The organism is Enterobacter sp. ECC-175, from assembly GCF_043968675.1.
Taxonomy (GTDB): Bacteria; Pseudomonadota; Gammaproteobacteria; order Enterobacterales; family Enterobacteriaceae; genus Enterobacter.
On sequence record NZ_CP143776.1, the window covers coordinates 4242222 to 4603544 of the forward strand.

General features: G+C 55.9%; 316 protein-coding genes, 4 tRNA genes, 2 other RNA genes, 12 pseudogenes and 1 riboswitch (1 of these 335 cut by a window edge). Of the genes and pseudogenes, 162 read left to right on the forward strand and 172 right to left on the reverse strand.

Annotated elements, in window-relative coordinates:
- The 11 genes from recB to rppH all read right to left on the reverse strand — a co-directional run.
- Positions 1 to 2637, reverse strand: the 5' portion of a protein-coding gene (gene recB, locus V1599_RS20095; protein ID WP_395300727.1) for an exodeoxyribonuclease V subunit beta. Its footprint begins 906 nt before the window's first position; 2637 of the gene's 3543 nt are visible here — the first part of the coding sequence; its start codon is at positions 2635 to 2637; its stop codon lies beyond the left edge, outside the window.
- Positions 2634 to 5516, reverse strand: coding sequence for a pitrilysin (gene ptrA / locus V1599_RS20100; protein ID WP_395300728.1), 2883 nt, complete (start codon positions 5514 to 5516; stop codon positions 2634 to 2636). The genes recB and ptrA overlap by 4 nt, the downstream gene beginning before the upstream one ends.
- A 139-nt stretch (positions 5517 to 5655) precedes the next feature.
- Positions 5656 to 9030 carry an exodeoxyribonuclease V subunit gamma gene (recC, locus tag V1599_RS20105; protein ID WP_297115728.1) on the reverse strand — a complete coding sequence of 1125 codons (3375 nt, stop codon included), beginning with the start codon at positions 9028 to 9030 and terminating at the stop codon, positions 5656 to 5658.
- A gap of 12 nt (positions 9031 to 9042) precedes the next feature.
- Positions 9043 to 9366, reverse strand: a complete 324-nt coding sequence (locus V1599_RS20110) for a prepilin-type N-terminal cleavage/methylation domain-containing protein (RefSeq protein WP_112009750.1) — start codon at positions 9364 to 9366, stop codon at positions 9043 to 9045.
- On the reverse strand, positions 9351 to 9752 hold the full coding sequence (locus tag V1599_RS20115; protein ID WP_395300729.1) for a DUF2509 family protein: 402 nt from the start codon (positions 9750 to 9752) through the stop codon (positions 9351 to 9353). The genes V1599_RS20110 and V1599_RS20115 overlap by 16 nt, the downstream gene beginning before the upstream one ends.
- A complete protein-coding gene (locus V1599_RS20120; protein ID WP_112009752.1) occupies positions 9749 to 10309 on the reverse strand; it encodes a prepilin peptidase-dependent protein in 561 nt (186 codons plus the stop codon). Before V1599_RS20120 ends, V1599_RS20115 begins: the two co-directional genes overlap by 4 nt.
- On the reverse strand, positions 10300 to 10764 hold the full coding sequence (locus tag V1599_RS20125; RefSeq protein ID WP_297115735.1) for a prepilin peptidase-dependent protein: 465 nt from the start codon (positions 10762 to 10764) through the stop codon (positions 10300 to 10302). Before V1599_RS20125 ends, V1599_RS20120 begins: the two co-directional genes overlap by 10 nt.
- Positions 10765 to 10948: 184 nt before the next feature.
- Positions 10949 to 11743 carry a thymidylate synthase gene (gene thyA, locus V1599_RS20130; protein WP_112009754.1) on the reverse strand — a complete coding sequence of 265 codons (795 nt, stop codon included), beginning with the start codon at positions 11741 to 11743 and terminating at the stop codon, positions 10949 to 10951.
- A gap of 6 nt (positions 11744 to 11749) precedes the next feature.
- Entirely contained in the window at positions 11750 to 12625 is an 876-nt protein-coding gene (gene lgt / locus V1599_RS20135) for a prolipoprotein diacylglyceryl transferase (protein ID WP_297115740.1), read from the reverse strand.
- Between the two features lie 205 nt (positions 12626 to 12830).
- Positions 12831 to 15077, reverse strand: coding sequence for a phosphoenolpyruvate--protein phosphotransferase (ptsP, locus tag V1599_RS20140; RefSeq protein WP_297115741.1), 2247 nt, complete (start codon positions 15075 to 15077; stop codon positions 12831 to 12833).
- 12 nt (positions 15078 to 15089) lie between these two features.
- Positions 15090 to 15620, reverse strand: coding sequence for an RNA pyrophosphohydrolase (gene rppH / locus V1599_RS20145; protein WP_047650229.1), 531 nt, complete (start codon positions 15618 to 15620; stop codon positions 15090 to 15092).
- Positions 15621 to 16062: 442 nt separating this feature from the next.
- Between rppH and V1599_RS20150 the strand changes: the two are divergent.
- The 4 genes and pseudogenes from V1599_RS20150 to V1599_RS20165 form a co-directional block, all read left to right on the forward strand.
- A pseudogene (locus tag V1599_RS20150) lies at positions 16063 to 16149 on the forward strand (hypothetical protein); the annotation flags it as partial.
- A gap of 154 nt (positions 16150 to 16303) precedes the next feature.
- Positions 16304 to 16996 (forward strand): DNA mismatch repair endonuclease MutH, encoded by a 693-nt coding sequence (gene mutH, locus V1599_RS20155; protein WP_112009757.1) that lies wholly within the window; start codon positions 16304 to 16306, stop codon positions 16994 to 16996.
- A 129-nt stretch (positions 16997 to 17125) separates the two neighbouring features.
- A complete protein-coding gene (ygdR, locus tag V1599_RS20160) occupies positions 17126 to 17344 on the forward strand; it encodes a lipoprotein YgdR (protein ID WP_112009758.1) in 219 nt (72 codons plus the stop codon).
- A 132-nt stretch (positions 17345 to 17476) separates the two neighbouring features.
- Positions 17477 to 18517 carry an NADP(H)-dependent aldo-keto reductase gene (locus V1599_RS20165; protein WP_395300730.1) on the forward strand — a complete coding sequence of 347 codons (1041 nt, stop codon included), beginning with the start codon at positions 17477 to 17479 and terminating at the stop codon, positions 18515 to 18517.
- A gap of 89 nt (positions 18518 to 18606) precedes the next feature.
- Here the strand turns inward: V1599_RS20165 and lplT are convergent, their stop codons facing one another.
- Together lplT and aas are read right to left on the reverse strand one after the other, a co-directional pair.
- Positions 18607 to 19800, reverse strand: a complete 1194-nt coding sequence (gene lplT / locus V1599_RS20170) for a lysophospholipid transporter LplT (protein ID WP_395300731.1) — start codon at positions 19798 to 19800, stop codon at positions 18607 to 18609.
- Positions 19793 to 21952, reverse strand: a complete 2160-nt coding sequence (aas, locus tag V1599_RS20175; protein WP_297115752.1) for a bifunctional acyl-ACP--phospholipid O-acyltransferase/long-chain-fatty-acid--ACP ligase — start codon at positions 21950 to 21952, stop codon at positions 19793 to 19795. The genes lplT and aas overlap by 8 nt, the downstream gene beginning before the upstream one ends.
- 624 nt (positions 21953 to 22576) lie before the next feature.
- Between aas and galR the strand changes: the two genes are divergently transcribed.
- The gene (gene galR / locus V1599_RS20180; protein ID WP_395300732.1) at positions 22577 to 23593 is read left to right on the forward strand and encodes an HTH-type transcriptional regulator GalR; all 1017 of its coding nucleotides are present in this window, start codon (positions 22577 to 22579) and stop codon (positions 23591 to 23593) included.
- Here galR and V1599_RS20185 read toward each other — a convergent pair.
- A complete protein-coding gene (locus V1599_RS20185) occupies positions 23554 to 24030 on the reverse strand; it encodes a GNAT family N-acetyltransferase (RefSeq protein ID WP_297115755.1) in 477 nt (158 codons plus the stop codon). The genes galR and V1599_RS20185 overlap by 40 nt on opposite strands.
- Before the next feature lie 313 nt (positions 24031 to 24343).
- Here V1599_RS20185 and V1599_RS20190 point away from each other — a divergent pair, with 313 nt between their 5' ends.
- Positions 24344 to 25381 carry a LacI family DNA-binding transcriptional regulator gene (locus V1599_RS20190; RefSeq protein WP_297115758.1) on the forward strand — a complete coding sequence of 346 codons (1038 nt, stop codon included), beginning with the start codon at positions 24344 to 24346 and terminating at the stop codon, positions 25379 to 25381.
- Here V1599_RS20190 and lysA read toward each other — a convergent pair.
- Entirely contained in the window at positions 25351 to 26613 is a 1263-nt protein-coding gene (lysA, locus tag V1599_RS20195; protein WP_297115761.1) for a diaminopimelate decarboxylase, read from the reverse strand. The two genes, V1599_RS20190 and lysA, sit on opposite strands and share 31 nt — an antisense overlap.
- 121 nt (positions 26614 to 26734) lie before the next feature.
- Between lysA and V1599_RS20200 the strand changes: the two genes are divergently transcribed.
- Complete coding sequence (locus tag V1599_RS20200; RefSeq protein WP_395300733.1) at positions 26735 to 27661, forward strand: LysR family transcriptional regulator; 927 nt, start codon at positions 26735 to 26737, stop codon at positions 27659 to 27661.
- Here the strand turns inward: V1599_RS20200 and V1599_RS20205 are convergent.
- From V1599_RS20205 to V1599_RS20235, 7 genes are all read right to left on the reverse strand, one after another.
- On the reverse strand, positions 27656 to 28348 hold the full coding sequence (locus V1599_RS20205; RefSeq protein ID WP_395300734.1) for an aspartate/glutamate racemase: 693 nt from the start codon (positions 28346 to 28348) through the stop codon (positions 27656 to 27658). The two genes, V1599_RS20200 and V1599_RS20205, sit on opposite strands and share 6 nt — an antisense overlap.
- A gap of 116 nt (positions 28349 to 28464) precedes the next feature.
- Positions 28465 to 29589, reverse strand: a complete 1125-nt coding sequence (wzz(fepE), locus tag V1599_RS20210; RefSeq protein ID WP_297115769.1) for an LPS O-antigen length regulator Wzz(fepE) — start codon at positions 29587 to 29589, stop codon at positions 28465 to 28467.
- A gap of 290 nt (positions 29590 to 29879) precedes the next feature.
- The gene (locus tag V1599_RS20215) at positions 29880 to 31295 is read right to left on the reverse strand and encodes a sugar porter family MFS transporter (protein ID WP_395300735.1); all 1416 of its coding nucleotides are present in this window, start codon (positions 31293 to 31295) and stop codon (positions 29880 to 29882) included.
- A gap of 311 nt (positions 31296 to 31606) precedes the next feature.
- Positions 31607 to 32368 (reverse strand): 2-dehydro-3-deoxy-D-gluconate 5-dehydrogenase KduD, encoded by a 762-nt coding sequence (gene kduD / locus V1599_RS20220; RefSeq protein WP_395300736.1) that lies wholly within the window; start codon positions 32366 to 32368, stop codon positions 31607 to 31609.
- Between the two features lie 63 nt (positions 32369 to 32431).
- Entirely contained in the window at positions 32432 to 33268 is an 837-nt protein-coding gene (gene kduI, locus V1599_RS20225; protein ID WP_395300737.1) for a 5-dehydro-4-deoxy-D-glucuronate isomerase, read from the reverse strand.
- Positions 33269 to 33618: 350 nt separating this feature from the next.
- Positions 33619 to 34797: an acetyl-CoA C-acetyltransferase gene (locus V1599_RS20230; protein WP_395300738.1), complete on the reverse strand. Its 1179-nt coding sequence runs from the start codon at positions 34795 to 34797 to the stop codon at positions 33619 to 33621.
- Between the two features lie 94 nt (positions 34798 to 34891).
- Positions 34892 to 35758, reverse strand: coding sequence for a LysR family transcriptional regulator (locus tag V1599_RS20235; RefSeq protein ID WP_371187674.1), 867 nt, complete (start codon positions 35756 to 35758; stop codon positions 34892 to 34894).
- A 105-nt stretch (positions 35759 to 35863) separates the two neighbouring features.
- On the opposite strand from V1599_RS20235, the gene V1599_RS20240 reads away from it, so the two are divergent.
- Both V1599_RS20240 and V1599_RS20245 read left to right on the forward strand, forming a co-directional pair.
- A complete protein-coding gene (locus tag V1599_RS20240; RefSeq protein ID WP_112009775.1) occupies positions 35864 to 36325 on the forward strand; it encodes a multidrug/biocide efflux PACE transporter in 462 nt (153 codons plus the stop codon).
- A 120-nt stretch (positions 36326 to 36445) separates the two neighbouring features.
- Positions 36446 to 37675: an amino acid permease gene (locus tag V1599_RS20245; protein ID WP_395300739.1), complete on the forward strand. Its 1230-nt coding sequence runs from the start codon at positions 36446 to 36448 to the stop codon at positions 37673 to 37675.
- A 36-nt stretch (positions 37676 to 37711) separates the two neighbouring features.
- Here the strand turns inward: V1599_RS20245 and V1599_RS20250 are convergent, their stop codons facing one another.
- Positions 37712 to 38182, reverse strand: a complete 471-nt coding sequence (locus V1599_RS20250; protein WP_112009777.1) for an Lrp/AsnC family transcriptional regulator — start codon at positions 38180 to 38182, stop codon at positions 37712 to 37714.
- A 116-nt stretch (positions 38183 to 38298) separates the two neighbouring features.
- Between V1599_RS20250 and V1599_RS20255 the strand changes: the two genes are divergently transcribed.
- A complete protein-coding gene (locus tag V1599_RS20255) occupies positions 38299 to 38910 on the forward strand; it encodes a LysE family translocator (protein WP_112009778.1) in 612 nt (203 codons plus the stop codon).
- Between the two features lie 34 nt (positions 38911 to 38944).
- Here the strand turns inward: V1599_RS20255 and V1599_RS20260 are convergent, their stop codons facing one another.
- Together V1599_RS20260 and yjdI are read right to left on the reverse strand one after the other, a co-directional pair.
- Positions 38945 to 39217, reverse strand: coding sequence for a GNAT family N-acetyltransferase (locus tag V1599_RS20260; RefSeq protein WP_395300740.1), 273 nt, complete (start codon positions 39215 to 39217; stop codon positions 38945 to 38947).
- A gap of 10 nt (positions 39218 to 39227) precedes the next feature.
- Positions 39228 to 39458: a 4Fe-4S mono-cluster protein YjdI gene (yjdI, locus tag V1599_RS20265; protein ID WP_112009780.1), complete on the reverse strand. Its 231-nt coding sequence runs from the start codon at positions 39456 to 39458 to the stop codon at positions 39228 to 39230.
- A 130-nt stretch (positions 39459 to 39588) separates the two neighbouring features.
- Here yjdI and V1599_RS20270 point away from each other — a divergent pair, with 130 nt between their 5' ends.
- Complete coding sequence (locus V1599_RS20270) at positions 39589 to 40221, forward strand: DNA-binding protein (RefSeq protein ID WP_395300741.1); 633 nt, start codon at positions 39589 to 39591, stop codon at positions 40219 to 40221.
- A 94-nt stretch (positions 40222 to 40315) separates the two neighbouring features.
- On the opposite strand, the gene V1599_RS20275 is transcribed toward V1599_RS20270, so the two are convergent.
- A tRNA-Gly gene (locus tag V1599_RS20275) sits at positions 40316 to 40389 on the reverse strand.
- Positions 40390 to 40466: 77 nt separating this feature from the next.
- Positions 40467 to 41216: an amidase activator ActS gene (gene actS / locus V1599_RS20280; protein ID WP_112009782.1), complete on the reverse strand. Its 750-nt coding sequence runs from the start codon at positions 41214 to 41216 to the stop codon at positions 40467 to 40469.
- Positions 41217 to 41411: 195 nt separating this feature from the next.
- On the opposite strand from actS, the gene idi reads away from it, so the two are divergent.
- The gene (idi, locus tag V1599_RS20285; RefSeq protein ID WP_112009783.1) at positions 41412 to 41954 is read left to right on the forward strand and encodes an isopentenyl-diphosphate Delta-isomerase; all 543 of its coding nucleotides are present in this window, start codon (positions 41412 to 41414) and stop codon (positions 41952 to 41954) included.
- A gap of 48 nt (positions 41955 to 42002) precedes the next feature.
- Here the strand turns inward: idi and lysS are convergent, their stop codons facing one another.
- The 5 genes from lysS to xerD all read right to left on the reverse strand — a co-directional run bounded on the left by lysS (position 42003) and on the right by xerD (position 48096).
- The gene (gene lysS, locus V1599_RS20290) at positions 42003 to 43520 is read right to left on the reverse strand and encodes a lysine--tRNA ligase (RefSeq protein WP_112009784.1); all 1518 of its coding nucleotides are present in this window, start codon (positions 43518 to 43520) and stop codon (positions 42003 to 42005) included.
- A 9-nt stretch (positions 43521 to 43529) separates the two neighbouring features.
- Positions 43530 to 44628 (reverse strand): peptide chain release factor 2 gene (gene prfB, locus V1599_RS20295; RefSeq protein WP_112009785.1). Its coding sequence is split into 2 segments (ribosomal slippage): positions 43530 to 44552 and positions 44554 to 44628, totalling 1098 coding nucleotides; the frame shifts between segments, so codons are not numbered across the junction.
- Between the two features lie 90 nt (positions 44629 to 44718).
- The gene (recJ, locus tag V1599_RS20300) at positions 44719 to 46452 is read right to left on the reverse strand and encodes a single-stranded-DNA-specific exonuclease RecJ (RefSeq protein WP_395300742.1); all 1734 of its coding nucleotides are present in this window, start codon (positions 46450 to 46452) and stop codon (positions 44719 to 44721) included.
- Between the two features lie 5 nt (positions 46453 to 46457).
- Complete coding sequence (dsbC, locus tag V1599_RS20305; RefSeq protein WP_112009787.1) at positions 46458 to 47171, reverse strand: bifunctional protein-disulfide isomerase/oxidoreductase DsbC; 714 nt, start codon at positions 47169 to 47171, stop codon at positions 46458 to 46460.
- Between the two features lie 28 nt (positions 47172 to 47199).
- Positions 47200 to 48096, reverse strand: coding sequence for a site-specific tyrosine recombinase XerD (gene xerD, locus V1599_RS20310; RefSeq protein ID WP_112009788.1), 897 nt, complete (start codon positions 48094 to 48096; stop codon positions 47200 to 47202).
- A gap of 101 nt (positions 48097 to 48197) precedes the next feature.
- On the opposite strand from xerD, the gene fldB reads away from it, so the two are divergent.
- Positions 48198 to 48719: a flavodoxin FldB gene (gene fldB, locus V1599_RS20315; RefSeq protein WP_112009789.1), complete on the forward strand. Its 522-nt coding sequence runs from the start codon at positions 48198 to 48200 to the stop codon at positions 48717 to 48719.
- A 7-nt stretch (positions 48720 to 48726) separates the two neighbouring features.
- Here the strand turns inward: fldB and V1599_RS20320 are convergent, their stop codons facing one another.
- Complete coding sequence (locus V1599_RS20320; protein ID WP_112009790.1) at positions 48727 to 49137, reverse strand: protein YgfX; 411 nt, start codon at positions 49135 to 49137, stop codon at positions 48727 to 48729.
- Positions 49118 to 49384: an FAD assembly factor SdhE gene (gene sdhE / locus V1599_RS20325; protein WP_042716098.1), complete on the reverse strand. Its 267-nt coding sequence runs from the start codon at positions 49382 to 49384 to the stop codon at positions 49118 to 49120. Before sdhE ends, V1599_RS20320 begins: the two co-directional genes overlap by 20 nt.
- A gap of 294 nt (positions 49385 to 49678) precedes the next feature.
- Between sdhE and ygfZ the strand changes: the two genes are divergently transcribed.
- Complete coding sequence (gene ygfZ / locus V1599_RS20330; protein ID WP_297115831.1) at positions 49679 to 50659, forward strand: tRNA-modifying protein YgfZ; 981 nt, start codon at positions 49679 to 49681, stop codon at positions 50657 to 50659.
- A 123-nt stretch (positions 50660 to 50782) separates the two neighbouring features.
- Here the strand turns inward: ygfZ and V1599_RS20335 are convergent, their stop codons facing one another.
- Positions 50783 to 51442: a hemolysin III family protein gene (locus tag V1599_RS20335; protein WP_395300743.1), complete on the reverse strand. Its 660-nt coding sequence runs from the start codon at positions 51440 to 51442 to the stop codon at positions 50783 to 50785.
- A 163-nt stretch (positions 51443 to 51605) separates the two neighbouring features.
- Complete coding sequence (gene yqfB / locus V1599_RS20340) at positions 51606 to 51917, reverse strand: N(4)-acetylcytidine aminohydrolase (RefSeq protein ID WP_395300744.1); 312 nt, start codon at positions 51915 to 51917, stop codon at positions 51606 to 51608.
- Positions 51918 to 51967: 50 nt separating this feature from the next.
- On the opposite strand from yqfB, the gene V1599_RS20345 reads away from it, so the two are divergent.
- Entirely contained in the window at positions 51968 to 52699 is a 732-nt protein-coding gene (locus tag V1599_RS20345; protein WP_112009794.1) for a MurR/RpiR family transcriptional regulator, read from the forward strand.
- Positions 52700 to 52814: 115 nt separating this feature from the next.
- A complete protein-coding gene (locus V1599_RS20350) occupies positions 52815 to 54248 on the forward strand; it encodes a 6-phospho-beta-glucosidase (protein ID WP_395300745.1) in 1434 nt (477 codons plus the stop codon).
- Positions 54249 to 54284: 36 nt separating this feature from the next.
- On the opposite strand, the gene V1599_RS20355 is transcribed toward V1599_RS20350, so the two are convergent.
- From V1599_RS20355 to V1599_RS20390, 8 genes are all read right to left on the reverse strand, one after another.
- Complete coding sequence (locus V1599_RS20355) at positions 54285 to 55028, reverse strand: SDR family oxidoreductase (protein WP_395300746.1); 744 nt, start codon at positions 55026 to 55028, stop codon at positions 54285 to 54287.
- Between the two features lie 70 nt (positions 55029 to 55098).
- Positions 55099 to 57972, reverse strand: a complete 2874-nt coding sequence (gene gcvP, locus V1599_RS20360; RefSeq protein ID WP_395300747.1) for an aminomethyl-transferring glycine dehydrogenase — start codon at positions 57970 to 57972, stop codon at positions 55099 to 55101.
- 126 nt (positions 57973 to 58098) lie between these two features.
- Entirely contained in the window at positions 58099 to 58488 is a 390-nt protein-coding gene (gene gcvH / locus V1599_RS20365) for a glycine cleavage system protein GcvH (RefSeq protein WP_112009798.1), read from the reverse strand.
- A gap of 23 nt (positions 58489 to 58511) precedes the next feature.
- Complete coding sequence (gene gcvT, locus V1599_RS20370) at positions 58512 to 59606, reverse strand: glycine cleavage system aminomethyltransferase GcvT (protein WP_017382898.1); 1095 nt, start codon at positions 59604 to 59606, stop codon at positions 58512 to 58514.
- A 397-nt stretch (positions 59607 to 60003) separates the two neighbouring features.
- Positions 60004 to 61206 (reverse strand): FAD-dependent 2-octaprenylphenol hydroxylase, encoded by a 1203-nt coding sequence (ubiI, locus tag V1599_RS20375; protein WP_395300748.1) that lies wholly within the window; start codon positions 61204 to 61206, stop codon positions 60004 to 60006.
- 12 nt (positions 61207 to 61218) lie between these two features.
- Entirely contained in the window at positions 61219 to 62397 is a 1179-nt protein-coding gene (gene ubiH / locus V1599_RS20380) for a 2-octaprenyl-6-methoxyphenyl hydroxylase (protein WP_395300749.1), read from the reverse strand.
- The gene (pepP, locus tag V1599_RS20385) at positions 62394 to 63713 is read right to left on the reverse strand and encodes a Xaa-Pro aminopeptidase (protein WP_395300750.1); all 1320 of its coding nucleotides are present in this window, start codon (positions 63711 to 63713) and stop codon (positions 62394 to 62396) included. Before pepP ends, ubiH begins: the two co-directional genes overlap by 4 nt.
- A gap of 25 nt (positions 63714 to 63738) precedes the next feature.
- The gene (locus V1599_RS20390; RefSeq protein WP_395300751.1) at positions 63739 to 64317 is read right to left on the reverse strand and encodes a YecA family protein; all 579 of its coding nucleotides are present in this window, start codon (positions 64315 to 64317) and stop codon (positions 63739 to 63741) included.
- Between the two features lie 167 nt (positions 64318 to 64484).
- Here V1599_RS20390 and zapA point away from each other — a divergent pair, with 167 nt between their 5' ends.
- The 3 genes from zapA to V1599_RS20405 all read left to right on the forward strand — a co-directional run bounded on the left by zapA (position 64485) and on the right by V1599_RS20405 (position 65659).
- Positions 64485 to 64814: a cell division protein ZapA gene (gene zapA / locus V1599_RS20395; RefSeq protein WP_006178390.1), complete on the forward strand. Its 330-nt coding sequence runs from the start codon at positions 64485 to 64487 to the stop codon at positions 64812 to 64814.
- Positions 64815 to 64855: 41 nt separating this feature from the next.
- Positions 64856 to 65039, forward strand: a non-coding RNA gene (gene ssrS, locus V1599_RS20400) — 6S RNA.
- Between the two features lie 23 nt (positions 65040 to 65062).
- A complete protein-coding gene (locus tag V1599_RS20405; RefSeq protein WP_395300752.1) occupies positions 65063 to 65659 on the forward strand; it encodes a 5-formyltetrahydrofolate cyclo-ligase in 597 nt (198 codons plus the stop codon).
- 105 nt (positions 65660 to 65764) lie between these two features.
- Here V1599_RS20405 and serA read toward each other — a convergent pair whose 3' ends face one another.
- Positions 65765 to 66997 carry a phosphoglycerate dehydrogenase gene (gene serA, locus V1599_RS20410; RefSeq protein WP_297115866.1) on the reverse strand — a complete coding sequence of 411 codons (1233 nt, stop codon included), beginning with the start codon at positions 66995 to 66997 and terminating at the stop codon, positions 65765 to 65767.
- 268 nt (positions 66998 to 67265) lie between these two features.
- Positions 67266 to 67925: a ribose-5-phosphate isomerase RpiA gene (rpiA, locus tag V1599_RS20415; RefSeq protein WP_047355196.1), complete on the reverse strand. Its 660-nt coding sequence runs from the start codon at positions 67923 to 67925 to the stop codon at positions 67266 to 67268.
- A 127-nt stretch (positions 67926 to 68052) separates the two neighbouring features.
- Here rpiA and argP point away from each other — a divergent pair, with 127 nt between their 5' ends.
- On the forward strand, positions 68053 to 68946 hold the full coding sequence (gene argP, locus V1599_RS20420) for a DNA-binding transcriptional regulator ArgP (RefSeq protein ID WP_112009805.1): 894 nt from the start codon (positions 68053 to 68055) through the stop codon (positions 68944 to 68946).
- Between the two features lie 48 nt (positions 68947 to 68994).
- On the opposite strand, the gene V1599_RS20425 is transcribed toward argP, so the two are convergent.
- The 7 genes from V1599_RS20425 to tkt form a co-directional block, all read right to left on the reverse strand.
- Complete coding sequence (locus V1599_RS20425; protein WP_112009806.1) at positions 68995 to 69735, reverse strand: oxidative stress defense protein; 741 nt, start codon at positions 69733 to 69735, stop codon at positions 68995 to 68997.
- A 91-nt stretch (positions 69736 to 69826) separates the two neighbouring features.
- The gene (argO, locus tag V1599_RS20430) at positions 69827 to 70462 is read right to left on the reverse strand and encodes an arginine exporter ArgO (RefSeq protein WP_112009807.1); all 636 of its coding nucleotides are present in this window, start codon (positions 70460 to 70462) and stop codon (positions 69827 to 69829) included.
- Between the two features lie 148 nt (positions 70463 to 70610).
- A complete protein-coding gene (gene mscS / locus V1599_RS20435) occupies positions 70611 to 71465 on the reverse strand; it encodes a small-conductance mechanosensitive channel MscS (protein WP_297115872.1) in 855 nt (284 codons plus the stop codon).
- Positions 71466 to 71652: 187 nt separating this feature from the next.
- Positions 71653 to 72732 carry a class II fructose-bisphosphate aldolase gene (gene fbaA / locus V1599_RS20440; protein ID WP_112009809.1) on the reverse strand — a complete coding sequence of 360 codons (1080 nt, stop codon included), beginning with the start codon at positions 72730 to 72732 and terminating at the stop codon, positions 71653 to 71655.
- 92 nt (positions 72733 to 72824) lie between these two features.
- Positions 72825 to 73988 carry a phosphoglycerate kinase gene (gene pgk / locus V1599_RS20445; protein WP_368542977.1) on the reverse strand — a complete coding sequence of 388 codons (1164 nt, stop codon included), beginning with the start codon at positions 73986 to 73988 and terminating at the stop codon, positions 72825 to 72827.
- Between the two features lie 52 nt (positions 73989 to 74040).
- Complete coding sequence (gene epd / locus V1599_RS20450) at positions 74041 to 75060, reverse strand: erythrose-4-phosphate dehydrogenase (protein ID WP_395300753.1); 1020 nt, start codon at positions 75058 to 75060, stop codon at positions 74041 to 74043.
- A 358-nt stretch (positions 75061 to 75418) separates the two neighbouring features.
- Positions 75419 to 77410, reverse strand: coding sequence for a transketolase (gene tkt / locus V1599_RS20455; RefSeq protein ID WP_395300754.1), 1992 nt, complete (start codon positions 77408 to 77410; stop codon positions 75419 to 75421).
- A gap of 270 nt (positions 77411 to 77680) precedes the next feature.
- On the opposite strand from tkt, the gene V1599_RS20460 reads away from it, so the two are divergent.
- A complete protein-coding gene (locus tag V1599_RS20460; protein ID WP_112009813.1) occupies positions 77681 to 78439 on the forward strand; it encodes a M48 family metallopeptidase in 759 nt (252 codons plus the stop codon).
- Between the two features lie 231 nt (positions 78440 to 78670).
- Positions 78671 to 79939, forward strand: a complete 1269-nt coding sequence (locus V1599_RS20465; protein WP_112009814.1) for an OprD family outer membrane porin — start codon at positions 78671 to 78673, stop codon at positions 79937 to 79939.
- A 101-nt stretch (positions 79940 to 80040) separates the two neighbouring features.
- On the opposite strand, the gene V1599_RS20470 is transcribed toward V1599_RS20465, so the two are convergent.
- The 14 genes from V1599_RS20470 to V1599_RS20535 form a co-directional block, all read right to left on the reverse strand.
- Complete coding sequence (locus tag V1599_RS20470; protein ID WP_395300755.1) at positions 80041 to 81681, reverse strand: thiamine pyrophosphate-binding protein; 1641 nt, start codon at positions 81679 to 81681, stop codon at positions 80041 to 80043.
- A 13-nt stretch (positions 81682 to 81694) separates the two neighbouring features.
- Positions 81695 to 83164 (reverse strand): aldehyde dehydrogenase, encoded by a 1470-nt coding sequence (locus tag V1599_RS20475; protein WP_395300756.1) that lies wholly within the window; start codon positions 83162 to 83164, stop codon positions 81695 to 81697.
- 9 nt (positions 83165 to 83173) lie between these two features.
- A complete protein-coding gene (locus V1599_RS20480; protein ID WP_395300757.1) occupies positions 83174 to 83944 on the reverse strand; it encodes an aspartate dehydrogenase in 771 nt (256 codons plus the stop codon).
- A gap of 9 nt (positions 83945 to 83953) precedes the next feature.
- Positions 83954 to 84748, reverse strand: coding sequence for an SDR family oxidoreductase (locus tag V1599_RS20485; RefSeq protein WP_395300758.1), 795 nt, complete (start codon positions 84746 to 84748; stop codon positions 83954 to 83956).
- On the reverse strand, positions 84732 to 85502 hold the full coding sequence (locus V1599_RS20490) for an alpha/beta fold hydrolase (RefSeq protein WP_395300759.1): 771 nt from the start codon (positions 85500 to 85502) through the stop codon (positions 84732 to 84734). Before V1599_RS20490 ends, V1599_RS20485 begins: the two co-directional genes overlap by 17 nt.
- Positions 85502 to 86041 carry a cupin domain-containing protein gene (locus tag V1599_RS20495; protein ID WP_112009820.1) on the reverse strand — a complete coding sequence of 180 codons (540 nt, stop codon included), beginning with the start codon at positions 86039 to 86041 and terminating at the stop codon, positions 85502 to 85504. The genes V1599_RS20490 and V1599_RS20495 overlap by 1 nt, the downstream gene beginning before the upstream one ends.
- A 10-nt stretch (positions 86042 to 86051) precedes the next feature.
- Positions 86052 to 87308 (reverse strand): MFS transporter, encoded by a 1257-nt coding sequence (locus V1599_RS20500; protein ID WP_112009821.1) that lies wholly within the window; start codon positions 87306 to 87308, stop codon positions 86052 to 86054.
- 25 nt (positions 87309 to 87333) lie between these two features.
- Complete coding sequence (locus tag V1599_RS20505) at positions 87334 to 88521, reverse strand: NAD(P)/FAD-dependent oxidoreductase (RefSeq protein WP_395300760.1); 1188 nt, start codon at positions 88519 to 88521, stop codon at positions 87334 to 87336.
- Complete coding sequence (locus V1599_RS20510) at positions 88518 to 89444, reverse strand: VOC family protein (protein WP_112009823.1); 927 nt, start codon at positions 89442 to 89444, stop codon at positions 88518 to 88520. Before V1599_RS20510 ends, V1599_RS20505 begins: the two co-directional genes overlap by 4 nt.
- A 77-nt stretch (positions 89445 to 89521) precedes the next feature.
- Positions 89522 to 90310: an IclR family transcriptional regulator gene (locus tag V1599_RS20515; RefSeq protein WP_112009824.1), complete on the reverse strand. Its 789-nt coding sequence runs from the start codon at positions 90308 to 90310 to the stop codon at positions 89522 to 89524.
- A 12-nt stretch (positions 90311 to 90322) separates the two neighbouring features.
- Positions 90323 to 91072, reverse strand: coding sequence for an SDR family oxidoreductase (locus tag V1599_RS20520; RefSeq protein ID WP_112009825.1), 750 nt, complete (start codon positions 91070 to 91072; stop codon positions 90323 to 90325).
- Positions 91072 to 92094 carry a Rieske 2Fe-2S domain-containing protein gene (locus V1599_RS20525; RefSeq protein WP_395300761.1) on the reverse strand — a complete coding sequence of 341 codons (1023 nt, stop codon included), beginning with the start codon at positions 92092 to 92094 and terminating at the stop codon, positions 91072 to 91074. Before V1599_RS20525 ends, V1599_RS20520 begins: the two co-directional genes overlap by 1 nt.
- Positions 92095 to 92104: 10 nt before the next feature.
- Positions 92105 to 92413: a recombinase-like helix-turn-helix domain-containing protein gene (locus V1599_RS20530; protein ID WP_297115925.1), complete on the reverse strand. Its 309-nt coding sequence runs from the start codon at positions 92411 to 92413 to the stop codon at positions 92105 to 92107.
- Positions 92410 to 92733, reverse strand: a complete 324-nt coding sequence (locus V1599_RS20535; RefSeq protein ID WP_112009828.1) for a non-heme iron oxygenase ferredoxin subunit — start codon at positions 92731 to 92733, stop codon at positions 92410 to 92412. Before V1599_RS20535 ends, V1599_RS20530 begins: the two co-directional genes overlap by 4 nt.
- A 417-nt stretch (positions 92734 to 93150) precedes the next feature.
- Here V1599_RS20535 and V1599_RS20540 point away from each other — a divergent pair, with 417 nt between their 5' ends.
- On the forward strand, positions 93151 to 94362 hold the full coding sequence (locus V1599_RS20540; protein WP_395300762.1) for an MFS transporter: 1212 nt from the start codon (positions 93151 to 93153) through the stop codon (positions 94360 to 94362).
- 3 nt (positions 94363 to 94365) lie between these two features.
- On the opposite strand, the gene speB is transcribed toward V1599_RS20540, so the two are convergent.
- A complete protein-coding gene (speB, locus tag V1599_RS20545) occupies positions 94366 to 95286 on the reverse strand; it encodes an agmatinase (RefSeq protein WP_058608614.1) in 921 nt (306 codons plus the stop codon).
- 411 nt (positions 95287 to 95697) lie between these two features.
- Between speB and V1599_RS20550 the strand changes: the two genes are divergently transcribed.
- From V1599_RS20550 to V1599_RS20575, 6 genes are read left to right on the forward strand one after another with little or no spacing between them, the layout of a single operon-like run.
- Positions 95698 to 96264, forward strand: a complete 567-nt coding sequence (locus V1599_RS20550) for a fimbrial protein (RefSeq protein WP_395300763.1) — start codon at positions 95698 to 95700, stop codon at positions 96262 to 96264.
- A gap of 59 nt (positions 96265 to 96323) precedes the next feature.
- Complete coding sequence (locus tag V1599_RS20555; protein WP_395300764.1) at positions 96324 to 97115, forward strand: molecular chaperone; 792 nt, start codon at positions 96324 to 96326, stop codon at positions 97113 to 97115.
- A 32-nt stretch (positions 97116 to 97147) separates the two neighbouring features.
- The gene (locus V1599_RS20560; RefSeq protein WP_395300765.1) at positions 97148 to 99742 is read left to right on the forward strand and encodes a fimbria/pilus outer membrane usher protein; all 2595 of its coding nucleotides are present in this window, start codon (positions 97148 to 97150) and stop codon (positions 99740 to 99742) included.
- Positions 99739 to 100746: a fimbrial protein gene (locus V1599_RS20565; protein ID WP_395300766.1), complete on the forward strand. Its 1008-nt coding sequence runs from the start codon at positions 99739 to 99741 to the stop codon at positions 100744 to 100746. The genes V1599_RS20560 and V1599_RS20565 overlap by 4 nt, the downstream gene beginning before the upstream one ends.
- Before the next feature lie 16 nt (positions 100747 to 100762).
- The gene (locus tag V1599_RS20570; RefSeq protein ID WP_395300767.1) at positions 100763 to 102496 is read left to right on the forward strand and encodes a ShlB/FhaC/HecB family hemolysin secretion/activation protein; all 1734 of its coding nucleotides are present in this window, start codon (positions 100763 to 100765) and stop codon (positions 102494 to 102496) included.
- A gap of 13 nt (positions 102497 to 102509) precedes the next feature.
- The gene (locus V1599_RS20575; protein ID WP_395300768.1) at positions 102510 to 110897 is read left to right on the forward strand and encodes a hemagglutinin repeat-containing protein; all 8388 of its coding nucleotides are present in this window, start codon (positions 102510 to 102512) and stop codon (positions 110895 to 110897) included.
- 100 nt (positions 110898 to 110997) lie between these two features.
- On the opposite strand, the gene speA is transcribed toward V1599_RS20575, so the two are convergent.
- Both speA and yqgB read right to left on the reverse strand, forming a co-directional pair.
- A complete protein-coding gene (speA, locus tag V1599_RS20580) occupies positions 110998 to 112974 on the reverse strand; it encodes a biosynthetic arginine decarboxylase (protein ID WP_112009834.1) in 1977 nt (658 codons plus the stop codon).
- A gap of 8 nt (positions 112975 to 112982) precedes the next feature.
- Entirely contained in the window at positions 112983 to 113114 is a 132-nt protein-coding gene (gene yqgB, locus V1599_RS20585) for an acid stress response protein YqgB (protein ID WP_146745738.1), read from the reverse strand.
- Between the two features lie 662 nt (positions 113115 to 113776).
- Here yqgB and metK point away from each other — a divergent pair.
- From metK to ruvX, 8 genes are all read left to right on the forward strand, one after another.
- The gene (gene metK / locus V1599_RS20590; RefSeq protein WP_100683424.1) at positions 113777 to 114931 is read left to right on the forward strand and encodes a methionine adenosyltransferase; all 1155 of its coding nucleotides are present in this window, start codon (positions 113777 to 113779) and stop codon (positions 114929 to 114931) included.
- 355 nt (positions 114932 to 115286) lie between these two features.
- Positions 115287 to 116684 (forward strand): galactose/proton symporter, encoded by a 1398-nt coding sequence (gene galP / locus V1599_RS20595; RefSeq protein WP_395300769.1) that lies wholly within the window; start codon positions 115287 to 115289, stop codon positions 116682 to 116684.
- A 60-nt stretch (positions 116685 to 116744) separates the two neighbouring features.
- On the forward strand, positions 116745 to 117242 hold the full coding sequence (locus V1599_RS20600; RefSeq protein WP_112009837.1) for a SprT family zinc-dependent metalloprotease: 498 nt from the start codon (positions 116745 to 116747) through the stop codon (positions 117240 to 117242).
- Positions 117243 to 117336: 94 nt separating this feature from the next.
- Positions 117337 to 118044, forward strand: a complete 708-nt coding sequence (gene endA, locus V1599_RS20605) for a deoxyribonuclease I (RefSeq protein ID WP_395300770.1) — start codon at positions 117337 to 117339, stop codon at positions 118042 to 118044.
- A 52-nt stretch (positions 118045 to 118096) separates the two neighbouring features.
- Positions 118097 to 118828, forward strand: a complete 732-nt coding sequence (gene rsmE, locus V1599_RS20610) for a 16S rRNA (uracil(1498)-N(3))-methyltransferase (RefSeq protein ID WP_112009839.1) — start codon at positions 118097 to 118099, stop codon at positions 118826 to 118828.
- 19 nt (positions 118829 to 118847) lie between these two features.
- Positions 118848 to 119795: a glutathione synthase gene (gshB, locus tag V1599_RS20615; protein WP_112009840.1), complete on the forward strand. Its 948-nt coding sequence runs from the start codon at positions 118848 to 118850 to the stop codon at positions 119793 to 119795.
- 82 nt (positions 119796 to 119877) lie between these two features.
- On the forward strand, positions 119878 to 120438 hold the full coding sequence (locus tag V1599_RS20620; RefSeq protein ID WP_395300771.1) for a YqgE/AlgH family protein: 561 nt from the start codon (positions 119878 to 119880) through the stop codon (positions 120436 to 120438).
- A complete protein-coding gene (gene ruvX, locus V1599_RS20625; protein WP_112009842.1) occupies positions 120438 to 120854 on the forward strand; it encodes a Holliday junction resolvase RuvX in 417 nt (138 codons plus the stop codon). Before V1599_RS20620 ends, ruvX begins: the two co-directional genes overlap by 1 nt.
- Here ruvX and V1599_RS20630 read toward each other — a convergent pair.
- Entirely contained in the window at positions 120848 to 121840 is a 993-nt protein-coding gene (locus V1599_RS20630) for a type IV pilus twitching motility protein PilT (protein ID WP_112009884.1), read from the reverse strand. The genes ruvX and V1599_RS20630 overlap by 7 nt on opposite strands.
- Positions 121841 to 121856: 16 nt before the next feature.
- On the opposite strand from V1599_RS20630, the gene V1599_RS20635 reads away from it, so the two are divergent.
- Genes V1599_RS20635 through V1599_RS20660 form a run of 6 tightly spaced genes read left to right on the forward strand, consistent with a single transcriptional unit; the run spans position 121857 to position 125596 of the window.
- Positions 121857 to 122558, forward strand: coding sequence for a YggS family pyridoxal phosphate-dependent enzyme (locus V1599_RS20635; RefSeq protein ID WP_395300772.1), 702 nt, complete (start codon positions 121857 to 121859; stop codon positions 122556 to 122558).
- Between the two features lie 21 nt (positions 122559 to 122579).
- Positions 122580 to 123146, forward strand: a complete 567-nt coding sequence (locus V1599_RS20640; RefSeq protein WP_112009844.1) for a YggT family protein — start codon at positions 122580 to 122582, stop codon at positions 123144 to 123146.
- Entirely contained in the window at positions 123143 to 123439 is a 297-nt protein-coding gene (gene yggU / locus V1599_RS20645) for a DUF167 family protein YggU (RefSeq protein WP_112009845.1), read from the forward strand. The genes V1599_RS20640 and yggU overlap by 4 nt, the downstream gene beginning before the upstream one ends.
- A gap of 3 nt (positions 123440 to 123442) precedes the next feature.
- On the forward strand, positions 123443 to 124036 hold the full coding sequence (locus V1599_RS20650) for an XTP/dITP diphosphatase (RefSeq protein WP_112009846.1): 594 nt from the start codon (positions 123443 to 123445) through the stop codon (positions 124034 to 124036).
- Positions 124029 to 125177, forward strand: coding sequence for a radical SAM family heme chaperone HemW (hemW, locus tag V1599_RS20655; protein ID WP_112009847.1), 1149 nt, complete (start codon positions 124029 to 124031; stop codon positions 125175 to 125177). The genes V1599_RS20650 and hemW overlap by 8 nt, the downstream gene beginning before the upstream one ends.
- A gap of 56 nt (positions 125178 to 125233) precedes the next feature.
- Positions 125234 to 125596: an endonuclease domain-containing protein gene (locus V1599_RS20660; protein ID WP_112009848.1), complete on the forward strand. Its 363-nt coding sequence runs from the start codon at positions 125234 to 125236 to the stop codon at positions 125594 to 125596.
- Between the two features lie 98 nt (positions 125597 to 125694).
- On the opposite strand, the gene V1599_RS20665 is transcribed toward V1599_RS20660, so the two are convergent.
- The 3 genes from V1599_RS20665 to trmB are packed head-to-tail and all read right to left on the reverse strand — an operon-like array spanning position 125695 to position 127514.
- A complete protein-coding gene (locus tag V1599_RS20665; protein ID WP_112009849.1) occupies positions 125695 to 126411 on the reverse strand; it encodes a DUF2884 domain-containing protein in 717 nt (238 codons plus the stop codon).
- A gap of 57 nt (positions 126412 to 126468) precedes the next feature.
- A complete protein-coding gene (locus V1599_RS20670; RefSeq protein ID WP_112009850.1) occupies positions 126469 to 126795 on the reverse strand; it encodes a YggL family protein in 327 nt (108 codons plus the stop codon).
- On the reverse strand, positions 126795 to 127514 hold the full coding sequence (gene trmB / locus V1599_RS20675; protein ID WP_112009851.1) for a tRNA (guanosine(46)-N7)-methyltransferase TrmB: 720 nt from the start codon (positions 127512 to 127514) through the stop codon (positions 126795 to 126797). The genes V1599_RS20670 and trmB overlap by 1 nt, the downstream gene beginning before the upstream one ends.
- 144 nt (positions 127515 to 127658) lie before the next feature.
- On the opposite strand from trmB, the gene mutY reads away from it, so the two are divergent.
- The 4 genes from mutY to V1599_RS20695 all read left to right on the forward strand — a co-directional run bounded on the left by mutY (position 127659) and on the right by V1599_RS20695 (position 131683).
- Positions 127659 to 128711: an A/G-specific adenine glycosylase gene (gene mutY, locus V1599_RS20680; RefSeq protein WP_395300773.1), complete on the forward strand. Its 1053-nt coding sequence runs from the start codon at positions 127659 to 127661 to the stop codon at positions 128709 to 128711.
- A gap of 25 nt (positions 128712 to 128736) precedes the next feature.
- Positions 128737 to 129009, forward strand: a complete 273-nt coding sequence (locus V1599_RS20685; protein WP_042321942.1) for an oxidative damage protection protein — start codon at positions 128737 to 128739, stop codon at positions 129007 to 129009.
- A gap of 56 nt (positions 129010 to 129065) precedes the next feature.
- Positions 129066 to 130142, forward strand: coding sequence for a membrane-bound lytic murein transglycosylase MltC (gene mltC / locus V1599_RS20690; RefSeq protein WP_112009853.1), 1077 nt, complete (start codon positions 129066 to 129068; stop codon positions 130140 to 130142).
- A gap of 284 nt (positions 130143 to 130426) precedes the next feature.
- The gene (locus V1599_RS20695) at positions 130427 to 131683 is read left to right on the forward strand and encodes a nucleoside permease (protein ID WP_395300774.1); all 1257 of its coding nucleotides are present in this window, start codon (positions 130427 to 130429) and stop codon (positions 131681 to 131683) included.
- A gap of 79 nt (positions 131684 to 131762) precedes the next feature.
- On the opposite strand, the gene citG is transcribed toward V1599_RS20695, so the two are convergent.
- The 8 genes from citG to V1599_RS20735 are packed head-to-tail and all read right to left on the reverse strand — an operon-like array spanning position 131763 to position 139077.
- The gene (gene citG / locus V1599_RS20700) at positions 131763 to 132566 is read right to left on the reverse strand and encodes a triphosphoribosyl-dephospho-CoA synthase CitG (RefSeq protein ID WP_395300775.1); all 804 of its coding nucleotides are present in this window, start codon (positions 132564 to 132566) and stop codon (positions 131763 to 131765) included.
- Entirely contained in the window at positions 132544 to 133083 is a 540-nt protein-coding gene (gene citX / locus V1599_RS20705; RefSeq protein ID WP_395300776.1) for a citrate lyase holo-[acyl-carrier protein] synthase, read from the reverse strand. Before citX ends, citG begins: the two co-directional genes overlap by 23 nt.
- 2 nt (positions 133084 to 133085) lie before the next feature.
- The gene (gene citF / locus V1599_RS20710; protein WP_395300777.1) at positions 133086 to 134603 is read right to left on the reverse strand and encodes a citrate lyase subunit alpha; all 1518 of its coding nucleotides are present in this window, start codon (positions 134601 to 134603) and stop codon (positions 133086 to 133088) included.
- A 10-nt stretch (positions 134604 to 134613) separates the two neighbouring features.
- On the reverse strand, positions 134614 to 135489 hold the full coding sequence (gene citE, locus V1599_RS20715) for a citrate (pro-3S)-lyase subunit beta (RefSeq protein ID WP_112009858.1): 876 nt from the start codon (positions 135487 to 135489) through the stop codon (positions 134614 to 134616).
- A complete protein-coding gene (citD, locus tag V1599_RS20720; protein WP_297116029.1) occupies positions 135486 to 135779 on the reverse strand; it encodes a citrate lyase acyl carrier protein in 294 nt (97 codons plus the stop codon). Before citD ends, citE begins: the two co-directional genes overlap by 4 nt.
- A gap of 16 nt (positions 135780 to 135795) precedes the next feature.
- The gene (gene citC / locus V1599_RS20725; protein ID WP_297116032.1) at positions 135796 to 136821 is read right to left on the reverse strand and encodes a [citrate (pro-3S)-lyase] ligase; all 1026 of its coding nucleotides are present in this window, start codon (positions 136819 to 136821) and stop codon (positions 135796 to 135798) included.
- A 13-nt stretch (positions 136822 to 136834) separates the two neighbouring features.
- Positions 136835 to 137698: a fumarylacetoacetate hydrolase family protein gene (locus tag V1599_RS20730; protein ID WP_297116036.1), complete on the reverse strand. Its 864-nt coding sequence runs from the start codon at positions 137696 to 137698 to the stop codon at positions 136835 to 136837.
- Positions 137699 to 137715: 17 nt separating this feature from the next.
- The gene (locus V1599_RS20735) at positions 137716 to 139077 is read right to left on the reverse strand and encodes a 2-hydroxycarboxylate transporter family protein (protein ID WP_297116039.1); all 1362 of its coding nucleotides are present in this window, start codon (positions 139075 to 139077) and stop codon (positions 137716 to 137718) included.
- Between the two features lie 345 nt (positions 139078 to 139422).
- On the opposite strand from V1599_RS20735, the gene V1599_RS20740 reads away from it, so the two are divergent.
- Both V1599_RS20740 and V1599_RS20745 read left to right on the forward strand, forming a co-directional pair.
- Positions 139423 to 141060, forward strand: coding sequence for a sensor histidine kinase (locus V1599_RS20740; protein ID WP_112009885.1), 1638 nt, complete (start codon positions 139423 to 139425; stop codon positions 141058 to 141060).
- Positions 141050 to 141742: a response regulator gene (locus V1599_RS20745; RefSeq protein ID WP_395300778.1), complete on the forward strand. Its 693-nt coding sequence runs from the start codon at positions 141050 to 141052 to the stop codon at positions 141740 to 141742. Before V1599_RS20740 ends, V1599_RS20745 begins: the two co-directional genes overlap by 11 nt.
- A 195-nt stretch (positions 141743 to 141937) precedes the next feature.
- On the opposite strand, the gene V1599_RS20750 is transcribed toward V1599_RS20745, so the two are convergent.
- A complete protein-coding gene (locus V1599_RS20750) occupies positions 141938 to 144073 on the reverse strand; it encodes an ornithine decarboxylase (protein ID WP_297116046.1) in 2136 nt (711 codons plus the stop codon).
- Positions 144074 to 144266: 193 nt separating this feature from the next.
- Between V1599_RS20750 and V1599_RS20755 the strand changes: the two genes are divergently transcribed.
- From V1599_RS20755 to V1599_RS20765, 3 genes and pseudogenes are all read left to right on the forward strand, one after another.
- Complete coding sequence (locus V1599_RS20755) at positions 144267 to 144980, forward strand: DUF554 domain-containing protein (RefSeq protein WP_395300779.1); 714 nt, start codon at positions 144267 to 144269, stop codon at positions 144978 to 144980.
- A gap of 95 nt (positions 144981 to 145075) precedes the next feature.
- A tRNA-Phe gene (locus V1599_RS20760) sits at positions 145076 to 145151 on the forward strand.
- A 195-nt stretch (positions 145152 to 145346) separates the two neighbouring features.
- Positions 145347 to 146602: pseudogene (locus V1599_RS20765) on the forward strand (tyrosine-type recombinase/integrase).
- Positions 146603 to 146788: 186 nt separating this feature from the next.
- On the opposite strand, the gene V1599_RS20770 reads toward V1599_RS20765, so the two are convergent.
- Together V1599_RS20770 and V1599_RS20775 are read right to left on the reverse strand one after the other, a co-directional pair.
- Positions 146789 to 147484, reverse strand: a complete 696-nt coding sequence (locus tag V1599_RS20770) for an IS6 family transposase (protein WP_395300780.1) — start codon at positions 147482 to 147484, stop codon at positions 146789 to 146791.
- A gap of 187 nt (positions 147485 to 147671) precedes the next feature.
- Complete coding sequence (locus tag V1599_RS20775; RefSeq protein ID WP_146745739.1) at positions 147672 to 148373, reverse strand: hypothetical protein; 702 nt, start codon at positions 148371 to 148373, stop codon at positions 147672 to 147674.
- Positions 148374 to 149243: 870 nt separating this feature from the next.
- Here V1599_RS20775 and V1599_RS20780 point away from each other — a divergent pair.
- The 3 genes and pseudogenes from V1599_RS20780 to V1599_RS20790 form a co-directional block, all read left to right on the forward strand.
- Positions 149244 to 149465 (forward strand): annotated as a pseudogene (locus tag V1599_RS20780) (DUF987 family protein).
- Between the two features lie 20 nt (positions 149466 to 149485).
- Positions 149486 to 149809, forward strand: coding sequence for a type IV toxin-antitoxin system YeeU family antitoxin (locus V1599_RS20785; RefSeq protein ID WP_112009869.1), 324 nt, complete (start codon positions 149486 to 149488; stop codon positions 149807 to 149809).
- Between the two features lie 31 nt (positions 149810 to 149840).
- Positions 149841 to 150150, forward strand: a pseudogene (locus V1599_RS20790) (TA system toxin CbtA family protein); the annotation flags it as partial.
- Positions 150151 to 151056: 906 nt separating this feature from the next.
- Here the strand turns inward: V1599_RS20790 and V1599_RS20795 are convergent.
- The 26 genes from V1599_RS20795 to V1599_RS20920 form a co-directional block, all read right to left on the reverse strand.
- Positions 151057 to 156321: a hypothetical protein gene (locus tag V1599_RS20795; RefSeq protein ID WP_395300781.1), complete on the reverse strand. Its 5265-nt coding sequence runs from the start codon at positions 156319 to 156321 to the stop codon at positions 151057 to 151059.
- 1361 nt (positions 156322 to 157682) lie between these two features.
- Complete coding sequence (locus tag V1599_RS20800; RefSeq protein ID WP_395300782.1) at positions 157683 to 158591, reverse strand: hypothetical protein; 909 nt, start codon at positions 158589 to 158591, stop codon at positions 157683 to 157685.
- A gap of 186 nt (positions 158592 to 158777) precedes the next feature.
- Positions 158778 to 159506, reverse strand: coding sequence for a hypothetical protein (locus V1599_RS20805; protein ID WP_112009872.1), 729 nt, complete (start codon positions 159504 to 159506; stop codon positions 158778 to 158780).
- A gap of 650 nt (positions 159507 to 160156) precedes the next feature.
- On the reverse strand, positions 160157 to 160582 hold the full coding sequence (locus tag V1599_RS20810; protein ID WP_112013197.1) for a conjugation system SOS inhibitor PsiB family protein: 426 nt from the start codon (positions 160580 to 160582) through the stop codon (positions 160157 to 160159).
- A gap of 269 nt (positions 160583 to 160851) precedes the next feature.
- Positions 160852 to 162909 carry an ATP-binding protein gene (locus tag V1599_RS20815; RefSeq protein WP_181573269.1) on the reverse strand — a complete coding sequence of 686 codons (2058 nt, stop codon included), beginning with the start codon at positions 162907 to 162909 and terminating at the stop codon, positions 160852 to 160854.
- Between the two features lie 119 nt (positions 162910 to 163028).
- Complete coding sequence (locus tag V1599_RS20820; protein ID WP_395300783.1) at positions 163029 to 164492, reverse strand: hypothetical protein; 1464 nt, start codon at positions 164490 to 164492, stop codon at positions 163029 to 163031.
- Between the two features lie 141 nt (positions 164493 to 164633).
- A complete protein-coding gene (locus V1599_RS20825; protein WP_112013200.1) occupies positions 164634 to 165551 on the reverse strand; it encodes a hypothetical protein in 918 nt (305 codons plus the stop codon).
- A 72-nt stretch (positions 165552 to 165623) separates the two neighbouring features.
- Positions 165624 to 166520: a Pvc16 family protein gene (locus V1599_RS20830; protein WP_112013201.1), complete on the reverse strand. Its 897-nt coding sequence runs from the start codon at positions 166518 to 166520 to the stop codon at positions 165624 to 165626.
- A complete protein-coding gene (locus V1599_RS20835) occupies positions 166513 to 168531 on the reverse strand; it encodes a contractile injection system tape measure protein (RefSeq protein ID WP_112013202.1) in 2019 nt (672 codons plus the stop codon). Before V1599_RS20835 ends, V1599_RS20830 begins: the two co-directional genes overlap by 8 nt.
- 176 nt (positions 168532 to 168707) lie before the next feature.
- Positions 168708 to 170354, reverse strand: a complete 1647-nt coding sequence (locus V1599_RS20840; RefSeq protein WP_112013203.1) for a tail fiber protein — start codon at positions 170352 to 170354, stop codon at positions 168708 to 168710.
- 16 nt (positions 170355 to 170370) lie between these two features.
- Complete coding sequence (locus tag V1599_RS20845; protein WP_112013204.1) at positions 170371 to 170712, reverse strand: hypothetical protein; 342 nt, start codon at positions 170710 to 170712, stop codon at positions 170371 to 170373.
- A gap of 45 nt (positions 170713 to 170757) precedes the next feature.
- Positions 170758 to 173643 carry a hypothetical protein gene (locus tag V1599_RS20850; RefSeq protein ID WP_395300784.1) on the reverse strand — a complete coding sequence of 962 codons (2886 nt, stop codon included), beginning with the start codon at positions 173641 to 173643 and terminating at the stop codon, positions 170758 to 170760.
- Positions 173636 to 176470 carry a hypothetical protein gene (locus V1599_RS20855; protein ID WP_112013206.1) on the reverse strand — a complete coding sequence of 945 codons (2835 nt, stop codon included), beginning with the start codon at positions 176468 to 176470 and terminating at the stop codon, positions 173636 to 173638. The genes V1599_RS20850 and V1599_RS20855 overlap by 8 nt, the downstream gene beginning before the upstream one ends.
- Positions 176471 to 176517: 47 nt before the next feature.
- Positions 176518 to 176940, reverse strand: a complete 423-nt coding sequence (locus V1599_RS20860) for a hypothetical protein (protein ID WP_112013207.1) — start codon at positions 176938 to 176940, stop codon at positions 176518 to 176520.
- Complete coding sequence (locus tag V1599_RS20865; RefSeq protein WP_112013208.1) at positions 176937 to 177380, reverse strand: GPW/gp25 family protein; 444 nt, start codon at positions 177378 to 177380, stop codon at positions 176937 to 176939. The genes V1599_RS20860 and V1599_RS20865 overlap by 4 nt, the downstream gene beginning before the upstream one ends.
- 54 nt (positions 177381 to 177434) lie before the next feature.
- Positions 177435 to 178961, reverse strand: coding sequence for a phage baseplate assembly protein V (locus V1599_RS20870; protein WP_181573270.1), 1527 nt, complete (start codon positions 178959 to 178961; stop codon positions 177435 to 177437).
- 16 nt (positions 178962 to 178977) lie between these two features.
- Positions 178978 to 179688, reverse strand: coding sequence for a hypothetical protein (locus V1599_RS20875; protein ID WP_112013210.1), 711 nt, complete (start codon positions 179686 to 179688; stop codon positions 178978 to 178980).
- Positions 179685 to 179891 (reverse strand): DUF5908 family protein, encoded by a 207-nt coding sequence (locus V1599_RS20880; protein WP_395300785.1) that lies wholly within the window; start codon positions 179889 to 179891, stop codon positions 179685 to 179687. The genes V1599_RS20875 and V1599_RS20880 overlap by 4 nt, the downstream gene beginning before the upstream one ends.
- Positions 179870 to 180334 carry a phage tail protein gene (locus V1599_RS20885; protein WP_112013211.1) on the reverse strand — a complete coding sequence of 155 codons (465 nt, stop codon included), beginning with the start codon at positions 180332 to 180334 and terminating at the stop codon, positions 179870 to 179872. The genes V1599_RS20880 and V1599_RS20885 overlap by 22 nt, the downstream gene beginning before the upstream one ends.
- Positions 180318 to 181559 (reverse strand): phage tail sheath family protein, encoded by a 1242-nt coding sequence (locus V1599_RS20890; RefSeq protein ID WP_112013212.1) that lies wholly within the window; start codon positions 181557 to 181559, stop codon positions 180318 to 180320. The genes V1599_RS20885 and V1599_RS20890 overlap by 17 nt, the downstream gene beginning before the upstream one ends.
- A gap of 93 nt (positions 181560 to 181652) precedes the next feature.
- The gene (locus V1599_RS20895) at positions 181653 to 183095 is read right to left on the reverse strand and encodes a phage tail sheath C-terminal domain-containing protein (protein ID WP_395300786.1); all 1443 of its coding nucleotides are present in this window, start codon (positions 183093 to 183095) and stop codon (positions 181653 to 181655) included.
- A 30-nt stretch (positions 183096 to 183125) separates the two neighbouring features.
- A complete protein-coding gene (locus V1599_RS20900) occupies positions 183126 to 184391 on the reverse strand; it encodes a phage tail sheath family protein (RefSeq protein WP_181573271.1) in 1266 nt (421 codons plus the stop codon).
- Positions 184392 to 184440: 49 nt separating this feature from the next.
- Positions 184441 to 184893, reverse strand: coding sequence for a phage tail protein (locus tag V1599_RS20905; protein ID WP_112013215.1), 453 nt, complete (start codon positions 184891 to 184893; stop codon positions 184441 to 184443).
- Between the two features lie 474 nt (positions 184894 to 185367).
- Positions 185368 to 185994 (reverse strand): glycoside hydrolase family 19 protein, encoded by a 627-nt coding sequence (locus tag V1599_RS20910; protein ID WP_112013279.1) that lies wholly within the window; start codon positions 185992 to 185994, stop codon positions 185368 to 185370.
- A 98-nt stretch (positions 185995 to 186092) separates the two neighbouring features.
- Positions 186093 to 186410, reverse strand: a complete 318-nt coding sequence (locus V1599_RS20915) for a phage holin family protein (protein ID WP_112013280.1) — start codon at positions 186408 to 186410, stop codon at positions 186093 to 186095.
- A gap of 215 nt (positions 186411 to 186625) precedes the next feature.
- Complete coding sequence (locus V1599_RS20920) at positions 186626 to 187423, reverse strand: antitermination protein (protein WP_112010721.1); 798 nt, start codon at positions 187421 to 187423, stop codon at positions 186626 to 186628.
- Positions 187424 to 187750: 327 nt separating this feature from the next.
- Between V1599_RS20920 and V1599_RS20925 the strand changes: the two genes are divergently transcribed.
- The gene (locus V1599_RS20925) at positions 187751 to 188110 is read left to right on the forward strand and encodes a helix-turn-helix transcriptional regulator (RefSeq protein WP_112010722.1); all 360 of its coding nucleotides are present in this window, start codon (positions 187751 to 187753) and stop codon (positions 188108 to 188110) included.
- A gap of 185 nt (positions 188111 to 188295) precedes the next feature.
- On the opposite strand, the gene V1599_RS20930 is transcribed toward V1599_RS20925, so the two are convergent.
- Together V1599_RS20930 and V1599_RS20935 are read right to left on the reverse strand one after the other, a co-directional pair.
- Complete coding sequence (locus V1599_RS20930) at positions 188296 to 188760, reverse strand: lysis protein (protein ID WP_181573216.1); 465 nt, start codon at positions 188758 to 188760, stop codon at positions 188296 to 188298.
- 796 nt (positions 188761 to 189556) lie between these two features.
- Complete coding sequence (locus V1599_RS20935; protein ID WP_395300787.1) at positions 189557 to 190252, reverse strand: IS6 family transposase; 696 nt, start codon at positions 190250 to 190252, stop codon at positions 189557 to 189559.
- A 77-nt stretch (positions 190253 to 190329) separates the two neighbouring features.
- Between V1599_RS20935 and mgtU the strand changes: the two genes are divergently transcribed.
- Together mgtU and V1599_RS20945 are read left to right on the forward strand one after the other, a co-directional pair.
- On the forward strand, positions 190330 to 190416 hold the full coding sequence (gene mgtU / locus V1599_RS20940; RefSeq protein ID WP_258458424.1) for a magnesium transporter protection protein MgtU: 87 nt from the start codon (positions 190330 to 190332) through the stop codon (positions 190414 to 190416).
- 834 nt (positions 190417 to 191250) lie between these two features.
- Positions 191251 to 192849: a hypothetical protein gene (locus V1599_RS20945; protein WP_112010725.1), complete on the forward strand. Its 1599-nt coding sequence runs from the start codon at positions 191251 to 191253 to the stop codon at positions 192847 to 192849.
- A gap of 278 nt (positions 192850 to 193127) precedes the next feature.
- Here the strand turns inward: V1599_RS20945 and V1599_RS20950 are convergent.
- Positions 193128 to 193348, reverse strand: a pseudogene (locus V1599_RS20950) (helix-turn-helix transcriptional regulator).
- A 128-nt stretch (positions 193349 to 193476) separates the two neighbouring features.
- The gene (locus V1599_RS20955; RefSeq protein WP_395300788.1) at positions 193477 to 194199 is read right to left on the reverse strand and encodes an inovirus Gp2 family protein; all 723 of its coding nucleotides are present in this window, start codon (positions 194197 to 194199) and stop codon (positions 193477 to 193479) included.
- 682 nt (positions 194200 to 194881) lie between these two features.
- Between V1599_RS20955 and V1599_RS20960 the strand changes: the two genes are divergently transcribed.
- From V1599_RS20960 to V1599_RS21035, 16 genes and pseudogenes are all read left to right on the forward strand, one after another.
- Positions 194882 to 195856 (forward strand): hypothetical protein, encoded by a 975-nt coding sequence (locus tag V1599_RS20960; protein WP_146745755.1) that lies wholly within the window; start codon positions 194882 to 194884, stop codon positions 195854 to 195856.
- A 114-nt stretch (positions 195857 to 195970) separates the two neighbouring features.
- On the forward strand, positions 195971 to 196852 hold the full coding sequence (locus V1599_RS20965; RefSeq protein ID WP_258458414.1) for a GTPase family protein: 882 nt from the start codon (positions 195971 to 195973) through the stop codon (positions 196850 to 196852).
- Positions 196853 to 197153: 301 nt separating this feature from the next.
- Positions 197154 to 197318 (forward strand): hypothetical protein, encoded by a 165-nt coding sequence (locus tag V1599_RS20970; RefSeq protein WP_309300352.1) that lies wholly within the window; start codon positions 197154 to 197156, stop codon positions 197316 to 197318.
- Positions 197318 to 197479, forward strand: a complete 162-nt coding sequence (locus V1599_RS20975) for a hypothetical protein (protein ID WP_309300353.1) — start codon at positions 197318 to 197320, stop codon at positions 197477 to 197479. The genes V1599_RS20970 and V1599_RS20975 overlap by 1 nt, the downstream gene beginning before the upstream one ends.
- Before the next feature lie 39 nt (positions 197480 to 197518).
- Complete coding sequence (locus V1599_RS20980) at positions 197519 to 197701, forward strand: hypothetical protein (RefSeq protein ID WP_309300354.1); 183 nt, start codon at positions 197519 to 197521, stop codon at positions 197699 to 197701.
- Positions 197701 to 198336, forward strand: a complete 636-nt coding sequence (locus tag V1599_RS20985; protein ID WP_258458415.1) for a hypothetical protein — start codon at positions 197701 to 197703, stop codon at positions 198334 to 198336. The genes V1599_RS20980 and V1599_RS20985 overlap by 1 nt, the downstream gene beginning before the upstream one ends.
- Positions 198337 to 198546: 210 nt before the next feature.
- Positions 198547 to 199364: pseudogene (locus V1599_RS20990) on the forward strand (DUF932 domain-containing protein).
- Positions 199364 to 199618, forward strand: a complete 255-nt coding sequence (locus V1599_RS20995; protein WP_112010727.1) for a hypothetical protein — start codon at positions 199364 to 199366, stop codon at positions 199616 to 199618. Before V1599_RS20990 ends, V1599_RS20995 begins: the two are co-directional and overlap by 1 nt.
- 16 nt (positions 199619 to 199634) lie before the next feature.
- Positions 199635 to 200108 (forward strand): antirestriction protein, encoded by a 474-nt coding sequence (locus tag V1599_RS21000; protein WP_112010728.1) that lies wholly within the window; start codon positions 199635 to 199637, stop codon positions 200106 to 200108.
- Positions 200109 to 200119: 11 nt separating this feature from the next.
- Positions 200120 to 200599, forward strand: a complete 480-nt coding sequence (radC, locus tag V1599_RS21005; protein ID WP_112010729.1) for a DNA repair protein RadC — start codon at positions 200120 to 200122, stop codon at positions 200597 to 200599.
- 14 nt (positions 200600 to 200613) lie between these two features.
- Positions 200614 to 200835: a DUF987 domain-containing protein gene (locus tag V1599_RS21010; protein ID WP_112010730.1), complete on the forward strand. Its 222-nt coding sequence runs from the start codon at positions 200614 to 200616 to the stop codon at positions 200833 to 200835.
- 22 nt (positions 200836 to 200857) lie between these two features.
- Positions 200858 to 201229 (forward strand): annotated as a pseudogene (locus V1599_RS21015) (type IV toxin-antitoxin system YeeU family antitoxin).
- 2 nt (positions 201230 to 201231) lie between these two features.
- Positions 201232 to 201462 (forward strand): hypothetical protein, encoded by a 231-nt coding sequence (locus V1599_RS21020; protein ID WP_112010731.1) that lies wholly within the window; start codon positions 201232 to 201234, stop codon positions 201460 to 201462.
- Between the two features lie 92 nt (positions 201463 to 201554).
- On the forward strand, positions 201555 to 201932 hold the full coding sequence (locus V1599_RS21025) for a TA system toxin CbtA family protein (protein ID WP_112010732.1): 378 nt from the start codon (positions 201555 to 201557) through the stop codon (positions 201930 to 201932).
- Positions 201929 to 202420 (forward strand): annotated as a pseudogene (locus V1599_RS21030) (DUF5983 family protein). Before V1599_RS21025 ends, V1599_RS21030 begins: the two are co-directional and overlap by 4 nt.
- A 128-nt stretch (positions 202421 to 202548) precedes the next feature.
- Positions 202549 to 203390 (forward strand): annotated as a pseudogene (locus V1599_RS21035) (DUF4942 domain-containing protein).
- A 188-nt stretch (positions 203391 to 203578) separates the two neighbouring features.
- Here V1599_RS21035 and V1599_RS21040 read toward each other — a convergent pair.
- The gene (locus V1599_RS21040; RefSeq protein WP_112010733.1) at positions 203579 to 204157 is read right to left on the reverse strand and encodes a LuxR family transcriptional regulator; all 579 of its coding nucleotides are present in this window, start codon (positions 204155 to 204157) and stop codon (positions 203579 to 203581) included.
- A gap of 618 nt (positions 204158 to 204775) precedes the next feature.
- On the opposite strand from V1599_RS21040, the gene pgaA reads away from it, so the two are divergent.
- The 4 genes from pgaA to pgaD are packed head-to-tail and all read left to right on the forward strand — an operon-like array spanning position 204776 to position 210918.
- Positions 204776 to 207214: a poly-beta-1,6 N-acetyl-D-glucosamine export porin PgaA gene (gene pgaA / locus V1599_RS21045; protein ID WP_395300789.1), complete on the forward strand. Its 2439-nt coding sequence runs from the start codon at positions 204776 to 204778 to the stop codon at positions 207212 to 207214.
- An 8-nt stretch (positions 207215 to 207222) separates the two neighbouring features.
- Positions 207223 to 209160, forward strand: coding sequence for a poly-beta-1,6-N-acetyl-D-glucosamine N-deacetylase PgaB (pgaB, locus tag V1599_RS21050; RefSeq protein ID WP_395300790.1), 1938 nt, complete (start codon positions 207223 to 207225; stop codon positions 209158 to 209160).
- On the forward strand, positions 209153 to 210484 hold the full coding sequence (gene pgaC, locus V1599_RS21055; RefSeq protein WP_112010736.1) for a poly-beta-1,6-N-acetyl-D-glucosamine synthase: 1332 nt from the start codon (positions 209153 to 209155) through the stop codon (positions 210482 to 210484). Before pgaB ends, pgaC begins: the two co-directional genes overlap by 8 nt.
- The gene (gene pgaD, locus V1599_RS21060; RefSeq protein WP_395300791.1) at positions 210481 to 210918 is read left to right on the forward strand and encodes a poly-beta-1,6-N-acetyl-D-glucosamine biosynthesis protein PgaD; all 438 of its coding nucleotides are present in this window, start codon (positions 210481 to 210483) and stop codon (positions 210916 to 210918) included. Before pgaC ends, pgaD begins: the two co-directional genes overlap by 4 nt.
- Positions 210919 to 210966: 48 nt before the next feature.
- Here the strand turns inward: pgaD and gss are convergent, their stop codons facing one another.
- Positions 210967 to 212829: a bifunctional glutathionylspermidine amidase/synthase gene (gene gss, locus V1599_RS21065; RefSeq protein ID WP_395300792.1), complete on the reverse strand. Its 1863-nt coding sequence runs from the start codon at positions 212827 to 212829 to the stop codon at positions 210967 to 210969.
- Positions 212830 to 213032: 203 nt separating this feature from the next.
- Here gss and yghU point away from each other — a divergent pair, with 203 nt between their 5' ends.
- On the forward strand, positions 213033 to 213902 hold the full coding sequence (gene yghU, locus V1599_RS21070; RefSeq protein ID WP_395300793.1) for a glutathione-dependent disulfide-bond oxidoreductase: 870 nt from the start codon (positions 213033 to 213035) through the stop codon (positions 213900 to 213902).
- 104 nt (positions 213903 to 214006) lie between these two features.
- Positions 214007 to 214339: a glycine zipper family protein gene (locus tag V1599_RS21075; protein ID WP_395300794.1), complete on the forward strand. Its 333-nt coding sequence runs from the start codon at positions 214007 to 214009 to the stop codon at positions 214337 to 214339.
- An 85-nt stretch (positions 214340 to 214424) separates the two neighbouring features.
- Here V1599_RS21075 and V1599_RS21080 read toward each other — a convergent pair whose 3' ends face one another.
- Positions 214425 to 215969 carry a methyl-accepting chemotaxis protein gene (locus V1599_RS21080; RefSeq protein WP_112010741.1) on the reverse strand — a complete coding sequence of 515 codons (1545 nt, stop codon included), beginning with the start codon at positions 215967 to 215969 and terminating at the stop codon, positions 214425 to 214427.
- Between the two features lie 699 nt (positions 215970 to 216668).
- Here V1599_RS21080 and V1599_RS21085 point away from each other — a divergent pair.
- Positions 216669 to 219092 (forward strand): autotransporter domain-containing protein, encoded by a 2424-nt coding sequence (locus tag V1599_RS21085; RefSeq protein WP_395300795.1) that lies wholly within the window; start codon positions 216669 to 216671, stop codon positions 219090 to 219092.
- A 166-nt stretch (positions 219093 to 219258) separates the two neighbouring features.
- A complete protein-coding gene (locus V1599_RS21090) occupies positions 219259 to 220299 on the forward strand; it encodes an aldo/keto reductase (protein ID WP_395300796.1) in 1041 nt (346 codons plus the stop codon).
- A 123-nt stretch (positions 220300 to 220422) separates the two neighbouring features.
- On the opposite strand, the gene V1599_RS21095 is transcribed toward V1599_RS21090, so the two are convergent.
- Both V1599_RS21095 and V1599_RS21100 read right to left on the reverse strand, forming a co-directional pair.
- Entirely contained in the window at positions 220423 to 220911 is a 489-nt protein-coding gene (locus V1599_RS21095; protein WP_112010744.1) for a TIGR00645 family protein, read from the reverse strand.
- Positions 220912 to 220992: 81 nt separating this feature from the next.
- Positions 220993 to 221496 (reverse strand): ESA_00282 family adhesion-associated protein, encoded by a 504-nt coding sequence (locus tag V1599_RS21100; RefSeq protein ID WP_297116202.1) that lies wholly within the window; start codon positions 221494 to 221496, stop codon positions 220993 to 220995.
- Positions 221497 to 221599: 103 nt separating this feature from the next.
- Between V1599_RS21100 and V1599_RS21105 the strand changes: the two genes are divergently transcribed.
- Together V1599_RS21105 and V1599_RS21110 are read left to right on the forward strand one after the other, a co-directional pair.
- The gene (locus V1599_RS21105) at positions 221600 to 222004 is read left to right on the forward strand and encodes a hypothetical protein (protein WP_112010746.1); all 405 of its coding nucleotides are present in this window, start codon (positions 221600 to 221602) and stop codon (positions 222002 to 222004) included.
- Between the two features lies 1 nt (position 222005).
- Positions 222006 to 222446 carry a cytoplasmic protein gene (locus tag V1599_RS21110; RefSeq protein ID WP_297116538.1) on the forward strand — a complete coding sequence of 147 codons (441 nt, stop codon included), beginning with the start codon at positions 222006 to 222008 and terminating at the stop codon, positions 222444 to 222446.
- 37 nt (positions 222447 to 222483) lie between these two features.
- On the opposite strand, the gene exbD is transcribed toward V1599_RS21110, so the two are convergent.
- Complete coding sequence (exbD, locus tag V1599_RS21115) at positions 222484 to 222909, reverse strand: TonB system transport protein ExbD (protein ID WP_112010747.1); 426 nt, start codon at positions 222907 to 222909, stop codon at positions 222484 to 222486.
- A gap of 6 nt (positions 222910 to 222915) precedes the next feature.
- Positions 222916 to 223647, reverse strand: a complete 732-nt coding sequence (gene exbB / locus V1599_RS21120) for a tol-pal system-associated acyl-CoA thioesterase (protein WP_112010748.1) — start codon at positions 223645 to 223647, stop codon at positions 222916 to 222918.
- 249 nt (positions 223648 to 223896) lie between these two features.
- Between exbB and metC the strand changes: the two genes are divergently transcribed.
- Entirely contained in the window at positions 223897 to 225084 is a 1188-nt protein-coding gene (gene metC / locus V1599_RS21125; RefSeq protein WP_395300797.1) for a cystathionine beta-lyase, read from the forward strand.
- 142 nt (positions 225085 to 225226) lie between these two features.
- Positions 225227 to 225886 (forward strand): DedA family general envelope maintenance protein YghB, encoded by a 660-nt coding sequence (yghB, locus tag V1599_RS21130; protein WP_112010750.1) that lies wholly within the window; start codon positions 225227 to 225229, stop codon positions 225884 to 225886.
- A 45-nt stretch (positions 225887 to 225931) separates the two neighbouring features.
- On the opposite strand, the gene V1599_RS21135 is transcribed toward yghB, so the two are convergent.
- On the reverse strand, positions 225932 to 226831 hold the full coding sequence (locus tag V1599_RS21135) for an AraC family transcriptional regulator (protein ID WP_297116220.1): 900 nt from the start codon (positions 226829 to 226831) through the stop codon (positions 225932 to 225934).
- A 195-nt stretch (positions 226832 to 227026) separates the two neighbouring features.
- Between V1599_RS21135 and yqhD the strand changes: the two genes are divergently transcribed.
- Positions 227027 to 228190: an alcohol dehydrogenase gene (yqhD, locus tag V1599_RS21140; protein WP_112010752.1), complete on the forward strand. Its 1164-nt coding sequence runs from the start codon at positions 227027 to 227029 to the stop codon at positions 228188 to 228190.
- Between the two features lie 106 nt (positions 228191 to 228296).
- Positions 228297 to 229124, forward strand: coding sequence for a 2,5-didehydrogluconate reductase DkgA (dkgA, locus tag V1599_RS21145; RefSeq protein WP_112010753.1), 828 nt, complete (start codon positions 228297 to 228299; stop codon positions 229122 to 229124).
- A 71-nt stretch (positions 229125 to 229195) separates the two neighbouring features.
- Here the strand turns inward: dkgA and V1599_RS21150 are convergent, their stop codons facing one another.
- The 5 genes from V1599_RS21150 to V1599_RS21170 all read right to left on the reverse strand — a co-directional run bounded on the left by V1599_RS21150 (position 229196) and on the right by V1599_RS21170 (position 236713).
- A complete protein-coding gene (locus V1599_RS21150) occupies positions 229196 to 231373 on the reverse strand; it encodes a YgiQ family radical SAM protein (RefSeq protein ID WP_395300798.1) in 2178 nt (725 codons plus the stop codon).
- Positions 231374 to 231561: 188 nt separating this feature from the next.
- Complete coding sequence (ftsP, locus tag V1599_RS21155; RefSeq protein ID WP_297116227.1) at positions 231562 to 232974, reverse strand: cell division protein FtsP; 1413 nt, start codon at positions 232972 to 232974, stop codon at positions 231562 to 231564.
- Positions 232975 to 233035: 61 nt separating this feature from the next.
- Complete coding sequence (gene plsC, locus V1599_RS21160; RefSeq protein WP_112010756.1) at positions 233036 to 233773, reverse strand: 1-acylglycerol-3-phosphate O-acyltransferase; 738 nt, start codon at positions 233771 to 233773, stop codon at positions 233036 to 233038.
- Positions 233774 to 233934: 161 nt separating this feature from the next.
- Positions 233935 to 236193: a DNA topoisomerase IV subunit A gene (gene parC, locus V1599_RS21165; RefSeq protein WP_395300799.1), complete on the reverse strand. Its 2259-nt coding sequence runs from the start codon at positions 236191 to 236193 to the stop codon at positions 233935 to 233937.
- Between the two features lie 118 nt (positions 236194 to 236311).
- On the reverse strand, positions 236312 to 236713 hold the full coding sequence (locus tag V1599_RS21170) for a YgiW/YdeI family stress tolerance OB fold protein (protein ID WP_395300800.1): 402 nt from the start codon (positions 236711 to 236713) through the stop codon (positions 236312 to 236314).
- 138 nt (positions 236714 to 236851) lie between these two features.
- On the opposite strand from V1599_RS21170, the gene qseB reads away from it, so the two are divergent.
- The 5 genes from qseB (at position 236852) to lysM (ending at position 240433) form a co-directional block, all read left to right on the forward strand.
- A complete protein-coding gene (gene qseB, locus V1599_RS21175) occupies positions 236852 to 237511 on the forward strand; it encodes a quorum sensing response regulator transcription factor QseB (protein ID WP_395300801.1) in 660 nt (219 codons plus the stop codon).
- Entirely contained in the window at positions 237508 to 238845 is a 1338-nt protein-coding gene (gene qseC, locus V1599_RS21180) for a quorum sensing histidine kinase QseC (protein ID WP_395300802.1), read from the forward strand. Before qseB ends, qseC begins: the two co-directional genes overlap by 4 nt.
- Positions 238846 to 238949: 104 nt before the next feature.
- The gene (locus tag V1599_RS21185) at positions 238950 to 239531 is read left to right on the forward strand and encodes an NAD(P)H-dependent oxidoreductase (protein WP_297116246.1); all 582 of its coding nucleotides are present in this window, start codon (positions 238950 to 238952) and stop codon (positions 239529 to 239531) included.
- A gap of 30 nt (positions 239532 to 239561) precedes the next feature.
- A complete protein-coding gene (locus V1599_RS21190) occupies positions 239562 to 239876 on the forward strand; it encodes a putative quinol monooxygenase (RefSeq protein ID WP_297116249.1) in 315 nt (104 codons plus the stop codon).
- Between the two features lie 116 nt (positions 239877 to 239992).
- Positions 239993 to 240433: a peptidoglycan-binding protein LysM gene (lysM, locus tag V1599_RS21195; protein WP_112010763.1), complete on the forward strand. Its 441-nt coding sequence runs from the start codon at positions 239993 to 239995 to the stop codon at positions 240431 to 240433.
- Between the two features lie 27 nt (positions 240434 to 240460).
- On the opposite strand, the gene V1599_RS21200 is transcribed toward lysM, so the two are convergent.
- The 3 genes from V1599_RS21200 to V1599_RS21210 are packed head-to-tail and all read right to left on the reverse strand — an operon-like array spanning position 240461 to position 244790.
- The gene (locus V1599_RS21200) at positions 240461 to 241648 is read right to left on the reverse strand and encodes a glycoside hydrolase family 88 protein (protein ID WP_395300803.1); all 1188 of its coding nucleotides are present in this window, start codon (positions 241646 to 241648) and stop codon (positions 240461 to 240463) included.
- 28 nt (positions 241649 to 241676) lie between these two features.
- Positions 241677 to 242942 (reverse strand): oligosaccharide MFS transporter, encoded by a 1266-nt coding sequence (locus tag V1599_RS21205; RefSeq protein ID WP_395300804.1) that lies wholly within the window; start codon positions 242940 to 242942, stop codon positions 241677 to 241679.
- 33 nt (positions 242943 to 242975) lie between these two features.
- Positions 242976 to 244790, reverse strand: a complete 1815-nt coding sequence (locus V1599_RS21210) for a DUF2264 domain-containing protein (protein WP_395300805.1) — start codon at positions 244788 to 244790, stop codon at positions 242976 to 242978.
- Between the two features lie 166 nt (positions 244791 to 244956).
- Here V1599_RS21210 and V1599_RS21215 point away from each other — a divergent pair, with 166 nt between their 5' ends.
- The gene (locus V1599_RS21215; RefSeq protein ID WP_395300806.1) at positions 244957 to 245796 is read left to right on the forward strand and encodes a helix-turn-helix domain-containing protein; all 840 of its coding nucleotides are present in this window, start codon (positions 244957 to 244959) and stop codon (positions 245794 to 245796) included.
- Positions 245797 to 246139: 343 nt separating this feature from the next.
- Here V1599_RS21215 and V1599_RS21220 read toward each other — a convergent pair whose 3' ends face one another.
- Genes V1599_RS21220 through V1599_RS21240 form a run of 5 tightly spaced genes read right to left on the reverse strand, consistent with a single transcriptional unit; the run spans position 246140 to position 250813 of the window.
- Positions 246140 to 247027 carry a MurR/RpiR family transcriptional regulator gene (locus V1599_RS21220; RefSeq protein WP_395300807.1) on the reverse strand — a complete coding sequence of 296 codons (888 nt, stop codon included), beginning with the start codon at positions 247025 to 247027 and terminating at the stop codon, positions 246140 to 246142.
- Positions 247024 to 247974, reverse strand: a complete 951-nt coding sequence (locus V1599_RS21225) for an iron-siderophore ABC transporter substrate-binding protein (RefSeq protein WP_395300808.1) — start codon at positions 247972 to 247974, stop codon at positions 247024 to 247026. Before V1599_RS21225 ends, V1599_RS21220 begins: the two co-directional genes overlap by 4 nt.
- Positions 247975 to 247983: 9 nt before the next feature.
- The gene (locus V1599_RS21230) at positions 247984 to 249024 is read right to left on the reverse strand and encodes a FecCD family ABC transporter permease (RefSeq protein ID WP_395300809.1); all 1041 of its coding nucleotides are present in this window, start codon (positions 249022 to 249024) and stop codon (positions 247984 to 247986) included.
- Positions 249021 to 250004, reverse strand: coding sequence for a FecCD family ABC transporter permease (locus V1599_RS21235; protein ID WP_395300810.1), 984 nt, complete (start codon positions 250002 to 250004; stop codon positions 249021 to 249023). The genes V1599_RS21230 and V1599_RS21235 overlap by 4 nt, the downstream gene beginning before the upstream one ends.
- Positions 250001 to 250813, reverse strand: a complete 813-nt coding sequence (locus V1599_RS21240; RefSeq protein WP_395300811.1) for an ABC transporter ATP-binding protein — start codon at positions 250811 to 250813, stop codon at positions 250001 to 250003. Before V1599_RS21240 ends, V1599_RS21235 begins: the two co-directional genes overlap by 4 nt.
- Positions 250814 to 251195: 382 nt before the next feature.
- Between V1599_RS21240 and V1599_RS21245 the strand changes: the two genes are divergently transcribed.
- On the forward strand, positions 251196 to 253334 hold the full coding sequence (locus V1599_RS21245; protein ID WP_395300812.1) for a TonB-dependent siderophore receptor: 2139 nt from the start codon (positions 251196 to 251198) through the stop codon (positions 253332 to 253334).
- A 74-nt stretch (positions 253335 to 253408) separates the two neighbouring features.
- Here the strand turns inward: V1599_RS21245 and parE are convergent, their stop codons facing one another.
- The 5 genes from parE to nudF are packed head-to-tail and all read right to left on the reverse strand — an operon-like array spanning position 253409 to position 257816.
- A complete protein-coding gene (gene parE, locus V1599_RS21250; RefSeq protein WP_112010774.1) occupies positions 253409 to 255301 on the reverse strand; it encodes a DNA topoisomerase IV subunit B in 1893 nt (630 codons plus the stop codon).
- 27 nt (positions 255302 to 255328) lie between these two features.
- A complete protein-coding gene (yqiA, locus tag V1599_RS21255; RefSeq protein ID WP_112010775.1) occupies positions 255329 to 255910 on the reverse strand; it encodes an esterase YqiA in 582 nt (193 codons plus the stop codon).
- On the reverse strand, positions 255910 to 256737 hold the full coding sequence (gene cpdA, locus V1599_RS21260; protein ID WP_112010776.1) for a 3',5'-cyclic-AMP phosphodiesterase: 828 nt from the start codon (positions 256735 to 256737) through the stop codon (positions 255910 to 255912). The genes yqiA and cpdA overlap by 1 nt, the downstream gene beginning before the upstream one ends.
- Before the next feature lie 27 nt (positions 256738 to 256764).
- A complete protein-coding gene (locus V1599_RS21265) occupies positions 256765 to 257187 on the reverse strand; it encodes a DUF1249 family protein (RefSeq protein ID WP_003862516.1) in 423 nt (140 codons plus the stop codon).
- Positions 257184 to 257816, reverse strand: a complete 633-nt coding sequence (gene nudF / locus V1599_RS21270) for an ADP-ribose diphosphatase (protein WP_112010777.1) — start codon at positions 257814 to 257816, stop codon at positions 257184 to 257186. Before nudF ends, V1599_RS21265 begins: the two co-directional genes overlap by 4 nt.
- 203 nt (positions 257817 to 258019) lie before the next feature.
- Here nudF and tolC point away from each other — a divergent pair, with 203 nt between their 5' ends.
- From tolC to V1599_RS21285, 3 genes are all read left to right on the forward strand, one after another.
- Positions 258020 to 259498 carry an outer membrane channel protein TolC gene (gene tolC / locus V1599_RS21275; protein WP_112010778.1) on the forward strand — a complete coding sequence of 493 codons (1479 nt, stop codon included), beginning with the start codon at positions 258020 to 258022 and terminating at the stop codon, positions 259496 to 259498.
- Positions 259499 to 259684: 186 nt separating this feature from the next.
- Entirely contained in the window at positions 259685 to 260350 is a 666-nt protein-coding gene (locus V1599_RS21280; RefSeq protein WP_112010779.1) for a DUF1190 family protein, read from the forward strand.
- Between the two features lie 2 nt (positions 260351 to 260352).
- Positions 260353 to 261513 (forward strand): glutathionylspermidine synthase family protein, encoded by a 1161-nt coding sequence (locus tag V1599_RS21285; protein ID WP_112010780.1) that lies wholly within the window; start codon positions 260353 to 260355, stop codon positions 261511 to 261513.
- 89 nt (positions 261514 to 261602) lie between these two features.
- Here the strand turns inward: V1599_RS21285 and ygiD are convergent, their stop codons facing one another.
- Positions 261603 to 262391, reverse strand: coding sequence for a 4,5-DOPA dioxygenase extradiol (ygiD, locus tag V1599_RS21290; RefSeq protein WP_112010781.1), 789 nt, complete (start codon positions 262389 to 262391; stop codon positions 261603 to 261605).
- A 131-nt stretch (positions 262392 to 262522) separates the two neighbouring features.
- On the opposite strand from ygiD, the gene zupT reads away from it, so the two are divergent.
- The 5 genes from zupT to V1599_RS21315 all read left to right on the forward strand — a co-directional run bounded on the left by zupT (position 262523) and on the right by V1599_RS21315 (position 268523).
- Positions 262523 to 263296: a zinc transporter ZupT gene (gene zupT, locus V1599_RS21295; RefSeq protein ID WP_112010782.1), complete on the forward strand. Its 774-nt coding sequence runs from the start codon at positions 262523 to 262525 to the stop codon at positions 263294 to 263296.
- 346 nt (positions 263297 to 263642) lie between these two features.
- Complete coding sequence (locus V1599_RS21300) at positions 263643 to 264200, forward strand: fimbrial protein (RefSeq protein WP_112010783.1); 558 nt, start codon at positions 263643 to 263645, stop codon at positions 264198 to 264200.
- Positions 264201 to 264268: 68 nt separating this feature from the next.
- Positions 264269 to 266707: a fimbria/pilus outer membrane usher protein gene (locus V1599_RS21305; RefSeq protein WP_395300813.1), complete on the forward strand. Its 2439-nt coding sequence runs from the start codon at positions 264269 to 264271 to the stop codon at positions 266705 to 266707.
- Between the two features lie 9 nt (positions 266708 to 266716).
- Entirely contained in the window at positions 266717 to 267478 is a 762-nt protein-coding gene (locus tag V1599_RS21310; protein WP_112010785.1) for a molecular chaperone, read from the forward strand.
- Positions 267462 to 268523, forward strand: coding sequence for a type 1 fimbrial protein (locus V1599_RS21315; protein ID WP_112010786.1), 1062 nt, complete (start codon positions 267462 to 267464; stop codon positions 268521 to 268523). The genes V1599_RS21310 and V1599_RS21315 overlap by 17 nt, the downstream gene beginning before the upstream one ends.
- Before the next feature lie 44 nt (positions 268524 to 268567).
- Here the strand turns inward: V1599_RS21315 and ribB are convergent, their stop codons facing one another.
- Positions 268568 to 269221 (reverse strand): 3,4-dihydroxy-2-butanone-4-phosphate synthase, encoded by a 654-nt coding sequence (gene ribB / locus V1599_RS21320; protein ID WP_112010787.1) that lies wholly within the window; start codon positions 269219 to 269221, stop codon positions 268568 to 268570.
- Positions 269222 to 269328: 107 nt separating this feature from the next.
- A riboswitch (FMN riboswitch) is annotated at positions 269329 to 269479 on the reverse strand.
- A 120-nt stretch (positions 269480 to 269599) separates the two neighbouring features.
- On the opposite strand from ribB, the gene ubiK reads away from it, so the two are divergent.
- Positions 269600 to 269896 carry a ubiquinone biosynthesis accessory factor UbiK gene (gene ubiK, locus V1599_RS21325; RefSeq protein WP_112010788.1) on the forward strand — a complete coding sequence of 99 codons (297 nt, stop codon included), beginning with the start codon at positions 269600 to 269602 and terminating at the stop codon, positions 269894 to 269896.
- Positions 269897 to 269973: 77 nt separating this feature from the next.
- On the opposite strand, the gene hldE is transcribed toward ubiK, so the two are convergent.
- Genes hldE through V1599_RS21340 form a run of 3 tightly spaced genes read right to left on the reverse strand, consistent with a single transcriptional unit; the run spans position 269974 to position 275623 of the window.
- Complete coding sequence (hldE, locus tag V1599_RS21330) at positions 269974 to 271404, reverse strand: bifunctional D-glycero-beta-D-manno-heptose-7-phosphate kinase/D-glycero-beta-D-manno-heptose 1-phosphate adenylyltransferase HldE (RefSeq protein ID WP_112010789.1); 1431 nt, start codon at positions 271402 to 271404, stop codon at positions 269974 to 269976.
- Between the two features lie 40 nt (positions 271405 to 271444).
- Positions 271445 to 274300 (reverse strand): bifunctional [glutamate--ammonia ligase]-adenylyl-L-tyrosine phosphorylase/[glutamate--ammonia-ligase] adenylyltransferase, encoded by a 2856-nt coding sequence (glnE, locus tag V1599_RS21335; protein ID WP_395300814.1) that lies wholly within the window; start codon positions 274298 to 274300, stop codon positions 271445 to 271447.
- A gap of 21 nt (positions 274301 to 274321) precedes the next feature.
- Entirely contained in the window at positions 274322 to 275623 is a 1302-nt protein-coding gene (locus tag V1599_RS21340; RefSeq protein WP_395300815.1) for an inorganic triphosphatase, read from the reverse strand.
- Positions 275624 to 275860: 237 nt separating this feature from the next.
- On the opposite strand from V1599_RS21340, the gene V1599_RS21345 reads away from it, so the two are divergent.
- Positions 275861 to 276481, forward strand: coding sequence for a TIGR04211 family SH3 domain-containing protein (locus tag V1599_RS21345; RefSeq protein ID WP_112010792.1), 621 nt, complete (start codon positions 275861 to 275863; stop codon positions 276479 to 276481).
- 60 nt (positions 276482 to 276541) lie between these two features.
- Positions 276542 to 277783 carry a multifunctional CCA addition/repair protein gene (locus tag V1599_RS21350; protein WP_112010793.1) on the forward strand — a complete coding sequence of 414 codons (1242 nt, stop codon included), beginning with the start codon at positions 276542 to 276544 and terminating at the stop codon, positions 277781 to 277783.
- Positions 277784 to 277796: 13 nt separating this feature from the next.
- Here the strand turns inward: V1599_RS21350 and bacA are convergent, their stop codons facing one another.
- Positions 277797 to 278618: an undecaprenyl-diphosphate phosphatase gene (bacA, locus tag V1599_RS21355; protein WP_112010794.1), complete on the reverse strand. Its 822-nt coding sequence runs from the start codon at positions 278616 to 278618 to the stop codon at positions 277797 to 277799.
- A gap of 104 nt (positions 278619 to 278722) precedes the next feature.
- Positions 278723 to 279091 carry a bifunctional dihydroneopterin aldolase/7,8-dihydroneopterin epimerase gene (folB, locus tag V1599_RS21360; RefSeq protein WP_112010795.1) on the reverse strand — a complete coding sequence of 123 codons (369 nt, stop codon included), beginning with the start codon at positions 279089 to 279091 and terminating at the stop codon, positions 278723 to 278725.
- Between the two features lie 107 nt (positions 279092 to 279198).
- Between folB and plsY the strand changes: the two genes are divergently transcribed.
- Complete coding sequence (gene plsY / locus V1599_RS21365) at positions 279199 to 279825, forward strand: glycerol-3-phosphate 1-O-acyltransferase PlsY (RefSeq protein WP_006178600.1); 627 nt, start codon at positions 279199 to 279201, stop codon at positions 279823 to 279825.
- 1 nt (position 279826) lies between these two features.
- On the opposite strand, the gene tsaD is transcribed toward plsY, so the two are convergent.
- Positions 279827 to 280840: a tRNA (adenosine(37)-N6)-threonylcarbamoyltransferase complex transferase subunit TsaD gene (gene tsaD / locus V1599_RS21370; RefSeq protein ID WP_112010796.1), complete on the reverse strand. Its 1014-nt coding sequence runs from the start codon at positions 280838 to 280840 to the stop codon at positions 279827 to 279829.
- A 237-nt stretch (positions 280841 to 281077) separates the two neighbouring features.
- Between tsaD and rpsU the strand changes: the two genes are divergently transcribed.
- The 3 genes from rpsU (at position 281078) to rpoD (ending at position 285164) form a co-directional block, all read left to right on the forward strand.
- Entirely contained in the window at positions 281078 to 281293 is a 216-nt protein-coding gene (rpsU, locus tag V1599_RS21375) for a 30S ribosomal protein S21 (RefSeq protein WP_001144069.1), read from the forward strand.
- A 115-nt stretch (positions 281294 to 281408) separates the two neighbouring features.
- Positions 281409 to 283154 (forward strand): DNA primase, encoded by a 1746-nt coding sequence (gene dnaG / locus V1599_RS21380; protein WP_297116336.1) that lies wholly within the window; start codon positions 281409 to 281411, stop codon positions 283152 to 283154.
- Between the two features lie 165 nt (positions 283155 to 283319).
- Positions 283320 to 285164 (forward strand): RNA polymerase sigma factor RpoD, encoded by a 1845-nt coding sequence (rpoD, locus tag V1599_RS21385; protein WP_112010799.1) that lies wholly within the window; start codon positions 283320 to 283322, stop codon positions 285162 to 285164.
- 104 nt (positions 285165 to 285268) lie between these two features.
- Here the strand turns inward: rpoD and mug are convergent, their stop codons facing one another.
- On the reverse strand, positions 285269 to 285775 hold the full coding sequence (gene mug / locus V1599_RS21390) for a G/U mismatch-specific DNA glycosylase (protein WP_112010800.1): 507 nt from the start codon (positions 285773 to 285775) through the stop codon (positions 285269 to 285271).
- Positions 285776 to 285899: 124 nt separating this feature from the next.
- On the opposite strand from mug, the gene V1599_RS21395 reads away from it, so the two are divergent.
- The 6 genes and pseudogenes from V1599_RS21395 to V1599_RS21420 all read left to right on the forward strand — a co-directional run bounded on the left by V1599_RS21395 (position 285900) and on the right by V1599_RS21420 (position 289902).
- A tRNA-Ile gene (locus V1599_RS21395) sits at positions 285900 to 285975 on the forward strand.
- Positions 285976 to 286117: 142 nt separating this feature from the next.
- A pseudogene (locus V1599_RS21400) lies at positions 286118 to 286276 on the forward strand (Repressor protein CI); the annotation flags it as partial.
- A pseudogene (locus V1599_RS21405) lies at positions 286273 to 287294 on the forward strand (tyrosine-type recombinase/integrase). The pseudogenes V1599_RS21400 and V1599_RS21405, both read left to right, overlap by 4 nt.
- A complete protein-coding gene (locus tag V1599_RS21410) occupies positions 287288 to 288310 on the forward strand; it encodes a hypothetical protein (protein ID WP_395300816.1) in 1023 nt (340 codons plus the stop codon). The pseudogene V1599_RS21405 and the gene V1599_RS21410 overlap by 7 nt, the downstream one beginning before the upstream one ends.
- A gap of 60 nt (positions 288311 to 288370) precedes the next feature.
- A tRNA-OTHER gene (locus tag V1599_RS21415) sits at positions 288371 to 288518 on the forward strand.
- A 214-nt stretch (positions 288519 to 288732) separates the two neighbouring features.
- A complete protein-coding gene (locus V1599_RS21420; RefSeq protein WP_395300817.1) occupies positions 288733 to 289902 on the forward strand; it encodes a DNA repair protein in 1170 nt (389 codons plus the stop codon).
- Here the strand turns inward: V1599_RS21420 and V1599_RS21425 are convergent, their stop codons facing one another.
- On the reverse strand, positions 289903 to 290667 hold the full coding sequence (locus V1599_RS21425; RefSeq protein ID WP_395300818.1) for a siderophore-interacting protein: 765 nt from the start codon (positions 290665 to 290667) through the stop codon (positions 289903 to 289905). It abuts the gene before it with no gap.
- Positions 290668 to 290813: 146 nt separating this feature from the next.
- Here V1599_RS21425 and V1599_RS21430 point away from each other — a divergent pair, with 146 nt between their 5' ends.
- Positions 290814 to 291302 (forward strand): PadR family transcriptional regulator, encoded by a 489-nt coding sequence (locus V1599_RS21430; protein ID WP_297116353.1) that lies wholly within the window; start codon positions 290814 to 290816, stop codon positions 291300 to 291302.
- On the opposite strand, the gene V1599_RS21435 is transcribed toward V1599_RS21430, so the two are convergent.
- Together V1599_RS21435 and V1599_RS21440 are read right to left on the reverse strand one after the other, a co-directional pair.
- Positions 291299 to 292858, reverse strand: coding sequence for a methyl-accepting chemotaxis protein (locus V1599_RS21435; protein ID WP_395300819.1), 1560 nt, complete (start codon positions 292856 to 292858; stop codon positions 291299 to 291301). The two genes, V1599_RS21430 and V1599_RS21435, sit on opposite strands and share 4 nt — an antisense overlap.
- A 239-nt stretch (positions 292859 to 293097) precedes the next feature.
- Positions 293098 to 294618 (reverse strand): PAS domain-containing methyl-accepting chemotaxis protein, encoded by a 1521-nt coding sequence (locus V1599_RS21440; RefSeq protein ID WP_112010807.1) that lies wholly within the window; start codon positions 294616 to 294618, stop codon positions 293098 to 293100.
- Positions 294619 to 295052: 434 nt separating this feature from the next.
- Here V1599_RS21440 and ygjG point away from each other — a divergent pair, with 434 nt between their 5' ends.
- The 11 genes from ygjG (at position 295053) to V1599_RS21495 (ending at position 306917) form a co-directional block, all read left to right on the forward strand.
- Positions 295053 to 296432 carry a putrescine aminotransferase gene (ygjG, locus tag V1599_RS21445; RefSeq protein ID WP_395300820.1) on the forward strand — a complete coding sequence of 460 codons (1380 nt, stop codon included), beginning with the start codon at positions 295053 to 295055 and terminating at the stop codon, positions 296430 to 296432.
- 450 nt (positions 296433 to 296882) lie between these two features.
- The gene (locus V1599_RS21450; protein ID WP_395300821.1) at positions 296883 to 297572 is read left to right on the forward strand and encodes a helix-turn-helix domain-containing protein; all 690 of its coding nucleotides are present in this window, start codon (positions 296883 to 296885) and stop codon (positions 297570 to 297572) included.
- A gap of 284 nt (positions 297573 to 297856) precedes the next feature.
- Positions 297857 to 298420 (forward strand): fimbrial protein, encoded by a 564-nt coding sequence (locus V1599_RS21455; protein ID WP_112010810.1) that lies wholly within the window; start codon positions 297857 to 297859, stop codon positions 298418 to 298420.
- A gap of 59 nt (positions 298421 to 298479) precedes the next feature.
- Complete coding sequence (locus V1599_RS21460) at positions 298480 to 299022, forward strand: fimbrial protein (protein ID WP_297116369.1); 543 nt, start codon at positions 298480 to 298482, stop codon at positions 299020 to 299022.
- 39 nt (positions 299023 to 299061) lie between these two features.
- Positions 299062 to 299775 carry a fimbria/pilus periplasmic chaperone gene (locus V1599_RS21465; protein ID WP_112010812.1) on the forward strand — a complete coding sequence of 238 codons (714 nt, stop codon included), beginning with the start codon at positions 299062 to 299064 and terminating at the stop codon, positions 299773 to 299775.
- Positions 299776 to 299813: 38 nt separating this feature from the next.
- Positions 299814 to 302438 (forward strand): fimbrial biogenesis usher protein, encoded by a 2625-nt coding sequence (locus V1599_RS21470; protein ID WP_395300822.1) that lies wholly within the window; start codon positions 299814 to 299816, stop codon positions 302436 to 302438.
- The gene (locus V1599_RS21475; protein ID WP_395300823.1) at positions 302438 to 303445 is read left to right on the forward strand and encodes a fimbrial protein; all 1008 of its coding nucleotides are present in this window, start codon (positions 302438 to 302440) and stop codon (positions 303443 to 303445) included. Before V1599_RS21470 ends, V1599_RS21475 begins: the two co-directional genes overlap by 1 nt.
- 14 nt (positions 303446 to 303459) lie before the next feature.
- Complete coding sequence (locus V1599_RS21480) at positions 303460 to 303990, forward strand: fimbrial protein (protein WP_112010815.1); 531 nt, start codon at positions 303460 to 303462, stop codon at positions 303988 to 303990.
- Positions 303990 to 304499 carry a fimbrial protein gene (locus V1599_RS21485; protein WP_112010816.1) on the forward strand — a complete coding sequence of 170 codons (510 nt, stop codon included), beginning with the start codon at positions 303990 to 303992 and terminating at the stop codon, positions 304497 to 304499. Before V1599_RS21480 ends, V1599_RS21485 begins: the two co-directional genes overlap by 1 nt.
- A complete protein-coding gene (locus V1599_RS21490; protein WP_297116380.1) occupies positions 304492 to 305214 on the forward strand; it encodes a molecular chaperone in 723 nt (240 codons plus the stop codon). Before V1599_RS21485 ends, V1599_RS21490 begins: the two co-directional genes overlap by 8 nt.
- A complete protein-coding gene (locus tag V1599_RS21495) occupies positions 305211 to 306917 on the forward strand; it encodes a PglL family O-oligosaccharyltransferase (protein ID WP_297116382.1) in 1707 nt (568 codons plus the stop codon). Before V1599_RS21490 ends, V1599_RS21495 begins: the two co-directional genes overlap by 4 nt.
- A gap of 37 nt (positions 306918 to 306954) precedes the next feature.
- Here V1599_RS21495 and lsrG read toward each other — a convergent pair whose 3' ends face one another.
- Both lsrG and V1599_RS21505 read right to left on the reverse strand, forming a co-directional pair.
- The gene (gene lsrG / locus V1599_RS21500) at positions 306955 to 307248 is read right to left on the reverse strand and encodes a (4S)-4-hydroxy-5-phosphonooxypentane-2,3-dione isomerase (protein WP_297116384.1); all 294 of its coding nucleotides are present in this window, start codon (positions 307246 to 307248) and stop codon (positions 306955 to 306957) included.
- Positions 307245 to 307403, reverse strand: a pseudogene (locus tag V1599_RS21505) (3-hydroxy-5-phosphonooxypentane-2,4-dione thiolase LsrF); the annotation flags it as partial. The gene lsrG and the pseudogene V1599_RS21505, both read right to left, overlap by 4 nt.
- Positions 307404 to 307616: 213 nt before the next feature.
- On the opposite strand from V1599_RS21505, the gene V1599_RS21510 reads away from it, so the two are divergent.
- Entirely contained in the window at positions 307617 to 309638 is a 2022-nt protein-coding gene (locus tag V1599_RS21510; protein WP_395300824.1) for an FAD-dependent oxidoreductase, read from the forward strand.
- Positions 309639 to 309759: 121 nt separating this feature from the next.
- On the opposite strand, the gene rlmG is transcribed toward V1599_RS21510, so the two are convergent.
- Positions 309760 to 310896 (reverse strand): 23S rRNA (guanine(1835)-N(2))-methyltransferase RlmG, encoded by a 1137-nt coding sequence (gene rlmG / locus V1599_RS21515; protein ID WP_395300825.1) that lies wholly within the window; start codon positions 310894 to 310896, stop codon positions 309760 to 309762.
- 83 nt (positions 310897 to 310979) lie between these two features.
- On the opposite strand from rlmG, the gene V1599_RS21520 reads away from it, so the two are divergent.
- The 4 genes from V1599_RS21520 to sstT all read left to right on the forward strand — a co-directional run bounded on the left by V1599_RS21520 (position 310980) and on the right by sstT (position 315241).
- On the forward strand, positions 310980 to 311483 hold the full coding sequence (locus V1599_RS21520; RefSeq protein ID WP_112010829.1) for a M48 family metallopeptidase: 504 nt from the start codon (positions 310980 to 310982) through the stop codon (positions 311481 to 311483).
- 70 nt (positions 311484 to 311553) lie between these two features.
- On the forward strand, positions 311554 to 312552 hold the full coding sequence (locus V1599_RS21525; RefSeq protein ID WP_297116392.1) for a Gfo/Idh/MocA family protein: 999 nt from the start codon (positions 311554 to 311556) through the stop codon (positions 312550 to 312552).
- Between the two features lie 249 nt (positions 312553 to 312801).
- A complete protein-coding gene (locus tag V1599_RS21530; RefSeq protein WP_112010831.1) occupies positions 312802 to 313767 on the forward strand; it encodes a TerC family protein in 966 nt (321 codons plus the stop codon).
- Between the two features lie 232 nt (positions 313768 to 313999).
- On the forward strand, positions 314000 to 315241 hold the full coding sequence (gene sstT / locus V1599_RS21535; protein WP_395300826.1) for a serine/threonine transporter SstT: 1242 nt from the start codon (positions 314000 to 314002) through the stop codon (positions 315239 to 315241).
- Positions 315242 to 315333: 92 nt separating this feature from the next.
- On the opposite strand, the gene V1599_RS21540 is transcribed toward sstT, so the two are convergent.
- Both V1599_RS21540 and uxaC read right to left on the reverse strand, forming a co-directional pair.
- Complete coding sequence (locus V1599_RS21540; protein ID WP_395300827.1) at positions 315334 to 316821, reverse strand: UxaA family hydrolase; 1488 nt, start codon at positions 316819 to 316821, stop codon at positions 315334 to 315336.
- 17 nt (positions 316822 to 316838) lie between these two features.
- Positions 316839 to 318251, reverse strand: coding sequence for a glucuronate isomerase (uxaC, locus tag V1599_RS21545; RefSeq protein ID WP_395300828.1), 1413 nt, complete (start codon positions 318249 to 318251; stop codon positions 316839 to 316841).
- A gap of 475 nt (positions 318252 to 318726) precedes the next feature.
- On the opposite strand from uxaC, the gene V1599_RS21550 reads away from it, so the two are divergent.
- The 11 genes from V1599_RS21550 (at position 318727) to V1599_RS21600 (ending at position 326166) form a co-directional block, all read left to right on the forward strand.
- Positions 318727 to 320025: an MFS transporter gene (locus tag V1599_RS21550; protein ID WP_297116402.1), complete on the forward strand. Its 1299-nt coding sequence runs from the start codon at positions 318727 to 318729 to the stop codon at positions 320023 to 320025.
- Positions 320026 to 320148: 123 nt separating this feature from the next.
- The gene (gene exuR / locus V1599_RS21555) at positions 320149 to 320925 is read left to right on the forward strand and encodes a transcriptional regulator ExuR (RefSeq protein ID WP_112010836.1); all 777 of its coding nucleotides are present in this window, start codon (positions 320149 to 320151) and stop codon (positions 320923 to 320925) included.
- Between the two features lie 344 nt (positions 320926 to 321269).
- Positions 321270 to 321932 (forward strand): DedA family general envelope maintenance protein YqjA, encoded by a 663-nt coding sequence (gene yqjA / locus V1599_RS21560; protein ID WP_112010837.1) that lies wholly within the window; start codon positions 321270 to 321272, stop codon positions 321930 to 321932.
- 2 nt (positions 321933 to 321934) lie between these two features.
- Positions 321935 to 322318, forward strand: coding sequence for an EnvZ/OmpR regulon moderator MzrA (gene mzrA / locus V1599_RS21565; protein ID WP_112010838.1), 384 nt, complete (start codon positions 321935 to 321937; stop codon positions 322316 to 322318).
- A 154-nt stretch (positions 322319 to 322472) separates the two neighbouring features.
- Positions 322473 to 322841, forward strand: a complete 369-nt coding sequence (locus tag V1599_RS21570; protein ID WP_112010839.1) for a DUF1090 domain-containing protein — start codon at positions 322473 to 322475, stop codon at positions 322839 to 322841.
- Between the two features lie 29 nt (positions 322842 to 322870).
- Positions 322871 to 323176 (forward strand): YqjD family protein, encoded by a 306-nt coding sequence (locus tag V1599_RS21575; protein WP_112010840.1) that lies wholly within the window; start codon positions 322871 to 322873, stop codon positions 323174 to 323176.
- A 2-nt stretch (positions 323177 to 323178) separates the two neighbouring features.
- Positions 323179 to 323577 (forward strand): phage holin family protein, encoded by a 399-nt coding sequence (locus V1599_RS21580; RefSeq protein WP_112010841.1) that lies wholly within the window; start codon positions 323179 to 323181, stop codon positions 323575 to 323577.
- A complete protein-coding gene (locus tag V1599_RS21585; RefSeq protein WP_112010842.1) occupies positions 323574 to 323870 on the forward strand; it encodes a YqjK-like family protein in 297 nt (98 codons plus the stop codon). Before V1599_RS21580 ends, V1599_RS21585 begins: the two co-directional genes overlap by 4 nt.
- A 252-nt stretch (positions 323871 to 324122) precedes the next feature.
- Positions 324123 to 324515, forward strand: a complete 393-nt coding sequence (locus V1599_RS21590; protein ID WP_012135240.1) for a DoxX family protein — start codon at positions 324123 to 324125, stop codon at positions 324513 to 324515.
- A 72-nt stretch (positions 324516 to 324587) separates the two neighbouring features.
- Positions 324588 to 325574 (forward strand): glutathione S-transferase family protein, encoded by a 987-nt coding sequence (locus V1599_RS21595; RefSeq protein WP_112010844.1) that lies wholly within the window; start codon positions 324588 to 324590, stop codon positions 325572 to 325574.
- Between the two features lie 226 nt (positions 325575 to 325800).
- A complete protein-coding gene (locus V1599_RS21600; protein ID WP_112010845.1) occupies positions 325801 to 326166 on the forward strand; it encodes a DUF805 domain-containing protein in 366 nt (121 codons plus the stop codon).
- Positions 326167 to 326206: 40 nt separating this feature from the next.
- Here the strand turns inward: V1599_RS21600 and yhaJ are convergent, their stop codons facing one another.
- Positions 326207 to 327109: a DNA-binding transcriptional regulator YhaJ gene (gene yhaJ, locus V1599_RS21605; protein ID WP_112010846.1), complete on the reverse strand. Its 903-nt coding sequence runs from the start codon at positions 327107 to 327109 to the stop codon at positions 326207 to 326209.
- A 104-nt stretch (positions 327110 to 327213) separates the two neighbouring features.
- Here yhaJ and V1599_RS21610 point away from each other — a divergent pair, with 104 nt between their 5' ends.
- Entirely contained in the window at positions 327214 to 327915 is a 702-nt protein-coding gene (locus V1599_RS21610; protein WP_297116425.1) for a pirin family protein, read from the forward strand.
- Between the two features lie 100 nt (positions 327916 to 328015).
- Here V1599_RS21610 and V1599_RS21615 read toward each other — a convergent pair whose 3' ends face one another.
- Both V1599_RS21615 and V1599_RS21620 read right to left on the reverse strand, forming a co-directional pair.
- Positions 328016 to 329317 (reverse strand): serine dehydratase subunit alpha family protein, encoded by a 1302-nt coding sequence (locus V1599_RS21615; protein WP_395300829.1) that lies wholly within the window; start codon positions 329315 to 329317, stop codon positions 328016 to 328018.
- 21 nt (positions 329318 to 329338) lie between these two features.
- Positions 329339 to 330670 carry a hypothetical protein gene (locus V1599_RS21620; RefSeq protein ID WP_297116431.1) on the reverse strand — a complete coding sequence of 444 codons (1332 nt, stop codon included), beginning with the start codon at positions 330668 to 330670 and terminating at the stop codon, positions 329339 to 329341.
- A gap of 347 nt (positions 330671 to 331017) precedes the next feature.
- Here V1599_RS21620 and V1599_RS21625 point away from each other — a divergent pair, with 347 nt between their 5' ends.
- From V1599_RS21625 to V1599_RS21635, 3 genes are read left to right on the forward strand one after another with little or no spacing between them, the layout of a single operon-like run.
- Entirely contained in the window at positions 331018 to 331467 is a 450-nt protein-coding gene (locus tag V1599_RS21625) for an STM2901 family protein (RefSeq protein WP_395300830.1), read from the forward strand.
- 2 nt (positions 331468 to 331469) lie between these two features.
- The gene (locus V1599_RS21630; RefSeq protein ID WP_395300831.1) at positions 331470 to 331787 is read left to right on the forward strand and encodes a DUF1493 family protein; all 318 of its coding nucleotides are present in this window, start codon (positions 331470 to 331472) and stop codon (positions 331785 to 331787) included.
- A gap of 21 nt (positions 331788 to 331808) precedes the next feature.
- Entirely contained in the window at positions 331809 to 332297 is a 489-nt protein-coding gene (locus V1599_RS21635) for an Hcp family type VI secretion system effector (protein WP_395300832.1), read from the forward strand.
- 68 nt (positions 332298 to 332365) lie between these two features.
- On the opposite strand, the gene V1599_RS21640 is transcribed toward V1599_RS21635, so the two are convergent.
- The 9 genes from V1599_RS21640 to garL form a co-directional block, all read right to left on the reverse strand.
- Entirely contained in the window at positions 332366 to 332776 is a 411-nt protein-coding gene (locus V1599_RS21640) for a Spy/CpxP family protein refolding chaperone (RefSeq protein WP_112010849.1), read from the reverse strand.
- 152 nt (positions 332777 to 332928) lie between these two features.
- Complete coding sequence (gene pflB, locus V1599_RS21645; protein WP_395300833.1) at positions 332929 to 335223, reverse strand: formate C-acetyltransferase; 2295 nt, start codon at positions 335221 to 335223, stop codon at positions 332929 to 332931.
- A 15-nt stretch (positions 335224 to 335238) separates the two neighbouring features.
- A complete protein-coding gene (gene tdcD, locus V1599_RS21650) occupies positions 335239 to 336447 on the reverse strand; it encodes a propionate kinase (RefSeq protein WP_395300834.1) in 1209 nt (402 codons plus the stop codon).
- A 30-nt stretch (positions 336448 to 336477) separates the two neighbouring features.
- Positions 336478 to 337809, reverse strand: a complete 1332-nt coding sequence (tdcC, locus tag V1599_RS21655; RefSeq protein ID WP_112010852.1) for a threonine/serine transporter TdcC — start codon at positions 337807 to 337809, stop codon at positions 336478 to 336480.
- Between the two features lie 9 nt (positions 337810 to 337818).
- On the reverse strand, positions 337819 to 338808 hold the full coding sequence (tdcB, locus tag V1599_RS21660) for a bifunctional threonine ammonia-lyase/L-serine ammonia-lyase TdcB (protein WP_395300835.1): 990 nt from the start codon (positions 338806 to 338808) through the stop codon (positions 337819 to 337821).
- Between the two features lie 110 nt (positions 338809 to 338918).
- Positions 338919 to 339842: a transcriptional regulator TdcA gene (gene tdcA, locus V1599_RS21665; RefSeq protein WP_395300836.1), complete on the reverse strand. Its 924-nt coding sequence runs from the start codon at positions 339840 to 339842 to the stop codon at positions 338919 to 338921.
- A gap of 693 nt (positions 339843 to 340535) precedes the next feature.
- An RNA gene (gene rnpB / locus V1599_RS21670) (RNase P RNA component class A) lies at positions 340536 to 340912 on the reverse strand.
- Between the two features lie 52 nt (positions 340913 to 340964).
- Complete coding sequence (gene garR / locus V1599_RS21675; protein WP_395300837.1) at positions 340965 to 341858, reverse strand: 2-hydroxy-3-oxopropionate reductase; 894 nt, start codon at positions 341856 to 341858, stop codon at positions 340965 to 340967.
- Between the two features lie 22 nt (positions 341859 to 341880).
- Positions 341881 to 342651, reverse strand: coding sequence for a 2-dehydro-3-deoxyglucarate aldolase (garL, locus tag V1599_RS21680; RefSeq protein WP_395300838.1), 771 nt, complete (start codon positions 342649 to 342651; stop codon positions 341881 to 341883).
- 356 nt (positions 342652 to 343007) lie between these two features.
- On the opposite strand from garL, the gene garD reads away from it, so the two are divergent.
- Positions 343008 to 344579, forward strand: coding sequence for a galactarate dehydratase (gene garD, locus V1599_RS21685; protein WP_112010854.1), 1572 nt, complete (start codon positions 343008 to 343010; stop codon positions 344577 to 344579).
- A gap of 107 nt (positions 344580 to 344686) precedes the next feature.
- On the opposite strand, the gene V1599_RS21690 is transcribed toward garD, so the two are convergent.
- Positions 344687 to 345490 (reverse strand): DeoR family transcriptional regulator, encoded by an 804-nt coding sequence (locus V1599_RS21690; RefSeq protein ID WP_395300839.1) that lies wholly within the window; start codon positions 345488 to 345490, stop codon positions 344687 to 344689.
- Positions 345491 to 345729: 239 nt separating this feature from the next.
- Between V1599_RS21690 and kbaZ the strand changes: the two genes are divergently transcribed.
- From kbaZ to V1599_RS21745, 11 genes are all read left to right on the forward strand, one after another.
- Positions 345730 to 347037 carry a tagatose-bisphosphate aldolase subunit KbaZ gene (kbaZ, locus tag V1599_RS21695; RefSeq protein WP_297116929.1) on the forward strand — a complete coding sequence of 436 codons (1308 nt, stop codon included), beginning with the start codon at positions 345730 to 345732 and terminating at the stop codon, positions 347035 to 347037.
- A 20-nt stretch (positions 347038 to 347057) separates the two neighbouring features.
- Positions 347058 to 347531, forward strand: a complete 474-nt coding sequence (gene agaV / locus V1599_RS21700; RefSeq protein WP_112010857.1) for a PTS N-acetylgalactosamine transporter subunit IIB — start codon at positions 347058 to 347060, stop codon at positions 347529 to 347531.
- A gap of 10 nt (positions 347532 to 347541) precedes the next feature.
- Positions 347542 to 348321: a PTS N-acetylgalactosamine transporter subunit IIC gene (gene agaW / locus V1599_RS21705; RefSeq protein ID WP_112010858.1), complete on the forward strand. Its 780-nt coding sequence runs from the start codon at positions 347542 to 347544 to the stop codon at positions 348319 to 348321.
- On the forward strand, positions 348311 to 349189 hold the full coding sequence (gene agaE, locus V1599_RS21710) for a PTS N-acetylgalactosamine transporter subunit IID (RefSeq protein ID WP_112010859.1): 879 nt from the start codon (positions 348311 to 348313) through the stop codon (positions 349187 to 349189). The genes agaW and agaE overlap by 11 nt, the downstream gene beginning before the upstream one ends.
- Before the next feature lie 15 nt (positions 349190 to 349204).
- Entirely contained in the window at positions 349205 to 349639 is a 435-nt protein-coding gene (gene agaF, locus V1599_RS21715; RefSeq protein ID WP_112010860.1) for a PTS galactosamine/N-acetylgalactosamine transporter subunit IIA, read from the forward strand.
- Positions 349636 to 350769, forward strand: coding sequence for an N-acetylglucosamine-6-phosphate deacetylase (gene nagA, locus V1599_RS21720; protein ID WP_297116572.1), 1134 nt, complete (start codon positions 349636 to 349638; stop codon positions 350767 to 350769). The genes agaF and nagA overlap by 4 nt, the downstream gene beginning before the upstream one ends.
- 246 nt (positions 350770 to 351015) lie before the next feature.
- Positions 351016 to 352161 (forward strand): SIS domain-containing protein, encoded by a 1146-nt coding sequence (locus V1599_RS21725; protein ID WP_297116575.1) that lies wholly within the window; start codon positions 351016 to 351018, stop codon positions 352159 to 352161.
- Between the two features lie 12 nt (positions 352162 to 352173).
- Complete coding sequence (kbaY, locus tag V1599_RS21730) at positions 352174 to 353046, forward strand: tagatose-bisphosphate aldolase subunit KbaY (protein WP_112010863.1); 873 nt, start codon at positions 352174 to 352176, stop codon at positions 353044 to 353046.
- Between the two features lie 120 nt (positions 353047 to 353166).
- The gene (gene malX, locus V1599_RS21735) at positions 353167 to 354738 is read left to right on the forward strand and encodes a maltose/glucose-specific PTS transporter subunit IIBC (protein ID WP_395300840.1); all 1572 of its coding nucleotides are present in this window, start codon (positions 353167 to 353169) and stop codon (positions 354736 to 354738) included.
- A 12-nt stretch (positions 354739 to 354750) separates the two neighbouring features.
- Positions 354751 to 355923, forward strand: coding sequence for a MalY/PatB family protein (locus tag V1599_RS21740; protein ID WP_395300841.1), 1173 nt, complete (start codon positions 354751 to 354753; stop codon positions 355921 to 355923).
- A 17-nt stretch (positions 355924 to 355940) separates the two neighbouring features.
- Positions 355941 to 357830, forward strand: coding sequence for an enterotoxin (locus V1599_RS21745; protein ID WP_395300842.1), 1890 nt, complete (start codon positions 355941 to 355943; stop codon positions 357828 to 357830).
- Between the two features lie 54 nt (positions 357831 to 357884).
- Here the strand turns inward: V1599_RS21745 and rsmI are convergent, their stop codons facing one another.
- Positions 357885 to 358748, reverse strand: coding sequence for a 16S rRNA (cytidine(1402)-2'-O)-methyltransferase (rsmI, locus tag V1599_RS21750; RefSeq protein ID WP_395300843.1), 864 nt, complete (start codon positions 358746 to 358748; stop codon positions 357885 to 357887).
- A 62-nt stretch (positions 358749 to 358810) separates the two neighbouring features.
- Here rsmI and V1599_RS21755 point away from each other — a divergent pair, with 62 nt between their 5' ends.
- Entirely contained in the window at positions 358811 to 360949 is a 2139-nt protein-coding gene (locus V1599_RS21755) for a penicillin-binding protein activator (RefSeq protein ID WP_395300844.1), read from the forward strand.
- A complete protein-coding gene (locus V1599_RS21760) occupies positions 360907 to 361302 on the forward strand; it encodes a YraN family protein (protein ID WP_395300845.1) in 396 nt (131 codons plus the stop codon). The genes V1599_RS21755 and V1599_RS21760 overlap by 43 nt, the downstream gene beginning before the upstream one ends.
- Positions 361303 to 361323: the final 21 nt, after the last annotated feature.

The following is a 361323-nucleotide window of genomic DNA, read 5'->3' on the forward strand; positions in this document are numbered from 1 at the left end:
GTGCCAGCGGCTGCCGTCCGGCTCTGAAGGGGTATGCAGCGCAATAGCTTCACCGCAAAGCGATTCAATGCACTGGCGCAAACCGGCAGCATCCTTTGGCTCTCCGAGCTGAATGAGACGGCCCAGCGCGCTTAAATGAAAATCGGTCTCTCCCGTTTTTTCACCGCGGCGACGGAAAAGCGGCGCGACGCCCAGGCTACAGTGCCAGACGGAACGGGTCAGCGCCACGTACAGCAAGCGTAAATCCTCCGCCAGACGCTCGGCCTCTGCCAGCTCAACGCTGGACTCTGCCTTGCTGAGATCGAGCACCGCTTCAAACGATTCGCGGTCGTGGTAGAACGCCTGATCCTGCGCGCGATAGTTGGCGATAAACGGCAGCCAGACCAGCGGATACTCTAGCCCCTTCGACTTGTGGATAGTGACGATTTGCACCAGATGCTTATCGCTTTCAAGGCGCATCTGCTGGCTCGCCGAGTTGCTGTTGGGGTCCGCGATCTGCTGCGCAAGCCAGCGGACCAGCGCATGCTCGCTTTCAAGCTGCGTTCCCGCCTCCTGCAACAGCTCGCTGATGTGCAGGATGTCCGTGAGCCGCCTTTCGCCGCCGGTCGTCGCAAGCAGATTTTCTGCGATATGGCGCTGCTTCATAACGTCGCGCAGCATCGCCATGACGCCCCGCTTTTGCCAGCGCTCGCGATAGCGTACAAACTCGTCAACCACTGCATCCCAGGCGTGTTCATCATTGTTGAGCGCATCAATATCGCGCGCATTCAGCCCCAGCATGGCGCTGGCCAGCGCGCTGCGCAGCGTGCTTTCCCGCTCCGGAGCCAGCACGGCCTGCAGCAGCCAAAGCATCTCCTGCGCTTCCAGCGTATCGAATACGCTGTCGCGGTTAGAGAGGTAGACGGATGGAATATTCAGCAGCGTAAGGGCATCGCGGATCAGCGCGGCTTCCTGGCGGCTGCGGACCAGCACCGTAATGTCTGATGCCTTAACCGGTCGAGACGTTTCGCCTCTCCACAGCAGCGCTTCACCGCGCACGCCCGCGCTGAGCCAGTCCCGGATTTGAGCGGCACAGTGCTGCGCCATGGCGTTTTGATAATCCGCAACGCCGTAGCCCTCGCCGTCAAGCAGCCAGAAGCGCATCGCGGGCTGTGCCGCACCGTTATATTCAAAACGTAAAGCGGCATTTTTGGGCGCGGATTTTACGGGTAAAAAAGGGATTTCGCGGAACATGAACGCCGCATCCATCCGGCTAAACAGCGCGTTGACGCTCTCAACCATCGCGGGAGACGAGCGCCAGTTGGTGTCCAGCGTGTAGTGCGCCTCAACCTCGCTTCGGGCCTTCATGTAGGTAAAAATGTCTGCGCCACGAAAGGCGTAAATGGCCTGCTTAGGATCGCCGATCAGCAGCAGCGCGGTATCCGGCTGGCGCTGCCAGATGCGGCGAAAGATACGATACTGCTGCGGGTCCGTATCCTGAAACTCATCTATCATTGCCACCGGGAAGCGGGTGCGGATAGCCGCCGCAAGAGCGTCCCCATTTTCACTGCTCAGCGCGGCATCGAGACGGCTGAGCATATCGTCAAAGCCAAGCTCGCCGCGGCGGCGTTTTTCTCGCGCCACCGTTTCACGAATTTCCGCCATCGCACGGGTAATCATCAGATCGTTGAGGGTCAACGGCTCGGCCAGCAGCGCCTCAATGGCGACGAAAAGCGGATGCTCGGGAACAATGCCATCGGGTTTGGTACGCTCTACGAGAAAGCGCTGGGAGAACTTCTCCAGGGCATCGGGCAGCTGATATCCGCGTGTATCCTCCTGCGCCCAGGCGCTAATCTTCTCGATCCATTTCCCCTGGTTGCCACGGTTAAACTTGCGCCGGTCGATCCCGGAGCTTTCGAGAACGGCATCAATATCACTAACCGATTCATTCCACTGCTGCTTGAGGGCCGCAATTTTCGCCACGATCTTTTCATGGCGCATAGACAGCGTTTCGTCCGCAGGCGGCGGCGACTTGATCACCGGCGCTTCGCCCTGCAGGTAGCTGTTTATGGCGCGTAAAAGATCTTCCGGCCCCTTCCAAAGGGCGTGTACCGCTTCGGCGATATCGCGCGGCAGCGGGTAGCAGTGACGGCGCCAGAAATCCGCGCAGGCCTGATAGCGAAGTTCAGATTCATCTTCGATAAGCTGCTGCTCAAACAGCATGCCGGATTCAAACGCATTGAGGCTCAGCATGCGCTGGCAAAAGCCGTGGATGGTAAAAACGGAGGCTTCGTCCATCTGCCGTTCAGCTAACAGCAGCCACTGCGCGGCCTGCTGCCTGTCGCTGATTTCTTCCAGCAGGCTCGCATAGAGAGGATTGTCCGTGCCCTGGCGCAGGCAGGCGATGCGCAGCTCGTGAATATTGGCGCGAATACGGCCGCGCAGCTCGGCGGTGGCCGCTTCTGTAAAGGTCACAACAAGCAGTTCTTCCACGCTGAGGGGACGTGGAAAAGCCGCGCTGCCGCCCAGCCCTAACAGCAGGCGCAAATAGAGCGCGGCGATGGTGAAGGTTTTTCCCGTTCCCGCTGAGGCTTCAATCAACCGTTCGCCCTGTAGAGGTAAACGTAAGGGATTAAGCGGCTCAGCGGTATTGGTCATTCTTTCTTACTCCAGGGCATTGATTGCTGTAGCGCGCTGACGCTCTTCCAGACCTTCCAGCCTTTCGGGTTAACGTATTCTACCTTCCCGTTCTGGCTGCCGGAAACCTGCGACAGAATGGCCATTCCCTGCGGTTGAATCACCGCCTGATGGAAGAAGTCGGCAACCTTCTGCGGCGTCAGCTGTTTTATCTCGGCGACGATTTTATCACGCGAATCGAATTTCATATTGCCGCGATCGAAATCTTTGCTCAGCTGCGAGGCTTCTTCTCCAAGCGTTTGCGGCGGCTGCATTACCTGTGCAATGACCGCCTGTTGAATTTGCGCGAACTCCTCCGGCTTCATGGCACGCAGCTTTTCTTCCACCTGCGGGAAGAAGGCCTGATAGCGCTGCCAAAGATAGGCAGGCTGTTTATCGCTGCTTTGCAGCAGGAAGCCCAGCCCCCACTGACGGCCCACGTTCATTGAGAAGGCAAATACCGCGTAGCCCAGCTGCTCTTCGGTGCGCAGCTGATTGTAGAACCACGGCTGAATAATTTGCCCCAGCACCGCGCTTTGGGCGGAGCTGGCAAATTCGTCATAGCCCGTCGGCACAAAGACGGCCGCCAGCGCGGAATCGGTGCTGTTACCGGCTTTTTCGAAAATCACATTCTGCTTTTTCTCAACCAGCACATCCTGATTTCGACACCATTCGTCGCCTTTTGAACCCAGCTGGGCGCGCACGTTCTGCGCCAGCGTTTTTGCCTGGTCTTCACCCATATTCCCCACAATCAGGAATTCCGGACGGGTATTGGATTTCAGCGAATCGCGATACGCCATCACCTCTTTTAGCGTCAAGGAAGGCAGCAGCGCGCGGCGATCCTCACGCTGGAAGTAAGGGATCTGCGACAGCATCTGCGCGGGCATAATCGCCTGATCGTAGGCTTTACCTTTTTCGGCAGAATCCATCATCTGCGCGTACCACGACTTCGCCTGCTCGAACTGCTCTTCGGTAGGGGTGTAGTTGAAATACCCTTCCAGAAGCGCCTGGAACAGCTGCGGCAAACGCTGGGTGTAGCCGTTGGCATTCACCATCAGGCCGTTGTTAGCGTTGGTCGAGAAGCTAATCCCGCCCACCGCGGCCTGGTTGCTGAGCTGGTCCAGCGCGATACCGGCCAGATAGTCATTCAGCGCGAACATCACCTGATTTTTGGCGCTGTCCATCGCTTTTGGATTACGCAGCACCACGCTGACGTCGGCTTTCGGCTCGCTGGCAAAATAGCGGCTTGGGGAGTAAACCACGCGCAGCGTGGGCTCATCGATGATGAGTTCAGGATGCGGATACGCCTTCGGGGCCTTAATCAGCGAAAAATCATCAGGAATATAGGGATTCAGCTCAGGCAGCTGCAGCTCGATCTCTCCCGCCTTTTTCTGCCAGCCCGCGAAGGTTTTCTCGCTAATTTTGTCGACCTGATAAGGCGCATCAACGAAGTAGGCCGTTTTGTTGTGCGGCTCGTTCGGGCTGATATACCAGATGCGGGCATTCTGCGGCGTCATCATTGCCAAACGCGCTTTTATCGCCTCCGCATCGTACTTATCGGCGATATTCACAGCATCCAGGGTGTGCTCGATCGGCACGCGGATCATCGTGTCGGACAGCCACTCCACGTAGTCCATGTCCCGCGTGATCGACGGGTAGCGGAAATCAAGATCCAGCACGTGTGCCAGTTCATCGAAGTAGCGTTTATCGACCCCTTTTTCACGCAGTAAAGAGAGGTAGCTGAAGATGGCCGCCACCACTTCATCGCGGTGAGCCTGTCCTTTATCCGTCAGCGTTGCGGAAATCGCCAGCACGCCGCTGTTGCCGTTTACGACGGGATCGGAGTCAGCGCGAATGCCTTCCACCAGCCCCTGCTTTTGCAGCCAGTCAGAAAGCGTGCCCGGGCTTCGGTTACCAATAAGATAGGTCACCAGCTCATCCGTTTTGCTGCGAAACTGCGCCGTGTTGTTGTCGATACGGAACTCAACGCGTAATACTTTTCGCGGCAGCGCCGGAACGTAGTGAATGACGATCCCTTTTTGAGCGTCAGTAACCACCGGAACGTCAATGGTAGGCTGTTCGATGTTTTTATTCGGCACGCGGCCAAACGTCTGCGCGGCCATGCCGGCCAGTTCCGGCAGCGGTTTGTTGCTGTAGATAACCGCTTTCATGATGTTCGCAGAGTAGTATTTATCACGAAACGCATGCAGTGCATCCACCACCGGGCTGTTCGGTTTGTCGGCCAGCGTTTCCAGATTACCGCCGGAGAAACGTGAGCCAGGGTGCGCCGGGTTGATGGTTTCAGCGCTGACCTGGGCCATGCGCATACCGTCGCGGGTACGGGCCATCGTCAGTTCAGCATTCACCGCATTGCGTTCGCGATCGGCATATTTTTTATCCAGCAGCGGCGCGGCTATTGCATCCGCCAGACGATCGACCGCGCCGGCAAGGGCGTCGTTTTCGACTTCAAGATAAAATGCGGTGCGATAAGGCGCGGTGCTGGCGTTATGGCTTCCGCCATGCATTTTGAGAAATTCAGACAGGCTATCCGGCTGCGGGTATTTTTTTGAACCCATCAGCGTCATATGTTCCAGATAGTGCGCAAGTCCCTGATGTTCCTGCGGGTCCTGCAAAGAGCCGACAGGCACAACCAGCGCCGAGAGGGATTTTACCGCCTGAGGATCGGAAACGAGCAGGACGGTCATTCCGTTATCAAGACGAATAGCCTGATACTGGCGGGTGTCTTTCTCGCTCTTACGGATAGTTTCCTGAACGGGCTGCCAACCGGTATCTGCCTGAGTAACGGGTGCCCAAAGGGCGATAAATATCACTAACGCTTTAAACAAGGTGCTGCCTGGCATTACGACCTCTTTATCACGGCTACATCATTAACAAATTGCGTGCTGGACGCGCCAGCATCTCTTTCTTTGGGTACATCAGTCCGTGATAAGGAGTGCATCATAAATGAACACCCCGTACTGCGCAATTTTTATACAGCGCTCAGGACTGATTAAATTTGAACAGCGGTAACAGGTAGCGCTGCGCCTCTTCCGTGATTGCCTCGAAGTACTCGGGCTCAAGCGTCCGCCATAAGCGCTGGTACCAGACGTCTTCGCCCTCGCCACGCACCATCATGTTACCTTCATATGCCTGCACAAATTTACTTCGCGCTTTCTGCAGCGAAGCGTCATCCGTTAACATGGCATCATTCTGCCCGTCATAACAGGCTTTTATCCACGCCCCTCCACTTTCTGGCAGCAGAAGCAGCGGTTTGTTCATTCCCTGACGGTAGCCTTCGATATACAACGATAAATAGCGTAGCGCCTGCTCCGCCGCCATCGGCGGGAAACGCCACTCGCCGTCTTTGCGCACGAACAAACGGCTTTCGCCTGCGTAACCACAGGCACTGTAGACAAGATGTTCCAGCCAGAGTTGCAAACCTTGCGAAACGCTAAGCATGGATGGGCGCCAGCGCAGCAGCCCGTCCGGCTGTACCTGAGTCAGCCAGCCCGTGAGCTGAACGCCGTTACAGTCGAGGTCTATTTCAACGCTTTTTCCGGGCTGCCTGAGCTCAATCACCCGTTCAGCGAGCGCTTTCATCTCCTGGCACTGTGCGTCCCATACTATTTCTCCAAACGCGCCGTAGGGCAGCTGGCCCGCAGCGCGATATCGGCGGAACAATGCGTCGGCCTCTTCTTGCTCAACGAGCGCATTAAGAAGCTGAAGGTTAAGCCTGTAGCGCTCCAGCCCATCGAGGATAAACGGCTCGGCGTCAGGAATTTCGCTCTCTTCAGAGCGGAAGTTGACCTGTAATCTTTGCTGGAAGAATGCCCGAACCGGATGGGCCCAAAACCTCTGCAGCTGCTCAAAGGTCAGGGTTTTAATATCCTGCGGTTCAAGCTCCTGAATGAAATCGTCGTGCGCTGTACCCTCGAGCCGCGCAGCGGGAAGCCACTCCTGGGCATAGCTTTGGTGTTCGTTGGCAACGTAGTTAGCGGGATCGAAGGGCATGCGGCTGTGCAAGCAGGTGATATGCGCCTTCACCCGCTGCTCGCTTTCATCACAGTTGCGGTCCTCATCCCCCGGCAGATAGTGGCTTTGACCAATGTAGTCCACCAGCTCCTGCACCAGCACCGACGGGAAACGCTCGCTGTTATCCTGGATTGAACGGCCGATATAGCTGATATACAGCGTGCTCTGGGCGGAGATCAGCGCTTCCAGGAACAGGTAGCGGTCATCATCCCGACGGCTACGGTCCCCCCGCTTCGGCTGGGCGCTCATCAGGTCGAAGCCCAGCGGCGGTAATGCGCGAGGGTAGATGCCGTCATTCATGCCGAGAAGGCAAACGACCTTGAACGGAATCGAACGCATCGGCATCAGGGTGCAAATATTCACCGGCCCGGCAAGGAAACGCTGGCTTATGCGCTCCTGATCGAGCCGCTGCGTCAGTTCATCGCGCAGCAGCGACAGAGGAATGTCCTCGGCGTAATGTGAGTTAACGCCCTCTTCGATAATCGCCTGCCACTGCGTTTCGATAAGCGCCATCGCCGCTTCGGTTTCATCGTCCGGCAGGAAGAAGTCGTTGAGCATTTCACGGCACACCGGCAGCCAGGATTCCAGCGCCCGGGGCTGCATCAGCTCGCGCCGCCAGCGGTTAAGCTGCATCAGCAGTGAGGCCAAATGGCCGACCAGCTCAGCGATCAACCCGCTGGACTCATCATAAGGCAGCACGTCGTTCCACTCGCCCTGGCTGCTCTCCATCGCGTACCCCAGCAGCATACGCGTCAGGCCAAACTGCCAGGTGTGCTGACCGGTAGGCGGGAGTTCAAACTCCTGGACATTATCGTCGTCCATACCCCAGCGCACGCCCGATTCGTTGACCCACTGGCGAAGGTAGCGCAGGCCATCTTCATTGATATCAAACCGCGCGGCCAACACCGGAACATCCAGCAGCGCCAGCACGTCTTCAGAAATAAACCGGCTATCGGGAAGAGAGAGCAGGCTCAAAAACGCCTGCAGTGCAGGGTGAGACTGGCGGGCACGGCGATCCGATATTGCATAAGGCAGGTAGCGTTCGCCCGTTGCGCTGCCAAACACGGCCTGGATGAAGGGGCTGTAGCTGTCGATATCGGCCACCATGACCACAATATCGCGCGGCGTGAGCGTAGGGTCGTCCTGCAGCATCGCCAGCAGGCGGTCATGCAGGATCTCAACCTCGCGCTGGGGGCTGTGGCAGACGTGGATTGTAATGCTGCGATCGTCAGGCGCCAGCTCACGCTTGTTGTCGCTGTGCTCGAACTCTTCGGCAGTGATCCCCATAACGGCGCGATTTTCCAGATCCAGAATATCCCGCTGAACGTTATGCAGCAGGCTATCCGGCGTAACCTCCGCAAAGGCATCGACATCGCCTTCACCCGAGGAGGTGATGTCTGAAAGCATGTGGATGTAGTCGCGACCCAGCTTGCCCCAGGACGCAAGAAGCGGGTTCAGCAGATTTTGTATTCCCTCCTCATCGAAAAGCTGTGCGGCGGTTTCGCTGTCTTTAAACAGAGGGACCGAGCGTTCTTCAAAGAGGCGTTTTCTCTGGCGGGTGACCAGACGCGAGAGCCAGCGCGCATCCTGAATATCGCCCCAGTAGTGCCGACACGGGTTGGTAAAGAGGATATGGATATCAACATGCTTGCCCAGCGCTTCAAGCGCTTTCAGATAGACAGGCGGCAGCGCGGAAATACCGCAAATAAACACGCGAGACGGCAGCCGGGCAGGCCGCTCAGCCGCGTTTTCCAGTATTGAGATAAACCGATCGTATAAATTAGCACGGTGCCACTTAGGCTGACCGAGCTTCTCGGTATATTCAACCAGCGCTTTCCACAGCGGAGCCTGCCAGATCTGCGCCTCCGGCAATCCTTCTACTAATTCCCCGGCTTCCCAGCGAATAAGCCATTCCGCGCGGTACACCAGATACTGGTCATATAGGTCGGCAGTGCGCGACGCCAGCTGGAACAGCTTACGCTTGTCGGTATCGTCGTTAAGATAGTGTCGCAGCATGGCAAATTCGTCATGCGCCAGCATCTCCGGCAGCAGGGCCATCAGCTTCCAGCTCATGCTCTGCTTATTGAACGCGCTCTCCTCCGGGATATCCGGCAGCACGCGGACAAACATTTCCCAGATAAAGCTCGCTGGCAGTGGGAAGGCGATGTTGGCGGCAATGCCAAACTTTTGGGAAAGCGACATTTGCAGCCACTGCGCCATACCGGTACTTTGCACCAACACCATTTCGGGCTCAAAAGGATCGTCCAGGCGCTCGCGCTCGACGATAAATTCCATCAGCGCTTCCAGCACATCCAGACGATTTGAGTGGTAAACCCTTAACATAAACGCTCCCGACTACTGGCTAACCGGACAATGCAGGCGGGTCATCTCGCCGTGCCGTCCCTGAGGAGAAAAAATCGTAACCGTGATGCTGACACATCCGGACTGCATTGTCTGCCCCCGGCTGACCCGCCAGCCCGCAGGAAGTGCATCCGGTGAAAGCTGCGCCTGGCTCCAGGCATGGTGCCACAGCTGGCGATACTGGCTGAGCAACGCAAACCGCGACGCTAACGCTCGGTGGTAGCCCGCCAGCGCCGTCACGATAATCACCATCAGGATCATCGCCAACAGCACCTCGACCATGCTGAACCCCTGCTGTTTTTTCAGGGCAACTGACATTGAGAGCGCTCATTAAGCGGACAGAAGTCACTCCAGCCGTGGGGAGAGAAAAGGATCTGCCCTTCGGCTATCGTGCCCGTTCGCCACAGTAAAAGATCGTTGCTGCCAGCGATGAGCAGAACGCGCGACTCGTTCAGCCGTCGCAGGCAGACCCGCGAAGTATTAACCTGCCTGCACTGCGCGTCAGGCTGTATCAACCAGCGCTGTACGCGTCCCCACTCCAGCGCTGACTGCACGCTGGCCTGATGGCGAACAAAAAGGCTTTCACCGCTAACCTGTTTACCGTAGGTCGTTAGCTGCTGGTTCAGACCGGTGAGAAGCAGCGTGCCCAGTACCAGCACAAGGAGAACCATCGCCAGCGAAGACATTCCTTGCTGGCGGCTCACAGGTTGAACCCTGTTACCGCAAAATGGGCCGCCACGGTCGCACCTGGATGGCCTTTGCGCATGGCAACCAGCTCAATATTTAGCTCAGGGGCGAAGCCTGAATGCGTCGCCTTGCTCACGGTAAATGTCTTCACGATAAGCCTGTCCGGGTCCGTGAGTTTGTCCCACCCTTTTCCTTCACATGAGGTCGCGCCGCGCAAGGATTCCAGCGCTCCGGACTCAAGGCGAAAACCCGTGCTATCGCTTTCTGATGCGGAGATATCCCAGCTTCCGTTGCTGTTTGCATCCCACTTAACGATAGCGCAACTGCCGTGCCCGCCGATATGCAGCCCTTCCCCCACACAGTTTCCCGCACAGTACCCCGCTCGCTGTAGCTGCTTGCCAATCGCAAAGAGCCGCTGCCAGATTTCTTCCTCAAGCTCCCGGCGCACGGACTGCTGCAAAAGGGCGGCCTGCAGCCCGGGTAAAAAGCGCGATGTGCTTAGCAGCAGAGCGCTGCTGATGGCCATCGCAATAAGCACTTCGATAAGTGAAAAGCCTCGTCGTTTTAACGGCATGCGTCTTCCCCTGTTGGCTGGCACATTCTGATGCGTCCGCTGTTAGAGACGACAATCAGCCACTCTCCCGCCGCGCTATGAACCCGAATCCTTCCGGCCCACGCGGTATCCCTGAGGCCGTAAAAACCTAGCGAAGGGGTTATCTCACTCACCGTCACCTCGGGCCAGAGAGGCTTGAGCATGAATGGGCTGCCGTTCTCGCATTGTGAAACCGCCGTGCTTTTCAGACAGATATCTTGCCCCTCGCCCTCAGCCACTACGTGGTGATCGCGGTTATGCCGGTTAGCGTCGTTGCGCAGAAACACCAGGTAGTCGCGCACCTGTCCGGCGGTTTGCCATAGCCGCTGGCGCTGCTGCCAGCTGTTCCAGCCGTACAGCCCGGCAGCGCTGAGAATGACCACCAGCGATATAGCCACAAGCGTTTCGATAAGCGTAAAGCCGTTCTCTTTTTTCATGCCGCGAGTGTGGCGAAGAGGAAGCCAACAGGCGAGTGGGTTATGCGGACATTGCGAGACGTTTTCCGGGGAATTTTGTGAGTTGCAACGCGTTGCAACATCGCTGGAAAAGCGCTCGCAAAACAACGAACAGGCAAAAAAAAACCGGCGCTAATAAGCACCGGTTGTGGGAGTATTTATGTCATCAGATGGCAACGGGTGCCTTGATACCCGGGTGCGGGTCGTACCCTTCAATTTCAAAATCGTCGAAGCGGTAGTCAAAGATGGACGCCGGCTTGCGTTTGATCACCAGCTTCGGCAGCGCGCGCGGTTCGCGAGTGAGCTGAAGATGGGTCTGTTCCATGTGGTTGCTGTAGAGATGGGTATCTCCACCGGTCCAGACGAAGTCGCCCACGTCCAGATCGCACTGCTGCGCCATCATGTGAACCAGCAGCGCATAGCTGGCGATGTTAAACGGCAGGCCAAGGAACACGTCGCAGGAGCGCTGATAGAGCTGGCAGGAGAGCTTGCCGTCGGCCACATAGAACTGGAAGAACGCGTGGCACGGTGCCAGCGCCATTTTATCCAGCTCGCCGACGTTCCAGGCAGAAACGATGATGCGGCGCGAGTCCGGATCGTTTTTCAGCTGGTTCATCACGGTGGTGATCTGGTCAATGTGGCGGCCATCAGGCGTTGGCCACGCCCGCCATTGCTTACCATATACCGGCCCCAGGTTGCCGTTCTCATCTGCCCATTCGTCCCAGATCGAGACGTTATTTTCGTGCAGATACGCAACGTTGGTATCGCCTTGCAGGAACCAGAGCAGTTCATGAATGATCGAGCGCAGGTGGCAGCGCTTGGTAGTCACCAGAGGAAAGCCTTCCTGTAAGTTGAAGCGCATCTGGTGGCCAAAAATGGAGAGCGTACCGGTACCGGTGCGGTCGTTTTTCGGCGTGCCCTCATCAAGCACTTTTTTCATCAATTCAAGATACTGTTTCATGATTCCTCAGGAAAGTTGTTGCTGTGGACGACGACGATACGCCCAAATCATCATAATGGCACCCGCGACAATCATCGGAATGGAGAGGATTTGCCCCATGCTGATGTACTGTACCCACTCGCCGGTAAACTGCGCATCAGGCTGACGGAAGAACTCGACGATAATACGGAATGCACCGTAGCCGATCAGGAACAGGCCAGAGACGGCACCCATCGGGCGCGGCTTGCGGATGAACAGGTTCAGAATGATAAACAGCACCACACCTTCGAGGGCCAGTTCATAAAGCTGGGACATGTGGCGCGGCAGTACGCCGTAGGTATCGAAAACGGATTGCCATTCCGGATGCGACGGCAGAAGCGCGATATCCTCCGCGCGCGAGCCTGGGAACAGCATCGTGTACTTAAAGCTCGGATCGACGCGTCCCCACAGTTCGCCGTTGATAAAGTTGCCGAGACGACCGGCTCCCAGACCAAACGGGATGAGTGGCGCAATAAAATCGGATACCTGGAAGAAGTTACGCCTGGTGCGTTTTGCAAAGATAACCATCACAAGAATCACGCCGATCAGGCCGCCGTGGAACGACATCCCACCGTCCCAGACGCGGAACAGATACAGCGGATCGTTCAGGAATACCGGGAAGTTATAGAACAGCACGTACCCAATGCGGCCCCCCAGGAACACGCCGAGGAAGCCCGCGTACAGCAGGTTTTCCACTTCGTTTTTCGTCCAGCCGCTGCCGGGTTTGCCGGCACGACGGCCCGCAAGCCACATGGCGAAAACAAAGCCCACCAGATACATCAGACCGTACCAGTGAAGCGAAACGGGTCCTATTGAGAAAATGACCGGATCAAACTCCGGAAAATGCAGATAGCCACTGTTCATCTGTCACCACAAGATGTTGTTATTTCCGCTGAAAGTGGACAGCGGTCGAAATGCGCGTCTGCTGTGAGCAGAGGCTCCAAGGTTGCGAATCATAGCATAAGGCGAACGCAGAGGATGCGCCTGAGATGTAAAAGATATGTATAAGGTTTTATGCGCGCTGGTACCCTCACCGCTGCCCTCTCCCACAGGAAGAGGGAGAAAGGCTTTAGCGACCGCCGCGGATCAGGCCGCCCATGCCGCGTCGTTCCATAAAGGCGGCCACCTGATGACGAACCTCAGCGGCAAGCTGCGCCTCGAGGCTGCGTTCAGCCAGCTCGCGGGCGTCGTTGATGTCGATGTGGCGCAGCAGATACTTCACGCGGGCAACGGAGCGTCCGTTCATTGAAAGATGGCGGAAGCCCAGACCTATCAGGATCGCCACGCACATCGAATCACCGGCCATTTCTCCGCACAGGCGCAGGTCGATACCGTACTGCTCCGCCTCGCGGGCGATCATAGCCAGCGCCCGAAGTATGGCCGGGTGCAGGCTATCGTAGATGCTCGCCACGCGCGTATTGTTACGGTCCACCGCCAGAATGTACTGGGTCAGGTCGTTGGTGCCGACGGAGATAAAATCGACGCGGCTTGCCAGCTGGCGCAGCATGAAGACCATTGAGGGAACTTCAAGCATTACCCCGATGCGCGGCTTCGGGATCGCGTAACCGATCATCTCTTCGACTTCACGTCCCGCGCGCTCAATCAGCCGACGCGCTTCGTCAACCTCATCAATGCTGGTCACCATCGGCAACAGGATGCTCAGGTTGCCGGTCGCAGCATTCGCGCGCAGCATGGCGCGCACCTGGATCAGGAAGATCTCCGGCTGATCGAGCGTGATGCGGATGCCGCGCCAGCCCAGGCACGGGTTTTCCTCGCTGATGGGCATATAGGGCAACTGCTTATCGGCCCCAACGTCAAGCGTGCGTAGCGTCACCGGCTTGTCGTTGAACATTTGCAGCATGCCCTGATACTGCGCGACCTGTTCCTCTTCTGAGGGGAAGCCGCTTTGCAGCATAAAGGGAATTTCGGTGCGGTATAAGCCGATACCGTCAATGCGGCTGCCGAGCTTCTCTTCGTGCTCGGGGCTTAGGCCCGCGTTGAGCATGACCTTAACCCGCTCGCCGCTTTTCAGCTGCGCGGGCAGGTTAACGTCGTCCTCTGCCAGCTTGCTTAATTCATTCTCTTCGCTGATAAGCCGCTGGTACTCTTGCAGCAGAACCGGTTCCGGATCGACCAGCAGCTCACCGCGATAACCATCCACTACCAGCATACGACGATGCAGGACCGATGGCTGGATATCCGCGCCCATCACGGTCGGGATGCCCAGCGCGCGTACCATAATGGCCGCGTGGGAGTTGGCGGCGCCGTCACGCACGACGATGCCCGCCAGCCTGTTCTGCGGCAGTTCGGCCAGCGTCGTTGCGGAGAGCTCATCGGCCACCAGAACGAAACGTTCCGGCCAGGCATTCGCCCCCTGAATGGTATCATCAAGATGGAACAGCAGCCGTTGCCCAAGCGCGCGTAAATCCCCCGCGCGCTCTTTCAGATAGCCGTCGGTCAGCGCCGCAAATTGCTCGGCAAATTTCTCAATGACCTTTTTAACCGCCCATTCAGCCACCGAGCCTTTATCGACCTCAGCAAAGAGTTCACGACGCAGGCGAGCGTCAGACAGCAGGTGCGAATAAAGGTCAAAGATGGCCGCCGTCTCTTTTTGTGCCCCCGCGGCGAAGCGTTTGCTGTAGCGACGGAACTCGTTCGCCGCCTCTTCCAGCGCGGCGGTGAGGCGTTCGCGCTCGAGCGCTTCATCCAGGGTCGAGGCCTCGTAGACCTGCTCCATCAGCGGCAGCGTGGCGTCCATCCAGCCTTCGGCAATCGCCACGCCCGGCGAGGCGGGCAGCGCGCGAATGCGCGTGTGGCGGTACTGGCCGAACAGGGCGGCAAGCTGAGACTGGGAGAGAATAGCGGCCATCTGCGTGGCCAGCGTCACCAGGAAAGACTCTTCGCTTTCGTCATACTGGCGAAGCTCGCGCTGCTGGACCACCAGCACCCCGAGGAGCTGACGGCGCTGAATAATCGGTACGCCGAGAAACGCCCGGAAGCGCTCTTCTTTTACGGAAGGAATATATTTAAAGCTGGGGTGTTTTTGCGCGTCGGCAAGGTTAATGGGCTCGGCCAGTCGCCCGACCAGGCCCACAATCCCTTCATCAAACGCCAGAGTAACGGTGCGACCGCGAGGTTTTTTTAATCCGCGGGTTGCCATCAGGTAATAGCAACGCCGATCGTGGTCGGCCAAATAGACCGAACAGACTTCGGTCTCCATCGCAAGACAGATGTCGGTCACCAGAATGTTTAGCGCCTCGTTCAGACGAGGCGCACTGGCGACCTTCTCGACTATTTCGCGCAAGCGGGTGAGCATGATTTGCGTAACTTAACCTCTTTTACGTCGCCAGGCAGGTGCGTTTTGCGGCTTAGGCGGGATCTCCTGAAGCTGCATCACAACACTTGCGAACTCTTTCATCACCCTACGGTAGACGTCACGCTTAAACGACACGACCTGACGAACCGGATACCAGTAGCTCACCCAACGCCAGCCATCGAACTCCGGCGTGCTGCTGGTTTGCATGTTGATATCTGAATCGTTGCCCACCAATTGCAGTAGAAACCATTTTTGTTTCTGGCCGATACAAACCGGCTTTGTGTCCCAACGCACCAAACGTTTCGGTAACTTGTAACGCAACCAGTTGCGGGTCGATGCCAGGATGCGAACATCCTTACGGCTTAATCCAACCTCTTCAAAAAGCTCCCGGTACATCGCTTGTTCTGGGGACTCTCCTGGGTTTATCCCGCCCTGCGGGAATTGCCAGGAGTGCTGACCATACCGCCGGGCCCACATCACCTGGCCCTGACGATTACAAATTACAATTCCTACGTTCGGGCGGTAGCCATCGTCATCAATCACCGGACTACCCCAAACTAAACCTGATATATGAATGATTGTTTCACACTACAGGGAGGCGGTAAACCACTCTCTTACAGGCCCGCAGCCTAATAACATTTGAATAACTCACAATTATCAGCTGAGTTATAAACAGATAAGCGGCCATAAGGCCAATTTTATTCACCTTTTCTGTGGATAGAGTTGTGAAGAAGTACGGAATTACCGATGAACAACCTGGATACCGCCAACTTACCCGTTTTCAGCCAGTTAAATTTATTTCATATATTTCATAACATTAAGAGTGGGATCGCTATTTATAAACACCTTTACGTGACGATCGTCACACCCTGGATCGCGTCGTTGATGAAAGATCGAACAGCGTCGGTTTTATCCACAGAATGTGCCAATAAGTTAGTCACAATTTGTGTGAATATTCGATTTTCATCGCACGTCAAGGCTGTAAATGGAAACAGTAGTCGAGGTTATTCCCAGTTATCCCACTTTTCTGTGGATAACATGGTGTAAGATCCTGTTCATTGCCAGTGACCAGAATTGAACAACCGGAATTTACGCCGCGTAAAGAGGGAGAATAACAATTAAAAGAATCTATAAATCATACACATGGCGTATTTACCCAGAAAAAGTTAGACTCTATCCACAAGGTGCATTTTCTTAGTTCATTTTTTAATCAAAAGGTTAACATCATGCATTCGCTGGCCCCGCTGCTCTCTCCTCCTTCAAGTGAAGCGCAACTTCTCGCCCAGGCGCAGCGCCTGGCGGGCCTTTCGCTGGGAGAACTGGCAGCGATCGCGGGTTTACCTGTGCCAAAGGATCTCAAACGCGATAAGGGCTGGATCGGCATGCTGCTGGAACTGTGGCTTGGCGCCAGCGCGGGCAGCAAACCGGAACAGGATTTCGCCGCGCTGGGCGTTGAGCTAAAGACGATCCCTATAGACGGCCAGGGCAGACCGCTGGAAACCACCTTTGTTTGCGTGGCCCCGCTGACGGGCAATAGCGGCGTGACCTGGGAAACCAGCCACGTTCGGCATAAGCTCAAGCGCGTTCTGTGGGTGCCCGTAGAGGGCGAACGGCAGATCCCGCTTGCGGACAGGCGCATAGGCGCGCCCCTGCTCTGGAGCCCTGATGAAGAGGAAGAAAGGCAGCTATCCCAGGACTGGGAAGAGCTGATGGACATGATCGTCCTGGGCCAGGTGGAGCGCATTACCGCCCGACACGGCGAGGTGCTGCAGCTTCGCCCAAAGGCCGCCAACAGTAAGGCACTGACCGAAGCGGTCGGCGCCCGTGGCGAACCGATCCTGACGCTGCCGCGCGGCTTTTATCTCAAAAAGAATTTCACCGGCGCGCTGCTGGCACGTCATTTCTTACTGAATACCTAATGTTTTAACCAAAATTGCGCACTGGCTAACATAATGACCTGGTAATTAAGATTTTCCCGCTTTCCCCTGTCGAATTATCGGGTTATTACTACACTATGATGTGATACGAGCCAGGTGAGGACGATAACGATGAAAAAATGGGCAGTGATAATCTCGGCGGTCGGTTTAGCGTTTGCCGTTTCAGGCTGTAGCAGCGATTACGTGATGGCGACCAAAGACGGTCGTATGATTCTGACGGACGGCAAACCCGAAGTCGATGATGATACTGGTCTGGTAAGCTATCACGATCAGCAGGGCAATAAGATGCAAATTAATCGCGACGAAGTCTCACAGATTATTGAGCGATAACCGATAAAGGTCAGTATCTTACTGGCCTTTTTGATTTTTTTCCTTCCCCTTTCGCTTCCCCTCTGCCATGTTTATATTCCTTTGTCGGGAGGTTCCTGACGCGGTTTATAGGTCAATTGAAGGAAGCCGGCTATGCATTATCACCGTATCCCCCATAGCGCACTGGAAGTCAGCCAACTGGGGCTGGGCACGATGACGTTTGGTGAACAAAACAGCGAAGCCGATGCCCATGAGCAACTCGATTATGCCGTCAGTCAGGGCATTAACCTGATTGACGTGGCGGAAATGTACCCTGTACCTCCTCGCCCGGAGACGCAGGGCCTAACCGAAACCTACGTGGGTAACTGGCTGGCAAAACGCGGCAATCGCGAAAAGCTGGTTATCGCCTCGAAAGTCAGCGGCCCTTCGCGCAATAACGACGCGGGGATCCGCCCGAATCAGATCCTCGATCGCAAGAACATTCGCGCCGCGCTGGATGCCAGCCTGAAGCGTCTGCAAACCGATTATCTCGATCTTTACCAGGTTCACTGGCCGCAGCGCCCAACCAACTGCTTCGGTAAGCTCGGCTACAGCTGGAGCGATAGCGCTCCCGCCGTGAGCCTGCTTGAAACGCTGGAGGCGCTGACGGAGTGCCAGCGCGCGGGCAAGATCCGCTACATCGGCGTGTCGAACGAAACGGCGTTTGGCGTGATGCGCTATCTGCACCTCGCGGACAAGCACGATCTGCCGCGCATCGTCACCATTCAGAACCCCTACAGCCTGCTGAACCGCAGCTATGAAGTCGGCCTGGCGGAAGTGACGCAGTACGAAGAGGTGGAGCTGCTGGCATACTCCTGCCTGGGCTTTGGCACGCTAACCGGTAAGTACCTGAACGGCGCTAAGCCCGCCGGCGCGCGCAACACGCTTTTCAGCCGTTTTACCCGCTACAGCGGCGAGCAGACGCAGAAGGCCGTGGCGGCCTACGTGGATATCGCCAGGCGTCACGGCCTGGACCCAGCCCAGATGGCGCTGGCCTTCGTGCGTCGCCAGCCGTTCGTGGCCAGCACCCTGCTTGGCGCAACGACGATGGAACAGCTGAAAACGAACGTTGAGAGTTTCCATCTGAACCTGAGTGAAGAGGTGTTAGCGGAGATTGAGGCAGTGCATCAGGTGTACACCTACCCGGCACCGTAATAAAAGCAAAACGGCAACTGAGTTGCCGTTTTTAGTGTTTGCGCCCACTCCGGTTGAAGAGGGCTTCAGGCCGCCATCGGGCACTGATATCAGCGCCGACGCTGCCAGATCCACAGCCCGCTAATCGCCAGCGCAAACAGCGCACCAAAACCAATGCCGATCGCCACCACCGGCGCGCCCGCCTTCACCGCCAGCGAATAAAGCCCCAGCATCAGCAGCATGGCAACGTTTTCGCCCAGGTTTTGCACCGCTATCGCATTGCCTGCCCCCACGGTCTGCTTGCCGCGCTCCTGCAATAGCGCATTCAGCGGAACCACAAAGAAGCCGCCCAGTATGCCCATCAGGATCAGCAGGGCATACGCGGGCAACAGCGCGTGCTGGACCGAGAAGATCAGCACCACAACGCCGATGAGTATCCCCGCGGGCATACAGCGCGCGACCGTTTCCAGCGTCACCAGCTTAGCCGCCGCCCCCGCGCCGACGACAATGCCAATCGCCACCATTGCATTAAGGTAGGTCGGCGTGGCGTTGTCGACGATGCCGAGCGCCACGGGCACCCACAGCACCAGCAGAAAGCGCAGCGTGACGCCCGCGCCCCAGAACATGCTGGTGCCCATCAGCGAAAAACGGGTTTCGCCGTTGCGCCACAGCACGCGGCAGGCGTTGAAGAAGCTGCTCGTCATCGGTGCGAAGCGCCAGGATTGCCCCGGACGCGCCACCGGCAGCGTGGGGATAAACAGGTTAGCGATAACCGCGCCCCCGTAGACCACGGCGCACACGCCCAGCGCGGCCAGCACGTGCCAGTCGGCCAGCACGCCGCCCGCCACGGAGCCAACCAGGATCGCCGCAATGGTCGAGGACTCCATCAGGCCGTTGGCCTTGACCAGCTTATCGCCGGTCGTCAGTTCGCCGAGAATACCGTACTTCGCCGGAGAATAGGCCGCCGCGCCGATCCCCACCAGCGTGTAGCCGATAAACGGGTTGATGCCGAAGCAGATGCTGGCCGCGCCAAGCAGCTTCAGGCCGTTGGCGAACATCATCACCCGGCCTTTCGGAAAGCTATCCGCTACCTGCCCCACAAAAGGCGCAAAGATGATGTAAGCACCCACAAACACCATCTGCAGAACCGGCTGGCTCCAGTCGGGGTAAAACTCGGCCTTGAGCAGCGCCAGGGTCGCAAACAGCAGCGCGTTATCGCCGAAGGCGGAAAGAAACTGGGCGGCAATGACCGCCATCATGCTTTTCGACCAGATAGAGGTGTTAGTGTGTGCTGACTCACGCATTATGCTGTTCCGCCTCTTCAACCATGCCTTTAAGGGTCACGAAATCGGGCTTGCCGCTGCCCAGCACCGGAAGCTGCTTGAGGTAGCGAATATCGCGCGGTACCGCCAGCTCGGGAATGCCGTGCTCGCGCGCGTGCTTGAGCAGCCGATCGCGCCTGAGCTCGCTGTCGGTGGTAAAGAGCACCAGCGCTTCCCCTTTGCTGGCGTCGCTTTTCACTACGGTGGCGTGAAGCCTGTCGGCAGAGACCGCCATCGCCAGCTGTTCCACCGTCTCAAGCGAGACCATTTCACCCGCAATTTTGGCGAAGCGCTTTGCGCGTCCCTGGATCTGCACGTAGCCCTGCTCGTCGAAGCGGACAATATCGCCGGTATCGTACCAGCCGGTCTCGATGTCGCCGTTGACGTTTTCCGCCGTCGGCGCTTCCAGCACGCCCGGATTTTCGACCCGCAGATAGCCGTTCATCACGTTTGGCCCCTTCAGCTGCAGGCGACCACCGTCCTCAATGCCCGGCACCGCCAGCAGGCGCGCGTCCAGCCCCGGCAGCAGCCTTCCCACCGTGCCCGGCTTCGCGGCCATCGGCACGTTGATGGAGACCACGGGCGCACACTCCGTCACGCCGTAGCCTTCCAGAATGCGCAGGCCAAACTTGTCCTGCCATATTTGGCGCGTGCTCTCCTGGAGCTTCTCGGCCCCGGCAACCACATACCGCACGCGGAAGAAGTCGTACGGGTTGGCAAAGCGGGCATAGTTGCCGAGGAAGGTTGACGTGCCGAAGAGGACGGTACAGTTGCGGTCGTACACCAGCTCCGGCACGACGCGGTAGTGCAGCGGGCTCGGATACAGAAAGACCTCCGCACCGGTCAGCAGCGGCGTAAACAGGCCCACCGTGAGGCCAAACGAGTGGAACAGCGGCAGCGCCGACATAAAGCGGTCTTTTGCCGTAAAATCGGCGATAGTTTTGATCTGCTCTACGTTCGCCAGAATGCTTTTGTGGCTATGCACCACGCCCTTCGGATGGCCTTCGGAACCGGAGGTAAAGAGGATAATCGCGTCGTCTTCCGGCTTCTGCTTCACCTGCGCCAGATGCGGCATCAGCAGGTGGGCGAAGATCCACAGCTTATCGCCCGTCGTGACGTCCGCTTTTAAGTCTTCAAGGAATACCCAGCGAACCTGCGTAAGCTGTTCCGGCAGGTGCCACAGCTTGCCCTTGTCGAGAAACTGACGGGAGGTGAAGACGGTGTTGATTTGTGCCGCCGTGATGGCGCTGGTCAGCCCCTTGACGCCCGCCGTGTAGTTCATCATCGCCGGGATGCGCCCGCGCGCGACGGCACCGAAGATCACCGCCGCGCTGATCCCCGCGTTCGGCAGCATCAGGCCAATCTTTTCGCCGCGCTTGCTGTACTTCTCAAGAATACGCCCCACGAACAGGGTCTTGGTCAGCAGCTTGCGATAGGTGTCCGGGGTAAAATTAACGTCTTCAATACAGTTTTTCTTCGCGCCGTAGCGGTACTGCGCCGACAGCAGGGACTCGTACAGCGTTTCGCGCGGGCGAACCGCCATGCGCGCTTCCATCATGATCTGGTGGAGCATTTCACCGGCAATTTTACGGCGGTCGCGGGCGCGCGGCGCGTCCGGCATCGGCAGCGACGTCGGCGGCAGAATGTGGAGGGTAATTTTCGGGAACAGACGCTGCTTCACCAGCCCTTTCAGGCGGCTGAAGTGGGTTAGCTCCGCGCCTTCAATGCGCAGCGGCACAACGGTTGCCCTGGACTTCGCGGCCACAAACCCCGCGCCGTCATAAATTTTCATCAGCGAGCCGGTAACGGAGATCCGTCCCTCCGGAAATATGACCACCGGGCGGCCCTGCTCAATCAGGCGCACCAGATGCTTAATCATCATCGGCTTCGTCGGGTCGAGCGGTACAAAATCAATCAGCGGCGCCAGCCAGCGCATAAACCACTTTTGGCTGATGGAGGTGTAGACCGCAAATACCGGACGCCCGGGTAAAAACAGCGCCAGCAGGATGCCGTCGATAAAGGAAACGTGATTGGGCGTAATGAGCACGCGTTCGCCATTAAGCGCCTGGGTATCGCCTGTTACGCGGACGCGAAACAGAATGCGGAAGAGTGTACGGAAGAACCCAAATAGCATCTCAACTCCTTTTGCCAGCCAGTGTGAGGGGTTAGGTTAAAGAGTGGCAGATTACACGAGAAGTGATAGGGGAGCGACAGCAAAAATAGAGGCGAAAAAAAACCTGCGCATCCGCGCAGGCTGGTGCAAGAGATGAGTACGAAACCGTACTAAGAATTCTCACCAATCAATACCTCTGGGATCTTGATTGTGGTCGTTCGCTATCGGCTTCGCCAGTGGGAAAACGCAAGGGAATGAACCGAAATGCAACCAGGTGTGAATATTCGCTTTTGCTGTTACAGGTTGAAGTTTCAGGCAAAAAAAAACCTGCGTATCAACGCAGGCTGGTGTAAGTCGTGTTCATCAACCGGAGCTGATTCCACCTATCAATACCTCTGGGATCTCGACTCTAGCAACACGCTCTCGACGCTGGCTACCGGACAATCGCAACAGCCTGAGGCAAAGTGTAACTAAAGGTTCTAATTGACATTCTTTTGTCATGCTTAGCAGTGTAACGATTACACCAGCCCGGGGTGTTCTGCGTCACGTTTGTCGAGGTTCAAAACCCGTCCCCCTTGAATGCGCGCCGCTTTTCCGCAACACTAATTGGTGTGTAAACGCTTACCCCTAATAAGAAGGTATTAAATGGCGACAATTAAGGACGTGGCCCGGCTGGCGGGCGTTTCCGTCGCAACCGTCTCGCGCGTGATTAACGCGTCTCCTAAAGCCAGCGAGGCATCCCGCCTGGCCGTACAAACCGCCATGGACACCCTGAACTATCACCCCAACGCCAACGCGCGCGCGCTGGCCCAGCAGTCGACCGAGACGATTGGGCTGGTCGTAGGCGATGTCTCCGATCCCTTTTTCGGCGCGATGGTCAAAGCCGTGGAACAGGTGTCGTACCAGACGGGCAACTTTCTGCTGATCGGCAACGGCTACCATAACGAACTGAAAGAACGCCAGGCGATTGAACAGCTGATTCGCCACCGCTGCGCCGCGCTGGTGGTTCACGCCAAAATGATCCCCGACGCCGAGCTGATTCATTTGATGAAGCAGATCCCCGGCATGGTGATCATCAACCGCATCATTCCCGGCTTTGAACAGCGCTGCGTGGCGCTCGACGACCGCTACGGGGCCTGGCTTGCCACCCGTCATCTGATCCAGCAGGGCCACACCCGCATCGGCTATCTCTGCTCCAACCACCCTATTTCCGACGCCGAAGATCGCCTGCAGGGCTATTACGATGCGCTGCGGGAAAACGGCCTGCCGTGCAACGACAGGCTGGTGGCTTACGGCGAGCCGGACGAAAGCGGCGGCGAGCAGGCGATGACCGAGCTTCTGGGCCGCGGAAAGAACTTTACGTCCATCGCCTGCTACAACGACTCGATGGCCGCCGGAGCAATGGGCGTATTAAACGATAACGGAATCGACGTGCCGGCAGAGATTTCGCTGATTGGCTTTGATGACGTGCTGGTTTCTCGCTACGTGCGACCGCGCCTGACCACCGTGCGCTACCCGATTATCACCATGGCAACGCAGGCGGCAGAGCTGGCCCTCGCGCTTGCGGATAACCGCCCGCCGCCGGAGATTACGCATCTGTTTAGCCCGACGCTGGTCCGCCGTCACTCCGTGGCATCCCCCGTGGAAGAACAGAGCGAATAGCGATACAGATGAACCGTTTTATCCGGGTATTCCAGCCCGTCACCGATGTACTGCCAGCCGTAACGTTCGTAGAAGTCACGGCAGGCTGACCAGAGGTGAAGCTCGGCGTACCCTGCCTGCCTGGCATACGCCTGTACGTGCTGCTGTAAACGCCCCGCCAGCCCCTGCCCGCGCGCCGATTCGTCAACGTAAAGCGACGCCAGCCAGGGATAAAGATCCTGACGCGCGATCAGGTCGCAGCGCCACAGCCCCACGGTGCCCAGCAGTCGCTCCCCCTCCACGGCGATAAACGTGAGCGGCAGCGCGTCCGGCGTCAGGCTGTGTTCAACAATGCTCTGGAAAAAGGCGCGCGGAAGCCCGTCGCCGAAGGCTTTCCAGATCCAGTCAATGACCTGTTCGGTAAACCGCGGTGCGGCGTACAGCGGTTGAATGTTCATCTCGGCTTTTCCTTAACGAGCGGCACGGCTCAAGACGGCCAGTGCCGCCGTTCGATCGGACTTTTGTTGAGTGAGAGGCGGGTAGCATGCCAAAGATCGCCCGCCCGTTCAGCATGTTTTGTCTTAAAGCGCACAGCGCAGCGGGTGCTGTGCCAGAGGAGGATGCCCCCCTCGCCCTTCAACCCTTTATGCCGTTCGGGCGGATCGTCTCCAAAAGCGTGATCGCGATAGATTTTTTGCCCTTCCCGCGCCGCTTAAGGCCCGGATGGTCTGTGGTAAACTGCAGATCGTTACGTGGAATCAGGAATGTCTAATGGCAACAATGCTGGATGTCTCACTGCGCGCGGGCGTGTCGAAGGCCACCGTCTCGCGCGTGCTGAACGGCACGGGTCAGGTTAAAGAGAGTACGCGTCAGCAGGTTTTCAAGGCGATGGAAGAGCTGGGCTATCGGCCAAACTTCCTCGCGCGTTCGCTCGCCAACCAGACCAGCAACAGCATCGGTCTGGTGGTGTCGACCTTTGACGGTTTTTACTTTGGTCGCCTGCTGCAGCAAGCCTCCCGGCAGACCGAAACGCACGGCAAACAGCTGATCGTCACCGACGGCCACGATGCGCCCGAGCTTGAAGAGCAGGCCGTACAGATGCTGGCGGATCGCAAGTGCGACGCTATCGTGCTGTACACCCGCTACATGAGCGAAAAAGCGATCATGAAGCTGATCCACTCCGTGCAAACGCCGCTGGTGGTGATCAACCGCGAGGTCAGCCAGGCGGCAGATCGCTGCGTGTTCTTCGAGCAGCAGGACGCCGCGTTTAAGGCGGTGGATTATCTGATCGGCCAGGGACACCGGGAGATTGCCTGCATTACCGTTCCGATTCATACCCCGACCGGGAAGGCGCGCCTGATGGGCTACCGCAAGGCGCTGGAAAAGCACGGGATTTGCCTCGATGAACGACGCATAAAGTATGGCGATGCGGGCATGACGCGGGGATATGAACTGTGCAAGGAGCTGATTGGCGAAGGGGTGACGTTTAGCGCCCTGTTTGCCTGCAACGATGATATGGCGCTGGGTGCGTCCAAGGCGTTGCACCAGGCGGGGCTGCGCATTCCGCAGGACGTTTCTCTGTTTGGTTTTGACGACGCGCCGAGCGCGAAGTGGCTGGAGCCTGCGCTTTCGTCGGTCTATTTGCCGATCGATAATATGATCGTGACGGCTATCGATCAGGCGATTCGGCTGGCAAAGAACCAGCCGGTCGAAGCGATCCCGCCGTTTACCGGCACGCTGGTGCTGCGCGACTCGGTGACGACGGGGCCGTATTTTACTCAGAAGCACTCAAGCGCGATAAGCTCCTGAATCGTCTGGCGGCGGCGAATCAGCTTCGCAGCGCCGTTATCAAACAGCACTTCCGGCAGCAGCGGACGGCTGTTGTAGTTGGACGACATGGACGCACCGTACGCGCCCGTATCGTGCAGCACCAGGTAATCCCCCGGCTTGACGTCCGGCAGCGCGCGGGTTTCGACCTTACCGCCTTCCTGCTGGGTAAATACGTCGCCGGATTCACACAGCGGCCCCGCCACGACGGTCTCTCTATGCGGCGCGTCGGTTAGGTCGCGGCCATCGGCGGCCAGCGCGCTGATATGGTGGTAGCTGCCGTACATTGACGGGCGCATCAGATCGTTAAAGCCCGCGTCGATCAGCACGAAGTGGCGGCTTCCCATCTCCTTCACGCTGCGAACCTGCGCCACCAGCACCCCGGACTCCGCCACCAGGAAACGTCCCGGTTCGATCTCCAGCTTCACCGCATGGCCAAGGTGCGCGGCGATGTTGTCGCGCGCGGCGCTCCACAGGCCGTAGTAGTGAGCGGTATCGATCGCCTCTTCCCCCTCGCGGTAAGGAATGGACAGCCCGCCGCCTGCGGAGATCGCCTCCAGATCCTGATCAAAGTCGATCACCTGCTGCACCATTGCGCCGCAGACCTGCTCAAGGTGGCCGTAGTCCACGCCCGAGCCGATGTGCATGTGAATGCCCACCAGCTTCAGGCCGTAGCGCTGAAGCACCGCAAGCGCGGCCGGAAGGTCGGCATACCATATGCCGTGCTTGCTGTTTTCGCCGCCGGTATTGGTTTTTTGGCTATGGCCGTGGCCGAAGCCCGGGTTGATGCGCAGCCAGACGCGATGGCCCGGTGAAACCTGCCCGAGCTGTTCCAGCATATCCACCGACCCGGCGTTCACCGGGATCTGCAGTTCGTGCACGCGCGCAAGGGTCGCGTCGTCGATCAGATCGGCGGTAAAGACAATCGCGTCGCTATCGGCTTTCGGATCGAACCCTGCCGCCAGCGCGCGTTCAATTTCGCCTAAGGATACGGAGTCCACCTTCACGCCCTGCTCGCGCATCAGGCGCAAAATATGGATATTAGAGCAGGCCTTTTGCGCGAAACGCACTACGTCAAACTGATGCAGCGCGGCGATCTTCTCGCGAATAATCTGCGCGTCGTAGACCCACACCGGGCAGCCAAATTCGGCCGGCAGGCGCAGCAGGTTTTCAGCGTTCAGGTCAGTTTTCGTCTGGTTAAGCGGGCGTGGCATGGTGTACTCCGGGGATCGTCATTTTTTTCTATTACGCCACACTGAATAGGGAATAAAAAATATCGTTTTTTCGCGAGTCTATGCAAAAATGATATGGATAACTTCCTGCCACAGGTGCCCTATGTCCGTCATCAACTTACGCCACATTGAGATTTTCCACGCGGTGATGACTACCGGCAATCTCACCGAAGCCGCGCAGATGCTGCATACCTCACAGCCGACCGTCAGCCGCGAGCTGGCGCGCTTTGAAAAAGTGCTGGATCTGAAATTATTCGAACGCGCGCGCGGCAGGCTGCACCCCACGGTTCAGGGATTGCGCCTGTTTGAGGAGGTGCAGCGCTCCTGGTACGGGCTGGACAGAATCGTCAGCGCCGCGGAGAGCCTGCGGGAATTTCGCCAGGGCGAGCTGTCCATCGTCTGCCTGCCGGTGTTTTCGCAATCCTTTTTACCGTCGCTGCTTCAGCCCTTCCTGACCCGCTATCCTGACGTTAATTTCTCGATCGTTCCGCAGGAATCCCCGCTGCTGGAGGAGTGGCTTTCCGCGCAGCGCCACGATCTTGGCCTGACTGAAACGCTTGTCACTCCGGCGGGCACGTCGCGCACGGAGCTGCTCTCTTTAGACGAGGTTTGCGTCCTGCCTGCCGGACATGCGCTTGCGGATAAAAGCGAATTAACGCCCGCAGATTTTCACGGCGAGAACTACATCAGCCTGTCGCAAACCGACAGCTATCGCCAGCTGCTGGATTCGCTGTTTGCGGAGCATCAGGTGAAAAGAAGAATGGTGGTAGAAACGCACAGCGCCGCCTCAATTTGCGCCATGGTGCGCGCCGGCGTCGGGGTTTCCGTCGTTAACCCGCTTACGGCGCTGGACTACGCCGGAAGCGATATTGTGATTCGGCCGTTTAGCGTATCGGTTCCGTTTACCGTGAGCCTGATTCGTCCGCTGCACCGCCCGGCGTCCGCGCTGGTGGATGCCTTTACCGCACATCTCATTGAGCATGTTAGACAGGTAGCGCTTCGCTTACCTGGCCGACCAAACCCGTTATGACAGCATAAATTCCACGGCATCCGCGGCGTGAATAGCGGTGGTATCAAATACCGTAACAGGGCTTCGCTCGGCCGGGACCAGCAGGCCGATCTCCGTGCAGCCGAAGATAACGCCTTGCGCGCCCTGCTGCGCCAGCTTTTCAATCACGCTAACGTAGTACGCGCGGGACGTTTCGCTGAAGGTGCCGAGGCAAAGCTCCTCGAAGATAATCTGATTAATGCGCGCCCGGTCGGCTTCGTCCGGGATGATGCTTTCAATACCAAACTCGCTGCTTAAGCGCCCGCGGTAAAAATCCTGCTCCATGGTGTAACGCGTGCCCAGCAGCGCCACCCGCGATACGTTCGCGGCGCTAATCGCCCGGCCCGTTGCGTCGGCAATGTGCAGAAACGGCAATGAACAGGCCGTTTCGATATGGGACGCCACCTTATGCATAGTGTTGGTACAGAGCAAAATCCCTTCCGCGCCCGCGCGCTCCAGCCCGAGCGCCGCCTGCGCCAGGATCTCGCCCGCTTTATCCCATTCGCCGCTCGCCTGGCAGGCCTCGATGTCGTGAAAATCCACGCTGTGCAGCAGCAGGCTTGCCGAGTGCAGGCCGCCCAGCCGCTGTTTTATGCCCTCATTAATAAGGCGATAATAGGGAAGGGTTGATTCCCAGCTCATGCCACCCAATAACCCGATTGTTTTCATGGTTCCTCCCGTACGTTTACCCCAGTGAAGCAAACTTAGCGGCCCGTTACCAGCGAGAGCTATTTCTGACATAAAAAAAGGCGCTATGCATAGCGCCTTGTTTGTCACTTTACGGCTTATTCCGCCGCGCTTTGCACATGCGGGCGTCGGGAACGCATGGCCTCACGCAGTAGGACGCTGCCGCACGCCAGCAGGCCGCCAATGAATGCAGCCAGCACGATAATCAGCGCTTTGCCCGGGCCGTCTTTTTTGATCGGCATTGACGGTGAAAGCTGATATTTAAACGGCTCAATATCTACGTCGTCAAAAGACAGCTTTTGCAGCTGCGTCAGGTAATATTCGCGGTTCTGGAAATCAGCGTTCAGCTCGGCCACGTCTTTCAGGTTCTTTTCAATCTGCAGCTTCTGGGCAATGCCGTCCGCCCCCAGCGCAACCGAGTAGTCCGGATCGTCTTTTACCGCCTGGCCGTTGCTGTACACCGGCTTCTTAATGCCCGCCGCATTCGCCACTTTGAGGGAGTAGTTGAGGCGCTGCAAGTTGGTGTTGTGGGCATTGGTCAAACGCACGCGATCCAGCTCCAGCTGCTGTTCCACCATTTTGGTTTTCAGGGCAACCTGATTGCGGATATTTTGCATCGTCTCCTGCTCCACGAGGCTGGAGATGTACTTGATATACCCTTCCAGCACCGCCTGGGCATCTCCCGCGGTTGGGGCGGTGAAGCTTAGCGTCCACGAGGCATAGGGCGCTTTGTCCGCATCTTTCGCCAGGGTATTGTCGACGGCTTTCATCCTGTCGGAAATGTTGACCACCGCACGGTGCAGCTCCAGCGGATCGACGTCAGCCTCTGTGAGCTGAGCCATCACGTACGGCGATGATGTCATGTACTCTTCCAGCAGGGACTGAGACTGAAACTTTTTAATAAACAGGTTAAAAACGTCCCCGCGCGAAACCTTAGCGTCAATATCCAGCACCTGCAGGGAGACCAGCATCTGGCGCAGCGGGTTCCACTGCGTCTGTTCTGCCGGGGTGATAACCGATTTACTGGTCCACTTTTGCGGAAGCAGGAAGGCCACCACCAGGCCGGCCAGCGCAAAGGCAAACGTCATGGCGGCGATGCGTTTTTTGGCCGCAAGCAGAATGTCTAACAGGCCCAGGAGATCGATCTCTTTTTGATCGTTTGCCGCATAGGCGTGGTGAGGGAAATCCACATCCGTATTTTTTTTGAAGTCCATGACTGACATATCAATTCTTCTATTTGTTCGGTGGGGGAAGCGGTCTGTCTGAGTGCGCAGTTTCATTTATGATACAAGAAACTAAGAATCTTCTGATAGTACATATAAACCAAATTGATATGTCGCTATCATATTTAGTAGTTATTTCTGAATACCCCTATTTTTCATAAGCCGTACAAATATCGCTATTCGACTCCCAGAAAAAAGAACACTCAATAAGCACGAAAAAAAGCCGGGAAGCGTTTCGCCCTTCCCGGCTTTTTTTCGTTTACTCACCCGGCAGACACCGGGCAGCGGCCTCACAAACCGATATTCCTCAGCTTCTCACCGGCCATCAGCTTGCGTTCAATGTGCTCCAGCGTCACGCCTTTGGTTTCTGGGATCAGCCAGAACGTAATGCCAATAAACGCCACGTTCAGCGCGGTATAAAGCCAGAACGTCCCGGCGGCACCAATCGCGTCCAGCAGCGTCAGGAAGGTTGCGCCGATGATCATGTTCGACACCCAGTTGGTGGTGGTCGAACAGGTGATGCCAAAGTCACGGCATTTCAGCGGCTGGATTTCAGAGCAAAGGATCCACACGACCGGCGCGGCGCTCATCGCATAGCCGGCAATACACATCATGGTCATCCCCACCGACAGCCAGGAGAGCCCGCTCGACGCCGTACCGTTGTCAAACTGCATCAGGCAGTAGCCGAGGATCAGCGTGCCAATCGCCATGACGCTGAAGCCAATCTTCAGCGCCGGCTTACGTCCGGCCTTATCGACGGTGAATACCGCAATGAAGGTGGCGAACATAAAGGTCAGCCCGACGACCAGCGTGGCGATCATCTGCTGCTCGGTAGTGGTAAACCCGGCCATTTTGAAGATGCGCGGCGCGTAGTACATGATGATGTTCATGCCGGTAAACTGCTGCATTGCCTGCAGCAGCATGCCGAGAAACACCGCGCGGCGCACGTTGCGGTTCACCCTGAACAGCGCCCATCCGCCCTGCTTGAGCTTCAGGCTTTCGCGGATCTCGTTCAGCTCTTCGCGCGCTTTTTCGGAGGTGTCGCGCAGCATGCGCAGCACCTCTTCCGCCTCAACGTGACGCCCTTTTTGCGCCAGCCAGCGCGGGCTGTTCGGCAAAAAGATGACTAACACGATGAGCAGTACCGCAGGCAGCGCCAGCACGCCGAGCATCGCCCGCCAGTTGCCGCTGTAGCTGAAATACGTATCGGACAAAAACGCCAGCACAATGCCGAGCGTGACCATCAGCTGATACATGCTGATCATCTTGCCGCGCACGTTTTCGCTCGCCATTTCAGAGAGATACAGCGGCGCGGTATAGGAGGCGATCCCGACGGCAACGCCCAGCAGCACGCGGGAGAGCAGCAGCACCTCGACGTTCGCCGCAAAGGCAGAGCCAATGGAGCCCGCGACAAACAGGATCGCCCCGACCATCAGGCTGTATTTACGCCCAAGGCGGAACGAGAGCCAGCCGTTGAACAGCGCGCCGATGGCTGCGCCGAGCATCATGTTGCTCACCACCCACTCCTGCAGGCGGTTGCTCAGCGTAAAGTGATCGGTAATAAAGGGCAGCGCGCCGGCAATCACGCCGATATCCAGACCAAACAGCAGGCCGGCAACCGCGGCGGCAATGGAGACAAACTGGTTCATGCGGCGGGTATCGCGTAACACGCCCGACGCCAGGGTAGAGTCATTTATTGATGTCATAATTTCCTGCCTGAACAGCTAAAACATGCAATGAAATTACGAGAAAGCCAGAGAAAGTGTCAGGCGGGAATCCGCGAAGATATGGATGATTTCGCTGTGGCATAGCGATCTGTGATGGACATTACAATTTCAATGAACGGTGAAACACCTCCACTTTTTATTAATCCCCTAATTTATAAGCATTAAAACTGTGATATTCATCATTTATGCTTTTTTGATATGGATTTTTCGTCTTGAGCCATATGGATAATGACTATTTTTGCGAAAAAAAACCTCCGCTCAGGAGCAGAGGTTCATACCTGCATAAGCAGTTACCGCGCCAGCCAGCCGCCGTCCACCGCCACGGTATAGCCGTTGATGTAATCAGATGCAGAAGACGCGAGGAACACAATCGGTCCCTTGAGATCGTCCGGCAGCCCCCAGCGGCCCGCCGGAATGCGGTCCAGGATCTCGCTGCTGCGCTGTTCATCGGCGCGAAGCTGCTGGGTATTGTTGGTCGCCATATAGCCCGGCGCAATCGCATTCACGTTGATGTTGTGCTTCGCCCACTCGTTCGCCAGCAGGCGGGTGACGCCCATTACGGCGCTTTTCGACGCGGTGTAAGACGGCACGCGGATGCCGCCCTGGAAGGAGAGCATGGAGGCGATATTGATAATCTTGCCGCCGTTGCCCTGAGCAATAAAGTGCTTCGCCGCGGCCTGAGACATAAAGAACACGCTTTTGATGTTCAGGTTCATTACGTCGTCCCAGTCGCGCTCGCTGAAGCTGATCGCGTCTTCGCGGCGGATCAGGCCCGCGTTGTTGACCAGAATGTCGATATGGCCAAACTCCGCCACCGCGCGTTCCAGCAGCGCGGGGATAGCGTCGATTTTGCGCAGGTCGGCGGTCAGGCTCAGGAAGCGGCGGCCCAGCGCGGTCACGCGCTCAATGGTTTCCGTAGGCTCAACGATGTTAATACCCACAATATCGCAGCCCGCTTCCGCCAGGCCTAGCGCCATGCCCTGGCCCAGGCCGGTGTCACAGCCCGAAACCACGGCCACTTTACCCTGCAGAGAAAATGCATCCAGAATCATGTTTGTTCCTTACTCGTTCAGCGCCCGTCATCAACAGGCAGATTGATACAACACCGCCCGCGACTAGCGCAGATCCTTAACCGCAACGTGGTCCATGTCATCGAAGACCTGGTTCTCGCCGACCATGCCCCAGATAAAGGTGTAGGCTTTGGTCCCCACGCCGGAGTGAATCGACCAGCTCGGCGAAATGACCGCCTGCTCGTTGTGCATCACGATGTGGCGCGTCTCCCGCGGCTGCCCCATCATGTGGAACACGCAGGCATCGTCATCCATGTTGAAGTAGAAATAGACCTCCATGCGGCGCTCGTGCGTGTGGCACGGCATGGTGTTCCACAGGTTGCCCGGCGCCAGCTCGGTCAGCCCCATGCTGAGCTGGCAGGTTTCCAGCACGTCCGGCACAAAGTATTTATTGATGGTCCTGCGGTTACTGGTGAGGTCGTCGCCAAGCGTGACCGGCGCAACGTCGTCAGGCGTCACCTTTTTGGTGGGATACGCCGTGTGGGCCGGGGCGCAGTTGTAATAAAACTTCGCCGGTTTGCCGGCGTCGACGCTGGCAAAGACCACCTCTTTCGCGCCCTGACCAATATAGAGCGCATCGCGATGGCCAATCTCGTAGCATTGTCCATCGACCGTGACGGTGCCCGGGCCGCCGATATTGATCGTCCCCAGCTCGCGACGCTCCAGGAAGTAGCTCACGCCGAGCTGTTTACCCACCTCGCCGCCGACGGAGACGGTTTGCGCCACCGGCATGATGCCCCCCACAATGATGCGGTCGATATGGCTGTAGACCATGGTGTACCTGTCGGCTTCGAACACCTGCTCAACTAAAAATTCACCGCGCAGCCCCTGAGTATCCAGCGTTTTCGCATGCGCACTGTGGATGCTTTGTCTGACGTCCACGTTAACCTCCAGAATTGACCGTGCCCGCAGGCAGAAAAATTAACGAAACAACGTTCCGTTTTCATGATGGAGACATACTATCCGCTGAGAATGGGCTTTTCAATTACATTTAAAACATCGTTTCATTTTTTACACATCTTAATACCAGAAGTGTAGTGACGATCACGAATGAGGGATATCTAAGAGAAAGAAAAAACTGAGGTGAAATAATTTTATTATATAAAACAATATATTAATAAGACTTTGAATTTTGACATTCTTAAAAACAAACCGTGCAGAAATTTAAAGATGGTTCACGCGTAAAAAAAAACCTCCCAACGGGAGGCTTTCGTTAAGCTGAAGTATTTCGTCTAGCGCTCAATAGCCAGCGCGACGCCCTGGCCGCCGCCGATACAGAGCGTGGCAAGCCCTTTGCGGGCGTTACGCTTCATCATTTCATGGACGAGCGATACCAGTATCCGGCAGCCCGATGCGCCAATCGGATGGCCAAGCGCGATCGCCCCGCCGTTAACGTTAACCCGCAGCGGGTCCCATTCCAGCATTTTTCCGACCGAGATGGCCTGCGCCGCATAGGCTTCATTCACTTCGATCAGATCGACGTCGGCCAGCTCCCAGCCCGCGCGCTCGAGGCAGCGCCGGGTGGCATACACCGGTGCAATGCCCATGAGCGCCGGGTCCACGCCCACGCTGGCAAAGGCCTTGATGCGCGCCAGCACGGGAAGATCGAGCTCCTGCGCTTTGCTTTCGCTCATCATCATCACCGCGGCGGCGCCGTCGTTAATGGAGGACGCGTTGCCCGCCGTAACCGATCCCATCATTTCAAAAGCCGGATGGAGCTTTGCCAGCCCTTCCGCGCTGGCGTCGGTGCGCGGCTGTTCGTCGGTATCGACGCTCATGCTTTCACCGTTTTGGTGCCGGGTGCTGACGGGGACAATCTCATCGCGAAAGCGCCCGGAATCAATCGCGGCACGGGCCTTTTGCTGAGAGCTTAGCGCGTAGGCGTCCTGAAGCTCGCGGCTGATGCCGTACTCGCGCGCCAGGTTTTCCGCCGTCACGCCCATGTGATAATCGTTGAAGGCGTCCCACAGCCCGTCGTGAACGAGGCTGTCGAGCAGCTGGCTGTTCCCCAACTGCGCGCCGGTCCGGCTGTCGGTGAGCACGTGAGGCGCGCGGCTCATATTTTCCTGGCCGCCCGCAATCACCACTTCCGCCTCGCCGCACTGAATGGCCTGGGTGGCAAGGTGCAGCGCCTTCAGGCCCGAGCCGCAGACGTCGTTGATGGTGATGGCGGAAACGGTGTTCGGCAGGCCGCCCTTCAGCGCAGCCTGACGCGCAGGGTTTTGCCCGGCGCCGGCGGTCAGCACCTGACCGAGGATCACCTCATCGACTTCATGCGCGGCAACCCCGCAGCGTTCCACCAGCGCTTTGACCACCACGCTGCCTAAATCAACGGCGGAGTGGCGCGCCAGTGCGCCCTGAAAACAGCCAATGGCCGTACGCAACGCGCCCACGATAACGACATCTTTCATCACGACCTCTGGGTAAAATGACATGACGATAGTAGATGCATTGCTATCAACAATTAACGCAATTGTTTAAAATTAGTGAGTTTAATCACAAGGATTAGCGCGCGTCCTGCAAATACTGGCGCAGCCAGCTTCCCGCCACGCCCGGCGGCGATCGCTTATTCCACAGCAAATCGATGGCGATCGAACGCGGCCAGCCGGGCACGTTCAGCTGCACCAGCGATTTCGACGCCGCAAATTCTTCCACCAGCGCGCAGGGCAGCGCGCACCAGCCGAATCCCTGCACCGCCATGCTCAGGAGCAGCAGGTAGTTCGGCGCGGACCAAACCGGCCCCCGCGCCAGCGACGGTTCGCGCTCAAGATAAGTGTTCAGCCGCAGCTCTCGCCAGCCGTGCAGCTCGTCGGCCTGCGTTTCGTGCTGCCCGGCCAGCGGATGGGTGGTTGAGACATAAATCGCCATTCGGGTCTGAATGGGAAGCCGGGTCACGCCGATGCCAATCGGATAGCTGTCGCGCGCTTCCGTCAGGCCGACCTGCGCCCGCTCCTTCTGCAGCAGGTCGATAACGTCCTCTTCCTCACCGATCAGGCACTCAAATTCGGTATGCGGAAAGCGCTGGTCGAACTGGGTCATCAGCTCTTCCAGCACGGCCGGGTTTAGCGTGTCTGAGAGCACGAACGTCAGGCGAGCCTCGGTCTGCGCCGTGAGCGTTACCGCCAGCTCGTCCAGCCGCGCGCTGGCGGCGAGGATAGACTGCACGTACCCCAGCACCTGCTGCCCCTGCGCGGTAAGCACCGGCTGACGGGCCGAGCGGTCGAAGAGCTCAACGCCCAGGTCCGCCTCCAGGTTGGCGATAGAGGTGCTAATGGTGGATTGGCTTTTGCGCAGGCGACGCGCGGCGGCGGAGAAGGAACCTGCCGCGACGGTTTCAACAAACGCCGTCAGGGCTTCGGGGGAATAGCGCATAGAAGTATCTATTTTATCGATGGATACCATCTTTTATATATCATCTTTTGCGATAAAAATAGGCGCCCACACCGCCCATACCGGCGAATGAATGAGGTCAATGCTATGCAACAACAAGATGCACTCCAACGTAAGCTGCCGGAGCGGATCTTCCATGCCGTCTGCTTTGAAGGGATCGCGACGGCCATTCTCGCCCCCACGGCGGCGTGGCTCATGCAGCGCTCCGTGGTTGAAATGGGCGGGCTGACCATCATCCTGGCGACGACGGCGATGCTATGGAACATTATCTACAACTTCGGCTTTGACCGCTTCTGGCCGGTGCAGCGCGTAAAGCGCACGGCGAAAGTGCGCGCCCTGCACGCGCTGGGCTTTGAGTGCGGGTTTATCGTCATCGGCGTGTCTATCGTTGCCGCCGTGCTGGGCGTGACCCTGCTCCAGGCCTTTACGCTGGAGATTGGTTTCTTCCTGTTCTTCCTGCCGTACACCATGTTTTATAACTGGGCATACGACACGCTGCGCGAGAAAGTCATCAAGCGACGCCAGCAGCGACGCGCCCTGGCAAGCTAACGCTCCCCCTGGCCGGACGATCGATCCGGCCACACGCCTTCGAAGCAACTGCGCTCTCCCTTCAGAATTATGGTAAATTGCTCTTCTTTTTGTTCGTTTTATAGTTGATACGTTGCTCTAATGTCGAAAATTTGGTCAAAAGAAGAGACTCTCTGGAGTTTCGCTCTCTACGGCACGGCCGTGGGCGCAGGGACGCTTTTCCTGCCTATTCAGCTAGGCTCCGCAGGCGCGATTGTCCTGCTCATTACCGCCCTCGTGGCTTACCCGTTAACCTACTGGCCGCACAAGGCGCTGGCGCAATTCATCCTGTCGTCAAAGACCAAGGGGAATGAAGGGATCACCGGCGCGGTCAACCACTACTACGGCAAGAAAATCGGTAATCTGATTACCACGCTCTATTTTGTCGCCTTCTTTGTGGTGGTGCTGATTTATGCGGTGGCGATCACCAACTCGTTTACCGAACAGCTGGCAAAACGCATAACGGTTGATACGCCCGTGCGCATGCTGGTGAGCTTCGGCGTGGTGCTGGTGCTGAACCTGATATTCCTGATGGGCCGGCATATCACCCTAAAGGTGATGGGCTTTCTGGTTTTCCCGCTGATCGCCTATTTCCTGTTTGTCTCCCTCTACCTGACGGGAAGCTGGCAGCCGTCGCTGCTGACCGGTCAGGTCTCGTTCGATCGGCATACGCTGCATCAGGTGTGGATTTCGATCCCGGTGATGGTTTTCGCTTTTAGCCATACGCCGATTATCTCGACGTTCGCCGTTGACCGTCGCGAGAAATACGGCGACGCAGCCATGGGTAAATGCAAAAAAATCATGAAGGTGGCGTACCTGATCATCTGCCTGAGCGTGCTGTTCTTCGTGTTTAGCTGCCTGCTCTCTATCCCACCTTCGTACATCGTGGCGGCGAAGGAGGAAGGGGTGACCATTCTGTCGGCGCTGTCGATGATACCCTCTTCTCCGGCGTGGCTTGGCATTTCCGGCATTGTCGTGGCGATTATCGCGATGTCGAAATCGTTCCTCGGCACCTATTTTGGCGTGATTGAAGGGGCGACGGAGATCGTGAAATCGTCACTGAATCAGGCCGGCGTGAAGAAGAGCCGCGCGTTCAACCGCGCGATGTCGATTCTGATCGTGTCGCTGATTACCTTCGCGGTCTGCTGCATTAACCCGAACGCGATCTCGATGATTTACGCCATCAGCGGCCCGCTTATCGCCATGATTTTGTTCATCATGCCGACGCTGTCAACGTACCTGATTCCGTCGCTTAAGCAGTATCGTTCCCTCGGCAACCTGCTGACGCTGATCGTCGGCCTGCTGTGCGTATCGGTGATGTTTGTCGGCTAATCACCACCGCGCCCGACGCTCCGTCGGGCGCGCATTTTAGTCCCGCCCCAGCGTTTCCAGCGGAAACGGCCTGTCCTGCACCACCGTTTTCATCACCAGCGTAGAGCGCAGATGCTGCACGCCGGGCATCGCCGACAGCTTTTCGTCATACAGCTGCTGAAACGCCGACAGATCGCGGGTCACCACGTGCATCAGATAATCGGGATCGCCGAACAGGCGCTGCGCCAGCACGATCTGAGGGATCTCTTCCACCGCGTCTTCAAAAGCGCTAACCGCCTTCTTGTCCCCCTCTTTCAGCGTCGCAAAGACGATAGCCAGAAAGTTAAACCCCATTTTTGCCGGATCGAGATTGGCGCGATAGCCGGTAATAGCCCCGCTCTGCTCAAGCGCCCTCACGCGCCGGTGGCAGGGCGAGAGGCTCAGGTTCACGCGTTCAGCCAGGTCCGTGAGAGATAAACGCCCGTCAGACTGTAGCTCCGCAAGAATTTTTCGATCGATGCTGTCCATTTAGAAGATTTTCTCAATTTCACCGTATTACGAGCATAACATTGAAAGCTCATTTCGCGCGGATATCGTTATTCTTTCACTCACTGAATGAGAGGAGCACTGGAGTTTTACAGACGATGGAAATGAGCATCGTGGCCGGATTTTGGGTAGTGTCTTTTCTGCTCATCATGACGCCGGGAGCGGACTGGGCCTACACCATAAGTGCGGGTATCAACGGGCGGCGCGTCGTGCCTGCGGTCATCGGGCTGATATCGGGCCATCTGCTTGCCACGCTCATCGTGGTGGCAGGCGTTGGCGTGGTCATTGCCCGCCACCCGCTGGCGCTTACCGCGCTGACCCTCGCAGGCGCGCTCTATCTTCTGTGGCTGGGCGTCTCGCTTTTGCGTCATCCCGCCGCGCCGGAAAAAGCGCAGGGACTGGACGGCAGCTGGAACCAGTGGGCGGTAAAAGGCCTCTGCATTAGCGGCATGAATCCTAAAGTGTTTTTGTTGTTTTTGGCCCTGCTTCCGCAGTTTACGGACCCAAAAGGAAGCTGGTCGATAGCGATGCAGATGTCCGCACTCGGGTTTATGCACCTTTTTACCTGCACGCTGGTTTATCTGCTGGTGGGATATGGCGCAAAAGCGGTACTCACCACGCGCCCTCAGGCAGCGCGCGTGGTGGGTCGGGCATCAGGTGCGATTATGGTGGCGATCGCAGCAATTTTGCTGTTTGAACAACTGCGATAAAAAAACACCGGCTGTATCGCCGGTGTCGTTTTATCTACGCGCGAATGTCGTCATATTCCCGCGTATTATCAAACTCGTGTTTGGCAAACGGGCACAGCGGAATAATCTTGCGGTTCTCACCGCGCATTTTTTCCACCACTTTCGCCACCAGCTGCTTGCCCACGCCCTGCCCTTTCAGGCTCTCATCGACGTCGGTATGCTCGATAATGCTCAGATGCTCGCCGGTCGGCACGAAAACAATCTCGGCAACCTGATTGCCCTGTGCGTCATTCACGTAAAACGTGTTATGGCCTTCCAGAATTTCCATGGTTCCTCGCTTATTTATGGCGGTACTTCAGCGCACCGCTCGGGCAGGTATCGATCACGCGTACGACCGTGTTCACGTCAACTTCATCTGGAATGATCCACGGCTTGCGCTTGAGGTTGAACAGCGCCGCGCTCCCACGCACGCAGTTCCCCGAGTGCTTACAGATGCCGGTGTTAAAGTAGACGTCAATTTTTTCACCGGTATAGGCCCGGTAGCCCGCATCCAGTAGCTCTTTATCCATCACATTGCCTCTGTTGTTTTTATCTCAGGTAAGCATAGCGCGTAAGCGGAAGCATCAACAACGCACTTCCTGCCCGCAGGTGGTGCTGATAAAGTAACCCGCAATCGGCAAACACACCACACGTCACGCTATGATAAAACGGATTGATTATCAGATAGAAAAGTACCATTTTACCGAGCTAAACGAGACGCCCGAGCGCGCTCGCCAGTGGATGGAAGTGCTGGACGAATGCCGTCAGTCTCAGGCAGGCGCGGAGGAAAGATTGCGCATCGCGCTGCTGAACATGGAATATGTCACCAGCTTTGAGCTGCCTTTCCGGCTGCTGCTGATACGCACCCCGCAGCTGATTGCCGGGCTTAAGGATAAATTCCAAATCAATCGCAAAAGCGCCCTGTTCAACGGCAAGCGTTTTGGCTGTATCTGGAGCCTGAAGGCAAACATGAGCGATATGCCGGAAGAATTTCAGTATCGGCTGGTGACCCGCATCCGCCGCGTGGACTCCGCCGGGACGACCGCTGCGCCCTATCAGCAGATTGCCAAAGAGCTGAAAGCCCCGCGCGAGCGGTTGAAACGCGCCCTTGATGAAGGCCTGACGGTTTCAGCGCTGGACGGACTGTTCTGGTTTGGCCTGCAGCGTATCGCGGCGGATGTGCTGTACCTACGTAAAAAAGGCATGACGATTGAAACGCACGAAGCAGAGGTCTTTGATAGCCTGACGGGCACAACGAGACACGTTCCGGTTTATCGGCTGGGGAAGCGGTAGCATCCTGGTAATAAAGCGAAGAAGGGGCGTTAATTCTCGATGACGAGTAAGTTAAAGCTGCGGCAGGAGATTACGCAAGAATTGGGGAAGAATCTGGAGCGGGCGAAGGGAATCGAACCCTCGTATAGAGCTTGGGAAGCTCTCGTTCTACCATTGAACTACGCCCGCTTTGAGGTGCGTAAGGCATTATAGACCTTACGCATTTTCAGACAAGCCTTCATTGCTTCTAACCGGTGATTAAATAATCACTTAGCGCAGCGGTTGCTGCCCTGCGGCGGAAGATAACGCTGCGGATCGATGGCCGTCGCCTTATAGCGAATCTGGAAATGCAGCTTCACCGAATCCGTTCCCGTGCTGCCCATCGTGGCAATCTTCTGCCCCGCCTTCACGTTCTGACCGTTATTCACCAGCATTGTGTCGTTATGCGCATAGGCCGTGATGTAGTCTTCACCGTGCTTAAGCATGATCAGATTACCATACCCGCGCAGCTGGTTGCCGACGTAGACCACCTTCCCTGCCCCGGAGGCATAAACAGGCGTACCGCGCGCGGCAGCGATATCAATGCCCTTATTCCCACCCTCAGAGGTTGAATACGGCATAACCACTTTCCCGCTCGCGGGCCATAGCCAGCAGCGCTGCCCTACCGGCGGCCAGGAGGATTTCGGCACGGCGTAGGACGGAGTGACTTTTGCGGTTTTGCCTTTAGACGACGTCGATTTTTTTGCAGCGGATGATTTGCCGTTAACCTTCAGCTTCTGCCCAACCTCAATGGTGTAAGGCGCGGAGATATTGTTCATTTTCGCCAGGTCTTTTACGCTGGTGCCCGTCATCCGCGAAATGCGGTACAGCGTGTCACCGCGCTTAACGGTGTACACCGCGCCAGAGTAGCTGCCCATATCCGATGATTTGCTTCCCGAGCATCCCGCCAGAACCAGCGTCAGCAACAGGCAGAAAATAGCAGCAATGGGGTTTCTGGTCAGGCTTCCTGCAAACAAAACGGCTCCTCGCTCGGGGTGAATGGCGCACTATGATAGCAGCCCTCGCGGATACAGGTCATGCCCTTTTCCGCTCAGTGTGCCAACCCGTTTGCACGGGAATGCCGTATAATAAAGCAGCCTCTGACGCTGTGCGGGCCTGTTCCCGTGCGTAATAAGCGCAGCATCATTCGGCATTACGGCACTGGAGCAAGAATGAGCATTCAAGAACACGTCATTTTGATTGATGAGCAGGGAAAGGTAATCGGCACCCAGGAAAAATACGCCGCCCACACAGCAGACACCCCGCTGCACCTGGCTTTCTCTTCCTGGCTGTTTAACGAAAAGGGCGAATGCCTGGTCACACGACGCGCCATGGGCAAAAAAGCCTGGCCCGGCGTCTGGACAAACTCCGTCTGCGGCCATCCGCAGTCAGGTGAACAGATTGAGATGGCGATCGTTCGCCGCTGCCGCGACGAGATTGGCGCAGCGATCGTCGATATCACTCCCGTCGCGCCTGAGTTTCGCTACCGTAAAATTGATCCGTCCGGCATCGTCGAAAACGAAGTGTGCCCGGTATTTGCCGCCCGCATTACCAGCCCTCTAGCTATCAATCCCGACGAGGTAATGGAATATCAGTGGGTCGATCCGGAGGCGCTTTTTCAGGCGCTGGACGCCACGCCGTGGGCCTTTAGCCCGTGGATGGTGCTGGAAGCGAACGCTGCCCGCGACGCGCTCAGAGCCTTCGCAGCCAAATAAAAAAAGCCCCGGCGATAATCGCACGGGGCATTTTTATATCCTGAAAACTTATTTCACCGGACGCATCGCCGGGAACAGGATCACGTCGCGGATGGTGTGGCTATTGGTAAACAGCATCACCATGCGGTCGATACCAATGCCCAGGCCAGCCGTTGGCGGCAGGCCGTGCTCCAGCGCGGTCACGTAGTCTTCGTCGAAGAACATTGCTTCGTCGTCGCCTGCGGCCTTCGCGTTAACCTGATCCTGGAAGCGCTGCGCCTGATCTTCCGCATCGTTCAGCTCGCTAAAGCCGTTGCCGATTTCACGGCCGCCGATGAAGAACTCGAAGCGGTCGGTGATTTCCGGGTTCTCGTCATTACGACGCGCCAGCGGAGACACTTCAGCCGGGTATTCGGTGATGAAGGTCGGCTGAATCAGGTGCGCTTCGGCCACTTCTTCGAAGATCTCGGTCACGATACGGCCCAGACCCCAGCTCTTCTCAACCTTGATACCGATGCTTTCCGCAATGGCTTTCGCAGAGTCGAAGTTGTCCAGCTCGGCCATGTCGGTTTCCGGACGGTATTTCTTGATCGCTTCGCGCATGGTCAGTTTTTCAAACGGCTTGCCGAAGTCGAAGACCTCTTCACCGTAAGGTACTTCTGTGGTGCCCAGAATGTCCTGCGCCAGGGTGCGGAACAGGGATTCGGTCAGCTCGATCAGATCTTTGTAATCCGCGTAAGCCATATAGAGTTCCATCATGGTGAACTCTGGGTTGTGGCGAACGGAGATGCCTTCGTTACGGAAGTTACGGTTGATTTCAAACACGCGATCGAAACCACCGACCACCAGACGCTTCAGGTACAGTTCCGGCGCGATGCGCAGGTACATGTCGAGGTCCAGGGCGTTGTGATGGGTGATGAACGGACGCGCGGACGCGCCGCCAGGGATCACCTGCATCATTGGGGTTTCCACTTCCATAAAGTCGCGGTTCACCATGAACTGGCGGATACCGGCCATGATCTGGGAGCGAATTTTGAAGGTCTTGCGGGATTCATCGTTAGAGATGAGGTCCAGGTAACGCTGACGGTAGCGCGCTTCCTGATCCTGCAGGCCGTGGAATTTATCCGGCAGCGGGCGCAGGGCTTTGGTCAGCAGGCGCAGCTCGGTACAGTGGATAGACAGCTCGCCGGTTTTGGTTTTGAACAGCTTACCTTTCGCGCCGAGGATATCGCCCAGATCCCACTTCTTGAACTGCTCGTTATAGATGCCTTCCGGCAGGTCGTCACGGGAGACGTACAGCTGAATGCGGCCGCCAACGTCCTGCAGCGTCACGAAAGACGCTTTACCCATAATACGACGGGTCATCATGCGGCCCGCAACGGCCACTTCGACGTTCAGCGCTTCCAGCTCTTCGTTCTCTTTAGCGTCGAAGTCTGCGTGCAGTTGGTCTGAGGTGTGGTCACGACGAAAATCGTTCGGGAACGGCACGCCCTGCTCGCGCAGCGCGGCCAGCTTCTCGCGGCGGGTTTTCAGTTCGTTGTTAAGATCGACTACCGCGTCAGCGCCCTGTGCTTGTTGTTCAGACATGTTGGTTCCTCATAACCCTGCTTTCAAACTTGCTTCGATAAATTGGTCCAGGCTGCCGTCCAGCACCGCCTGCGTGTTACGGGTTTCTACACCGGTACGCAGGTCTTTAATGCGGGAGTCATCGAGGACGTAAGAACGGATCTGGCTGCCCCAGCCGATGTCTGACTTGTTGTCTTCCATCGCCTGCTTCTCAGCATTTTTCTTCTGCATCTCCAGCTCATAAAGCTTCGCTTTCATCTGCTTCATGGCCTGGTCTTTGTTCTTATGCTGTGAACGGTCGTTCTGGCACTGCGTCACCAGCCCGGTCGGAATGTGGGTGATACGCACCGCGGATTCCGTACGGTTAACGTGCTGACCGCCCGCGCCGGATGCGCGATAGACGTCGATACGCAGGTCCGCCGGGTTGATGTCGATGTCGATATCTTCGTCAACTTCCGGGTAAACGAACGCGGAGCTAAACGACGTATGGCGGCGGCCGCCGGAGTCGAACGGGCTCTTACGCACCAGGCGGTGAACGCCAGTTTCGGTACGCAGCCAGCCGTAGGCGTAGTCGCCAATAATTTTGATGGTCACGGATTTCAGGCCCGCGACTTCACCTTCAGACTCTTCGATAATCTCGGTTTTGAAACCGCGCGCTTCGGCCCAGCGCAGGTACATACGCGTCAGCATGCTGGCCCAGTCCTGCGCTTCGGTACCGCCAGAACCTGCCTGAATATCGAGATAGCAGTCAGCGCTATCGTATTCGCCGGAGAACATGCGACGAAACTCCAGCTGCGCCAGCTTCTCTTCCAGACCATCGAGTTCCGCTACGGCTTCGTTAAAGGTTTCTTCGTCGTCAGCTTCAACAGCCAGCTCCAGCAGGCCGGACACATCTTCCAGCCCCTGGGACATTTGGTCCAGCGTATCTACGATGGCTTCGAGAGAGGAACGCTCTTTACCCAGCGCCTGTGCGCGCTCGGGTTCATTCCAGACGTCCGGCTGTTCCAGCTCGGCGTTTACTTCTTCCAGACGCTCTTTCTTGGCATCGTAGTCAAAGATACCCCCTAAGAACGTCGGAGCGCTCCGTGAGGTCCTGAATGCGGTTTTTTACCGGATTAATTTCAAACATGGTCTGTTTTCTTTTATGAGCTTGTAAAAATGCGGTGATAAGAGCGGGATTGTACCGAATCCACGCTCTTTTTTATAGAGATTACTGACGCTAAATTGGCCAGATATTGTCGATGATGAGCTGAAGGGAGCGGTTACCGCGAAACTCATTAATATCGAGCTTATAGGCAAGCTCAACTTCACGCACGCCGTTGTCCGGCCAGATGGCGGTGTCGACGTTAAATGCAATGCCGTCCAAAAGCGGGCCGCCGCCAACCGGTTCAACCATCACCTTCAAATGGCGTTCGCCCACGATGCGCTGCTGCAGCAGACGGAAACGCCCGTCAAACAGCGGCTCGGGGAACATTTGCCCCCACGGGCCGGCATCGCGCAGCATCTGCGCCACCTCCATGGTCATTTCGGCCGCGGACAGCGGGCCGTCGGAGACCACTTCGCCCTGCAAAAGCGCCGGGTCAATCCAGTCGGTGACCAGCTCGCCGAAGAGGCGTTGAAACTCGTCAAACTTTGCCTCTTCCAGCGACAGCCCCGCCGCCATGGCGTGGCCGCCGAACTTGATCATCAGATCGGGATAAAGCGTATCCAGACGCTCCAGCGCGTCGCGCATGTGCAGCCCCTGAATGGAACGGCCAGAGCCTTTCAGCGTGCCGTCTCCCGCTGGCGCAAAGGCAATGACCGGACGGTGGAAACGCTCTTTGATGCGGGACGCCAGAATGCCCACGACGCCCTGATGCCATTCCGGGTGATACATCGCCAGACCGCCGGGCAGCGTATCCGCGCTGCGCTCCAGCTTTTCGCAGAGGGTCAGCGCTTCGGCCTGCATCCCCTGTTCAATCTCTTTACGCGTCTGGTTAAGCGCGTCCAGCTCGTTGGCCAGCACGCGCGCCTCGCCGATGTTATCGCACAGCAGCAGCGCGACGCCCACGGACATATCGTCCAGCCTTCCGGCCGCGTTCAGGCGTGGGCCAAGCGCAAAGCCGAGATCGCTTGCCGCCAGCTTCTGCGGGTCGCGATTGGAAATCTCCAGCAGCGCCTTAATGCCCGGCCGGCATTTGCCCGCGCGGATGCGGCTCAGGCCCTGCCAGGTCAAAATACGGTTGTTGGTATCCAGCGGCACGACGTCCGCTACGGTACCGAGCGCGACGAGATCCAGATACTCCGCGAGGTTGGGTACGGCGATGCCGCGAGACTCGAACCAGCCCTTATCGCGCAGCAGCGTGCGCAAGGCCAGCATCAGATAAAACGCCACGCCAACGCCCGCCAGCGATTTCGACGGGAAATCGCAGTCGCGCAGGTTGGGGTTAATGATGGCTTCAGCCTCCGGCAGCGTATCGCCGGGGAGGTGGTGATCGGTAACCAGCACCGGTATCCCCAGCTCATGCGCGCGCTGGACGCCCGCGTGAGAAGAGATCCCGTTATCCACGGTCATGATCATCTGCGCGCCGCGCGCGTGCGCCTGATCGACCACTTCCGGGCTAAGGCCATAGCCGTCTTCAAAGCGGTTTGGCACAAGGTAGGCGACGCTGTCGCAGCCCAGCGCGCGCAGGCTGAGCACGCTCAGCGCGGTGCTGGTGGCGCCGTCGGCATCAAAATCACCGACAACGACAATGCGCGTCCCGTCGAGAAACGCGTTGTAGAGCATCTCGGTGGCTTTTTCGATGCCGCTCAGCTGCTGCCAGGGCAGCATCCCCCTCACGCTTCGCTCAAGATCGTCAGCGGTTTTTACGCCGCGGCTGGCATAGAGCCGCTTGAGCAGCGGCGGGAGCTCCGCGGGTAAATCAGCATCATCCACCGCCTCGCGGCGGCGCAATTTTATCGGTGCTTTCACGCTGATTATTTACCACCAAGCTGTTTCTGGTGCGCGTCGAGGAACTCTTTCATCTCTTTCGGACCCTGATATCCCGGCACCACGGAGCCGTTGCTCAGCACGATTGCTGGCGTACCGTTCACGCCAAACTGCACGCCCAGCGCGTAGTGGTTGGCAATGTCGATATCACAGGAGGCTGGCTTCACGCCTTTGCCGTTCATGGCATCGTCGAACGCCTTGTTGCGATCTTTCGCACACCAGATTGCCTTCATGTCCTGCTCTGGCTGGCTGTTAACGCCCGCGCGCGGGAAGGCCAGGTAGCGCACGGTAATGCCCAGCGCGTTATAGTCTTTCATCTCTTCGTGCAGCTTGTGGCAGTAGCCGCAGGTGATGTCGGTGAACACGGTAATCACGTGTTTTTCCTGCGGCGCTTTATAAACAATCATCTCTTTTTCGAGCGCGTTCAGGTTTTTCATCAGCAGCTGGTTCGTGACGTTCACCGGCTGCGCACCGCTGACGTCATACATTGGGCCCTGAATAATATGCTTACCGTCTTCGGTCACGTACAGCACGCCGCTGTTGGTTAACACGGTTTTCATCCCGGCAACCGGCGCAGGCTGAATATCGCTGCTGGTGACGCCCAGTTTGGTCAGCGACTGTTTAATCGCGGCATCGTCAGCATGGGCAAAGCCGGTAAATGAAGCTGCCAGCAGGGTGAACAGCGCTAAAGACTTTTTCATAGTTAATCCTGTTACGATTCGTCGGCACTCACGCGCGCGGGTGGTGCTGTTGATGTAGCTGCCGCAGGCGTTCAGTCGCGACATGGGTGTAAATTTGCGTAGTTGAGAGATCGCTGTGGCCAAGCAGCATCTGCACGACGCGCAGGTCAGCGCCGTGGTTTAGCAGATGCGTCGCAAAAGCGTGACGCAAAACGTGCGGCGAAAGCTTCTCGCTGTCGATACCCGCCAGCGTGGCATAATGCTTGATGCGATGCCAGAACGTTTGCCGCGTCATCTGCTGCGCGCGCTGGCTCGGGAACAAGACGTCAATAGAAACCCCGTTCAGCAGCCAGGGGCGACCGTGCTCAAGGTACGTTTCGAGCCAGTACACCGCCTCTTCGCCCAGCGGCACCAGCCGCTCTTTATTGCCTTTGCCGATAACGCGAACCACGCCCTGACGCAGGCTAACGTCGCTCATCGTCAGCCCCACCAGCTCAGATACGCGTAAGCCGGTCGCATACAATACCTCAAGCATGGCTTTATCGCGTAACTCCAGCGGCAGGTCAACCGCCGGCGATTGTAATAATCTCTCAACTTGTGCTTCGCTCAGATCTTTCGGCAAACGCTGCGGGAGCTTTGGCGAGGCCAGCAGCGCGCTCGGATCGTCCGCGCGGATCTTCTCGCGATAGAGATGCTGGAACAGGCGACGCATTGCGCTCAAAAGCCGCGCGGAGCTGGTTGCTTTATAGCCCCCCTCCATGCGCTCGCCAAGCAGCGCCTGAAGATCCTCGCTTTGCGCGGTCTCAAGGCTAAGCCCTTTATGGGCCAGCCACTCTACCAGCATGGTGAGATCCCGTCGATAAGCGCTGAGCGTGTTCGCGGCCAGGTTCTTCTCCAGCCAGAGCGCGTCGAGAAACTGTTCGATGAGCGCGAGATCCTTTTCCACATCAGCCCCTTTGATTCTGCAATCCGCCCATTATGCCTGATTGCCATCGGTTTCTGGTACACTACGGGCATAGTCTACGCAAGAATTGAGATTGTTACGCGATGAATATTGGTCTGTTCTATGGCTCCAGCACCTGCTACACCGAAATGGCGGCGGAAAAAATTCGCGACATTATCGGCCCGGAACTGGTGACGCTGCATAACCTGAAAGATGACGCCCCCACGCTGATGGAGCAGTACGATGTGCTGATCCTTGGGATCCCGACGTGGGATTTCGGCGAAATACAGGAAGACTGGGAGGCTATCTGGGACCAGCTTGATGCGCTCAATCTTGAGGGCAAAATCATTGCGATGTACGGCATGGGTGACCAGCTAGGCTACGGCGAATGGTTCCTCGACGCGCTCGGCATGCTGCATGACAAGCTGGCACCGAAAGGCGCGTCATTTATCGGTTACTGGCCAACCGAAGGCTATGAGTTCACCAGCAAAAAACCTATCATCGCTGACGGCCAGCTGTTCGTGGGGCTCGCGCTGGACGAAACCAATCAGTACGACCTCAGTGACGAGCGCCTGCAAACCTGGTGCGAACAAATTTTGGGTGAAATGGCTGAAAAGTTCAGCTAACGCAAGCCTACTGCTGCGTCGGCTGCTGTAACATCATCCGGCGCAGATCGCGCCACTCTGCCGCATCCATACTGTCTGCCGCCAGCCAAAGGTGTTGCCGACGTCCCCCGTCTACCCTGCGCAGCCGCAGCATCATCCCGGCATTCAGCATCCAGGGCGTTCCGATGATGTCCCACTCCTGGCCCTGCCAGCGCAGGCGCGAATCGACCAGCAGCTTAATTTCGCCCTGACGCGCGTTAATCCGACGCTGGCTGCGCACGCTATCAAATACCACAAACGACAGCAGCAGCAGCCATAAAGGGGTGTAGCTAAGCGGCCACGGCATCAGTAAAACTAAGGCCGCGACCAGACCGTGGAGCAACAATGACATCCACTGCGAGCGCCACGAGACGCGAAGATCAGATTGCCACAGGACCACGTTCCCGATTCCGTGTTTGAATTAATTGCACCATCCGTTGCAACTCGGTGTCGGCGGGTTTGCCGTGATTCATCAGCCAGTTGAATAAATCAGGGTCATCTGACTCAAGCAGGCGCACAAACAGACGCTTATCGTCGTCGCTTAAGCTGTCGTACTCATGCTCAAAGAAAGGCATGATGGAAATATCAAGTTCGCGCATGCCGCGTCGACACGCCCAGTGAATACGGGCCTTGTTGTTAATATCCATGTTCAGTTTCCTGCTTTACGTTTGGTACAGTCGGATTCCCGTTCGCTATTCGTTATTTCTCTTCGGGAACAGTAGCTAGTGTAACGTGTTTTTGAACGTTTCTTTACTGGAATATTGCTAACCTCGAGCAGGCTTCCAGAATAATCCTCATAAAGACAGTGGATTACACTTTTTTGCGTCGCGCTACGCATAACCGGTTCATGGCACGAATGGCCTGCTGAAAGCGCTTGCAATGGCTACAGTCTCTTTTACCATTAGGCATTATCGAAGCGTTAAGCAATTCAGGACATCATTATGGCTTTTACTCCATTTTCTCCTCGCCAGCCCGCCGCCTCCGCGCGTCTGCCGCTGACGCTTATTACTCTTGAAGACTGGGCGCTGGCGACCGCAACCGGCGCCGATGCTGAAAAATACCTGCAGGGCCAGGTGACGGCCGACGTCAGCCAGATGACCGAGCACCAGCACCTGCTGGCTGCCCACTGCGATCCGAAGGGCAAAATGTGGAGCAACCTGCGCCTGTTCCGCGATCGGGACGGCTTTGCCTTTATTGAACGCCGCAGCCTGCGCGATGCCCAGCTCGTCGAGTTGAAAAAATACGCGGTTTTCTCCAAAGTCACTATCGCACCGAACGACGAACGGGTTCTTCTGGGCGTGGCGGGCTTCCAGGCGCGCGCAGCGCTGAAAAATCTCTTTGCCGAACTGCCGGATGCGGATAAACAGCTGGTCGGCGAAGGTGAAACATCCATTCTGTGGTTTGAACACCCGGCGGAACGTTTCCTGCTGGTAACGGACGAAGCCACCGCAGAGCGCGTTACCGACGCATTGCGCGGTGAAGCCCAGCTCAATAACAGCCAGCAGTGGCTGGCGCTGGACATCGAAGCGGGTCTGCCGGTGATTGACGCCGCAAACAGCCAGCAGTTTATTCCCCAGGCGACCAACCTCCAGGCGCTGGGAGGCATTAGCTTTAAGAAAGGCTGCTATACCGGTCAGGAAATGGTGGCTCGCGCGAAATTCCGTGGAGCGAACAAGCGCGCGCTGTGGACGCTGGCTGGCCACGCCAGCCGGGTACCGGAAGCGGGGGAAGATCTAGAGCTGAAGATGGGCGAAAACTGGCGCCGTACCGGCACCGTGCTGGCTGCCGTTCAGCTCGATGATGGCCGTCTGCTGGTGCAGGTCGTCATGAATAACGATATGGAACCGGACAGCGTGTTCCGCGTGCGCGATGATGCGAAAACGCTGGGCATTGAGCCGCTGCCGTATTCACTGGAAGAGTGATGCTGTATCGCCCGGTGGCGAGGTAAATGCAAAACGGTAACCGAAAGGTTACCGTTTTTTATGTTTGCTCTCTCTCCCTGTGGGAGAGGGCCGGGGTGAGGGCACCAGGCCGCAGCGGATAAACTACGCCTGCCCCACGTACAAATAGATTGCCAGGAAGTGGCACACGCTGCCGCCAAGCACGAAGCCGTGCCAGATAGCGTGGTTATAGGGAATGCGCTTGCAGACGTAAAAAATTACGCCCAGCGAATAGACCACGCCGCCCACCGCCAGCAGCGTCACGCCCCCGATCGCCAGCTTAACGGCCAGCTGGTACACCACAATCAGCGACAGCCATCCCATCGTCAGATAGGTCACCAGCGACAGAATTTTAAACCGGTGCGCGATGGTCAATTTGAATAAAATACCCAGCAGCGCCAGGCTCCAGATCACGATCATCAGGATGCGCGAGAGCGGCGAGTTTAATCCCACCAGCAGAAACGGCGTATAGGTACCCGCGATCAGCAGGTAGATAGCGCAGTGGTCAAATTTTTTCAGCCAGGTTTTGGCCCGCTGATGGGGAATGGCGTGATACAGCGTCGAGGCCAGAAACAGCAGGATCATACTCCCGCCGTACAGGCTGTAGCTGGCGATTGCCATCGCGCTGGCATTCGTGTCCACCGCCTGCACCAGCAGCAACACCAATCCGACAATACCAAAAACCAGCCCCACGCCGTGGCTAATACTGTTGGCTATTTCCTCAGCCAGCGAATATCCCTGTGCAATTAATGGCTTACTCACCATACGAAACTCCGGGAAAAAAGATGAATATTCATCGTCTGACTATGCTAACTGAGAATGATTCCAGTGAACACCTGTTAGCTAAAATAAAATTCAATGCGATACTTTCAATTTATAATCAATCAGTTACACATTCATTTCAGCTCACATCTGTTTCAGGTTACTGTTAAAGACATTTAAAATCAATCACATAAAACCGGTCCTGATTCGGATAGATTTCTCTGATTACGCTTTTCAGCGTCTCAAGCGTCATGTTCTCCTGCTCCGCGTGTTTTTCCGTCAGCGTTTCCAGAGTCACGGTCGATGTCGACAGGACTTCAATGGTGCAAAAGTATCCGTCATCCTCATAGCGCCCAACGCGCAGCACGTCACCCTGCCTGAAATGGGACTCGCTTTCATCGCGGATAGTAATGGTTTTACGCCCGGCCAGAATGTCGTCCTGAAAGCGCTGAAAAAAAGTGATGTCGTTTGGCTGCATGGTATTATTCCCTGAATGAAATCCGATGAGTGAGTTTAGCCATAGTGAGCATGTTCTCCCATTCCGCCGTTGCCAGCCTCAATAATCTGGAGATGATGGTCTACAACTTTGTCATCAAAAACCGCGACAAGGTGATGTATATGACCATCCGCGAACTGGCGGATGCGGCTGGCGTCTCAACAACCACTATCCTGCGCTTTTGCCGCAAGCTCAACTGTGAGGGCTATTCGGAATTCCGCGTGCGCTTTAAGCTCTTTCTGGAGCAGAATGAGCCTCAGCAGGCGAATTTTGGCGCCAGCGAAATTATCAGCTTCTTTAAAAGCGTCAACAATGAAGAGTTCGATAGTTTATTAGATCGCGCAGTTGATATTATTATGTCCTCCGAGCGTATTATATTTGTCGGTGCAGGCACGTCTGGCTCTCTGGCAAAATATGGCGCGCGCTTCTTCTCCAATATTGGCAAATTCAGCAACCATATCGACGATCCTTATTTTCCGGTCACCAACGACATGGCCAAAAACGCGCTGGCGATTGTGCTTTCCGTGTCCGGAGAAACCGAAGAGATCCTGCGCTTTGCCAGCCAGTTCAGCCTGCACAACTGCAAGGTACTGTCGATTACCAGCCACGAGCACTCGCGGCTGGCGAAGCTGGCGGACTTTAACCTCTCCTGGCATGTTCCCCAAACGCGTATCGGCGGCGTTTACGATATTACCACCCAAATTCCCGTGATCTATATTCTGGAATCTCTTGGCCGCAAGCTGGCGAAGAAATTAACGGAATAAAACACCCTGTTTTTTGGATGTAACAAATCACATTCTACGCAAATTGTTATATCGTGACATTTAATATCGCTTTGCTAGACTCGGCCATATTAGCCCTTTATTGAGAATAGCAAAGATGAAAAAACTGACCTTACCAAAAGACTTTTTATGGGGCGGCGCCGTTGCCGCACATCAGGTTGAAGGCGGCTGGAACAAAGGCGGCAAAGGCCCCAGCATTTGTGACGTGCTGACCGGCGGCGCGCACGGCGTACCGCGCGAAATCACGCAGGAAGTGATTGAGGGCAAATATTATCCGAACCACGAGGCCGTCGACTTCTACGGCCACTACAAAGAAGACATCAAGCTGTTCGCCGAGATGGGCTTTAAGTGTTTCCGCACCTCGATTGCCTGGACCCGCATCTTCCCAAAAGGCGACGAAACCCAGCCGAATGAAGAAGGCCTGAAGTTCTACGACGACATGTTCGATGAGCTGCTTAAGTACAACATCGAGCCGGTGATCACCCTCTCCCACTTCGAAATGCCGCTGCACCTCGTGCAGGAGTACGGCGGCTGGACCAACCGCAAAGTGGTCGATTTCTTCGTGCGCTTCTCGGAAGTGGTCTTCGAGCGTTACAAAAGCAAGGTCAAATACTGGATGACCTTTAACGAGATCAATAACCAGCGCAACTGGCGCGCGCCGCTGTTTGGCTACTGCTGCTCGGGCGTGGTATATACCGAGCATGAAAACCCGGAAGAGACGATGTACCAGGTGCTGCATCACCAGTTCGTGGCCAGCGCGCTGGCGGTAAAAGCCGCGCGCCGCATTAATCCGGAAACGAAGGTCGGCTGCATGCTGGCAATGGTTGCGCTCTACCCGTTCTCCTGCAAGCCGGAAGACGTGATGTTCGCGCAGGAATCCATGCGCGAGCGCTATGTGTTCACCGACGTGCAGCTGCGCGGCTACTACCCGTCCTACGTGCTGAACGAGTGGGAGCGCCGCGGCTTCTCCATCAACATGGAAGCGGGCGACGAGCAGATCCTGCGCGATGGCACCTGCGACTATCTGGGCTTCAGCTATTACATGACTAACGCGGTGAAGGCCGAAGGCGGGAGCGGCGATGCGATTTCTGGCTTCGAGGGCAGCGTTCCGAACCCGCACGTTAAGGCATCGGACTGGGGCTGGCAGATCGACCCGGTAGGCCTGCGCTACTCGCTTTGCGAACTTTACGAGCGTTATCAGAAGCCGCTGTTCATCGTCGAAAACGGGTTTGGCGCCTACGATAAAGTGGAAGAAGACGGCAGCATCAACGATGACTACCGCATCGACTACCTGCGCGCCCACGTGGAAGAGATGATGAAGGCGGTCACCTATGACGGCGTGGATCTGATGGGCTATACGCCGTGGGGCTGTATCGACTGCGTGTCGTTTACCACCGGCCAGTACAGCAAGCGCTACGGCTTTATCTACGTGAACAAGCACGACGACGGCACGGGCGACATGTCGCGTTCCCGCAAGAAAAGCTTCGAGTGGTATAAAGGCGTGATTGCCAGCAACGGCGAGGCATTGTAATACGATTTAACCCCTCTCCCCTTTGGGGAGAGGGGTTTACTTCCCGCCCGCCAGCTCAATAAAACTCCCCGTCACGTACGACGCCTTTTCGCTCAGCAGCCAGACAATCGCCTGCGCCACCTCTTCCGGCTGGCCGCCGCGCTGCATCGGCAGCATCGACTTAACCCTGTCCACACGCCCCGGTTCACCGCCCGAAGCATGGATATCGGTATAAATGAGTCCCGGACGCACGCAGTTTACGCGAATGCCCTGCGCCGCCACCTCGAGCGATAATCCCGTGGTCAGCGAATCCACAGCCCCTTTTGATGCCGCGTAATCCACATATTCACCCGGCGCGCCCAGGCGCGACGCAGCGGACGAGACGTTCACGATCGCCCCGCCCTTACCGCCGTGCTTGTGCGACATGCGCTTGACCGCTTCGCGGCAGCAGAGGAAATAGCCCGTTACGTTGGTGGCGAGCACGCGGTTGATACGCTCGGCCGACAGGTTCTCGATGGTGGATTGCTCAAACAAAATACCCGCATTATTGACCAGCGCGGCAAGCGGCTCGCCTTCGCGGTCGATGCTGTCGAACATCGCCAGCACCTGCGCTTCATCGCTGATGTCGGCGCGCACGGCAAAGGCTTTGCCGCCCGCCTCGACAATCTGATTGACCACTTCCGTCGCGGCCTTAATATTGTGGTGAAAGTTCACCGCCACGGTGTAGCCCTCGCATGCCAGCTGCAGCGCGGTGGCTTTACCAATTCCGCGGCTGGCGCCGGTAACCAGTGCAATTGCCATTGTCTTCTCCCAATAAAAAAGCCGGGTGGCGGCTTCGCCTTACCCGGCCTACGTTACTACAGCAAAAAAATTACTGGTATTCGCTCATCGGCACGCAGGAGCAGAACAGGTTGCGGTCGCCGTACACGTCGTCGAGACGCTTCACGGTCGGCCAGTATTTGTTTGCCACGCCCGCCGGGAAGACCGCCAGCTCGCGGGAATAGCCGTGATTCCACTCCGCCACCATCTCGTGCTGGGTGTGTGGCGCATTGACCAGCGGGTTGTCGTCGAGCGTCCACTCGCCGTCCTGCACGCGATCGATCTCCATGCGGATGGCAAGCATCGCGTCGATGAAGCGGTCCAGCTCGGCTTTGCTCTCAGACTCCGTTGGCTCCACCATCAGCGTACCCGCAACCGGGAACGACATGGTTGGCGCATGGAAGCCGTAGTCGATCAGACGCTTGGCGATATCCAGCTCGCTGATGCCCGTCGCGTCTTTCAGCGGACGAATATCAAGGATGCACTCGTGCGCTACGCGACCGTCGCGGCCGGTATAGAGCACCGGGAAGGCAGATTTCAGGCGCGTGGCAATGTAGTTGGCGTTGAGGATCGCCACCTGGCTGGCCTGCTTCAGCCCTTCCGCCCCCATCATGCGGATGTACATCCAGCTGATGGGCAGGATTGAAGCGCTGCCGAACGGTGCCGCGGAGACCGCTCCCTGGCGGGTCAGCATGCCTTCAATTTGCACCACGCTGTGGCCCGGCACGAACGGTGCCAGGTGCGCTTTCACGCCGATTGGGCCCATGCCCGGTCCGCCGCCGCCGTGCGGAATGCAGAAGGTTTTATGCAGGTTCAGGTGCGAGACGTCCGCGCCGATAAAGCCCGGCGAGGTGATGCCCACCTGAGCGTTCATGTTCGCGCCGTCGAGGTATACCTGACCGCCGAACTGATGAACCACTTCGCACACTTCACGGATGGTCTCTTCGTACACGCCGTGGGTGGACGGATAGGTCACCATGATGCAGGAGAGCTTGTCTCCCGCCTGCTCGGCTTTCGCACGCAGGTCGGCCAGGTCGATGTTGCCGTTCTTATCGCAGGCCACCACCACCACTTCCATTCCCGCCATCTGGGCAGACGCCGGGTTAGTGCCGTGCGCGGAGCTTGGGATCAGGCAGATATCGCGGTGGCCTTCATTGCGGCTTTCGTGATAGTGGCGGATTGCCAGCAGGCCCGCGTATTCACCCTGCGCGCCGGAGTTCGGCTGCATGCAAAGCGCGTCGTAGCCCGTCAGCTTCACCAGCCAGTCGGAGAGCTGGTTAATCATCAGGTGATAGCCTTCCGCCTGCTCCGGCGGGCAGAACGGGTGCAGCTCGGAAAATTCAGGCCAGGTGATTGGGATCATCTCCGCCGCGGCGTTCAGCTTCATGGTGCAGGAGCCCAGCGGGATCATCGCCTGGTTCAGCGCCAGATCCTTGCGCTCCAGAGAGTGCATGTAGCGCATCATCTCGGTTTCGCTATGGTAGCGGTTGAACACCGGATGGGTCAGGATCGCGTCGTTACGCAGCATGCTTTCCTGGATCGAGCGGCTGTCGTGGGCCACCTCTTTGTCCAGCGCGTCAACGTCGAGGCCGTGGGCATCGCCCAGCAGCACGCTGAACAGGTTCACCACGTCATCGCGCGTGGTGCTTTCATCCAGCGTAATGCCGACGGCGTTATGGATGTCGCTGCGCAGGTTGATTTCCGCCGCGTCGGCGCGTGCCAGCACGGTCGCCTTGTCCGCCACGTCCACGCACAGGGTGTCGAAGTAGTGGTTATGACGCAGCTTAAGCCCTTTCTGCTGCAGGCCGCAGGCCAGAATATCGGCCAGACGGTGGATGCGGCTGGCAATGCGCTTCAGGCCGGCCGGACCGTGGAAGACGGCGTACAGGCTGGCGATGTTCGCCAGCAGCACCTGTGAAGTACAGATGTTGGAGTTCGCTTTCTCGCGGCGGATGTGCTGCTCGCGGGTCTGCATCGCCATGCGCAGGGCGGTGTTACCGGCGGCATCTTTCGATACCCCGATAATGCGGCCCGGCATGGAGCGTTTGAATTCATCTTTCGCGCCGAAGAACGCCGCGTGCGGGCCGCCGTAGCCCATCGGCACGCCGAAGCGCTGGGCCGAACCGAAGACGATATCCGCGCCCTGTTTGCCCGGCGCGGTCAGCAGCACCAGCGCCATAAAATCGGCGGCAACGCTGACGATAACTTTGCGGTTTTTCAGCTCGGCGATCAGCGCGCTGTAATCATGTACTTCGCCCGTTGTGCCCACCTGCTGCAGCAGCACGCCGAAGACGTCCTGGTGATCCAGCACTTTGTCCGCGTCGTCGACAATCACGTCAAAACCGAAGGTTTCCGCGCGGGTGCGCACCACGTCCAGCGTTTGCGGATGCACGTCCGCCGCCACGAAGAAGCGGTTGGCGTTTTTCAACTTGCTGACGCGTTTTGCCATCGCCATCGCTTCGGCAGCGGCGGTCGCTTCGTCCAGCAGCGAGGCGGACGCGATATCCATGCCGGTCAGGTCCAGCGTCACCTGCTGGAAGTTCAGCAGCGCTTCCAGGCGGCCCTGGGATACTTCAGGCTGATAAGGGGTGTAAGCGGTGTACCAGCCCGGATTTTCCAGCATGTTACGCAGGATAACCGGCGGCAGCTGCACGTTGGTGTAGCCCATGCCAATGTAAGACTTATAGCGCTTGTTAAGGCCGGCAATGGCCTTCAGCTCCGCCAGCGCGGCGAACTCGGTGGTGGACTCCCCGATCTGAGGCGGCGTCGCAAGCTGGATGTCCTTCGGCACGATCTGGCCGATCAGTGCGCTTAATGAATCCGCGCCAACCGTTTTCAGCATCTCCTGCTGTTGCTGAGCGTCCGGCCCGATGTGACGTTCAATGAAGGCGCCACGGTTTTCAAGCTGGCTTAAAGTCTGTGTCATGAGCGATGGTTCCTGAAACGTGCAGTGAATGTGTTTTATCCCTCTCCCTTAGGGAGAGGGCTGGGGTGAGGGTGTCGTCAGTTCCCCTCACCCTACCCTCTCCCCACAGGGGAGAGGGATAATGGCTTACTCGTTTTCTAACAGTGCTTCGTACGCGGTCGCATCCAGCAGCGCGGCAACCTGCGCCTCGTCGCTGGCTTTGATCTTAAAGATCCAGCCGCCTTCATACGGCTCGCTGTTCACCAGCTCCGGGGAGTCGCTCAGCGCGTCGTTGACGGCCACAATTTCACCGCTGACCGGTGCGTAGATATCGGAAGCCGCTTTTACGGACTCCGCAACCGCGCAGTCGTCGCCCGCGCTCACGGTGGTGCCCACGTCAGGCAGGTCGACAAACACCATGTCGCCCAGCAGCTCCTGCGCGTGCTCGGTGATCCCTACGGTGTAAGTGCCGTCCGCCTCTTTGCGCAGCCACTCGTGTTCTTTGCTGTATTTCAGTTCTGCTGGCACATTGCTCATTGAAGTTCTCCTGATAAAAATGATTAGGCGACCGGCTTACCGGCGCGAACAAAAATCGGTTTGGTTACGTTGACCGGCATTTCACGGTTGCGGATCTGCACCACCGCCGTTTCGCCAATGCCCGCCGGGACGCGCGCCAGGGCGATACTGTAGCCGAGCGTCGGGGAGAAGGTGCCGCTGGTGATCACGCCTTCGCGGTGATTGCCATCGGCATCGGTGAAGCGCACCGGCAGCTCGCCGCGCAGGACGCCTTTTTCCTTCATCACCAGGCCAACCAGCTGTTCAGTGCCCTTTTCACGCTGCATTTCCAGCGCTTCGCGCCCGATGAAGTCACGGTCGGCCGGTTCCCAGGCAATGGTCCAGCCCATGTTGGCAGCCAGCGGAGAGACGCCTTCGTCCATCTCCTGGCCGTAGAGGTTCATTCCCGCTTCGAGGCGCAGCGTATCGCGCGCGCCCAGGCCCGCCGGCTTCACGCCCGCTTCGACCAGCGCGCGCCAGAAATCGGCGGCCTTCTCGTTCGGCATCGCAATTTCATAGCCCGCTTCGCCGGTGTAGCCGGTGGTCGCAATAAACAGGTCGCCCGCCTGCACCCCGAAGAACGGCTTCATGCCTTCGGTGGCTTTGCGCTGCTCGTCGCTGAACAGAGAGGCGGCCTTCGCCTGCGCGTTTGGCCCCTGCACGGCGATCAGCGACAGATCGTCACGGACGGTGATGTCGATGGCGTAAGGTTCGGCGTGTTGAGTGATCCAGGAGAGGTCTTTTTCGCGGGTGGCGGAGTTGACAACGAGGCGGAAGAAATCTTCAGTGAAGTAATAGACGATAAGGTCATCAATCACGCCGCCGGAGGCATTTAGCATACCGGTATAAAGCGCTTTGCCCGGCGTCTTTAGCTTCGCCACGTCGTTTGCCAGCAGATAACGCAGAAACTCCCGGGTGCGGCTACCGCGCAGATCGACAATCGTCATGTGGGATACGTCGAACATACCGGCATCGGTGCGCACCGCGTGGTGCTCATCAATCTGCGAGCCGTAGTGCAGCGGCATCATCCAGCCGTGGAAGTCCACCATGCGGGCGCCGCATAACACGTGCTGTTCGTACAAAGGAGTCTGTTGAGCCATCTTTTCCTCGTTGAAAAATTCCACCGTGAAACCCGGTATCGGCCCCGTATATGGCGCCGACGCAAACGTTCTCTTTTACCTGAACTTACCACCGAAGCCGGCGGTAAACCATAAGCTAAAGAAGGTCATCACATTAGCTTATGACTAAAAAACGCTAAAAAGCCTACAGAGTTATTCACTGGAAAAATGCGATTAAGCCCGCACAAAATTAACATTGATCTAACAGTATTCAGCACAGGGTGATATTTCGTGCGGAAAAATGGGCCAGATTTTCGTCATGAAAAAAAGGTGAGATTAGATTATCTAATGCGAAAAAACGCGTGAAATTAGATTATTTCAAATGAGGTTATTTCCCCGGCGCGGAGGCCGGGAAAAGAAAGTGTGACGGGGGTCAATACTATTGGAGCCAGTCGGGAAGATCGTTAAGGCCCATTGCCTGACGGAGAAGCTGCGGCTTAACGCCGGGAAGGGTGTCGGCAAGCTTAAGGCCGATATCGCGCAGCAGTTTTTTCGCCGGATTGGCCCCGGCAAACAGCTCGCGGAAGCCCTGCATGCCCGCCAGCATCATCGCCGCGCTGTGCTTGCGGCTGCGCTCGTAGCGCCGCAGGTATAAATGCTGGCCGATGTCTTTCCCTTCGCGGTGCAGGCGACGCAGCTCTTCCACCAGCTCGGCCGCATCCATAAAGCCGAGATTCACGCCCTGCCCGGCCAGCGGATGAATGGTATGCGCCGCATCGCCGACCAGCGCCAGGCGGTGCGCCGCAAACTGGCGCGCGTAGCGGCCGGTCAGCGGGAAGACCAGACGCTCGCTCTCAAGCGTGCACAGGCCAAGGCGGTTATCAAACGCCACGCACAGCGCCTGGTTAAAGGCTTCCGGCGTGGCGTCCTGCATCTGCTGCGCTTTTTCCGGCACCAGCGACCAGACGATCGAGCACAGGTGCGGATCGCTGAGCGGCAGGAAGGCCAGAATGCCGTCGTTGTGGAAAATCTGGCGCGCGACGCCGCCGTGCGGCTCTTCGGTGCGGATGGTCGCCACCATCGCGTGATGGCGGTAGTCCCAGAAGGTCAGCGGGATATCGGCCTTGTTACGCAGCCAGGAGTTGGCGCCGTCAGCGCCTACCACCAGACGCGCGGTGAGCATGTCGCCGCTTTGCAGGGTAATAAACGCCTCGTTTTCGCCCCAGGCCACCTGCTGGATCTGCGCGGGTGCCATCAGCGTCACGTCGCTACAGGCCTGCGCTTTTTGCCACAGCGCGTGGTGAATCACCGCGTTTTCGATGATGTGCCCCAGGTGGCTGTACCCCATGCTTTCGTCATCAAACGCGATGTGGCCGAAGCTGTCTTTATCCCACACTTCCATACCGTGATAGCAGCTGGCGCGCTGGGCCACGATATCTGACCAGACGCCAAGCCGCGTCAGCAGCTTTTCGCTGGCCGCGTTAATCGCCGATACGCGAAGCGCCGGCGGCGCATCCGGCGCGACGGGCTGAGGCAGCTTTTGCTCCAGCACGGCCACGCGCAGGCCGCTGCCCTGTAATCCGCAGGCCAGCGCCAGCCCGACCATTCCGCCGCCTACAATGGCGACATCAACATTTTGCACGGTGATAACTCCTTAACGCGCGACCCAACCAAGGGTCCGCTGCGCCAGCACGTCACGTGCCGGAATGAATAATTCCATCGCCACCAGCCCGAGGTTGCGGCCTGCCACCAGCGGCGCCCAGCGGTTGGCAAACAGATGGACTAAACCATCGGTCACGCCGATCGTCGCCTCTTTGTCGGCCTGACGGCGCTTCTGATAATGACTCAGCACCGCGTACTCACCGCAGTCTTTTTGCTCGCGCCACGCCTGCGCCAGCGTTTCCGCAAGGCTCATGACGTCGCGCAGGCCAAGGTTGAAGCCCTGCCCGGCAATCGGATGCAGGGTCTGCGCCGCATTGCCGACCAGCGCCACGCGATGGGAGATAGACTGCGATGCGGTAGTCAGCGACAGCGGATAGACCGCGCGCTTGCCCGCATGGGTGATACGTCCGAGCCGCCAGCCGAAGGCCCGCTGCAGCTCGGCACAAAAACGTTCGTCGGACCAGGACTGTACCTCGTCGGCCTTATCCAGCGGATGGCACCAGACCAGCGAGCAGCGCCCGTCCGACATCGGCAGCATCGCCAGCGGGCCGTGCTGCGTGAAGCGCTCGAAGGCCCTGCCGCTATGGGCCTGGGACGTCGAAACGTTGGCAATGACGGCAACCTGCCCGTACGGCTGCTGCTGCCACGCTATGCCGCACCGCGTGCCGATGGCAGAACGCGAACCGTCCGCGGCAACCAAAAGCTGGCCCTCAAGAACGGTGCCATTTTCCAGCGTCACGCTGACCGCGCCTTCGCTGCGGCTAAAGCTGGCAACGCGCGTCGGGCAGTGCAGCGTAACGCCCGGGGCATCCTGCAGCAGGCGGAACAGGCGCAGGCCGACGTCGTGCAGCTCAACAACCTGCCCCAATGCTTCAATGCGGTAGTCGTGGGCATTCAGCGTGACAAACCCCGCGTGCCCGCGGTCGCTAACGTGGACGGTATTGATCGCCGTTGCGCGGTCGGCTATTGCCTGCCAGATCCCAATGCGCGCGAGGTGTTGGCAGGTTCCCTGCGCCAGGGCAATGGCGCGGGCGTCAAAGCCTGGGTGATCGGCGGCCTGAGGCGCAACGGCCTCCACCAGATGCACCGGAAGCTGGCCGTTCGTCAGCTGCGAAATCGCCAGCGCCAGCGTGGCGCCGGTCATACCGCCGCCAACAATGATCACGCTCATACGCGCGCCGCCGCCATCAGCGCCTCGATATCGTCCGCTTTCTTGACGACGCTCGCGGTCAGGTTTTCGTTACCCGATTCGGTGATCACAATGTCGTCTTCAATGCGAATGCCAATGCCGCGGTACTCCGGCGGGACGTCTGCATCCGGCGCAATGTACAGCCCCGGCTCGACGGTCAACACCATGCCCGGCTCCAGCACGCGCGAACGTTCGGGGCCATAGGCGCCCACGTCGTGCACGTCCAGCCCAAGCCAGTGGCTCAGGCCGTGCATAAAGTACGGGCGGTGGGCATTCTCGGTAATCAGCGTATCCACGTCGCCCTTCAGGATGCCGAGCTTCACCAGGCCGGTAATCATGATGCGCACCACTTCACCGGTCACTTCCTGAATGGACGTACCCGGACGGTAAAGCGTCAGCGCCGTTTCCAGCGATTCGAGCACGATGTCATACACCGCGCGCTGTGCCGGGGTGAATTTGCCGTTCACCGGGAAGGTACGGGTAATGTCACCCGCGTAGCCCTGGAATTCGCAACCGGCGTCGATCAAGACCAGGTCGCCATCGCGCAGCGCGCTTTCGTTCTCGGTGTAATGCAGAATGCAGCCGTTTTCACCGCCGCCAACGATGGTGTTGTAGGAAGGGAAACGCGCGCCGTGGCGGTTAAACTCGTGCTGAATTTCGCCTTCGAGCTGATACTCGAACATGCCCGGGCGGCACTTTTCCATCGCGCGGGTATGTGCCAAAGCGCTGATTTCACCCGCCCGGCGCAGCACGTTGAGCTCTTCTTCGGATTTGAACAGGCGCATCTCATGCACCATCGGACGCCAGTCCGTCAGCGTGGCCGGGGCGGAAAGATTCTGCCGCGAGCCTTTACGCAGCTTGTCGAGGGCGTTGAAGACGATCTCATCGGCGTAGGCGTACTCGCCCTGAGCGTGGTAAAGCACGTCCAGACCGTTAAGCAGCTGATAGAGCTGCTGGTTGATTTCGCTAAACGCCAGCGCGCGGTCAACGCCAAGCTTCGCCGGGGCCGCCTCTTGCCCCAGACGGCGGCCAAACCAGATCTCAGCCGTCAGGTCGCGCACGCGGTTGAAGATAACGCTGTGGTTGTGGGTGTCGTTGCTCTTAATCAGGACCAGTACCGCTTCCGGCTCGTTGAAGCCGGTGAAATACCAGAAATCGCTGCTCTGGCGATAGGGGTATTCGCTGTCGGCGCTGCGCGTGACTTCCGGCGCGGCAAAAATCAGCGCGGCGCTGCCCGGCTGCATTTGCGCCAGCAGCGCCTGACGACGGCGCGAATACTCGTGATTTGAGATAACCATGACACCCTCCTGTGCGTTCTTGTTCTTAATGTAAGGTCGGCTTGCGAACTTCAGGCGCGGTTGGCTGCGCGCGCGTAAAGTTGTCGTGGCACAGCAGAGAGGCCACGCGAACGTACTCGATGATCTCTTCGAGCGACATCTCCAGCTCTTCCTGATCTTCGTCTTCGTCGTAGCCAAGCTGCGCGATGTTGCGCAGGTCGTCGATCGCCTCGCCCGCTTCGCCGGTTACCTTATCAAGCTTAGGCTGAGTAACGCCCAGGCCAAGCAGATAGTGGTTTACCCAGCCCGCGAGCGCATCGGCGCGATCGAAGACGCTCACGTCGTCTCCATCAGGCAGATAAAGCTGAAAAAGGAAGCCATCGTCTTCCAGTGAATCGCTGATTGCCGCGTGCATTTTTCTCAGCGCTTCCGCCAGCTCGTGACCAAACGTCAGCCCCTCGTTGGTGAGGTCGTGGATCAGCGGCTGCCAGGAGCTATCGCCGTTTCCACCGCACAGCATGCCACTGATCAGACCGTGCATTTCAGCGGGGGTTAAACCGACTCCCTGCTGGTTCAGTAACTGGTTTAAATCCTTGTAACCAGGCATTTCGTTCTGTATAGACATGAGCATTCGTCATCAAAGGGGGAAGATTCATGATATGCTACCACTTTGGACCCTGGTGATACCAGAAAAGGGCTTGTATCTTCACATCAGGGTAGCTATAGTGTCGCCCCTTCGCAGCCCCCGGGGCAGTAAGCGAAGGCCGCGCAGTCAATCAGCAGGAAGGTGGCATGTCTGCACAACCCGTCGATCTCCAGATTTTTGGCCGTTCACTGCGAGTGAATTGTCCGCCTGAACAAAGGGATGCCCTGAATCAGGCTGCGGACGATTTGAATCAGCGGTTGCAAGATCTAAAAGAACGCACTAGAGTCACAAATACTGAGCAGCTGGTTTTCATCGCCGCGTTGAACATCAGCTATGAACTGACTCAGGAAAAAACGAAGACCCGCGACTACGCGGCAAGCATGGAGCAGCGCATTAAAATGCTCCAGCAGACCATTGAACAGGCGTTGCTTGATCAAGGTCGCAATCCCGAAAGACCGGGACCAAAGTTTGAATAACACTTCGCAGTTGTCTATGGTAGAGTAACTGTGAAGACAAAATTTCTCTGAGATGTTTGCAAGCGGGCCAGTCCCCTGAGCCGATATTTCATACCACAAGAATGTGGCGCTCCATGGTTGGTGAGCATGCTCGGTTCGTCCGAGAAGCCTTAAAACTATGACGACACATTCACCTTGAACCAAGGGTTCAAGGGTTACAGCCTGCGGCGGCATCTCGGAGATTCCCCTTTTCTTCTCTACCAACGATCATGACTCAACTCCCGGAAGTTTCTACCTCACGCCAGGAAATTCGCCAGCTTATTCGTCAGCGCCGTCGCGCGTTAACCGCGGAACAGCAAACCCAATTTGCCCCACAGGCCGCCGCCCGCATGATGGCGTATCCGCCCGTTGTGATGGCCCATACGGTTGCCCTCTTTCTCTCCTTTGACGGCGAGCTGGACACCCAGCCGCTTATCGAGCAGCTGTGGCGGGCGGGGAAAAAAGTCTATCTTCCCGTATTGCATCCGTTTAGCGCGGGGAATTTACTGTTTCTGCACTACCACCCGCACAGCGAGCTGGTGGTGAATCGTCTTAAAATCACCGAGCCGAAACTCGACGTGCGCGACGTACTGCCGCTTTGCGAACTGGACGTGCTGATTACGCCGCTGGTGGCGTTTGACGAGCAGGGCCAGCGCCTGGGAATGGGCGGGGGTTTCTATGACAGAACGCTGCAAAACTGGCAGCAGTATGGGTTACATCCGGTAGGTTACGCGCACGATTGTCAGGGCGTGGAGGCATTACCGGTTGAGAAGTGGGATGTGCCGCTGCCTGCGGTAGTGACGCCATCGACGTTGTGGGAGTGGTGAAACAGGCGTGCAGCCTGATGCCCTCACCCTGCCCTCTCGCATAGGGAAAGGGAGAAACATACAAAACGGTAACTATTGTTACCGTTTTGCATTTACCTCGCACTATCAGTAAAGCAGACGCGCGCGGATCGTTCCCGGAATCGCCTTCATGCTCTGCAGCGCCTTCTCGGCGACATCCTCATCCGCTTCGATATCGATCACCACGTAGCCCATCTGCGCGTTGGTTTGCAGATACTGCGCGGCAATGTTCACGCTCTGCTCGGCAAAGATTTGGTTGATGGCGGTCAGCACGCCCGGGCGGTTTTCGTGGATGTGCAGCAGACGACGCCCGCCGTGCAGCGGCAGCGAAACCTCCGGGAAGTTCACCGCGGAGAGCGTAGACCCGTTATCCGAGTATTTGCTCAACTTGCCCGCCACTTCCAGCCCGATGTTCTCCTGCGCTTCCTGCGTCGAGCCGCCGATGTGCGGCGTCAGGATCACGTTATCAAACTCGCACAGCGGAGAGGTAAACGGATCGCTGTTGGTTGCGGGCTCCGTCGGGAAGACGTCGATAGCCGCGCCGGCCAGATGCTTGCGCTTCAGCGCGTCGCACAGGGCAGGAATGTCGACAACCGTCCCGCGCGCGGCGTTGATTAGCAGCGATCCCGGCTTCATGAGGGCAAGCTCTTCGGCCCCCATCATGTTTTTGGTGGACGCGTTCTCCGGCACGTGCAGGCTCACCACGTCGCTCATGTTCAGGAGATCGGAAAGATGCTGAACCTGCGTGGCGTTCCCCAGCGGCAGCTTGCTTTCAATATCGTAGAAGAAGACGTGCATTCCCAGCGATTCAGCCAGAATGCCCAGCTGCGTGCCGATATGGCCGTAGCCGATGATCCCGAGCTTCTTGCCGCGCGCTTCGAATGAACCGGACGCCAGCTTGTTCCACACGCCGCGGTGCGCTTTGGCGTTGGCTTCAGGAATGCCGCGCAGCAGCAGCAGCAGTTCACCAATCACCAATTCCGCCACGGAACGGGTGTTTGAGAACGGGGCGTTGAAGACGGGAATACCGCGTTTGGCGGCAGCATTCAGGTCAACCTGGTTGGTGCCGATGCAGAAACAGCCGATAGCCACCAGCTTTTCCGCCGCGGCAATGACCTCTTCAGTCAGATGAGTACGGGATCGCAGTCCGATAAAATGGGCATCACGGATGGACGCTTTCAGCTCTTCGGTATCCAGCGCCCCTTTGTGAAATTCGATGTTGGTGTAACCTGCCGCACGAAGGCTATCAATCGCTTTCTGATGCACGCCTTCTACTAGCAGGAATTTAATCTTGTCTTTCTCCAGTGATACCTTTGCCATTTACCCGACCCTGTTTTTTTATCTGAACTGATGTTGTGCTGGATTGAAATCCGCTCTAGCCAACATATCAAAAAAAACTATTGCAGCAATATGAACGTTTGCGTCGGCACTCTGAAGAAAAGTCATACAGGGCAAAATGACAGAGGAAAATGCTGTGGAAATTTACGAAAGCGGCAGGATCGGCAAAGCAGGCGTAAAAACGTGACACAAGTCACCGAATTTGGCGGTTCAAAATTTTTTTAGCGGGAGGAGGGCTCCCCCCGTCAGATCATTTTACGATGGTTTTAACGCCGTCGGCCGTGCCGATCAGCGCCACGTCCGCGCCGCGGTTGGCGAATAACCCCACGGTCACGACGCCGGGAATGCCGTTGATCGCATTTTCCAGCGCGACCGCGTCCAGAATCTCAAGGCCGTGAACGTCGAGGATCACGTTACCGTTGTCCGTCACTACGCCCTGGCGGTATTCCGGACGTCCGCCCAGCTTCACCAGCTGGCGGGCAACCGCGCTGCGCGCCATGGGGATCACTTCGACCGGCAGCGGGAAGTTCCCCAGAATGTCGACCTGCTTGGAGGCGTCAGCGATGCAGATAAATTTGTCTGCAACGGAAGCGATGATCTTTTCACGCGTCAGCGCCGCGCCGCCGCCCTTGATCATCTGCATGTGGCCGTTGATCTCGTCCGCGCCATCAACGTAAATGCCAAGACGGTCAACTTCGTTCAGATCGAAAACGGTAATACCAAGGCTTTTCAGCTTTTCCGTGGAAGCATCAGAGCTGGAAACCGCACCCTCAATTTGCCCCTTCATCGTGCCCAGGGCATCGATAAAGTGCGCCGCCGTCGACCCGGTGCCAACACCGACAATCGTTCCCGGCTGCACGTACTGGAGAGCGGCCCATCCTACTGCTTTTTTCAGTTCATCCTGCGTCATGATCGTTCTGCCTGTGGTGTGAAAACTCAGGGCGCATTATAGAACACCGGGGGTGGATTTCGTCTGTCACGAAGGGAAAATTGTGTCATAGTGCAGAATAAGTAAAATTCAGGAGTATTGACCCGCAATGAAACGTCCGGATTACAGAACATTACAGGCCCTTGATGCCGTTATTCGCGAACGCGGTTTTGAACGCGCGGCGCAGAAGCTGTGCATCACCCAATCCGCCGTATCACAGCGTATTAAGCAACTGGAAAACATGTTTGGGCAGCCGCTTCTGGTTCGCACCGTTCCGCCTCGCCCAACGGAGCAGGGCCAAAAGCTTCTCGCCCTGCTGCGCCAGGTTGAACTGCTTGAAGATGAATGGCTCGGCGATGAGCAAACCGGCTCCACGCCGCTGCTGCTGTCGCTGGCGGTAAACGCCGACAGCCTGGCAACCTGGCTGCTGCCCGCGCTTGCGCCGGTGCTGGTCGACTCCCCTATTCGCCTGAACCTGCAGGTTGAAGACGAAACCCGTACCCAGGAGCGTCTGCGTCGTGGGGAAGTGGTTGGAGCGGTGAGTATTCAGCCGCAGGCGCTGCCAAGCTGCCTGGTGGATCAGCTGGGCGCGCTGGACTATCTCTTCGTCGGCTCAAAGGCCTTTGCCGAACGCTACTTCCCGAACGGCGTAACCCGCGCCGCGCTGCTGAAAGCCCCTGCCGTGGCGTTTGACCATCTTGACGATATGCATCAGGCTTTTCTGCAGCAAAACTTCGACCTGCCGCCGGGCAGCGTGCCGTGCCACATCGTTAACTCCTCAGAAGCATTCGTGCAGCTTGCGCGCCAGGGCACCACCTGCTGCATGATCCCGCATCTGCAGATTGAGAAAGAGCTGAAAAGCGGCGAGCTGATTGACTTAACGCCTGGGCTGTACCAGCGCCGGATGCTGTACTGGCACCGCTTTGCGCCGGAAAGCCGCATGATGCGCAACGTTACCGATGCGCTGCTGGCATTTGGTCACAAGGTGTTGAGACAGGATTAATCGCTTGAATACCCTCTCCCTGTGGGAGAGGGTTAGTGTGAGGGCAAATTACTGCGCCTTAGCTGCCTCAGTTTGCTGAGTTTGAGTTGGCTCCAGCTGGAACACCACGTCAACCTGGTCGTCGAACTGAATGGTTGGCTGCTCGTAAGTTTCCTGAGCGGATACCGGCGCCGCGTCGGCCTTCATCATGCGAACCATCGGGCTTGGCTGGTAGTTAGAGACGTGGTAACGCACGCTGTAAACCGGGCCGAGCTTGCTCTTAAAGCCGGATGCCAGCTGTTCTGCCTGGTGAATAGCGTCGTTAATCGCCGCTTTACGCGCTTCGTCTTTGTATTTCTCCGGTTGCGCAACGCCCAGCGAGACGGAACGAATTTCGTTCAGCCCTGCCTTCAGCGCCGCGTCCAGCAGCGAGTTCAGCTTATCGAGCTGGCGCAAGGTCACTTCAACGGTACGCACCGCGCGATAGCCTTTCAGAATGCTTTTACCGTTCTGGTAATCGTAATCCGGCTGGGTGCGCAGGTTCGCAGAGTTAATGTCTTTTTTCGCTACGCCGTTCTGCTCCAGGAAAGAGAGATATTGCGCAACGCGATCGTCAGCCTGCTTCTTCGCTGAGGCAGCATCTTTCGCGGCAACGTTAACTTCAATTGCCAGGGTTGCCACGTCCGGAACCGCATCCACGCTCGCCGTGCCTGAAGTGACAATGTGCGGGCCGTCAGGCAGTTCGCTCGCCTGAACCGACATTGCACCAAAACCGACTAATGCCGCCAGGGCCATCACTTTAAACTTCACTGTCATTCCTCCATGTTGCGAAGAGTGCCCACAAACAGGGCGCATGCCAGCAAGCTTAGCGCGTCCTGCGCGGTTGTCCATCGGATAACGCTTAGTTGAACAATCCCTGAACATGCTGGACCCCGTCTTTGGCCAGCTGAAAAGCAATGAACCACATCACCAGCCCCACCAGCGTATTGATGATCCGCTGCGCTTTCGCGGTGCGCAGCCGCGGGGCCAGCCAGGCCGCCAGAATCGCCAGACCGAAAAACCACAGGAACGACGCGCTGACGGTGCCTAACGCAAACCAGCGTTTCGGCTCAACGTCCAGCTGCCCGCCCAGGCTCCCCAGCACGACAAACGTATCAAGATAAACGTGCGGATTGAGCCACGTGACCGCGAGCATAGTGACGATGATTTTCCAGCGCCCCTGCTTCATCACCTCGGCGTTTGCCAGCTCGAGGTTATTGCTCATCGCCGTTTTCAGCGCGCCGAAGCCGTACCAAAGCAGAAACGCGACGCCGCCCCAGGTGACGATCGCCAGCAGCCACGGAGACTGCATCAGCAGCGCGCTGCCGCCGAAAATGCCGGCGCAAATCAGCAGCAGATCGCTTACCGCGCACAGCAGCGCAATCATCAGGTGATACTGGCGGCGAATGCCCTGGTTCATCACGAACGCATTTTGCGGGCCAAGGGGAAGGATCATGGCTGCCCCTAAGGCAAGCCCTTGAAAGTAATAAGAGAACATGACGTAAGTCTCGCAGAATTGTCTTTGGAGCAGACTATACGTGGAGAATTACATTAGAGGAAATGGATAATATTAATCGGGGATTAGCAGGGCTTATGAAGAAAAAGCCCGGCGGCGCTGAGGCTTACCGGGCCTGTGCGAAAGCGAATTATTCGGCTGCTTTCTCGCGCTTGAGATTTACGTCCATCTGCGGGTACGGGAAGCTGATGCCGTTGGCGTCAAAATCACGCTTAATGCGTTCCAGCACGTCCCAGTAAACGTTTTGCAAATCACTGCTTTTGCTCCAGATACGCACCACAAAGTTAATGGACGACGCGCCCAGTTCGTTAAGACGCACGGTCTGCTCGCGATCTTTCAGAATACGATCGTCAGAGGCAATGATATTGGCAATCAGGGATTTCACCTGATCGATGTCCGAATCATACGCCACGCTAATAATCAGCTCGTTACGACGCACCGGCTCGCGGGAGAAGTTAATGATGTTTCCGGCGATAATTTTGCCGTTAGGGATCACAACGATACGGCCGTCGACGGTGCGCATGGTGGTGGAGAAAATCTGCACCTGAAGCACGGTCCCGGCGATGCCGCCGAGGTCAACGTATTCACCGGAGCGGAACGGACGGAAGGTCACCAGCAGTACGCCAGCGGCGAGGTTCGAAAGTGAGCCCTGCAGCGCCAGGCCAATAGCCAGACCTGCCGCACCGAGTACCGCAATGACGGATGCCGTTTGCACGCCGACGCGACCAAGCGCCGCAATCAGGGTAAAGGCGATGATACCGTAGCGCACCAGCGCGGAGAGGAAGTCCGCGACCGTCGCGTCGATGTGTCGCGCGACCATAACCCGGTTAACGGTATTCGAGACGATGCGCGCCACGATCATACCGACGATGATAATCGCGATTGCCGCGACGATATTTACCGCATAACTCAGCAGCAGCGCCTGGTTGCGCACCAGCCAGGTCCCCGCATTGTTGATGCCATCTACTACACCGAGATCGTCCATTCATTTATCCTTATGCTAAATCAAACCACAAAAATCTATCCCTCATGGAGACGGGCAGGTTAGTAAAGGGTAAACAAAAAGAGCAAGTATTGCCAAACAGATCACAAAATCAGATGTTGCAGCATGTTGAAAAACCATAAAAAAAGGCCCGCATATGCGGGCCTTCTGATGCTGTCAGCAGCGCAAATTACAGAACGTCAACCGCGTTCAGCTCTTTGAATGCCTGCTCCAAACGAGTAATCATGGAAGACTGGGCAGCACGCAGCCATACGCGTGGATCGTAGTATTTCTTGTTCGGCTGGTCTTCGCCTTTCGGGTTGCCCAGCTGGCCCTGCAGGTAAGCTTCGTTGGTTTTGTAGTATTGCAGGATACCGTCCCAGGTTGCCCACTGGGTGTCAGTATCGATGTTCATTTTCACTACGCCGTAGCTTACGGAATCTTTGATTTCCTGAGCAGAAGAACCGGAACCGCCGTGGAAGACGAAGTTCAGGCTGTTGTGCGGCAGGTTGTGTTTCTTAGAAACGTATTCCTGAGAATCACGCAGGATGGTTGGGGTCAGAACCACGTTACCTGGCTTGTACACGCCGTGCACGTTACCGAAGGACGCCGCGATGGTGAAGCGTGGGCTGATTTTGCTCAGCTCGGTGTACGCGTAATCAACGTCTTCTGGCTGGGTGTACAGGGCAGAAGCGTCCATGTGGCTGTTGTCCACGCCGTCTTCTTCACCGCCGGTGCAGCCCAGTTCGATTTCCAGGGTCATGCCGATTTTGGCCATGCGCGCCAGGTACTTAGAGCAGATTTCGATGTTTTCGTGCAGTGACTCTTCAGACAGGTCGATCATGTGAGAAGAGAACAGTGGCTTACCGGTTGCCGCGAAGTGTTTTTCACCCGCGTCCAGCAGACCGTCGATCCACGGCAGCAGTTTCTTCGCGCAGTGGTCAGTGTGCAGGATAACTGGAACACCGTAGTGCTCTGCCATCTGGTGTACGTGGTGCGCACCAGAGATCGCGCCCAGGATTGCCGCGCCCTGTGGAACGTCAGTTTTCACGCCTTTACCTGCGATGAACGCAGCACCACCGTTAGAGAACTGAACGATAACTGGTGCTTTTACTTTTGCAGCGGTTTCCAGTACGGCGTTGATGGAGTCGGTACCCACGCAGTTAACTGCTGGCAGAGCGAAGTTGTTTTCTTTAGCTACCTGGAACACTTTCTGTACGTCATCACCAGTGATCACGCCAGGTTTTACGAAATCAAAAATTTTAGACATGTTGCTTAGTCCTGTATCTTCGGCCGTTAGAAAAGGTGCGAGCTCTTAAAAGCGCGCTGAAAATTGGGCAGGTTTCCCTGCCCTTGAATGGCTTACTTCTTAGCGCGCTCTTCGAGCATTGCTACTGCTGGCAGAACTTTGCCTTCCACGAATTCGAGGAATGCGCCGCCACCAGTGGAGATGTAGGAGATCTTGTCAGCAATACCGAACAGGTCGATAGCTGCCAGGGTGTCACCACCGCCTGCGATAGAGAACGCTTCGCTGTCTGCGATTGCGTTAGCAACGATTTCGGTGCCTTTACGGAAGTTAGGGAATTCAAACACGCCAACCGGGCCGTTCCACAGAATCGTTTTCGCGTTTTTCAGGATTTCAGCCAGTTTCTCTGCAGAAACGTCGCCCAGGTCCAGAATCTGCTCTTCATCTTTAATGTCGTTAACAGATTTCAGGGTCGCGGTTGCGGTTTCGGAGAACTCGGTCGCTACGCGAACGTCAGTCGGAACAGGAATATCGCAGGTGCTCAGCAGGCGTTTCGCTTCGTCAACCAGGTCTGCTTCGTACAGGGATTTACCCACGTTGTGGCCTTGAGCAGCAACGAAGGTGTTCGCGATACCACCGCCAACGATCAGCTGGTCAGCGATTTTAGACAGGGAATCCAGAACGGTCAGTTTGGTAGACACTTTAGAACCACCAACGATAGCGACCATTGGACGAGCAGGTTCTTTCAGGGCTTTGCCCAGCGCTTCCAGTTCGTCAGCCAGCAGTGGACCTGCACAGGCTACGTCGGCAAATTTACCGATACCGTGGGTGGAAGCCTGCGCGCGGTGTGCAGTACCGAAGGCATCCATGACGAATACGTCGCACAGGGCAGCGTATTTTTTGGACAGCGCTTCGTCGTCTTTCTTCTCGCCTTTGTTGAAGCGAACGTTTTCCAGAACAACCAGCTCACCGGCAGCTACTTCAACGCCGTCCAGGTAATCTTTAACCAGACGAACCGGGTTAGACAGTTTGTCTTTCAGGTAATTAACAACCGGCAGCAGGGAGAACTCTTCGTTGTACTCACCTTCGGTTGGACGGCCCAGGTGGGAGGTTACCATCACTTTAGCACCCTGCTTCAGCGCCAGTTCAATGGTTGGCAGAGAAGCACGAATACGCGCGTCGCTGGTCACTTTGCCATCTTTAACCGGTACGTTCAGATCGGCACGGATGAAAACGCGTTTACCTGCCAGATCCAGATCGGTCATCTTAATTACAGACATGGTGAATCCTCTCGTTGATTCTTGATAAAGTCTTGAAGACGCACGCTGCGTCTTACCTGAAACCTTTCGCGGCCATTGCTAACGTAGTGTCGAGCATTCGGTTAGCAAAGCCCCATTCGTTATCACACCAGACCAGCGTCTTGATAAGGTGTGCACCACTCACGCGCGTTTGCGTGCCATCAACAATGGCGCTGTGCGGGTCGTGGTTAAAATCCACTGAGACCAACGGTAATTCCGTATAGTCAACTATACCATGAAATGCTCCCTGTGCCGCTTTTTGCAGCAACAGGTTGACTTCACAGGCTTTTACCGGTTTTTTCACGGTCACGCTCAGGTCGATTGCGGTGACGTTAATCGTGGGAACGCGCACGGCAATTGCTTCAAAGCGGTCGTTAAACTGCGGGAAAATACGGGTGATCCCCGCAGCGAGTTTAGTATCCACCGGAATGATTGACTGGCTCGCCGCGCGAGTGCGTCGCAGATCCGGGTGATAGGCGTCGATCACCTGCTGATCGTGCATGGCGGAGTGGATCGTCGTTACGGTGCCGGACTCTATGCCATACGCATCGTCTAACAGTTTAATGACCGGAATAATGCAGTTGGTGGTGCAGGAAGCGTTGGAGACGATGCGCTGTTCGGCCTGGAGCTCAAGGTGGTTTACGCCGTAAACGACGGTGGCGTCGAGGTCGTTACTGCCGGGATGGGAGAACAGCACTTTTTTCGCCCCCGCGGTCAGATGCGCTTCACCGTGTTCGCGGGTGCCGTACACGCCGGTACAGTCAAGCACTACGTCCACGCCCAGCTCTCGCCACGGCAGCCCTTCTATGCTGGGCTCATGCAGCACGCGAATGACATCATCACCGACGAAAAGCTGGTCTCTTTCCTGGCGAACGTCCCAGGCAAAGCGCCCATGGCTGGTGTCATATTTCAACAAATGCGCCATGCCCGTAGCATCCGCCAGTTCATTGATTGCCACCACGGTGATTTCCGCACGACGCCCGGATTCATACAAAGCACGAACCACGTTGCGCCCGATGCGGCCGAAGCCATTAATCGCTACGCGTACGGTCATAGATCTCCTGCAACGCTTTCCCTGAGTGTGAGGTGGCTGAAAGAGTAATCCAGCGACGCCCGAAGGGGAATGCTGCCTGTCACAAACTGCGATTGATTGGTCATTTGTCGAACACATCATCGACTGAAACGCTTCAGCAAGAATAAGCGAATCGGGGAATAAAAGGAATGTCTGTCCAGACCAATAAGCCAGCTATATGACTTGAGTCACATTTTTGGTGGAATAATTTACAGAGCAGTTACATGTCTGAGGAATCGTGCATACAAAAAAGCCGGGTGGCGCTTGCGCTTACCCGGCCTACATTTTAGCGCTATTTATAAGCCCGGTAAGCGCAAGCGCCACCGGGGCAAAACGGCGATTACAGCAGTTCTTTCGCTTTCGCGACAACGTTCTCAACGGTGAAGCCAAACTCTTCGAACAGCAGCTCTGCCGGAGCCGATTCACCGAAGGTGGTCATACCGACGATAGCGCCGTTCAGGCCCACGTATTTGAACCAGTAGTCAGCGATACCCGCTTCAACCGCCACGCGAGCGGAAACCGCTTTAGGCAGAACGGATTCACGGTAGGCTGCATCCTGCTTGTCGAACGCATCGGTAGACGGCATGGAGACCACGCGCGCCTTCACGCCTTCGGCAGTCAGTTTTTCCCATGCAGCCACGGCCAGCTCAACTTCAGAACCGGTAGCGATGAAGATCAGCTCTGGCTGACCTGCGCAGTCTTTCAGCACGTAGCCGCCGCGAGCGATGTTCGCCAGCTGCTCTGGAGTACGCTCCTGCTGCGCCAGGTTCTGACGGGAGAGGATCAGCGCGGTTGGACCGTCGTGACGCTCAACGCCGTATTTCCACGCCACCGCGGATTCCACCTGGTCACATGGACGCCAGGTAGACATGTTCGGGGTCACGCGCAGAGAAGCCACCTGCTCTACCGGCTGGTGGGTTGGACCATCTTCGCCCAGACCAATGGAGTCGTGGGTGTAGACCATCACCTGACGCTGCTTCATCAGCGCAGCCATACGCACGGCGTTACGCGCGTATTCAACGAACATCAGGAAGGTAGAGGTGTACGGCAGGAAACCGCCGTGCAGGGAGATACCGTTGGCAATCGCGGTCATACCAAACTCACGCACGCCGTAATGGATATAGTTACCCGCGGTGTCTTCGTTGATTGGCTTAGAACCGGACCACAGGGTCAGGTTAGACGGCGCCAGGTCAGCTGAGCCGCCGAGGAATTCAGGCAGCAGAGGACCGAACGCTTCAATCGCATTCTGCGACGCTTTACGGCTGGCGATCTTAGACGGGTTCGCCTGCAGTTTAGCGATGAACTCGTTCGCTTTCGCGTCGAAATCAGACGGCATTTCGCCCTTCATACGACGAGTAAATTCTGCCGCTTCCTGAGGGAACGCCTTCGCGTAGGCAGCGAACTTCTCGTTCCACGCAGACTCTTTCGCCTGGCCCACTTCTTTCGCATCCCACTGGGCGTAGATTTCAGAAGGGATTTCGAAAGCAGGATATTTCCAGCCCAGCGCTTCACGGGTCAGCGCAATTTCAGCGTCGCCCAGCGGCGCGCCGTGGGAGTCGTGCGTACCCGCTTTGTTCGGGGAACCGAAGCCAATGATGGTTTTGCACATCAGCAGGGACGGTTTGTCAGTGACTGCACGTGCTTCTTCTACCGCACGTTTAATCGAGTCAGCATCGTGGCCGTCAACGCCGCGCACAACGTGCCAGCCGTAGGCTTCAAAGCGAGCCGCGGTGTCGTCCGTAAACCAGCCTTCAACGTGGCCGTCGATGGAGATACCGTTGTCGTCGTAGAACGCGACCAGCTTGCCGAGCTTCAGGGTACCGGCCAGGGAGCACACTTCGTGAGAAATGCCTTCCATCATGCAGCCGTCGCCCATGAACGCGTAGGTGAAGTGGTCAACGATGTCGTGACCAGGACGGTTGAACTGTGCCGCAAGGGTCTTCTCGGCAATCGCCATACCGACTGCGTTAGCAATACCCTGACCCAGCGGGCCGGTGGTGGTTTCAACGCCCGCGGTGTAACCCACTTCCGGGTGACCTGGAGTTTTGGAGTGCAGCTGACGGAAGTTTTTCAGCTCGTCGATAGGCAGATCGTAGCCGGTGAGGTGCAGCAGGCTATAGATGAGCATAGAGCCGTGGCCGTTGGACAGCACGAAGCGGTCGCGGTCAGCCCATGCCGGGTTCTGCGGGTTGTGGTTCATGAAATCACGCCACAGGACTTCGGCGATATCAGCCATGCCCATAGGGGCGCCCGGGTGACCGGATTTGGCTTTTTGTACTGCGTCCATGCTCAGCGCACGAATAGCATTTGCAAGCTCTTTACGTGAGGACATTTTAACTCCAGATCGGACTGTTAAAGGCCATGCCCTTGACGACAGCGCGTTTTGGGCTACGCCGGAAAAAAGTGCCAACAATGTAACCCAAGCCGCAGGGCATGTACATGGACCATTCTTTTGCCGCTTAAGAAATCTCTGGATCATGCTCGCATGTTGCGCAATCTGCTCGCCCGCCCGTGTCGATATTCTTTATACTTAGCGCAGCACCGGCTTCGCTTACGGTGATTTTCGGATTTTTTTTAGTTTAACGGGTACGGAAACAACGACATGAAAATGCGTGCAATTGTGCTGGCTCTGGGAACGACGCTCCTGCTGAGCGGCTGCCAGAATATGGATTCTAACGGCCTGATGTCCTCAGGCGCGGAAGCTTTTCAGGCCTACTCCCTGAGCGACGCGCAGGTCATCGCGCTGAGCGATCAGGCCTGTAAAGATATGGACGCGAAAGCCACACTCGCGCCGGCTAACAGTACCTACACGCAGCGTCTGAATAAGATTGCTTCCGCACTCGGGGACAACATCAACGGCCAGCCGGTGAACTACAAGGTTTACGTCGCCAAAGACGTGAACGCCTTTGCGATGGCGAACGGCTGCATCCGCGTTTACAGCGGGCTCATGGACATGATGACCGACAACGAAGTCGAAGCGGTGATCGGCCATGAGATGGGCCACGTCGCCCTGGGCCACGTGAAGAAAGGCATGCAGGTTGCGCTGGGCACCAACGCCGTTCGCGCGGCGGCGGCCTCTGCGGGCGGCATCGTCGGAAGCCTGTCTCAATCACAGATTGGCGACATGGGCGAGAAGCTGGTCAATTCCCAGTTCTCTCAGCGCCAGGAATCCGAGGCCGATGACTACTCCTACGATCTGTTGCGCAAACGCGGCATTAATCCATCCGGTTTAGCCACCAGCTTTGAAAAGCTGGCGAAGCTGGAAGAAGGCCGCCAAAGCTCCATGTTTGACGATCACCCGGCCTCCGTTGAGCGCGCGCAGCATATTCGCGACCGCATGGCCGCAGACGGAATTAAATAATGTTGGAAGGAGGCATATTTGCCTCCTTTTTATTTCGCATGATTTGTTAATTAAACCGCACGTATCGGTAATTATCACCGAGATATTAATTCGTCCGCTTGAGAGCGCGTGCAGCAAGGGTTCGCGCACAGAAACGTCTGATTACATAATTATTGCATTCATTACCCTTTCAGGTAATTATCGCGATGCAGCAACCCACTTTAATATAATCCAGACAGAGACGTTCCCTCCGTGAAAAAAGAATTATCGTTAATTGCATTAGGCTTATTTTCCGCATTACCCGCCGTTGCCAGCCAGCAGTCAGACAGCCAGGGTTTTATTGGCGACAGCCATTTAGATCTGTTTTTACGCAATGCGTATATCAGCCGTGATTACCATCAGGGCCAGCAGGATAAAGCCGAATGGGGCCAGGGTATCGTCGCGACCTTTGAATCCGGCTATACCGAAGGGCTAATCGGTTTTGGCGTGGACGGCATTGCCCAGTACGGCGTGCGCCTTGACGGGGGCCGCGGCAAAAGCGGCGCGGGCGGCATCGACTTCTTTAAGCAGGAAGACGACGGACGCGCAAAATCGGACCTCGCAAAGTTAGGCGCAACGGCCAAAATGCGTATCTCCAACACCGTGCTGAGCTACGGCAACCAGCGCCCCGCGCTGCCGATTGTGACGGCCGACAGCTCGCGCCTGCTGTATGAAAGCTACACCGGCACGCTGCTGACGTCGAAAGAGATCGACGGCCTGGAGGTTAACGCCGGCTACTTTACGGACGAGCAGCGAAAAAGCGACGACCGCCACGACAGCGGGCTAAAAAGCCTGACCTTCGGCGGGGCGAGCTACCAGTTCAACGACCAGTTCAGCGGCGCGCTGTATGCCTCTCACAACGAAGAGGTCATGAACAAGCAGTACCTGGGCCTGAACTTCAAACAGCCGTTTAGCACCGGTCAGCAGCTGATCCTTGACTTCAACGGCTATAACTCCCGCCTGGATCAGGGCTACGCAGACAGCCTCGATACCGGGCGCAGCAACACTATCTGGAGCCTGGCCGCCAGCTACATCTGGGACATTCACACCTTTAAGGTGGCGTATCAGCAGAGCAGCGGCAGCACCGGCTACAGCTACGGCGGCTATCGCGATCGCGGCGGCGTCGGTGACGGCGGCAACACCATCTGGCTGGCGAACTCCTACTGGTCAGATTTTAACGCGGAAGACGAACGCTCATGGCAGGCGTCCTACGGCCTCGACTTCGGCGGCCTCGGCCTGCCGGGCCTGAGCTGGACCACCGCCTACGTGCGCGGCGACAACATCAAGACCGCTGAAACCAGCAACGGCAAAGAGCACGAGTGGTTTAACCAGATCCAGTACAAGGTGCAGAACGGCCCGGCGAAAGACCTGACGCTGCGCCTGCGCTACTCGGTGCTGCGCGTCTCCAGCAACGCCAGCGATTACAACGTGGGTGGGGATGAGATCCGCGCCTACGTGGAATACCCGTTTAACGTGTTCTGATTTTGCCCGCTCACCCTAACCCTCTCCCCAAAGGGGCGAGGGGACTTAAACACCCTCTCCCCTTTGGGGAGAGGGCTGGGGTGAGGGGAACAATCCGCACCTCAGTAAAGCGATTTCTGCGGCGGCCCGGCGAACTTCAGCGCGCCAATCTGCCCCATCCGCACTTCCACCACCGACGGCCCCGGCATCGCCAGCGCTTCGGTCATCACGGCATCAAAATCCTCCGCCCGCTCAACGCTCCAGGCCTGCAGCCCAATCGCCTGCGCCAGCAGCGTAAAGTCCGGCGTGTGCAGTTCGTTGTAATACTGACGTCCGCCGAAATACTTATCCTGAATACCGCGCATCACGCCGTAGCCCCCGTCGTTCATGACCAGTAGCGTCACGTTGGCTTTCTCCTGGGCAAGCGTTGCCAGCTCGCCCAGGTTCAGGCTCAGGCCGCCGTCGCCCACCAGCCCCACCACCTTACGCTGCGGGTTGGCAATCGCGGTGCCGATGGCCATCGGCAGGCCCATGCCAATCGCTCCCGCCAGGGAATGGATGTTCATCAATGGGCCGTTGGCGCGGAACAGGCGGCTGCCCCACAGGCTGCCGGACACGGTGATATCGCGCACCAGCAGGCCATCCTTCGGCAGCGCCTTTTCAATCGCATCGTTGAGCTTCGCATACGCCCCGCACTGTTCGCGCAGCCCCTGCTCGGCTTGCTCAACCGCCTGCTGAACCTGCGCGTCCCACCGGGCGCTGCCCCACTCGCGCCCCTGCGCTTTTTCTGCCAGCGCGGTCAGCAGCGCGGAACAGTCGGCAATGAGCGTATCGTCCATCAAATAGTTACGGCTTGCCGCCGCCGGATCGATATCGATCTGCACGCGCGGGTGCGGCAGTTCGAGCGTCCAGGAGCGGGTTTCATTGCTGCGCAGGCGCGAGCCCGCGACCAGCGTGAAGTCGCATTTTGCGATAAGCGCTTCGACGGACGGCGAGTTGTGGAACGCCCGCAGGCTGGCGCGATGGGCGTCCGGCAGCACGCCGCGCGCGTGGGTGCTGGAAATCACCGTTACGCCCGCGTCCGCCAGCCGTTTCACCGCGTCAGCGCTTCCCAGCGCCCCGCCGCCGAGCCACAGCAGCGGCTGTTTCGCCTGCTTCAGCTGCGCCCACAGCGCGTCGACGGCGCCAGCATCAGCGGGTGAAGCCGCAGGCGCTTTCACCGCCGCCGTCACCAGCGATGCAGGGATTTTTGCCCCCTGAATATCAATCGGGATCTCCACCGACACCGGGCCACACGGCGGCGTCTGCGCCTCCTGTATCGCCTTGTGCAGGATCGCGATCGCCTGATTCGCGCTGCTGATGCGGTACGCCCGCTTTGAGCTGGCCTTGAGGAAGGTCAGCTGATCGCGGGTTTCGTGAATAAACCCGGTGTCGGCGTCCAGCCACGCCTTTTCAACCTGGCCGGTCAGGTGCAGCAGCGGCGTGCAGGCGTTCATTGCCTCAACCAGCGCGCCGACGGCGTTACCCGCGCCCGCGCCGGTGCTGGTCAGCGCCACGCCGAGGCCCGAAAACCGCCCGTGCGCGTCGGCCATGGTGACGGAACCCGCTTCGCCGCGCGCGGGCACAAAGCGAATGTTGCCGCGCTGCCCCACCGCATCCGCGATCGGCAAATTGTGAATGGAGATGACGCCGTAGATGGCCTCAACCTGATACTGCTCCAGCGTTCTGGCGATGGCGTCGCCGACGGTTATCATTTCGCTCATTGCTCACCCTTTCTCAGTCGCACCAGTGGTTGACGCTATTACCCGTCGCCAGATAAATGCTCTTTTGCTGCATCCAGGCTTTTAATCCCTGAATGCCCTTTTCGCGGCCCAGACCGCTCTCTTTAAAGCCCCCGAACGGGGTCGAAATCGCAAAGACTTTGTAGGTGTTGATCCACACCGTGCCCGCTTCCAGCTGCTCGCTCAGGCGCAGCGCGCGCCCGATATCGCGCGTCCAGATGCCCGCCGCCAGGCCGTATACCGAGTCGTTGGCCTCGCGGATAAGCGTGGCTTCATCGCTAAACGGCATCGCCACCAGCACCGGGCCGAAGATCTCCTCCCGGCAGGCGCGGGCGGCGTTGGTCAGCCCATCGATAATCGTCGGCTGGAAGAAGCTGCCGTTCGCCAGAGACGGGTCGGCCGGGATCTCCCCGCCGCACAGCACGCGGCCCCCTTCGCGTTTTGCCAGCGCAACGTACTCCATGACGCTCTGGCGGTGCTTCTCGTTAATCAGCGGCCCGACGTGAACGCCCTCGGTAAACGGATGCCCAACGCGCAGGCCGCGGGTGAGTTCCAGCAGGCGCGCCATCAGCGGCGCGTAAAGGCTCTGGTGGATGAACAGGCGCGATCCGGCGATGCACGCCTGCCCCGCCGAGCTGAAAATGCCGTAGCAAATGCCCCGTGCGGCCTGCTCAACGTCCGCATCCTCCAGCACGATAGTCGGGGATTTCCCGCCCAGCTCGAGCGATGCCGGGATCAGCTTTTCCGCCGCCACGTGCGCCAGATGGCGACCGGTGGTCGTGCCGCCGGTAAAGGAAATTTTCCGCACGCGAGGATGGCGCGCCAGCGCGTCGCCAATCACCGAGCCTTTGCCCGGCAGCACGCTCAGCAGCCCGGCGGGCAGGCCTGCCTGCTCAAAAATACGCGCCAGCTCCAGCGCCATCAGCGGCGTCGCTTCGGCAGGTTTGAGGATCACCGCGTTACCCGCCGCGATGGCTGGAGCAACCTTCTGCATTTCGCTGGCGATCGGCGAGTTCCACGGCGTGATGGCGGCCACCACGCCGAGCGGCTCGTAGCGGCTCAGCGTCAGCAGGTCGGGCTGGCGCGGCGTGGGCAGTTCGCCTTCCAGCAGCTCGCAGGCGGCGGCGAAGTAGCGGGCCGTGCCCGCCGCGCTCATCACCAGCCCGCGCGCTTCCGCCAGCGGCTTGCCGTTATCGCGGCTCTGCATCTGCGCCAGCGCGTCAACGCGGGATTCAATCAGATCGGCAACCTTATGCAGGATCTTCGCGCGCACGTGCGGCAGCGCGTTGCGCCAGGCCGGATCGCGCCACGCGCGCTCGCCGGCTTCAATGGCGTCTTCCAGATCGTCCAGGCCAGCCGCGTTCAGCGTCGCGTTGAGCGATCCGTCGGCGGGGAAATGGCTCTGCATCGCGCTGCCGCCGCCGCGTCGCCACTGCCCGCCGATAAAAATCTGTTGCTCGTCCATATCAGGTCCTCAGCGCAGGGCCAGCTCGCGGCAGGCGCGTACCGCGCTCAGTGCCGCAAGGGTGGAGGTTTTAGGGTTAGACGCCAGCGGCAGCCCGCTCAGCTCAAGATGAAATTCGCCAAACAGCCCCTCGACGTGCAGCGTGTGGGTATTTCGCTTTGTGGCCGGATCGACCATCAGCTGCACGCGGGTGTCGTCCATTCCGACGCCGCCGAGCGCCACGGTCGCCGCCACGTTGGCGTTGGCCGGAAAGAGTCGCGCCGCCTCGCGGGCGCTGCCCTCGAAGAAGACCTTCGCTTCCGACACCGCATTGAGGTCGATAAGCTGCTCGGCGTAGCTGCCGCGCCAGCTGGCCGGGCTTTTGCGTGACCGGTAGGTGACGCGCTCAAGGCCGCCCTCCTTTGCCGCCGCCAGCCCGTCGATGCCCGCCACCGCGCCGGAGAGCAGCGTCAGCTTTCCGCCCGCATTCAGCAGGCGAGCTTCCAGTTCGCTGTCGGCCAGCGCCCCGGTTGAGATTACCGCCAGGTGCCAGCCGCGGCGGAGAATCGCTTCGCCATACTCGACGACCGCCTGCTGGCTGGCGCATTCCAGCACCAGATCCGGCGACTCGGCGCAGTCCATCGGCGAGGCCAGGGCCGCCACCGCACCGCCGAATTGCGCGTGAATCGCCGCATGGTGAGGCTCGCGTGCCACAATCCAGCCGATAGCCACCCCCGCGGGCAGGCGCTCAATTACCGCCTGCGCCATCGCGCCAAAACCAATTAACATGACTTTTTTCATGATGCGTCCTTACAGATGGCGGCAGAAGCCGCCGGAAACGTCCAGCGCCGCGCCGGTGGTGAACGACGCCAGCGGCGAGGCGAGGAACAGCAGCGCCCGCGCGGGCTCCTGCGGCTTGCCGAGGCGCGCCATCGGGATGCCACGTTTACGCGCGATATCCGCCGTCCACTCCGGCCAGCTCTGACTTTTGTCCGTCCGGCTCTCAAAGCGGCGCTGCCACTGGCCGGACTCCACCATGCCGAGCAGGATCGAGTTCACGCGAATGCCTTTGCCCACCAGCTCTTTTGAGAGCGTCAGCGTCATGTTGAGCAGCGCCGCGCGGGCGGCGGAGGTTGCAATCATGTGTTCTTCCGGCTGGAGCGCCAGCAGGGAGTTTACGCAGGTGATCGAGGCAATATCGGACTGCTCCAGCAGCGGCTGAAACGCCTGCACCGGGTTGATGACGCCAAACAGCTTAAGCTCGGCTTCGTGCAGCCACGCCTCGCGCGGGGTGTCGTGGAAGTGGGCCACGTAGCCCTGTCCGGCGTTGTTGATCAGCATGTCCGCCGCGCCAAAGCGGGATTTCACCGCCTGCGCGAAGGCGTGCACCTCTTCGGCCTTCAGCACGTCGCAGCGGTAAGAGAAAATGTCCCCGTCGGGGTATTCGTTTTGCAGCGCCGCGTGGGCGCTGGCGAGGCGGTCCGGATCGCGGCCGCAGAAGGCGACCTTTGCCCCTTCGCCGAGCAGCAGGCGCAGCGTTTCGAAACCAATGCCCGAAGACCCGCCGGTAACGACCGCCACGCGCCCGTCAATGTGTGCATTCATCGCGCACCTCTTCTTTAATGCGTAAAAGCCGTTGGTTAAAAAACGCGTCGTTATCGAGATAGCTGGCGTGCCCGGCCTGGGGAATCGCGGTAAACGGCATGCCGTAGCGCAGCGCCAGCCCCTGCACCAGCTCCGGCTGGGTAATGGCGTCCTGCTCGCCGCACCAGACCTCAAACGCGCCGGAATAACGCTTCAGCCAGCCGTGAATATCGTCGTGCGCCAGCATCCACGCGGCGGCAAGGTAGCCCTCCGCCCGCAGGCTGCGCATACCCGCCGCGACGGTGGCAATGTCCTCCTCGCGCGCGCCGGGGCGCAGCAGCTTCGCCGCGCGGGTCTGGGCAAGAATTTCACCGCCCAGCGCCATCTGCTGCTCGCGGTTGCGCCAGACCTGCTCGCGCTGCTCCGGCGCGGCCTGGCCGTAGCCCTGCGCGGCGTCCGCCAGCACCAGGTGCAGCACGCGCGCCGGGAACTTCGCCGCAAAAGCCGAGGCCACCAGCGCCCCCAGCGAATGGCCCACCAGCACCGCCTGCCAGACGCCCGCGCGGTCGAGCATCGCCGCCAGCGCGTCGGCGTAATCGCCCGCGCTGGCGCGCTCCACCGCCAGCATCGGGCTGTCGCCGTAACCGGGCATGTCCCACGCCAGCACGCGAAAGCCGCTCAGCGCCATCTGCTTATGCCAGGAAGCCGCGCCGGAGCTGATGCCGTGAAGCAGCATCAGCGGGATGCCGCTTCCCTGTTCACGAAAGCCCGTCATCACGCCCCCTGGTTCCGCTTCACTTTTGACAGCGGATGATCGGCCGGATAGGTCGGGATTTCCGGCCTGTTGGTGCCCAGCATCACGCACATCAGCGCCTCTTCTTCGCCGTGGTTAAACAGCCCGCGATAGATGCCCGCCGGAACGGAGATCAGGTCGCGCTCGCGCAGCACGGTTTCGGTGTAGCTGTCGCCGTCCTGGATCATCAGCGTGATCTGCCCCTTCAGCATGAAGAACACCTCTTCCACGTCGTCGTGCAGGTGCAGCGGCCCTTCGCACTTCGACGGCAGCACCATGGTAGAGAAGGTAAAATGTTCCGCCTGGACGGTGTTGGTGTCGCTCGCCACGCCCGTCGCGCCGGTGCCGATGTAGCGCATCTGCGCGCGGCGGTATTTCGGGTCGAAGTCGGCCTGAAACTTCAGCGCGTTCCAGTCGTACTTGCGGCCTTCAAAGCGCGCAATCCGCGACTCGACCCACTCTTCCATGGTCAGGTTTTCAGGTTTGATGCCGGTTTTACGGGTTACGGTTGAATCACTCATGACGCTCTCCTCAGTAACGTTTCAGCAGCGGCAGTAACAGGACGCAGCCTACTGCCGCCATTACCGCCAGAAAAATCAGCCCGGAATCCATGCTGTGGGTGAAGGCGATTAGCGCGCCCATCACCGCAGGCGACAGCGCGCCCGCAAAGTTTCCCAGCCCGTTGAAAATGCCGCCCGCGGTGGCGCTCACCCGCGGGTGGGTGGCCTTCGCCAGCAGGGCGAAAATGTTCGGCGCGCCGGTGCCCCACATAAAGGTGCTGAAGCTCATCGCCGCGATGATGGCGAGCGGGGTGTCGAGGTGCATGACCGCCGCCAGCCCGACGGCCGCACCGGCCATGGAGATAAAGCAGGCCGCCGCGCGCTTATCGACGCGGTCAGAGAGCCACGCGCCAATCACTTCCCCCGCCAGCATTGCGATGAAGGGCATCGACGACAGCCAGCCCGCGTGCTCCAGATGAATGCCCTTGCCTTTGATCAGGTAGCCCGGCAGCCAGCCGTTGATGCCCCACAGGTAGGTGAGAAAGGCGATGTTGAAAACGCAGATGATCCAGAAGTGCGGGCTGACAAACAGTTCACGGCGGGCGGCGCGCCGCTCTTCCTGCGACGTTTGCGTGCTGGTCGGTTTCGCCTCCAGGCGAATACCGCGCAGGCCAATGCGCACGAAGATCAGCACCGGAACGGTCAGCATCGCCATCACAAAGAAGGTGCTCTGCCAGCCGAAGGTGTTCAGCAGCCAGAGGGAGAGCGGGAAGCCAATCGCCGCGCCCACCGGCGTGCCGAGCAGCCAGAGCATGGTGGCGCGCGCCTGCAGGTGCTGCGGGAAGTTGTGCCGCACGATGGCGAAGGCCAGCGGGAACAGCGGCCCTTCCGCCACGCCGAGCAGGATGCGCAGAACGATCATTAGCGTGTAGTTATGGGTAAAGCCCATCGCCACCATCAGCACGCACCACACCGCCATCATGCCGGTGAGCAGGCGCAGCGGGGGGATTTTGTCTCCCAGGCCGCTTAAAAAGACCGACGAAAAGCCGTAGCTCAGCAGGAACGCGCTCATCAGAATGCCGAGGCGCGTGGTGTCAAAATCGATGCCCATAGCCTGCTGGAAATGGCCGTCGGAAAACAGCGCCGCAATGCTGATTTTGTCGAAAAACGCCAGCAGCACGCAGGCCAGCAGCGACAGCGGGATCGCCCAGCGAACCGCCTTTTCGGGCGTACGGATGCCCTCGCCGCTCGCCTGTTCCGGCGCGGCGTTGGTGTCTAATGTGGTCATCTCTCCCCCTACGGGTGCGCGTTTGCTATCGCAGTGACATCAGTGAAAAGGCCGGGTCGGCGAGCGGCACGTCGGACAGATCTCGTCCAGCCGCCATCCACCGCTTTGCCAGCTTGACGGTGCGCGGGTCGTTAAACGCCACCAGCTGCGTCAGGCGTCCGTTCTCGTCCAGCGAGAAAAAGAGCGCGCCGTCGCGAACGAGGGTTTTGCTTCCCGCCTGCGGAATGCCGAGGATCTGAATATTGTGCTGGTATTGATCCGACCACAGCCACGGCGCCTCGTCGTAGCCGGGCGCGTCCGCGCTGAGCATCGCTTTCGCCGTCGCCACCGCCTGGTTCTGGGCAAAGGCCCAGGACTGAATGCACAGGCCGTAGCGGTGGTGCTGCGCCACGTCGCCCGCGGCGAAGATCGCCGGATCGGACGTGCGGCCCTGCGCGTCCACCACGATCCCGCGGTCGGTTTTCAGCCCGGCGTCGCGCGCCAGCTCCAGGTTGAGATCGACGCCGATCCCGACGACAACCGCATCGAACGTTTCCCGCCTGCCGTCGCAGTGAATGACCGGCAGACCGTCACTATCCTCCAGCTCCAGCGCGCCGCAGCCGGTGCGGATATCGACGCCCTGCTCGCGGTGGATCGCCGCCAGCCGCTGCGATACGTCGGCGCTCACCGAGCGCATGCACAGCGCGGGCTGCTGTTCGAACAGGGTGACCGCCACGCCGCTTTTGCGCGCGGAGGCGGCAATCTCCAGCCCGATCCAGCCGCCGCCGACAATTGCCAGAGTTTTACTTTCCGCCAGACGCCCCTTCAGGCGCTGCGCGTCCTGCCAGTGGCGCAGGGTGTACACCTGCGGATGATTCATCCACGCCTCGCTCGGCAGGCGCGCCCGCCCACCGGTCGCGATTAAAAGTATGTTGTAACTAAGGCGTTCGCCGCTGCTTAAAAGCACCGTTTTGGCGACGCGGTCGATCTGCTCCGCGCGCAGCGGGCGATACCACGTCAGGTTCAGCGCCTGCTGTGCCTCTTCCGAAAACAGGCGCGGCAGGGCGGCATTGGCGTCCAGCAGAGAGGCTTTCGACAGCGGCGGACGTTCGTAGAAATCCCACTCCTCTTCCGCTACCACGCAAATCTCGCCGTCAAAGCCCTCGTCGCGCAGGGTTTTCGCCGCCCAGCCGCCCGCCTGGCCGCCGCCGATAATGACAATGCGCGACGTCATACCGCCTCCGGCTTTTTCTGCTGGCGGCGGGTGTCGTGATCAATCCCGCCTTCCACCGCCCATTCGGTAAAGGAGACCAGGGAGTGCTCCAGCTCGCGCGGCTGCCAGTTTTCGGTCAGGTAGTCGTCGTTGGTGTAATACTCAAACGCGCCGCCGGTCGGGCTGTTGACGTACCAGAAGTACGCCGACGACACCGGATGGCGGCCCGGCCCGATAAAGGTGCTCCAGTCGTTTTTGTTCATCGCGATCCCGCCGCCGATCACCTCGTGGATGTCGCGCACGGTAAAGGCGACGTGGTTCAGGCCGCGCTTGCGGTTCGGCAGCTGTAACAGGAACAGGTTGTGGTGGCCGCCGCGCGGGCCGCAGCGCAGGAATACGGCGCGGTTGATGTAGCGGTCAGAAACCTGGAAGCCGAGCACCTCGCGGTAGAATGTCTCCACCGCGGCCAGCTCCTCAACGAAAAACACCACGTGGCCGACGTTGATCGGCTGGGCGCGGTCGTACACCGGGCTTGGCGTGTCGATGCGGCGCATGTCGCCCCACTGGTTAATTGGCTCGACGTTCAGCTCGACGTCGGTCTGCTGGCTGACCTGTACCCGCAGGGTCATGCCGTTCGGATCGCGGCATTCCAGCGCGTCGCCCACTTCGCGAAAGCCCGGCTGCTGCGCGAGCCTCGGGCGCAGCGCGTCCAGCTCCTGCGCTGTGCCTACGCCCCAGGTCATGCGGCGCAGGGTGTTGCCTGCTTCAAACGCGGGCGGCAGGTTCGGGCTATCAATAGGATTCAGCTCGACGCGCGCGCCGCTCAGGGTGGTAAAACGCTGCCCGCTGGCATCGCCCGTCAGGCCAAAGTCCTGCATAAATTTGGCGCAGTGCGTCAGGTCATCGACGCCAAATTCCAGCTTTTCAATTCCGATTACGCTCATCGTTGTTGCCTCATGTTGCCCGAACTGGGCGTAAAACATGCCCGACGCAGTCAAGCGCCTGACGCTAACTCACTGATTTAACTGGCCTGTGATAAATACCCTAAGAAGCCAGAAATTTTATCCGCCGCGAGGCTGACCTCGCTTTGCAGGCGCTCGCGATCGGATTGCGGGATCTCTTCCGACGGCACCAGAATGCTGACCACCGCCGCCACGCGCCCGCTTCGGTCATACACCGGATAGACGATGGAGGAGATGCCGTGGCGGAAGAAGGATTCACCGATGACAAACCCGCGGGCTTTATCCTGCTGCACCATCTGCCACAGCGCTTCGCGCTCGTGAAGCTGCCCCGGCGTGTTGCCCGGCAGCCGCTCGTGCGGGAACAGCTGTTCAAACTCCGCGCGGGAAATATCGGTCAGCAGCATGCGGCCAAGCGAGGTGCAGTGCACCGGCAGGCGAGTACCAATGCTGACCTGGTTGATGCGCGAGCCGGCGGCGCTGACGCGGGCGATGTAAATGATGTCGCGCCCGTCGCGGATCGCCAGGTGGCTGCTGCACTGGCTGACGTCGCGCAGCTGCTCGATAACCGGCTGCCCGACCTGCGCCACGTCCAGCGAGGCGATGTACTCAAAGCCCAGGCGCAGCACGTTCATGCCGAGCGAAAAGGTGTTGGTGCGCGCGTTGCGCTCGAGAAAGCCCATGTATTCCAGGGTCTGCACCACGCGGTAGGCGGTGGCTTTCGGCATATCCACCAGCCGGTGCAGCTCGGCAAAGGTCAGATCGCGATGCTGCTCGCCGAAGGCCAGCAGCAGCTGCAGGCCGCGTTCAAGCCCCGGCACCAGATACTTCACTTCCTGATCGTTTGCCATTTCGTTTACCCGTTAGTTGAAAACAAAGCCGCCGTTCACCGGGATCAGCTGGCCGGTAATAAAGCGCGACAGATCGCTGAGCAGCCACACCACGCTGCCGGTGACATCGTCCGGCTGCTGCGCGCCCGCCAGCGCGCGCCCGTTTTCGTACAGCTGATGACGCTCGGCGGGCACATATTCGGTTGCCTCGACGCGGGTCAGGCCCGGCGCAATCGCGTTGATGCGAATACGTTTTTCGCCCAGCTCGCGCGCCATCGAGCGCGTCATGGCGATCACTGCGCCTTTGCTTGCCACGTAGGCCATCAGGCGCGGTGCGCCCCACAGCGCGGTGTCGGACGCCACGTTGACAATCCCCGCCCCGTCGCGCAGCAGCGGGACGGCCGCGCGCGTCACCAGCCAGGTGCCTTTAACGTTGACGTTCATCACCCGATCCCAGAGATCCGGATCGTAATCAAGCATGTTTTTACCGCCGACGCCGGTGGCCATCGCCGCGTTGTTGACCAGCCCGTCAATCTGCCCCTGCTCGCCGACGGCACTGAACGCATGTTCTATGGAATGCGGATCGGCCAGATCGATAGCGTGGGATTCGATCGCATATCCCTGCTCGCGCAGCCCGTGCGCGCTCTCGGCCAGTTCGCCTTCGAGGATGTCGCACATCACCACCGCCGCGCCCTGCTCCGCGCAGGCTTTGGCAAAGTGGTAGCCCAGGCCGCGCGCGGCGCCGGTGACTACGATGCGTTTTCCGCTCAGCAGACCGTTCATCAGGCGGCACCCTGCTGTGCTTCACGCGCGGCAAGCTGCGCTTTCGCCGCCTTTTGCATCATGCGGCGCAGGCGGGAGAGGCCTACGTCGTGCTGGTAAAGGTACTCGTGCTCGCGCGCGTTCGGCGCCAGGCTTTCCAGCACCACGCGATCCTGCTCCAGCACCTCCCAGTGCAGTTTTTCCAGGCGGTTGCGGTACATAAAGCGCCACATGTCGCGCTGCCAGCCCTGCACGCGGCGGATGCGCCAGAAGAAGACGCGGCAGTTGTCGTTATCTTCCGGCACCACCATGCCGACGATGAAGAAGTGGCCGCCCGGCCCGAAGCGCTTCTTATAGGGAATGGAGAGACGCATCCAGCAGGTGCCGCTGTTGCCCAGCTCGACCCAGTCGAAGTTGACGCCGCTCTGCCCCTTCTTCTCGAAGATGAAGCCGGTTTGGGTCGGCTGCAGGACCATGTCCGCCTTGCGATCCCCTTCCGCCATCGAGTGGGACGACGAATGGAGATAGGTGCCGTGCATCGGATCCATCACGTTTTCCAGCGCGTACTGGTAGTTGCATTTCCACGCGGCGGTGCAGAGGAAGTTGCTGAAATTTTCCGTGTCGGCGAGTTCGTCCGGGAAGCTCAGTTCGTCCGGCTGCTGTTCAGCGGTGACGCCAAACCACAGGAAAATCGCGCCGTGCGCCTCCTGCACGTTATAGCTGCGCACGCACTGCTGGCCCACCAGCGGGCATTTGTCCACGGCGGGCACGTCTTTTACCTCGCCGTTGCCCGCCACTTCCACGCCGTGGTACCAGCAGGCGATGCGGTCGCCGAGGTTCCAGCCCATCGACAGTCGCGCGCCGCGGTGCGGACAGCGGTCCTCCAGCGCCTGCACCTGGCCGTCTTTGTTGCGCCAGACCACGATCTGCTCGCCCAGGCGAGTGATACCCACCGGCGCGGACTGCACTTCCCAGCTCGCCAGTACCGGATACCAAAGGCCGCGCAGGCCTTTATCGAGATAGTTTTGTACGGTAGTCGTCATCGCCTTGCCCTCAGTAGCCGTTAACCTGTAAGAATGCCTGGAAGCTGGCGGGGCTCCACGGCTCCCCCTGCTGGTCGTGCATGCGCACCGCGTTTAGCCCGTTCACCAGCTCCGGCAGCGTTTCAACGCCCTGCTCAAAGAGGTCTTCCAGCGTGGCAATCAGATTTACCTCCCAGCTTTCAGGCTCGCGGCTGCGGGTCTGCCAGATCAGGTTCGTGTATTCACCCGGCTTGTGGATCGCGCCGTTGCCGCCCTCGGCGGGAGGGGCAAACTGGCGGCTTTCCGGCAGCGCCGGGTTGAAGTTCAGGGTGTCGCTCATGCCACGGTCTCCTCGACGAAGGTAATCTGGATTTGATTTTCAAAGACCCGAACCGGGTAGCGGTTGAGGTTGCGGCCGCCGGGGCCGTGCAGGCACTGGCCGGTTTTGACGTCGAAGACCGCCTCGTGCAGCGGGCACTCCACTTTGCCATCTTCCACAAAGCCCTGGCTCAGCAGCGCATAGGCATGAGGGCATACGTCCTCCAGCGCGTAATAGTCGCCGTCAATCAGGTAAACGCCGATCTCTTTACCCTCGACGTTGCCGCTAAAAGGGAAATCTTCCTGTACTTGTTCTGCGTCACATACGCCTATCCAGCTCATCACGATCCTCCAGGCTTTTGTTTCATATATGAAACTCTGTTTCTTATTTAATACGGTCAATATAAAAGCGATGAATGTTTCGTCAAGCGTCAATGTGACGAATTTGTTAAATGAATGGTATTTAATGAGCTAAGTGTGCAAACGATCACGAAAAAATGCAGCGATATGAAATTTTCATTATTCAGGCGTGAATGAATACCTTTTTATGATGACCGATAATTTTCATAAAAGCCTATTGACTTCTTTTCTTTTTATTCTTTAAAAATTAATAACCCGTGCCTTAACGCAGTTTCACAGGTGAAACTCATTTTATTTTTAACCTTAACAATCAATGAGTTTCACCCATGAACCATTTTAGGTGCGTGACAATCACATTCCTGAAAAATAAAACAACACAATACGGTTAAGGCAAATGCGATGACGGCAAAATGGCAAGGCACGATTGCACTTCTGTTACTTATTATTATTTCCTACGTCGACCGGGTAAATATCTCGGTAATGATTTTAAACCCGGAGTTTGCCGAACATTTTCAGCTAAATGAAAACAGAATGTTACAAGGAATGCTAATGACCTGCTTTCTTCTGGGTTATGGCTTTTCCGCACTGCTCCTGACGCCGGTTATCGAAAGCACGTTCCACTACCGCCACGGATTATTAAGCAGCATTGTCGTTTGGGCCGCGGTTTGTGCCGTGTCCCCACTGCTGGGCTCGCTGATGGGAATGCTGATAGCACGCGTCATTCTGGGCATTGCCGAAGGCCCGCTGTTTTCGCTTAAGACGCGCTATATCAGCGATAACTTTTCTCCCGCAGAGATCGGCAAACCTAACGCCGTTACCGCACTGGGCGTCTCGCTGGGGCTTGCCGTCGGCTTTCCCTTCGTGACGTGGCTGATGTCACATCTGGGCTGGGCGGGCTCCTTTTACGCGCTGGCGCTGATCAATCTCGTGCTCGGCGGCGGCTTAGTCTGTCGCTTTCTGCCCGCGCCCCGCAGCGTGGAAAAAACGCGAAAGCCGGGATTCATGCAGACGTTTTCGCTTGCGTGGCAAACGCCCCTGCTCGGCTGGATCTTGCTGGTTGAGATCGCCACCCTCAGCTACCTGTGGGGCAGCAGCGCCTGGCTCCCGGCATGGCTGCGCGATGAGCACCATTTCTCGCTGCACGCCACCGGCCTGCTTGCCGCCGTGCCGTTCCTCCTCAGCCTGGGGTCGAAGTTTCTCGGCGGGGTGCTGCTGGATAAAATGCGCCCGGAGCAAGCGCCCGTGCTGTTTGTGGTGGGCGGCCTGCTGACGGCGCTCTCGGTGATTGCGCTGATGCTGAGCCACCAGCCCGTCTGGCTGGCGCTGTTTATGCTGAGCGCCAACGTGTTCTGGGGGCTTCAGGGCGCGGCCATTCCGGCGGTCATCCAGCATCACGCCGCGCGCGAGGCGGTGGGCAGCGCGTATGGGATCGTTAACGGGATAGGGAATCTCTGCGCGGCCTTTATTCCGCTGCTGATGGGGATGGTGATGAAGTCGGTCGGGTCGGTCAGTTCGGGATTTTCGGTGCTGGTTGCCTCGCAGGCTATCACGCTGGTGGCGGGCGGAATGCTGCTGCTGCGCATGCGTCGCGCAGCAGCAGTGAGCGCGTAAGGCTTACTCGCCTTTTTTCGCGGCCTGTATATAGAGCATCTCGAGCGCCAGGGTCGCCGCGGCCAGCGCGGTGATCTCGGACTGGTCGTAGGCTGGAGCGACTTCAACAACGTCCATACCGACAATGTTCAGGTCTTTGAGGCCGCGCACCAGCTTGATCGCGCGATCGGAGGTCAGGCCGCCGATTACCGGGGTGCCGGTCCCTGGCGCAAAGGCCGGGTCCAGGCAGTCGATATCGAAGGTCAGGTAAACCGGCATATCGCCCACGATCTGCTTCACCTGCGCAATGATGTCGTCCACGCCGCGATCGTTCACCTGGCAGGCGTCCAGCACGGTGAAGCCATTGTCTTTGTCGAACTCGGTGCGGATGCCGATCTGTACGGAGTGGTTCGGGTCGATCAGGCCTTCTTTCGGCGCCGTGAAGAACATGGTGCCGTGGTCAAACTCGCAGCCGTTCGCGTAGGTATCGGTGTGCGCATCAAAGTGTACCAGCGCCATCTTGCCGAAATGCTTCGCGTGGGCGCGCAGCAGCGGCAGGGTCACGAAGTGGTCGCCCCCGAAGGAGAGCATACGCTTACCGGCAGCCAGCAGCTTCTCGGCGTGGGCCTGCAGCTTTTCGCTCATTTCGCGCGCGTCGCCAAACGCGTACACCAGGTCACCGCAGTCGACCACGTTCAGACGCTCGCGCATGTCGAAGTTCCACGGGAAGCGGTTGTGCTCCCACGCCAGGTTAGTCGAGACCTGGCGAATGGCCGCGGGCCCGTGGCGGCCACCGGCACGACCTGAGGTCGCCATATCAAACGGCACGCCGGTGATCACCCAGTCGGCATCGCTGTCGTACGGCTGGAAGTTCATTGGCAGGCGTAAAAACCCAAACGCGTTAGAAACCAGTGAGTTATCGTATTGATGGCCTAAAGTGCTCATGTCCTGACCTCATGTAGAGTCGATACGGTATAAAAGATGAAAAAAAATCCCCTCCGCGTCGTTAAACCCGACGAGGAAGGGATTGATGTGCTTACTGCTTTGGGTCTAATGCTAGCGCCTGAGGCCCTAAGATTCAAGTTAACAGTCAATATGATAAATCAACTCCGTATTCTGACTAATTTGCAGATGCGCATTCATACCCAGAATATTATTTATACAAAATATTCTTTTATAAAAATACCATACAATTAGCAGGCTATATATCAAAATCAACCCGCGATTAAGAAAGCAACCCATAAAATAATTATATACATCACTTTAAAATTAAGAATTTATTTAGGGCCATCTGATAGCCGTGCCGCTGATAAAATCTATACAATCCCTCCCCCGAAATATTATATGGATATTGTTATGAATAAGTTTTCTAAATTTGCATTACTGGTCGTTCTCTCGACGGGAGGCAGTGCAGCAGCGGCTGAAGATGGCGTCATCACGTTTGATGGCACTATTAGCGATGCAACCTGTACGATTACCGGCGGCGATGCGACCGGTGAATCCGCATCCCCGGACTTTACCGTTCGCCTGCCATCCGTGAGCGTCTCTGCGCTGTCTGCTAACGGCGAGCGCGCCGGGGATACGCCTTTCCACATTACGCTGAGCGGCGCTAACTGCGCGAACGGCAAAGTTGGAAGCGTTTTCTTCGAGCTGGCACAAAGCAAAAATATCAACGCAACCACCGGTAACCTGGTCAACTCCGTCAGCAAAGCCGACGGCGGTTCTGAAAAGGTTGAAATCGGTTTGCTGGATGCTAACAAAGCTATCCTGAACCTGAATACCGCGAACAATACCGCAATTACAAAAACCGTTACCGGCAATACCGCCCGCTTCGATTACTGGGCGCAATATGTCGCCACCGGTGGCGCAGCAACGGCGGGTAAAGTGACCACGGATGTTGTTTATTCCATTAAGTATCAGTAAGTAAACTCAGCGGGTATTAAAGAGTGGAAGACTCTGTCTGTAAAAAGATGGAGGGTTTTTTGACGCTTAAATACCCGCTTCTTCATGCTCTTTATTTTCGTTTCAGGCGCTGCTCCATGTTAAGCAAATTTATTCAATCTTTATGCGTATTAACGTTGTTCGTATGCTCGCAGTCTGACGCCACAATTCAGATACTGGCCACTCGCGTTGTGCTCAATGCTGCAGAAAAAGAGCAAACGGTTCGTATCAATAACGTTGGCAATGAGCCCCAGCTCGTTCAGGTCTGGCTTTCCAGCACCGACAAAACGGATGGCGTGAAAAAAGAGGATCTTCCCTTCTTTATTAATCCGCCGGCAGCCCGTATTAATGCCCAAAAAGGGAAAGTTTTTCGTATTTTCCAGATGGAAGACGCAGCAGCGAAATATCCAAAAGATCGCGAAAGCGTGCTTTGGCTAAATGTGCTGGATATTCCACCGGAAACGGCAGCGGATGCGGATAAAAACCAGGTAAAAATGGCGTTTCGCACGCTGATAAAAATGTTCTATCGCCCTGCCGGATTAAAAGGTACGCCCATGGAAGCGGGCGATAGTTTGACCTGGCAACTGCGTAAGGCGGCGGTCGGCTACGACGTCGTAGGCACCAACAATTCACCGTTCCACGTCAGCATGACGAGCGTCTGGTTGACCAACGCTCAGGGCAAAGAGGTGGAAGTCACCGGAGAGATGATTGCCCCATACAGCACGATCACCTACCACTTCCCGAAAGTGGCGGCGGTGAGTGGAAACGGTACGTTCAAATATAACTACATCACCGATCTCGGTGCCTACATCAAACGTACTTACAGTTTTTAATTTGCTGATGGATATTAGTCCAGGATGGTAGCATGATTTTTCGGACGCATAAGCACCTCAGGCCAGGTGTAAAAAAACGATTACTCAGTCATCTTATCGCCTTTGCGATATTTTCTCCGCTTATGGCGCAGGCCGCCAGCGAAAAAAAAACCGTGTCGTTTTCGCGCGGTTTTATGAATTTCTATAACAGCGGTATCGACCTTAACCAGTTCGATGGCACCGAGAAGGTGTTGCCCGGGGAATATAAGCTCGAAGTTTACGGTAATAATAAAAAAATCGACTCCTGGCCCGTCAAATTTATTGCAGCGAATAATGAGCAAGGTGTAAACGCGTGCATTACGCCTGAAATGATCATTCGCATGGACGTTGACACTCATAAACTGCCGGAGAACTGGAAAGCCACATCTTGCCTTATTCTGCCAGAGCTGATTTCTGGTGCGACAGTCACTTATGTTCAGGACGAAGAGGTTCTGAACGTCACCATTCCGCAGGCCATGCTGCTGAATACGCCGGATGGCTACATCAGCCCTGAGCTGTGGGACACGGGCGAACCGGCCCTGATGACGGCCTATACTCTGAGCGCCTCGAATATTCATAACCGTACCCTACAGGACTCCACCGATTACGTTTACGGCAATCTCCAAAGCGCCCTGACGATGGGGGCGTGGCGCTTCGTTACCTACGACACTGCGAATATGGGCAGCGGTAATAATAACGAAGGCTTTAAGCACCTGCAGGCTTACGCTGCGCGCGCCATCGGGTCTATCGCGTCTGAAGTCACCATGGGCGATCTCAGCACCAGCGGTGAGTTTTTCGATACCGCTTCGCTGCGCGGCGTGCGCCTGGCAACCGATGACCGCATGCTGCCAGACTCGGTACGCAGCTATGCGCCCGTCGTGCGCGGTGTAGCAAACAGCAATGCCACCGTCACCATCAGGCAGGCGGGCAATACCATCTATGAAAAGGTCGTTCCGCCGGGCGAATTTATCATTAACGACCTCTACGCCACCGGCTATAACGGCGATCTCGACGTCAGCGTGAAAGAGACCAACGGCAAGGAAACGACATTTACCGTCCCGTACTCCAGCGTTCCGCAGCTCCTGCGTGAAGGCTTCTCTCGCTATTCGCTGGCCTCCGGAGAGATCCGCGACACCTGGCTTCATGAAGATCCGTGGATGATGGAAGGGACCTTGCAGTACGGCCTGCTCAATAATCTGACGGCCTATGCGGGTGCACAAAGCGCGTTCGAGGGCGATTTTAATGCGCTGATGGCGGGCTTTGCGGTTAATACCTCGCTTGGGGCGCTGGGGATCGACGTCACCCGCTCCTTCACCCATTTCGAAAATCAGCCTTCAGTACAGGATTGCGGCACATTCTGCGATATGAGCCTGCGCATTAGCCTTGCGAAGAATCTGCCGAACACGGGCACCAACTTCAGCCTGATTGGCTACCGCTATTCGAGCAAAAACTATTACTCGCTGTCCGATGCCGTTGCCCTGAAACAAGCCTTAGAGGCTGGCGAATCCCGCTATTTCCCTGAACGTTACCGCGAGCGCGTTGAAGCCAACATCAACCAGATGCTCCCTTCCGGCTGGGGAAGCTTCTACGTCAGCGGGTTTGTCGGCAACGTCTGGAACGACGAGCTGGGACGCACGGAAAAATCTAACTTCGTCGTGGGGTACAACAACCAGCTGGGCTCTGCGACGTGGGGCGTATCGTTTGGGCGTACCAACGACGCGGATGGCGGTTATGAAGATACCGTCTACCTGAACGTCTCCATGCCGCTGGGCCCGCGCTATAAGAAGCGCCCTCGCATGGGCGCAAACTTCAGCTATAACAGCGATGAAGCCACGTTCAGAACGTCGCTGAATGGATCGGCCGGTGAACGCTCGCAGTTCGGCTTTGGCGGTTACTTTAGCCAGTCCAGCGCGCCGGAAAGCAATTTTGGTATGAACCTCTCCTACACCGGCGATAGCGCGTCCGGCGGCGTGGCCTATAGCCAAACGCGCGACAGCTTTATGGGAGGCGTGAACCTCAGCGGGGGAATGGTCGCTCACCGGGGCGGGCTCAATTTTGTTCCGATGCTGAGCGACACCATAGGTATCGTCGAAGCCAGGGGTGCGGAAGGCTCTCGCGTCTATCCCGACTCCAACACCGTCATCAAAGACAACGGCTACGGCATCATCAGCTATTTGAACCCGTACAAATACAACGAGGTTTACATCGACCCGAAAGGGACCGCGATGAGCGTAGATGTGGAAGACACGCGCAAAAAAATCGTCCCAACCGCGGGTTCCGCCGTTCTGATCAAAATGGATACCCAGCAAAACAAGCTGACGTTTGTTCAGTTCCTCCAGCGTTCGGCGGAAACCATTCCATTCGGAGCTTCCGTTACCGACGAGAAAGGCAACGATTTGGGCATGGTGGGCCAGAACGGCCTGGCGATGGTTGCGCTAAAAAATGGCGTCAACAGCCTCACGCTCGCCTGGAAACAGCAAAAGGAAACGAAGCGCTGCGTCGCCACCGTCCAGCATGACGCCAGCGTTAACGCCGGCACGTCTAAAGCGGGCAAAGACGCCTTCTCTGCACAAAAAATCATCTGCACAATTCCAGGAGGGAAGCAGTGAGAAAAATAATTATCCCGGCAATGCTGCTGGCGTGTGGGTCTTTACTGTGTCTGGTGAGTACGGGCCTTTACGCAGCCACCTGTAAACTGGATTCCGCACCGTCCGTTCTATCCATCAACGATAGCATTACCCTGAACCCGGCCTCGAGCGGCACCGCGGGTACCGTGCTGTGGTCGAAAACCTATTCAGTTCCAAGCCTTAAATATTCCTGTGATGCCAGTGCGGGCTCACAGTGGTTTTCAGAATACAGCCGCGCCTATCTCACCACCGCCATTGACGATGTTTATGCCACGGAAATCAGCGGAATCGGTATCCGCGTAAAATGGCCTTCAAACGCCAGCGGTGCCTGGCTTCCCGGTGATTCAGGCACGCCCACCTCCTGCGCCAACGGCTGCTCCATCAACAACTCCACCGTGCTGGTGGAGTTCGTGCAAACGGGCAGACTTAGCCAGGGTGAAAACTATATTCCGGCCGGGGAGCTGGCGGCTGCTAACGTCGTCCCCACGACGGATGCCGGTGAAAGGCTGCGTATCATGACCATTAATCTGGGAACGGCAATTAAGGTCGTGACGCGTTCCTGCGCAATCTACCCTTCCAGCAACGCTATTGACCTGGGGACATTTAGCCTCGCCTCGTTCACGCTAGACAACGCCTTCCAGGGAGATAAAAAGCCGTTCTCTATTACCATTAACTGCCCGACAACGGAAGATATTGGCATTACCTTTTCTTCGGTAAGTAAAGTTCCTTTTGGCGCGGTATCTGGGGTCATTGGAGCAGAAGAAGGTGAAGGCTATGCAAGTAATTTTAGTATTCGCCTGTTTGAGAAACAGAGACAAATTTCGAACGCCCTCAAGATTAACACGGAATACCCTTATACCGTGACCGGTACAGTCGTTAATAACTACGAGGCGCAAATTTATGTTCCCGCCAGCATCAATCGTGCAAACCAATTAACCGCCGGCAAGGTCGTTGGCGCAGTGCAATACACAATGGTAATTAAATAATATCAAGGAGCGATATATGCATTTCCGTTATTCAAAAATAGCGCTGCTCGTGGTGCCGTTTATTTCTGCTGCACATGCTTCAGGTGTATTGCCCTCACAGCAAAACAAGCAAGAGCTGGATCGCCTGGAAAGGCAAAATAACCAGTACCTGATTGAAGAAGCAAAGCGCACCGAGAAATTCCTGCAGCAGCAGCGCACCCAGCGCGAATCGGAGCCTGGCGTAGGGGTCGGCGCAAGCTCATCGGTCACATTCAAAATCGATAAAATTGAGATTATGAATGACGATCTGTTTGCGTCATCCCCCGAGCGCGAAGCCATTATTGAACGCTACCAGGGTAGAGAGCTCGGTAAAGCAGAGATTTTTATGGTGGTAAAAGAGCTCACCGACTTTTACATCTCACGCGGCTACGTCACAACGCTGCTTGGTATTGAGCCGGGCAATATTAAAAACGGCGTACTGAAGCTGCGCGTGCTGTGGGGAAAAATCAACGATTTCAGAGTCAACGGCCAGGCGCCGACCTTCCGCGAGCGCACTCGCCTGTTTAGCGCCTACCCGTTTGCCCAGGGCAAGATTTTAAATATGCAGGATATCGACCAGGCCGTCGAAAACCTGCTGCGCGTGTCGCATAGCGACAATATTCAGGTAGAACCTTCCGTTTTAGACGGGGCATCCGATCTAAACCTGCTCACGCAACCGCTGTTTCCTTTTGCCGTCAGCGCAGGCGTTAATAACTCGGGCACAGAAGCAGAGGGCTGGCAGCAATATTACGGCAGTATCACGACCAAAAATATTGCCGGCCTCAACGATATTTTCAATGCTTACTATTCAGAGAATAACCTCAAGAATAATAACGACAATCAGCGTGCCTGGTCACTGAGCTATAGCCTGCCGCTGGGGTACTGGGGGTTCGATACCTCCTATTATAAATCAACCTACGATAAAACGATTGGCGGTGATTTCGGTCAGTACGCGTCGGACGGCTCCTCAGAGCGTTCATCCGTGCGCATCAGCCGGATGTTCTCCCGTAACGCCTCCGGCAAAACCAGCGGATGGGTGAAAGTTGAAAAGCGGGATAACGACAACCGTTTTGAAAATACGCAGATCGATGTGAGCTCCAAGCGCTACACCACGCTTTCTTCCGGCCTGACCTACGTTGGCGGACTGATGAACGGCTGGTTCTACGGCGATCTGAGTGCGACCGCGGCGATGCCCTGGTTCGGCGCCGCGTGGAAAGGCGATCGGGATCTCGAGGGCTTCGATCTCAACTACGTAAAATATAACGGCATCGCCAGCTGGACTCGCCCGCTTTTCCAGTCTGGTCGGCTGGGTGGCGTATATGAATTAAGCACGGGGTTCCAGTACACGCCCGATACGCTTGTCAGCGAGGCGAAAATGACGCTCGGCGATGAATTTACGGTTCGCGGCTTCAAAGATAGCTATTTGATGGTCGACAGCGGAGCCTGGATCGCCAATACGCTGCAACTTCCTTTTGATATTAACCTGGCAGGCATAAGCCAGTTCACGCCTTATTTAGGGTATGACTTCGGTTTCTCCAAAGATAACTGTCCGAAAGGCGTTAATACCTGCGACAGCCAGTTCATGATGGGTGCAGCCGTGGGTGCAAAGCTCACGGGAAATTATTTCTCATCAAATTTAACCGCCGGCTGGCCTGTCAAAAAACCGGATTCTATGGATGGAAACACCGTCGATAACACGGTCGTTTATTACAAGCTGGAAGTGAACTTTTAATTAAGGATTGATAATGAAAAATAACAGCGCATCAAAAGGAAAAATAACGGCGGGGACCTTGCATAAGCATTTATGCCCGCTGTATTTGTCATTAGCAGGAATATTATCAGGGACCGCTGAAGCGGCCATCACCCCGGATGCCAGCCAGAAAAACGGTCCATCCATGGGGCAGACGGCAAACGGCACGCCGATGGTTAACATCGCCAACCCGAACGCTAAGGGCGCGTCGCTCAACAAATTTACGCAGTTCGACGTTGATAAACAGGGCATGGTGTTTAACAACAGCAAGAACGACGGCGTGACCAGGATTGGCGGCTATGCCATTAAAAACGCCCAGCTGCAGCAGGAAGCCAGCGCGATTATCAGTGAAGTGACGGGCGCGCGCGCGTCCTATATCAACGGCACCATGGAAGTCTTTGGCAAAAAAGCCGACGTCATTATTGCCAACCAAAACGGGATTTCCGTTAACGGGGCAACCACCGTCAACGCCAACAGCCTGACGCTGAGCACCGGTAAGGTACAAGAAAACAAAGACGGCAGCTACAGGCTGGCCGTTGAAAAGGGCAATGTGACCGTCACTGGCCAGGGCATCTCTACCGAAGGCCTGAGCTACTTCGATATTGTTAGCCGTAGCGCCGTGCTGGAAGGAGAAATTGCAGGCGCAGCTGACCTGAAAGTGGTGGCAGGTAAGAACGACTATAATCTTTCGGATCGTAGCCATACCGTTCGCAGCAAGGGCGACGGCACAGCCCCTGCGGTGGCGATCGACGGCAGCGCGCTCGGCTCAATGTACGGTGGCAAAATTCAGCTGATCAGCACCGAAAGCGGCGCTGGCGTGCGCCATGCAGGCAGTATTATTGCCAGCAGCGACATTGACATCAGCGCTGAAGGCGACGTCAGCCTTACCGCGCTGAAAAGCGGTAATGACCTTAACCTGTCCGGTAAAAACGTCACCCTCGCAAAAGCCGCTGCCAGCGGTACCGAAGCAAAAAATAATATTGTGATTCGCGCGCTGTCGGGCGTTAACATCAGCAACGATGTGATTTCCCGCAACGGCACTATTCGTATTGATGCCAGCAGCTTGTTGCAGAATGCCGCGGCGCTGATCGCTGAAAATAGCAAAACTACCAGCATCCCGGCGATTCAGATTAACGTTGAAGGCAGCTATACCCTCTCTGGAAAATTAAAAGCGCTGGACGCCAGCGGCAACGCGATCAAAAACGGTGTCGTTACGCTGAAAAAAGGCGATTTCGTCGTGCTGGTTGACGGTAAGGAAGTCGCTTTCAGCACGATTATTTCAGACACCGAGCTGGTCAGCCACGGTGGGGATATCCAGATCGCCGCGGGCAGCGTAAACAACAGCGAAGGCGTCATTCTGGCGAAAAAAGGCACGCTTCAGGTAAACCTCAAAGACGGCTTTGAAAATACCGGCTCGGTTAGCGCAACGGGGAATATAGTTATTGCCTCCGGCTCGCTCAAAAATAACGGCATCCTGTATGCGACTGAACAGCAGACGCTGACGGTCGGTAGCCTCGATAATAGCGGCCGTATTTTTGCCGATAAACAGCTGGTAATGCGTGCAAGCGCGCTGAACAACAAGGGCAATATTGGCGTCTCTAACGGTTCTCTGCAGATCGCAACCTCCGGCGACGTGACCAACAGCGGTACCATCAGCAGCGAAGATGGGCTTATCGAACTGGACGCCGACGGCGCAATCAATAACAGCGGTACTCTCGTCAGCAATCAGAACGACGTTGCCGTCACCAGCAGGGGCGCTCTCGTAAAAAATGACGGTCAAATTCAGGCGCGCAATGTTGATGTGACCGTAGCAAAAGGCAAGCTCGACAACCGCGGCGCGGTGAAGGCCAAACAAAACGTTAAGGTTAAATCGTCAGAGCTGAACAATGCCGGTATGCTGAGCGCCCCTGGCGACATGACGCTGGATGTGAGCAAAACGCTCGTCAATACCCAGGGCGGGAACATCCTCTCTGACGGCAGCCTGACGGTGAAGGGCAGCGGCAAGCTGGATGTAGTGAATGAAGGCGCAGGCTGGATCCAGGGCAAATCCCTTGTTGCTGAAGGGCTGGCATCGCTTGCCAACACGGGTGATGCCGTACTGCTGACCACCGGGGATTTGAGTCTTTCTGGCTTAACGTCGCTCACCAACGATAATGCAACCATTCAGGCTGCAAACCTGTCGCTGGGCGACATCGGTACGTTGACCAACACCAACGGCGGCACGCTGTACTCCAGCGAGAATATGCTGCTGTCCAACATCGACACGCTGAACAACAGCAACGGTGCGCTGATCAACGCCGCTGGCGCGTTAACCCTGTCCGTTATCGATAAGCTCAATAACAGCAACGCAGCGACCCTCGTCAGCAAAAATGACGCCTCGCTGTCCCGCATGGGTACGCTGAACAACACCGCCTCCTCGGTTATCCAGGCGGGCGGCACGCTGAGCGTCTCCGATGTCAACACCCTGAACAACACGTCCGAGTCGGCAATTCTTGCCAGCGGTGATATGACGCTGGACGGCGTAAATACGCTGAACAACCAGTCCGCGATTGTGGGTAACAAAACCGTTACCCTTAGCCACGGGGATACGCTGAAAAACGAGGGCGTGATCCAGAGCGGTACGGACCTGATCGTTCGCAACATTCGCAACCTGATCAACCAGGGCAGCGATCACGTGCTGAGCGCCATGCGCAGCCTGACGATTAACGATATCGAAACGCTGCGCAACGCCGACCAGGCCGTTATCTCTGCCGGTATGAACACCGTGCTGAACGCGATTGGCATCGTGGTTAACACCGCAGGCGGCGTGATTCAGGCCGTTGACGGCGCGCTGAGCATTACGGCCGATACGCTGAATAACAGCGGAAGCGCAGCTACCAGCGCTGGCAGAGTCGATTATTCGACCCTCGTCGCCGCGGGCGATGTCTCGATTAACGCCCAAAACGTGACCAACGCAGAAAAGGCCAACATCGTTTCAACCGACAGCAACCTGACGCTGAACGTGGCCAACAGGCTGGACAACCTCGATGGCTCCGTGCTTTTTGGCAGCAACGGCACTACCGTCAACCTGCAAGACGGCACGCTGCGCAACCTCGACGGCTCCCTGATTGCGGGTTACAACGTCAACCTTAGCGCCAAGCATCTGGAAAACACCACCGATGCCAGCGTTATCGCAGACAATAAGCTGACGTTGGATGTAGGAAGCCTGAACAACATTGAAGGCCACCTCGAGGCAGGCCATACCCTGGCGCTGGACGTGGACGACGATCTGACCCTGGATGGGAAAAACAGCAGTATTCACGCGGGTAATCAGCTGAACCTGACCACGCACGGGAACTTCACCAACAACACGCAGGTGGAAGCGATTGGTACGCTTAACGTTAACGCGGATAAAGCGTTCGTTAACAACCAGTCCATAGTGACCGGGGGGGATTTAAACGTCTCTGCGAACAGCATCACCAACAACCGCAGCTCCCTGATGTGGGCGCTGGGTAAAATGGACCTGCAAGCGCGCAACAACATGTTCTATAACAGCATCGGCGGCAACGTGCTGAGCATGGGCGATATGTCGATTATTGCCAAAACCATCTGGAACTACGCGGGCCTTATTCGTTCAGAAAAAAATATCAATCTCGATGCTGAGCTGATTAAAAACCAGAGCACCTACACCGGCGGCGGCATTTCCGACACGCTCACCCAGGACTCGGTAGGCCACTGGAAAACGATTGAAAACGTGACGACCAAGGTCGATATTTCCACCGTGATGCACATGGTTGGCCAAACGTCCGATATCGCGCTGGATAAGCTTGCGGAAATTAGCGCCGGCGGCGACATCAACATTAACCAGCGTAATATTTACGATCAAAAGTCGCTGCAAAACCTCGGCGGCCTGATTCAGGCAGGAAACGATATCAACATTAAGGGGGACGTGCTCAACACCCCGAAATACGTCTCTGAATCGCTTTACGACTACCTGACGATCCCGCTCGATGAACCGATCACCATCACCTACTACTGGCGCGTGGCGATTGATCACTACACCACATGGAAATTTGACTCACTTTACCAGTACCTGGACTTTATGTTCGGCTTTGGTACCGCCGCATCCGTTACGGGTAAAGAGCCTGCGGATAAAGGCTATTTCTTCAATTCGCTGCTGAATACCGCCAATGAATCCCCGCTGCTGAACAGCACGATGATCAAGATTTTCGGCGAAACCTGGAACACCAGCACGCGGGGTGACCTGGTCAAAATCTGGAGCAATCTCTCGAAGGAAGACTATGCCCCGCTGAAAAGCAACATGATTTACTTTGTTCCTCTGGAAAAAGGCGAAATCACCGCGGGCCGCAACTTCAACCATTCAGACGGGCTTCTGGATAACGGTATTGCACGCGCGGGCATCGTGAACACCCGTGCCGACGTGAAAGATATCGACGTGGGCGATTACAGCGTAGACTCCGTGGTGGCAGGCTATGACATTAACGTCAATACCAAAACCATCGATGAGCTGTCCATGGGGATTAGCCCGCTGCCGTCCATCAAGGATATGACCAGCCTGCCGGGCATGTTTGAAGTCTCTGAGGATTTCAAAAAAGCGCAGGATGCGAAAAAGAACGGAACCGAATACGCCCTCCCGTCAAACAACCTCATTCCGGTGTTCGAAACCCGTCCGGAAATGATCGACCAAAGCCAGTATACCGGCTCGGATGACTTCTTCGACGAGGTTGATTACACGCCAGAAGCGCCGATCAACGTTATCGGTGATAACTACTTTATCTCTGAGCTGATCCGCCGCGAGATCAGCAATTCCGTCGGCAGCTTCTTTGCCATCCGTGACGGCCTGGAGGGGGATGCGCTGGTCAAACGCCTGATGGAGAACGCGGGTGAAGCAGCAAAAGACAGCGGGCTGGGCCTCACCGTGGGCGAGGCATTAACCGCCGAGCAGCGTGAAAATCTCGATCGGGACATCGTCTGGTTTGTGACGCAAAACCTGAACGGCGTGGACGTGATGGTTCCGGTGGTTTACCTGAGCCAGCAAACGCAGGCCCAGATAAAATCGGGCGATGTTAACGGCGGCACCGCGACCCTGCACGCGGGTAACGACATGAACATTGACGCGGGCTTCGTCAACAACGTGAACGGGTCCATGTCGGCGAAAGGCGATATTTCCGTAACGTCGGTGGAAGGTCTCAACAACGTCAGCAACGGGATGAACGCGGGTATCAAGGCGGGCGGCGATGTTTCTATCACTGCGACCTATGCCGATATTAATAACAACGGCGCGCAGATCGCTGCGGGTAAAGATGTGAATCTTTCTGCGGCCAATGGCGACATCGTCATGACCGCCAGCGTGGGCCGTGAAGAGAGCGGCAAGCAAACTTATCACGCCTTCAACGACGGCGTGGTCGCGAGCCAGAACGTCACGATGGAAGCGAAAAATATCACCTCCAACGCTTCCGATATTAATGCAGGCCAGGACATCACCCTGAAGGCAACCGAGGGTAACATCACCTTCAACGACCTCCATGAGATTGACGCCTCTCACTCCATTGATACCACGCTGACCGGCGCCGGGAGCTATATCTCCGTCGATAAGCAAACGGAGAGTGCTGAAGCCGTTGGCGCTAACGTCAGGGCCGCAGGCAATCTGACCATTGACGCCAGCAACGACGTCACCCTGGAAGGCGGCACCTATAACGCAAACACCGGTGAGATCAAAGCGGGCAACAACGTGACGCTGAAGACCTCCGAAGACGTGGCGTTTACCGAAGAGACCACCACCTCCCGCCAGTTTGTTGCCGATGCAAGCGCCAGCGGCGGCGGTAAGACCGTGACGGCCGAATACGGCAAAAATAAAAACACGTTTACCAAAGTGGATTCCGGCGAATACGTCAGCCCGGGCTCTCAGTCCGCAACCTCTGCGATTGGCGCTAAGCCTGGCAAAGCCCCAACCGGCGACACGGCGTCGTTCCGTTTCGGTATGGAAACCATCACCGATACCAAAACCACGAACGAAAAGACCAATACCAACGCAGCGCTTAACTTTGGCGATTCCGGCAAGATTGAAGCAGGTAAAACGGTGGATATTGGCGGTGCCGACCTGAAGGCGGGTAATGATCTCAGCCTGACCGCTGAAGACGTTGCCAGCACAAAATACGTTGATGAATCCAAAACGGAAAGCAGCCGTAAGGAAACCTTCATTGGCGTCTCCGGCGAAGCGCACAGCACGCTGGTCGACAGTGCGGATAAGGTTGGCAACCTGATCGAAAAATCCAAAGAAGGCCAAAGCGTCAACGGCGGAATGACAACCCTGGAAGTGATGGGTGATGCCTCCAACATCCTGCTCAATGACCTGGCCGGCGGCTCCGTCACCATCGGCGGCAAAACGCAGAAAACCACGGAAACGAAAACCGCCACGGCGGAAAACATCACCAACGTCAACGCGGGTAATCTTTCCATCAACACCAGGAAAGACACCACGCTTAACGGCGTTGAGATCAATGCGAACAGCGTTGACATCAACGCGGGTGGCGACGTGTCAATGAACTCCGCAAAAGCGACAACCGCCACCGCCTCTTCAACCGAAACGCACAGCGCAGGGATTACTGCAGGCGTCGGTATGGATCTGACGGGCGTGAGCGGCGGCGTGTCTGTGGATTACAGCGGCAGCATCGACCACGCGAAAGCGGATACCGTAAGCCATACCAACAGCGCAATGAACGCCTCCACCGTGAAGATTAACAGCGGCGGCGACCTGAACATGACCGGCGCAAACATCACGGCTGACACCGCAAAGGTAGACGTGGCGGGAGACATGAACGTTAAGTCCGTTCAGGACATTGACTACTCCGAGGCCGATCGCGCCAACTGGGGCGCTTCCGTTGGCGTGGGGATCTCCTCCGCTGGGGTGACGCCAAGCTTCGCCGCAAACGGCGGCGGCGGTTCGGAAAGCCATGACGGCGCCCAGACGGCGAAACAGTCCGGCATCAATACCACGAACAGCCTTGACGTCACCACGGGCGGCGACCTGAACATGACGGGCGCGCACCTCGTGTCTGAAAACGGCACAGGTTCTGTGAACGTCGGCGGCGATATCAACGCGAAAACGCTCGACGATCGCATCGAGCAGGACGGCGTATACGGCGGTGGCGGCATCGGTATTGGCGGCACGCCGGGCAAATCGGGCGGCACGCCTTCCGCGAACATCTATGTTGATACCGTGGACGAGATCCACTTTAACGAAACCCAGAAGTCGACGATTGCCGTGGGTGAAACCACCAGCAAGTCGGTTAACGGGAACGTGAATACCGACAAAGAGGCGCAGTCAGTCGTAACGCGGGATGAGAAAGAAGCGGGCAACAACATCTCCTTCACGCTGGCCGATCCTGGTCTGCGTAAGAAATCGAGTGATGCCGATGTTGATACCCCGTCAACGCCAGACGTCGATACCCCGGACGATCACCATTCGGGCAACGGCGGCTGCAAGAAGGGCTGTGGTGCAACGCAGATCCAGACCGAATCGGCGAGAACGCTGAAGGTTGACACCGTCAGCACTGACACCGCGAGAAGCGTTGATGTGCCGAAAGTGACGCCATCTCAGGCGCAAACCCTGAAGCCTAAAGCAGAAGCGGCCAGCACGGTGAAGACAGAAACTGTCAGCACTGAAACCGCGAAAAGCGTTGAGGTACCGAAGGTTACGCCGTCCCAGTCTCAGACTCTGACGCCGAAATCAACCACTAGCCTGGTGACTAAACCTGATACGAAGCCAGTGAAAAAGTGGGCGGTACCGGATACCAACTACCCAACGCTGTCGCCAGGTTCCGCGACCGGCAAAACCGGGATGGATGCACCGAAGACGCCAAAACACAAGCAGTGGAACGGCGACATGACCCACGGCGTAACGCCGTCCAGCAGCGCTAACGGCACCGACGTGAAGCTGTCTCCGGGCTCATCCACCGGCCAGACCGGCATGGACATGCCGAAAACGCCCGAGCACAAGCAGTGGAACGGCGACATGACCCACGGCGTGGCGCCGTCCAGCAGCGCCAACGGCACCGACGTGAAGCTGTCTCCGGGCTCATCCACCGGCCAGACCGGCATGGACATGCCGAAAACGCCTGAGCACAAGCAGTGGAACGGCGACATGACAAACGGCGTGGCGCCGTCCAGCAGCGCCAACGGCACCGACGTGAAGCTGTCTCCGGGCTCATCCACCGGCCAGACCGGCATGGACATGCCGAAAACGCCTGAGCACAAAACGTGGAACGGTAATATGAACAGCGCGATGAATCAGCCCGTTCAGTGGAAACCACTGATGCAGGAAATGCCGATTAACATCTACGCTGCCGTCACTATTGAGTTCCATGAAAGCGCGTTCAGCTAAGCCCTGAACCGAAACGTCTGCCGTTCCGGCAGGCGTTGCGGAAGTAAAAAAAAGGGTCTGACCGCGGTCAGACCCTTTTCTTATTCAGTACGCGAAAGCGTTATTCGTCTTCGAGATAGGTGTATCCGTACAGCCCCGCCTCAAACTCCTCGAGGAACTGCTGCTGCAGCGCATCGTCCAGGCCGGTGTTTTTCACCTGATCGCGGAACTGGGTTAACAGCTTGCCCGGATCGAGCTGAACGTACTCAAGCATATCCGCGACGGTATCCCCTTCATCAGAAAGCTCAACCTCTACGCTGCCGTCAGGGAAGACAAACACGTCAACCGCTTCGGTATCCCCGAACAGGTTATGCATGTTGCCGAGGATCTCCTGGTACGCACCGACCATAAAGAAGCCCAGCATCGGCGGGTTCTCCGGATCGTATTCCGGCATTGGCATCGTCGTTGCAATACCGTCGCCGTCCACGTAGTGGTCGATAGCGCCGTCGGAATCGCAGGTGATGTCCAGCAGCACCGCACGGCGCTCCGGCGCGTGGTTCAGCCCTTCCAGCGGCAGAACCGGGAACAGCTGGTCGATACCCCAGGCATCCGGCATCGACTGGAACAGCGAGAAGTTGACGTAAATCTTATCCGCCATGCGTTCCTGCAGCTCGTCGATAATCGGACGGTGCGCGCGGTTGCTCGGATCGAGCTGCTTTTGCACCTCGTGGCACATGTTCAGATAAAGCTGCTCGGCCCACGCGCGCTCCTGCAGGCTAAAGGTTCCTGAGGAATAGCCGACGTGGATATCGTGCAGATCCATCTGGCTGTCGTGCAGCCACTCGCGCAGGGAGCGGCGCGTGCCCGGCTCGTGCATCTCCTGCCAGGTTTCCCACATGCTTTGCAGGGAGCGAGGCGCATCGTCTGCCGGAGGCGTCGCTTCGGTGGTTTCGCTGCGCTCAACGCCGATAATATTGGACACGAGCACGGTGTGGTGCGCGGTCACCGCGCGGCCGGACTCGGTAATCACCGTCGGGTGCGGCAGGCCGTGCTCTTCGCAGGCGTCGCCGATGGCCCAGATAATGTTGTTGGCGTATTCGTTCAGGCCGTAGTTAACGGAGCAATCGGACTGCGAGCGCGTGCCCTCATAGTCCACGCCCAGGCCGCCGCCGACGTCGAAGCACTGAATGTTAACGCCAAGCTTGTGCAGCTCAACGTAGAAACGCGCCGACTCGCGCACGCCGGTGGCGATATCGCGAATGTTGGCCATCTGCGAGCCGAGGTGGAAGTGCAGCAGCTGAATGCTGTCCAGACGACCGCGCTCGCGCAGAATTTCCACCAGCTGCAGCACCTGGTTCGCCGCGAGGCCGAACTTGGATTTTTCGCCGCCGGAGGACTGCCATTTGCCAGAACCCTGCGACGCCAGACGCGCACGCACGCCGAGGCGCGGCACCACGTTCAGACGCTCGGCCTCTTCCAGCACGATGGCGATCTCGGTCATCTTTTCGATCACCAGATAGACCTTGTGGCCCATCTTCTCGCCGATCAGCGCCAGGCGAATGTATTCGCGGTCCTTATAGCCGTTACAGACGATCACCGAACGGGTCATGCCCGCGTGCGCCAGTACGGCCATCAGCTCGGCTTTAGACCCGGCTTCCAGGCCCAGCGGCTCGCCGGAGTGGATCAGGGATTCGATGACGCGGCGGTGCTGGTTTACCTTGATCGGGTACACCAGGAAGTAGTCGCCTTTATAGCCGTAGGATTCGCGCGCGCGCTTGAACGCGGCGTTAATCGAACGCAGGCGGTGTTGCAGGATCTGCGGGAAGCAGAACAGTGCAGGCAAACGCTGGCCCTGCGCTTCGCGGGCTTTCACCAGTTTAGCGAGATCCACGCGCGCGTCAGGGACGTCCGGGTCCGGGCACACGCTGATATGGCCCAGCTCGTTGACGTCGTAGTAGTTATTGCCCCACCAGGCAATATTGTAAGTGCGCAGCATCTTGCTGGCTTCCTGGGAGCTCATCGCAACCTCCTGCATGGAACGTAGTACACCCTGTTCGCCCGCTGACGAAGGCGAAACGGAAGACATGTCGTCAGACATAGCGAACCTCAACTCGTTGTATTAAGTGTAAAACAGTTGACTACTATCGCAGCGTTATACGGCGATAACAACCCATAAACGGCCCCATTTCCCAGCAGAGTATGCTGAAATCCAGACCGTGCGACCGGTTTCTTATTCATATCATTGTAAAACACGTATCCGAACTGTGTATGACAAGGTTCGGCGAAACCACGAGATAACTCTTGTATTAACAAGAGCGCCCTTGTTCAGTTTTCACAAAGCGTGACCGGCCCTGGAATCCTGAGAAGCGCCGAGATGGGTATAACATCGGCAGGTTTGCAGACTAGAAATGCGGGTTGCGGGAATCAAATGCGCGCCAGAACGGCTGCGCTGAATTAGCGGAAAACGATGGTTCATTATCTCGTATCACCTCCACGGCCGCTTCTGCTGAAACGGACCACAAGCCAAAGCTAAGAGTTCACTGCTTAACCCGGCTGGAAGTGGCAACACGATGAGGTCATCGAGCGCTTTTTTTTAGAAGCCGCGCGCCGCGTTTTATACCGAGAAGGCCGCTAAAAAGCAAAATAAAAATGCGCGTGTTGCCAGCAGCGTCAGGAAATATTTCCAGCATTGGTTTTAGCACAGTGAGAGCTGAGTCAAAAAAAACTGGAAATCGGTCTAAGAAGTGACCTAAAATAGCCGTCCAGATGTTAATCCATCTATACTGATTAACACTCAGACTGCCAGTGTCATTAACCTTCAGGCCTTGGTAGAATTATCTTCTACGGCTATTCAAGACAGCAGTTCGAGCTAACCAAATTCCTATTAGGTAAAATAAAACATGGCAAAACACCTGTTTACATCCGAGTCCGTATCAGAAGGACATCCTGATAAAATTGCTGACCAAATCTCCGATGCCGTGCTGGATGCGATCCTTGAACAGGATCCTAAAGCGCGCGTAGCGTGTGAAACCTATGTCAAAACCGGCATGGTTCTGGTTGGCGGTGAGATCACCACCAGCGCTTGGGTTGATATCGAAGAGATCACCCGTAACACGGTGCGTGAAATCGGCTATGTGCATTCCGATATGGGCTTTGATGCCAACTCCTGCGCGGTGCTGAGCGCAATTGGCAAGCAATCTCCGGACATCAACCAGGGCGTTGACCGCGCCGATCCGCTGGAACAGGGCGCGGGCGACCAGGGCCTGATGTTCGGCTATGCCACCAACGAAACCGACGTGCTGATGCCAGCGCCTGTCACCTACGCACACCGTCTGGTGCAGCGTCAGGCTGAAGTGCGTAAAAACGGAACCCTGCCGTGGCTGCGCCCGGATGCGAAAAGCCAGGTCACCTTCCAGTACGACGACGGCAAAATCGTCGGCATCGATGCGGTCGTTCTGTCCACCCAGCACGCAGAGGATATCGACCAGAAATCCCTGCAGGAAGCGGTGATGGAAGAGATCATCAAGCCGGTTCTGCCAACCGAGTGGCTGAACAGCGCGACAAAATTCTTCATCAACCCAACCGGACGCTTTGTTATCGGCGGCCCAATGGGCGACTGCGGCCTGACCGGTCGTAAAATTATCGTTGATACCTACGGCGGCATGGCGCGTCACGGTGGCGGCGCGTTCTCCGGTAAAGATCCGTCGAAAGTGGACCGTTCTGCCGCGTACGCCGCGCGTTATGTGGCGAAAAACATCGTTGCCGCAGGCCTGGCCGACCGCTGTGAAATTCAGGTTTCCTACGCGATCGGCGTGGCTGAGCCAACCTCCATCATGGTGGAAACCTTCGGCACCGAGAAAGTGCCTTCTGAACAGCTGACCCTGCTGGTGCGCGAGTTCTTCGACCTGCGTCCATACGGCCTGATTCAGATGCTGGACCTGCTGCACCCGATCTATAAAGAAACCGCCGCGTACGGTCACTTTGGTCGCGAACATTTCCCATGGGAAAAAACCGACAAAGCCGCCCTGCTGCGTGAAGCTGCCGGTCTGAAGTAATCGACTAACAGCGTTAAACAGGCCAGCCTTTGTGCTGGCCTTTTTTATGTCGGGCGGCGGCAGGTAACCCTCGTTGAAACCGCTTACACCATGCCAAATAACCCGCGCTTTCAGAATAATCCCTTTGCCCGATCGCCTTTCTTCTGCTGTTACATTTCATTTCAGTTAAGTCTGAATTATGCGCAAACGCGATGCGCATCAATGAAATTCCCTCTATATTTTCAAAGCTTTAATTATTTTTACGACGCAGGCGTAGTGTAACCGATTACACCATTGTGATTTGTCTCACATATTTTTACGCGCTGCTCACCTACCCTTAACATCGACAAAACTGATAACCCAACTGGAGGGCATAATGCCTGACAATAAAAAACAGGGGCGCACGTCCAATAAGACGATGACCTTTTTCGTCTGCTTCCTCGCAGCCCTGGCAGGATTACTCTTTGGCCTGGATATCGGCGTTATTGCCGGTGCATTACCCTTCATCACCGACGAGTTCCAGATCAGCGCACACACGCAGGAATGGGTCGTAAGCTCAATGATGTTCGGTGCCGCCGTGGGCGCAGTGGGCAGCGGATGGCTCTCCTTCAAGCTCGGGCGTAAGAAAAGCCTGATGATCGGGGCGATCCTGTTCGTCGCCGGCTCGCTCTTCTCCGCCGCCGCGCCGAACGTGGAAGTGCTGATTATCTCCCGCGTGCTGCTGGGCCTGGCGGTGGGCGTCGCGTCGTATACCGCGCCGCTTTACCTGTCTGAGATCGCGCCAGAAAAAATTCGCGGCAGCATGATCTCCATGTACCAGCTGATGATCACCATCGGTATTCTCGGTGCCTACCTGTCCGACACCGCGTTCAGCTACAGCGGCGCATGGCGCTGGATGCTTGGCGTAATTATTATCCCGGCCATTCTGCTGCTGATCGGGGTCTTCTTCCTGCCGGACAGCCCGCGCTGGTTCGCCGCCAAGCGCCGCTTCCACGATGCCGAGCGCGTGCTGCTTCGCCTGCGCGATACCAGCGCAGAGGCTAAAAACGAGCTGGAAGAGATCCGCGAAAGCCTGAAGGTCAAACAGTCCGGCTGGGCGCTGTTTAAGGAAAACAGCAACTTCCGCCGCGCGGTATTCCTCGGCGTGCTGCTCCAGGTGATGCAGCAGTTCACCGGGATGAACGTCATCATGTACTACGCGCCAAAAATCTTCGAGCTGGCGGGCTACACCAACACCACCGAACAGATGTGGGGCACCGTTATCGTTGGCCTGACCAACGTGCTGGCGACCTTCATTGCCATCGGCCTGGTGGACCGCTGGGGCCGTAAGCCAACCCTGACGCTGGGCTTCCTGGTGATGGCGGTGGGAATGGGCATCCTCGGCACCATGATGCACATGGGCATTCACTCCCCAACCGCGCAGTACGTCGCCGTGGCCATGCTGCTGATGTTCATCATCGGTTTTGCGATGAGCGCCGGACCGCTGATCTGGGTGCTGTGCTCCGAGATCCAGCCGCTGAAAGGGCGCGACTTCGGCATCACCTGCTCCACCGCGACCAACTGGATCGCCAACATGATCGTCGGCGCAACGTTCCTGACCATGCTCAACACCCTGGGCAACGCGAATACCTTCTGGGTCTATTCCGGTCTGAACGTGTTCTTCATCGTGCTGACCCTGTGGCTGGTGCCTGAAACCAAACACGTCTCTCTGGAACATATTGAACGTAACCTGATGAAAGGTCGCCCGCTGCGCGAAATCGGCGCACACGACTAATCTTCCGTCCGGGGAGGTGCCTCTTGCACCTCCCCGCTCCGCGCTTTATGCTCTGCCCCTATGAAAGCTCCCCGTCTCCCCATCGCCATCCAGCTCGCCGTTATGCGCAGCCTGCGGGAAAAACTCGCCCAGGCGAACCTCAAGCTTGGCCGCAATTATCCCGAACCTAAGCTTGTCTATCAGCAGCGCGGAACGGCCGCGGGCACCGCCTGGCTGGAATCCTATGAGATCCGCCTGAACCCGGTGCTGATGATGGAAAACCAGCAGGCGTTCATTGATGAGGTTGTGCCGCACGAGCTGGCGCACCTTCTGGTGTGGAAGCACTTTGGCCGCGTGGCGCCGCACGGCAAAGAGTGGAAATGGATGATGGAGGCAGTGCTGGGCGTTCCGGCGCGCCGTACACACCAGTTCGAGCTTGAGTCGGTGCGCCGTAATACTTTTCCCTACCGCTGCCAGTGCCAGCAGCACCAGCTTACCGTTCGTCGCCACAATCGCGTGGTGCGTGGGGAAGCGACCTACCGCTGCGTGAAATGCGGCGAACCGCTGGTCGCGGAATAATCATTAGAACGTTCAGGAACTTTCCTGATCTGGCTGATTGCATACAAGAACAACATTCGCTACGTTGCGGGCTCGTTTTGACACGGAGTCTAAGATGTCCCGTAATTTCTCTCTCGCCGTTGCGTTTCTGACAACGGCACTCTCAGGCCACGCGCTGGCCAACGGTATCAACAGTTTTTCCCAGGCCAAGGCGGCCGGCGTTAAAGTCAACGCCGACGTGCCGGGCGATTTCTACTGCGGCTGCAAAATTAACTGGCAGGGCAAAAAAGGCGTCGTGGATCTCGAATCCTGCGGCTATAAGGTGCGTAAAAACGAAAACCGCGCGGGCCGCGTCGAATGGGAACACGTTGTTCCGGCCTGGCAGTTTGGCCACCAGCGCCAGTGCTGGCAGGACGGCGGACGCAAGAACTGCTCGAAAGATCCGATCTACCGCCAGATGGAAAGCGATATGCACAACCTGCAGCCCGCGGTGGGCGAGGTGAACGGCGACCGCGGCAACTTTATGTACAGCCAGTGGAACGGCGGCGATGGGCAGTACGGCCAGTGCGCCATGAAGGTCGATTTTAAAGAAAAAGTGGCCGAGCCCCCTGCCCGCGCGCGCGGCAGCATCGCCCGCACCTACTTCTATATGCGCGACCGTTACGATCTGAATCTTTCCCGCCAGCAGACGCAGCTGTTCAACGCCTGGGACAAGCAATATCCGGTGACGGAGTGGGAATGCCAGCGCGATGAACGCATCGCCAGAGTTCAGGGCAATCACAACCCGTACGTCCAGCGGGCTTGCCAGGCGCAAAAGAGCTAACCTACACTAGCGGCAATCGATCTATACCGCACAAGACACGGAATTTCTGACTATGCGCATTCCCCGCATCTACCATCCTGAACTGATTACCGCAGGCCGTGAAATCGCCCTGTCTGATGACGCCGCCAATCACGTGGGCCGCGTGCTGCGCATGGGCGCAGGCCAGGCGATCCAGCTCTTCGACGGCTCCAACCAGGTGTTCGACGCGGAAATCACGCGCGCCGATAAAAAAAGCGTTCACGTTAACGTCATGCGGGCCGAGGTGGATGACCGCGAATCCCCGCTGCATATCCACCTGGGCCAGGTGATGTCGCGCGGCGAAAAGATGGAATTCACCATTCAGAAATCCATCGAGCTGGGCGTAAGCCTCATTACGCCACTTTTTTCCGAGCGCTGCGGCGTTAAACTGGATGCGGAACGTCTGAACAAAAAGATCCAGCAGTGGCAGAAAATTGCCATCGCTGCCTGTGAACAGAGCGGCCGCAACCGTATTCCGGAGATCCGCCCGGCGATGGATCTGGAGGACTGGTGCGCAGAGGAGGAAAGCGGCCTGAAGCTGAACCTTCACCCGCGCGCCAGCGCCAGCATCAATACGCTGCCGCTGCCCGTTGAGCGCGTGCGCCTGCTGATAGGCCCGGAAGGCGGCCTCTCGGCTGACGAAATTGCGATGACCGCACGCTACCAGTTTACTGATATCCTGTTGGGACCTCGCGTTCTGCGCACTGAGACAACGGCGCTCACCGCCATCACCGCGCTACAGGTGCGGTTTGGCGATCTGGGTTGAAGCATAAATGGAGAAGAACATGATCAAGCTCGGCATCGTGATGGACCCCATCGCAAAGATTAACATCAAGAAAGACTCCAGCTTCGCTATGCTGCTTGAAGCGCAGCGTCGCGGCTATGAGCTTCACTACATGGAGATGAACGATCTCTACCTGATCAACGGTGAAGCCCGCGCGCGTACCCGCATCGTTAACGTCGAGCAGAACGTCGACAAATGGTACGAATTCGGCAGCGAGCAGGATATTGCCCTCGCCGATCTTAACGTCATCCTGATGCGTAAAGATCCGCCGTTCGACACCGAGTATATTTACTGCACCTACATCCTCGAGCGCGCCGAAGAGAAAGGGACGCTGATCGTCAACAAGCCGCAAAGCCTGCGCGACTGTAACGAGAAGCTCTACACCGCCTGGTTCTCCGACCTGACGCCGGAAACGCTGGTGACCCGCAGCAAAGCGCAGCTGAAAGCCTTCTGGCAGAAGCACGGCGACATCATCATGAAGCCGCTGGACGGCATGGGCGGCGCGTCGATTTTCCGCGTGAAAGAGGGCGACCCGAACATTGGCGTGATTGCCGAAACGCTTACCGAGCTGGAGACGCGCTACTGCATGGCGCAGAACTACCTTCCCGCGATTAAGGACGGCGACAAGCGCGTGCTGATCGTCGACGGCGAGCCGGTACCTTACTGCCTGGCGCGTATTCCGCAGGGCGGTGAAACCCGCGGCAATCTGGCCGCCGGTGGCCGCGGCGAGCCGCGTCCGCTGAGCGAAAGCGACTGGGAAATTGCCCGCCGCGTGGGCCCTACCCTGAAAGCCAAAGGGCTTATCTTCGTCGGGCTGGACATCATCGGCGACCGCCTGACGGAAGTAAACGTCACCAGCCCAACCTGCATCCGCGAAATCGAAGCGGAGTTTCCGGTGTCAATCACCGGCATGCTGATGGACGCCATCGAAAAACGGATACAGAAGTAACCCACCAAAGAGTGACAGCGTTGCCGTTTCTCAGCATACTGGACGCTGTCGCTTTTTAAACCAGGAAACAGACCCTCTGACAATGAATTTACAGCATCACTTTCTTATTGCCATGCCTGCACTCCAGGACCCTATTTTCCGCCGCGCGGTCGTTTATATTTGTGAATACAACGAAGATGGCGCGATGGGGATTATCATCAATAAGCCGCTGGAAAACCTTCAGGTAGAAGGGATTCTGGATAAGCTGAAAATCACGGCGGACGCGCGTTTACCGGAGATCCGTCTTGATAAACCGGTGATGCTGGGCGGGCCACTCGCAGAAGATCGTGGTTTTATTCTGCATACGCCGCCGGACTTTTCTTCAAGCATTCGCATCTCTGATAACACCGTGATTACCACCTCCCGGGACGTGCTGGAAACGCTGGGCACCGCGGAACAGCCTTCCGAAGTGCTGGTTGCCCTGGGCTATTCCTCATGGGAAAAGGGCCAGCTTGAGCAGGAAATTCTGGATAACGCCTGGCTGACGGCCCCCGCAGATATGAACATCCTGTTTAAAACGCCTATCGCCGATCGCTGGCGCGACGCGGCGAAGCTGATTGGCATCGATATCCTGACCATGCCCGGCGTGGCGGGACACGCATAATGAGCGGAACCCTCCTCGCCTTTGATTTCGGCACCAAAAGCATCGGTGTTGCCATCGGCCAGCGCATTACCGGCACCGCGCGTCCGCTGACGGCGATAAAAGCGCAGGACGGCACGCCCGACTGGTCGCTGATCGAACGTCTGCTGAAAGAGTGGCAGCCCGATGAGGTAATCGTCGGCCTTCCGCTTAACATGGACGGCACCGAACAGCCGCTCACCGCACGCGCCCGTAAGTTTGCCAACAAGATCCACGGCCGCTTTGGTTCGGTGGTGAAGCTGCACGATGAGCGCCTGAGCACCGTTGAAGCCCGCGCCGGGCTGTTTGAGCACGGTGGTTTCCGCGCGCTCAACAAGGGCAGCGTGGATTCCGCCTCAGCGGTGATCATTCTCGAAAGCTATTTCGAGCAGGGCTACTGACCGCGCGATATCCGCCCCTGCGCGCGGCGTTCGGCAAGGCTTTGCTCAAAATTCTGCATTCCCACCTGCAGTCCGGTCTGAATCACGCCGGGCAGCTGGTGCGTCTTTCCTTCGCGGATGAGATTCGCAACCGCTGAGGTATTGATCAGCAGCTCAAAAATCCCCACTCGTCCGCCCTGCACGTCCGGAAGCAGCTTTTGCGCCAGCACCGCGCGGAGGCTTCCTGCAAGCTGATGACGCACGGGATCTTTTTCCTCGGCGGGAAAGGTATCCACCAGACGCTCAACCGCCTGCGCCGCGCCCCGCGTGTGCAGGGTCGCCAGCACCAGATGTCCGGTTTCCGCCGCCGTGAGGGCCAGGCGTATGGTTTCGCTGTCGCGCAGTTCGCCGAGTAAAATCACGTCCGGATCTTCACGCAGCGCGCCGCGCAGGGCGTCAGAGAAGGAAGGCGCGTGCTGCCCCACCTCCCTCTGCTGGATGAGGCAGCGCTCGCTCTGATAAACAAACTCGACCGGATCTTCCAGCGTCAGGATATGCCCGTCGGTGTGGTGGTTGAGAAAATCGACCATCGCGGCAAGCGTGGTGGACTTCCCGCTGCCGGTCGCTCCAGTGACTAAAATCAGCCCGCTCTCGCTGGATAGCAGCTCGGGCAGCGCCCGCGGTGCGCCAAGCGATGAAAGCTGCGGGCAGGCCAGCGGCAGCAGGCGCAACGCCACCGACGCTCCCTTCATGTGCTTAAACGCGCTGCCGCGCAGGCGCTGAAGGTTGGCAAGCATGACCGAAAAATCGACCTGCCCGTTCGCCCACCAGGCCCCCTGCTGCTCGTCGTTAAGCCAGTTTTTTAATAACGCCTCAACGTCGGGAGGCGGAAACGGCGCGGGTTCAAGCCTGCCTAGCCTGCGCCAGCGCGGCGGCGAATCACTGCACAGGTGTAGATCGGAGACGTTATGCTTTACACTAAGCGCCACCATTTCTTCCAAAACCATACGATCATCCTCTGAAATGAACGACATTGCGCATAACCTGGCACAGGTCCGGGATAAAATCTCAGCCGCTGCAACGCGTTGCGGCCGTGCTTCAGAAGAAATTACGTTACTTGCAGTCAGCAAAACCAAGCCTGCGAGCGCTATCGCAGAAGCGATTGCCGCCGGGCAGCGTGCGTTTGGCGAAAACTATGTGCAGGAAGGCGTGGATAAAATTCTGCGCTTTCGTGAGACGGAGAATACCGATCTGGAGTGGCACTTTATTGGCCCGCTGCAGTCGAACAAAAGCCGTCTGGTGGCAGAGCATTTTGACTGGTGCCACACCATTGATCGTCTGAAGATAGCCACTCGTTTGAACGAACAGCGCCCGGCAACAATGCCTGCACTTAACGTGCTGATTCAAATCAACATCAGCGATGAAAACAGCAAGTCCGGCATTGCGCTTGACGAGCTGGATGCGCTGGCCGCCGAGGTGGCTGCGCTGCCGCAGCTAACCCTGCGCGGGCTGATGGCCATCCCCGCGCCTGAGTCAAGTTATGAAAGGCAGTTTGCCGTGGCACGGCAAATGGCTGTAGCATTTGAGGCGCTTAAAGCGCGCTATCAAACGGTAGACACGCTTTCTCTGGGCATGTCGGATGATATGGACGCCGCCATCGCGGCAGGCAGCACTATGGTGCGCATCGGTACGGCAATTTTCGGTGCGCGCGACTACTCCAAATAATAAGGAAAACTGAGGAACGCCATGAAGACGTTGACTTTCCTGCTCTCAACGGTCATTGAACTGTACACGATGGCGCTTTTGCTGCGCGTCTGGATGCAGTGGGCCCGCGTTGATTTTTACAACCCATTCTCGCAGTTTGTGGTGAAAATTACCCAGCCAGTGGTTGGGCCGCTGCGCCGCATTATTCCTGCGATGGGGCCCATCGACAGTTCCTCCCTGCTGGTGGCCTTTATCCTTAGCGTGATCAAGGCCATCGTGCTGTTTATGGTCATCACCTTCCAGCCGATCATCTGGATCGCCGCCGTTCTCATTCTGGTGAAAACCGTCGGGCTGCTGATCTTCTGGGTGCTGCTGGTGATGGCGATCATGAGCTGGGTAAGCCAGGGCCGTAGCCCGGTGGAATACGCGCTGATCCAGCTGGCCGAGCCGCTGCTGCGCCCGATCCGTAACCTGCTCCCTTCCATGGGCGGCATTGATTTCTCGCCGATGATCCTTGTCCTGCTGCTGTACGTGGCGAACATGGGGATCGCCGAACTGCTGCAGGCCACGGGCGACATGCTGCTGCCGGGGCTGTGGATGGCGCTATGAGTGCGGTGAGCGCCTGCGCTGACGGGCTGGTTTTACGGCTGTATATTCAGCCGAAGGCCAGCCGCGACAGCATTGTTGGCCTGCATGGCGACGAGCTAAAAGTCGCCATTACCGCCCCGCCGGTGGACGGCCAGGCCAATGCGCACCTGACCAAATATCTGGCAAAACAGTTTCGCGTCGCCAAAAGCAACGTCATCATTGAAAAGGGCGATCTTGGGCGACATAAACAGGTAAAAATCCTTAATCCGCAAGCAATCCCGACGGAAGTCGCGGCTCTGACAGAACAGGACTAACCCATGCAGAACGTTGTTCTCGCTACCGGTAACGCCGGTAAAGTGCGCGAGCTGGCCTCGCTTTTAAATGATTTTGGGCTGGACGTGGTGGCGCAAACCGAGCTTGGCGTTGATTCCGCTGAAGAGACGGGCCTGACGTTTATCGAAAACGCGATCCTGAAGGCTCGCCACGCCGCGCAGATCACGGGCCTGCCCGCGATCGCTGACGACTCCGGCCTGGCCGTAGATTACCTCGGCGGCGCGCCGGGTATTTACTCCGCCCGCTATTCCGGCGAGGACGCGACCGACCAGCAGAATCTTGAAAAGCTGCTGGTTGCCCTGAAGGACGTGCCGGACGAGCAGCGCACCGCGCAGTTTCACTGCGTGCTGGTCTACATGCGCCACGCGGAAGATCCGACGCCGATCGTTTGCCACGGCAGCTGGCCGGGCGTGATTACCCGCGAAGCGGCGGGCAGCGGCGGCTTTGGCTATGACCCGATTTTCTTTGTCCCGACCGAGGGCAAAACCGCTGCGGAGCTGACCCGCGAAGAGAAAAGCGCGATTTCCCACCGCGGGCGCGCGCTGAAACTGTTACTGGAAGCGTTACGTAATGGCTAATTTGCCGCCTTTGAGTCTGTATATTCACATCCCGTGGTGCGTGCAGAAATGCCCGTACTGCGATTTCAACTCGCACGCGCTGAAGGGCGAAGTGCCGCACGATGACTACGTTGCGCACCTGCTGGCCGACCTGGACGCCGATGTACCTTACGCACAGGGACGTGAAGTTAAGACCATTTTTATCGGCGGCGGTACGCCGAGCCTGCTGTCAGGCCCGGCGATGCAAACGCTGCTGGACGGCGTGCGTGCGCGCCTGAATCTGGCGGCGGATGCTGAAATTACGATGGAAGCCAACCCCGGCACCGTTGAGGCCGACCGCTTTGTCGACTATCAGCGCGCGGGCGTAAACCGCATCTCCATCGGCGTGCAGAGCTTTAGCGAGCCGAAGCTGAAGCGCCTGGGGCGCATCCACGGCCCGGAAGAGGCGAAGCGCGCGGCAAACCTGGCGACGGGGCTGGGTCTTCGCAGCTTTAACCTGGATTTGATGCACGGCCTGCCGGACCAGTCTCTGGAAGAGGCGCTGGACGATCTGCGCCAGGCGATTGCGCTGAACCCGCCGCATCTGTCCTGGTATCAGCTGACCATTGAGCCGAACACGCTGTTTGGCTCGCGCCCGCCGGTGCTGCCGGACGACGACGCGCTGTGGGATATCTTCGAGCAGGGCCACCAGCTTCTGACCGCGGCGGGCTACCAGCAGTACGAAACGTCTGCCTACGCGAAGCCGGGCTACCAGTGTCAGCACAACCTGAACTACTGGCGCTTTGGCGACTATCTGGGGATTGGCTGCGGCGCACACGGCAAGGTGACCTTTCCGGACGGACGCATTCTGCGCACCGCCAAGACGCGCCATCCGCGCGGGTATATGGAAGGGCGCTATCTGGAACGCAGCCACGACGTCGAGGCCGCGGATAAGCCGTTTGAGTTCTTTATGAACCGCTTCCGCCTGCTGGAAGCCGCGCCGCGCGCGGAGTTCTCTCTCTACACCGGACTGCCGGAAACGGTGATTCGCCCGCAGATTGACGAAGCGCTAGTGCAGGGGTATCTCACCGAGTGTGATGAATACTGGCAGATCACCGAGCACGGCAAGCTGTTCTTAAACTCCCTTCTCGAGCTGTTCCTCGCCGAAGATCCTGAAAGCTGATTCAGGATTTTGCATCCCGCTCTGTCGGCTGAAGGAAAGGCTGGCAGAGTGTGGGGATGGAAATAATTCGTTCATACGCAAAGCAGCTCAGACGCGAGCTGACACAGGAAGAGAGACGGCTTTGGTATTTACTGCGCAGCCGCCGTTTCGAAAATTATAAGTTTCGCCGACAGCACCCGGTAGGTAACTACATTCTGGATTTCGCCTGCTGCGCGGCTCGGCTGGCCGTTGAGCTGGATGGAGGACAACACGATGAAAATCAGGAATACGATCGCCAAAGGACGATTTGGCTGAATGCCAAAGGCTGGCATGTGATTCGCTTCTGGAACAACGAACTGTGGAATAACGAAGAAGCTGTGTTAGAAAAGATCCTTGAGATGCTTCAAGCGCTGCAACCCTCACCCCGGCCCTCTCCCTGAAAGGGAGAGGGAGTAACCCATTGAAGAAGGTTAAGGTGAGGGAGCAAACCATCCCCTCGCCCCTTTGGGGAGAGGGTTAGGGTGAGGGGCGAAGTGAATTACTTCAACGTCCCCACCAGCGCCTTCCGGCTGTCTTCCAGCGACACCACGCGCTGGCACACGTCTTTGCCGAACTGCTGGAAATCCGCTTCCTGGTTTTTCCACTCGTTCTGAATCGAGGTCTGCAAGCCGCCCAGGCTGCCCAGCACGCCCTGCAGCGGGTTACCGCCGCCTTTCAGCACGGCTTTCGCGCCCATTTCGTTAATGCTGTCCTGCAGGATGCCGCCCATCGCCTGGTTCACCAGGTTTTGCCCGTCGGCGCGAACCTCATCAATCGCCTTGTAGTGGAACGTCAGACCGTCGGTGCGGTGCTCGATAATGCGGTTCATCTGCTCTTTGAGCTGCTTGTCCAGCTTCGTCAGGCGGGTGCGCATGTTGCTGCTCTCACCCACCTCTTTGGTGATGATCTTATCCAGCGCCACGCGGCTTTTCTCAACGCGGCTTAATGCGCCCTGGTCAATCCACGGCAGCGCGGTGCGCAGTTCGGCCTGGTAATCTTTCGCCTGCTCGCGCTGTGCGGCGGTCAGGTTATACGCTTTGCCGTTAAACGTCACGCTGCCGTCCGGGGTAATCACCAGATTGCCGTTCTCGCCTTTGACCTGCACGGTTTGCGGGCTTAACACCACGTCGTCACGCGGGGTGACGCTACATTGATAATCCGCATGAGCGGTGGTTCCGATTGCCATTAAAGCAACAGCCAGCAACGTTTTGCGCATCTTAAACACTCCCTCAGACAAAATGGGCCAGCTTATGCTGGCCCCTTACTTGCTTTATTAGTCCCACCAAACGTCGAAAAGTTCGCTGATGCGAACATCTTCCGCCTTGTGGTCTTCAAGCCATTTGCGCACCAGCGCCTGATGTTCTTCGGTGCATTTTCCCACTTCCTGGGTGCAGATCAGCCCTTCCCACGCGAGGTAGCCGCTACCGTCAAAGGCCAGCTTGTTCGGCTCGATCACGTCGTTGATGAACGCATCAACGTCCTGGTCGATCTGCTCAACGCTGGTGCCTTCCGGGAAACGCCACGCAACGGAGAAACCGATTTCCTGGAATTCTTCGATGTGCATTTTTTTACGCAGACGGCGGCTACGATTCTTTGCCATTATTTTACCCTCTCGAACATTAAGTCCCATACGCCGTGGCCAAGACGATGGCCACGCTGTTCAAATTTCGTTACCGGACGTGAGTCCGGACGCGGTACATAGTCGTTGCTTGCAGACTGGTTTTTATACCCGTCCAGAGACGACATCACTTCCAGCATGTGCTCTGCATAAGGTTCCCAGTCGGTCGCCATATGGAAAACGCCGCCCAGCTTTAGCTTACTTTTCAGCAGCTCTGCAAACGGCGCCTGAACGATACGGCGTTTATTATGACGCGCTTTGTGCCATGGGTCAGGGAAAAAGAGCTGAACCATGTTCAAAGAATTGTCAGGAATCATTTTGTGCAGCACTTCCACCGCGTCGTGACACATCACGCGCAGGTTCTCAACGCCCTCTTCGTGCGCCGTTGCCAGGCATGCGCCTACGCCCGGCGAGTGCACCTCAATGCCGAGGAAATTCTGCTCCGGGCGCGCTTTCGCCATGGTCACCAGCGAGGTGCCCATGCCAAAGCCGATCTCCAGCGTCACGGGCGCATCGCGGCCAAACAGCTCGGTAAAGTCGAGCGGCTGCTCGCTGAACTCAACGCCCATCACCGGCCAGTAGTTGTCCAGCGCGTGTTGCTGCCCTTTTGTCAGGCGGCCCTGACGGCGGACAAAGCTGCGAATCCGGCGCAGCGGGCGACCGTTTTCATCAAATTCCGGTGAAATGACGTCGTTTTTCATAAAAGAGTTGTCTGCTTGTGAGAGTGTTCGGGAAACGGGCATTATCCAAAGTTAAGGCGTCTATGCAAGCATGGGAAAGATCCGGTTTACAGCGGATGGGCGCTGTGCTGCAATCTGCGTCCCTGAATATGCGAATCGATGACCATGCAAGCCTCTCAATTTTCAGCCCAGGTGCTGGACTGGTACGACAAATACGGGCGTAAAACCCTGCCCTGGCAAATTGAAAAAACGCCCTACAAAGTATGGCTCTCCGAGGTGATGTTGCAACAAACGCAGGTTGCAACGGTGATTCCCTATTTCGAACGCTTTATGGCGCGCTTTCCTACGGTCACGGATCTGGCGAACGCGCCGTTAGACGAGGTGCTGCACCTGTGGACGGGGCTGGGCTACTACGCCCGCGCGCGCAACCTGCACAAGGCGGCACAGCAGGTGGCAATGCTTCATCACGGCAAATTCCCGGAAACCTTCGACGAAGTGGCTGATTTACCCGGCGTCGGGCGCTCAACCGCGGGCGCCATTCTCTCCCTTTCTTTAGGCAAACATTTCCCGATCCTCGACGGCAACGTGAAGCGCGTGCTCGCCCGCTGCTATGCGGTCGACGGCTGGCCGGGCAAAAAAGAGGTCGAAAAGCGCCTGTGGGAGATTAGCGAAGACGTTACGCCCGCCAAAGGCGTCGAGCGGTTTAACCAGGCGATGATGGATCTCGGCGCGATGGTCTGTACCCGCTCAAAGCCGAAGTGCGAGCTCTGCCCGGTCAATAACCTCTGCGTGGCCTACGCCAATCAGTCATGGGCGCAGTATCCGGGCAAAAAGCCCAAGCAAACGCTGCCGGAGCGCACCGGGTATATGCTGCTGATGCAGCACGGCGATGAGGTCTACCTTGCCCAGCGCCCGCCGAGCGGCCTGTGGGGTGGTCTATACTGCTTCCCACAGTTTGAAGATGAAACAGCATTACGCGCGTGGCTTGAACAGCGCGGAATCGCTGCCGATAACCTCACGCAGCAGACCGCGTTTCGCCACACCTTCAGCCATTTCCATCTGGATATTGTGCCTATGTGGCTTCCCGTGTCTTCATTCACCGCCTGCATGGATGAAGGGAGCGGTCTCTGGTATAACTTAGCGCAACCGCCATCAGTCGGGCTGGCGGCTCCCGTGGAGCGCCTGTTACAGCAATTACGTGCTGGTGCAATGGTTTAGCACCCGCAACAAAAGAGGAATGAGTATGGCCAGAACCATTTTTTGTACTTTCCTGCAGCGCGACGCTGAAGGCCAGGACTTCCAGCTCTACCCGGGCGACCTGGGAAAGCGCATCTATAACGAGATCTCCAAAGAAGCCTGGGGACAATGGCAGAAAAAGCAGACCATGCTGATCAACGAGAAAAAGCTCAGCATGATGAACCCGGAACACCGCAAGCTGCTGGAGCAGGAGATGGTGAACTACCTGTTTGAAGGCAAAGACGTGCACATCGAAGGCTATACGCCGCCGGAAAAATAACTGCGTGCGGGGGAAGCCCCGCCGTTAAAGCAAACACAACACGCACTCCCGGAATGATGAAAAAATTATTAGCGCTCGCTCTAGTTGCGCCGTTGCTTGTCTCGTGTTCCTCAAAAAAAGGCGATGATTACAACGAAGCCTGGGTTAAGGACACCAACGGTTTTGACATCCTGATGGGGCAGTTTGCCCATAACATCGAAAACATTTGGGGATTTAACGAAGTTCTTATTGCCGGACCGAAGGACTACGTTAAGTACACCGACGCCTATCAAACCCGTAGCCACATCAACTTTGATGACGGTACGATTACCATCGAAACCATTTCGGGGACCGAGCCCGCCGCGCACCTGCGCCAGGCGATTATCAAAACCCTGCTGATGGGCGACGATCCCGGCTCGATTGACCTCTATTCCGACGCCGACGACATCACCATTTCCAAAGAGCCGTTCCTGTACGGCCAGGTCGTGGACAATACCGGCCAGCCGATCCGCTGGGAAGGACGCGCCACTAAGTTTGCCGACTACCTGCTGCAAACGCGCATGAAGAGCCGCACAAACGGCCTGAAGATTATCTATAGCGTCACCATTAACCTGGTGCCGAACCACCTCGACAAGCGTGCGCATAAGTACCTCGGCATGGTGCGCCAGGCGTCGCGTAAATACGGCGTGGAAGAGTCGCTGATTCTGGCGATCATGCAGACCGAATCCTCGTTTAACCCGTACGCGGTGAGCCGTTCCGACGCGCTGGGCCTGATGCAGGTGGTGCAGCACAGCGCCGGTAAAGACGTCTTCCGCTCGCAGGGGAAATCGGGCACGCCGAGCCGCAGCTATCTGTTCGATCCGCAGAGCAACATTGATACCGGCACCGCCTATCTGGCGATGCTGAACAACGTGTACCTGGGCGGGATTGATAACCCGACGTCACGCCGCTACGCGGTGATCACCGCCTACAACGGCGGCGCGGGCAGCGTGCTGCGGGTGTTCTCAAACGATAAGGTGCAGGCGGCCAACATCATCAACAGCATGGCGCCGGGCGACGTCTACTCGACGCTGACTACGCGCCATCCGTCGGCGGAATCCCGCCGCTATCTGTACAAAGTGAATACGGCCCAGAAGAGCTATCGCCGCCGCTAGAAAACTAACGCCCCTCACCCTAACCCTCTCCCCAGAGGGGAGAGGGAACTTGAACACCCTCTCCCCTCTGGGGAGAGGGCAGGGTGAGGGGAACAAACCGCACCCACTCCCCCCCATACGAAAACGTTATTTGCATCACAATCCAGTCTGCAAATTAATATGGATTGCATTTTTTTGCGGGAGGTAACAAAACATAACCTCACCTGCTGATAGAATTGCATCAAATAACAACCCTGAATGTTCCTATAACAACATATCTCCCGCTCACTTGTGAGGAAAGTAACATGAACCTTAAGCTGCAGCTTAAAATATTGTCGTTTCTGCAGTTCTGCCTGTGGGGTAGCTGGCTGACTACACTCGGCTCCTATATGTTTGTGACGCTCAAGTTCGACGGTGCGTCCATCGGTGCCGTCTACAGCTCGCTGGGCATCGCGGCGGTCTTCATGCCAACGCTGCTGGGCATCGTGGCGGATAAGTGGCTAAGCGCGAAGTGGCTGTACATGCTTTGCCATCTGGTGGGGGCGGGGACGCTGTTTATGGCGGCCGAAGTGACCACGCCGGGGGCGATGTTCATGGTGATCCTGCTTAACTCGCTGGCCTATATGCCAACGCTTGGGCTGATCAACACCATCTCCTACTACCGCCTGAAGTCTGCCGGACTGGATATCGTGACCGATTTCCCTCCAATCCGCATCTGGGGCACCATCGGCTTTATCATGGCGATGTGGGGCGTGAGCTTCGCGGGCTTTGAGCTGAGCCACATGCAGCTCTACATCGGCGCGGCGCTCTCCGTGCTGCTGGCGCTGTTCACCCTGACGCTGCCCACCATTCCGGTTTCTAACCAGCAGAAAAACCAGAGCTGGAGCACCATGCTCGGCCTGGACGCCTTCGCGCTGTTCAAAAACAAGCGCATGGCGATCTTCTTTATCTTCTCCATGCTGCTGGGCGCGGAGCTGCAAATCACCAACATGTTCGGCAACACCTTCCTGCACAGCTTCGATAACAACCCGCTGTTCAGCGGCAGCTTTATCGTTGAGCACGCGTCGGTGATGATGTCCATCTCGCAGATCTCCGAGACGCTGTTCATCCTGACCATACCGTTCTTCCTGAGCCGCTACGGCATTAAGAACGTGATGCTGATCAGCATCGCGGCGTGGATGCTGCGCTTCGGCCTGTTCGCCTACGGCGATCCAAGCCCGTTCGGCACCGTGCTGCTGGTGCTGTCGATGGTTGTCTACGGCTGCGCCTTCGACTTCTTCAACATCTCCGGTTCGGTATTTGTGGAAAAAGAAGTGAAGCCTGAAATTCGCGCCAGCGCGCAGGGCATGTTCCTGATGATGACCAACGGCTTCGGCTGTATTCTGGGCGGCGTGGTGAGCGGTAAAGTGGTTGAGATGTACACCACCAACGGCATCACCGACTGGCAGCCGGTGTGGCTGATTTTCGCCGCATACTCGCTGGTGCTGTTCTTCGCGTTCATCGCGCTGTTCAAGTACAAGCACGTTCGCGTGCCAAACGGCGCGCAGCCGATAGCGCATTAACTGTTGTGCCCGGTGGCGGCTTCGCTTACCGGGCCTGCAAAACCAGACCGTAGGCCGGGCAAGCGTCAGCGCTACCCGGCTATTTTATTGCGGAGAGCACCCACCCCACCGACAGCAAATCCGCGCTGCCGCCCGGACTCAGGTTCCGTTCAATCAATGCGTTATCCATATCAAGCAGCGCCTGATTATCCCAGCCGTTAGCCAGCAGGTCCCGCGCGTAGCCCTGAACGTAGCGCAGCCCGTCAATGCCGCCGCGCGACACCAGGTTGCTGTCCTGATTGACTGACATCAGGCGCAGCAGCAGCCCGTGAAGCGAGCGTCCGCTCCACGCGTCCAGCGCCTTGCGTGCCGTGGCAAAACCACTTTCCGCCTCGCCGCGCGCGCCGGTCATGCCGTACAGCTGATACTGCCGCTCCCCCGCCGTCGCCTGCCCGCGCCGTGCCGCCAGCTCACGCGCCACCAGCCCGCGGCAAATGTTACTCACCTCACAGCAGAGGCTGTCTGCACAGAGATTTTTCACACGCCCGGCGGCGAAACAGAGCAGGCCGAGCGCGAAAATGCCCCCTTTATGCGTGTTAACGCCTCCCGTTGCCTCCAGCATCGCCTGCTCGCAGGCCATCCCCATCGGGCGGATAATCCGTAGCTGTGCGTCAGCGGGTTTATCGGCATGCGCGTGACCAAGTTCAGCGAAACGTGAAAACCACGGCGTAATCGCCGCAATGCTGCGGACGAACAGCGCGTGGTCCATATCGCGATGGGAACCGTTATTGAGCCTGTCCACCAGCCCCGGCTTCGGCGTCAGCTCCAGCTCCTGCCACAGCGCCGCTTCGGCAAGCGCGGGCACGTCCGCCGGGCGCGGTTTAGTCGCGAGCAAACCAGTCATCGATCGTCTTCTCCACGCGGGACACGACCTGCTCAACGGGATGCTTGCGCGAGCGCGAGCAGGCGTGGGCGGGCTCGTCGCAGATCAGGCAGCGGCGCAAATTTGCCCCCAGGGACTGACGCCCGACGTGGCCGTTTACAGGGCAGATGACGTCCAGATCCCACAGCCTGCCGAGCGGGTGCGTCTGCTCCAGCTCCGCGCAGTGGGCCTTAACTTCCGCCGCCGGATGGGCCACGCACCACAGCGCTTCCGGCCCGGTCGGCAGCCACAGCACCTGGCGGTCCAGCACCTGCCAGCGCATCTCCCACAGCAGCTGATCGCACATTTGCAGCGCCACGCCCATCGTGTTGCGGTAGCGCAGGCTGTCTTTAACTTCCCCCGGCGTCACCAGCGTGAGCGAGATAACCGGTTGATGATAGTGGGCAAGCCAGTCAGCCTGACGGGCCGCGCGGCGCTCTTTCGCCGCCAGCAGCTCGTCCAGGCCGACACCCGCCCGTACGGGTGTCGCTGAAATCATACTTACTCCTTCACCTGCCGCACGGTGTCAATCACGCTGCCGTCGCGGTAGCGGATAACGCCAACGATCTTATCGGTAAACTCAATGGGCTTTGGCTCGCCGGTCAGCGATATCGCCCGCTCATACAGCGCGGTGATATCCACGACCTGTAGCCCCGCCGCCAGCAGCCGCTCGCGGATCTCCGGGCGCGCCGGGTTCACCGCAATGCCGTGATCGGTGACCAGCACGTCGATGCTCTCGCCCGGCGTCAGGCGGGTAGTGACGCGCTTTACTACCGTCGGAATACGGCTGCGCAGCAGCGGCGCGACGACGATGGTCAGGTTCGCCGCTGCGGCCACGTCGCAGTGGCCGCCGGACGCGCCGCGCATCACGCCGTCGGAGCCGGTGATGACGTTAACGTTAAATTCGACGTCGATTTCCAGCGCGCTGAGGATCACCACGTCGAGCTGGTCGCAGCTTGCCGCCTTGCTGCCGGGGTTGGCGTAAACGTTGGTGGAGATCTCCACGTGGTTCGGATTGCGCGCCAGCGAGGCCGCCGCCTGGCCGTCAAAGCACTGGGTATCGAGCAGCGTTTCGATCAGCCCTTTCTCGTGCAGGTCGACAAGGCTGCCGGTGATCCCGCCGAGCGCGAAGCGCGCCTTCACGCCGCTGCGCTCCATCTTCTCTTCCATGAAGCGCGTACAGGCCGTGGCCGCCGCGCCGGAGCCGGTCTGCATCGAGAAGCCCGGTTTGAAGTAGCCGGAGTGTTCAATGACGTCCGCCGCGTAGCGGGCAATCATCAGTTCGCGCGGGTTGCTGGTGACGCGCGCCGCGCCGACGCTGATTTTCGCCGGATCGCCCACGCTCTCGACCAGCACAACGTAGTCCACGCGGTCCTGCACGATGCTGGCGGGCATGTTGGGGAACGGCACCAGCGCTTCGGTCAGCAGCACCACCTTGCGGGCAAACTGCGCGTCCACCATGGCGTAGCCCAGGGAACCGCAGCACGATTTGCCGTGCGTGCCGTTGGCGTTGCCAAACTCATCGCTGCACGGCACGCCGAGAAACGCCACGTCGATGTTCAGCTCGCCGTCCTGCAGCAGCTTGACGCGCCCGCCGTGGGAGTGGATTTGCACCGGCTCGTCCATCAGCCCGCGGGAGATGGCCTCCGCGAGTTTGCCGCGCATGCCCGACGTGTAAATCCGGGTGATGACGCCGCTTTCAATGTGCTCGATCAGCGCGTCGTTACAGGTCATCAGCGAGCTGGAGGCCAGGGTCAGGTTTTTGAAGCCCATTTGCGCCAGCAGCGCCACGACGGAGTTGATCACCCGGTCGCCTTCGCGAAACGCGTGGTGGAAGGAGATGGTCATGCCGTCCTTTAAGCCGCTGCGCGCTACCGCCTCTTCAACGGAGGCGCAGAGCTTGCGGTTGTGCTTCGCGTCGCTATCCGCCAGCCACGGCGTGGCGGCGTGGGCAGAATTAAAGGGTTTGAGGTCCCTAAGATGGGGAAAATTTACGTGAAGAAGTTCTGTCTGATTCATTATCTCATCCTTACCGACGCACGCCGGAGGCCGCCGCGCGCTCAAGCACCACCTGCGCGTGGTGAATAATCGGCGCATCAACCATTTTGCCGTTGAGCGACACCACGCCCAGGCCGTTGCGCTCGCCCTCTTCCGCGGCTTCAATCACGCGCCTGGCGTGATCCACTTCCTGCTGGGTCGGCGCGTAGGCGTTGTGCAGCAGGTCAATCTGGCGCGGGTTAATCAGCGATTTGCCGTTAAAGCCCATCTTGCGGATCAGATCGACCTCGCGCAGGAACCCGGCCTCGTCGTTCACGTCAGACCACACCACGTCGAACGCGTCGATACCCGCGGCGCGGGCGGCGTGCAGGACGGCGCAGCGGGCGTAAAATAGCTCTGTACCGTCGCCGCGCTCGGTCTGCATATCCATCACGTAGTCAAAGGCCGCCAGCGCGATGCCGATCAGGCGCGGCGAGCTGCGGGCAATCGCCACGGCGTTGATCACGCCAATGGCCGATTCAATCGCCGCCATGACGCGGGTGGAGCCGACCTCGCGCCCGCACTCGCGCTCGATGCGCTCAAGGTGGCCTTCAAGTTCATACACGTCTTCGGGCGTATCGGTTTTCGGCAGGCGGATCACGTCCACGCCCGCGTACACGGCGGCCTCCAGATCCCGCAGGCCAAACGGCGTGCTGAGCGGGTTAATGCGCACCACGGTTTCAATATCCTGATACATCGGGTGCTGCAGCGCGTGGAACACCAGCATCCTTGCGGTGTCTTTCTCGCGCAGGGCCACCGCGTCCTCAAGGTCAAACATGATGGAATCCGGGCGGTAGATAAAGGCGGTGGAGAGCATGGCGGCGTTGGCGCCCGGCAGGAACAGCATGCTGCGGCGGAGTTTGCTCATTTCAGCGCCTCCCAGCCGATGGCCTGCTCGTCGGCGGCGCGCAGAAGCGCGCTTTGCAGGCGGGCGCGAATGACGCAGTCCAGCGCCCCTTTGTCTTCGATAATCACTAATCCCTGGCGCACGCTCATGGCGCGCAGGGTGTCGTTAACGACCCGGCGGATCTGTTCGCCAAACTGCTTCATCACTTCACTGTGGATGACAATCTCCAGCTCGCCGTCGGCGGGGGCGATTTTCACCATCAGGTCGCTGGACTCTTGCGTTCCGGCCAGCGCCTCCCTTACAATTTTCATGTTCAATTCCTGGTAGTTATGCAACTTCCGCACGCTCGCGATAGTGCGCTTCGAGGTGCGCGAAGGTGGAGTCCGGGACGATCTCGCGGATCCGGGAAAACTGCTGTGTTTTGAGTAAACGCCGCACTTCCGACGCCGAAATGGCGTTGCCCGCGGCCTTGAGGCGCGGCATCTCCACCACCTCGATGTGCGTGGCGAGCAGGTCGTGCAGCGTCTGGTTGTACTGGCGGGTGATATCGCAGAACGGCTCCGAGCCAATAAAGCGGTGGGTGATGCCCAGCGCCGGGGCGATAAAGTCCCGGAAGATCAGCACGTCGATCTCGCTCCACGCCTGCTGCACCTTGCCGGTCTCCTTGAGGAAGTAGGCCGGAAAGGTGGCGCGGGAGATGATGTACTGCGAGCCTTCGTGAACCACCACGTTCGGCAGGTGCGCCACGCCCGCGCGCACCATTTCAATGCGCGCGCGGAACGGAAAGAACGAGGCGTCTTCGCGCACCACGAACAGGTGCAGGGCATCGCACCGACCCGCCGCCTGCTCCACCAGATGGCGGTGGCCGAGGGTGAACGGATTGGCGTTCATCACGATCGCGCCGATCTTCTCCCCGCACTTGCGCTTCTTGCGCAGAGATCGGCAGTAGCGTTCGATCCCCTGCGGCGCGTTCTCCATCAGCACCGCGCTGTTGCCGCTCTGGGCAATCGGCCAGAAGCCGCTGCGGCCAAACCGCTCCCGGTTGCACGGGCGGGTGCAGAGGAAGAGGTGAAAATGGCCGCGCTCCAGCGCCGCGTTCTCCACTTCCGCCAGCAGCCGCGCGCTCAGGTTCTCGCCGCGCAGCTGCTCGTTGACCGCCACGCACTTGATGACGTTGGCGGCCAGCCCGGCGCAGCCCACCAGCTGCGGGCCGGACCAGGCCTCGACGAACAGCTCGATGTCGTTGTCCAGCCCGAGACCGCTGTCGGCCAGCAGGTAGCGGATCTGGCTCAGGCGCTCCGGGTGCTTCGCCACCAGCGTGTGGCGAAACTCAACGGTGGAATGCGTGTGCATGCTGCCGCCTTTCTCAGTGCGCCGCCGAAAGCGTCTGCTCCGGCGCTTCGACGATCACGTTGCTCAGGTGACCGATGCGCTCGATCTCCACCTCAATGCGATCGCCCTCCTTCATAAACAGCGGCGGGTTACGCTTTTTACCGACGCCGCCCGGCGATCCGGTGATGATCACGTCGCCCGGGCTTAAGCGCGTGAAGGTGCTGATGTATTCGATCAGCTCCGCGACCTTGTGGATCATGCTGCTGGTGTTGTCTTCCTGCACCATGCGGCCGTTCAGCCAGGTGCGGATCGCAAGCTGGTGCGGGTCCGGGATCTCATCCGCCGTCGCCATCCACGGGCCGAACGCCCCGGTCTGCCGCCAGTTTTTGCCGGCGGTGAACCAGGTGTGCTGCCAGTCGCGGGCGGAGCCGTCCATGTAGCAGCTGTAGCCCGCCACGTGGCGCAGCGCGTCGTCGCGGCGGATGTTCTCCCCGCCTTTACCAACGATCACCGCCAGCTCGCCCTCGTAGTCGAACTCGCTGGAGCAGCGCGGCTTCAGCACCGGCGCGTTGTGTCCGGTCTGGGAGTCCGGGAAGCGGACGAACAGCGTCGGGGCCGGGTTGTGCTGGTCAAACTCCTTGCGCTTGTCGGCGTAGTTCATGCCCACGCAGAGGATTTTTTCCGGGCGTTCAATCACCGGCAGGAAGGTGATGGCGCTCATCGGCACGTCCACCGCATCGTTCAGATAGCGGGAGGCCTGCGCCAGCCCGTTGCCCTGCAGCAGCGCCTTGAGGTCGCCGTAGCGGTCGCCTAGGCGGCGGCCTAAATCAATCACGCCGTCGGCCTGGACGATGCCGTAGCTGCGTTTTCCCTGGTGTAAAAAGCTTGCGAGTTTCATTGTTTTTTCCTGAAAACTTAAACGAGGAAGTTGCCGAGTATCAGCAGCGAGACGGAGACGTTAATCGCGCCGCCGATGCGGGTAGCAATCTGGGCGAAAGGCATCAGGCTCATGCGGTTGCCTGCGGTCAGGATCGCCACGTCGCCGGTACCGCCCTGCCCGCTCTGGCAGCAGGAGACGATGGCAACGTCAATCGGGTGCATGCCGATCTTTTTACCCACGAAGAAGCCCGTCGCCACCAGCGCCGAAACGGTGCTGACGATCACCAGCAGGTTGCTGACGGTAAAGGCGGCGACCAGCTCGTGCCACGGGGTAATCGCCACGCCAACGGCGAAGAGGATCGGATAGGTGACGGAGGTCTGGAAGAATTTGTAGACCACCTGAGATCCTTCCAGCAGGCGCGGAGAGGCACCGTTGCACAGCTTCACCAGCACGGCGATAAACAGCATGCCAACCGGTGCGGGCAGGCCGATCAGCTTGTGGCCAAGCATGCCCAGCATGTAGAGCAGCACCGCCAGCAGCGCGCCGGAGGCGATAGTGGTCACGTCCGCCTTGCCGGAGAACGCGGGCTGAGAAACGCCCGCATCGGCATTCGCGCGGTTAGGCATCAGCTGGCCTTCACCGGTGAGGTGCGGGTAGCGCTTGCCGAGCTGGTTCAGGCAGCCGGAGATGATGATTGCCGTCAGGCCGCCGAGCATTACCATCGGCAGCACGCGGCCGAGCGCCACGCCCTGGTCCATGTGCAGCAGGGTGGCATAGCCGATGGAGAGCGGGATCGCCCCTTCCCCGACGCCGCCCGCCATGATCGGCAGAATGATAAAGAAGAAGATCTGGAACGGCTCCAGGCCCAGCGCCATGCCGACGCCCATGCCGACAATCATGCCGACGATTTCACCGCACAGCATCGGGAAGAAGATGCGCAGGAAGCCCTGAATCAGCACCGTGCGGTTCATGCTCATGATGCTGCCGACGATGATGCAGCAGATGTAGAGGTAGAGAATGTTGGTGGATTTGTAGAATTTGGTGGTGGACTCGACCACCACGTCCGGCAGCAGGCCGTAGTAGACCAGCGCGGAAGGGATAAAGGTGGCGCAAATCGCCGCCGCGCCCAGCTTGCCGACAATCGGCAGGCGTTTGCCGAACTCGCCGCAGGCAAAGCCGAAGAAGGCCAGCGTGGCGACCATCACCACGATGTCGCTCGGCAGCTTTCCGCCCAGGCAGTCAATCGCGATGAGCGCTCCCGCTAATACAAACAGCGGCAGAGGAATAATCCCGACTTTCCAGGTATCCATAATATGCCACCAGCGCTCCTTGAGCGATGGCCGCTGAATTTCAATCGGGTCGTGGGTAACAGAGAAAGAATCGTCAGTCGTGCTCATAATAAGCCCCTTAGTTATTTTGTACGTTCAGCTTAGGGGGGCAAAGGCTTACTTTATGTGAGGAATGACATATTCAGCGCGAAGTTTTAATGGCAGCTATGGTTTTTATGGTTTCTTTTATTTTATGTGATTTATCGCTTATTTATTGCCGTGGTTTTTATGGTTTCTATTCACGCGCGAATGAGCAAACCGATAAGGTTAATTAATCCTTAAGACGGCGGTTTATTAAGACAATTCTTTTCCAGATTGCGCTGTGCAAGGGATCACAACTTTTCGGCAAAACCCGCGCCGGTCGGGAAAAAGGTGATATATTGCCCAAATTCAATGATTCCGTGCGTGATAGTGATGAAAGTATCGTTTCAGATAAAGCTGTTTATTTCGCTGGTCGCCTTTTTCTCGGTGCTGTTTGCACTGCTGGGCGGATATTATTATGTCGACGTTGGCCGACAGCTTTATCAGGAAATGAGCGCGCGGGCGAAAATACAGGCCGAAGAAATTGCGCTTATTCCTAATTTACGCCGGGAAGTTGAAGAGAAAGATATCCAGGCCATTCACGACTTCATGCAAAAAATAGCCGCGCACAGCGACGCCAGCTTTATTGTCATTGGCGATAACAAGGGGCTGCATCTTTTCCATTCCGTCTTTGCCGACAGGGTGGGCAAAACGCTGGTCGGCGGGGATAACGACGCGGTGCTCCACGGCCAGAGCATCACCACCATCCGCAAGGGCGGCCTGGGCATTTCGCTGCGCAGCAAAGCGCCCATCTTTAACGATGCGGGGCAGGTGGTGGGGATTGTCTCGGTGGGGTATCTCACCAGCTATCTTGATACCATTACCGTAAATAAAGTGGTGAATATTCTGATTGCCGCCCTGCTGCTGCTGGTCGCGCTGTTTATCTTCTCGTGGTTCTTTACCCGCAGCATTAAGAAGCAGATTTTCTCCCTTGAGCCACGCGAGATCGGCCTGCTGGTGCGCCAGCAAAAGGCAATGATGGAGTCGATCTACGAAGGGGTTATCGCTATTGACGACGACCTGCGCATCGAGGTGATCAACCAGGCGGCGCGCAAGCTGCTCGGCCTGAGCCAGCCCGCCCGCGCGCTGCGCGGACAGCTGATTGGCCAGGTGATTGCGCCCGTGCCGTTCTTTGCGCCGCAGACCATGCTGGCAAAAGACACCCACGATGAGATCTGCCGCTTTAACGATCTCACCGTGATCGCCAGCCGGGTGCGGATCATGCTCGAAGATTCGCTGCAGGGCTGGGTGATCACCTTCCGCGATCGCAACGAGATCGACTCGCTGAGCGCCCAGCTGAGCCAGGTGAAGCGCTACGTGGATAACCTGCGCATCATGCGCCACGAGCAGCTCAACCGCATGACGACCCTCTCCGGCCTGCTGCATATGGGGCGCTATGAAGAGGCGATTGGCTACATTCAGGCGCAGTCGGAACACGCGCAGGAGCTGCTGGACTTTATCTCGTCGCGCTTTAGCTCGCCCACGCTCTGCGGCCTGCTGCTGGGCAAGGCCGCCCGCGCGCGGGAGAAAGGCGTGGAGCTGAACTTCGACCCGGCGTGCCGGATGGATAAACCGTTCGCGCCGCTGCTGGAGTCCGAGCTGATTTCGATAATCGGCAATTTGCTGGATAACGCCATCGAAGCCACGCAGCGCGCGCCGCTTCCCCACGAGCCGGTTGAGGTGCTGATCAAGCTGAACGAGCACGAGCTGATTATTGAAGTGGCCGACCGCGGCGTGGGCATCAGCCCGGCCCTGCGGGAAAAAATATTTGAACGCGGCATCACCACCAAAACCCGCGGCGATCACGGCATTGGCCTGTACCTGATTGAAAGCTATGTCGCTCAGGCCGGTGGCACCATTGAAGTGGCGGATAACGCGCCGCGCGGGGCCATTTTCTCACTGTTTATTCCCGCCGCGGGAGCCGCCCGGCGTCCCGCTCAGGAACTGGAAGATACCGACTATGCAACATGAACTTATCGACGTACTGATCGTTGAAGACGAACACGAGCTGGCGCAGCTGCACGCGGAGCTTATCGCTAAACATCCGCGCCTGAGGCTGGTCGGCGTGGCGTCATCGCTGGCCGACGCGCATAGTCAGCTGGAAAGCAAGCGGCCGCAGCTGATGCTGCTGGACAACTATCTGCCGGACGGCAAGGGCATTACGCTGATCGGCAACCCCATGCTGGCCCGCGCCAACTGTTCGGTGATTTTTATCACCGCCGCCAGCGATATGGACACATGCAGCCAGGCCATCCGCAACGGCGCGTTCGACTATATTCTCAAGCCCGTCTCCTGGAAGCGGCTGAGCCAGTCTTTGGAGCGCTTCGTGCAGTTCGCGGAGCAGCAGCGCGTGTGGAAGATCGTTGACCAGCAGAACGTTGACTCGCTGTATCAGCTTCAGGCAAAAAACTACCGCCAGGACAACGGCAGCAAGGGCATTGAGGAGAACACGCTGGCGCGGGTACAGGCGCTGTTTAACGACAGGACGACGCACTGTTTTTCCGTGGACGAGGTGGTAAGCGAGACGGGGCTGAGCAAAACCACCACCCGGCGCTACCTGGAGCACTGCGTGGAGGCGGGGTTTCTGAGCGTGGAGATGCTGTACGGGAAGATTGGGCATCCGAGGAGGATGTACAAGCGTAGTGCGGCTTAACTCCCCTCACCCCGGCCCTCTCCCCAAAGGGGCGAGGGTGAAAAGACGGCTCCGTGCAATTCCCGCTCCTTTTGGGGATAGGGTGAAAAGACGGCTCCGTGCAATTCCCTCTCCCCTTTGGGGATAGGGTGAAAAGACGGCTCCGTGCAATTCCCTCTCCCCTTTGGGGAGAGGGTTAGGGTGAGGGGTACGCGCCTACTTCAACACATACCCATACAGCCGCTTAATTCCGTCCGCATCTTTTTCGCTGTAAACCCCCTGCAGCTCCGGCGAGAAGCCCGGCAGTAGGTTGACGCCCTCTTCCAGCGCCAGGAAGTAGCGCTGCACCGCGCCGCCCCAGACTTCCCCCGGCACCACGCACAGCACGCCCGGCGGGTACGGCAGCGCCCCTTCGGCAGCAATGCGCCCGGCGGCGTCGCGGATGCGCACCAGCTCCACGTTGCCGCGAACGTATTCCCGGTTCGCATCCTGCGGGTTCATCGCCACCGCGGGCAGGCTCTCCCGGCGGAACATCGCCTTTTGCAGATCTTTCACGTTAAAGCTGACGTACAGGTCGTGCATCTCCTGACACAGCTGGCGGATCGTGTAGTCGCGGTAGCGCACCGGATACTTCTGATAGATGGTCGGCAGCACGTTCGCCAGCGGCGTGTCGTCTTCAATGTGCTGCTCGAACTGGCCGAGCATCGCCACCAGCTGCGCCATTTTCTCGGCGCTTTCCGCGGGCGTCAGCAGGAACAGGATCGAGTTGAGATCGCACTTCTCCGGCACGATGCCGTTTTCGCGCAGGTAGTGGGCGAGGATGGTGGCCGGAATGCCGAACTCCGCATACTCCCCCGTTTCGGCATCAATTCCCGGCGTGGTCAGCAGCAGCTTGCACGGATCGACAAAGTATTGTTCGTCCGCATAGCCCTCAAAGCCGTGCCATTTCGCGCCCGGCGCAAAGCTGAAGAAGCGCCGCTCGCGGGCAATGGTGTGGGTAGCGTGATCCTGCCACGGCCGCCCCGCCACCGTCGGTGGAATAAAGGGTTTGATCATATGGCAGTTGGCGACGATCGCCTTGCGCGCCTCGATGCCCAGCTCCACGCACTCCGCCCACAGCCTGCGCCCGCTTTCGCCCTCGTGGATTTTGGCGTTGACGTCCAGCGCGGCAAACAGCGGATAAAACGGGCTGGTAGAGGCGTGCAGCATGAAGGCGTTGTTCAGCCGCTTGTGCGGGCAGAAGCGCGCCTGGCCGCGAATGTGGTTGTCCTTTTTATGGATCTGCGACGTTTGCGAAAACCCGGCCTGCTGCTTGTGCACCGACTGGGTGACGAAGATCCCCGGATCGTTCTCGTTCAGCTCCAGCAGCAGCGGCGAGCTGTCGGCCATCATCGGAATAAACTGCTCGTAGCCTACCCACGCCGAGTCGAAGAGGATGTAGTCGCACAGATGGCCGATCCTGTCGATCACCTGACGGGCGTTGTAGATCGTCCCGTCGTACGTGCCAAGCTGGATCACCGCCAGGCGGAACGGCCTCGGCTCATCCGCTTTTTCCGGCGCCACCTCGCGGATCAGATCCCGCAGGTACGCGTCGCTAAAGCAGTGAGCGTCAATGCCGCCGATAAAGCCAAACGGGTTGCGCGCGGCTTCGAGATAGACGGGCGTGGCACCCGCCTGAATCAGCGCGCCGTGGTGGTTTGACTTGTGGTTGTTACGGTCAAACAGCACCAGATCGCCGCGGGTGAGCAGCGCGTTGGTGACGACTTTATTGGCCGCCGAGGTGCCGTTCAGCACGAAGTAGGTTTTATCCGCGTTGAAGACCTTTGCCGCAAACTTCTGCGCGTGCTTGGCGGAACCTTCGTGGATCAGCAGATCGCCAAGCTTAACGTCGGCGTTGCACATATCGGCGCGAAACACGTTCTCGCCAAAGAAATCATAGAACTGCCTTCCCGCCGGGTGCTTTTTGAAGAACGCGCCGTGCTGATGGCCCGGACAGGCAAAGGTGCTGTTCCCCATCGCGACGTACTGGCTCAGGGTGTCAAAAAACGGCGGCAGCAGCGCCGCTTCGTACTGCGCGGCGGCAGACTCCAGTTCCAGAAACTCCTGCGCCTTACCGGAAACGATCGCCGTAACGCCGTCCGGCAGCGCCATCGGCTCCTGCGAGAAGATAAACACCGGCAGCTGAAAGCCCGTGCGCTTCAGCAGAGCAAGGATACCGCTGCCGCTTTCCGCGGCCGTCATGACGACTGCCGCCACGTCGGTAAAGTCAGTGTTGTCCAGCGTCACCTTTTCGCGGTGCGTTGAGACGGCGGACACCAGCTCGCGGCTGACGGCAATTTTCAAAGATTTCATAAGCGCAAATACCCGTTTAAAGGGAGAACGGCCCCGGACAGAATCGGCATTCTGCCGGATAACGCGTCTGAGCGTAATACGTTGTGCTTCTGAGATCGAATCATTATGCATAACCTCATTCAAAGCTAACTCAATTACGCCGCGTTCATGCCATACTCATGCACTATCAACGATTAAATAACAGGAGCTTACCGTGGTCGTCGGGCCTTTTATCAATGCCGGAGCCGTTTTGCTGGGCGGCGCTCTCGGTGCCGTACTGAGCAAGCGCCTGCCGGAGCGTATTCGCTCATCCATGCCCTCTATTTTTGGCCTGGCCTCGTTGGGCATCGGTATCCTTTTAGTGATCAAATGCGCCAACCTGCCGGTGATGGTTTTAGCCACCCTGCTCGGGGCGCTGATCGGCGAGTTTTGCTATCTGGAAAAAGGGATCAACAGCGCGGTCGGTAAAGCCAAAAACCTGATTGCCCGGCCGGGAAAAGCGCAAAGCGGCTCGCACGAGACGTTTATTCAGAACTACGTCGCAATCGTGATCCTGTTTTGCGCCAGCGGCACGGGGATTTTTGGCTCAATGCAGGAAGGGATGACCGGCGATCCGAGCATACTGATCGCCAAAGCGTTTCTGGATTTCTTTACCGCCACCATTTTCGCCACCACGCTGGGGATTGCCGTGGCCGCAATTAGCGTGCCGATGCTGCTTATCCAGCTCGCGCTTGCCACCTGCGCGACGCTGATCCTGCCGCTCACCACGCCCGCTATGATGGCCGACTTTACCGCCGTCGGCGGGCTGCTGCTGCTGGCAACGGGGCTGCGGATTTGCGGCATCAAGATGTTTGCGGTAGTCAACATGCTGCCCGCGCTGCTGCTCGCCATGCCGCTTTCCGCGCTCTGGACGCACTTTTTTGCCTAAGATTGCGACGAACTGGTGAGAGAGTGTGCAGTCTGTAACGAAAACAACAAATTTCGTTGACGGCGGCAGGTGAATCGGGTTTAATGCGCCCCGTTGCCCGGATAGCTCAGTCGGTAGAGCAGGGGATTGAAAATCCCCGTGTCCTTGGTTCGATTCCGAGTCCGGGCACCAAATTCATATCAACGGACCTCCACGGAGGTCCGTTTTTGCATTCTAAGCCCGCCGAAATCAACGCTTCTACAATCCCTTAACTCCACCCAACTCAATCAACTTCAACCCGCATCAAGTCCCTTGCGAGGGTACAACTGTGGGTATAGTCTGATTCGATAAAATTTATACCCCTTTTACTATCAGGAGACACCGCTAATGGCGCTCACTGACGCTAAAATCCGTGCAGCTAAACCGGATGAAAAACCCTATAAACTTGCCGACAGCGGCAACATGTTTTTACTTGTTCACCCTAACGGTTCCCGCTACTGGCGACTCCGTTATCGGTTTCTGGGCAAAGAGAAAACGCTCGCTCTGGGCGTTTATCCAGAAGTCTCGTTATCAGAAGCAAGGGAAAAACGCGATACGGCGAGGAAGCTGATAGCTGAAGGAACTGATCCGTGCGAACAGAAACGGATCAAAAAGTCGGTACCCGAAACAGCTCAGACATTTGAAGGCATCGCAAGACAGTGGCATAAGAGCAACAAAAAATGGTCAGAGTCACATAGTGAGAAGATACTGAAAAGTCTCGAGACTCATGTTTTCCCCTTTATCGGCTCACGTGATATTACCACCCTCAGAACCCCAGATTTACTGGTCCCCGTTAAGGCTGCCGAAACCAAAGAGATATACGAGATCGCAGCCCGCCTTCAGCAGCGCATCACTGCAATCATGCGCTATGCTGCCCAGTCAGGCATTATCAGCTATAACCCTGCCGTGGATATGGCTGGCGCTTTAACAACGGTGAAACGCCAGCATCGCCCTGCCCTCGCCTTAAATCGCATTTCAGAGCTTCTTGAACGACTGGATGCCTACAAAGGACAGCCTCTCACCCGGCTGGCGACAAGACTCACCTGCTCATCTTCATACGTTCAAGTGAACTACGCTTTGCCCGGTGGTCTGAGATCGACTTCGAAAAAGCCATGTGGACTATTCCTCCAGAGCGGAAACCGATTGAAGGGGTTAAGTACTCGCATCGTGGCTCCAAAATGCGTACAGAGCATCTGGTCCCACTCTCAACTCAGGCGCTGGATATTTTGCAGCAAATCCACACCATCAGCGAGGAATATGAGCTAATTTTCACAGGCGATCACAATCCGTGGAAACCCATGAGTGAAAATACGGTGAATAACGCATTACGCCTGATGGGCTACGATACAAAGGTCGATGTCTGTGGTCACGGCTTCCGGGCAATGGCCTGCAGTTCGTTGATTGAATCAGGATTATGGTCCAGGGACGCAGTTGAACGCCAGATGAGCCATCAAGAGAGAAATGGGGTACGTGCGGCTTATATCCATAAAGCGGAGTTTCTAGATGAACGCAGTTTGATGCTGCAGTGGTGGGCTGATTTTCTCGATGCAAATAGTGAAAATCCGGTCTCACCTTTCGATTACGCCAGGCAACAACACTTATAATCCATTCTCCCGGCATTCCTGCCGGGAGAATGTTTTCTTATTTTTTCTTTTCCCAGTATACCTTTATTCACAGAAGGGGGGAGCAGCTGTGTTTAAAGATAACGGCTGACTGCTAATCTGCCACCCATTTTTATGGCTCTGTCGCGTTAAAGAATGGAAGATGAAGAAAACTGCGCAGCCTGTTTTTCAGACAGCCAGCAAATCAAATTGTTCTGCCGATGATAATCCGTCTCCGGCTGGGTGATGACATTGTCCCTTAAGTATCATGTGGATTAACTCAATTCCTGCCAGTACCGTCTGCGCACGCCGGAATGATTTGAATCCCATCATCGAGCGTATCCGGCGTTTGATGTTTCGGTGATCCTGCTCAATCAGGTTATTCAGATACTTGCTTTGCCTTATGGTAATGGCTTCTTTCTCAGGTTTGTCGGCATTCAGCGTGGCCAGAGCCGCAGTATTGGCGCCGCTTTTATCTATCGTCACCACCTTAGGCTCGCCGTGGTTACGGATGGCCTTGCGAAAGAAACGCAGGGCTGCTACAGCGTCCCGTCTGGACGTCAGCAGAAAATCGATGGTCTGCCCCGTGCTGTCGACTGCGCGGTACAGGTATTTCCACTCACCTTTAACTTTTATGTAGGTTTCATCCATTGGCCACCGGCGACCCACTGCACGTTTATGCCTGCGGAACGCCCTGTCCAGAAGCGGCACCAGGCGGATAATCCAGCGATGCAGCGTGGAATGGTCAACGGTAGCGCCGCGCTCTGCCATCATTTCTTCAATATTACGCAGGCTCAGGGCATAAGCCAGATACCAGCGGACACACTGGGCGATAATATCGACGGGATAATGCAGCCGCCTGAAGGCATTTCGGATCAAAGACATTGTCAGGTAACATCATAAAAAAACAGAATATTACCCGACCTCTCCTTAATGCGACAGAACTGGCGCAGTAGATAATTTATTAGATAAATTAAGTAACATTGAAACGCCAGATAAAAAAAGAGAAAGTTAATGTTTTAGTTTCAGGGGCATGTATCGGATCACGTCGAGACTAATAAACCTTAGTCAGTCATCTGCCAGATCCATTGTAACGCGTTCCCGGAAATTCAACATCAAGATTTCCCTTGATAACCGTCCAGCGATCTTCCCAGAATCTCCAACTATAAACGGGTCTCGTAGCGGTAAAAGGGATGTGAACATCCTGCAAATAGCCATTTGGTGCAGCAAGATAACCTACGCGAATATCTAAGTCACGTAACGCAGCCCTGAGCTGCTGAAGATAAGCTCCGGCCCCAACGTTGCAGGAATCCAGCCTTAATACACCGACGTTCTTTAAACCCATAGCAGCCAGTTTTTCCGCCATGACCTTTGCCGTAAACTGAGTTTCTTCTCGGGCTTTAACAGACCTCCCTTGTTCATTTGTTTGATAAAACTCCCTGGCCTCAAAAGGAGAGTTTCGGTTACCATGCACGACTACGTCGAGCCGTGAAAAAACATCAAGACTCGCTAATGAATCGGCTTCAGGGGAGTTAAAAATAGTATTGTTGTGATTATTAGCCATCTCGCCAAAAAAATTATCATAAGGAATATTCCTTTTCTTCACGGTACTTTTTGCGTACTTATCAAATTGTGCTGGGTGTAATCCACCATATTGGCCAATTTGTACAACATAGTGTTTTGCAGGGGTATTAGTCCAGTCGCTACGGCAGCTTTGATTATCTGAATTGCTTTCTTCATATGAAATCTCAGAGGAAACATGTTGCTTCGACATTGTGACTTGATTTTGTACGCATGCTCTTCTCATTATAAAACCTCTTAATTAGATTAGTTAGATGTAGCATTACCCTTCATCACCTCCATCGGTTTAAAGAATCATCAAATGTGATGGCTACCTATTCCAATATTTATATTTGACGCGTTCTCCATTTTTAACCCTCGCCATTTTGGCGCTCTCTGGTTTTTTGCTTGAACTTATAGTTAATTATCCCATTGGTTTTATCTGGATTGCGCTCGTTAAGTATTTAATCTTTATCTGATGCGTCAGGGGGATTTTTAGTGACATAGCTAAGTTAGCCACCCAAATAGATGTACGCAATAGCCTCTATTTAACCCGAAAATAAATAATCTGATATTTGCCCCTGGAAAATCATTAAAATAAAAAATTATAAATTAAAAACTTAGCTTGCCAATTTAATTTAAATAACCGTGTTGCGAATCATTCAATAATGCAAGCATTATTAATATGGATGAGTTATAAGAATTGCATTATCTACAAAAATATTTGTTTTATTTCCATGACGCAAGTTTTTTCTTCTTTCTCAGTGAGTGTGACATAAAATAGCATCAATGGTGTACTGTTACTGCTTTGTCTTACCTGGTAGCTCCCTCTCCCCAGGCTGAACTGTGTTCAGCATACCAATCACTCATGGTAGCCCCAATGTTGAGCACGATACCCTGACTCAAATAAGAAAGTGTCGAGCCTGTCCTGTGAGCCGTACCATATCGCTTCCCCGCCAGCAGTGGGATATCTAAGTGATAAATGCCACTTTAGGGGCTTGACGTTCAATTCCACATAACAACTTATAGTTGGCATCGGTGATGTGCTTTCTTTTGCTGAACGTGGCTGGCTATGAGGCTAACCATGAAAATCATCGATAAAAAGGCCGCAATGGCAATTCAGCGACAACATCCGGATTCCCGTATCTTTCGCTAATGCACAGGCAAATACCAATGGCACGGCAGTGCCAGTCATTACACCGGTCAAGATGTCGCGGAGATTTCCGGCGTGCTGGCGGTTTACGCAGAACGCCGTCGAGACAATCACGGCCCGTATACACGCCTGATGTGCATCACCACCAATTGACACTAAATAAGGAGTCGAAAATGCAAAATTCATGGGGACTGAAGCGCGACATCTCGCCGTGCTTCGATGCGAGGCTTGTGCAGGAAGGTTGTCGCCTGCATTTTATGGCGGACCCTGCAGGCTTTAGTGGAACATTTAACGAAGAGGAGGCCATACGTCTGGACCAAGCGTTTCCGCTAATGATGAAACAACTTGAACTGATGCTGACAACCGGTAAGCTGAATCTGCGTCATCAGCATTGTGTTACGTTGTATCATAACGGACTCACTTGCGAGGCTGACACTCTCGGCTCTCATGGCTATGTTTACATCGTTATTTATCCTCAGGCATCTGCAACCAAGTAAAACCTTCTCATCTTGTATCAGCACCCAACTCATGCACATTTCATCTGTACCGGCCACGGTGCCTATTTCGTCACGCCTGTCGCCCGTACAGGCCTGGCAGCAACTGTTAACGTATCTTCTGGAACATCATTCCGGTCTGGCACTTAACGACACGCCATTTCATGACGACACGGCCATTGAGGAGCATATCGATGCGGGAATAACGCTTGCCGATGCTGTTAATTTCCTAGTCGAAAAGTACGAACTGGTTCGTATCGACCGCAAGGGATTTACATGGCGCGAGCCCCTCCTTCATCACCGCAACGGATATTCTGCGTGCCAAAAAGAGCATCGGGCTGTTGCCCAGATCTTTAATTTTTCTAAGTACATGCTGCTTATGTGTTGCTATTTCCGCTACAGTAGCGGAAATAGTGACGGCATCGCATCTGACATTTAAAAAAAAAATCAAATAAATATTGATAATATTTCTCATTTTACCATGAGCAAAGATCGAAGCCTTATGAGTCCCTAAGTGCTGCAAACCAATCTCTCATTCCCCACCAAAAGAAAATGGTAAAAATTTCAGGCACCTTCTTAGGCACCATCGAAAAATTGAATTAGACATTAATTTAATACATTCATTGAATTACGAACCCACTTTAGACTCCGCCAGCGCTGCGCTTTCTGCGCCGCATCCAGCACCGCCGTCAGCTCAGTATCCTGCTCCCACTGGTGCGTGAACCCTTCTCAGGCGCAGATGAATGTTGAGTGATGGACATAACCTACATCTGGACCCACTCAGGCTGGCTGTAACTGGCCGAGGTTATTGCTCAGTTCTCACGCAACGTTTTCGGCTAGTCAATGCAACCCCGAATTTTACTTCTAAAAAAATTATCTGGCACTGTTACCAGACACTTTTTGTAATGAACGGTTTAAATCACTTGATATTTCCGTCTCCCCCCCCCCAAATACCCTAAGTGGCTATCATAATGGATTATGAATTTATGAATGACACGAGAAAATCGTTCATAATTCAAATATACGCTTAAGAACTCACATTTATTTTAAAATATTTTATTCAGTCAAATATCAACATAGCGATGCTAAATTATAACCCACGGCGTCATTACAGGGCAAACCAAAAGGAATAATTACTTATCAGATGACTACAAGAATCAACACATCTGACAATTATGAGAGTGGTGAAAACAACTGTCCAAACTGGATATTTTATAACTTATCACAAAACACTCACCTATACATCATAATTATGTTGGAAAAATATAATCCTCGCCATTAAAACTATCAATTATAATGTCATCATTTCGATGCACATACTTTAATTTAATGTGTTGGTAGGGAATATCCAGAATTTCAATCTTTGTAACATCCGTTACTTTAAAAACATATCCAGGAGGAATAACACCTTCACGCGCCAGCCTTACATCACGCTGGACATCTTCACCTGCCCTGGAAAGTTCATTTACGATAACATTATATAACCCACCAGCCGGAATAATTTTTTTGATTGGAGCAAACTCGCTATTTTCTATTTCAAAAATAACATTAACCTCATTGGATGCACTGGATGCACTTTCTGAAAAATACCTTGCTACAAATAGTGAATCAGAAAAAAAGGTTAACTGATGTGATTGAATCAACGTACCAGTTTTAAAACGTTTCAGACTTTCCATTGACATAGCATTTCCATGAAAAACTCCTTTACCGCTCCTAAATTTTGCAGGACTTAGTGAATCAATAACGCTTAACATATTAACCACCTTAATCTCATCGATACTTTGCACCTGGCTTCCATGAAGAAAATTATTTTTAATCATATCCTGACGTTCGTTATAAGTACCATCAGAAAGGGATGTTTTTATTTCCCGAACATCCTCAGGAGCTATCCTGTTAATATCGGTTATTAAATAACGCTGGGGAGAATCAAATACCTCAACCCCATTATAAAGCGAGCTTAATAACTCAGGGTTCTGCAGGTCACTTTGAGATTGAGCGTAAATAGTTATAGGATAACCAGCCTGGTTGACTGGCCCATCTGCATTCCAGACAATGTCGCTTTCCAAATTAATCGTTGAGGCCGATGATTTAGCATTGTAGTGCATTTTATTGGTGAGCCATCCATTGTTTATGCCAATTGCCTCCTTATCACCACAATATAACATAGCATGTTTAATTTCCTCAACACCATGAGATGTTTTTTCCACAAAAGCAATACGCGATCCTAAAGGTATATTTGTCAACATTTCTTTAGTTCGGATAACAAGCGGGTCCTTACCAATAAAATCAATGAACTCTAGAGCTCGGGTTGAAGACATCAGCCCCTGCCCCTCTTTTTTCCCTATTTCATGTGCGGCTATCTGGATACTAATGACAAAATTCCAGGAAATGGATGTATCGACTTTCCCAATATTCTTTCCGGCGGCAAAAAACTTCGCAACTTTGGCAGAACATTTCCCCTTGAGAGCAGCCGAATTACTCCGCTTACTTCTACCGCGTAAAGAAGACGTTGGCGCACTACACATCCAATCAGTAATTTCAGGTTCCTCTATGAACATCCCTTCCTCATCACGTCGGTAAAGTGCTCTCTCTTCTGGCTCTACACCCATCATTTCGTCTTTAAGGCTGAGGGTACGGAACCCTTTGTAGTTCTCATCCCATACGCTTCGCACCAGCCGTCCCTCCTCCACGGGAATATAGTATTCACCTGCGATATAATATGCCCCGGCCTTTTCTCCTTCCTGAATACTTTTTCCACTGAACGTTACCATCTTACTCTTTACCTGCTCCTGCGCCTTTTCATAGCGCTCCCTGGCACTTTTACCCGGCCAGAAATCTGCTGCTGCCATCAGCGCCGTTACCGCAATGCTTTCTCCCAGCGCCCACAGTCCCTCATGCCGCGCCGCCGGGTTATCCGCATCGCTGCGATACTGCTCTGCCACTGACCATATCTGCAATCCTGCTGCACCGTAGTTCAGTACCGTACCCGTCAGCTTCACCCCCCCTTCCACCAGGCTCAGCTCCACGCCCTCCAGCGCCAGCAGCTCTAACGCAAAGGGCTCTGCAAACGGGATGACCATTGCCACAAGCCCCGCCACTTCTGCCACCTCCGCCAGCCTGCGCGCAAAATCCGCCTCATCCAGCTCCGCCTGATTGCGAAAATAGTAGTTCCCCGTCTCCTTCGCCTTGTCCTTAAACGCACCGGCCAGCGTGTTTAACGGATTATCTCCCTGCTCTGCCACAAACATTTCGGCACTCAGCTCCAGAACGGGCGTGTCCTGGTTTTCATAGACTGACGTCCCGAAATGAAATGCCGGCAGCGTCCCCGGCGCAAAAAAGGGCGTTATTTTTTCGTAATCCCCTTTTGCCACATACCGTGCGCTTCCGTCTCCGAAATCCAGCGTGCGCAGCTTTATGGTACTCACCGGCGTGCTGCCGCTCAGAGAAACAACAAAATACTCATCAGCTCCCATGCCCGGCAGCAGGATAAGCTGGTCTGCCACCCTTCCCGTTCCTTTGTGTTTCAGGAACAGTGGCCTGGCCATCCCCAGACGCATCGCCCGCGCCCCGGCTTTCAGCTGCGCTTTCTGCGCCGTATCCAGTAACTCCGTCAGCTGCGTATTTCGCCCGTTTATCAGGTCATCCAGCCGGGTATTTAACTGCCACGCCAGTCTGAGCACCAGTACCGCCGTCAGCTCCGGATCCTGCTCCCACTGGTGCGTGAACGCTTCCCAGGCGCTGCGGAACATGACCGGCGTTGGCGCATCCTTAAACAGCTGCCGCAGCCCACTGTTGTTCTCCACATCCGGTGGGTACTGTATATTGCAGCTTTCCACCCTTCCCCCCACCTCCACTTCCGCCTCTGTCTGGCGACCACAGAAGAATGAGGGCGTTTCTCCCTCTGCCACCCGCCCCCTTTTCCAGTGCTGACCAACATCTGCAACGTCACACCGCTCATTCTGCCAGGGGAGCTTACGGGCGGCATACCACAGGCTTTTCGGGTAACTGAAATCATAGCGCTCACGGCCGCTGTCCATCAACGGGCAGATTTCCCTCATCATGGCCTGACCGCTGACGGTGATATTTTTTTGCAGAATATCGGCCGGCGCACCGTAAGCATCGACCAGCCAGCGCCCCGTAAACGCCGTCACATCCGCCACTTCATTGATTTTTTTCGCCGTCAGCAGGGTCTGCAATGTCTGCATCGCGTTCAGTGCCCCGGCTGCCGTCGTCATATTCCCCCCGCCTGAAACCCGTTCATGAGCAGTGATATAAGCCAGCCGCTCCGCCACCGGCGCCGTTTTCATCCAGCGGCTTACATTTGCCGGAAGCCCCGAAGGAAGCCAGCCGTTGACTGCCGCCAGAAGCTGCTTCACCTCATCCAGCACCTTGTCATTATTCAGCTCCGCACGGTAAACATCCGGGGCATCCCCCTCCAGCGTCAGCCGTAATGACTCATGAGGGTGCAGATCTGTATATCTCGCCGTCTGCTGCTGGCTGTCGGCATCACGGACAAGCGCCTGCAGACGGATATCCGTGACGGTCTGTTCAAATGCGCCGCTCAGGTCGTTAGCCACATCCGTCCACTTTGAGATATGCACCAGTGAGAGCAGCGTCAGGGGCGTTTTTCCGGTGTCTGCTGCCAGCCCGGTCAGTGCACGGTGCAGCGCCGGTGCCGACTGCCGGATGTAAACCTGCTCAGCGGAAAGAACCGGTTCGTTTTTGGGAGCTTCTGCGTCATCAAAGTCAAAATCGGGCTCACACAGGTCAGACATAGCTGTCTGGAAATAACCCCGGGGGCAGAGGAATGCCGGAACCGCCAAGCTGGCGTCTGCAACACCCGGCTCAAACGGCAGCCGGGGGGGTAGCCAGTTGTACAGGGCTGCTCCGGCTTCCTGACTCCAGATGATAACCCGGGTCAGCAGGTTGTCCGTCCGGACCATCAGCGCCTCTTCTTCCGCTGATACGCCCCGAGGATCATTGACAGTTTCTGCCCGGTCCTGCTCCGGGAGAGTGGCTGCCTGTAAAGGCTCCCCGGCAAGAAATGTCATCGCCCCGCGCAGTGCTGTATCAGGGATATCCGCCATCCCGGGCTCCCGCTCACCGCGGAGCAGCCTGTCCAGCACCGTTTTTTGTGCTTCCTCCATTCGGGTTGTCCAGCGGAACGCCTGAATCCCTCTTCCGGTGCCCTGTGACAGCCAGCCGGTCAGCGCCACATCCCACACGCTTGTTGTTTCGTCCGGACTAAGCTGGCGCATCAGGCAGTGAACTCCCCGAAAAGCCTCCGGGGCCTTATCTGCCTTATTAAGCTCCCGGGATAAAAACTGACTTACCACCGGGCTTGCCTGCCTCCCCCCCTCTCCCCTCGATAGAAACGGCATTGCCGGGGATGACGGCGACCACATACGAGCGTGCTCAGCCTGTACAGCCTCATAGGCCCTGCCGTGCCCCCTCACCTCCACACCATCAGTTTGCTGCCCCCCAGGAGTCCATCGTTCACGGACAATCTGCAGAACCGGCGTGGCAGGAACAGAAAGTAACTGCGTATTGCCCGGCAATCTGCCGGAAATATCTGCCGGATCAGCATACAGCGATGTAATGGAACCAGGTTGACGGTGCGGAACCGCGGAAAACAGGTTGATGATATTGTGTAGTGAGGTCAGTAGCTCCGGTATACCCACCAGAAACCGACCGACTGCGGTTACCGGCCTGTCAGGCTGAGTACCCGGCGTCAGCAGACGCCAGGCCACCGCCAGCAGCGCCGTTACCGTCAGCAAAACGAGGCTGGCCTGTGTCCACTCAGCTTCAGCCCGGGCCGCATCGCTGAGCAGGCTCAACACCGCTCTCACCGGGCTGCCTTCCGGCATCAGCGAAAGGGTGTGCAGGATAATCGCCATTACCCGCCGGACCCCCAGCCCAAGAATAAAACGCACCGCCCCATCAAAAGCATTCTGTTCAATCAGGGCACTTATCAGACCAAGCGTTGGACTGGCCTGAATAATATGGCTGCATGCCTCTTTAATAATGCCATGCACAAAACCCAGGCTGGTCTGCTTTATCTCCCGCCAGACTTCCGCCCAGCTGAGGTCGGAAAATACCCGCAGCGCCTCTGCTGGTTTTCCGGTTTGAGGAAGCGTCGCTAGATATCGAAGATACCACCGCGCTGCCATCACTTCTGGGGCATCCCCCCTGGCACTCAAAAAAGCGGCAATGGATAGCTCTCCCGCCTCCTCCAGCCACTCCAGATCAGGCGCAGCAGGCAGTACATTGTCTTCGCCAGCAAGCTCAAAAAAATGGCGGCTGAAGCGCTGGTGCCAGTCACTCTCACAGTTGACTATCTGGATGGTATCGCCATGGGCTTGTAGCACATGTCTGACAAACGTGGCCATGCGGGAAAGCCGGGGGGAAGCAGGAGCCTCAGGGAAGGAAATTCCGCCTCCGGCGGCAGGCTGCTGCTCCGGCTTCCGGGATTCATTCTTTTCAGAGGCCGATGGTTTAAATAAATGTTCAGGCATAGCAGAAAAACCTTTAGTAATAAATGGCAGGAAATCTATTGAGGGAAGCTAATGATATACGAGGAAACTCAGCCTGAAATATTTAAAAATAAGCAGACAGGAAGCAATTTGTTAAAAAATAGCTCCTCGCCGAGTTGGCGTAAAAACTGCGCCACAGGAGAAAGCCGCAATGGCTATGGTGTTTCCTCAACAGAAATATTGGTACCTTCATTTACAGAGAAATATTGATGTCGCCTCCCTTCAATATGTACTTCTTTCTTCATGCGACGTTGTTTTTTTGCATATATGATGGCATAAGAGAAATCGTATCCGCGGAGTAGTGTTGACATCGCCCTAAATAAACCCCGGCCTTCAAATATCCAGACCGCGCCAGAAAAATACATTTAGTAGTGACAAGTATTTTAATATTCCAGTGGTATTTCCGGAGTGTTGCGCAAGCGTCTATACTTTATTATCATACAGTTTACGCCCTCATAAATCTTCGCTTGTTTCCATATTCAGAAGGTGCTGTAGCATTGCCCTGAACAACTGTTACTCATTGTTGATCGGTGTTCTTCCTAAGAAACAACTCTCGCTTAATGTAATCTCACGCACCAACTGCTTCACCTCTATTTGTATTCATTACCTCGCCCTTATACCCGATACATCCGCCAATTTCCCCACCAGTTGACGTAAAGGGATCTAAGAAGTCGTATAGGAAAGAGCCATTGCCCAACTCTCATGCTTTAAAAGATATAAGACCAACCTCATTAATCTTACATTTGTCTTTTAAGGTCTGTGCTAACTGAGATGGTGCATATTGTTGCTCGCCCCCTCTTGTAGCAGGGAGCGATTGCCTACCATGCCCAATTATAATGAGCTTATCACTTAAACTAGCGTCCTTAATAAATTTGAAATTTAATAAAGAAAAACCTATGACAGGCTGGTTGAGACTATGTTTTCTACGGGTATATTGTAGCGCCCTATGAAATATTTCGCATTTTCAATGCATTGCCTATCATACCCAAGCATTAATAAATAATAGCTCTTCCGCTTCTTATTAATATTATTTGTCAAAGAAAATAAAAAGGTAGGCAATTAAAACATGCTTACGGTTTGCCACTCCATGATCTTTTCAGTTTTTTAACACCTTCCTTAACTCCATTCCAGCATCAAAGGATGCATAATTCAGCCTTACGTAAAGTGATATAACCCATCCCTGGAATTAATATGTTTACCCTAATCCTTTGAATTCATAACCTGCAATTTTACGCATGTTATTGTTTGTATAAAGCACGAATATAAACATCTAACTCCGCAATCTGAGGGCTATCTTTCGCCACGCCGCGATCTGTAAATCAACGTGAAAGTCATCATTAACATCAAGAGATTAATTGAACCTTTATCGTCCATCCATCTTTTTCTTCTGAGAGACAGCCAAAATCGCTATTGTCGCCTGATGATTTAACGTGAAAAAAGTTTGACCTTTCGTGCGATATAGTGATACCATCAACATCTTTATCGCAATCACTATCTTTAATTTTAAACACGCTTTGTGAAATTAATTTCACTCTTCCCTCATCGTCATAACTAATATCATACCGAGGAGGTGAATCCGCCTGGACGACGAAATTAACACCCTTCGAGAAATCAAAATTACGTGCAGCAAAAATGCTTTGATGGCCCTGATGTGCTACCTCAGTTAAATGCCTGGCTTTTGATTCCCCAATAAAATCCGTCACCACCGAATTATTTATATAATCTGAACAGCTAACCCCCTCTTTATTTATCCGTTCAGTTCCACCAGGATAATTAAATATGTATAACGAGCGATGCCAATCTTTTTGAAACGGGATTGAAACCACCTGGTCCGGTGGGATTTCTTCCTCCTTAATTGGTTTAAACTCTGGGCTATCGAGAGTGAAGGTTACAGTATATATCATTTTCCCTTCCTTACGAACAGTGTTTAGTACTATTTTTTCCTCAGGTACATCTACCGGAAAATTCATAACGGCATCCAGCTTTACCAGCGCTGGTTCAACGAGATAGGAAGAATATGTGCTTACCTCACGCTGGGGTACTATCTCATCGCTCCCGGATGTCGCCAGTTGGCTACCATAACCCGCCCCGGAATTAATTAAAGCCTGCGCTGCCGTGGGTGACCGCTTAAAAGCTGATGCCGACACCTCCGCTTCTGGCAATTTCACATCAGAGCTGGCATTTTCCTGACGATTACAAGAAGTACTTTGCGGATTATCTCCATTGGAACCCGTGCTCTTACGTTTATTCATATACATACTTTCACCTTAAGCCTTTGATGATTTAATCCTGCACAATGCGTTACATACCGGTTCCTATCAACATAGTCATAAAAACATAAAAAAACTTCAACTACATTCATCAGGATCAGGTAATGCATTTCAATTTACCACCCAATCTGTTCGTTTAGATACTCATATAAATTACTACAACTGGATTTATTCCAGAATTACTCTTTCAATACCCAACATAGCTATTACTTTTATCTCTTCATTCGTTAACTGACTAATATCAGACAAATATTGAGGAGTATCTAACTCGGATTGAATTTCCCCATGAATGTCGCGAAGGGTTATAATTATATCATCAAGTGCGGCAGTGAATTTATATGCGGTTGAAATTAACACTTCATCATCAGAATTAGCACCCGCTTTTTCAGCCATGAAATCAGTCACACCTCTCAGATGCGCTCCGAAAGCCCCGCTCATTTTGTCAAGGAAACATCTATCGCTCAATATGTTACTTTCCTTTAGTAAATATTTGAGAATGCTTCGATTGTAGTTTCTTCTAGCAACTGCATCATAAAACATCTCCGGATTCTTTGCATATTGTTGATGCCATGCCTTATCCGTTATATTCAAAAAAGCATTAACAAATTTCAAAATTACTTCCTGACTAACTGTAAATTCATCCTGCGATTTTTTCATGGCAGATTTCAATGCCATTCCAACTTTAACAGGAACCCCAATAATAGGGACGAGCAATGCAGCATCAGCAACACCATGATTGATAGCACTTTCCCCACCTTCTTGTTTATAAGCTCTATAGGTGGAAAGAAAGGGGATGAGACTCAACGCAAATTCTTTGATAAATTTTACTTTATCTTTCGAATGAGTTAACTGAATCGGATTTTCAGCACTCTCCCCGTCGGATGAGATAGAATTCATTGAATTTTCCGAATCTTTATTTTTATTATTGCATTTACCCTTATACACTCTCTATGCTCCGCAAATGATTATCTCGTGTTGGCTATGTTGATAATTAGCAAAACAACAATCCCCCCAATGATTAAGTAGTTATCTGGCCTCCTGACCAGCAATCAGTGGCGATGTTCCTCTCTAATCATAGCGCCAGTAAAATCCTGCCCCAGTTATCTGGTAATAATTATTTACTAAAAACTAAGTATTCAGTCATTCTGATCACCTCCCGTATAAGTTAAACATTTTAGATGTTATGTATCTTAATATTAAACCAAAAGCATGACACATAACTTTACTTTAAAACATATTCGTTAAGAAGTGATTACAAAGTCGTTGGATACAATAAATAGTGAAACTAATTGCTTTCATTACCGGATTGTTCAGTTGTATCCTCAAGGCATGCATTTAAGTGAAAGTGCATCCTCGATACTTAAGAGAACAAGCAACTATGACCACCGTTATTTTTAACTCATTGCATTCATCAAGAGAAGAAACAAGCTCCAAAAAAACAATCTATATTTGCATTGAATATATACAGGGCTATTTTATAAATTATTAGAAAATACCTTCATCATGCATTAAAAAATGATGTAAAATTGACCATTGGAAATTACACATCAATACATAACCTCGAACGACAATGTTTTTTTGATTTCACTTACTAACAAATCTTTGCTGTCTAAAAAAGCGGTGAGCTCAAGGGAATGACTAAGCAATTCAGGATCGAACGCCTCACTTTTTCGTAATAAAAGAACGTCATCATCATCCTTTGAAAGATAAACCAGAAGCCATGTTTCATCGTTTCCATAAGGGCAACATAGCATGATATGAAATTTGTTATGCGATGGCATAAAACGACATAGAATGGCGGTTTTCTCATCCCCCTCATCACTAAAGACCCCCTCACATCTCCATTCATCCGGTACAGTCAAACTCTCGATGATTGCTGTTATTAATTTTTTCCTAAGCACCAGGTCACTCAAAAACTGCCTAAGGCTGTAGCTATTTAAAGATGGTAAACCCATCGACTCTAAGATATTCATAATAACCAATCCGTTTTTATTAAAGAAGCTTTAAAAAGCCATGTTTTTTTAAATTGAAGGTACTGATTTACTTATCAACCCATGTATTTAGAACCTAAAATAAACCTCAAAAATTAATAGCACCACTCCTTTATGAAAGTAAGCACACATGGTAGTGACTGTAGTGCATTTAATTATTATTTTGAAAGACGCGCCGACGTCCCCCAGGATTAATAATAAAAACGTCACCTCAACAAAAAAACAATCGTTCAATGTCGAATTAACTTAAATTAGCTGAATCCACGTCCATATTTACTTAGTTCACGTTTGATGGATTTTTCGATGTGATGCAACGAGATGAAGGAGGTATTTGCTGCCATACACGAAGCCAAAAAAGCCACATTACGAATATTTGCCCCGGTAAGTGGAACCTTAGCTAAAAGAGAAAAATCGAGGTTCGGATCAAGCTTGCAGCCTTCTGGCCAAACCTGCCGCCACATCATTTCCCGTAATCCGGCATCGGGATAGCTGAACTGAATCATAAAGGTGAAGCGACGAGTAAAAGCATCATCGAGATGGCTGCGATGGTTAGTAGCCAGGATCACCAGACCAGGGTGCTGCTCCAGTCGCTGCAGCAAATAGGCAACCTGGACATTAGCATGGCGATCTTTTGCATCCTTCGTTTCGGTTCGCTTACCAAAAAGAGCATCTGCCTCATCAAAAAAAAGTACCCCCGCATCCTGGGCTGCCAAATCGAATATACGGGCAAGATTTTTTTCAGTTTCACCAATATATTTGTTCATAACAGTTGAGAGATCGACACGAATGAGATCAACACCAAGCTCTGCCGCCAGCACTTCAGCAACCAGCGTTTTCCCGGTTCCCGAATCGCCATAAAACAGTGCACTGACGCCAATCGCCCGGCCCTTCGGAGAACCAAACCCTTTCGCGATAATGGTATTTTGCCCGCGCACTGCACTCAGAACGTCATTAAGCTGCTCGCGGATATCTTCGCTAACAATGATATTTTCCCAGCCCCTTACCGGCGTAAAACGCATGGCAAGCGTACCAAAATTCTGACGTGCGCGATTGGCAAAAGCCTGACGAAAATCATCTTCCGCAGGGGTATTTTTGCCCTGCAGCATGCTCAGTGCCTCAGCCTCTGACACGGCATTACGCATTTTTTCGTATGAAAGGGCAACACGCTGCGTCAATTTTTCGACATCCCAGTCGATCTCTCTGCCACTCAGTAAGCTCGTTAAGTAAGCATGGCGTTCTGATGCTGTCGGAAGAGAAATACTCACTTGCAGACGGGTCAGCTTTGGAAAAGGCATCTCTTGCGACGATGCGGGCAGCAGGCAACAGACGGGTAATGGATCATTCTCAGTGCGAAACGCATAGATTTGCTGCTCGAGGCGGGGCTGTACCCAGCCGTCATTATCACTCTCATCGTTACTGGTCATGACGTCCTTATCAAGACTGAAGACGATAAGGCACTGATACAGGCGAGCAATACACATCAGCTGCTTGAGCCTGTCGGTCGCGCTTCGCCTGTCAGATATTAACTGTTGCCATGATACCAGAAGGGCCTTTGACTTCAGGCACTGAGCAAGATTGGCCACGTAGATTTCCCCCTCCGCACCCTCCTCATAACGCACCTCAATCATTTGCAAATCATCCTGCGACCGACAGCAACTGATAACTTCATCGCCAGGCACGGATTCATTTGCGGAGGGCGTCAGCCAACGGGCAATAAATTGCAGCTTATCGGGTAAATAACATTCCCCAAGCAGCCAGCGAATAACGTATTCACTGGTGGTATAGCTTTGCATTTCCTGTGGCGCATTCGAAGGATGTAGCTCAATAAGCCCATATTTAATCAGGGGAGCATCCGGTCGTAAGCTCGTCTGTTGTGCATGACGAATAAATACGCCAGGGAGAAAAAGTACTTGTGCCAGCGCCAGCGTAGGCATTTTCCGCTCCTGCAGGGGTAATTTTTCGAACAGCGTACGATAATGAGGTTCAAAAGTATTAAGGCATCCAAGGATCAGGACGGCCACTTCAAAATCCGTCAAATCGTACTCGTTAACTAATTTTCCGAGTCTGCTGCCACAATCGATATCAAATTCTGGCGTAGAGTTATTCCAGTCCATAGACTGGCCTCCCCACAGGGGAGTATCGTCAGGGGAATGATTGTGTGAGTACCAGGAAGTAAGCCGTTCCTGATATTGACCTGAATAATTTTGAGTAGAGAATAGCTGAAGCACCTTATCAACCTGATTAATAGCTGCTAAGAAGGCAGTAATATCTTCATCATAGGTGGTGTAAATTTCTTCGGGTAAATTCATGGTAACATCCAGCGAAAAAAACATTGAGGACCTTAGTTGCCAGGGCGCACCAGGAAACTACAGGCTTTTATTATTCAACAGCCATTGAGATTATATCATCCCGATAACATGTTAGTACCTTACGGATTTCGGATATTTAATAGGGCGCCGTCTTTATCAACCACTAGCACGGTAATAACCTTACCAGACAGGGCATCATAAACTGATTTACCGGGCATTAACGGAGCATCCTTCATACCTGAAGAACTTCCTGGCGTGGTGTCAACCAGAGTATTAGTTAAAGAGTTTCCTGAATAATTGACGATCCTCAACGTCACTCCATTAACGAAGGGACTGTTCTCATCCCATTGCTCAAAACCTTGACGACGCTGACGGTATTCGAGAATAAGTACTGAACCATCAGAACGTTGAATTCGATATCCCTGAGCGCCGCCAGGCTGCCATAATGGTGCCAGCTTATATTGACCGTCGGCTTTGATAAGTGGAACATCCTGGTCATTTAGCCATCCAGCAAAAAGCTGATAGTTTACCGGAAATAATTTACCACCACCGCCGCCCATCGTATCCGTGGGGTCGTCCCCGCCGCCGGCTGAACATGTATTATTGATTTCTACAATATCATCATTTATTGGACAGTTACGTAATGTCGTAGAGTGGCTGTAGCCGAGATTATGTCCAAACTCATGAGACCACATCCAATATTTGAATCCTACACCATTAGACAGGATCCAATTTCCGGGTTTAGAAGCCAGCCCCTCCCAGTTGCACGATGCCGTTCTTGAGATATCTACGAACAAATAGTCATAATTATTTGGATCAACACCCTCCGCCCTGGCCGCGTTTCGGGCATTATCAAGAATAGCTCCAGAGCTACAGGTCGCAGGTGCAATACCAATATTAATATTTTTCAAAAACGTGCCATCAATCGATAACTTCCCATGGGATGCCAGCGTTACATAATGCTGTAAGGAGGCAAAATCGTCATTGTCGCCAAAAACTGCTTTGCGGACAGGTTCAGGGTCTGCAGGCGTTTTACCGGTAAAATGCGTTGCCATTAGAAGCACCTTTTTATTACCAATTACCGGACGCTTAGGCGAGGGGATTTCACCAGCAAATTCCCAACGCATTTTAGGCTCATGACTTACGTCAGCCATGTTAATAATTCCGGAGACAGGGTCGGCAATCAACATCTCCCTGCGAGCCAAATCATTATTATATTTATTTTGCAGCGAAATTTGTGAAGGAGAAATAGCCTTAACCTGCCATAACCGCATTGAGCTGTAACCATCTCCCTGACAGGTACCAAGCTCGACAGAGCGACCATTGCCCAGGGTACGCAGACATTTATCGCGATGCATTTCATTGCGAATCATAAAATAACCGGATGAATCACTAAAACTCCAGTTCTGTTCTTTACTTCCGTTACATATTTTAAAAGTCAGGATACCATTAGAGCCCGACGCCAGACAATAACCACCAGTAATAGCCTGATTCTGTAACGTAGCAAAGACTGATGCTAATGCTGGTGCTGACAAAAATGCTGTACCTAAAGACATTACGAAAAACATTAATAGCAGTTTCATATTAGAATACATAATTAATCTCTCTCTAATAAATTCCCATGCCGATTATTAATAACAACCAGCAATCTGATAGTAACATTCGAACCTAACGCGTGCGCGGTAGACCAAAAAAACATTACCGAATGCATTACGTAAATTAACCTACAAACTTTTAGGCTTATAGACCGCCCAGCGCTCAGGGTGGGTTAGCCATGGTGCAGGAACCTGCGAACCATGCATATAGAAATTAACTTTATTCCTGATTTCATCTTTATGACGGAACAGAAATCGTAGTTCTGCCGCCGTTGTCGATCTGTCTGAGTAGTTATGCCCCACCTCCTCCTTATTTATTACTTTATTCAAATCGATGCCGTCCAGTATAAAATGAATTTTGTCATCGCCTGTGGATTTAAGAATCATGTCCAGCGCTGCCTTACTTCCCCTGGTAATGACCTTCTTGCCGGTATCCAGAGTCCACCTGTTGTTGATAATATGTTCCTTTTCATCACTTTCATCTGCACGGTTAACTAACTCATTAAATGATTCCAAGACTATTTTGCTAATAGAATAACGATAATCATCCCTGCCAATATGATTAATAAATTTTTCTCGCAAGGGGGCATTCTTGCTGGATTCTGGAAAACGGATAAAAAGCCACCACGGTTTAGGTGGTCCGCCATCTCTGATGCTTTGATGAAAATTATTCTCTATGCTGCGAGAGACCTCTTTTTTTTGCGATTCAGAACCACTAAAAAGAGCTTCCGTATTTTCAGGCTTAAGTATATCGGTTGCTACTTTTATAGCCTGCTCGGGGCCAAATACGATAGCCATATAGTCCTGACGAAATGAGATCATTCCCCACCAGGTTCTGTAATTTCCAATCACATTTCCCAGCCCAAAGAAGAGATCTCCGCGTTCAGCATGAAACAGATCGTGAAATTTTTGCGCGCTCGGAATGGCTTCTACCTCTGTAAAAGAAGGTGCGGCACTCGTCCTTGTCAAAACATCTGTTAACGGCTCACCCTCAATATGTTCGCCAGCTCCCTGTGTTCTTTTTGCGCGACGCTTGTAGTGAGGCATAAAATTTCCTTATTTATTCCTGATCGATATCCCCCCCCTTTAATAGAGAAGGCGATAACTCAACTGAGTGCTTTAGTCATTGAGGGGCCATGGCAGAACCAGTGAGCACTGACTGTCAGCAATGCAGTAACGCATATCGCTAGCTACAAATTCCACGGCGTCGTTTTGCCAGCGCGCAACTTCATCTTCAATGGCTTTCTTAGCTGTATTTGACGGCACGATCCCTGAAATCTGTAAAGTCACTGGCGTAAATACCTCACCCTCTTCACAAACCGTCACCGCAATGGCAATTTTTGCCGGCCCTTTTTTCAAATCAGGCAGGACATTTAGCGTGTCATGAAGAATGGCCTCCAGATAGGCCAGTGCATCCCCCTTTTGCGGCCGGGCCACAAGCTGAATCTGCCCCACAGGCACCACGACCTCAGCTGCCTGACAGGCAATATTCATCGGCAGCGTTACGGCGAAATTAATGATCCCTCGCGGCTTATTCCCCAGCGCCTGCCAGAAATTCCCCAGGCTATTCAGCGCTTCCGGTTCAATAACCCTGAGCTGATAGCTTTTAAATGCCTGAGATTTGCGCATACATAGCAAAGCCCTGACCATTTCTGTCATACAGATAATCGACTGACTGTTATATGCCGCCTTTGGTGAATCGCTTCCGCCCTTTGTCGTTCCCTCCCAATAGGTCGCAAGGTAAAGACAGCGAATATTGGCCTCCTCTGGAGAAAATTGCCCGCTGGCGGGATCGTACTGCCGTGAGAGGCTGTGCCTGATAGCCAAATCCTCATGCACCAGATACATAAAAAAGTGGAAGGTGGGCTTTGTCGGTGGGGAGTCGGGGTCCGGTTCGTCAAAGCGTACATCGACATTAACAATTGGCTTCACATATTTTTCCACATGCTCTTTGATTAGCTGATTAACTCGAGCAATTTCTGTGGCCTGCTCTGCGAAAGTTTTCAAATTAAACATTAGGTTCTCCAATGGGTGATGAGGGGCTGTAAAAACGCTCGATATCCCAATCAATAGCAAACGGCTCCGCAAGCCAGGGATAGTGGACCTCTCTGAGGGGCCAGGGGAGCTGCTTGAGTAAGGTATCTCCGGGATGATTGTCCACAGACAGCTGCCATCCCTGAGGAAGGGCGGTTAACGTTCCCGGACGCTGCAGAAACAGCATACGGATATCTTCCGGGGTGCAGCGCCGAAGTCCTGGAATTTGATAAATTACACTCTGGAGCAGAATTTCAGATTGCGTCTGATGCGCCTGCTCAGGGGCTCCCCATGCGTTCAGCGGCAGCGTCAGTGGCCAACTGCAGATGAGCTTAGAGGCCATAGCCCGCCACTCGCCCCCCTCATCGTCCCTCCAGGCCAGCGTATCAAGCAGAGAGATCGCTGCCTGCTGCGCCTGTGTGCTGACAAACAGCAACGGACTCTCTTCATCCGCTTTTGCTGCCAGCCCAGCCTCACGAAATAAGCGGGGTAACAAAGGCCATAGCAGCACCAGGCCTGCATTATGGACCCTCATGGACTCAGGCTGCGCCTTGTCATCGTGAAATGCTCCGGATCGGTCTTGCAGACGTTGTCGGGAAAGTGACGGCGCTGGCGGGCTTTCTTCCTGGAGTGGAGATAAAGCTGACTGAAGGGTCGAAGTCGAAGAGTCCGGTTTTTCAAGCTCAGGGTTATACTGTATCGAGCCAGCATCTCCCTTTTCTCTGCAAGCGATCCCCGTTAGCCGCTGAAGCACATCGCGTGCTTTTTGCGTCAGCGCGCTGGCCCACTCTTCGCCGTGACATTGCAAACCATGCACCAGCCAAAGACGCCAACCGCTGGCGACGTTGGTCATTTCTGCCGAGGCCACCAGTAAAGCATTCAGCCATTGCAGCTCAGGTCTCGTCAGCGCCACAAGCTCAGGCGAGGAAGGGATGCCAGAGCTATGCGTTAGCAGTAACTCAGGATGATGTAAGTGATAATGCCAGTGGGCCAACATCACTCCTGACGGGCTGAAAGGAATCTCGGCCGGAGGAACCACAAGATGCTGTGACGCCGTCATCGTGCCGTACCATTGCTCAAACACTTCAGCTGGAAAACTATTCAGTAGCCGTTCGCGAGCCCGAGAAGAAAGCTTTAGAATGTTCATCAGCCATAGTAGTTCTGTCCTTTTATTGCTGCTCAGCAGGCTGGCAAGCAACCGTGCTGGCGTATTGCCAGCTGTAGCCTCACCGCCAGAATGAGAGTTTAATTTCCAGTGTTCGTCTTCCCCCTGCGGAGAATTTACGGCGGGCCAATATCCTGACAGAAGATACTGAGTCAATTTTTTTTCATTTTGCGATTTTAAGACGTTTTTAGAAAAATTTATTTTTGATGACCGTTGAGAACGAGTATTTTCATCATTGTTATGTTGGGAACCATTACTTTTCCAGTCATGTTTTTTCATTTGAAAAGGTCTTATTTGGAAATCATTGTTCTTGGGACATGCTGAACTGAATGGTATTTTTATCTGCCCGGTAATGTCCTGATATTCAATTTCCCCCTCAACATTGCCGGATAACAAAGTACTCTGGCACTTGGGTGATAAAAATACACTTGAAGAATTATTCTCGATCTCAGTAGCCTTTCGCTGTTTTGACGGTAATAGCCAACGCCTGTCAGATGAAAAAAACGCCTCGTCTGGAGATATGTAAGGCCTGTCCGATTCGCCCTCTGCCGATAATGGCATAAGCTCCACGTCACTCAGGGCCTTGTCGAGTTCCTCCAGCACTCGCTGAATAAACTGTTCATGAAACGCGCGGGCGTCCAGAGTCCCCAAGTCTAAATGCAACCGGTCGATGAAGTGCGTATCGTTCTCGCTCTGCATCGGGAAATGGTGCTGAAAACAGAGCCTCATTTTATCTGGCAGACTATTATTCATTATCTGGCTGACTTGCTGCTGAATATTTTCCGCCAGCGAATAAGGCGTACGAATAACGACGTGAATACGCTGCAAAAGAGTAGTAATAGCGCCTCCCTCTATCCATATTAACTTATTGAAAAGGCCAAATTTAATAAGCAGGGCATAAAATGCGAATGCAGAACTCCTCCCACAGAACGCAAAATATGCCCTCGGGATGATCTTTATTTACTGTAGTAGCTTGACCGTCGAGAGGACGGAGGGAGAGTGAGTTACAGCTTCATAATAAAGGCAATTGCATAAAACGCCGGCTGAACATCGATGGTTGCCGCCGTACCGCTAAACGCGGCGTTGTGTTTGTGAGGTTTACCACCACCAGTATTAAGTACATGATTTCCACCAGTGCCAGATTGGTTATATCTGCCTAACCCCATATTTGGCGCCCAAGAACCATTGCTATTACCATAATGCCCCCTGACATTATGTCCATGAGAAGGAATTTGATCCACCGTCAGCGTATGGTCGGCCACGCTGACGGTACCCGCAGGCGTATAGGATTTTGTGTGGTTGCCTCCGGTTGTTTGTGAGAACGACGATGACCCCTTAATGAATTTATCCTTCAGGTTAGGAGTGCCATTAGTTCCATCACAAAATGCCCAGCCAGCAGGCGCGGCAGTGCCGGAAAACATGGTGATCACCCCGCGTGGGATAACAGCCGCCATGTTGACGCTAACGCCGCTGGCATCCACCGTAATACCGGAGCCCGCCTTAACGCCGACACCGTTACTATCAACGGTGATACCGTGATGAGGTTTCACTGCAACGGAAGTGGCACCTACAGTAATACCGTTCCCCTGACCAACCTTCAGCTCTTTGCTGGTCTGATTCACATCCAGACCGGACGTGGCGGCACGTTTTACGGCAATACCATTGGCATCCAGCAGCAGTCCACCGTTGGTTTTAACGCTTACCCCATTGGCATCAACCACAATACCGTGATGAGGTTTCACTGCAACGGAAGTGACACCTACAGTAATACCGTTCCCCTGGCCAACCCGCAGACCGTTACTGTCCAAATCCATACCGGAAGTCGTGTGACGTTTTACTGCCACGCCATTACTATCAACGGCAACACCATTACCGGCCTTCACGCTGACGCCACTCCCATCAACGGCAATACCGTGGTGAGGCTTCACGCCAACGGTAGTGGCTCCTACAATAATGCCGTTCCCCTGGCCAACCCGCATCCCGTTACCATCCAGCTCCATACCGGAAGTCGCGTGACGTTTTAACGCTACACCGTTCCCGTCAACGGCAACGCCATTACCGGCCTTCACTTCGATGGTTGACGTACCCACCGTGATGCCGTTGCCCTGCCCCACTTTCAACCCTTTAGAGGTACCATCAATGTCCAGACCAGAAGTGGCGTGCCGGCTAACACCGATGGAACCAGGACCTACACCAATACCATCCCCTTTACCAACAGCGACACCATCAGCATCAATAATCAGGCCGCTAATCTCTTTTTTCTGGATTTTTAGACCGTTGGTTTCAGATGCAATTGCCAGACCTGAGTTGTTATCCCGCTTCACTGCAATGGCGACCGCTCCAACGCTGATTCCTTCCCCTTGGCCGACAGCAACACCATTGCCATCCACCACCAGGCCGCTGGTGGTTTTCGTTTTGAGTGCAATTTTATCATTGTCATTCAATGTCAGACCGTTCCCGCAGCCCTCGCTATCGGCATGAACACCCAGCACATGCGCCATCGCATAATGCTGCTGCAGCCAGGTCTGGTAGCTGTCTTCGCGCGGCACGGCATTTTTGACAAAGACTGGCGTCAGCGTATCCTCAATGGGCAGTACAACCTGCTGTTCTGCCATTTTCACGTTATCTTCGATATCCCGTTTTTTATCCATGGTAAAGCTCCTTTGGTTATTGAATGGTCAGCTCAGCTGACTGGTGTAGCGTTTTAAATCTGGCAGGAATATAAAGCAGACCGCGCTCGTCGATGGTGCGCCACCATTCAACGTCGTTCTGAGCCGCATCAAGTGCCTGCTCGTCTTTCATGCCAGGTATTTTCATTTTTCCAAGCCCGACATAATCCCCGGGAATAAAGCCTAATCCTCGCGCAGCAATTATCTGCCACCACGCATCGTTATCCTGAGCAGCATCGAGCAGGTGCTCATCTGCAGCGTCAGGAATTTTCATACTGTCAATACCATCAGGCCATGAGGGCAGGTCTCTGATCGTTTCAGCACTTCTTTTCTCTTCCATTTCTTTTTTCTCCTGTGAACAGATAGTTCGCGTAAAGGTCAAGGATTAATCTGCCGGAATATAGAGCAATCCACGCTCATCAATGATGCGCTTCCACTGTCCCTCTTCCGCGTTATCCAGCGCCTCCTCATCACTAGCCCCCGGAATCTTCATCATGCCGATCCCCTCCAGTACTGATGGCAGCATGCCTATAGAGAGCATTCGCAATAATTTCAGCGTATCGGCACCCAGCCGGGTCTCGGCGTCTTGCCAGCTGCCGTACGTTTCGGCCAGCAAATCAAATTGCTCATCGCTAAGCCACAATATTTGAGCCTGGATATGCGCCGGTAATTCTGATTGAACGATTCGCCGTACCGAGGCCTCGGCATCACTGAGTTGCTCCGGAGTGATATCACCCCGATCGATAAGTCTGCGTCGAAACAGCAGGCTGACTGTCAGAGAGAATCTGTCACGGCTGAATATCTCCGCAGCGCTGCCTTCAGATGCGTTGATACACCAGTTATAGCGCTGGGTATCCGTAATTAATGCATCACCCCGCTTCAGAATGATATTGGCTCTGCCGCGGATGCTGTCGACGCTCTCAACAATCGCTTCACGCTCGTCGCTATTGGACTGACTAAGCTTATTCGGGTTATCTGCCCCCGAACCTATATCCGTAAAAACGCGGGTAATAATGAGTTTGTCGCCGGATTGCATCGCTGGTGGCCAGGGCTGATCGCATGCCGTCGTTATCTCATAGCGGAGGGAACCGTCTTCGGATAGAGGAAGAGGAATAGCCGGCGTACTTTTATCCATGGCGTACTCAACATCTTTCAACCAGACATTGCTAAAGCGAAAAGTGAGCCGTCCTTCATTAGCGGCTTTCACTACCTCCTGCTGGCGAATACGAAGATGAGGAAAGAGTGCTGGAACCAGCGAAAAACTGTCATCGCTAACGCTCATAACCAGAATATTGGAGAGGATCTCTTCATTCTCTATCTCCTCAGTTATTTCGTTCTGGTCTGATTTCATCACCAGATCGATCAGGTGTCTTTGTGTCAGCAGACCGGCTAACGCCCCACCCGCGATAAAGGTCATGACTCCCTCAGCAGAATTCCCGCTGACAACCTGGCCCTTGAGCGGGAGTTCGCCGGTCGGCATTTCGGGCAGTAGTAAGGGATGCTCAACAATGTAGAAAGGCAGGTGACGGATATCAGCATCCTCGCTAAAAAGAGAAGAGCCAATGCCGAGCTGGCCGGCGATACGCCGCTGCACAGAAGAAACCCGTTTAGTATGTATTGCCGCACGCGCATAGCCCACCTGGGGCATACAGCGAATCAACCCTCTTAGAACCCGCAGATACTCTGCTTCCCCTTCAAAGCCCAGAGTTTTTCCCACCGGTTCGATGCCAAAATAGCCTAGCATGTAGCGCATCAAATCAATCAGCGCCTCCCGATCGTAGCGCAGTTCTCGATCGGCGCACATTGCCTCGGCTTTATAAGCAGCGTGAACGCTATCTGAAACAGCTTGATCGCTGAAAGGCCACTGGCTGCCATAGGCAGGAGCGTTTTCAACATCAGGCATATTCAGATCCAACAGAGCGCTCATATGATTTAGTCCGGCACAGCCGCTGGCCAGCTCTTGTTCAAAGCCCAACAAAAACTGATGCAGCTGCTGCTCATTTTCATTAGGTTCCAGTGCCTGAAGATTGTAAAGCGATGGAATGAGGCTCGTCGCAGGCGTGTAATTCTTCAGATTGCGGTAACGCCCAGCCAGATGCTGCCGGGATGGCTCGCTTCGAAATATCCTCTGGCGAGATTTCAGGGAAGAAAAAATCGCCTCCACATCCCCCATCAACCGAATGCCCTTACGTATCAGCGTAACCTGTCTGAGCATGGCACTGATATTATCCTGATGGTCGTTTTCTCCCCCCCAGAATGCCCAACACTGTATGGGTTTATCCAGCTTTCGCGTGAGCATCAACTCATTTTCGTCCAAGCTGATATACTCCACTGCCGAAATACCTTCAATTTGCCTGACCTGCCGGGCAAGCTGACTGGCGGCGAGGATGGTTCCCGCCTCCTTCTCCATCATGGTCGGAGCCAGAGTATTTATCCAGCCGTGTTCTGTTTTTGGCCCACTATATTCCCCAACCGAGAGATCAAGTGAGGCAACTCGCGTTAATGCCGGCGACAAACAAGCCTGCATGCTGCTATAAATATCCGCATAAAGTTCGGCGATATTCTCTACCTCGCTTTCCACTTCCAGCGTCATTACCAGAGGAGCGATAACCACTGTTTCCGGAATATTATTCGCAATATTGATCTGACGAAATACTTCACCCACATTGCGGTGGTTTTCCAGGTATTCTTCGAGCAGGCGGTAACGTTCACCTGAAGTCGTCAGATTAACGTTCAATAAGTCCGCTCTGACCTCAACCTGATATCCTCCTTTAAGCGATTGCTTTGAATATGTTTCGTTTTCAGGGGGCTCAAAGCTAAACTCGCGACGTTGACTGTTGTAAAAATAATGAAAGCGCTGCTCAACCTCCTCTTTCTCAACGATCACATCACTGAAAATATGGCCGCCAGAATCGTCGTTTTGCGCATAGAGATCATGAATACCGCGACGATAATCTTCTTCAGTCAGAGGACTAATAGTCAACATTTGCTCGGGTGCAAAACTCTTCGGGAACAGTAGCTCGTCCGGCTGAGAGCCTTCCGGGGTCAGTAAGTCCGTTAAAGGAAGCAGGCAACGGTAGCTTAAATCCGAAACGTTATAGGCCAGTGATTCCAGCATCGTTATACCAGGATCATGCGTTGTGGTGTCGGTCCATACTGCACCTGAAAGCTTCCCGACCACCTCTTTAGCTTGCGCAATCAGCGTATCGAAGTGAATACGGTTAATCTCTTCAGCAACAAACGAGGGCGTCTGCCAGCTATTATTACTCATTGATGAAATCCCCTGTTGAAGCCACTTTCTTGCGAATTTGTAGACCAGACAGCGGTGGGCTGCCGACGACAGGATTCAGGATCATTACCGTCAGCGTGGTATTTATGGTGTTTTTGCTGCCATCCAGCCAAATATCGTTGACGTATTCCACGTAAGGCTGAAGCTGTATAATCTGCATTACGGCGGTAATGTTGAGTGAATCATCCAACACCGTCAGGTCGTCGCCATATGCCCAGGGCATGAAGTGCTGCCTGATAGTTTGCGCCAGAAGATGCTCGCAATTTTTATGATTCTCCCCTTTCCGCCATACCACATCGTAATGAACGTCAATGGTGCGATAATAGGGATTCAGCACGCGCAGATTCAGCCACGGTGACGCACGCGCCGTGATAAACGTCTGCATTTCCCTGCGTCGCGCCGGGCTCAGAATAGGATATAAAGCATCTTCACCATCTCCCTGTCCGGCCCGTAATACCACCATAATCTCCTGGGTACGCTCTACTTCTTCAACCTTTCCTCTGACCTGGCTTACCGGTTCTGGAGGCATATACAGTCCGTCCAGAATCTGGACGCCAGGCAAACGGATATGGTGAAGTTCAGGGAAATTTTCCTGCAAAAGCGTGCTGATATCCTGCCATGTTGAGGCTCGCCCACGGTGGGAAAGCCAACCTGCAATGCGAGCCATACTCTGCTCCCTTCCCTCTCGTGGGTGCCCCCCCCATGAAGGCAGTGGCTGTTCAACGCGGTCCAGCCCATCAATAGGCGTTCGTGGCCGACGAATCGTGCCCGCTGGCAAAGGCGCATCAAAATGTTCAGGTGCCAGCGTTTGCGCATCGTATAAACGGGCCACACCCGCGCTGGGGTAAAGGTTGTAAAGCCAGGGATAGTTTTCCACCGCAGGCTGTGGCTCAGGCTTTTCAGGTGGCCAGATTGAAATGGGATCCTCTATCTCCTCATGGATAAACTGCTCTAATTTCAGCCAGCAGCGCCCGCCGGGCATTAATGTGCTATCCGTGACGGCATCTTCAGGCAGAGTCACGCTCCACAAACCTGGATAGCGTAGGCTGTCAGTTTCATCATTAATGATTTGCTCCTGATCCAGTGGCTTCCATCGCACGCGCTCAGCATCATCCTCATCACGGCCCAGATAGTGCCATTGCAGACCTTCAGCGGTAAAAGGACGGGGGTTATCAATATCCCAGTAAAATGAAAGCTGCTGGCCGGGTGCTATATCCTTAAAACCCAGGCAGAGCTGAGGAGAGGTCATTTCCGGAGCAGGTTCATCCCCCCGCTGATAACCGAAGGGTAGCAGAACATACTGCTCAATCTCCTGCGATGTTTCTGCCGACCAGGAGACATCAATTTGACGAATTTGTGGAAGGTAAGGCAGCGCAATAAGCTCATCTTCAGTGCCTGTATTGCCCTCTTCAACCATCGCTTTATAAGTCTGATGCTGGAAGTCAACTCCATCAAGGGAGAAAGAGATAGCATTTTTCCAGAGCAATGCCTCGTCTGGCAAAGGAAGCTCCGGCGAAGCAAATCGCACATGTAACGGATTATCCCGGCCATCATCCTGAAAAAAACGCACCGTTTCGACAGGCGCTGCCGCTGACAAATCACTGTCGACCAGATATTCACATCGGGCCAGAAACGCGGCATTGCTAATAACTGATTCAGTCGGGTAGTTTTTGTAATACAGCTTAAAATCAGCAGGACGCTCATGCCAACGGGGGAGCAGCGTGGCCCGGATTGTCGCATTCAGATTGCACCATCGCGAAGACATTACCGCAAATGCGTCCCCTACCGCCGGCTCAACGTGAAAAGGTCTGAAGGGTTCGTTGGTCTGCTGGCTGGCAGCATGCAATGGGCGCACACCGATAGGGCTGGCTTCTGCTACGTCTACTTTCAGTGCCACGACTACAGGTATCACGCTGGCTTCAGAGCTGCTTATTCGAAGGACCGGCTGGGAGAATTCATAACCCTCTAACCCTTCAGGAGGCATGGGATCAACTTCATCGGGAAGCGAAAATATTTGAACGTCTGCCATTTGCGGCTGGCCAGAAGCAAGCATCAACCATTGATCTTTAACGGCAATCTCTACCTGTAATTTTCCCCCGTCAACCGGCTGGTCGAACGTTAGCGTCAGGGTACGCCCCACACCGTCAGCTCGTAAAAGCGGCGACACAACCAGTCGCCCATTCTCCAGCACCACTTCGCCACCCACTTTCCGTTGGAAAAGACGGACGCCCGGTTCTGGAAGCGCAACACCAGCAGCTTCGTCCAATACAATATGACGCCAGGCTGGCCGCTCAGGTGTCGAAGGTAATACCCAACGAAGATCGCTCCAGCGAGCATGATTCACCCACAGAGGCTGCTGAAGCTGATACTCGCAAGGTACTCCATTAGTATCCTGCCCACCATCAAATAGCGTGCCAGCAGGCAGTAACAATGTCTTTAGCTTTTTTTCGGGTTTGAATGTCAACAGCACGCTGTCTGGCGTTACCGGTCGTTCACTGATTGCAAGAACTTGCTGATAATAGAGCTGCCTGTGGCGTTCGGGCAGCGTATTCAGAAGCCGCTGAGGCGTCTCCATCATACGGAAAAAAGCCAGTAAAAAAGCTTGCTGTGGCTGTAAATCCTGTAGCCCTTCATCCGGTTCAGCAAATCGCGCCGCCAAAGACTCTGGCGTATGCCCGTGATTAAAAAATAGAGAATCCCAGTACTGGCCACTTTTACCATAGGGGATCTTTGCACAATATTCTTTGAACGCACGCAGGCGCGATAATATTGTGCGTTTATCAAACACAAAAGGTTGAGACATAGTCATGCCAGTTTCCTGCATCTGGTGCCAGAAGAGGCACAAGGAAGAGAAGTTCAGCCTGCGGTGACGAAATGCTGACTGTTTGTAAATTGCCCGAATCCAGGCGTAGGCCCCGTTGGGTCGGGAGTGTTTGCGGGAGGTGGCATTTGAGCGTAGCGCGTTGGTATGAAAGTTGCGTTAAACATCTGCCCAACGACAATGACGGGTTTGCCACTCATGCACCAGGGAACGGTTTGGTCCGGAGCCAGTGAGAGGGTGACTTTCCCCTCCCCGGGATTAAATCCGGGGACGGTATAAGTCGCGTCCAGAGTCACTTTTACTTCGTCCCCTACGACACATACGTTTTTGTTATCAATTTTCGCTTTTCCACTACCACGGATAACCGCGCTCGTCGGGTCCTTCAGCATGACGTTACGATGTCCAAAAGGTGCAGAAATCTTCAACTGATCGCCGTCGCACACAATATAGTTGCTCATGTGAAATAGCCTCCCTGTCCTTCTCCAACGTCAAGGTTCCCTTCAATACTGAAGAGAGGCTCCATGCCTTTGATGCGATAGGAAACCTGTAACCGAAGCACGTTGAACCCGGATTGGCCGGGGCTCAACTGGCTGACATCAGCAAAATCAGCAGCAACATCCATAAGTTCAACTCTTGGTTCCCAGACTTCAATGCTGCTTCGAATCTGCTCCGTAATTGCAGTAAGCAGTGTCGCGTTGACATTTTCAAACATCACAGCGTGCAAATCACATCCATACCAGGGATGCATCACCCTTTCAGCCGGAAGGGTGTTAAATAAAATGCGTAAACTTTGCTCAATATCGGCTATAAAATCTGCTGCAAGCTCAGCGCCACTCTCCAACGAAAAGGTCGGAGGAAACGCCCAGCCGCGCTTGTAAATCACATCCAGTAACGACATAAAGTGACCTTAAAAGATGAAAGTAATGAAGTGCCTAAAGTTCCAAAACCAGTACTACTGATTCAAATCAACTTTGGCTCCTTTAATTGTTACGCTTTTTTTGCCCTCAATATTCAGGGCATCCTCGGTGAAGAGCATCGCTTTCCCCTCCTGAAGCTGAAGAGAGCTTTTTACGTCACCTTTGGCGACTTCCTGCAATATGCCCTTCTGAGGGTACAGAACAAGTTGCTGATTTAACTGGCCATCCTGTAAAACCAGGCCTATGCCGTCACTGAAAGCCGTATCAGGCAGCTTGTTTTTCGGACTATGCATTGCCCCAACAATCACCGGAAAACGGGGATCGTTTTCGAAAAAACCCAGCACGACTTCGTCCCCTTTGCGAGGCCAGAACGTCAGCCCCCGTCCATTGCTGGCAAAAGGTGAGCTTAGGCGAGCATTAATCGTTTGTTTCCCAAGGCAAAGTGCAGGCATAGATACTGCCAGGTAATGAATGCCGTCATCATCGGCCTGCGTTTTATCTTCTTCAACGATACCGATATGCAGGCCATTAACACCAGGCAGCATCTCTCCATGAAAAATACCCGTAAGATCAGCTCCAACTTCCAGCGTCGTGGTCCAGTCACCCGGTTGAAATGTATGACAGACAGCAGTCACAAGAGCTTTACCATCGATTCCCTTACCAAAGCCCTTCAACTCAAGCGTCTGCCCGGGAACATAACCAGCATCGCCCGTGAGAATAATACTGGCATGCAGACTGCTGATATGATTGAGCTGCATGCGACTATCGGCAAAGGCCCTCTGCTCGTCCTCCTCTAAACTGAGGCTATAACCATGATGCCACTCCCGTTTGGTCGACGTTGCCATTCCCGCGCTGCTTAGAGAGGCTTCGGCCAGCGCTGGGGCGGCCGCAGGCGAAGCGGCTCGCATTTCCTGTTGCTTAATATCCCAACTGCTGACATCCAGACGCTCAGGTAGTAAAGAATTATTCCGCAGAATTTCAATAGACCGAGAAACATGTGGGGTGATGACAACCTCTGCTGAGGTTTTCAAAGCGGGTTTCATGACAGAAACCGCCTTTGGCGTAACAACAAGCCACAGACCACACGCCTGCAAACGCGCTTTCAAAAATTGCCAGTCTGAACAGCTAAACTGAATCAGCTGCGGATGCTTAAAGCGCATCTCTTCAATCTTCGCGGAGAAGTTTTGTAGAAGCAGGGCGAATACATCAGAATCACTTTGTTCGGTAAAAATCTGGCTGCGATAATTTGTTTTAAGCATCTGAGTTGCGTGGCAAACGGTAAGAACAACAGTCCTTTCCCCTTGGGCAAACTGCACCTGCTGTTCGACAATATTTCCGGAAAAAAGCGTTTCTTTGCCCGTCTGGATGGACACGCTTTTCCCGGGCACCATCATCTGAAGATCGCTCTCAGCGTCTGATGACAGCGATAACATGCTCACCTCTTTCCCAGCTAATACCAGGTTTGCATGGGGGACATCATTTATTGGATAACGTATATCAAGATGAATAAGCCGGAAAGTCGCGAGCTTACGCCCCTTTTCCCAAATAATATTAAGTGACATATCACTTTCCTTACTATCAACGCGCATCCAAAATAAGCATGCTACCTGGCATTAATGCATGTAAATTATCCAGATCGTTAGCCATGGCGGCCTGCACATAATTAACAGAAGCAGCTCCGTCCATTAACGCCAATAACGTTGCCAAAACAGGCATGTCAGGGATGGGAAGCGTGGCCGTTTGCACGACAGGAATACCTTCTTTAAACACAGCCCGATTCTCATCCTCAAGCATCGTCATACTGACATTTGCCTGAAGTGGTTTTCCATCCTCACTGAACAACGTTCGGGTAATATGCATATTCAGCATGCGTCCCCGAAACTTTTCACCCCCCCAGCGCATCTCAATAAAAGGAGGCTGCTTCGTGACTTTATGGATTGAATAGCAGCACGCCTCTAAGGTCTTGATAATTTTAGTGATATCAAGCTTTATGTTAGCAGGTAGCGTCGCATCAAGTAAAAAATTAAAACTTAGGTTCCGAGAGATAACATCAACAAAGATTTTTTCTGGCCCATCACCTTCTTCGTTAACAGGGCCGAGGGCTTGCAGTTCTTTTATTTTCGTGCCGTAGCTTGCCTGCAGATTTTCAGGATTAAAAGGAAGAACCAGTCCGGTAGCCGGAATGGTTATTCCTTCAATAGAAATAGGTACTTTAAAACGATTATCTGCAAAAGCCCGAATCGTGAGTTTTTCTATTTTCCTTGATTTTAGCTGATTGATTAAACTCATCTGCCCCCCCGGACATCGTCACGTAGTCGGGCCAAAACCTGCCGCACGATACGTTTCTCAAGATGACGAATTAGCTGTTCATCACTAATATTCAGGGCCTGTGAGGTAGCGTTCAATGAACTTTCTCGCGGTTCCAAATTATTGACCCTGGCTTCGATGACTAACTCCCGAACTTCAATTGTCATAACTTCACTCCCAGCCATTCAACCCGCTCACAAGCCACTTCCATTCGATTCATCAGAATACCTCCTGAGCTGGCGTCAAAATCACCAATACTCATTCTGACTGGCATAAGCCCAGTGGCATACCAGCTCGCAACAGGAATATTCAGTTCATTTAATAAGAGGATATCGACATTAATCGGCAGGGCTCCGGTCTGAAAGCCACTCATAACGAAATCGAACGCGACGGTAAGTGGGCTAACTGTCATTACCCCACGTTCAAAAATCAAATTTGGATAAGAGACGCCGCGTGGAATAAACTGATTTGCCACATTATTCCCCCCTTCACGAATGCGCTGCGTCTGAATCTCTCTGCTAAGCCCTGAGATACGCTGGAAGCGTATGCTAAGGACGTCGGGAATACCCTGAAACATAAAAAATGCGAGGAATCGATGGTTGGTTTCAGGTTCAAAGGGACTTTTCATACAGTTCTCCTGACGGATGGTTTTCTTCAGAAGGTGGCGATGAGCTATTAATGTAAAAATCAAGATTAATGCGAATAAACTCAGCTGGCCGATGCGTCGCTATCCCGACCCGAACACGAAGCAAGCCGTTAAGCATCTCGGCCTCCGACATGCCAACCTCGCCCCCAACTTCTATCAGATAAGCATCTTCCTCCATCTCACCGATTAAGCCTCCTTGTTCCCACAAAACCTTAAGGTGTCGACGAATCAGGGTATGGATGCGATACCACGTAATCTCATTATTTTGTTCATAAACAAAAGGTCTCAACGCCCCTTTGAGGGTCTGAGTTAACCAGCGGACCAGCCGTACGTTTTGAATATAAAGTTTTCGTACATCGCTGCTGGTCGTTAACGTTCTACAGCCCCAAACTCTTACCCCTCGCCCGGGGAAACTACGGATTTGATTCACCGATCGCCCCGTTCCTGGAGTGGCGTGAAAAAGCGTTACTGGATGCAAATGGTTAAACTCAGGTCTGATAGCCTTCTCTATCGGGATGTTGGCAGGTGCTCTCCATAGACCGCGCTGGCGATCGTTTTGCTGCATCGCTGCCGCAATTGCACCTGAAGGTGGCGTCAGGGAAAAATTATCCGGGTTTGCATCTAACTGCACCTGACGACTATCGGTACGATGGTAGATCCAGGGCCAGTAGCCAGCCATTCTCTCTTCGCCGATCCAACTGCCGCTCTCATTACAAGCCCGGGCAATATCAGGATCGGAAGGATAGTCAATAATGGCAAATAAATTATCCGCTTCCATACAGGCACGACCGACAAGAGTAACCAGTTTCAGCCATTCCTCCGGTTTCAGGTTCACCATCTCTGGTAACACCAATAATGTTATTTCTGGTTCATCAAGAATGAGATCGAATACTCCCGCATAACCTGAAACTGGGTCTGACGCAACATTCTCCTTGACACCTAAAGAAATAACATAACACTCCCCTCCACCATTATTGAAATAAAGGCTCAAGCTAGAAAACAAATAACCACCATCAATTCCCCCACCAAATTTAGTCTGAAAATCGTGCAAGGACTGGATTCTAAAAACGTGTTGATGTTTGGCCTCATGATTTCGAACATAGCCAATAAAAACAGGCATTGCTGTTTCATGGGGTTGACGGCTTATATTTATCAGTTGGCGAGTGGATGATACTCCAGGTTGATTAAAGTCATACATCATGCTCATTATTTATCTCTATTACACTGGATGCTACTGAAGGGGAGCAATCTCAGGACTGCCCCCTTATTTCAGGGCTATCACTAATAAATATAATCAGATTCAGGCAGGAAGAAGCATATCCTGAGTGAACTCAAGAAAAATAAATTCAACAGGACGCAATGTTGCCATACCGATCTTCACTCTGAGAATACCGTTGTTAGCATCATTATCCTGTAGCGCAATTGCGACGCTAAACGCCTCTTCTGGTGAGCTACCGTATAGCCCGCCCTTTTTCCAGAGCATATGAAGATAATTATTGATAGCAGATGTTACAATTTGCCGGGTTGACGCAGAATTAGGTTCGAAAAGCATCGGGCGTAACATTTTGCGTACGTCACGTTCCACAGTGTTGAATAATAAACGGACCGGGACATAGCGCCAGGCCGGTTTATTAGGATCTTCCTGAGTACGAGCCCCCATAATCACTGTGTTATAGCGCGGGTTCCATAGGATAGCATTAATATGGCTATCGTTAAGCTGAGTATGTTTCAGTTTACCGATAGCAGTCACCGGAGTCGCTCCAATAATGCTGACGTTTGCAGGTGCTTTCCAAATGCCTGCCATTCGCTCGGTTCTGCAGTAACAGCCTACCACAGCGGCACATGGGGATAGTGTTCTACTACCATCATCATCAACGTTCTCGTAGAGAAAATGGGTGCTATTTAAAGCTTTATTTACCATTTTAAATACGGTCTTTTCCTCATTGGAACCATTTTCCAGCGACGCTAAAGAGCGATATTGATCCTTTTCCCATTCAACCAAATAACCATCATCATAAATACGTGGCAAAGAGGAGAGGAGTAAATCCGGGGCATACGTTGCCGTACGAGTCCTGTTGATACGTGATAACGCCGTGTCGTCGCCATAAGGAAGCAGAGCATGACGGGTAACAAGAAATGACTGAAGATTGTCCGTAATTGTACTGTCAAGTACAGTATTAATAGCTTCCGTAGAATCGTATTCACTATCAATCACCGCCATTAGAGAAATGTCGTCATACTCAAATAAAGCGTCTTTAATTTGCGCTGGCACATCATCTTCCCCCAAAGACAGAAGATAGCAGGCACCACCACCATTGCTAAAGTAGTGGCTAAGAGCAATGCTCCCTGTATTCAGATTTTCCTTTTGAAAGGCAATAATTGGCGGCACAATGATTTCAGGTAAAGGTTGTTCGCCTTCATCTTCATCTTCATCTTCATCTTCACCTTCTTGAATATCAATGCCATCACTGCGGACAAAAGATTTACTCAAGAGATCAGATGAAATTGGAAGCGTTGTCTCTTTCTCCTTCATTTCCAGCTTGAGGAAAAGCGGGCTGCTAAGACAAACTGCTTCAAAATCATGCCAGTTATCGATATGTAACAGCCCATCACTCAAACTACGCGGTGTGCCATCTTTATTAAGAAAACGGCCAACCAGCAGCGGTTTTAAGCCACTCATTCCTGCATTAGCCAGCGAAATCTTCGTTTTTTCAAAGATATGAACACCAGGATAATAACTCATAAAACTTCCTCCTATTAAATTTGCAACGAATCAGGAGCCGTTGGCCAACTGCTGGCTAAACTCGAGAATAATAAACTCAGCTGGACGAACCACTGCCAGTCCGATTCTGATGCGCAAAATTCCGTTATCAATATCACTTTGACTCATTGAAACGCCTTTGCCCACCTGCACAAAGTAGCCAGTTGATGGCGTGGACCCAACCAACGCCCCCTGCTGCCAAAGGTTATGGAGGTAGTTATCAATTGCCGCGCGAACAACTTCCCAGGTTGCCGGGCCATTTGGCTCGAATAGCACTGACTCCATCGCAGATTTGATATCCCTCTCAGCCATATCAAAGGTTCGTCGCACGGGAATATATGCCCATGCATTGCCGGAAATTGTCATCGTGCGGGCTCCCCACACTTGCGTGCCACGTCCGGTAAACTCACGAAGCATATTGACCGAAATAGTGGTTTTGCTCGGATCAGTAAATTTGGCCTGAGATTTATCGCCAATTTTCACAGCCGGGCGCAACCCCCCTTTAAGTGCTACGTTTGCAGGCGCTTTCCAGGGGCCTAGCTGACGATCGACGGAGCAGATTACCCCCGCTACAGCTGCACTGGGTGCTACCGGATGAATCTTATCCATTGGATAAGGCATGCCATCTTTATCGTTTAAATTCCAGTCAGCTTTCAGCCAAGGATAGTAAATCGAAACGCAATCTGAAGGTGAGAGGGTTGACAAGTGTTCTGACAGGCTCTCTTCGTTAAATCCCCCTTCCTCATTCGGCCCATCCAACAAGCCAAATAAGCCACTGCCAGGTTCACATAGACGAAGGATTTCAGCTGCCGCTTCCTTTTGCCCAGCCTGAACGAGCAGCGTGACGTCGTTCATATCAAGAACCATGTCCAGTTGATCCCACGGGCAGACATAGCAATAACCCCCTCCGTTATCAAAATAGGCTTTCAGCGCGGGTGCAAAATGGCGATGCCATTCGATATCCATTCCTGGCACCGTCTCACTATTTGCCAGCATGGGCCAGTTGGCTGGCCCGGCGTGGTGTTTATTAATGGATGAACGCTGCGCGCCAGTACGGCTATAGCGAGTTTTAGCAGCGGAGTTTTCTCCCTTCACATAACGCAGATAATCAGCAAACGATGGGATCAATAAAGGTTTTTGGTAATGCGGCCACCAGGGTTCTTTATCACTTTTACCGACCACCAGTACCGGTACTGCAGTTGCCGCTCGCCCGACGGAGAGCGATAGCCCATCCACTTCCTCAACATAAACGCCAGGCGCTAATGCATTCGTACTCATATTAACTCCATAATTCATTATTATTAATCAGCAATTGCCACCATTCTGGTTATTCGTGGCACTCAATAGTGATCCGATCGGCGTTCAACGTGATTTGCTTCACCGCAACTTCATTGCTCGAGGCATCAAGACTCGGACCAGTAATACCGGTAGGAAAAGCGTTAACAATATTCCAGGTAATAAAAAGATCCTTTCCAGACTCATCAGTCAGGCTGATTGAAATATCTTTTTTACCATCAGCATGATTGACATAATCATATAACCAGCTATACAACTGGCATTGGCCAGGGAATACAGCTTGTGACAATGTTACTGTTGTAAGTTGACGACGGGTTAACAGGCGGAATAAACCTCCCATGCCATCCCAATAATCAGCAGTCTCATATTGTTGATCCAGACCGCTTACGGAACTGCAGCGGAATACTTCACCACCAATATTTACGGTAAAACGAAAGCCAAGCACCGGATAGGTGCTATCGATGATTTCTACATTATCAGCCATATTATATCTCTCTATTTAATAAATAGTTCCCTGTCATCATTCATAATTTCAGGGAAAGGTGTGGTACAGCATTGTTAATGACAACGATTACAACTCACCATCATTAATAATTCGCGCAGTGAATCTATAATTAAAGGAATTAGAATACCCTACAGAAAATACATCAATTAATAAAAAGCCATGACTTATTATGGATAAATAAAACCTGAAAACCTTAAACAACCTAACAATTGAAAAAAATTCATAGCGATTGTTTTATAATAATATGCATTTTATATTATTTTAGGGATAAAGAAGGTGTTTTCTATCAACGCTATATAAGATAGGTTATGTTCCGCTAACTCATAACTATGCGCGCAATTCAATTATACTAAGTTGCGTATTAAACACTGGAAATACTGGGAATATTTAATAACTATAATACAGACTAATTCCACCAGAGTAAAAGTTTTACAATCGACTGAGCATTATAAATTAACACAATGCCAACAACGCTTTTTGGGTCTTTTCAATTCGTTCTTGCAACCCATTGAAGCCACCGTTGATACGCCGTGTCAGACCTTTCAGATCCCTTTTATCTGCGAATGAATTGCAATTATTTGATTTCCAGAACCAACCGGCAGAGCAGGCAGCATTGATATCCTCAAGCAATAAATCGGGATTATTCTCTAAATCAATTCCAAGTGCCTCACCACAAGCAATATAATTCCAACGAAATGTAATTTGTTTTAATCCACGCCCCCGATATTTCCAGCCATCATTCGGAGAATTGTTGCCATAGCGCCCACCATATACAAGATCTGCAATCGTAGCCTGTCGTTCTTTTGAAAGCACAGCCTCTCCAGGTTTGCGTCCATATTCTGCACGTTGCTTATCAGTTATTCGTGAACCAAATATCAACAAGCCTTCAACCGAATAATTAAAAGACTCCTCAAGAAACTTAAATCCTCCTGATTCGACACCGATCTGAGCTAAAAAATAAGCTTGCCGGATAGGGGTATCAATTCCACAACTCTCCATACTCACCATTACAGGATGATACCAACGTTCTGTTAGTTCCGGGGTCAATCCAGTAGCATGCATAAACATATCTTTTGTCATAAATATACCTTTTATTAACTTAGTAAAAGTGAAGATATAAATACTCAATGGTTTTAGTTTCAATTATCGAGTCGATTCTCAACCCCAAAATAGTGGCATTACTTTTTATCCTGATTAATCATATCGGACTTTAGGCGAGAAAATTTCATTATGCTGGAGATTCCTACGTACCCTAAGAAAACAGACGCTGGGAATGCCAGCTCAGGTTGTAAATCCAAAGCTGTTAAAATTTCACTAATTCCAAATGCAACCAGAGCGCACATTCCACCTTCAGCACAAGTATTTTTAAACGATTCACCACGATAAATACAACGAAGAACTGCCATTGTGCCCCCAGTGAAAGCATAGCCTAAAGCAGTTTTATTTTCTTTAATCCACGGCATTAATTCAGTTAACAGTGTTTTTGAAATCTCCATCTTAGCCTCTAACTTAAAATATCTACGGGATATGGTTTAAAATAACTGTAGCGCAGCAAGATCACAATAAGTTACAGAGATATAATCCCAATAATATAACCTGAGAGCAGTTTAAAAAATGAAATGAGATAATTATATTGGCTGTTTATTCACCATTGCTCTTATAAATTAACAACAATGCCATTTAACAATTTGACTTTCCGTTACTCAGAGTATTAGACCATTTTAGTTAAAAGGTGTTCTGCAAGAGCCTCCTCTTGATAGCATCGACTAACCAACATTTCAAAAAAAGGTTTTACATCACGATAAGCCACTGTTTTTTTTAATGGTAAAACGGTTTGTATACTTTTAAGAACAGTCGAAAACTTCATTCGATTGAACCCTCTGCCATCACACTTTTGGCATTTTTTAAACACCGGAATTTCTTTCAGTAAGGTTTCTCTTCGATTCAACACTTTCCCCCTGCCTCGGCACTGGCATTTACTTGGAATAGTTCCCTTACCATTACATTTTTTGCATAGTATTTTTACCACTTCACGCCTATGTAGATCATTTTCATGAATAACATGATCATTTTTGATAGTAGAATCGATTGATTCTGGAGAAGGGGAGGGCTTCCTGTTGGTAAAAACTTCTGCCTCAATAAATCCGGTGCTGTTACAATTCTCACAGTCACGCACATTTGAAGCACTTTTAGAGTAATCTTGATAGGCATAAGTACAAATTATTTTTATTAATTGCCTACATGTCTCAGGGGGGTAACATTGAAAGACAGGATACTTCTTAGTATTCATCATTGCTACAGAATAAAGCTTAGTCAAAGCTTTCTCCGGTGAAATAATATCTATTTTAGCCAAAAAAAGCTCGACGCCAAAAATACCTTTATTATCAAGGTAGCTGATTGCTGCTAACAGATCACTCTTTCTAAGATTATTGCCCGATGGAACTGATGGAACACCATTCAGATGAACATTCTGAGGTGAAAAAGAACGGGCGATTTGCTCAAGATTCATATAATCTCTCCATAATCAGATTATCCATTATACCCATAGTTATGTACAAGATAGCTTTTCCCTTTCTAAAGAAAGCATAATGACCTGATGCTCAATTCACATCACCACTCATCCCATACGTGAAAATAAAAAAAACACTCACTATAACTCTGAGAATGATCATATAATATACAGCTACCTTAACTACTCCATCTTCTTGCTTAAGCTGTAAGATTAATTTACAGGCATATATCAAGAAATACAAATGGTTATTTGCATTTTTTTATTGCCCCCCATACAATGAAATAGCCACAAAACTGCCATCAAATTAAAGGATAGATTGTATTTATGATTGAATTTGGAATTCGATTAAAAAAACAACTTCATGAAATGGGCCTAAGCCAATCCGAATTCGGTAGGCGAATAGGCACCACATCTCAATCTGTTAATGGCTGGTGTCTTTCCGGCACTCTTCCACGCCATGATGTTTTAAACAAAATATCAGAAATGACTGGCAAACCTCTATATTGGTTTTTTATGTCCGAAAATGAAGAAAAGGAATTGATGAATACTATCAAACTATACTTCAGAAATAACATTTTACAACACTCTGATCACCCAAAGGAAATCAGAATATCACCCAGCATTCAAAAAGATTTTTCTTTGAGAGTACTAAATTCGAGATTAAGTAACGATGAAATATACTAAATACAACAAAATTACATTCCACCAAAGACGTTAAAATGAATAGCATATAAACAAAAATAAAGAGCACATTACAGAAATTTCAATAAAACATTTAGTCACCCGCTCCCATTTAAACAAAAATATTTACCATAATTACCCTACAATATTTCGTAATGGCTCTTTATACTTCTCAACTATGATAATGTCTATCTCAAGCATTGCTCTCGAATATATTGCTGCAAACCGCTAATCATTTTCTCAGAAATCAAAATTTCTCTCCTGAGGGAGAAATAAGCCCGTTGAGCGTCTCGTGTAAGTTCGGGGCTGGCTGCATCAGCCACGCGGGTGGAGGTGGTGGGGATAGACATGCGACTCGGGCAGGTGGCGGCGATACGCAGCCGCTCAGCATCAGACTCAACACGATACTCAAGCTGGTTAATCGTATTTTTTGCTTCCCTGAGCTCAGTTGTAAGTTTTTCATCTAGTTTCCGTACCTGTCTTGAGTTCTGTTGAAGATTAGTTATCTGGGATTTGGCCAGCGCCAATTCGAATGTAGAAGCCTCCAAGTGTGATTTGCTATTTTTCCACAAAACAAAAAATATAATCGCACATGTTAATAACAATAACAATATAGTAATAACAAATGTAAAAAGGATATTTTTTGAAAACAAAGCCCCCCCCTTGACACTTTGAATTGAACAACACTGAGGATTCTGGAAACAGCACCAGGTTATAGTCATGTTCAGAAAATGGAAACTATGTACTTCGTTGTTTATACAAGATGATACTGACAGCGATAGAATACGTGGGAAGTGGATTCATATCCACTCATGCTATTTACTCCTTGATTTTCTAGTATTTAGGATGGGCATTCTACGAGCATCGCCCCACATGAAAGATAGCTGGATGTGGTTTAAGATTGATAAAAAAAAACGCCCGATTAGTATCAGGCGTTTTGTATCAAACAGCTAAACTGTAAGAATCAACTAAATTAATAAAATCAGATTTAATGTAATTGCTTCAATGTTTGAAGGTCACAAATATCCAGTGTTGTAATAAACATAAGTAAAATTTCCTTTGAGTGCAAGTGTGGTTTCATATTTTTTTTAAAAAAAATCATAACCTAATGAATTTTAATAAAATTCCACCCCCTTCACACTTAACATTGTTCGTTCACAGACAAAGAAAATACGTTGAAAACAGGAAGCCCGACAGCCCAAATGGTGAGTAGTACTAAAAGGATTATACTCCCTCTTACACTTCCCTCTAAATCTCCGCCACACTCTCAACAATCTCGCCTGCCGAAGAATCGTCATCGGCATCCCGTAACCCCTCCAACTCCCTAAAGCTCCCCTCTCCAGATACACAACCCGATCCGCAGAGGCGATGGTTTCCGGGCGATGGGCAATCAGCAGGGCTCTGTCGCGTTAAAGAATGGAAGATGAAGAAAACTGCGCAGCCTGTTTTTCAGACAGCCAGCAAATAAAATTGTTCTGCCGATGATAATCCGTCTCCGGCTGGGTGATGACATTGTCCCTTACGTATCATGTGGATTAACTCAACTCCTGCCAGTACCGTCTGCGCACGCCGGAATGATTTGAATCCCATCATCGAGCGTATCCGGCGTTTGATGTTTCGGTGATCCTGCTCAACCAGATTGTTCAGGTATTTACTCTGCCTGACGGTAATAGTTTCTTCTTCAGGTTTACCGGCGTTGAGTGTAGTCAGCGCTACCATGTTGACGCCGCTTTTATCAATAGTCACCACCTCAGGTTCATCATGGTGTCGAATGGCTTTGCGAAAGAAGCCTAATGCCGCGGCAGCATCCCGCGTGGCGGTCAGCAGGAAATCAATGGTCTGGCCCGCAGTATCGACCGCGCGGTACAGATATTTCCACTGCCCCCTGACCCTGATGTAAGTTTCATCCATTCGCCAGCGGCGACCCACGGCACGTTTATGCCGACGAAATGCCTTATCCAGCAGTGGGACAAGACGAATGATCCACCGGTGAAGCGTGGAATGGTCGACGGTGATACCGCGCTCAGCCATCATCTCCTCCAGATTGCGCAGGCTGAGTGAGTACGCCAAATACCAGCGGACACATTGCGCGATGATATCAACGGGATAATGCAGGCGTCTGAAGGCGTTCCGGATCAAAGTCATGGTCAGGTAATATCATAAAAAAACAGAAGATTACCCGACCTCGCCTTAATGCGACAGAACCTCTGAAAGGGGGCGCGATGCGCAGAGAATCGCTCGATAATGTCTTTATTCAGGCGGCTATTATTGCATTAATCATTATTCTGCTGGCAATCTGGATTAGATAAGAGACTTTTTGTCTCGCCTGTTTGCCGGGCTGCGGCTAACATCTTGCCCGGCAAACCGTTCACGCATAGGAAATTGAAATTCTTCCAGCTCTGGAATGTGATGGTTGAAATTAAACTATTGCTTGATTGGTACGCCATCGAGGCTCTGAAAGATCACTAAAAAAAAACAGGCCGGAAATTTCGGCGGTTCCGGCATAAAACCCCTATTTCTGCCTTTCCGGGCATCAAGGCAGCTATACCCGGCAAAAAGCGCAGCACACCGGGAGAAGCGCAATACAGGCAAAATACCTGATTTTACAGGCTGGCAAATACAGACATGAGAAAGGGTTTATCGACACATGATGCCCATAAACAGGTACACACTAAGTTAAAGCCCCCGGAAATTATTCCTCCAGTAAGACCCCGAACATGAGGCCATTTCAGCAAATTGCCACTCATCAGGAAAAACATGTGGACTATGCTTTCTCTCCCCTCTTCCCGGAAGCGGTAACAGACGACACAATGGTGGTAAAAAAACAAATTATGTAATTAGCATACATTCCGCTGGTTAATCAATGAATAGGCAATGATAGCGCGAAGTTATTTTTTATCCTGGTGTAAATAACAGGGAAATAATGAAAATGAATATACTTTCATGCCGTCCAGCGAGGATAACCCCGGACATTCCCGTCAGACACACCATGCAGGATATGGCAGGAAGGGATCGTGAAAAGCAACCGAAAAGACCAGTTGCTGCTCTTATTATATCCCCTGCACTTCTGAAGCGCAGGATTCCAGCCAGCAGAGCGTGATGGCTGAGCCTCAGGTGATGCAGAATAACATAAGGAGAAAAGGATGTTGCATAGTAAAAATGTTGGTGGTACAGAAATTTTCCGCGCGAGTGAAGCGCACGAGAGGAAAGTCTATAACAGAGTGAAAGAATGCGTTTTCAGGCATTTCAGTCCGGGACTCTACACCGATAAAACCGACATTGTTAACATCGTTAATCTGATGTACAGGGAGTATTATGACATTCTCGATGAATACCTTCCTGCAATCCCTCCCCGGGAATTTGTGGCTTTCCTGACTGAACAGTATGAGCAATACGGGAAAGTATCAGACGCTCACAAACTCGGCGAACTCTCAGATGAAGACGAAGTCTTCTGGTCATCCTGGGCAATTTATGCCAGACGGGGCATCAAGCACATTCTGGAATTACTTTGTCGCTCCCGAATGGAATCGGGTAACGCTTGCGGCAGACAGGCCGTGGAGGAGGAGGCTATATCCATGGTTTTCATCGCAGCAGAAGAACTGGTGAGTCTCTACATGCGAAGTGATAATTACAGAAACATACTGGACGAAGTGACCCTGAGGTTAGATCCTGATGTGTACACCTACTTCCATGTTGCTCAGGACAGCAGTCATCAGTTTGACAAACGTCAGGCCTTCCGTGAAATCTCAAAATATGTTCCGGTACCCATGTTTCTTCAGGACACGACCGCACACGCGGAAGTGTTAAATGTGAGCTTTACGGAAACAACCGGCATCAGCTATATGGATACGCTGGGTGTGATCCAGTGGCTTATCGATACGTACAGTGACAGAGAGCAGCCCGGACTGCCCGGAAGTTTTGTATGGAAGGACGCCATCAGAAAATTGACACACGCTTTCAGCATAACCGCCTCGCAGGCCGAATTAATCATCGGTGGATTCACTCTGAGTGCTGACAATATGGAAGACCGCGAATTATTTCGTCCCAAACAGGAGTACCGGGCATATAAACGGGGATTCTTCCGGGATCAATCCCATGGCGTGGACCAGGTCTTTTTCTCGCGCCGCATGGCTTTAGAGTGCCTGACACTCCTCGTGTCTGATGTGCCATTCCGCAAGCTTCCACCCGAGTGGCGCTCCCGGAGTGTGAATAACGCGCTCAATACGTTGTCCCTTAAGGCCGGACGCTGGTTTGAAAACGTGATTGCGAATAATCTGACCGCCGCCGGCATCGTCGGGTCGACATCAGTGAAGGCGATAAGCCTTAATAAAAATGAACGGCTGAAAATCCCGGCCGACACCGGCGAGATAGACTTCCTCGGTTTTCATGAGGAGAAAAAATTACTGGTGATTATCGAGGTAAAACAGGTCGGTTTTGCCACTGAGCCCAGAATGCACCTGGATGATTTATCAAAATTCACAGGCGGTCAGGACAATTACAGTACCCGGTTTATAAAAAAATATCGCTGGGTACTTGAGAACATTGACAGTGTGAAAAAACACTTTCATCACAAATTCGGCTTAACCACCGAACTCAACACAGCCGGCTACGCAATGGTTACACTCTACCCCACAATCGCCGCGACAAAAATAGAGGAGTTTACCTGCATTTCAGTTAGCGAGTTTATGCATGAATACCTTGAAAATGAGACATGGCCATTCAGTCAGACATCCTTGCGCTGATTCTGCACGCTTATGCCCACGTATCCCTGGGATGTTTTCACTTGCGAAATCAGAACAAACCTTAAAACGGTGCTCCATGCGATGAAAAAATGTAAACCAGGAACTTAATGCTTTTAGCTGCCGGGTTGAGTTCCGCTACGGCAAAATGACGCCGAAAAATTCGTACCCGGAGTGGCTGACTGTGCGGCCAGGCAGACTGACAGGAGGAGCTGCTGATATCCTCCCGTCAGACTCCCGTATCCGGATTATTGCTGCCGTCACCAATATGCGTAAGTTCTTCAATGACCAGTACCAGTAGTGCGGGAATCTGTAATACGCTGCTGTACCCATACCTCCACTTCACTCCTGAGCCAGCGTGAACTGCGGCCGAGTTTAATGGGTTTAGGAAACAGTCCGTCCTGAATGAGTTTATAAAACCACTTATCACTCAGTCCCGAAATTCTGTAATGAATGCCATATCCACAAGTCTGTCATTCAGCAGGTCAGCCGTAGTATGCATTTTTGTCATGACGATTTCTCTCTGTCTGAAGGGAATGAACGACAGGAGCACCAGAATGATTGATTTATCGTTAATCAGGTACTCCGCCATAACATTCCTTTCCCCAATAGAAAAATACTTTCCCGTAATCAGAACTGACTACAGCCAAAGTTACGCTGACCATCGGTACTATCCTTACTGTACTCTTTTGCCAGATAATTGACCCGGTTAGTTATTTCGGTATATTTCTCAGTAAACTTTTCGCTGTTCCGGCTCAGATGGTAATAACAGTTTTCAGGAAATTCTGTCAGGACATAATATTGCGTATGGTTTTTCATGGTATGGAGCCCCAGCGCCCTAACCCAGGCCTCCATAATCATCAGAGCCAGATTATGCGAATACCGACCATTTATGGCTGTATAACGCCCTGGATAGGCATATGCTTCTCTGTTAAGCAATAACGTAACATGGTAATGTTTTTTACCGGACTGATTGAATTCACGTACCCAGATATAACGTATCCGGCTGGGATGAATACGCTTGCCCTCATTATGCTTTTTCAGTAAGTCTGCAATAAGCTGTGAATTCAGGGATGCAAAAAACCGTGTAATTAGAGATGAATCCGTATTGCATGCAGTAGTATCAGTATCAGGTAAACGCAGATCGATTCTCAGTACCAGTATTCTTGGGTATTCCTGAATGGCTTTATCAATGATGTTCTGGATACGTTTTACATAAACGGACTTTAGCATGCCATAGCTGGCTGTATTAATAATCATTTGTTCATAACCTTTAAACGTGGGTTTATCCAATAGAATAATAATCAGCAGTATTAAATTGATATATTTACAGAGCGTTTCGCCCTGATACATTCTTAACCACTCTATGCATTATTCACACTAAATCAGAAACGCTTATCACACTGAGTAAATGACAGTATTACATCTCACTTAGTTACACACTCAATATAAATAAACACACCAAAATGTACACAACATAAAACACCCTACCAACATGACATCCATATCTTGATTAACACCTATGTGATGATTAATGCCTGTTTAATATCTAATATCTAATATCTAATATCTAATATCTAATATCTAATATCTAATATCTAATATCTATACAATATATTACCAACCCGACAACAAGAACCCGGTAAAAATGAGAAATGCAATAAAAGAAGAAAAGTGGTTTTTCGCTGTTTAAATTCGGCCTTCCCTTTAAAATTCACTCTCAAGTTAGCACCAGATTATTGTCTTCACCCTTCTCATTACGGACTGGAGTTCCACCCGCGTATCACTTGCATCATATTGCACGAAAAAGCGGTCTGGTATTTTTCATCGCGGCCATAATCATGCCTTATCCGGTAACATACCCTTATCCACGATGAACTACGTTCTCATTACGTAAACACATCCAGTTAACCTCATACCACTACGTAAAAACTACTACTTACAAATTAGTGCTACGTATTCACTACAAAAAGGTGTCATAATGATACGACAAAACGAGTAATATATGTACAATCACTGCCAGCAAGGGACATTCGTGACGGACAACACCCGACTGAACATCAGAACAAAAGACATTCGCACCTGTCGTTTTTACTTTCACTATATTCATGCGAATATCCCCGAAAGCAGAAATCATGCGTTTGACGGTAATAACCCGGATGTCGCCCGTTCATGCCGGATTATTAATGATGTTCTGGAGGCCTATCTCCCGGCGTATCAGGAGCGACTGATATTTATCCGGAAAATGGAACTGGCGCTCAGCACAACGCTCCTTCCTGAGAAAAACTTTTTATGGCTGGATAACGACACCCGGGCAACATACTGGTTATGGGGAAAAGCATGTCTGGATCCGGAATGCAACCAGAGCATCAGTCAGGCGCTGAAGAATGTGGCTTACTTTTCATGGTATAAAGGATCCGGACTGACCTTATCTCCGGCCAGTCATCATGAACGTCTGACGGCACTAATTGCTTTTGTGGATTATCTCTGCGTCAGCACGAATAATTCGCCCGCGATCCGTAGTTGGCTGACGCACAATCTTGATATCTGGCGAAAATATGCCATCCGACTTACCCGATTTAAATGGCTCACTCCTGACGATGCGGACACCAGTGTGTGGGCATACCGCTCCCTTGTGAAATATCAGCAGGCTTTTACTTCTGAAACTGATAACCCACTTTGTCCCGTGATGCTTCCTTCCCCTGTTAACGCGGAAGAGGCATTTAATACCTTTTATGCACTGCTGGATTTATGGGAAATAAACAATAAAATACAGCAGGACACCATCAGAAAGCTGAATAAAGCGTTTTATCAGAAAACTTTCCGCAAAAAACAGGCCGCCCGTAAAGGCAGGGATACGCTCAGTGAAGAGCATGCCGACAAACTGGCATTTCTGGTGGAATTTTACCGGACGGATAATATGTCCGTTCTTGAGATGCTGATAGACGATCGTTTCAGGGGACTGGACACACGTACAAAGGCCATACAATCGTTCCGCCGACGGCCCTGAGAAAGGGCTGTATTTCTGTCGTGACGGCAGGAAGACAGTTCAGAATTTAAGTTGTAAATATTTTCAGCCCTATATTACCACCGTGATAACCCGTCCTTTTATCACTGGTGAAATATGAATAATGAATCCCCGACACAAACGCCACTGACGCAGCTCCTGTCCGGACTGCCTGGTGAGGTAGCCGGTATAATCAGCCATAAACTCAGCAGTATTATTAATTATGAACCTGTCATCGGGCTGATGGGAAAAACAGGCGCAGGTAAATCCAGCCTCTGTAATACCCTGTTTCGCAACTCTCCGGCGAAGGTGAATGCCGTCAGGGGATGTACGCGACGTATACAGCGCTATCAGGTACGCCACGACAGCCGTATTCTTCATATTCTTGACTTTCCCGGTATCGGGGAAACGCCGGAACTCGACCGGATATATTGCCGCCTTTACCGGGAAGAGTCACCCGGACTGGAGCTGGTTGTATGGGTACTTAAAGCAGACGACCGGGCATGGAAGGATGACCTCCGTTGTTACCACGAACTGCTTGCTGCCGGAGCAAAACCGGAGAGTTTTCTGTTCGTACTCTCCCAGGCCGACAAGACAGAGCCCTGCCGGGAATGGGATCTGCTCAGCAATCACCCTTCACCCCAACAGGCCATAAACATCAGCACCCGCGCTGAGCTTGCGGCCGCACTGTTTGCCGCTGTCCATCCGGTCATTGCCGTTTCAGCTGCAGAACGCTATAACCTGGCACGATGGGCCGAAGCGCTACTCAGGGCGCTGCCCGTACGAAGCAGCAGCACCGTTACCTGCCACCTTCATCCTGATTTACGTACTGAATCAGCTGAAAGGATTGCCCGGGACAATTTTGTCAGCGTGGCGGCAGAAATTTTTGACGACGCCACGGTGGTCCTGCAGCGTTCAGGGACGCTCATCCGTCATTTTCAGCACCTGCGCCAGCAGTTCCTGTCCGTTATCCGTGCCGTCTGGCGGTTTCTGTTCTGAATTTCTGTGCCAGCCACTGCCGTTTCGATCTGTTTCGACGATCGAATAAGCCCATTAAATAGCCTTAGGCTATCAATAGCAAAGAACTGATCGTTTTTATTGATAGATATAGACGATCAGTTTACGCATATCGATCTGAATTAACAATTATCCCGCCTTCTGATAAGCCAGTACGATCTGTGCTGCATGTGAAGATACCCCTGCCATTAATAATATTTAATCAATTGTTTATAAAGGAATATTCTATGATTTACTTTGTCTGCATCCTGTCCTCCGGTACGATTCAGCGGGAGGCAAAACCATGAAATCATACCCGTTTGTACGCCCCGACCTGTTCGCCTGGTGCCTGGCGGTTGTTCTCCCGCTTCTCTGGATTGTGCTGTTCCTGAATTTCCCTCAGCCTCTCGCACTGACCATTTATATGATTGTTGCCCTGTCTGGGTGTTGCTGGACCGGTCAAACCTGATGAAGCAGGGCATTACGCCACCGTCCTTTATCTGGTTCTGGTTCCCGGTGGTGTATCTCCGTCAGCGTGACCAGATGCAGGGTAAACCCTGGCGACTGATGCAGGTCTGTCTGCTGTGTACGGCACTGTCATTCGCAGGGATATATCTGCTGAACAAATAGTCCGGGACGGCAAATCTGGCGCAGAATGCCTGTCATGCAGTGACAAAAATCCTGCACGGCGAGGGATTTGACGAACGCTGTATCCGCGTGACAGAGATGCGTGAAGAAGTGAGCGGTCGTTTCTGGCAGGCACAGGCGTTGCTGAGCACCGGCGAAAGTGAGCCCGTGACCATTGAGGTCAGGGGGCAGAATATGTACGTCGTCCTGCCAGAAGCAGGATAATGAACGCAATGAGGATCGTAATAACTGTCGCCAGATTTCTGATTATCGTTGCCGTACTCTGGACCCAGGCGGGCCGGACAGCAGCATACGACCCGAAACCGTTCAGCCACACGGGCGTGGAGGCAGAAAACATACAGGTCACGCACGACCACATCATGGAGGGCGTGGATGATTTTATCATTACCGCCACGAGGGGGAAGGAATCGCAGAAATTTATTCTGACCTGCAGTGGACCGGATAAGCACCTGAACATCCTCTACTGGCTGAAGGACATCACCGGAGGAAAGGCATCCGGCGCAACCGGCATGACCATCCAGTATTACCCGGCGGGAGAGCATCAGATGAAGGCTCATGCGGATCAGCCACTGACACTGTTCGACAGCCAGCTCTCACTGGATCTGACACGCGCAGCGTCACGCATGCTGGATTATAAAAAGGGAAGCTTTGTTTTCCATTTCTATGAAAATGACGGCATATCCGATCACGGTCCACTGGCATGGAGCTGGCAATATCCGGCTCCGAAACTGGCTCCGGCGCTCGCTGGCGCCCTGGTATCCGCCAAGGCCAATAACTGCAGCCTGGCGCAGGGTGAAACCCGTATTGCCTCCCTCGCGCGTCTGGCCGACCATCAGTAAGGATACTGACATGATAGCAGGCGTTATCTATGTGACATCCTGCATTGTTTATGTCCTGGTTCTTGTTCTGGGTTATAGCCTGCTCGTCTGGCATCCCTGGTACTAACAGTATTCTCCCAGGTATTAACCCCGTTATTTTTGTTCACTAAAAGGCCGTACTTCCTTCGGGAGGTATGGCCTTTTTTATTTATGTAATCAAAGGAGTTACCCATGCGTTTAGCCAGCCGCTTTGGCCGGATTAACCAGATACGCCGTGACCGTCCGTTAACCCGTGAAGAACTGATGCAGCATGTTCCCAGCGTTTCAGCGAAGACAAGCACGCGTCACGCTCTGAGCGTTACAGCTATATACCGACGATTACCCTGCTGGAGAATCTGCAGCGAGAAGGATTTCAGCCGTTCTTTGCCTGCCAGACCCGCGTGCGTAATCCCGATAAACGCGACCACACAAAGCACATGCTGCGTCTGCGGCGTGAGGGGCAAATCACCGGTCAACAGGTCCCCGAAATCATTCTGCTTAACAGTCACGACGGCTCCAGCTCATACCAGATGCTGCCGGGGTTGTTTCGCTTTGTCTGCCAGAACGGACTTATCTGTGGCGAAACCTTTGGGGAGGTGCGCGTGCCGCATAAGGGTAATGTGGTGGAGAAAGTCATTGAAGGGGCTTATGAGGTACTGGGGATATTTGACCGGGTCGAAGAAAATCGGGATGCGATGCAGTCGCTGTTACTCCCCCCGCCGGCACAGCAGGCATTTGCCAGAGCCGCGCTGACGTACCGCTTTGGGGAAGAGCACCAGCCGGTAACGGAAGCACAGATACTGATGCCCCGCCGCTATGAAGACCGTCAGGACGACCTGTGGTCAGTTTTCAATCGTTGCCAGGAGAACCTGCTGAAAGGGGGTCTGCCAGGACGAACCGCCAGAGGTAAACGCAGCCACACCCGCGCGGTTAAAGGCATAGACGGCGACGTTAAGCTCAATCGCGCCCTCTGGGTGATGGCGGAAGAACTTCAGCAAGCGCTGAGCTGATGCCACCGCTACCTGATAACGCCCACCAGGCAACCCTTTATCCGACCGCCCTGGAGAACACTCCCTGCAGCCGCTCCATCTCCGATGACGACCTGTGCGCCTGGTGTTCACACCTTCTTTATCGTCCCGGCGAACTCAGCCTGTGCAGCTTAAGCCTCCCGGAGGGGCACTGGCCATCACGCTGTGATGAGGATGGCTATGCGCAGTCCTGCCCGTCACTCCGGCTGAACCAGCATCCCCAACCCGATAAATAAACAAGGAAAAACTAACATGACCGATATTATTAACCTTAACGATACCCTCCCGTTACCGCCACAACCTGCCAGTTCTTCGCCAGCGCTGACCGCCACACTCGTACAGGACGAGCAGCGCATCAGCTTCTGGCCAGGGCACTTCGGCAGCATCCCGCAGTGGATAATCCTCGAACCGACAGTCTTCGCGTGGATGGACCGCTTCTGCACAGACTACCACGGCGGTATCTGGCAGTTTTACACGCTCAGCAACGGCGGCGCGTTTATGGCCCCGGAAGCGGAGAGCGATAAACTCTGGTCGCTGTTCAACACCCTGAACGGTAACGGCGGTGAGCTCAGCGCCGGGGCTGCCGGGATCGCGGTCTGCCTGATGACTTACAGCCACCACGCCATGCGCACCGAATGCGACGCCATGACGGAGCACTATTACCGCCTGCGGGACTACGCGCTCAGCCATGCGGAATGCAGTGCGATCATGCACATCATCGACTGAGGTCAGCCGCCATGGAACAACAGTTACCGCTGTTTGCCCGTGAATTACCCTCTGCCGACCAGCTGACGGTCAGGGAAGCCTTAACCCTGCTGGAAGGGCAGCTTCGTGAACCCGGTGCGTCATTTACGTCCAGCAATGCCGTGCGCGACTGGCTGCGCCTGCATCTAGCCACGCAGGAGAGGGAGTCGCTGATGGTGCTGTGGCTGGACAACCAGCACCGCCTCATCGCCTGCGATACGCTTTTTCTCGGCACCATCAACAGCATCACCGTCCATCCACGGGAGGTCGTGAAGGCCGGACTTCACCACAACGCTGCCGCCGCGCTACTCGCGCACAATCATCCTTCCGGAGAGACTGAACCCAGTCAGGCCGACCGGCTGATTACCGGACGCCTGAAACAGGTCCTGGAGCTGGTCGATATTCGCCTGCTGGACCACCTGGTGGTTGGCGGGATGGATATAGTGTCTTTTGCCGAACTAGGCTGGCTTTAAGGAAAAAAACAACGATGAAGATTATCAGCAAACGCCAGGCTATGACGATATACCGTCAGCATCCGCAGTCCCGGCTGTTCCGCTTCTGTACAGGGAAATACCAGTGGTCCGGTAGCATCTGCCACTACGCTGATCGTGAGGTCCAGGATATCAGCGGCGTGCTCGCGGTCTTTGCAGAACGCCGTCAGGACCACAACGGCCCGTATGTTGTCCTGCGCAGCGTTACCCTGAATTAACACCTAGTTAAGGATTACTTAAATGCAAAGCTCAACAAATGTAGCAAACCACGATATTGCCGCCCCCTAGTGGGGACTTAAGCCTGCAGCTGTCCCGTGTTTTGGCGCACGACTGGTACAGGAGGGCAACCGGCTGCATTACCTGGCTGATCGCGCCAGCATCACCGGCACCTTCAGCGAATCAGACCTGCGCCATCTGGACCAGGCATATCCACTGCTGTTGAAACAACTTGAGTTAATGCTCACCAGCGGTGAACTCACTCCCCGACATCAGCACGGCGTCACGCTCTACGCAAAAGGACTGACCTGCGAGGCAGACACCCTCGGCTCCTGCGGGTACGTTTATCTTGCGATTTATCCGACGCCACCTATGGCACAACCCGCAGGAGAATAGCCATGCCACACGCCTGTAAAATCAGTGAGGTCATTGAACTGCTGCAACAACATCAAAATGGCGACTTCGTATTGTGTTCACTCTGGTACGAAGACGATGTACACAATGTGGATGACTCTGTGACGACAGAAGCGGCCAGAGCGGCATTACGCCATGCTGCCAGCCATCACGACGCAGAGCAGGGTATTAACTGGTTCATACTGGAGGCCACACCTGACGCCATCCGGCAGTAAGTGGTTTTCCAGAAAAAAATCTTAACTCACCGGCCACCTTCATCGTAATACGTCCCCTGTCATCAGCTCCTTATTTAACAGAGATCACCTTTATGCAAACCTTACCCACCATCCCGACGCGGAAGGCACAGTCACGCCCGACGCCCGTTGAAATCTGGCAGCAACTTCTTACTTATCTGCTGGAAAGGCATTACGGCCTTTCGCTTAACGACACACAGTTTGGTGATAGTAATGTGATTCAGCAGCATATTGACGCCGGGATTTCACTGGCAGATGCACTCAATTTTCTCGTTGAAAAATCTGAACTGGTACGAATTGATCGCCCCGTTTTCTCCATTCAGCATCAATCTCCGTTCATCAGCGCTATTGATATACTCCGGGCCAGAAAGGCCACCGGCCTGATGCAACGTACCGGCTATAAGGCGGTGACTTGCGCCATCAGTGGGCAGTCATCCAGGGGGCAGCAATGAAGCTGTCCCTGACGGTGGAAGCCGATACCGTTAATGTACTGGCCCTTAATGGGGGCCGGATCGCCGTCGATATCGATGGTATTTAGCTGGCTGCGCTGATTGATGTGTTCAGTGATAACGGGTATTCGCTTCGTGTTGCTGATACCGCCGGGAAGTTGGTTGTTGAAGATCAGCTACCACGTACCGCCCGTCTGAATGGGATCCAGTGCAGTACCGCCCATATCACGTGTGAGGATAACGCCATTCTCGACCAGGTCACTCTTCAACGCCACGACGGCGGCAACAGTGACTGGAAACTGTACACCGGCTACGGTTACCTGCTTAGACTTAACGCTCGCTTATACCCAGTGCTGGAACTAAAGAGATTGGGGCTTTCAAAGGGCTGCCGTCGGTTAGTGAGCACACTGATACGACGTTACGGGATCGATATGCTACATCTGGATGCAGCGGGTGACCTGTTGCCGGGTTTTAGCACCTTCAACTGGTAGTCTCTCCTTCCGACATGCTCAGTCTCTGCAACACATCCGCTCACAATAATCACAGCCCTGTATTCACCACACGCATAAACGCCAGCCCTCACCGACTGGCGTTTTGCTTTATATAAAGGACATAAACTATGTCAGAACTTGCTCTCACCGAATCCGAAGTGTTAACCGACAATACCGATGTAATTTGCTCGACCAGCATTGAACGTATCGTCACCGGACGCAACGCGGCGCTGGCGCAAATTGAAACGCTGATACAGCAACTCGACGATATCTCGACACTGACCAGCAACATCGGCGGTGGTAAAGCAAATAAATGGGGAGTACGGCAATACCGTTACGACTGCTGGTTGATGGATAAACCAGAAACAGCGATAAAAGCCATCACCCAAAATATCGATCGCAGCATCTGGAAAGACCTGATGAATAAGTCGGTAATACTGGCGCTCATGGACGCACAGGCACGCAACGAGTGGTACAACAGCCTGGAAAAGGACGATATTTCCGCTGTCAGTGAAGAGAATATTCTCAGCACCTTTGAGCAACCACATCAGAGTAAAGCGGAGGTGTTCGAGCGGGGGATCATTACGTGTTTAAGGGACTAAGCTGGGATTACAAGAGCAACAGCCCCTGCAAGTTCGGGAAGAAGATCATCGTTGATGGTCTGGTACAATATGACCGTTGGGGATTTCACTTCCGTCATGGGCGCAGACGTGAGCAGTTAGCGGATTTAGATCGTATGCTGAATCTGCTGGATGGTAAACCTGTTCCGGAGAATCGCAACGATCTTTCCGTCAGGCTGGATGCTCATATCCGCAAACAGCACGCTTCCGTTTTCGAAGACGAGTGTGTTGAGATACGTTACTTCCAGAAAGGGACTGGGCATATCATCTTTATACGCTTTGATTTGATTGATAAGATGAACGGAATAGTTGCCCGCTATTTTCCTGCAACCCTACCACCTCGTACCTGAACCCAAATTCGAGTCACCAGAAACAATGCAAACGGACCGAGGGTACAAATGAGGGCACAAAAATCACCAAATTAAAAATAAACCATATATATCAAAAATATAACAACAAGAATCGATTCCGAGTCCGGCACCACTATTTAGAAAAACCAGCCTTAGGGCTGGTTTTTTGCTTTTGTCTCCCGCTCAACTTAGGGATCGTTCCCATCTAAGTCCAGCAGTTTGTTTTTAAAGATGAACAAACACGCCTCGTTGAAGTTCTCCGCGCCCAGCCGTTCGGACAGCGCCGTTCTCTTCCGGTAGAGGCCTTTGACCGACGTCCCCAGCTCTCTGGCCGCCTCCTCCATCGTCTTTCCCGCTCTAAGCAGCTTCAGCATAATCGCCTCATGCGTGCATAGCCTCAGGTTAAGCAGCCACTTTGTCGTCACGCGCCTGCCCTTCATGTTCAGCACCAGGCTGAAGAACGACGCCGCATCAGACGTCGTGAACGACGTGTCCATCAGCAGCTTCATGCTAAGTAGATTCTCATCGCGGTGCCGCATATCCAGCATCACGCAGTTGATCTTTTTTTTCGTTCTTGCCGAATGGCGTATCAGGTAGCTATATAAACTCAGCGGTGAACGGCTATCAATCAATACTGAGTACTCATCGGCACCGCTATCAAATATGTTTCTGTCAATCGAATCCAGCAGGATTATATTCGGAAAAAACATCCTCATTCCCCAGAAGAGGTAGCGATCCTGCGTCACTAACACAATTGAAGTTGCCACGAGCCATCCCTTTTTGATTTAAGCCAGAATGTTCCTTCAGAAGAAGACCGCATTTGTTCTATAGCGCGCTTACAATAAAGATGAATGTTTTCAGGCTTTGTTTATCCCTTTACTACACGACGACTCGAAAAGCTGTCAAAAGACTACTCGTCAATATCCGGCATTAATTATAAGTAAAAAAAAATCTCAGAAAAGTGACTTTTATTGATATTGAGAATTTTTGTCAGGAAACTTCCCAAACATCTCCCAGAAAGTACTTTGATTCACTAAAAAAAAATACATTAAAAAAAGTTATTGAATTCATAAAAAGAAGATAAATGCATTAAAATCAAAGAGATAAATCAACTCATTCAACTTGATATCATCATCATGTTTCTCGCCATCCAGAATTATCTCAAAACACAAACCACCCTTTTCACCATATTTATCTGGCAACATATCAGGTGTACATTACCTCCCATCGATACCCAGACGTTAAGGAACCATAATTACCTTTAGGTAAGTACCCCCATAACAAAATCGTATTTGGATAAAACATTCTCATTTATGGCCTTTAACGCACCGTTAAAGGTAGCCGTGTTATGCAATGGATTCATGATAAATAAATGGCAAATAGATATGGAAAGTTCACCGCGTTTCAATACGTCATTCTCATGTCGCACACCAAAAATATTGCTTCTGTTATTCCTTTTCCCGATTATGGGTCAGGCCGCAGAAACCGTATATGAACAGCAGATTAATCAGGCCCGTAACGGTAATTACACGCCGTTTCTTCATTATCTGCAGCATTATCAACAGCAGCACGCCCTAACGCCTGAACAGGTTGCGGACTGGCTGCAGGTGGCGTCCTGGGCAGGACGTGATGATGAGGTGATTCAGGTCTGGCGGCGCTACAGCGTTTATATGCCCCTCCCTGCCCGGGGCGTGGCCGCTGCCGCGCAGTCCAGGCGAAACCAAAGGGCGTGGCAATCCTCACTTGCTCTTTGGGAGCAGGCCTTGCGCCTGGCGCCAAAGCGCGACGATTACCGTATCGGCTATATCAAAACCCTTGCCGATGCCCGTATGGATAAACAGGCCCTGCGGGAAGCCAGGAAGCGGGTGGCGGAGGATCCTTCCCAGGCACACCTCCAGACGCTCTCGTATGTCTACTTGCGTCAGGGGAAAAGCTGGGATCGGCTTCTGGCAGACACCCGCGCGCTGAATCTTGCGCCTGAGAATGAAGAAAGCCTGAACGCGCTCGTCCATTCGCTAGCGGATAATCGGATCGGCACGCCCGCGCTTGCGCTGTCGCAAAAGGTTACCTTGTCGCCCTCCCAGCGCCGCCGCCTGGAGCTTAACGCCGTCGCCGAAATTGTGCGTCTTGCCGATGCTCCCGCCCGCTCGGAGCAAGAGCGCTTTAACCTCGCGCAGGCGGCGCTCGTTCGCTATGACAGCCTGCTTTCCCGCTGGCAAAAAGAGCCGCAGGCAGAGGAGGATATTACCCGCGCCCGCATCGACCGCCTCGGCGCGCTTTACGCCCGCGGCGATTATCCGGAGGTCATCCGCGAGTATCGCGCGCTCGCGTCCGCGCAACATCCCGTTCCCGAGTGGGCCATCGGCTGGGTTATTTCCGCTTATCTGGAAGAGAAAGACGCGGACGCCGCGCTCGCCCTCCTGCAGCGCTATCCCGGCTACGCGGCCGAGACGCAGGATGATGACCATGCGCTTTTTTTCGCCCTGCTGGACACGGGGCAGTACCGGGCGGCCCGCGAGTACGTTGAGCGCATCGCCCGCAGCGCCCCCTGGAGCCGCTATGACTTTGGCTCGCCGACCGCGCAGCCTAACGATCGCTGGCTTACCGGACGGTCGCTCAGGTTTCATTATTTGCTGACGACGAATGCTCTGCCGGAGGCCCAGGCGCTGGCACAGCGGCTGGCGGCAACGGCGCCGGGAAACCAGGGATTGCAGATTGACTATGCCAGCCTGCTTCAGGCCCGGGGCCTGCCGCGCGCGGCGGAGCGAAAGCTAAAAATGGCGGAGGCGCTGGAGCCGTCCAGCATCGAGCTGGAGCAGCAGCAGGCTTACGTGGCGATGGATCTGCAGGAGTGGCGACAGATGGATCTTCTGGCCGACGATGTTCTGGCCCGCGCGCCCGCCGACGGCAGCGTAAAGCGCCTGGACAGGCTCAGAAACGTTCATCATATGTCCGAGCTGCGGATCAACGCGGGCAAGGGATTGCACTCCGATAGCCCCGTCAGCGGCACGCACGATTTGAGCTGGGACGCGACGCTCTATAGCCCTCCCATTGCGGACAGCTGGCGGCTGTTTGGCGGCACCCGCTTTGCCCAGGGCAATTTCGACGAGGGCAAAGGCACCAGCCGCCATCTGTTCGGCGGCGTCGAATGGCGGCCCCGCGATCTCCTGGTCGAGGCGGAACTTTCCGGCAACCGCTATCACGGCGCAAACAGGCCCGGCGCCCGCCTTACCGCCGCATACAGCCTGAGCGACGGCTGGCAGACCGGCGGCAGCCTCGAACGGCTGTCGCGGGCAACGCCCCTGCGAGCGCTGCGCAACGGCATTCGATCCGACCGGGGAGAGGGCTGGGTGCGTTGGTATCAAAACGAACGGCGCGAGTACCGGCTCAGCGCGGCGGCCAGCCGTTTTTCAGACCATAACCGCCGCCAGGAATACGCGCTCACCGGCAAAGAGCGCCTTTGGCAAACGCCTTCCCTGACGCTGGATCTCGAACCCGGCGTATCGGCCAGCGCCAACAGCCGTCGGGACACGCTCTACTACAACCCCGAACGGGATTTGTCCGTTACGGCAGCTCTGTCCGTCGATCACGACATGTACCGTCGCTACGACACCCTCTGGAGCCAGCAGATCGTTGCGGGCGGCGGCGGCTATTGGCAAAAAAATCAGTCCGCGGGGCCCATCACCCTCCTCGGCTACGGGCAACGCGTTCAGTGGAACAACGTCATTGATACCGGCGTGATGCTGAACTGGGATAAACGCCCCTATGACGGCAAGCGCGAAAGCAATCTTTCCGTCACGTTTGACGCGAACATACGTTTTTAAGGATGAATATGCTGACCAAACGTTTTCATATTGGCCTGATCGTCATCGGCTGGCTGTGCCTGAGCGCCGGCGCGTGCGCCCAGACTATCCCGTTTATTGCTCCGAAAGAGAGGCCGTTAACGGAGGCGAATAAGCCCTGGCCGGAGAACCGCTTTTTGGTGCTGGCCTACCACGACGTTGAAGATGATGCCGCCGACCAGCGCTACCTCTCCGTTCGCACCAGCGCGTTAAACGAGCAGATCGCCTGGCTGCTGCACAACGGCTATAACGCCATCAGCGTGCAGGATATTCTGGATGCCCATAACGGTATTAAGACGCTGCCGCCGAAGGCTTTTTTGCTCAGCTTTGACGACGGCTACAGCAGCTTCTACACCCGCGTCTGGCCGCTGCTTGAAGCCTGGAAGGTCCCTGCGCTGTGGGCACCTGTCGGCAGCTGGGTGGATACGCCGGCGAATCAGGCGGTCAATTTCGGCGGGCTGATCACGCCCCGCGAGCGCTTTGCGACCTGGGATAACGTGCGGGAGCTCAGCCGCTCTCCGCTGGTTGAGATAGGTTCACACACCTGGGCCTCGCATTACGGGATACCGGCTAACCCGCAGGGAAGCCGCGAGCCCGCGGTGGCGAATCGCCTCTACGACAGCAAAACGGGACGTTACGAAACGGACGCGCAGTTCAGCCAGCGGATCGGCGAAGACGTCCGAAAAGTGACCGACAAAATCACCCGCGTGACGGGGAAAGCGCCCCGCGCCTGGGTCTGGCCCTATGGTGCCGCCAGCGGCACGTCGCTGGCTATCGCCAAAAAGCAGGGTTATCAGCTTGCCTTTACGCTTGAGGACGGGCTGGCGGACGTGCGGCAGCTCGACAGTATTCCGCGCCTGCTGATAGCCGGAAACCCTTCCATCAAGAGCTTTGCCCGCGCGGTCACCGGCATTCAGGAACGCGACCCCGTGCGCGTGATGCACGTCGATCTTGACTACGTGTACGACCGCGATCCGGCGCAGCAAACCAAAAACATCAACGCCCTCATCCAGCGGGTTTACGACATGAAGATTAGCCACGTTTTTCTGCAGGCGTTTTCCGACCCGCAGGGCGATGGCAAGATCAAAGCGCTTTACTTCCCCAACCGCGGGCTTCCGGTCCGGGCCGATCTGTTCAATTTTGTTGCCTGGCAGCTGCAAACCCGCGCGGGCGTCAAAGTCTACGCGTGGATGCCGGTGCTCTCATTCAGTCTCGCCCCTTCCCTGCCGCGCGTGCAGCGCCGGGATCCTGAAACCGGCAGGCTGCGCGAGGCCACGGAGCCCTATGTTCGTCTCGCGCCGTGGAGCCCGCAGGTTCGCCAGCAAGTGACGGAAATCTATGAAGATCTGGCCCGATACGCCAGCTTCAACGGGATCTTGTTCCATGACGACGCGGTGCTGACGGACGTTGACGATGCCGGGCAGGAGAGCGTGCGGCAAAAGAGCCAAATGCTGATCGGGTTTACCCGTGCCCTGAGCCAGGCGGTGAAGGACATTCGCGGCCCGCAGATAAAAACCGCGCGCAATATGTTCGCCTTGCCCATTCTGCAGCCCGAAAGCGAAGCGTGGTTTGCCCAGAATCTCGATGATTTTCTGGCCGCCTACGACTGGACGGTGCCCATGGCGATGCCGCTGATGGAGTCCGTTCCGGCGCAAGAGAGCAATGCCTGGCTGACGCGGCTGGTTAAGGCCGTCGCCGCGCGCCCCGGCGCGCTCGATAAAACCATTTTCGAGCTGCAGGCCAGGGAATGGGCGCAAACACCACCGCGCGCCGTGTCCGATAGCCAGCTCGCAGAGTGGATGCGCGTGCTTCAGCTTAACGGCATCAAAAACTATGGCTACTACCCCGACGATTTCATCAACAACCAACCTGATATTTCACGCATCAGGCCTGAATTTTCCTCGTACTGGTATCCGGACAATGACTGATCGCATTATCGCCTTCTCAATTTTATGCCTGGTATTCGGGCTGCCGCTCGGCGTGGCCGCCATGTTTACCGGCGAGCTGATTCTGGATTTTGTGTTCTTTTGGCCGCTGTTCATGTCCGTGCTGTGGATAACCGGCGGGCTCTACTTCTGGTATCAGCTTGAACGACGCTGGTCATGGGACAGGCAAACGCCCGCCCCTGCTCTCGCCGGCGAGCCGTTAATTTCCATCCTGATCCCCTGCTTCAACGAGGAGCGGAACGCCCGGGAGACCATTACCGCCGCGCTGCATCAGCGCTACGAGAATATTGAGGTTATCGCGATCAACGATGGTTCATCCGATAACACCGCGCAGGTGCTGCACAAGCTGGCCCAGGAAGAGCCGCGCCTGCGCGTGATAAACCTCGCGGAAAACCAGGGCAAAGCGCTCGCGCTCAAGGCGGGCGCGGCGGCGGCGAGAGGCGACCTGCTGGTCTGCATCGACGGCGACGCCTTGCTCGACAGGGATACGGCCGCTTATCTGGTCGCGCCCCTGATCCAGTATCCTCACGTCGGCGCGGTCACGGGAAATCCGCGCATCCGCACGCGCTCCACGCTGATTGGCCGCATTCAGGTGGGTGAGTTTTCATCGATCATTGGCCTGATAAAGCGCACGCAGCGGATCTACGGCCGGGTCTTCACCGTGTCAGGCGTCATCGCTGCCTTTCGCCGCCAGGCGCTGGCGGACGTGGGGTACTGGAGCCCGGATATGATCACCGAAGATATCGACATTAGCTGGAAGCTTCAGCTTCGCCACTGGGATATTTTTTTCGAGCCGCGCGCGCTGTGCTGGATCCTGATGCCCGAGACGCTAAAGGGCCTGTGGAAACAGCGATTGCGCTGGGCGCAGGGCGGCGCGGAGGTTTTTCTGGTCAATCTTCGCAAGATCGTGCGCTGGGAACATCACCGCATGTGGCCCCTGTTTCTGGAGTACGCGCTTTCCACGCTGTGGGCGTTTGCCTACGCGATGACCGTGCTGCTGTTCATTTTCAGCCACACCGTTACGCTGCCTGCGAACCTCGCCGTCGAGAGCCTGTTTCCCCCGGAGTTTACCGGGCTGCTGCTCGGGGTTATGTGCCTGCTGCAATTCCTCGCCAGCCTCTACATCGAGCGGCGCTATGAAAGAAAGATCGCGGGCTCGCTGTTCTGGGTGATCTGGTTCCCGATGGTGTACTGGATGATTGGCCTGTTCACCACCCTCGTGGCATTTCCGAAAGTGATGCTTAAGCGCCAGCGCTCGCGGGCGCGTTGGATCAGCCCCGATCGCGGAAAAGGAAGCCTTCAATGAGCGAAAATACGTTAATTTTGACCGAGCATCGGCTGTTGCCCCGCCTCTTCGATGCGGCGCTCACCCTGCTGGCGTGGGGAGGATTTCTCTTTTTCCTCTATGCCAACTTGTGGATACAGTTTACCGACGAGAGCAACCACCGCTGGGGGATCATCATTGCCTCCTTTAATACGGTGCTGATCTATTTACTGATCGCCGCGCTAAACGGCTGGCTGCTGATCCTCTGGTATCAGTACAACCGCCGTCGGGCGCACGTGCGGCGCCATCGCCGGCAGGAATCGCTGCGCCACGAGGAGCTTGCCCGAAGCTTCAACGTTTCACCGCAGATCATCTCAGAGATGAGCCAGTACAACCTGCTGACGGTTTATCATGACCAGATCGGCCGCATCATTGATTTAAAGATTAACGAGCAGCAGGACGAGGAAGAACGGTAAAAAAAGCCCCCGCAGGATCGCCCGCGGGGGCTTGTATTGCGCTGATGCCTATTTATCCTTCAGTACGATCAGCGGCTCAATATCGCTCTCTTTTTTCACCACCAGCGAATCATCCCCGCGCAGGCACGTTCCGCCGTAGTTTCCGCCAACGGTAAAGGTACACACCTGAATGTACTTCCCGTCCACCTTCGGTAAACACCAGAGCTGCTGGTAGATGTTTTTGCGGTCGACAAACCTGCCGCTGGATTGATCCAGCAGTTCATCTTTGGCGCTAATCAGATCGATATTGCTGCCGCAGCGTCCGGCAATAGGCTTCACGGCGTAGCCGGTCTGCTTCAGCAGGTCGTTAACCTCAAAGTCGGTGTCCAGCAGATAGCGGTGGTTCGGGAACAGCTGCCAGAGCACGGTCAAAATGGCCTTGTTGCCGGGGATCACCGTCCACAGCGGCTCAAAGACCAGCACTTCCGGGCGCAGCAGCACGTCAATCAGCCGCACCTCGCCTGCCGGATGACCGGTGCGGATCGGCACGGCGGCGTACTCGGTTTCGCTCACCTCGCGGATCTGCTCGATCGCCGTCTCCCACGCCCAGGTTTTCCACACGCAGTTAACGTGGCGGCCCTCGTCGTCGATCAGCTGCCCGGCGCTGTCCCAGCTGAGCGCGCCCAGCCCGTGGAGGATCTTGGTTTCAAACCCGGCCTGCATCAGCGAGCGCTGGATAAAGAGCGCGTGGTAGTCCTCCTCCACGTCGTTGTCCTGCATGATATGCACGAACGGACGCGCGTGGCTGTGCTTCCACGCGCCGGTCAGCTCTTCCAGCAGCCCTTCCGCGGGGTTATGCCCGTTACCGCGATAGCCGTTTTTCACCCACTCTTCAAGGATCAGGCCGCCCTCGGTGTGGCAGGAGGCGGAGTCGGCGTTGTACTCGTAAACCTTGATGCCGCGCTCGTCCATGCAGAAGTCCATACGGCCGGTGATCATATGGTGGCGACGCCACTGCCAGGAGAGGCGCAGGCGCGGCCAGAGGATTTTCGGAATGTCGAACAGCGCCAGCAGGTTATCGTCCTTCAGCACCTTGTCCGTCGCGTGGAGGTACATCAGGTGCAGCTCGTTGGTGGCCTTGATCAGCTCCTGCTCGGCGCTTTCGGTGATGGTGAAATACTGGCAGGGATCTTTATTGATCGCGTGGCCGTTGGCGCGAACGTACGCCTGCTGAAGGGCATCGTTTTCGTTCAGCCATTTACCGTCGAACTGCCGTTTATTCTCAAGGCGTGCGCCGCGGATTTTCAGCAGCTCGCCGTCCACTTCCGGCTGGGGAAGGCCGTGTTCCGTATCGCTGGTCTGGATCATCCAGCCCAGAATTTCCGTGTCGCTGAAGGTGTCATGCAGCGTGTAGCAGCCGTTCTCAACGGTCATGCGCAGCTCGCGCGTCCACTGCTGGCCGAGCGGAAGCGGAGAGTGGATAACGTTCTGCTCCGCCACGCGCACCTTGTCGCCGCAAAGCTGGGTAATGACGGCCACGTGCCCGGTTTCGTGGAACTCGCCGCCCTTTTGCCAGATCAGCAGCGCCCCGGCCCGCGGCGCGCGCCTGGAGCCGTTAGCAAACGCCTGCAGCGGCAGAATATTGTCGTTCACCACCTCGCGCAGGAAGCGCAGGGAGAAGATTTCCCACGCCATGCCGACGTCGGTGAAGACACAGCCGTAGTTAAGGAACAGGAAACGGCGCGCGAACTCTACGCACTGCCACTTATGCCCCATGTATTCGTTGCCGATATAGCTGCGAAAATCCGCCTCTTCCGGGTAGTGACGCGGATCGAGGCTGTCGTAATTCGAGGAGTAGATTGCCACGCCACCCGGCGCATAGCCTAACAACGTCCCAAACGGGGCGTTACTGCTTAACTTTCCTTTACGCATGTGTCCAACCTGAAGCTGGCAGGCGGCAATTTTTGTAAGGTTGTCGTCGTCTGCACATTGAGATTAACCTGACAGAGGTGGACTTATCATACACCTGCCTTCGGAAAAATATCGAGCCGCTTCGGATAACGCCTCTCAACGTTAAACCGATCGTTTATCTCCTGCTACACTCCCTCAACACATCACTCAAAAGGCAGGCCAACATGTCAGACAACACTTACCAGCCACCGAAAGTATGGGAATGGAAAAAGAATGCCAACGGCGGCGCGTTCGCCAGTATCAACCGTCCAATCTCAGGCGCTACGCACGATAAGGACCTGCCCGTCGGCAAGCATCCGCTGCAGCTTTACTCCCTGGGCACGCCTAACGGCCAGAAGGTCACCATCATGCTGGAAGAGCTGCTGGCGCTGGGCGTGACGGGCGCGGAGTACGACGCGTGGCTGATCCGCATCGGCGAAGGGGATCAGTTCTCCAGCGGTTTTGTTGAGGTAAACCCAAACTCAAAAATCCCTGCCCTGCGCGACCATTCCACCACGCCGCCAACGCGGGTCTTTGAATCCGGCAGCATCCTGCTGTACCTGGCGGAGAAGTTTGGTCACTTCCTGCCGAAAGATCCCGCCGGACGCACCGAGACGCTGAACTGGCTGTTCTGGCTGCAGGGCGCGGCCCCGTTCCTCGGCGGCGGCTTTGGTCACTTCTATAACTATGCCCCGGTGAAGATTGAGTACGCGATCGACCGCTTCACCATGGAGGCCAAGCGCCTGTTCGACGTGCTGGACAAGCAGCTGGCGCGCGGACGCTACGTGGCGGGTGAAGAGTACACCATCGCCGACATGGCCATCTGGCCGTGGTTTGGCTGCGTGGCGCTGGGCAGCGTCTATAACGCCGCAGAGTTCCTGGACGCGGAGAAGTACGTCAACGTCCAGCGCTGGGCGAAGGACGTGGCGAATCGTCCGGCGGTGAAGCGCGGGCGCATCGTCAACCGCACTAACGGCGAGCTGAACGAGCAGCTGTATGAACGCCACGCGGCGAGCGATTTCGACACCCATACCGAGGATAAACGTCAGGCTTGATCCTCTAGCGGGCGGTTTGCCGCCCGCATTAATCGCCTACCGGGTATATGAGCGCGCTGGCAGACTTCGCCTCGTCGTCAGATCTCTCATTACAAGGAACGGTTATGAAATACCTCAAAACAACGCTTTTTCTGAGCGCATTTATCGTATCAACCTCCGGCATGGCAATGGACAAAACTGCAGCAGGCGCGGTCGCAGGTGCTGCTATAGGCGCGGTTGCGGGTAAAGATGTGAAATCAACCGTGGGCGGCGCGGTTGTCGGCGCGGGGACGGGCGCAATGTTTAAAAACGGTGAGAAGGGTAAAGCGGCGCGTAAAGGCGGCGCGATTGGGGCCGCCGTTGGCGCAGGCGCGGCGGTAGTGACCGGCAAAAGCGTATTGAAAGGCGCAGCCGTCGGCGCGGGTTCAGGTGCGCTGATTGGTGAAGCGACGCATTAATGTCCTACGCCGGGCAACATCATTTTCGCCCGATTGAATACGAACTAAAAGAATGAGGGCCGCCTCATGCGGCCCTTCGCAGACGCTACGCGGTAAGGCGGAACTGCTGAACCGAGCGCTGAAGCGCTTCGGTCTGGCGCTCAAGCGCCGTCGCCGCGGCAGAGACCTGCTCCACCAGCGAGGCGTTCTGCTGGGTGACCCCGTCCATCTGTGCGATCGCGATGCCAACCTGGGAAATTCCCTGGCTTTGCTCCTCGGACGCGGAGGCGATTTGCTTCATGATCGTCGTCACTTCCGTCACGTCGCGCAGGATGGCCTCCATGGTGCTGCCGGTATCATTGACCAGCCGGGCGCCCTGCTCGATGCGCGAAACCGAATCGGCAATCAGGCCCTCGATCTCTTTAGCCGCATTGGCGCTTCGGCTCGCCAGATTGCGTACTTCACCTGCCACCACGGCAAAGCCGCGCCCCTGCTCACCGGCTCGCGCCGCTTCTACCGCCGCGTTGAGCGCCAGAATATTGGTCTGGAACGCAATGCTGTTGATGACGTTGGTAATTTCAGCAATTTTCTTCGAGCTGTCGGAAATGCCGCTCATGGTGGTCACCACGTCTTCCACCAGCGTGCCGCCGCGGCTGGCCGTCCCGGAGGCCACGTCCGCCAGCTGGCTTGCCTGCCGCGCGCTTTCCGCGTTCAGCTTCACCGTCGCCGTCAGCTGCTCCATGCTGGCCGCGGTCTCTTCCAGCGCGGCAGCCTGCTCTTCGGTGCGTGACGAGAGGTCGTTATTCCCGCTGGAGATTTCCGTCGCGCCGCGCCAGATGTTTTCACTGCCCGAGCGGATGGTGCTCACCGCTTCGCGCAGGCTGTCCTGCATCGCGCTTAAGAGCGGGACCAGCTGGCCGACGCAGTTGCGCCCGAACGGTTCGATCGGCTGGCTGAGATCGCCCTGCGCAATCTGGCGGAACTGATGGCGGATGCGGTCCAGCGGCTTAACCAGCATGGCCACAAGATAGCGATCGGTGAAAAGCAGGATTAGCAGGCCAATAATCGTGGCGCTGATGATGATCGTCCGGGTCATGCTGGTGAGCGCATCCACCACGACGCGCGTGCTGTCGAGCCTGTCCCCTGCGGCCTTGTTGAAGCGCTCGGCGGCGGCGCCAAACGCGCGGCTCAGCGGCGGCGTGACGTTATTGGCCTGCTGGCGATAGCCGTCCAGAGACGTTTTAGCCTGCTCCATCTGCGGCGTAATGCCCTGCTCCAACAGCGCCTGCCAGGTGCTGATAACCTGCGCGGACACCTGCGCGTCCATTGGGCCTGGCGAAATGGCCTTCATCTGCTCAAACTTTTGCCGCATATTGTCCAGCGCCTGCTGGGCAGAGGCCAGATCCGGCGTGCCGCCAGCCGCTTTGGCTTCCATGGCGCGGCTCAGGCGCGTGACGAAACGGAAGTATTGATCGTTGCCCTGGCTCAGCACCGTCATTTGCTGAACCAGCTGGCGGTCTACCTCGTTGCCGTCGGAAACGCGGGAAAGTGACCAGGTGCTGTACAGGCCAACGCCGGCCCACATTAAACAAAAGATCCCCAGTATCGTCAGCATGACGAAGCGGATAGTAAAATTACGAAGCATCTGCATAGAGTATTCCTGGTCGTGAGGGTGAGTTCGCCCTGCGGCGAGTACTACCCTCGTTATCGGCAGGAAATGACGAAGTTCTACTTTTTCGGGACGCTTTTGATAAAAAAAAGGGCTGTCCTTTCAATTAGCGGAAATTGTTCATCGCCGCGCGGGAAATTCCCCTATAAAACGCATGAGTTAATATTGCTCAAGATGTAAAAATGTAAAACTCGCAAAGTTTCAATTTCTCGCCTCAACGACGATAACAGCTCAGAACATTTGCACATCAGATTGTTTGCACCCCAATCATTCATGACAAATAAAGTTAGCACGCTAATTGTGCATTAAAATTCACAGAGCAAATGCATTTTGCTTTATCCATCCATCTTGATAATTAAAACACACTTAGAATTACTTAATTCGCCTTTAAGTTTAATTACATTCACAAAGACTAAGAACGTTCTTATATCCTTATTTTTCTTTTAAAAAGAGGGCCACTTTTTTTGATATCTCAGAGTTTTAAAAATGCGCAAACTAATGAAAAAGACGTTGATCTCACAGTGTGTCCTATTGGCTTTAGCTTCGTTTGGTACGCAGGCGGCCGCAAAACCCACCGGGAGCGCAACCGCATGCCAAAATGGCTCAACCTCCCAGACCTGCGGCTTAACGAAATATACCGATAACAACTATTATCAGGATAGAGGCGTTACCAATGCGGTAATGGCCGATGCTACTTCAACCAATATTTATATGGACGGCGCGCGCAAGAGCAGCGACACGCAGTCATTAACCGTCTCCGGCACCAACATGAACGGGCACTATATTCAGGGCAGCAGCGGCGGGACGGCAAATATTACGGTCAATAACGGCGCGAGCGTGGATATGATCGAAGCCGGGAGCGCAGCACATAAGACGAATACCACCGTGACGGTGGATAACGCCACGCTGAACGGGGAGAACGACAGCGTCTATTACGATACTCCAGGAAAAAAGGCGGGTGATAAAGCCTATATGATGGGCTCTGCGATATACCTCGACCCGCTGGACAACGGCGATCACGCCGTGAATATTACCAACGGCAGCAAGCTGCACGGCAGCATCGTCAGCGCGGGCGAAGGTAAGCAAACTATTTCCATGAGCAACAGCAGCATGGATAAAGGCGGTATTTACGCCGGCAGCCTGAAGGCTGATACCCAGATTTCGCTGACGAATTCGACCATTGACGCTTCCCAGAGTGAAATATCGCAAAATATCGATACCCTCGCGGCAAAAATTAAAGCGAAATATCCCGATAAAAATATCAACCTTGACGCTTTCGATGATGTGGCCGTCGGCGTTTACGGCACCACCAACACCGGCCTGACGATGAATAACAGCATTGTCACCGGCGATATCGGCGTAATTAATGAAAAAGGCACAACCAACCTTTCGCTGACCAATAAAAGCGTGGTGAACGGCGACGTCACGCTTCAGGGCAATTCGTCGAATACCCTTCTGGTAGATAACAGCACCATTACCGGCGACATCGATGCCAGCAAAAACAGCGGCAACACCACGATTACCCTGAATAATAACGCCACGGTGAACGGCGATGTGAAAACGGGCGCCGGGGATGACACGCTGGTGTTGACCAATAACTCCCACGTTGATGGAAACGTGGACGGCGGCAGCGGCAGCGACACGCTCTCCATGGATGCGGGCAGCTCCATTACCGGGCAAATCAGCGAGTTCGAAACGGTGAATACCACCAGCGATAACAGCATCAGCATTGATACCATTAACGATTCCACCACCTGGAGCCTGCAGGACGGTTCTTCCCTGGTCGCCACGTCTACCGGCAGCAACGCGCTGGTCACCATGAGCACCGACAGCTTCGTTAACTTTGGCAAAATCACCGGCGCGAACAACGCTATCGTGGTGGCCAGCATTACGCCGACGGCGCAAAGCAAAAGCGGCGTGGTTCTGGGGACGTTCAGTACCTCCAGCAGCAGCGCGCCGCAGAACTACGCTGCCGCGACCTTCACCAACGGCCAGGATAGCGTGGAAAACCGCAGCGGTGCCTATAACTACGATAACAGCCTGGATATCGTGGCCGCGGACGACGCGCCGCAAACCCTGCTGACCGCCGACAACAGCTACAGCTGGAACGTGGTCTTTAACAGCGAGCAAGGCTCCCTGGCAAGCGACGTGCAGGGGCTGGTTGCCGGCCTGGACGCGGCCGAGCAGGCGGGCCATCAGGTTGCTGACGACATCACAAACCATATGAATCAGGTTCATCTGGCAAATCTGCTGGGCGTCCAGCGGGACGGCGCGCAGGTATGGGGCGACTTCCTGTATCAAAACGGCAACTTCAGCAACGACGTTGACTACAAGAGCATCACCCAGGGCGCACAGGGCGGCGTAGACTGGACGGCGCACACCGCTAACGGCGACAGCGTTACCGGCGGTATCGCGCTGGCCTGGACCCGCAGCCGCGTGCAGGACACCAACAGCGGTGCCGACGGCTTCAACGACACCGTTTACGGCAACTACTACAGCCTCTACGGCGGCTGGCAGCAGGCGCTGAACGGCAAAGGCTGGGGCCTGTTCGCCGACGGCAGCTTCAGCTATGGCGACATGCGCTATACCCTTTCCGCGAACAACGTGACGGGCGACACCAGCGGCATGACCGAAGCGCTGCACGGCTCAACCGACGGCAGCCTTTATATTGCCCAGGCCCGCACCGGCGTGAACGTGCTGCTGCCTGACGAAACGCTACTGCAGCCGTACGCGACCCTCGGCTGGGATCGCACCAGGGCGAACGGCTTCTCCGACAGCGAAGTGACCTTCTCCGACAGCCAGGTTTCCTCATGGAACGGCGGCGCCGGCCTGCGCCTGACCACCACCCTGAGCGATCTGCACAGCAACGTGAAGGTGATGCCGTGGATTGACGCCCGCTTCCAGGCGGAGTTCAGCGACGATACCGACATCAAGGCGGCGGATTATCACAATACCTCCGGCCATAACAACACGATGGGTATCTTCGGTGCCGGGGTTAACGCAACCATCGCCCACAACTTCACCCTCAATACCGGCGTGTATCTGGGCACCGGCGATGTGGATAACGACGCCAGCGTTCAGGCGGGTATGAGCTACAGCTTCTGATCGTGAATGCCGGGCGGCGGCGTCGCCCTGCCCGGCCTACCGCTTCCCGCGCTCGCGGAAAATGCCTTTGCCGTCGGGCGCGTCATCGCATCTCTCCCCAATTTGTGATTTGATAAGAACAGAATGAAAACGCTGTTTCGAAAATTCATCGACAAAAGGAGACATCATGTCCTGGCAACCCTACGCTGGCCGATATGAGAACATGCAGTACCGCTACTGCGGAAAAAGCGGGCTTCGTCTGCCCGCGCTCTCGCTCGGCCTGTGGCACAGCTTCGGCCACGTTCAGCCGCTGGATAACCAGCGCGCCCTGCTGCGCAAAGCGTTCGATCTCGGCATTACCCATTTCGATCTCGCCAATAACTACGGCCCGCCGCCGGGCAGCGCGGAGGAAAACTTTGGCCGCCTGCTGCGCGAGGACTTCGCCGGACTGCGCGACGAGCTGATTATTTCCACCAAGGCGGGTTATGACATGTGGCCTGGCCCGTACGGCTCGGGCGGCTCGCGTAAGTACCTGCTCGCCAGCCTCGACCAGAGCCTGAAGCGCATGGGCGTAGAGTACGTCGATATTTTCTACTCTCACCGCGTGGATGAAAACACGCCCATGGAAGAGACCGCCGCCGCGCTGGCGCACGCCGTACAGAGCGGCAAAGCGCTGTACGTGGGGATTTCGTCCTACTCCACGGAGCGCACGCGCGCCATGGCCGACCTGCTGCGCGAGTGGAAGATCCCGCTGCTGATCCACCAGCCTTCCTATAACCTGCTCAACCGCTGGGTTGATAAAACCGGCCTGCTTGACGCGCTGGAGGAAAACGGTACGGGCTGTATCGCTTTTACGCCGCTGGCGCAGGGGCTGCTGACGGGAAAATACCTGAACGGCATTCCGGAGGGATCGCGCATGCAGCGCGAAGGCAAGAAGGTGCGGGGCCTGACGGAAAAAATGCTCACCGATGCCAACCTGAATAGCCTGCACCTGCTCAATGAGATGGCGCACGCGCGCGGGCAAACCATGGCACAAATGGCGCTGAGCTGGCTGCTGAAGGACAATCGCGTGACGTCGGTGCTGATCGGTGCCAGCCGACCGGAGCAGTTGGAAGAGAACGTTCAGGCGCTGAACAAGCTGCGCTTTACGGAAGAAGAGCTGAAGCGGATCGACCAGCACGTCGCGGACGGAGAGCTGAATTTATGGCAGGCGTCGTCGGATAAATAGAAAAGGAATTTCCCCCTCACCCCGGCCCTCTCCCCATAGGGGAGAGGGAGAAAGGCCGCACCGAGCAGTCCCCTCTCCCCTATGGGGAGAGGGTTAGGGTGAGGGGTAATAATTGTAATTCACTTACTTCTTACTGATCTTATCCAGGTACCCCATCACGAATGCCGACAGCACAAACGTCAGGTGGATAATCACGTACCACATCAGCTTGTTGTCCGGGACGTTCTTCGCATCCATAAACACGCGCAGCAAATGGATGGACGAAATCGCCACGATCGACGCGGCAACTTTGTTTTTCAGCGACGAGGCATCCATTTTGCCCAGCCAGTTGAGCTTTTCTTTACGCTCGTCGATATCCAGCTGGGAGACGAAGTTTTCATAGCCGGAGAACATCACCATCACCAGCAGCCCGCCCACCAGCGTCATATCAACCAGCGACAGCAGCACCAGAATTAAATCGGCTTCCGCAATGGAGAAGATGTTCGGCAGGACGTGAATGATTTCCTGGAAGAATTTGATCGTCAGCGCGATCAGCGCCAGCGAAAGGCCAAAATAGACGGGGGCAAGTATCCAGCGCGAGGCGTACATTGCATTTTCAAAGAAGCGTTCCATAAAGTCCTGTCAGCAAACGAAACCAGTGCGCAGTATATCTCAACGGCGCTCACTGTTTGCAACAACTAACCAACAAAAACCCTACACATCGTCAGGATTAACCTCCGGGCGCGCATACTCTGGCCACACCAACGCCACCAGCTCCGGATAAGCCTCAAGGCTAAACTCGCGAAAACACTGGCGCAGGTTTAATACGTCCAGATCGGAGTGGGATACCTTTTCTCCGTTCAGACAGCGCTTTTTGATATTGTCATAATATTTATAGACCGCTGAATTGAGATCGCTACAGCGACGCTGCGCGTCAAACAAGCCCGGCGTGTCATTAATGTCTGACATGTTCATACGCTTTATTGTTGCGTGTAAAAAATCAATATATTCGTGATTAACCCGCCAGTACCAAACGGGTGTAACCGCGTTCATCAATAAGGAGAAATGGTCTTCACCTTCTTCTTTTGACATCGGCTCCGGTTGCGGCGTCGCGTGGGGCGCTTTTGATATCTGAGTTTTATTGAACTCATGCATCAAAAAAAGCACGCCTGCGGTCAATAATAGTAACGTTATGACCGTAAAGAAAATGCTGTTCATGGGTAGGCTCCATTTTTTTTGATTTTAAAATTGCCTCATGATATTGTCAACGAATCTCACGCCTTTATCAATCCCACCCTGTTGAAATTAAAGGAAATTAAAAATGTTGCCCGACAATCTTGTTCCGGCTAAGTACCACATCACGTCTGTGGAACAGCTTTCGACGGAAGCAGAAAAAGAGGCTAATTTCACTCAGGGGAAAAGAAAACTCTCCGATTATGAATCCGACATATTAATTGGCGTATCCCGAACGGGTAAGTCGCGTAATATGTTGCTGGAAGAGCACGACCGTCATATCAAAGAGCGCTTATTTCGCGCCATAAAAATTGAGGCCTTCGTCCACCTGCTTAACGATCTTCAGGCCGAGGGCGAAATAGATGCGCAAAAACTTAGCCAAATAATGACGGAAAAAACCCGAGAAATAAATGAAGCGGGCAATGAAATTTGGCTTAATCTAATTACGCGAGAAAAAAACACCCCCATTTTTTATCACCTGGGTGATGATTAAAATGAAACAAGCGCCAGATAATAATGACCATTTAACTTTAGATAACAAAAAAAGTGATGAATTTATCTTAAAGCAAAATCTTGAGGTATTACGAGACGCCAAAAATGCCGAAATGGCGCGCATCGCTCAGGATTTGGTTTCGATTCCGGCGGCCCTGGTGCGTTTGAAATGGCAGCATCGCCATGAAGTTTATGCGCTACAGGTGAAAGAAGAAATTTACGGTGCCGTGATGAACAGCATCATCGAACAGCGCCCCGAGCTGAAAGAGAAAATTTTGGGGCGGCTGGAGGCCAATTACCAGTATCTGCTGGCGCGAGAGACGGCCACCCTGCGCCTGACGCGCAAGCTCGCTGAGGGTAAGCACCGCACGTCGAACGTCACCTGCGTCGCGCTGGATGAGGACGCGCTGTCGAATAGCGGAGAAGGAAAGGATTTAAAGTAAGGCAAACAAAAAAGCTGGCTTTCGCCAGCTTTCGTGATTATTTCGCGGCCGCTTTCTCTTCGCCGACTAAACCAATTTTCAGGTAACCCGCCTGGTGTAGCGTATCCATCACCTTCATCATGGTTTCGTAATCGACGGTTTTATCCGCGCGGAAGAAGACGGTGGTGTCTTTCTTGCCGCCGGTAAGCTGCTCCAGCGCAGGAATAACGGACGCATCGGTGACCGGGTCATTGCCCAGGAACATCGATTTATCCGCTTTTACCGACAGGTAGATCGGCTTTTCCGGGCGCGGCTGCGGCTGGCTGGAAGAGGCCGGCAGATTGACCTTCACGTCAACGGTCGCCAGCGGCGCCGCCACCATGAAGATAATCAGCAAAACCAGCATGACGTCGATAAACGGCGTCACGTTGATTTCATGCATTTCGCCGTTATCGTCCAGGTTTTCGTTAAGACGCATCGCCATAGTTCATCAACCTACGCGCAGTTTAGACGCCGCGTGCACCGGCTTAACGGAGCTGGCGTTGAGGTCCAGATCGCGGCTTTGCAGCAGCAGAACCTGCGCCGCAACGTCGCCCAACGTGGCTTTATAGCTGCCGATCATCCGCGCGAAGATGTTGTAGATAACCACGGCCGGAATAGCGGCCACCAGGCCAATTGCCGTTGCCAGCAGCGCTTCCGCGATGCCCGGCGCAACGACGGCCAGGTTAGTGGTTTGCGTTTGCGCAATGCCGATAAAGCTGTTCATGATGCCCCAGACCGTACCAAACAGACCGACAAACGGGGAGATGGCGCCGATGGTCGCCAGATAACCGTTGCCGCGGCCCATGTGACGGCCCACGGCGGCAACGCGGCGCTCCAGGCGGAAGCCGGTACGTTCCTTGATGCCTTCGTTATCTTCACTGCCTGCGGAGAGTTCCAGCTCGTTCTGCGCTTCGTTCACCAGAAGAGAGGTCAGGCTTTTCGCGTGGAAGGATGAGGTCATGTCCGATGCCTGATCCAGAGAGCGGGCTTCGGCCAGCTGCTGCTGTTCGCGCTTGAGGCGGCGCTTCTGCGAAATAATCTCAACGCTCTTGCTGAAGAAGATAGCCCAGGTGATCACGGACGCCAGAATCAGGCCGATCATCACAATCTTAACCACGATGTCAGCATGCTGATACATGCCCCAAACGGAGAGGTCCGTCTGCATCAAATTATTACCCACTCTGTATCTCCAGGACGCAAATCACAAATTCTGAGCTAATAATATCAAAATGTCGCCGAATTGATAGTAGTTCTCATTAGTATTTGCATACTGCCGTAATTTTCGCTCACTTTCCTTGCGCTTACGCAGTAAAAATTTCTTATGCGGTTTTTTCATAACATTTTCTGCTTATTCGATAAGCATCCAGGTGCAGATTTTTTTAGTCGTGGTAGTCTGGACGTCCAGACGTATAAAAAAGGGTTGGCGAACATGACTAAGAAGCAGCTTGATACCACGCTGGTGCAGGCCGGACGCAGCAAAAAATACACTCAGGGATCGGTCAATAGCGTGATTCAGCGCGCCTCCTCGCTGGTGTTTGATACCGTTGAAGACAAAAAAATCGCCACGCGCAATCGTGCAAAAGGCGGGCTGTTTTACGGCCGTCGCGGCACGCTGACCCACTTTTCGCTGCAGGAAGCCATGTGCGAGCTGGAGGGCGGCGCGGGCTGCGCGCTGTTCCCCTGCGGCGCGGCGGCGGTCGCCAATACGATTCTGGCATTTGTCGAACAGGGCGACCATATCCTGATGACCAATACCGCCTACGAGCCAAGCCAGGACTTTTGCACCAAAATTCTCAGCAGGCTTGGCGTCACCACCGGCTGGTTTGACCCGCTCATCGGTGAAGGCATTGCCGAGCTGATTCAGCCGAACACGCGCATCGTGTTCCTGGAATCCCCCGGCTCCATCACCATGGAAGTGCACGACGTGCCCGCTATCGTGAAGGCCGTGCGCAGCAAAGCGCCTGAAGCCATCATCATGATCGACAACACCTGGGCGGCAGGCGTGCTGTTCAAGGCGCTGGATTTCGACATTGATATCTCAATTCAGGCCGCCACCAAATACCTGATTGGCCACTCTGACGGCATGATTGGTACTGCGGTTTCCAACGCGCGCTGCTGGGATCAGCTGCGTGAAAATGCCTACCTAATGGGGCAGATGGTCGACGCCGATACCGCCTACATGACCAGCCGCGGCATCCGCACGCTGGGCGTGCGCCTGCGTCAGCACCATGAAAGCAGCCTGAAGGTGGCGCAATGGCTGTCGCAGCATCCGCAGGTTGAGCGCGTTAACCACCCGGCGCTCCCCGGCAGCAAAGGCCATGCGTTCTGGCAGCGCGACTTTACCGGCAGCAGCGGGCTGTTCTCCTTCGTGCTGAAAAAGCGGCTCAGCAATGACGAGCTGGCAAGCTATCTGGATAACTTTGCCCTTTTCAGCATGGCCTATTCCTGGGGCGGGTTTGAGTCGCTGATTTTACCTAACCAGCCGGAGCAGATCGCCGCCCTTCGTCCGGATGGCGAAGTGGACTTCGACGGCACGCTGATTCGTTTACACATCGGTTTAGAAAATGTTGACGATCTTATTGCCGATTTAGCAGCAGGGTTTGAGCGTATCGTGTAGAGTGCAGCCTGAAATGTATTCTCTGGACGCTTTTGTGGACACTATTATCCAAATCCCCTGCGCGAGTTGCGCATGGGATCAATCCCAGAAGCGTCAACAGGGTGTACAATAGCGTCATATCCGCTGTTCCACAGGAAAGTCCATGGCTGTTATTCAAGATATTATCGCTGCGCTTTGGCAACACGATTTTGCCGCGCTGGCGGACCCGCACGTGGTGGGTATCGTCTACTTCGTGATGTTCGCGACCCTTTTTCTGGAAAATGGACTCCTGCCAGCCTCATTTCTGCCCGGCGACAGCCTGCTGCTGCTGGCGGGTGCGCTGATCGGTAAAGGCGTCATGGACTTTACGTCAACCATGGTGATCCTCACCTCCGCCGCCAGCCTGGGCTGCTGGCTGAGCTATTTGCAGGGCCGCTGGCTTGGCAACACGCGCGTGGTGAAGGGCTGGCTGGCGCAGCTGCCGCATAAATATCATCAGCGCGCGACCTGCATGTTTGACCAGCACGGCCTGCTGGCGCTGCTGGCCGGACGTTTCCTGGCCTTTGTACGCACCCTGCTGCCGACCATGGCGGGCATTTCGGGCCTGTCTAACCGCCGCTTTCAGTTCTTCAACTGGCTGAGCGCCCTGCTGTGGGTTGGCGTGGTCACCACGCTCGGCTACGCGCTGAACATGATCCCGTTCGTGAAGCGTCATGAAGACCAGGTGATGACCTTCCTGATGGTGCTGCCGATTGTCCTGCTGGTGGCGGGCCTGGTGGGGACTATCGCGATGGTGATTAAGAAAAAGTACTGCAGCGCGTGATCCCCTCACCCTGACCCTCTCCCCGCTGGGGAGAGGGGAAAAAACCTACGCTCCCTGCATCGTTCTGATACGTGACGCATCTTCCCCCGGCGTCACGCCGAAGTAGCGCTTAAACTCCCGACTGAACTGCGACGCGCTTTCATAGCCGACGCGCATCGCCGCCGCGCTGGCCTTCATGCCGTCGTGGATCATCAGCATCCGCGCCTTGTGCAGGCGATAGGTTTTCAGGTATTGCAGCGGCGAGGTGCTGGTGACCGACTTGAAGTTATGGTGGAACGCCGAAACGCTCATGTTCGCTTCCGCGGCCAGCTGGTCAACGCTGAGGTTCTCCGTGTACTGGCTCTCGATACGCTTCAACACGCGGCTAATCAGGCTGAAGTGGGTCTGACGGCTCACCAGCGCCAGCAGCGCCCCGCCGCCCGGCCCCAGCAGCACGTGGTAGAGGATCTCGCGGATAATCTGCTTGCCCAGGATACGGGCGTCCAGCGGCCTTTCCATGACGTCCAGCAGGCGCTCGATGGCGCACAGGATCTCATCCGAAAGCGTCGCGGAGTTGATCCCGCTCGCCGCCATCGACGGCTGAAAAAGCTCGTCCTCGCCGATCTCCATCAGCAGCTCCTGCAGCTGGAGAATATCGACGTTAACGCGAATGCCCGCCAGCGGCACCGCCTCTGTCGCAAACGTTTCACATTCAAAGGGTAAAGGGACCGTCAGCAGCAGGTATTCATTGGTGTCGTAGCGGAACACGCGCTCGTTGATATAGCCAATTTTATGGCCCGAGAAGAGAAAAACGATGCCCGGCTGGTACATCACCGGCGTGCGCGTACCCGGCTGCGTGCCGTAAAGCAGACGAATATCCGGCAGCACGCCTTCAGCGCTATTTCCATTATCTATCAATCGCTTAATTTGAGAGGTGAGCTGCAAACAGATGTCATCGCGGTTCATTACGGGCTACTCCGGATACGGTTTTCGACCCATGCAGTGTGCGCAATTTACCGCACTTTCTCCAGCCCTCTGTAGAAATGGGCAAGACATCGGCAGGAATGTGCATTGAGGGGATAGCGCCCTGCGCCCACAATGTGCAGCATCAGGTTGCCCTCTGCGGCACCGCGGTTTTTCACCCACTAAAGGGAACGAGCAATGAACAACTTCAATCTTCACACCCCCACCCGCATTCTGTTTGGTAAAGGCGCTATCGCCGATCTGCGTGACCAAATCCCGGCAGACGCCCGCGTGCTGATCACCTACGGCGGCGGCAGCGTGAAAAAGACCGGCGTGCTGGATCAGGTTTACAGCGCGCTGGACGGTCTGGACGTGCGCGAGTTCGGCGGCATCGAGCCTAACCCGTCTTATGAAACGCTGATGAACGCGGTCAAGATTGCCAAAGAAGAGAACATCACCTTCCTGCTGGCCGTTGGCGGCGGTTCCGTGCTGGACGGCACCAAGTTCATCGCCGCCGCGGCGCATTACGCGGACGGTATCGACCCGTGGCACATTCTGGAAACCCGCGGAAGCGACATTAACAGCGCGATCCCGATGGGCTCCGTGCTGACGCTGCCTGCGACTGGTTCCGAGTCCAACAAAGGCGCGGTGATCTCGCGTAAAACCACCGGCGACAAGCAGGCGTTTATGAACGAGCACGTTCAGCCCGTTTTCGCGGTGCTTGACCCGGTTTACACCTACACCCTCCCCGCCCGCCAGGTCGCGAACGGCGTGGTCGACGCGTTTGTTCACACCGTTGAGCAGTACGTGACGTATCCGGTGGACGCGAAAATTCAGGATCGCTTCGCGGAAGGTATTCTGCTGACGCTGGTCGAAGACGGTCCGAAAGCGCTGAAAGAGCCGGAAAACTACGACGTGCGCGCCAACGTGATGTGGGCGGCCACCCAGGCGCTGAACGGCCTGATCGGCGCAGGCGTGCCGCAGGACTGGGCAACGCACATGCTGGGCCACGAGCTGACGGCGATGCACGGCCTGGATCACGCTCAGACGCTGGCGGTCGTGCTGCCCGCGCTGTGGAATGAGAAACGTGACGCCAAGCGCGCCAAGCTGCTGCAGTACGCAGAGCGCGTGTGGAACATCACCGAAGGTTCTGACGATGCGCGTATCGACGCCGCGATCGAAGCGACCCGCAGCTTCTTCGAAAGCCTGGGCGTTCCCACTCGCCTCTCCGGCTACGGCCTGGACGGCAGCTCTATCCCTGCCCTGCTGGCAAAACTGGAAGAGCACGGCATGACCCAGCTCGGCGAGAATGGCGACATCACCCTGGACGTGAGCCGCCGCATTTACGAAGCGGCGCGCTAAGCGTTTTTAACCTCGCGCCTTTCGTTTTTTGACATTTCGTCCAGACTTAATGCAAACCAACATCGTCGGAGGCCCCCTCCGACGATGCGCACTTGAAGGAGGAAAAATGGCAAACCAAACCGTAATCAAGCTTCAGGACGGCAACGTGATGCCCCAGCTGGGGCTGGGCGTATGGAAAGCCGGTAACGACGAGGTCGTCTCCGCCATTCATAAAGCGCTGGAAGTCGGCTATCGGTCGATTGATACCGCCGCCGCGTACAAAAATGAGGACGGCGTAGGCAAGGCGCTCGCCAGCGCAGGCATGCCCCGCGACGATCTTTTCATCACCACCAAGCTGTGGAACGACGATCAGAAACGCCCCCGCGACGCCCTGCAGGAGAGCCTGGACAAGCTCCAGCTCGATTTTGTCGATCTGTATCTAATGCACTGGCCGGTTCCGGCCATCGATCATTACGTGGATGCCTGGAAGGGCATGATTGAGCTGCAAAAAGAGGGGCTGGTGAAGAGCATCGGGGTGTGTAACTTCCAGGTTCATCACCTGCAGCGCCTGATCGACGAAACCGGCGTCGCGCCGGTGATTAACCAGATCGAGCTGCACCCACTGATGCAGCAGCGCCAGCTTCATGCCTGGAACGCCACGCACAAAATCCAGACCGAGTCCTGGAGCCCGCTGGCGCAGGGCGGCGAAGGCGTTTTCGATCGGAAAATTATCCGCGAGCTTGCGGATAAATACGGCAAGACCCCGGCGCAGGTGGTTATCCGCTGGCATCTCGACAGCGGCCTGGTGGTGATCCCGAAATCGGTCACGCCGTCGCGCATCGCCGAGAACTTCGACGTCTGGGATTTCCGCCTGGACAAAGACGAGCTGGGTGAGATTGCGAAGCTGGATCAGGGCAAGCGTTTGGGGCCGGATCCGGATCAGTTCGGCGGTTAATCCCCTCACCGATATTCAAGTCCCTCTCCCCTTCGGGGAGAGGGTTAGGGTGAGGGGTGAGGGCATCATCGTTATCCGATCTTACGTTTTCCCGCTTTTTTCGCTCCCGATGCCCCGCCGTTGGAACGCTGATGCACAATCGGCGTATGTTTCGTGAGGGCCGGGCGCGTATGGCGGTTCTGGCGGCGCGCTTCGCGCATCTCCTCCAGCGTTGGCGCAGGCACCAGGCAGTCGCGGCGTGAGCCAATCAGGTGCTTTTTACCCATCTCTTCCAGCGCCTGGCGGATCAGCGGCCAGTTTGCCGGATCGTGATAGCGCAGCAGCGCCTTATGCAGACGGCGCTGCTTATCCCCCTTCGGCACCACCACGTCTTCGCTCTTATAGCCAATTTTGCTCAGCGGGTTCTTGCCGGTGTAATACATGGTCGTCGAGTTGGCGAGCGGCGACGGGTAGAAGTTCTGCACCTGGTCCAGACGGAAGCGGCGCTGCTTCAGCCACAGCGCCAGGTTCACCATGTCTTCATCGCGCGTGCCGGGGTGGGCGGAGATAAAGTATGGGATCAGATACTGCTCTTTGCCGGCCTGCTTCGAATAGGTGTCGAACAGCTGCTTAAAGCGATCGTAGCTGCCCATGCCCGGCTTCATCATTTTCGACAGCGGGCCTTCTTCGGTGTGCTCCGGGGCAATCTTCAGATAGCCGCCGACGTGGTGCGACGCAAGCTCTTTAATGTAGCGCGGATCTTCCACGGCGATGTCGTAGCGCACGCCGGAGGCGATCAGGATCTTCTTGATGCCCTTCAGATCGCGCGCGCGACGGTACAGGTTGATCGTCGGCTCGTGGTTGGTGTCCATATGCTCGCAGATGCTCGGATAGACGCACGACAGGCGGCGGCAGGTCTGCTCCGCGCGCGGTGACTTGCAGCGCAGCATATACATGTTGGCGGTGGGGCCACCCAGATCGGAGATCACGCCGGTAAAGCCCGGCACCGTATCGCGAATGGCTTCGATCTCGTTAATGATCGAGTCCTCTGAGCGGCTCTGAATAATGCGCCCTTCGTGCTCGGTGATCGAGCAGAAGGAGCAGCCGCCGAAGCAGCCGCGCATGATGTTGATCGAGAAGCGGATCATCTCGTAGGCCGGGATGCGGGCGTTGCCGTACGCCGGGTGCGGCACGCGCTTGTAGGGCAGCGCGAAGACGCTGTCCATCTCTTCGGTGGAGAGCGGGATCGCCGGCGGGTTAATCCAGATAAAGCGCTCGCCGTGCTTTTGCATCAGCGCGCGGGCGCAGCCCGGGTTGGTTTCATGATGCAGAATGCGGGACGCGTGGGCGTAAAGCACCTTGTCGGCTTTGACCTTCTCAAAGGACGGCAGCAGGACGTACGTTTTTTCCCACGGCTTCGGGCGCGGCGGCTGGACCACAATGGCTTTTGCTTCGACCTTTTTCGGCTCGACGGGCTTGTTATCCGCGCACGGCAGATCGTCTCCGTACGGGTGCGGAATTGGGTCGATCTTGCCCGGCCTGTCAATGATGCGCGAATCCACGCCGCTCCAGCCCGGCAGCGCCTCTTTCACCATGATCGCGGTGTTGCGCACGTCGCGAATGCTGCTCACCGGCTCGCCCTGAGAGAGGCGGTGCGCCACTTCCACCAGCGGGCGCTCGCCGTTGCCGTAAATCAGCATGTCGCCTTTCGAATCCACCAGCACCGAGCGGCGCACGGTATCGGACCAGTAGTCGTAATGCGCGGTGCGGCGCAGGCTCGCTTCAATGCCGCCCAGGATCACCGGCACGTCCTTCCACGCCTCTTTACAGCGCTGGGTGTACACAAGCGTCGCGCGGTCCGGGCGTTTACCCGCCACGTTATCCGGAGTATAGGCATCGTCGTGGCGCAGCTTGCGGTCCGCCGTGTAGCGGTTGATCATCGAGTCCATGTTGCCCGCGGTCACGCCGAAGAACAGGTTCGGTTTCCCCAGACGCATAAAGTCGTCTTTGCTGTTCCAGTCCGGCTGGGCGATGATCCCCACGCGGAAGCCCTGCGCTTCCAGCATGCGGCCACAGATCGCCATGCCGAAGCTTGGATGGTCGACGTAGGCATCGCCCGTCACCAGAATGATATCGCAGCTATCCCAGCCCAGCTGGTCCATCTCTTCACGGGACATCGGCAGAAACGGCGCCGGTCCAAAGCAGGCCGCCCAGTACTGGGGCCAGGAGAAGAGGTCGCGATCCGGCTGGATCAGGGAAATTGCGCTCATAATGCTTCCGAAGAAAAAATAGACAAAAGGGCGGGGATTATACGCTGGATCGCTGGGGGAATTGAAGGGGTATTGTGCGGGCCGTTGTCCCCTCACCCTAACCCTCTCCCCAAGGGGGAGAGGGGACTGCCAGGAGCGGTCTTTCACCCTCGCCCCTCTGGGGAGAGGGCCGGGGTGAGGGGTGAAATTTACGGTGCCGGATTCACCAGCATCTGCCCTACGGAACCCCGATCCATCATCTCCAGCGTCTGGCTGTGGAACAGGAACGGGAAGTGCGGCCACGACGGCTGGCCGTAGTAGACCAGCAGCTCAACCTGCCCGTCCACCCAAACGGTATCTTTCCAGCCGCGATCTTCCGGGAACGGCATCGCGCCGTTCACGTTGCGGATCAGGAAGCTCACCCCTTCGATATGGAACGACTGCGGCATATCCGAACGAACCGTCCAGCGCTCCCAGGTGCCCTGCTGCGCGGTAATATCAATACGGTTGACGTCCCACAGCGTGCCGTTGATGCCGGGATCGTCTCCGAGGCTGATATCGCGGCTGCGCACCGCCGGGCCGCTCAGGATCTCCTGTGGAAGCAGGCGCATCGGCAGGCTGTCGGTCACCAGCGGCAGCAGCCCGGTTGGGCGCAGCGTCAGGACCAGCGTCGACACCAGAATGCTCGACGGCTCGAAGAACCCGCGAATGCGGTCCACGATGCTCGCCGCTTCGCCGCAGGTGACGGACACTTCATCGCCGTTGGTCATATCGACCAAAATTTCACGCCGCTCGCCCGGCGCCAGCGACAGCTGCTTAACGGAAACCGGTGCCGGTAAAAAGCCCTGATCGCCCGAAATGACGTGCAGCGCGCGGCCGTCGCTCATCTGCAGCTGGTAGCGACGCGAGTTCGAGGCGTTGAGCAGGCGCAGGCGCACCCAGCCGCGGGATACTTCGACATACGGACTTTGCGCGCCGTTCACCAGCAGCGTATCGCCCACAAAGCCGCCGCTGCCCGGCTCGCTGTACTCCGGCGTGCCGAAGTTATCCAGGCGCTTGTCCTGGATAATGACCGGGAAATCATCCACGCCGTAGTGGTTTGGGATCGGCAGCGATTTACTCACCTCGTCCTCAATCAGCCACATGCCCGCCAGGCCGTTATAAACCTGCTGCGCGGTGCGGTTAGGCGTATTCGCGTGATACCACAGCGTGGCGGCACTTTGACGGATGGGCAGCACGGGCGCCCAGTCGGCGCTGGCCGACATCATGCGCGCCGGGCCGCCAATCAGCGGACCGGGCACCTGTAAGCCGCTAACGGTCATCGCCACGTTTTCAGGGGTGCGGTTACTGTAAATCAGCTTAACGTCATCCCCGTTCCACACGCGGATCGTCGGCCCCAGGTAGCGGCCGTTAATGCCCCACACCGGCGCGCGCGTGCCCTGGGTAAAGGACCAGTGGCTGCGCTGGAGGGTAAGGAAAAGCGGCTGACCGCGACGGGATTCAATCAACGGAGGAATGGGCAGCGGCTGCTGCTGCCCGGCGGCGCTGGCTGTCGAGGGTATCGCGCCCGCACAAAGGGCGATCCCCGAAGCCTGAATAAATTGACGCCGACTGAGTGACATATAAGCTCCATCTGAAACGATTAACAACGCGGGAATCGTTTTCCCTGATCTCATGGCCGGTTTAGATTTTACCGGCGGCTTCTCTCTCTGCGACTTCTTTGTCGAGGAGCGCAATGTGCTGAGCCATTATCTCGCGGCAGTGTGCTGCCAGCTCGCGCACCTGGTCTTTACCGTACTTGCTGGTATCCACCGGCGGCAGCATTTCAACGATCACCAGCCCGTTGTTCAGGCGGTTAAGATTAATCTTATTCGAAGTATTTGAAACGCACACGGGAATAATTGGAACGCCTGCCGCAATTGCGGCATGAAACGCGCCCGTTTTGAACGGCAGCAGGCCGCGACCGCGGCTGCGCGTCCCTTCCGGAAACATCCAGATAGAGATTTTGCGCTTCTTAAAGTGATTAACCACTTCCGCAATGGTGCCGTGCGCCTTTGCGCGGTTGTTGCGGTCAATCAGCAGGTTTCCGGTCAGCCAGTACAGCTGGCCGAAGAACGGGATCCACAGCAGGCTCTTTTTGCCCACGGTGACGGTCGGCGGCAGCACAATATTGGAAGCCGTGACCATATCGTAGTTATTCTGATGGTTGGCGATATAAATGGCGTTACCGAAGTTCTCTGCCCCTTCCGGCAGACGCTTTTCAACCTTCAGGCCGAACAGCGGCGCAAGGCGGCCAAACATGTGGCCAAACGTCGCGACATGCTTCGGGTTACGCGGGCTGAACAGGCAGTAGATGCAGCCGAAAACACAGACCAGAATGCAGTAGATGACGGTAAGAACGAGACGAACAATGTATAGCATAGCGACCTCTGAAGCCCCAACAGCTGACAATTATACTTCACCTGTGGCCAGGTAAGGACTTTATTACGAGCGCGTATTGTTAATCGCAACGCACGAATTAACAATGATTTTACGGGAAATTTTAATGATATCCCCCTCCCGGGCGGAGGGGGACAAACCGCTTACTCTTCGCTGTCGCCCGCGCTGCTGCGCGCAGGGGAATCCACGTCGATGCGGTCAATACGCTGCAGCCCGCGCATCAGCGAGCCGCGGCGACCGCGCTCACCTACCACTTTCTGCAGCTCTTCCGGACGAAGCTTGATCTTACGCTTGCCGACGTGGATGGTCAGCGTGCTCTGCGGCGGCAGAATCAGCAGGTGCGCAAGGCCATCCTCGCCTTTTGCCGCTTCCGCGGACGGAATGTTAATGATCTTGTTACCCTTGCCTTTAGACAGCTCCGGCAGATCGCTGACCGGGAACATCAGCATGCGTCCGGCCGCGCTGATCGCCAGCAGCATGTCGCTGTCGTTCTCGATCACCAGCGGCGTCATGACGCGGGCGTTGTCCGGCAGGCTGATCAGCGCTTTGCCCGCGCGGTTGCGCGACACGAGGTCGTTAAAGGTGCAGATAAAGCCGTAGCCCGCGTCGGAGGCCATCAGCAGCTTCTGCTCGTCGGCTTCCATCAGCATATGGTCAACCGTCGCGCCCGGCGGCAGCGTCAGCTTGCCGGTCAGCGGCTCGCCCTGGCCGCGTGCGGAAGGCAAGGTGATCGGATCGATGGCGTAGCTGCGACCCGTGGAGTCGATAAACGCCACCGGCTGGTTGCTCTTGCCCTTCACCGCCGCCTTGAAGCTGTCGCCCGCCTTGTAGCTTAGCCCCGGCGCGTCGATGTCGTGGCCTTTGGCGCTGCGCACCCAGCCGCTCTGAGACAGCACGATCGTGACCGGCTCGGACGGCAGCATGTCGTGCTCGTTCATCGCCTTCGCTTCTTCGCGCTCGTGCAGCGGTGAGCGGCGTTCGTCGCCAAACGCGTCGGCATCCGCCTGCAGCTCTTTCTTCAGCAGGGTGTTCATCTTGCGCTCGGACGCCAGAATCGCCTGCAGCTGATCGCGCTCTTTTTCCAGCTCGCTCTGCTCGCCGCGGATCTTCATCTCTTCCAGCCTGGCGAGATGGCGCAGCTTCAGCTCGAGGATCGCCTCGGCCTGGGTTTCGCTGATGCCAAAGCGCGACATCAGCGCGGGCTTCGGTTCGTCCTCGGTACGAATGATCTCGATCACGTCGTCGATGTTGAGGAACGCCACGAGCAGGCCTTCGAGGATGTGCAGGCGCTTAAGCACTTTTTCCAGGCGATGGTTCAGACGACGGCGCACCGTATCGCGGCGGAAGGCCAGCCATTCGGTGAGGATCTCCAGCAGGTTTTTCACCGCCGGGCGGCCGTCGAGGCCGATCATGTTCAGGTTGATGCGATAGCTTTTTTCCAGGTCGGTCGTTGCGAACAGGTGGTTCATTACCTGCTCCATGTCGACGCGGTTGGAGCGCGGCACGATGACCAGACGGGTCGGGTTCTCGTGGTCGGACTCGTCGCGCAGGTCGTCCACCATCGGCAGCTTTTTGTTGCGCATCTGGGCGGCGATCTGCTCCAGCACCTTCGCGCCGGAAACCTGGTGCGGCAGCGCGGTGATCACCACGGCGCCGTCCTCTTTATTCCAGACGGCGCGCATGCGCACGGAGCCGCGGCCGTTCTGGTAGATTTTGCGGATTTCCGCGCGCGAGGTAATGATTTCGGCTTCGGTCGGATAGTCCGGCCCCTGCACGATATCCAGCAGCTCGTCGAGCGAGGTTTTCGGCTGTTCGATCAGGGTGATGGCGGCGTTGGCCACTTCACGCAGGTTGTGCGGCGGAATGTCCGTCGCCATGCCCACCGCGATACCGGTGGTGCCGTTCAGCAGGATGTTCGGCAGGCGCGCAGGCAGCATTTTCGGCTCCTGCATCGTTCCGTCGAAGTTTGGCACCCAGTCGACCGTTCCCTGCCCCAGCTCGCCCAGCAGCACTTCTGCGTATTTGGACAGGCGGGATTCGGTATAACGCATCGCCGCGAAGGATTTCGGATCGTCCGGCGCGCCCCAGTTTCCCTGCCCGTCAACCAGCGGGTAGCGGTAGGAGAACGGCTGCGCCATCAGCACCATTGCTTCATAGCAGGCGCTGTCGCCGTGCGGGTGGTATTTACCCAGCACATCACCGACGGTACGGGCGGACTTCTTAAACTTGGCGCTGGCGCTCAGCCCCAGCTCGGACATCGCATAGACGATGCGGCGCTGAACGGGCTTCAGGCCATCCCCGATGAACGGCAATGCCCTGTCCATGATGACGTACATGGAGTAGTTCAGGTAGGCATTTTCCGTGAATTCATGTAGCGCGAGGCGCTCTGCCATATCGCTCATTACGTGTGATTCCTCAACTCAGAAACCGATGGGTTTCAGGCAATATTGCCGCAGATACTACCCTATCTGGCGAGTTGAGTCACAAAGAAAAAGGGCCGCATCAGCGGCCCTTTCCGGGTTATTTGTTCAGCTTGATAACCTGCTTCACGTCGATTTCAAACTCGTTCCAGTCTTTATCGACTTTACCCTGCAGTTCTACCTTATCCTGCGGGCTGACGGTCACGCCGTTCCAGCGCTTGTGGTCGATCTCAACCACCACCGTGCCGGTTTCGTCGCGGAAGGTGTAGCGGTCATCGGACAGACGCTCGGTGATGTTCCCGCGCAGCTTAACCCAGGCATCGTCCTTCAAATCTTTCACTTTTGCCGCCGTCGTCAGGTTGGCGTTGTTATCAACAAAACCGCCCTGCTGGGTTTGCGTTGGCGCGGCGGTGGCGGACGGGCCGTTAAAACCGCCCTGCGCGGCAAAAACAGGGGCCGTGGTCATCATCATGATGGCAGCAATTGCAGCGTATTTTTTCATCTTAACTCTCCCTTTAATGTCGTTTCGCAGTCCATTAAACAGGGTAATCCTTAACAACTTCTTAAGGGGAAAATTTATTTATTTTTTCTGTACAGCGCAGGTAAACAGAAGGTTTACTGGCGGCATCAAGGAGGGAACATGCGCATTTTACTGGTAGAAGACGACAGGCTGATTGGCGACGGCATCAAGGCCGGGCTGACTAAAATGGGGTTTAGCGTGGACTGGTTCACCGACGGTAAAACCGGCCGCGCGGCAATGTATACCGCCCCCTACGACGCCGTGGTGCTTGACCTGACGCTGCCGGAAATGGACGGTCTCGACATCCTGCGCGAATGGCGCGAAGGCGGGCGCAGCGAGCCAGTGCTGATCTTAACGGCGCGGGATGCGCTGAACCAGCGCGTGGAGGGGCTGCGCCTGGGCGCGGATGACTACCTTTGTAAGCCCTTCGCGCTGATTGAAGTGGCGGCGCGGCTCGAAGCACTGGTGCGCCGCAGCCACGGCCAGGCGCGCAGCGAGCTGCGTCACGGCAGGGTAACGCTTGACCCGACAAGCCTGGTCGCCACGCTGGACGGCGCAACCCTCACCCTCAAGCCCAAAGAGTTTGCCCTGCTGGAGCTGCTGATGCGCAACGCCGGACGGGTACTGCCGCGCAGGCAGATTGAAGAAAAACTCTACGGCTGGGATGACGATGTGTCCAGCAACGCCGTGGAGGTCCACGTTCACCATCTTCGCCGCAAGCTCGGCAGCGAGTTTATCCGCACCGTGCACGGCATCGGCTATACCCTGGGGGACGCATGAAGCTAAGCCTGAAGCTGCGCCTGACGCTCCTCTTCCTTTTGCTCTCGCTGGCCGCCTGGTTTGCCGCCAGCATCGTCGCCTGGCAGCAGACCGCACATAAGCTCGATAAATTATTCGATACCCAGCAGATGCTGTTTGCCAAGCGCCTGCTGACGATGGATCTGGACGAAATTCGCGCGCCGGAGCGAATGCGCGAGGTGCCGAAAAAGGCCAGACACGGGCATCTGGACGACGACGCGCTGGCGTTCGCCATCTTCGACACCGACGGCAAAATGGTGCTGAACGACGGTGAAAACGGTCGCGATATTCCGTATCACTATCGCCGCGACGGGTTTGACGACGGACGGCTGATTGACGATAGCGACGAATGGCGCTTCCTGTGGCTAACGTCTCCGGACGGCAAGCACCGCGTGGTGGTCGGGCAGGAGTGGGAGTACCGCCAGGAGATGGCGCTGGACGTGGTCAGCTCGCAGCTGACGCCGTGGCTGGTCGCGCTGCCCGTGATGCTGCTTCTGCTGGTCCTGCTGCTGAGCCGCGAGCTCAGGCCGCTGAAAAAGCTGGCGCAGACGCTGCGCTGGCGCTCGCCGGACGCCACGGACAGCCTGCCCACCGACGGCGTGCCGACGGAGGTGCGCCCGCTGCTCGACGCGCTCAACCACCTGTTTGCGCGCACGCAGGAGATGATGGCCCGCGAGCGCCGCTTCACCTCAGACGCTGCCCACGAGCTGCGCAGCCCGCTGGCGGCGCTGAAGGTACAAACCGACGTGGCGCAGCTGTACGTGGACGATCCGCAGGCGCAGGCCAGGGCGCTGGCGCAGCTGCACGCGGGCATCGATCGCGCGTCCCGGCTGGTGGATCAGCTCCTGACCCTCTCCCGGCTGGATTCGCTGGATAACCTTGACGACGTTGAAACCGTGGCGATGGCGGATTTACTGCAGTCGGCGGTGATGGATATCTACCATCCGGCGCAGCAGGCGGGCATTGAGGTCCGGCTGAACGTCAACGCCCCGCACGTCACGCGCGCCTGCCAGCCGCTGCTGCTCGGCCTGCTGGTTCGCAACCTTCTGGATAACGCCGTGCGCTACAGCCCGCGCGGCAGCGTGGTCGACGTAACGCTCGACGCCCACGGCTTCACCGTTCAGGACAACGGCCCCGGCATTGCGCCCGACGCGCTGGCCCGCATCGGCGAGCGCTTTTACCGCCCGCCGGGGCAGGATGAGACCGGCAGCGGGCTGGGGTTATCCATCGTGAAGCGGATTGCCGCCCTGCACGGCATGCGCGTCGTCATGAACAATGCCCCTGACGGCGGCTTCAGGGTGACGGTGAGCGGATAGGGATTATTGCGCCACACGCAAAAGACTTTACACATTTTGCTCATTTTTCCGGCCCGCTCTCGCGCGTACAATGCCCGGCATACTCTCCCCATCGAGGACAAATAATGAGCAACATTCTGATTATCAACGGCGCAAAAGAATTTGCGCACTCTAAAGGCCAGCTGAATGACACCCTGACCGAGGTCGCGGACGGCTTCCTGCGCGACGCCGGGCATGATGTTAAGGTCGTGCGCGCGGACGGCGATTACGATGTTAAGGCGGAAGTGCAGAACTTCCTGTGGGCCGATACCATCATCTGGCAGATGCCGGGCTGGTGGATGGGCGCGCCGTGGACGGTGAAAAAATACATCGACGACGTGTTCACCGAAGGCCACGGTTCGCTGTACGCCAGCGACGGCCGCACCCGCTCCGACGCGTCTAAAAAATACGGCTCCGGCGGCCTGATTCAGGGCAAAAAATATATGCTCTCCCTGACCTGGAACGCGCCGATTGAAGCCTTCACCGAGAGCGATCAGTTCTTCGAAGGCGTGGGCGTAGACGGCGCGTATCTGCCGTTCCACAAGGCCAACCAGTTCCTCGGCATGGAGCCGCTGCCGACCTTTATCGTTAACGACGTGATTAAAATGCCTGACGTCCCGCGCTATATCGCAGAATATCGCAAGCATCTGGCGGAAATTTTTGCTTAACTGTTAGGCTGGAATTAGAAGGAGTTAATTATGCTTACCGTTATTGCTGAAATCCGTACGCGTCCGGGCCAACATCACCGTCAGGCCGTGCTGGATCAGTTCGCGAAAATTATCCCGACCGTGCTGAAAGAAGAAGGCTGCCACGGCTATGCGCCGATGGTGGATGCCGCGACAGAGGCGAGCTTCCAGGCCACCGCGCCGGACTCCATCATCATGGTTGAACAGTGGGAAACCGTCGCGCACCTTGAAGCGCATCTGCAAACCGCGCACATGAAGGCGTGGAGCGACGCGGTAAAAGGCGACGTGCTGGAAACCCACATCCGCATTCTGGAGCAAGGGGTTTAAGTTTCCCCTCCCCCTCTATTCAGGCCCGGCAAGCGTTAGCGCTACCGGGCTTTTTTTATCGCCTTATCGCCCAACTGCTATGCTTATTCTGACGTCATGTCTAACAGGAGGAAGGAATGGGACTTTTTAACTTCGTGAAAGAAGCGGGCGAAAAGCTCTGGGACAACCTGACTGACCACAAGGGCCAGTCCGACAAGGTCACGGAACACCTTAAGAAACTTAACATTCCCGGTGCAGATAAAGTGCAGGTCAACGTGACCGACGGCAAAGCCAGCGTCACGGGCGACGGGCTGACCCAGGAGCAGAAAGAGAAAATCCAGGTCGCGGTCGGTAACATCGCAGGCGTCAGCGAGGTGGAGAACAACATTACCGCGACGGATGCCAAAGACGAAGCCACCTACTATACGGTGAAATCCGGCGATACCCTGAGCGCCATCTCGAAAACCGTGTACGGCGACGCCAACCAGTACAACAAAATTTTCGAGGCCAACCGCCCGATGCTCTCCAGCCCGGATAAAATCTACCCGGGGCAGACGCTACGTATTCCTAAGGCGTAACCTGTGCGTCGGGGTTCGCCCCGACGTTTACCAGTACGGCTTCCAGCTCTGCGTTAACCGCATCAGCGCCTCTACGTAGAAGTAATCTCCCCAGCTTGCGCATTCATCCACGCCTTTATTGCTTGCGAGATGGTAAACCGAGTGCTTCAGCAGCCCGGTACCGCTCTCCTCTTTGCCCATCAGGTAATGCTTCGTCAGCGAAGAGACGATCGCTTTCGCCCAGTCCAGATAGCGCTCGCGATCCGGATCGGTCACCGGCAGATGCTTCACCAGCTCCAGCAGGCCGCACGCGGCGATCGCCGCAGAGGAGGCGTCGCGCAGGGCGTCGGTGCCCACCAGCGCCAGATCCCAGTGACAAACGTAGTCCTCCGGCAGGCGGTTGAGGAAGTAGTTCGCCAGCCGTTTTGACAGACCAATCATGTTGCTATCGCCGGTGTAGATATAGCTCAGCAGGAAGCCATAAATCCCCCACGCCTGCCCGCGCGACCAGCAGGAGTCGTCCGCGTAGCCCTGCTGGGTATTGCCGTAGCGCGCCGCGCCCGTGGCCACGTCCATGTAGTAGGTATGGAACGTTGAGGCGTCGTCGCGGACCAGGTACGTTGCCGCCTGCATCACGTGCGCCTTCGCGGCGTTGGCAAAGCGCGGATCGCCCGTCTGCTCGGTCGCCCAGTAGAGCAGCGGCAGGTTCATGTTGCAGTCGATGATCATCCGCCCGGCCTGCTCGGGATCGGCCAGATCGCCCCACGCCTGAACGATCTTCGCCTTCTCGTGAAAGCGCTCAAGCAGGGCTTCCGCCGCCAGCAGCGAGAAGCCGCGCGCTTCGCGGTTGCCCGTTAATCGCCACGCCGCCACGCAGGAGAGCGTGTACAGGAAGCCTAAATCGTGGGTGTTGGTGTCATGACGCCCGGCGATGCGCAGGCCAAACGAGCGGACGTGCTTTTCCGCCATCGCGCGGAATTTTTCCTCGCCGCTCATCTCCCAGGCGAGCCAGAGCTGCCCGGTCCAGAAGCTGGTGGTCCACTCTACGTTGTCGGTCAGCGGATAAAAACCGTTCTGGCAGGTTTCCGCCGGGAATTTGTCGCCGAACTCCGTTAAATGACGGCTAATCAGGTCAAGAACGTGTCTGCGCGCCGAATTCAGTTCATCGCTGAATGCGCGGGAGTCAACGGGCGCAGCGATAACAGGCAGACGTTCTTCTTTGATACGACTTAACATATTTCGGTTCCTTCTTTGACGGCGTAATTTATCGTGTTGACGTTTCTGCTACGTTCAGCGCACGAGCCCCGCGCCATTTGCTCTGACAGGCGGATAACGTAAAAGCAGAAATAAGGGTAAAGGTCAGCGCCGTTGCGCCCATGATGATATAGGTGTGCTCAAAGCCAATACGGTCATACATATAGCCGGCAGGGGAAGAGACCACCACGTTGCCAAGGTAGAGCATCGCCTGATAGCCGAGTAAATACATGGTGGCATTCACGCGCTTGTCGAAATGCTCGGCGATGTATTTAAAAACGGAGACCAGCAGCAGGCAGATCTCCAGGCCGTAAAGCGGCTTGAGAATCGAGATTAATAAGTGCGAGTCACAGATGCCGGAAATAATCAGGCGCGCCCCAACGATAAGCCCAACAATTAACAGCCCGCGCTTGGCGCCGATGAAATTAACGAACAGCGGGATCACCATATACATGACAAATTCCATCCCGGACTGCACGGTGCCCAGATAGCCAAACACCGCGTTGCCCTGGTGAATATCGTCAAAGAAGGTGACGAAATAGCGCGAGAACTGCTGCTCGGCAATAAACATCATCCACGCCACGCCCGCCACGTAGAGGCAGAACGCCCAGAATTTGCGGTTACGCAGCAGAGCGTAAACGTCCGACGGGGCGATTTTTTCTTTGGTCAGCACCTCGCCCGCGTGGACTGAGTTAGTGTTCACTTCCAGCGTCAGCAGGACAATCAGCATCACCACCGAGGCCACGCTGCCCAGCATAAAGTTATACGCCGGAGAGAGGTTAAACAGCAGGCCGGAAAAGGACGATGCCACCGCCCAGCCGAGCGATCCCCACATGCGGATCTGCCCGAACTCCATGCCGTTCAGGCGGCTAAAGCGGTCGGAATAGGATTCGCACGCCGCCACGCCCGCGTACCAGGCAAAGCTCAGGTACAGCGCACCCACGATAATGCCGATCGGGGTGTGGGACATGAGCAGCGGCTGATAGACATAAATAAAGAACGGCGCCATCAGGGCGGACATCGCCACCACAAAATAGAGCAGGTATTTGCTCATGCCGATCTTATCGAGAATATAGCCGTAGATCGGTTTGAGAATAACCGAGAAAACGCCGTTAACCGCAAACACGGTGCCAATCACCGACCCGCTAAGGTTGGCCTTTTGCCCGAGCCAGATGGCCAGCAGGCCAATACTGGCGGACCAGGTAAAGAAGTAGAGAAAGATAAAGCTGCTGATTTTGTAATATTCGGTTCTGCTTGTTGTAGATGACGTTTTCATACCATCCTCGCCGACGTGTAGGGGTCAGGTTTTTTATAATGTGAACGACAGCAGGCGCTCGCTTTCGGGATCGCGAATCACGGCCTGGCCGCGGGTGATGCTCAGTATCGGAGTCGCCGCAGCGCGCTGTTTTTCGCTGGCCGTCACGGCGCAGCAGAGCCAGCTTTCGCCCTGCGGAATCTCAGTTTTTAGCAGCGGAATAGAGGCGCACTCCGGGAACATGATGCTGCTGTTCGGCGGGGTGACGATGCTGTCCGGCTCTCGCGCCAGCTCCGGCGAGAGATCGACAATCGCGCTGTAGCCGTTCTCTGCGGCCAGGTAGCAGCCGCGCTCGCGAAGCCGGTGCTCCGCTTTCATGACGGCAAACCCGCCCTCCGCCGTTTGCAGGCGGCGCGCGCTGTGGATGCGGTGCAGCCGCAGGTGCCACTCGCCGAACGGTATTTGCCAGGTGTCGATGTGAACGTCATGCCACGGCGACCAGTGCGAGTAGAGGTAGTTTTCGTCCACCCGTACCGCCCCGCATTCTCGGCGGCCGCGATAGTAGTCATCGCCGTCGGCCAGCAGCAGCATGGAGTCGCAGGCGGCGTGCTTTAGCCCAAAACGCCCGCGCTCAATGGTGAAGCCGAAGCGGCTGGAGTAGGCAAATTTGGTGTATTTGGCCTCGGTGTTAACGTAATTGTTCAGCTCAAGCTGCCCCGCGGTGAGCATGGTGACGTGCCGGGAGTTCTCCGCATGGATAAGGATCTGCCGGGCATGCGGAATCACGTGCTTTTCGGCCAGCGCGGGCAGCGGCTGTTCTTCCGCCAGCCAGAACGGATGATCCTCCGGCAGCGCCAGGATCAGGTAGGTTTTCAGCGCCCAGTACGGCGAGCCAGGCGAGTTGTAGTCCTCGCACATCTCCAGGTTCGGGTAGGCAAACCCGAGGGTCAGAATGCCGTCGCGGTCGGCTATCGGCTGCTGCTGCCACCAGCGCAGGTGGCGCAGGATAATGCCCTTCACGACGCCCGGCGTGAACGCGTCCAGCCCGGAGAACGCGACCGCGCTCCAGAAGGCAACCATCGCAAAGCGGTAGGTCAGGCTGCGGCCAAACGGCACCGACGCGCCGTCGGCGGCGGACCAGTAGATAAAATCCCGTGCGAACAGCCGCGCGCGCTCGCGCAGCCCCCCCGCCCTCGCCTCGTCACCGCTGAGGGTGGCGTAAATCAGGCCGTAGAAGTGGAATGCCATCGAGATGTAGTAATCCCTCGGCCTGCCGGGGCCGTCCGAATACCAGCCGTCGCCGAGGTAGTAGGCTTCCATCATCGCAAAGCGACGGTCGATGGCATGCTGGTCAAACGGCAGCCCGGCGCGCTTAAAACCGAGCTGGACCATAACGGCGAAGTAGTTCCAGTTGCTGTCCGGCATCTGCGCGTCGGTGATTTGGTTGAGCCACGCGTGCAGGTTTTCCAGCTCGCGCTCGCTAAACCGCTCGGCGAGCGTATTCCCCAGCAGCGCCAGCCCGAGCCCGTAGGCCGCCATCTCCACCAGCCGCTGGTCGTACGGGCCGGTTTCGCCCCAGTAGCCTTCGCCGTGCGGATCGGTACCAAGCTTAATGGCGGTAAGGTACTTCTCGCTAAAGGGCTCGGATTCGCCGGACGCCATCAGCGGAAACAGCCCCCAGAGCGCGCGAGAAAGTCCCTCCATCTGCGCAATGTCCGTCGCGTAGTGCGCGCAGGTCTCACCCAGCGAAAAGCGCGAGCTGCCTGCCGGAAACTGCGCATCCAGCGCCGCCAGCATCGTCTTCAGCGACGCCGCCACATCCCGTCGCGAAGACAACGGATTTGATTTTTCGTTATTTACCGCCCACATAGGTTCGCCCTCGTCGTCAACTGCGGCCAAGGATAGTGAAAGCATGAGGTGGAGAAATGTTAGCCGCGTCACAGGTGGGAGCGTTTAATAAACCTCCAGTTGATAAAATTTAAAATGGTGGTTTATAAATGGATTTTGACGGGAAAAAGTTGAGTTTTATTGCACCATGCGCGACACGCCAACGTCGGAACATCTCGAGCTGATTACGCTGAACAATACCGTTGCCTCCTTCAGCCGCCTGTATGCCAACACCGTTCGCTATCACCACTGGCACCAGTGTCTGGAGATCCTCTACGTCGAGGAGGGGTTTGGCGTGGCGATTGTCGATAATCAACACTTCACCATGCGCCCCGGGCGGCTGTTTTTCTTTCCGCCGTTTACGCTGCATAAGGTGAGGGTGGACGAGCGGGCGGAGGCCATCTATCGGCGCACGATTATTCATCTCGATCAGCATGCGGTGATGAACGTGCTGCGTGATTTTCCGCACACGCAGCAGCGGCTGCGGGCGCTGTCACGGCGCGGAGGCGCGGCGTGGGTGGCGGACATGGCCCATTGCCACAGCCATATCACGCACCTGTTTAGCTGCTACCAGCCGCCGATGACCGGCGAGCGCATCGCGGGGCTGCTGATCGGCCTGTTTGCCATGCTGCCGGACGTGGAGGACGGCGCGCCGGGCAGCAGCCAGGGGGTCGCCAGCCGGGCGATGTTCTGGCTGGAAGAGCACTATCAGCAGAAGTTCCGCCTGGACGCGCTGGCGGCCGAGCTGGGCATCTCGCGCAGCTACGTGTCGCGGAAATTTCATGCGGAAACGGGGGAGAAGATCCACGACTATCTGAATACGCTAAGGCTGCGCAAGGCCTGCGAGTGCCTGCTTCACTCGGACACGAGCGTGCGCGACATTGCCGCGCAGGTAGGGTTTTCCGACGTGACGTGGTTTATCAGCGCGTTTAAGAAAGGAATTGGCGAGACGCCGCTGCAGTACCGGAAGAATCATCGGGCGGTTTGATGCTCTCACCCTCAGGGGCTGAGGGATCCGCACATATTACAGCAGGCACAGAATACTCCCTCTCCATTCAGGGAGAGGGCTGGGGTGAGGGTGAACATACGGCTGTGGTGGTAATTCCGTTCACTTTACGAGCCTTGCTACTCTGAAATCACAATACTTGTGAACGTGTTAAGGGGACTCGCCGCGCATCCCTGCGCGGCGCCCCGGCCTGCAGGAAACGCCTCAGCGATTTTCAGCCAGACCAGGGTGTCGCTTTAAGCTATTAATTCTCTTGATAAAACCTTAATTGCTTCTGGTTAAAAATTTCCTGGGGATACCTGAGCCTTTTGGGAAAGGGCGAAAATCACCCACTCTTCTTCCCCGGCTTTAACCCACGGTGAAACTCGTTGATGCGCTTCATCGACTTAATGGTGCGCTGCGGCTCTGTGGAGGCGACGGACAGTATCATCATCTCCAGGCACACGAGCACCGTGCCGTGCAGCGGAATTTTGCCCTTCTCGCCGCCGCGCGGAACGTGGATCACCACGCTCGCCTCTTTGCTAAAGCGCGAATCCAGCGCGTTGGTCAGCAGGATGGTGGGAATGCCGAGCCGCCTCGCTTCGCGCAGCGTCGTTTGGCCTTCGCGATGCGCGGATTTCTGCGCCATCATCACCAGCACGTCCCCGCGCTGCAGGGCGATCAGCTGCTCCGAAAGCCCTATCCCGGTGCGGTTCAACACCGTCGCGGGCAGGCCAATGCGGCTGAACAGCCGCGCGCTGTACTCGGCCAAAATGCCGGACGCGCCGATGCCGAAAATCGCCACCTGTCGCGCCTGGGACAGCAGCGCCACCGCCTGCGCCAGCGCGTAGCGGTTGGCGGGCTCGGAGAGAACCGCGCAGGTATGCTGGTGTCCCTCAAGCACAAAGTCGATGCTGGCGTTGACGTCGCTGGTCAACAAGCCCACGGTGCTGGACATCTTTTCGCTGGAGGTCACAATTGGCCCAAACCACTGCTCCAGCGTCTGTTTTAAATCGCGCAGACCGGCAAAGCCGAGGGCCTGAATGGCGCGCACGACGGTGGCATCCGACGTTTTGAGCACGCTGGCAATCTCCATCGCCGTTTGCTCGAGTACCGCTTCCCGGTTTTCATTGATATAGCGTGCCACCAGCAGCAGGCGCGGCGTCAGCTGGTGCCCGCGCGTGCGAAAGCGATCGCCGTAAATATCCACCCGCGCTTTGTCTTTTCGAATCACCGCGACGCCTCCGGCAGTGGACGACCCGCAATCTGCGACTGCACCTGCGCGGCCATCAGCCCCAGGGAGGCAAACGAGTTCGAGATAGCCTCTTCACGGGAGATGAGCACGTAACGCCCGGTACGGCAGGCGTTGAGGAACTGGCACCAGCCCGGCATCACCGCCTCCATGGCCTTCAGCTCGTCCTGCGGCGTTCCGCCGGTATCCCCGCGCCAGGTGGCAAAGACAAAATCGGCATCCAGCTCCGGCAGGCGCTCGGCGCTGACGTCGATGCGCCCGCCGTCGGGAATGCTGTCAATCAGCGGCGGGAACCTGAACCCGGCGTCGCGCAGCACGCGGCCAAGCGAGTGGTAGCTGTGCATGGCGGTAATTTTTCCCTGATTGGCCTGAATCACCGAGACGGCGATCCTGCGGGTGTCGACGGTCGCCTTCAGCGCCTTGATTTGCTCCCGATAGCGACGCTCCAGGATCTTTAGCCGCGCCTGGGTGCCGGTCAGCTGCGCCAGCTTGCGGTAAATCTCCGGCGCACCGCCGTCGAGGTGATCGATGCTCACCGTCGGCGCGATTTTTTCCAGCTGCGCGATCGGCGTGTTGCGGGTGGGCTCGGTGATAATCAGATCCGGCTTAGCGGCGGCGATGGCTTCAATGTCGATATCGGCGGTGCCGATGAATTTTATGTCGGAGTTATCAAAGTCTACGCCCGTCAGCATGCCGCTGGAGCGCAGGAAATGGCTGCCGTCCGGGCGCGTGCGGCCGTGGCTGGCGACCGGCGGCACGCCAAGCTCAATCAGCGGAATGGTGATGTCCAGATCGTGCAGCGAAACGATCCGCTTCGGGTGAAGCGGCACCACCACCTTGCGATGGAGATCGTCCGTAAAGGTCTGCGTCGGCTCAGCTGCGCTTACCGCAAAGCCCACCAGCAACAGCACAGAAATCAGTATGCGCATCAGATACCTCTAGAATCGGTCACGGCGCTGCCAGAGCAGCAGCAGGAAAAAGGGGCCGCCAATAAGCGAAATCACGATCCCGGCGGGAAGCTGGAGCGGTAAAAAGGCCAGCCGCCCGACGTTATCCGCCAGCAGCACCAGCAGCGCGCCCAGCACGGCGCTTCCCGACAGCAGCGCGGCCTGCCCGCCGCGCAGCACCAGGCGGGCCATGTGCGGCGCAATGAGGCCGACAAAACCGATGCTGCCCACGCACGAGACGCAGGCCGCCGTCAGCATCACCGGAGCGAATACCCGCACCAGCGCCAGGCGCGAGGTTCGCACGCCCAGCCCCGTTGCCGCCGGGTTGCCCAGCAGGGCGACGTCCGCCGCGCGGGCGGTTAAGAGAAGCAGCGCGAACGCCGGGAACGCCCATGCCGCCGCCATGCCGACCAGCGGCCAGCTTGCCGCATGCAGGCTGCCCGCCAGCCACAGCATCGCCGTTTGCACGTCGCGCACGTCCGCGGTGGTCATAAAGACGCCCATCGCCGCCGCCAAGGCCCACGAGACGCCGATGCCGATCAGAATAAACCGCGGACGCGAAATATCGCGCGCCAGCACGACCACCAGCAGCGCGGTCAATACGCCTCCGGCCATGCCCATCAGCGGCCGCCAGAACAGGCTCAGCGCCGGAAACTGGAACATCATCAGCAGCACCGCGGCGCTACAGCCTTCCCTGACGCCGATAAGCCCCGGATCGGCCAGCCCGTTGCGGGCGATCGACTGCATCGCGGCCCCCGCCGCGCCCAGCATCGCGCCGCATAGCGCCGCCATCAGCAGGCGCGGCAGGCGGATATCCATGACGATGTAGCGCGCGTCAGCGCTCAGGCTCTCCGGCATGAACAGCGCGCGGCCAATAGCGGAGCCGGGGATCGGCAGCGAGCCGTGGATCAGGCCAAAGCCCATTAGCGCCACGCCCGCCATCGTCAGCAGCCCGAGCACGATCATCGCCCTGGGGCGGATCAGCGCCGAGAACGCGCCCGCGCGGATCGCCCGCAGCCCGGCGCGATTCATTTGAACATCCTCGCCGCAACGAGGATAAATACGGGCGCGCCGGCCAGTGCGGTCACCACGCCCGTGGCGAGCTCGTAGGGCGCAAACAGCGTGCGGGCCGCGATATCGGCCACCAGCAGAACCAGCGCCCCGCACAGCGCCGAAAGCGGTATCATCAGGCGTAAATCCACCGACACCAGGCGGCGGATGAGCTGCGGCACCACGAGGCCAATAAAGCCTATCGGACCGGCGAGGGAGACCGCCGCGCCGCACAGCAGCGCCGTCGCCAGCAGCGCGAACAGCCGGGTTTTGAGCAGCGAGACGCCCAGCCCCTGCGCCATCCTATCCCCGAGAGCCAGCATATTCAGCGACGGCGACAGCCAGACCGCCAGCATGAATCCCGCTCCGGCAGCCCAGGCCGCGGCGCGAACCGCGTCGATGCTTACGCCGGCTAAATCGCCCGCCAGCCAGGTTCGCATCGCCAGCAGGGTCTGCTCGTCCAGAATCAGCACCGCGGCGGTGATGGACGACGCGAACGCCGACATCGCCACGCCGCACAGCGTCACCTTCATCGGCGTTAGCCCGGCTCGCCCGGCGGAGGAAAACGTCAGCACCAGCAAAAACAGCGCGGCGGCACCGGCAGCGGCAATCAGGGGGCGACCAAACGGCAGGGTGAGCCCCAGCGCGCTGGTCAAAACCACCGCCAGCGCCGCTCCCGCGTTCAGCCCGAGAATGTGCGGCTCGCCCAGCGGATTGCGGATCACCGATTGCAGCAACGCCCCGACCACGCCCAGCGCCGCACCCGTCACCATCGCCGCGCAAAGGCGGATCAGGCGCAGCCTGATAATGATGCTGTGGTCAAAATTACGCGGGTCGAAGTGGAGAAACGCCTGCACCACCGTTTGCGGCGCGATGGCGCGCGCGCCGATCCCGAGATGCGCAACCGCCCCCGCTAACAGCAGGAGCGACAGCAGCAGAAAAGCCAGAGGGATGCGGATCATGATGCTCTGGACGCTGGGCGAAACGGCATAAAGAACGGTTTGCCGGTCATTGGGTTTGTCGACATATGCACGTCAACGTCAAACACCGCTTTGATCAGCTCCGGCGTACAGCTATCGCCCTCGTGAATAACGCCCTCGACCTTGCCCTGGCGCAAAAAGACCAGCGAATCGCCGTAGTTGACGGCGAAATTAAGATCGTGAAGCACCACGACCACGGTGCGCCCGTGGCGGCGAGTGAGATCGTGGAGCAATTCGAGGATCTCCACCTGATAGCGCAGATCTAAAAAGGTGGTTGGCTCATCAAGCAGGATGTACGGCGTTTGCTGCGCCAGCGCCATGGCAATCCAGCAGCGCTGGCGCTGGCCGCCGGAGAGGCTTTCAACGGGCAGATCGGCAAACGCCGCCGTGCCCGTCAGGCGCAGGGCTTCCTCGACGGCCCGTTCGTCATCGTCGCTCCACTGGCGCATAAAATTCTGCCAGGGGAAACGCCCGCGGGAGACCAGCTCGAACACGGTTAATCCCTCCGGCAGAAGCGGCGACTGGGGCAAAATGCCAAGCTGCCGCGCGACGTACCGGGTGGGCTGCGCGTGGATAGATTTGCCGTCCAGCACGGCGCGGCCCCCGAGCGGATGCAGCAGGCGCGCAAGGGTGCTCAGCAGCGTGGATTTGCCGCAGCCGTTCGCCCCCACCAGCACCGTCATTTTCTGCTGCGGGATAGCGAGGGAAATATCATCGACGATGATTTTTTTGTGGTAGCCCGCGGACAGGTTCTCCAGAACCAGGCCAGGATTTTTGAGGTTGTGCGCCACGTGAATGCCAACGTAATAAAATCAAATAAATAAAAATAAAACTCATTCTCTTTTGAGAAGTTTGCCGCTGCGCCATGTAGTAGTCAAGCGGATAAATACCTTGCTCACACCAGGGATTACAGCGGAAATATAGCCCTACCACCTTCACAATAAATTATTTATTTTCAATAAATTAACCCACAAAATCAGAAGACCCTTTTTGTGAAACTTCGCTGTAGTCAATTTTTTCCATTTCCCATTTACTACTACATAGCCTCATGATTGAATGATTCTCAATTACAAGTTCGAGGCCCGCCGCGGCTAACGAACGGACCGTAAGGGCAATGACTCACACACGCTTGCGCGAACCTTTCTTCGCGGGTTATTTGGGATAACAGATGTAATGGCTACGTTCACACCTTTTCATGCAGGGGTTAAAGGGCGCGCGCTCTTTTCACTCCTCTTTTTAGCGCCTCTGGGACACGCGGCGGAGAAAACGACGCAGGATGGCGAAACGCTCACCGTGGTCGCCAGCCCAAACGCGGCGCCTGACGCAACCAGCGGCTATCAGCCGCTCAATACGTCCACGGCCACGCTGACCAACATGCCGATGCTGGATATCCCGCAGGTGGTGAATACCGTCAGCGATAAGGTATTGGAAGATCAGCACGCCACCACGCTTGACGAAGCGCTCTATAACGTCAGCAACGTGGTGCAGACCAACACCCTGGGCGGCACGCAGGACGCGTTTGTGCGCCGCGGCTTTGGCGCGAACCGCGACGGATCAATCATGACCAACGGACTGCGCACCGTGCTGCCGCGCAGCTTTAACGCCGCAACCGACCGCGTCGAGGTGCTGAAAGGTCCCGCCTCGACGCTCTACGGCATTCTCGACCCGGGCGGGCTGATCAACGTTGTGACTAAACGCCCTGAAACCACCTTCGGCGGCTCGATGTCGGCGACGTCGTCCAGCTTTGGCGGCGGCACCGGCCAGCTCGACCTCACCGGCCCGATCGAAGGCACGCGCCTGGCGTATCGCCTGACGGGCGAGGTGCAGGATGAAGACTACTGGCGCAACTTCGGCACCGAGCGCAGCACGTTCATCGCGCCGTCCCTGACGTGGTTTGGCGATGACGCCACCGTGACCGTACTCTATTCACACCGCGACTATAAAACGCCGTTCGATCGCGGCACGATCTTCGATCCGAATACCAAAAAGGCGGTCAACGTCGATCGCAAAACCCGCTTTGACGAGCCGTTCAACGTGACGGACGGCGTCTCGGATCTGGCGCAGCTCAACGCGGAATACCGCCTGAACAGCCAGTGGACGGCCAGATTTGACTACGGCTTTAGCCAGGACAAGTACAGCGATAATCAGGCGCGGGTAATGGCCTACGATGCCAAAACGGGCAACCTCACCCGCCGCGTGGATGCGACGCAGGGATCGACCCAGCGAATGCACTCCACCCGCGCTGATTTGCAGGGCAACGTGGATATCGCCGGGTTCTATAACGAGATCCTGACCGGCGTCTCCTATGAGAATTACGATCTGCTGCGCACGGACATGATCCGCTGCAAGAACGTGAAGGATTTTAATATTTACGATCCGTCCTACGGCAATACCGGCAAATGCACGACCGTGTCGGCCTCCGACAGCGATCAAACCATCAAGCAGGAGAGCTATTCCGCCTACGCGCAGGACGCGCTCTATCTGACCGACCGGTGGATCGCCGTTGCCGGGCTGCGCTACCAGTATTACACCCAGTACGCCGGAAAAGGCCGCCCGTTTAACGTCAACACCGACAGCCGCGACGACCGGTGGACGCCGAAGCTGGGGCTGGTTTACAAGCTCACGCCGGCCGTGTCGCTCTTTGTCAATTATTCGCAGACGTTTATGCCGCAGTCGTCGATTGCCAGCTACATCGGAGACCTGCCGCCGGAAACGTCAAATGCTTACGAAGTGGGCGCGAAATTCGACCTGTTCGACGGCGTTACGGCCAACATCGCACTGTTTGATATTCACAAGCGCAACGTGCTGTACACCGAAAGCGTGGGCGATGAAACCGTCGCCAAAACCGCGGGCCGCGTGCGCTCGCAGGGCGTGGAGGTGGATCTCGCGGGACGGTTGACCGAAAACACTAACCTGATTGCCAGCTACGGCTATACCGATGCGAAAGTGCTGGAAGACCCGGACTACGCGGGCAAGCCGCTGCCGAACGTACCGCGCCACACCGGCTCGCTGTTCTTGACGTACGATATTCACAATGCGTTTGCCGGGAACACGCTGACGGTTGGCGGCGGCGGGCACGGCGTGAGCCGCAGATCGGCGACCAACGGAGCGGATTATTATCTGCCGGGCTACTTCGTGGCGGATGCCTTTGCGGCCTATAAGATGAAGCTACAGTATCCGGTGACGCTGCAGGTGAACGTGAAAAACCTGTTTGATAAGACCTACTACACCTCTTCTATCGCGACCAATAACCTGGGCAACCAGATCGGCGATCCGCGCGAAGTGCAGTTTACGGTGAAGATGGAGTTTTGATGTCAGAGTGGGGTTTTCCCCCTCACCCCGGCCCTCTCCCCAAAGGGGAGAGGGTTAGGGTGAGGGGTAAAGCATCAGGCCTCAATATCCGCCATATCGCCTTTCTCCTGCAGCCAGTTGCGTCGGTCTTCCGAGCGCTTCTTGGCCAGCAGCATATCCATCATGGCGTTGGTCTGCTGTTCGTCTTCATCGCTGATCGTCAGCTGCACCAGGCGGCGGGTGTTCGGATCCAGCGTCGTTTCACGCAGCTGCATCGGGTTCATCTCGCCCAGCCCTTTAAAGCGCTGCACGTTCGGCTTGCCCTTTTTGCGCTTGAGCTGTTCCAGCACGCCCGCTTTCTCTTCTTCCGTCAGCGCGTAGTAAACCTCTTTGCCGAGGTCAATACGGTACAGCGGCGGCAGCGCCACGTGGACGTGACCGTTTTTCACCAGCGTGCGGAAGTGCTTCACAAACAGCGCGCAGAGCAGCGTGGCGATGTGCAGGCCGTCGGAGTCCGCATCCGCGAGGATGCAGATCTTGCCGTAGCGCAGCTGGCTCAGATCGTCGCTGTCCGGATCGATGCCGATCGCCACCGAGATATCGTGTACCTCCTGCGAGGCCAGCACTTCATCAGACGACACTTCCCAGGTGTTGAGGATCTTACCCTTGAGCGGCATGATCGCCTGATATTCACGATCGCGCGCCTGCTTGGCCGATCCGCCCGCCGAGTCCCCTTCTACGAGGAACAGCTCGGTGCGGTTGAGATCCTGCGCGGTACAGTCCGCCAGCTTGCCCGGCAGCGCGGGGCCGCTGGTGAGCTTTTTACGCACCACCTTTTTCGCCGCGCGCAGACGGCGCTGGGCGCTGGAGATCGCCATTTCGGCCAGCATTTCCGCGGCCTGAACGTTCTGGTTCAGCCACAGGGTAAATGCATCTTTCACCACGCCGGAGACGAACGCCGCGCACTGGCGCGACGACAGGCGCTCTTTGGTCTGGCCGGCAAACTGCGGGTCCTGCATCTTCACGGAGAGCACGTAGGCGCAGCGGTCCCAGATATCTTCCGCCGACAGCTTCACGCCGCGCGGCAGGATGTTGCGGTATTCGCAAAACTCGCGCATCGCATCCAGAAGGCCCTGACGCAGGCCGTTGACGTGCGTCCCGCCGAGCATGGTCGGGATCAGGTTGACGTAGCTTTCGGTCAGCAGTTCGCCGCCTTCCGGCAGCCACAGCAGCGCCCAGTCCACCGCTTCGGTATCGCCGCTAAAGTTACCGACAAACGGTTTTTCCGGCAGGGTCGGCAGGCCGTTAACGGCCTCGCACAGATAGTCGTTCAGGCCATCGGCGTAGCACCAGGTCTGCTCGGTGTTGTTAACGTGATCCTTAAAGGTGATTTCCACGCCCGGGCACAGCACCGCTTTGGCTTTCAGCAGGTGCGTCAGGCGCGAAACGGAAAAGCGCGGGCTGTCGAAGAAGCTCCCGTCAGGCCAGAAGTGGACGCTGGTGCCGGTGTTGCGTTTGCCGCAGGTGCCGACGACCTGTAAATCCTGCACCTTTTCGCCATTTTCAAACGCGATGTTGTAGATCTGACCGTCGCGACGAACGTTCACTTCCACGCGTTTGGACAAGGCGTTGACCACGGAGATCCCCACACCGTGCAGACCGCCGGAGAACTGGTAGTTCTTGTTGGAGAATTTACCGCCCGCGTGCAGGCGGCAGAGGATCAGCTCAACGGCGGGCACGCCCTCTTCCGGGTGGATATCCACCGGCATGCCGCGACCGTCGTCGATAACCTCCAGCGACTGATCGGCGTGCAGGATGACGTCAACGCGTTTGGCATGTCCTGCCAGCGCTTCATCCACACTGTTATCAATAACTTCCTGGCCCAGGTGGTTTGGGCGCGTGGTATCCGTGTACATCCCCGGGCGGCGGCGAACCGGCTCAAGCCCGGTGAGTACCTCAATGGCATCAGCGTTATAGGTTTGCGTCATGATTTAACTAGCAATTCGCATTGATTGTCAGAGGCTGTGCAGTCCAAGAAAATCGACAATCTGGGTGAAATGATTCTCAAAGCCCGTGAAAGCATGGTTTCCGCCCTCTTCTATAGTCTGGCGGCAGGATGCGTAATACGCCACTGCCTGGCGGTAATCCAGCACTTCATCTCCCGTTTGCTGCAGCAGCCAGATAAGATCCGGCGCTTCAAGCGGGTCGACCTGCATAACTTTGAGATCGTAAATATGGCGTGACTCTAGCACATATTGCTGCCCGGTGTAGGGGTTCTCGTTTTGCCCGAGAAAGTCCCGCAGCAGCTCAAACGGCCGAACCGCCGGGTTGACCACCACCGCAGGCAGCATAAAGCATTGCGACAGCCAGGTGGCGTAGTATCCACCCAGCGATGACCCCACAACGCCAAACGATTCTCCACCGTGTTCAAGCACGATGGATTCAAGCATTTCCGCCGCATCCGCCGGGTAAGGCGGGAGCTGGGGAACGATCATCTGCACCTGCGGATGATGTTCGCTCAGCCACTGGCGAAACTGCGTCGCCTTCGCGGAGCGCGGCGAGCTGTTGAATCCGTGTAGATAGAGGAGCGTCGACATTAATAGCCTTCTGAAGCGGTATCAGGACGGAACTGGCTGCCGCTTAAGCGACAGACCTCAGTGGTCAACGTGCCATCGGCATGCAGTTCAAGCCAGCGCCAGCCGGGTGCGATAGTGTCCAGGGTAAAGTTGGCGCAGTGGGGCTTAAACTGAACGCAGGTCGAAGGCGTGGCCAGCAGGCGGCGGCCGTTCCAGTCGAGATCCTGCTCCTGGTGAATGTGCCCACAGAGCAGATTTTTCACGCGCGGATATTTCACCAGCACGCGGTCCAGCGCGGCAGAATTGCGCAGGCTGTGCTGATCGAGCCAGCTGCACCCTGCCGGCAGCGGATGATGGTGAAGCAATAGCAGCGTATGTCGCGCCGGTTCAGCACTCAGCCTTTTCTCCAGCCAGTCGAGCTGGTATTCACTCAGCTCACCGTGTGGAACGCCATACACCTGGCTGTCGAGCAGCAGGATCTGCCACTGCTTGCCCACAAATACGCACTTCGCGGCAGAAATCCCCGCATCGTGTAGCGAACTGAACATGGCGGGCTGAAAGTCATGGTTGCCCGGCAGCCAGACGCAGGGCGCGCTGAAGCTCGCAATCCCCTCAGCAAAATGCTGATAGGCCGCGGAGGATTGATCCTGTGCGAGATCGCCTGTTGCGACGATCAAATCACATGCGCGATTCTCGGCGTGAATCGCGCTAAGTACAGCCTGATAACTCTCCCAGGTGTTCACACCCAGCAGCGTTTCATGCTTTTCGGCAAAGAGGTGAGTATCGGTGATTTGTAATATCCTGACTGGTGCCCCACCAGCAACAGTCAGGTTCAACAGGCTTTCCAAATGGTGTCCTTAGGTAGGTTTATGACGCTAACAAACCGGAATCGCCATTGCTCCATGTGCTAAACAATATCTTAGCCAGTCGGCTAAAAACTGGTTAATTTGATGCTTTTCGTCGCGTTGATGCAACTTTTTATTCGGGTAATCATATCGCGCTTTAAAGCGAAAGATCTGCTGACTCGAACACACTTCAGCGACCATCGCGTCGTGGTAAAGTCGCACCGTCATCGACGGCAGGCTCCAGTAGCTGATGCTGGGCGCCGTTTGTTCAATCTCCACCAGGGTAGTGTAGCGCGTTGATTCTGTTATCGTTAACCGATACTGCGCGTTGCTCACCTGATAGCTTACCGTTTCGCCGGGTGCGTCGTTTCGCGGCAGCAGGCGGCGCAGCTGGGCGAAATTGGTTTCGCACAGGCGCATCATTTCGGGAAAGTCAGGTGTATAGCGCTTCATTTTGTCCACTCGTTTCGTAATGTTTGATAATGCAGCTGCAGCCATTGCAGGGCGATGACAGACGCAGCGTTGTCGATTTTCCCCTCTTCTACCCACTGGTAAGCCTGCTCCCGGCTCACCACATGAACACGAATATCTTCGTTTTCGTCTGCCAGACCGTGAATGCCTTCCGCGGTCGTGGCGTCCACTTCGCCAACCATAATAGATAAGCGCTCGCTGGTGCCCCCCGGGCTTGCCAGATAGCTCAGCACGGGTTTCGTTCGCCCAACAACCAGACCCGCCTCCTCCAGCGCTTCGCGGCGGGCAACGTCTTCAACCGTTTCGCCCTCTTCGATCATCCCGGCCACCATCTCCAGCAGCCACGGGCTTTCGCTTGAGTCATACGCCGCGATGCGAATCTGCTCAACCAGCACCACTTCGTCGCGCACTGGGTCAAAGGGTAGCAAGACTGCCGCGTGCCCGCGCTCAAAAATTTCGCGTTTAATTTCGCCGCTCATTTCACCGTTAAACAGGCGATGCCTGAAACGGTAAAGATCCAGCGAAAAAAAACCGCTATAAAGCGTTTCTCGTGCAATAATTTCTACATCGTTTTTGGCGAAGGTCACTGGCAACTTTTCTGTTTTTTGCATGAATCGAGTCCCGGTAGCAATGGTGATGAAATTGTGAATTTCAAGGCTGTTTGGCTGCTGTTTGCAAGGCTATATGGTAGATTGGTGCAAATTACCGCCAGATGGCACGTAACGCCAACCTTTTGGTGTGGATGATTCTGTTAGAATCGGCAATTATTTTTAATTAGATCAGCGCTAATACTGCTTCACAACAAGGAATGCAAATGAAGAAATTGCTCCCCATCCTTATCGGCCTGAGCCTGACGGGCTTCAGTGCATTGAGCCAGGCAGAAAACCTGTTACAGGTCTATCAGCAGGCGCGTCTGGGCAACCCTGATCTGCGTAAATCAGCGGCCGACCGTGATGCTGCATTTGAAAAGATTAACGAAGCGCGCAGCCCATTGCTGCCGCAGCTGGGCTTAGGTGCTGATTATACTTATAGCAACGGTTTTCGCGATAACAATGGCGTTAACTCCAATGCCACCAGCGCATCGCTGCAGTTAACGCAGACCCTGTTTGATATGTCCAAATGGCGTGCGTTAACGCTGCAGGAAAAGAGCGCGGGCATCCAGGACGTGGCGTATCAAACCGACCAGCAGACGCTGATCCTGAACACCGCTACGGCCTACTTCAACGTGCTGAGCGCCATTGACTCGCTCTCCTACACCGAAGCGCAGAAACAGGCGATTTACCGCCAGTTGGATCAAACCACCCAGCGCTTTAACGTAGGCCTGGTAGCCATTACCGACGTGCAGAACGCCCGTTCACAGTACGATAGCGTGCTGGCCAACGAAGTCACCGCGCGTAATAACCTCGACAACGCCTTAGAATCGCTGCGTCAGGTCACCGGAAACTACTATCCCGAGCTGGCGTCTCTGAACGTCGATAGCTTCAAAACCGATAAGCCGCAGGCGGTGAACGCGCTGCTGAAGGAAGCGGAAAACCGTAACCTGGCTTTGCTGCAGGCGCGTCTGAACCAGGATCTGGCTCGCGAACAGATTCGCCAGGCACAGGATGGCCACCTGCCGACCCTGAGCCTCAGCGCATCTACCGGCGTATCTGACACCAGCTACAGCGGTTCGAAGACAAACAGCGCGCAGTACGACGACAGCAACGTCGGCCAGAACAAAGTGGGCCTGAGCTTCTCCCTGCCGCTGTATCAGGGCGGAATGGTGAACTCCCAGGTGAAACAGGCGCAGTACAACTTCGTTGGCGCGAGCGAGCAGCTGGAAAGCGCGCACCGCAACGTGGTGCAGACCGTACGTTCCTCCTTCAACAACGTGAACGCCTCGATCAGCAGCATCAACGCCTATAAGCAGGCGGTAGTTTCTGCACAGAGCTCACTGGACGCGATGGAAGCAGGCTACTCCGTTGGTACGCGTACCATCGTTGACGTGCTGGATGCGACTACCGCGTTGTACGAAGCCAAGCAGCAGCTCTCCAACGCGCGCTATCAGTACCTGATCAACCAGCTGAACATTAAACAGGCTCTGGGTACGCTGAACGAGCAAGATCTGCTGGCGCTGAACAATGCGCTGGGCAAACCGGTCTCGACCTCACCAGAAAACGTGGCACCGGAGAACCCGCAGCAGGTTGCAGCGGTAGATAACTTCAACGGTAACGACAGCGCACCCGTTGCGCAGCCAGCGGCAGCGCGCAGCACTGCGCCTGCCAGCACCGGCACTAATCCGTTCCGTCATTAAGAGCGTCATCAGGCCTACTGCGGCCTGATACCCTCACCGGCCCTCTCCCACAGGGAGAGGGTTTATCGTTATCACACTTGAACGTAAGCCAACGTAAAGATCCCCACTAATCCCCCTCTACGCTTCATTTTCAACCACTCATCCTCTATCCTGAGCGTTATTACCACTGGGTCCTGGAAGACAAAGATGAAACGGACAAAAACGATTAATCACGCATCGTTCCGCAAAAGCTGGAACGCTCGCCACCTGACGCCGGTTGCGCTGGCCGTCAGTGCGGTGTTTTTCCTCGCGGGCTGTGAACAAAGCGATGAAACGGTCTCGATGTATCAAAACGCGGAAGACTGCTCTGCCGCCACCGGCAACGCCGCAGAATGTAAAACCGCGTACAACAACGCCCTGAAAGAAGCAGAACGCACCGCGCCGAAATACGCTACGCGCGAAGACTGCGTGGCGGAGTTTGGTGAAGGCCAGTGCCAGCAGACGCCTGCTCAGGCGGGCATGGCACCGGAAAACCAGGCGCAGGCGCAGTCCAGCGGCAGCTTCTGGATGCCGCTGATGGCGGGCTATATGATGGGTCGCCTGATGAGCGGCGGCGCGGGCTACCAGCAGCAGCCGCTGTTTAGCTCCAAAAACCCAAACAGCCCGGCGTATGGAAAATATACCGACGCCAGCGGCAAAAATTACGGTGCAGCCACGCCGGGACGTACCGCGACCGTGCCGAAAACGGCCATGGCGCCGAAACCTGCGACCACCACCACCGTAACCCGCGGCGGGTTCGGCGAATCCGTGGCGAAACAATCCACCATGCAGCGCAGCGCGGCAGGTTCCTCTACACGCTCAATGGGCGGTTGATCATGGAACGAGTCAGCATTGTTGAGCGCCCGGACTGGCGCGAAAAAGCGACCGAATACGGTTTTAACTTTCACACCATGTACGGCGAACCGTACTGGTGTGAAGATGCTTACTACAAGCTCACGCTTGCCCAGGTTGAAAAGCTGGAAGAGGTGACCGCCGAACTGCACCAGATGTGCCTGAAGGTCGTGGAAAAGGTGATCGACAGCGACGCGCTGATGACCAAATTCCGCATTCCGAAACACACCTGGAGCTTCGTGCGCCAGTCGTGGAAAACCAGCCAGCCGTCGCTGTACTCGCGCCTCGATCTGGCGTGGGACGGCGTGGGCGAGCCTAAGCTTCTGGAAAATAATGCCGATACGCCCACCTCGCTGTACGAAGCGGCATTTTTCCAGTGGATCTGGCTCGAAGACCAGGCCAACGCCGGAAACCTGCCGGAAGGCAGCGACCAGTTCAACAGCCTGCAGGAAAAGCTGATCGATCGCTTTGCCGAGCTGCGCGAACAGCACGGATTTAACCTGCTGCACCTTGCCTGCTGCCGCGATACGGAAGAAGATCGCGGCACGGTTCAGTACCTGCAGGACTGCGCGGCGGAAGCGGAGCTGGCAACCGAGTTTCTCTATATCGAGGATATCGGCCTGGGTGAAAAAGGTCAGTTTACCGACACCCAGGATCAGGTCATCAGCAACCTGTTCAAGCTCTACCCGTGGGAATACATGCTGCGCGAAATGTTCTCCACCAAGCTGGAAGACGCTGGCGTGCGCTGGCTGGAGCCGGCGTGGAAGAGCATTATTTCCAACAAAGCGCTGCTGCCAATGCTGTGGGAGATGTTCCCAAACCACCCTAACCTGCTGGCCGCGTACTTCGCCGAAGACGATTTCCCGCCGATGGAGAAATACGTCGTGAAGCCGATCTTCTCCCGCGAAGGCGCGAACGTGTCGATTATCGAAAACGGTAAAACGCTGGAAGCGGTTGAAGGGCCTTATGGTGAAGAGGGCATGATCGTTCAGGAGTTCTATCAGCTGCCGAAGTTTGGCGATAGCTACACGCTGATTGGCAGCTGGCTCATCAACGACCAACCGGCCGGGATTGGCATTCGCGAAGATCGCGCGCTGATCACGCAGGATCTGTCACGGTTCTATCCGCATATTTTTGTGGAGTAGCGTGCGGCCTGATGCCCTCACCCCGTCTCTCTCCACAGGGAGAGGGGGCAAACGCTAAAAACGGCAACCTCGTTGCCGTTTTGCTTTTGTTACCCTACCTGCACCGACAGCATACTCAAGCTGCCCATCTCAATACCGTCGACCGGGATCGTAACCGGCTCCTGACCATCCCACGCCCCCAGCACGTACAGCAGCGGCAGGAAGTGTTCCGGCGTCGGGTTAGAGAGCGAACCGCCTTCATGATCCAGATAGTTAACCAGCGGGTGCTGTTCCACCGGCCCTTGCCAGGTCAGGTTCGCTTTAACATAGTCGTTAAAGGATGTCGCCCACGGGTACGGCGTATTTTCGCCGTGCCAGCGCGCGGTACGCAGGTTATGCACTACGTTGCCGCTCGCCACCAGCATGATGCCTTCATCGCGCAGCGTCGCCAGCCTGCGGCCCATGTCAAGGTGCCAGGCTGCCGGTTTGGTGCTGTCGATGCTCAGCTGTACCATCGGAATATCCGCATTTGGATACATTTTAATCAGAACACCCCAGGAACCGTGGTCAAAGCCCCAGGCCTCTTTATCCAGCGCGACGGGAACGGGAGCAAGCAGCTCAACCAGCCGCTGCGCCAGCGCTGGCGAACCTGGAGCAGGGTAATGCGTGTCGTACAGCGCCTGTGGAAAGCCGCCAAAATCATGAATGGTTTTCGGGGTTTCCATTGCGGTCACGCCGGTTCCGCGAGTGAACCAGTGTGCAGACACCACCACAATCGCCTTTGGACGCGGCAACGTCTCGCCCAGATGACGCCACGTGCGGGTATAGACGTTATCTTCCAGAACGTTCATTGGGCTACCGTGGCCTAAAAACAGTGCTGGCATACGAGATGAAGACATGGTGATATCCTTACAGAAGGTGTCAATTTGATGGTTCTACACTACGCGCAATCCGGCCAGGATGAACGCTGATAAGCATGAAGATCATCATCAGGAAATTTGAACGTAGGGATTAGGTAAAGGAGAGAAGAATGTCGGCCCCCTTGATTCTGACCATACTGGCAGGCGCAGCGACCTTCATTGGCGCAATGCTGGGCGTGCTGGGCCAGAAACCGTCCAACCGCGTGCTGGCCTTTTCGCTGGGCTTCGCCGCCGGAATTATGTTGCTCATCTCCCTTATGGAGATGCTGCCCGCCGCGCTGGGCACGAAAGGCATGTCTCCAATGCTGGGCTACGGCATGTTTGTTGTCGGCCTGCTGGGGTACTTCGCGCTGGATCGCATGCTGCCGCACGCGCATCCTCAGGATTTAATGCAAAAGCGCGTTTCACCGCTTCCGCATAACATTAAGCGCACCGCGATTCTGTTGACGCTGGGCATTAGCCTGCACAACTTCCCCGAGGGTGTGGCCACCTACGTCACCGCCAGCAATAACCTGGAGCTTGGCTTTGGCATTGCGCTGGCCGTAGCTTTGCACAATATTCCTGAAGGACTTGCAGTGGCTGGGCCAGTGTATGCGGCGACGGGGTCGAAGCGCACGGCGGTGTTCTGGGCCGGGATTTCTGGCCTGGCGGAAATTCTCGGCGGCGTGCTGGCGTGGCTCATTCTGGGAAGCCTGGTATCCCCCGTCGTGATGGCTGCAATTATGGCTGCGGTGGCCGGAATTATGGTTGCCCTTTCCGTCGATGAGCTCATGCCGCTGGCCAAAGAGATCGACCCGAATAATAATCCTAGCTACGGCGTTTTATGTGGAATGTCGGTTATGGGGTTAAGCCTCGTACTCTTGCAAAGCATGGGCATTGGCTGAAAATATCATTAAAGAAAAGGAAGGAATATAATATTAAACCTTCCTTTTAAATTATCCTTTAATAATAGCCCTTCAGAAAACACTCACGCACCGAGCCATCAACGCCACAGCAAAGTGATAAATAATGAACACGAAAACGCTAATAACGTTCCTGTAAGCAATGATATACTAGATGCATAATTCAATATCGCCATCCTAATCAATAATCATCATCAATATATTAAATCGCCCTTAAGGTATCTTTCAGATTGCCTAATCGCTCGAAAATATCATCATGGATATAATCCTGGCGGAATTCTAAAAAATAATATTTAGAATGAACGATTATTTGATAAGGATATTTCCCATGTACGCAGGAAAAAAAGCGCTGTTGGCCATTGCAATGGCAACCGTCATTTCTGGTTCTGCTTTCGCTGATGAGCAGGGTTCTGGAAAAATCACCTTCAAAGGAACCGTTATCGATGCGCCTTGCAGCATCGCTCCGGACAGCGTAGACAAAGAAGTCGACCTGGGTGAAGTGACCACCGCAGTTATCAACGCCAATAAAAAAGCCACTGCAGTTCCGGTAGAAATCAATCTTCAAAACTGCCAGCTGGAAGCCGCTGATGAAACCCCAACAGCCATTACTAAAGTTGATGTCACCTTTAGCAGCACGGCAACGGAAGCCGCCGATAGTAGCCTGATGACCAACACCTATGCAAATGGCGCGCAGAACGTTGGCGTACGCCTGCTCGACAATGCAGAAAATCCAATCGTTCTGGGCGCCAAGAATGAGCTCGCGCTTTCCGAGGGCTCAACAACGCAGACCCTGCACTTTAAAGCGCAGATGGAAGTGGCGAGCGGTCAAACGGCTACCGCAGGCCAGGTAACCGCGTCGGCTAATTATATCCTCGCATATAAATAAATTCACGCCATATAAACCGGCTGGCAGTCATTGCCAGCCGGCTATTTCTTTTTTTGAGTAACGGGATAATGAAAAAATATACATATGTGGTTATTTTCTTTTCATCCCTGTTAACGGCAAAAGTTTCATTCGCTACAGAGTTTAACATCGATGCTATCGATCGGGATATGCGCAACGGTGTCGATCTGACGTTATTTAAAGACAAATCCACCATCGCCCCCGGCAGCTATTTTGTTAACGTATCGATAAACGACCACGTTATGCAAAACGGCTGGCAGCTGACCTGGCAAAAAAAAGACGATGCGGTCGACGCCTGCATCCCTCCTGAGCTAGCCGATACGTTTGGTTTGCAGGAAAAATACCGCCGTATGCTCGTCGAGGAAAAGGGCTGTGTCAATCTTACCCCCCTGCCGGACATCACGCTCAACTTTGAGCAATCCAGCCAGACGCTCAAGATAACGATCCCGCAGGCGTGGCTGCTGTACAGTCAGGCGGACTGGATGCCGCCCTCAACCTGGGACAACGGCGTGTCCGGCGTGCTGCTGGACTACAACCTGTTCGCCAGCCGCTATCAGCCGGAAGAAGGCAGCGACAGCAACAATATCAACACCTACGGTACGGCTGGCGCTAATCTCGGCGCGTGGCGCTTGCGCAGTGATTACCAGTATTCGCAAACCCGCACCGACGAAGGCGCGGACCACAGCGGTCGTTTTTCCCGCGTTTATCTGTTTCGCGCGCTTCCCTCAGCGGGTGCCAGGCTAACGCTTGGCGAGAGCGACCTGCAATCCTCTATTTTTGAGTCGTTTACCTATACGGGCGCATCGCTTGTGAGCGATGAACGCATGCTTCCGTGGTCGCTTCGCGGCTACGCGCCACAGATTTCTGGCATTGCGCAGACGAACGCTACCGTCACCGTTAGCCTGGCCGATCGCGTGATTTATCAAACAAAAGTGCCGCCGGGCCCGTTTGTTATCCAGGATCTGAACCAGTCCGTGCAGGGGATGCTTGACGTCAAAATCACCGAAGAGGACGGCCGGGTAAGCGCCTTTCAGGTTTCCGCCGCCTCCGTCCCGTTCCTGACGCGCCAGGGTCAAATGCGTTATAAACTTGCCGTCGGGAAAGCCCGCCAGGATACGTCTCACGCGCTGGAAGGAAATGCCTTTGCGAGCGGAGAGTTCTCCTGGGGCATGCTGTCTCAAACCTCGCTGTACGGCGGCACGCTTGCCGATGGCGATCGCTATCGCTCAGCTGCGCTCGGCCTCGGGCAAAACCTGTCCGTGCTCGGCGCCATTTCCTTTGACGTCACCCAGGCGACCAGCCAGCTTTCCCATCAGGACCCGCAAACGGGCTATAGCTACCGCGTCAACTACAGCAAGCGGTTTGATTCCACCAACAGCCAGATTACGCTGGCGAGCTATCGCTATTCGGACAACCAATTTCTCAGCTACTCCCGCTTCCTGGATGATGACAACGACGCTCGGGAAACGGAAAAGCAGACGCTGAGCGTGACCGCCAGCCAGTTCATTGCGCCGCTGTCGCTGAATCTGTACGTCAGCCTGCTGCGTCAGACGTGGTGGGACCAGGCCCCCTCAACCACCGGAAGCATCACGGCAGGCTATAACGTCGATCTTGGGCGGTGGAAAAATCTTGGGATCACGGCCTCGTTTAGCAAAACGCATTATGAAGACGAGCGGGACGATACTCAGTTCTACCTCTCGCTGAGCGTTCCGCTGGATAGCGATCACCGCCTGAACTATGACCTGCGAAACAGCAGCACGCTGAGCCAAAACGTCTCCTGGTATGACTCTACAGATGTGGATAACACGTGGGGCGTCTCGGCAGGAACGGAAAGCGAGAAAAGCGATGCGGGGGCCCAGGTCAGCGGCAACTATCAGCACTACTCGTCGCTTGGCGACCTGAACGTCTCGGGTAGCCATAAGGCCAATGAATACACTTCACTCAGCGCAAGCTGGAACGGCTCGTTTACCTCCACGCTCAACGGCGCGGCGTTCCATCGTCGAAGCTACGGTAACGAGCCCCGCGTGATGGTCAGCACCGACGGCATCGCCGATATCCCGCTGAACGCCTCCCGCGATCGCACCAATTCGTATGGCATCGGCGTTCTGCCGTCCTTCTCCAGCTACGCGCCGTCCAGCGTGCAGGTGAACATGAATAATCTGCCGGAGGGCGTTGATGTGGATAACCGGGTGGTGACATCGACCTGGACAGAAGGCGCGATAGGTTACCGGCAGATCGCCTCGCGCGAGGGGAAAGATATTCTCGGCGTTCTGCGCACCACCAGCGGCATGCCGCCTCTTGGCGCTCTGGTCACGCTTGAGGAGAACGGGCAGCAGGTCGGCATGGTGGCAGAAGAGGGTCACATCTGGCTTGGCGCCGTGCGGCCTGAGCAACAATTTAAGGTGACGTGGGGGGCTGAGAATCAATGTCGCTTCTCCTTGCCTGCGCGTCTGGACAGCAGTATGCAGCTCATACTGCCCTGTAAGTAAGAAACAATGATGAAACTGAATACACTGAAATGCCTGAGCCTGTTATTACTCAGCACCACTTTTGCCGCGCAGGCGGCGATCAACCTCGATCGCACGCGCATTGTCTTTCCTGAAAAAGATAAGGCCAGCAGCCTGCGCATCGATAACCAAAGCAAATCCCTGCCCTATCTTGCGCTCTCCTGGGTCGAGAACGATCAGGGGAAAAAAGACGATAGCCACTTTATGGCGCTACCGCCCTTACAGCGCGTTGAGCCAGGCGCGTCCACGCAGGTGAGGATCGTAAAGCAAACGGCGGCCAGCCAGCTGCCGAAAGACCGGGAGTCGCTTTTCTATTTCAACCTCCGGGAAGTGCCGCCTAAAAGCACCGCCGCTGGCGAAGAGCGAAGCATCATGCAGGTCGCCATGCAAAGCCGCATCAAACTGTTCTGGCGCCCTACCGGCATCGCTAAAAAAGCGGGCGATGATACGGAGCTTAAAATGGAGATCGCACCGAACGCGAAAGGCCTGACGATCCACAACCCCACGCCTTACTACATCACGCTCGCCTGGCTAAGCAAAGATGGTAAAACGATGCTTCCCGGCTTCGACAGCCTGATGATTGCCCCTTTTGCCACCGCCACAGCGCCGACCGCGGGCTATCACGGAGACGACTACAGCATCGGCTATATCGATGACTATGGCGCGCTGAAAAAAGTGGATGTCCGCTGTTCCGGTACGGCCACATGCCAGCTACGCGCAAGCAGAGGTAAGCAAGATGGCAAAGCGCAGTAACTTATTCATCTTAATTATATTTTGCGCGCTGCCGCTGAAGGAAGCGCTGGCGCTGAACTGCTATATGGGGCCCTCCGGCGGGCCCGTCGAGCAAACGCAAACCGTCTCTCCCTTTGCCATCCCCAGCAATGCAAAGGTTGGTGAAAAAATCTGGGAATCTAACGATATAAAAATTATCGTGACCTGCGATCACGATGTGGCCGGAAGCTTTGAAAAAGAAGACGTTTACGCGTGGGTGAATCCCTATCCCTCAGCAACCGATCCTTATTACGATCTGGGCGTAACCTATGAAGGCATCGACTATGACGCCACCGGCCAACCTAACGGTGTCGATACGCGCCAGTGCCTGGATAACAACAAGATCACGATATATACGCCCGAGCAGCTAAAGCAAATGGGATGGGAAAACCGCCTTTGTTCAGGCAACGCGGATGACATTCACACGTCGCGAACGTTTGGCGTCCGCTTTCGTTTATACGTCAAAATCAAAGCGATGCCGCCGCACGGCTACGTGAGCACCCTGAGCGATTACGTTGTTGTCCAGTTTGACGGAAAAGGCGGCGTGAACCAGATGGCCGATGCGCAGAACCTTAAGTATCACCTCAATGGCCTCAACAACATTACGGTTCTTGACTGCGGCGCAACCTTCAGCATTTATCCTGAGAACCAGGCGATCGACTTCGGCACCTTTAGCGCGAGAGACATTACGCTCCAGAAAACCCGCAACCGAACGTTTACCGTGAAGACGACTAAAGTGCAGGACGCGCAGTGCTCTGACGGTTTTAAGATGGACTCGTCTTTCTACACCACGCAAAAACTTGACGAAAATGACACGGCCCTGCTTATCGGAAACGGCCTCAAGCTGAGAATACTTAACGGCACTGCGCCCTACACCTTTAACCAGTATAAAGAATACGCGGACTTTACGGGTAGCACCTTGCAGTTCTCGCAGGAGTACACGGCAGAGCTCTCCCCCGTCGCCGGAAAGGCTATCCAGTCTGGACCGTTTGAAACCGTCGTGCTGTTTAAAATCAACTATCACTAGAGACAAAAAAGCCGGGTTTCCCCGGCTTTTTCACATCAGCAATGTCAGCTGGCTTTACGCTCGTGCGTCTGGCGATATTCCACCAGGTCTTCAATCGTCACCACCGGCATATTGTGCAGACGGGCAAAGGTGATGCACTCCGGCGCGCGCGCCATGGTGCCGTCATCGTTGGTCAGTTCACACAGAACGCCTGCAGGCTTGAAGCCTGCGAGGGTGACCAGATCGATGGTTGCTTCCGTGTGGCCGCCACGCGTTAACACGCCGCCCGCCTGCGCGCGCAGAGGGAAAACGTGGCCGGGACGATGCAGGTCTGAAGGTTTCGCACCGTCGGCAATCGCGGCTCGCACCGTGGTCAGGCGGTCAGCCGCGGAAACGCCGGTGGTCACGCCGTGCGCCGCTTCGATGGTCACGGTAAAACCGGTGCCAAAGGCGCTGGTGTTGTTTTCAACCATCATTGGCAGATCGAGCTGCTTGCGGCGGTCTTCATTAATACACAGGCATACGATGCCGCTGCCGTGACGGATGGTCAGCGCCATCTGTTCAACGGTCATGTTTTCGGCGGCGAAAATCATGTCGCCTTCGTTTTCACGGTTTTCATCGTCAAGCACCATCACACCGCGGCCTTCGCGCAGCGCATCCAGTGCCTGTTCAACACGTTGAGTTGAAGTACCAAAAGAGGAAAGTAGCGTCTGATTCATGGTAAAAAAAACCTCATTAACATTATGGTTACCAGAATCAGGGCAGTCTTAGGAGCGCCGTATAAGCGGCAAAAAGATAACGTGAGCGGGCCCATGCCCGACTGGATCGTTACTCTCTCCCATCCGGACTCTAACCGTCGGCCCCGGAATTACACCGGATCTGCTGACCTTTGAATTTTCATTCAAAGCGCTCGCGGGCTTTCAGCATGACGCTGATTTACCGCCGGTGGGGAATTTCGCCCCGCCCTGAGAATAAGCGAGATAACTATAACGCTATTGATTATCCTGGGCAATGCATAAGCTTCAAACAATTCTGCTTTATCCTGGGTCACGACGCGCTACAATGTCATCAACATCGACTTATCAAGGGAAGCCATTATGATTGACCCGAAGAAAATTGAGCAAATTGCGCGTCAGGTTCATGAATCCATGCCAAAGGGCATTCGTGAATTTGGTGATGACGTAGAAAAGAAAATCCGCCAGACGCTGCAGGCGCAGTTGGTTCGCCTTGATTTAGTCAGCCGCGAAGAGTTTGACGTGCAAACGCAGGTGCTCCTGCGCACCCGCGAGAAGCTGGCGCTGCTGGAACAGCGTTTGAGCGAGCTGGAAAACCGCAATGCGCCGGAAGAGGTGAAGCCGGCTCCGGCTATTCCGCCGGTGGACGACCAACCATAAGTGCGGCCTTTTGCCCTCACCCCAACCCTCTCCCACAGGGAGAGGGTGAAAAACGAACGGGCCATTCGGCCCGTTTTTTACTGACTGTCTTTCTGGATCTTCCTGATGATGTTGGTGGTTGAACACCCGTCTTCAAAGTTGAGCACCATCACCTCGCCGCCGTTGGCCCACACCTCTTCGCTACCCGCGATCTGTTCCGGCTTGTAATCGCCGCCTTTCACCAGCAGGTCCGGGAGAATACCGGCAATCAGGCGCTGCGGGGTATCTTCTTCAAACGACACCACCCAGTCCACCGCTTCCAGCGCGCCAAGCACAATCATGCGCTGCTCCAGCGGGTTCACCGGACGCGTTTCGCCTTTCAGCCGTTTTGTCGAGGCATCGCTGTTGACCGCCACGATCAGGCGATCGCCCAGCTTGCGCGCGTTCGCCAGATACGAGACGTGGCCCGCGTGCAGGATGTCGAACACGCCGTTGGTCATCACCACTTTCTCACCGCGTTTACGAGCGGCGGCAACGGCGGCCTTCAGCTCGTCCTCGCTCATCACGCCAAACCCGGTCTCAGCGCGACCGCGCACCGCGTTTTCCAGTTCGATAGGTGAAACGGTGGAGGTCCCCAGTTTGCCCACCACAACGCCCGCGGCCGCGTTCGCGAAGTAGCACGCCTCTTCCAGAGAGTTGCCCGCCGCAAGCGTAGCCGCCAGCACACCGATTACCGTGTCCCCAGCACCGGTCACGTCGTACACTTCCTGCGCCTGGGTTGGCATATGCAGCGGCGCTTTGCCCGGCTGCAGCAGCGTCATTCCTTGTTCGGAGCGGGTCACCAGCAGCGCAGACAGCTCGAAATCGGCGATGATCTTCATGCCGCGCTCAACCAGCTCTTCTTCGGTTTTGCACTTGCCGGCCACCGCTTCAAATTCAGACAGGTTTGGCGTCAGCAGCGTCGCGCCGCGATAGCGCTCAAAATCGGTGCCTTTCGGGTCGATCAATACAGGCACGTTGGCTTTACGCGCCAGCTGGATCATCTGCTGCACGCTGGCCAGCGCGCCTTTGGCATAGTCAGACAGCACCAGCGCGCCGATATTGCCCAGCGCCTGGTTGATGCGCTCGTGCATCGGCTCGGGATCGACGCCCTCAAACCCTTCTTCAAAGTCGAGGCGGATCAGCTGCTGGTTGCGGGACAATACGCGCAGCTTGGTGATGGTTGGGTGAGTCGGAACGGAGACGAAATCACACTTTACGTTTACGTCCGCCAGGGCCTTGCTCAGCGCGCGCGCCGCATCGTCGATGCCGGTTAAGCCCACCAGACGCGAGCTCGCGCCCAGCGAAGCAATGTTCATCGCCACGTTTGCCGCGCCGCCCGGGCGCTCTTCAATGGTATTGACCTTCACCACCGGGACGGGGGCTTCCGGAGAGATACGGCTGGTTGGCCCATACCAGTAGCGATCCAGCATCACATCCCCGACAACCATTACTCCAGCACGTTCAAACTCTGGCAGTGTTACTTTCATTCCTGACTCCAGAAAGATTCACAATTTGCGCGCGATAATATCACACTTGATTTGTTACGCACGGCTCCACCAGCCATTTCTGCCAGCTTGCCGTCACCTGGGTGCGCTCTGCGGCAAAACAATCCAGCGCGACATGTCCCGGCTGCTCCTGCAACGCCAGGTGATGAAGTTCATCGCGCAGCGTGGTGTAGGCGCGGGTTAAGGCCTGCGCCTCCTGCTCGTCCATAATGTCGTTTTGCGCCAGCAGTTCCAGAATGCGCACGTTATCCGACCACCGCGTCAGCTTCGGCCTGTCGTGGGCGTGGCGCAGCACCAGATACTGGGTAATAAACTCAATATCCGTGATGCCGCCCTCGTCGGCCTTGATATCAAAGCGATCGCGATGCTTATTGCCGAGGTGCGCGCGCATTTTTTCGCGCATCTCGCGCACGTCGGTTTGCAGCGTACTGCCGTCGCGCGGGGTCATCATCACCTCCTTGCGAATGGCATCAAACTGCGTTTTCAGCTGCGGGTCGCCGTACACCACGCGGGCGCGCACCAGCGCCTGATGCTCCCACGTCCAGGCCTCATTCTTCTGATAATCCGCGAACGACTCCGTCGACGTTACCAGCATCCCCGCCGCGCCGGACGGGCGCAGGCGCGCATCCACTTCGTACAAAATGCCCGACGAAGTGCGGGTGCTGAACAGGTGCATAATGCGCTGCGCCAGGCGCAGGTAGAACTGACGCCCGTCGATTTCACGCTCGCCGTCGGTCATCACGTCCACCGGGCAGTCGTGCAGGAAGATTAGGTCCAGATCGGAGCTGTAGCCCAGCTCCCAGCCGCCGAGCTTACCGTAGCCCACCACCGCGAAGCCGCGGCCTTCGCGCTCAGCGAGGTGTTTCGGCTGGCCATAGCGCGCCACCATCTGAACCCAGGCCTGATGCACCACCGCATCAATCATCGCTTCCGCCAGCCAGGTTAAGTGATCGCTGACCTTCATCACCGGCAGCGTGCCGGCGATATCCGCCGCCGCCACGCGCAGCATCTGTGCCTGCTTAAACTGGCGCAGCGCCTCCAGCTGCTGCTCTTCATCCTCTTCCGGCACGCGCAGCAGATACTGGCGCAGCTCGTCGCGGTAGGCGTCGGTTGCCGTCGGCTGATACAGTGTATTCGGGTCGAGCAGCTCATCCAGCAGCAGCGGATAGCGCGCCAGCTTGTTCGCCACCATCGGCGAGGCCGCGCAGAGCGTAATCAGGTGCTTGAGCGCGCCCGGAAACTCGCTCAAGAGTTCCAGATACGTGGTGCGGGTGATGATCCCGCTCAGCAGCGGCATCATGCGCGACAGCGGTATCGGCGCGTCCGCCCGCGAGCATACGTCGCTCAGCAGGTGCGGCATCAGGTGATCGAGCACCTGCCGTCCGCGCGGACCAATGGCGCGCTTGTTCAGCTCAAGCCGGAAATCGGCAATCAGCGCCACCACGCGGTGACGATCGTCATCGCTCAAGTGCGCCAGCACCGGCGTGGTGTCATCTTCCTGGAGCGCATCCTGCCACAGCTCGCGCCAGTGCTCGGAGAGCGCATCCTCCTGAGACTCGCTTTCATCGTCGCCGATCAGGTCGTTAAAGATGCGTCGCACGCCCGCCATATGGGCATCCAGCTTTTCGGTCAACGCCGCCCAGTCGTCCACGCGCATGCCCCAGGCCAGGCGCGCCCGGTTAAGATCGTCGCCCGGCAGGGTTTGCGTTTGCTCGTCGTTAATGCTTTGCAGCAGGTTTTCCAGACGGCGCAGGAACAGGTAGGCCTCGCGAAGCGTTGCCGCGTCGCCTTCCGGCAGCAGGTGCAGCTGTTCAATGGCCGCCAGCGTCGGCAGCAGCGAGCGGGACTGCAGAGACGGCTCGCGTCCGCCGCGGATCAGCTGGAAAACCTGAACGATAAATTCAATTTCGCGGATGCCGCCCGCGCCGAGCTTGATGTTGTCCTTCAGTCCTCGGCGGCGCACCTCGCGGGCGATCATTCCTTTCATATTACGCAGAGACTGGATGACGCTAAAGTCGATGTAGCGGCGGAACACGAACGGGCGCAGCATGGCGCGCAGCTCGTTGGCGTAGGCATCGTCGCTGTCGCCCATGATCCGCGCTTTGACCATCGCGTATCGCTCCCAGTCGCGACCCTGCTCCTGATAGTAGTCCTCCAGCGCCGCAAAGCTCAGCACCAGCGGGCCGCTGTCGCCAAACGGACGCAGGCGCATATCCACGCGATAGACGAAGCCGTCCTGCGTCGGCTGGTCCAGGGCTTTAATCAGGCGCTGGCCGAGGCGGGTAAAGAACTGGGCATTGTCCAGCTCGCGGCGACCGCCGCGCGTAGAGCCCTTCTCCGGCCAGGCAAAAATCAGATCGATATCGGAAGAGAAGTTAAGCTCGCAGCCCCCCAGCTTCCCCATTCCCAGAATCAGCAGCGGCTGCGGAACCCCGTCTTCGCTGCACGGCGTTCCCCACTCTCGACAGCAGGCGGCGTACAGCCAGTCTCGCGCGGCAATAATCAGCGTTTGCGCCAGCGCGCTCAGCTGCTGCAGCGTGCTCTCTTCGTCCACCAGCGCCAGCGACTGCGCCCACGCGATGCGCACCATGATCCGGCGGCGAAACTGGCGCAGCGCGCGCATCAGCGCGGCTTCGTCGGACACGTCCGCCAGCGCGGCCTGCAGCCAGCTGTCGTAATGCCTCCACTCGTCGGCCCGCGGCGGCGCGCTTTCCAGCTCCGTCAGCCAGCCAGGATTCGCCGTTACGCTTTCCTGCACAAAATCACTAAAAGTGAGCACACACTTAGCCTGCTCACTCAGGGATGACGCCGGTAAAGATTCAGGCAGACGTTCGCAGACGGTCTGCCACTGCTGCTGTAGCTGTGAAGAGAGCGGCATGTTTGGGGTTCCTTGCCAGAGTTAACGTTTTCCGCTGTGCAGCCAGAACGGCTCCTGCGAAATAGCCTCGTTTCGGAAATGCTCAATTTCAATGTGCTGGCGAGTTTCGATGGCGTGCTTTAGCCCCTGCCAGTTCTCGATCCAGGCCTGCGCCCCGGCGCCGTCATACGCCCCGGACAGCAGCAGCATACTGTCGATATTGCGCGCCAGGCGAGGGAGCTGATCGCCATACTGGTCGCCCAGCGGGTGCGCAAAGGTCGTTTTCAGCTCGGCCGCATGGCGAGACAGATGGATATCCGCGAAGCGCTTGAACGATTCGCTGATTTTGGCCTGCGCCTTCGCGTCCAGGAACGGGCGCCAGCCGCGGGTAACCAGGAACTCGGTCAACGCCAGCTTTGCCGCCGCGCCTTGTGCGCTATAAATCGCCGTTTGGGCGGAGACATCGGAGAGCAGCAGCGCTTCGGTTTGCGTCAGCAGGTCACGTAAGTGAGCACTCGCTTTGCGAGGAACGATGCCGCCGAACAGCATCAGGGTATGGCGGACCAGCCCCATTGCCGCCAGCACGTGGGTCTTCGCGTTTTTCACGTTACGCGCCCACAGCTCTTCATGATACAGCCACTGGAAAAGCGCCAGCTCGAGCGCCGCCTCCATGCCCTGTTCAACGCTGGCCTTCGGCGCAGCGTGCAAAATGGTCGTCTCTTTCAGCGCGCGCGGTGCATCCCCGGCGGCCAGATGATAGCCGCGAGCGGCTTTGCTCAGGCTGCCCTGACGCAGGCCGGACTGGCTCACCAGGCGGCGCGCCAGCTTCAGCACGTCGTTCACATCGCCTTCCAGAAGCTCAAGCTCCAGCTCGCAGATCGGCTCCTGGCTTTCACCCGCTTTGACTTCGCCCTGGTCCAGCGCAATTTCGATGCGGCTTTTTCCTTCCGTTACCTGCCATTTTTCGCGCCAGAAATCGGTGCTGAACAGCGGCTGCACCTGTTCCGCGAGCGCTGAAGGCAGCTCACCTTCAGGCCAAACCTCTGCCGGGAAGCGTTCCAGCTCAAGTTCTGGCTTACTGATGTCGATATTGTATTCCGGACGCTGATGCAAACCGCCGACCACGCGACCGGCAATTTTCATCGTCATCTCATAACGTCCGCTCGCGCCGCGGACGCGCAGCCCCATATCGTGGCGGCGCAGCCAGTTGTCCGGCGTTTCGTAATAGATGTTGAGGAGCTGTACCGGTTCATGATGTTCGCCGGAAAACGTATTGATATGCTGACGCAGCGCGTCCACGCTGTCTTTTTCGACGATAAACTTTAATTCGATTTCTTGAGCCATAGTCTTGTACTTTTGCGTGCGTCACAGACGCGTCAATGAAGGCGAACTTCCTCGCCATTTGTTTGTCAGTACATAGTATTTTGCGACAAATTGCCACGCAATGCGCATTTTGACGGACTTAAAAGTTTAAAGCAGTGGAAATCAGGACACAGATGATTCCGATTGATGATGAATCCTTTGCGTAGCGACACTGATGCCACTACTATCGTTCCACTTTCTATGAAAATAACGACTAATATGCTTAAATTACGCCTGATTGGACTGACTTTCCTCGCTTTTAGCGCCGCAACCACGGTCCACGCTGAAGAGAAGCGTTACGTTTCTGATGAACTGAATACCTGGGTCCGCAGCGGCCCTGGAGACAATTATCGCCTCGTGGGCACAGTAAACGCCGGCGAGGAAGTGACTCTGTTACAAACCAACGCGGACACCAACTACGGCCAGGTTCGCGACAGCACCGGCCGCACCTCCTGGATCCCCATGAAAGAGCTGAGCAACGTGCCTAGCCTGCGCACCCGCGTGCCGGATCTGGAAAACCAGGTGAAAACCCTGACCGATAAGCTGAACAACATTGACGGCACGTGGAACCAGCGCACCGCAGAAATGCAGCAAAAGGTGGCGCAGAGCGACAGCGTGATCAACGGCCTGAAGGAAGAAAACCAGAAGCTGAAGAACGAGCTGATCGTCGCGCAGAAGAAAGTGAACGCGGCCAATCTCCAGCTTGACGACAAACAGCGCACCATCATCATGCAGTGGTTCATGTACGGCGGCGGCGTGCTGGGCGTTGGCCTGGTGCTGGGTCTGGTGCTGCCTATGCTGATCCCAAGCCGCAAGCGCAAAGACCGCTGGATGAACTAATTCGTCTTCTCTGCCAGACTTACGTATCATTCTGGAAAAGAGAAAACGGGAGAATCAGGCGTGAAGAGTTATCTGGTCGGTGGTGCGGTTCGTGATGCGTTGTTAGGTCTGCCGGTCAAAGATAAGGATTGGGTCGTGGTCGGCGCCACGCCAGAAGAGATGCTTAACGCGGGCTACCAGCAGGTAGGCCGCGATTTTCCCGTGTTTCTTCATCCGCAAAGCCGCGAAGAGTACGCCCTGGCGCGCACCGAGCGTAAATCAGGCTCGGGCTACACCGGCTTTACCTGCTATGCCGCGCCGGACGTCACGCTGGAGCAGGATTTGCTGCGCCGCGACCTCACCGTTAACGCGCTGGCGCAGGACGAGGACGGCCACATCATTGACGCCTACGGCGGGCAGAACGATCTGCGCGACCGTATTCTGCGCCACGTCTCCCCCGCGTTTTCCGAAGATCCGCTGCGCGTGCTGCGCGTGGCGCGTTTTGCCGCCCGCTACGCCCACCTGAGCTTCCGCATCGCGGACGAAACGATGGCGCTGATGACCGCCATGACCGACGCGGGCGAGCTGGAACATCTGACGCCGGAGCGCGTGTGGAAAGAGACGGAAAACGCGCTGACTACGCGCAACCCGCAGGTCTTCTTTCAGGTGCTGCGCGACTGCGGCGCGCTGAAGGTGCTGTTCCCGGAAGTGGACGCGCTGTTTGGCGTACCCGCTCCGGCAAAGTGGCACCCCGAAATCGACACCGGCGTTCACACGCTGATGACGCTAAGCATGGCCGCCATGCTTAGCCCGGACGTCGACGTGCGTTTTTCCACTCTGTGTCACGATCTCGGCAAAGGCTTAACGCCGAAAGAATTCTGGCCGCGCCACCACGGCCACGGCCCGGCGGGCGTAAAGCTGGTTGAAGGGCTTTGCCAGCGCCTGCGGGTGCCGAACGAGATCCGCGATCTGGCAAAGCTGGTGGCCGAGTTCCACGATCTAATCCACACCTTCCCGATCCTGAAACCGGCGACCATCGTCAGGCTGTTCGACAACATCGACGCCTGGCGCAAGCCGCAGCGCGTGGAGCAAATCGCGCTGACCAGCGAGGCCGACGTGCGCGGGCGCACCGGGTTTGAAGCCAGCGATTATCCGCAGGGGCGCCTGCTCCGCGAAGCATGGGAAGTGGCCAAAGCGGTGCCGACGAAGGACGTGGTGGAGGCGGGTTTCAAAGGGCCAGAAATTCGGGAAGAGATGACGAAGCGACGAATTGATGCGGTAGCCGCGTGGAAGGAACAGCGCTGCCCTCAGCCGAAGGACTGAGGGCAATCGGTTATCAGAAGAAGACCACGTACACTGCGGCAGCGACGATAAAGCGGTAGATCGCGAACGGAATGAACGAGATCCGCTTAATCAGCTGCAGGAAGGTTTTGATGGCAATCAGCGCCACGATAAAGGCGGTGATAAAGCCCACCGCGAACATCGGAATATCGCCTGCGGTCAGGAAGTGGTAGCTCTTATAGAGGTCCAGCACGGTCGCGCCCATCATCATCGGCACCGCCAGCAGGAACGAGAACTCAGACGCCGCGTAGCGGCTCACGCCCATCAGCATCCCGCCGGAAATCGTTGCGCCCGAACGAGAAAAGCCCGGCCACAGCGCCAGACACTGGAAGCAGCCGATCATGAAGGCCTGACGATAGGTCATGTCGTCCAGCCCTTCCGCGCGCGGCGTTTTCGGCTTTAGCAGCTCTGCCGCAATCAGCAGGAAACCGCCGACCACCAGCGCGTACATAACGTTAATCGGGTTGAAAAGCGATTTGATGACGTCGTGGAACACCAGCCCCAGCACCACCGCCGGGATCATCCCGAGCAGGATGTGGATCAGCGTCAGGCGGCCCGTGCCTTCCCCTTCACGCTGCGGCAAACGGCCAAAATGGATGCCAATCAAACCAAACAGACGGCGCCAGAACATCACGACAACTGCCAGGATAGAACCAAGCTGAATCACCACTTCAAACGTCTTTGCGGTATCACCCTCAAAGCCCAGCAGATGGCCAACGATAATCATATGGCCCGTACTGGAAACCGGTAAAAACTCCGTCAATCCTTCGACCACACCCAGTATTGCCGCCACCAGCAGCGAGTGCATATCGCTCATCTATAAACCCCTAAAAAGATATAAAAAACGGTCGCCACAACGGCTTCCGTGAAAGATACAGCGTTAAGACCTGTTTAACCGAAAATGGTTTAGCAATTATGACGTTAAATCTTACCTTTCAGATTTGTGCCACGCTCAATTATGACCCCAACGTTGGCCGCGCGCGCCACCGCTCCCGGTTTGCTCAGCTTGATGCGCACCCACGGCGAGTTAAACTTGTTCAGCAGCAGCTCGGCCACCTCTTCCGCAACGCGCTCAACCAGCGCAAAACGCTGCCCTTCCACATGGCCGACGACCGCTTCGCTGATGTCGGCATAGCTCAGACAGTCCTTCACATCATCGCTTTTCGCTGACGCGCGGTTATCCCAGCCCATTTCGATATCGAACACCAGCTTCTGCTCAATGGTCTGTTCCCAGTCGTAAACACCAATGGTGGCGATTACCGAAAGTTGCTCTATAAATACAATATCCATCACGACCTGCCTGCTTTTTGGCTAAACCGGATACCACTCCCGGCGAATTATGCGTATTATCCACAGATGCCGAGAATACCGATACCTTTTCAAAATGGAACAGCGTTATGAGTGCAATCGCGCCTGGAATGATACTCCTCGCCTACCTTTGCGGCTCAATCTCCAGCGCCATTCTGGTCTGCCGCATTGCCGGGTTGCCTGACCCGCGCGAAAGCGGTTCCGGGAATCCGGGAGCGACCAACGTATTACGAATTGGCGGCAAGGGAGCAGCCGTAGCGGTTTTGATTTTCGATGTGCTGAAAGGAATGCTTCCCGTCTGGGGTGCCTATGCGCTCGGCGTCACGCCGTTCTGGCTCGGGCTGATTGCTATCGCCGCCTGCGTCGGCCATATCTGGCCCGTATTCTTCGGTTTCAAAGGCGGAAAAGGCGTCGCGACGGCATTTGGCGCCATTGCCCCTATCGGCTGGGATTTGACGGGCGTGATGGCGGGCACCTGGCTGCTCACCATCCTTCTTAGCGGCTACTCCTCGCTGGGCGCCATCGTCAGCGCGCTGATCGCGCCGTTTTACGTCTGGTGGTTTAAGCCTCAGTTCACCTTCCCGGTGTCGATGCTGTCCTGCCTGATCCTGCTGCGCCACCACGATAATATTCAGCGGCTGTGGCGCCGCCAGGAGACCAAAATCTGGACGAAGCTGAAGAGAAAGAAAAAAGAGCCGAAAAACGGCTCCTCCTGATTTACGCCTCCGGCAGTTCCGCCAGCGGCCAGCGCGGACGAACGGAGACGCTCAGGTCTGCCGTTGCTCCCGCGTTCATACGCACCATGCCCGCATAGGCAATCATCGCCCCGTTATCGGTACAAAATTCCGGACGCGCGTAGAACACTTCCCCACGACGCTTTTGCATCATCTCCGCAAGCTTCGCGCGCAGCGTGCGGTTAGCGCTCACGCCGCCCGCCATTACCAAACGTTTGAAGCCGGTTTGATCCAGCGCGCGCTTGCACTTGATCATCAGCGTGTCCACCACCGCATCTTCGAACGCACGAGCGATGTCCGCTCGGGTTTGCTCGCTATCGTCATTATTACGAATGGTGTTGGCGGCAAAGGTTTTCAGGCCGGAGAAGCTGAAGTCCAGCCCCGGGCGGTCGGTCATCGGTCGCGGGAATACGAAGCGCCCTGCCGTCCCCTGAGAGGCCATTTTGGACAGCATCGGCCCACCGGGATAATCCAGCCCCAGCAGCTTGGCGGTTTTGTCGAACGCTTCACCCGCGGCGTCGTCAATCGACTCGCCCAGCAGCTCGTACTTACCAATGCCCGTCACGCTAATCAGCTGGGTATGGCCGCCGGAAACCAGCAGCGCCACAAACGGGAACGCAGGCGGATTATCTTCCAGCATCGGGGCCAGAAGGTGCCCTTCCATATGATGCACAGGAATGGCGGGAACATCCCACGCGAACGCCAGCGAGCGGCCCACCGTCGCGCCGACCAGCAGCGCGCCGACCAGGCCCGGCCCTGCGGTATAGGCCACCGCATCAATATCGTTGGACGTTAATCCAGCCTCTTTCAGCGCCGCCTGGATCAGAGGAACCGTTTTACGCACGTGGTCACGAGAGGCCAGCTCGGGCACAACGCCGCCGTAGTCAGCGTGCAATTTCACCTGACTATACAGTTGGTTGGCCAGAAGCCCTTTTTCATCGTCAAAAATAGCGATGCCGGTTTCATCGCAGGATGTTTCAATACCCAGTACACGCATGACTTGTTTTACCTCGTTTCAATACCGCGCAGTGTAGGGCCAATGCGGGTTGATGTAAAACTTTGTTCGCCCCAGGACATCCGCTCGTGTATACTCCTCCTCCTTATAAAAGTCTCATTTCAAAATCGCATCGGTGCTTTACAAAGCAGCAGCATTTGCAGTAAAATTCCGCACCATTTTGAAATAAGCTGGCGCTGATGCCAGCGGCAAACCGAATTTATTAAAGGTGAGAGTTACATGCCGGTAATTAAAGTACGTGAAAACGAGCCGTTCGACGTAGCACTGCGTCGCTTCAAACGTTCATGCGAGAAAGCAGGTGTTCTGGCTGAAGTTCGTCGTCGTGAGTTTTATGAAAAACCAACGACCGAACGTAAGCGCGCTAAAGCTTCTGCAGTGAAACGTCACGCGAAGAAACTGGCTCGCGAAAACGCACGCCGTACTCGTCTGTACTAATCTGTTGAGAGCACGCGCTCTCAATTGACAGACAGAGTAGTAGTCGTAAGGCCGTGCTTCCGGAAGGAATGCGCGGCTTGTTTTCGTTTATAAGTCGCTTAAATTTTTGGGGCATATGGCCGGAAGAATCCCACGCGTATTTATCAATGACCTGCTGGCCAGAACCGATATCGTCGATCTCATCGACGCGCGGGTAAAGCTAAAAAAGCAGGGCAAGAACTACCATGCGTGCTGTCCGTTCCATAACGAAAAAACCCCCTCTTTCACCGTAAACGGTGAAAAACAGTTTTACCACTGCTTCGGCTGTGGCGCCCACGGTAACGCGGTCGATTTCCTGATGAACTACGACAAGCTCGAGTTCGTTGAGACCGTCGAAGAGCTGGCGGCGATGCACAATCTCGAAGTGCCGTATGAAGCAGGCAGTGGGCCAAGCCAGATCGAGCGCCATCAACGGCAAACGCTGTACCAGCTGATGGACGGTCTTAATTCGTTTTACCAACAGTCTCTTAAGCACGCTGCTGCTGAGCCTGCGCGTCAGTATCTGACAAAGCGCGGACTGAGCGACGATGTGATTGCGCGTTTCGCTATTGGTTACGCCCCTCCCGGCTGGGACAACGTGTTAAAGCGTTTTGGCGGCAATAGCGAAGATCGTAAATCGCTTATCGATGCGGGCATGCTGGTCACCAACGACCAGGGACGAAGCTACGACCGCTTCCGCGAACGGGTGATGTTCCCAATCCGCGACAAGCGTGGCCGGGTGATTGGTTTTGGTGGTCGCGTGCTGGGTGACGGCATGCCGAAGTACCTCAACTCCCCGGAAACCGATATTTTCCATAAAGGCCGCCAGCTTTACGGGCTTTATGAAGCTCAGCAGGATAATGCGGAACCTCCGCGCCTTTTGGTCGTCGAAGGCTATATGGACGTCGTCGCGCTGGCGCAGTACGACATTAACTACGCGGTTGCGTCGTTAGGCACGTCTACGACCGCCGACCATATCCAGCTGCTGTTCAGAGTGACGAACAACGTCATCTGCTGTTACGACGGTGACCGCGCGGGGCGCGACGCCGCCTGGCGCGCGCTGGAAACGGCGCTGCCGTATATGACCGACGGACGTCAGCTGCGTTTTATGTTCCTGCCCGATGGTGAAGACCCGGATACGCTGGTACGTAAAGAGGGCAAAGCGGCGTTCGAAGCGCGGATGGAGCAGGCGCAGCCGCTCTCCACGTTTTTGTTTAACAGCCTGATGCCGCAGGTTGATTTGAGCACTCCTGACGGGCGCGCTCAGCTCAGTACGCTGGCGCTGCCGTTAATCAGCCAGGTTCCCGGAGAGACGCTGCGCATCTATCTGCGTCAGGAGCTAGGCAACAAGCTCGGCATTCTCGATGACAGTCAGCTTGAACGTTTAATGCCTAAACAGGCTGAAAACGGTGCGGTTCGCCCCGCGCCACAGCTAAAACGCACAACCATGCGTATACTGATAGGATTATTGGTACAAAACCCGGAACTTGCGCCGCAAGTGCCCTCGCTGGCGGGTTTGAACCACGAAAAGCTGCCTGGTCTGAGCCTGTTTTCAGAGCTGGTGAATACCTGTTTATCGCAGCCAGGCCTGACGACCGGACAGCTTTTAGAGCACTATCGCGGCACAAAAGAGGCCGCAACCCTTGAAAAACTGTCGATGTGGGACGATATAGCAGATAAGGATATCGCAGAAAAAACCTTCACCGACTCACTCAACCATATGTTTGATTCGATGCTTGAGCTGCGCCAGGAAGAGTTGATAGCTCGCGAGCGCACACACGGTTTAAGCAGCGAAGAGCGCCGGGAACTCTGGATGATTAACCAGGAACTGGCAAGAAAATAAGTCAAAGACAAAAGAATTTAACGGCTTAAGTGCCGAATATCGATCGGGAAGCCCCCGGCAGCCGCACTGAGAGGCAGCGGCAAAAATATAAGTACGCCCTCGCTTTAAAGGTTGGCAGCCCCATCGTCAACACCAATCAAACGAATTAAGTGTGGATACCGTCTTATGGAGCAAAACCCGCAGTCACAGCTGAAACTTCTTGTCCAACGCGGTAAGGAGCAAGGCTATCTGACCTATGCCGAGGTCAATGACCATCTGCCGGAAGATATCGTCGATTCAGATCAGATCGAAGATATCATCCAAATGATCAATGACATGGGCATTCAGGTGATGGAAGAAGCACCTGATGCCGATGATCTGTTGCTGGCTGAAAACTCCAACAGCACTGATGAAGATGCTGAAGAAGCCGCTGCGCAGGTACTTTCCAGCGTTGAGTCTGAAATCGGGCGTACCACCGATCCGGTCCGCATGTACATGCGCGAAATGGGTACCGTTGAGCTGTTGACCCGCGAAGGCGAAATCGACATCGCAAAACGCATTGAAGACGGTATCAACCAGGTTCAGTGCTCCGTTGCCGAATACCCTGAAGCCATCACCTATCTGCTGGAGCAGTACGACCGCGTTGAGGCTGAAGAAGCTCGCCTGTCCGATCTGATCACCGGTTTCGTCGATCCGAACGCTGAAGAAGACCTGGCGCCAACCGCCACTCACGTCGGTTCCGAGCTGTCTCAGGAAGAGATGGATGACGACGAAGACGAAGATGAAGAAGAAGACGACGACAGCAGCGATGACGACAACAGCATCGATCCTGAACTGGCGCGCGAGAAGTTTGCTGAGCTGCGTACCCAGTATGAGCTGGCCCGCGACACCATCAAGGCGAAAGGCCGCAGCCACGCTGCCGCTCAGGAACAGATCCTGAAGCTGTCTGAAGTGTTCAAGCAGTTCCGCCTGGTGCCAAAGCAGTTCGACTACCTGGTGAACAGCATGCGCGTGATGATGGATCGCGTGCGTACCCAGGAACGCATCATCATGAAGCTGTGCGTTGAGCAGTGCAAAATGCCGAAGAAGAACTTCATTACGCTCTTCACCGGCAATGAAACCAGCGAAACCTGGTTCAACGCCGCTATCGCGATGAACAAGCCGTGGTCTGAAAAACTGCACGATGTTAAAGAAGACGTGCAGCGCGGCCTGATGAAGCTGCAGCAGATCGAAGAAGAGACCGGCCTGACCATCGAGCAGGTAAAAGACATCAACCGTCGCATGTCCATCGGTGAAGCGAAAGCCCGCCGCGCGAAGAAAGAGATGGTTGAAGCGAACCTGCGTCTGGTTATCTCTATCGCTAAAAAATACACCAACCGCGGCCTGCAGTTCCTGGATCTGATTCAGGAAGGCAACATCGGCCTGATGAAGGCGGTAGATAAGTTCGAATACCGTCGCGGCTACAAGTTCTCCACCTATGCAACCTGGTGGATCCGTCAGGCAATTACCCGCTCTATCGCGGATCAGGCGCGCACCATCCGTATTCCGGTGCATATGATTGAGACCATCAACAAGCTCAACCGTATCTCCCGCCAGATGCTGCAGGAGATGGGTCGTGAGCCAACGCCGGAAGAGCTGGCCGAGCGCATGCTGATGCCGGAAGACAAGATCCGCAAAGTGCTGAAGATCGCCAAAGAGCCAATCTCCATGGAAACGCCAATCGGCGACGATGAAGATTCGCATCTGGGTGATTTCATCGAGGATACCACCCTCGAGCTGCCGCTGGACTCTGCGACCACCGAGAGCCTGCGTGCCGCCACGCACGACGTACTGGCTGGCCTGACCGCCCGTGAAGCGAAAGTCCTGCGTATGCGTTTTGGTATCGATATGAACACCGACCACACGCTGGAAGAAGTGGGTAAACAGTTCGACGTAACCCGCGAACGTATCCGTCAGATCGAAGCGAAGGCGCTGCGCAAGCTGCGCCATCCAAGCCGCTCTGAAGTGCTGCGTAGCTTCCTGGACGACTAATCCGTCCGGCATTGTGAAAAAGCTCCCTTCGGGGAGCTTTTTTTTGCTTAGCCCCTCTCCCTGTGGGAGAGGGCCAGGGTGAGGGCATCAGACCGCAGAGGCCGCTAAAGCCCGCGCACCACCAGCGCTTCATCCAGCTCGCGATATGCCTCCACCAGCTTGTCCAGCGTCGCCCTGTTCAGTCCGCTCGGGTTAGGCAGCACCCACACCTGCGTGACGCCAATTGTGATGCTCTGCTTTCCCCACATCGCGCCGCGCTGGCTAAACGCCTGCTCGTAAGCCTGTTTCCCCAGAATCGCCAGCGCTGCCGGCTGATAGTCTTCAATCTTCTTAATCAGCTCGCGCCCGCCGCTACGCAGCTCGTGCAGATTTACCTCGCTGGCCTGCACCGTGGGGCGTTCGACCAGCATGGTGATCCCACAGCGCGTGTCCAGCAGATGCTGTTCCTCTTCCGGCTTCAGCAGCCTGTCGGTAAACCCCGCCTGGTGGATAACCTTCCAGAAGCGATTGCCCGGATGGGCGAAGTGAAAACCCGTATGCGCCGAGGACTTACCCGGATTGATACCGCAAAACACCACCCGCAGCCCGGGGGCGAGAATATCGTTGATCATGACTACTCCGCTCTATACATCGTTATAGAAGTATAAAGGATTGATTATGCGTTGTTTATAAAAACAGCAGGCAGGTTTGAATGGCTGGATTGCAGCGGGGAGTTACTCTATAATTCACCGCCACGGCCCCTTAGCTCAGTGGTTAGAGCAGGCGACTCATAATCGCTTGGTCGCTGGTTCAAGTCCAGCAGGGGCCACCAAATTTAATATGTAAAAACATACAGTTAGGCCACTCTCGCGAGTGGCCTTTTTGTTATCTCATATTCGAGTGGCGATAGAATGGCGGTGGATTTTTTACTGCCAATTTGTTGAGGTCATAAAAAACTTACTTTCTGATGGACTTTGGTTGATATTGAGGGGGCTACCAGCATCAGAGAATTGACGCTCCGACCGGGTAAAAAGTTACACGTTGCGGGTGGCAAAGTGCCGTTTGAGTGCGGGATAGAAGAGATAAAAACGATTGGCCGTGTAGCGGGTGTATACAGCGAGGTTAATCGATGACTGTCCGTAAAAATCCGGCTAGCGGTTGGATTTGTGAGCTCTACCTAAACGGTGCAAAAGGCAAACGTATCAGAAAGAAATTCGCTACAAGGGCGAGGCTCTGGCGTTTGAGCAGTACACCGTTCATAACCCGAGGTAGGAAGAAAAGGAAGACATGCGCACGTTAAAAGAGCTGGTTGATTCATGGTATAGCGCTCATGGCATTACGCTGAAAGACGGCTTGAAAAGCCAGTTAGCCATGCACCATGCTTTTGAGTGTATGGGCGAACTACTCGCACGCGATTTCGATGCTCAAATGTTTTCACGCTACCGAGAGAAGCGATTAAAAGGTGAGTATGCCCGATCAAATAGGGTTAAAGAGGTTTCGCCCCGCATGCTTAATCTTGAGCTGGCCTACTTCCGGGCGGTGTTCAATGAGCTCAATCGCCTCGGTGAGTGGAAGGGTGAAAATCCGCTGAAAAATATGCGCCCTTTCTGCACGGAAGAAATGGAAATGGCCTGGCTAACTCACGATCAGATTTCGCTACTGCTTGATGAGTGCAAACGGCATGACCACCCTGATTTAGAAACCGTGGTAAGAATTTGTCTAGCCACTGGCGCACGGTGGTCTGAGGCCGAGAGCCTGAGTAAAAGCCAGCTCGCGAAATACAAAATCACATACATCAACACGAAAGGCAGAAAAAACCGTACCGTTCCAATTAGCAAAGAGCTCTACGAGTCTCTGCCCGATGATAAAAAAGGTCGGTTGTTTAGTGATTGTTATGGGGCGTTCCGGTCAGCTCTGGAAAGAACAGGTATCGAGCTACCGGCAGGACAGCTTACCCATGTTTTGCGCCACACCTTCGCCAGTCACTTTATGATGAATGGTGGTAATATTTTGGTCTTGCAGCGAATACTTGGTCACACTGATATAAAAATGACGATGCGATATGCGCATTTTGCCCCAGATCATTTAGAAGACGCGGTAAAACTCAACCCATTGACTTGCCTTACCATTAAGGATGAAATCGCATGTTAGTTATAGACTTTGATGATAACGAAATAGATATTAATGATAAAATAAACGCTTCTTTAAATTTAATCATATCGACTATCATTAACCTCAATATCATAAATCAACTTCATGAGTTCAAAGAAATAAAATACTTGCCAGATGGTCTAAATGAACTTCTAACATTCAGCAACATTAATTCCAACTACTACTACTCAGACTCTCTTGAGGAAAAACATAATATAAGCGCAGGGGATTTATTTGATTTTATAGAGCTAGCCTTTGAAAAAAAGAAAATCCCTGCCGAGAGCGACTTAATTCTTGAAGCTTGTAAAGAATCCATTTTAGAGAATTTTATTACTGAGTATGGATACACCACAGCTATAGACAGCGGAATCATTGATGTTTACACAAGAGATATAGAATTGCTTGAAGTTGATTATGCTGAGATCATCGAGATACTTGATATTTTAAAAGGCAAGCCTAATGAACTTAAAAAGCAAAACATTATCTTACACTCATTTGCTAGAACACTATGTTCATATCTTGATTCACTATCACGAGAGTATCTGGGTGCTCTTTTTTCCAACAACCATTATTTTCTTTGCAAATTAATTCGTGATAAAAAGGACTTTTTGAAAATAACCAATGACAAAACGGCGTCAATTATCACGAGTTCCATACTAGGCAAGAAATTAAAAAATACAATAATAGATTTTTATGGTATTTCTGAAACTGAGAATGGACATCTTCATGCTATTTACAACCCAAAAATTTCAGAGCTAGATAGAATTATAGAAAGCAGAAATGAGATCATGCATAGATTCAAACCTCATAAACAACACTATAATACAATTCTATCTAAGTGGGGGTTGTTTGGTAAGTTCTTCAATGAAATCTATGAAGAACATAACTTTGAAAATAGAGACGGGAAAAACTTTTTATTAAGAAACTGCATAAGTATAATGAGTGAGGTATCACTTGATCATAAATATGTTACTGGAAAATTGGTTCAAGTTTATACAGACCACTATAATAATTAACTTAACTAATGCAGCGTTACCTACCATGATGGATTAGTTCAGATTGAGTGGCGATAAAATGGCGGTGGAAATGGCGAATGATGGGTAATCATTGGCAAACAGATGCAAACTATGTCAATGACAAATAACGTAAACCATTGATTTTTGGTTATTATTATAGGAACTCATAATCGATTGGTCGCTGGTTCAAGTCCAGCAGGGGCCACCAGATACAGCAAGGGCTGGAGAGAAATTTCCGGCCCTTTTGCTTTTTTGCTTGCCACACGATTGCTCCTCACACACCGCTCCCCTTTCTCCCCCCACCAAAAACAGCTAAAGAAATCCCCCGTCGCGCCGATCATCATCCGTGTGTATTATTTCCTGTAGCGTTCTCAACAACTAACCTTTACTCAACGACTTAAGCGTCAAAAGCGAAAGGCATCATGAGCACACCGATCAAACGGCTAGAGATCATCAAAAATGCCATCGAGCTGGAGGATGACGACATCACCCAGAGCCAGCTCGCGCGCCTGAAGAATGAAGCGTTTGACGACGAGCTAAGGGCAATCGTCGCCGCGCTTGAGCATAAGCGCTACACCGACGCGCTCGCGGCCATTATTGCCTGGCTGCAGGGCCAGCGCGCCGTTACGCCATGGCGCGACCCGCAGGTGGCGGCCAGCAAGCTTGAGCTAAAGGCGCTGGAGGAGCGGCTGCGGGAGCTGATTGACCGCCGCAACGCGCGCGTGCAGCAGCTTGATGAATTTAACGATCTCTACTTCGCCCGCCTCGGGCCGCTGATGCAGCAGATCCTCGGGCTTCGCAAAACGCTGGCGGAGCTGAACCTGCGCCGTCAGCGGGCCGAAGCGCAGCGTCGGGAAGAGGACTACCGCCGCTGCCAGCGCTATATGGCGCAGGCGGTGGAGGTGCTGAACACGCTGACCCAGCGCTGGCGCGAGTTACCCGCGGATTCCGTGCAGGCCGCCGACGCGCGTAAGCACCTGCAGCAGCAAAGTAACCTGATCGCGAACCTGCTGGCCGAAGCGCTGGAGCTGGAGAACGGGCTGACGCGTGAGGAAGAGCCGGCGCGCCAGGCGCGCGACGAGGCCAACGACGAGTATGAGAAATACCGCGAACAGCATCACGATGCCGAAGTGCGCCTGCGTAAAGGGAAAAATCTGTCGGAAGAGGACAGGAACGAGCTGAAGCGCCTCTGGCGGCAGGCGAGCAAGCTGTGCCATCCGGATCTGGTCGCGGACGACCTGAAGGAAGAGGCCAACGCGATGATGGTCCAGCTCAACCAGGCCAAACAGCGTGGGGATGTAAAAGCCATTCGCTCGCTTGTCGCCCGCCTGCAGCAGGGATTCGAGCCGCTGATGGCGAGCGACAGGCTGAACGATCTGGCGCGCATCCGCAAAAAAATGGATCAGGTGCGCGAGCAAATCAACACGCTGGTGAACGAGCTGGCCGAGCTGGAAAAAGAGGAGTCGTGGCTGCTGGTCTCCTCGCTGAGCAATATGGAAGCCTACTTTGCCCAGCAGGAGAAAGCGCTGAACGAGGTCCGCGCCTCGCTCGAAAATCAGGTGAGCGAAGCGCAGCTGGACTCGGCGGCGTAGTTATTTGGCGTGCCAGTACGCGCTGGCACGCACCAGCTGCGGGTCAATTGCGTCGGTTTCAAACATCCGGCTCAGGTTTTTTACCACCTTCCCCTCCCCGGTCAGCCAGATAAAGTAATCCTCTTGCGGAACGGTAAGCGCGGCCAGATGGTCTGCTATCGCCTGCTCGCTGTGGCCCACAACCCACGTGATGTTGAACGCGCTCAGGTGAGCGAGATAATCCTGACAGGATCCGTCCGCCACGCTCACAACCGCATGTATCTCCGGGCGTACCGGCAGCTTAGCGATCCCCTCCAGCCGACGGCGCAGCGCGGGCATGCCGGACTCGTCGCACACGTACAGCTGCCAGGCGTAATCTTCCGGCACCACCAGCGAACCGCGCGGCCCGCCGATGGTCAGCCTGTCGCCCGCTTTCGCCTTCAGCGCCCAGCTGCTGGCAATGCCGCCGTCGTGAATGAAGAAGTCGAGCGCCAGCTCGTGGTTAACCTCATCGTAGAGCGGCGTATAGTCGCGCGACTGCGGGCGTACGCCCTCGCCCCAGTCGATACCTTCCTCCGTGACGACGGGCGGCACAAAGGTCGCGCCCGGCGCGGGGAAAAAGACTTTGGTGTGGTCGTCAAAGCCGCGGGAGCTAAAGCCCTCCAGCGCCTCGCCGCCGAGGACAATGCGCTGAAAGCCCGCGCAGACGCGCTCAACGCGCAGGACGTTTAGCTCGCGAAAGCGCAGGTCGTTACGAACGCGCTGTGGGTAACGGGTAGTCGTCATTTTTATGCCTTCATGCTGTGAATTCGATATATCTAAATTGCGTTTTAAATGATAATGATTGCTAATAACGCAAAATGCAAGATCTTTTAGCTTGCATCTAAATATATCTTAGATACACTTTAGATATATCAATTTAGAGAGATACCATGCGACACGAACACGGCGGACGCCGACAGCGCCTCTTTGGTCACGGCGAGTTACGGCTGGTCATTCTGGAACTACTGACCCGCAGCGCGAGCCACGGCTATGAGCTGATCAAAGAGATTGAGAACCTGACGCAAGGGAACTACACCCCGAGCCCCGGCGTGATCTATCCCACCCTGGATTTTCTACAGGATCAGGCCTTTATCACCATCACCGAAGAGGAAAATGGCCGCAGGAAGATCGCGATCACCGTTGCCGGGCAGCGCTGGCTCGATGAGAATCAGGAACAGATGGAGAGCATTCACGCGCGAATCAGCGCGCGCTGCGTCGGGTTCCAGCTGCGCAAAAACCCGCAGATGAAGCGGGCTTTGGACAACTTCAAAGCGGTGCTGGACCTGAAGGTCAATCAGGGAGAGCTCAGCGACGCGCAGCTTAAGCAGATCGTGGGCGTTATCGACCGCGCGGCGCTGGAGATCTCCCAGCTGGATTAGGCCAGCGCGCGTTCGCCCACGCGGAACACGTTGACCAGCGCCTTGAGGTGCATCGCCTGATCGTTAAGCGATGCCGCCGCCGCGACGGACTCCTCCACCAGCGCGGAGTTCTGCTGGGTAGTCGAGTCAATCAGGCCAATCGCGCTGTTAATTTGCGATATCCCTTCCGTCTGCTCATGGCTGGCCTGGCGGATCTCGCGAAGTATCACGTCCATCTCCTCCACGTTGCCGACCATGCCGTTGATTAAGCCGCTGGCTTTCTCCACCAGGTTCATCCCGTCCTGCGTCTGGCTGGTCGAGCTCTCAATCAGCTGGCGGATTTCGCTGGCGGACGACGCGCTCTTCTGCGCCAGCTGGCGCACTTCTCCAGCCACTACGGCAAAGCCCCGGCCATGCTCCCCGGCGCGTGCCGCTTCTACCGCCGCGTTCAGCGCCAGAATATTGGTCTGGAAGGCAATGGCGTCGATCAGGTCGATAATGTCGGACATCCGGTTAGACGTATCGTTGATCAGGCGCATTTTGCTGGTCACCTGCTTCATCATCTCGCCGTTGTTTTTCACGGCGGCCGCCGCGTCGGCGGAAAGAAGCGTTGCTTCGCCGGTGTGGGAGGCGGTGTTTTTCACCGTCGCGGTAATCTGCTCCATCGACGCCGCCGTTTGCTCTACCGAGCTGGCCTGCTCCTCGGTGCGCGCGGCGAGATCCTGGTTGCCCGCCACAATCTGGGCGGCCGCGCTGGAAATGTTCTCCGAGCCGGTCTGCACCTGCTGTACGATCTCCAGCAGGCGCGTTTTCATCTCCATCAACGCGTGCAGCAGCAGGCCGGTTTCATCCTTGCCGTGTGGCGTGATGCTGGCCGTTAAATCACCGTCCGCGATGGCTTCGGCAAAATGCACCGCCTCGCCCAGCGGACGGGTGATGGAACGCACGATGTACCAGCCCATCAGGCTGCCCGCCGCCACGCTGAAGAGCGTAATGAGGATCAGCAGCATGCGGTTGGATTTGAAATCGCCGTCGACCTGCGCGCCCGCGCTTTGCATCTCGCCGTTTTGAATCGCAATCAGCTCCTGCACTTTCGCCTTGTAGGCCTGCTGGAGGCCCAGCGTGGTGGTGGTCATTTCCTCAACGGCAGCGGCGCGGTCGTTGCGCTGAACCGCCTGCAAAATTCGGTAGCGGGAGTCGAGATACTGCTGGCGCACGCCGCGGATATCCGCCAGCACCTGCTGAGACTGCTTATCCTGCAAGGCGTTATTGAGATCGCCCAGGATCAGCGTGATATGCTCGCTGATCTCTTTTAGCCGCTGCTCTGACCGCGCGGTAGAGGTTCCCCGCTCGTCCAGCAGCATCAGCTGTTGGGTGCTCACAAACTCCTGAAAGTTTTCGATCAGCTGGTTCGCTTTCACCGTTGTCGGATAATCGCGGGTAAGGATGGTTTGCATTCCGTCGTTCGCCCGGTTGAGGCTTATCAGAGACAGGCTTGCGCTCAGCACCATCAGAACAATAAAGAACCCAAACGCCAGAAATAATTTCGTGCCGATCCTTACGTCATGTATGAACATATATACTCCATCGATGTGATTATTTCTCAGACGATCATCGTTATCGGTAACGAATTCGCTAACTTTATGACTTTGATCGTTTTTTTCTGTAACACCAATGATTGAGCGTTGAGGAAGGAATAAAAAACCCGGCGTTTTTTTAGTTATTTAATATTTATTTAACATGGTGGCTTATTCAGAAAAACAAAAAGCCGTTTACCCTCAAATGGAATAAACGGCTGTGTAAATCCAAAAATAACTTAATGCAGCACGGTCACGGCGTCCTCAAGACGCCCCGCGCGGTGCTTCACCATGGCGGAGATCTGTGCGCTCTCTTCCACCAGATCGGCGTTTTTCTGCGTAATGCTGTCCAGCTCGGCGACGGCCCGCGTCAGCTCGGACAGCCCCGTCGCCTGCTCGGAGGTGGCATGGCTTATCTGGGCGATAAGCTGCGTGACGTTTTTCACCTGCTCGACAATGTCGTCCATCGTGCGGCCGGCGGCGTGAACCTGCTCAGAGCCGGACTGCACCTTGCTGGCGCTGGCATCGATCAGCCTGCGAATGTCGTTGGCGGCATTTGCGCTGCGGCTGGCAAGATGGCGCACTTCACCGGCGACCACGGCAAAGCCTTTGCCCTGCTCGCCCGCCCGGGCCGCCTCCACCGCCGCGTTCAGCGCCAGGATGTTGGTCTGGAAGGCAATGTCGTTGATAAGCTTGGTAATAGAGCCAATCTGCTGCGTGCTGTCGGCAATGTCGTCCATCGTTTTGACCACGGTGTGCATCGCATTTCCACCCTCGGTCGCCGCGCTGCTGGCGGCCACGGAGAGCTTATCCACCTCGGCGGCGGTGGCCGAATTGCTTTGTACCGAGGCCGCCATCTGGTTCATCGTTGCCACGGTCTGCTGCACGTTGCTGACGGTCTGGCGCGTGCGATCGTTGAGATCTTCATTCCCCTGCGCCAGCCTGTCGCTACCGTCGCGCACGCTCACCACCTGGCTTGAGACGTCATTGATCAGCCAGCGGCACATCAGCCCGAGCTGCCCGATCGCGCGGAGCGTTAGCCCCAGCTCGTCGCTGCGGTTCAGATGCTGCACGCTGTTACGCTCGCCCGTTGCCACCTTCAGCGCCTGGCGCGCCACGTTTTCCACCGGGCGAACAATCTGCTGCTCGAAGATAAGCGTGCCCGCCAGCACCGCAACCGCGCTCGCCGCCAGCGCCGCCCAGCCCGCCGAGGTGGCCAGCAGCGCGGCGGCCAGCAGCAGGAAGAGAACCGCCATCACGCCGCGAACGCGCCAGCGCAGCGGCATGGCGGGCAGCTTGCCGAGCCAGCTTTTGCCCACCACCAGCCCTTTGTGGATGCGCTTTTTGCAGCGACCTTCATTCAGCGCCTTGTAGAGCGGCTCTACGGCGGCAACCTCTTCTGCCGTCGCTCTGGTGCGAATCGACATGTATCCCGTCATCTGGCCGTTGCGCACCATCGGCACCGCGTTCGCGCGCACCCAGTAGTGGTCGCCATTCTTGCGGCGGTTTTTGACGATCCCGCTCCAGGGCTCGCCCTGCTGCAGCGTGTACCACATGTCGGCAAACGCGGCTTTGGGCATGTCGGGGTGGCGTACCATATTGTGCGGCTGGCCAAGCAGCTCCTGGAGCGAGTAGCCGCTTACTTGCACAAAGGTGTCGTTGGTGTGGGTCATGTAGCTGTGGAGATCGGTGGTCGACATTAAGGTGGTGTCAGCGTCCAGAGGATATTCGTTCTGTGTGACCCAGGATGAAGAGGACATGCGGGCATTCCTTGCAGGTTATTTGAATGTTAATTTTGTGGTTTATTGTTTTTTCGGCGATAACGAATTTATCTTTAGTTGTTAAACACGATAGAGATCGCAAATTTCAGTTAAACCGCACTTTTTGCACGCCTTTTTAATTAATTGATTTTAAATACTTTCATTCTGAAACTACTCCCAAAGCATCCTTTCCCAGCGCCCACTGATGCGGCACGCCTTGCACCACGCCGGGGCAATGGCGCGAAATTCCCACAAAACCGCGGCGTTTTCTTCTGGCCCTTCACGCCGTTTCGGCGAACCCGGCATGATTAAATTTTGTGCAGGATTATATTAGCCAGGCGTTTATCCCGATTTTCGCTGCCCGCGCTGAGGTGGCGTAATCCCTGCAATACTTAACTCAGTATCATGTGATACGCGATCCCCGGGAGCATATTTTGAACAGGTTACCTTCCAGCGCCTCGGCTCTTGCCTGTACCGCGCACGCACTGAATCTCATCGAGAAGCGAACGCTTGACCATGAGGAGATGAAACAACTTAACCGAGAGGTGATCGACTACTTTAAAGAGCATGTGAACCCTGGTTTTCTGGAGTATCGCAAATCTGTTACCGCCGGCGGGGATTACGGAGCCGTAGAGTGGCAAGCGGGGAGCCTGAATACGCTTGTCGACACCCAGGGACAGGAGTTTATTGATTGCCTGGGTGGTTTTGGCATTTTCAACGTGGGGCACCGTAATCCAGCTGTGGTTTCCGCCGTACAGAATCAACTTGCGAAACAACCTCTCCATAGCCAGGAGCTGCTCGACCCGCTTCGCGCCATGCTCGCGAAAACGCTGGCGGCCTTAACGCCCGGCAAGCTGAAGTACAGCTTCTTTAGCAACAGCGGCACGGAGTCGGTCGAGGCGGCGATCAAGCTCGCCAAAGCGTACCAGTCGCCGCGCGGCAAATTCACCTTTATTGCCACCAGCGGCGCGTTCCACGGGAAATCGCTGGGCGCGCTGTCGGCAACCGCCAAGTCCACCTTCCGCAAGCCGTTTATGCCGCTGCTGCCGGGCTTCCGCCACGTGCCGTTTGGCAATATTGACGCCATGCGCACCGCGCTCAGCGAATGCCGTAAAACCGGTGACGACGTGGCGGCGGTTATCCTGGAGCCGATCCAGGGCGAAGGCGGCGTGATCCTGCCTCCGCAGGGCTACCTGCCCGCCGTGCGCCAGCTGTGCGATGAGTTTGGCGCGCTGCTGATTCTGGACGAAGTGCAAACCGGGATGGGCCGCACCGGCAGGATGTTCGCCTGCGAGCATGAGAACGTGCAGCCGGATATTCTCTGCCTGGCGAAAGCGCTCGGCGGCGGCGTAATGCCGATCGGCGCGACGGTGGCGACGGAAGAGGTGTTCTCGGTGCTGTTCGACAACCCGTTCCTGCACACCACCACCTTCGGCGGAAACCCGCTGGCCTGCGCGGCGGCGCTGGCGACCATCAACGTGCTGCTGGAGCAAAACCTGCCCGCGCAGGCGGAGCAGAAAGGCGACATGCTGCTCGACGGCTTCCGCCAGCTCGGTCGGGAATATCCCGATCTGGTGCAGGAGGCACGCGGCAAAGGGATGCTGATGGCGATCGAGTTTATCGATAACGAAATCGGCTACACCTTCGCGAGCGAGATGTTCCGCCAGCGTGTGCTGGTGGCCGGAACGCTCAACAACTCAAAAACCATCCGCATCGAACCGCCGCTGACGCTGACGATCGAACAGTGTGAGCAGGTGCTGAAGGCAGCGCGTAAGGCGCTGGCGGCGCTGCGGATAAGCGTGGAAGAGGCGTGATATTCCTCCCCCTTCTTATGAAGGGGGATTTTCTCCCGTGAAGCCATTCTCAAGATCTCTGCTAAAAAAACCAAAACGCTAAATGGGGTATCTAAAGAAAAATATTGGGAGAAAATTGACTTCTCGACCGCCAGGTAAAATTTACATACAAATAGACACAACACCGCCGCCCCCCAAAATAGCATTTATTGCTTAAGAATACTCCAGGCTATAACAACCTGAAAAATATGACTTAACTTAATGGAAAATAAGTAAATTCCTGGTAAAAACCCCATGCCTACGTATGAATAATTTTACACCCCTGTATTCAAATCGTTACTCAATGAATTGCGTGTGAACTTGAGGTTTTATAATATGAGTTGAATGAAATTCTTACCGATGCATAATTGCGGCTCTTTTTGGACCTCGGACCAAAATGCCAGTCATTGATTATTGCTTGCAGGAACATTTATGAATTCCACATTCGACATCACTGGCAACGGATTGCATGCGTATCGTTTTTCTCAGGATACAAAACCGCTAAAGGCCATTGAGACACTTTTTGCTCATCTCAAACCAGTAAGTTCGCCGTTCTCTCTTGAGGCAGAAAAAGTATTTAACCTAAGTCCTAAAAGAGACAATAGCGGGATTATTCTTCTCGATGATGGGATCTGTTCCATCTGCCATGAAGAAAATGATTTACATATATATTCTTTCTTTGCAAAAAGCATAATTGGATTTATCGACGGGTATAGCCTTTACTATGACGTTCCCGCACGGCCACAGCATAAGCTGTGTGCCGAAACGGATTGCACTGGCTATTTCGTTAAGGTGGATGATTTTGTCAAGGTAGCAGATGAATATGATCTTTGGCATGACGTCGCCCGCGTTCTGGCCCATCGACTGATGGTCATGAGCGCACGAGAAAACGAGCTGGTCGGCGTAGACTCTTATCGAAAGGTTCGCTCACTCTTAATTGAGCTGTGGGCTTATCCAGAAGAGTACCGACGAAAAATCAATGTCCAGAACTTTATTCAACGCCGAACGATGATGTCGCGAAGCCGAACGCTAAAAATACTGTCTGAACTACGCAAGGGTGACTTCATTAGCATTGACAATGGAAAGTTGACCTCAATTCAGAAGCTGCCAGAAGCGTATTAATCGCTCTATATCCCTGGGTTATCCCAGGCATATAATATTATATCTTACTAAAATTTCATTCGGTCCTTTTCAGGACCGTTTTGCCGTGCGCGTAATTTAAACTCGAAAAACACATCAAATTCCCGGGTCCTTTGTAGGACCTTATTTTTGCTTCAAATCAAAAAAAACGTCAGTAACAATATGTCTTGAGTTGATAAGGACATCCTCATATCCGAACGTATTTAATGGATAAGAGACAAACGACGGAATAATCCAAATAAACTAAAAGCACTTCGAGTTTAATTATGAAAAAAACAGTAATGGTTAAAAGTTTAGCAGTAGCGGTTCTCATGGCAGCAGGCATCGCTTCTGCATCAGCAGCAACGAGCGGCGCAACGTCTTCCACCGTACAGGGCGGCACCGTTGAGTTCAAAGGTTCTGTTGTTGACGCAGCCTGCGCAGTGTCTTCCGATTCCGTAAACCAGGTGGTAACCCTGGGCCAGGTGCGCCTTGCCCAGCTGACCGGTAAAGATGCCGTTGCTAATCAGAAAACGCCTTTCGCGATTACGCTGGCTGATTGTGATTCTACTGTTTCTAAGCAGGCTTCAATTACGTTTGACGGTACTGCTGCAGCGGGTGAACCCGGCGTGCTGGACAACACCGCTGGCGCAGGCTCCGCGTCTGGCGTGGGTATTCAGATTTATGACAAAGACGGTTCCACGCTGGATCTTGGCACCCCGTCTCAGGCCGTTAACCTCATTGATGGTAACAACAGCCTGAACTTCTCTGCGGACTATATCCAGACTGCAGATACCGCTACCGCGGGTAGCGTGGACACCACCGCCACGTTCAACATTACTTACCAGTAATTCCCGTCAGGATGAAACCTCTGCCAGGGAGGGCAGCTTTACGTTCACAGGGGGAAGAAATGATTAAAAATAGCGTTGCCATCGGATTACTCGGTCTTGCGATCGTTCCTTCGCTGGCGTTTGCGGAGTCTCACGTCATCGTAAAAGGGGGTGATGTTGAATTTCGCGGTGCGGTAGTGAATGCCGCCTGCGTGGTCGATGTAGGAAGTGAGGATCTTACCGTCCAGATGGGGGAAATTCGCACCGATGAATTTCACGGTCTCGGCAGCTGGACCGATCCTCAGGCATTTACTCTGGAACTCAAAGACTGTGATTCTACCGTCAGCCAGGACGTTGGCGTAACGTTCCGGGGACAAACGGATAAAAAAGACCCCGGCGTTTTGGCCGTTATTGATGGCGCACAAAGTGCTCAGGGCGTTGGGCTTGGTCTTTTTGACGGTCAGGGGAATCAAATTATTCCCAATGAACGTCCTCTCACCTTTACGTCGATCCAGGATGGCACAACAACGCTGCATTTTACCGCGCGCTATCGCGCGACCTCAAATGAGGTTATCGCCGGTGATGCAAATACAGAAACCTGGTTCACTTTGACCTATTTATAAATTCAACGCCCTCGGTGGCAATAATTAGCAAGGCTCATCATGTCCGTCATTTCTTCTCTACGCTCCTCTCTGGCCATTTTACTCATGGTTAGCACAGGATTTTTTACATTCACTGCAAATGCTGCGGAGCCCGGCGGCGTATCGTTGGGTACAACCCGGGTTATTTACCCTGAGGGAAATACTCAGGCGTCACTGGCAATCAATAATACCGATCCTAACGCCGTTTTTTTGATTCAGGCGTGGATGGAGAATGCGCAACAAGCCAAAAGCAGTGATTTTGTTTTAACGCCACCGCTCTTTGTTATCCAGCCAAAGAAAGAAAATACGCTGCGAATTATGTATGTAGGGCCGAATACCCTGCCAGCCGATCGCGAAACGCTGTACTGGGTTAACGTTAAAGCCATTCCGTCAGTCAGCAAAGATACGAACAATAAAAATACGCTGCAAATTGCGATCCTGAGCCGCATAAAGCTTTTTATGCGCCCGAAAAATTTATCCATGTCTTCTGTTGAAGCACCATCGCATTTGCAATTCCACAAAAGTGGAAACACGCTAACCATTACTAACCCAACGCCATATTACCTGACGCTGGTGCAATTCCACGCGGGTATTGCCAACCTGCCAACCACCATGGTGGCACCGATGTCCAAAGCGGATGTGAAACTCCCGGCGAATGCACAGGGGGATATTAATTTCCAGACCGTAAATGATTACGGCGCCAATACGCCTACGCAGAAGGCACATTTGAGCTAATTAAATCAAGGTGGGTCAGCAAGGATATGACAATTAGAATGCGCACTGTCTCTTGTGCCATCATGCAGGTGTTATTCTCACGACGTAGAAAGCAGCGCTTTATCCTGCCGGCGTCATTTGCACTCCTGCCGCTGGTTGCCCATGCAGATAATTACTTTAATCCGGCATTTTTATCTGACGATCCCAGCGCCGTGGCTGATTTATCGCATTTCGAAAAAGGCGGTAATCAGGCGCCGGGTAACTATCACGTTGATATTTACCTTAACGATCAATTTGTCGCTACCGAAGACGTTAAATTCAATGCCGCCCCAAAAGGGGAAAAAGTCGATTCAGGTCTGGTGCCCTGCTTCACTCGGGCACGCCTGCAGGCAATGGGTATCAACACTGACGCATTTCCTCAAATGGCAAAACTGGCGCCGGAACAGTGCGTGCCCTTTGAATCCATACCGGACGGTAAGACAGAGTTCGATTTTGAACAGCTGCGGCTGAACGTCAGCGTCCCCCAGGCGGCATTGAAGCAGAGCGCGCGCGGGTATATTCCACCGGAAAATTGGGATCAGGGCATTAACGCACTGCTGGTTAACTATGACTTTTCCGGCAGCAACAGCGGCGGTGACGGCAACAGCGAAGACAACTATTTTCTTAACCTGCAGAGCGGTCTTAACCTCGGCGCGTGGCGGCTGCGCGACTATTCAACCTGGAACTATACCAGCAGCGATGACGAGTCCGAAAACAAGTGGGAGCACATTAGCACCTATGTTGAACGCACCATTGCGCCGCTCAAGGCCGAACTGACGGTAGGGGAAAGCTATACGCCATCGGACATTTTCGACAGCCTGAGCTTCCGCGGGGTACAAATCGCCTCTGATGACAACATGCTGCCCGACAGCCTGAAAGGGTTTGCGCCAACGGTACGCGGAATTGCGAAAAGCAATGCCAAAGTCACCATCAAGCAGAACGGCTATGTCATCTATCAGACCTACGTTTCGCCGGGCGCATTTGCCATTAACGACCTCTTTCCGACCTCATCGAGCGGCGACCTCATTGTCACGGTGAAGGAGAGCGACGGCAGTGAAAATAGCTTTACGGTTCCCTATTCAGCCGTTCCCTTGCTACAGCGCGAAGGCAGGCTGAAGTACGACTTTACCGCGGGGAAATACCGCAGCAACAACGATGAACAGAACGATGACAGCTTCGTTCAGGGCACCGCGCTGCTGGGCATGGCGCACGGCATTACGGCTTACGGCGGTACCCAGTTCACTAATGACTATCGCGCGTTCGCGCTCGGCCTTGGGCTGAATATGGGCGACATCGGCGCCATTTCGATGGATGTCACCCAGGCGAACAGCACGCTGGTTGACGGCAGCCAGCACGACGGTCAATCGCTGCGCTTCCTCTACGCAAAAGCGCTTAACGAGGTGGGGACCAACTTCCAGCTGCTGGGCTATCGCTACTCAACCGAAGGGTTTTATACCCTCGATGAAACAACCTACAAACACATGAGCGGCTATACCGGCAGCGATGACTGGAAGGACGACGATCATGACGGAAAACAAGACGCTCCGGACTGGAACGACTTCTACAACCTGTACTACAGCAAAAAGGGCAAGATTCAGCTCAACGTGTCCCAGCAGATCGGGGAGTTAGGATCGATTTTCGTCACGGGCCAGGAGCAGAGCTACTGGCATACGGATGAAAAAGATCGTCTGCTCCAGCTGGGTTACAACGGGAGCTGGCACGATATCTCCTACAGCCTGACCTGGAACTACAGCAGATCGCCGGATGAAGACGAAGCGGATCAGATTTACGCCTTTAACATCTCGCTGCCGATCGGCAAATGGCTGTCCAGCCATGGTAGCGATGCCCCATCCGTTACAACGAATACGGCCAACGCCACCTACAGCATGAATACCGACCAGCACGGCAAAATGACGCAAAGCACCGGTATCAATGGCACGCTGCTGGCGGATAACAACCTGAGCTACAACGTGCAGGAAGGGTACGGCAACCACGGCGAGGGGGATAATGGAAATGCCAGCGTTAACTACCAGGGTACCTACGGCAACCTGAAGGCCGGTTACAACCACAGCGACGGCTACCATCAGGTCAACTACGGCATGAGCGGCGGCGTGGTGGTACATCGCAACGGCGTAACGCTGAGCCAGCCGCTGGGCGACACGAACATTCTGGTGAAAGCGCCAGGTGCGGCAGGCGTAGCGCTTGAAAACGCGACGGGTATCAAAACTGACTGGCGCGGCTATGCGGTCATCCCGTATGCCACCACCTATCGTCAGAACCGCGTGGCGCTGGACACCAATACCCTGGGGCAAAACGTTGATATTGACGACACCGTGGCCAACGTGGTGCCTACGCAAGGGGCGATGGTGCGGGCGGAATTTAACGCGCACGTTGGCATTCGCGCGCTCATGACGTTATTGCATAACGGGAAACCGGTGCCTTTCGGTGCCGTAGTGAGCCAGGACGCGGGAAACAGCACGATCGTCGGCGATGACGGACAAACGTATCTTGCCGGTTTGCCGTTGGCTGGGCGGCTGAACGTGCAGTGGGGCAACGGCCCGAATCAACGCTGCCAGGTAAATTACCAATTACCGGAAAGTGCAACAAAGCAGCCGATAAATAAGATAGGTGAAAGGTGTCAGTAATGAAGACATGGTTAAAATTCAGTTTGATTTTGCTTTGCACAGGTTTTTTGTGGGGTAAATCGACCCACGCCATGGCGGCTACTTGCAAAATGGATAAGGCTGATCCGCTCGCTCTCGTAGAACAAAATTATACCTTCTCCTCAAACAGCAATGGCACATCCAGCAAAGAGCGTCCAATGAGCACGTCATTCTGGCCTGGCAATGCGGATACTAACTACATTTGCACCACCCCCCCACAGGCCATGTGGTTGTGCGGTACGGACACCACGCTCGTTGCAGGAAGCACGTCATCGCAGCTTGCGCCGGGCATTAGTGGAAACGCCTATGTGTCAAACGGCGCAAGCACAAGCGGAGACTATGGTGGGTGTTATGGCACCACCTTCTCTTCAGCCGCGGTGACCAAGGGTCCCATGCCCAGTGCATTGTGGCAGTGGCATTATGTCGGGGTACGTCTCAACATCACCGACTCCAGCGTGGCGAGGAACATCACGCTCAATTCCAAGCGGGTGGGGTATATCTATTTAGCGGATCAAAACATGTCCGGCAAGGCTCTTTCCGGAGGACAGGAGATAACGGACGTCAACGTTTCAGGCACTGTCACCATTCCGGCCTCGTGCAAGCTCGCCTCCAATTCGGTGGTGGTGCTGCCCGACACCTATGCGGTTGATTTTGGCAAAGCGGGCGCTGGCGGTGAGGTCGGTACGGGGACGAAACAAACGATGACCATCAGCTGTCTTGGCGGAAGCGATGAAGCCAACATCGACCTGCACGTCACCTCCAGCAAAACGTCCGGCACCGATATCGTGACGTCGAATCCGGACATCGGCGTACGCGTTCTGAACCCCCGCGGCGAAACGATTTCAGCCAATAACGGTGAATATACCGCCTCGCAATACCAGGGGGCCTCACATATTGATTTCACCTACGTCCCCGTTGCGCTAACCGGAAAGAACCCGGAAGCCGGTGATTACTCCGCGATCGAAACCATCACCGTGACCCAACCTTAAGGCAGGAAAGAGATATGAAACGCGTCGTTTTATTACTGCTGCCGCTCTGCCTGTTAAGCGGCACATCGCGAGCGGACACGCAGATTGGTACCTGGAATATGACCATTAACGGTACGGTACTGCCCTCTTCCTGCGACGTGGACGCGGACAGTCAAAACCAAACGGTTCAGTTGGGCAAAATTTCCTCGTCGGTATTTAGCAGCGTTGGCGCAACCAGCCCCAACACTCCGGTGAGCATAAAGCTCACCGGCTGCACAAACGCTACGGGCGTGAAGGTCACGTTTAGCGGTAATGCGGATGCCGATAATCCGCAGCTGCTCGCCTTGTCCGATACCGGCGGCGGCGGAACGTTGGCCACGGGCGTGGGCGTGGAAGTGATGAACAGCGATAACACCGCCATCCCACTCAACAGCCCTTCGCCACAGTTCACCCTGAAAGATGGCGATAACACGCTCTCCTTCCTGCTGCACTACAAGGCAACAAAAATGCCGGTGACTGGCGGCAGCGCAACCGCCGTTGTTTACTTCGACATGAGCTATCAATAATGATCAAAGTTACTCTTAGCCTGCTTTTGCTAAGCTGGACGCTGTCGGCTGCGGCCCACGACGGCACCATTAACATCGACGGCAGCATCGAAGAACCCGGCTGCACCGTTAGCTCCGATTCGGTCAACCAGACGATTTCACTCGGGGATATCGCCTCAAGCCAGCTGAGCCAGCCGGGAGAAACCTCGCAGCCGATAATGTTTAAAATCAGCTTTGAAGATTGCACCAGCGTCACGAAAACCCTGTCGCTGCGCTTTAATGGCACCAGCGATAGCACCAATCCCGATCTGGTGGCAATTGACAGCGATCCTGGCGCAGCCTCCGGCATCGCAATTGCGATTAAAGACAGTACTTCCTCGCTGCTGCCGATTAATACCAATACGGTAGCTTACTCGCTTCCCTATAGCTATGGCTCGCTGACCTACTATGCGCAGTACATGGCAACGAAAGATAGCGTTACGGCAGGGACGGCAAACGCAACGGTAACGTTTAGCATGACGTATGAGTAATCCATTAATCATGCGTATCGTTACGTTCTGTTTATTAGTGCTTTATAGCGCGTGGGCTCAGGCGGGCATTGTTATAGGCGGAACGCGGTTTGTTTTTCACGGCAGTGAAGACACGCTGTCGCTCCACGTGCGTAACACCTCCTCGTTGCCCTATCTGATTCAGACAAAAATCATGCCTTCAGAGGCTCAGCCGAAGGAGAGTGATAGCGCTTTTATGCCGACCCCGCCGCTTTTTGTCCTGAATGCGGGCCGTGAAAATGCGGTGCGAATTGTCAATATCAGTGAACGCTTGCCTCAGGACAGGGAGAGCCTGTTCTGGCTGGTGATTGCCGGTATACCCGCCGCCTCGAAAAGCGGGAACACGAATACCGTTCAGTTTGCGGTGCGTAATCGCATGAAGCTGTTTTATCGCCCGGCGGGCTTATCGGACGCCGCTGCCCGAAAAGCCCCTTCGCGGCTGCAGTGGACCCGCAGCGGCGCAGCGGTGCAGATAAACAACCCAACCCCTTATTACGTCACGCTGGTCAACGTGACGGTTAACGGCCATTCGATTGAGGATGCAACCATGCTCGCCCCGTTTGCCACGGAATCGCGGCCCTGGTGTGACGCATCTCGCTGTGAGATCAGATGGCAGGCGCTCAACGACCTGGGCGTGGCGCAACCTGCTCGCCGTGTTGAACCGGGCGAGCAGCCCCGGAAAGGTTCGCCGCGATGACCCACAGGCTATCGACCACAAAAGCCTCGCGCTGGGCGGAGGGGATGCTGACCTTAATCCTCCTCGGCCTTACGCATGTCGCCCTCAGTAATACCGGCGGTAGCGGCGCAGACCTGCCGGAACCGCTTCTGGTCTGGTGCGGCATCACCGCCACGATCGCGGGCTGCGCCTGGGCCATGGCTCGTCAGACGATCGCGCTCTCCTTTAGCGCCCGCCTTATGCTTGCGGCTGCGATCCTGCTGACGCTCCCGCTGTTCTGGAGCCCTTCGCCGGACTGGCAGCGTGACGCCCTTCCCCGCCTGGCGGGGCTTTGGGCGGGCATGACGCTCTATATATTGTTGCTGAACTGCCATTTCAGCGCCAGACAGCGCCAGTACGTCCTTTGGCTCATCGCCGCGGCGGCCACGCTGCAAACGGTCTATTCGCTGGCCGGGCTTTGGGCGCCGTTTCTGCTTCCGGAAGCGGGGCGCACGGCGGCGATGCTGAGCCCGCATATCGGCATCGGTGTTTTTCAGCAGCGCAACGTTACCGCCTCATTTATCGCCACGGGTGCTGCGGTATTGCTCTGGCTTGCTGCAGATAGTCGTTTTACGCTGATGCACGAAGCGCGGGAAAAAAGGCGACGGGTAGCGATCTTTACCGCGATCGTCCTTCTGTTTATGACGCTGACGCTGCTTGAGTCGCGAACGGGCTGGCTGGCGGGGCTGGTCATCTGGGGAATGTTTTCCGGCATTTTTTTCCGCACCGAAGAGGCTGTACCCCACCCGGGAAGATGGACGGTACGCTGCGCGCCAGCGCTGGGCATCGCGGTTGGCTTAAGCCTAATGAACGGCACCATTGCCCGCGCGCTGCAGGACCATTCGGACAGCACCCTTGACCGGGTATTTATTTTGCAACAAACCTGGCAGATGATCGCCCTGCATCCCTTTTCAGGCTGGGGCTACGGCGGCTTCCCATGGTCTTTTGCCCATTTCATTGCCGATCGCGCACAGCCTTTATATCTGGGAATGAACGAGCTGACGCATCCCCATAACGAACTGCTGTTCTGGTGGGTTGAAGGCGGGATAGTTGCGCTGGCGGGCATACTGCTGTTGCTCGCAGCGGGCGTCATGCTCTTTTTACGCCACCCCACCCGGCATAAGCTGGCGCTGCTCGGCTGCCTGCTGCCTGTTCTTCTCCACATGCAGCTGGAATATCCGCTCTATCAGTCGCCCGCGCACTGGCTGGTGGTGATTATTTTGCTGAGCTTTGCCGACAGGCTGGATGCGCATGAACGCCCACATCCTGACATGTTCAGACGTTCATCCTTACGGCTTCTTCCCTGCGCCCTCACCGTACTGGCCCTCTGCGGCACAGGGCTTGTGGGGCTTACATTCTGGCAAAACCAGGTCCTGATCCACTTTCAGCAATCGCCGCAGCAGTACGCCAGCCGGGTGCTGCGACTGTACGATACGAGGATCGGCAGCGAGCGCTTGCTCAAGGATCGGGCGCTTAGCTGGATTGTGCGCTACCAGGCCAGCGGCAATCCCGACGATCTGCAACGGTTCTGCCGCCTCGGCAGACGCTGGATCGCCACCTGGTCCGATCCGGATATCTATCACAACCTGATTAACGTGGAGCAGTTTTTGGGTAACGGAACCTACGCGCGCCAGCTTCGCAGCGAGGCGCAGCGCCTTTATCCTGAAGATCCCCGCTTTAGCTGAAAGCGTCAGGCGGCACAGGATGCCGCCGGGCCATCGCTCACTCCGGCAATAACCCCACAAAGCTGCGCTTCTTGCGCGGCTCCGACATCAGTTCCTCCAGCTTATCCACGCACGCCAGATAGTGCGGCGTCTGCTTGTGCGCCAGCACCGCCTCATCGTCCTTATAGGCTTCGTAGATAAAGAACCGGGTTTTCACGCGCAGGTCCTGCAGCACGTCAAAGCGCAGGTTGCCCGGCTCCTGAATCGCCCCTTCGTGGTTGGCGCGAAACACCTCCAGAAACTCGTCTACCCGCTCGGGCTTGATGTTGATTTCCACCAGCGTCACGTTCATTTTGCCTCTCCCTGTTTTTCTTCCTGCCAGAACTGGAACGCCTCTCGCGCCTTCCAGTTTTCATGCACCACCTTCTTCACCGCCTTCAGCATCGCCAGCGGCGCGCTGGACCGGAAAATATTGCGCCCCATGTCCACGCCGGACGCTCCCTTCTCCCCTTTGGGAAGAGGGAAAAAACCAGATCGCGCCAATTCTTTAAGGCCGCACCGGCCAGTCCCCTCTCCCCTTTGGGGAGAGGGTTAGGGTGAGGGGCGAAGTTCTTTGAGATCTATCACAATCATTCGATCCCGCTTTTACCTTTCTTCTGCCGCTGGCTACAGTAGTAACTCATCCGACCACATAACAATAAATTAACACTGGAAGAGACTATGAGCCGATACCCGTCGTTATTCGCCCCCCTCGATCTGGGGTTTACCACGCTCAAAAACCGCGTGCTGATGGGCTCGATGCACACCGGGCTGGAGGAGCGGCCGGACGGGCCGGAGCGCCTGGCGGCCTTCTATGCCGAACGCGCGCGGCACGGCGTGGCGCTGATTGTCACCGGCGGCGTAGCACCTGCGTCTTCGGGCGTGACGATGGAAGGCGGCGCGGTGCTGAACGATGCATCACAGCTTGCCCATCACCGCATCGTCACCGACGCGGTGCATAAAGAAGGTGGCAAAATCGCCCTGCAGATCCTGCATACCGGCCGCTACAGCTATCAGCCACATCTCGTTGCCCCTTCCAGCATCCAGGCGCCGATTAACCGCTTTACGCCGCACGCGCTCAGCCACGACGAGATCCTGGCGCTGATTGACGACTTCGCCCGCTGCGCCGCCCTGGCGCGCGAGGCGGGCTATGACGGCGTCGAGGTAATGGGCTCGGAAGGCTATCTGATTAACGAATTTCTCGCCGCCCGCACCAACCAGCGCGACGACGAATGGGGCGGCGATTATGCCCGCCGCATGCGCTTTGCCGTAGACGTGGTGCGCGCCGTGCGCGAACGTGCGGGCGCGGACTTTATTATCGTTTTCCGCCTCTCGATGCTCGACCTGGTGGAAGGCGGCGGCACGTTCGACGAAACGGTGCAGCTGGCGCAGGCGATAGAGGCCGCTGGCGCGACGATCATCAACACCGGCATCGGCTGGCACGAGGCGCGTATTCCGACCATCGCGACCCCGGTTCCGCGCGCGGCGTTTAGCTGGGTGACGCGCAGGCTAAAAGGGAAAGTGACCATTCCGCTGGTCACCACCAACCGGATCAACGATCCGCAGGTCGCAGACGATGTGATCTCGCGCGGCGACGCCGATATGGTGTCGATGGCGCGCCCGTTCCTGGCGGACGCCGAGCTGCTGTCAAAGGCGCAGAGCGGCCGCGCGGATGAGATCAACACCTGCATCGGCTGTAACCAGGCGTGTCTGGATCAGATCTTCGTCGGCAAGGTCACCTCCTGCCTGGTTAACCCGCGCGCCTGTCATGAAACCAAAATGCCAATCGAGCCGGCAGCGACGAAAAAACGCCTGGCCGTGGTCGGCGCGGGCCCGGCGGGGCTGGCGTTTGCGGTTAACGCCGCCGCGCGCGGGCACAGCGTGACGCTGTTTGACGCCGCGGCCGAAATCGGCGGGCAGTTCAACATCGCCAAGCAGATCCCCGGTAAAGAAGAGTTTTACGAGACGCTGCGCTACTACAGAAGAATGATCGACCTGACGGGCGTCGAGCTGCGGCTGAATCAGCTTGTGGCCGCGCCGGATCTGATCGGTTTCGACGAGACGATCCTGGCAAGCGGGATCGCCCCGCGCACGCCCGCGATCGAGGGCATCGATCATCCGAAGGTATTGAGTTATCTGGATGTATTGCGCGACAAAGTGCCCGTCGGCGAGCAGGTGGCGATTATCGGCTGCGGCGGGATCGGCTTTGATACCGCCATGTATTTAAGCCAGCCGGGCGAAGCCACCAGCCAGAACATTGCCGAATTTTGCGTGGAATGGGGCATTGATACCAGCCTCAGCCAGTCCGGCGGCCTGCGCCCGGAAGGACCGCAGCTGCCAAAAAGCCCGCGCCGGATCGTGATGCTGCAGCGCAAGGCCAGCAAGCCGGGCGAAGGGCTGGGCAAAACCACCGGCTGGATCCACCGCGCCACCCTGCTCGCGCGCGGGGTAAAAATGATCCCGGCGGTGAACTATAGCAAGATCGACGATGACGGCCTGCACGTGACGATCGGCGGCGAGCCGCAGCTGCTGGCGGTGGACAACGTGATTTTATGCGCCGGGCAAGAGCCAAAGCGGGATCTGGCTGACCCGCTGCGCGAAGCGGGCGTTACGGTGCATTTGATTGGCGGGTGCGACGTGGCGACGGAGCTGGACGCGCGGCGGGCGATTGCGCAGGGGACGAAATTAGCTCTGGAGATCTAGAGCAGTGCCCGGTAGCTACGGTAAAAGCAAAACGGCAACCCAGTTGCCGTTTTTAGTGTTTGCTCCCTCTCCCTGTGTGAGAGGGTTGGGGTGAGGGCATCAGACCGCGCCGTTTTTAACGTTACCGACGACGCCCCAGCTTAACCGCCTTCAGCACCACGAACTTATTGTTCGTCGCAATGGTGACGCAGTTGCCGAAAATCTTCTTCAGCTTGTGGAAATAGTCCAGGTGGCGGTTCGCCACGATGTACAGCTCGCCGTTAATTTTCAGGCAGCGGCGCGCGTGGTGGAACATCTCCCAGGCGACGTTATCCGTCAGGGCGTGCTTCTGGTGGAACGGCGGGTTGCAGAACACGGCGTTAAAGCGGAACGGCTCGACGCCGGACAGCGCGTTATTGATCATGAACTCGCAGCGGTCCAGCGCCTCCGGCATGTTGGTTTCGACGTTCAGACGGCTGGATGCCACCGCCATCGGCGACTCGTCGCTAAACACCACGCTGGCCTCCGGGCTCTTCGCCAGCAGCGTCAGGCCAATCACGCCGTTGCCGCAGCCCAGATCGACGATTTCGCCTTCCAGGTTCTCCGGCAGATGTTCAATGAAGAAACGCGCCCCGATATCCAGCCCGGTGCGGGAGAAGACGTTCGCGTGGTTGTGGATGGTCCAGTCGGTGCCTTCCAGCTTCCAGCTGAGGGTGTCTGGCGCATCGGCCAGCTCCGGCGCGCTGAAGGTACAGTTGATCAGGCGCGCTTTTTTCCAGGCAAGCGTAGTGGTGGTTGGACCGAGGACCTTCTCGAACAGCTCCAGCGTCGAGGTGTGAATATCGCGCGCCTTGGCGCCCGCGATGATGCGGGTTTCTGGCGTCACGACCTTACGCAGCGCGCGCAGCTGCTGCTCCAGCAGCGCCATGGTTTTTGGCACTTTGATCAGCACCACGCCCGGCGCCTGCGGGTAATCTGCCGTGCTGTCGAGGAACTTCACGCTGCCTTCATCGATATCGTTATGGCGCAGGTTTTCACGCGTCGCCAGCTCGCTCAGGTAGGAATCACCGATGCTGTAAGGCGAGTGTTCCGCCAGGGCACAGGCCAGCGCGCCAAAGGCGTCATTCAGGATCAGAACCGGGCCGCGGATTTCAGTGTCATCCAACTGCTGCAGCAGATAGTCATCCGCCGCTTCCCACGCCTGAAGCGGGTTAACGTCGTCCGTTTCCGGGAAACGTTTAAGGTTGAGTGAACGGAAACCGTTGTCTAAGTGGCTCATCGGCCCTCCTGAATGGTAAAATTTGGCGTATCCCTGAAAAGGGTGCGTGAGTATACCTGTTTTCACACTATTTTGGGGTTTTGATGAACCAGCTGACTTATCTTCAGGGCTACCCGGAGAACTTACTGACTCAGGTTCGCAGCCTGATTGCCGAGCAGAAGCTGGGCGCGGTGCTGGAAAAACGCTATCCCGGCACGCACGATTTCGCGACGGACAAGGCGCTCTGGCAGTATACGCAGGATCTGAAAAACCGTTATCTGAAGAGCGCGCCGCCGATCAACAAGGTGATGTACGACAACAAGATCCACGTGCTGAAAAATGCGCTTGGCCTGCACACCGCCATTTCCCGCGTGCAGGGCGGCAAGCTGAAGGCCAAGGCCGAGATCCGCGTGGCGACCGTTTTTCGCAACGCGCCGGAAGCCTTTCTGCGGATGATCGTCGTCCACGAGCTGGCGCACCTGAAAGAGAAAGAGCACGATAAGGCGTTCTACTCCCTGTGCTGCCACATGGAGCCGCAGTACCACCAGCTGGAGTTTGATACCCGCCTGTGGCTTACGCATTTATCGTTAAATGGTAATGCGCAGTAGCGCACTGGTTTTGCAATAATCCCGTGCTACAGTGGCTAAAGGTTCCCCGCTACGGAGTACGTAAACGTTTATGATACGTTTCGCAGTTATTGGTACGAACTGGATCACGCGCCAGTTCGTCGACGCCGCCCACGAAACCGGCAAATATAAGCTTACCGCAGTCTATTCCCGCAGCCTCGAGCAGGCGCAGAGTTTCGCTAACGACTATCTGGTCGAACATCTGTTCACCTCTCTCGACGAGATGGCGAAAAGCGACGCCATTGACGCGGTGTATATCGCCAGCCCGAACTCCCTGCACTTCCCGCAGACGACGCTGTTCCTCAGCCACAAAAAGCACGTGATTTGCGAGAAGCCGCTGGCCTCGAACATTCAGGAAGTGGAAGCCGCCATTGCCCTGGCGCGCGAAAACCAGGTGGTGCTGTTCGAAGCGTTCAAAACCGCGAGCCTGCCGAACTTCCTGCTGCTGCAGCAGTCCCTGCCGAAGATCGGCAAGGTGCGTAAGGCCTTTATCAACTACTGCCAGTATTCGTCGCGCTACCAGCGCTACCTTGACGGCGAGAACCCGAACACCTTCAATCCGGCCTTCTCTAACGGCTCGATTATGGACATCGGGTTTTACTGCCTGGCCTCGGCGGTGGCGCTGTGGGGCGAGCCGCACGGCGTGACGGCCACCGCCAGCCTGCTGGAAAGCGGCGTGGATGCGCACGGTATTGTGGTGCTGGATTACGGTGATTTCAGCGTCACGCTGCAACACTCCAAGGTGAGCGACTCGGTGCTGCCGAGCGAAATTCAGGGCGAAGACGGCTCGCTGGTGATCGAGAAGATCTCCGAGTGCCAGAAGGTCAGCATCGTTCCGCGCGGCGGTAAAGCGCAGGAGCTGACGCAGCCTCAGCATATCAACACTATGCTGTATGAGGCAGAGGTCTTTGCGCGTCTGGTGGAAGAGAACGAAGTGAATCACCCTGGGCTTGCGATCAGCCGCACCACGGCGAAGCTGCAAACGGAGATCCGCCGCCAGACCGGCGTGGTGTTCCCGGCAGACGGCGTGAACGCGGAAGCGATCGCGTAAAACAGTGTAATGAATGCGTGCAGACCATTGACGAAACCGATGGTCTGACATATTTTGTTACCTGCAAAGGGGAGTAACTTCCTTGCCGGTGGATCGTCATTACGATGCGTTAATCGCGCATCCGGTCGCCGGGCAACCTTAACGGTTGTAAGTGAGACCTTGCCGGAAGGCGAGGTCTATGCATAAAACGCTAGCGGCTATCGTCTTCTGACCATAGCCGTTTTTGTTTTTTATGCGTAAGGAAAAAGTATGAATACTGTCGGTACTCCGCTGCTGTGGGGCGGGTTCGCTGTCGTGGTACTCATCATGCTGGCGATCGATCTCTTCCTCCAGGGGCGTCGCGGTGAGCATGGAATGACCATGAAGCAGGCCGCCGCCTGGTCCCTGGTGTGGGTTACGCTCTCACTGCTGTTCTGCGCCGCCTTCTGGTGGTATCTGGCCTCGACCGAAGGCCGCGCCGTTGCCGATCCTCAGGCGCTCGCCTTCCTCACCGGCTACTTAATCGAAAAAGCCCTTGCGGTCGATAACGTCTTCGTCTGGCTGATGCTGTTCAGCTACTTTGCCGTGCCTGCGTCGCTTCAGCGCCGCGTGCTGGTGTACGGCGTGCTGGGCGCGATTATCCTGCGTACGATTATGATCTTCGCGGGCAGCTGGCTGATTACCCAGTTTGAATGGCTGCTGTACGTCTTCGGCGCGTTCCTGCTGTTTACCGGTGTCAAAATGGCGCTGGCAAAAGAAGATGAGACGGGTATTGGCGAGAAGCCGCTGGTGAAGTGGATCCGCGGTCATCTGCGCATGACCGACAAGATCGAGAGCGAGCACTTCTTCGTGCGCCAGAACGGTCTGCTGTTTGCTACTCCGCTACTGCTGGTGCTGATTCTGGTTGAGCTGAGCGACGTGATTTTCGCGGTAGACAGCATCCCGGCGATCTTCGCGGTGACCACCGACCCGTTCATCGTGTTGACCTCAAACCTGTTCGCGATCCTCGGCCTGCGCGCAATGTATTTCCTGCTGGCGGGCGCGGCGGAGCGCTTCTCCATGCTGAAGTACGGCCTGTCGGTAATTCTGGTGTTTATCGGTATCAAGATGCTGATCGTCGACTTCTACCATATCCCGATCGCGATTTCGCTCGGCGTGGTGTTTGGCATTCTGATCGTGACGCTGATTATCAACACCTGGGTTAACCGCCAGCACGATAAAAAGCAGGTGGAGTAATACCCTCACCCCGGCCCTCTCCCAAAGGGAGAGGGTGAAAAAAAGCGCCGCCCGGCACTCTCGTTAACTAATAGTTAAAAAATATGACGCAGCACGTAAAATCCAGCATTTTACGCTTCCCTCCTTTCGCACATTCCCTATACTCGACCAGGCAAACATTTTCTTACATCCGGACATAAATGTGACTTAGAGCACATCCGGAATGGAACATAATTTCACTCAGGAATATTGTATGAGCACACAATCAACGGGGCTTTTTGCGCGCCTGGCGCAAGGGAGTCTGGTTAAACAAATTCTGGTAGGGCTGGTGCTGGGCATTCTGCTGGCGATGGTGTCAAAACCTGCAGCAGAGGCCACGGGGCTCCTCGGCACCCTTTTCGTCGGCGCCCTGAAAGCCGTCGCACCGGTTCTGGTTTTGATGCTGGTCATGGCATCGATTGCCAACCACCAGCACGGACAAAAAACCAACATTCGCCCTATTCTGTTCCTGTATCTTCTGGGAACCTTCTCTGCAGCCCTAACGGCCGTGGTGTTCAGCTTCCTGTTTCCGTCCACGCTGCACCTGACCAGCGCGGCCGGTGATATCACGCCGCCATCCGGCATTGTCGAAGTGCTTCGCGGCCTGCTGATGAGCATGGTCTCTAACCCTGTCACGGCGCTGATGAACGGTAACTACATCGGTATCCTGGTCTGGGCGATTGGTCTGGGCTTCGCGCTGCGTCACGGTAACGACACAACAAAACACCTGGTCAACGATTTGTCGAACGCCGTCACCTTTATGGTGAAACTGGTGATTCGCTTTGCGCCCATCGGGATCTTCGGGCTGGTCTCCTCTACGCTGGCCACCACCGGTTTTGACGCGCTGTGGGGTTACGCGCAGCTGCTGGTTGTTCTGGTCGGCTGTATGCTGTTGGTTGCGCTGGTGATCAACCCGCTGCTGGTGTTCTGGCAGATCCGCCGCAACCCGTATCCGCTGGTGCTGACCTGCCTGCGCGAGAGCGGCGTGTATGCGTTCTTCACCCGCAGCTCTGCGGCAAATATTCCAGTTAACATGGCGCTGGCGGAGAAGCTGAACCTGGATCGCGATACCTATTCCGTCTCCATTCCGCTGGGTGCAACCGTGAACATGGCGGGCGCGGCCATTACCATTACCGTGCTGACCCTGGCGGCGGTGCATACGCTGGGCATTCCGGTCGATCTGCCAACCGCGCTGCTGCTGAGCGTGGTGGCGTCGCTGTGTGCCTGTGGCGCATCCGGCGTGGCGGGTGGTTCGCTGCTGCTGATCCCGCTGGCGTGCAATATGTTCGGTATCCCGAACGAGATCGCCATGCAGGTGGTGGCCGTCGGCTTTATCATCGGCGTATTGCAGGACTCCTGCGAAACGGCGCTAAACTCCTCTACCGACGTACTGTTTACCGCAGCTGCCTGTCAGGCGGAAGACGCGCGCTTAGCGAAAAACGCGCTGCGAGGTTAACAGCAAAACGGCAACCCTGAGGTTGCCGTTTTTAGTGTTTGCCCCCTCTCCCCGTGGGAGAGGGCCGGGGTGAGGGCATCAGGCCGCACCGATTAAAGCGTCACACCGCTCTTAAAGATCGCCAGCTCGCGGAAATCGTTCTTCTCGTTGCACGTCTGCCTGCCGTTGGCAAATTCGACGATGGCATCCACAAACTCCGCCAGCAGTTCCGGCATCGCTTTGCCGTGGATCAGCTGCCCCGCATCGAAATCAATCCAGTGCTTTTTCTTCGCCGCCAGCTCGCTGTTGGTGGCGATTTTCACCGTCGGCACAAAGCCGCCGTACGGCGTGCCGCGCCCGGTGCTGAACAGCACCATGTGGCAGCCCGCGCCCGCCAGCGCGCTGGTGGCGACCGCATCGTTACCCGGCGCGCTCAGCAGGTTGAGGCCGTGCGTTTTCAGCCGCTCGCCGTAGCGCAGCACGTCCACCACCTGGCTTGCGCCGGCTTTCTGGGTGCAGCCAAGCGATTTCTCTTCAAGCGTGGTGATCCCGCCCGCCTTGTTGCCCGGCGATGGATTTTCATAAATCGGCTGGTTGTGGGCGATAAAGTACTGCTTGAAGTCGTTGACCATCGTAACGGTCTTTTCAAACGTCTCTTCGTCGCGGCAGTGGCTCATCAGAATTCGCTCTGCGCCAAACATTTCCGGTACTTCGGTCAGCACCGTGGTGCCGCCGTTGGCAATCACGTAGTCCGAGAAGCGGCCCAGCATCGGGTTGGCCGTAATGCCGGACAGCCCGTCCGAACCGCCGCACTCCAGGCCAAACTTCAGCTCGCTCAGCTTGCCCGCTTCACGCCGGTCGTGGCGCATCACCTCATACAGCTGGTGTAGCTGCTCCAGCCCCGCCTCCACTTCGTCATCCTGATGCTGACACACCATAAAGCGCACGCGCTCGGGGTCGAACTCGCCCAGCGTTTCGCGGAAGGCATCCACCTGGTTGTTTTCACAGCCCAGGCCAATCACCAGCACCGCGCCCGCGTTCGGGTGGCGAACCATGTTTTGCAGCATGGTTCGCGTATTAATATGGTCATCACCCAGCTGCGAGCAGCCGTAGGTGTGGCTGAATAGATGGACGCCGTCGGTGCCTTCGGCATCCCGAGTCTCTTTCAGGAAGCGCGTCTGGATCTGACGCGCAATCCCGTTCACGCAGCCTACGGTCGGCAAGATCCACAGCTCGTTGCGGATCCCCACCTCGCCACCGGCGCGGCGGTAGATCTGCACGTCGCGATCCGCCGCCTGCCCCGCTTCAGCCTGAACGTCAGGTTGATAGCTGTACTCGTCCAGGTCGCTGAGGTTGGTGCGGGTATTGTGCGAGTGAATGTGTTCACCCGGCGCAATATCCTGGAGCGCGTGACCAATGGGCAAACCGTACTTCACGACGTTTTCCCCTTTGGCGATGGGGCACACGGCAAATTTATGCCCGCGCGAAATCGCCTCGCGCAGGGTGACCGTATGGTTCTCAACGGTCACCACCGCGCCTTCGGTTAAATCGGCCAGCGCAACGGCCACGTTATCCAGCGAATGGATCTTAATGTAGTGCATATCAACCTCAGACGGCCTTAGTTCAGTTCAATGGCGAAGTAGTCACGCGCATTGTTAAAGCAGATGTTTTTCACCATGTCGCCCAGCAGCTGGATATCCGGCGGAGCTTCACCCGCCTGCACCCAGCGGCCAATCATCTGGCACAGAATGCGGCGGAAATATTCATGACGCGTATAAGACAGGAAGCTGCGGCTGTCGGTCAGCATGCCGACAAAGCGGCTCAGCAGGCCAAGCTGCGCCAGCTGCGTCATCTGACGCTCCATGCCGTCCTTCTGATCGTTAAACCACCAGCCGGAACCGAACTGCATCTTGCCCGGCATGCCTTCGCCCTGGAAGTTGCCGATCATGGTGCCCAGCACTTCGTTATCGCGCGGATTCAGGCAGTAAAGGATGGTTTTTGGCAGCAGGTTTTGTTCGTTCTGCTTGCTCAGCAGCTTAGACAGCTCTTCCGCCATCGGGCGGTCGTTGATGGAGTCGAAGCCCACGTCCGCGCCCAGCAGCTTGAACTGACGCTGGTTGTTATTGCGCAGCGCGCCGATGTGGTACTGCTGCACCCAGCCGCGACGGGCGTATTCCGCGCCGAGGAAGACCAGCACCGCCGTTTTAAACTGCGCCACCTCGCGCTCGCTCAGCGTTTCCCCCGAGAGACGGCGCGCCAGAATACCGTCCAGCTCCGCCTCGTTTGATTCCGCAAACATCACCACGTCCAGCGCGTGGTCGGAAACTTTACAGCCGTGCGCGGCGAAGTGGTCCAGGCGCTTCGTTAGCGCGGACTGCAGGTCAGCGAAGCGACGGATGTCGGTATCAGAGACTTCGGCAAGCTTCGCCATATAGTCGCTGAAGGTCGCCTGCTCAATGTTAAAGGCTTTGTCAGGACGCCAGCTCGGCAGCACCTTGATGTCGAAAGAGGCATCCTGCGCCACGACCGCATGGTGCTCCAGCGAGTCGATGGGATCGTCCGTGGTGCCGACCATCTTCACGTTCATCTGCTGCATGATGCCGCGCGCGGTGAAGCGATCCTGCGCCAGCAGCGCGTTGCACTGGTCCCAGATTTCATCTGCGGTGGCCGGAGAAAGAAGCTTGCCGGTGATGCCGAACGGACGGCGCAGCTCGAGGTGCGTCCAGTGGTACAGCGGGTTGCCGATGGTGTGCGGCACGGTGGCCGCCCAGGCGTCAAACTTCTCGCGGTCGGTGGCGTCGCCGGTACACAGGCGTTCCGCCACGCCGTTGGTGCGCATAGCGCGCCACTTATAGTGATCGCCCTTCAGCCAGATATCATACAGGTTCTTAAAACGGTAATTTTCGGCAACCTGCTGCGGCGGCAGATGGCAGTGGTAGTCGAAAATCGGCTGATCTTTTGCGTAGTCGTGGTACAGACGGCGGGCAAATTCGGTATCTAACAGAAAATCTTCGGTCATAAACGGGGTCATTATCGTCTTCCTCTGTAGCGGGAGCGTCAGAAAGCTTGATGTTCAGATGCTGCAAAGTTATCACACCAATTTCCAGAGCCCGTAGTTTTTTTCGTGAGTCAGATCAATAAACGCTGACAAATAATTTACCGTCAAAGAGGTAAATCCGCCTGAAAACCGCGCCGTTACTGGCTTCTCTCGCCAGTCAGAATGCCCCTACAAAGATTCCAGCAATTGTGATGTCACTCACCTTTTAAAGTTGTATGACAAGTTATCTTTTTCGCCGTCGCATCAATAAGCCGACGGAATGCATTCCCGGTGTCAGATACACCGGAATTAACGGTATGGATACCCATTTAAGCACGATGACTTTTGGCAGGGTTCGGGCCGGACCGGAACGTTTTCTGGTGATGCCCCTCCCGTTAACAATCGTTCCCGTAGACGGTTGAGCGGTTGCCGCACCCGGTGCGGAAATCACATAACGATGAGGTTTTACATGCGTAAAATTAAAGGGTTACGTTGGTATATGATTGCACTGGTGACGCTCGGCACCGTGCTGGGTTACCTGACGCGTAATACCATTGCGGCGGCTGCGCCAACGCTAATGGAAGAACTGCACATTTCGACCCAGCAGTATTCGTACATCATTGCGGCCTACTCCGCGGCTTATACCATCATGCAGCCGGTCGCCGGCTATGTGCTGGACGTGTTGGGCACCAAAATCGGTTATGCCTTCTTCGCCGTCACCTGGGCTGTTTTCTGTGGCGCAACCGCGCTGGCAGGCAGCTGGGGCGGCCTGGCGCTGGCGCGCGGCGCGGTCGGTGCGGCCGAGGCAGCGATGATCCCGGCGGGGCTGAAAGCCAGTTCCGAATGGTTCCCGGCGAAAGAGCGCTCCATTGCCGTCGGCTACTTCAACGTCGGCTCGTCGATTGGCGCAATGATTGCTCCGCCGCTGGTGGTGTGGGCAATCGTGATGCACAGCTGGCAGCTGGCGTTCATCATCTCCGGCGTGCTGAGCTTCGCCTGGGCCATGGCCTGGCTGATTTTCTACAAACACCCGCGCGATCAGAAAAAGCTGTCTGAAGAAGAACGCGAGTACATCATCGGCGGCCAGGAAGCACAGCACCAGACCAACAACGGCAAAAAAATGTCCGTCCTGCAGATCCTCGGCACCCGTCAGTTCTGGGGTATCGCCCTGCCGCGTTTCCTGGCCGAGCCCGCCTGGGGGACGTTCAACGCGTGGATCCCGCTGTTCATGTTTAAGGTGTACGGCTTTAACCTGAAAGAGATTGCGATGTTCGCCTGGATGCCGATGCTGTTTGCGGACCTCGGCTGTATCGTTGGCGGCTACCTGCCTCCGCTGTTCCAGCGCTGGTTTGGCGTGAACCTGATCGTCTCCCGTAAAATGGTGGTGACGATGGGCGCGCTGCTGATGATTGGCCCGGGGATGATCGGCCTGTTCACCAGCCCTTATATCGCTATCGCCCTGCTGTGCGTCGGTGGCTTTGCGCACCAGTCCCTGTCGGGCGCGCTGATTACGCTCTCATCCGACGTCTTTGGCCGTAACGAAGTGGCCACCGCCAACGGCCTGACCGGCATGGCCGCCTGGACCGCAAGCACCCTGTTCGCGCTGGTGGTGGGCGCCCTGGCAGATACCATCGGCTTTAGCCCGCTGTTCGCCGTGCTGGCCATTTTCGACCTGATGGGAGCCGTGGTGATCTGGACGGTGCTGAAGAGCAAATCCGCCGAGGAGCTGGAAAGAGAGTCCCTTGGGGGGCCGGCGACGCAGAGTTAGCAACCCTTTTACCGCCGGGTATGTAAAAGCCGCCTCCGGGCGGCTTTTTTGATGGCGAAATCTGGAGACTGGCCTGCAAAAGTGGTATAACAAATACTCCGCCGTACCCTGCCTGGAGCGCATATGGAAATCACCGAACCCCGCCGTTTGTATCAGCAACTTGCCGCTGAGCTGAAAGATCGCATTGAGCAAGGCGTCTATCTTGTTGGTGACAAACTCCCCGCCGAGCGCTTTATCGCGGATGAAAAAAGCGTCAGCCGCACCGTAGTGCGTGAAGCGATCATCATGCTGGAGGTAGAAGGCTATGTCGAAGTGCGCAAAGGTTCCGGCATCCACGTGATTTCCAACCAGGCCAAACACTCGCCCGTCCCGGACGAAAGCCTGGAATTTGCCAGCTACGGTCCGTTTGAGCTGCTCCAGGCCCGCCAGCTAATTGAAAGCAACATTGCCGAGTTTGCCGCCACCCAGGTGACCAAGCAGGACATCATGAAGCTGATGGAAATCCAGGAGAAAGCGCGTAAGGAAAAATGTTTCCGCGATTCAGAGTGGGATTTGCAGTTCCACGTTCAGGTTGCGCTGGCAACGCAAAATACGGCGCTTGCGGCAATCGTGGAAAAAATGTGGACTCAGCGCGTTCACAACCCGTACTGGAAAAAACTGCACGATCATATCGATTCACGCACCGTGGATAACTGGTGTGACGATCACGATCAAATTCTTAAAGCGTTGATTCGCAAAGACCCACACGCGGCAAAGCTGGCAATGTGGCAGCACCTGGAAAATACCAAACAGATGCTGTTTAACGAAACCAGCGACGACTTCGAATTTAACGCTGACCGCTATCTTTTTGCCGATAATCCTGTCGTTCACCTCGATACGGCCACCAGTCAGGCAAAATAGCGCCCCGCTTCGCTGACAAAGCCCATCGCTGCGCACTCCTGCGCCGGTGGGTAAGCAAAACATATATTGTGTCAGCCTTTGTAAAATCCCTCGCTCACTTCCGGGGCTTACGCCAAAATCAGTTTGCTCATGCAATTTCTGTGACGAGAATCGTTGGGCTTTGTTACAATTGGATTCAATTTGCTTTCTAGTAAGTTAGTGCTTGCTTACCAGCCAATTAACAGGGAACAGTTCTGGCCACCACCCATGTGTCCGCGAGCGACCATAATGAAATCACTAGAATGTCGCCGTACTGTTTTTCCCGGATAACAGGCGTGACGTTAACCGATTTCCAGGAACACTGAATGGAACTTTTGACCCAACTACTGAATGCCTTATGGGCTCAGGATTTCGAAACGCTGGCCAACCCGTCCATGATTGGCATGCTCTATTTCGTTTTATTTATGATTCTGTTCCTTGAGAACGGACTGCTGCCTGCCGCGTTCTTACCGGGCGACAGCCTGCTGGTGCTGGTGGGCGTCCTGTGCGCGAAAGGGGCGATGGCCTTTCCGCAAACTATTCTGCTGCTGACGATTGCCGCCAGCCTGGGCTGTTGGGTGAGCTATATCCAGGGACGATGGCTGGGTAACACGCGCATTGTGCAAAACTGGCTCTCGCATCTTCCCGCACATTACCACCAGCGCGCGCACCACTTATTCCACAAGCACGGGCTCTCCGCGCTGCTGATGGGCCGCTTTATTGCCTTCGTGCGAACGCTGCTGCCAACCATTGCTGGCCTTTCCGGCCTGAGCAGCGCGCGCTTCCAGTTCTTCAACTGGATGAGCGGCCTGCTGTGGGTGCTGATCCTCACCACGCTGGGCTACGCGCTGGGCAAAACGCCGGTGTTTATGAAATACGAAGATCAGCTGATGTCATGCCTGATGCTGCTTCCGGTGGTGCTGCTGGTCTTTGGCCTGGTCGGCTCGCTGGTGGTGCTGTGGAAGAAAAAATACGGGGCCAAGGGCTAACCATGGCTATCTCACCGCGCGCGCTTCGTCGTTTTTCCTGGGCTCTTGCTGCGCTGATTATGTTCAGCACGCTGGTTCTGCTCTGGACTGCGCTGCAGCATCAAGAATCTACGCTGGCGATTCGTCCCGTGAACCAGGGCGCCAGCGTGCCGGACGGTTTTTCCATCTGGCATCACCTGGATGCAAACGGTATCCGCTTTAAAAGCATCACGCCGCAGGACGACGTTTTGCTGATAAAATTTGACTCCAGTGCGCAAAGCGCCGCCGCAAAAGCGGTGCTGGACCGCACGCTGCCGCAGGGGTACATCATTGCGCAGCAGGATGATGACAGCCAGCCAGCGGCGTGGCTGTCACGCTTACGCGACACATCGCATCGGTTTGGTTAATTACCAGGATTCCGAATCTTTTCACTGACTTTGGTGAATATGCCGTTTACTTACTATGCTTAAGTACGCGGAGCACCCCTCAAATGTTCTCCGCATGACTTTGGAAAACGGCAATACCTCCAGGTTTGCCGTCACACAATGGAAGGTTTCAATAATGAAATACCGCATCACTCTGGCTCTGGCCCTTTTTTCGTTAAGCACAGCATCCTTCGCGAACTCTCTTTGTCAGGAGAAGGAACAGGATATACAGCGTGAAATCAGTTATGCCGAAAAGCATCACAACCAGCACCGGATCGACGGGCTGAAAAAAGCGCTGAGCGAAGTAAAAGCCAACTGCACGGACAGCCAGCTGCGTGCCGACCACCAGAAAAAAATCGCTGAACAGAAGGACGAGATAGCCGAGCGCCGTCAAGACCTGCAGGAAGCGAAAGAGAAAGGTGATGCGGATAAAATTACCAAGCGCGAAAGAAAGCTGAAAGAGGCGCAGGATGACCTGAAAGCGCTGGAAGCTCGCGATTATTGAGTTAACGGAAATCTCAACAGGAGAGAATCATGTCAAAAGATACGACTTCAGAAAATCTGCGCGCTGAACTGAAATCCCTGGCCGATACGCTGGAAGAGGTGCTGAACTCCTCGACCGATAAATCGAAAGAAGAGCTGAGCAAGCTGCGCAGCAAAGCGGAAAGCGCGCTGAAAGAGAGCCGCTATCGTCTGGGTGAAACCGGCGATGCGCTGGCAAAACAGACCCGCGAGGCCGCGGCGCGTGCAGACGAATACGTGCGTGATAACCCGTGGACCGGCGTAGGCATTGGCGCCGCGATTGGCGTCGTGCTGGGCGTTCTGCTGACGCGTCGTTAATTATGGAAGATCCTCGTCACGCACAAGGGCCTGCTAAAAACGTCCTCGGCATCGGCCAGCGTATTTTGACCACGCTGGTCGGCATTGCCGAAACGCGAGTTCGTCTGGCGGTGGTAGAGCTGGAAGAGGAGAAAGCGAACCTTTTCCAGATGCTGCTAATGCTCGGGCTGACCATGCTCTTCGCCGCATTTGGGCTGATGAGCCTGATGGTGCTGATCATCTGGGCCATTGACCCGCAGTATCGGCTGAATGCGATGATTGCCACCACCGTTGTCCTGCTGGTCGCCGCGCTGATTGGCGGTCTGTGGACGATGCGTAAAGCGCGCCAGTCCACGTTCCTGCGCCATACGCGCCAGGAGCTTGCCAACGACCGCGCGCTGCTGGAGGATGACAAGCCGTGAGCAGCACAGCCGAACGTCAAAAGCGAAAAGCATACCTGCTAAGCCAGATCCAGCAGCAGCGGCTGGATCTGTCCGCCAGCCGCCGTGACTGGCTGGCGCTAACGGAGCGTTACGATCGCGGCTGGAATACGATCCTGAGCCTGCGCTCGTGGGCGCTGGTGGGCAGCAGCGTGATGGCGATTTGGACCATACGTCATCCCAATCTGCTGGTCCGCTGGGCCCGCCGCGGCTTTGGCGCCTGGAGCGCATGGCGTCTGGTGAAGACAACGCTGCGCAAGCAGCAGCTACGGTGATAAAAGCAAAACGGTAACCCTGGTTACCGTTTTTTGTTTTGCACCCTCTCCCTGTGGGAGAGGGATGGGATGAGGGCACCAGCCCGCACGCCTTTTTACTCAATTTCTTTGAAAAAGATTGACAGTTTTCCTTGCTAACAATTGCCAACCGCCCCGTTTACACTCCTCTCCATCGACAGCAAATACGCGGTATCTCACCGAATTTGCACATAAAAAATAATTAGCCGTCAAAGCGGTTTCCTGGAGAGTAAAATGAAAAAATTAGAAGATGTTGGTGTTCTGGTAGCGCGTATTCTGATGCCAATTCTGTTTATCACCGCGGGCTGGGGCAAAATCACCGGCTATGCGGGTACCCAGCAGTACATGGAAGCGATGGGCGTGCCGGGGTTCCTGCTGCCGTTGACCATCCTTCTTGAGTTTGGCGGCGGACTGGCCATTCTGTTCGGCTTCCTGACCCGCACCACCGCGCTGTTCACCGCAGGCTTCACCCTGCTGACGGCGTTCATCTTCCACAGCAACTTTGCGGAAGGCGTGAACTCCCTGATGTTCATGAAAAACCTGACCATCGCGGGCGGCTTCCTGCTGCTGGCTATCACCGGTCCTGGCGCATTCAGCATCGACCGCGTTCTGAATAAGAAGTGGTAAGCACGCTATACTGATTGAACACAAAGCGAGGAGATCTCTCCTCGCTTTTGCTATCTGACGGAGGAGAAAAAAATGGGACAACTCGTAGACGGCGTCTGGCAGGATGTCTGGTATGACACCAAATCCACCGGCGGTCGCTTCAAGCGCTCCGTTTCGGCCTTCCGCAACTGGCTAACCGCCGACGGCGCGGCGGGCCCGAGCGGCGAAAGCGGCTTCGCGGCCGAGAAAGACCGCTATCATCTGTATGTTTCCCTCGCCTGCCCGTGGGCGCACCGCACGCTGATCGTCCGCAAGCTGAAGGGGCTGGAGTCGTTAATCCCCGTTTCGGTAGTTAACCCGCTGATGCTGGAAAACGGCTGGACCTTTGACGATAATTTCCCGGCCGCAACGGGCGACGAGCTCTATCACCACGATTTCCTCTACCAGCTCTATCTTCGCGCCGATCCGCATTACACCGGACGCGTGACCGTCCCGGTACTCTGGGACAAGAAAAACCAGACTATCGTCAGCAACGAATCGGCTGAAATCATCCGTATGTTCAACACCGCGTTTGACGCCCACGGTGCCCGCGCCGGGGATTACTACCCGGTTGAACTGCGCGATGAAATTGACGAGCTGAACGGCTGGATCTACGACAACGTGAACAACGGCGTCTATAAGGCCGGGTTTGCCACCAGCCAGGAAGCCTACGACGAAGCGGTGGGGAAGGTGTTTGAATCACTGGAACGCCTGGAGCAGATCCTCGGCCAGCATCGCTACCTGACGGGCGATCGCCTGACGGAAGCCGATATTCGCCTGTGGACCACGCTCGTGCGGTTCGATCCGGTGTACGTCACCCACTTTAAGTGCGACAAGCACCGGATCAGCGACTATCTGAACCTGTACGGCTTCCTGCGCGACATCTATCAGATGCCCGGCATTGCCGAAACGGTCGATTTTGACCACATCCGCACCCACTATTACCGCAGCCACAAGACCATTAACCCAACGGGCATTATCTCCATCGGTCCGTGGCAGGATCTGGATGAGCCGCACGGGCGCGACGTCCGTTTTGGATAAATATTCTGTATATATACCCTAAATAATTCGTGTTGCATGAAGGCGGCTCCGCAGCAAATCCCCAGGAGCGTACATAAGTACGTGACTGGGGTGAGCGAGGACAGCCAACGCACAGGCAACGTGAAGTATGACGGGTAGATGCCCTTTTTTAATTCACCATCTCCATCTATCCTTACTTTGATCGCTTAAAAAACAAGTGATTGACTGACTATTGAGGCAAGGAAAAATGGACTGGTATTTAAAAGTACTGCGCAACTACGTTGGATTCGGTGGCCGCGCCCGCCGCAAAGAATATTGGATGTTCGTTCTGGTGAACTTCGTCCTCATCATGGTGCTGGGTATTGTCGACAGGATCCTCGGCTGGGAGCGCGCGAGCGGTGAAGGGGTACTGACGACGATCTATGGCCTGCTCGTACTGCTGCCGTCATGGGCCGTGCTGTTTCGCCGCCTGCACGACACCGATCGCTCCGCGTGGTGGCTGCTGCTGGTGCTGATCCCGATTATTGGCTGGCTGGTGATCCTGATCTTCAACTGTCAGAGCGGGACGCCGGGCGAAAACCGCTTTGGTCCTGATCCTAAGCTCAACGCATAAAAATAGCCCGGTGGCGCTTACGCTTGCCGGGCCCACATGCTTATTTATTGTAGTGCGCAAAGAGCTTCGGAATTTCGCGCAGACACCACGATTTTGCCTCGCCCATGCTGTCGCGCCGCCACGCCATAATAATATCGACTTCGCTGGTGTATTCCGGGCTCACGACGCGCAGCCGCCCTTCGGCAATATCCTTTTCGACGAACGGGTACGGCATCGTCGCCACGCCCAGTCCCGCCAGCAGCGCCTGGCGCTTATCTTCCAGCGAGGTCACCGTGAGGCGCGGCTGCTTGTCCAGCAGCTGCACCGTTAACACCGGACGCTCGCGCGCAGTATCGGCCACCGCCACGCCGCGATACTTCACGCGGGTCACTTCAGAGAGCGGCTCCGGCTCCTGGTGAATCGGGTGATCCGGCGCGGCAACGTAGACGTTCATGATGCTGTAGAGCTTGCGCGAGTTGATTTCTGACGACGAGCGAAAGTGCATATCCGGCGCAATAACGATATCCGCCCTGCCCGTTTCCAGGCGCTCCCACGCGCCTGCCAGCACTTCGGTGATGATCGACAGCTGGGTGTTAGCCTTAGCCGCAAGGCGATCCACCAGCGGGAACAGCGCCTCGGTCGGCACCAGTGCTTCCGTGACCAGCGTCAGATGCGTTTCCCAACCGCGCGCCAGCGCTTCGGCATCGGTCGTCAGCTTGTCCGCCGCTTCCAGCAGCACGCGCCCGCGCTCCAGCAGCATGCGGCCAACATTGGTGAATTTTGTTCGATGACCCGAACGGTCAAAGAGCACTACGTCCAGTTCCTCTTCCAGCTTTTGCATGGTGTAGCTCAGGGCAGACGGTACGCGCCCCAGTTCATCTGCCGCTGCCGCAAAGCTGCCACGCCTGTCAATGGCGTCCATCACGCGGAGTGCCTCAAGCGTCAATGCTCTCTCTTTAGCCATCTCGTTCTCATTCAGGAAATTTGAACATACCGGGCAGAATATCTGGCTAACAATGAAGCGTCCATACCTTTACCATTGTTTTAGTGTAAAGAGAGGTCAAGTTTATGATTACGACAAGAACGGCAAAAGAGTGCGGACAAGCCGATTTCGGTTGGCTGCAGGCCCGCTACACCTTTTCTTTTGGACACTACTTTGACCCTAAACTCCTCGGGTACGCCTCTCTGCGCGTGTTAAACCAGGAAGTGCTCGCGCCGGGCGCCTCCTTCCAGCCGCGCGCGTATCCGAAAGTCGATATTTTGAACCTGATCCTGGAAGGCGAGGCAGAATACCGCGACAGCGAGGGCAATCATGTCCAGGCCAAGGCGGGCGAAGCGTTACTGATTTCAACGCAGCCCGGCATGAGCTACAGCGAGCATAATCTCAGCAAAGATAAAACGCTGACCCGCATGCAGCTGTGGCTGGATGCCTGCCCGGAGCGGGAAAACCCGCTGGTGCAGAAGATAGATCTCACGGACGATAAGCAGCAGCTGATTGCGTCACCGGACGGCAGTAAAGGCAGCCTGCAGCTGCGCCAGCAGGTATGGCTACACCATATTGAGCTGAAGCAAGGCGAACAGGCGAGCTTCCAGCTTCACGGCCCGCGCGCTTATCTGCAATCGATTCACGGCACGGTGCATGCGGTCACGCACGCGGAGGAGAAAGAAGCGCTCACCTGCGGCGATGGCGCGTTTATTCGTGATGAAGCGAATATCACGCTTGTTGCCGACACGCCGCTGCGCGCGCTGCTGATTGATTTGCCGGTGTGATTAAACCTTACCCCTCACCCTAACCCTCTCCCCAAAGGGGAGAGGGAACGATCGAGCCCCTCGCCCCTTTGGGGAGAGGGGTTGGGGTGAGGGGAATGCTTTACACCTTACTCGCCATAATCTCGATAATCTGCGTATCCGTCGCCTGCATTGAACGACACGCCAGCGCGCACAGGTTGGCGATAGATTGCTCTACGTCGTGCGCCACAATGCCTTCGTTACCCGTGACCGCCGTATCGTCCAGCGCCATCATCACCGCTTTCCAGGCGCTGCCGACGCTGGTCGAGACTTTCATCGCGCAGCTGTTGGACGCGCCGTCGCAGATCATTCCGCTGACGTCGCCGATCATGCTGCCGATCGCCATGGCGATCGTCCGGTAGCGCCCGCCCAGCAGCCACGCCATGCCCGCCGCCGCCCCCATCGACGCCGTCGTGGCCGCACACAGCGCCGACAGGCGCGGAAGCTGGTAGTGGATATAGATCGCCGACAGATGCGAGAGCATCAGCGCCCGGGCGAGGCGTTCATCATCGGCCTGGACGTGCTCCGCCACCACCACCACCGGCATGGTGGCGGCGATCCCCTGATTTCCCGATCCCGAATTGCTCATTGCCGGAAGCGTTGCGCCGCCCATTCGCGCATCCGAGGCCGCGCTGGTGCGGATCACAATGTCCGAACCCAAATCCTGCGCCACCCATCCGCGCGAGCGCTGTTTATTCAGCGTCGCACCCACGTGCAGGCCCCAGCTTCCGCTGAGCCCCTCGCGGGAAAGCGCGTCGTTTAACCGCCCCGCCTCCAGGATAAAGCGTATCGCCTCAAGCGGAACCTGCTCAATAAACTCCACGATCTGAGACAGCGTGGCGTTCGCGAGCGCCGCCAGCGGATCGTCGTTCACCGCATTTCGCTGCTCATCAAGCGTAAAGCGCGTTTCGCCCTCGAACACCACCTCCACCACGCGCGTATGGCCGCCGGCGATGGTTACCATTGCGGACGCATCACCGGCGTGCACGCAGGCGCGGGAGTAGAGGATCTCATCGCACGGCTCCTGCAGCTTCACCTGCACCTGCCCGGCCTCAAGCAGCGCTTTGGCACGGGCCAGCGCGTCGGCGGAGGCATCTTTTAATACCTCCAGCCCGGCTTGCGCGTTACCGCCAACCGCCCCCAGCGCCGCCGCAATCGGTAGCCCGACCATTCCGGTGCCGGGCACCGTCACGCCAAGGCCATTTTTCATCAGGTTTGGCGAAACCCACGCCTCGATCTTCGTGACCTCTCCCGTCAGCTGCTCTGCGGCCATCGCGCAGGCCAGCGCCAGCGATACCGGTTCCGTACACCCCAGCGCGGGCTTAACTTCTTCCCGTACCGCTCGAATAAACGACTGCCAAAAAGGATTCATTTGCTCAGACATCGTTACGACCTTATTTACTCCTCAGGAAAACGCGAGGAAAGGAGAAACACAAAGCAACAGCCCGGTGATGATAATAATCACCAGCGACGCACCCTTATATTTATGTAGCGCCGGGACTTTATAGACCAGCCATGCCGGAATTAAGCAGCCCACCATCCCAAATATCGGGCTGCATATTGAGGTGAAACTTAATACGGGCGCATTGAGAACAATGGCGCTCCAGGCCAGCAGAATGGCAAACAGCATGATGCCGCGCTGGACGGTGGTTTCATTAATTTTCTCGGCAGGCATTTTGCGGCGCAGGATATTCATCACAATGCCCTGCGTCGCCTCGCGAAAGCCGAGATAGACGCCGAAGAAGGCGGTCATGACGGCGAAAATATTGAGAATAACGCTGACGATTTTGACCCAGCCCGCGCCGTCGCCGCTGATAAACTGCGCCGCTATCGCCAGCGCGGAGATATTCTGCTCGTAGGCTTTGACCGCCTCATCATGCCCCATCGCCAGGGTAAAGGAGACGGCGTAGAAAAAGACCGTTACAAACAGAATGCCAAAGGCAATATTCATCGCGCGCAGGGCTTTATGCCGCGCCACCTCGACGGATTTCTCCCGCGAACGGTAGGAGATCACCATCGGGCTTAGCGTCTGAATAAACAGAATGGAGGTTAAGGTAAACGGCAGCGTAATAATGGCGTTCTTGATCAGCAGCCCCATCGGCGGCAGCATGCCGACGTTGGCTAAATGCCAGAGTCCAATCATTGACAGCCCCAGTGCCGCAACCACGAATAATTTGGTCAACACCATCAGGCTGGAGACTTTGAACAGCAGCTTCTCGCCGCGCGACGAAATCGCCACCAGAATGCAGATCAGGAATAAGCCGTAGAACGGGTTTTCGGAGAGCAATCCGTCCGTCACGCCGAAGGTATGTAAATAGGAGGCGCTGTCGTTGGTGATCGCCGTTGAATAGACGAACATCCAGATCACCAGCATCACGAAATAGAGCGCGCCCAACAAAATGCCCCAGTTTTTACCCAGATAGCCGCTGATCACGCTCGGGTAATCTTTGCATTCCGGTGATTCCGCCAGCGTATTAATAAACAGACGCTGGAAAAGATACATCGCCGGATAGCCGATTATCGACGAGAGTAAAAAGACCCATAACCCCATCAGGCCAACCTGTACCGGGAGAAAAACGATCCCCGCGCCGATGGCCATTCCGATACTCATAATGATCCAGCCGGTATCGGTGCTGTCGAATTTAATGGCCTCTCGCCATTCACTTTCACTCATTCCCGCCCGCCGTGCCGCGGGGGAATCATTCACAACCACACTGCCGTTTGTTGCCGTATCCATAAGACACTCGCTTATTTTGTAGGGTAAGTATTTAATTTTTATAGGTTCAGGCTGCCAGCGATAGCGAGCCAGACGGATGCAGGCGGTTGTTATTGGTGTGAAACGATCATAGCGAGAGCGCGGGAGAAAAAAGTCACAATATTTTTGTGGATTTTCTGATTCGGGAGTAAAAAACCCCTCATATTATCACTTTAAAATAAAATTTTTCTAAATGTGATGCAGTTCATGTAATCATCATATTATAAATGAGCATTTTTCGGAATTTATAAAGATTCCTTCCCTACTCTATGCCTTCACTTTTTTATAGGATGAGATGACAGAAACCACAGTAAAAGCAGGGTTAGGCTATGGATACCGTTGAAGAACTCAATGGAACATACTTTTATAAAGGTGTATGTAATATCTCTGGATCTGAGCTATTTTTTTGGATTTTTCTGGATGTCACCGATGAGCAGTTCGGCGGATTAAAGGATGCGGTAATGATGGCAACAATGATTCTTGGTTTACCTATACTGGAAACCAGAACAAAACCCGGAACGGCGACTGTAGGAACGTCCGTGGCCTCTAAATACCTGCGAGATCTCCTGAATGTGAAGCTACCACACCGATTACCCACTCTTACACTTGCAAGCTTCAAATATGGAAAGCCAATGTATACAAATAATTTAGGCGCATTTATCGGTCGATGGATACCTGCTTTAGGGATAACCATATTAGCTGCTGATGTTACAATGATAAGTTACAAAACCCTGTCGCGATATAATACGATTGCTCATCCCAAAGACCGGATCTATTGATTATGCCGAGTGAAACTGATGTTCTGGAATTCTTTAGAGACAATTTACCAGAACAAGGAACATTGACGGGAAAAAGAATTCCTCTCAATCTTGATGATGTTTTACAGGATTATACCGATCTGGATGATATCATGTATGCAATTGATCAATTTGAGAAAAAATATATTATCGAGGTTAAAACAGCGAATTATTTCCCATGGATGCAAACCTGGTTTTTCCGGAAATGGTTCACTAAAAATTCTGTAACGCAAATTTCAAAGCCATTAACGGTAAGAATGTTCGCCGAGGCGGTTACAGCGGGAAAATGGATACACGATTGATTAATATAAGGAGTTTGTAACATGGCTGTACCGGTTCATATCTGGTTTTATGATGACGGTGGTTCACTGATTAAGGGATCATCTGATGTTTTTAACCGCGAAGGTAGTATAGAAATTAAGGGGTTGACCCATAACTTAAGCATCCCAACAGATCCTTTATCAGGAAAGTTAACCAGTACGCGCAAACATGCACCTTTTCTATTCGAAAAGGAAATAGATAGCTCCTCACCCTATCTGTATAAAGCCGTCGCTACGGGACAAAACCTAAAGAAAGTTGAGATCGTCTATTATCGCATTAATGATGCTGGGTATGAGGTTGAATATTTCAAAACAGAACTTGAAGGAGTTAAAGTCGTCTCAATCTCTCCTATCGTTAACGATACGCGCAATTGTCCCGGAACAGGGCATCTTGAATCTATTCAGTTGCGATATGAAAAAGCTATCTGGACCTACTGCGAAGGCAATATACAGTTCTCCGATGCATGGAACGAACGAACTTCAGCACAATGAAAAGCCATCCTCACAGAATCTATTTTAAATGATTCTGTGAGGTCTCTTTCAAACTACAAAAACTAAAATCACTCAGACAGCGCCTTCGCCATATCGGCCTTCACCTGCTTGCGCTGGTCCGGCGTCAATACCTGGCTGACGTCGAAGTAGTATTTCACGCGGTAGTAGCGCGCCTGCTGTTCAATTTTGCTGAAGGCAGAAAGCTGGCTTTTTACCGTGCTTTCATTCCATTTTCCGGCATGGAACATCTCAATCAGCGCGCCGTCCTTAACGCCGGTCATCGGGATTTTGCTGACGTTCTGTTCCAGCGTCTGGTGGAGATTTTCAATCTTCTTCACCTGATCTTTACTCAGCTTCAGGTGCTGCACCAGCGGATCCTGCGCCGGAGCCGGGGCAGAATCTACGTTGGCAGCCTGGGCCGCAAAGCTGCACACCGTCAGGGACGCAGCCACCAGCGCAATACGGGTCATTTTCATCATCTTACTGTCCTTACGTTTTGTTGTAGTGAAAAGCAGGCACATTGTTTTTCAAGAGCGGATGAATATGTGTGATTAATTATATAAACAATTTTGTATGTTCTTCGGGCACAAAAAAGCCCCCTCGCGGGAGGGGGCTTAGGGTCTGGCTGGCGTCACATCGCGTGCGTAAACGTTCTTGAAATCACGTCCTGCTGCTGCTCGCGGGTGAGCGCATTAAACCGCACCGCATAGCCCGATACGCGAATCGTCAGGTTCGGGTAGTTCTCAGGGTGCTCGATGGCATCCAGCAGCATCTCCCGGTTCATGACGTTAACGTTCAGGTGCTGGCCGCCCTCTATCGTGGCTTCGTGGTGGAAATATCCATCGAGCAGCCCCACGAGGTTGGTTTTACGCACCGGCTCATCCTTGCCCAGCGCCTGCGGCACGATCGAGAAGGTGTAGGAGATACCGTCCTTCGCGTAGGTAAACGGCAGCTTGGCAACGGAGGTTAGCGACGCCACTGCCCCTTTTCTGTCGCGCCCGTGCATCGGGTTTGCGCCCGGCGCAAACGGCGTGCCGCCGCGGCGTCCGTCCGGCGTGTTTCCGGTCTTCTGGCCGTACACCACGTTCGAGGTGATCGTCAGGATCGACTGGGTCGGCACCGCGTTGCGGTAGGTCGGCAGCGCCTGAATTTTCTTCATAAAGCGCTCAACCAGGTCGCAGGCAATGCTGTCCACGCGATCGTCGTTGTTGCCGTACTGCGGATAGTCCCCTTCAATCACGAAATCGACCGCCAGCCCGTTATGGTCGCGCACCGGCTTCACGGTGGCGTATTTAATGGCGGACAGAGAATCCGCCGCCACCGACAGCCCGGCGATGCCGCAGGCCATGGTGCGATAGACGTCGCGATCGTGCAACGCCATCAGCGAGGCTTCGTAGCTGTACTTGTCGTGCATATAGTGGATAAGGTTCAGGGCGCTGATGTACTGCACCGCCAGCCAGTCCATGAAGTGGTCCAGGCTCGCCATCACGGCGTCGTACTCCAGCACGTCGTCCAGCAATGGCGCGGTTTTCGGCCCGACCTGGATTTTCAACTTCTCGTCCACGCCGCCGTTAATGGCATACAGCAGCGTTTTCGCGAGGTTGGCGCGCGCGCCGAAGAACTGCATCTGCTTGCCGACGATCATCGGGCTTACGCAGCAGGCAATCGCGTAGTCATCGCTGTTGAAGTCCGCGCGCATCAGATCGTCGTTCTCATACTGCAGGGATGAGGTATCGATCGACATCTGCGCGGCGTATTTCTTAAAGGCGATCGGCAGCTGTTCTGACCAGAGGATCGTCAGGTTCGGCTCCGGCGCGGGGCCCATGGTGTGCAGCGTGTGCAGATAGCGGAAGCTGTTTTTGGTTACCAGCGTGCGGCCGTCCAGCCCCATGCCGCCGATCACCTCCGTCGCCCAGATCGGATCGCCCGAGAAGAGCGTGTCGAACTCCGGCGTGCGCAGGAAGCGCACCATGCGGATCTTCATGATGAAGTGGTCGATCAGCTCCTGCGCCTGCTGCTCGCTCAGGCGGCCGGCCTGCATGTCGCGCTCGACGTAGATATCAAGGAACGTCGCCGTGCGCCCGAGCGACATCGCCCCGCCGTTCTGGGATTTCACCGCCGCGAGGTAGGCAAAATAGAGCCACTGCACCGCTTCCTGGGCGTTCATCGCCGGGCGGGAAATATCAAAGCCATAGCTCGCCGCCATCTGCTGGATCTGCAGCAGCGCGCGCCTGTGCTCCGCCAGCTCTTCGCGCAGGCGGATCGTCGCTTCCAGATCCTCACCGCGCTCCAGCCTGCCCTGAAGATCGGCGAACTGAAGCTCGCGCTCGCGCACCAGGTAGCTGATGCCGTACAGCGCCACGCGGCGGTAGTCGCCGATGATGCGCCCGCGCCCGTAGCCGTCCGGCAGGCCCGTCAGCACGCCGGATTTACGGCAGCGCATCATCTCGGGGGAGTAGACGTCGAACACGCCCTGGTTGTGGGTTTTGCGCAGGTCGGTAAACAGGTATTCGAACTGCGGATCCATCTCGCGGCCGTAGGCTTCGAACGAGCTGCGGATCATGTTGATCCCACCGTACGGATGCAGCGCGCGCTTGAGCGGTTTGTCCGTTTGCAGGCCGACAATCGTCTCCAGGTCCTGGTCGATGTAGCCCGGCCCGTGGGCGGTGATCGTCGTCGCGATATTGGTGTCAAAATCCACCGGCGCGTGGGTGGCATTCTCCTGGCGAATGCCGACCATCACCTTCTGCCAGAGCGCCGTCGTTGCAGGCGTCGCCTGCGCGAGGAAAGCTTCATCGCCTTCATAAGGGGTGTAGTTATGCTGAATAAAATCGCGCACGTTAACGGCGTTTTTCCATTCTTCACCGCGAAACCCGGCCCATGCGTCGCTGTAGGGCGCGACGCCCGTATCGATCGTTACTTTCATGAGATTCTCGCTTTATCAGGCGTAAGCCGCAGCCGACGCAACCTTCCCAAGGCGGAGGGCGTCGAGCGCGATCATTTTTTCTTCATTGGTCGGGATTGCCGCGCAGGCGACCCGGGAGGATGCGCTGGAAATCACGCGCTCGCCCGCGCTGCCCGGCAGGGCGTTTTGGGCCTCGTCCAGGGTGATGCCAAAGACCTGAAGGCGTTCGGCCACCAGCGCGCGGATTAGCGCTGAGTTTTCGCCAATGCCGCCGGTGAATATCACCGCGTCGAGACGGTGAAGCGACGCCGCGTGCCCGGCAATATGCCGCGCGATGCGGTGGACAAAGGTCTGGATCGCCAGCTGGGCGCGCGCGTTCCCCGCGTGCCACGCCTTCTCCAGCGCGCGCAGATCCGAAGAGATGCCGGAGATCCCCAGCAGCCCGGACTCCTTGTTAACCACCCGCTCCAGATCCTCAAACGACTGCCCCGTCTGCTGGGCGATCCACGCCATCGCGCCAAAATCGACGTCGCCACAGCGCGTGCCCATCATCAGCCCTTCCAGCGGCGTCATGCCCATCGAGGTATCCACGCTTTCACCGTTGCGCACCGCGCAGATGGACGCGCCGTTGCCCAGGTGGGCAATCACCAGCCCGCTGTCGTCAGGCGACAGCCCGAGCAGCGCGTGCGCCCGGCCCGCCACGTAGCGATGAGAGGTGCCGTGGAAGCCGTAGCGGCGCACGCCCAGCTCTTCGAAGTAGCGGTACGGCAGGCCGTACAGATACGCCTCCGGCGCCAGCGTCTGGTGGAAGCTAGTGTCGAAAACCGCCACCTGCTGCACGTTCGGAAACAGGCGCTCCGCCGCCTCCACGCCGCTCAGGTTGGCGTAGTTGTGCAAAGGTGCCAGCGGTGAAACCTGGCGGATCTGCTCAATAACCTCATCGGTGATCGGGGTCGACTCGCTGAACAGCGCGCCGCCGTGGGCAATGCGGTGGCCTATATAGGCCACGCTGCTCATCAGGTCGCGTTTTTCCAGCTCAAGGGCGATGGCGGCCAGCGCCCCTTCGTAGTCCTGGCGAGCCAGCTTTACCGGCTCGCCCCCGTTCACGGAAATAAAGGCCTCTGCAGTGTTAATACCGTCTGCAAGCCCCGTCACCAGGGCCTCGCAGCTTGTGGCGTCCAGCACCGAAAACTTCACGGAGGACGATCCGCAGTTAATAACCAGTACTACCGGAAACTCAATCATGGTGTTGCTCCGCTCATCCTGAGCCTTGGTTTAGAACAGTTTGTAAACGATATTCAGAATGGTCAGCAGGCCGACAACGGTGACGAAGATGTTCTCCGTTCTGCCTTTGTATTTCGCCAGCGCGGGCGTTTTGCGGATGGCGTACATCGGCAGCAGGCACAGCAGCGAGGCGATAATCGGCGCGCCCATCGCTTCAATAAGGTCAAGAATGTTCGGGTTGGCGTAGGCCACCACCCAGGTGGAGCCCATGATGAAAATCATGCTGATGGTGTTCAGCTTGCCCACCGACACTTTCTTCTTGTCGCCCTTGTAGCCGAACTTCAGCACCAGGCCGTTCAGCCCTTCCAGCGTGCCCAGGTAGTGGCCGAAGAAGGATTTGAAGATCGCCACCAGCGCGATGATGGACGCGCCGTATTCCAGCACCGTGGCAAACGTCGACTTGCTGCCCGACATTGACGCAAAGTGGTTGGCCAGGTAGGAGAGCACCGGAATGTTCTGCGCCTTGGCCTCCGCCATGTTCTGCGGGGAGAGCGTGAACAGGCAGCTAAAGGCGAAGAACATCACCACCGCCACCATCAGCATGCTGGCGCGGCTGATGATTTTGGAACATTTCTGCTCGGTGAATTCCTTCCCGAACTCTGGCTCATACTCTTCGCGCTTCGAAACCACGAATGAGGAGACAATCGGCGAGAAGTTAAAGGAGAAGACCATGATGGAAATCCCCAGCCAGACCGTGACCAGAATGCCGTCGTGGCCGGTGAAGGCGATATCGCTCAGGTTCACCTGGTCAATGACCGCGGAGTTCCAGTAAGGGATGAGCGACAGGGAGATCAGCACCAGGCTGGCGATAAACGGGAACACCAGGAAGCTCATCACCTTCACCATCAGGTCTTTACCGAACCAGATAACGAAGGCCATCAGCAGCAGCAGGAACAGCGCCACGAAGCCGCGGTTCAGCGCGGGCAGCTGGAGCTGGTTTTCCCAGAAGGTCATAAAGGTGTTGGTAATGGTGACGCCGTAAATCCACAGCAGGGGGCAAATCGCAAAGAAGTAGAGGAAGGTGATCACCACCCCGCCGGTCTTGCCGAAATGCTCTTCTACCGTTTCCGTAATGTTCCCGGAGACGTTGCTGCCGGACAGGCACAGGCGCGCCAGCGCGCGGTGGCAGTAGAAGGCAATCGGGTAGGCGAGTAACAGCATCAGCAGGATGGGGATCAGGCCGCCAAACCCTGCGCGGATCGGGAAGAACAGCACGCCTGCGCCAATGGCGGTGCCAAACAGGCCGAGCGTCCAGGTGGTATCAGACTTACGCCAGGTGGACGTTTTTGTCTGGCCAACGGTAATGCTTTCAGTGTTGCTCATAGGTCATCCTTACGCGTCAACGAAGCCGGTAATTTGGGAAACACGGGAAAGATCGATATTGCCGCCGGAAATAATGCTGACGGTTTTTCGCCCCTGAATGTAGTGGTCAAGCTTGCCGCTTAATAGCGCCGCGCAGGCCAGCGCGCCTGCGCCTTCGGTGATCACTTTATTTCGCTGAATTAAGGCAATCATGCTGTCGCGAATTTCGTCTTCGCTGACCAGCACAATGTCATCAACCAGTTCACGAACGATCTGGAAGGTTAAATTACCCGGACGAGAAACATCGCATCCGTCCGCGAGCGTGCCGGTGACGCGATGGTTCATTATTTCTCCGGCGTAATACGATGCCGCCATGCCGTGTACATTTTCAGACTGCACGCCGATGATATTAATCGTCGGGTTAATGGATTTAATCGCCGTGGCGATCCCGGCGATTAATCCGCCGCCGCCGATGGGCACAATTACGTTATCAACGTCGTAGAGGTCTTCGAGAATTTCGAGGCCGATGGTGCCCTGCCCGGCTATGACTTTGGCATCGTCGTAAGGCGGGATGAAAATGCGCCCTTCCGTCTCGACGATTTCGCTCACTTTGGCGATAGTGTCGTTGAAGTTCTCGCCGTGCAACACCACTTCCGCCGAGTAGTCACGCGTGGCGGCGACTTTAGATTTTGGCGCGCCTATCGGCATCACCACTTTTCCGTCAATGCCGAGCATCGCGCAGGAGAGCGAAACGCCCTGGGCGTGGTTACCCGCCGAGCAGGCGACTACGCCCTTGCGTTTTTCCGCATCGGTCAGCGAGCTTAATTTATTAAACGCGCCGCGGATCTTAAACGAGCCGGTACGTTGCATATTCTCAAACTTGAGGAAGATTTCCCCCTTGCAGCGTTCGCTGAGGTAATTCGAGCGCGGCATGCCGGTTTTATATATCTTACCTGCCAGGCGTTTTCTGGCGTCCTGAATATCGTCGATGGTTACCGGGAGGTCGTAGGTAATGTGCATAATATCCTCGTTATAATAATTCATTGTTTTCGGGCAAAGCCTGGATTTCAGAGCCTCAATAATGCCGCTCTGGGTGTTTTAAAAACGTTCTGATGGATTAACAGATCAATTCAACATCGTCGTCGCGCGTCGTTCTGGGATGAATATTGTTTAGCCAGCTCGACTAATACGGAAGCCGATTTTTTAATGCGGTAATTTTTTGACCACACGGCGGCGTAGCGCGCCACGGGCAGCTCGTCCTCAACCGGCAGCACGATAAACTGATCGGAACCGAACGGCGCAATCATGTCGCGAGGAATAACCGTCAGGTAGTCGGCATTCAGGACGAGGTTATAAATGGTGACGACCGAATCGGTCTGGACGATGTTTTCAATGTTGATGTGGTTGTCTTGCAGGGTGGTCAGAAGTTCTTTGTAGTAGCCCATATCGGTTTGCGGCATCACCCAATGTTCATGCGTGAGCGATGCCAGGGTTGTCGATCCGGTGCACGTTCGTGAATTGCTGGCCACCAGCACAAACTCGGATTCAAACAACGGTTCTACGTGAAGGTCCTGCAGCAGCATCTCATCGCTGAGCGTGCCGATGGCAAAATCCAGACGTCCGTCGCGGATGGCGGGCAGGAACGAAGAGAGCTGGGCTTCGTACATCGAAACGCGCGCCTTCGGGAACACTTCCTTGAACTTTTTGATCATCTCCGACAGGAAGGTGAAGCCAATCAGCGACGGATAGCCAAACGAAACGTCCATGACGGTGCTAAAGCTGAGGCTGTTGATTTCGCTCACCATGTTTTTCATTTCGCGGGTGATCGACTCAGAGTACGACAGCAGCACCTGACCTGCGGCGGTCAGCTTCACGCCGGTATTTTTGCGGACCATCACCTCTACGCCGAAGTAGGATTCAATATCGTTGATGATTTTGCTGACGGCGGGCTGCGTCAGGCCAAGTTGTCTTGCAGCAGAACCTATGGAGCCACTTTTAATGACTTCCTGAAATACCACGAGGTGCTGTGTTTTCGGTAGAATAATAGTGTTCATAATATTCTGCGCTTATTTCCCTATGACGCCGTGGATTCTACTCAATATTGTCGTGAAGGGTATGTGCTGTTACTCACAATTCGTCTTTTCGCACTAATTACACACTCTACAAAAACCAATAAAAAACAAATAATATCAACACATTAGCTTGCGCCCTTAATGACTTTTCGCTGATATACGTCAATAAAAATAGCAGTAATAAATTTATTTTATGGCGATAACCTTAAATATTTCCTTCCTCAACAGAATATCAATAAAGACTAACTTTCAATCAATTAAAGGTGAATAAACAACCAAACGTTGCCTAAAACATTTTTGTAATTTATCAAATAACGGAATAATAATAAGTGCAGCGCAGCATAAACAGTGGAACAGGTCACACATTCGCCAGGTAAATGTTTTGATATTCAATATTTATTTATCAAATAAGAAAACATTTCACCCCAATGAATCAACATCGCCAACAAATTGACAACACTAAAAATCAGCACCTTTTCAGCGCGAAATTTTGTGATTGCGATCGTATACAGGCAGGGTGAGCGCATCGACGAAAGGAAAGCAGTGAAATGTGCTTAGCGTCGCAAAAATGAGAATTGATGTCGTTTGTGGGGTTGTCAGGTGGCGCGGCGCTTACCCGACCTGCACTCCCTGAAGCAAAAAGCAAAAACCCCGCCGGAGCGGGGTTCTGGAAGAAGTTGAAGCTGACCGATAAGCCGGGTTCTGTCGTGGACAGTCATTCATCTAGGCCAGCAATCGCTCACTGGCTCAAGCAGCCTACCCGGGTTCAGTACGGGCCGTACCATGTGAACCCCTATTTGGCCTTGCTCCGGGTGGAGTTTACCGTGCCACGGACTGTTACCAGCCGCGCGGTGCGCTCTTACCGCACCCTTTCACCCTTACCTGATCCCGCTTGCGCGGGCCATCGGCGGTTTGCTCTCTGTTGCACTGGTCGTGGGTTTCCCCCCCAGGCGTTACCTGGCACCCTGCCCTATGGAGCCCGGACTTTCCTCCCCTCCGCCCGTCTCCCCCGAAAGGGACGACGACGAAGCGGCGACTGTCTGGTCAGCTTCGGCGCGCAGTATAGAGGGTTTGCGCCCCGCTGTCACCCTTGGGTATGCATCCTTACGCGCGGGAGACTTCCACCTTCGCCAGCTTCTCGTAGTAGCACGCCAGCGCGCTGTGGTCCGCGGTGCCCATACCGTCCGCGCGCAGCGCCTGCATCATCTCCATCACCGCAGCCGTCAGCGGCAGCTGCGCGCCCACGCCGTGGGAGGTGTCCAGCGCGTTCGCCAGGTCTTTAATGTGCAGGTCGATGCGGAATCCCGGCTTAAAGTTGCGATCCATCACCATTGGCGCTTTGGCATCCAGCACGGTGCTGCCCGCCAGGCCGCCGCGGATCGCCTGATACACCAGATCGGGGTTAACCCCGGCCTTGGTTGCCAGCGTCAGGGCTTCCGACATCGCCGCGATGTTCAGCGCCACAATCACCTGGTTTGCCAGCTTGGTCACGTTGCCCGCGCCGATCTCACCGGTATGCACCACCGAGCCGGCCATCGCTTTCATCAGATCGTAGTATTTGTCGAAAATAGCCTTATCGCCGCCCACCATCACCGACAGCGTGCCGTCGATGGCTTTTGGCTCGCCGCCGCTGACCGGCGCGTCCAGCATTTCCACGCCTTTCGCCTTCAGCGCCTCGCTGATTTCGCGGCTCGCGAGCGGCGCAATGGAGCTCATGTCGATCACCACCAGGCCCGGCTTCGCGCCCTCAATAATGCCGTTCTCTCCCAGCGCGACCTCTTTCACGTGCGGAGAGTTCGGCAGCATGGTGATAATCACGTCGCACTGCTCGGCAATGGCCTTCGCGGTGGACGCCGCTTCCGCACCGGCGGCAATCACCTCAGCCACCGATTCAGGGTTACGATCGGAAACCACCAGCGAGTAACCGGCTTTGATGAGGTTTTTGCTCATTGGTTTGCCCATGATGCCCAGGCCAATAAAACCCACTTTCAGCGTCATAATCTGTTTTCCTCAAGGATGGTTATTTTTTAAAAGCGTCCGCAAGCTTCTGCGTGGCGGAGCGAAACACGCCCAGGTCGCTGCCGACGGCCACAAAGGTCGCGCCCCACTCAAGGTAGCGGCGCGCGTCCGCCTCAGCCGGGGCCAGAATGCCGGACGGTTTACCGTGCGCTTTGGCGCGCGCAAAAATGTGCTGGATCGCCCGCTGCACCTCGGGATGACCGGCATTGCCCAGGTGGCCTAACGCCGCGGCCAGGTCGCTCGGCCCGACGAAGATACCGTCTACGCCGTCGGTGGAGGCGATGGCGTCAACGTTATCCACGCCCTGCTGGCTCTCAATCTGCACCAGAATGGTGATGTTCTTGTTCGACTGCGCAAAGTAGTCCGGCACGGTGCCGAACATATTGGCGCGGTGAGAAACGGAAACGCCGCGAATGCCCTCCGGCGGGTAGCGGGTTGAAGCCACGGCCCGTACCGCCTCTTCCTCGGTTTCCACAAACGGGATCAGGAAGTTATAAAAACCGATATCCAGAAGGCGTTTGATAATCACCGGTTCGTTGGTCGGCACGCGCACCACCGGCGCGCTGCTGCTGCCCTTTAGCGCCATCAGCTGTGGAATGAAGGTGGTGATGTCGTTTGGCGCATGTTCTCCGTCCAGCACCAGCCAGTCGAATCCGGCCAGGCCGAGCACTTCGGTACTGACGGGGTTCGCCAGCGCGGACCAGCAGCCAATCTGGACCTGGTGTGCCGCCAGCGCAGCTTTAAACCTGTTCGGGAAGATATCGTTATTCATCGCGTTTACCTTTTTAATTCCGCAGCCGTATTCGGTATTTATATTTGCCCGCTTTTTTATTCTCTGACGTAATTTCAGCGTGATAAAATCGACATTCAGTATAATGCCCGCTTCCCGGCGGCACATTGTTTTAATGCTCAAGCATCACGCCGCATTTTTATAATATTTTGAGCATATGCACGAACCACTGGGCGCTGATGCACAGAATCAGACATCGCGGGTTCGGGCACGATCGCTATCACATTTTCTCGTCTATTCTCCTGACATGCTTTATTTCTGAAAGCCGCGTATTTATTTCTGCCATAAGAAAATTGGCTGCAATGATTATCAGACTCTTTGCTGGAGAATAGTGAGCAATGGCCGACATTGAAATTCGACAATCGCCGCTGACGGCGTTTTATATAAAAGTTCACGACACCGATAACGTGGCGATTATTGTTAACGACAATGGCCTGAAGGCCGGAACCCGCTTTCCCGATGGGCTGACGCTGATTGAGCATATCCCGCAGGGGCATAAGGTTGCGCTGGTGGATATTCCCGCGGGCGGCGAAATCGTGCGCTATGGCGAAACGATCGGCCACGCGGTGCGGGCTATCTCACGCGGCAGCTGGGTAGAGGAATCGCTGGTTGAACTGCCCGAAGCCCCGCCGCTGAACACGCTGCCGCTGGCGACGCGCGTGCCGGAGCCGCTCCCGCCGCTGGAGGGCTATACCTTCGAAGGCTACCGCAACGCCGACGGCAGCGTGGGCACCAAAAATCTGCTGGGCATTACCACCAGCGTGCACTGCGTGGCGGGCGTTGTGGATTACGTGGTGAAAATTATCGAGCGCGACCTTCTGCCGAAATACGCGAACGTCGATGGCGTGGTCGGTCTTAACCACCTTTACGGCTGCGGCGTGGCGATCAACGCGCCCGCCGCCGTGGTGCCTATCCGAACCATTCACAATATCGCCCTGAACCCCAATTTTGGCGGTGAGATTATGGTCATCGGGCTGGGCTGCGAGAAGCTTCAGCCTGAACGCCTGCTCCAGGGCACGGAGGACGTGCAGGCTATTGCGGTGGACAGCGCCAGCATCGTGCGCCTGCAGGACGAGCGTCACGTGGGCTTTAGATCGATGGTCGACGACATTATTCAGGTCGCGGAGCGCCATCTGGAGAAGCTCAACCAGCGCCAGCGCGAAACCTGCCCGGCCTCCGAGCTGGTGGTGGGAACGCAGTGCGGCGGCAGCGACGCGTTTTCCGGCGTCACGGCCAACCCGGCGGTCGGCTATGCGTCGGACCTGTTTGTGCGCTGCGGCGCCACGGTGATGTTCTCCGAGGTGACCGAAGTGCGCGACGCCATTCACCTGCTCACGCCCCGCGCCGTCAACGAAGAAGTGGGCAAGCGCCTGCTGGAGGAGATGGCCTGGTACGATAATTATCTGGATATGGGCAAAACGGATCGCAGCGCGAACCCGTCTCCGGGCAACAAAAAGGGCGGCCTGGCGAACGTGGTGGAAAAAGCCCTCGGCTCGATTGCCAAGTCCGGCCAGAGCGCGATTGTCGAAGTGCTCTCGCCGGGCCAGCGTCCGACGAAGCGCGGGCTAATCTACGCGGCGACCCCTGCCAGCGATTTCGTCTGCGGCACGCAGCAGGTGGCGTCCGGCATTACGGTGCAGGTATTTACGACCGGGCGCGGCACGCCGTACGGGCTGATGGCGGTACCGGTGATCAAGATGGCGACCCGCACCGAGCTGGCAAACCGCTGGTACGATCTAATGGACATTAACGCGGGGACCATTGCCACGGGCGAAGAGAGCATTGAGGACGTGGGCTGGAAGCTGTTCCACTTCATTCTGGACGTGGCGAGCGGGCGTAAAAAAACGTTTTCCGACCAGTGGGGATTGCATAACCAGCTGGCGGTGTTTAACCCGGCTCCGGTGACGTGATGATTCCCCTTACCCTGCCCTCTCCCCTTTGGGGAGAGGGTGAAAATCGCACCGAACGGTCCCCTCTCCCCTTTGGGGAGAGGGTTAGGGTGAGGGGTAGCACTCCCTTACACCAGCACCACCTCAATTCCGCTCTTACGCAACCCTTCCAGGCTTTCAACCGGTATCCCTTCATCAACGATAATCATATCAATGCGCTGCGTATCGATAATCTTGTGCAGGCTTGAGCGGTTAAACTTGCTGGAATCGGTCACGACGATAATGCGTTCCGCCACCTCGCACATCTTGCGGTTTAGCCGCGCCTCGTCTTCGTTGTGGGTGCTGACGCCGCGATCGAGATCGATGGCGTCGACGCCGAGAAACAGCAGGTCAAAGTGGTAATTTTGCAGCGACTGCTCCGCCTGGTCACCGTAGAAGGATTGCGACTGACGGCGTAAGTGTCCGCCGGTCATCAGCAGCTCCACCCCTTCCGCCTCCAGCAGCGCATTCGCCACGTTCATGCCGTTGGTCATGGCGATCACGTCGGTATGCTGGCGCAGCGTGCGGGCGATTTCAAACGTCGTGGTGCCCGAATCCAGAATGATGCGATGCCCCGGCTTCACCAGATCGGCCGCCGCCTGCGCAATGCTGCGCTTCACCGCGGTGTTCAGCGAGCTTTTATCTTCAACAGAAGGCTCCGCGCCTGGCGCATTGCCTTCGCAAATCAGCGCGCCGCCGTAGGCGCGAACCGCAATGCCCTGCTTTTCAAGAAACGCTAGGTCGTTACGGATCGTCACGGTGGAAACGCCATATAAATGAGAAAGATCGTTAACCTGCACGCTTCCCTGCGCCCGCAACCGCTGAATAATCTGCTCTCGCCTTTCGCTGGTGCCGGTGATGCGCTTTTCCGCGGATGAATCGGTGCTGCTCATACGAGCTCCTTAATCAATAAACTTTCGTTTCATTTCGTTTTGCCTATTAACGCCTTTCTTTTACGTAAATGCAAGTTATCCCTCACCCCAGGATGACAACAATACGGGCGCTGAAACCTTTCATTATGTTTCTTTTGTGAAACAGATCGGAAAACTATTATCTTTCGTTTTATTTTTACCACACCATAATGCAGTATCAAATGAAACAAAACGAAAGATGAATGCCGTCACCATCCGAAATGGAGAGGAAAGTGAAACATCTGACAGAAATGGTGGAACACCATAAACGGGGGAATACCAACGGGATCTATGCCGTCTGTTCCGCGCATCCGCTGGTTCTTGAAGCCGCAATTCGTTACGCCCACACGCATCAAACGCCGCTGCTGATTGAGGCCACCTCCAACCAGGTGGATCAGTTTGGCGGCTACACCGGCATGACGCCCGCCGATTTTTACGGGTTTGTCTGCCGGCTGGCCGAGTCGCTCGGTTTCCCAACCTCGCAGCTGATCCTCGGCGGGGATCATCTTGGCCCGAACCGCTGGCAAAACCAGCCGGCGCAGCAGGCGATGGCGAACGCGGAAGATCTGATCAAAAGCTACGTCGCCGCCGGGTTCAAAAAGATCCACCTCGACTGCAGCATGTCCTGTGAAGACGATCCGGTCCCCTTAACCGACGCCATCGTCGCCGAACGCGCGGCGGGTCTGGCCAGAATTGCCGAAGAGACCTGCCGTGAGTGCTTTGGCGTATCCGACCTGGTCTACGTCATCGGCACCGAGGTTCCCGTCCCCGGCGGCGCGCACGAAACGCTGACCGAGCTGGAAGTCACCACGCCGGAGGCGGCACGCGCCACCCTTGAGGCGCATCGTCACGCCTTCGAAAAGGAAGGGCTAAGCGACATCTGGCCGCGCATCATCGGCCTGGTGGTACAGCCCGGCGTCGAGTTCGACCATGCGAACGTCTGCGACTATCAGCCGCAGAAAGCCGTCGCGCTCAGCAGGATGGTGGAAGCCTACGACACGCTGGTATTTGAAGCGCACTCCACGGACTACCAGACGCCGCAGGCCCTGCGCCAGCTGGTGAAAGATCACTTCGCGATCCTCAAGGTCGGCCCGGCGCTCACCTTCGCCCTGCGTGAAGCGCTGTTTTCGCTTGCCGCCATTGAAGAGGAGCTGCTGCCCGCCAAAGCCAGCTCCGGCCTGCGCCACGTGCTGGAAAACGTCATGCTCGACCGCCCGGAATACTGGCAAAGCCACTACCACGGCGACGGCAACGCGAGGCGGCTGGCGCGCGGCTACAGCTACTCTGACCGCGTTCGCTACTACTGGCCCGACGCGCAGATTGATGACGCGTTCGATCGGCTGGTGCGCAACCTGGCAGACGAGCCGATCCCGCTGCCGCTGATCAGCCAGTACCTGCCGTTGCAGTACGGAAAAGTTCGCGAGGGCGCTCTCAACTCCACGCCGCGGGAACTCATCATTGACCACATTCAGGACATACTCCGGCAGTACCACACCGCCTGTGAAGGCGTAACGGCTCAAAACGCATAATTAAAAACGAGGAAAACGCTATGCCAAACATTGTTTTATGCCGCATCGATGAACGCCTGATCCACGGTCAGGTCGGCGTGCAGTGGGTGGGGTTTGCGGGGGCAAACCTGGTGCTGGTGGCCAATGACGAGGTTGCAGAGGATCCGGTTCAGCAAAACCTGATGGAAATGGTGCTCGCGGAAGGGATTGCCGTGCGCTTTTGGTCGCTGCAAAAAACGATCGACAACATTCACCGCGCCGCCGATCGGCAGAAAATTCTGCTGGTCTGCAGATCGCCCGCGGATTTTCTCCGGCTGGTGGAAGGCGGCGTTCCCGTCACCCGTATCAACGTGGGAAACATGCACTACGCCAATGGCAAACGGCAAATTGCCAAAACGGTATCTGTAGACGCTAACGATGTTGCGGCCTTTAACGGTTTGAAGGCCGCCGGTGTGGAATGCTTCGTTCAGGGCGTTCCAACAGAAACTGCTTTGGATCTCTTTACACTACTCTGAGGGATTCACAATGGAAATCAGTCTATTGCAGGCATTCGCGTTAGGCATCCTTGCCTTTATCGCGGGCCTGGACATGTTTAACGGGTTAACGCATATGCACCGCCCGGTGGTGCTTGGGCCGCTGGTCGGCCTGATACTGGGCGATCTGCACACCGGTATTTTAACCGGCGGTACGCTGGAGCTGGTCTGGATGGGGCTGGCCCCGCTGGCGGGCGCGCAGCCGCCGAACGTCATTATCGGCACCATTGTTGGCACCACGTTCGCCATCACCACGGGCGTTAAGCCGGACGTCGCCGTAGGGGTCGCCGTGCCGTTCGCGGTGGCGGTACAGATGGGGATTACGTTCCTGTTCTCGGTGATGTCCGGGGTGATGTCCCGCTGCGACCGCATGGCGGCCAATGCCGATACCCGCGGCATCGAGCGGGTTAACTACCTGGCGCTGCTGGCGCTCGGCCTCTTCTACTTCCTGTGCGCTTTCCTGCCGATCTACTTCGGCGCGGAACACGCGAAAACCGCCATTGACGTCCTGCCGGAGCGCCTGATTGACGGCCTCGGCGTGGCGGGCGGCATCATGCCCGCGATCGGCTTCGCCGTGCTGCTGAAGATCATGATGAAAAACGTCTATATCCCCTATTTCATTATCGGCTTTGTCGCCGCGGCCTGGCTGAAGCTGCCGGTGCTGGCGATTGCCGCCGCCGCGCTGGCCATGGCGCTGATCGACCTGATGCGAAAATCGCCTGAACCGTCTGCTCCCGCTGCGCAAAAAGAGGAATTTGAAGATGGCATCTAATCACACCGTTCTGCCGGGCGCGTCCGAGAGCGAGGAAACCCTGCTCACCGGCGTCAATGAAAACGTCTACGAAGACCAGGGCATCGGCGCCGAACTGACGAAAAAAGACATCAACCGCGTGGCCTGGCGCTCCATGCTGCTGCAGGCCTCGTTTAACTACGAGCGTATGCAGGCCTCCGGCTGGCTTTACGGACTGCTGCCCGCGCTAAAAAAGATCCACACCAACAAGCGGGACCTCGCGCGCGCCATGAAAGGCCACATGGGCTTCTTCAATACCCATCCGTTCCTGGTGACGTTTGTGATCGGCATTATCCTGGCGATGGAGCGCTCCAAGCAGGACGTGAACAGCATTCAGAGCACCAAGATTGCCGTGGGCGCGCCGCTCGGCGGCATCGGCGACGCCATGTTCTGGCTAACGCTGCTGCCCATCTGCGGCGGTATCGGCGCCAGCCTGGCGCTTCAGGGCTCCATTTTGGGTGCCGTGGTCTTTATCGTGCTGTTTAACGTGGTGCACCTCGGCCTGCGGTTTGGCCTGGCGCACTATGCCTATCGCATGGGCGTGGCGGCGATCCCGCTGATAAAAGCCAACACCAAAAAGGTCGGACACGCGGCATCCATCGTCGGGATGACGGTCATCGGCGCGCTGGTGGCAACCTACGTGCGCCTCAACACCACGTTGGAGATTAAGGCCGGTGATGCGGTCGTCAAGCTGCAAACGGACGTCATCGACAAGCTGATGCCCGCCTTCCTGCCGCTGGTTTACACCCTGACCATGTTCTGGCTGGTGCGCCGCGGCTGGAGCCCGCTGCGCCTGATTGGCATCACCGTGGTGCTGGGCGTGGTTGGCAAGTTCCTTCACTTCCTGTAAAGCAAAGAGGTTGCGATGTTAGGCATTATTTTGACGGGTCACGGCGGCTTTGCCAGCGGGCTTGAGCAGGCGATGAAGCAGATCCTCGGCGAGCAGCCGCAGTTTATCGCTATCGATTTTCCCGAGACGTCCACCACCGCGCGGCTCACCGAACAGCTTGAGCAGGCGGTTAACGGCCTGGACGCGCGGCACGACATTGTGTTTCTCACCGATCTGCTGGGCGGCACGCCGTTTCGCGTGGCCTCGACGCTGGCGATGCAAAGACCGGGTAGCGAAGTAATAACCGGCACCAATCTTCAGCTCTTACTGGAGATGGTGCTGGAGCGCGACGGGCTCAGCAGCGAAGCGTTTCGCCTGCAGGCGCTGGCGTGCGGACACCGCGGGCTGACCAGCCTGGTTGACGAGCTGGCGCGCTGTCGCGAGGACGCTCCCGCCGAGGAAGGCATATGAGCCAGCTGCTGCGCGCGCGCCGCCTGCTCACGGAACAGGGCTGGCTTACCGACCACCAGCTGCGCATGGATAACGGCATCATCACGGCGATCGAGCCGATTCCTGCGGGCGTGACGGCCCGCGAGGCCGAGCGGCTTTGCCCGGCCTACATCGATATCCACGTCCACGGCGGTGCGGGCGTGGACGTCATGGACGATGCGCCCGGCGTGCTTGATACCTTAGCCATGCACAAGGCGCGCGAAGGCGTGGGGGCGTTTCTGCCCACGACCGTCACCGCGCCGCTGGCGGCCATTCATGCGGCACTTGGGCGCATCGCCCAACGGGTGAAGTCCGGCGGTCCCGGCGCGAGGGTTCTCGGCAGCTATCTGGAAGGCCCGTATTTTACGCCGCAGAACAAAGGCGCTCACCCGCCGGAGCTGTTTCGGGAGCTGGACATCGCCGAGCTGGACGCGCTGATTGCCGTCTCGCGGAACACGCTGCGCGCGGTGGCGCTGGCACCGGAAAAAGCGGGCGCGCTCGCGGCAATTCGCCACCTCAAGCAGCGGGGCGTGCGCGTTATGCTCGGGCACAGCGCCGCCACGTGCGAGCAAACCCGCGCCGCGTTTGACGCGGGGGCGGACGGGCTGGTGCACTGCTACAACGGCATGACCGGGCTGCACCATCGCGAGCCGGGCATGGTGGGCGCAGGGCTTACCGATGCGCGGGCCTGGCTGGAGCTGATTGCCGACGGTCATCACGTTCATCCGGTCGCCATGCGGCTTTGCACCTGCTGCGCGAAGGATCGCGTAGTGTTAATCACCGACGCGATGCAGGCCGCAGGCATGCCCGACGGGCGGTACACGCTGTGCGGTGAGGACGTTGTTATGCAAAGCGGCGTGGTGCGCACCGCGTCCGGGGGGCTGGCGGGCAGCACGCTTTCGCTGGATGCCGCCGTGCGGAATATGGTCGAGCTGGCAGGCGCAGCGCCTGAAGAGGCGATACATATGGCTTCGCTGCATCCGGCCCGCCTGCTGGGCATTGACGGCGAGCTTGGCTCGCTGAGGCCGGGCAAGCGCGCAAACCTGATCGCGCTGGACGACGGTTTACACCTGCAAAATATCTGGATTGAAGGTCAGGCTCTCCCCCTGTAGACCTTTCATTGTCTGTCCATTTGGCCTTGCGACGCCCAATCGCAAGGCCTTTCTTTTCCTTTCCTTCGTTGTTCGCATTTCCTTTGCGATCACACTTTTCGTTTTATTTCCTTTCTTTCATTGAACTTTCGATTTCTTTTCTATAGATTTTATTTAACTGTTGAAGTGAACAAGTGAAACGAAACGAAAGATAGCAATATGTTTGCCTGCGTCTGAAGTGACATTCACGCGACTAAGGACTGAGTTATGCCTGAAATGAATACCGCCGCAACCGGCACATGGACAGAAAGCGAGATCCGCCAGCAGCCCGACAGCTGGCTCCGCTCGCTCAACAACATCGACAGCCTGCGTTCCTCGATCGACGGCTTCCTGACGCCGCTGCTGCGCAAAAGCGACCTGCGGATCGTGCTGACCGGCGCGGGAACTTCCGCGTTTATCGGCGACATTATCGCGCCGTGGCTCGCCAGCCACACCGGGAAAAACATCAGCGCCGTGCCCACAACGGATCTGGTCACCAATCCGATGGATTACTTCAGCGCGGCGCACCCGCTGCTGCTGGTCTCGTTTGCCCGGTCTGGCAACAGCCCGGAAAGCGTCGCGGCGGTCGAGCTGGCAAATCAGTTCGTGCCGGAGTGCTACCACCTGTCTATCACCTGCAACGAAGCGGGAAGCCTGTACCAGAACGCGATCGATAGCGATAACGCCTATGCCCTGCTGATGCCCGCCGAGACGCACGATCGCGGCTTTGCGATGACCAGCAGCATCACCACCATGATGGCGAGCTGCCTGGCGGTTTTCGCGCCTGAGACGATCAACGCCACCACCTTCCGCGACGTGGCCGATCGCTGCCGGGCGATCCTGACGTCGTTAGGCGATTTCAGCCAGGGCGTGTTCGGCAGCGAGCCGTGGAAAAGGATTGTTTACCTCGGCAGCGGCGGGCTGCAGGGCGCCGCGCGCGAGTCGGCGCTGAAGGTGCTGGAGCTGACGGCGGGCAAGCTGGCCGCGTTTTATGACTCCCCTACCGGCTTCCGCCACGGGCCGAAATCGCTGGTGGACGGCGAAACGCTGATCGTCGCGTTTGTTTCCAGCCACCCGTATACGCGCCGGTACGATCTGGATCTGCTGGCCGAGCTGCGCCGCGATCGCCAGGCGATGCGCGTGGTGGCGATTGCCGCAGAAAGCGATCCGATTGTCGAAGCCGGGCCGCACATTCTGCTGCCGCCGTCCCGGACGTTTATCGACGTGGAGCAGGCCTTCTGCTTCCTGATGTATGCCCAGGTCTTCGCGCTCACCCAGTCCCTGAGCGTGGGCAACACTCCCGATACGCCGTCCGCCAGCGGCACCGTAAACCGCGTCGTACAGGGCGTCATTATTCATCCGTGGCAGGCCTAAGAGGACCGCATCATGAGCATTATCTCAACTAAGTACCTTCTGCAGGACGCGCAGGCCAAAGGCTACGCCGTGCCCGCGTTCAACATTCATAACGCCGAGACGATCCAGGCGATCCTCGAAGCGTGCAGCGAAATGCGATCGCCGGTGATCCTCGCCGGCACGCCAGGCACCTTTAAGCACATTGCGCTGGAGGAGATCTACGCCCTGTGCAGCGCCTACTCGCAGACGTACGACATGCCGCTGGCGCTGCACCTCGATCACCACGAGTCGCTGGACGACATTCGCCGCAAGGTGAACGCGGGCGTGCGCAGCGCGATGATCGACGGCAGCCACTATCCGTTCGAGCAAAACGTGAAGCTGGTGAAATCGGTGGTCGATTTCTGCCACCTCAACGACTGCAGCGTAGAGGCCGAGCTGGGCCGCCTGGGCGGCGTGGAGGATGACATGAGCGTCGATGCCGAAAGCGCGTTTCTGACCGATCCGCAGGAGGCGAAACGCTTCGTCGAGCTGACCGGCGTCGATAGCCTGGCCGTCGCCATCGGCACCGCGCACGGGCTCTATACCAGGCGTCCGAAAATCGATTTCCAGCGGCTGGCGGAGATCCGCGAGGTGGTCAGCATTCCGCTGGTGCTGCACGGCGCGAGCGACGTACCGGACGAGGACGTGCGCCGCACCATCGAGCTGGGCGTGTGCAAAGTGAACGTGGCGACCGAGCTGAAAATTGCGTTTGCCGACGCGGTGAAAGAGTGGTTTGCCGAAAACCCGCAGGGCAACGATCCGCGCTACTACATGCGCGTCGGCATGAACGCCATGAAGGAGGTGGTGAAAAGCAAAATCACCGTTTGCGGCTCGGCTAACCGACTGCTGCTACCGGCAGAAGCCTGATCCCATCGCGCATTACGTCAGTACCTAAAAAATAACTATAAGCCTCGCAAATATGAAGGCGCGTTCTTATTCACGACCGCGCCTTCCATTACCATAAAAAAATTCCGAGGAGTACCCTACATGACACAGGAAAAGTCATTTAAATCGAAAGCGTGGGCGTTTTTTCAGAGCCTGGGAAAGACCTTTATGTTTCCGGTCTCCCTTTTGGCGTTTATGGGCCTGCTGCTGGGCATCGGCAGCTCGGTAACCAGCCCTTCCACGATTAAAAGCTTTCCTTTTCTCGGCGGCGAACTCACGCAGCTGACCTTTGGCTTTATCGCCATGGTGGGCGGCTTCGCCTTTACCTATCTTCCGCTGATGTTCGCCATGGCGATCCCCATGGGCCTCGCCAAACGCAATAAGGCCGTGGGCGCGTTTGCCGGGTTTGTTGGCTATATGCTGATGAACATGAGCATCAACTATTACCTGACCGCCACCCACCAGCTCGCCGATGCCGCCACCATGCGCCAGGTGGGCCAGTCCATCGTGCTCGGGATCCAAACTCTGGAGATGGGCGTGCTGGGCGGTATCGTCGTGGGGGTAATCACTTACTTCCTGCACGAGCGATTTCAGGACACGGTTCTGCACGACGCCTTCGCCTTCTTTAGCGGCATCCGCTTCGTGCCGATTATCACCGCTCTCACGCTCTCCCTCGTGGGCCTCTTTATTCCGCTGCTGTGGGAATACGTTGCGATGGGCATCGCCGGAATCGGCCACATCATCCAGAGCACCAGCGTCTTTGGCCCGTTCCTCTACGGCGTCGGCGTGCTGCTGCTCAAGCCGTTTGGCCTGCACCACATCCTGCTGGCAATGGTGCGCTTCACGCCCGCGGGCGGCATCGAGATGGTTAACGGACACGAAGTCGCCGGGGCGCTGAACATTTTCTACGCCGAGCTGAAGGCGGGCCTGCCGTTCAGCCCGCACGTCACCGCGTTCCTGTCGCAGGGCTTTATGCCAACCTTTATCTTTGGCCTTCCGGCGGTCGCCTACGCCATCTATCGCACCGCGCGGCCGGAAAACCGCCCGGTGATTAAGGGCCTGCTGCTCTCCGGCGTGCTGGTGTCGGTGGTGACCGGCATTTCAGAACCGATCGAGTTTCTGTTCCTGTTTATCGCCCCCGCGCTGTACGCCTTCCACATCGTAATGTCCGGCCTGGCGCTGATGGTGATGGCGCTGCTGGGCGTAACCATCGGTAATACCGACGGCGGGATCCTCGACCTGCTGATCTTCGGCGTGATGCAGGGCATGTCGACCAAATGGTACCTGGTGTTCCCGGTCGGCATTGCCTGGTTCGCCATCTACTTCTTCGTCTTCCGCTGGTACATCCTCAGGCACGATATCAAAACGCCGGGACGCGAAGTGGATCCTCAGGGCGCGCTGCAGGCCGTAGAGGCCAACACCCGCGCGCGCGGTAAATCGAAATACGATCACGGGCTGATCCTGCGCGCGCTGGGCGGCAAAGAGAACATTGAGTCGCTCGACAACTGCATCACCCGCCTGCGCCTGGTGGTAAGGGATATGGGGCTTATCGACCAGCAGGCGCTGAAGGAAGCGGGCGCCCTGTCGGTGGTGGTGCTGGATGCGCACAGCGTGCAGGTGATCATTGGTCCGCAGGTACAGAGCGTGAAAACCGGCATTGAAGCGTTAATTTAACAGGGGGTTGGTGTGTTTGATTTCGACAAAATCATTGAGCGCAAAAGCGACAAGTGCCGCAAGTGGGACCACGCGTTCGTCTGCTCGCGCTTCGGCAGCGTCCCGGAGGGGTTTATCCCGCTGTGGATTGCCGACATGGATTTCACCTCGCCGCCCGCGGTGATTGAGGGCTTTCAGCGCATCGTGGAGCACGGCACCTTCGGCTACACGTGGTGCTTCGACGAGTTTTACGACGCGGTGATTAACTTCCAGCAAACGCGCCATCGGGTTGAGGTGGAGAAATCGTGGATTACCCTCACCTACGGCACCGTTTCCACGCTGCACTACACGGTGCAGGCGTTCTGCGCGCCCGGCGACTGCGTGATGATGAACACGCCGGTATACGACCCGTTCGCAATGGCCACGCAGCGCCAGGGCGTGCGGGTGCTCGCGAATCCGCTGCGCGTGGAAGAGAACCGCTATCACCTCGATTTTGACCTGGTTGAAGAGCAGCTCAGGACGCAGCGTCCGAAGCTGTGGTTCTTCTGCTCGCCGCACAACCCTTCGGGCCGGATCTGGCGCGCCGATGAGATCCGCCAGGTCTCCGATCTTTGCCAGCGCTACGGGACGATCCTGGTGGTCGATGAGGTTCACGCGGAACACCTGCTGGACGGCGAGTTCGTCAGCTGTCTGGCATCGGGCTGCGCCGCGCGGGAGAACCTGATCGTGCTGACCTCGCCGAACAAGGCCTTCAACCTCGGCGGCCTGAAAACGTCCTATTCGATGATCCCCGACCCGACCCTGCGCCAGCGCTTTCGCCAGCAGCTGGAGAAAAACTCCATTACCTCGCCCAACATTTTCGGCGTATGGGGAATTATCTTGGCCTACCGGCACGGCCTGCCGTGGCTGGACGCGCTGAACGACTATCTGCGCGGGAACGCGCGCTATCTGGCGGATGCCATCCAGACCCACTTCCCCGCCTGGAAAATGATGAACCCGGAATCATCGTACCTGGCGTGGGTAGACGTCAGCGCGGACGAGCGCAGCGCGACGCAGCTGACGGAACACTTCGCCCGCCAGGCCGGCGTGGTCATTGAAGACGGCAGCCACTACGTGCAAAACGGCGAAAACTACCTGCGCATTAATTTCGGCACCCAGCGCTACTGGCTGGAGCAGTCCATTCAACGAATGCTGACGCATTATTAAATAAGGATCTTGCCCTGATGAAAAACGTGCTCACACTCTCGATGCTTGCCCTGCTGGCTTCACACGGCGCGCTGGCGGCGAACTACGCGCTGGAAAACGACAAGATTGCCCTTTCGTTTGACGATGCCAACGCCGCGGCGGTGGTGAAAGACAAGCTCGCCAATCATCCGCTTGCGCCGCAGGAGCTGTTTTTCCTGACGCTTCCGGATGAAACTAAAATCCACACCGCGGATTTCAAAATCAAAGGCGTGGAAAAACGCGACAACGCCATCGTCATCAACTTCACCCGCCCGGATTTTAACGTGACCGTGGCGCTGAACCTGGTGAAGGGAAAATACGCCAGCATTGATTACACCGTCGCGGCCGTTGGCCAGCCGCGCGAGGTGGCAAAAATCACCTTCTTCCCGACCAAAAAGCAGTCTCAGGCTCCTTACGTTGACGGCGCGATCAACAGCTCGCCGATCGTCGCCGATTCGTTCTTTATCCTGCCGGATAAGCCGATCGTGAACACCTACGCCTACGAGGCCACCACCAATCTGAACGTGGAGCTGAAAACGCCGATCCAGCCCGAGACGCCGGTCAGCTATACCACCTACTTCGGCACGTTTCCGGAAACCAGCCAGCTGCGCCGCAGCGTGAATAGCTTCGTCAACGACGTGCGCCCGCGCCCGTATAAGCCGTACCTGCACTACAACAGCTGGATGGATATCGGCTTCTTTACCCCCTACAGCGAGCAGGACGTGCTCGGGCGAATGGACGAGTGGAATAAGGAATTTATCACCGGGCGCGGCGTGGCGCTGGATGCGTTCCTGCTTGACGACGGCTGGGACGATCTTACCGGCCGCTGGCTGTTTGGCCCGGCGTTCAGCAACGGCTTTGGCAAGGTGAAGGAAAAAGCCGACAGCCTGCACAGCTCGGTCGGCCTGTGGCTCTCGCCGTGGGGCGGCTACAACAAGCCGCGCGACGTTCGCGTCTCCCACGCCAAAGAGTACGGTTTCGAAACGGTGGACGGCAAGCTGGCGCTGTCTGGCCCGAACTACTTTAAGAACTTTAATGAGCAGATCGTTAAGTTGATTAAAAACGAGCACATTACCTCGTTCAAGCTGGACGGCATGGGGAACGCCAACTCGCACATCAAGGGCAGTCCGTTTGCCTCCGATTTTGACGCCTCAATCGCACTGCTGCACAACATGCGCAGCGCGAATCCGAACCTGTTCATCAACCTGACCACCGGTACCGACGCCAGCCCGTCCTGGCTGTTCTACGCCGATTCCATCTGGCGGCAGGGCGACGATATCAACCTGTACGGCCCCGGCACGCCGGTGCAGAAGTGGATGACCTACCGCGATGCCGAAACCTATCGCTCCATCGTGCGCAAAGGCCCGCTGTTCCCGCTGAACTCGCTGATGTACCACGGGATCGTCAGCGCTGAACACGCCTATTACGGGCTGGAGAAAGTACAGACGGATAGCGATTTTGCCGATCAGGTGTGGAGCTATTTCGCCACCGGCACCCAATTGCAGGAGCTGTACATTACCCCGTCAATGCTGAACAAGGCGAAGTGGGACACGCTGGCGAAAGCGGCGAAGTGGTCGCGGGATAACGCCAGCGTGCTGGTCGACACCCACTGGATTGGCGGCGACCCGACGGCGCTTGCGGTTTACGGCTGGGCATCGTGGAGCAAGGACAAAGCTATCCTCGGCCTGCGCAACCCGTCGGACAAACCGCAAAGCTACTATCTGGATCTGACGAAAGACTTTGAGATCCCGACGGGAGAGGCGGCGCAGTTCAGCCTGAAGGCGGTGTACGGCAGCAATTCAACCGTGTCGACCGAGTATAAAAAACCGGTGGTCATTACCCTGCAGCCGCTGGAGACGCTGGTGTTTGAGGCGCTGCCATTGAAATAGACAGGAAGGCCGGGTAACGCGCAGACGCTATCCGGCAAATCGACAGCAGGGGACTTACTCCCCCTGCTGCTCCAGTGCATATTTATACAGCGCGTTCTTCTTCACGCCGTGGATCTCCGCGGCCAGCGCGGCGGCCTTCTTGAGCGGGAGTTCAGCCTGCAGCAGCGCCAGCGTGCGCAGCGCGTCGGCTGGCAGGGAATCCTCCTGTGCTTTATGACCCTCAACGATCAGCACCATCTCGCCCTTGCGGCGGTTTTCGTCTTCCTTCACCCATGCGAGCAGCTCCCCTACCGGCGCGCCGTGGATGGTTTCCCAGGTTTTGGTCAGCTCGCGCGCCAGCACCACGTAGCGGGATCCGCCCCAGACCGTCACCATATCTTCCAGGCTTTCCAGCAGGCGGTGGGTGGATTCGTAAAAAATCAGGGTGCGCGGTTCGGCTTCGAGCGCTTTTAACACGTCGCGACGGCCTTTGGATTTGGCGGGCAGGAAGCCTTCATAGCAGAAGCGATCGGACGGCAGGCCCGCGGCGCTTAGCGCGGCAATGGCGGCGCACGGACCCGGCAGCGGCACCACGCGGATGCCCGCTTCGCGGCAGGTGCGCACCAGATGATAGCCCGGATCGTTGATAAGCGGCGTTCCGGCATCGGAAACCAGCGCGATGTTTTGCCCCTCTTTCAGCTTTGCCACCAGCGTTTCGGCTTTTTGTTGCTCATTGTGATCGTGCAGGGCAAACAAGCGGGCGTTAATTGCGAAGTGTTGGAGGAGTAAACCTGTGTGGCGGGTATCTTCAGCGGCAATTAAATCAACAGCTTGCAGTACGGTGAGCGCACGTTGGGTAATATCAGACAAATTCCCGATAGGAGTAGGTACAATATAAAGCTGGCCTTGAGAATTATCTGCCGATTCGTGTTGTTTCATTGTTTCGTCCGTATTGCCGATTTAATATTGAGCATTGCGTAAAAAAAATCACTGGATACAGTATGGTACCGTTAACGTTTCTTCGAAAAAAAGCCGCGCGCAGCGTGCCTGTTCTGCTGGCAGCCCTGATCTTTGCAGGCTGTGGCACCCAGGCGCCGGACCAGAGCGCTGCCCATATGCAGGGCGCAGCCCAGGCTGACTCCGGCTATTACCTGCAGCAAATGTCGCAGAGTTCAAATGATACCAAGACCAACTGGCAATTACTCGCCATTCGTGCACTGCTGAAAGAGGGCAAGACCGCGCGGGCCGCTGAGCTGTTTAACCAGCTTCCGCAGGATCTGAACGATACGCAGCGCCGCGAGCAAAGCCTGCTCTCCGCCGAGCTGAAGGTCGCGCAGAAAGAGTATGACGGGGCGAAGAAGATCCTCGGCACCATCGATATTAGCGCGCTGGATAAAAACCAGCAGGCCCGCTTCTGGCAGGCAGGCATTACCGCCGAGCAGGGCCGCCCTTCCCTGCAGCTTCTCCGCGCGCTGATCGCGCAAGAACCGCTGCTCGCGGGGAAAGACAAGCAGCAAAACATTGACGCCACCTGGCAGGCCCTCTCCTCCATGACGCAGGAACAGGCGCAGGCGCTGGTGATCAACGCTGATGAAAACGTCCTGCAGGGCTGGCTGGATTTGCAGCAGATGTGGTTTAACAACCGCAGCGATCCGAAGATGCTGAAAGCCGGGATTACCGACTGGCAGACCCGCTATCCGCAAAACCCTGGAGCAAAAATGCTGCCGACGCAGCTGGTGAACGTGCAGAACTTCAGGCCTGCCTCCGCCAGCAAAATCGCGCTTCTGCTGCCGCTGAACGGCCAGGCGGCGGTATTTAGCCGCGCCATCCAGCAGGGTTTTGAGGCTGCCAAAAACGGCACCACTGCCGTCACGGGCAGCGCCGTACCGATGCAGGCCGCGCAGGCGGCCAACGTGAACGACGTGGTAAGCCCGTCCGCCGCAGAAACCAGTGATTTGACCGCCGCTCAGGCTCCGGCGCAGGGAACGATGCAAAACCCGGTCACCGCGCCAACGACCCAGCCGTCGACAGCCCCGACGCCTGCTGCTCCGGTTCAGGCTCAGGCTCCGGCTAACACCCAGGCCGCACCGGCCGCCGAGCCCTCCGCAGCGGAACAACCTCAGCCCGCGGCACAGCCTCAGGCGCCGGTCACCACCAGCGCCAACCCGGGTGCCGAGCTGAAGATCTATGACACCAGCGCTCAGCCGCTGGATCAGGTTCTCGCCCAGGTTCAGAAAGACGGTGCCAGCATCGTCGTTGGCCCGCTGTTGAAAAACAACGTGGAGGAGCTGATGAAGAGCAATACCACGCTGAACGTGCTGGCGCTCAACCAGCCGGAACAGGTGCAGAACCGCGCCAACATCTGCTACTTCGCCCTCTCTCCGGAAGATGAAGCCCGCGACGCGGCGCGCCATATCCACGAGCAGGGCAAACAGGCTCCGCTGCTGCTGTTGCCTCGCAGCGCGCTGGGCGATCGCGTCGCCAGCGCCTTTGCCGACGAGTGGCAGAAGCTGGGCGGCGGCATCGTGCTGCAGCAAAAATTCGGCTCGGCCAACGAGCTGCGCGCGGGCGTGAACGGCGGCGCGGGTATCGCGCTGAACGGCAGCCCGGTGACCGCCAGCCTGCCGCAGCAGCAGAGCGTGACCATCGGCGGCCTGACCATCCCTGCGCCACCGTCCGACGCGCAGATTAGCGGCGGCGGCAAGGTGGACGCGGCCTACATCGTCGCCACGCCGGAAGAGATTGCCTTTATCAAACCGATGATTGCCATGCGTAACGGCAGCCAGAGCGGTGCAACGCTCTACGCCAGCTCCCGCAGCGCGCAGGGCACCGCGGGCCCGGACTTCCGTCTGGAGATGGATGGCCTGCAGTACAGCGAAATCCCGATGCTGGCAGGCAGCAACCCGCAGCTGATGCAGCAGGCGCTCGGCGCGGTACGTAACGATTACTCGCTGGCGCGCCTTTACGCGATGGGCGCCGACGCGTGGGCGCTGGCCAACCACTTCAGCCAGATGCGTCAGGTGCCGGGCTTTGAGCTTAACGGCAATACCGGCGATCTGACTGCAACCCAGGACTGCGTGATCAACAGGAAGTTATCATGGCTCAAATACCAGCAGGGGCAGATCGTCCCGGCCAGTTAAGCCGAAAAGAGACCGGCGACGCGTGGGAGCTCAAAGCGCGCCGCTGGCTTGAAGGCAAAGGACTGCGCTTTATCGCCGCCAACGTCCGCGGGCGCGGCGGCGAGATTGACCTCATCATGAAGGACGGTCGGGTGACCGTGTTTGTTGAAGTACGCTACCGACAGTCGTCCCGTTTTGGCGGTGCTGCCGCCAGCGTGACGCTCGCCAAACAACATAAATTATTACAGACTGCCCACTTGTGGCTTGCCCGCCATAATGGGAGTTTTGATACTGTGGATTGCCGGTTCGATGTGGTAGCCTTCACCGGAAATGAGATCGACTGGCTTAAAAACGCTTTTGGCGAAGACGCATAAATAAGATTTAAAAGGGATAAC

Coding starts and splice junctions, on each gene's coding strand:
- ptrA (WP_395300728.1), bottom strand. CDS start 5,516: ATGCCAGGCAGCACCTTGTTTAAAGCGTTAGTGATATTTATCGCCCTT.
- recC (WP_297115728.1), bottom strand. CDS start 9,030: ATGTTAAGGGTTTACCACTCAAATCGTCTGGATGTGCTGGAAGCGCTG.
- V1599_RS20110 (WP_112009750.1), bottom strand. CDS start 9,366: ATGTCAGTTGCCCTGAAAAAACAGCAGGGGTTCAGCATGGTCGAGGTG.
- V1599_RS20120 (WP_112009752.1), bottom strand. CDS start 10,309: ATGCCGTTAAAACGACGAGGCTTTTCACTTATCGAAGTGCTTATTGCG.
- V1599_RS20125 (WP_297115735.1), bottom strand. CDS start 10,764: ATGAAAAAAGAGAACGGCTTTACGCTTATCGAAACGCTTGTGGCTATA.
- thyA (WP_112009754.1), bottom strand. CDS start 11,743: ATGAAACAGTATCTTGAATTGATGAAAAAAGTGCTTGATGAGGGCACG.
- lgt (WP_297115740.1), bottom strand. CDS start 12,625: ATGAACAGTGGCTATCTGCATTTTCCGGAGTTTGATCCGGTCATTTTC.
- ptsP (WP_297115741.1), bottom strand. CDS start 15,077: ATGCTCACCCGCTTGCGCGAAATAGTCGAGAAGGTCGCCAGTGCGCCT.
- mutH (WP_112009757.1), top strand. CDS start 16,304: ATGCATTCGCTGGCCCCGCTGCTCTCTCCTCCTTCAAGTGAAGCGCAA.
- ygdR (WP_112009758.1), top strand. CDS start 17,126: ATGAAAAAATGGGCAGTGATAATCTCGGCGGTCGGTTTAGCGTTTGCC.
- V1599_RS20165 (WP_395300730.1), top strand. CDS start 17,477: ATGCATTATCACCGTATCCCCCATAGCGCACTGGAAGTCAGCCAACTG.
- lplT (WP_395300731.1), bottom strand. CDS start 19,800: ATGCGTGAGTCAGCACACACTAACACCTCTATCTGGTCGAAAAGCATG.
- aas (WP_297115752.1), bottom strand. CDS start 21,952: ATGCTATTTGGGTTCTTCCGTACACTCTTCCGCATTCTGTTTCGCGTC.
- galR (WP_395300732.1), top strand. CDS start 22,577: ATGGCGACAATTAAGGACGTGGCCCGGCTGGCGGGCGTTTCCGTCGCA.
- V1599_RS20185 (WP_297115755.1), bottom strand. CDS start 24,030: ATGAACATTCAACCGCTGTACGCCGCACCGCGGTTTACCGAACAGGTC.
- V1599_RS20190 (WP_297115758.1), top strand. CDS start 24,344: ATGGCAACAATGCTGGATGTCTCACTGCGCGCGGGCGTGTCGAAGGCC.
- lysA (WP_297115761.1), bottom strand. CDS start 26,613: ATGCCACGCCCGCTTAACCAGACGAAAACTGACCTGAACGCTGAAAAC.
- V1599_RS20200 (WP_395300733.1), top strand. CDS start 26,735: ATGTCCGTCATCAACTTACGCCACATTGAGATTTTCCACGCGGTGATG.
- V1599_RS20205 (WP_395300734.1), bottom strand. CDS start 28,348: ATGAAAACAATCGGGTTATTGGGTGGCATGAGCTGGGAATCAACCCTT.
- V1599_RS20215 (WP_395300735.1), bottom strand. CDS start 31,295: ATGACATCAATAAATGACTCTACCCTGGCGTCGGGCGTGTTACGCGAT.
- kduD (WP_395300736.1), bottom strand. CDS start 32,368: ATGATTCTGGATGCATTTTCTCTGCAGGGTAAAGTGGCCGTGGTTTCG.
- V1599_RS20230 (WP_395300738.1), bottom strand. CDS start 34,797: ATGAAAGATGTCGTTATCGTGGGCGCGTTGCGTACGGCCATTGGCTGT.
- V1599_RS20235 (WP_371187674.1), bottom strand. CDS start 35,758: ATGCGCTATTCCCCCGAAGCCCTGACGGCGTTTGTTGAAACCGTCGCG.
- V1599_RS20240 (WP_112009775.1), top strand. CDS start 35,864: ATGCAACAACAAGATGCACTCCAACGTAAGCTGCCGGAGCGGATCTTC.
- V1599_RS20245 (WP_395300739.1), top strand. CDS start 36,446: ATGTCGAAAATTTGGTCAAAAGAAGAGACTCTCTGGAGTTTCGCTCTC.
- V1599_RS20250 (WP_112009777.1), bottom strand. CDS start 38,182: ATGGACAGCATCGATCGAAAAATTCTTGCGGAGCTACAGTCTGACGGG.
- V1599_RS20255 (WP_112009778.1), top strand. CDS start 38,299: ATGGAAATGAGCATCGTGGCCGGATTTTGGGTAGTGTCTTTTCTGCTC.
- V1599_RS20260 (WP_395300740.1), bottom strand. CDS start 39,217: ATGGAAATTCTGGAAGGCCATAACACGTTTTACGTGAATGACGCACAG.
- yjdI (WP_112009780.1), bottom strand. CDS start 39,458: ATGGATAAAGAGCTACTGGATGCGGGCTACCGGGCCTATACCGGTGAA.
- V1599_RS20270 (WP_395300741.1), top strand. CDS start 39,589: ATGATAAAACGGATTGATTATCAGATAGAAAAGTACCATTTTACCGAG.
- idi (WP_112009783.1), top strand. CDS start 41,412: ATGAGCATTCAAGAACACGTCATTTTGATTGATGAGCAGGGAAAGGTA.
- lysS (WP_112009784.1), bottom strand. CDS start 43,520: ATGTCTGAACAACAAGCACAGGGCGCTGACGCGGTAGTCGATCTTAAC.
- dsbC (WP_112009787.1), bottom strand. CDS start 47,171: ATGAAAAAGTCTTTAGCGCTGTTCACCCTGCTGGCAGCTTCATTTACC.
- fldB (WP_112009789.1), top strand. CDS start 48,198: ATGAATATTGGTCTGTTCTATGGCTCCAGCACCTGCTACACCGAAATG.
- sdhE (WP_042716098.1), bottom strand. CDS start 49,384: ATGGATATTAACAACAAGGCCCGTATTCACTGGGCGTGTCGACGCGGC.
- ygfZ (WP_297115831.1), top strand. CDS start 49,679: ATGGCTTTTACTCCATTTTCTCCTCGCCAGCCCGCCGCCTCCGCGCGT.
- V1599_RS20335 (WP_395300743.1), bottom strand. CDS start 51,442: ATGGTGAGTAAGCCATTAATTGCACAGGGATATTCGCTGGCTGAGGAA.
- yqfB (WP_395300744.1), bottom strand. CDS start 51,917: ATGCAGCCAAACGACATCACTTTTTTTCAGCGCTTTCAGGACGACATT.
- V1599_RS20345 (WP_112009794.1), top strand. CDS start 51,968: ATGTTCTCCCATTCCGCCGTTGCCAGCCTCAATAATCTGGAGATGATG.
- V1599_RS20350 (WP_395300745.1), top strand. CDS start 52,815: ATGAAAAAACTGACCTTACCAAAAGACTTTTTATGGGGCGGCGCCGTT.
- V1599_RS20355 (WP_395300746.1), bottom strand. CDS start 55,028: ATGGCAATTGCACTGGTTACCGGCGCCAGCCGCGGAATTGGTAAAGCC.
- gcvP (WP_395300747.1), bottom strand. CDS start 57,972: ATGACACAGACTTTAAGCCAGCTTGAAAACCGTGGCGCCTTCATTGAA.
- gcvH (WP_112009798.1), bottom strand. CDS start 58,488: ATGAGCAATGTGCCAGCAGAACTGAAATACAGCAAAGAACACGAGTGG.
- gcvT (WP_017382898.1), bottom strand. CDS start 59,606: ATGGCTCAACAGACTCCTTTGTACGAACAGCACGTGTTATGCGGCGCC.
- ubiH (WP_395300749.1), bottom strand. CDS start 62,397: ATGAGCGTGATCATTGTTGGCGGCGGTATGACCGGCGCCACGCTGGCG.
- pepP (WP_395300750.1), bottom strand. CDS start 63,713: ATGGTTATCTCAAATCACGAGTATTCGCGCCGTCGTCAGGCGCTGCTG.
- V1599_RS20390 (WP_395300751.1), bottom strand. CDS start 64,317: ATGTCTATACAGAACGAAATGCCTGGTTACAAGGATTTAAACCAGTTA.
- zapA (WP_006178390.1), top strand. CDS start 64,485: ATGTCTGCACAACCCGTCGATCTCCAGATTTTTGGCCGTTCACTGCGA.
- V1599_RS20405 (WP_395300752.1), top strand. CDS start 65,063: ATGACTCAACTCCCGGAAGTTTCTACCTCACGCCAGGAAATTCGCCAG.
- serA (WP_297115866.1), bottom strand. CDS start 66,997: ATGGCAAAGGTATCACTGGAGAAAGACAAGATTAAATTCCTGCTAGTA.
- rpiA (WP_047355196.1), bottom strand. CDS start 67,925: ATGACGCAGGATGAACTGAAAAAAGCAGTAGGATGGGCCGCTCTCCAG.
- argP (WP_112009805.1), top strand. CDS start 68,053: ATGAAACGTCCGGATTACAGAACATTACAGGCCCTTGATGCCGTTATT.
- argO (WP_112009807.1), bottom strand. CDS start 70,462: ATGTTCTCTTATTACTTTCAAGGGCTTGCCTTAGGGGCAGCCATGATC.
- mscS (WP_297115872.1), bottom strand. CDS start 71,465: ATGGACGATCTCGGTGTAGTAGATGGCATCAACAATGCGGGGACCTGG.
- fbaA (WP_112009809.1), bottom strand. CDS start 72,732: ATGTCTAAAATTTTTGATTTCGTAAAACCTGGCGTGATCACTGGTGAT.
- pgk (WP_368542977.1), bottom strand. CDS start 73,988: ATGTCTGTAATTAAGATGACCGATCTGGATCTGGCAGGTAAACGCGTT.
- epd (WP_395300753.1), bottom strand. CDS start 75,060: ATGACCGTACGCGTAGCGATTAATGGCTTCGGCCGCATCGGGCGCAAC.
- tkt (WP_395300754.1), bottom strand. CDS start 77,410: ATGTCCTCACGTAAAGAGCTTGCAAATGCTATTCGTGCGCTGAGCATG.
- V1599_RS20460 (WP_112009813.1), top strand. CDS start 77,681: ATGAAAATGCGTGCAATTGTGCTGGCTCTGGGAACGACGCTCCTGCTG.
- V1599_RS20470 (WP_395300755.1), bottom strand. CDS start 81,681: ATGAGCGAAATGATAACCGTCGGCGACGCCATCGCCAGAACGCTGGAG.
- V1599_RS20475 (WP_395300756.1), bottom strand. CDS start 83,164: ATGGACGAGCAACAGATTTTTATCGGCGGGCAGTGGCGACGCGGCGGC.
- V1599_RS20480 (WP_395300757.1), bottom strand. CDS start 83,944: ATGAAAAAAGTCATGTTAATTGGTTTTGGCGCGATGGCGCAGGCGGTA.
- V1599_RS20485 (WP_395300758.1), bottom strand. CDS start 84,748: ATGAATGCACACATTGACGGGCGCGTGGCGGTCGTTACCGGCGGGTCT.
- V1599_RS20490 (WP_395300759.1), bottom strand. CDS start 85,502: ATGACGGGCTTTCGTGAACAGGGAAGCGGCATCCCGCTGATGCTGCTT.
- V1599_RS20495 (WP_112009820.1), bottom strand. CDS start 86,041: ATGAGTGATTCAACCGTAACCCGTAAAACCGGCATCAAACCTGAAAAC.
- V1599_RS20500 (WP_112009821.1), bottom strand. CDS start 87,308: ATGACCACATTAGACACCAACGCCGCGCCGGAACAGGCGAGCGGCGAG.
- V1599_RS20505 (WP_395300760.1), bottom strand. CDS start 88,521: ATGACGTCGCGCATTGTCATTATCGGCGGCGGCCAGGCGGGCGGCTGG.
- V1599_RS20510 (WP_112009823.1), bottom strand. CDS start 89,444: ATGAGCGTAATCGGAATTGAAAAGCTGGAATTTGGCGTCGATGACCTG.
- V1599_RS20515 (WP_112009824.1), bottom strand. CDS start 90,310: ATGGCAAACGATCAGGAAGTGAAGTATCTGGTGCCGGGGCTTGAACGC.
- V1599_RS20520 (WP_112009825.1), bottom strand. CDS start 91,072: ATGAACGGTCTGCTGAGCGGAAAACGCATCGTAGTCACCGGCGCCGCG.
- V1599_RS20525 (WP_395300761.1), bottom strand. CDS start 92,094: ATGACGACTACCGTACAAAACTATCTCGATAAAGGCCTGCGCGGCCTT.
- V1599_RS20530 (WP_297115925.1), bottom strand. CDS start 92,413: ATGAGCGACACCCTGAACTTCAACCCGGCGCTGCCGGAAAGCCGCCAG.
- V1599_RS20535 (WP_112009828.1), bottom strand. CDS start 92,733: ATGAGCTGGATAGGCGTATGTGACGCAGAACAAGTACAGGAAGATTTC.
- V1599_RS20540 (WP_395300762.1), top strand. CDS start 93,151: ATGACGGCAAAATGGCAAGGCACGATTGCACTTCTGTTACTTATTATT.
- speB (WP_058608614.1), bottom strand. CDS start 95,286: ATGAGCACTTTAGGCCATCAATACGATAACTCACTGGTTTCTAACGCG.
- V1599_RS20550 (WP_395300763.1), top strand. CDS start 95,698: ATGAATAAGTTTTCTAAATTTGCATTACTGGTCGTTCTCTCGACGGGA.
- V1599_RS20560 (WP_395300765.1), top strand. CDS start 97,148: ATGATTTTTCGGACGCATAAGCACCTCAGGCCAGGTGTAAAAAAACGA.
- V1599_RS20570 (WP_395300767.1), top strand. CDS start 100,763: ATGCATTTCCGTTATTCAAAAATAGCGCTGCTCGTGGTGCCGTTTATT.
- V1599_RS20575 (WP_395300768.1), top strand. CDS start 102,510: ATGAAAAATAACAGCGCATCAAAAGGAAAAATAACGGCGGGGACCTTG.
- speA (WP_112009834.1), bottom strand. CDS start 112,974: ATGTCTGACGACATGTCTTCCGTTTCGCCTTCGTCAGCGGGCGAACAG.
- yqgB (WP_146745738.1), bottom strand. CDS start 113,114: ATGAATAAGAAACCGGTCGCACGGTCTGGATTTCAGCATACTCTGCTG.
- metK (WP_100683424.1), top strand. CDS start 113,777: ATGGCAAAACACCTGTTTACATCCGAGTCCGTATCAGAAGGACATCCT.
- galP (WP_395300769.1), top strand. CDS start 115,287: ATGCCTGACAATAAAAAACAGGGGCGCACGTCCAATAAGACGATGACC.
- V1599_RS20600 (WP_112009837.1), top strand. CDS start 116,745: ATGAAAGCTCCCCGTCTCCCCATCGCCATCCAGCTCGCCGTTATGCGC.
- endA (WP_395300770.1), top strand. CDS start 117,337: ATGTCCCGTAATTTCTCTCTCGCCGTTGCGTTTCTGACAACGGCACTC.
- rsmE (WP_112009839.1), top strand. CDS start 118,097: ATGCGCATTCCCCGCATCTACCATCCTGAACTGATTACCGCAGGCCGT.
- gshB (WP_112009840.1), top strand. CDS start 118,848: ATGATCAAGCTCGGCATCGTGATGGACCCCATCGCAAAGATTAACATC.
- V1599_RS20620 (WP_395300771.1), top strand. CDS start 119,878: ATGAATTTACAGCATCACTTTCTTATTGCCATGCCTGCACTCCAGGAC.
- ruvX (WP_112009842.1), top strand. CDS start 120,438: ATGAGCGGAACCCTCCTCGCCTTTGATTTCGGCACCAAAAGCATCGGT.
- V1599_RS20630 (WP_112009884.1), bottom strand. CDS start 121,840: ATGGTTTTGGAAGAAATGGTGGCGCTTAGTGTAAAGCATAACGTCTCC.
- V1599_RS20635 (WP_395300772.1), top strand. CDS start 121,857: ATGAACGACATTGCGCATAACCTGGCACAGGTCCGGGATAAAATCTCA.
- V1599_RS20640 (WP_112009844.1), top strand. CDS start 122,580: ATGAAGACGTTGACTTTCCTGCTCTCAACGGTCATTGAACTGTACACG.
- yggU (WP_112009845.1), top strand. CDS start 123,143: ATGAGTGCGGTGAGCGCCTGCGCTGACGGGCTGGTTTTACGGCTGTAT.
- V1599_RS20650 (WP_112009846.1), top strand. CDS start 123,443: ATGCAGAACGTTGTTCTCGCTACCGGTAACGCCGGTAAAGTGCGCGAG.
- hemW (WP_112009847.1), top strand. CDS start 124,029: ATGGCTAATTTGCCGCCTTTGAGTCTGTATATTCACATCCCGTGGTGC.
- V1599_RS20660 (WP_112009848.1), top strand. CDS start 125,234: ATGGAAATAATTCGTTCATACGCAAAGCAGCTCAGACGCGAGCTGACA.
- V1599_RS20665 (WP_112009849.1), bottom strand. CDS start 126,411: ATGCGCAAAACGTTGCTGGCTGTTGCTTTAATGGCAATCGGAACCACC.
- V1599_RS20670 (WP_112009850.1), bottom strand. CDS start 126,795: ATGGCAAAGAATCGTAGCCGCCGTCTGCGTAAAAAAATGCACATCGAA.
- trmB (WP_112009851.1), bottom strand. CDS start 127,514: ATGAAAAACGACGTCATTTCACCGGAATTTGATGAAAACGGTCGCCCG.
- mutY (WP_395300773.1), top strand. CDS start 127,659: ATGCAAGCCTCTCAATTTTCAGCCCAGGTGCTGGACTGGTACGACAAA.
- V1599_RS20685 (WP_042321942.1), top strand. CDS start 128,737: ATGGCCAGAACCATTTTTTGTACTTTCCTGCAGCGCGACGCTGAAGGC.
- mltC (WP_112009853.1), top strand. CDS start 129,066: ATGAAAAAATTATTAGCGCTCGCTCTAGTTGCGCCGTTGCTTGTCTCG.
- V1599_RS20695 (WP_395300774.1), top strand. CDS start 130,427: ATGAACCTTAAGCTGCAGCTTAAAATATTGTCGTTTCTGCAGTTCTGC.
- citG (WP_395300775.1), bottom strand. CDS start 132,566: ATGACTGGTTTGCTCGCGACTAAACCGCGCCCGGCGGACGTGCCCGCG.
- citX (WP_395300776.1), bottom strand. CDS start 133,083: ATGATTTCAGCGACACCCGTACGGGCGGGTGTCGGCCTGGACGAGCTG.
- citF (WP_395300777.1), bottom strand. CDS start 134,603: ATGAATCAGACAGAACTTCTTCACGTAAATTTTCCCCATCTTAGGGAC.
- citE (WP_112009858.1), bottom strand. CDS start 135,489: ATGAGCAAACTCCGCCGCAGCATGCTGTTCCTGCCGGGCGCCAACGCC.
- citD (WP_297116029.1), bottom strand. CDS start 135,779: ATGAAAATTGTAAGGGAGGCGCTGGCCGGAACGCAAGAGTCCAGCGAC.
- citC (WP_297116032.1), bottom strand. CDS start 136,821: ATGCACACGCATTCCACCGTTGAGTTTCGCCACACGCTGGTGGCGAAG.
- V1599_RS20730 (WP_297116036.1), bottom strand. CDS start 137,698: ATGAAACTCGCAAGCTTTTTACACCAGGGAAAACGCAGCTACGGCATC.
- V1599_RS20735 (WP_297116039.1), bottom strand. CDS start 139,077: ATGAGCACGACTGACGATTCTTTCTCTGTTACCCACGACCCGATTGAA.
- V1599_RS20740 (WP_112009885.1), top strand. CDS start 139,423: ATGAAAGTATCGTTTCAGATAAAGCTGTTTATTTCGCTGGTCGCCTTT.
- V1599_RS20745 (WP_395300778.1), top strand. CDS start 141,050: ATGCAACATGAACTTATCGACGTACTGATCGTTGAAGACGAACACGAG.
- V1599_RS20750 (WP_297116046.1), bottom strand. CDS start 144,073: ATGAAATCTTTGAAAATTGCCGTCAGCCGCGAGCTGGTGTCCGCCGTC.
- V1599_RS20770 (WP_395300780.1), bottom strand. CDS start 147,484: ATGTCTTTGATCCGAAATGCCTTCAGGCGGCTGCATTATCCCGTCGAT.
- V1599_RS20775 (WP_146745739.1), bottom strand. CDS start 148,373: ATGTCGAAGCAACATGTTTCCTCTGAGATTTCATATGAAGAAAGCAAT.
- V1599_RS20785 (WP_112009869.1), top strand. CDS start 149,486: ATGCAAAATTCATGGGGACTGAAGCGCGACATCTCGCCGTGCTTCGAT.
- V1599_RS20795 (WP_395300781.1), bottom strand. CDS start 156,321: ATGCCTGAACATTTATTTAAACCATCGGCCTCTGAAAAGAATGAATCC.
- V1599_RS20800 (WP_395300782.1), bottom strand. CDS start 158,591: ATGAATAAACGTAAGAGCACGGGTTCCAATGGAGATAATCCGCAAAGT.
- V1599_RS20805 (WP_112009872.1), bottom strand. CDS start 159,506: ATGAATTCTATCTCATCCGACGGGGAGAGTGCTGAAAATCCGATTCAG.
- V1599_RS20810 (WP_112013197.1), bottom strand. CDS start 160,582: ATGAATATCTTAGAGTCGATGGGTTTACCATCTTTAAATAGCTACAGC.
- V1599_RS20815 (WP_181573269.1), bottom strand. CDS start 162,909: ATGAATTTACCCGAAGAAATTTACACCACCTATGATGAAGATATTACT.
- V1599_RS20820 (WP_395300783.1), bottom strand. CDS start 164,492: ATGAAACTGCTATTAATGTTTTTCGTAATGTCTTTAGGTACAGCATTT.
- V1599_RS20825 (WP_112013200.1), bottom strand. CDS start 165,551: ATGCCTCACTACAAGCGTCGCGCAAAAAGAACACAGGGAGCTGGCGAA.
- V1599_RS20830 (WP_112013201.1), bottom strand. CDS start 166,520: ATGTTTAATTTGAAAACTTTCGCAGAGCAGGCCACAGAAATTGCTCGA.
- V1599_RS20840 (WP_112013203.1), bottom strand. CDS start 170,354: ATGGATAAAAAACGGGATATCGAAGATAACGTGAAAATGGCAGAACAG.
- V1599_RS20845 (WP_112013204.1), bottom strand. CDS start 170,712: ATGGAAGAGAAAAGAAGTGCTGAAACGATCAGAGACCTGCCCTCATGG.
- V1599_RS20850 (WP_395300784.1), bottom strand. CDS start 173,643: ATGAGTAATAATAGCTGGCAGACGCCCTCGTTTGTTGCTGAAGAGATT.
- V1599_RS20855 (WP_112013206.1), bottom strand. CDS start 176,470: ATGACTATGTCTCAACCTTTTGTGTTTGATAAACGCACAATATTATCG.
- V1599_RS20860 (WP_112013207.1), bottom strand. CDS start 176,940: ATGAGCAACTATATTGTGTGCGACGGCGATCAGTTGAAGATTTCTGCA.
- V1599_RS20865 (WP_112013208.1), bottom strand. CDS start 177,380: ATGTCGTTACTGGATGTGATTTACAAGCGCGGCTGGGCGTTTCCTCCG.
- V1599_RS20870 (WP_181573270.1), bottom strand. CDS start 178,961: ATGTCACTTAATATTATTTGGGAAAAGGGGCGTAAGCTCGCGACTTTC.
- V1599_RS20875 (WP_112013210.1), bottom strand. CDS start 179,688: ATGAGTTTAATCAATCAGCTAAAATCAAGGAAAATAGAAAAACTCACG.
- V1599_RS20880 (WP_395300785.1), bottom strand. CDS start 179,891: ATGGCTGGGAGTGAAGTTATGACAATTGAAGTTCGGGAGTTAGTCATC.
- V1599_RS20885 (WP_112013211.1), bottom strand. CDS start 180,334: ATGAAAAGTCCCTTTGAACCTGAAACCAACCATCGATTCCTCGCATTT.
- V1599_RS20890 (WP_112013212.1), bottom strand. CDS start 181,559: ATGAGCATGATGTATGACTTTAATCAACCTGGAGTATCATCCACTCGC.
- V1599_RS20895 (WP_395300786.1), bottom strand. CDS start 183,095: ATGAGTTATTATCCTGGTGTTCATATCTTTGAAAAAACGAAGATTTCG.
- V1599_RS20900 (WP_181573271.1), bottom strand. CDS start 184,391: ATGAGTACGAATGCATTAGCGCCTGGCGTTTATGTTGAGGAAGTGGAT.
- V1599_RS20905 (WP_112013215.1), bottom strand. CDS start 184,893: ATGGCTGATAATGTAGAAATCATCGATAGCACCTATCCGGTGCTTGGC.
- V1599_RS20910 (WP_112013279.1), bottom strand. CDS start 185,994: ATGACAAAAGATATGTTTATGCATGCTACTGGATTGACCCCGGAACTA.
- V1599_RS20915 (WP_112013280.1), bottom strand. CDS start 186,410: ATGGAGATTTCAAAAACACTGTTAACTGAATTAATGCCGTGGATTAAA.
- V1599_RS20920 (WP_112010721.1), bottom strand. CDS start 187,423: ATGAATCTTGAGCAAATCGCCCGTTCTTTTTCACCTCAGAATGTTCAT.
- V1599_RS20925 (WP_112010722.1), top strand. CDS start 187,751: ATGATTGAATTTGGAATTCGATTAAAAAAACAACTTCATGAAATGGGC.
- V1599_RS20935 (WP_395300787.1), bottom strand. CDS start 190,252: ATGACTTTGATCCGGAACGCCTTCAGACGCCTGCATTATCCCGTTGAT.
- mgtU (WP_258458424.1), top strand. CDS start 190,330: ATGCGCAGAGAATCGCTCGATAATGTCTTTATTCAGGCGGCTATTATT.
- V1599_RS20945 (WP_112010725.1), top strand. CDS start 191,251: ATGTTGCATAGTAAAAATGTTGGTGGTACAGAAATTTTCCGCGCGAGT.
- V1599_RS20955 (WP_395300788.1), bottom strand. CDS start 194,199: ATGTATCAGGGCGAAACGCTCTGTAAATATATCAATTTAATACTGCTG.
- V1599_RS20965 (WP_258458414.1), top strand. CDS start 195,971: ATGAATAATGAATCCCCGACACAAACGCCACTGACGCAGCTCCTGTCC.
- V1599_RS20970 (WP_309300352.1), top strand. CDS start 197,154: ATGAAATCATACCCGTTTGTACGCCCCGACCTGTTCGCCTGGTGCCTG.
- V1599_RS20975 (WP_309300353.1), top strand. CDS start 197,318: ATGAAGCAGGGCATTACGCCACCGTCCTTTATCTGGTTCTGGTTCCCG.
- V1599_RS20985 (WP_258458415.1), top strand. CDS start 197,701: ATGAACGCAATGAGGATCGTAATAACTGTCGCCAGATTTCTGATTATC.
- V1599_RS20995 (WP_112010727.1), top strand. CDS start 199,364: ATGCCACCGCTACCTGATAACGCCCACCAGGCAACCCTTTATCCGACC.
- V1599_RS21000 (WP_112010728.1), top strand. CDS start 199,635: ATGACCGATATTATTAACCTTAACGATACCCTCCCGTTACCGCCACAA.
- radC (WP_112010729.1), top strand. CDS start 200,120: ATGGAACAACAGTTACCGCTGTTTGCCCGTGAATTACCCTCTGCCGAC.
- V1599_RS21010 (WP_112010730.1), top strand. CDS start 200,614: ATGAAGATTATCAGCAAACGCCAGGCTATGACGATATACCGTCAGCAT.
- V1599_RS21020 (WP_112010731.1), top strand. CDS start 201,232: ATGCCACACGCCTGTAAAATCAGTGAGGTCATTGAACTGCTGCAACAA.
- V1599_RS21025 (WP_112010732.1), top strand. CDS start 201,555: ATGCAAACCTTACCCACCATCCCGACGCGGAAGGCACAGTCACGCCCG.
- pgaA (WP_395300789.1), top strand. CDS start 204,776: ATGGAAAGTTCACCGCGTTTCAATACGTCATTCTCATGTCGCACACCA.
- pgaB (WP_395300790.1), top strand. CDS start 207,223: ATGCTGACCAAACGTTTTCATATTGGCCTGATCGTCATCGGCTGGCTG.
- pgaC (WP_112010736.1), top strand. CDS start 209,153: ATGACTGATCGCATTATCGCCTTCTCAATTTTATGCCTGGTATTCGGG.
- pgaD (WP_395300791.1), top strand. CDS start 210,481: ATGAGCGAAAATACGTTAATTTTGACCGAGCATCGGCTGTTGCCCCGC.
- gss (WP_395300792.1), bottom strand. CDS start 212,829: ATGCGTAAAGGAAAGTTAAGCAGTAACGCCCCGTTTGGGACGTTGTTA.
- yghU (WP_395300793.1), top strand. CDS start 213,033: ATGTCAGACAACACTTACCAGCCACCGAAAGTATGGGAATGGAAAAAG.
- V1599_RS21075 (WP_395300794.1), top strand. CDS start 214,007: ATGAAATACCTCAAAACAACGCTTTTTCTGAGCGCATTTATCGTATCA.
- V1599_RS21080 (WP_112010741.1), bottom strand. CDS start 215,969: ATGCAGATGCTTCGTAATTTTACTATCCGCTTCGTCATGCTGACGATA.
- V1599_RS21085 (WP_395300795.1), top strand. CDS start 216,669: ATGGCCGATGCTACTTCAACCAATATTTATATGGACGGCGCGCGCAAG.
- V1599_RS21090 (WP_395300796.1), top strand. CDS start 219,259: ATGTCCTGGCAACCCTACGCTGGCCGATATGAGAACATGCAGTACCGC.
- V1599_RS21095 (WP_112010744.1), bottom strand. CDS start 220,911: ATGGAACGCTTCTTTGAAAATGCAATGTACGCCTCGCGCTGGATACTT.
- V1599_RS21100 (WP_297116202.1), bottom strand. CDS start 221,496: ATGAACAGCATTTTCTTTACGGTCATAACGTTACTATTATTGACCGCA.
- V1599_RS21105 (WP_112010746.1), top strand. CDS start 221,600: ATGTTGCCCGACAATCTTGTTCCGGCTAAGTACCACATCACGTCTGTG.
- V1599_RS21110 (WP_297116538.1), top strand. CDS start 222,006: ATGAAACAAGCGCCAGATAATAATGACCATTTAACTTTAGATAACAAA.
- exbD (WP_112010747.1), bottom strand. CDS start 222,909: ATGGCGATGCGTCTTAACGAAAACCTGGACGATAACGGCGAAATGCAT.
- metC (WP_395300797.1), top strand. CDS start 223,897: ATGACTAAGAAGCAGCTTGATACCACGCTGGTGCAGGCCGGACGCAGC.
- yghB (WP_112010750.1), top strand. CDS start 225,227: ATGGCTGTTATTCAAGATATTATCGCTGCGCTTTGGCAACACGATTTT.
- V1599_RS21135 (WP_297116220.1), bottom strand. CDS start 226,831: ATGAACCGCGATGACATCTGTTTGCAGCTCACCTCTCAAATTAAGCGA.
- yqhD (WP_112010752.1), top strand. CDS start 227,027: ATGAACAACTTCAATCTTCACACCCCCACCCGCATTCTGTTTGGTAAA.
- dkgA (WP_112010753.1), top strand. CDS start 228,297: ATGGCAAACCAAACCGTAATCAAGCTTCAGGACGGCAACGTGATGCCC.
- V1599_RS21150 (WP_395300798.1), bottom strand. CDS start 231,373: ATGAGCGCAATTTCCCTGATCCAGCCGGATCGCGACCTCTTCTCCTGG.
- ftsP (WP_297116227.1), bottom strand. CDS start 232,974: ATGTCACTCAGTCGGCGTCAATTTATTCAGGCTTCGGGGATCGCCCTT.
- plsC (WP_112010756.1), bottom strand. CDS start 233,773: ATGCTATACATTGTTCGTCTCGTTCTTACCGTCATCTACTGCATTCTG.
- parC (WP_395300799.1), bottom strand. CDS start 236,193: ATGAGCGATATGGCAGAGCGCCTCGCGCTACATGAATTCACGGAAAAT.
- V1599_RS21170 (WP_395300800.1), bottom strand. CDS start 236,713: ATGAAAAAATACGCTGCAATTGCTGCCATCATGATGATGACCACGGCC.
- qseB (WP_395300801.1), top strand. CDS start 236,852: ATGCGCATTTTACTGGTAGAAGACGACAGGCTGATTGGCGACGGCATC.
- qseC (WP_395300802.1), top strand. CDS start 237,508: ATGAAGCTAAGCCTGAAGCTGCGCCTGACGCTCCTCTTCCTTTTGCTC.
- V1599_RS21185 (WP_297116246.1), top strand. CDS start 238,950: ATGAGCAACATTCTGATTATCAACGGCGCAAAAGAATTTGCGCACTCT.
- V1599_RS21190 (WP_297116249.1), top strand. CDS start 239,562: ATGCTTACCGTTATTGCTGAAATCCGTACGCGTCCGGGCCAACATCAC.
- lysM (WP_112010763.1), top strand. CDS start 239,993: ATGGGACTTTTTAACTTCGTGAAAGAAGCGGGCGAAAAGCTCTGGGAC.
- V1599_RS21200 (WP_395300803.1), bottom strand. CDS start 241,648: ATGTTAAGTCGTATCAAAGAAGAACGTCTGCCTGTTATCGCTGCGCCC.
- V1599_RS21205 (WP_395300804.1), bottom strand. CDS start 242,942: ATGAAAACGTCATCTACAACAAGCAGAACCGAATATTACAAAATCAGC.
- V1599_RS21210 (WP_395300805.1), bottom strand. CDS start 244,790: ATGTGGGCGGTAAATAACGAAAAATCAAATCCGTTGTCTTCGCGACGG.
- V1599_RS21215 (WP_395300806.1), top strand. CDS start 244,957: ATGCGCGACACGCCAACGTCGGAACATCTCGAGCTGATTACGCTGAAC.
- V1599_RS21225 (WP_395300808.1), bottom strand. CDS start 247,974: ATGCGCATACTGATTTCTGTGCTGTTGCTGGTGGGCTTTGCGGTAAGC.
- V1599_RS21230 (WP_395300809.1), bottom strand. CDS start 249,024: ATGAATCGCGCCGGGCTGCGGGCGATCCGCGCGGGCGCGTTCTCGGCG.
- V1599_RS21235 (WP_395300810.1), bottom strand. CDS start 250,004: ATGATCCGCATCCCTCTGGCTTTTCTGCTGCTGTCGCTCCTGCTGTTA.
- V1599_RS21245 (WP_395300812.1), top strand. CDS start 251,196: ATGGCTACGTTCACACCTTTTCATGCAGGGGTTAAAGGGCGCGCGCTC.
- parE (WP_112010774.1), bottom strand. CDS start 255,301: ATGACGCAAACCTATAACGCTGATGCCATTGAGGTACTCACCGGGCTT.
- yqiA (WP_112010775.1), bottom strand. CDS start 255,910: ATGTCGACGCTCCTCTATCTACACGGATTCAACAGCTCGCCGCGCTCC.
- V1599_RS21265 (WP_003862516.1), bottom strand. CDS start 257,187: ATGAAGCGCTATACACCTGACTTTCCCGAAATGATGCGCCTGTGCGAA.
- nudF (WP_112010777.1), bottom strand. CDS start 257,816: ATGCAAAAAACAGAAAAGTTGCCAGTGACCTTCGCCAAAAACGATGTA.
- tolC (WP_112010778.1), top strand. CDS start 258,020: ATGAAGAAATTGCTCCCCATCCTTATCGGCCTGAGCCTGACGGGCTTC.
- V1599_RS21280 (WP_112010779.1), top strand. CDS start 259,685: ATGAAACGGACAAAAACGATTAATCACGCATCGTTCCGCAAAAGCTGG.
- V1599_RS21285 (WP_112010780.1), top strand. CDS start 260,353: ATGGAACGAGTCAGCATTGTTGAGCGCCCGGACTGGCGCGAAAAAGCG.
- ygiD (WP_112010781.1), bottom strand. CDS start 262,391: ATGTCTTCATCTCGTATGCCAGCACTGTTTTTAGGCCACGGTAGCCCA.
- zupT (WP_112010782.1), top strand. CDS start 262,523: ATGTCGGCCCCCTTGATTCTGACCATACTGGCAGGCGCAGCGACCTTC.
- V1599_RS21300 (WP_112010783.1), top strand. CDS start 263,643: ATGTACGCAGGAAAAAAAGCGCTGTTGGCCATTGCAATGGCAACCGTC.
- V1599_RS21305 (WP_395300813.1), top strand. CDS start 264,269: ATGAAAAAATATACATATGTGGTTATTTTCTTTTCATCCCTGTTAACG.
- V1599_RS21310 (WP_112010785.1), top strand. CDS start 266,717: ATGAAACTGAATACACTGAAATGCCTGAGCCTGTTATTACTCAGCACC.
- V1599_RS21315 (WP_112010786.1), top strand. CDS start 267,462: ATGGCAAAGCGCAGTAACTTATTCATCTTAATTATATTTTGCGCGCTG.
- ribB (WP_112010787.1), bottom strand. CDS start 269,221: ATGAATCAGACGCTACTTTCCTCTTTTGGTACTTCAACTCAACGTGTT.
- ubiK (WP_112010788.1), top strand. CDS start 269,600: ATGATTGACCCGAAGAAAATTGAGCAAATTGCGCGTCAGGTTCATGAA.
- hldE (WP_112010789.1), bottom strand. CDS start 271,404: ATGAAAGTAACACTGCCAGAGTTTGAACGTGCTGGAGTAATGGTTGTC.
- glnE (WP_395300814.1), bottom strand. CDS start 274,300: ATGCCGCTCTCTTCACAGCTACAGCAGCAGTGGCAGACCGTCTGCGAA.
- V1599_RS21340 (WP_395300815.1), bottom strand. CDS start 275,623: ATGGCTCAAGAAATCGAATTAAAGTTTATCGTCGAAAAAGACAGCGTG.
- V1599_RS21345 (WP_112010792.1), top strand. CDS start 275,861: ATGCTTAAATTACGCCTGATTGGACTGACTTTCCTCGCTTTTAGCGCC.
- bacA (WP_112010794.1), bottom strand. CDS start 278,618: ATGAGCGATATGCACTCGCTGCTGGTGGCGGCAATACTGGGTGTGGTC.
- folB (WP_112010795.1), bottom strand. CDS start 279,091: ATGGATATTGTATTTATAGAGCAACTTTCGGTAATCGCCACCATTGGT.
- plsY (WP_006178600.1), top strand. CDS start 279,199: ATGAGTGCAATCGCGCCTGGAATGATACTCCTCGCCTACCTTTGCGGC.
- tsaD (WP_112010796.1), bottom strand. CDS start 280,840: ATGCGTGTACTGGGTATTGAAACATCCTGCGATGAAACCGGCATCGCT.
- rpsU (WP_001144069.1), top strand. CDS start 281,078: ATGCCGGTAATTAAAGTACGTGAAAACGAGCCGTTCGACGTAGCACTG.
- dnaG (WP_297116336.1), top strand. CDS start 281,409: ATGGCCGGAAGAATCCCACGCGTATTTATCAATGACCTGCTGGCCAGA.
- rpoD (WP_112010799.1), top strand. CDS start 283,320: ATGGAGCAAAACCCGCAGTCACAGCTGAAACTTCTTGTCCAACGCGGT.
- mug (WP_112010800.1), bottom strand. CDS start 285,775: ATGATCAACGATATTCTCGCCCCCGGGCTGCGGGTGGTGTTTTGCGGT.
- V1599_RS21410 (WP_395300816.1), top strand. CDS start 287,288: ATGTTAGTTATAGACTTTGATGATAACGAAATAGATATTAATGATAAA.
- V1599_RS21420 (WP_395300817.1), top strand. CDS start 288,733: ATGAGCACACCGATCAAACGGCTAGAGATCATCAAAAATGCCATCGAG.
- V1599_RS21425 (WP_395300818.1), bottom strand. CDS start 290,667: ATGACGACTACCCGTTACCCACAGCGCGTTCGTAACGACCTGCGCTTT.
- V1599_RS21430 (WP_297116353.1), top strand. CDS start 290,814: ATGCGACACGAACACGGCGGACGCCGACAGCGCCTCTTTGGTCACGGC.
- V1599_RS21435 (WP_395300819.1), bottom strand. CDS start 292,858: ATGTTCATACATGACGTAAGGATCGGCACGAAATTATTTCTGGCGTTT.
- V1599_RS21440 (WP_112010807.1), bottom strand. CDS start 294,618: ATGTCCTCTTCATCCTGGGTCACACAGAACGAATATCCTCTGGACGCT.
- V1599_RS21450 (WP_395300821.1), top strand. CDS start 296,883: ATGAATTCCACATTCGACATCACTGGCAACGGATTGCATGCGTATCGT.
- V1599_RS21455 (WP_112010810.1), top strand. CDS start 297,857: ATGAAAAAAACAGTAATGGTTAAAAGTTTAGCAGTAGCGGTTCTCATG.
- V1599_RS21460 (WP_297116369.1), top strand. CDS start 298,480: ATGATTAAAAATAGCGTTGCCATCGGATTACTCGGTCTTGCGATCGTT.
- V1599_RS21465 (WP_112010812.1), top strand. CDS start 299,062: ATGTCCGTCATTTCTTCTCTACGCTCCTCTCTGGCCATTTTACTCATG.
- V1599_RS21470 (WP_395300822.1), top strand. CDS start 299,814: ATGCGCACTGTCTCTTGTGCCATCATGCAGGTGTTATTCTCACGACGT.
- V1599_RS21475 (WP_395300823.1), top strand. CDS start 302,438: ATGAAGACATGGTTAAAATTCAGTTTGATTTTGCTTTGCACAGGTTTT.
- V1599_RS21480 (WP_112010815.1), top strand. CDS start 303,460: ATGAAACGCGTCGTTTTATTACTGCTGCCGCTCTGCCTGTTAAGCGGC.
- V1599_RS21485 (WP_112010816.1), top strand. CDS start 303,990: ATGATCAAAGTTACTCTTAGCCTGCTTTTGCTAAGCTGGACGCTGTCG.
- V1599_RS21490 (WP_297116380.1), top strand. CDS start 304,492: ATGAGTAATCCATTAATCATGCGTATCGTTACGTTCTGTTTATTAGTG.
- V1599_RS21495 (WP_297116382.1), top strand. CDS start 305,211: ATGACCCACAGGCTATCGACCACAAAAGCCTCGCGCTGGGCGGAGGGG.
- lsrG (WP_297116384.1), bottom strand. CDS start 307,248: ATGAACGTGACGCTGGTGGAAATCAACATCAAGCCCGAGCGGGTAGAC.
- V1599_RS21510 (WP_395300824.1), top strand. CDS start 307,617: ATGAGCCGATACCCGTCGTTATTCGCCCCCCTCGATCTGGGGTTTACC.
- rlmG (WP_395300825.1), bottom strand. CDS start 310,896: ATGAGCCACTTAGACAACGGTTTCCGTTCACTCAACCTTAAACGTTTC.
- V1599_RS21520 (WP_112010829.1), top strand. CDS start 310,980: ATGAACCAGCTGACTTATCTTCAGGGCTACCCGGAGAACTTACTGACT.
- V1599_RS21525 (WP_297116392.1), top strand. CDS start 311,554: ATGATACGTTTCGCAGTTATTGGTACGAACTGGATCACGCGCCAGTTC.
- V1599_RS21530 (WP_112010831.1), top strand. CDS start 312,802: ATGAATACTGTCGGTACTCCGCTGCTGTGGGGCGGGTTCGCTGTCGTG.
- sstT (WP_395300826.1), top strand. CDS start 314,000: ATGAGCACACAATCAACGGGGCTTTTTGCGCGCCTGGCGCAAGGGAGT.
- V1599_RS21540 (WP_395300827.1), bottom strand. CDS start 316,821: ATGCACTACATTAAGATCCATTCGCTGGATAACGTGGCCGTTGCGCTG.
- uxaC (WP_395300828.1), bottom strand. CDS start 318,251: ATGACCCCGTTTATGACCGAAGATTTTCTGTTAGATACCGAATTTGCC.
- V1599_RS21550 (WP_297116402.1), top strand. CDS start 318,727: ATGCGTAAAATTAAAGGGTTACGTTGGTATATGATTGCACTGGTGACG.
- exuR (WP_112010836.1), top strand. CDS start 320,149: ATGGAAATCACCGAACCCCGCCGTTTGTATCAGCAACTTGCCGCTGAG.
- yqjA (WP_112010837.1), top strand. CDS start 321,270: ATGGAACTTTTGACCCAACTACTGAATGCCTTATGGGCTCAGGATTTC.
- mzrA (WP_112010838.1), top strand. CDS start 321,935: ATGGCTATCTCACCGCGCGCGCTTCGTCGTTTTTCCTGGGCTCTTGCT.
- V1599_RS21570 (WP_112010839.1), top strand. CDS start 322,473: ATGAAATACCGCATCACTCTGGCTCTGGCCCTTTTTTCGTTAAGCACA.
- V1599_RS21575 (WP_112010840.1), top strand. CDS start 322,871: ATGTCAAAAGATACGACTTCAGAAAATCTGCGCGCTGAACTGAAATCC.
- V1599_RS21580 (WP_112010841.1), top strand. CDS start 323,179: ATGGAAGATCCTCGTCACGCACAAGGGCCTGCTAAAAACGTCCTCGGC.
- V1599_RS21590 (WP_012135240.1), top strand. CDS start 324,123: ATGAAAAAATTAGAAGATGTTGGTGTTCTGGTAGCGCGTATTCTGATG.
- V1599_RS21595 (WP_112010844.1), top strand. CDS start 324,588: ATGGGACAACTCGTAGACGGCGTCTGGCAGGATGTCTGGTATGACACC.
- V1599_RS21600 (WP_112010845.1), top strand. CDS start 325,801: ATGGACTGGTATTTAAAAGTACTGCGCAACTACGTTGGATTCGGTGGC.
- yhaJ (WP_112010846.1), bottom strand. CDS start 327,109: ATGGCTAAAGAGAGAGCATTGACGCTTGAGGCACTCCGCGTGATGGAC.
- V1599_RS21610 (WP_297116425.1), top strand. CDS start 327,214: ATGATTACGACAAGAACGGCAAAAGAGTGCGGACAAGCCGATTTCGGT.
- V1599_RS21615 (WP_395300829.1), bottom strand. CDS start 329,317: ATGTCTGAGCAAATGAATCCTTTTTGGCAGTCGTTTATTCGAGCGGTA.
- V1599_RS21620 (WP_297116431.1), bottom strand. CDS start 330,670: ATGGATACGGCAACAAACGGCAGTGTGGTTGTGAATGATTCCCCCGCG.
- V1599_RS21625 (WP_395300830.1), top strand. CDS start 331,018: ATGGATACCGTTGAAGAACTCAATGGAACATACTTTTATAAAGGTGTA.
- V1599_RS21630 (WP_395300831.1), top strand. CDS start 331,470: ATGCCGAGTGAAACTGATGTTCTGGAATTCTTTAGAGACAATTTACCA.
- V1599_RS21635 (WP_395300832.1), top strand. CDS start 331,809: ATGGCTGTACCGGTTCATATCTGGTTTTATGATGACGGTGGTTCACTG.
- V1599_RS21640 (WP_112010849.1), bottom strand. CDS start 332,776: ATGATGAAAATGACCCGTATTGCGCTGGTGGCTGCGTCCCTGACGGTG.
- pflB (WP_395300833.1), bottom strand. CDS start 335,223: ATGAAAGTAACGATCGATACGGGCGTCGCGCCCTACAGCGACGCATGG.
- tdcD (WP_395300834.1), bottom strand. CDS start 336,447: ATGATTGAGTTTCCGGTAGTACTGGTTATTAACTGCGGATCGTCCTCC.
- tdcC (WP_112010852.1), bottom strand. CDS start 337,809: ATGAGCAACACTGAAAGCATTACCGTTGGCCAGACAAAAACGTCCACC.
- tdcB (WP_395300835.1), bottom strand. CDS start 338,808: ATGCACATTACCTACGACCTCCCGGTAACCATCGACGATATTCAGGAC.
- tdcA (WP_395300836.1), bottom strand. CDS start 339,842: ATGAACACTATTATTCTACCGAAAACACAGCACCTCGTGGTATTTCAG.
- garR (WP_395300837.1), bottom strand. CDS start 341,858: ATGACGCTGAAAGTGGGTTTTATTGGCCTGGGCATCATGGGCAAACCA.
- garL (WP_395300838.1), bottom strand. CDS start 342,651: ATGAATAACGATATCTTCCCGAACAGGTTTAAAGCTGCGCTGGCGGCA.
- garD (WP_112010854.1), top strand. CDS start 343,008: ATGGCCGACATTGAAATTCGACAATCGCCGCTGACGGCGTTTTATATA.
- V1599_RS21690 (WP_395300839.1), bottom strand. CDS start 345,490: ATGAGCAGCACCGATTCATCCGCGGAAAAGCGCATCACCGGCACCAGC.
- kbaZ (WP_297116929.1), top strand. CDS start 345,730: ATGGAGAGGAAAGTGAAACATCTGACAGAAATGGTGGAACACCATAAA.
- agaV (WP_112010857.1), top strand. CDS start 347,058: ATGCCAAACATTGTTTTATGCCGCATCGATGAACGCCTGATCCACGGT.
- agaW (WP_112010858.1), top strand. CDS start 347,542: ATGGAAATCAGTCTATTGCAGGCATTCGCGTTAGGCATCCTTGCCTTT.
- agaE (WP_112010859.1), top strand. CDS start 348,311: ATGGCATCTAATCACACCGTTCTGCCGGGCGCGTCCGAGAGCGAGGAA.
- agaF (WP_112010860.1), top strand. CDS start 349,205: ATGTTAGGCATTATTTTGACGGGTCACGGCGGCTTTGCCAGCGGGCTT.
- nagA (WP_297116572.1), top strand. CDS start 349,636: ATGAGCCAGCTGCTGCGCGCGCGCCGCCTGCTCACGGAACAGGGCTGG.
- V1599_RS21725 (WP_297116575.1), top strand. CDS start 351,016: ATGCCTGAAATGAATACCGCCGCAACCGGCACATGGACAGAAAGCGAG.
- kbaY (WP_112010863.1), top strand. CDS start 352,174: ATGAGCATTATCTCAACTAAGTACCTTCTGCAGGACGCGCAGGCCAAA.
- malX (WP_395300840.1), top strand. CDS start 353,167: ATGACACAGGAAAAGTCATTTAAATCGAAAGCGTGGGCGTTTTTTCAG.
- V1599_RS21745 (WP_395300842.1), top strand. CDS start 355,941: ATGAAAAACGTGCTCACACTCTCGATGCTTGCCCTGCTGGCTTCACAC.
- rsmI (WP_395300843.1), bottom strand. CDS start 358,748: ATGAAACAACACGAATCGGCAGATAATTCTCAAGGCCAGCTTTATATT.
- V1599_RS21755 (WP_395300844.1), top strand. CDS start 358,811: ATGGTACCGTTAACGTTTCTTCGAAAAAAAGCCGCGCGCAGCGTGCCT.
- V1599_RS21760 (WP_395300845.1), top strand. CDS start 360,907: ATGGCTCAAATACCAGCAGGGGCAGATCGTCCCGGCCAGTTAAGCCGA.